This is a genomic window from Pseudoalteromonas sp. ASV78, from assembly GCF_047806705.1.
Classification (GTDB): Bacteria; Pseudomonadota; Gammaproteobacteria; order Enterobacterales; family Alteromonadaceae; genus Pseudoalteromonas; species Pseudoalteromonas prydzensis_A.
This window is the reverse complement of sequence record NZ_JBLOPA010000001.1, coordinates 3,588,699-3,996,994: the sequence shown is the minus strand read 5'-3', so window position 1 is coordinate 3,996,994 and position 408,296 is coordinate 3,588,699. Positions and strand designations below refer to the sequence as shown.

Here is a 408,296-nt window from a genome sequence, read left to right as displayed (position 1 = left end):
AAGGACATGCTCAATGAATTCTGAATTTATTTAATATCTTTCGATATTGAATTGACTGTGCCGAAGCAACTTATAAATAAGTTACTTCTGTTGGTCACTCAGCTTCTCTTTCGAGAAATCACATTGAGACTCTAAATTTTTTGCCTTACTTAGCGAACTAAGTTTGGCTGTTAGAACTCAATCTGTACGAGTGCCCACACAGATGATTGCTTTATATTGTTAAAGAACGTTTGAGTTGCCTTAGCAACTCAAGGGAAGCGAATCTTACGCTTTCCTATTTTTTTGTCAACACTTAATTTTAAACTTTCTAAAAAATCTAAACTTAAGTTTTACTCGACTTACTAAGTAGCTCATGCCCCGCTATGCGTTGCGCTCTGCCGTCTCAGTGGGGTCGCATTATAGGGCGCGGCGAGTTTTACGCAAGCGTTTTTTAAAGAAAACTTTAAAAAAAGTGCAGTTAGTATAAAAATTACACTAAAGTACATAAAACATGTAGTTTACTGAATAAAAAACAGACAAACTTTTCTCGAGAGGATCTTGAGTATTACTTAGATTTAGTATTTAGCAAGTTTTTAGTATAAAAAAGCACCATTCGCTTTGGTGCTTTCAATATCTGCTACAAATTTGCTTAATATAATATGCTATAGAGCTTTCTACGATATTTAGCGGCTAAGCTATCGCCATCAGGTAAAGACGCTATAACCTCTAAAAAGGTTGGTTTTACTTGAGCAAAATTTAAATCTTTTTGCAAAATGTTAAAAAGCAGCTCTAGCGCCTCTTCTTTGCGTCCAGCTTGATTTAATGCGTCGGCAAGCTCAGCTTGAATTTCTAAATCATTCGGGTATTTTTCAACTTGGCTTTGTAGTGCTTTTATCTCTGGAGATTCTTGTGCTAAAAGTGCTTGTTCGCACTTCGCTTGAATATTAGTGAAATAGGCATCACGTTCATTTTCTGCAACAGATGCCAATAATGCTTGTGCATCATCAAGCTTATGTATTTGAATACAAATATCTGCCAGTACCAATTTAATACGGGCATTAGTGGTATCTAACTCGTAAGCTTGCTTTGCATAGTTAAACGCACTGTTAAGGTCTTGTGCTATTAAAGCTTGTTTGGCTTGCTCTAACAAAAGTTCATGCTGTGCTGGTAAATGCTTTGCTAATACATCACGCACTTGTTGCTCGGTCTGCGCACCAGCTAACATATCAACAGGCGCTGAGTCTTTTAAGAACACCAGTGTTGGCAGTGTTTGCAAACCAATTTGTTGTGCTAGTTGCGCTGCTAATTGCTGTTCAATATCACAATCCAACGTCGCAACAAGTAAATGTTCACCGTATTGGCTGGCAATTTTTTCTAAAATGGCTGCTTGTGATTGACACTCAGGGCTCTGTGCAGAGTAGAAACTAAGTAATACAAGTTTTTGTTGTGAAGTTTCACCTAATACTTGCTGAAGATTTTGCGGATTAACATTTACCATATTATTCATTACGATTGATTGCCATATCAGACTATTTAGGGTTTTATATGGTGGCAGATACAATAATTACAAGCCCAGATCACAAGCCATAAATCAAAAAGGTCTTTTATGAAATTTCACAAAATTTACGCCGCCCTACTGTTTATAAGCCCATTGCTCAGTGCAACGACGTTAGATCTCAAGCTAGATAAAACCATGCCTGCGATTGAACAGCTTTATTTAGATTTACACCAATCCCCAGAGCTTTCCTACCACGAGCAACAAACAGGACAGAAAATAGCAAAACAACTCAAGCAACTTGGTTTTGATGTCACTGATAATGTTGGCGGGTTTGGCGTAGTGGGAATTTATAAAAATGGGAATGGCCCAACAATTATGATCCGCACCGACACCGATGGCTTGCCAATTATAGAGCAAACTGGCAAACCCTATGCTTCTAAAGTAACCGTTACTAATGATGAAGGTGCAACTGTTGGTGTTATGCATGGTTGCGGTCATGATATTCATATGAGTTCATTTATTGGCACAGCCCAGCAGCTAGTTATGCACCAAGATGCATGGCAGGGTACTTTAATGATGGTGGCACAACCTGCCGAAGAAGTAGGTGGTGGTGCAAAAGCAATGCTTAAAGAAGGCTTATTCTCTAAATACCCAACTCCTGATCATGTCATTGCCCTGCATGTCAGTGCCAGTGTACCTGCAGGCAAAGTAAGTATGAAAAACGAATACACTATGGCAAGTGTTGATTCAGTTGATATTACTGTAAAAGGTAAAGGTGGCCATGGTGCCTACCCACATACAACGATTGATCCTGTTGTGATCGCTTCACGCATTGTTTTAGCACTGCAAACAATAACGAGTCGCGAACTCTCGCCACTTGAACCTTCGGTGATCACCGTTGGCTCAATTCATGGTGGTTCTAAACACAATGTTATTTCCGATCAAGTAAAACTACAGCTAACACTAAGAAGCTACAATCCCGCAGTACGTTTACAACAAATTGCTGCAATTAAGCGTATTAGTAAAGGCATTGCGATTAGTGCAGGACTTGATGAGAGCTTAACCCCTGAAGTCTATGTGCATGAAGATGAATCAATCCCCTCAACTTACAATAACCCAGCACAAACAAATATTGTACGTAGTGCAATTAGCGCCGCAATTGGTGAAAGTAATGTACTTGAAACAGAAGCTGTTATGGCTGGTGAGGATTTTGGTTTATATGGCCGAACTGACAAAAATATTCCAATTACCTTGTTTTGGCTAGGTGGTGTTGAGCAAACTCAATATGCTGCTGCACAAAAATCGGGGAATACTCTACCATCGTTGCATTCAAGTAAGTTCGCCCCCGATTATAAGGTTGCACTGCCAACAGGGATAAAAGCGATGAGTAATGCCGCCGTTGCGTTATTTAACCAATAAATCGCCTACCCATAACAGCTAAGCCGATTTGGGTTTTGCCTTGCTTTTAAAACGTCGCTTTTGCGGCGTTTTTGGTAATTGCGCAAATACTTGACTATTACACTGCCCGGCTTGATCGATAAAATGTGATAAATCGCTTAATAACGGTGTTAAAAACTGCTGATAGCTCATACGCTGTTCGGCAATGTCACCTAGTGAAGCTTCCCATTTTGCAGTTAAATCGGGGCTAGCTAACCCTTCGGGTAATACACCTATTAACGCTTTACCTGTCTGGGTTGCCAAAATTGATTTACCTTGGCGTTGTAAAAAGCGCCGCCTAAACAACAGCTCTAAGATACCAGCTCGAGTTGCTTCAGTCCCTAAGCCATCCGTTTCTTTAAGAATTTTTTTGATATCTGGATTTTTAACATAACGACTTATCCCCGTCATTGCACTTAACAGCGTTGCATCAGTGAAATGTGCCGGTGGCGTGGTCATTTTATCGATGATTTCGCCATGGCTACAATGAAGTTTTTGCCCTTTAACCAATGGCGGTAATGTTTGCTGATCTTTAAGCTCCGATCGGCCCATCAGCACTTTAAAGCCTAGACCAACATCTTGTTTAGCATTGGCCTTAAATAAACCACCCGCTATGGTAACCTCAACTTTCGTTTCATTAAAAACATAATCAGGGTAAAACTGAATAAGATAATGGCGACAAATCAAGCTATACACTTTGCCTTCATCGCTATTTAAACTTGCGGACTTTAACTGTTTAGCCGTGGGTATGATTGCATGGTGCGCAGCAACTTTGGCGTCATTAAAACACTTACTGCGCATGCGGGTATCAGCGCCTTGGCACGTTGCGTCACTTTGCCCACCATTAGTCGCGATTGCTTTTATAATACTGGCGGCTTCTTGATGATGGTCTTTTGGTAAATAGCGATTATCTGAGCGTGGGTAGGTGATAAGTTTATGGCGTTCATATAAAACTTGGCAAATATCTAACACCTTTTGTGCTGGCATAGTAAACGCTTTTGCTGCATCGATTTGTAGAGCAGATAAATTATACGGCAAAGGCGCTTGCTGTTTTTTCTGCTTTTGCTCAAGTGCCGTCACTTCGCCGGGTTGATCCGTGACACGTGCTGCAACATTTTCCGCAAGCCCTCGGTGCAATATCCGCCCCTCTTCGTCTTGATAAGGTTCGCACGCTTTGCTTGGTTGCCATTTAGCAGTAAAACTCTGTTGCTCTTGGGTATGTAAATGGGCAAACACTTCATAGAATGGTTTTGCTCTAAAGTTAGCAATTTCATTATCACGATTTACCACTAGGCCTAAAATAGGTGTTTGTACTCGTCCAACAGAGAGTACATTACCAAACCCTGCTTTTTGCCCTGCCAGGGTATAAGCACGTGTCAGGTTCATACCAAACAACCAATCAGCACGAGAGCGCGCAAGAGCTGAAACACTTAGGGGAATAAAGTCACGATTAGTACGCATACTCGCTAATGCTTTTTTAACTGCACTGACGTTTAAATCGCTGATCAATAACCGTTGGATACTGTGCTTTTTAGCTTGTGATAACTTGACTTGCTCAATCACTTCATCAACCAGCAACTGACCCTCGCGGTCGGGATCGCCAGCATGAACAAGCTGCTCAGCTTGCTTGATTAACTTTTTAAGGACAGTGAGTTGCTTACGGGTTTTAGATTTAGCCTTTAACTGCCATTGCTCAGGCACTATAGGTAAGTCATCAAAACGCCATTTTTTGTATTGTTCGCTGTAGTCATCAGGTTCAGCTTGTTCTAATAAATGACCTATACACCAAGAAACACAATCGCCATTAGCCACTTCAATATAGCCATCATGTTTTTTATGAGGCTTTGGTAAGGCATCGGCAATGGCACGACCTAAAGATGGTTTTTCGGCTATATAAAGTTTCATTGGCCACTATCAACAACTGGTTATTTACACAGTAGTTTAGCACACGTAATTTAATCTACAAATAGTTAATGATTAGCTCTTTAGACTGCGATTTTTTCGCATAAATAAATACAACAGAGGAAGGTAGCACACAACGACAGTGCCAATATTGATTAACGGTAATAACGTTTTATATAGCATGGTACTATACGATAAATCCCAAAGGTGACGATCCACTAATCTAAATAATTGTAAAATAGGCGCACTAATTACAACCAATTGACCAAGCACACTTTGCCAAAGGTATAATTTATCTTTAATACCTAAGTAAGCAATCAAGGCCATCCAAGCAATATCATTAAATGCCCAGACTACGTAGCGATAAACATAAACGCCTTCATCAATACTCATTAGACTATCGTAAATTAAAGCGCCATACAAAAAAAACGCAGCAGTAACCAACGCAAAACGCAGTGCGAGATAATCCTTACGTAAATAAAAAACAAAAATAGCTGGGCTTAAAATAAACACCCAGCTATTTTCAAGTACTCTCATACTAGTTTCGAACCATGGGGGCATAGAATTACCTAATCTGGTTTTTTATCATCATCGCCGCCATTACCATTACCCGGCATATAGCTATATTTATCAACGTTTTTCATCGTACACTCCGTTACACTTGTTAAAAAGTCACTTTAAGCTAAATTAGCTACTTTGCCAAGTACCTTTATCTTACATCTATCGGATCTGACTCTTTTGCTTTACCTTGCATAATGGAGATTTCAACACGGCGATTACGTCGTCTATCCGCGTCAGAATCATTGGGAACAAGTGGTCGAGTTTCTGCGTGGCCTACTACAACCATACGCGTCTTATCAAAGCCTTGCGCTTTTTGCATTTCTGTTGCCACTGCAACAGCACGCTTCGATGATAAATCCCAGTTATTGGTATACAACTCATTGGATACTTGAAAATCATCGGTATGCCCAGAGACAGTAATTTCACCAGGAACATCTTTTAAAAGCGTTGCAATATCGCGAATAATAGGTTTGAATTTAGGCTGCAAAAAAGCACTGCCCGAAGGAAATGAGCCATTTTCGCGAATACGAATAAGAATTTGCTGGCCTAAAGATTCCAGCTCAATCGCCCCGTCCATGATTTGCTGCTCTAATTGCTGTGCTATTTTTTTCACCAGCTCATTCACTTGCTCTTGATCAGCGGCAGAAACTGCTTGCTCAGAGGCTTGTTGTTGTGCTGTGCTTTGTGACTCACCACCGCGCTTATTACCGCGTTGTTCTTGACGGCCACCGGCAGAACTTTCATCACCAGCTTGAAATTCCAACATTTGCTGAGTCATTTCCACGGTTTGCTGTTGAATTGTTTCTATTGGTGTCGGTTCTGGTTTACCTGGCGTAAACTCCATCGCGATAACGGATGTTCCCTTAGGTATATCTTTAACTTCTATTTTATTTTGTACACCGAAAGCAAATTTCATCGAGCCCGCAATTTGTTTAAATTTCAGCACATCCATTTCTGAAAACGCGAGCAAAAGTACAAAGAAGCACATCAATAGCGACATCAAATCCGCAAACGTGCCCATCCAAGCAGGAAGTCCTGGTGGTGGGCATTTGCACTCTTGCTCAGACATGCTTACTCCTCAGTATCGACTTTTCTTTTTGATTCAGCGAGATAGTTTTTCAAAATACCTTCAATTACTTTTGGGTTTTGACCATCCTGAATACCTAATACAGCATCTAAGATCAAACGCTGGTTCATGGCTTCTTCATCTTTACGTAGCTCTAATTTGACTTGAATTGGGATCGCAACCACGTTGGCTAAAAATGCACCGTATAAAGTTGTTAACAACGCTACCGCCATGGCAGGTCCAATTGCTTTAGGGTCGTCCATATTTGATAGCATCGCCACTAGACCAATAAGAGTACCAATCATCCCCATAGCAGGCGCGATATCGGCAAGCGCTTTGAATAAGCCAGCACCCGATTCATGACGAGTAGAGGTAAGAGCAATATCTTTTTGTAGTGTCGCTCTAACCACATCCGCGTCATGGCCATCGACAAGCATATCGACACCTTTGCGCATAAATGCATTCGGTATTTCTGCTTCTTCGAGCGCTAAAAACCCCCCTTTGCGTGCCGAATCAGCAAGTTCAACGGCTTTTTCGATAAGCTCTTCTGGGGATTCAATTTTAAACATAAACGCTTTAGCAGCAACTTTACCAATGCCAAAAAACTGGCTCATCGTATAGTTTGATAACACGATAAAAATCGAACCACCAAATACAATCACCACAGACGGAGTGTTGTAGAACATCACTATTTCGCCGCTGCTACTCAAAAACATGGACATGATTATCAAGCCAATAGCGCCGAGAATACCTATAATGGTTGCTAAATCCACTTACCCCTCCAAAGGAACTCATGCTTTACTGCCTATGGCAGCAAACTTTTATTATTAACTGCTTATCGGCAATCTATTGAATTACTTAAACCATTTAATGAAAAAAATGAAATGAAAGTTTTTTGCTCTATTGGCATTTTAATCTACCATGCTTAACCTGCAAGGTTTAAGTTCTGGTACAAACCATTAATCGTGATAAGAAAACAGTTTATTATTCAAAAAAAATGCATCAGTCTTTGACCTAGTTTAGCATTCCCCCTAAAATTGGCCTCACATTTCTATCATCTAAGTTGAATCCACTATGGCGACTAAAAAACCAGAGAACCTAAGCTTTGAGCAAGCGCTTGAAGAATTATCCTTAATCGTCACAGAAATGGAGCAAGGTGAGCTTTCGCTTGAACAATCGTTAAAACAATTTGAACGCGGCATTGCGTTGGCTGGGGCATCGTCTAATAAATTGCAACAAGCAGAGCAAAAAGTCGCTATTTTGATGGGTAACGATAGTCAGTCATCGCTTACTAACTTTGATAATGATTTGGAATAACGAGTGTTAATAACAGAGCAAATTAAATGCGCTCAACGTGATGTTGAAGCCACTCTCAATCGGTATTTTGAGCAGCCACTGGATACCGATCAAACTATCAAGCTGGCCACTCACTATAGTGTTTTAAACGGCGGCAAACGGCTGCGGCCATTTTTGGTCTATGCCACTGGCAGAATGCTTGGTGCTAAGCATCAGGATTTAGATGTTTTAGCTGCCGCAATTGAATGTATTCATAGCTATTCGTTAGTCCATGATGACTTACCTGCTATGGATGATGATGATTTACGCCGCGGTAGACCGACTTGCCATATTGTATATGGTGAAGCGCATGCCATTTTAGCTGGCGATGCGCTGCAAACGCTGGCGTTTGATTTAATCGCTAATCATGCATTTGATGTCCCTGCCCAGCAACAGCTAAAAATGATTGCAACACTCGCCAAAGCATCCGGCATTGAAGGTATGGTCGGTGGCCAAGCATTGGATATTGCCGCAACAAACACAGCAGTAAGCCTCATTGAACTTGAGCGTATTCATCAACTAAAAACCGGTGCTTTGCTAAACTGCGCAATTAGTTTAGGGGCACTGTGTGCAACGGATATTGATGAGCATACATTATTACAATTAAAGCGCTTTGGTGATGCAATTGGACTGGCTTTTCAGGTACAAGACGATATCCTAGATATCGAAGGCGATACTCAAGTGCTAGGAAAACCACAAGGTTCCGATGTTGCAGCAAATAAAGCAACCTACCCAGCTATACTTGGTCTGGCTGGTGCAAAGCAAAAAGCACAACACTTACTTGAACAAGCACTGCATGCTTTAGCTGCAATAAATGCCGATACCACAGAGCTTGAGCATTTAGCGAAATATATTGTGGAACGCGATTATTAATTGCAGCTTCAGATTAAGCTGATAATGATGTACAAAATAACTAAAAAACCAGAGTAACATTGCGTTATAATAACGTCTGGTTAGCGAAGGATGTATGAAAAATCATGACACTTGATAGTAGCAAGTATCCATTATTAGGTTTGGTTGATGAACCAGCCCAACTGCGTGATTTAGCGCAACAAAAATTACCTGCATTTAGCAATGAGCTGCGTGATTATTTACTTAACTCAGTGTCGCAAAGCAGTGGTCACCTTGCATCAGGCTTAGGTACTGTAGAGCTGACGGTTGCATTGCACTATGTTTACAATACTCCCGAAGACCGTTTAGTGTGGGATGTAGGTCATCAAGCTTACCCGCATAAAATATTAACGGGTCGTCGCGATCAAATGCATACTATTCGCCAAAAAGATGGCCTGCACCCTTTTCCATTTCGTGAGGAAAGTAAATACGATACCTTTAGTGTCGGTCATTCAAGCACCTCAATTTCTGCGGCTTTAGGCATGTCTATTGCGGCGCAAAAAGAAGGCAAAGGTCGTAAAACAGTCGCGGTTATTGGCGATGGTGCGATCACTGCAGGCATGGCATTTGAAGCTATGAATCACTTAGGTGATGTTAAGTCTGATATGTTGATCATTTTAAATGATAACGAAATGTCGATTTCAGAAAACGTGGGGGCACTCACTAACCATTTTGCGCGCATCTTATCCGGCAGTTTTTACACTAATATTCGCGAAGGCAGTAAAAAGCTACTTGCTGGTGTTCCTCCAGTAAAAGAATTAGCCAGTCGCATGGAAGAGCATTTAAAAGGCATGGTTATTCCTGGCACTTTTTTTGAAGAGCTTGGCTTAAACTATATCGGCCCAATTGATGGCCATGATGTAAATATGTTGGTAGATACATTACGTAATATGCGTAATTTAAAAGGCCCACAACTACTGCATATCAAAACCCAAAAAGGTAAAGGCTACAAACCAGCAGAAGCCGATCCGATTGGTTATCACGGTGTGCCAAAATTCGATCCTGCGATTTCAAGTTTGCCAAAATCAAAACCGGGAGCAGCAACTTTTTCTAAAGTATTTGGTGATTGGCTATGTGATATGGCAAGCCAAGATCACAAACTAATGGCGATAACTCCAGCCATGCGTGAAGGCTCTGGTATGGTGCGCTTTTCAAAAGAACACCCTGAGCAATATTTTGATGTTGCCATTGCAGAGCAGCATGCGGTTACTTTAGCGGCAGGTTTTGCTTGTGAAGGCTTAAAACCGGTCGTTGCTATTTACTCCAGCTTTTTACAACGTGCGTATGACCAACTCATTCACGATGTAGCACTGCAAAACTTACCGGTATTATTTGCTATTGACCGTGCCGGTATTGTTGGTGCGGATGGTGAAACCCATCAGGGCGCTTACGATTTAAGCTTTATGCGTTGTATTCCAAATATGATTATCATGGCGCCAAGTGATACTAATGAATGCCGCCAAATGCTTTACACGGGTTACCAATGTAATCAACCCGTCGCGGTACGCTACCCTCGCGGTAGTGCTGGCACAACTGAGATCTGCGAACAAATGACCGAGCTTGAAATCGGCAAAGGCCGTGTGATTAAGCAAGGTACTAAAATCGCTATTTTATCTTTTGGTACTTTGCTTGAGAATGCTCAACTGGCTGCAAAAGAGCTCAACGCAAGCCTCGTTGATATGCGTTTTGTTAAGCCGCTAGATAGCGCACTAATCGACACTTTATTAGCTGACCATGAAATTATTGTAACACTTGAAGATAATGCCATTGTTGGTGGCGCAGGCTCTGCCGTTAATGAATATTTAGCAGCTATAAAAGCAAAGGTAAGCATCCTAAATTTAGGTATTCCGGATGAATTCATCAAACATGGTACGCAAGAGCAAATGCACGATGAAATGGGCTTAGGCTCACAAGGCATACTTGAGAGCATTAAAAACTTTATTACTGACTAAACTATGCTGTAGCACATAGAGTCAGGTGAGATAATAAAAAAGGAGCAACGGCTCCTTTTTTATTATCCCTATAAAAATCAACTCATTACAAAAAACTTCAATTTATTTTCATTTTCTTGCATCCAATAATTTCCCTGTCACGTTTATTCACTGAGGTTAACTCGTGAGCAAAGCGTTCACGCTTTTATGTAATACCAATCGACTTAAATATTTAGCCTTTCTAGCGTGCTAAATAAAGCGCTAACGGCGTTATAAATTTTTCATGTAGAACAACTACATATTAAAATTTATGCCTTGTTATCACTCTATTTATCCGTCGCTATAAATGACTAATAACTTAACACGATTGGTATAGGCTGTTTTAAGCAAAACTCTTTGTATGTTCACATTTGATGGAATATTTAAGAAGGTACAAATTATGAAAACGTTCAAATTAGGCGCAACAACACAGTCTATTCACGCTCAATCAATGGCAAGTAAACTTTGCTTATCGGCACTTACTTTAGCAATTTTGTTTAGTTTAACCGGCTGTGATGGTGACGATGGGAGCGATGGTGCTGGGGGTACACAAGGCGCGGCAGGTGTTGCTGGCACTAACGGAACAAATGGTACTGACGGTGCAAATGGCAGTGACGGTGTTGATGGAGCCGATGGGAGTGCTGGTTTTGCAGCAGCAACCTTTATCTTAGCTAATAATGGGGCCGACAACGCAGGCACGATTGATCTAATTGACCAAAATGCTGCGAAGTTAAAAACATTTAACAGTGGTGCCAATGAAGGTGTTGCATTTGATGGCTTAGGTAATTTAGTGCAAGCCAGCGATTCTGGTAATGGCGCACTGAGCACCGTTTGCCAAGTATTAAGTCGCGCAGATGGCACAATGTTCGATAGCAACCGTGACCGCACTATTACTGGGAGCAATACCAGCTTAGTCAATCCTAAAGGCATTCATGTATCTACTAAGCGTGGACTCATTTTTATCGCCGACTTTAATGCCGTTCAGATCACTGTTTTTGGTGCCACCGCAGCGGGTGATACTGCACCTTTAGCAAGCACAGTAACAGACGCAAAACCGTGGGATGTTACCTACGATGATAGCAACGACCGCTTATATGTGGCGCTAACCAATGGTGACGTTACTGTCTATGACAATTATGTCGATGGCGGTTTTGTGGCAATGCCTACACGTACCATCACCCCTAGCAATGAAGCTGGCGAGAAAATTTCCGTCAACCTTCATGGTATTGTTTATGATGCTAACACCAATAAATTAGTGCTTTCTGATGTCGGTAGTGCCAGTGATGCAACTGATGGTGCCTTGTTTGTGATCGATAATGCATCGCTTGCCGATGGTAACACCGTTGTTGCACGTAGTATTGCAGGCCCAGCAAGTATGCTTGGCAACCCTGTTGATATCAGCCTAACAGGCAGCGATTTACGTGTTGCAGAAAAATCAAATGACGCAGTACTGGTATTTAGCAATATTTTTTCAGGTGCCAGCGGTGATATCAGCCCAGATAGCGTTACACCCACTATTAAGCCAGAATCAATTACTGAAACAGTAATGCACAATGACATGGCAGATGTATCAGACAGTTATTTGGCTAACATGCCATTAATGGGTATTGCAGTCAGTAGCAACCCAGCTGCTGCTGGTCCAACAACAGGGCAAATATCACGTCTAAATGCGCCACTTACCAGCGAACTGGGCAGTTATAATGCCAGTCAAACAATCGAAAGCGTGACCTTTGATAAAGCTGGTAATAGTTATACAACCTTTGACAACAGCACAACTTCAGTCGGTGGTATTGTCATTTCCAACAAAGTCGCCATGCATCGCGATGGTGAGGTATTTTCTCTAAGCCAAGACTCTATTATTAGTGGTGCAAATACAGGCCTAATTTCACCTAAAGGTCTTGATGTAGCATCTGACCGTGGGTTAATTTTTGTTGCTGAAAATAATGCGACCACACCGGGTATTTTAGTGTTTTCAACCTGTACTACAGGTGATGCAAGCCCGCTTATCACACTCACACCAAGTAACAGCGCACGCCCTTGGGATGTCGATTACGATGTCGCCACAGACCGTGCATTTGTTGCATTAACCAATGGTACGATTGCCGTGTTTGATGAAGTTAACAGTAAACTAATGGCCGGTATGAGCACAATTACAGGCGAAGATCGCTTGATCACACCTGCAACAGCTGGCGCTGCCTTCCCTGCTCCGACCAATCTCCATGGCATCGATTATGATCCGCTTAGTGACTCGTTGATCGTCTCAGATGTAGGCAGTGCAGCAGACGCCACAGATGGCAAATTATTTGTCTTGAATAATGCGGGTACTAGCTCAGGCTTGAGTAATGTCAGTGTCAATATCGCAGGACCTGCGACTATGCTTGGTAACCCAGTCGATATTATGTTTACCGGTAACCACCTTTTTGTTGCCGAAAAATCAAATGGCTTAGTAATGCGTTTTGACAATATTTTAAATAGCCCAAGTGGTGATATTGCAGCCAACTTAAGCTACTCGTTCACAGCCCCTGAATCAGTGGCTATTTTACCAACTTGGCTAAACCGCTAACCATCAAGGACAGTTAATTTAACTGCCTTTAGTTGGCCTCCCAATGCCTTAACTTTTCGAGTTAAGGCATTTCTTATTGCTAGCGACCAAAAACACAAGCAAACCCGCAAACATTAGCGCATCCAGACTTTAATATCGGCTAAACCATTGGCTTGTAACACACTCAGTTGCTGATCAATATTATTAGTTTGTTCAAATTCAAAGGCATCTAACTGTTCATCAAAAGTGATATTGGCGACACCATCGCCACCGCGTTTTTTTACTTGATGCAGCGCGATATCCGCCAAATTGACGGAGGTTTCCCACCCAATCACTTGACCGCCTAATAGTGGCAACGGATAAAATGAAAAACCAATTGATGCAGTCAGATTAATAGTATCACCGCTTGGGAGTCTAAAAGTGTGATCGGCTATAACTTTGCAAAGCTCAGCGGCATAATTGTCGATAGCGCTACGCTTAAAATCCCGTAATAGTAATAAAAACTCATCACCACTCCAACGCGCCACATAATCTGAGCCCTGAGTTCGCGAGTTTAGTAATGCAGCCATTTGCTGTAAACAACTATCACCACCAATCGGGCCATGAGCATCATTGATACGGCTAAAATTATCAAAATTAATAATTAGCAGTATCAAGGATTTCCCTTGCGCTTGTAATGATTGCGAATTACGTTGGAAATGTTCAATATCCTTTGGCAACTGATCAAACAAGAAACGACGGCTACGCAGCCCGGTGAGCTCATCAGAATGGCTCATCAATTTAAGCTGTGAGTTAACTTGATTAAGCTTATCATTTGCTTGGCGCAACTCACCTGTACGTTCGGTGATCAGGCTTTCAAGTGCGGTTTGTTTACGCCGTTCTTGTTTTCTAAATGCCCAGAACACCAAATAAAATAACAAAATAAAGCTGCCGGTGATCAGCAGTCTAAAGTAAATTGTTTCATCAAACCGTCTTGGTACCACAAATGAGTATTCTGTACGTTGCGCCTTTTGCCAGCCTTCACCTTGGCGTTTAGCTTCAAGCTGGAATAAAAAGGCCCCAGGCGGTAAATTAGTATAAATAGCTTCGCGACGAGTATTGGCATAACGCCAATCACTGTCGAGACCAGTTAAGCGATAACGAAATTCAATACTGGTTGGCGCATAATAGTCGATTGCCGTGTATTTTAGGGTGATATCACGTTCATCAATCTCTAACTGTGGGTTACGCCCTAGCGCCGCTGTAGCAAGCTTGCGTAGCCCAGTATTTAAACTTTCAACTTTAGGTTTTAATGGTTTAATACCAAATAGCTCAATGTCTTTGGGAATTTCTACCACACCTTGTAAGCTTGGATACCAGATTGAATTACCCGATTCAGCCACCGCATCATGGCCAAGGCCAGTACAACATTGGCTCGCTTTACCATCTAGTTGGCGATCATAGGATGAAATAACTTGCTCTACTTTTAAACTTTCAATATCACCACTAAATTGCTCAACCGGCATGCGATATACACCTTTCATGGTGCTCACCCAAATACGCTTTAGCTTCTCATCGTAACGTAAACTAAAAATAGAACCATAAGGTAAACCATTGGTTGCATCTAGCTGGCGCCAATATCCTTGACCGCTGCGATAAAACAAACCGTCATTTAATGAGCCGATCAAGATACCGACCCCATCAATATTTAGAATACTGGTAACATAAGCACTTTCAAGACTGGTTTGGTCGCCAATTTTTTCAATACCACGATCGGTAAAGTAGTAAGCCCCTTTGCTGGTGCCAATTAGGCCAAAATTTGCTTCATCAACAACGTAGGTAATAAACTTACTACCTAAAAATGCATTATATGCAAACGGGGTTAACCCACCGTAACTCAGCCGGTACATTCCCCGCCCGGTGCCAAGCCAAAACCCTCCTTTGCTAGAGCGGCTGATTGCGAACACAGGGTTATCTTTTAACGCACGCCCAGGAACTGCGAACAAGGTATTGTTTTCATAAAAATACACCCCGCGCCCGGTGGCAATGTATAAGCGCGAGCCATCAAACTGTAAATCATGCACAGCTGCACGGCCATATTGATTACTTGGAATTTGATTAATGAAGTTTTTATTGAGATCAAAATACCCCACCCCACTGCGGTTTGCGACCCACAATCGCCCATCGGGGGCTTGGCTTATCGCCATTACCGCCTCGGTCATTTGTGATATAGCAGAGTGGCGTTCGATACGCCCTTCATGAGCAAGCCATAAGCCTTCACTAAAGCTGGCCAGCCAAATATTATTATCATTATCACGAAATAAATCAGCGAACCAAATACTTTGGTCAAGCTGGCTGGGTTCAACCCATTGCCAATCACCTGAGTTATCACGAAATAATAAGCGCCCATAGGTCGAAATCCACAATGCTCCGTTGGAGTCACTCATAAATTTATAGACCGCAGAGTTATTGGCATTCGGCAGCGGGAAAGGTCTTAGTTCATCATCTAAATCTAAAAAGTAAGCACCGAGTTCTGAAGCTAAATATAAATTACCTTCAAGCCAAGCTAAGTCATGAATAATGGTTTGTGCTAAGCGCTCTGGGAGCGATATTTTTGCAGTCAGCTCTAAGCGTAACTTGGCAAAATCAGAAGACGAATTTGTCAAGCGTAGTAAGTAGCGTTCGTTTACCAGCCAAATGCCTTCTGGTGATAATGCCAACTGACTCACAGTACCAACAATTTGCTTTACTGAACTGGCTGCCACAACGGGTATGTATGGGCTATTGTTTATAGTGAGATTAATTTGATTGCGAGATATAAAGTATAAGCCGTTGGCAGCAACCCAAAGACTGCCTTTAGCATCTTCTATAATATCCCGTACTGCGCCTTTTACACTGAATTCTTGCGCAGCCATTGTGGTTGGATCTATCACCACAAGACCATCTTTAGTACCAACCCATAGATAGCCTTGGCTATCAATCAATAACTTATTGATGCCATTACTGGGCAAAAAATTACTATTTAGGGTGTTGTAATTGGTGAATGTATTACCATCAAAACGGCTGAGGCCAAACTGAGTGCCCAGCCACATATAACCTTGCTCATCCTGTACAACACTTTTCAATGATTGCGAAGGTAAGCCATTTTGCATATTCCATTGCTGTACAACATAGTCGGTAATTGACGCCTTACTTGGCATACTGCATAACAGCACAATAATAACCAATAAAAACCGCATCATAACGTCAATACCTCGTTGCAAAAACTAAGGTTAAAAGGGCAAATAACCCATTTTAAACAATGCCTGGACACAAATTAATGAAAATATACCCGCTAAAACATCATCTGCCATAATACCGAAGCCGCCGTGTAGGCGTTTATCAAGTATTCGAATAGGCCCAGGTTTAACGATATCAAAAAAGCGAAACAGTACAAAGCCAACCAATAAAGATTGCCAACTGATCGCTGCACCTATCATGGTAATGTAAAATCCGGCCACTTCATCCCACACGATAGCAGGGTGATCATGAACGCCAAGATCATCGGCGGTTTTTCCACATGCCCAAAGGCCAAAAACACTGATCACCACAGCAAACACTATTTGTAACCACAGCGGAAAATACATAGTAGTAAAAATAAAAGGCAGTGCTGCAAAGGTACCAAATGTACCGGGTGCTTTCGGCGCCAGCCCTAAACCAAAACCCAAACCAAAAAATTGATGAGGGCGTTTTAAATTAAATAACGCGGGTTTATTCAAACCGACTCCTTGGTGAAGTGCTCAAAACCTGTATGTTCATACGCTAGCTTTTCGCCATCAAGCATTAACTCGATTTGCCCTTCACCACTTTTTATTTGACCAATACAGGCGGCATCAACCCCATATTGCTGTAATTTCACTTCCAACATACTTTTATTACTATCAGGCACAGTAAAGAGTAACTCATAGTCATCCCCATAATTGAGGATAAAAGGCAGTTGCTGATTTGGCTCTAAAGTAGCACGCATTGCATCTGAGGTTGGTATTTTATTCACATCAATACACGCACTCACTTGAGACATAGCCAGTACATGGCCTAAGTCTGCGACCAGTCCATCAGAGATATCAATAGCGGCCGATGCTAGACCACGCAACATTTGCCCTGCAGCAACCCGCGGTGTCGGATAATCAAATCGCTGATTAACATAACTTAAATACTCGGGAGCAATTTTAATCCCTTGTTTACGCGCTTCAATGGCAAGACCTGCATCGCCTAGTGGCCCAGTGACATAAACCCAATCGCCTACTTTTGCGCCGCTACGACGTAATGCTTTGCCTTGCGGTACAGTGCCTTTCGCACAAATAGTAATAGTCAACGGGCCTTGCGTGGTATCACCACCGATGATTTGCACGTTAAAGTATTCGGCAATTTCATGCATGCCTTCGGTAAACTCTTCAAGCCACTCAACGTCAATACTCGGTAAGGTTAACGCCACCGAAATCCATGTGGGCTCAGCCCCCATTGCCGCTAAATCACTTAAATTTACCGCCAAGGCACGATGACCTAAAGCGCGCGGTGCAATATCATCAAAAAAGTGCACGCCAGCGACAAGTGTGTCTGTCGTAACGGCTAATTGGCAGTTCTCTGGCACAGTCACCAAAGCACAATCATCACCAATCCCTAAATTAACATCGCGGCGACTAATACCGCGACCTTTAAAGTAGCGATTGATTAATTCAAATTCCTTCATACACAAAAAAGCCGGCCTATGCCGGCTCTCCTTTTACGGTTACATTACTTGCGTAAATGCTTTACCGCTTTATCAAGTACACCATTAACAAATTTATGGCTATCTTCTGCGCCAAAAATTTTAGCAAGCTCAATACCTTCATTGATAGCCACTTTATATGGTACATCTTCACGGAATTTCAGCTCATAGCTGCTTAAACGTAAAATAGCGCGTTCAACTTGGTCTAACTCATCAAATGGACGAGTTAAATGTGGCGATACGGCTTCGTCTAGTTGCTTATGATTTACCGCAACACCACGCGAAAGATCTTTAAAGTATTCAACATCAATTTTAGTTACATCGTTTTCGATCAACATTTGTTGTTCAATATCGGCAATTGCATTGCCGCTTAATTGCCAAGAATAAACGGCTTGAAGTGCTAAGATACGTGCTTTACGTCTTGCTGCTGGTTTCACAAAAATTCCTTAAACTTAAATTTTATCTAACACATTAACCATTTCAAGTGCACCTAAAGCAGCTTCGCCGCCTTTGTTGCCCATTTTAGTGCCCGCGCGTTCAATCGCTTGCTCAATGCTTTCTGTGGTTAATACGCCAAATGCAACTGGGATATCGTACTCAAGCGACACTTGCGCTAAGCCTTTATTAGATTCGCCCGCGACCAGATCAAAGTGTGGCGTACCACCTCTGATCACTACGCCTAAAGCGATAATTGCATCATACTCTTTTTTTGCTGCAACGCGTTTCGCTGCTAAAGGTAATTCAACCGCACCAGGTACATAAACTACAGTAATATCATCATCTGATACACCACCAGTACGTTTCAATTCATCAACAGCGCCTGCTAAAAGGCTGCTACCAATAAAGTCATTAAAGCGAGAAATAACGATAGCGAATTTCTTGCCAGGAGCGTATTTATTACCTTCAATAATTTTCATTCGATAACCCTAAAAAATAAGTTCAAGCGGTTGCGATTGCGCAAAAATTGCTGCGCATCATACCATATAAATAAAATAATAGCCTAGTTTAAGCGTCGTGCTTATTGTGGTTCAACGTAGTCGACCACTTCTAGGTGAAAGCCTGATAATGCATGATACTTTTTAGGCAGACTCATTAAGCGCATTTTTTCTATGCCTAAGTCAGCCAAAATTTGCGAACCCACACCAACAGTGCGCGATGTACCTTGGAACTTACGATGCGCTACTGTCTCACCAGCATCTTCGGCGGCAAAGGCTTTAACCGTTGCTTCTAACTCATCGGTGCATTCTTGTTTACCAAGGATCACTAACACCCCTTGGTGCTTTGCGATATAGGCCATCGCATCTGATAAACCCCAGCTTCTGTCGGCGCTGCGATCTGATAATAAAATATCGTTAAAAGTACTTTGTAAGTGAACCCGTACTAAGGTTGGCTCATTCGCTTTCACTTCACCATTTAATAGCGCGTAATGCAGCTGACCATCGATAGTGTCTTTATAAGTCACTAAATCAAACTCACCATGCACGGTTGGCAATTTACACTTTGCCACTTGCTCAATGGTGGTTTCATTCATATTGCGGTATTCGATAAGATCAGCAATAGTACCAATTTTAATATTATGTTGCTCAGCAAACACTTCTAAATCAGGGCGACGCGCCATAGTGCCATCGGCATTGAGAATCTCCACAATCACTGATGATGGCTCAAGCCCTGCTAAACGCGCTAAATCACAACCTGCTTCAGTGTGTCCTGCTCGAGTTAGTACGCCACCCGGTTGCGCCATAATTGGAAAAATATGTCCAGGTTGTACGATATCGCTTGGTACTGCACCTTTGGCAATCGCCGCTTGCACTGTACGCGCACGATCCGCAGCTGAAATACCGGTAGTCACCCCTTTAGAGGCTTCAATCGACATGGTAAAGTTCGTCGAAAATGCCGCGCCGTTATTTTTCACCATCAGTGGTAAATCTAGTTGCTCACAACGCTCTTGGGTCATCGTTAAGCAGATCAGACCGCGGCCGTGAGTCGCCATAAAATTGATTGCTTCAGCACTAATATGTTCAGCGGCAATAATTAAATCGCCTTCATTTTCTCTGTCTTCATCGTCCATCAAAATAACCATTTTACCGGCTTTAATGTCATCAATAATTTCTTGTGCGCTGTGTAAATTCATAATCTGCTCGTGTAAGTTGTGGAGTATTTTTACTTTATAAAGCCCGCTTGAGCTAATAAGCTCATTGAAATATCTGAACTTGCTGGTTGCTCTGCGCCTTTGATCAAGCGCTCTAAATAGCGAGCTATTTGATCGACTTCTAAGTTCACTTGCGTGCCAACTTTAAAATCGGCTATGGTCGTTTGCTCACTGGTGTGCGGCACGATTGTCAATTTAAACGTATTAGCCTCTACTGCATTGACCGTTAAGCTAATGCCATCAATACACACTGAGCCTTTATAAGGAATGTATTTCATCAATTGTGCATCGGTGCTGAGCCAATATTCAACGGCGCGGGCATTAGCCGTGATTGCGGTGATTGTTGCAATGCCATCAACATGACCAGACACTAAATGTCCACCTAGTCGCGACACCGGTTGCATGGCTTTTTCAAGGTTTACTTTTTGCCCTTGTTTATAATGAGCAAAGCCAGTCAAACCAATCGTTTCATTAGATAAGTCAGCACTAAAACCATCGCTGTGTTTTGCTACTACGGTTAAACACACGCCGTTAGTTGCAATGCTGTCACCTAAATTGACATCCGCCATATCTAGGTTATTACTTTGAATGCGAATAGCTAAATCGCCTTGTTTTTGCTGTAATTCGCTGATCGTGCCAGTCGCTTCAATGATCCCAGTAAACATAGTCGTTACTCTTTAAATAATTTGGTTAAGGCAATGCAACTAAACGCGGTATTGCAGTAATACGAATGTCATCACCAATCAGTGTGCATTCGTTTATTGTTAAATCAACCGCCTCTTGCATAGAGCTCAGTTCCGCAAAGTTTAGTAAGCTTTTACCATCATTTCCTAACAATTTCGGCGCCAGATAGACAATATACTCATCGATTAAATTATATTCAGCCATTTTACCCGCTAAGGTTGCCCCTGCTTCTAGCCAAATATGATTAAACTGTTGCTGTTGTGCCAATTGCCGTAATGCGGCCTTTAAATCAACTTTATGATCTTTTGCAGGCACCACAATATGAGTTACGTAATGCGGCCATTGCACTGATTTATCAAGCGCAGTGGTAATAATTATTATGTCGCTTGCAATGCTAAATAAAGCTAAATCAGGCGTTAAACGATTTTGTGAATCGATAATGATACGGACAGGCTGGCGAACTGGTAATTGCGTCGGTAATGGCTCAGGCAGTTCATCAACACGCACATTGAGCTTAGCATCGTCAATTAATACTGTGTCTGCACCGGTTAAAATAGCGCAGCTTTGTGCGCGCTGTAATTGCACATCTTGACGGGCAGCAGTGCCAGTGATCCACTTGCTCTGACCGTTTTTAAGCGCGGTTTTACCATCGAGGCTGGCCGCCATTTTACAGGTAACAAACGGCATTCCCTGCTCCATGCGTTTTAAAAAACCACGGTTTAACAATCGTGCTTGGGGTTCTAATAAACCGGATGCAACCACAATACCGGCGTCGGCTAAAATGGCTAAGCCTTTACCCGCCACTTGTGGGTTGGGATCCACCATAGCCGCAATCACTTTTACCACACCAGCTGCTTTTAAGCCTTCGGCACAAGGGGGCGTGCGCCCAAAGTGACTACATGGCTCTAAGGTAACGTAAGCGGTTGCGCCTTTTGCTTGCGAACCAGCCATCAACAGCGCATTAACTTCAGCGTGACCTTGGCCTGCAACTTGATGAAAACCTTCACCAACAATAATATTGTCTTTTACCAACACACAACCCACATTGGGGTTTGGTGTTGTGGTAAAACGCCCTTGCTTAGCAAGCTCTATCGCGCGCGCCATATAAATTTTATCGTGTTCACTAAATTGCGGTGGGTGCATGTTATTCTCCCAAACGGGCGATTTCCTCACCAAATTCGCGAATATCTTCAAATGAACGATACACTGAGGCAAAACGTACATACGCTACTTTATCGAGTTTTTTCAGCGCTTCCATGATGCATTCACCAATTAAGTGACTTGATATTTCTCGCTCACCTGTGGCACGTAGTTGCGATTTGATAATGTTAACCACTTCATCAACTTGCTCGGTACTGACGGGGCGTTTTTCTAGTGCGCGGTGCAAGCCATTAAGCAATTTGTCTTCATTAAACGGTTCACGGCTGCCATCTTGTTTGATCACTCTTGGCATTACAAGCTCTGCCCCTTCAAAGGTAGTAAAGCGTTCATGGCATTCATTGCATTCACGACGACGTCTTACTTGGTGACCACCGCCGACAAGGCGCGAGTCTATCACTTTGGTATCTTTTGCGGTGCAAAATGGACAATGCATAGGTATCAGCTTCCGTTAAAAAAACAAAAAAGGCCGCGTTTAAGCGGCCTTTATAATAGCAAAAAACAACGCTATTGTGATCTAAATTACTGTCAGCTTAACAATTAAGCGTAAACAGGTAATTTTTTACAGATGGCTTTAACTTTCTCTTTTACTTGTGCTTGTACCGACTCATCATTGATGTTGTCGAGTACGTCACAGATCCAGCCAGCAAGCTCTTTTGATTCAGCTTCTTTAAAACCACGACGCGTGATTGCAGGAGAACCGATACGTAGACCAGAAGTAACAAACGGTGAACGCGGATCATTTGGCACCGAGTTTTTGTTTACTGTGATGTTAGCATTACCGAGTGCTGCGTCAGCGTCTTTACCAGTGATGTCTTTATCGATTAAATCAAGTAAGAACAAGTGGTTTTCTGTTTTGTCAGAAACGATTTTGTAGCCGCGCTCTTGCATTACTGCAACCATAGCTTTGGCATTTTTCACAACTTGTGTTTGGTATACTTTAAACTCTGGTTGTAGTGCTTCTTTAAATGCCACTGCTTTTGCAGCAATAATGTGACATAAAGGACCACCTTGACCACCAGGGAATACCGCGCTGTTAAGCTTTTTGTAAATCGCTTCGTCGCCACATGCTGAGATGATTAGGCCGCCACGAGGACCCGCTAATGTTTTGTGAGTCGTTGTAGTAACAACGTGTGCATGAGGCACTGGGCTTGGGTAAACGCCAGCAGCAATAAGACCTGCAACGTGAGCCATATCAACAAACAGGTAAGCACCTACTTTGTCAGCGATTTCACGGAATTTAGCCCAATCAACAATACCTGAGTATGCAGAGAAACCACCGATGATCATTTTTGGCTTGTGCTCAAGAGCCAGCGCTTCAACTTGTGCGTAATCAATTTCGCCTGTTGCTTCATCTAGTCCGTATTGGATTGCATTGTAAAGCTTTCCAGAGAAGCTGACGTGTGAACCGTGCGTTAAGTGACCACCATGCGCTAAGCTCATGCCAAGTACAGTGTCGCCCGCATCTAAAAGTGCTAAGAACACAGCTGCATTCGCTTGAGAGCCAGCATGTGGTTGTACGTTCGCGTAATCTGAACCAAATAATTCATTGGCACGGTCAATCGCTAATTGTTCAACTACGTCAACGTGCTCACAACCACCGTAGTAACGCTTGCCTGGGTAGCCTTCAGCATATTTATTAGTTAACTGTGATCCCTGCGCTTCAAGTACGCGCGGGCTACAGTAGTTTTCAGATGCAATTAGCTCAATGTGTTCTTCTTGACGAGCAGTCTCTTTGTTGATTGCGTCAAATAACTCTGGATCAAAATCCGAAATATTCATGCTACGTTCTAACATGGGGGCTCCTAGGGCAACGTGTATGGTATTTTTTTAAAGGCTGAATTATACGCTGAAAACGTCAATTTGCCTATGCTGTAAAGATGAACATATTTAAACAGGGATTGAATTTAATTCACAGTGTTTTTGTAATGATATTTTTTTATTGAAACATAAAAATATTTAATGTTAGAACCAAGATTACATTTGATTTTTTAATGCTAACTAATCGTCCTTAAAACTCTCTCGGGAACCGCTGTAGTAATAGCTTTAATGCAATAAAAAAGCGCTATAAATAAGCCTCATAGCGCTTTTATTGTACTATTTTAATGTCTTGATTAACCTAACTTCGCTAATAGCTCTTCACGCAATGTATGGTAATCATCTTTAATATCTTGTGCTAAGCATGGCTTTGCTAGGGCATCCGCTAATGGTTTTGGCATTTCAAGTTCAATATTAAGTATCTCTTCAACACTCTCTTTAAACTTAGCCGGATGTGCTGTAGCTAAGAAAATACCTGCTGAATCAGCAGCTAAGTTAGCTTTAAGACCCTGATAAGCGATCGCTGTATGCGGTTCAGCCACATAACCTGTTTGTTGAATTTTCTTCATCACTGCTTGGGTGTCATTTTCATTCACGCTAGTTGAATAAAAATCATCATAACTAAACCAATTGTTATCGAGCATGGTTTGCACCCGCGGCCAATTATTAGGTTTACTCACATCCATGGCATTTGATAGTGACTCAATTGTGGCGTTTGGTGCCCAGTTTTTATCAAGCATAAAACGCGGTACTGTGTCATTTTGATTGGTTGTAGCGCTCAATTTAGCCACCGGCAAACCAATGACCGCACCGATCATCGCCGCACACACATTGCCAAAGTTACCACTTGGCACTGAGATATGCGCATTAGCACGTTGCTGTTTTGGCAGTTGTGCGATTGCTTCAAAGTAATAACACACTTGTGCAACCAAACGACTGATATTGATAGAGTTTGCTGAATTTAATCCTAACCGCGATTTAACTTCATCATCTAAAAAGGCATTTTTAACCATCGCTTGGCAATCATCAAAGCTGCCGTCAACCGCATAACAGTGGATGTTATTACCCAGTGTTGTGAACAGCTTTTGCTGCGCTAATGAGATTTTGCCCTTTGGATATAGAATAACCACATCGATATTTGGCTTATTATAAAACGCATGCGCAACCGCTGCGCCAGTGTCGCCTGAAGTTGCCGTTAGGATTGTGGTTTTTTCACCTTGGCTAAATTGTGCTAAGCATTCAGCCATAAAGCGCCCGCCAAAGTCTTTAAACGCCAGCGTTGGACCATGAAACAACTCTAAACAATAAATGTTCTTTTCAACTTCAACCAGTTTAACTGGAAAGTTAAAGGCATTTTTCACCATTTGCGCGACCGTATCAGCAGGCAATTCATCACCAATTAAGTGCGATAGAATCTTGCTGCTGCGGCTAACAAAATCCATATCCAGCAACGCATCAATATCCGCTATTGGCGCTAATGACTCAGGAAAGAATACCCCTTGATTGCGCCCAAGCCCTGTTTTAACCGCTGTAACGAACGACACTTGTTGTGAATCATCTTTTAAATTATGTAATTGCATTATTAATTCCTTAAATTCTTATAACTGACGCGTGCCGACGTTATCGAGCTTACAAATATGGCAAAAGCCCTGTTCATTAATATAGTTTTGTTCAAGCCACTGCGCGCATTGCTGCGCTGCTGCAAGCGTTTTACACACGGTAAATAAAGTTGGACCCGCACCCGATATACTGACAATTTCAGCACCAAGCTCTGGCAGCGCCGCTTTCGCTTCACGAAAGCCATTGATCAGTGGTGCACGATGCGGCTCTGCAATTTCATCACTCATAATAGTAAGTGCTTCATCAAAGCGACTGGTTAGCAACAAGCTGCTAAACGCTGATAGCCGCTGGGCAAATTCAACACTGGCATGCATACTCAGTTGTTTTGGTAACACTGAACGCGCTTTAGCGGTATTAAGTGAAAAACCAGGGAAAGCCGCCACATAGTACCAACTTTCATCAACCGGTAAGGCTATTGATTTGTTTGGAATTAAATCACCTGTTAACTGCAAACCACCTAAATAACACGGTGTGATGTTATCGTAATGACGACCACCACTGACAATCGCTTCAAAGTCAGCCATTAACTCAATCAGTTGTACTTGACTAAGTTTAGTGCCAGCAAATTTATCCAGTGCCGCGAATGTGGCGACCACAGAGCAAGCACTTGAACCTAAACCAGAGCCAATCGGTAAATTCTTTTTCAGTTCCAATTTTACGCTTGGCATGGTTGGCGCAACCTGTTCGCGAAAATGCACTAAACACTGATACGCCAAGTTTTCACTGGCATCACTGGGCAGTTTATGAGCGTATTCGCCTGAGCAAACAAACTCATCCGTCGTCGCGGCGCTTACAGCGACAACATCACCTAATAAGGTACCGTCAATTGGCGCAAGTGCTGCGCCAAGTGCATCAAAACCTACTGCAAAGTTACCAATAGAAGCCGGAGCATATACTTCAATCATAGCTCTCTCCTAGCGCGATAGTGTTTTTAAAATATCAGCAAATACACCCGCAGCCGTTACCGCAGAGCCGGCACCATAACCACGAATAACAAATGGCCGTGGCTGGTAATATTCGCTCAATATTGCCAAGGCATTTTCACCATCACGAATAACGGCAAGCGCGTGTGTCGGATCCACAGCTTCGATGCCAACTTTGCAGTGACCTGCTTTAATAGTCCCAACATAACGCAGTACTTTACCTTCACTGGCCGCACTTTCAATGCGGTCGTTAAACGCAGCATCCAAACTGGGTAGTTTTGCCATAAATTCAGCAACATCATCACCTTCGGCAAAGCCCGCTGGCAGTACTGATTCAACTTCGATATCGCTAAGCTCTAATCTCAACCCTGCTTCACGGGCAATAATTAACAGCTTACGGGCAACGTCAGTACCCGATAAATCATCGCGCGGATCTGGCTCTGTAAAGCCGCTTTCTTTGGCTTTGATGGTGGCCTCTGATAATGATAAGCCATCTTGCAGCGCACCAAACATATACGATAGTGAACCCGATAAAATACCGCTGAACTCGAGTAGTTCATCGCCCGCACCAAATAGTGACTGTAGATTATCGATTACCGGAAGGCCGGCACCGACATTCGTTTCATATAAAAACTTACGGTTGTTCTTTTGCGTTGCGGCAATTAGCTCTTGATAGTAAGCATACGAGCTAGTGTTAGCTTTTTTATTTGCGGCAACAACGTGGAAGCCAGCATTTAAAAAGTCCACGTACTGCGCAGCTAAAGCATCAGACGATGTACAGTCAACCAGTACTGGGTTGATCAAATGGTTTTGTTTAACAAATTGCTCAACCAGTTTTAGCTCAAAAGCTTGCTCTGATACTGCTAACTTTTGTTGCCAATCATCAAAGGCAATACCTTCACTATCTAAGTGTAACTGACGAGAGTTGGCAACACCGTACAGGTTTAGTTTGATGTTACGTTTTTCAAGCCATGCTTGTTGACGCTCTAATTGTTGAATTAATTCTTGGCCGACTAAACCACAACCTAATAAAAACACGTCAATCGATGGAATATGCGTAAAGAAGTTTTCGTGGCACACTTTCACCGCATCGTTACAAAGTTCACCATCAATCACCGCTGAAATTGCACTTTCAGTCGAATCTTGCGCGATTGCCACAATGTTAACTTGTGCTTGCGCAAGGGATGCAAAAAACTTAGCCGCTAAGCCTTTGTGGGCACGCATATTATCACCGACTAAGGTTACAATTGCTAAATTACGTTGCACATGCACCGGCTCAATTAACCCCGCTTGTGACTCAAGCTCAAAAGCGCTTTGCAATGCTTCAAGGGCAAGCGGTAAATCTGATTCATGAACACAAAAGCTGATGCTAAATTCACATGAAGATTGGGTAATTAATACAATTGATACATTATCGTGCGCAAGGGCATTAAATACCTTCGATGCCATCCCTACTTTGCCTTTCATACCAGGGCCTGACACCGTTAACATGGCAAGGTTTTGTAGACTAGATAATGCTTTTACTGGCTCTGATGACACATTATCATTGCTGATCAATGAACCTTGCGCATCGGGGTTATGGGTATTTTTAATTTCACACGGCACACCCGCTTTAGCACACGGTAGGATAGTTTTAGGATGCAGTACTTTAGCGCCAAAGTAAGATAGTTCCATCGCTTCTTTATACGATAAGAAATCAACTTTAGTGGCTTTTTTGATATAACGCGGATCGGCACTGTACACACCGTCAACATCAGTCCAAATTTGGCACACTTGCGCTTCTAAACACGCCGCCGCGATTGCGGCAGAATAATCAGAACCATTACGACCTAAAGTTGTTAACTGACCTTGCTCGTTGCTGGCGGTAAAACCAGGCATGATATAAATAGTGGCAGGATTGGCTTTTAATGCAGCTTGAAAACGAATTTTACTCGCCACTAAATCAGCTTCAGCATCAATATAACCGCCTGTTGATGCGATGCAATCTGTGGCTTCGAGGTAACGGGCGTTGTGTGAGCTTAATAAACATTGCATCAATGATACGCTGACACGCTCACCAAAACTAATCACATAAGCACGTACTTGATCAGGACAGCACTGGATCAACTTAACGCCGGCTAATTTATTGTGCAGCTCATTTAAATCAGGCCAGTTCTGTACTGCTCCAAAATCAGCTGTAACGGCACTTTTTAAGCTTTCGCAACGCGCTACCAGTGCATCCCATTGCTCGCTATAATCAAGCCCCTGCTCTGCGGCACTTGCTAACGCAACCAGTGAATCGGTCATGCCACCGGGTGCGGATAACACCAATAACATTTCATCTTTTAATTGTGCTTTAACTAACTGAGCTACCTGCTGTAAACATGCAAAGTCGGCAAGCGACGACCCGCCAAATTTTAATACGCGCATTTTTTATGTTTCCTCATCCCATAAAACGAAAAAAGGCCTGTGTTCTTAGTGAACACAGGCCTTTAAATTTGTTGCACCGACCTATGCCACTATCCAGTTAGAATGGTGGTTGTAATAATAATGGTCAATACGTGATTATTTGTTTTCATAGCCCTTAGACTGCCTTAAACATGGCTATTCTGTCAACCCTTAATAAAAAGATAAATTATGCTTTTTGGTTATAAACAAATCTAATGAATGCCAAATTTATGCAGAATTTCATTTAATCTGGTTTTATCTATTGGCTTATCAATAAAATCAATAGCGCCTAACTTTGCGACACGCTGTTTCATTGCATGTTGAATATCAGCAGAAATAACCAGCACGAAGCATTCTATTTTTTGCGCTTTAATACGCTCAAGCACCTGCACACCATCAATTTCAGGCATTGTTAAATCAAGACACAGTAAGTCAAAATTATGCGTTTGCATTAATTCTAGGGCTTCGCGGCCATTTTTTGCTTGCATAATATCTGCTGTAATACATTCATCTAAACAGCGCACAACTTGTTTGCGTGCTACTGTAGAATCATCACACACCAAGACAGAAAAATTCATAATATTGACAACTAAAATACCGATAATAGATCACTGAGTGCAGTAAATCGCCACTCAAAAAATCATAATGTTATAAAAGTGAGTGTGATTTTATAACACAAAAATTTAACAACGATAAGCTTAAGTTTTTGCTAAAAAAAAGAAAAATTGGCAATATACGGTTAAATAAGATTATTTTATTTATTTTTAAACATTTATTAGCTAACTTTAGTATTGAATGTACTCGTTGCTAGGGTATGAATTAAGCTTTGTGTAAAAAATAAAGGAGCTATGGGACACCCATGCTACAAAAAAGCCTGTCGAAAAAGCTACTTACCAGTGTGTTATCCGTCTACTTTTTATTAACTTTTGTAGTGACGTGCGGGCAAGTTATTGCAGAGTATGTTAACACGAAAGATTATATTCGTGATGAATTAACGACCCTGCAAAAAACATTCAGTCGCAGTTTAACTCGCGCTATTTGGGAGCTAAATACCAAACAAACCATCACCACCGCAGAAGGTTTATTAGCCATTCCCATGATCGAAGGCATTATTGTCCGTGATGATAGCGGCGAAATTATTTCACAGCTTGGTCGCTCTTTGGATATTCGTGAACTGTACAGCCAACAATTAGTGCAAGAAGAAGCCATCATCGAAGATACCCCGTCGGGTTTATTCGGTTATACCTTTCCATTGATCTTTGAATTTTCAGGGCGCGCCACCCAAGTCGGTGATGTCACACTGTTCTCAAGTCGAGAAGTGGTATTTAGCCGTATCATGATCTCCATTTACTTTTTAATTGGTAATGCGATGATCAAAACTACTTTTTTGATCATTCTGTTTTTAATGGCATTTAGAAAATTACTCACCGAGCCCCTCGCGCAATTGACCGAGCAAATAGAAGATCTTGAATTAAATGACCTCGAAGGGCAACATATCGAAATTGAAACGAGTGAGCACAACGAATTAAAAGTGATGGAGGAGTCATTCAATAAATTAATCGATAAAGTCGTGAAATACCGTAAAGAACTCGAACAAACACAAAAGAAATTAATGATCAGTAACGAAAAACTTGATCAACAAAACCTGCAACTCGAACAAGAAGTGGCGCGTAAAACATCAAATTTAAGCCAAGCGATGATGGATTTACAGCAGCAAAAATACGAACTAGAAAAACAAAAACTAACGCTCACTGAAGAAATTGATTTACGCCGTCATACTGAACAAGAATTACTGACTAAACAAACCGAAATGCAGCGTTATGTTGATGAACTCAATATGGCACAAGAGCGCCTAGTAGGCTCAGAAAAAATGGCTGCTTTAGGTGGCCTGGTTGCCGGTATTACTCATGATATTAATACACCAGTAGGCATTGGTGTTACTGCCACCTCTTTTTTACAAGAGCGGCTATTACAAATAGAAACAGCGTACAAAAATAAAACTCTCTCCCCTAAAGCACTGGAAGAGTTTATTAATGATGCCAAGCAAAGCACCAGCTTGCTGACAACCAATTTAGACCGCGCCTCTGAGCTGGTTGCCAGCTTTAAGCAAATAGCCGTTGATCAAGCCAGTGAAGCGGTACGCACCATTAACCTTAAAGAGTATTTGGGCGAGGTCATTCGCTCATTGCACCCTAAAATTAAAAATACCAGCCACCACATTAATTTAGATTGCCCAGCAGATTTAACCCTAAACCTACCAGCGGGTGCTATTAGTCAAATATTTACTAATTTGATTATGAATTCATTGATCCACGCTTTTGATGGTATCAGTAACGGCATTATTGATATTGCAATTAAAAATGAAGACGACCAAGTTATTATCGACTTTAAAGATAATGGCAATGGTGTTACTGAACAACAATTAGAGAAGCTGTTTGACCCGTTTTTTACCACCAAACGCGATCAAGGCGGCAGTGGGCTCGGCACCCACATCACCTTTAACTTGGTCAAGCAAACCCTCAGTGGTGAAATCGATGTAACCAGCTCACCCGGTCAAGGCTTGCATTACCATATTAGTTTTCCTAAAGACATGCCAAAACCGTTGTCGATATTTAATAACTAGCCACGCTTAATGCGCCTTCACTGTTTGCCTAACACTTTGCTTAATTGCTAAACGTTTGGCCAATCAGTCATTTGCGCATCAGCTTTTTATTGCTATGATTGGGCAAATTTACCGAATGGATCAATCTCCCTATGTGGTTTAGTAACCTTATTTGTTACCGCTTTAAACAAGACGTCTCATACAGCCAAGAAGACTTTGATAAAGCCTTAGAACAAGATTTATTTCGTCCTTGTGGCAGCCAAGATTTAAGTACCTTTGGCTGGACTAAAGCCTTTGGTAAACACGGTGATACACTTGCTCATTTTTCGCAAAAAAGCATTTTAATCTGTGCTAAACGTGAAGAAAAAGTACTTCCTGCATCCGTTATCAACGACATGGTTGCTGAGAAAATAGAACTTATCGAAGCGGAAGAAAATCGCCCAGTTAAGAAAAAAGAAAAAGATGAGCTCAAAGAAAATATTCTGCATAGCTTACTACCGCAAGCTTTTAAAAAGTCGAGCTTGCAGTTTGCTTTTATCGACCAAGAAAACGGTTGGGTCGTGGTCAATAGCGGCAGTTTTAACAAAGCTGAAGAGTTATTGGCGTTACTTCGTAAATCATTAGGCACGTTACCTGTTGTTCCTGCGTTTGCTAACTATGACTTAGACGTATTCTTAACAGACTGGTTAACCAACTTTAGCACCCCAGAAGGCTTTGCGATTGGCTCAGATGCAGAACTTGAAGAAGCCGATGACAGTGGCGCGCAAGTAAAACTTAAAGGCCATGACCTTGCCTGTGATGAAGTGAAATCGCACCTTGAAAGCGGCAAACGCGTTACCAAACTAGCCCTTGATTGGCAAGAACGTCTTAAGTTTATGCTGCAAAATGACGGCTCGATTAAACGCCTCAGTTACTCAGAAACTTTAAAAGAAGAAAACGCCGACATCCCTAAAGAAGACATGTTAGTCAAACTTGATGCCGACTTTATTCTTGCTTCAGAAGAAATTAAGCAGATGCTCGAAGAGTTAACAGCAGGCTTAGGCGACGTTGAAGATTTAGCCTAAATACTGACTGAGTTTTAAATACTAAAAAAGCGCCCTGTTGGCGCTTTTTTAACTAACGACTTAGCTCAACTAAAGACCGATTTCACATCATCGAGCATATCATTATATTCATCACTTGAAAAAACATCTAACGATGGGATCACCCCTTTATCTATATAAGTTTGCAGTGCAGCAGACTTATCAGAGACTTGTAAGATACCTTCCATGATTGCACCAATACGAATGAAATCAACATAGCTAATATGTTCTGGGCGATAGTTTGGGTTTGCCCAGCTTTCAGCCACTTCAACAAACTCATCGGTAAACTCCCACGCGCGCATAATTGCCCCACCAACTTTACCGCTCAGCTTTTGAATTGCATGCGCTAAAAAGCTTGGGTTAGCAAACACTTCTGGGTGGCGCTCTGCTTCAGTTAAAATAGGCAGTACGCCGATGTTATACACTAAAGATGCAAGCGTGATGGTATCGCGATTGAGTGATGTGTTTTTGTTTTCTTTTAAATAAAACTCCAGCAGTGTAATTGAATGGCACGCTACTGTTAGCGTTTTTTGCCATGCTTTGTCCATATAGCCTTTGATCAATTCATTATTTGAAACAAATAACTGCTCCATCGCCATTGCCGTCGCAATGTTCTTAATTTGACGCAAACCAATGCGGGTTACCGCCTGATTAAGATTAGAAACTTTAACCGAGCGTCCCAGAAACGCACTATTTGCGACTTTAATCATCCGTGCTGCTAATGCTGGATCATGGGAAATAACATCAGCCATTTGCGCCAAATTTACATCTGGATTATCGGCAGCTTGGCGTACACGTACCGCAACCTCAGGTAGGGTTGGTAAAACTAACGTGTCATTATTAATACGATCAACCAAAATGGTCAGTAGTGCGTTTTCTGTTGACATAAATGTGCCATCCTTTTGTATGATTTGTTTAAATACTCAAATCATGGATTCTTTTAGATACAGTATTGCCTAAGTTACCGCTAAAGTTAAGAAAATTACAGAAATTATGTTAGTTTATTTTTCTGCTAAAATTTATATCCCAAAGCTTAGCGCACCACAACCTAGGAAGCTTGCTATTTACGCATAACATTTGCTTTAATGCTGACACAACAAGGAAGCGCAGTCCTTTGTACCTAGGGCATATATTAAATCCACTTTTTAACAGGCAACATAATGACTCTTAATAAAATAAGCCAAGCACTCATCCTTAGCGGTGCCGTTTTTCTTAGCGCATGTTCTGAACAAGCCAGCACCTCGAAAACCTCTGCTGACGTTGCAACCCCGGTAAAACAAACACAAGCTAGCGGCCCACAACTTATTAACACCGCTGCTAGTCGCCTAGATATCTACACCGACTTTAGCTTAACAACTGATTTATCACATTTAAGCGATAATCAAAAAGCCCTAATAGCAAAACTTATCGATGCCTCAAAAATTATGGACGAGCTGTTTTGGCGTCAAGCATTCGGTGAAGATAAGGCGGCTTTTCTAGCTAAAATTAACGATCCGAAAGTACAAAAATTTGCCGATATCAACTATGGCCCGTGGGACAGATTAAATGGCGACCAAACCTTCTTATCTGGCTATGAAGAAAAAACCGCTGGGGCACAATTTTACCCAGCCGATATCAGCAAAGAAGAGCTAAACAACGCCGATGTAACAGATAAAAATGGCCTATACTCTGTTATTAAACGTGATGAAAATGGCAAGCTGTATAGCGTAGCCTACTCAATTGAATACGCACAAGCACTTGAAAAAGCAGCAAACTTATTACGTGAAGCAAGTAAGCTAGCTGATGACAAAGAATTTGCTAACTACTTAAACTTACGTGCCGACGCACTACAAAATGATGATTATCAAGCATCTGATTTTGCATGGATGGACATGAAGAATAACCCTATTGACGTGGTTATTGGTCCAATCGAGACTTATGAAGATCAACTGTTTGGTTATCGCGCTGCATTTGAATCTTATGTATTAGTAAAAGATCTAGCCTGGAGCGAACGTCTCGCTAAATTTGCGGCATTTTTACCAGAGTTACAAAAAGGCTTGCCTGTTGATGCCAAATATAAACAAGAAGTACCAGGCTCTGACGCAGACTTAAACGCATACGATGTTGTGTATTATGCTGGGCATTCAAATGCCGGTAGTAAAACCATAGCTATCAACTTACCTAATGACGAACAAGTGCAACTTGAAAAAGGCACGCGTCGCTTACAACTTAAAAATGCGATGCGCGCTAAGTTTGATAAAATTTTAGTGCCGATCTCTGAGCAACTGATCGTGCCTGAACAGCGCAAACATATTACCTTTGATGCATTTTTTGCCAATACTATGTTCCATGAAGTGGCTCACGGTTTAGGCATTAAAAACACCATTACAAATAAAGGCACAGTGCGCCAATCACTGCAAGAACACGCCAGTGCGCTTGAAGAAGGCAAAGCCGATATCTTAGGTTTGTACATGGTTGAGCAGTTACTTAACAAAGGTGAAATCACCGAAGGTACATTAGAAGATTACTATATTACCTTTATGGCTGGTATCTTCCGTTCAGTGCGCTTTGGTGCATCGAGTGCTCATGGTAAAGCAAATATGATCCGTTTTAACTTTTTCGCACAAGAAGGGGCGTTTGCTAAAAACGAGCAAGGCCTTTACAGCGTTAATATGGAAAAAATGGGCCAAGCAATGGCGAAACTATCGCGCTTGATCTTAACCTTACAAGGTGACGGCGATTACCAAAAGGTTGATCAGCTGATTGATACACACGGTGATATTAAAGCTGAGCTGGCTAAAGATCTTGAAAAACTAAGCCAAGCAAATATCCCTGTAGATGTAATCTTTAAACAAGGTAAAGATGTACTAGGTTTAAACTAATATAATACTGAAAAGGCGTTTTAGGACTTCACCTAAAACGCCTTTTTAATTCAGTATTGCTATTATGGGAATATTAAACCATATTTTTCACTCATTTTTTTTACTTCTCCATTAGCAACCATATGATTTAATTCTTTATCGAATAAGGTAATAAACTCATTTAAATTGCGTTTCTTTGAAAAACCAAAATAGCCTTTATTAACAATTAATGGTGGCTGTAACCGTTTAACTTGATTAGCTAATTTTAACTGCTTAATAACGGGCTGTGCAGCTCTTGGATGAGTCACTAAAATATCGACGCGGTCATGAATTAACTGCAAAAAACTGGCTTCAACAGTACCCACTTCAGAAATTTCTAACTGACTTTTATATTGCTCAAAATCGTCACCATAGTTCCAACCTCGGGTTAATCCAACCGATAACTCTTTTAATGTCTCTAAATTATTATGCCACTGGAATTCATTACTATTTTTGACATAAAAAACCAGCGGGTCTTGATAGAAAGCAGCCTCACTATAAATCATATATTGCTCTCTAATAGCCGACTTATAAGGGCCTATAAACGCATCAGCCTTACCAAGTTCAACCATTTTTAGCGCCCGTTTAAATGGCAAAATATCAATTTTAATTTGGCAACCTAAACGCAAGCAAATTTCACCTGCGATGTCGGCGCCTAAGCCTTCGACTTGACCTTGTTCATTTTTTTCAAGTACCGACGGAAAGGTGGTACCAACAAAGTAAAATGTATCTGCAGCACTGTGATGCGAAAATACACTTAACAAGGTAAACAATACAAAAGCTTTCATCAATTAGTTTGTAATCCCTAGATACTGAATGCAATAAGCAGCCACGACTTAGTGGCTCTAAGCATAGTCTATTTTTACCCAACTAAAAGTCATAATACCGTGATAAAATTCTGTTATGTAAAAAATAAACCAGTATTAAAAATGTGTTTTTAAACGTGTCAATTGCTCTTCACTGTAAGGCACTGCAGGATACTTACCCCATACTGGTGCCGGCCATGCAACATCAGTTTTAAAACGCGCAATATGATGAATGTGTAACTGGGGCACCATATTACCAAGCGCTGCGACATTGAGTTTATCTGGGTTAAACACTTCTTTAAGTAACAGACTTAATTTCGCTGACTCTTTCATTAATAGCAATTGTTCAGCGTCATCTAAATCAATGCTCTCTTTTAAACCCGCCTTACGAGGTACCAAAATAAACCAAGGGTATTGGCTGTCATTCATCAGTAATACTTTACATAAAGGCCAATCTGCCACTTCAATACAATCACGAGCAAGCTCTGGGGCGAGAGAAAATTCAACCGTCATTTTTTATTCCTTACCAAAAGTACTTTTTCGCTACTTTATAGCATTTAGTTGCAGTTGCCCACGCTTGCCTTTACCATCATCACAGTTTTTATTCGAGCGAAGGTAAACACGTGTTAAAAAAAATTAAACGCCTCTCCTGCTTGCTTCCTTTGGTGGTAACAGCCATCACAGTGCAAGCACAGCCACTTACGTTAGAACGTATTTTTGATGATCCTAGTTTAGCGGGTAAAGCACCTGTGCAGCTTAAGTTTTCACCCGATGGTAGCCGTGTTACCTATTTGCAAGGTAAAAGCGATGATTACAACCGCTATGATTTATGGGAATACAATTTAAAAGATAACAAAAATCGTATTTTAGTGGACTCGGCTAAACTATTTTCAGGCCCAGAAAATCTCTCTGATGAAGAAAAAGCGCGCCGCGAACGTCAACGCATTTTTGGTAAAGGTATTTTAGAGTACAAGTGGTCTAAGGATGGCAAAGCGCTGTTATTCCCACTTAATGGCGACCTCTATTACTACCAACTAGCATCAGCAAAAAGCCGTAAACTAACGGACACAGAAGCGTTTGAAACAGATGCCCGTTTTTCACCAAAAGGGAATTTTGTCTCGTTTGTCCGTGAACAAAACTTGTATGTGCTAAACCTAAAATCGGGCAAAGAAACTCAACTGAGCAAAGATGGCGGTGGCGTAATCAAAAACGCTATGGCTGAATTTGTTGCGCAAGAAGAAATGGGCCGCATGACTGGTTACTGGTGGTCAGGTGATGAATCAAAAATCGCCTTCACCCGCATTGACGAAAGCCCAGTAGAAGAAGCGATCCGCAACGAAATTTACGCCGAAGAAGTTAAACTATTCAACCAACGTTATCCATTTACTGGCACTAACAATGTTAAAATCCAGCTTGGCGTTGTGGCTATTAACGACCAAAGTGTTGATTGGGTGGACCTTGGCAAAGACGACGATATTTACATCGCTCGTGCGAAATGGTTAGAAGACGATAAAACGCTTTCATACCAATGGCAAGACCGCTCTCAGCACACCTTGGAATTGCGCTTTTATAACAGCGACACAAAAGAGCAAAAAGTTGCCTTAACTGAAACCAGCGATACTTGGATCAACCTGCACTTTGACCTACAGTTTTTGAAGGACAAAAAACACTTTGTTTGGGCCTCTGAGCGCAATGGCTTTAAGCATTTATACCTTTACCGTAGCAACGGTAAATTGGTACGCCAAATCACTAATGGTGACTGGGTTGTTGATAGTTTAAAGGGTATTGATGAGAAAAAAGGCATCCTCTATTTTGCCGGTCGTAAAGATACTGCTCTTGAAAGCCACTTATACAGTGTGCCGTTATTTAAAAAGGGCGACATCAAACGTATTACCGAGCAAGGCCAATACCACAATGTCGTCATTGCCAAAGACAGTAAAACCTTTATTGATAACAGCTCATCGGTAAATAAACCAGGATCGGCTGCACTTCGTAACATAAACGGCGAGTTTATTACTTGGCTTGAGGAAAACAAGCTAGATAAAACACACCCTCTTACACCTTATTTAGCTGACTTAGCTGAGCCTGAATACGGCACAATAAAAGCCGATGATGGCCAAGTGATGCATTATCGCTTATTTAAGCCAGCCACTATTAATGATGGTAAAAAGCACCCTGTACTGGTGAATGTTTATGGCGGCCCACATGCACAACGTGTAACGAACAGCTGGCGCAGTAAAAACTTATACTTCCAATATATGGCGCAACAAGGTTATGTGGTTTTCCAACTTGATAATCGCGGTTCATATAATCGCGGCAAAAAGTTCGAAGATGCCATATACAAGCATTTAGGTGTGGTGGAAGTAGCCGACCAAATCAAGGGCGTGGAATTTTTACGTACTCTTGATTACGTTGACCCGCAGCGTATTGGTATTTATGGCCACAGTTACGGCGGCTACATGGCATTAATGACCATGTTTAAAGCCGGTGATTACTTCCAAGCCGGTGTATCAGGTGCACCAGTGACTGATTGGGCATTGTATGATACTCATTACACAGAGCGCTATTTAGGCCATCCTGAAACAAACGCTAAAGGTTACACCGACAGTGCAGTATTCCCATACGCAGATGGCTTAAAAGGGCCATTAATGATCTACCATGGTATGGCTGATGACAACGTACTATTCACGCATGCCACTAAGTTATTTAAGCAACTACAAGATAACGAAAAACAGTTTGAGATGATGACCTACCCAGGTTCAAAGCACAGCTTACGTGGTAAAAGTGTACAAACGCATTTACATCAAACAATTACCAGTTTCTTTAACCGCCATTTTGACGTTAAATAACATGCTTCAATTGTTTTATAATTAAACTAAAGGCTGATTGTGTGATCAGCCTTTTTTTTGCATTAATAAAAATTGCAGCGTTATTTATTATCAATAATAACCGCTAATTACCTAGATTTTTATACCTTTTTAACTACGCTTAATGATATTCGCGAACAATGCGAGCACACACAAAGGATCTTCTATGTCGTATCTACGCCGTTTTACAATTTTCCAGCGTTTAGCAATGCTGGTTAGTGTGGTGGTAATTGGCTTACTTTTCTTAAGTATTACCAGCCTTACGCAACAATATAGTTCACTAAAAACAGAACAATATACTAAAACAAAAAACTTAGTGGAAGCAGCTCATAGCCTTATTAGCCATGCTTACTCTTTAGAACAGGCTGGCACATTAAACAAACAGCAAGCACAACAACATGCCTTAGATACCATTGCAGCCATGCGTTATGACGAAAGCAACTATTACTGGATCAACGACTATCAGCCAAATATGGTGATGCATCCAATTAAGCCAGACCTCAATGGTAAATCTTTAGCCAACAACAAAGATCCCGATGGCACTCTATTATTTATTGAAATGGTGAATATAGTAAAACAACAAGGTAGCGGCTTCGTACCATATAAATGGCCAAAGCCAGGCAAAGACATGCCGGTAGATAAAATTGCCTTTGTGAAAGGTTTTACGCCTTGGCAATGGATCATTGGCTCAGGTGTATATTTAGATACGATTGATGAAACATTCTCTGAACTGCGAACCCTAATGATCATCAATGCCAGTGTTATTCTCTTACTGTTTATTAGTTTAAGTTACTTAATTGCACGTAGTATCTTACTGCCAACGCAACTTGCAGCCGATATGATGAAAGATATTTCACAGGGCGAAGGCGATTTAACGCAAGTGTTAGATGAAAGCGGCAATGATGAAGTCTCTCGTTTGTCTCGGTATTTTAATTTATATACCACAAAAATTCGCGAATCACTTAAACAAGTCGCGACCAATGCTTACGATGTCAATCATCATGCGCAGACTGTTGATGATGCAAGTAAAACCAATCATTCTTTCATCGAGTTGCAAAATGACAGCTCAACCCAAGTAGCTGCAGCAATGGAACAGATGACCCATCAAATACATGATGTAAGTCGTAATGCTGAGGCTGCCGAACATGCTGCTGTTGATGCAGCAAGTAATGCCTCACAAGGCAAAGAAGTGGTGGCAAAAACAATTAAAGCCATTGAAACCCTATCACACAATATTGAAACAGTGAGTCAAGTGACTGCCGATTTAGCCAACGAAAGTAATAATATTGGCTCGGTGCTTGATGTAATTAGAGGGATCGCTGAACAAACCAATTTACTCGCGCTCAATGCTGCAATTGAGGCGGCACGCGCTGGTGAACAAGGCCGTGGCTTTGCCGTTGTTGCCGATGAAGTACGCACACTAGCTAGTCGCACGGGTAAAAGTACCGACGAAATTCAAGCCATGATAGCCAAACTACAAAAAGGCGCGCAGGCGGCGGTTGAAGCTGTCACGGCGAGCCAACAACTATCAAGTAGCACCGTAGAGCAAGCGGGCACTGCCAATAACTCGTTAACTGAAATTGAGCGACTGGTCTCTGTGATCACCGATATGAACGGCCAAATTGCCCGCGCAACCGAGCAACAATCAAGTGCCGCTGACGAAGTGAATTTACGTATTAATGAATTATCGCAATCAACGGAGCATTCATTAGCAAATACAGCACAACTTTCTAGTGCCAGTGATAATTTAAAACATAGCAGCCAAGAACTAAGCGATGTTGTGAGTCGCTTTAAGCTAGATTAATTAACTTACAATGCAGTCGTAACAAAGCCCCGTCATGTTCAATGGCGGGGCTTTTGCTTATTAAATATTATAAGCAGTAACGCGCAAATAGGCTGCTTAAACCAGCTGCAGTAGGTTTGCCATGTTGCCAATCGCCACCTTCAACACCACTACCGGCAATATCCATATGCACATAGGGAATTGGCTGGGCAGAGTCAGTGCCATGTTTATCTAGACCACCCACAATCGCTAAAAACGCCATTGGGAACTGGTGTCCGCGTGCAGTGACAGCCGATGCCGCGTTGTTACTTGATAGCACATCATCCGCTAGAGTGCGCGGTTTAATAAAGTCATAGTCTTCGCGGCGACTGCGAGAAACTTCTGCGCCATCTGCCCATAAATCGCCACAATCAGCCAATTTACGAGAGATATTCGCAGCACGTGCAGGGCCGTTTTCAACATACGCACTGTATGGTCCCATAGCACGGGCAGCATGACCGGTTAGTGTCGCAACAGTAAAGAGCTCTGGGTTCACTTGCGTTTTAGCAAGCTCTTTCATTTCGCTGAGTAAATCCCCCATCGCTAAGCGACCTTCCGCATCGGTGTTACCAATACGTACTCGAACACCTTCACGGCTGGTGATAATTTCATCTGGCACAAAACAATCAGAGCCAATCGAGTTACGTACCACCGCTAAAAAGGCCATTACTTTTACGCCTTGTGGCGCAAAATCAGCAACTGATTTCATAAACCCAGCAACAGAAGCAGCGCCGCCTTTATCACGGCTCATGCCTGCCATAAAGCCGCCTACTTTTAAGTCCGCGCCGCCGGTGTCATACACTAAGCCTTTACCAACAAACATTAAAGTACGAGTTACTTCACCTTCTGGCACATACTCAAGTTTTACAACACGCGGGTGATGACGCTCAACCGCATATGAAGCGCGAGCTACCGTGCTCATCATTGGGTACTCTTTATCAATAGTGGCGATATCTGCAATCACTTCAACACTGACTTTAGAGCCTTTAAATAAATCTACGCAGTAATCTGCAAAGCGCGGTGGCGCCATACGCTCAGGTTCAGTGCCACATAAATCACGCGCCGCGTGTTGCCCAGCGGCAATCGCATTAACCGCTTTAATAGTCTGCTCATTGGCACCAAATAACGCAATTTGGGTGATTGGCTCGATACTTTCACCATGATGCTCTCGCGCTTCTAGCGGCTGCCAAAGAGCTTGGCATGCACCTAAATAGGCAACTTCTAAGGCATACTGATAACGGCTGTCTTGGCTTGCTTGTGGTAAGTAAATAGCAGGTTTGGTACTACCCGATGCTTTCGCCTCAATTATCGCCAGTTTAGCGGCATCAAAATAACGACGGACATCATCATAATCACGATTTAACGGACCTGTCGGCGCTAAAATTACGCGTTTTGAGTCAACCACGAGGAACGTTACTTGTTTACCGATACGTGCATCAACCGCCATTTGCGCTTTAATCGCTAGGCTTAGATTCGGATCGTCTAATTGTGAAAAATTATCGGCAATAATAATAAGCGCGTCATGTTTTGCGTTATCTAATTGCGGGGCTGCAACTGCGTGAGGATATGCCATAAAAAGGTCCTGTTGTCGAAAAACTGAGGACCTTATTATCATTGATTTAACTAGCTATTGCCAGCAAAGCACGACGAGCTTATGTGCCGCTGGCAACTTGCAGTTACAGTGTAAAATAAATCAGTTACTCACTGCTTACGGGTTTATTCTCTGCGCGATGTTTAGCGATCACAGACCAGGCTTCAAGCATAACCAACACACTGATGATTAAGACAATGATATCCAATGTCACTAATAACCAGTTACCTTGTTGGTAGTATTCACCAAGCTTGATCAGGCCAGCAAAAAACGCCATCACTAGCACAAAACTCATCGGAATAAGCGTGTATTTAGCTGGGCGATTTGCTTTGATCAACATCACCGAAATAACTAACAACGTCAGGCTCGCTAAAATCTGATTCGTTGAGCCAAACAACGGCCAAATGATCATGCCACCACTGCCATCAGCGCCACCAGCACCAAAGGCCAATAATAAACAACTTAGCACTGCAATCAATGTGGCTATTACGCCATTTTTTATCACTTTAATATTATAAATATCACCCCACTCTTGAATGATATAACGCTGCAAGCGCACTCCAGAGTCCATCGTCGTACCAGCAAATAGCACCACCATAACGGCAAGCAATGTCGATGCAATTTCGTTTGAAATACCCCAACCAGTTTCAATTAGGTTGGCACCGCCATTAACAAAAGCACCGACGCTACCGGCCCCTAAGTGGCTATATATTTCATGCCATTCTTCTGGCGATACAGCAAGCGCCACACCACTTACAGCAACCAAAGTGATCAGGGCTAACATGCCCTCGCCCACAGCACCGAGGTAGCCAACAAAACGGCCATCGGTTTCTTTATTAAGCTGCTTAGAGCTAGTACCCGATGACACAATACCGTGAAAGCCCGACACCGCGCCACAGGCTATGGTGACAAATAGTAAAGGAATAATACTCGGGGTATCTATCGCAGTTTGCGTGTTAAAAGCTGGAGCAGTGATATCAGGCATAGAAACAAAAACTGCGCCATATAACAGCACTAAACCTACCAATAATTGCATACCATTGATGAAATCACGCGGTTGTAACAACATCCAAACCGGTAACAATGACGCGATAGCTGCATATATAAATAAAATAATGATCCAGTTAGCATTGGCGCTTAAACCAAATAGCTCGTCAGGGAGAGTAATAGGCATGCTGCTGCCTAAATAGATGGTGTAATATAAAATCCCCACGCCGATAAAGCACAGCGGAATAAGAGAGATTTTTTTACGCAACAATTGACCAATCACGAGCGCTACCACAATTGCAGCCCAAGCAGGGAAAACCGCATTTGGGCTACTGATAAATGATTTTGCTATCACCACCCCAAACACCGCATTAACCATTAATAACACCAGAAAAACCACAATCATAAATAACGCGCGGGTACGCTTACCAATCACGGTTTCTGAGAGCGCGCCCATGGATTTGCCTTTATTACGCGCACTGGCCCAAAGCGCGCCCATATCGTGCACACCGGCAAAAAATATAGTACCTAATACGACCCACAATACGGCTGGCACCCAGCCCCAGTAAACAGCAATCGCAGGGCCAACAATTGGCGCAGCACCTGCGACAGAGGTAAAATGATGCCCCCAAAGCACCACTTTATTGGTAGGTACAAAATCTTTACCATCTTCGAGTTCATGCGCTGGGGTGACAAAACTGTCATCCATTTTGAAAATCTTTTCGGCGATAAATTTAGAATAAACAAACCAACCAAAAAGCATTCCAACCATACCTAGCAGTACAATTACAACTGATTGCATAGCGATCTCCTTATAGTTATAGTTATATAAATGTGTGTTGTTCATTTTCTACACTAGCAAGACTTGAGTAAAAAACACGCTAAACCTTTAGTCTAATATACTTAACTGAAGATGCTGTTGCGGCTCGTTTTTTACGCCAATCCCGATGCCAAGTAATCGTACCGGTTGCTGTTGACCACGTTGATACGCTTTGCTTAGTAGTTCAGTAAATATAGCTGTGTCAATTTGATGATAGGACTGATCTGCCGATGTCACCACAAAATTAGCAAATTTTACTTTCACACTGAGTTTATTGATGCGTTGTTGTAATTGCTGTTTTGCTAATCGTCGAGTAAGTTCTTCTAACAAAATGGGCAATTGTTCTAAGCATTCTTGTAAGCTGGTTTTATTGTATTCGTAGGTATGTTCTACACTCAGAGATTTACGCACCCGCTCTGTAGACACTTTACCAATATGTAAGCCCGCACATTTTTGATACAGCGACACGCCAAAGTTACCAACATGCTGCTGCATCCAGTTAACACCTTTTTCGCACACATCGGCACCTGTGTATAAGCCCTTTAAATTAAGCTTTTCCAAAGTGACCTTACCCACACCGGGTATTTTGCCTAGAGGTAATTGCGCCAAAAACTCATCAACTAGTTCTGGTAACACTACAAACTGGCCATTTGGTTTATTTTCGTCACTGGCGATTTTGGCAATAAACTTTATTGGTGCCACACCTGCTGATGCGGTTAAGCCAGTAGCGGCAAAAATATCAGCACGGATTTGCTGCGCCATTAATGTCGCACTGCCTTTACACGCTGTGCTGTCGGTGACATCAAGGTAGGCTTCATCTAAGGAAAGGGGTTCGATTAAATCGGTATAACGCTGAAAAATAGCGCGAATTTGTAGAGAGATTGCTTTGTATACCTGCATGCGGCCAGGCACAATCACTAAATCAGGGCAGCGTTGTTTAGCATGATAGTTGGACATAGCCGAGCGCACACCGTATTCACGAGCAATATAATTGGCCGTCGACAGTACGCCTCTTCTACTATTACCACCAATAGCCAACGGCACATTAGCTAACGCTGGATTGTCGCGCATTTCTACCGCGGCATAAAAGCAATCCATGTCGATATGAATAAACTTTTTCATTCCCAAAACCAAACAACTGTATATATGAACAGTTATTATTAATTAACTTTACCCTATAAGCAAGTTATCAGCTGGGAGATTCTTCTTCTAGGTTTTTCTTGCGTGTAAATAATCTATGCCCAAACAACCAAAAAGCACCTTCGAATACAAAGCCAAGGATCACTAATGCTATAGCACCTGATGCGTTGCCCATTGCATAACACAAAAATGCTAAACCCAGCAGGCCAAGCAGGGCCAACCATTTGGTAATTTTTGCTGCAACTAAGTTCATAATTTGCTCCTTTAAATCATCAAAACACCAAACTGAAAGTTATCATTTACGTAAGCGTGAACTACTAAAGCTAGCATGTTTTGATGATTTTTCTAATTTTCTTGAGCTAAAAGCAGCATATTGCTAACCTGAGTATTCATTACAGTAATCGAGTTTGTTTATGCAATCGTTTATAGAACAACACCCTATTCACACCAAAATTAATGTTGCTTGGGGTGAAATGGATGCCTTACAGCACGTTAATAATGTCGTTTATTTCCGTTATTTTGAAACTGCCCGAATTGATTTTTTTAACCAAATTAATTTGCTCGAAGACTTACAAAAAACAGGGGTAGGACCGGTGATCAGCGAAAATAACGCCCGTTATAAGCGCCCAGTTACGTTTCCAGATACTGTGCTTGTAGGGGTAACAATCAGTGACATTCAAGTTGATCGCTTTATGATGCATTACAAGGTGTTTAGCCAAGCACAAAACGCGTTGACGACTATTGGCTCATCACAAGTGGTGATGTTCAACTTTAAAACAGGCAACAAAGCTAATTTAAGTGAACCTCTTTTAACGGCTCTTAAAACCTACTCGCAAGATTAAATAAGGAATCATTATGCGTTATAACCCTCTTGGCAGTAGTGGTATCAATGTATCACGCGTGTGCTTAGGCAGTATGACGTGGGGCGTGCAAAATAATCAAGCCGATGCGGATGAGCAAATAGCTTACGCCCTAGCGCAAGGTGTTAATTTTATTGATACCGCTGAAATGTATGCCATTCCACCCACGCCTGATACTTACGGAAAGACAGAGCAAATTATAGGTAACTGGCTAGCACGTAATCCAAGTAAACGAAATGACATTGTGCTGGCAACCAAAATTGCTGGTAATGGCCTATCTTGGGTGCGTGATGGGGGTGATATTACTCGTCAAACGGTGGTCAGCGCCGTTGATGCATCATTAAAACGCCTGCAAACCGATGTAATCGATTTATATCAACTACATTGGCCAAATCGCCAATCGCCGCACTTTAGCAAACAATGGCCTGGTATGATCCGTTTTAGTGATGCCAATACACAGCAGCACACGGCAGGTATGTTAGACATTCTGGAAGGTTTAAATGATTGCGTTAAAGCCGGTAAAATTAAACATTGTGGCCTATCTGACGACACGCCCTGGGGTATAAGCCAATTTCTACGTTTAAGTGAGCAACATAATTTACCGCGCATGGTATCAATTCAAAATGAGTTTAGTTTATTACATGCCAAAGATTGGCCTTATTTAATTGAGCAATGTATTCATGAAGATATTGCCTATCTTCCTTGGTCGCCACTCGCAGGCGGTATGTTAACGGGTAAGTACCTAAATGGCGCTCGCCCTGAAGGAAGCCGCTGGACCTTAGTACAGCGTAACGGCTTATTCCGTGATACCGCGCAATCCCAGCAAGCAATTAGTCACTATGTTGAGATTGCCCAGCAATATCAGCTAACCCCTGCACAGTTGGCGCTGGCATGGTGCGACCAAGTAGATGGCGTAACCTCGTCAATTATTGGTGCGACCAGCTTAGCGCAATTAAAAGAAGACATAGACGCGTTTAATATCGAGCTAAGTGAGCAAGCACTCACTGATATTGATGCAATATTTAGACAATATCCAATGCCATTCTAAGTAAATTAGCCCGATCAATAATATTGGTTGGGCTTAACTTCGCGCTTTATCTCTTCCTCACAACACGCTTTGAGTCATAAATAAAAGGTAAAATACCAACAAAGTATGAGGTTTTATAACTTTCCACAACGGCCCTCAGTCTTAGGTAGCAGAAAATATTAGTTGTTGTATACTCGAAAATAAGTTGTTAACAAGTAAGATATTTAACTATGCGAAGCGTGTATTACATTATTACTCTATTCTTTTACTTTTCAAGTAACTACGCATATGCAAATCGCACTAACACGATTACTGAAATTACTTGGCTACAAAGTGATACCGCTCCATTTCATTTAGAGAAAAGTACGCAAGCTCCTGCTGGAGGGCTGTGCGATTATTTAGTTGAACAACTGATTGCACAATTACCTGAGATAAAGCACAGCCGTTTTTTATTACCGCAAAAGCGTATCGGCAAATATTTAGATGAAGGAAAAATGGCTTGCTACCCATGTATGATCCACCGTACAAAAAGCACAGATCGAGCTGCCTATTCCATACCAACTACGGTATACCCTGCATTTAATATTATTACCACACCAACAAATGCCAAGGCAATCAGCTTACGCCATGGTGCTCCCGTACAACTAATTAACTTACTCACAGACAATCATTTTATTTTTGGCCAAACCGCTGCAAGAAAATTTACCCGTAAAATAAATGAAATAGCTTATAACACTAAAAGCTACGAAAACGCCTCTTTAAGTTGGAGCAGTGAGAACGAAAGTAGCGCCGTCATTGCAAGGCTAAATCATGGCTATATTGACTATACCATCGACTATCCGTTTCTAGCCGATTATTACAATCGTTTTAGCGAGTTGAGTAATGTGGTTGCTTTGCCAATAGCCGATCACCAAAACAACTTAGTGCTTGGAGCCATAGGTTGCTCTGCAAATGCGCCAAATAACTTTGCTAATAACGCACTACGTCAAATTAATCGCGTATTACAGCAAAGTATTTTACCATCAGCTCAATACCAAATGTCGCAACGACAATGGCTTGAGTCAACGTTTCCTGACTTTCTTGTGCAGTATCAGCAACAAGTATTAAACGTTAATCTGCCAGCCAGCGCTGCTCCAGAAGAAGTTGAGCATCCAAATAAAGCTGAACAATAAACTCACTGCCGGCACTGACTTCACCAACCCCTGCGGGCGTCCCTGTCATAATGATATCGCCATCTTGCAAGCTCATAAATTGGCTAATTTCAGCCAATATGGCATCCGCTTTGTGGATCATTAACCCACAATCGCCTTGTTGCTGGATATGGCCATCAATCGTCAGCTGAAAGCTAAATGGCTGCTGCGCATCTGTAATTGCCACAAACTCACTGAATAATGCCGAGCCATCAAACGCCTTCGCTCGCTCCCATGGCAAACCTTGCGTTTTTAATCGCGTTTGCACTTCTCGTTTAGTTAAATCTAACCCTAAGCCCACAGCACTAAGCTGATTATTTTTAACGATAAAACAAAGTTCAGTCTCAAAGTGTAAAGTGTCTTGATTATGCTGACTGTGTAACTGTTCACTGATAGCGCTATTCGGCTTTATAAATAACAGCATTTCACTGGGGGTTTCATTGCCCAGCTCAGCAATATGTGCAGCATAATTACGGCCAATACAGATAATTTTATTGGGCGTGACTGATTGCCCTGCCACTTTAATGGTATTCATTGCAAACCTTCCTCGTACCTATGTCTCGTTGCTAACATTACTTATAAGTTAAAGATATTAACAAGTATTATCATACATTAATTCCTATATTTGCCACTAAAAATGGAGATAAACAACAGCTTAGCAAATAATTATGATTAAATATTCCCTATAATAACATAAACATACCGATTGGCCGTAGATACATAAACTAATAACTATTGACGATTGTTTTACTTTCTACTAACTTAATGTAAGCGGTTACATAAATAAAGTCGGGTTCGGCGATTTTTTTTACAATTAAATGTAAGCGCTTACATTAGACGACAAACACAACAATAAAATCAAATCTGGAGATTTGCATGAACCACACACATTTCAAGAAAAAGCAGCTTGCTATTAGTCTGTCCATGGCTATGGGTTTAAGTGTGCTAATTCCTCATTCCGCCGTCGCCGAAGAAGAGCCCGCTGCAAAAACAGATATAGAAGTTATTCAAGTGTCAGGTATTCGCGGCAGCTTAGTTAAGTCTATGGATATTAAACGCCAATCTGCTGGCGTTGTAGACGCTATCACCTCTGAAGATATCGGCAAGTTCCCTGATACTAACCTTGCTGAATCGCTGCAACGGATCACTGGTGTATCAATTGACCGCAGCAACGGTGAAGGCAGCAAAATCACCGTACGTGGTTTTGGCCCTGAGTTTAACTTAGTGACGCTAAATGGTCGCCAAATGCCAACCACCGGTGGCCGCTCATTTGACTTTGCCGACATCGCCACCGAAAGTGTTAGCGGTGTTGAAGTTTATAAAACAGCCCGCGCTGACATTCCAAGTGGTGGCATTGGCGCAACCGTTAATATCAGTACCGCTAAACCTTTATCGAACCCAGGTTTACATGCCTCAGTAGGTGCAAAAGCCGTACATGACACCTCAAATGAAACTGGTAAAGATGTTACTCCCGAATATTCAGGTATTTACAGCAACACATTTAATGACGACAAATTCGGTATTTTAATTTCAGGCTCTGTGCAAGAGCGTGACAACCGCGAGCAATCAATGGCGGTTGATAACTGGATCCCAAATGTTGATATTTCAACATCACCGAATTTATCAGTAACCGATAACAACCAACGTGCAGACGGCACTACGTGGTATCCGCAAAATGCTGGTTATGCATTTTCAGATAACACCCGTAAACGTACCAATGGCCAACTGGTACTACAATACGCACCATCTGAAAAACTGACCGCAACACTTGATTACACGTATTCAAAACTTGAGTTTGAAAAAGACGGCCGTAGTTTTGGTGTATGGTTTAACAACGGTGGTAACGTAAATTCAGCTAACATCAATGAAAATGGTACCTACACACAAGTAAGCGAGTTTGGTGGGGATTACTCAACTAACTTAAACCGTGGTGCCACGACCAACGAAAATAAATCACTGGGTTTAAACCTTGATTGGCAAGTGACTGACAACTTCAACATTGAGTTTGATGCCCATAATTCATCGGCAGAAAGTGCCGGTGCTGGCATTGGCCACGATGCATTTATGATCATTGGTAACACCTCATGTGGTTCGTGTGCTAACCCAACCGTGAATATTGATGAAAAAATGGCTGACTTTAGCCAAGGCGAAATTCCGCTGATCGGCATGACTTTAACCAATGGCCAAGCAGAGTTAATGCCAAGCGATATGGGCTCCTTATTTGCCGGTGTTAATAAAGACTCCAACACCAATGACATTGATCAATATCAGCTTAAAAGCACTTGGTATAACGAAAACAGCAGTGCGCTTTCGAGTATTAATTTCGGTGTATCACACACAAAGATTGATTTTCGAACTACACAAGCTTATTCAGAGCAGCTAGCTGCAGGTTGGTGGTTAAACTCTGCGGATTGGTACGATGATAGCTTGTTTACTCGTGTTGATACCTCAGGCTTTTTAGATGGCTTCTCTGGCGGTGGCAGCGATAAACTACTTAACTACTATTACGATGCTGATTTTGATGAAATTGTGGCAATCGCAGAAAGCATTGATTGTGACCACCCTGATGGCGGCATTGGTGCCTGTAGCTGGCCAGCCGAGTTAAATGGCAAGGTGCAAGCAGGCCCTATCGACAACGACCAACGTGTGAGTGAAAAAACGCTCTCATTCTACACGCAAGCTAATTTTGAAACCGAATTTAACAACATGTACGTCACCATGGCGGTTGGCTTACGTTATGAAAAAACTGACGTTAGCTCTGATAGCCTTGAGAGACCAGCTACTAGCATGATATGGGTCAATGGTAACGAATGGTCATATGACTTTGGCGATCAAACCTTCTCAGCTGGCGAGGGTAGCAGCAGCGAATTCTTACCAAACTTAGATATTAATGTTGAAGTTGCCCAAGATGTAATGGCACGTTTCTCTTATAGCCGTACACTGGCACGCCCTCCTGTAGGTTCACTACGTTCCACCACCTCATTTTTAGGTAACCCTAAGGTGGGTCAACGTAAAGTGGCTGTAGGTAACCCAAACCTAAAACCATTTGTATCTGATAACATTGATTTATCACTTGAATATTACTACGGCGAAGGCAGCTATATGTCGGCGGGTTATTACCGTAAACAAGTTGAAAACTTTATTGTTAATGTCACAACTCAAGAAACCATGGGTGATATTCGTGACCCATTTGTCGGTGAACGCGCAGAACAAGCTCGCGAAGATTTAGCAGCCGAAGGTGTCACCCCTTCTGATCAAGCAATTCATGACAAGATCAATGAAAACCAAGGCACAGCACAAGGTACCGGCATCACAGGCGCAGCAACGGATCCATTAACTATCTTTGATGTTGCCCGCGATACTAACGTTGAGACAGGTAACTTATGGGGTTGGGAGCTTGCTGCACAGCACATGTTTGGCGACACTGGATTTGGTGTCGTTGCAAACGCCACTTTCGTATTTGGTGATGTTGAAGCAGATCGTGATGCTGTTGGTTTCCAATTTGCACTACCGGGGTTAAGTGACTCAGCTAACCTCTCGGCAATTTATGATTTAAACGGTTTATCAGCGCGTCTATCGTATAACTGGCGTGATGAGTTCTTAAATGGCTTTGATCAACATTCATCGCCTATCTTTACTGAATCTTATGGTCAGTGGGATATTAACGTGAACTACGCAGTAAACGAGCAGCTAACTGTGTTTGTGGAAGGCTTAAACTTAACAGACGAAACACAACGTACTTATGTTCGTTACTCTGAGCAGTTATTACGTGCTAATCAGTACGGTGCCCGTTACAACATTGGTTTCCGCTACGCTTTCTAATATTTTGTTGTCAAAAAGCCGCTGCAAAGCGGCTTTTTTTTGCTACGCTATTTATACCCTCATTATGACAAGGGTATATCACTTAATTTGGTAATTATTAATGGCAATATCCGCGATAAATCATATTATTATAATTGGCGGCGGCAGTGCTGGCTGGCTTAGCGCTGGACTTATAGCCGCTCAAGGGCATCTGACTCACAACGCTAAAGTTACCCTTATTGAATCGCCTGAGGTGGCCACTTTAGGTGTTGGTGAAGGTACTTGGCCGACCATGCGGAAAACTTTAAAAACCATTGGTATTAGTGAAACACAATTCATTCGTGAATGTGATGCATCGTTTAAACAAGGTTCTCGTTTTGATGGCTGGTGCGATGATAAAAGCAATGACGACAGTAACGACTACTACTACCACCCGTTTAGCTTGCCCGTTGCTTATCAAAGCCTAAATATAGCGCCTTATTGGTTTGCCCAACATGAAGCGGTTAGCTTTAGTCATGCAGTTGCCAGCCAAACTTACTTTTGCGATCACCACAAAGCCCCAAAAACACATTTACACAGCGACTATCAAGCACAGGCAAACTATGGCTATCATTTAGATGCTGGAAAATTTGCGCAACTATTAATGCGTCACTGCGTTACTAAGCTCAATGTCAATCATCTGATAAGTCATGTTGATGAGGTGATCAACGATGACGATGGTTATATAAGTGGGGTAAAAACCCGTGATCACGGCCTGATCACTGGCGACTTATTTATTGATTGCTCAGGCCATCATGGCCGCTTAATTGATAAGCACTATCAGGTACCACTAGAATCGCAACAACATATTCTATTTAATAACCGCGCAGTGGCTGTGCAAGTCCCCTACCCTAACAGTGAACAAGAGCTCCTTTCTTACACTAAAGCAACGGCGCAAGATAGCGGCTGGATTTGGGATATCGGCTTACAAACTCGCCGTGGTGTTGGTATGGTGTATTCAAGTGAATATGAAACTAATCAAGGCGCGAAAGATAAGCTGATAAGTTATTTAAAAGCCACACAAAGTGAGCTCGATATTAACAAGTTAACCATCCGCGAATTGAGCTTTCAACCAGGCTATCGAACACAGTTTTGGCATAAAAACTGTATCGCAATTGGTATGTCAGCAGGCTTTATCGAACCACTGGAAGCCTCAGCTTTGGTGATGGTGGAACTGGGCTTAAACACGCTACTGGCAAACTTTCCAACTCACCGCAAGGCCATGCCTCAGCTCAGTAAACGCTTTGATCAACAATGCCACTATCGGTGGCAGCGTATCATTGAGTTTTTAAAACTGCACTATGTGTTATCAAAGCGTAGTAGCGACTATTGGCAAGCACATAGAGATAGCAACACAATACCGCAAACCCTGCTTGATAACCTTGCGCTATGGCAATACCAAAGTCCTTGGCTGAATGATTTTGACCGTGCCCAAGAAGTGTTTTCAGCGGCTAGTTATCAGTTTGTTTTATACGGTATGAAGCACTTACCGGCATTTCCCAAAATGAACATGCCCGCAAGTATCATTGAGCATTTTAGCAATAATCAGCAAGCTGCAAAGCAAGGGTTAGCCAACTTACCCACTAACCGCCAGTTACTGGAGCATATTAAAAACTTTGGTTTACAGCCTATTTAACTTAACAGGTTTAAGTTAACCAATTGAATTAACCTTATTTAAAATCAGGAGGCCACATGGCCAACCATGTTTTACTTGATAATATTAGTCATAAAGAATTAAAAGTGATCACCGAACGTGGCGCAAAATGGGGCGATAACATCAGCTGCACAGCTATTTACCCGAGTGAATTCACTAAAGTACAAGCTAATCAACCCATTGTATTTCGTAAGCACCCACAGTCAGGGCAGTTTGAAGCATTAGCCTTATTTGGCTTTGAAAATAGCGAAAACCTACTACTCGATACACAAGGCAACTTAGCACTGAATTACTTACCACTGAGCATGCAGCGCCAACCTTTTTTAATCGGCCAGCAAACACAGTATAACCAAGGCATACCTGAGCAATCGTTAGTGGTGCATGTAGATTTAGACAGCCCACGTATTAATACAACAGAAGGGGAAGCTGTGTTTTTAGAACACGGTGGCAATAGCGACTACTTAAGCCATATTGCCCAAGTACTGAATACCCTGCATCTTGAAAATCAAGCCCTCCCCGCTTTTTTTGAACAACTCCTTGAGCTTAATTTAATTGAAGCATTTACAATTGAATACCAACAAAAAAATGCTGATAAAGTCACTGTCGGCGGTTTTTATACTATCAATCAACAAACCTTAAATACCCTCACCAGCGAGCAGCTACACGCCTTACAGCACAGTGGTTATTTGCAGGCTATTTATATGGCAATTGCATCGCTTGAACAGATCCCTACCTTACTTAATAAAAAATGGGCGCAGCAGTAATGCCAAGCGCAGCTCAACAAATAAAGCAGCAAGTCAGGCAATGCCATATTGATGACATCGACGACTTGCCGAGCTTTTTAGCCGAGCAAACAACCCCTGTTGTGATCAAAGACGTATGCGCGCACTGGCCTATGGTTGAGCAAGCCAAACAAAGCGATCAACAAGCACTGAGTTATTTAAAAAGCCTTGCTAGCGACTCACCTGTACGGGCATTTTCAGCCCCAGCCAAAGAGCGTGGCCGTTATTTTTACAATGCCCAAATGAACGGCTTTAATTTTAGCCAATATGCGAGCAATTTAGTTGCATTACTTGGCCAATTAGAACAAACGAAGACGATAGCCGAACCAGACTCTTATTATATGGGCTCAACGGCGTGCGATTACTGCGCGCCGCAGTTTAATGTCAGTAACCCGTTACAGGTCACGTCGCATCAGTGTTTAAAGAGCTTGTGGGTGGGTAATCACAGCCAAATTGCCGCCCATTATGATAATGCCGACAACCTTGCCTGCGTAGCAGCTGGCAGCCGTGAATTTATATTATTCGCCCCAGAGCAAGTAGATAACTTATATATTGGCCCGCTGGAATTCACCCCAGCAGGACAAGCCGTCAGCTTAGTTGATTTTGCTGCTCCTGATTTTAACCGTTTCCCCCGCTTTGAACAGGCGCTAAACAGCGCGCTGATCGCCAAGTTAGCACCCGGTGATGGCATATTTATTCCTGCACTTTGGTGGCATCAGGTGAGTGCACCAGGGGGATTTAATGTACTGGTTAACTATTGGTGGCGCCAAGCAGCTGATCATTTAGCCAATCCATTTGATGCACTACTGCACAGTATGCTGGCAATTAAAGACTTACCCACAAGCCATAAAGCTCACTGGCAGACTTTCTTTAATCATTATGTATTTAATGACGATGTTAAGCTTAGTGAACACACACCAGAAGATGTAAAAGGCATTCTTGGGGAAGTGGATGAACTGACTGCACGAAAAATTCGCCAGCTATTACTACAAAAATTAAATCGCTAATACTTGGTGGTTTGGCTATATATAAATGATGAGATGAATCTTAAGCCTGCGGTTACAACGAGTTCGGCGATGTAACACCAGGCTTAAGACCCAAATAACTTAAAGTCGTTTACCTATATACGTATTATCTGCTTAGCAGAATCTTGATAGGTGGCGCAGCCTTTGCCCGTTTGTGGGTTAGCACTACACTCAAATACTCGCACGTAATCCACCAGCATCTGTTTTGGAAAGCCACTTTCATCCACGCCTTTTTCATTCACGTTAGCAGGCCAATTACCGCCAACCGCAAAGTTCAACAGCATATGAAAGCGTTTATCAAAAGGTGCAAAACCTGAGTTTTCCACTAACGTACCATCAGCTTGCTCACTAACTGAATACCACTGCTCACTTTTAAAGGTAGCAAAATGAATATCATCCACATACCAGCGCATTTCATCTTGCTGCCACTCAAGAGCATAAACATGAAAGGTATCGGCAGGATTTTGATCGCCAGCAAAGGTATACGCTGTACCACTGTAAACATTGCTCGGTGCTGGACCGCCATAATGCAAAGTACCATGGACACGGCTCTCGAGTGTGCCTGCTGGCGCGGTTTTATCATCTGTTGGCACTTTAAGATTAACCGCTTCCATAATGTCTATTTCGCCAGACGAGGCCCAACGGCCATATTGCCAATCAGTAGGCAGCATCCAAATTGCCGGCCAAGCCCCTTGCCCGGCGGGTAATTTGGCGCGTATTTCAAAGCGGCCATATTGCCAATCGCCTAAACCTTTACTACGTAAACGTGCCGAGGTAAACGGTTGGGTTTGGGTGATTGCTCGCTCAGCATCGCTACTAACTTCATCACGATTATACTTAGCTCCTGTGTACTGCTCTTTACGAGCAATAATATGCAGCAGACCTTGATCGACAAAGCTATTTTCTGCACGGGCGGTATAACATTGTTTTTCGTCATTGCCACCACCACGGCAATTTATTTCATGCTGCCATTTTTGCGAATCAATTTGTGAGCCATTAAATTCATCTTGCCAAACCAGCTGCCAACCATCACCTAAACTGGCAGTTACAGGCTCAGTTTGCACTACCTGTTGGCAGGCGCTAAGTGCGCCTACCAACAATAAGAGTGTTGGAGTTTTTATTGACATAGGATAGCCGACTCCTGTGTATGTTTGCTACTCACTGTTAATTTCGCAATTGATAGCTGCCAATCACCTTGGGTACTTAATTGCCACGGTGAAAACACCTGACCAAGGTTGACGTTTTGCTCAGCAAAACAGGCTAGATCAATATTCACTGTTTGCCACTGTGCATCATTATTTAGTCGCTCAGTGATATCTAACTGACCTTGGCAATCATCGCCACATTGCATGCCTAACCACAGTGGGCTGGTGCCTGCTTTATCAACTTTTATCTGCATCTGTAGCTGCCCTTGTTTTTCAACAAAAGAGCGTAAGTCAGACGGAAATGCAGCCATTAACCGTACCGCCGCAAGCTGTTCGCCAGTAAAGGTAATAGCACGCGCATCTTCTTGTACGTCTTTGTCAAAGGTTTTAACACTGACAGCACCCACAGTTGCTCGGCTGCTTACCATGGTTTTTTGCTGCTCACCACTTTGCAGCTGTAAGCTCCACGGCGCTTTTACAGCACGTTCAAATAACACTAAGTCTTCAAGCTGCTCGGTTACTTGGCTTTGCTCTGCTAAGTCATCACCTAGCGTATTTTTATCCGCGTACGTTAAACCAAAACCGTATGGCAGCAATGGCGCGTAATCAGTGTCCCCTCGATTTGCATTGTCGATTGGGTTGTTTGGCCACGAGAATGATAACTTACCTTTAAAGTCATGATTTACAGAGCCATCAGCATTGGCAAATAACACATCGCTCAGGGCATCCCCTTCACTACCAGGCAGCCAAGTAGCAACAAAGGCATCACTGGCATTTAATTCTGCATTTACCCACATCGGGCGGCCACTAATAAATAGCGATACAACAGGAATACCAGCCTTTTTAAGCTTACGTAACAAGGCTAAATCTGTTTTATTACCACGTTGATATTCAAGATTATCTAGGTCGCCGTTACCTTCTGCATAAGGTTGTTCACCAAACACTACAATCGCAACATCTGGACGAGTATTGAACTCTCCGTTTAAGTCATACTGAACTTGCCCGCCTGCTTGCTTAACGGTGTGTTCAATACCATCCAAAATCGAGGTACCACCTGGGAAATCGCTATTTTCGTTGCCAGTGCCTTGCCATGTGATACTCCAGCCACCAGACTGCATACCAATGTTATCGGCACCTAAACCTGCCACAAGCACATTTGCTTTAGGTGAAAGTGGTAATAGCTGTTGTTTATTTTTAAGTAATACTAGTGACTCACGAACTGCTTGCTTTGCTATAGCACGATGTTCCGCGCTACCAATTACTTCAGTTTTACCCGAGAGTGGACGCTGTGCAGGGCTTGGTTTATCAAATAAACCCGCGCGCATTTTCACTCGTAAAATACGAGTCACGGCATCATCAATTCGGCTTTGTGCAATTTCGCCACTTTTAACTTGAGCAATTAAATTTTCGTAAAGTGGTTTCCAGGCATCGGTTGGCACCATGTACACATCTAACCCAGCGTTCGCTGCTTGTGCACAATTACCATTAGTACAACCGTCTATTTGCCCATGGCCGTTCCAGTCGCCAACTACAAAACCATCAAAGCCCATTTTGCCTTTGAGGACATCGGTCAATAAGTATTTACTGCCGTGAATTTTTTCACCATGCCAACTATTAAATGAGGCCATAACCGTTTGTGCACCGGCACCTAAGCCACCTACATAACCTTGCGCATGAATGTCGAACAACTCTTGCTCTGATGAGATGTTGTCGCCTTGATCATCACCGCCTTGCGTACCACCATCACCTAAAAAGTGTTTAACCGTACTAATAACGCGTTTATCAGATAAAAAGTCTTGATCAACCGCGCCTTGCAGGCCTTTTACGATTGCTGCTGAATAATCACGCACAATTTCAGGGTCTTCTGAATAACCTTCGTAAGTGCGACCCCAACGGTCGTCACGTACCACTGCAACTGTCGGTGCAAATACCCAGTCAATGCCTGTTACCATTACTTCTTGCGCGGTTGCTGCGGCTATTTTTTCAATCAGTGCAGGGTTATTCGTGGCGCCTAAACCAATGTTATGCGGGAACAAAGTGGCGCCAATCACATTGTTATGACCATGTACCGCATCGGTTCCCCACATAGTTGGAATATTAATACCATCAAGGGAATCATCCACTGATGCTTGATACATCTTCTCAGCAAGCGCTATCCAATCAGCTGCGGTTGCATGTTTATCATTATTAGGAAACGCCCCGCCACCATTTAAATAAGAGCCAAAGCCATATTTACGCATATCTTCCACTGTTATATCGCGAATTTCAGGCTGGATCATTTGCGCAATTTTTTGCTCAAGCGTCATACTATTTAATAACTTAGCAATTGCCGCTTCCATGTTGGCATCATCTTTAATACCGGTTGCTATTTTTGGCCAAATTTCATTATCAACTACTTTACTCGTTTGCATTTGTTCAGGCCCAGTGCAGCCGTTCATCGCGATGGCCGCCATCATTAGCGCAGTAAGTGTGAATGGTTTTTTTAATGTCATGTTTTTGCACCTAATTATTAATGACGAGTAAACGATACTTTTGAGCCAAACAGCGCAAAGTAAGTGATATATAAATAACAGCCTATTGGTAACAACAGCGCTAACTGCACACCAATACTATCAGCAAGCACACCTTGTAGTAGTGGGATAATCGCACCACCAACAATCGCTAAACAAAGGATACCTGAGCCTTGTGAGGTGTATTTACCTAGCCCTTGCAACGCTAAACTGAAAATAGTTGGGAACATAATTGAATTACACAGACCAACCAGTAAAAGCGCCCACATGGCAAATCCACCTTGTCCAGTCATCGCCATAATAATCAGCACAATGGCAAGTAAGCCATGACAGGCAAGCACTTTACCGGCATCAAATTTTTGCATCACAACGGCGCCAATAAAGCGGCCTATCATCGCACCGGCAAAGTAGTAACTAATATAATGAGCGGCTTGCTGCTCCGTTAAACTGCTAATATGATCAAGCGTTAAAAAGCCAACTAAGAAGCTACCAATAGCAACCTCAGCACCCACGTAAACAAAAATGCCTAAGGCGCCAAAAAGTAAATGACGGTACTGCCACACACTGCCTAAATCAACAAATCCCTCAACCTGTTGATTTTGAGCCTCAGAGTCACTCTCTTTACCTAGTTTAGGCAATTTTAAAAATGCAAAAATAACCGCAAGCACTAATAAACTGGCTGAAAGCATTAAGTAAGGAAACTTCACTTGCTCTGCAGTTGCTTGGCTCACTTCAGTTAAAATTAACCAACCACCAAAAATGGGCGCTATGGTAGTACCTAGTGAATTGAATGCTTGAGTCATGGTTAAGCGTGATGAAGCTGTTTTAGGTGAGCCAAGTACACTCACATACGGGTTTGCTGACACTTGTAAAATAGTAATACCAGACGCTAATACAAACAACGCCAGTAAAAACAGTTCATAAACATGGGCAACCGCTGCGGGGTAAAACAACGCGCAACCAATGGCTGCAACCACAAGACCAATAACAATGCCGTATTGATAGCCAATCTTGGCAACTAATTTACCTGCGGGGATCGACATAACAAAATAAGCGCCAAAAAAGCAGAACTGCACTAGCATTGCTTGAGTATAGTTTAGCGAAAACATGCCTTTTAGATACGGGATCAAAATATCATTTAAGCAGGTAATGAATCCCCACATAAAAAATAATGTGGTCAACGACGTTAAAGCAAAGGTGTGCTTGCTCATAGGTTGCTGGCTATGTTCGTTCTCTGCCAAAGTGTGTGTGACATGTGCCATATTAAAATCTCTAATTATTTTTAATTATCAGTTCATTACAACTACAACTGGGCTTTTTTATGCAAATTATAAAAGCAAATAATAGTTGCAACATTAAATGTAAGCGCTTACATTTATAACATATAAATCGAATTTAGCAATTTATTTACAAAAAACTTGTAAGCGCTTACATTGAGCAGCTATGCTGTCTACAAAATAAATATTAAGCGATTGCTACTACTGAAAGTTAAAAGGTGCACCTTGAGCGAATTTAAAACTATATCACTGCCATCTAATTCACCAATGCTAACGCCGCAATTTGTATTTGGCGTAGCAACTGCTTCATTTCAAATTGAAGGGGCACGTGATACCCGCCTACCTTGTATTTGGGATACCTTTTGCACACAGCCTAATGCTATTGCTGATAATAGCCATGGCGACATTGCTTGCGATCATGTCAATTTATGGCAACAAGATATTGAAATGATCGCAAATTTAGCTGTCGACGCATACCGACTATCTATTTCATGGCCGCGCGCACTGCATCAAGATGGCACACTGAATGAACAAGGGATTGGCTTCTATCGTGATTTATTAATTACCTTAAAAGCACGTAATATTAAAACTTATGTAACACTCTATCACTGGGATCTACCACAACATTTGGAAGATCAAGGTGGCTGGCAAAACCGTGACACCGCTTATGCTTTTGCAGCTTATGCTGATGTGGTTAGTAAAGAACTTGCAGGATTGGTTGATTCGTATGCCACCCTAAATGAACCATTTTGTAGCGCTTACTTAGGTTACGAAATAGGTGTGCATGCACCGGGAATAAAAAGCCAACAAGCAGGCCGTCAAGCTGCCCACCATTTGCTGCTAGCCCATGGCCTTGCGATGCAAGTATTACGGCACAACTGCCCTAATACTGAAGCCGGGATTGTACTTAATTTTAGCCCTAGCTACCCACTTACCGCTGCGGATAAAACAGCTGCAATGCTTGCCGATCAATACCATAATCAGTGGTACATCAAAGCCATATTAGAAGGGCAATACCCTGACTTACTCAGCCAACTAAACGAAAATGTACAACCTGTGATTGCCCCAGGTGACATGACGATAATTAGTCAACCAATTGATTTTATGGGTGTTAATTACTATACCCGCATTCACTATCGCAGTACTGAAGATAACTGGTTTGCCGAAGCGAGCATTGCTAATGTGCCAGTCACTGATATGGGTTGGGAAGTATACCCACAAGGCTTAACAGAGTTATTAGTTTCATTAAATGAGCAATACCAGTTACCGAAAGTGTATGTAACCGAAAATGGCGCGGCCATGGCTGATCACTTACACGAAGGGCAAGTAGCTGACTTAGAAAGAGTTAGTTACTATCATACGCACCTTAATGCCGTCCATGACGCCATACTTCAAGGAGTTGATATCCAAGGGTATTTTGCATGGAGTTTAATGGACAACTTTGAGTGGGCGTACGGCTACGAAAAACGTTTTGGCTTGGTTTATATTGACTATACAAATCAACAACGGATACTTAAAGAAAGCGCTAAACAATATCGCAGCTTACTGCAACAACGTAAAAAATAATAATAATATTGAGTGCCAATTATGCTAACTAAAAAAGAAAAAATAGCCTATGGCTTAGGTGATACTGCCAGTAACATCATTTTTCAAACCGTAATGCTATTTTTGACTTTTTTCTATACTGATATTTTTGGCATATCGCCTGCAATCGTCGGCACTTTATTTTTAGTGGTGCGCATCATTGATGCAATCACCGACCCGTTAATGGGCGCACTCACCGATGCAACACGCACTAAATACGGTAGCTATCGCCCTTATTTGTTATGGCTGGCAATCCCATTTGGGGTGATCAGTATAATTACCTTTACCACACCAGATCTCAGCCCAACCGGCAAGGTGATTTATGCATTTGTCACTTACACTTTGCTTATGTTGGTCTACACCGCCATTAATATTCCCTACTCAGCCCTCGGTGGTGTACTCAGTCGCGATCCGAGTGAACGCGTATCCATTCAATCTTATCGTTTTGTATTTGGTATGCTCGGTGGCTTACTCGTCAGTGCTTGCACATTGCCATTAGTAAGCTGGTTTGGTAAAGGCGATAATGCTCTTGGCTATCAGCTTACTATGATACTGATGAGCTGTTTCGGTGTGATATTATTTTTGATCTGCTTTCGCTTTACTAAAGAACGCGTAGTTGCACCACAGCAACAAACCCTTAGCCTCAAAGCACAAATGGCAACGCTGTGGCAAAACGGTCCTTTTAAAATACTCTGTGGTGCTGCCATTATGCTGCTCACGAGTATGGTGCTGCGTACGACTTTAGCAATTTATTACGTAAAATATGTCCTTGGCGAAGGCGACTTAGTTACGCAATTTGTTACCTTGGGAATGATCGGTAACATTCTTGGCTGTGCTTGCGCGCAACCATTAAGTAAACGCGTTGATAAAAAAACCGCTTATATTTATCTACAATATATTTCCGCTGCGATTAGCTGTATTGCCTTTTGGTTACCTGGCGAGCAATTAGTGCTCGCGTTTGCAGTGTACTTTTTGTGGTGTTTTTTCACCCAGATGGCGACCCCACTATTATGGGCAAAAATGGCTGATGCTATCGATTATGGGCAATGGCAAAATGGCCACCGACTGACAGGTCTTGTCTATGCAAGCGTGGTGTTCTTTATTAAACTGGGCCTTGCACTGGGCGGAGCGATTGCTGGTTGGTTACTCGCTTACTATGGCTATCAAGCTAACACTGAGCTTAATGAAGCAACCAAAACCGGCATTTTAACCTCGTTTACTCTTTATCCTGCTATTGGCAGCGTACTTGTCGCTTTGATCATGACAAGGTATATTCTTGATAATAAAACTTTAAAGCAAATAAATGACGATTTAGCAGCTAACAGTCAAAAGGAATAACATGGCCACCATCTATGAGGTGTCAAAACTTGCCGGAGTGTCATTAGCAACCGTCTCAAGAGTGATGAATAATAATGCTAATGTCAGCGATATAACCCGCGAAAAAGTAACTCGCGCAATGACTGAGCTCGGCTATAGGCCAAACTCTATTGCTCAATCGTTAGCGTCAAATTGCTCAAATAGCGTGGGATTACTTGTTTCCGAGCTTCATGGCCCTTTTTATGGCCCTATGATGAGTGGTATCGAGACCGCTTTTCGTAAGCAAGGTAAACATGTGATCATCGCCGCAGGTCACAGTGATGAAGAACGAGAACAACAAGCGATCGAGTTTTTAATTAGCCGTAATTGTGATGGTTTAATTTTGCATGTTGAGGCCATCAGTGATGACTACCTAATAGAGCTCAGCAAAGGGAAAACCCCTTTTGTGCTAATCAATCGCTATATTGCCGAATTATCATCACGTTGTATTATTTTAGATAACGTAAAAGGTGGCTACTTAGCCGCTAAATACGTCTTAGAGCAAGGCCATACCGAGATTGCCTATATCAGTGGCCCACTGTGGAAAAAAGATGCTCAAGATCGCTTAACAGGCCACAAGCAAGCCCTTGCAGAGTATAACCTAAACTTTAATGAGCAATTACTGTATCAAGGTGATTTTATGGAAGACAGCGGCGCAGTAGGCTTCCAGCATCTATATAACAATCAGCGACAATTTACTGCGCTGATCTGTGCCAATGATGAAATGGCCACTGGGGCGATGGCAACAGCAAGAGAGTGTAAGATTAAGTTGCCCGAACAATTATCGATTATGGGCTACGATAATGTATTTTTTACTCGCCATGTTTACCCACCACTGAGCACCATAAATTACCCTATCAATGAAATGGGCCGCATGGCTGCCGATTGGGTATTGAGTAACGTTTATCAAAAAACCACGCCGCCATTACAAACGTTATTTGAACCGGAACTTATCATACGCCAATCAGTGCTTGCTAACCCTCAATAAGCTGGGTTAGCAATGCAAGATTAATTGGTTTTAATAAAACATGATCAATATTAAGTTGCTCTAGTTGCAGCGGCTCTGGCTGCATACCACTGACAATAACACGCGATAACTGAGGGTAATGCTGTTTGATATAGGCAGCTAACTCCAAGCCACTGCCATCAGGTAAATGCATATCTAACAAAACCTTATCAAAATGACTATCTGTTTTTAAGATAGCAACACAGTGCTCATAGCTAGTAGCTATACAGGTTTGCACACCTAAACTTTCAAGTAATAATTGGGTTATTTGCGCCGTATCGGCGTCATCTTCAACCAGTAAAAAGCGCATTTTATTTTGCGTAGCATCGACTGCTGGTATTACCTCAGCGGTATTTGGGGTGTTATTAGCTAAGTAAGTGTGTAAGCACAAATACAACAAGCTGGCATCGACTGGCTTACCTATTACCTCATTAAAACCCAGTGCAGTAAGCTCGCTATGGATGCCCTTCATTGTTGCAGCGGTAAGCGCAATAATAGCACCTTTAAATCCAGCTTTTCTCAGTTCAATGGCGGTTTCTTTACCACCCATCACTGGCATATGGATATCTAAATACACAATATCGTATGGATTGCCTTGCTGCTGCGCATTAGCTACTTTATCAAGTGCTTGCTTGCCGTGCTCGGCGTAATCTACTTTCGCCCCTGCGGACGAAATCATATGCCCGACGAGCACCCGCAAATCACGTAAATCATCAACCACTAACACTCGACCGCTGACCTTACACGGTGCCGTTTTTTGTTGCATATTAGGGGTGAGATCAAGCTTTAGTACATGCCGCTCAACCGCTTGAATGTTGCCAGGATACAAAGAGATAGTGAATTCAGAGCCCTTGCCTATTGCAGACTCTAAAGAAATACCACCTCGCATGCGGCTCAATAACTCTGAACAAATCGCAAGCCCTAAACCAGCACCACCAACAGAGCGCGATTCGACATCAGCTATTTGTTCAAACGGTTTAAATATCAAGGCTTGTTTTTCTGGCGCTATGCCCATCCCCGAGTCTTTAATGCTAAAAAACAGCATTTCGGTGTCATCAACCACTTTTGTCCACGCGCGAACAATGATCTCACCTTGCTCGGTAAATTTAATGGCATTGTTGATTATATTAATTAAAATTTGTCGAAACCGTGTGGCGTCAATGTTCACCACTAACGGTAAGGGTTGTAACGACTCAAAGCGCAGTGATAAACCTTTATCAAGTGCAGAAACTCGCATCAGGGTAAACACATCGGCCATAAGGCTATCAAGATTAACATCGCTGCAACTGAGTTCTAATTTATCAGCGGCAATTTTCGAAAGGTCGAGCACGTCATTTAACAAGCTTAATAAGTGTTTACCATTGCGGTAAATAACCCCGAGTTCATTATTAGCATGTTCATTAAAGTCACTTTGCATCAGCAGTTCGGTATAGCCTAAGATGGAGGATAAAGGCGTGCGTAATTCATGACTCAAATGGGCTAAAAATCGGTCTTTAGAGCGATTTTCCGCTTCCGCTTTCAAGCGCTCAATGCGCTCATCTTCGATGTCTCTGCGTGCTAATGCATAACGAATTGAGCGCGCAAAACGGCTACTGCTCATTTCGTTTTTAACTAAATAATCAACGGCCCCAGCATCCAGTGCAGCCGAATCAAGCTCATCATCCGATTGCCCAGTGAGCATAATAATTGGCCCAGTGAAGCCATTTTCGACCGCCTGCTTTAATACCGTGAGGCCATCCGACGCGCCTAACCGGTAATCAAGCAGGCAAATATCATGTCGGTTTTGACTTAACAGCTGCACTGCTTGCTTGGGATCACTGATCCACTCTATATCAAATGTATGGGAACTCAGCTGCTCTAGATAATCACAGGTTAAAATATAATCATCTTCATCGTCTTCAACAAGTAACAGTCTGGTTGCCTTATCTAACATAGCGTCTCCAGTTTTTTATTTAGTCATTAAACGTACTAGGTAACTCTACAAACTCCACCCAGTACTTACCTAACGTTTTCATTAATTCTACCAAACCATCAAAGGTAACTGGTTTAGTAATGTATGAAGCCGCACCTAGATCGTAACCCTTAACCATGTCTTCCTCTTGCTTAGAAGTGGTTAAAATAACAACTGGAATACCTTTTAAGTTTGGATTGCCTTTAATCGCTTGCAACGCTTCGCGGCCGTCCATGCGTGGCATATTCAAATCCAATAAAATCAACCCAGGTCGTGGCGATGAGTTTTTGTCTTCAAACTTACCTTTGCGCTCTAGGTACTCCAAAAGCTCCACACCATCTTCAACAAAGTATAACTCGTTTAGTACGCGGCTTTCAGCGAGTGCGTCTTGCGTTAATAAACGATCATCTTCATCGTCATCAGCCATTAAAATGGTGATTGGCTTTACTTTAGAAAATGGCATTTAAGCCTCTCCTTGCAATGTGAAAAGTTCGCTTTCCACAGGTAGTTTTATGATGAAGGTTGCCCCTTCACCGGTGTCACTTTGCGCCGCTATCGTACCGCCGTGACGCTCTACAATACGACGACACACGGATAAACCAATCCCCGTGCCTTTATATTGCGAACGCCCATGCAGACGTTGAAACGGAACAAAAATTTTATCGGTATATTCTGGTGCAAAACCAATACCGTTATCTTTCACTGTAATGATTTGCCATTCCAGCTCAGTATTATAATCATCATTAAATTCAGTATGATGCTGATACTCGATAGTGATAATTGGTGCCACATCTGGACGTCTAAATTTCACCGCATTTGAAATCAAATTCAAAAATAGCTGCTGCATTTGGCTCAGATCTGCTTGTATTACTGGCATTTCGCCCACCTTGATCTGCGCATTTGACTCTTTAATCGCAATTTCTAAATCGCTTAGTACATCATCAAGTACTTGCTTTAAATCAGTATCGGCAAAGTCTTTACCACGCGTGGTCACTCGTGAAAACTCTAACAAGTCATTAATTAAGTTAGACATCCGTTGCGCTGCATTTTTCATCCGCGCGATGTAATCAATGCCTTTTTCACCCAGCTCATCTTTAAACATGGTTTCTAAGCGATCACTAAAAGCCTGAATTTTACGCAGTGGCTCTTGTAAATCATGGCTTGCTACAAAGGCAAACTCTTCAAGCTCACGGTTAGAGCGGCTCAATTCATCAGAGTATAAGGTCAACTCCTGAGTACGCTCAGTCACTTTACTAGCAAGTGTTTCGTTTTGATATTCAAGTTCCTGCTGATATTTTGCCGCTGTGTGTAAGTTAATACGCGTGAGCATAAACATACCAAGGATAAATAACGCACTGGTCACGGCAGTAATTGCAAAAGTGAGTTTGGCTTCTTTTTTAATTTGCCCTAACTTTCGAAACTGCACAGCTTTAAAAGCAGACTCAGCATCTTGAATTTCATCAGCAAGCTCTCTAATTTCTTCATAAAGCTTACGACCTTGATGCGTCTCTAGTAAGTAATGAGCACGGCGTTCTTTATCTGCTAACGCTAAATCAACGGTTCTGGTTAATACCGCCACTTTATCATCAACCAAAAATAGTAAACGTGCTACTTTCTCTGCTTGGCCTACAATCTCAGTACGTAAATTCCTAACCAGTGTAGCTTGTGAATTGAGCTGCATAATAGCGTCGTTGTAGGGTGCTAAATAATCTTTATCGCCCGTTAATAAGTAACCACGTTGTCCTGATTCTGCCTGCACAATAGAAAGATGCAGCTTCTCAATTGCGGTGTTTAACATATTAGTATCATCTAAACGCTGTTGGGTTTGCGTCAGGCTTTGAATGGTATTCATTGCCAAAATCGCATTCCCCACCACAATACAAAGCAGCACTGCGATAAAACTGGCCCAGGTTACCTTGACCTTACCTTGTTGCTTTTGCTGCTTCATTTATAATCCTTTTATATTATTCAACGACGCCGAGATGCGATATTTGTTCCAAACTGTCACTACATTGTTGGCAATTACTAATTATTTTATCCAATGCCGCTAACGCTTTATCTTTCGGCATATCGTTTTCAATTACCAATTTAATTAGTTCTGCATTCATTGAGATTCGGTTTAGCGGTGCTCGTGCATCATGAACGAGTTTATTTAACGGTTCGTTATTACTCATACTTTTCCTTATTTAGCTATATTCACCAATGCCGCCATATGCATTTAAGCGGTTGTATAAGGTTTTTGTACTTATTCCCAGCATTTGCGCCGCAAGGGTTTTATTACCTTGTACTTTATCTAAAGTGGCGTGGATCAGTTCTTTTTCAACTTCTTCAATAGTTTGCCCGGCACTAACTTGGCTTACTTGCGCGCGTTTATTAACCCGAGAAAACGGCGATTCCAAACTATCCGGTAAGCTAATAGCCTTACCCGTTGGCTCGCTCATAATAAAAGCACGATGAATTGCATGGCGAAGTTCTCGCACATTGCCTGGCCAATCATAACTTTCAAGCAGTTTTAATTGACTAGCTTGCCACTGAAAATCAGTATCGTTTTCCTCATTTAACTGCTCTAAAAATGCGCTAGCGAGTAAACTTATGTCTGCTTTACGCTCGCGAAGTGGCGGAATATCAATAGGAAATACCGCTAAACGAAAGTAGATATCTTCACGAATAATATTATTTTGCGCTAAGTCTTGCAGTGAGCGGTTGGTCGCAGAAATTACCCGACAATCAACAGCGCTTTCTTTACTGCCTCCGACTCGGGTTACTTTTTTAGTTTCCAGCACGCGCAGTAAATTAGGCTGCATATCAATTGGCATTTCGGTTACTTCATCTAAAAATAACGTGCCACCCGTTGCTTGCTCAAATACACCATCTTTACGCGCGATAGCGCCAGTAAACGCGCCTTTTTCATGACCGAATAATTCACTGCCGATCAGCTCTTTTGAAAGTGATCCACAGTTGGTAGCAACTAATGGGCCTGCACACGCGCTGGCGTTATGAATAGCCTGCGCCACCACTTCTTTACCCGCACCACTTTCACCCATTAACATTACATTGGCATTGGTGTTAGCGACGCGCTCAATCATGGTATACAGCTGCTGCATTTGCGGCGATTCGCCTATTAAAGTGCCAAAATGCTTTTTAATACTCGGTGCTGATTTTTTCTTAACCGCTGCTTTTTTGGGATTTAAAACGCGTTCAATGTCTTCGCGTTGCAAAGGTTTAACTAAATGGCCAACATTTGGCTCACACATTTCAGCCAATTTACCTTTGACTGAAGGATGACCTGAAATAAGGGTAATTTTAGGTTTTTGGCCAATGCTTTTAAGGTGTTCAACTAAATGCAAACCGCTGCCGTCTGGCAACATAAAATCTAGGAAAACGTGGTCAAAACGATTATTAACAAACCACTGCTCAGCCTCTGCTAAATTAGCTGCAGTATTAATGTTATGTCCTAAAAACTCTACTATATGACAAACGACATCACTAAACTCGCTATCATCATCAACTAACAGTATGTTTAACATGATAAATCCCTATGCTTGTTATCATTGCCCAGCCTAACATATTAACTGCCTTATTCTACAAAATCGATGCTTAACTGGAAATTTACGCCGCCTAAATAGATTTAGATCTTTTTTGAGATATAATTTTTAAATTAAATTTTAAGGAACATTCTGATGCGCTTACTTAAGAGCACCGTTCATCCCAGTGTGAGTGCCAGCGAACCACGCCAATTTACTCGCCTAACGAGCCGTGCTATTGCCTTAAAAGGCAGTGATATTTTACTTATGTACACCGCCCGCTATGAAGATTACAGCCTACCAGGGGGTGGCGTTGATGAAGGTGAAAGCATAGAGCAAGGATTAATCCGCGAGCTACAAGAAGAAACTGGCGCGCAAAACATCAAAGTACTCGGTGAATTTGGGCTTTATGAAGAATATCGCCCTTGGTATAAAGATGATTATACCGTGATCCATATAAAGTCTTACTGCTATTTTTGCAGCATCGATGAACAATTAGGCCAAGCGCAATTAGAACATTACGAGCAACAAAATGGCATGGTTGCTAAATGGGTGAACATTCATGATGCCATTGCTCATAACGAGCGAACGCTGGCAACCAGTGATAAACAAGGGCTATCTATCATTCGCGAAACCTATTTATTAAAACAAATAGCCCGTTATATCGCTTAATCCCATTGTGTCATTAATAAGGCTGACAGTGCTGCGGCATTAATATTTTCTCTAACAATGTATTTTTGCCCGCACCATAACGGCGAAAAATCACTTTTGCCTTGTGCTTCAGATTTAGCACGCAATGCACTTAGCGCAATACTAGCAAATGGAAATGCAGGCGCTTGCTGTGGCATAGTGCCAAGCTCGCGCATAACGCGGTTTTCAATCCCTCGAGCAGCGCGTCCAGAAAAAACCGTTGTCAGCGCCGTGCTGTTCGCTGGCTGCTGTAAAATAGCATCGCGATGCAGCGCTGACGTTGTTGCCTCTTTGCACAGTAAATAAGCACTGCCTACTTGTACCATTGCAGCGCCTAATGATTGCATTTTTTTTGCATCCTCGGCAGTGGCAATGCCGCCTGCGGCAATAACAGCAACATTAAGCTCAGCCACACATTGCTCAACCAATACCGCCGTTGGCTGCTGCAAACTTAAGTCCATTGATAAAAAGTGCCCTCGATGGCCGCCCGCCTCTAAACCCTGTGCTATAACGGCATCGGCTCCGTTAGCTGCCAACCACTTGGCTTCTTCAACAGTGGTAGCAGTGGATATCACTTTGCCGCCCCAGCTTTTAATTTGCTGTACTATGGCAGGCTCGGGCAAGCCAAAATGAAAGCTCACAACGGGCGGTTTAAAAGGCGCAATAACTGCCACAGTGTCTGCATCGATTGGCTGACGCGAAGCCGTCATTGTTAACTTTGCTTGATCAATATTAAATTCAGCAAAATAAGGGGCAAGTAACTGGTGCCAATCCTGTTTTTGTACATTGCTATAACTGGCTGGTGTATGGCAAAAAAAGTTAAGGTTATAGGGATTACTGGTCGCTTGAGTCAGTTTATCAAGCTCGCTAACTAACTGTTCTTTAGAGAGCATCGCACAGGGTAATGATCCTAAACCACCGGCATTACTCACAGCAGCAGCCAAACGAAAGTCTTGTACACCCGCCATCGGCGCTTGAATAAGCGCTAAATGCGTATTAAAAAAAGATAACGCCACAACATACTCCTTGTAACTTTTTCAGTCACCTGCACTTTTTACCGACATAAAACTAAATGCTAACTGAAAATAATAAAAGAATGAACTAATAAAAATAAAAAATCCAATAATTACAGTGCATTAAGAATATAAAACACATTAATACAGAGTTGGTGTTAGCTTTGCACACTCCCTACATACTATTTGTAAGGAGATTATGATGACTAATACAGTAACAACGATCAATCCAAGCACTGAACAACCCATTGCAGAATATACACTGCTTACTTTAGCACAAGCAAAAACCGAGGTAGGCAAATGTCAGCAAGCATATTTAGATTGGCGCCATATTTCACTCACTGATCGTGCCAAGTATTTAAACCAGCTAGCCTATCTGTTTGAACAACACAAAAAGTCACTTGCCACACTCATGACTAATGAAATGGGTAAGTTGTATCAGCAAGGTTTGCAAGAGGTCAAGCTCTGTGCAGCAATTTGCCATTACACCGCCGAGCACGGTCAAGCTCAATTGGCTGATGAAGAGCGGCCAATGGAGAATGGTCACGCCATCATTAGCTACCAGCCAACGGGGGTTTTATTAGGTATCCAACCTTGGAACTTTCCGCTTTATCAAGTTGTACGTTACGCCGTTACTAATATCATGGCAGGCAACACCACAGTACTCAAACACGCTAGTAACGTTTTTGGTATGGCTGAAAAGATCGAAGCATTGTTTATTGAAGCAGGCTTTCCAAGCCATGTATTTAAAAATTTATTAATCGATGGCAAAACTGCCAGCGAGTTAATCAGCCACAGCGCTATTCGTGGAGTAACATTTACAGGCAGTGATGACACAGGTAAAAAAGTGGCCGAACAAGCAGCTAAACAGGTTAAAAAAACCGTACTAGAACTTGGCAGTAACGATGCCTACTTGGTACTTGATGATGCGGATTTAGCACTGGCAATTAAAACCTGTGTGCAAGGTCGCATGGTTAATAACGGCCAAACCTGCGTAGCAGCAAAACGTTTTGTGGTAGTAGCAGCCTTATACGATGAGTTTAAAAAAGGCATAGTAGAGCAATTTAACGCCTTAAAAATTGGCGATCCTATGGATGAAAACACCGATCTTGGCCCAATGGCACGCGAGGATTTAAGAGACAAAATTCATAAACAAGTGATGCAATCAGTTGAGGCTGGTGCGTCTATTGTGACTGGTGGCGAAATACCTAAGCAAACAGGCTTTTACTATCCAGCTACCTTGCTTGAGAATTTATCGTCGGGCATGCCCGCATACGATGATGAGTTATTTGGTCCTGTGGCTTCACTTATCAAAGCAAAAGATAACGAAGATGCTATGCGCATTGCCAATGACTCACGCTATGGTTTAGGCGGCGGTATTTTTTCTAAAGATGAAAAGAAAGCCATTGAGCTGGCAAAAAAACACTTTGATACTGGTATGGTAAATATTAATGGCTATGGGCTTGCTCAACCAAACCTACCATTTGGCGGGGTGAAAGACAGCGGCTATGGCCGAGAGCATGGCGGTTTTGGCATTCGTGAATTTGTCAATATTAAAACCATTATGGTCAATCGCTAATAAAAGGGGCTGAACGCCCCTTAAGCTTTGATTTATTCTGAAAAGGTGGGCACTTGTCTTTTAGAATGCGCTGGCATTTGTAACTCATCAACCGCTTGTTGAACATCCATCTCGTCGTCAAGTTGTTGATTTTCATTTTGCGGCCTATGTACCAACTCAGTTAATAACGCAAAGTGATCAGAGCCATATTTCTCTAAGCGCTTTATGCGTTTCACGGTAAAACCGTGACTGTGAAATAAATGATCCAGTGGCCAACGCATAAAAAAGTAGCCAGCATGAAAAGTATTAAAAAAGCCACGGCCTTTGCGAGGGTCTAAAAAGCCGCTAATTTTCATAAATAAACGCGTGCTTCGCGACCAAGCTACATCATTCAGATCGCCTGCCACTATGGTGGGTCGTTTATTATTTTTTAATGCTTTAGCAAGTATAATTAATTCGGTATCTCGCGGTCTAGAAGTATCTTCTTCTGTAGGGCTCGGTGGGCGCAGGGTGAATAAAGTGCCCTTGCATTTCAATACCGTCGGCGGTTTCGAATAAAATATGGATGGAAGGAATATCGTCTTCTACCAGCTCGCAAACTTGCTGTTGTTTAATTTTATACTTGCTGTACAAATGCATGCCATAGCGGTTGTCTTTGGGGCAATAAACGCGATGCGGGTAAGCGTCTTCTAAACAACTTAGCTGCTGTTGCCAATTTAGGTCAGTTTCTAAGGTGATCAGTAAGTCAGGTTGGTGCTCTTTAACCAAATCGATCAGCATCTTGTATTTGTCATTCGACATCAATACATTAGCCGACATAATACGAATACTGTGTGGTGTATCATCTAAACATGACGCAACTTCTTTACTAGCAAGCCAAGTGTAAGGATAAATCCACATACCTTGAATTGCTAAGATAACAACGGCCATAACAAGCGCCGATATACTCAGCACAGCTGGCTCGTATGATACCCCGTAAATCGCCATCAGTAAGCCACACAGCGCAACATAAAATACTTGTAAACGGATAAAATCACAGCTACGGATCAGGTAGTGTTGGCTATAAGACAGAGGTAACAAGGTGGCAACTAATAACACACTCAACACACATACCAACACTGTTAACATTTATTAATCCTTTATTTATAGCGGCTTAAAATCGATAATATTTCTCTAGTATCATGCACCATATGAATGACAGTGTCATCCACTTCTATGGTTATGCGGCCATCTCGATCAACTGGCTTTAAAATCTTACCATGGCGATAAATATCACGGTCTAATATATCGCCTTTATGGTATTTTTTTTGCCAACCAGGTGGTAATTGACCACCCTTTGCCACTTTTTTCTGAAGCCCAGGTGGTAGGCTGCCTTTCTCTTTATTTTTAGCTTTCTCTTGATTGTCATGTTTAGCAAAAGCAGTGCTAGTACATAACACTATGCCAAGCAGTGCAATAGAAATAAGTGCTTTCATTGTTTTTCCCCTCGATGATTCATTTTAAGAGTAGCAATAATTCATCAACATGTTATGAATTAAGGTAAATAACTCAGTACTTAATAGCTATTTTTAATGATGACGGCTGACAATCGAAAGAATTTCTCGGGTATCGTGAACAAGGTGAATTAACCTATCATCGACTTCCAGTAAAATAAGCCCTTGGCGATCATGGCGCTTGATCACCCGACCACGGCGGTAAATATCTCTATCAAGACGATCGCCACGATGATATTTTTTGTACCAACCGGGTGGTAAGCCACGCCCACGGGACACCTTTTTATACAAACCTGGCGGAAGTTCACGGTAATAAACCGTATCGTGATGTTTACGACGGTGTTTATAATATTTTTTATGATGCTTTTTGCTGTGTTTTTTATGTTCATGGCGATGTTCATAACGCTCATGTTCACGCTCATGCTTGGCACTGACTTCTAACGGCAATAAACTTAGGCCAAATATGGCTAAAGAAAATACGATTGTTCGTTTCATAATTGTAACCTCAACTGTTGCTCTGGTTTCAAGCCTAGCAACTTTAGCTGAATCAAAGATGAAACATAATGTAAAGAGTGTAAAGACAGTAAGCACTTACATATTAAATTGATGTTAAAACAAACAATAGCAAGATGCTAAATTATAGGCACTTTTTACAGCTTATGTGGTCATAGCAAATTATCGTTTAGGGAACACATATTGTGACAACATGGCGCTGGTCTCTTATTATTTCATTACTACTCCACGGGATAATTTTTGCAATTTTAATGTCTGTCAAAACACCAAAGTTAAAAGTACGAGAAGTTCCACCCATCAAAGCATACATGGTCAGCATGACACCTAAGCCTAAACCATTGCCTGTAATAGAAAAGTCCAGCGGCCAGCACGCAGAAGTCCCGCTATCGGAAAAGCCTGTAAAACCTCTTGCCCCTGCAGCCTAAGGGATCCCCAAAAATAATTATTAAATTTCAATTACATCACTCACATCCATATTTTTCCAATCGAGTTGCACTACCACCTGTACGAAATAGGCTAGTCCTGCCAAATAATCTCGCCGTCGCAGTTTAATGGACTGTTTTTTGAAGTATCGCAGCCCAACAAATGCCCATGACACTACTCGTCTTTTTTTGGTTGAATTAGCTTGAAAAGCGCCTGTCTTTCCTGCTTTGTCTATCACTGCCCCCAGCATCATTGAGAACCAATGAGCCAGTGTGGCAAGCAGCAACAGTATGTCTAATCGATAGAGTTTGTTTGTCCTGTGCAGATCTGAGCCTAAGCCGAACCTAACACTTTTTTGATCTCGAAATCCTGCTTCTATCTGCATTCTCATACCATATAATTTGAGTACTTTTTCGAGAAAGTGGTGCCTCTTTGGAAGAGAAGAAACGAGTAGCCAAGGCTCCTTATAACCACGTTTTTTATCTCTTTTTAATAACTTATGTCCCTTGCCAACCAGCACTGCATGAGTTTGATATTTTGCACTTTTGGTCAACTCGGTCGCGCCAAGATACTGGCTCTTACGTTGATTGCTCTTGAATAGTGACTGGCATGGAACAAACTCATCGCTGCCCTGCGTTTTCAAATGTGCCGTACCTCGAACACGGCTAATATAATGCCAGCCATTGTTTCGCACGGCTTTGAGCCAAGGAACTTTAAAGCCCGCATCCGTCACAATTACGGGCCGGCAGTCACCCGGCAAAATCAGTTTGAGCATCTTTAAGAACCGTTTTTGAACTTTTGGGCAATGATACTGAAAACTGAATGCACTTTCCTGATACAGGGTCAAAGAACGACCTTCACTGGCAATGCTGGCACGCAGAATACAGTATTTGGTTTGTGTATCTGCATGACTCCAATCAACCAAAATGACGGGATGCTTTTCAGTGACCACAAAACGGCTTAAGCGAACATAAACCGATGTCGACTCACGCAAAAGCTCGTGGTTACTGAGTAGTCGATCAATACGTTTAATATCATGTTTTTCAGTTGTTTTTGAATTCAAGTTGCGGCCGATAGAAGTCAAGGTACATTGCTGACAGTGCAATAGAGATTTAACGGCAGCGACTAAAGTATTAAATCTGGCTTTATGAATTGAGTTAGGGGTGACAGCGTGGAGCATATTGTGCAAAATAGTAGACGCATTCATGGTGTTTAGTTCTGTTGTTTTTAAGCGATTCATAAGATCACAAAACACCATGAATGTTCCCTCGCTTCCCACATTTTTTAAGACTATTAATTCATTGATATATAAAGGCTAATTTTGGGGATGTTTTAGCCCTGCAGCAGACGCCGTTATAAAAATTAAAAAGCCTGCAACGCCTGAGGCACTAACAGCCACTAACAGCCACTAACAGCTACAAAAATAGACCTCGAACTAGGCTTGAAGAGTATTCTAAAGCAACAACAAAATACATTCCCATCCACACACAAAGTGTCACATGCTTTAGCGCAATCGCAGCGTATCACAGTCCCAAATGAGCACCAAAAAGCCGCCATAAACCCATTAAAAATTGAACAACAAAGCATGCAATTTACGACCTATCGCTTCGGCGACAGGTGCTTTAAACAAGTGTCGATTGGAGCAGGTGTAATGCCAATAAGTGACCTACCAGATAGTTATTTAGTAGGCATCAATTGCGCTAAAACAAAAGTAACCGACGCCTACGATAAAGCAATGAACAAATGGTTAGATAAATAATAACGTACGGGTTGGATTTCATAACTCCAAACTTAAATTAAAAAACTCATTTCTAATTTAAGTTTTATTATTTACTTTTTTATAAAAGCAAGTTGTAAGTAAGAAACTAAATGGCCACTAATGAAACCAATAAAACACTAATTGAATAAGCCTCATTAATGTTAACTTCTCTTACTTGAAATAAATCACAAAGTAACCTATTCCAAATTTCTTTAAATATATAAGAAATAGTTATAGCCACTCCAATAAGTAATAATAAAGAGAATAAAACCTTCAACCAAAATTGAGTAAAAAGCAAATCTAACAAAGTGCTATTTCCATACCCAGCTGAAACATCAACCGTGAAGAGTGTAAATATAAACATAACAAGTAACAGTGCGAAGGTTGCAAAAACATTAAACTCTGTTGAGATTATTTTCTTCATATATTAATTCCCTTTTATACAAATATTTAAGTTTGTCGGTTCACTATAAAATGCAACCTCTTATTAACTTACCGATAATAACACCAACAACTTATCAATCAAACTATTAACCATAAAGAAACCTGACGATAACATACTCAACTATCCGTTTGTAATCTTAAAAGAAAAAGTAATAATCCATTCTAACTTACAAGCAAATAAAAACGTGACAACTACATGGCCTTTGCCTAAAATCCCCTCACTTACCTTATTGGAGTTTGCGCATTAATGAATAACTAACACCTGTTGAAATTCGTTTTATTTATTTGAATTTACAGGGTTAGTGGGCGCAAAATTCGTCATATTTCTAGCTATATACTTAACGATACACAGTTAATCTTAATTGCTTTGCGCGCCATGCCCTGCTTACTCCAGAGGCATTATGCAGTCATTACACATCCACAATTTAAGCTATCAACACCCTGATGGCCATGTACAATTTAACCAGCTTAATTTTTCAATCCCCGAAAAGCTCACCGCGATCATCGGCGCTAATGGCAGCGGAAAATCAATATTGGTGAGCATATTGGCAAATCAACAGCAAGCCAGTTCCGGACATGTTGAATTTACGGGCACTCGTTTAGCCGTATCACAACAGCAATTAAGTGATCATTCTTTACAAGGCTCAGCCAACACTATCGCCCAATTATTGGGTATAGATAAAAAGCTGGCAGCGCTTGCACGTATTACGCACGGGAGCATTGCTGAGGCAGATTTTGCGCTAATCGGCGACGATTGGTTATGTGAGCAAAATTATCAACAACAGTTGTTGAGCCTAGCTATTGAAGCGCCATTAAATACCCCTATTAGTTATTTGAGCCCCGGCCAACAGCGCTGCTTAACACTTTATTGTGCCCTGCAAGCACAGCCTGATTTACTGATTTTAGATGAGCCAAGCAATCATTTAGACCAAACAGCAAAGCAATGGTTAATAACGCAATTGCATGCCTTTACAGGGCAAATAGTGATTGTTAGTCATGATCGCCAATTACTTGATCACTGCGACGCTATCATTGAGTTAAACAGTCTCGGTATCCATTACGAGACCGGTAACTACCAGCATTTTTGCCAGCAAAAAGCACTGCAACAAACGGCGCTAACTAAACAAATTGCTCACCTAGCAAAAGAACAAAAAAAACACCAACAACAAACCCAGCTAAACCATGAAAAAGCGCAGCAAAGAGCGGCGCAAGGCAATAAACATCGCAGCAGCGCCAGCCAACCTAAAGTGATGTTAGATTTTAAGAAAAACAGTGCCCAAGCCAATAAAGGTGCTAGCGAGCGTTTAGCATCAGCGAAGCTAAACGCCTTAGCCGAAAAACGGCAAACACTGCAACAGCAACTGCCGAACAGCATTGAACGAAAGTTAAAGTTCAGCCAACCCAGCAGCAATAAACGTTTGCTGTTTATTGATAAGCTTTGCTTGCCTTTTGCTAGCAGTAACCAGTCTGTGACCTTACAAATAAACAGTGGCGATAAATTACATATTGCAGGGCCAAATGGCTCGGGTAAATCAACGCTACTAAGGATGATCAATGAATCTGCAAAGTCATCCGTAGCAACGGCAATTCATCTAAACAGCAAGGTGCTTTATATTGACCAGCACTGCTCATTTTTAACCGCCACTGACAGCTTAGTCAAAGCACTAGAGGTACATTGTGCTCTAGAGCTACAAACAATCCGCCATCTACTAGCGAATATTGGTTTCAAGGGCGATGATGTATATCGGCCAATTAGTCAACTTAGCGGCGGCGAGAAAATGCAATTAGCCATGTTAATTGCCGCGCAAAATGCGGGGGACTATTTATTATTACTAGATGAACCCGATAACCATTTGGATCTTGATAACAAGCAGCGACTTGCACAAAATCTTGCTGATTTTACTGGTAGCTTTATATTGGTAAGCCACGATGAAGCATTTATTCAGCAATCTAGTTTAACAACCAAAATTACCTTAAAGTAACAGCGGAAGAACTTTTTCACTGTTTTAGGTTCAAACTCATCGGATCACTTAATTATAAAAAGGAATAATATGAAAACTCTACAATTGGTTTTGGTGATTGTCATTACCGCATTAGCTGGCTGTAGCACTATGCTCAGCCAAAATGCGAATCAAAAAACGCGCTCAAGTAGCCTCGTGGATTTCCTATACCCTGATGAACAAAGTCGTCAAGCCCATCAACCAAGCGTGCCAACACTCAACTTACCTGCCACTGTCGGTATTGCATTTATTCCCAATCAATATGACTCTGGCATTCGCAGTAACGACGAAATTGCATTGCTTGAAAAAGTAAAAAAACAGTTTATGCAATACGACTATATCGACCGAATTGAAATTATTCCAAGCAGTTATTTAAAAGGAGGCCAAGGATTTATCACACTTGAGCAGGTATCTAGATTATACGATGTTGATATTATGGCGCTGGTGTCTTACGACCAAGTATCACAAACACTCGAAAATAATGCCGCATTCTTATACTTAACGATTGTTGGTTTATACGTTATTCCAGGCAACGAAAACACAGTTCAGACTTTTGTTGATACTGCCGTTTTTGATTTGAAAAGTAAAAAAATGTTATTTCGAGCTCCGGGGATTAACAAAGTAGAGCAACGCAGTACAGCCGTCGGTATTGATGATACCTTAAACGAACAGTCACAAGGCAGCTTTAACTTAGCTGTTGATGACATGATCACAAACTTAGATGCTGAGCTTGGTTCATTTAAAACCCGCGTAAAAGAAGAGAAAATAGCCAATGTAAATCATAAAGATGGCAGTAGTGGTGGTAGCTTATATGGCTTGTTAATGCTATTAGCGGGCGCGTTAGTTTTTAAGCAATATAAGCAAAAGACAAAACCGCAGCCAGCTCCGTTTTAAGCTAAAGCTTTAGAATCCCCAAAAAAGGTTATATCCTGCCCTTTTGAAATATCTTAGATAAAGGGCTTTCATGCTTTCTCGATTACTGTGCCTAGTGCTCATTACCCCAACAGCCTTTAACTCTTTCGCCACGCAAAGCGATATTGAACGCATTACTACCACCGCGTCACGGGTTGACGTAAGCGCCGATCCGCTACCTTTAGTAATTAGCAGTATCACTAAAGAGCAGCTAGATTTAATTGCCCCGACTCATATTGAACAAGTGTTAAAACAGGTTGCTGGTGCCAATGTACAACATGGTAATGGTCAAGAATATTTACCCGCACTGCGCTCTCCGGTTCTTTCTGGGGCGGGTGCCTGTGGTGGATTACTCACCGCTGAAGACGGTATTCCCCTGCGTGCGGCAGGCTTTTGCAATATTAACGAATTGTTTGAAGCGCACACTGAAATGGCCGAGCGGGTTGAAGTATTAAAAGGCCCAGGCTCTGCCCTTTACGGCTCCAACGCCGTACATGGGGTTATTAATGTGATCACCCCTGATACCACTTATGATGAACATTTGCTCGGCGTTGATTTAGGCTCTTACGGCTACAGCCGTTTAAAACTGAGAAGCGGTAAAGATTTAGGCAATCAAGGGGTTGGCATCAATGCCAGTATTACTCGCGATAGCGGTTACCGTGATGATGAAAGCGTCGATCAAGAAAAATTAAACCTACGTCATCGTTATACCGGCGACGAACTCTCAATTACAACAGGGCTAAGCTATACTAATCTTGATCAAAAAACCGCAGGGTTTATTGAAGGCTTTGAAAGCTATAAAGATGATGAAATAGCCCAGCAAAACTTTGATCCTGATGCATTTAGAAACGCCCGCTCATTGCGGCTTTGGTCAAAAGCGCAGTGGCAAACCGCACAAGATACACTCACCATTACCCCTTATGTGCGCAATCAAAGTATGACATTTTTCAAGCACTTTTTACCGGGTACGCCGCTTGAAGAAAACAGCCAAAAGGGCGTTGGTATTCAATCACTCTGGCAACATGCTTACTCCAATGAACTGACAATAAACTTAGGCCTAGACGGCGAATACACCCGTGCAGATTTTTTACAATATCAAGATCAAGCAACCCAAGGTTCGGCATTTTTAGTCGCCACAGTGCCGCAAGGTAAGCATTACGATTACGATGTAAACAGCACGCTACTCGCCCCTTTTATCAGCCTTGATTGGCAGTGGCAGCAACTCGCTATTAGCTTAGGCGCGCGCTTTGAGCAGCTCAATTACGATTACAACAATAATATGCTCGCCGGGCGCACAAAAGAAGATGGCAGCGAATGCGCAATGGGCGGTTGTCGTTACTCTCGCCCACCAAGTGGCGAAAATAAATTTACCAATACATCGCCTAAACTTGGCCTGAGTTATCAATTAAGTGCTGATAATTATTTATATGCAAACCTATCTCGCGGTTACCGTGCGCCGCAAGCGGCTGAGCTTTATCAGTTACAACGCGAGCAACAGGTTGCCGAGCTAGAGTCAGAAACAGCAGATAACCTTGAAATAGGCATTAAAGGGCAATATCAACAATTGCATTATGTATTCTCTGCATATGCGATGAACAAACAAAACGTGATTTTTCGCGATAGCGACTTTTTTACCATTAATGACGGGCAAACTCAGCACCGCGGTATTGAACTTGAGCTTGATTATCAACTTACTCAGTCAATAAAGCTTGCCCTTGCTGCAAGCCATGCGGTGCACACCTACGACTATGACCAAGTGTTATCTGGGGTAAATATTAACGGTAACGATATAGACACAGCGCCGCGCAATATTGCCAACCTACAAGCCAACTGGCAAATCAGCAATAACACCCTAGTTGCTATTGAATGGCATCATGTCAGTGACTATTTTACCGACCCTGAAAACCTACATAGTTACGCAGGTCATGATTTAATTAATTTACGTGGGGCTTGGCAGCTCACTGAACGGTTAAAACTAACCGCGCGCATTAACAACCTAACCGACACCGCCTATGCCGAGCGAGCCGATTATACTAGCTTTACTGGCGACCGTTATTTCCCAGGGCGACCACGTAATGTGATGTTCTCAGCAAGTTACGCTTGGTAGCTACCAAGTTTAGGTAAGTTCGCCATATAGCGAACATAGTTGTATAAGACCAAAAAGATAGCCATATAGCGAACCTAAGTGGATTATCTTTTATTGTAATAGCTGTTTATATTGCGCATTTAAGTGCACCTTGAGTTCGGGGTGCGCTGCTAATAATTCAGTCAGCTGAGCTTTAGCGGCCGTGGTATTACCATCTGCAATAAATGTATCTATACGCCTAAATGTATTCGCCACCTCTGCGGTGATAATTTCAAGCTCTAATAACAACGCACTTTTCGCTGTCATGCTTGGTGCGGCAAATTGCCTGCCAGCCATTTTTTCACTTTGTTGGCGCTGCTGGGTTTGTTTTAATTGCATCATTTGAGCTTGTTCTTGCGCTTGCTCTTGCGCTTCGTTTTGCATCATTTCAGGCGAGGCCGCAGGTGCTAAAGCAGTCTGTTCATCAGCTAAAATTTGCAGCTCATTTATTGTCTCTGACGGCTTAAGATACTGTGCGCTATTTTGCACATATAAAACAGCGACTAACACCAGTGATGCCGCAGTCGATAATTGCCCATACCAAGTTTGATAAAAGCGCTTAGGTTTATGAATTGGGGTGACTTTATTATCTGCAACCTCATCTGCTGCGTGTTTTAGTATTTGCTCATCAAGTTGTGAGCTTGGCTGCTCCGTAGCACCGCGTTTATAAAGTGAAGCAATATCATGACTGGTTAACTTATCGCTCATTGCTAGTCTCCATTTTATATCTGATACATTGCTTTAACTTGGCTTGCGCGTAACGAATGCGGCTTTTTATATTTTCAGTAGTCTCTGCCACTAATTCGGCAATTTCTTTAAGGGTAAAACCAGCTTCGTGTTTAAGTAAAAATGCTTCTTTTTGCTCTCGGGGCAATTGCGCTAAACACACTTTTAGCTGCGCGGCTTGCTGGTCTTGCTCAAGTTTTTCAGCAGCTGATTGACTGTTATGATCGGCAAAATCGGCAGTTTCAAGATCTTGATTATCGTCGTCTAACCACTTACTTTGCGTACCAGTTCGGCGGTAATGATCAATTAATTCATTATGGGCAATACGATACAACCAAGTAGTAAATTTGGCGCTCGCTTGATACTGCGAACGCGCCTTTATTAGCTTGTTCCATACTTCTTGATAAAGCTCTTCAGCCACTTGCGGGGTTGCACACTGGCGTAAAAAATAACGATATAAGCTATTTTTATGGCGGGTGTACAACTGCGAAAAAGCCTGTACATCCCCTTGCCCATAACTCAACATTAATTGCTCATCAGCGAGTTCCGTCATAACGTCCTTTACTTAAATCACAGTGCCGCAGCATTATTTACGAGTTGCACAAACTCACTACGATAGCCAAATGTGTCTCTGCCTTTGTTAGCGGTTGCCAATTTAGCGCAATCCTCATACTGCCAGTCTCCGGTATATTTTGCACCTTTTAATAACTGCGCAAACCCAGCAACTGCCGCGGCAAATTTAAAATCGGAACTTGCCTGCGATAACGGCTGTATTTTATCACTACTGATAGCTTGCGTAAGCAATTCGCTTTGCTCGCCGTCAGGCTGTTTGAAACGCACTTTTACAAAGGCAAGTTCATTGCTGGCAACAGCTTTTTTGTGTTGTGTAGCTTGGTAACGTAGTTCATCTATTTGTTTATGCGCGGAGTTCGCTAAGGTTATTTCATATAACGCAGTTACTGTATGCCCAGTTCCCAACTCTGCAGCATCAACCTTATCGTTATTAAAGTCTTCAGCAGCAAGCATACGGTTTTGATAACCAATTAAACGGTACTCAGCGACCTGTTGAGGATTAAACTCCAGCTGAATTTTTACGTCTTTGGCAATAATTTGCATGGTACTACTAAGCTCATCAACCAGTACTTTGCGTGCTTCGTTAATGTTATCAATATACGCATGTTGGCCGTTGCCAATATTAGCTAATTGCTCCATTAAGCCATCGTTATAATTACCTTGGCCAAAGCCTAACGTGGTTAGTGCAACGCCCGTTTTGCGCTTTGCTGCCACCAGCTCTTTGAGTTTATCAACTGATTGCATGCCTACATTAAAGTCGCCATCGGTGGCCAAAATCACTCGGTTAATGCCGTCTTTTTTAAAGTTTTGCTGTGCTATTTGATACGCAAGCTCAATGCCTTGCTCGCCATTTGTTGAACCGCCCGCGGCCAGTTTATCTAATGCTGCGCTGATAGCTTGTTGATCATTGCCTTTAGTTGCTGGCAATGCCACGCCTGCAGCACCGGCATACACCACAATGGCAACTGAATCATTTTCATCTAATTGTTTAGTTAACATGGTTAAACTGGTTTTTAATAAGGGTAATTTGTTGGGTGCATTCATAGAGCCAGATACATCCAGTAAAAACACTAAATTTGCTGCTTTTAAATCTGCTTTTTCAATCTCAAAGCCTTTAATGCCAATTTTAAGTAATTGCCGATGTTGACTCCAAGGTGCCGTTGCCACCTCAGTATGCACCTTAAATGGTGAGCTAATATTCTCGGGGGCACTGTAGTCATAATCAAAATAGTTAATAAAGGCTTCTTCGCGTACCGCATCGTTTGGCGGTAGCTGCCCCATATTCAACATTCTACGGGTATTGCTGTAACTGCCCGTGTCTACATCAATTGAGAAAGTAGATACCGGCTCAGTAACTGTTTGTTTAACTGGATTCTGCTGGGATTTTAAATAGTTTTCACGATCTTGCTCTGACACCAATACCACATCATCAACTGGAGCTGGTGGCATCGGTTGTAATATCGGGCGCTGCATAGCAACACTTGCATGCATCATCCCTTGCGGCATGGCCTCATAACTTACAGCATGTTGTCTCTGCCTTGTTTGCACTTGTAGTTCTAATTGCTGTTCATCGTTTTGTTTGCTCTTCGCCGCATTGTTTGTTTGGTTTTGTTGTTCATCAACCTCGCTTTGTGAACTTTGCTCACAACCGGTTAAGCCAACTATAACCGCAAGGCTCAACACCGTTAAACGTAAATTAATTGCTTGGATGTTACTCATCTTGTTATTCATAAAGTCACCTTAGCTTTTATTAAATATGAATTACTAAACCTATTAACGGATGACTTTAAAAAGTGGGGTTAATTATTTTTGAAATGAAAGTCTATTCATCCCATTTAATATCAACGTAGTGTCTGCTTAGACTATAATTGCGCTCCCTCTTTCTTATTGATGATTTTAGTTTTGAACTCGACTCCCATTAAAAGAACTGCTTTTTCTTCTGCTATTTTAATTTTAGGCATTATCTTTATTGCCGCTAACTTACGCGCACCGGTTACAGGGCTTGCTCCTGTGCTTGAGCAAATTATCTTAAGCTTTGCTTTAACCCCTTCTCAAGCCGGTATGCTCACTACTTTACCATTAATTGCCTTTGCACTGGCAAGCCCAATGGCGGCAAGCCTAGCTAAAAAACAAGGCTTGGAAATATCGTTATTTATCGCACTAATCCTAATTGGCCTAGGACTGGCGTCACGATTAATAAACTCTGCCGCTATGTTGTATTTAGGCACCGCCATCATAGGTATTGGCATCGCAATAGGTAACGTGCTGTTGCCGAGTTTAATTAAACGCGACTTCCCACATAAAGTGGCGGTAATGACCTCTACTTACGTACTAGCGATGGGTATTTTTGGTGGCAGTTATGCCGCGCTTATTATTCCGCTGGCTGAATATAAAAGTATGGGTTGGCAATTAGCCCTTGCTTGTTATGGCTTACTTACCCTAGTGAGTATTATTGTTTGGCTACCGCAGTTAAAACTTCATACCAAGCCCACAAAAGATCTGCTGGCGAGTGTTAACAGCAACAAAGTATGGCACGAAGCACTTGCGTGGCAGATTACCTTACTGCTGGGGTTAAATTCATTTTTTACCTATATTATGATTAGTTGGTTGCCGAGTATTTTAATTGAAGGTGGCCATACAGCTCAGCATGCGGGTGCGCTACAAGGTGCCTTTCAAGTAGCGTCTGCAGTGCCTGGCATTATCTTAATACCATTGTTGGCAAAGCTTAAAGATCAACGAATTTTAACCAGCTTGTTAGCACTAATAGCCGCAACAGGCTCAATTGGGCTGCTTTATTTACCTGAGTTTGCCTCACTGTGGGCGGTCACCTTAGGGTTTTGCTCTGGCGCTTGCTTTATTTTAGGTTTGTCGTTTATTAGCTTACGTACTCATGATACCCAACAAGCCACCTCGCTGTCAGGTATGGCGCAATGCTTGGGTTACTTACTTGCCGCCTCTGGGCCGATTATCGCAGGAGCATTACATAGTTACTCTGGTAATTGGACAACCACCTTGTGGTTATGCGCCTTTGCAAGTGCCTTATGCGCCGTATTTGGCTATTTAGGGGGCCGCAATATCACCATGACAAATAACGCCAATAGCTAACCTACACACCTAAATAAATGCATTGCTTAAACGCAGTGCATTTATATCTTTGAGCGGTGGACGGCCAAAAAATCGCGTGTACTCGCGGCTAAATTGTGAAGCGCTTTCATAGCCCACTTGCAAAGCAGCCGTATTCGCATCAAGGCGCTGATTCAGCATTAACTGCCTCGCCTCTTGTAAGCGTAAATTTTTAATATATTGCAACGGGCTGAGCTTAGTCACTTCTCGAAAATGTTGACGAAACGTTGATTCACTCATGTGCGCCTCAGCAGCTAAATCCACTATCGAAAAATCATCTTTATAATTTTGTTTAAGCCAATATAAAATTTTAGCTATTTTTTGACTTGCTGATCCAGCAGTAACTACTTGCCTTAAAAGGTAACTATGCGGGCTTTGTAATAACCGAAAAACAATTTCTTCTTGAATTAAAGGTGCAACTAAAGGGATCAACTGTGGTTCTGTTAGTAACTTAATAAGCCTGTTGATAGCATCTAAAATACCGTCATCGGCATCCACCACCGACATAGCGTTTTGACGAGTGCCGTTGTATTGCTCATTAAAATCCATATTGGCAACCGCTTGGCCTAATACTTTACTGTCTAAACTTAAGTGCAACCCTAAAAAAGGTCGCTGCACAGAGGCGGATGTAATATGGCTAACAACTGGCACATCCACAGAGGCCACTAATGTTTGCCCATCAGCATAATCATAAATATCTTCGCCTAAGGTAACGCGCTTGCCACCTTGCACAGTAACCCCTAAGCCAAGCCCGTACACACACGGCATAGGCTCAGATACATTGCTGCGCCTAACTAAAGTCAGTGCCGCTATTTGGGTATTAAAAATGCCATCCTGTGTTGCAACTGCTAACACAGATTCAGTCAGGGTTTGTTTGTTACTCATTACGTCTTAAATTAATGTCATCATTTTATAGCCCAAGCTTAGCACTAAGCATAACAATAAATATTAATAACAATCATGATCTGTTGTTTTAGGCAAAAAACACATTGGTTTTAACAAACACATTTAGCAATTATCAGTAATAATAAATATTCGCTCAGGCATATCAATGTGCTGACACATTATCATCATAAACACTGGCAAATAATCTAAATAAATCAACCCTACTCATATCGTTAAAAAACAAAAACACCGAGCTGAGGTAACTCCTCCTTAACTAGGTTATTGATGTTCTTTTTAATGAAGGGTAACAGTTAATGCTGTCATTGAATTACGCGACTTAATTTTTAAAGAGACATTATGCTTAAAGTAAATAACCACACAAAGTATTCACTTGTTGCAGCTATTGCAGCCCTTGCGGCAATGGGAGAGTTATACCGGCTAAAAAGTTTACTGAACGAAGGGCTAGATCAAGGGCTAACGATTGATGAACTTAATAGCGCATTCTCTTATATGGTCAGGTTTATAGGCCTACCTAGAGCATTAAATAGCCTCAATGTGCTTAAACAAATATGCTTACAAAGGCAGCCAAAGAGCACCGTTTTAGTAGAACAAGAAATTGAGCAAACCTCTACAGCTAGTGTGAATGCAGCTAATAACAGGCTTTCTCAGCAGTGTCTTTTAGCAATAAAGCTGGGTACATTGGCGGTGGATGATAATTTTGAACCATTACTGCAAACTCATTTGGCCGCATGCCTTGATTCACAATTTGAGGTGGCTCACATAAATACCGTTATTAATTCATTAGCCATAAAAGCAGATATCAATGTGGCCATGCGCGCTAACGTATCTTTTGCAAAACTGTTAGCGCATGCATAGCTATTAGCCATTTGGCACAGTATCAAAGCCAGTTATGGTGTTCAGCTCTTTTAACCAAGCTGGACTGGAGCGACACCAAATTTGCGTTTTAGGAATAAGTTGTTCACGCTGCTCAATAGCACCTATTCGTAAGCCATAAATTTTATCACCCTCACCAACTGAGGTCGCATACAATGAAGTACCACAATTGCCGCAAAAACCTTGCGCACGTTTATTACCGCTGTCAGCAACTTTTATATACTCTTTCGGTTGTGAGGCCGTAAAGGTAATCGCATTCGCTTTAGAGAGCACAACTGTACGAAACGGCCCACTCGAAATTACTTGGCAATCAGTACAATGGCAGTTTAATACTTTCGTTTCATCAACCTCTGCATGGTAAGTAACTTCCCCACAATGACAACGTCCGGTAATTTGCATAATAACCCCTAAATTAAATTTTAGCCGTATAGTGGTTAGCAACTTTACGCCAAATAACGCGGTATATTCAACACTCTTTTTATGCCATTAACGATTTTTATACTGGGTTTTACAGTGGCTGCGCATAATAGCGGGATCACGTAATTTTAAATGTTTGGTTGTACGGCCAGCATGGCGCTTACGCCAGACTTTAAATGAACCCGATGAAATATTGTCGCGCATAAAACTAACTAACTGGGAATGATTTAAACCATATAGGTTTTCGATCGCTTCGAAGGGAGTGCGATCTTCCCACGCCATCTCGATGATTCTAGACACTTGGCTACTATCAAACATAATAGACTCTTCTACAAACTATCTTTATACCCAACATAGCAAGAATACGATCAATCTATAATTTCAACTCGCCAGGGTGGATCCAGCCGATTACTCCCCGCCCAATAAAGTTTGATTTTATTGTCTGATGGATCTTTTAACAGCGCTTCGCGCCACAAGTAACGCTGCTCGGTGATGTCTGATTCAAACTTAAAGCCTTTAGCTTTTAAGCAAGCAACCCACTTGTCTAGTTCTTCGCTTTCAAAGTATATAACCGCGCCATTACTAAACGCATCATCGGTTAATAACAAAGAAAACGTGGCTTTATTAGCGCACTCAAAGCGTGAGTAATGATCTGTTTTTACAATTTGTGTAAAGCCCATGACCAAGTAAAATTGATTTGCTTTTTCGATGTCAGTGACAGGTAAAGTGATTTGATTAAGGTTCATAGTCGTTACCTAAATATTGAGTTAGATAACGACGTTAAAACCTTAACTTAGCTTGAGGTCAATTAGTAATTTGTACCTTGATATTAAGAAGCTTGATAGCGATTTGCTTGTTTAATACTCGCAAAATCATTAAAGCGCACACCGTGTTTTTTCATCACGGCAAGGATCTTTTTACTGATCATTTGGCGTAAATAAAATGGCTGATTTGGCACAAAGTGGTGAATAGTGTGAGTTCGACCAAAATCAAAGCAAAACAAATGAAACGGCATAAATAAACGGCTAGTTAATACGTGAGTTTGCTCCAGCATATTGTTAACGCCGCCGTAGTAATGCATTGATGAAGTAACAAAATTTAATGAACTTGACCGCACAATATTAGGCACAATCAACACCACCATTAAAAACTCAAACAGCGCCATAATGTCCAGCAGCAACGCCGGCGAATTAGCCGCAAGTGGAGTAAATAAATTAACTAAATGAAACACAATTACACTGTATAAAATAGCAAAGTACGCTGTGGTAACCGGAAACCCGGCGTTAAATACCTTAAAAAAGCTAAAGCCTTTGATTTCTTTACTAAAACGTTTAGCGTTAATCAACAAGCCGAGTAAGCCATCAACAATCACCAGCGCCCGTAGCCATGGTTTTTTAATGCCATTACCCACTAAGCGCTCTTCTAAGTCTTGCTCAGTGCCCGACACTTTATGATGGTGCAAATGCATTTTACGACGATACCACGGACTAATCGTGTTGGGTCGCATCAACCACACCGTAAGCATCATAAAATTATGCAGAAAAGGTTGATTACTAAAGTATTGTTTATGGATCAGGTCGTGTTCAAGCTCGTGGGAAATTGACGCTGCAATGGCCGCTAAAATAATACATAGCCACGCGGGGATAATAGCAAAGTAATAAAGCGCACCAACCCCAATCAACGCACCGAGTGATAATAATAAAATAGCCATCCCGAGAGTATTTTGATGAGCTAATAACGGATGCTTTTGACGAAGCTTAGCTTCTTCAGCTTTAATCGCCTTAACAATGGCTTGAATATTTTCCTTAGCACTTAACGTGGTCATAAATAGCAACTGATAATCAAAGTTGCGCAGATGATACCCGAATAAATAAAAAGCTGCCATAGCGAGAGCAACGAGCAACGAGCAACGAGCAACGAAAAAATAAACTGCAGTTAATTTAAATCAAGCATATTCTTTAATATAACTACAGTTGGGTAAGTTAGTCGTAGCTAAATCGACTTAAATAAAAATAGCAGTCTTTTGACCTGTAAGAATTATTATGGCAACAGAGTGCCATGAACGGACGTTGCCGATCCTAATTGCTTGTTATTAGCATTTTAATCACCGCTACCTGTGATATTTGAACTGCTACTTGAGCCACCACCTAAAGGCTTTGATAAACGAGGAGGAACATCTTGTGACCTGTGAAATAACCATAATCCAATAGCAGCAAATATTGGAATTAACCAAACAAGAATAATTTGAGCTGCTTTTTGAAAAACCTCTAAATCATCTCTCTTTGCCAAGTAAATAGATACAACTAAATTTAATAGAGCTACTACTGCTAAAATAATGAACCAGTACTTGATTTCCACTTTGCCCCCTTGGCTTATAACGAGCCTGTAAAATAACTCATTTTTAATTTATTTTTATTGATGCATTAACCATAGCCGAGTTCCTATTTTGATTCAATCGACAACTGACTTTCACGTAAAATATAAAAAGAGGATTTGCTGTTGCTTTAATTGGCGTTTTGGCAGGTATTACTAGTGTTTAAGTGGCTTATTTGAGCAGATGTAATCCCCTGTCACCGAACACAATGGCAGGATTATCTGTGTGTTATTTATTGTGGTAAAGCATCGTTACTAAACCGCGATAGACGTCAGCAAGAAGCCACAGGAATCCCCTAAAACATCCCCAAAATTAGCCTTTATATATCAATGAATTAATAGTCTTAAAAAATGTGGGAAGCGAGGGAACATTCATGGTGTTTTGTGATCTTATGAATCGCTTAAAAACAACAGAACTAAACACCATGAATGCGTCTACTATTTTGCACAATATGCTCCACGCTGTCACCCCTAACTCAATTCATAAAGCCAGATTTAATACTTTAGTCGCTGCCGTTAAATCTCTATTGCACTGTCAGCAATGTACCTTGACTTCTATCGGCCGCAACTTGAATTCAAAAACAACTGAAAAACATGATATTAAACGTATTGATCGACTACTCAGTAACCACGAGCTTTTGCGTGAGTCGACATCGGTTTATGTTCGCTTAAGCCGTTTTGTGGTCACTGAAAAGCATCCCGTCATTTTGGTTGATTGGAGTCATGCAGATACACAAACCAAATACTGTATTCTGCGTGCCAGCATTGCCAGTGAAGGTCGTTCTTTGACCCTGTATCAGGAAAGTGCATTCAGTTTTCAGTATCATTGCCCAAAAGTTCAAAAACGGTTCTTAAAGATGCTCAAACTGATTTTGCCGGGTGACTGCCGGCCCGTAATTGTGACGGATGCGGGCTTTAAAGTTCCTTGGCTCAAAGCCGTGCGAAACAATGGCTGGCATTATATTAGCCGTGTTCGAGGTACGGCACATTTGAAAACGCAGGGCAGCGATGAGTTTGTTCCATGCCAGTCACTATTCAAGAGCAATCAACGTAAGAGCCAGTATCTTGGCGCGACCGAGTTGACCAAAAGTGCAAAATATCAAACTCATGCAGTGCTGGTTGGCAAGGGACATAAGTTATTAAAAAGAGATAAAAAACGTGGTTATAAGGAGCCTTGGCTACTCGTTTCTTCTCTTCCAAAGAGGCACCACTTTCTCGAAAAAGTACTCAAATTATATGGTATGAGAATGCAGATAGAAGCAGGATTTCGAGATCAAAAAAGTGTTAGGTTCGGCTTAGGCTCAGATCTGCACAGGACAAACAAACTCTATCGATTAGACATACTGTTGCTGCTTGCCACACTGGCTCATTGGTTCTCAATGATGCTGGGGGCAGTGATAGACAAAGCAGGAAAGACAGGCGCTTTTCAAGCTAATTCAACCAAAAAAAGACGAGTAGTGTCATGGGCATTTGTTGGGCTGCGATACTTCAAAAAACAGTCCATTAAACTGCGACGGCGAGATTATTTGGCAGGACTAGCCTATTTCGTACAGGTGGTAGTGCAACTCGATTGGAAAAATATGGATGTGAGTGATGTAATTGAAATTTAATAATTATTTTTGGGGATCCCTTAGAGGAATCCCCATGCTTATAAAGTAAGAACAACCATCATCAGATCACTGGCATTTAAATGGATACGAACACTCTTTAGGTGCTGTAAGACTCATACGCCCAAAGATGAGTCAACTTACCTAACAGCATTGAAAAGTAAGGGAGCAAGGCTGTTAAAATTTGCGGTGGAAAGAGAGCTTTAGTGCTTGCTGTCCACCTCAGAGCGTATTGTTACAAGCCCCAAACTCTTGATGCTGCAATATGGATTTCATTGAGCAGCAAAACTAAAGAAATACAGCCTAATACTACCCATTTTTTTGACTTGTCATTTACCTTTAAGTGCCGATAAATTGCGAAAGCAATTGAGGTTACCATAATAACAGCTAATAATAATGATGATTGATTTGCCGAATCCCATTTTAAATTCCCCTCACTAATATGGTGAGAAAAAAACGAAATTGCCCACAAAAGAAATAACACAGCAAAAGCGATTAAATAGTATTTGATATTAAATGTATTTATTGAAGTTCCACAAACTGGACAAATATAGTTCCGATCCCTAGCATTTGGAGTTTTATCCTTTGCAACAATCGTCGAATAACATTTTTTACATACTAAAAGAGACATAAACTCAATTCTATTGGGGGCTTATAACGAGGCTGTAGAATAACTCCAACAGCCAAATTCAATTAAAAAACTAGCTCCTGTAATTAACTCTAAGCGTGTTTAAAGTATTAGCTAATGTATTTTGGAACCCATAAAACAAGCTGTTTTTATTAAAAAAGAGTAATTCTACAGACTCAACGCTTTGCTCACTGGAAAATGACGAGCGCCAGCGAGCCATTTTTCCGGTGCAGCAACTTGTTATATACAATCGTCACACACCCAACTTTGCCAAGAGTTCTTTTAATGAATCATCAACACTCGAACCTGCTGTGTCAATCGTTATAACTTCTGAACTCCAAGGTTCGTAAACTCGGTTTTTAATCTTATCCCAACTAGGAGGCTTGAGATTTGCCACAGTGCTTTTTCGTTTAATGGCTCGTAGCTCATGCTCTTTTGGATCGGTACAAATGACTTCAATGTTTACAAATTTCGCACCTACATTCGTGGCAACCGCCTCCCACTCCCGACGAACAAACTCCTCGGTGTTACAAGAATCGGAAATAGCACTAAGACCCAACAGCAAATTATCCTGAATAATCCGATAACTGAGCTGATAACCTTCACCTTCTAGCTCCAGATCACATAAATCCCGTAATCCTTGTTCAACAGTGTCAATGCGGACATATAAGATGCGTAAATGTTTCGAAAGCAGTTGAGCAAGTGTAGATTTTCCAACCGCAGGCAAACCGGAAAATATATATAGCGTTGGACAACTCAAATGTCTATTCCTTGTATATAACGCCCGGCTTTGCGGCGTGCCGGAGCGCAGCGTAGGCACGTCCGACAACAGCCATTTGTTAAGCCTTTTATATTTGATGAAACGGTACTCTTTCATTCCATTTCGATTGATATTTCTTACGCCACGCGGTGCCTATAGAATCAAGCCATTCTATAGTGGCCTGAACGCTTTCTGCATTTACATCGAAGTTCTCTATGTGGTCTTCAATTGTTTCGTCACATAGAGTCAGTTTTTCAAGGTACTCATCAAATGAATCAGCTAAGACCACTAGCGCGTCATTCTTTCGCAACCCTGTCCATTCTGGCAGCCCTTGGACGAAAGCCACAACTTTATAACCATCCCTCAGATCTAGAAACAACCGGCTTGAACCACCATCTCTACCTATAGGCAAAACCTTTTTTCGCGGGAAATCATCATTCTTTCTTTCCTGCTGCAATTCAAATGGATTACATTCCCATTCACGCGAGTTGCTCGCTTTATACAACCCACAAAAAGATAGGTATTCACTTGCGTCGTCTTCAAGCTCTACAAGAATGTCATACTCTAAATATCCACCATTACACGTTTTAAGGAACTGAATGTAGTCCTCAGGCAAAGAACATCCCAATTCCTTTTCTAAAGCCCCAATCTCTTTTTCAGTCGCAGGCGCTCCGGGATCTTCTACGATTAAATTTTTATATCCCAATCTACAACTCCACTTGGAGGCTTAACAATTTTATAGTGCGCGAAGGGCGGATCTTTCTGCTCCGACCACGCTCATTTTTTACTTTATATATTTTTAACAAATTAGCTAAGGTATTACTATCTCTAAGTTTTCTATTATCTTTAAGCAAAGCTAAATAGAACAATATACGCGCGTCGCTTATATCCTTGAATATGTGCGCAATCAACGTTTGGCCGCTCAATTAGCTGTTATACTTTGTCAATATCAAAATTTACCCTACAGCTACCGAAAAGCATCATTAGCATGACACGAGCAGGTTAACAGGCATTAAAAAAACACATAACTAAATATGCCAATAATTGCAGCATAAATCAGCATCGGCAGCACTGTTTTTTTGATCACCACGCCTTCTTGGTTATTTAAACCAACAATACTTGCCACCGCGATAATATTACTTATACAGACCATATTGCCCATTGCTGCACCAACGGACTGTAGTGCAAGTATTAATGTAGTCGGTAAGCCAACCTGCTGCGCTATGCTGTATTGAATACCAGCAAAAGTTAGGTTAGAGACCGTTGCTGAGCCGGAAAAAAATGTTCCTAAAGCACCGAGAAAAGCCGCAAACAAGGTCCAATTCTCGCCACTCAGTTGCGCAAACGATTGTGCCATATAAAAAATTGGTGCGTTGTGTTCGCCTAACATCATAAAATTAACCATGATCAATGCGCCCAGTAACGAAACACAAGGTAAAGCGATTCGTTGCGCTGTTTCGTTGCACATTTGTTTAACTTGTTTAGCATTCATTTTTAATAACGGCAAACACACCGCCACCACGAGTACAAACGGAATAATGGCAGGTACATACAGCGTTTTATACGACCAGCTAACCCCTGTGGCAAAAATATCTTGCAGTGAGATTATTAAGGCTGCACTAAGTTGAAATTGCGCAAAACTCAAATCGGCCGCTAACCAAGCACTGTCGTTATTTAACCAGTCTTTAATGCCTAACTGCTGAATTCGCGTAAGCAACAAAACAATCATCAGTAACAATAATGGCGATAACGCAATAAGCAGTGTTTTGCGCGAAATGTTCACGCTGTGCGTTATCTGTTTGTCTGCGGTGCTTAAACCGATATTAAATTTAGCAAACACAACGCTCAGTACTAGGCCGATAGCGCCACCAAGTAAAGAGGGAAATTCGTAATTCCATTGCGCTATCCACCAATAAGGTAACACGCAGGAAAAAATGCTTAAGTAAATATAGATCCCATTGCGACGGATCACCTCTGCAGATAACACAAACCGCAAGGCAATGGGCACAATGACCATTGCCGCAACAACATGACATAACGCAGTCCATTGTGATATAGCCAGTATTTGCTCTGGTACTAAATTTAAACTCGAAAAACCAAACCATGTGGGAGTACCCACAGCACCAAACGACACAGGCACAGAGTTTAATATCAACGTAAACACCACGACTTTAAGCGGCGCAAAACCTAGACCAACTAATAAAGGAGCTGCAATAGCAGCTGGTGTGCCAAATCCAGAGGCACCTTCAATCATAAAGGCAAACGCCCAACCGATGATCATTAGTTGCGCAACAGGATTACTGCTTATTGATTCTAACCAGCTTTTAATCGTTGCTTCAGCACCAGAAATAGCTAACAGCCTATTGAGCAAAATAGCGCCGGCAATAATAGAAATAGGCGTAGCAACCGATAAACCACCAGCAAGCGAATTGGCGGCGACTAATTGCCAATCAGCACGAAAATAAACTAGCTGTAAAAACCCAGTTAATAACGCCATGGCTGGCAGCGCAATATATGAAGGAAGCGGATCACGCTTAGTCATTAACCAAATTAAAATAATAATCGGCAAAGCGGCGATCACGGTATTCATCAACACATCCTTAGTGATATCGAGCTATTTACTGTCAGCAATTAATCAGCTCTAAGCAAAAATTAAACAGTTTAAAGCGCAGCTCACGAATAGCGAATAAGACCAGCGTACACCAATTTCAGAACCAGAGCCGTTTTTTACTGGCATCTTAATAAAAATACGCCATTAAGGCTAAGTTGGCACTGCCAATTAAAAATAATTTTATTATTTAGATTATCCCTCATTTATTTTTCATTCATTGCTCTTTGCGCAAAAAGTTTAAGTGCATTATTCACCAAGAGGTTCTGAGACGCTGCGCTTAAAAGGAGTGAAAGCAACTACTGCACTTATAACTGCATGGCGCACCGAAATGTGTTTGCCGTAAGTTACTTGCTTAAGTGCCTATTAACTGAGTTGAGACTCATATGTGGTATGTGGCTTTTTATCTATTTACTTTTATCTGATTGTACATACGATTTTTTTACAGATAATAAGGAGTAGAAAGTGAATAATGCTCCCCACCAAATTGCAAATGTCCAAATTGCAGGTTCAAGTTCATGCCAATTAGTAATATTTATAACTGCAAAATAAAATAAGCCTAATGAAATGAATGGCAATATAAATAAAGAGTAAAAAAGACACATGATAGAATGTGATAATAACTTTTGATACTTATTTTCTGTTGTAGATCTAAACTCTATAAGACCAAAAATACATTGTGTAGCTAAAAACAAAATCAAAACTTGTAGTAAACTCCAACCAAAAGCGGCAAGAATAGCAATCCACTGCATTTACATCCTCCCAATTATCAGGACACTAACACCTAACGAGCCTGTAGAATAACTCGTTTTTAATTTATTTTTATTGATGTATTAACCATAGCCGAGTTCCTATTTTGATTCAATCGGTTACTTTGGTTTCATACAAAGATATGAAAAAAGCTGGCTGCGATGAGATCATAATAAGAGATTACTACGTAACGCGCCTATATGTGTTTGCCGTAAGCTACTTGCTTAACTGGTGCATCGACAGACGAAGTAAACGAATTTGTTTATTGATTTAGAATTGACCGTCACTGAATAAAAACGGTCAAACGAACATTAGTGCCTATAGATAGAGTTGAGGCCCATATGTGTTAAATCACTTAACTTCTGAGTGTGGATTACCATGTACTTTAAAATATTGAGAAAAGGTGTGCTTTCTAGAAACGCCTTTGGGTAGCGAAATAAATGGCAGTAAATGCGACCTGTTATCTAATATTTCTATTTTCCATTCAGTATCGCCAATAAAATGGAACGTTATAGTATTTGAGCTTTGAATATTATAGTTTCTAAACGATCCCGTTGAATACATACTTCCAATTGTAGCTGAATCAATAACATCTAAACTCTCATTCAAAAGATGTATGTGGAGCATATCTTCATTAGGGATATCGTCAGTCATAAAGACAAGATATTTATCATCAGTTTTAATGCAAAGCTCCAAATAACTACCATCAATTCTTTTACCTGTTTGAATGCCATCTAAAAATATATTACTTTGCTCTGAAGAAATAGGCTGCGTATTAAACTCTTGACTGTCGAGTATGATCATATTTTTCACCAAGTTATACTCACGCCAAAAGCTGCTAGCGCACCGCCAACAAATGCACCAACTGTCACACATACTGGAGCCCCAGGACCGCACGCTAAACCAGCTAAAGCCCCTCCGGCAATTCCCCCTCCTATACCAGCACCCGTTATCACTATTTCCTTCCCAGCAGCATCAAACTTATTATCAGCGGTAGCAACTGTATATACAGATATAGCAATAGACAAAAAGACTAAACTCCTACCAGCAGAAGATAGCTTTTTCATTGAAGCTGTAACTTTAGGATTAGACTTTCCAGCAGCTTTTACAATTTCAGAGTAAACGATATTTTGCTTAGCTTTAGATAGTCCATCAAATGTTATTGTTTGCCCATAAAGCTGTTTTGTTTTCCTTGCTACAAGCTCATTTAAGGTTTTTCCTTCGCTTTTTATTTGTTGTGCCATAGCTAAGCCAACAGGGGTACTTCTAGATCTAATCACATCCATTATCACGTTTCTGGCATCTTGGGCTTGAGCAGCTGCTACAGACCAAGTAATCCTTCCAGTATTTGCACTAATTCTAAGCTCAGAAGCCATTGTCAATATTTGCTTTGAATAGGCTTGACGAGCTTCTGCATCAATTATCAAATGCACACCTACATTTGCTATTTCAGACTGTAAGGCCTTAATTGACGCTTCAAATATTTTTTGATCTTCCTGCGATCCATTTTGCATTTTATTTTCCATAATTTGATTTTGTGACCTAACGATTAATAGTGTCTCCCCCTCTCAAAACACTTTTGTCAATGTGCCATGGCGGAGTTGATAATAAGCGTTAAATATCAGAGTTCCATATGTTTAAATTAAAGCTGTTGTGGTATTACTTTAGCCAAATTAATATTTTTATTATTCATACAATTGATGAATATGACAAATGTAAATGGGCAAAACAGTGAAAAGAAACTATCTGTTAGCTAAGGTTAACCAATGTTTGCTGTAAGCGACTTGCTTAACTGGTGCATTGACAGAGTTAAGGTTCATATGTGTTAAATTTTTACTTGGCATATTGTTCAATATATTTTGTTGTAGTTTCTTTTGCTTGGTTTAACTCTGCCTCAGACATTGCTTTGGTTAGCCGAGACAACCCCTCTTTTGCGAACTTTGTGTCAGCACCTGCTCGCGCAATAACCACTTTGTACCAAGCATAAGACTCAACACTATTTTGTACTGAGCCAGGGCTAGACTCTAGCAAATATGCATACTCAACTTGTGCTGTGTAAAATCCTAGTTTTGCACTCTGATCTAGGTATTTTTGAGCTGATGCAAAATCACCTTTCGATGCTGCCTCCACACCTTTGTGGCGAAGTTCAACTGCCTCACTTGCTAAAGTGCTAGCAGAAAATACTAGCGAGAGGATTGTTGCTAGAATGAGCTTCATTGTTTCTCCTGAAATTTAACGCCCAAATAACAGGCTAAGTAATAGTTGGCTAAAATTGTGTAGCGAAGCGAAACGTAGCCAACTGTTACGTGCCCTTGTTGATTTGCTTGTTATTACGTTAATACTTGCTGTCGAAATCATTGCAATCTGGACATGTATAGCTATATGTATCAACCCAACTACTCATTTCACCATTTGGCCAAGATGAACCACAAATTTCACAATCAACCTCAATATCCTCTGAGTCTTCATTCCCACACATAGTGCACTTAAAGCCTGTTGAAGAATCGACATTAGGAATCATTAAGTCACTAACATTACATTCTGGACAATCATAAGTTGCCCAATGCACGTCATACTGGTGTTTTGGTCTGACACCTCTGAAAGCAGCGTTGTGCGCTTCTCTTACCTCAACTTTAGCTTCTTCTAATTCATGCTCATATTCATCAGCTAATGTTTGAAAAACACCTAATTGTTTTTTACTAATTACATCTTGCAATCCAACAACACTAAATATATCCGTAAACTCGTCGAATCCTCGTGTTAATCTGCCTAAAACTAACCGTACTTCTTTGGTGTTCATTTCAAATTTATGATGCTCAATATTATTTCTTAGATCTTTCAACGATCTAATTTCAGAAGCGAATTCTGAGTCGAAGTATTCTTTATCAGATTCTACGTATTCGAGGGCCATATCAAGAGTAATTGTATGGGGGTTTTGATGTCCTTTGATAGGAGACTCAAAGTCAAACTCTTCATTTTCTAAAATTTCAAATGCTTCAATTAATGGAACTCCATCGTCTTTAGCTCTTTTGGCTACAACTCTGAATACCTTTGAATATATTAAGTTTTCTTCTACCGTTGAAATATAGTGCTTTAAAATTAACTCCATAAAATGACAAAAATGCAATAGCGCAAATTTATGGGATCTTGTGCATCCATTTTGCCCTTGCGCGTACTTATCTAGAGCTTCGTCCAAGCTGTCGATTGCATTGCCGATAATATCCAATTCGTATTTATACACGAGCTCTCCTTAGTAAACTAACGCCCACAATAAGGGGCTGATTAATAGTTTGCTAAAATGTGAAGCGGAGCGGAACCGAGCAAACTGTTAGCAGTCCCGCTTTATTTGCCTTGTTATGTTGCTACTTTAAACCGCTCGTATTTTGTAGCATGTTCAGGCGGCTCATTAAGTTTGCGGCATTAATCATATGCTCCCAAAACAAAACGCCAGGGCTGATGTTGTTTTCCATTACACCATCTAATTCTTCCATAGCCAAACGAAGCTCGTTTACTGATAAGTACTGTAAAAAATCTTCTTTACTGTAACCAAAATCAGACTCTTTAATATCTGAGGGCAAAAGTTTATACGCGGCTAGTAACTCTTCTGATATTAGCTTCCACTTCTCAGTAGTACTCATAACTCTCCTAGCAACATAACGCCCGCATTTGCGGCTGGTTTGGAGCGCAGCGGAAAAACAGTCCGGCAACATGCGTTTGTTAGGTGTTTTCCAGCACATGCTCTGCGGCATTAATATTGTCCAATGTGTTCTCAACGAGTTTCTTATATAAGTCAAAATGTATGGAAGAATACTCCAGTTTATGAATCTCATTAAAATAAAAATATTGTTCAAGATTCTGCTTGTAAAGTGCAAGCCTCTCCTGGGCACTATCTTTCTCAAATATTGCCATCTCAATCAACTCATCAATAGGCAAAGGTAAATTCATAAATACTCGCCCATCATAACGCCATGCATTTTTTTTGGTCTCGTACTCCCACATTGTTAAATATCCTGAATCTCTATAGATTTTGGATATTTGCTGATCATGCACTGGATTCTCAATTACATACTGTGTAATTTGTTCAAGAGTCTGAATGTCTTTTTTAGTTAGCTTTCTAACTTTTGAAAGAATTTCATTTGTTATATTTGACTGCTTCTCAATCGGGTTTTCACTTTTCGCAAAGGTGATTTCTTCATCTGTGGCCTTTCTCGCTTGCCCTGAAACCTCTTGAATACTTTGAGATTCGAGAATTTCCTGAGGTGTACAAAAAGAAGCGGTATCTACTAACTTAACGCCAGCATATTCGTATGCTTGTGCTACAAGCCTAGAGCAAAACTGCCTATTCTCATTTTCTCTCTTACTTGCCTTCAGCTTCGCATTGACTGCACTTTTTACAGAGTACGTAGTTCCTATCTTTGATCTCGCGAAAACACATGCTTGGTTTACTGTTTCTTGATCACATTTGACCCTCAAAACAGTCACGTTTTCAGATGTATCAAACAGAAGCCTTTGCAGATTACCTGAATGAACGCCGTTAGCATCAGAATGTATATAGCTACCATGACCTACATATAGAATTGCATGTGAGAAATCACTTCCAGTCGATTTTCTTACAACTTTGCTAGTTGCTGAATTTTCATTTGTAAGAAGAATATCGCCCTTCTTTAATTCGCTAATGGGGATTATGTACAACAGTTCGCTCCATATTTGATAAAACACCTAACAATTTTATAGTGCGCGAAGGGCGGATCTTTCTGCTCCGACCACACTCATATGTATACTTTACACAGTTTTAAGAAATTAGCTAAGGTATTACCATCACTAAGTTTCCTATTATCTTTAAGCAAAGCTAAATCGAACAATATACGCGCGTCGCTCATATCTTTGAATATGTGCGCAAACAACAGTTTGACCACTTAATTAGCTGTTATTTTTTCGGCAACCGCATTCGTGTAAGCGTATTATCAGATAAAACATAGTGGTGGAATAAGGCGGCGACTGCATGTAATCCAATCAAGTAATAGCCAACTTCCCCTGCAGTTTCATGCAGCCCTTTGATGGTTTTAGCTAAGTCTAAATCTTTACTGGCCAATGACGGCAGCTCTAGACCAAAAAACGGAATTGGTTTGCCTGCCGTGCTCAAAATTAACCATCCCGCAATGGGCATAGCAAACATAAACCCATACAAAATAACATGCACTAGTTTAGCCAGGTTATTTTGCCACTTAGCTGGCTCTGGTTTTATATCAGGAGCCGAACCACCTACTATGCGAGCAACTAGCCTAACGCTTACTAAGGCTAAAACCGATAAACCAAGCATAAAATGCCACATTTTAAAGGCATCTCGGGTTGTAGTTCCTTTGTCGAACAATTCACGCAGTTCAATGCTTGCGTACACAGCGACAATCAGTATGAACATAAGCCAATGCAAAGCAATGGAGAGCGTATTGTAATGAGTTGTTGTGTTTTTTAAATTCATAATGCCTCTCGAAAAAATGCAGCGTCCTCATCAACCTAGCTCTTATGTTTTGGGAACTTGAAAAGGTAGCCTCTACCCTTGTACGTATTAAATACTCCACTATAAAGTAACCTATTGTTACTAAGTATTTAGTGATCTAAAACATAAATTTATATTTTAAAACCATGGTTAAATATGGTTAGTTAAGCGTAAACAGTGAAACTTAAAATAAACTTAAGTGATTGCATAACAAAATAACAACCGTTGGTTACCTTTCGAGAAGTATTTGCTAGTTAAACTAATAATTGAAAAGAAATTGAATTTGCAACGTTTTTTACGCTGCGGCTCTTGAATTAAACAATGCCAGTTCGAACCATAGCCAGCTTTTCGATACCGTGATCGGGCGTCCATCTTTTAAACTCAACAAAGCCATGCTTTTTATACAGCTTAATCGCGGGCTCGTTTACTACCGCGGTTTCAACTATTGCAGTTGTTACCGCTGTGCTAGTAACGCACTCACTTAGCGCATAACGGATTAACTTATCGGCGATGCCTTTTCTAAAATGATCTGGGTCAACCGTTAAGCTATTAATTTCTAATCGCTCATTGATGATTGCCAGTTCAATAACCCCCGCAAGCTGCGTATCGTCATAAAATCCATAAAACAGTGTTTGCGAATTGTGTATATCATTAACAGTGCGTGATAAAGGCGGAAAGTTAAGCGTACCTATTAATTCAGCTTCTATTTTATAAGAGCGTTGAAAGGTGGTGTAAATTTGCTTTGCCACTGCCTCATTTGCATTATCTAACTTTGCAATCATCTTTTAACGCCTCTGTATTCGATATTTAATCGCTTAGATTATAGTGGGAGTAAACTAGCAATATTATAGTTATCAACCGTTCCGTTTAGCTTGTTTTTCTCGAAGGTTATTGTTATTAAAAAATGACCAGCGCTCACATAACCAGCTCAAATTTGACCTAACTAAAAACTGAACATCAGCTGCTTCAAGAAAATAAAGCAATGTGTTTACTCATAACAAGCACTTCAACACCACGATTGCTAACCAGCTCAATAGGTGACCAACCAAGTTGCTTATAAAGGCCACCATCTAACTTTTCAGTCTGTAGGTGTATATCAATCACACCGAGCGAAGCCGCTAAAGATTCAAGGTGATTAACTAATGCAGAGGCCACTCCTTTTCCTCGATATTCATTAGTAACATACACCCCGCCTAACCAATGCTCTTTATCTGGATAAATAGTCATTTCATGGTAACGTAAGTCTGCGACTCCCAACACATCCCCCCCCTCGACAGCCATGATAACTAACGGAATACTATCGCGGTTTAAGTAATCATTTAGCTTATTATCAAACAATTCGACAGAAGAGTCTTCTATCAGGTGCCCCCACTGCTGAAAATACCACTTTGCTATAACGGGTTTCATGGCAACCCTATCGGCAAGGAATACAAAATCCAACCAAACGCCCTCCTTTGCAAATTTCAAATATTGAGTTAACAACTGCTTGCAACTCTAATTGAGACAGCCCTTTATAGAATCGACTTCTCCCTAACGTTCGCTCAATGCAATTTTACCAGCTAAACCAATTAGCAATACTCCTGACACTCCTTCCAAGATTCGCGTGTATCTATCTGCGTTAGGTCGATTAAACAACCAACTTCCAACAGTTGCATACAGCACGTTGCAAAGCGTTGCTAACACACTAAAAATTAATCCTAAAATCAGTAATTGCGATGCTGCTGAGCCAGTGGATGTATTTATAAATTGCGGAAGAAATGAGAGAAAGAACAAAGCAACTTTAGGGTTCAAAACACTGACCACAACACCCTGCATAAAAATATTTCCTTTCGTATCCTCACTTTCACTAACGACTACCTGACTATTCCCTTTGTACATGGAAATAAGTGCTTGAACACCTAAATAAATTAAATAAAGAGCACCAAGCCATTTAACAATACTAAAAGCCAAAGCTGAACTTAAAATAATGGCTGATAATCCCACACAGGCCGCTAATGTATGAAAAAAGTAACCAACACCCAAGCCAAGCGCAGCTTTCATGCCACTGGCCATCTTACCTTTCATGGTATTTGATACGATGTAGATAACATCAGGCCCCGGTATTAAATTGATAGTCAGACAAGCAATAACAAATAACATCATTGAATTAAATTCCATTAACTTTCTCCATTTTTACTATTAAGGCTTTATATTAGGTTTTATACACATTGCTAGCTTTGTCCATTTTCTAAACTCAACAACACTTTTTAAAACCATAAAAAGTGTTGTTGAGTTTTTTATATTATCAACTTTACAAGATAAACAAAGAGAATTAAACGTACCTATAAATTACACGGTTGATTTATTTGGAAATACATTGATAAATGCTGTTTATTTGCATCACTAAAGTTGGCGCGCTAACAGGTCAAGCCGTGGTGTCTTTTCCACCATCTACAATTGGTAGTTACCAATCACCATTTACGGCAAGCTTTGGCGTTTGATAATCAATACAATGGCAAGGCAGCTTTTCTGTGGGCGAGAATACTTACCAATGTAAAGTGAGTCTAATCGACTAAGCTGATTAAAGTTAGTTTTATATTAAATGGCATTCAATCCAGTTGCATGTCATTTAATAATTCACCAAGCAGCGTCATTACACCCCTTCTTCAAGCTCTCGCCAAAACTTATAGCTTATGGCTTAGCACTTTATTTCAGGCATAAAAAAACCCCGACCAATGTGGTCAGGGCTATTAAAAGTGGTACCAGCGGCCGGACTTGAACCGGCACGCCTTGCGGCAGGGGATTTTGAATCCCCCATGTATACCAATTTCATCACGCTGGCATCATTTTTCTTTAACCTTCTAACATGAGAAGATAAAGAAAAACCACTTTAGAGCTAAGACTTATCAAACCGTCTTCGTCTCTATGGCAAGCATTATACAAACAATCAGAGGAGCAGCAAGCGTTTTTTACAAAACCCTGATCAACCGCTTAACAATTAAGCAACCATTAACATTCGCTCATTAAAGCGAGCTACGCTACAACTAGTATTTGTCTCGCTATTTGCTAAACTAGCGCGCAACTTAACTTTGTGAGTGTGTTTATGTCTGGTGAATTTCCACGTGCGGGCTTTTGGCGTCGCTTTGCTTCATTGATTTATGATTCTTTAGTCGTTATCTCATTATCTATGTTGACTGCCATTTTATATTTTGCGGCTATTCAGAGCTTAATTGCACTAGGCTTTATCCCACAAACTGAAGATCCTGCGGCTTTTATACAAGACTCTCCGTTGCTATATGGTATTCGTAGTGTCTTATTTGTTGGTGTAAATATTGTATTTTTTGCTTATTTTTGGACTAAGAGCGGGCAAACGATTGGTATGCGGGCATGGCGTTTAAAAGTACAAACGCGTGATGGTAAGCTGATCAGCTGGCCACAAGCGGTTATCCGCAGCATGTCAGCCTTACTTGGTTTGGGTAATTTAGTGGTGTTAGTTGATTTTAAAAACAAGCGTGCACTGCAAGATTATATTTCTAAAACCGAGGTTGTTGCGCTAACTAAAGAAGAAAACAAACGAATTTATCGCTCATTAGATTAAATTTTTTAGGAGCTAGCGATACATCTAGCTCCGTGCGTTATTAATTGCGCTTATTCAGCAAGTAAGTAGCAAAACCAATGAAGATAATACTCGGTAAAGTGGCACCGATAATTGCTGGAATTTGATAAACCATTACCACAGGGCCAAATATTTCATTGGTTAAGTGAAATACGATCCCCGTAACAACTCCCATCACAATCCTTGCCCCCATGGTTACTGTACGAAGTGGGCCAAATATAAACGACAGCGCTACCAGCAACATCACAGCAATTGATACTGGCTGCATTATTTTGCGCCACAGCGCTAACTCATAGGTACTGGTGTCTTGCTCATTTTGCTTTAAATAACCTAAATATGACCACAACCCTGTAAATGATAGTGACTCAGGCTTGACCGATACCACACCGAGCTTTTCAGCGGTCAGTTGTGAATCATAAAACTCTTCATCTTGCTGCTGAGTATTAATTTGCTCTTCGCCCAATTGCACTTTATTTACATCGCGCAGTAGCCAACCATCTTTGCGACTTACGGCTTCTCGCGCTTTGGTGATTTGCGTAAGTTGCAATGATTTATCAAAGTGATACATATTTACGCCATGCAATACGCCGTTTTGGTCAACATCTTCAATATTAATAAAGTTATTGCCATCTTTGGCCCATACGCCTTGTTGTGCATTAAACACATCACCACCATGAATAGCGTGGTTACGCATTTCTTTTGCTTTAAGCTGTGCAGCCGGTGCGCCCCACTCGCCCAGTGCCATCATGCAAAGCGCCATAAATATTGCTGTTTTCATTACTGAGATAATTATTTGCAAACGCGACATACCCGCGGCTTGCATCACCACCAACTCACTGTTTGAGGCAAGCGCTCCCAAGCCAGTTAAACCGCCGATGAGTGCAGCCATGGGGAAAAACACCACTAAGTCACCTGGCATGCTATACAAGGTATAAAGTAACGCGGTTGCGATATCGTAACTACCCCGACCAACTGATTTAAGCTGCTCAATAAATTTAATTAAGGTGCTTATCCCCACCAATACCATCAGCGCAAAACCCGTGGTTTGCAAAATACTACGGCCTAAGTACCAATCAAGCATTTTCATCATGCGCCTAACTCCCGCTTGGTGATGACAGCTTTAAGCCAAGCACCGAGTGGCCGTCCTTTGATAATCAAAAAACCTCCTATAAATAGTGCGGTAAAGTGGATCCACCATAAGCCAATCGACGGCGGGATCTTGCCATCTTCAACAGCAAATTTTGCTGCATTAAGTAAGATAAAATAACCTAAATATAGGCTGATCGCGGGAACTAACTTGGCAAATTTACCTTGGCGAGGATTAACCACACTTAGCGGTACCGCAAGTAAAGTCAGCAAGGGGATAGAAAGTGGGATAGCAATACGCCACTGCCATTGTGCAACAGCTTCTGAGCCCTTCATGCTAAGTAAGTCTATAGTTGGTACGGCTTCAAGTTTACGCCGCTGATGTTCAATCTCTTGTTCACGTATTTGTACGCTGTAGCCGTCAAACTCAGTTAAATTAAGCGCAGCTGTTTCACCATCGGTTTCGTAGCGCTTACCATCACTGAGTATTAATTGTTGCTCGCCATTTTCCTGTTCAACCACTACTCCACGCTCGGCATACACTAACCGTGCAAGGTTATCTTTTTCGCTATCAGGTAGTTGTGCTACAAAGACCTTATTTAACTCTTTACCGCCGTTTTCAATGTTATGAATAAACACCACGGCTTTTTCGTTACCGGTCTGTTGGAATCGCCCAGCCCGCAGTGCTGATAACCCAGCATCAGCTTTAGCCTGCTCTTTCAGTTGATATTCTTGCTCACTGGCCCATGGGGCAATATATAAAGTAAGTACACCGGCTAATAGTGCAAGTAGCACACTTGAGATTAAAGTAACACGCACGACATACCATTCACTCACCCCACAGGCTTTTAACACGGTCATTTCGCTGTCGGCATAAATACGACTATAGGCGAGAATGATGCCTAAAAAGATACTAAGCGGTAAAATGAGTGAAGCCAATTGCGGTAACTTGAGTGCAATCATCGACAACACTAACTTGGCTGGAAGGCCGCCTTCAGAGGCGTCGCTTAAAATAACCACAAACTTTTGTGACAAAAAAATTGTCATCAAAGTTAAAAATACGGCGACCTGAGACTTTAAAACTTCAGTGGTCAAATAACGGAAAATTAGCAATGATCGCCCCTGTTAAACATAATGTTTCACTTCAAGAGTAAGAAAATTTGAGTAAACTTAAGGTTTTATTATATGTCATCAACATTAAATATCCTACCTAGCAACTCGATATATTGTTGCATTAGTGGTATTGATGGCTACAAAAGTATAAAGTTCAAATACACATAATGAGTCAGCGTTTATAAGCTAATATTAAAGTAAGTAACTGGATTTTTATTATATTGCCCTTATTTAAAGGGTAAATGACTCAAAATTAGGAGTGACAATGGAATTTAGCGTAAAAAGTGGTAGTCCTGAAAAGCAACGTAGCGCATGTATTGTAGTTGGCGTTTATGAGCCACGTCGTTTATCCCCCATTGGAGAACAACTCGATAAAATCAGTGATGGTTATATCTCTAATTTATTACGCCGTGGTGACCTTGAAGGTAAGCCTGGGCAAGTACTGTTATTACATCATGTACCGAATGTGCTAAGTGAACGCATATTACTGGTTGGTTGTGGTAAAGAGCGCGAGCTTGATGATAAACAGTACAAACAAATTATTTCAAAAACCATTAATACCCTTAACGAAACGGGATCGATGGAAGCGGTCTGTTTTTTAACCGAGCAACATGTTAAAAGCCGCGACACATATTGGAAGGTACGCCAAGCAGTCGAAACCACCCAAGATTGCTTATATACCTTTAATCAATTAAAAAGTAAAAAAAGCGACCCGCGTCGCCCACTGCGTAAAATCGTGTTTAATGTACCCACTCGCCGCGAATTGACGATTGGCGAAAGCGCCATTGAACATGGTTTAGCCATCGCTGCGGGTAGTAAGTTATGTAAAGACGTAGCGAACATGCCACCAAATATCTGTAACCCAGCGTATTTAGGTGAACAAGCACAAGAACTTGCAGCTAACTTTGATAACATCACGGTTGACATTATCGGCGAAGAGAAAATGGCAGAGCTGGGTATGAATTCATACTTGGCGGTGGGCCGTGGTAGTGATAACGAATCGGTTATGTCGGTCATTAACTACCAAGGTGGCGCGAAAGATCAAGCCCCAATCGTACTGGTTGGTAAAGGCTTAACCTTTGACTCAGGGGGTATTTCACTAAAACCTGGCGAAGCCATGGACGAAATGAAGTACGACATGGGTGGTGCTGCTGGTGTTATTGGCGCAATGCGTGCGCTTGCGCAAATGCAATTACCCATTAACGTAATTGGCGTACTGGCAGGCTGTGAAAACATGCCAAGCTCAAATGCTTATCGCCCAGGTGATATTTTAACCACCATGTCAGGGCAAACTGTGGAAGTGCTTAATACTGATGCCGAAGGCCGCTTAGTATTATGTGATGCACTGACCTATGTTGAACGTTTTGAACCTGAAACCGTGATTGACGTAGCCACCTTAACCGGTGCCTGTATTGTTGCCCTTGGTGCTCATGCAACCGGTTTATTATCCAACCATAATCCGCTTGCACATGACTTATTAAAAGCATCAGAGCAAAGTGGCGACCGTGCATGGCAATTACCACTTTGGGATGATTACCAAGACCAACTGGAAAGCCCATTTGCTGATTTTACTAACTTAGGCGGTCGTGCTGCGGGCACAATCACCGCTGCGTGCTTCCTATCTAAGTTCACTAAAAAATATAATTGGGCGCATTTAGATATCGCAGGTACTGCGTGGCGCAGCGGTAAAAATAAAGGCGCAACAGGTCGTCCTGTGCCAATGCTTACACAATATTTACTAAACCGTGCTGGCGTAAGCGAAACCAGCCAAGATTAAACATCGCGTTTAGCAATCTATGCAACTCATTATAAGGCGCCCTCTGGCGCCTTATTTATTCTTCATTTATCGGTGTATTAATTGAAGCAAAACGCGTTATATGGCAAAATCCCTGCTTTGATTTAAGTATTATTTTCAATACTGTGGGAAGCCCCGATACAATGAGCATGAACGCCCAATTTTTCGTTCTAAAGCAACAAGATGAATCAACTGCTCAGGCAGATGTTCTCTTTAGCTTAGCTGCAGATATCGCAGGGCAACAATATCGCCTTGGTCATCGCATCTTTATTTATGTTGATGATATTGAAATTGCCCATGCCGTTGATGAAACTATTTGGTCATTCGACCCCGACAGTTTTGTGCCTCACAACCTGCAAGGTGAAGGTCCAAAAGGCGGAGCGCCCGTAGAAATTGGCACTACCCCACCGGTTGGTAATCGTAAAGTTTTAATAAATTTGGCCACACAGCTCCCGGATTTTATTCGTCGCTTTAACCAAGTTTTTGATTTTGTGCCCGTTGAAGCCACAGCAAAACAAGCCGCCCGTGAGCGCTTTAAAAAGCTGCGCCAACTCGGTGCCAACATCACCACGCAAGATATTAATAGCTAACATACCTTTTGTATAAATAGCTAACTAACTCATTTAAGTACTTATTTAAGGTTCTGTGTAATGGATAAAACCTACAATCCGCAAGATATTGAACAGTCGCTATACCAAGACTGGGAACAAAAAGGCTACTTTAAACCATCAGGTAAAGGCGCAGCCTATTCAATTATGATCCCGCCACCCAATGTCACCGGTAGCTTACACATGGGCCACGCGTTTCAAGACACCATTATGGATACCTTAACGCGCTTTAAACGTATGCAAGGTAATAATACCTTATGGCAAGTAGGTACTGACCACGCAGGTATCGCCACACAAATGCTGGTTGAACGTAAACTTGCTGCCGAAGAAGGCAAAACACGTCATGACTTAGGTCGTGAAGCCTTCATTGATAAGATTTGGCAGTGGAAAGAGCAATCTGGCGGGACTATCACTAAACAACTTCGTCGCCTTGGCGCATCGGTTGATTGGGATCGTGAACGCTTCACTATGGATGACGGCTTATCAGAAGCCGTTAAAGAAGTATTTGTACGCTTACATAAAGAAGATTTGATTTACCGTGGTAAGCGCCTAGTAAACTGGGATCCAAAACTACACACCGCGATTTCTGATCTTGAAGTTGAAAACAAAGATAAACAAGGCCACATGTGGAACTTACGTTACCCATTGGCTGATGGTGTTAAAACCCAAGACGGTAAAGATTACATTGTCGTGGCAACCACCCGTCCAGAGACTATGCTTGGCGATTCAGGGGTTGCTGTCAACCCAGATGATGAGCGTTATCAAGACTTGATCGGTAAAGACATTTTATTACCGATTGTTAATCGTCGGATTAAAATCGTGGCTGATGAACATGCCGATAAAGACAAAGGCACAGGTTGTGTAAAAATCACTCCTGCTCATGACTTTAACGATAACGAAGTCGGTAAGCGTCATCAAATGCCGATGATCAACATCTTCGATAAAGACGCGGCCATTCTAAGTCAAGGCGAAACCTACACCTTTGACGGTAAAGAGCTTGAGTTTGATGCACCAATTCCAGAGCGCTTACACGGTCTTGACCGCTTTGATGCTCGTAAAGTCATTGTGGCTGAGTTTGAACAGCTTGGGTTACTTGAGAAGATTGAAGATCACGCTTTAACCGTACCTTACGGCGACCGCTCAGGTGTGGTTATTGAACCACTGCTTACCGACCAATGGTATGTACGTGTTGCACCACTGGCTGAGCCTGCAAAAGACGCAGTGAAAAATGGCGATATTCAATTTGTACCTAAGCAATACGAGAACATGTATTTCTCGTGGATGAACGACGTACAAGATTGGTGTATTTCGCGCCAGTTGTGGTGGGGCCATCGTATTCCTGCTTGGTATGACAGTGAAGGTAACGTTTTTGTTGGTCGTGATGAAGCCGAAGTTCGCAGCGAAAATAACATCGCCGCTGATGTGGTGCTGACTCAAGACGAAGACGTACTTGATACTTGGTTCTCATCGGCACTGTGGACTTTCTCAACCCAAGGCTGGCCTGCGAACACCGATGATTTAAAAACCTTCCACCCGTCTGACGTACTGGTAACTGGTTTTGATATTATTTTCTTCTGGGTGGCGCGTATGATCATGATGACCATGCACTTCATCAAAGATGACAACGGCAAGCCACAAGTGCCCTTTAAAACGGTGTACGTTACGGGTCTTATTCGCGATGAAAATGGCGATAAAATGTCAAAATCAAAAGGTAACGTCCTAGATCCAATCGACATGATTGACGGTATCGACCTTGAAAGCTTAGTGACCAAACGCACCAGCAATTTGATGCAAGAAAAAGTCGCTAAGAAAATCGAAAAAGATACCCGTAAAACCTTTGATAACGGCATTGAAGCTCACGGTACCGATGCACTGCGCTTTACTTTAGCTGCTATGGCATCAACGGGTCGTGATATCAACTGGGATATGAACCGCCTTGAAGGTTACCGTAACTTCTGTAATAAGTTATGGAACGCCAGCCGTTACGTACTAATGAATACCGAAGAGCAAGATTGTGGCTTTGCAAACGATGCTATCAAAGAGTATTCACTTGCTGATCGTTGGATCTTAGGCCAATTTGAGTCAACAGTTAAAGCTTATACCGAGCACTTAGATAACTACCGTTTTGACTTGGCAGCTAATGCGCTTTATGAATTCACTTGGAACCAATTCTGCGATTGGTACTTAGAGCTCACTAAGCCGGTATTATTCAAAGGCAATGAAGCACAACAACGTGGTACGCGTCATACGCTTATTACAGTACTTGAGAGCCTACTGCGCTTAATGCACCCGATGATGCCATACATCACGGAAACTATTTGGCAACGTGTTGCGCCACTAGCTGGGCTTGAAACTACGAACACCAGCATCATGGTACAAGCATTCCCAGCTTACAATGAAGCTAACGTTGACGCTAAAGCGATGGACGATTTAGAGTGGGTTAAACAATTCATTCTAGCGATTCGTAATATTCGTGGTGAAATGGATATCAGCCCGAGCAAGCCGTTATCAGTATTACTGGCAAATGCATCTGCGGATGATGTACGTCGTATTGAAGAAAATAAATCTTTCTTAGCGTCACTGGCTAAAATTGAAGAATTTACGCTGCTTGATAACAAAGATGACGCACCGGCATGTGCAACGTCTTATGTTGGCAACCTTGAGATCATGATCCCAATGGCCGGCCTAATTGATGTTGATGCAGAACTAGCACGGATTGGCAAACAGCTTGAAAAAGCCGAGAAAGGCCTAGCGCAAGTGCAAAACAAACTGGCTAACGAAAAGTTTGTAAATAACGCACCTGAAGCCGTACTTGCTAAAGAGCATGAGAAGCTTGCCGAGTTCTCAGACGCAAGAGCAAAACTGCTTGAGCAAAAAGCCAAGATCGAAAGTCTATAATACTTGTGCAAAGCATTTAAAAAGCCGCGTTACTATACAGTAACGCGGCTTTTTTGTGTTCTAGGTTCTAGGTTCTTATATGGACTCCCTAAGTAAATCAACAAAGAACTGTCTTTAAAAACAAGTATAGATGCGTGCTTATATACGGGCTTTATTGAGGAGCTACCTCGCCCTAAAATGTACTCGCACCAATAGGCAAATTCTAGGAAGCGGCATCTAAAGTGCCTTTGGACCTAACTTGCTTCTATTGGTCGGTCTTACCTGCTTTACATCGCTCTTTGCTGATTCAACATGGAATATCAAACCAATGAGATTGGCTGATATTCCGTGTCATTCTTTAATATCGCATACGCGGTTCTCACCGTTTTGTTTGCTAAAGCAACCGCTGCGATTTTTTTGCCTCTTCTCTCAACTAAGGCTTGTAGCCAACGCTCTTTGCTTGTTCTAGCTGGACGTTTACTCACTTGAGTGATAACAGAAAGCGCTCCTTGAAAAAGAGTGGAACGAAGTCGCTTATCTGCATTACGCTTTGAAATATGTCCAATACGTTCTTTACCACCTGAACTATGTTGCTTTGGCGTTAACCCTATATTTGCTGATGCTTCACGACCGTTGGTAAAACTCTCACCCTGACCTAAACGCACCGCTAGCCCTAAAGCACCGATGGGGCCGACACCCTCTAACTTCATCAACTTTTGACAGGTAGTATCATATTTTACCGCGTCTTCGAGCTGGCGTTCCAAAATGGCAACATGTTCGATTTGCTGTAGCAAGTGCTGCCATAAATAATTCAGTGTTTCACGAAAAGACTGAGGCAAGCTATTTTCAGCGTCTTCCAGAATAAAAGGAATGTGCTTACGGAGCTGGGATAAGCTTGGTGGCACAATAATACCAAACTCTCCAAGTAAGCCCCTGATTTGATTACTCTGTGCTATTTGATGTGTCTTTGCTAAATGACGAGCTCGCTCCAATGATTGCAGAGCCTGCTCTTCGGCAGATTGCACACGAGCACCATGGATATGCTCTTGAGAAGCGGCGATTGCGATAGCTAAAGCATCATTACGATCCGTTTTTTGCTTAGTTTGGAAAGGCTTAACTGTTCTTGCGGAAATGACTTTGACTTCGTGACCAAGAGCACGTGCTAGCCTAGCCCAATATTGCGCACTACCACACGCTTCCATCGCCACCACTGAGCGTGGCTGCTTAGCAAGCAGCTCTTTTAGCTTTGCTCGGCTAAGCTCTCGGTTGAAGAGGATTTTACCTTTTGGATCTCGCTTGCAGACTTGAAAAACATTTTTTGCTAAATCAATAGCCAATATATTAGTATCTTTCATGTATGGACTCCTTTGGTTAATCTTTTGTCGGATTAAAACCGTACCTCCTCAGGGAGAGGGAGTCCATACATCTAGGTTCTAGGTTCTAGGTTCTAGTCAGATATTAAAACGTGTAGTTATACTGCGCGCCAAATAAGTATGCATGGCCTTTTGATTCAAAGCCCCATTGCTGACCTAAGCCATCAGATTCAGTAAAGTTTTGCGTCTTACCACGTAAAATACTCATACCAATATCTAAATTAGCTTGCTCACTCATGGTGTAGTTAACCCCAAACGAGTACCAAAAACGGTCAGTATCTGGGATAGAAATCGACAGGTGTTTTTGATCAGCTGGTGATTCATCATAAGCAATACCAGCACGCAATAACACAGCATCATTAAACTGGTAGTCACCACCAATTGAATAACGCATTGAGTTTGAGAAGTTCTCATCTTTTGAGAATACAGGTGTATCACTACCCGCAACATGCGCTTCAAGTTTGTCAAAGCTATCCCAACCAGTCCACATTACACTGTAGTGTAAGCCTGTTTTCTCATCCAGTTGGTGTGAACCAGAAAACTCCGCAATCGCAGGGAGCGTAATTTCAACGCTACCAGGTACACTTACGCCAGCTAAACCGCCAATCTGTGCAGGTAGCTGATTAGAATATTCGCCATCAAAGGTGATGTCTGTTTCACTGCGATAGTTAAAACCAAAACGACTATTTTCATCAATTTGGTACATTGCACCTACGTTCCAACCAAATCCGTAGTCATCACCTTCTAAATGCACAGCTTGAGTTTGTGCTGGTAAGCCAAGCGGATTCGCACCAAAATTACGAATGATTTTCGCATCCGCATAAATATAATTTAAACCAAGGCCGACACTAAATTGCTCATTGATTTTATATGAACCACTAACGTTCATATTTACAGTGACGATCTCTGTTTCACCAGCAAGCTGGCCGGCAGGATAATCTTCATCAAATTCAGTTGCTAAACCAAAGTTTGAAAACGCACCAAAACCGACAGCAAACTTATCATCGATAGGCATGACAAAATAACCGGCAGGAACAAAAGCGGCTGGCGCAATACTGCTATCATTTAGTTGACCAGGGTTAACTGATTGATTACTAGCTTCAGTGCCACGAAGGCTGACATCTGGAACAACTGCAATACCAGCAACACTCAACTGTTGCTCTTTAAATAGCGACATAAGAGCTGGGTTACGTGCAACCACTGATGCATCATCAGCTACCGCCGCTTCACCTGCATACGCACGTCCTAAGCCAGAGGCATTTTGCTCTGCTAGCTGAAAAGCCGCTGCAAACGTATCTGCAGACATAACAGCAAGTGATGCTGCAATTAAAGTTTTTGTAAATTTCATTATGTTACCTTAACCAAACTAAGCGCTTGGGTTCCCATGTGTTGTCTCTAATTATTAGGAGTAAGTTACTTCAAAACCTTAGCACATTACCTTATTTTTCAATAAAAAACTGTAACAATTCGTTAAAAACCACCACTTAAACAAGTTTTTAACAGCAAAGTAACACCTTTTTAAAACACATCGGACAAGATGCAATACCTACTCAATTGCAATTAATTATCATTTAGGTTGACTTGATTCTAAAGGCTAATTAGACTATTCAGCAAGATTCAGTAAAGGGAGTGAAGCTGTGGAAATAGGGCTAATTATTGCTGCACTAGCTTTTTGTGGCGTAAGTGTGTATTGCTTTTGCAAAGCTAATTTTTGTGCCTGTACCAGAGCTGGTGCATGCGATAACCCTGTTAACCATTATTGGTTAGGCGCGATTGTCTGTGCTTTGGCGGCATTATTATGTTGTTGTGGTGCGTTACATACAGAGAATGGGACTTTATTGTGGATGATATTAATGACCAGTTGCTTTAGCGGTGCATTACTTTCTGCGAAACACTCAGCTAAAAAGCGCTGTACTAAAGCAATAACCAAAGCACAAGCTAAACCAGCAGATGCTCTTTTAACAAACGAGCCAAATTAAGCTGGTAATCTAAAGGTTTTATACTGGCCACGATTTTTAAATCATGCTCAGCGGAGGTTAAATCAACGTCTTTAGCAGTAACGTGATGTTTATGCTTGGCATTATAAAAAACTTTTACTTTCGGTTGAATGGGATTCTGATGATTGCCCTCTGTCACTAACGCCAACCGTTCATTGGTTAGTTTCACAATGGTGCCCACAGGGTGCACACCTAAGCATTTGATGAAACGCTGTACCAACTCACTATCAAACATCTGTTTATTCGCCAATAAATAACGTAATGCGTTAATTGGCTCATCACCTAATTGGTGAGGTCTGTCCGCAGTCATCGCGTCATACACATCAACAATGGCCATAATACGCGCAGGTCGACTGAGTTTTTCTCCCTGCAAACCACGCGGATAACCACTGCCATCAAGACGCTCATGGTGATTGACTATCATATCAAGCATCAATGGGGTAATACCCTTCTCGCCTTTTACTAATCCTAAGCTTTGCGCAACATGTTTTTTAATCGCTTGCATCTCAAGCTTATTCACCTTTTCAGGCTTGGAAAAAATTCCTTGTGGTAACTTAGCTTGACCTAAATCATGCAGCAATGCTCCCATGGCAAGCTCATGCACAATATTTTCTTTATAACCTAAATACTTAGCAAACACAGTAACAAAAATGGCGCAGTTGGTCATATGTCGCCAATTGTACATATGTTTATCTTTAAGACGAGTCAAAATAGTCATTGCGTTATGGTTACGAAATACCGAAGACACGATATCTTTGGCAATATCATCAAGCAATGCGATATTCATTTTTAAACCTGAAGTAACATCACCATATAAGCTTTGTAAATTACGATTATGTTGATCATAGCTGACGGTCGCTTTAGCAAACTCTTGCTCAACTGAGATAATTTTTTTTATTTTTGCTTTTTTTGGCTTAATGTCTGCTTTAGTAACAAGCTCAGCATCAGGTTTAAGCTGATATTTGGTAGGAACACTGACATCACTTTGGGTAAAATCTATCAGCAGCTCTTGCACCCCTTCGGACATTAAGCGTTTGATAATCGATTTATCGCGAACTAAACCACGAGTTTTGATTTTTATACTATCAACACCCTCAAATTGCTTGCTAACACTATCAACAAACATTCCTGGTACGAGTTCAGAAATTGGCAGGGTAATAAGCATATAAAGTGATTAATTCATTTCAAACAATAATAGTTACTGATTATCAACGATCCACTACAAATGTCTATAACAAAAGTAACGAATACGAAATAAGCACTAGGAAATGGCGAGTTGGCGAGTTGGCGAGTTGGCGAGTTGGCGAGTTGGCGAGTTGGCGAGTTGGCGAGTTGGCGAGTTGGCGAGTTGGCGAGTTGGCGAGTTGGCGAGTTGGCGAGTTGTTCAACATTGAAAGTTACACAAAACATATGTCAAGTTTTACGCAATTTATCTGCTGACTTTACTCTCGCTAACTTTACTCTCGCTAACTTTCCTCTCGCCACGGCTTATTACTCTTGGAAGTAAGTGCCCCAGCCGTCGTACTCTACGTCGGTGTCGATCGCAAGTTGCGCTAGTTTATCAACGTCTTCCATTATTACGTCAACATCAAGCTCAGCTTCAACAACTATATCAAAGCCCCAAATCTTACTACCATCCTCAAGCTCAAGTTCTGCAGGCTCTTCAACGTCATAACCAAGTTTAAACGCAGCCAATGCAGCTTGCTCGAGCTTAACAAAGTCTTCGCAAACAAAGTGGTGTTCGACTTCGTATAAGATCTCAGGATCAGAGCCATCTTCTAATAACGAAGTTACTATGTCTTCACTAATTTCACGCCAATTTTCCATTACTTTTCTCTCACTTGAGCATCTAATTCAGTTATTCTAGCAGCCATGATGCTATGAATACGCGTTGCGTGTTCACGTGCCCCTACTGTTTTATCAAGCGGCTGCGGTGCTAATATGTCTATGTAGATTGTACCATTGTCCCAACGATTTAGTTTAATGGTTTTATGTGTGCTGCTCATACAAACTGGCACTACTGGCACATCCGCATTTAATGCAGTATGAAAAGCACCGGTTTTAAATGGCAACAAGCCACGCCCATAACTACGAGTTCCCTCAGGAAACATCCACACCGACAGGCCTTTTTGCTTTATTTTATCCGCTGATTTAGAAATTGTGCCCGCCGCTTTCGAACGATTTCCACGGTCAATCAAAATATTCCCCGATAGCCAATATAGCTGGCCAAAAAATGGGATCCACTTTAGGCTTTTTTTTCCTAAACTTACGCAGTTTTCTGGTACTGCCGCTGCTAAAGTAAAGATATCGTAATTATTCTGATGGTTTGCAACATACACCGCAGGACCACAATGAGCCGCCTCTGAGTGGTGGGTGATCACCAATTTTGCACCGAGCATTTTTGCCATAGTGCCAAACCAACTAGCAATAATATGCACATTATTTTTATGAAAAGGTTTTACAATACAAAGTAATAAGCCAATGATACAACTGAATAAAATAAACAATGCCATGATCAAAATACGAATAATAGCTAACAAAAAAAACACTCCAAAAATAATAACGTCGGCATTATAGCGTTATTTTAGTTGCTAAACGAGAGTTTAGCGCACACTTGTAAGCTTAAATTAATTTCTTTTTTAAAAACAAACGGCCTGCAAAAGCAGGCCATTTAATTTAGTACCGATAATTTAAATTGTTAGTCTGTTTCTGTTGGCTCAATATCATCATCACTGACGGTTAGCTCAACAACGGCTTCATCAACTCGCTGTAAACCGCGTGGTAGTTTGTTACCGCGACGGCCTCGTTCACCATGATAGTGCTCTAAATCACTGGGTTTAAGAGTCAGTTTACGTTTACCTGCATGCAAGGTCACACTGGTGCCTTCAGGTACTACCGCGAGCACTTTTACAAACTCTTCACGCGCTTGTACTTTAGCACTTGGGATCGAGATAATCTTATTCCCCTTACCTTTACCAAGTTTAGGTAAGTCACGTAATGGAAATAACAGCATCCGCCCTTCATTCGAGATCGCCATACAGTAATCGTTAGCAACATCATTAACCCTAATAGGCGCTAATAACTGGCCACCTTTAGGTACGCTCACTAACGCTTTACCATTTTTGTTTTTGCTGACTAAATCAACAAAATCAGTAATAAAGCCATAACCCGCATCCGATGCCATCAAGAGCACTTGCTTATCTTCAGCCATCACTACATGCTCAAAATTAGCACCTGCGGTGAGGTTGAAACGCCCCGTCATTGGTTCGCCTTGGCTTCGCGCCGACGGCAAACTATGGGCATCAGTGGCAAATGCACGCCCTGCTGAGTCTAAAAATACGGTGGGTTGATTACTCTTACCACGGGCTGACGCTTTATATTCATCACCAGCACGGTAGCTTAGTCCTGTTACATCTAAATCATGGCCTTTACCTACCCGCGCCCAACCTTTTTCAGATAGCACCACGGTTACCGATTCTGATGGTATTAAATCTTTTTCGCTTAATGCTTTAGCTTCAAGACGTTCGACAATCGGTGAACGGCGATCATCACCATACAGCTCTGCTGCTTCTTGAATCTCTTTTTTCAGTAACGTCGACATACGACGTTCAGAGCCTAAGATCAACTGTAATTTATCACGCTCTTTGGCAAGCTCATCTTGCTCGCCACGAATTTTAAACTCTTCAAGTTTGGCTAAGTGACGTAGTTTTAATTCAAGGATTGCTTCGGCTTGGATATCTGTAATACCAAAGCGTTCCATTAACACTGGCTTTGGCTTGTCTTCGCTACGAATAATCTCAATAACTTCATCAATATTTAAAAAGGCTGCCAGTAAACCTTCTAAAATATGTAAACGAGCCAATACTTTATCTAAACGATATTGCAGGCGACGACGTACTGTTTCACGGCGAAACACCAGCCACTCAGTTAAAATGGTTCGTAAATCTTTTACCTGCGGACGGCCATCAAGGCCCAGCATATTTATATTAACGCGGTAATTTTTTTCCAAGTCTGTAGTGGCAAATAAATGGGCCATTAGCGGCTCCACTTTAATGCGATTAGAACGAGGAATAATCACTATGCGGGTTGGGTTTTCGTGGTCTGATTCATCACGCAGATCAGCGACCATGGGCAGCTTTTTGGCATTCATTTGCGCTGCGATTTGCTCAAGTACTTTACCACCAGAACATTGATGAGGCAGTGCAGTGATAACAATATCGCCGTGTTCTTCAGTATAAATAGCGCGCATTTTTATCGAACCACGACCAGTTTGATAAATTTTACGAATGTCAGCTTTTGAAGTAATGATTTCCGCTTCAGTTGGGTAGTCAGGCGCTTGTACATGCTCAAGCAATTGATCTAGTTCAGCTTTAGGGTTATCGAGCAATAGGCAACAGGCAGCGGCTACTTCGCGCACGTTATGGGGTGGAATATCCGTTGCCATACCTACGGCAATACCCGTAATGCCATTGAGTAAAATATGCGGTAAACGTGAAGGTAGTACTTGAGGTTCGTCCATGGTGCCATCAAAATTTGGCGTCCAATCAACGGTCCCTTGGCCAAGTTCTTTTAACAGTACTTCAGAGAACTTAGATAAGCGCGCTTCGGTATAACGCATTGCCGCAAATGACTTAGGATCATCGGCAGCACCCCAGTTTCCTTGCCCATCAACCAATGGATAACGATAAGAAAACGGTTGCGCCATTAACACCATCGCTTCATAACAGGCGCTATCACCGTGTGGGTGATACTTACCGAGTACATCACCGACAGTACGAGCCGACTTTTTATATTTAGCCGTTGCCGATAAACCCAGTTCGCTCATAGCATAAATAATACGACGTTGTACTGGTTTTAGACCATCGCCAATATGTGGCAATGCCCTATCCATGATCACATACATGGAATAATTCAAATAGGCGTCTTCAGTAAAACGCCCCATTGTTTGTTGCTCAATTCCTTGCATTAGCAAGGTATCTGTATCACTCATCAAAGCCTACCTAATTTTTTTTATAGCTTACACGGTAGATCACATTGGCATAATCATCGGAGATCAATAAGCTGCCATCGGCAAGTTCTGCAAAAGCAACCGGACGACCCAATGTTTCTTCGTTTTTCATAAAGCCCGTAATAAACGGCGTGTATTTTATCACACGTCCTTGCTCAATGGTGGCAACTGCCACTTTATATCCAGATTTTTTACTGCGATTCCACGAACCGTGTTCGGCAACAAAAAGCTGCTGTTTATAATTAGCCGGAAATTGCTTACCGTTATAAAAGTGAATACCAAGAGCTGCTACATGTGCGCCTAATGCCAAAGCAGGGGCACTGTAATCAGCAATGTTTTTACCTTTACCAAATTCAGGGTCTAAAATGGCACCAGCATGTACATATGGGAAACCAAAATGCTCGCCTTCGACAGTTAAACGGTTTAACTCATCAGGGGGTAAATCATCACCCATCATGTCTCGGCCATTATCGCTAAACCACATAACCTGCGTACTTGGGTGGAAATCAAAGCCCACTGAATTACGTACCCCTTGTGCTAACGTGGTCATTTGTTTGGTATTTACATCCAATGAAAAAATACGGCCGAAGCGTTCATCTTCGCCGCAGATATTACATGGTACACCCACAGGGATGATCAACTCACCAGTGGGTGAAAAACGCAAAAACTTCCAACCATGATGACGCTCGGTTGGTAACGCATCGTAAACTACTTCATATTTTGGTGCTTTTAGTTGCGTATCAATGTTTTTAAAACGAATAATACGATGTACTTCACCTACATATAAATCACCATCTTTAATCGCTAAACCCGATGGCATAGTTAAACCGCTGGCGACGAGTATTTGTTTATCTGCAATGCCATCACTATTGTGATCAATTAACGCATATACATTGCCCGCTTTACGCGAGCCAACATAAACAATGCCTTTTTTCGATACAGCTAGTTGTCGGGCATTTTCCACATCACTGGCAAATATATTTATTGTAAAACCAGCAGGAACACTGAGTTCTTGGATGATTTCTGTTGCCGCTAAGGGAGTACTTAGCAATCCTACCGCGAGTAGAGATATTAGTAATTTATTCATCTGTTGCTACCTTATTTCGGCCACGCTCTTTTGCTGCAAAGAACGCTTTATCTGGGTTTTTGATAAATCTTTACATGAGTTTAACTGCGCTATTTTTACGCAACAGCAAAACTTGTGTTGTAAGCAATATTGTCGCCACGAAAACAGTAAAAATAACACGCTGAACATAATGATATTTTTTTAATGCCTACTGTTGTTTAATTTCTTGTAAGGCGAATTCGTTAAGCGCTTTATCTTTTTAAGCAACTGCTTTTCAAGCTTATCGAAATACTGGTTACTGAGTGAAAGATAATGACTCGCTTGCGTTATATCTTGTGCAAACAGATACGCTTCAGCCAAGTATATAACCGTAGTACAGTAAGTTTTCATTTGCTACTTTGTGGGCCAAATGCCTTTGCTTACCATTCACTACGTCGTTAAGTAAGTGTAAATAGTTAAAACAGCTTCCTTGTTGTAGTTGCATATTTACACCTTGGCTTAATTACACTTGAGCACGATTACCATGATCTTCTAACCATTGACGACGATCTGATGAACGCTTTTTCGCCAGCAACATATCCATCATTTCCATGGTTTCCACTTCATCCTCTAAGGTAAGCTGTACTAAGCGACGAGTATTTGGATCCATGGTCGTTTCACGTAATTGCAGTGGGTTCATTTCACCCAAACCTTTGAAGCGCTGAACATTCACTTTACCGCGTTTTTTCTCTGCTTCAATACGCGCTAAAATGCCAGATTTTTCATCTTCATCAAGGGCGTAATAAACGTCTTTACCAATGTCGATTCTAAACAAGGGTGGCATAGCTACATACACATGCCCGGTTTTTACTAAGGTTGGAAAATGACGTACAAACAGCGCACATAATAAAGTTGCAATATGCAGCCCGTCGGAATCAGCATCCGCTAAAATACAAATTTTATTATAGCGCAACGAAGAAATATCCGTTGAATCTGGGTCAATACCCAATGCCACAGAAATATCGTGGACTTCTTGTGATGCTAAGATTTGTCCTGATTCAACTTCCCAAGTATTCAAAATTTTACCACGTAGCGGCATGATCGCCTGAAACTCACGGTCACGCGCTTGTTTAGCTGAGCCACCCGCTGAGTCACCTTCCACTAAAAACAGCTCTGTGCGATCATTATCAGCGGCACTACAATCAGTCAGCTTGCCTGGTAACGCGGGGCCTGCAGTGACTCGCTTGCGCACCACCTTTTTCGCCGCACGTAAACGTTTTTGGGCATTCGAAATACACAACTCAGAGAGTAACTCAGCGGTGTCGGTATGCTCGTTCAGCCATAAGCTAAATGAATCTTTAACAACCCCAGATACAAATGCCGAACACGAGCGTGATGAAAGTTTTTCTTTGGTTTGCCCAGCAAATTGTGGATCTTGCATTTTAACTGATAAAACATAGCTACAGCGCTCCCAAATATCATCTGGGGTGAGCTTAACGCCACGCGGCAGTAAGTTACGAAATTCGCAAAACTCACGCATTGCTTCGAGCAAACCTTGGCGCAGACCATTTACATGGGTACCACCTTGCGCTGTAGGTATTAAGTTAACATAACTTTCAGCGATTGATTCACCGCCTTCAGGCAACCACACAACCGCCCAGTCAGCGCCTTCGGTTGAACTTGAAAATTCACCGGTGAATGGGTCTTGTGGTAAGACTTCGTAGCCTTTAACGGCCTCGTTTAAGTAATCTTTTAAGCCGGTTTCGTAATACCATTCTTGGCTTTCTTTGGTTTGCTTGTTGGTAAACTTAATACGTAAACCTGGGCAAAGTACGGCTTTAGCTTTTAATAAATGATGTAATTTAGTCAACGAAAAATTAGCTGAATCAAAGTAGCTTACATCCGGCCAAAAACGTACGGTTGTGCCGGTATTGCGTTTACCGACTGTACCAATAACATTTAAGTCTTCAACTTTATCGCCATTTTCAAATGCCATCATATATTGCTGTGCATCGCGACGTACAACAACTTCAACCCGGGTGGATAATGCATTGACCACGGAGATACCTACCCCGTGTAAACCACCAGAAAACTGGTAATTTTTATTTGAGAACTTACCACCCGCATGCAGTTTAGTGAAAATTAGCTCAACCCCAGGAATACCTTCTTCAGGGTGAATATCGATAGGCATACCACGGCCATCATCACTGACTTCAAGTGAGTTATCTTCATATAAAATAACATCAATTTTTGTGGCATGGCCGGCCATGGCTTCATCGACACTGTTATCAATAACCTCTTGCCCTAAGTGATTAGGACGGGTGGTGTCGGTGTACATACCAGGGCGGCGTTTAACAGGTTCTAACCCATTTAATACTTCAATGGCTTCGGCGTTATAATTTTGCTGACTCATAGTTTTTATCTTTTATGCGCTTAGCTATGTTTTACGTGATTTTAAGAAAATCTACAATACTAGCAATGGAGTCTTCAAAGCCAATAAAGCTATGATCACCACCAAATTCTATCTGTTGCTTGCATTGTGAATAATATTTAACGGCCTGCTGATAATCCAATACTTCGTCACCTGTTTGCTGTAATAAATACAGTAACGATGGGCGCTCTAAGCTTGGTATCGACAGTGACTTTAACGCGTTAATATGACTATTACTGAGCTCGTAATGGCTATCCTGATACGGATTATAGTTCGGCCCTAACAATGAACTCAATAATAAATAAGGCTTAACAGCAGGATTGATCAGCGCTGCTGGTAACTGATATTTTTGCGATAAATAAGTGGCGTAAAAACCACCTAAAGAACTGCCAAGTAATACAGTATTTGGCGTTAATAATTGCTCAATTTGAATTATCGCATGCAGTGGTTCATGGCTTAGCCTCGGCACACAATAATCAACATCATAGTGTGCCATATACTCACCAAAGCGCACAGCTTTAAATGATTTTTCACTGCTATTAAAACCATGAATGTAAATTACCCGTTGAGCCATATTAGCTCCGAATCAACAGACAATGGGGCTGCGTCGCTTGGCTTAGTGATCGTTAATAACCGATAAGCTGCGCCTAAATTTTGTTGCTGCCAGTGTGCGGTATTTTTAGTAAATTGCACTGAACTTGCGGGAGTGGCCAGCACATCAATATTTCTGAACTGAAATTGGTAATCATTATGAACATGACCGTGGAATAGATGCCTAACCTGCCCACTGTTTTGTAATATGTTAAGCAATTGCGGACCATTTTCAAGCATATGTTTATCTAAGTAGCCGTTGATTGGCAGTGGATTATGATGGCAAAAAATCACACTCGGTAACGGTGTGCTTGCTAATAATGTGGTGATCTCATTTAAATGCGCTTCACTTACCCATCCTGCAGGTGTGGGTCCTTTGGAATTAATAAGTAACACTTCAAAGCCATCAGCAATTAAACGTTTAGCATTACTTATTTGGCCACTAGAGATGCGTTGCATGGCAGCTATCTCATCATGATTACCTGGTAGCCAAAATACTGGGCAGGAAAGCGCTGCATCGGCAATCAGCTGAGCAAACAATAAGTAGGATTCAAAACTGTGATCTTGGGTTAAATCACCACCAAAGATCACGGCATCTAATGGCTGCTCTGCCATGTGGGCAAGCGCGCGAGAAAAATGTTCTGCGGTATTAACCGCAAAATACTCAGCTTGTGGATCGGCAAATAAATGGCAATCGGTAATATGCGCTAAATGCAGCTGGCTGCGATTGAAAGTTGCATATTCATCAAACCAAGCCATTATTCACATCCCAATTGAGTGCCGCTCGACCACTGTCAACACACGCCACTAACCAATCATATAAAAATGCATTGAGCTGATATTTTTCGTCTTTTTGATGCATTTGCGGATTAGGATAGCCATACGATGGTTTAATTCTTTGATGGTAGTCATGGTGAATTATTTCTGCCACTTTTGCATCATGATACAAACGCACGGTTAAAAACAACGGATTAAAGCCTTTTAACATCCCCGTTAATTGCGTAATAGAAATATCCATAGTGTACTTCGCACAGCCATCCACTTTAATTGCAAATCGGTTATTGCCTAATTGTACTTGCCGTGCACTGCCTTGTTTGCGTTCATTGGGCAACAATTTTAAAGCGCGTAAGTAGTTATGCTCACATAACGTCAAGTATTTAGGGAGACTTTGAATATATCGTTGTTTTACTGCAAGTGCTGTCACGTTACCGCCATAAAGTTAGAGATTAAAGGGAGCATATTCTAAGTGCGCTGCTTAAGTATACGCTCACGATTAAGCGCTAACCACTGTAATGAAATAACCGTCGCGGCATTATCTATCTCACCCGTTGCTAAACGGGCCATCGCCTCATTAAAACTGATAATATGTGTTCTTATATCTTCGCCTTCGGTTTCTAGCCCATAAACACCACTTTGCAGCTGGCTTAAGTCAGTGGGAGCTAAATAAAGATGTAACCGCTCGGTAGTACCGCCTGGGCTTGAAAGGTACGATAGCATAAATTCCAATTCATGTAGCTCAAGTCCCGCCTCCTCAAATGCTTCGCGTTTGACGACAGTTTCATAATCAGTACTGCCATCCGTCATACCGGCTATACATTCTAATAACCAAGGTGATTGCTTGCTCTTTATTGCGCCAATCCGTATTTGTTCGATCAGCAAAATACAGTCTGTTACGGGATCATACGGTAAAACCGCAACAGCGTCACCGCGCTCGAGTATTTCACGGCTTATTGTTGCCGATTGTCCACCAGCAAATAGTGCATGCTCAAACTGATATAAATTAATATTAAAAAACCCCTTATAAAGTGCTTTTATAGGGGCTATTTTAACGTCTTGCTTGCCAAATTTTATAAGTTTTTCATCAGCCATTGCATTTCCTATGGTATTTTATTACTTGAATTAGCGCTTAGATAATAACTATCATGTCCGCACTATTATATTCTGTTACACTTGTTTACGCTGTTTTACGCAATTTTTTTTTTGTTATTAAGTAAAACAGGTTACCATGCTTTTAGAACGAAAATTGTCTAAGGACTGAACGAATAATGAAAAAAAACATTCTTGCTGCGCTGATTGGTTTATCTTGCGCATTAACTGCAACAGCATCAAATGCTGAAGATTTATTACAAGTTTATGAAATTGCCACAGCTAACGATCCCACTGTTTTAAAAGCAAAAGCGCAAGCCGATGCACAAGCTTATAACAGCGATCGTGCGATGAGTGCTTTATTGCCACAAATCGGTTTTTCTATGGGGTATGAAAAAACCGATAGCACATCATTTAACGGTACTGATGCGGCAGGTTATACCAAGATCGATAGCGATTCAGATACATTCACCCGTGGTCTTAGCCTAAGCCAAACACTGTTTGATTTAGGTGCATGGAATTCACTAGGTATTGCAGACAAACAAGCGTTGCAAGCAACTGCTCAATATGATTTTGCCAAGCAAGATCTGATTGTTCGTGTTGCTGATGGCTATTTCAACGTATTAAGTTCGATTGATAACTTAGAATTCGTACAATCGGAAAAACGCGCCATTGAACGTCAACTTGAGCAAACCAAACAGCGTTATGCAGTAGGCTTAACGGCAATTACCGATGTGCATGAAGCGCAAGCACAGTTCGATAACTCGGTTGCCCGCGAAATCGTTGCCAGAAACGGCGTTGAAACTGCCCGTGAGCAGCTTCGCGAGATCACCGGTAAATACCACGCTAAGCTGGATATGTTAAACACTGAGACGTTCTCTACAGTTCAACCGACAAAAAAATCACCCGATTACATTAAGCTAGCAGAGGAAAACAACTTAAATCTGCAGGTCTCTAAAGTAACGGTTGATATCGCTAAAGATCAAATTGATTTAGCACAAGCGGGTCATTACCCTAAGCTGACTTTAGATGCCAGCTACGGTGATACACTAGCTGATAGCAATAGCAACACGGCACGTCCACGTGGTGATAGTACAAATATTGGCATCACCTTTAGTGTGCCAATCTATTCAGGCGGTGCTACTACTGCTGCGACTGAGCAAGCACGTGCTTTTTATGTGGCTGCAAGCGAAGATTTAGAAGCAAATTTACGTGGCGTCACTCGCTCGGTTATCACATCGTATAATCAAGTAGTATCTGATATTGCGACTTTTAAAGCGCTTGAGCAAGCTGTGGTTTCAGCAGAAAGCGCATTAAAAGCCACTGAAGCAGGTTTTGAAGTGGGCACTCGTACCATTGTTGACGTATTGATCAGCACACAAAACCTTTTTAATGCTAAACGTAATCTTGCTGATGTACGCTATCGCTATGTAGTCTCGACGCTACGCTTAAAACAAGCGGCGGGTACGTTAACAAGCAATGACTTACAAGCCATTAATCAAGGTTTAAAAGAAATCCAATAGCGATAAGTTTAACATTTCTCATTAAAAAGCCAGCAACTTGCTGGCTTTTTTGTATTTTTTTATTCATCCAGTTAAACTAACTCTTTTTCGAATATGAGATATTTCCGTGGTCAACTCATCTGCATTTAAATGGTCTTTCCTAGGTCCGCGTTATTGGCTTACTTGGCTTGGTGTATTTATTTTATATACGCTGTCTTGGTTACCGTCTAAACTGCAATTATGGCTAGGTAAGCAACTTGGTCGCTTGGTATATCGCACCATGAAAAAGCGTCGCCACATTGCTGAAGTTAATATAAGACTATGCTTTCCTGATATGCCAATTGAACAGCAACGGGCGTTAGTCAAACAGAATATGGAAAACACTGGTATTGCGACCCTTGAAACAGGTATGGCATGGTGGTGGCCAAATTGGCGGATAAAGCGCGTTTATGGCTCTGTGAAAGGGCTTGAACATTTTGCGCGGATCCAACAATCTGGTAAAGGTGTGCTATTGCTAGTCCCGCATATTTTACACCTAGAAATAGCCAGCCGGATCATGGGCCTTAAACACCAAGGCATTGGCTTTTACCGCCCGCATAATAATCCGCTAATGGAGTTTTTTATGACCCGAGGCCGGTTACGATCAAATGAGTATTTAATTGGCAAACGCGATGTCAAAGGGCTATTAAAGGCACTTAAAGCTAAAAAAGTCTGTTATTACTTGCCAGATCAAGACTACGGTCGTAAACGCTGTGAATTTGCACCGTTTTTTGCAGTCCAAGATGCGGCAACAACCACTGGAACCTTATTATTCTCAGCCAGTAAAAATTGTGAGACAGTGAGCTTAACCAGCCGCCGTGATGAACAAGGTAAATACCATTTAGAAGTACTGCCTGCACTGGATAATTTCCCCAGTGGTGATGATAAAGCTGATGTGACCCGAGTCAACCAGCGAATAGAGCAAGCCGTAAACGTTGCTCCTGCACAATATATGTGGCTGCATAGACGTTTTAAAACACGTCCAGATATCGATGCACCTTCTTATTACAAGTGACAACGCCACTGTAATATGCTTTTATTAACAAATATAAATACAAGAGTATGAGTTATGTGGTTTTGGGTTAAGCATTTATCATTAGCTGCCATTTTAATTGCCGCAGCACTTTATTTTTTATTAGGTCATGGCCCGGTCATGGATATGAAAGATACCAAAAATGCAGCGGCGCAAGGTTTATCACGCTTTTATTCTGCATTACGTAACCAAGTTAGTAAAAATAATGAACGTGATAAGTATGTGCTTAAACTCCCTGCTCCTGATATAAATATCGATGCCGCATTAACCGAGCGCGCTAAAGTTGTTGAACCATCTTCACCAAACTGGACGGGGAAGTTTATCCCGAGACGGTTTGAAAACGGCTCCACCTTAAAAAAAGTGTTAACTGACTATGCACGCAATGAAGACATCGTATTGTATTGGTATTTAAGTAAAGATTATGTGGTCAAAGACCACTTTAGGGTTGATAGCGATTTCAACTCAACCCTTTATCAAGTTGGTCGCGCCATCAACGATGACTTTGAAAACGAGGTTTATACATTTTTTTGCTTTAAACAGCGGGCAGCGGTGATCACCGAACTGCCCTCTGAATATGTACGCGAAAATTGCAAACGCCTAAGGAGTTAGGCGGTTAATGCAAACACCTGCTGCCATGCGTTGGTGACAAACAGAATATGCGGGGTAACCTCCTGTTTTGCAACACAACGTCCCTGCTGATCTAAGCTCAACACATGATAACGGGAGCGATAATCAATATAAGCCGCGATCAACCCTTGCTTAGTCTCTTTGCTAATACAGCCAAGCCGTGCAGCATCCGTTAAAATCCTCACATTATCTGAATAAGTTGTTAGCTCAGCAAAGCGATGCGCATTATTTAGTACCAAGTATTGCGTTAAAAACTCAATATCAGCAATACCACCTGCATCTTGTTTCAAATCAAACTCAATGTCATTGCCCTTCGCTAAGTGGGTACGCATTTTTTCACGCATGGTGATCACATCTTCTTTGAGTTTTTGTGGGTCGCGCTGCTGGCACAAAATACCTAAGCGAATTTGCGCAAACCGCCGTTGTAACTCAGCTTGTCCAAAAATCATTCGAGAGCGTACTAGCGCCTGATGCTCCCACGTCCAAGCTTGCGTTTGCTGGTAATGATTAAAGCTTTCTAAATTGATTGCCATTAGCCCTGAAGCGCCTTCTGGGCGTAATCGAGTATCCAGCTCATATAAAATACCCGACGCTGTACGGGTATTAAATAAATGCATTAATCGCTGTGCAAGTTTTAAATAAAACTGACGTGAATCAATCGCTTTAGTGCCATTAGTTTGCTCTGAGCCATCACTGTTATGCACAAATACTAAGTCGAGATCAGAATCATAACCCACTTCAAAACCACCGGTTTTGCCATACGCTATTACCGCAAAGCCTTTATGTTCATCATCAGTATTAGGTGGGACACCAAAGCGCTGCGCCATTTGTTGCCAAGCAAGATTGACAGCTTGCTCGACTATCGCTTCGGCTAATGCAGTTAAGTGATCGCTTACTTTCATCACATCTAACACACCGGTTGCATCAGCGGCAGCAATCCTTAGCTGATGGGTTTGTTTAAACTGACGCAATGCTTCCATTTGCTGTTCTAAGTCTGCGCTATCAATACGTAAAAAATACTGTCGTATTTCGTCTTTATAGGCACTCAAAGGAGTGGGCTTATACAGCACCGCAGGATCGATTAGCTCATCAAGTAAAATCGGGTAACGGGAAATATGTTCACCAATCCATTTACTATGACAACACAACGAAACAAGCTGCTTTAACGCGCCTTGGTTTTCATACAGCAACTCTAAATAGGCTGTGCGTGAAATAACCTTACTTAGTACTTGGCAGATCATACTAAATACGTCACCGCTTGCTTGACTGTCTGATAGTTGCTTTAGCATTAACGGCATGAGTTTATCGAGAATATCGCGACCACGATGACCAATTTTAGTTTTCGTTAAGCGTGCTTTAAAGTCTTCTAATGGCATTTGCCATGCATCATTTGGTTCGCTCAAGACACTAATATCGGTGTGTTCCCAAGCACTTATAAACGCACTTTCACACGGATCGACAGGCTCACTTTCATAGCCAATGACTTGTTCAAATTCACTGTGTATGCCAGCCATAATGTCATTTATTTGTGCTAAAGATGCGCTGAAATCACGCTGCCCTAACAAGTAATTTAACCGTTGTTGGTTGAGCTCATCATCAGGTAATGTTTGCGTTTGTTGATCGGCAAAAATCTGTAAATACTGCTCTACCCGTCTTAAAAATAAATAATTATCACGTAGTAACTGCGCTTCATCTTCGCCAATAACTTGAATGTTTTCTAGCTCCGCCAGTGCTTTTTGCAAGGATTGTGTTTGCAAATTAGCTTCTCGCCCGCCCCTTACCATTTGCAGTGCTTGCACCACAAACTCCACTTCACGGATCCCTCCTGCACCTAGTTTTATATTGTTAGTCAAGCGTTTACGACGTACTTCTTGAGCTATCATTTGTTTCATTTTACGCAACGATTCGATCACTGAAAAGTCAATATAACGACGATACACAAACGGTTTTAATAACTGATAGAATTCATCACTGTAGCGCGTTTGCGGGCCGATCAAACGCCCTTTGAGCATGGCGTAGCGTTCCCATTCACGACCTTGATCTTGATAATAATCTTCTATTGCTGTGAAACTCATAACCAAAGGGCCACTCTCACCAAATGGGCGCAGCCGCATATCCACTCTAAATACTTGACCGTCAACAGTGATTTGATTAAGTGCGGCAATCAGTTTTTGTGCAACTTTAGTGTAAAACACTTGCGCTTCTAGCGAGCGACGCCCACCTTGAGTTTTTACGCTGCGCGGATACGAAAAAATTAAATCGATATCTGACGAATAGTTTAACTCTTGGCCGCCTAACTTACCCATGCCTAATACCATCATAGCGAGGGGTTGTTGTTGCTCATCCAGTGGTTGCCCATTAACGATTGCAACCTGAGCGAACGCCCAATTATTTGCACTGTCAATTAACTGATCGGCAAGTGCTGAAATATAGCCAATGCTATCTGCTATGTCATTGTTATAACACAAATCTAAACACGCTACTTTTAACCAATAGCGCTCACGATAACGGCGTAAAATTTTATGACACTGCGCTTCATCCACCTCTGCCAAATTTAACCCTTGAAATGGATTTGGACTATCACGCAAACTCATTTGTGTATCACAAAGTAACATCTCAATTAACTGCGGTTGAGATTGCAAACAACGCCATGCAAAGTCACTCAAGCCGATTAAATTAATAATTAACTCACTGGGTGATTGCTCTGGGTAGAGCTGCACAAAGCGCTCGCGACCAAGGGTGTTTAGTGCTGTTGGAAGTTGTTCGCCTAGTGTCATCAAATACTCTCTTTTATATCCGTCGTAACCGTACTAGAATGATTAGCATAATAATAACCAGCCTAGGTTCTCAATGTCATATTTATCTTTATCTAACACTAGTTTACTCGCGATTGCTATCTGTTTTATGGTTATTTGCTTAGCTGTTATTTGTTTGCGGGTAGTAAGTCAACTTAAGGCTAAACAAGCATTAAAAGAAGAGCTTGCTCAACATGACAATTTTGCTCTAGGAATTAGTTTTGCGTCAGAAATCAGTGTAGTGGTAGCGACGGTGGCATTTTTATTTGATGAAATTAGTATCAGCACAGCCCAATCAAACCCGATTAAAGTGATTGTACTGATAGTCCTGTTATTTGCTTTTATTAAAATAGGTCACTTGATCCACCGCAAGTGGATTTTGCACCGTTTTAACGAAGAAGCCGCCATCTTAAAGCAAAATGTCTGCGCTGCTTTAGTTGATTCTGGCATGTTAATCGCCAACTGTATTATCACCTTAGGGCTTTACCACTGGTCTCATACCCAAGGTTTTAGCAGCTTGCTCATCGTGTTTGTTTGCTTCCTTTTATTACAAGGAATTTTTGCCCTAGACAGCAAGCTACGTGAATATCGCTTTGCTCGCGCTAATCAAGGGGCATCATTACAGAATAACTTTAATTTAGAAAATACCTCTATCGGCATCCGTTATGCGGGGAAATCCATCGGTCTTGCATTAGCTATTTATGCAGGCCTTGCCAGTGCCACTTTTCATAGTGGCAAAATGGTAGAGAATTTATTCACATTAGCTTTACATTGCGGCACTATGTGGTTATTACTGTATCTATTAACGACTATAATCAAGTTCATTTCACTGCCAAACATTGATACTGCGCTTGAAATTGATCATCAAGATAATATTGGCGTAGCCTGCATTGAATTTGCTGTTTTCAGTGCAATAGGCTATTTACTAATAAGCATGTTTTCAATTTAAGCTTGGAAATGTTCGAATACGTGGGGCCTTATGCCGTTTGAAGTAAATAACTATCTACTGATCGACAACGACAGTGAATTCAGTCGGCAATTTACTGAGCACTACTTTGCTCGGCCACACGGAACCAGCCCCAGTACCCTAGTCGTAGCAGGTACGAATACCCGTCAGTTGGTGAAGTTAATGTTTGATGAGTTAATCAAAGATTATTGCTACTGCGACTTTAGCAATGAAATTAGCGTGTCAGAACTGGCAAGCTACTTACATGAACACCATGATATTGCTGGCGTGCTGTTCAATCAAACGGACTATTTGTTAGCTGATGATAAACAACGCTTTATATTCAACTCGTTACATTCTGTACGATTTTTAATTAAAGAAGCAGAAGATGGATACCTGTTTGAGCCCGTAGCCGATATGGCGCAAAACAACCACTTATCATGTCAAACTGAAATAGCCGAAACCCCGCAAGATTTAGACGCATTATGCGAAAAGCTCAATAACTAATTACGCAGCGCTGGTAATAAGTATTTGCACCAACGAGATGACTTACATACCATAACACCATTAGCTATTTTTGTTGAAGGTCAGCATGCGAGTTCCTCATATATATCAAGCAAGTTCCATTGTAATTGCGACCCCACTGCAGTTAGACGATGATGCCGCAGGCCATATTGGTCGTGTATTACGGATGAAAGTCGGTGAGCATATTTCATTGTTTAATGGTCAAGGTGGCGAATACCTTTGCGAACTCATTGAAGTTGGTAAAAAATCAGTGGTGGCAATGCCGCTTAAATTTGATGACAAAGATGTTGAATCACCACTTAGCATCCACTTAGGGCAAGGTATTTCTCGCGGCGATAAAATGGACTTTACCATTCAAAAGTCGGTTGAATTAGGGATCACTGAAATCACGCCTATTTTTAGCCAGCGTTGTGGGGTTAAATTAAGCCCTGAGCGACTTGCCAAAAAACACCTACAATGGCAAAAAATAGCCATTGCTGCTGCCGAGCAATCAGGCCGCAATAGCATCACCACCATTCACCCACCGATCGATCTTAGCCAATGGCTTGCGCAAAAGAGTGATGAAATTAAACTCACCCTACACCCTCGCGCCGAGCATAGCATCAAAACAATCAAGGTGCCAAGTGCTGGCGTGCGCTTTTTAGTCGGTCCTGAAGGTGGCTTTACCGATGATGAAATTGCCCAAACCAAACAGCAAGCGTTTGTTGATATTCGTATTGGGCCACGCGTACTACGCACAGAAACGGCCGCTTTGACGGTGTTAAGTGCATTACAGCTACAATTTGGCGATTTAGCTAATTGAAAATAGCTAAACCACCCTCATATCAATAGCAATATATTCAGTAAGGCAACGAACATGGCAATTAAGTTAGGTATAATTTCAGATCCGATCAGCGGATTTAACATCAAAAAAGACACCGGTTTTGCAATGATGATGCAAGCCCAAAGCCGTGGCTATGAAATTTACTATATGGAAATGAACGATCTTTCATTACGTAAAGGTAAAGCGTATGCCACAGCCGCCAAAGCAACCGTGTTCGACGATGAGCACCATTGGTATGAGCTTGAAGAAAAAACCACCATCGCACTTGCTGATTTAGATGTTATCTTAATGCGTAAAGATCCGCCATTTGATACTGAATACATTTACGCAACCTACATTTTAGAACGCGCCGAACTTGAAGGTACGCTTATTATTAATAAGCCACAGAGCTTGCGTGATGCCAACGAAAAGTTATTCACAGCATGGTTTAGTGAACATACCCCTGATACTTTAGTAACTCGTTGCAAACACCAAATTCGTGCGTTTTTAACCGAACATAAAGACATCATTCTAAAACCTTTAGATGGCATGGGTGGCGCCTCTATTTTCCGGGTTAGAGAAGATGATGCCAACATCGGCGTTATTTGCGAAACCCTCACCGAACACGGTAGCCGTTTTGCCATGGCACAAAATTATATCCCTGAGATCAAACAAGGCGATAAGCGCGTATTGGTGGTAGATGGTGAAGTGATCCCATATTGCCTAGCGCGTATCCCGCAAAATGGTGAAACACGCGGTAATTTAGCCGTAGGTGGCCGTGGCGAAGCACGTCCAATCAGTGACTCAGACCGTCGCATTGCCGAAGCCGTGGCACCGACATTAAAAGCCAAAGGGCTGATTTTTGTTGGTCTGGATATTATTGGTGATAAATTAACAGAAATTAACGTAACAGCACCAACCTGCGTGAAAGAAATTGAAGCCGCCTATGATATTTCAATTACCGGGCGCTTATTTGATGCCATAGAAAGAAAACTAGGCCGTAGTTAACTAAACTATGCCATACTAAAATTGACTAAATAACTGCTTGAGATAAATTTATTTTCCGAAATTTAAGTTAAATAATAAAGGGGTATCGTTATGCAATCATTAGAAAATCATTTTTTAATCGCAATGCCATCAATGCAAGACCCTTTTTTTAAACGTGCTGTCGCGTATATTTGTGAGCACAATGAAGACGGGGCTATGGGGCTGGTGATCAATCAGCCGATCAATATTACTGTCGGCGACTTGCTCGACAAAATAGAGATTGATAACGACAAATCCACCCAAGCTGCAAGTGTTGCGGTATTTGCTGGAGGACCTGTAAAAACCGATCGTGGTTTTGTACTGCATTCGCCAAAAGCAGGTTATAGCGCAAGCCAAGAACTCAGCAGCGAAATTATGATCACTACATCCAAAGATGTGTTGGCAAGTTTAACCACCGCTCAAGCGCCAGAGCAGTTTATTATTACGCTCGGTTATTCTGGTTGGGAGCAAGGCCAACTCGAACAAGAGCTACTTGAAAACGCTTGGCTAATTATAAAAGCCGATCCCGATATTATTTTTAACACACCGATTGAGCAGCGCTGGGAAAAAGCAGTCGCGACACTCGGATTTGATATTAGCCAATTAAGTTCAGAGGCTGGCCACGCATAAGCGTGGTCAAGCACAATTTTAAAGCACAGAGCTAGCATGACTAAAAAACAACTAAAGCCCAAAGGTGAGCGTACCGTGATGGGCTTTGATTTTGGCACCACCAGCATTGGTGTTGCTATCGGCCAAGAGTTAACGGGTACCGCATCAAGTCTCACTGCGATCAAAGCCAAAGATGGCATACCAAATTGGGATTTTATTAAAAAGCATGTCGATGAGTGGCAACCTGATTTACTCGTCGTCGGTTTACCGCTTAATATGGATGGCACCAACCAAGAAGTCACCTTTAAAGCTAAAAAGTTTGCCAACCGTTTACATAATCACTACGGGCTACCTGTAGAGACCCAAGACGAACGTTTAACCACCGCAGATGCCAAAGCACGATTATTTGAGCAAGGCGGTTACCGTAGCTTAGACAAAGGTAATGTGGATAATATGTCGGCTGTTATTATTTTAGAAAGCTTCTTTGAGCAAGCTTACGGGTAACTGGTAGGTTAATAATAAGCTGCTCACTCAAGTCAGGAATAAATCCAGCTTGGCGATAAGCTTTTTCTATCGCGCCTTGTTGTCGTAGTATTTTTAAGCCTTTTTGCAATGCTTGAAAAGCCTGAGCGCCATCGGGATGGCGTTTTGATATCACAAAGTGACGACTATCATCTAACAATATCAGTATATTAGGTATCGCTTGTAAAACAATATCTTCCAGTACATATTGGTTATCCATCTGTGGCATCAATGGCATTAACATAAAATCAATCCATTGCATCGATACCATGCGCACTTGACTGAGCCATTCATCTTCGGCAACTAACTCTTTTAATGGTAATTGCGATAAGGTTTTCCAGTCAGTTCGCCAACGCGGTGTAGAAACACTGGTTAGCTGATTAAAATCAGATAAGGTATGTAGCTTAAATACTTTTTTATTTTTAGGCGATGCAAAAATTCCCGCAAAATACTCACCTTTACGGATCACCGCATCGCTGATATGTATTTTACTAGCTAATGATTTAGCGTCTTCGTACCAGTAAGTATCAAAACTTATCAGTAACCCACCTTGCTCTAACAGTTTGGTATTGCGAAAGTTAATTTTACCAACTTGATAATTAAAAGTTTTATCAAAGCCTCCTAAATGCAAGGCTTGTTGGGCGATGATCATATCGACTACATCACGGCGAATAAACTGGCCACTAAAATCAGTGATGTCTTGTGGCTGTCTACCCGCTAAAAAACGCGTGTAGTCATGATACACATCATCCCGAATAAAAATGCCGATGGATTGCTCTGTCTGTATCGCCATGGCATAAACTGGTGCACCAACAAGCCATATCACAACCGTGACCAGTAACCATTTTATGCACTTATTCATACTACTGACCTTTTGGTTCTAACCCGTCAATGGTTACTCCCTGTAAAAAACCAGCCCCTTGCTGTTCGTTATTTCTAAGTTTGATCATCAACCGTAAATCGTTTGGTGAATCAGCATGGTGTAATGCATCAGCATAGTTAATTTTTTGCTGCTTATACAATTCAAACAATGCCTGATCAAAGGTTTGCATGCCCATATCTTTGGCTTTGGCCATCGCCTCTTTAATACCGCCAATATCACCTTTTTTGATAAGCTCACCGACAATTGGGGTATTCAATAAAATTTCGATAGCAGCTACTCGACCATTACCATCTGCAGTCGGCACTAGCTGCTGCGCTATAATTGCCCGTAAGTTTAAAGATAGATCATATTTTAACTTATCGTGCTTTTCTTTAGGCACTAAATGCATAATACGGTCAATGGCTTGGTTAGCGTTATTGGCATGTAATGTAGCAACACATAAATGACCAGTTTCAGCAAAACTAAGTGCGTATTCCATGGTCTCTTGCGAACGTATTTCACCAATTAAAATGACATCGGGGGCTTGGCGTAAGGAGCTTTTTAACGCCGCCTCAAAACTTTCGGTATCAAGACCAACTTCACGCTGAGTAATAATACTTTTGCGATGTTCATGAACAAATTCAATCGGGTCTTCAATGGTCAAGATATGCCCACGTTGATTACGATTACGGTAACCTAATAATGCCGCCAATGAGGTTGATTTACCGGTGCCAGTACCACCAACAAACAGCACTAAACCACGTTTAGCCATGATCACATCAGTCAATGTCGACGGTAGACCAAGCTCAGCAACCTCAGGAATTTGCGTAACAATACGGCGAATAACCATACCCGCGCAATCTCGTTGCCAAAATGCCGAGATCCTAAAGCGCCCTTCATCGGTAGCTATGGCAAAGTTGCACTCTTTAGTATTATGAAACTCTGCTTGTTGTTTTTCACTCATCGCTGATTCAACTAATTGCAGCGACTCTTCGTCTGATATTTTTTCGTCGCCAAGTGCAATTAGCTCGCCATTAATCTTTGCGCTGACTGGCAATTGGCTCGATACGAATAAATCCGAACCTTGCTTTTCAATCATCAAATGTAAAAAGTAATCAAGAGAATGTGTCATTACTGCTCCTTACTCGGGCCTAGCCGCCGAAATTATTTTTATCTTGTGCTTTAGCACGCGCTTCAGCATTGGTAACAACACCGTGATTCACTAAATTGATTAAACACTGATCCATGGTTTGCATACCATGCGATGCGCCAGTTTGAATCGACGAATACATTTGCGCAATTTTATCTTCGCGGATCAGGTTACGGATCGCAGGCACTGCAATCATAATTTCATGGGCTGCGACTCGCCCGCCACCAATTTTTTTCAATAAAGTTTGTGAAATAACCGCACGTAACGACTCTGAAAGCATTGAGCGGATCATACTTTTTTCTTCACCAGGAAACACATCGATAATACGGTCAATGGTTTTTGGCGCTGACGTAGTATGCAGTGTACCAAATACTAAATGACCGGTTTCAGCGGCGGTCATAGCAAGGCGAATGGTTTCTAAATCACGCAACTCACCAACCAAAATAACATCAGGGTCTTCACGTAAAGCACTGCGCAGCGCATTCGAAAAACTATGTGTATCGCGATGCACTTCTCGCTGGTTAATTAGTGATAGTTTATTGTCGTGCACAAACTCGATGGGATCTTCGATGGTTAAAATATGATGATGTTTGTGTTGGTTTATATGATCCACCATCGCAGCCAAGGTGGTCGATTTACCAGAGCCCGTTGGTCCTGTTACCAACACTAAACCACGCGGCGTATCTGAGATAGTTTTAAAGATATCCGGCGCACCTAAATCATCAAGCGTCAGCACTTCACTGGGAATGGTACGAAAGACAGCTGCGGGGCCTCGATTTGAGTTAAAGGCATTAACACGAAAACGTGCTAAGTTTGGCACTTCAAACGAAAAATCCACTTCAAGGTTTTGTTCATAGTCCTTGCGTTGATTATCGTTCATAATATCGTAAACTAGGCTGTTCACATCTTTGTTTTCCAGCGCTGGTATATTAATACGTCGCACATCACCATCAACACGGATCATTGGCGCAACCCCTGATGATAAGTGTAAATCGGATGCTTTGTGCTGCACACTAAAGGCCAATAATTCGGTAATATCCATTTATGACTCCACAACTAACTGATAATTATATGGTTACAATAGCAGAACGACTTAAGTCCGCCTATGCTAGAATTGCCCTAGCGGCAAAAAAACATCATCGTAATGAACACGATGTCTGCTTGTTGGCAGTATCAAAAACCAAACCTGCTGATTTCATTCTAGCGGCTTATCAACAAGGTCACCGAGAATTTGGTGAGTCATACGTTCAAGAAGCTGTTGATAAAATAACCCAACTAGCAAATTATAGCGATATCGTTTGGCATTTCATTGGCCCAATTCAATCAAATAAAACGGCGGCAGTGGCTGAACATTTTGATTGGGTGCAGAGTATCGAACGTGAAAAAATTGCCAAACGCTTAAACGAGCAAAGACCCGCAGATAAAGCCCCGTTAAAAGTACTGATCCAAGTAAATATCAGCTTAGAGGACTCAAAATCAGGCTGCCATCCCGATAAACTTGCAAGCCTAGCTGAATTTATTCAGCATTGTCCGAATTTAGAATTACGTGGCGTGATGGCCATCCCAGCCAAAACCGATGTTCAACAACAACAAATACAATATTTTGAGCAATTACGGGCTTGCTTTGATAGACTTAAAGCCCAATATCCTCAAATAGACACCTTGTCGATGGGGATGAGTGGCGATGTAGAGGCTGCGATTGCAGCAGGCTCAACCATGGTACGCATCGGCACGGATATTTTTGGCCAACGAAGCTAAGGTGATAACTAAGATATGTCAGATAAAACAATCGCATTCATAGGCACAGGTAATATGAGCTACGCCATTATTGGCGGCATGGTAAAAAAAGGATTTGCTGCATCGAATATTATTGCAACAAATCGTAACCAAGAAAAACTCGCTAAGGTAGCAGCAGATTTCGGGGTTAAAACCACCGCAGATAACAACGCAGCACTGCGCGATGCCGATGTTATTGTGTTGTCTGTAAAGCCGCAAATGATGGGTGATTTATGCCAATCATTTCAAGATTCGGGTATCGACTTTAGCGATAAGCTATTTATTTCTGTTGCCGCAGGCTTAACGGTTAAGCGATTACGTGAAATGCTCGGTCAAGACGTTAAAATGGTGCGTTGTATGCCAAATACCCCGTCTCTATTAGGGCGCGGTGTATCAGGTTTATTTGGTGCCGGCGAAACCGAGCAAGAACACGAATTTGTGCAACAAGTATTTGAATGTACAGGTATTGCGGTGTGGGTTGAGCAAGAGTCACAAATTAACGATGTTATTGCTGTAACGGGTTCATCACCGGCTTACTTTTTCTTATTTATGGAAGCCATAGAAGAAAAAGCCAAAGCACTGGGCTTTAGTGATGCAGACGCGCGCCGTTTAGTACAACAAACCGCACTAGGCGCAGCTGAAATGGCAGTATCGCAGCCTGAAATTAGTATTTCACAATTGCGTGCTAACGTGACTTCTAAAGGCGGCACTACTCACGCAGCGGTTGAGCATTTAAAAGCACAAGGCTTAACAGCCACCGTAGCCGATGCGATGGATGCCTGTATTGCACGTGCTGAGCAAATGGAACAAGAACTTTAAAAGCATTGCTAAGCTTTTAGCCCTATTTATGTTTACGGTTTTTTAATTAAGGTACGTTATGAACGCCATGCAATTTTTAATAAGCACATTATTCGATCTATTTTTAATGGTCGTATTAATGCGCTTTTGGCTACAAGCCGCCAAGGCTGATTTTTACAATCCGTTGAGTCAGTTTGTGGTCAAAGCCACTTCATTTGCTGTTAACCCACTGCGTAAAATTATTCCAGGTTTCGGTGGCCTAGACTTAGCCTCATTATTACTGGCGTTCATTGTCGCCGTTGCAAAAATTACCGCGCTGATCTTGTTAGTCGGTGCGACATGGGAGCTTGGCTTTGTACTTTTAAATGCGTTAGTAACTGTGATTAAAGAAGGCTTAAACTTGCTGTTTTGGGTGTTAGTTATTCGCGCGTTATTAAGCTGGGTAAGCCAAGGCAACAATCCGATCGAAGCAGTTTTTCAGCAACTAACAGAGCCAATGCTTAAACCTATTCGTAAAGTATTACCTCCGCTAGGTGGCTTAGATTTATCAATTTTAGTGTTAATTATTGCACTGCAATTTGCCCAATTTTTGTTTATGGATTTAATTCGTTAATCACATTATTCTCACCGAGGCCTATTATTAGGCCTCTTACTTAAGAGCTTCCTATGAAACAAATAGTCAGTATTTTATTCTTTGCATTAGCAGGCATTACTTTTAGTGCTCACAGTGAACAAATGCAAGGTGCACAATACAAAGAACTCGGCCCATGGCACGTACATTACATTGCATTTCCGTCAACCTTTATTCAACCACAAATTGCCAAAACCTATGGCCTAGAACGCAGTGGTTATAAGGGTATTGTGAATATTTCAATTCTGCAAGCCGATGCTGATGCGACAGCGCAAACCGCCATCCTTAAAGGTACAGCTAGGAATTTGCTGGGTAATAAGCAAACCTTAGAGTTTAAAGAAGTGATTGAAGGCGACTCAATTTACTACCTTGCGCAAGTTGATTTTACTAACGAAGAAATCCTGCGCTTTGAAGTTGAAATACAGCAAGGTAAGCAATTTCAAAAGCTGCAATTCCAGCAAAAATTTTACGTAGATTAAACCATGAAAAAAACCTTAGTTTTAGCCTCCGGTAACCAAGGCAAAGTCAACGAGTTAGCGCAGATGCTAAGCCAGCTTGCAATCAACGTAGTGCCGCAAAGCGGCTTTAACGTGCCTGACGTAGCCGAAACTGGCAGCACCTTTGTTGAAAATGCCATTATTAAAGCCCGCCATGCTGCAAAAATTACTGGCCTACCAGCCATAGCCGATGACTCAGGTTTAGAGGTAGATGGATTAAACGGCGCACCGGGTGTTTACTCAGCACGTTTTGCAGGCGAAGGCGCTAGCGATCAAGATAATATTGATAAACTACTAAGCGAACTTGCTGACAACCCAAACCGCAGTGCGCGGTTTTGGTGTGTGCTGGTATTAATGCGTCACGCCGATGACCCAACCCCACTGATTTGCAGTGCTAGTTGGGAAGGGCAAATTACGCAAAGCCAAGATGGTCAAGGTGGCTTTGGTTATGATCCGGTTTTTTATGTGCCAGAACTTGAATGCACCAGTGCGCAACTGACTAAACAGCAAAAAAATGCCGTTAGCCATCGTGGTCAGGCATTACAACAGTTACTGTCAGAGCTTAAGCTTAAAGGCGGCCTGTGAATTTACCACCATTAAGTTTATACGTGCACGTGCCTTGGTGCGTGCAAAAGTGCCCATATTGTGATTTTAATAGTCATGGTCAAAAAGGTGAGATCCCTGAAAAAGAATATGTACAGCATTTAATTGATGATTTAAAAACCGATCTGCACTTAGTACAAGGACGTAAAATTCATTCAATCTTTATCGGTGGCGGTACACCTAGCTTATTAACTGGTGAGGCCTACGTTAATTTATTAACGGCGGTGGATTCATTAATTGGTCTAAGTGAAAACTGCGAGATCACCTTAGAAGCCAACCCCGGCACCGTGGAAACAGGCCGCTTTAAAGACTATGTGGCAGCTGGCATTAATCGTATTTCGATTGGCGTGCAAAGCATGCAAGACGATAAGCTCAAAGCGCTGGGGCGTATTCACGGCGCCGATGAAGCTATATATGCCGCCGAGCAAGCCCATGAAGCGGGTTTAAACAGCTTTAACCTTGATTTAATGCACGGCTTACCGGGGCAATCTGTTATTGATGCGCTGAGCGACTTGAAAAAAGTCATCGCCCTTAATCCACCGCATATTTCGTGGTATCAATTAACGATTGAGGCCAATACCCAATTTGCCTCGAAACCGCCAACGTTACCGGCCGATGACACCTTATGGGATATTCAAGAGCAAGGCCAAGCCTTACTTGCTGAGGCAGGTTATCAGCAATATGAAATTTCCGGCTATGCAAAACCGGGCTTTCAGTGCCAACATAACTTGAATTATTGGCGCTTTGGCGATTATTTAGGCATTGGTTGTGGTGCCCATGGTAAGGTAACCGATGCTAAAACTGGCATCATTACCCGCACTGAGAAAGTAAAACATCCTCGCGGTTATATGGATTTAGCTAAGCCCTATTTATTTAAACAGTGGCCAGTTGCACAGCACGACTTACCGTTTGAATTCTTTATGAATCGCTTACGGTTATTTGAAGCCTGCCCAATTAGTGACTTCACAGCGTTAACTCAATTACCGCTGCAAAGCCAAGCTGACGCACTACAACAAGCAGTGGCTAAAGGTTTGCTTGAGCAAACGGATAGTCATTGGCAGGTAAGCCAAAAAGGTCATCGTTTTTTAAATGATCTGCTAGAGTTATTTGTGTAATTGCCAGTCAAGCATTGGTAATGACTCATTTTAATAATAATTAATAACCTTTAATGGTTTCTAACAACAAAAGGGAAAACATGCGTAAACTTACCTTTATCGCCGCCGCAGTGAGTATTGCACTGTTAGGTGGTTGCCAGCAAACACCTGAGCAATCAAGCACAGCCGTTGTACAAACACAGCCAGTGCAAAGTGAAATAGACAAAGCCAATGCATTTTTCGAAGATACCTTTAACCGTGATGTGATGAGCAGCCCGGTTTATCAAACATACATGGGTATCAAACAAGACTACGACAAATGGGATGACGGCAGCGAAGCACGCGTACTAAAAGATCATCAACAAACAAAAGATGATTTAGTGGCATTAAACGCAATTAATCGTGACTTGCTAGATGACACCACAAAAGTTAGCTATGACTTAAAAAAACAAGATCTTGAAGAAAGCATTGCAGACTTTAAATGGCGTTACCACAACTACCCGGTAAACCAAATGTTTGGTACTCACTCGATGATCCCAGCATTTTTAATCAATCAGCACCAAATTTCTGATGTGGCCGATGCCAAAGCGTACATCTCACGTTTGAATGGTGTAACCACGGTAATTGATCAACTGATCACCGATTTAGAAGTACGTGCCGATAAAGGCATTATCGCCCCTAGATTTGTATTCCCACATGTGATTGATTCAAGCAAAAATATCATTCACGGTGCGCCATTTGAACAAGGTGATGATTCAACCTTACTTGCCGACTTTAAACGCAAAGTAACTGCACTTGAAATTGCTCAAGCTGATAAAGACGCGCTAATTACAGACGCGGAAAAAGCCCTCAAAGCGGCGGTTAAGCCATCTTATTCTAAGTTAATTAATTACTTAGCACAGCTGGAAAAACGTGCTGATGATCGCGATGGGGCGTGGAAGTTCCCTGACGGCGAAGCGTTTTATAATAATGCGTTAGCGCGCACTACTACCACTGATTTAACAGCGAAAGAAATCCACACTATCGGTTTAGCTGAAGTATCACGTATTCATGATGAAATGCGCCAAATCAAAGAAAAAGTTGGCTTTAAAGGCGATTTAAAAGCCTTTATGCAGTTTATGAAAACCGATAAGCAATTTTACTTACCTAATACTGAAGCAGGCAAGCAGCAATACCTTGACGAAGCCACAGCGCTTATCAACACCATGAAATCACACTTAGATGAGCTCTTCATTGTTAAGCCTAAAGCCGACATGGTTGTTAAACGTGTTGAAGCATTCCGCGAAAAAGCGGCTGGTAAAGCGTTTTACCAACAGCCTGCACCAGATGGTTCACGCCCTGGTATTTACTACGCAAACCTCTACGATATGGAAGCAATGCCAACCTATCAAATGGAAGCGCTGGCTTACCACGAAGGTATTCCAGGTCACCACATGCAAATAGCTATTTCGCAAGAGCTGGAAGGCGTGCCTAAGTTCCGTAAATTCGGTGGCTACACAGCCTATATCGAAGGTTGGGGCTTGTACTCAGAGTTATTACCAAAAGAAATGGGCATGTACGCAGACCCTTATTCTGACTTTGGTCGTTTATCGATGGAGCTATGGCGTGCATGTCGCTTAGTGGTTGATACAGGTATTCACGAAATGAAGTGGACTCGCCAACAAGGTATTGATTACTACGTAAATAACACACCAAACGCGACGTCTGACGGCGTTAAAATGGTTGAGCGTCACATTGTAATGCCTTCACAAGCAACAGCTTACAAAGTAGGTATGCTGAAGATTTTAGAGCTTCGTGAAGCGGCAAAAGTTAAACTGGGTGACAAGTTTGATATTCGCCAATTCCACGATGTCGTACTTAAAAATGGCGCAGTGCCACTAAACGTACTTGAGAGCTTTGTTGATCAATGGGTTGCAAGCAAACTAGCAGCTTAAGCACCCTTACTTTATAACATATACAAAGGCCGTATCTACGGCCTTTTTTATTGTCTGACAAATAGATAAACACTTGACCAACAAGTGCTTTACGCTAGGATAAAGCAATTGATATACAAGCAACGTATAGGATTAACAATGGATACATGTATCAGTCAACTAAATCAACAGATGCAGCAGCATCAGTTGCAAGCCATTGTTGATAGCTTTGCCAGTTTATCTGCAACACAACAAGCCACGCAGTTACAGCACTTATACAGCAGTGCGCAACGCATGAGTGTAAAATATACTTATCTGCAAAATATCGCCACCCGTATATTAACTCAACACCCGCTACCAACAGCCATCATCAGTCAGCTAAATAATACCGATCAATTAAGCTTTTTTACCCCAGGGCTAAAGTTCAATCATGGTTTTACTCAGCAAAACCAACAGCAGCAAAATGTATTGCACCGCTTATTTAGCGAGTGTAGTGAGACTAAATTACCGTTTAATTATGTACGTTCACTGATGCTATTTGAAAGTAACGAAAACTTGCTGCAAGCATTAGCACAAGTTAATGATCTCGGGCTGACCCCAGTTGCTAGTTACATTGCAAATAACCCAGCCCCACATAGCTTACCAAAACATGAGTTTTCAGCCTTGCTGGCATTAATGGAAGTTGAATTTAAACAAACTCAGGGCAATATCAACACTGCCGCCTTCTTAAAAGCGTTACTCACGTTATGCCAAGCAAGCCCAACTAAATCGCTTAGTGACTATAAAATATTACTCAGTGGCGCTTACTTACGCTGTAAAACAGAGCAAGTTGAGCGCTACCTTGCACAACATAAATAATATTAGTCAGATAAATAATATTCAACGCTGGTTACAACTCGCACTTTTTTAATTTGTGGGGTGTTTGAATCTCGGTCGATGATACTAAATTGCCCTTGTCTTGCGGTGCGAATTTTACCAAGTTTTGACTGTGAGTCTTTGGCAAATTTTAATGCCACTTCACGGGCCTTCTCGGTGGCCTCTTGCACCATTGCTGGCTTGATATCATTAAGGCCAGTAAACATGTACTCAACGCGGGTTTCGTAGTTATCTTGTACGATGGCAATACCTTGCTTGGCCAACTGCCCCACCTTAGTTAAGGCATTTTGCACTTTATCAGGCTGCTGTGAATACACGGTAATATTTGCGCGGGCAATATAACGAAATTGTTGATTTTCAGCGCCGTATTCGCGCGCTTGTTTATCAACGATTGATTGTCTGCTCAAGCTTATTTCTTGCTCATCAAAACCATGCAATTTTAAAAATGCGACCACCGCAGAGCTTTTTTGCTCAACGCGTTCGACTAATTTTTCTAAATTGTTATCAGCATCGCTAAATTGCACAGGCCAAATTACGGTATCGGCAACAACTTCGCGCTCGGCAAGTCCTTTAACTTCAACAGTGCGCTCCATATTTTTTACATCTAGCGCCGCTGATTTTAAAATCCAACCGCAACCTAATATAGCAACGCTTAATACCGCGGCTCCAAGTAACTGGTAATATCCATTTGGCTTATTCATTTTGCTTCCTTTGATAATTATCAATGTTAAGTTGGTTTGATACTCGAAAAATTAACCTAAACAGGTTACATTGAGCTGTATAAATTAGCAAAAAGATTCTATTGCAGCGCCTCGCTAGAAAACACATAACCCGCAAGGAAAGGCCATGAGTGTAAAACGCATTAGTCAGTTTTTTAACCCTACATCGGTTGCCGTGATTGGTGCCTCAAATAATGTTTCTCGGGCAGGGTTTGTGGTGATGCGCAACTTATTACAGGGCGGATTTAACGGCCCGATAATGCCAGTAAGTCCAACTCATAGCGCCGTACATGGCGTGTTAGCATACCCTGCAATTGGGTTGCTGCCGAAAATCCCCGACCTTGCAGTGATCTGCACCAACAAACACACACTACTGACAATTATTGCCGAGCTTGGTGAATTTGGCTGTAAAAATGCCGTGGTGATCGCAGCGGGGCTTAATCATCAGCAAAAAATAGCACTGCAAGAAGCGGCAAAAAAAGCCAATGTGTCATTACTTGGCCCCAACTGTTTAGGCTTGCTGATCCCACATATTGGCCTTAATGCGAGTTTTTCTCACACGGTTGCAAGCGAAGGTAAAATTGCCTTTGTTTCACAATCAGCGGCCGTTTGCTCCACCATTTTAGATTGGGCTAAAAATAAAGAAATTGGCTTTTCCTATTTTGTCTCTGTGGGGGATTGCTTAGATATTGATTTTGCTGAGCTGCTGGACTTTTTAGGCCGCGATGCCAAAACCAAAGCCATTTTATTGTATATCGATAATATCGAAAACATTCGTAGTTTTATCTCCGCCGCTCGCGCTGCTGCTTTTAGTAAACCAGTGATCGCAATTAAAACCGGAAAAACCGCCGCAGGGGCACTTGCCGCAGAAATTCACACCGGCGGTAAGCAAAGCTCAGATGCGGTGTATGACGCCCTATTCCAACGCGCTGGTATGTTACGAGTTAATGATTTAACAGAGCTGTTTGCTGCCACCCAAACCCTTGCTATGCACCCTAAATTACTAAAAGTTGAGCAGTTGACCATTTTAACCAATGGCGGCGGCCCCGGCGTAATGGCCGTTGATAGCTTATTACAAAGTTCCGGTAAGCTGGCACAATTGAGTGAAGAAACCCGTGCGGCGCTCAATAAAGTGATCCCGCAGTCAGATATGACTTCGAACCCGGTGGATATTTTTGGTGACTCAGTTCCGGCACGCTACCAACAAGCACTGGAAATTTTATTGCATGCCAAAGAAGTTAAAAACTTACTGATCATTCACACGCCATCAGCACTGGCACCAAGTGAAGACTATGCGTTGATCATAGCGCAAACGCTCGATAAACTGCCGAAAATGGCGCGTCCTTATGTGATCACAAACTTTATGGGTGAAGATGCCGCCTATGCCGCGCGTCGCTTGTGCAGCAACTATGGCATTCCTACCTATCGTACTCCTGAGGGCGCAGTTCGCGCCTTTATGCACTTAGTAAGTTATCGCCGCAATCAAAAACACCTTACGCAAACCCCTGAGTCAAACACGGATGATGCAAAAATAAATAAGCACGCCGCAAAAGCGCTCGTGAATGAATTTTTAGCAGAGCAGCAAAGCTATTTATCAACCCATCAAGCGAGTCAAATACTCGCACACTATGGGGTTGAATGTATTCAAACCGAGGTCGCATACACACCAACAGAGGCCAAAGAGCAAGCCATAGAGTTAGGCTTTCCTGTGGCTCTTAAACTGATCAGCCCTAGCATTCCGTCTAAATCAGAAGTCGGTGGCGTGGTACTTAATCTCAATGATGCGCAAGAAGTTGAGCAAACCGCTTTTGCAATGCTACTAAGAATAAAAAACACTTACCCAGATGCGATTATAGAAGGTTTCTCACTGCAAAAAATGGCCCCCAGAGCGGGTGCCAATGAACTACGTATTGCCGTAAAAACTGAACCTAACTTTGGCCCAGTTATTCTTTTAGGTGAAGCCGGCACCGGTCTTGAGTTTGCACAAGCCGCGGTAGCCCTACCCCCTTTGAACATGAACTTAGCTAAATATTTAATTGCCGCAGCTCACGATAAAGGTGTGCTCAAAGAACGTGTTTTGCCTGAGAAAGTTGATAAATACCGTCTGTGTGCACTGCTTACGCGTATTTCTCAGTTAGTGATTGATCAACCCGACATCACTTCGCTCGAGTTAAACCCAATTTTGGCCAGTAACGGCCAGTTTTTAGTACTCGATGCCACCATGACCTTAAGCCGTTATCAGGTACAATCACATCGTAAACGCTTATCTATTCGCCCTTACCCAATTGAGCTGGTTAAACAAGTGACGCTTAAAAATAATACCCTCGCGACACTCAGACCAATAAAGCCAGAAGATGAACAAGCGCACCAAGAGTTTGATCAGTCACTCAGCAAAGAAGATCGCTACAAACGTTTCTTTGGTGAGCTGCCGCAATTTAATCACGATCAGCTCGCCAAAATGACGCAAATTGATTACGACCGCGAAATGGCATTTATTATCACTCAAAACAACGCTACGCTTGGCGTATCTCGGGTATTAATGGATCCAGATAAAATCCATGCCGAATTTGCCATTGTTGTACGTTCAAACTGTCAAGGGCTTGGCTTAGGCAGCTTGTTAATGCGTGCTGCCATTGAATACTGCCAAAGCCAAGGTGTACAATTTATTGAAGGCATCACCCTGCCAGAAAACACCGGCATGATTGAATTAGCCCGCAAATTAGGCTTTAAGATCAGTCGTGATTTTGAAGAAGGCAGTATTAACATGGTACTTGCTTTAACCCCAATTGATAAACACGGATAATAACTTGAAAAACTTACGACAACGCACTGCTTTGCTCTTAGAAGGCAATGGTGAATATCGCAAAATCGGCCACATTATCGATATATTTTTAATAACGCTGATCATGATTAATGTGATTGCGATTGTACTTGAATCTGTCGTTACCCTAGCCCATCACTATAAACATGCGTTTTTAATGCTAGAAATCAGCTCAGTTAGTATATTCGCTATCGAATATTTATTACGCTTTTGGTCATGCGTTGACCGCGTAGAATATAAAAGCTTAGCCTGTAGTGACTTTAAACGCCGCTTAAAATACTTACTTTCGCCTTTAGCTGTCATTGATTTACTGGCAATCCTGCCTACGCTATTGATGATGTTTATCACCTTTGATTTACGTTTTTTAAGAGTATTTAGGCTGCTGAGGATCTTCAAGCTCACCCGTTATTCGCGGGCCATGCAGCTACTATTACAATCATTTCGTGAAGAAAGCGGCTCACTGATCGCCGCCTTTTTTATAATGACAGTCGTGCTCATTTTAGCCTCTTGCGGCATTTATTTAATTGAACATGATGTTCAACCCGATAAGTTTGGTTCCATTCCTGCGGCAATGTGGTGGGCAATGGCAACACTCACTACAGTAGGCTACGGTGATGTTGTGCCTGTAACTCCAATGGGGCGAGTATTTGGTGGCGTTATTACACTACTAAGTATGGGGATGGTGGCTATTCCTACAGGTTTACTGGCTTCTAGCTTTTCAGAGCAACTGCGTAAACGGCGGGTACTTTTTAGTGATGCAGTACATGAATGTCTACATGACGGTAAATTAGATGATGAGCAACTGGAACATTTAGAGCACTTACGCTGCAAACTTGGCCTAAGTAAACAAGAGGCAAACAAAGCCATTAAATCTCAATTCAGCCAACGCACTCAAAACCTTTATTGCCGTCACTGTGGTGAGCGCCAAGACTAGTCTTCATTAAACAACGACTGCCAGTCTTTGTTTAATAATGCACTTACATCGTCACCAGGGATTGGTTTACTGAATAAATAGCCCTGAAATAGATTACAGCCTAAGTTACGCAAAAAGGTCAGCTGTTGTTTAGTTTCAACACCTTCCGCGACACACTCTTTACCTAAGCTTTTCGCCAATGCGAGGGTTGACTGGATAATCGCTTCATCATCGCTATCTATGCCAATATCAGTGACAAAACTACGGTCAATTTTAAGTACATCGATAGGAAAACGTTTTAAATACGTTAAAGAAGCATAACCAGTGCCAAAGTCATCCATATATAAGCGACAACCCAACTCCTTCAACTTTGACATGCTGGCCAGCGCTTGCGGTGAATCATGCATCAGCACAGATTCTGTAATTTCAAACACCACTGAGCTTGCCGACACATCCGCATAAACTAACGCAGCGCGGATCTCTGCAACTAAAGATTGGCATTCAAAATCCAAGGCAGAAAGATTGATAGAAACATATAAGTCAGGTCTGTGTTGTTGCCATTGCTTGAGTTCTATCAGTGCTCTGGCTAAGGTTTGCAGCATAATTTTAGTGATCAAACCAACACTCTCAGCCGCAAGTGCGAACTCTTGTGGTTTATAGGTCGTATTTTCCGGCCACCGTAGTAGTACTTCAAGCCCATCTGCCTGATGGGTTTTGGCATTAACAATCACTTGATAATGGTTGCAAAACTCGTAGTTCTGATAGGCTTGATTTAATTGCGATTCCAAGTGAAGAGCACGTTGGACATGCTGATTCATTTCTTGCTTATAAAATTGATAACAGCCTTCCAAGCTCTTTTTAGAGTGGTAAAGCGCTATATCAGCCGCTTTAATTAAACTTTTCGCACTGCCAGCATCATCGGGGGAAATGGCAACACCAATACTTAAACTGATACTAATAGCCTGATCATTAATAATGATATTGTCATTCATGCTAGCCATCAATTTAACGCACAATAAAACAACTTCTTCGATTTGTTGAATGCCTTCAACTAGCAGCATAAATTCGTCGCCACTAAAACGCGCAACACTATCCTTAGCTTGTAAGCGCGATTTTAACCGCAGCGCCACCGCTTTTATGATTTCATCAGCGGCTTCGTGTCCTAGCGAGTCATTAAAGTATTTAAAGCGTTTAATATTAATGTTAAGCAGCGCGGTTTTTGAGTTTTGGGCTTTGGCTTGCTCAAGTGCATGCTCAACTCGGTCATTAAATAAGGTGCGATTTGGTAAACCGGTTAAGCTGTCGTAATTTGCCAGTAAAAATAACTCATTCTCAGCCAGCTTTTGCGCGTTAATATCGGTCAGGATCACCACATAGCTTTCTAGCCGTTGCTCAGTATCAGCCACCGCACTCACTTTGATTAATACATGGCGAGGCTCACCATTGGCAAGATAAACGGTATCTTCCGCAGAAAAGTGCTCACCGGCTTGCAGGTCTTTCATAACACGTAGGTAATTAACTCTGACACTACGGCTTAACCCTAAGTGTAATGAACAGCTAGAGCGATGCTCAACGGGGAACTCAAATGCATTTTGTAGCGCTTTATTGGTGGCTAAAATGCGTAAATTTTTATCTAAAATAAACACCCAATCGCGAGTTTGCTCAAATGCAGCACCAAATAAACGCGCATGCTCTTCAAACACTAATTCACGCGTCATATTGGTGTAAGTGCCTGCAACTTTGTCAGGAGTATTTCCTTGCCAAGCCACCACTTTGCCAAAGTCTTTATACCAGCGCCAGTGCCCTGATTGATGCCGTAATCGATAAGTGCAATTAAAATAGCCCTTTTCGGTGGATAAAAACTCTAACCATTCAATGCGGAAGTTTTGTTTATCTTTAGGGTGAATTTTTGCTAAATAGTCATCCAGATTAACGGCTTCAACATCATAACCTAATTCATTTTTAAGCCGCGGTTGATAAATAATTGGACTTGTTGCTTGCCAGTCCCACACTCCTGAGCGGCTGCCCTCTAACGCTAATTTTAAACGCGCTTCACTTTCTTGGCTTTCTTTATGTGCAGCTAATAACAATTGCTGTATCCGGTTACGACGCATGACCCAACTGGCAATTAAGACAAAAAACACTAACGCATATAGCGCTATAAATTGAGGCGCTCGCCATAATGGATACTTAACCACAATATCCAGTACTGCTGGTTTTGTATAATCCCCTGTAAGTGGGTCTTTAGCCCAAATTTTTAATTGATACTGACCTGGATTAAGTTTTGGAAATAACACCCGATTATTATTACGGGTATAAGATTTTTGCCCATCAGAGAGTTGATATTCATAAATAATGCGTTCTTGATAGTTAAATGCCATCGCTGAAAAAGCCACGTCGAGGCCAATATCATCATGTTCTAAGATGATTTTTTTTATCGGTTGCTTAAGATCCGTAGACAATTCACGAGACATTAAATCGATACTGGTGATATTAACGTGGTCAATTAAACCATGCTTTGGGTGGTTATCATTTGGGTAAAAGTAACTAAACCCCTTCAACGTGCCATACACTATTTGCCCGGTTTTTAACCGTGTAAATGCGCCACTATTAAACTCTGTAGAGACCAACCCTTCTGATGTAGTAAATTGTTGAAAGTGCTTATTCTCTGGATTGAGTCGCCAAATCCCTTTATGGCTGCTCATCCAGATCATGCCAGTATCATCTAGCACCATATCGTACATTAAAGTGCCGAGCTTATTTTTATCTAAGTCGATGGTATAAAGTAATTTATAGCTCGTTGCATCGAGGCCAATTAAACCAAAGTTGGATAAGCTGATCCACAGCACATTGTTATTATCAATAATATAAGACATCACGTTAACCGCAACGTTTTCATGCTGTTCTGGAACGGTATAGATGTTTGTCAAAGCAAATGTATTTGGATCGACCTGATAAAGCACCCCGGCATTATAAAACAGCGGTGAGTCGAGTTTACTAGATAATGGCGGCAAGAAACCATACGCTAAAAACGGTTCAAAGCTTTCAAATTCACCGCCTAAAGGGGTTATTTTTTGGCTATCAATATTATAAACAAATATGCCATGATCGGAATGAACATAAAACAAGTCTCCATTAGGCATCAACATAGAGCCATGTACCCAACCAGTTATTAAATGTTGCTGATTAGGATCGGCCGTTTTCGCTGGAAAAATTTCATGGCTTTGAGGATCAAAGCTGAACATGCCGCGATTAGTGCGCAGCCACAGTTTATTTTTGTAAGGGGTTATCTCGTAGATATTAAATTCAGTAGTAAATAAATCTGCTTGATAGTCTTTTAAAAACACGTGCCCCTGATTAGTTTTTAAATCAACCGCAGTTAAGCCATTATGAGTTGCTAACCAGAGTTTATCTTCATACTCGGTTATCCCCCAAATTGAAGGGTGCGACAAACCATCACCCGAAAGCATACTGGCATTCACATTTTCAAAATGATAATTTTCATAGGGCAAATAAAATGCGCCATCACTTTTAGTGGCGGTCCACATAGCACCGTTTTTATCTTTGACGATATCGATAATGCTGGGATCTACTAGTGAGTATTTACTTTCTTTTACTCGATTATTTTTAGTCAGCTCACCGGTATTCAAATCGAGACTAAATAAACCTTTATCGGTGCCTAAATCAACCACTCCATGGTCATTGATTATTTTCCAAATATTCAGATCGTTCAGTATGGTTTTATTTTTAAAAGGAATATCAGGGCGCTCAAACATACTCGGTAAATCACTAATATCAACTTGATATAAACCACGTACGGCACCCACTAACAGTTGCTCATTTTCGCCTATTGCAAACGACTTGATATAATTTTGATATATATGGTCTGGCTCGGTGCTTAAATGCTCTAATTTTCGGTATTGCCCAGTTGCTATATGATAGACATATGCGCCAGTACTGGCGGCAATAAAGATATAACCTTGGTAATGTAATAAATCGCGTATCACGGTATTACGAGTGCGCTCTGGTAATTCAAAAATAGTTTCAATTTGGCCCGTGGCTAAATCAAGACGAGCAAAATCCCAACCACGGCCAATCCATAATGATTCCTCATCCGTTGCAACCATACTAAATACAGACTGACTTAAGATTTGTTCTTCACTGGTGGGTTTTGATAAAAATTGTTGGTAACTATCGGTACTTGGATCATAACGAAACAGTCCAGCAACTAATGAAGCAATCCAAATATAACCTGCTGGATCTTGATAAATAACATCAATAATCGCTTCATTTAGCTCGCCATTAGGCCCTGCTACATGGACTACTTGATAACCATCGTAACGATTTAAGCCTCCTTCCGTCGCCAACCATAGATAACCACTGTTATCTATTAACATGGTACTTACATAGCTTTGTGATAAACCTTCACTAGGCGATAAACGTTTTACCTGCGCAATAGCAACTTGACTAGCAACAACAGATGCGGCTAACCAAAAGAAAATACAAGTTTTAAACCATTTACCCATTTAAATTTCCACGTCTTTGTTTGAACAAATTAATACTGCATAGCGACTATATTTCGTTGCTGGTAAACAGCAAACAGTGTATCCAAAGGTGATGGTAATGTTAGCACAAAGTTAAACCCGATTGATTTATAAAAATCAGCTAACTCAGTGTAAGCAAACGTATAAACGAGTGAGTTTTGATTAGATAAGGCATGCTTTAGTAGTTGTTTTGCAAGCCCTTGACGACGCCAAGTTGGTGCAACTAACACGGTAGATAAAAATAAATAATCACTGCGATTTTGTATTCTACATGCCGCAACAATAATAAAGTCATGGTAAGCAACCCATACTTGATCATGTTTGGTTGCTCGGCCACGGGCTTTATGTTGACTGTAAAACTTATTAACTAAGGGTGTTTTAATCGCCTCTAAACGCTCAAAACGCAGTGTGTTCATCAGCTTTGCATCGTGGCTAAATATTGTTCAAACTGCTGTTTCAAAAACATTTGCTCAGCCACTGGACGGCTATGAATGGTATTGTATATTTGCTCACGCGTACTCTTGCCGCGCTTAATTTGATAAGCCCAAAACGACGCCTCATAATCTAGTTGTATTTGATATTTTTGTTCACGCGGTAGTAAGCATAAATTAAACGACATAAATTACCTGCTATTACTAATCATATTAATGCTCAGAGTATAACAAAATTAGCAAAAGGCTCGGAGTGAAACTTGCGCTTTTTAGCTTTTAAACGTAGATTGGTGGCGTTTTTCGTCCTAATATGGATACATTGTGATTAAATATCTTCTCCAATGCATAATGCTATGCTGTTTACTAGCGCCGCTTTGTACTATAGCAAAAACCCAACATATGCTATTTAATCGCCCCGCTGATACCCCACAAGCCCGCTATGTTATTGAGTTGATGACCCTTGCATATAACGAACTTGGTTATGATGTGCATATTATTGACTTTAATCACCAAAGTGCTTTATCAGCAGCCAATAATGGCACCCTTGATGGTCAACTAGGGCGCGTTTCAACTATCAGCCAACGCTATACAAATCTACATGCGGTTAACTTTCCACTGTTTGAATTTAACCTTGTACTATTAAAAAACTGTCAACAATGTCGATTTGAACAAATTAACAGTATCGCCATTCAAGTTGGCTACCCAGCTGCACAAAGTTACCTAGATGAACACCCCTTTATTGGCGATGTTATTAAAGTGAAAAGCGTGACCGCCCAGCTAAATTTACTCACCCAACAAAAAGTACAAGGGGTATTATTACTCGACTTTTTATTATCGACTAAACACCCTCAGTTTGATGTTAATCAATTTCAAATTGAAGTACTGGCACCAATCAAGAGTTTTCATTTTTTGCATGCTCGCCATAGTGCGTTAATACCTAAGCTTGAAGAGCAACTACATAAACTCAATGAAAACGGCACTATCCGGTTACTCAGGGCTAAACATAAGCTTGATTAAAAACCAAAATCCCCCTGCTTAGGTGAAGCGGGCTGTTCAGTAAGCGCTTTGCGCTTTTGTAAGTAACGTTTATAACGTTGTTGGCATAAACTGATCACGTGCTTTTTTTCTGCATTTGAAAATGAATTCCAACCAAAGCGCTCTTCACGACTGCGATAACAGCCTTTGCAGTAGCCTCGATTATTTACCTCACAAATGCCTTTGCAAGGACTTGGAATTTCAAAAATTTCAATTTGTTGCATAGCTAGCATCAGTTAATAACGAGTACTTTGAGTATAGCCCGTTTTTTAAACGAAAAAAAACCGTAACTTAATTACGGTTTTTTGAAACTGTGCAACTTTCTTATTGCTGGTGTTCGCTACAATTAAACTCAGCTTTACGATGAAAAGGCTTTGCATACATAGCTAACACTAATGACTTTAACTCATCAGGTACGCGGGCCATGCGTTGCTCAAATGCCTGCGCGTCAGCTGTATCGATTACGGCTTGTTTGCAACCTCCAGCAATATAATTGCCTGGGTGCAAAAAGAACGAATCAATAATTTGTTCATCGATGGTTTTTGCTAGCTGCTCAGGTGATTCACAGCCCGCTGTAATTGGTTGCCCAAACGCTAAATGAACATGCCCTTTGGCGGTACTAAAGCCTTCAACAATACTGGCAATATCTTCACCGGCAGACTTTACATACTGGCCGTGATGGTGCTTATGATACAGTTCTTTCGCTTTCGCAATAGCACAAGGCTCATATTGATAAGAGATTGATACTGGTACAATTTTTAGCTCACGTATATATTCAGAGAATTCTTTCTTTTGCTTACGGCCATTTAATTGCAACATTTTTAGTAACGCCGGATCGGTTTGATCAAAGCCATCTTTTGCACGGCCTTCTTTTTGCGCAATCCAGATTGAATCGCCACCAGCAAGTGAATCATAAATATACGCTGAAAGTTGCGATAGGGCTTTGAGCATTTCTTTCGGTGCTTTGGCTGAGCGCTTGACAATAAAGCTTTTATTAAGGCGCATTAGCTCTGTAATATAAGGAATTTGCAGCAAATTATCACCGATGGCGATACGTACTGTTTTCATCTTATGGCTAAACAACCCCCAATTCACTAATGCGGGATCAAGCACGATATCGCGATGGTTGGAGATAAACAAATAGGCTTGTTTGGGATCCAGTTGATCTAAACCAGAAAAAGTAACTTCTGAGGTAGTGCGCTTAACCAATAAAGCTAAATATTTCGCAACTTCCTGCTGCACTTGTTCAACAGAATTAACACCGCCCCATTTTTTTTGTAATTGTCGGCGAACTAAAAAACGCGCCAAAAATGGTACCGAGGATATAAAGCGCGGCAAGTTATATTTTGCTAATACATCAATAAATGCGTTATCAGCAATCAAACGAGCAACTGAGGCAGCTACTTCGTCGTCGTTGTAAGGTCTAATATCGGCGTACTTATCCACTAATTCACTCATTACTGCATCTATAAAGTTAAAAAAACGGCACGTAAAATACGTACCGTTTATATTATGCTCTCGATTATAACTCAGGCAAACTAAAATGCGAACTAAGTCACACTATTGCACTTTAGTTCAACCTGATAAGTGCTCTTAAAAGTACTTATAGAACAATTAATTAAGCAATGCTCTTACCAGTTACTTTTCGCTTTACTTGCCACGCTTTCGCCACTAAACGCAGCATAAGTGCAATTAAAATGACTCCGCAGATAAAGCTTAACCAATGTGGCAGTACTTCATGCTCTTCACCGAGTAATGGGGTGACTACAAAACCAAACTCAGTCACTAAATAATCAGTTAAAAAACCAAATATTAACGCAACACCAATAACCCCAGTTAAATAGGCGGCCACGGCACGCTTACCAAGCTCATTAGCCACTACACCTAGTGTAGCGATATTCGTTGCCGGTCCCGCCAGCATAAACACTAACACCGCCCCCGGAGATACCCCACTCAATAATAAGCCTGCTGCAATTGGCGTAGATGCAGTGGCACAAATATACATTGGAATACTGATCAATATCACCACTAGCATGGCAAAAATACCGCTGCCCCACTGCGTTAAAAATGACTCTGGCACATAGGTTTGTACTAATGCAGCAAAGAATAAACCAATCATTAACCACACCATGGTATCTGATAGCAGTTTATTACAGCTAAAGCTCACTGCTTGTTGCATCTTTTGCCATTGGCTTTGTGATGCTGCGCTTGGTGTATCGCAGCAACTGGTTTTAGCTTCAGCCGCTGCTGGTTTAGGAGCGCAACAGCTGGTTTTAACTTCAGGCGCTGCTGATTTAGGAGCGCAACAGCTGGTTTTAGCTTCTGGTTCTGCCGGTTTAGGAGCGCAACAACTGGTTTTAGCTTCTGGTCCTGCTGGTTTAGGAGCGCAACAACTAGTTTTAGCTTCAGGCGCTGCTGGTTTAGGAGCGCAGCAGCTGGTTTTAGCTTCTGGTTCCGCTGATTTAGGAGCGCAACAGCTGGTTTTAGCTTCAGATCCCGTCGTCGATTTTGCTTGCGGTTTCTCAGTATCACGCCCGACTAACACACCCGCAACGATGGCACTACAAATAGCGGCAATCGGACGAATAATCGCCATAAATGGACCTAATAACACATACGACACTGACACCGAATCAACCCCTGTTTCAGGGGTCGAAACTAAAAACGCAGTGGTAGCACTTTTTGAAGCACCAGCACGTCTTAAGCCAATCGCCGCAGGAATAACACCACATGAACACAGCGGCATTGGTGCGCCAATTAAAGCGGCTTTCACTGTGGTCCAAAAACCTTCTTTACCTAAATGCTTATTTAAAAAATTTGCCGGTAAATACACATTTAATAACCCAGCAATAAGTAAACCAAGCATTAACCAAGGGGCAGATAATAAAAATAACTGCCAAAAATTATTGAGTAAGTCCATCGATGTCCTCCAAAGTGGTTAATATTGAACAGTTATCTGCGGGCTCTTGTCCGCCACAACATTTGTCAGCAAGTACCGATAATGATTGATGAAAACGTGTTAATTCAGCAATGCGCTCTGCGACTAAGTCACGCTTTTGTATTGTTAAGTTTTTTACTTCATGGCATGAATGTTGGTGCTTTTTAAATTTAATTTGCAGCAACTCTTTGATCTCAGCCAAACTAAAGCCAACATTTTTAGCACGTAAAATAAACTCCATTTGCTTTAATGCAGCTTCACCATAATCGCGATAACCAGCCCCGGTTCGACTCGATGGCGTTAACAAATTATGTTTTTCATAGTATCTTAGGGTATCTGTAGAGACACCTAACTGATTAGCAAACTCACCTATTTTCATCTGTGTCTCCAATGAGTGTATTATCCACTGATGCCAAGTATAAACCTTAGAGTACACACCAAGGTCAAGCATTAAAATTATTTTCTTTAATAAGGACAGCGCATGAATATTACCCTTCTCGATACTGCCACATTAGCAGGCACATCACTTGAGCCTTTGCAAGCACTTGGCAATTTCACCAGCTACCAGCTCACCAGTCCAGAGCAAGTATTAGCTCACAGTGCTGGTGCTGATGTGTTGATCACCAATAAAGTGGTACTTAATCGCGAAACACTGGTAAAACTCCCAGAATTAAAGCTCATTTGTGTTGCCGCTACTGGCACTAACAATGTTGATTTAGTCGCAGCTAAAGAATATGGCATAGCCGTTACCAATGTTGCAGGCTATTCAACTTCTTCGGTTGTGCAGCACACCTTTGCTTTGATCACTAACTTACTCGGCAATACCCATCGCTATATTGCTGACTGCCAACAAGGCTTATGGCAACAAAGCGAGATGTTTTGCCGCCTGGATTATCGCTTTAATGATATTGGCGGTAAAACCTTAGCAATTATCGGTTATGGCTCACTTGGCAAAGCGGTTGCTGATGTTGCAAAAGCGTTTGGTGCTAATGTGATCATTAGTGAGCGTAAAGGTGATAGTCCTAGAGAAGGCCGCACGGAGTTTTTTCAAGCAATTAAGCGTGCCGATATTATTAGTGTTCACTGCCCATTAACGGATGAAAGCCGCGATCTAATTGGCAGCGAAGAACTGGCAATGATGAAACCAAGCGCCATTTTAATTAACACTGCCCGTGGTGGGATTGTTAACGAAGCACAGTTAGCGCAGGCATTAACTAATAAACAAATAGCAGGGGCTGGATTTGATGTGTTAACCAAAGAGCCTGCGGCAGATGATAATCCGTTAGCCGTTTATCGTGGCGACAACTTAATTTTGACCCCGCATATTGCGTGGGCAAGTGAGGAGTCAATCATTCGTTTGGTTAAACAAGTGAGCTTAAATATCAGTGCATTTAGCCAAGGCAAAAGTTTAAACCGATTGGTGTAATAAACTAAGTTTTAGCTTTTAGCACTATCCAAGGTGGTTAAATACAATGAGCCACCGCAAAAAAATAAAACTAAATCATTGATTTTAAAGTATATAAAATATTGGCAGATTCTTTGCTAATACTAAACAAATTAATAATCAATATTTAGCATCAGGATAAAATAATGAAAAAAGTACTTTTAATCGCCGCGCTTACTGCCCCTCTTCTAACCGGTTGCGTGATTGCCGTATCAGACGGTGAAGCAGAAACACATTGGGCTGGAGATAACTATTCAAGCTGGGAAAAGCGCCATCAATCTAATCGTGAAAGCATCGCTGCCTTAGCGTTAGATACTAGTTATCAAAGTGTATTAAAGCAATTAAAAACACCTGACTTTACAGAGTTATTAAAAAAAGAAAACGATGTGTACCAAGTGCTATTTTATGCCACTCACAGCATTCACTCAGATGGTAAAACAACTAAAGATGAATGTACGCCAATGGTGTTTAAAAATAATAAGCTAATTGGTGTGGGTGACAGTATTTATAATTCACTAAGCGCAATCTAGACCATCAATATAATAAGAGTGGATCATCATCCACTCTTATTTGTACTACACACTTGCAGCAATAACACGGGCCACAATTTTATCGCGCCCAGTAGCTTTAGCTTCATATAAAGCGAGATCAGCCTCCTCAAGCAGCGTGTGTTCAGCATACACTTGACCAAACTCGGTAGTGGCAACGCCTATACTGATGGTAACATGATCGGCATTTAGTGACGTTTTATGCGGGATATTGAGAGCATTTACGGCATCTCTGAGTTTATTTGCACACTGCCATGCATCTTGTTGGTTGGTATTTGGTAATACAGCGGCAAACTCTTCACCACCATAACGTGCAACAAAGTCGCTGCCACGCTCACATGCAGCAACCAATGCATGTGCCACACGTTTGAGACAATCATCTCCAGCACGATGACCATAACAATCGTTATAACGTTTGAAGTGATCTATATCCATTAACAATACCGATAATGGAGTACCAGTACGCTGGCTTCGACGCCATTCCCGTGATAAATTTTCGTCTAGATAACGACGATTAGGGATCTCTGTCAGCCCATCAATTGAGGCTAGTACTTCAAGCAAATCATTTTTTTGCTTGATCAGTAATTGATTACGTACCCGAGCACGAACTATTGCCGTACTAAATGGCTTAGCAATATAATCCATGGCACCTAATTCAAATCCTTTCGCTTCATCATCATGGCTGGTATTCGCTGAAATAAAAATGACAGGGATAGCTTGCGTAGTTGGGTTTTCTTTTAATCGAACTAATACTTCATAACCATCAATACCCGGCATCACAATATCAAGAATAATTAAATCAACCTGAGTTGATTGAATAAATGTCAGGGCTTGTTCACCGCTTTCGACTAAAAATATCTCGTGATCATTTGCTAGTGTTTTCTCTAACACTAATCGGTTTATTGGGTCATCATCAACGATCAGTATTTTGGCTTTCTTCAACATTTACTGAGCCTTGTATTTGAATGTATCTATTTACCTGTGCTAATTCGAACAGCAGCTGGTTCAGCTCTAATTGCTCAACGTCTTGCGATTCTCGCAGTTTACCTTCTAATTGCTGTGCGACAGCACAGAGGCGATTAAACCCAAGATTTCCTGACACACCTTTAATAGTGTGCACTAATCGTTTTAAGTCATTAATCTTAGTCGAAACTTGCAATTGCTGCATATGACTAGCACACAACTGTGCAAACTTATCTAACATAACCTGTAGCAAGCCATTATCGCCCGAGAATTGCGCTAACATAAAAGAACGATCAAAAAATGCAACTTGGGTTACTTTCAGCTCATTGATTGCATTTAATAAAGTCGCAGCAATAACAGGTTTGGTGAGATGCTTGTTCATCCCAGCTGCAAATGAGCGTTGCTCATCGGCCAATTCACTGTGTGCAGTAAGCGCAAAAATAGGTAATTGTTGTTGAGTATACTGTTGTCGCAGTAAAGCCGTTGCTTGTAAGCCATCAACTTCTGGCATCTGAATATCCATCAAAACCAGATCCGGCTTTACTTGTGCTACTAAATCAATCCCTGCCATCGCCGAATTTGCAGTCATAACATTAATATTTGCTTGGTTTAAAATATTGCTAATAATATCTAAGTTCAGTTGATTATCATCAATCACTAACACTAGCAACCCGGCAACATTAAGCATAGGCACTGTCGTTGCAGTATCAAGCTTATAGCATTCATTGAGTGGTTTGAGCTGCTGTAATCGTTGTACTAGGGCGGAACTTTTAATACTGATAATTTGCAGGTTATTAAAAATGGGCAGCACGATGTGCGCATCATTTTTAACAACATAGAGCTGAGTGTTATTTTTCATCAGCGCAGCTTTTATATTAGGCCGCTCAATAATACTAACCACATCAATATCATTAGCAATAATTCGCTGTGGTTCCGCAAGCTCAGTCGTGTCGGTTAGTTCAGATAACATACAAAAACGTAGCTGCTGTAGTGGCCGCAACGCCTCAGGTAAATTAATCCCCCGCTCAGAATGTATTACCAATGTATTGTGCCAATTGGGCAGGGCTGATTGCTGCTCAATAGTAAACGTGATTGTGAAGAAAAACTCACTGCCTTGGCCTTTATCACTCACTACGTTAATTTCTGAGCCCATTAACGCCACTTCATGTTTTACAATGGCAAGTCCTAAACCGACACCTTGATGAGTACGGGTGAGCGATTCATCACCTTGGGTAAATGCGTCAAATAATCGACTTTGATCGGCTTTATCAATGCCTACGCCAGTATCTCGCACTGTAAAACACAGTGTTTGCTGCGCTTGAGTTATATCATGCGCGGTTATTTTAAGTGTGATAGTGCCATGTTCGGTAAATTTCACCGCATTAGTCAGTAAGTTACCTAACACTTGTTGCAAGCGAATATAATCACCCACCAGTTGAGGCGCAATTAACGGATCGACCTCAATCTTAAAAGTGAGACCTTTTTGCTGGCAAAGCCCAATTAACACACTCTCACAGCTATCTACCAGCGCGACTAACTCAAAGTTAACCAAGTCGAGTTGTAGTTGATTATTCTCGCTTCGCGCAAAATCAAGCATCCGATTAAGCATAGCTAATAAACTTTGTGCAGCACTTTTTGCTTGCGCTGCATGCTGTTGCTGCTGCGTTGTTAAGCCTTGTTGGGCAACCATATCAATCAAGCCGGTCACCGCATTAAGTGGTGTGCGAATTTCATGGCTTAAATTCGCAATAAAGCGACTTTTTGCCTCGGTTGCTCGCTCTGCATCTTGCTTAGCTTGTGTTAATGCACTGACATCTTGAATATGAATAACATAATAATAAGGCGCTTGCTGCTCATCCCACACTAAAGAAACACTCAACTGCCACCAAAGATTAAGCTCTTCTTGGCCTAATGTAAGGTGATACACTTTCTTTTTCTCAGTCAACAATAAGGCTAATAGCGATGCTATTTCTTGCCATTGCTGCTGCGGGAATAACTGTGCTAATAATAAATTGGGCGCTGCTTTATCAATATCAAAAATCTTACGAGCCGTCCTATTAAGCTGTAATACGGTATGCTCAAGTGACAATAAAATCACCCCATTAGCGGCATACTCAATGGCACTGCGAAATTTAGACTCAGATGCTTTTAATGCCAACAGTGCATCCTGTTGAGCTGTGATGTCGCGGCCAATTCCCATCGAGCCCAATAATTGATTTTGCTCGTTATAAAATGGCGCTATGGTTAATTGAAATGTTTGTAGTTGGGTTTCAAGGCGCTGCTCTGCTTTCGTTTTGGTTGTTAATACTTGTTGTTCCAGCTCGCTAATTTGACCATTATCATCACTAATATCACATAACTGCTGACCAACTAACTGCCCTTGTTCAACCCCAATGTATTGCTCATAAGCACGGTTGCAACCTAAAAATGAACCATCAATATTTTTAAAGTAAATTAAATCAGGCACACTATTTAGCATGGTATTGAGCAAGGCTAAATGTCGCTCTTTAGCTTCATAACTGCGTGCTAATTCACGGGTTTTAATTTTAACTTGGTCATCGAGTTCGCTGTTAGCTTGTTGTAAAGAATCAACAAGCTGCTGATTTTTATTAAGTACCCACTTTATCCGGCTAAACCATGGTTGCCAGTTAGCTGGTATTTGATAATTTGAGGGAGCCTTGTAGTCCACCTCATTTTGTTCAAGATACGCCATTAAGTAGGTCATAGGTTTTACAAAAATGCGCTGACTCAACCAAATTAAAGTCGTGAACATCATCACTAAAAACACGCTTAAAAAAACAACTTCAATGACTACCTCTGTCACTATTGGTGATACTAATTCGGAGTGCGACACAAAGTAACCAGCATAAATGGGGAGTTGTTTTTGCGCTTGTAAAAGAGTGAGATTGCCAAACCTAGCGTCCCCTTTAACTGGCTTATTGGTAATGCTTGCCAAAGGCCAATACTCTGTCAGTGGCACTCCTTTTTTAATCTCATTTCGCGAACTAGCAATGACCTTTTGCTGATCATTTAAAAATATATATTCACCACTGCTAGGAGATATTTTTTGCAACCAATTTGAAAAGGCGGCCAAGTCATAAATCAACATAATGTAATCTTCACTACCTTGCTCACGCGCATGGCCAATCGAAAAATAGTTTTTTCCCGCAATCTCAATAATCGCGCTCGAGGTTAGCGAGTTATCAGTAAACGCAGGACGCAGGTGACCATCAAGCACTTGGGTTAACATTAAGCTATCCCCGTCATGGCGGCGTTTGATATAAGCAAAGCCTTGTTCATTAACGTAAGCAACCGCAGCTAAAGATTGAATTAACGATAATGCCGTATTAAAAGCAGGCCCCAGCGCAATCACTTGCTGCCATTGTGCCATTGCATTCGCCGTGGAAGAAAATTTGCCCTGCCCGACAATTTCACCACCACCGTCGGGAATTTTTCGGTAGTAATAATCATCTTGCTGATTAATATCTTTAAGCCATTGTTGCTCAAATTGATAAGAAAGTGGCTGTTCATATTGGGAAAAAAGCGTAGTAACCAAGCCATTAGCACCATTCATAGCATGCTCAACTTGCGCTGCTAGATTGGCAAAATCCGCTTCATGTTTAGCAACAGCACGCTCTACCTTAATATTGTACAAATGTAGGCACAATAGAAAAGCCACTAGCAATGGCACAATAAGTGCCACTGCCAGTGAACGGTAGTAATGTTTTAAAGGTAGAAAGTTCAATCTACAATCCGTTGCTTGGTGCTAAATTTGTGAACAAGGTTAGCGAGCCAAGCGAGACTGCGCAAGTTATAAATTTTCCTCCGCAAACGATGCTAAGCGGCTTCTCACCACACCATTTAAATTCACCGTGGCGCTGCCCTCAAAATCTTTAAAGCGCTCCACAATATACGTCAAACCAGAAGTAACTGGGGTTAGGTAATTACTGTCAATTTGCGCAAGGTTACCTGAGCAAATCAGCTTTGTGCCCTCGCCACAACGAGTAATAATGGTTTTCAGCTGCGAGGCGGTTAAGTTTTGGCTTTCATCTAAAATCACCACCGCATTTTGAATGCTGCGACCACGCATAAAGTTAACTGATTTAAACTGTATGTTGGCCTTTTCCATAATATAGTTACGGCTTGAAATAGGATTTTCGTCGCCTTTGTGTAATACCTCTAAGGTATCGGTGATCGCCGCTAACCACGGCGCCATTTTTTCCTCTTCGGTACCTGGTAAAAAACCAATTGATTCAGCTATTTCAGGGGTGTTTCGGGTGACAATTACCTTATCGTAAATGCCTTTTTCAACCACCATTTCTAGGGCGCAGGCAAGCGCGAGTAATGTTTTACCACAGCCTGCGGGGCCAGTTAAAATAACTAATTCAATGCCCGTGTCGAGTAACGCATCCATTGCCATGCCTTGGTAGATATTTTTTGGTTTTACTCCCCATGCAGATTGATGCATAAGCCGCTCAACGCCGATATCTTTGAGCATAATGTGTTGCTCATCGTACGACTTTACTCTTGCCGCAAAGTGGCCGCTGTCGTCCAGTAAATATTCGTTACTAAATACATCGGGGATCAAGCTCTTTGCCACTTTATGAAACGTGTCACGACCATGCTGCTCGGTCTCGCATTCCCCTACATGTTGCCAAAAATCACCTGTAATTTTTTTATAGCCACTAGACAATAATGCAATGTCGTCAATCAGTTGGTCGGTGCGATAATCTTCAACAAATTTAAGTCCTGCGCCCTTTGCTTTTAACCGCATGTTGATGTCTTTAGTCACTAACACCACTTTGCAGTGGGGGTGTTGCTTTTGCAGATGTACGGCGCAGTTAATAATACGATGGTCATTCTCATTGCCAGGTAAACCAGAAATCGAATCAGCAAATAAATGATCATTAACAATAATTAACGTGCCTGCAGAAGATGCTTTGGCCTTTTTATTACTAGGTAATGCTACCCCTTGCAGCATTTGTTCAGGGCTAGCGTCTTTGAGTACTTCATCCAAACCACGAATAGCCACACGGGCATCGCGACTCACATCATGTTTGCGGTCTTTAATATGATCCAGTTCCTCTAAAACTGTCATAGGGATCACAACGTCGTGTTCTTGGAAAGATAAATAAGCGAGGGGCTCGTGGAGTAATACATTGGTATCTAGCACATACATTTTACTATCAAGGTTCGAAGCTTTTTCCATAGCACTTTCCTTACGTTTTATGATTTTTATGCTATACCCAACTAATTAAATAAAACGGGTGTGTATTCCACCCTGAAAAACTTAATTGTTAAGGTATATTCTAAGTTTAGCTTAGATGTCATAAAAGTCTGTTTTATGACAAACCTTTTTTTGTTTTGAATTAATCCTTAGCGCATCAGCTTTAATAGGAATAATTCACAGTTGCTAAATTAATTAAAAGTCAGCTAGTTCGCACCTTGCAGTGGTGTTAGCTAACAGGTAACATAGCCGCCTTTTTCTTCATAGACGAGACATACATGAATTTTTCCTTAGGTCAGCGTTGGATCAGTGATACAGAGTCAGATTTAGGATTAGGCACAGTGGTTGCCCTTGAAGGCCGTCAGGTCAGCATTTTATTTCCCGCCAGTGGCGAAAACCGTGTTTATTCAATGCTAGAAGCACCGGTTACCCGCGTGGCATTTAATCCTGGCGATGTGATCAAAAGCGTTGAAGAATGGGAACTTACAGTCGAGTCAATTGAACCTATCGGTGATTTACTTTGTTATCACGGTACCCGTGTTGATAACGGTGAACAAGCACAATTAAAAGAAACCTTTTTAGATCACTTTATTAAATTTAATAAACCACAAGACCGCTTATTTGCCGGCCAAGTTGACCGCTTTGATCGCTACACCTTGCGCTATCAAACATGGCAACATCAGTTTGCACGTGAACAATCGCCGATTAAAGGTTTGATTGGTCAGCGCGCAAGCTTAATTCCGCATCAGCTTTATATTGCACAAGAAGTGGGTAAACGTTTTGCGCCACGCGTATTACTTTCTGATGAAGTAGGCCTTGGTAAAACCATTGAAGCGGGGATGATTTTACATCAACAAATTATTAGTGGCCGTGCCAGTCGCGTACTTATCGTGGTGCCTGAAAACCTACAGCACCAATGGTTAGTCGAAATGCTACGTCGCTTTAATTTACACTTTTCGATTTTTGACGAAGAGCGTTGTGATGAAGCGTTTGCTGATTCACCCAATGTATTCGACACCGAACAATTAGTACTAACTAGCCTTGAGTTTTTAACCAAGAAAAAACGCTGGTTTGAACAAGCCACCATGGCTGATTGGGACTTACTGATTGTTGATGAAGCGCATCATTTAAGTATTACCAACGGAAAACCAAGCACTGAATATCAACGCATGGCTGAACTAAGCCAAGATATCCCAGGCCTAATATTACTTACCGCAACGCCAGATCAACTTGGTCACCGCAGTCACTTTGCGCGCCTGCAATTACTCGACCCAGATCGCTTTTATGATTACGATGCCTTTGTTGCAGAAGAAAGTAATTATAAGCATGTGGCAGAGGCGGCAAATCAATTACTGCAACAGCAAGCACTGGATGACAACGCCAAAGCCACGTTGATTGAGCTGTTAAAAGAAACCGACATCAGTAAGGTGCTAGAACAAGCACAAAATGGCGATACCGCGGCCCGTAAAGAGATCTTAGCCATGTTATTAGATCGCCATGGCACAGGGCGTATTTTATTTAGAAATAGCCGTAGCGGCATTGACGGCTACCCTAGCCGTAAACTGCACGCTTACCCGATGGCAATGCCAAAGCAATATAAAACGGCAATTTCAGTGTTAGGTAATATCAGCGGCATTCAAAATGCAGAGCTTAGTGCGCAACGTGCCCTGTTCCCTGAAAAAATATTTCAAGAATTTGAAGGTGAAAGCGCCAGCTGGGGCCAATTTGATCCGCGCGTTGATTGGTTGATCGACACCCTAAAAACCCTAAAACGCGAAAAAGTGCTACTGATCTGTGCTAAAGCCGAAACCGCCATCAGCCTCGAGCAAATCCTGCGTGAGCGCGAAGCAATCAAAGCATCCGTGTTCCATGAAGGCATGACCATTATTGAGCGCGATCGCGCCGCCGCGTTCTTTGCTGATGAATACGACAACGCACAAATATTACTGTGCTCAGAGATTGGCTCAGAAGGTCGTAACTTCCAGTTTGCGCATCACTTAGTGTTATTTGATTTACCACTGAACCCAGATTTACTTGAGCAACGTATTGGTCGCCTTGACCGTATTGGCCAAACTCAAGATATCAACATTCATGTACCGTACTTTGAAAACAGCGCACAAGAGGTATTACTGCGTTGGTACAACGAAGGCTTAGATGCCTTTGAAACCACCTCAAGCACCGGCCAATTATTATACAAAGAGTTCAAAGACGAACTACTTGAGTTTATTGCCGCCCATAACTGTGATGAAGACGAGCTTGAGCCATTACTAGAGCAAGTAGCCGCTCAAAATGCAGTACTGCGTAAGCAAATGGAAAGCGGTCGTGACCGTTTACTTGAGTTACACTCATCAGGCCAAGGTGCAGCAGACTCGCTGGTTGTCGATATTGAAAAACTAGACAACCAGTTTGAACTACCAAGCTATATGATCAACGTGTTTGATACCTTTGGCGTTAGCCAAGAAGATAAAGGTGAAAATACCATTATCTTAAAACCGACTGAGCATATGCTAAACCCGTCATTCCCAAGTTTAAAAGACGACGGCATGACTGTAACGTTTGACCGTGATACAGCATTAGCACAAGAAGATGTACACTTTATTAGCTGGGATCACCCAATGGTGCAAGGCACCTTAGACATGATCTGTGATGATGATTTTGGTACAGCCTCTGTCGCACTGCTTAAAAACAAAAAGTTACCGCCGGGTACCTTCTTTGTTGAGCTAATTTACGTAGCGGCAGCCATGGCACCAAAAGCATTGCAAGTAGGCCGCTTTTTACCACCGACGCCAATTCGTATTTTATTAGATAAAGCCAGCAACAACTTAGCTGATAACGTCGGTTTTGATGGTTTTAATCAGCAGCTTTCTGCGGTAGGCCGTCAAACAGCCAGTAAACTAGCTGGGGCATTACAAAGTGCGATTCACCCAATGCTTAAAACAGCGCAAGATATGGCACAAACCAAGCTAGAAGTTATTCGAGCAACGGCTCTTGAGCAAATGCAACAATCTCTCTGTGAAGAGCAAGCACGTTTAGCGGCGTTGAAACAGATCAACCCTAATATCCGTGAAGAAGAGCTGACCTTCTACGACAAGCAACGCACAGAGCTAACAAGTTATATCGGCAAAGCACAGTTGCAGTTAGATGCCATTCGCTTAATTGTGGTATCGCATTGATTTGAGCTTTAAGTTGTAAGCGGTAAGTTTTAAGTTTTCAAAGCGCGGTGTATTAATTTACAGCGCGCTTTTTTATTGCCGTGCAGGATATGAGTTTGTAGCAAGTTTACCTCGCGACAATGAGATTACTTTCGCGGTGACAAGCCACTCGCCTACAAGTAATGTAAGCATCGCGCTCCTGTAGGTCGTCATTTATGGCGACAAACCTATTTTTCCATATAATGACAGGAGGCGCTTCGCGCTACACAGAGAAGAAAAAACGCAACGGGCTTCGAGTAACGAGCTGCGAATACACCCTAGAACCTTTTATTACCTCTCTAAAGTGCAGCGCCTCTTAACCTCTTTGTGAATAAATATAATTACGCGGGGGAAACCGAGTTACTCAGGTCTGCCTTTATTGCGCTTGCCTAATAAATACGCATCGCGAAATTTCATAAAATGCTGCTCAAGCTTAGTTGCCGCGTCAGTCTCCCCTGCCAGCGCTAACACCATAATTGCCACTTCAGCGGTGCCAAGTTGATGGGCATGCGGTGCTACGCGTAGCCGATAATCAGAGAGTTTATCTGCGGTGATTGAGAGGACTGGCAGCGCATCTAAATAAGGGCTTTTGCGGATCATTTTTTTCGCTTCACGCCATGTGCCATCTAAAAAGATAAACAAGGGACGTTTATTTGGCTGCGCTTGTACATCGGTAATAACGCGTGCGGTATCGTCAACATCAGTGGCGGGGAAAATCACCATAGGTTGATATTGCGGGTCATTTAATAAAGCCAGAAGCTTAGCGTCAGGTTCGGTTCTGTCCCAACGAAAGGCATGATTATCAGGGACTATTTCAGCAATCAACCGCCCGGTATTAGAAGGTTTAAAGCTTTCATTATGATACATCAGCATACAAACCGCAGCATCACATTGTGCCTGCTCTACACCGTCACAAATACAATAATGTTTTGCAATTAAGCATTGCTCACAACGATCCATTTTCCCGCCACGGGCATTAAACTCTCGGCGAGATTCGCTAATTTGCTGAGCGCGCAAGGCAAGTACTGAATTAGAAGAGCGGTTAGTCACGTGGTTTATCACCTAAAAAAGTACCTAAAAATTGATCGGCGCGTATTGTAGCTAAAATCTGTGGGAATAGATATCAGCTATCAGCTATCAGCTATCAGCTATCAGCTATCAGCTATCAGCTATCAGCTACAAACTTTGCCCAGTTCAACTTACGTGTCAAGAAGGCTTATCTTTAGCTGACGGCTGACGGCTGACGGCTGACGGCTGACGGCTGACGGCTGACGGCTGACGGCTGACGGCTGACGGCAATTAAAAACAAAAAACCCAAGCCGAGGCTTGGGTTTTTAAACAATTAACTAAAAGAACTTACTTCTTCTTTTTAACTGCTTTTTTGTTTGGTAAATCAGTGATCGAACCTTCAAAGATTTCAGCAGCAAGGCCGATTGATTCGTTCAATGTTGGGTGAGCGTGAATAGTAAGTGCTAAGTCTTCGCCATCTGCGCCCATTTCAACCGCTAGACCGATTTCACCCAGCATTTCGCCTGCGTTGATACCAACCATAGCGCCACCGATAATACGGCCACTTTCTTTATCAAAGATAAGTTTAGTTTGACCTTCAGTACGAGCCGAGGCAATGGCACGACCTGATGCAGCCCACGGGAATACCGCAGTTTCGATGCTTAAGCCTTGCTCTTTTGCTTCTTTCTCAGTTACACCAACCCAAGCGATTTCTGGATCAGTATACGCGATTGAAGGAATGCATTTAGGGTCAAAGAAGTGTTTTTGACCTGAGATAACTTCAGCAGCAACGTGTGCTTCGTGAACTGCTTTGTGTGCAAGCATAGGTTGGCCAACAATGTCACCGATCGCGAAGATGTGATCAACATTTGTTTTAAGCTGCTTATCAACATTGATAAAGCCACGCTCATCAACGTTAACGCCCGCTTTGTCAGCATCAAGTAGTTTACCGTTTGGTGTACGACCAACAGCAACTAGTACTTTGTCATAACGTACTGGCTCTGCCGGTGCATTTTTACCTTCAAACGTTACATATAAGCCGTCGTCTTTTGCTTCAACGCCAGTTACTTTAGTAGACAACATTACGTTGAACTTTTTGCTCACGTATTTTTGATAAATCTTGATGATGTCTTTATCAGCTGCTGGTACTAGTTGGTCAGCAAATTCAACTACGTCGATTGCAGAACCTAGTGCACGGTATACAGTGCCCATTTCAAGACCAATGATACCACCACCTAATACAAGTAGTTTCTCTGGTACATCTTTAAGCTCAAGCGCACCCGTTGAGTCAATTACACGGTCATCTTCTGGGATGAAAGGTAAGTTAACTGGTTGCGAACCTGCTGCGATAATAGCGTTATCAAAGGTAATGGTTGTTTTACCATCTGCGCCTTCAACATCAAGCGTGTTGCTACCTGTGAATTTACCGTAACCGTAAACCACTTTAACTTTACGCATTTTAGCCATGCCGTCTAGGCCGCCAGTTAACTGACCAATGACAGACTCTTTCCATGAACGGATTTTGTCTAAGTCAATTTGTGGTGCGCCAAAAGTAACACCGTGAGATGACATTTCAGCAGCGTCATCAATTACTTTAGCTACGTGTAAAAGTGCTTTTGAAGGGATACAACCAACATTAAGACATACACCGCCTAATGTGTCGCGTGATTCTACTAATGTAACTTCTAAGCCCAAGTCAGCAGCACGGAAAGCCGCAGAATAACCACCAGGACCACCGCCTAGTATAACAACTTGAGTTTTTAATTCGTTGCTCATGCTTTTACCTTAATTGTTTGAACGGGACACTGCCCTAAAGTTTAACTGCCATGTTTCTGCAAGGCAGAAAGGGCATTTGTGCAAAGATTGTATCATTGCAAATGGTAAAAATCCCAGCAAAAAACAACTGGCTGGGATTTGATTCTATTTAATTTATATTGCCTACAGTAACTGCATTAAATTAGTTACATTACTAATTGGCGAATATCGCTCATGTAACTTGCAAGAGTTACAGTAAAGCGTGCCGCTAGTGCACCGTCAATCACCCTATGGTCGTATGACATAGAAAGTGGCACCATCAATTTAGGTTCAAATTCTTTGCCGTTCCATTTCGGTTTCATTTCAGATTTAGAGACACCTAAAATAGCAACTTCTGGCGCGTTTACGATTGGCGTAAAGGCCGTACCACCGATACCACCAAGGCTTGAGATAGTAAAACAGCCACCTTGCATATCAGACGATGTTAGTTTGCCGTCACGCGCTTTAACTGATACTTCCATCAGTTCGCGGGATAATTCAATGATGCCTTTCTTATCAACATCTTTAAATACTGGTACAACTAAACCGTTTGGCGTATCAACCGCAACACCGATATTGATGTACTTTTTAAGAATTAGGCTTTCACCATCTGCAGATAACGACGAGTTAAATGTAGGGAACTCAGCAAGCGCTTTGGCCGCTGCTTTCATTACAAATACCAGCGGGGTGATTTTAACACCTAGCTTTTTCTTTTCGCTAAGAGCATTTTGCTCTTTACGGAACTCTTCAAGCGTGGTGATATCAGCTTCATCAAACTGGGTAACATGTGGGATTTGCACCCAGTTACGGTGTAAGTTTTTGCCTGATAGCTTTTGAATGCGAGACAGTTTCTTCTCTTCGATTTCACCAAATTTAGCAAAATCAACTTTTGGCCATGCAATTAAGCCAAGCTCACCACCGCCGGCATTACCGTTACCAGCAGATAACTGGCCAGACTCAACTTGCTTAACTAAGTTCTTCACATAGTCTTGCACGTCTTCTTTCACAACGCGGTTTTTACGGCCAGAGCCTTTTACGTTCGCAAGGTTAATACCAAACTCACGGGCTAAACGGCGCACAACTGGCGATGCATGAGCATACGCACTGTTGTTTTCGAAGCTTTCATTACTTGCTTTTTCAGGTGCTGCTTGTGGCGCTGGAGCAGATTCTGCTTTAGCCGCAGGTGCTGATGCCGGTGCCGCTTTTTCAGAAGCAGCAGGTGCACTACCTGCAACTTCAAATACAAAGATAAGTGAACCGGTCGATACTTTATCGCCCGCGGCTACTTTAATCTCTTTTACTGTGCCTGCAAACGGCGCTGGTACTTCCATTGCCGCTTTATCGCCTTCAACGTTTAAGATTGATTGATCTTCTTCAACATTATCGCCTACAGCAACCATCACTTCAGTGACTTCAACTTCATCACCGCCGATATCTGGCACGTTAACTTCTTTACTGCTCGGCGCAGCACTTTGTGCAGGAGCTGAGTCTGCCTTTGGCGCTTCCTCAGCTTTAGCATCGCTTGAGTCAGCTGAATCACTACCAGCAACTTCAAAAACAAACACTAACGAGCCTGTTTTTACTTTATCGCCAGTGGCAACTTTAATTTCTTTAACAGTCCCTGCAAACGGCGCTGGCACTTCCATTGCCGCTTTGTCGCCTTCAACGTTTAAGATAGATTGCTCTTCTGAAACCTCGTCGCCAACAGCAACCATCACTTCGGTCACTTCAACTTCATCATCACCGATATCTGGCACGGTGACTTCTTTTGTTGTTGAACCTGAAGAGGCAGCAGGTGCTGCGTCTTCAGATTTAGCCGCAGCTTCCGGCGCTTTTTCTTCGCCAGCGCTTTCGCCTTCAAATAAAAATACTAAAGAGCCCGTAGTAACCGTGTCACCCACGTTTACTTTGATTTCTTTAACAGTACCTGCTTGCGCAGCCGGTACTTCCATTGATGCTTTGTCGCCTTCAACGGTTAGTAGTGATTGGTCAACTTCAACTTTGTCACCAACGCTTACTAAGATTTCGGTTACTTCAACTTCATCGCCACCGATATCTGGTACATTAATTTCAATACTCATTGCAAAACCTCTTATGCGTACAGTGGGTTAACTTTGGTCGTGTCGATGTTGAACTTCTTAAGCGCTTCAACAACCACTGACTTTTCAAGCTCACCACGTTTAGCAAGTTCAGATAACGTAGCAACAACAACATAGCCTGCGTTAACTTCAAAGTGACGGCGTAAGTTTTCACGGCTATCAGAGCGGCCGTAACCGTCTGTGCCCAACACTTTGTAGTTGTTGCTAGGAATGAATGAACGCGCTTGCTCAGCGTAGTTTTTCATGTAATCCGTTGCAGCAACTGTCACTGAGTCATTTAATACGCTAGTGATGTAAGCTGTTTTTTGCTCGCTTTCAGGGTTAAGCATGTTGAAACGCTCAACGTCTTGACCATCACGGGTAAGCTCATTGAATGAAGTTACCGAGTAAACATCTGACGCAATGCCGTAATCTTCACTTAAGATAGCAGCCGCTTTACGTACTTCAGTCATGATAGTACCTGAGCTTAATAGCTGTACGTTGGCTTTTTTGCCTGCGTAGCTTTCAAGCTTGTAGATACCTTTACGAATACCTTCTTCAGCACCTTCAGGCATTGCAGGCTGTGCGTAGTTTTCGTTCATTAACGTCAGGTAGTAGTAAATGTTTTCTTGGTCTTCACCGTACATACGACGAATACCGTCTTGCATGATAACCGCCACTTCATACGCATAGGTTGGATCGTAAGAAATACAGTTAGGTACTGTGTTGGCAAGAATATGGCTGTGACCATCTTCATGCTGAAGACCTTCACCATTTAGCGTTGTACGACCCGCCGTTGCACCTAATAAGAAACCACGTGCTTGTTGGTCACCTGCCATCCATGCCATGTCGCCAACACGTTGGAAACCGAACATTGAATAGTAGATATAAAATGGGATCATTGGTAAATCGTTAGTGCTGTATGATGTTGCCGCAGCAACCCATGAAGACATTGCACCTAACTCATTGATACCTTCTTGCAATACTTGGCCTGATGTTGCTTCTTTGTAGTAAGAAACGATATCGCGGTCTTGTGGTGTATAGTTTTGGCCATGTGGGTTATAAATACCGATTTGACGGAATAAACCTTCCATACCAAAGGTACGTGCTTCATCAGCAATAATTGGTACGATGTTTTTACCAATGCCTTTATCTTTTAATAAGATATTAAGTGCACGAACAAAGCCCATAGTAGTAGAAATATCACGCTTTTGCTCTTCAAGTAGTGGCTTGAATGCTTCTACTTCTGGTAACTGTAACTTTTCAGAGAACTTAGCAATACGTGTTGGCGTGTAACCTTTCAGGTCATCACGACGAGCGTGTAAATACTTATACTCTGGTGAACCTTCTTCAAGGGTCAAGTATGGTAGCTCTTTGATCTCTTCATCAGAGACTAAGTCTTGTAAACCTAAACGTGAACGTAAATGAGCCACATGAGTCATGTCCATTTTTTTCACTTGGTGCGCAATGTTTTTACCTTCAGCTGCTTCACCCATGCCGTAACCTTTTACAGTTTTAGCTAGGATAACCGTTGGGCGATCTTTAGTTTCTTCAGCCTTTTTAAATGCAGCGTATAGTTTTGATGGCTCATGACCACCACGCTTAAGGGCAAAGATTTCGTCATCTGTCATATCAGCTACAAGTGCCGCTGTCTCAGGGTAACGACCAAAGAAATGTTCACGTACGTACGCGCCATCTTTCGCTTTATAAGTTTGGTAGTCACCATCGATGGTTTCGTTCATCAATTGTAGTAGCTTACCTGTGGTATCTTTAGCAAGTAAGATATCCCAGCCGCTGCCCCAAACTACTTTAATTACGTTCCAGCCTGCACCTTTAAATAGACCTTCAAGCTCTTGAATGATCTTACCATTACCCATTACTGGGCCGTCTAGGCGCTGTAGGTTACAGTTGATTAGGTAGCAAAGGTTGTCTAGCTTTTCACGGGCTGCAAATGAGATCGCACCGCGTGATTCTGGCTCATCCATTTCACCATCACCAAGGAACGCATATACGCGCTGGTTTTTGGTATCTTTTAAGCCACGGCCATCTAAGTATTTTAAGAAACGCGCTTGGTAAATAGACGCGATAGGACCAAGGCCCATAGATACTGTAGGGAACTGCCAGAACTCAGGCATTAACTTAGGATGTGGGTATGAAGGTAAACCATTGCCATCAACTTCTTGACGGAAATTATCTAACTGGGCAGCAGATAAACGGCCTTCAACAAATGCACGCGCATAAATACCAGGAGAAATATGGCCTTGGTAATAAACTAAGTCACCACCGTCTACATCGTTCGGCGCTTTAAAGAAGTGGTTAAAGCACACTTCATAAAATGCAGCAGACGATTGGTAAGACGCCATATGGCCGCCTAAGTCGAGATCTTTTTTCGATGCACGCAATACAATCATGATTGCGTTCCAACGAATAATAGAACGAATGCGGCGCTCAAGGTTAACATCCCCAGGGTATGCAGGTTCTTGATCTACCGGGATCGTATTAACGTAGTTTGTGTTAATGCCAGTTGGCATATCAACACCGTCTAAACGGGCTTGCTCTAATACTTGCTCAAGTAAAAACTGAGCACGTTCAACACCTTCTTCACGCACAACTGATTCAAGAGCTTGTAACCACTCTTGTGTTTCTAGCGCGTCTACGTCAATTTTATTGACTTCAGACATATGGAGGTTTCCTTATGTTTAAAATACGAATGTTCTTAATTAGTACTGTGGTAATCATTGTTGCCATATGCAGTACTTGCTTAAATTATTGATCTTTTACTGTGTTTGCTAATTTTGTTTGGTGCGTCTTAAACTACGTTCAATTCGCGAATGCTCTTTGCCGGCTTCCAATAATGCTTCTTCAATGAAAGCTAAGTGAGCATTACTGGCAAGTCGCGCTTGCTCGGGATTCCCTTCAATCACTGCATCCATTAATAAACGGCGATGCTCAGCTAAGCGCGAACTGATGTGCGGCTTTTCTAACAATACCGTTAAATTCTGTAAAACATTTTGTTCAAGCAATGCCTGCATACCGCGCACTAAATGCAGTAGCACTACATTATGTGACGCTTCTGCAACACTAAAGTGAAACGCATTAATTGCTTTGGCTTTTTGCTGTAAATTATCATGTGCTACGGCAATACAATCAAAGCTTTGCTTCACTTTATCAAAGTCCGTACTAGTGCCGCGCAGCGCGGCATAATAAGCGGCAATGCCCTCTAATGCATGACGAAACTCTAATAAATCAAATTGCGATTCAGGGTGCTTACTGATCAAATCAAAAAGCGGATCAGTGAGTCCTTCTTCAAGCTGATTTTTTACAAACGTTCCGCCACCTTGACGACGCGTTACTAAGCCTTTTGCCTCTAGCTTTTGAATCGCTTCGCGCAGTGAAGGACGAGACACTTCAAATTGCTTGGCTAATTCACGCTCTGGCGGCAGTTTCTCTCCGGGAGCTAATGAGCCCTCAAGAATCATATTCTCAAGTTGCTGTAAAATAACATCCGATAGTTTTGCTGCTTTAATCTTTAAAGACATTAATCAACGTCCGCATTGTAGTGGGAATATAGCCTGAATAATTCAAACTTGTGCCCATTGCCTAAACCAAAAGGTAAATTGGTCATACCAAATTTGAGCCATACGTTATCAAAAAGCAAGTTTGCTGTCAATTTACCGAGGCCAGCTGTCGATAATCCAGCCTAACGCATTTAGCACAAAGATTAAACAGTATGAGATAAAGCCAGAGTTTGGGAAGGGTTTAAACAGAAAAAACAAATGGTCTGACCAGATAGTGGAGAGATGAGGTTTTAGGTTCTAGGTTTTAACCATAACTTCCCTATCGCCTAGTAACTTCCTAAAACCTATTCTTATAATTACGTATCTAAAGCACAGCGCCTCTTAACCTCTTTGTGAATAAATTTTAATTGCGCGGGTAGCAGCGAGTTCACCTCGCGACAATGGAATGCCATTCACGGTGGCAAGTCACTCGCCTACAAATAATGCCCACCGCGATCCTGTAGGTCGTCATTTATGGCAACAAGAATATTTCACCACCGAGGGCTGGAGGCGCTGAGCGCTACACCGAGAAGACAAAAGTAAAATTAATTACTTAAAACCATTTTGCACAAAGAGAAGTGAATGAGAGCAAATGAGAAAAAACGCCACGGGCTTCGAATACCCCCCTAGCAGCTAGTCACTTCCCTAGAACCTTTTATTACTTCTCTAAAGCGCAGCGCCTCATAACCTCTTTGTGAATAAATTTTAATTACGCGGGGTAAACCCGCGCCTACGCCGGTAGCAGCGAGTTTACCTCGCGACAATTACTTCCCTAAAACCTAGCAGCTGTTTATTTACGCTAACCCACCAAATAAAGTGAGCAAGGCAATCAGCACTAAATAAAATAATACATTGCGTTTTACTAGCTTCATCATACAGGTTGCTTCATACGCGCAGCCAAAGTGCTGTTGCTCTATTTGCTCTGCAGCAAGCGCGGTATTAGTTACCACCTTACGATTACTCACTGAAAAATCGAGCACATACTGCAACCAACAACTAGTGCCTTTATTAAAGTTACCAATTACTAAGTAACCAAAACTTGCGATCCTGGCCGGTAACCAATCAAGCCAAAATAGTAATGTGTGAATTAGTTTAAAGCGGTGAGCATACGCAACTTTATGATCATCGCGCACTAAATCGGCATAAGTACGTACCAAGGCATATAACACCGCACCAGGTACACCTAAAACAACAAACCAAAAAATAACCGCACAATAAAAACGAAAGTTAACCCAGGCCAAGGTTTGGCCAAAGGTTTCCCCACCTATTTCATCTTCGGTTTTCTTTTGTCCCATTTGCCATGCATACAAGGTAGCAGCTTGCTGGTCATCACGAGTTAACGCATTTAGATACGACTTATATAATGCACGTTGTTTAGCACAACCAAAGCAAACTAGCAGCACTGCAACATTAATAGCTAACTGCCACAACACAAAATCAGATAAGGTAAAAATAACGGCAATCAGTAATACAGGCAAAAATAACCAAATCATAAACCCAGCGGGTGAATTAAATAAACCCTGCTCACTAAGCTGCTTTTTTGAACGTGTTAAATAGCCTTGTGCGTAATAACTTATTTGCCAATAATCAGAACGAGCACCTAAACGTTCTAAAATTAGAGCAATTATTATAGAAATTAAGATCATACTTTTTCATTCCAAATTGGCGCTAGTTAAAGCTGATTAAAATATAGTTATAGTGCAGCAAAATAATGGTTCCAATCAAAGCTGTCGCCTGGGTCAGTTTTTCGCCCAGGCGCAATGTGACAATGCCCTACAATACGCGAGCGAGTGATTGCTGGGTATTTATTTATCAACGCCTTAGTCAAAGATTGTAATGCATTATATTGATTTTGGGTATACGCCGTTGTGTCTGTGCCTTCCAGCTCAATACCAATACTAAAGTCATTACATTGGTTGCGCCCCAAAAATTCAGAGCGCCCAGCATGCCAAGCACGTTTACTAAAAGGCACGTATTGCACTACTTCACCGCTGCGTTTAATAAAGCAATGCGCCGACACTCTCAGCCCCGCTAAATCGGCAAAACTCGGGTGTGCTTGGCAATCAATACGTCCCATAAACAAGTCATCAACAAACGGCGTGGCAAACTGCCCTGCAGGTAAAGAAATATTGTGAATGACTAATAAAGAAATATCGTCATCATTCGGACGTTCATCAAAATGCGTACATGGTCGTTGTATCGCCGTATCAACGACGCCAAAAGAGTTTATTTTCATAATGAGTCTGTAAACAAATACATAGTCAGATGCTAATAGATTTCCAAGCAGAATAACAGCAAAGCAATAAAACGCAGCAACGGGCTGACCCGCGCCTCTCTTATTTTTAATTTTACTCCAAGACAATGACGATTTTACTACCAAAATTTGGTCGTTGTAGGTCATGCTTTAGCGCGTCAATATCAAAATAATTAAAGAACTTTTATTTAATTACGCGGGGTAAACCCGCGCCTACGTCGGCCGGTAGCAGCGAGTTTACCTAGCGACTGTTTATACATTTACATGATAAACCTATTTTACCACCGAGGGCAGGAGGCGCTGCGCGCTACACCGAGAAGGCAAAAGTAAAATTAATCACTTAAAACATTTTGCACAAAGAGAAGTGAATGAGCGTAAATGAGAAAAAACGCCACGAGCTTCGAACAACGATTTTCGAATACACCTAGTCACTTCCTAAAACCTAGAACCTCACTCTCTAGAACCTAATCAAACTTATAGCTTCAGCCTTCTCTTTCACTTTCAAACCATGTAAAATTTGTGCAATTTCCTAATTATAATGAGCTTTTATAATGTCTATCCCACACAGCCTATTAAGCCAACTTGTTAAACTTGCCCTTGATGAAGATTTAAACTATCAAACGGCCGAGCAAGGCGATATCACCGCACAATTAATTCCCGCGGCGCAACAAGCCAACGCTAAAGTGATCACCCGTGAAGACTGCGTATTTTGTGGTAAAGACATTATCTTAGAAGTATTCAAACAAGTTGATCCGAGTGTAGCAGTTAATGTATTAGTAAATGATGGCGATACCGTTAGAGCAAACGATACCCTATTTACAGCAACAGGCTCCGCTCGCGCTATTTTAACCGCAGAGCGAACGGCACTTAACTTTGTACAAACGTTATCTGGCACTGCCACCACCACTTCAAAGTATGTAAAAGAGCTCAGCGGCACCACCACGCAACTACTCGATACCCGTAAAACCATACCGGGGCTTAGAGCACTGCAAAAATACGCAGTAAAATGTGGCGGTGGCGCTAATCATCGTATCGGTTTATTTGATGCGTTTTTAATAAAAGAAAACCACATCGCTGCCTGTGGCGGTATTGATAAAGCGGTAGCGCAAGCAAAACTTAATCATCCAAACAAACCAATTGAAGTCGAAGTTGAATCACTTCATGAGCTAGATCAAGCCATTACAGCCGGTGCTGATATTATAATGCTGGATAACTTTAGTGTTAAGCAAATTCAGCAAGCGGTAGAGCTTACCAATAAGCGCGCTAAGCTTGAAGTGTCAGGCAATATGACCTTAGAAACACTACGCACTTACTCACAAGCGGGGGTTGATTTTATCTCCAGCGGCGCGCTTACAAAAAATTTACAATCAATTGATTTGTCTATGCGTTTTGAGTAATTATTCTTTTGTATTAGAATTTTATATTTACCTAATCCGTTGACAATTTGAGCAAAAAAGCATTAAATACGCCGAAAGGCTTATTCTGTAACAAACTGTTAATTTTAGTACCTCTGATACTAAAAAATAGTGTTAATATAGGCCTCTAGGATTAATTAAATTACATAAAACTAATCCTAAAGAGTTATTTTTAGCTGTTATTTTACTTAGCACTGCTTTTTTAGATAAAAGCCCCGAGTAAAATCACTCGCACTGAACACAAGTACCAAGTGCAAAAATTTCTAAATTTCGATGAAATACAGCTAACATCGCTTTCAATCAGCAGTTTTAGTGCTAAAGTAGTTCTAACAGCGCTCTAATAACATAAAGTAACGATTTTAAAAAAACCGTAAGATAGAGCAGTTACACTAGCAAAAGTGCTTACCCACTTTACTAACATAATTAATTTAGCTTACAAAAAAACACTATCCTTTAGGAGAGGAACATGGAAAAAATGACACAACAAAGTCAAAAGGGTTTTACCCTAATTGAATTAATGATTGTAGTAGCAATCATCGGTATTTTAGCAGCGGTAGCATTACCAGCTTATCAGAATTACACAAATAGAGCTAAATTTGCAGAAGCTGTATTAGCTGTAACGCCATACAAAACAGCTATGGAATTAGCTATTCAGACTAAAAACCCTGCAGCGAAAACTGATTTAGATGCTGCTAAACTTGGTATTCCTGCTGATATCACGGTTTCAGCGACTGATCATGGCGTAACTGTTGCTGATGGCTTAATTACTGTAACTTGGAAAACTGATGGCACTCCTTTAGAAGGTATCACATATTCCTTAGAAGCAGATGGTGTTATTCCCCCTGTAAACTGGACCGAAGGCGGTACTTGCTTAACTAACGGTTTCTGCTAAAAGATACTTTTTGCATCTCTATGAATATATATAATGTAATTAATAAACCTAAAGGTTTTACACTCATAGAGATGCTAATTACTCTGGCTATAATAGGCTTACTTGCCTCAATTGCCATTCCCCAATATAACCTTTACCTTAACAGAGCTAAGTTTTCCGAGGTCATTTTAGCTACCTCAATATATAAAAACAGTATAGAGATTGCTTTTGCAACAAATAGTTACACCTCCCTTGATGAGTTTGATGGAGGGAATTTAGGAATACCTGAAAACAACTCACCACAAATTATTCCTCACAAACACATAGCTAACAGCACAGTGATTAATGGAGTGATATATATCGAAAGCTCGATCTCATTAGATGGTTCAAATGTAACCTACATACTCACACCAACCATTAGTGCAAAGAATACTTTATCTTGGAACACAACTGGAAGTTGCATTGATGCTGGTTTATGTTAAGTAATTTTTTATGAAAAAGAATAGTGATTTAGATACCTTTCAATGGATCGGTGTTAGTACTCGCGGGAAACGCCTTGAAGGTGAAATGACTGGCGCAAGTATTGCCTTAGTTAAAGCACAACTTCGTAAACAAGGTATCACCCCCTCAAAAGTTAAACGCAAAGCTAAACCTTTGTTTGGTGTGCGTATGCAGGCTATTACGCCAAAAGATATTGCTTTAGTGACACGGCAAATTGCCACTATGCTAATGGCTGGCGTGCCCCTTATTCAATCAATCGAAATGATTGGCACGGGCGCTACCAATAAAAGTGTTAGTAAACTGATGGAAACCGTTGGCGATGAAGTAAAAGCCGGTGGTACGCTTTCCAATGCACTGCGTAAACACCCCCGTTATTTTGATGATTTATATTGTGATTTAGTGGCCTCCGGTGAGCAGTCCGGTGCGCTGGATAAAATATTTGACCGTGTTGCCCTTTATAAAGAAAAATCCGAAGCGCTAAAATCAAAAATTAAAAAAGCCATGTTCTACCCTATTGCGGTATTGGTAGTAGCGTTAATAGTCACCTCTATTTTGCTTATTTTTGTGGTACCACAATTTCAAGATATTTTTGCCGGCTTTGGTGCAGAACTCCCCGCATTTACTTTAATGGTGATTGCCATCTCTGAGTTTATGCAAGAATATTGGTGGATGATGTTAATTGCCATTGTTGGCTTTGGCTGGGCTTATAAAGAGGCGCTACTAAAAAGTAAGAAACTACGGGACGCTAACGACCGCGCGATTTTAAAACTGCCGGTAATTGGTATGATTTTAAACAAAGCTGCAGTGGCACGTTATGCTCGTACACTTTCGACCACCTTTGCGGCCGGTGTACCGCTAGTTGATGCACTTGATTCTGCCGCGGGTGCTTCAGGTAACGCGGTTTATCGTTATGCTATTTTAGATATCAAAGCTGAAGTAAGCTCGGGTAATCAAATGAACTGGGCGATGCGCAACTCAAAAATATTCCCCGATATGGTGATTCAAATGGTCGCTATTGGTGAAGAATCAGGCTCTTTAGATGGTATGCTGGCAAAAGTCGCCACTATTTATGAGCAAGAAGTTGATGATGCCGTAGATGGCCTATCAAGCTTATTAGAGCCGCTGATTATGGCGGTACTCGGCGTGTTGGTTGGCGGTTTGATCATAGCTATGTATTTACCTATTTTCCAACTAGGTTCAGTTATATAAAAGCTGTAAGCTGTAAGCTGTAAGCTGTAAGCTGTAAGCTGTAAGCTGTAAGCTGTAAGCTGTAAGCTGTAAGCTGTAAGCTGTAAGCTGTAAGCTGTAAGCTGTAAGCTGTAAGCTGTAAGCTGTAAGCTGTAAGCTGTAAGCTGTAAGCTGTAAGCTGTAAGCTGTAAGCTGTAAGCTGTAAGCTGTAAGCTGTAAGCTGTAAGCTGTAAGCTGTAAGCTGTAAGCAAAAATGCTCCTAATTTATATTAAGCGATGCAACATCTTTTTATTTAAATGATTTATTCACAAAGAGGTTAAGAGAAGTAATAAAAGGCTCTAGGTTCTAGGGAAGTGACTAGCTGCTAGAGGGTATTCGAAGCCCGTGGCGTTTTTCTCATTTGCTCTCATTCACTTCTCTTTGTGCAAAATGGTTTTAAGTGACTGATTCACAAAGAGGATAAGAGACACTGCGCTTTAGAGAAGTAATAAAAGGTTCTAGGGAAGTGACTAGGTGCTAGGTGTATTTATCCCACAGCTCGCAGCCCGTGGTGTTTTTTCTCATTTACGCTCATTCACCTCTCTTTGTGAAAATGGTTTTTAACTTAATTTTTTAGGTATGTAATGCACGAATTTTTTCTTGATATAACCACCGTAATGCAAAGCCAACTCTGGTTTTATTTACTCACAGTTGGCTTAGTGAGCCTGTGTATTGGTAGTTTTTTAAATGTAGTAATTTACCGTTTGCCGCTCATGATGCAGCGCGAATGGCAAACAGAATGCCGTGTTTTACTGGCTGACGATTTAAAACTCACAAAAGCTGACAATGCAGCAGTTGAGTTTAATCTGATCAAGCCTAACTCTACTTGCCCAAAGTGCAAAACAGCCATTAAAGCGTGGCACAATATTCCTGTTATTAGTTGGTTATTTTTAAAAGGGCGTTGCGCTAGTTGCAGTAACCCAATTTCAGTACGTTATCCCATCGTTGAAATGCTCACTGCGATTTTAAGTTTATTCGTCGCCTATACGTTTGGCGCGACAGAGCAAGCACTGCTGTATATTTTGATTACCTGGGTGCTCGTTGCCCTGACTTTTATTGATATTGACCATATGCTACTGCCTGACCAACTCACCTTACCTTTAGTCTGGTTAGCATTAATTGCCGCAGTGATGGGCATCACTATCTCCCCAACGAGTGCAATTATTGGTGCCGCATGTGGTTATTTAAGTTTGTGGAGCGTATTTTGGCTGTTTAAGTTGATCACCGGCAAAGAAGGCATGGGTTACGGTGATTTTAAATTACTGGCCGTATTTGGCGCCTTGCTTGGCTGGCAATCTCTACTTACTATTGTTTTATTATCGAGTGTGGTGGGCGCCATTATCGGCATTGCCCTACTAACTATTCAGGGTAAGGATAAAGCCACGCCTATTCCGTTTGGCCCCTATTTAGCCATTGCCGGTTGGGTTACCTTATTATGGGGCACACAAATCCAAGCATTCTATTTTAATTTGCTAGGTTATTAATATGAACACTTCCACTGCTCAACCGATAAAGAACTGGGTGCTGGGCTTAACTGGCGGCATTGGCTCTGGGAAAAGTGCGGTGAGTGCCATGTTCGAACAACACAATATAATGGTAGTTGATGCCGACATTATTGCCCGCCAAGTAGTTGCACCAAATAGCGAAGGACTGGCCGCGATTAGTGAGCATTTTGGTGTTCAAGTGTTAAACCCAGACGGCAATTTAAATCGAGCTAAGTTACGAGAGATTATTTTTGCTGATACCACAGAGAAAGCTTGGCTTAATAATTTATTGCATCCGCTGATCCGTGAAAAAATCCTTACTGATTTACACTCTGCAAACAGCGCGTATGTGGTGCTCGTCGCGCCACTGTTATTTGAAAACGGCCTTGAGCAATATTGTAATCGCACTTTAGTGATTGACGTTCCTGTAGAAATACAACTCAAGCGCACTATCGCCCGTGATAGTATTTCTGAGCAACAAGCTCGTAGTATTATCGCCGCACAAATGTCACGCGAGGATAAACTCAACCGAGCTGACGATGTGATTGATAACAACCGACCATTGGCTCAAGTAGCCATAGCGATACAACAATTACATGAACAGTATTTAGCATTGGCTGCGAAAAAATAAACAGTCGCTAGGTAAACTCGCTGCTACTTAAACGTAGGCGCGGGTTTATCCCGCACAATTAAAATTTATTCGCAAAGAGGTTATGAGGCGCTGCGCTTTTAGAGAAGTAATTGTAAAAATAGGGCCTAGGTTTTAGAAAGTGACTAGCTGTTAGGCTGTATTCGAAGCTCGTCGCTCGAAGCCCGTGGCATCTTTCTTCTCATTTGCTCTCATTATCTCTCTTTGTGCAAAAGGTTATGTAGGCGAGTAGCGCTTGCCACCGTGCAAATTAATACTATTCATGGCTAAAGCCATTTCCTACGGGAATTCAACGTCTAAATACCTAGATAAATAAAAACTTTTTGGCTTTTTGTTGTCAAATTACCTTAAATCGACAAGACTAATGTTATACCATTCTTTTTTCTGATAAATTGCAGGCTATAAAAGGATCTAACCAAGGTGCGCAATGAATATTAATTCACCATTACTTAGAAAGTTTATTACGCTTGGTCGTATTGACGCTGAAACTGTTAAATTAAAGCAGCGCGAATATGCTTCAACAGCAGAGCTGATCGCAAAATGCAGCGGTATTGATGGTCATGAACTTGCCGAGCAATGCATCGATTTATTCCGAGTGCCTTATTTTGACCTGCGTGATTTTGATGTAGAGCTGATCCCTAAAGAGTTAATTAAAGAAAAGCTGATCAAAGAACATCACATTCTGCCGCTCGTTAAAAAAGGCCGTAAGCTTTATATTGCTGCTTCTGATCCGACTGATTACGGCGCCTTTGAAAATTTTGAGTTCAGCACTGGGCTTTCTTGTGAAGTGGTGGTGGTTGATTATCGTCAACTCGAAGCAAAAATAGAGCAATTGCTTGATGCCTCTGGCAGTTTGCATTTAAGCGATGAAGAATTTAAAGAGTTTAGTGATCTAGATAGCGAAGGCCAGCGCGAGCCACAAAACAACGGTGAAGATGAAAAAGACGATGCGCCAATTATTGTCTACATCAATAAAATTTTGATGGATGCAATTAAAAAAGGTGCCTCAGATCTACACTTTGAACCCTATGAACATAAATACCGCGTACGTTTTCGTATTGATGGCATTTTACATGAAATGGCCAGCCCGCCAAATAGCCTAGCCACGCGTTTATCAGCGCGTATAAAAGTCATGGCACGTTTAGATATTGCTGAAAAACGCAAACCACAAGATGGTCGTATCAAGTTAAAAATTACCGAACGTAAAAGTATTGATTTCCGGGTAAGTACCTTGCCGACCTTATGGGGCGAGAAAATCGTAATGCGTATCCTTGATTCATCCAGTGCCATGCTTGGCATTGACGTGCTTGGTTACGAGCCTGAGCAGAAAAAGCTCTATATGGATGCGCTACAACAACCGCAAGGCATGATTTTGGTTACTGGCCCTACTGGCTCGGGTAAAACAGTTTCGCTTTACACGGGTTTGAATATTCTTAACCAGCCTGAGCGTAATATCAGTACCGCAGAAGATCCGGTTGAAATCAACTTAGAAGGGATCAATCAAGTACAAATTAATCCACGCGCCGAGATGACCTTTGCTAACGCGTTAAAGGCGTTTTTACGTCAAGATCCTGATGTGGTGATGGTAGGTGAGATCCGAGACCTTGAAACGGCTGAAATTTCAATAAAAGCGGCGCAAACGGGTCACTTAGTAATGTCTACTCTGCATACTAACTCCGCACCTGAAACCCTAACCCGTTTACTTAATATGGGCGTACCTGCGTATAACGTTGCCAGTTCAATTAGCTTGATCATCGCACAACGTTTAGCCCGTCGTTTATGCCCAAAATGTAAAACACCTGAAACCTTGCCAAGTGAAGAGTTACAGCGCCAAGGCTTTAGCCCTGAACAAATAAGTGAACTGACTTTATTTGCCCCGCAAGGCTGCGACAGCTGTACCGATGGCTATAAAGGCCGGGTAGGTATCTATGAAGTGATGAAAATTACCCCTGAAATAGCGCAAATCATTATGCGCGGTGGTAACTCACTGGAGATAGCTGAAGTGTCATTAAAAGCTGGTTTTAATAATTTACGTTTATCAGGCCTTCGTAAAGCCGCCGCCGGTATGACCTCGTTAGCCGAGATAAACCGGGTAACTAGTTTTTAAACTCCAACCTAGCACCTCGGTGCTAGGATCTGTATTATAGCAAAAAAGATTTATGAGAAGATGTTATGCCAACAGTTGTAAGCTGCCCAACGTGTAAAGCCCAAGTAGAATGGTCAGAAAAAAGTCCGCACCGCCCTTTTTGCTCGAAACGCTGTCAGTTAATTGATTTAGGCGAATGGTCGTTTGAAAACAATAAAATCTCCGCGCCAATTACCTCTGCAGATGATTTAAGCCAAGATATGATTGAAGATATTGAAGCTATGCTTGCTAAAAACGACGATGATTTTTTCAAGTAAGCAATTGAAAAATAGGAACTAGGTTCTAGAAAGTAACTAGGCGCTAGGTGTAATAGCCCGCAGCTCTCTTTTCTCTGTGTAGCGCGCAGCGCCTCCTGCCCTCGGTGGTAAATAATGTGTTTGTGTAAATATATAAACGGTCGCGAGGTAAACTCGCTGCTACCAGCGTAGGCGCGGGTTTACCCCGCGCAATTAGAGTTCTTTCAGTGATTTTTTACTTTGGTTTCTCTGTGTAGCGCGCAGCGCCTTTGTGCCCTCGGTGGTAAAATAGGTTTATCATGTAAATGTATAAACAGTCGCGAGGTAAACTCGCTGCTACCGGCGTAGGCGCGGGTTTACCCCGCGCAAATTTCAATTAGGCGTCTTGCACTTTTTACTTAACCAAGCTGCCAAATCAAAAACACCAACGCAAAGCCCACTAAATAAATCAGTCCTAACCAACTTAAACTGCGTATCGCTGTCGAATGTTGGATACTTGGCTCTGAACGGACCAAGCTGAAATTCAGCCACGCAAAAATCGGCGTGGTTAAAAACGCTAAAGTCATCGCAAAGGTAAGCATCGGGCCAAGGGCTGATTTAAAAAACAAGATCACCGCCATACCGGCAAGTGACTGTAAAATTAGCCAAATATTTAGGCTGTGTTTACTTTGTTTAAAACCAAGCAGTTTATGAGATTCGTTAAGTGTTCGTGCATAGCCATCTAGCACAGTAAGGGTGGTACCAAACATACATAAGAATGCAATTACCGACACCAGCGGTCGTGCCCACTCGCCGATAGTCAGGGCGTACATATCAATCAGCTGTTTAGCAAATGCCACGCCGCCGAGCTCTATATTCGCGCTTTGCCCGTATTGCACTAATACACCAAGAGAGAAAAACACTAACGCCAATACTGCGGTTAACCAGTAACCCAAATTAAAATCAAATAACCCCTGCGCTCTAGTTAGCGTTTGTTGGCTTTGCTTTTCTTTAAGCCATAATGAGCTTAAAGCGGAAATTTCAATCGGTGCGGGCATCCAACCCATTAGTGCCACCATAAAACCAAGCATGGCAAGCTCGTAAGGTGATGGGCCAATATAATCAACAGGCGCCATTGGGCCATTACTAAATGCGATAGTAAGGGCAATCACTGTGGCAAGTGTTAATAACGCCATAATCGCTTTGGCAACGTTATCTAACGCTTTAAAATGCCCGAGTAATAAAATAACTAAGCACACGGCTAATATCAACCAACATAATAAGGTCACTGAAATAGTGATCGGCAACGCATAATGCAGCAGGCTTGCGGTGAGCAATAAAACCCCAGCGGTATTGACCACCGCGGCAATGATATTCAAACCAATAAAGCTGTAAAAAAACCATGGGCCTTTACTTTGATACCCTTCAACAAGACTTTTTTTAGTGGCGAGCGTGTATTCGATACCAAAGCGGAAAAACGGATACTTAAGTACATTAACCACCACGATGAGCCAAAATAGTTGCCATCCAAAAATAGCGCCAGCTTGCGTTGATGCGACTAAATGTGAACCGCCAATGGCAGCGGTGGCCATTAAAATACCAGGGCCCAATGCGTTTAAACGGGTTTGCCAAGTTGATACTGCTGATTGCATCTGTGTGCTTACTACTGATAGTTAATAATAAGCAAGTTACAATGTTTTGCCGAGGATTGAAAGTGAGAAAATTAGAGGTAGCTGACTAGTTCGCTAGATTCTAGTTACCTAGAACCTAGCGTATTTATTAATTAACGTAGGTCCATTTCTTGAATAATTTCATGAGCAATTTCAGGTGTAGTGCTCACCGGTTTTTCATGTAAATTGGCTTTAATTTGGCCTTTACGATGCTTTAGTGCTGCATCGAGTTTTTTAGCCGCGTTTGCAATAGCTGGGTAAAGAATTTCGTTCTCGCCTTTAACGGATAAACGCGCGCCTTCGTATATGGTGCTAATTTCTGCTTGGAGCTTATGATGCTCTTTTGAAAGAATGATATCGAGTGCGATCAGAGATGGAAAATGGCTCGCAATTTTTGAAAATTTTTCGTTGATGTGCTCTCTAATAGAGTCAGTAACGTCAACATGGTGACCAGAAAGATTAATTTTCATAGGGTATCCTTTTTTATGTTACCTCATAAGTAGTATTGGGGGCTATTTAGATTAACACAAGGCAGAAAAGCATAAATATGGAATTTATTTGTTACTCACTATGATTTAGATCATCCTCAGAGTATTAAATATGCAAAAACCCGCGCATAGCGGGCTTTCAGCGTGTCACTTAATTTGTATATTAAGTATACGAACAGCAATAATCTGCAAAGTCAGCAACTTTAACTTGGAAAGTGACGTTAGCATCAACGTTAAATGACTCCCCTGCTGACATTGTCTGCCATTCACTTTCACCAGGCAGTAATACTTGCCACTGACCGCCATTAAGCTCCATCAACTCTTTTTTGCTAGTAGCAAATTCAAACTCACCCGGCTGCATAAAACCTAACGTTTTAGTGCTGCCATCAGCAAAAACCACGGTACGACTTGAGACTTTACCGTCAAAATACACATTGGCTTGTTTAACCACACTTACATTATCAAACTGAGACATCCTCACTCCTGTTTATAGTATTTATAATTTAATTACCCCCACAGTGCCTGATACTCAAAAAGCTTGCAAGGGAAGAGTCATAGTAATGAAAAATACTCATGGGCTTCGGGCTTACATTGTAGGTCGTGCTTTAGCGCGTAAAGTGTTTAAGAGTTAAATAAATTTTTAGCTGTGATAAACAGTGGTAACGCTCTAATCAGTCGAGCCGTTGTTTTGCGTCATCTGCATTTACTTATTATGTTTCTCATAGTGTGATTTGAAGACTTGGTAGTTAATTCCAGCCGATATAAAACAAATTATTCCACCCATTAGGAAAAACAAATGTGCAGAACTAATAGTGCCGACTTCAATAAAGTATCCCATCAGTCCAAATACCGATACCACTGTAAAAACAGCGCCCAACCCAAAAAACATAACTAGAGGCGATTTAGTGCTAAATAGCTTCATATCTAAGCTTGGCTTTTCCCAATATTCCTTGGGCTTTTTCAAATATTTGTTTACGAGTGAATCGACAATGGACATCGCAGAAAAGCCTAATATCCCAAATATGAAATTACTAATTCCAAACTCAAACTTGTCGTGTATAGGTGCAAAGCTTAAAGCAACACCATGAGCAACGCTGACTATCGAAATTAGAAATAAATAAATGAAATTGCGGTGTCGAATTTTCATAGGGAAAGATAACCATTTTACAGTGCGCTAATCGTTAATATTCCTGCTGATTTAACGCTCATCTTTCTAAATTATTATAGTTTTAACAAATTAGCTAAGATATTACTATCACTAAGTTTTTGTTCAGCTTAAAGCAAAATCAGATAAGGCAATTTGAACACCATACAATCGGGGCTAAAGCACCCTCCTACGATTTTTCCTTGGCACTGTGCCTCAAATTAAAAACTGATGGCTGATGGCTGACGGCTAACAGCTCCATACAAAAAAGCCCGCGCTGCGTTTAGCACAGTGCGGGCTTTTAAATTTTAATCGTTAAAGACTAAAACAATTCGTTAGCTTTGTTTACGATGTTTTCTACCGTGAAGCCAAAGTGCTCAAACAGCTCGTTAGCAGGTGCTGACTCACCAAAGGTGGTCATCCCCACTACAGCGCCGTTTAGGCCTACATATTTATACCAGTAGTCTGCAATGCCTGCTTCTACCGCTACGCGGCGTGAAACGGCTGCCGGTAATACGCTTTCTTTGTAAGCGGCATCTTGTGCATCAAATACATCGGTCGATGGCATAGAGACAACACGTACTTTTTTACCTTGCTGACGTAATTCAGCGGCTGAATCTTGTGCTAATTGCACCTCAGAGCCAGTTGCGATTAAGATAAGCTCAGGCTCGCCATCACAGCTCAGCACGTAACCGCCTTTTTTCACGTCACTTAATTGCTGTGCTGAGCGTGTTTGTTGCTCAAGGCCTTGGCGAGTAAAGATCAGTGATGTTGGACCGTCTTGGCGTTCAATCGCTTGTTGCCATGCAATCGCAGACTCAACTTGGTCACACGGGCGCCAGTTAACTAGGTTTGGCGTTAAACGCATGCTAGCAATTTGCTCTACCGGTTGGTGAGTTGGACCATCTTCACCTAAACCAATTGAATCGTGGGTGTATACAAAAATGCTTGGCACTTTCATCAGTGCAGCCATACGTACTGCATTACGTGCGTATTCCATAAACATTAGGAAGGTTGCGCCGTAAGGAATAAAACCTTTATGCAGTGCAATACCATTCATAATCGCCGACATACCAAACTCACGCACACCGTAGTAGATGTAGTTACCGCTAGCATCATCGCGCGTTAAGCCTTTAGAACCTTTCCAAATAGTCAGGTTAGAACCGGCTAAATCCGCAGAGCCGCCCATAAATTCAGGCAGTAACGGGCCAAATGCATTCAGTGCATCTTGCGATGCTTTACGTGATGCTGGGTTTGCTGGGTTTGCGTCTAGTTGCTCAATATAAGCTTGTGATTTTTCAGCCCAATCAGCGGGCAACTCACTGCTAGTACGGCGTTTAAATTCAGCGGCTAGCTCAGGGTGTGCAGCGGCGTACGCGGCAAATTTTTCATCCCAGCTCGCTTCAAGTTGTTTACCCTTTTCTTTGCCATCCCATTGAGCATAAATATCAGCTGGGATTTCAAATGCCTCACCGGTCCAACCTAGGAACTCGCGGGCTGCTTTGATTTCGTCTTCACCTAGTGGTGCGCCGTGACAATCATGACTACCTGATTTATTTGGTGAACCGTAACCGATCACTGTTTTACAACAAATAAGCGTTGGCTTGTCAGTCACACTGCGTGCTTCTTCGATGGCTGCGCGAATTGCATCTGAATCATGGCCGTCAACATTACTTACTACATGCCAACCGTAAGCTTTAAAGCGTGCTGGGGTATCATCACTAAACCAGCCTTCCACTTCACCATCGATTGAAATACCGTTGTCATCCCAAAACGCAACAAGCTTACCTAGGCCTAATGTGCCGGCAAGTGAACAGGCTTCATGAGAAATACCTTCCATTAAGCAACCATCGCCTAAGAACGTATATGTGTGGTGATCAACAATCTCATGGCCTTCACGGTTAAATTGTGCCGCTAATGCTTTTTCAGCAATCGCCATACCGACTGCATTTGTGATCCCTTGACCAAGTGGGCCCGTAGTGGTTTCAATCCCTGGTGCATAACCGTACTCTGGGTGACCAGGTGTTTTTGAATGCATTTGACGGAAGTTTTTAATTTCCTCAATTGGCAAATCATAACCACTTAAGTGCAATAGAGAATAAATAAGCATTGAACCGTGGCCATTTGAGAGTATAAATCGATCTCTGTCTACCCACTCTGGATTTGTTGGATTATGATTTAGATAATCGCGCCATAGTACTTCTGCGATATCAGCCATGCCCATAGGGGCTCCAGGGTGGCCTGATTTGGCCTGTTGTACTGCGTCCATTGATAAGACGCGAATAGCATTTGCAAGTTCTTTGCGAGACGGCATGAATTCTCCTACCTTTAACTGTATTTGCGCTGGTTGTTGTGTGTTTTTCAAGAACACCCATTCTTACTTATTGTAGGGGCTGTGTGCAATTAAAAACCCTGATTAAATTGGCTATTATGAAAATTTTTTAAGAACAAAAAGTTATTAGTAATTTTATTTAGACGTCTAGGCGTAAAAACACTATGCAACTATCGTTGTTTTAGATAAAATACGCCCCTTAATTTTTTAGCGCTCTTACCGACGTTTGTGAAGCGCAATATTTGTGAGCAGAAAGACAATGGCAAAACATTTATTTACTTCTGAATCTGTTTCTGAAGGTCATCCGGATAAAATCGCGGACCAAATCTCTGACGCGGTACTTGATGCCATCTTAGAACAAGATTCTCATGCCCGTGTTGCATGTGAAACTTACGTTAAGACTGGTATGGTTATGGTTGGTGGTGAAATCACTACTAGCGCATGGGTTGATATCGAAGAGATCACCCGTAAAACTGTACGTGAAATTGGTTACACCCATTCAGACATGGGTTTTGATGCTGATTCTTGTGCTATTTTAAACACTATCGGTAAGCAATCACCTGATATCAACCAAGGTGTTGACCGTACTAGCCCTGAAGAACAAGGCGCTGGTGACCAAGGTTTAATGTTTGGTTATGCATGTAACGAAACTGAAGTATTAATGCCTGCACCAATCACTTACTCACACCGTTTAGTACAGCGTCAAGCGCAAGTACGTAAAAGCGGCGAGCTAAACTGGTTACGCCCAGATGCAAAATCACAAGTTACATTTGCATACGAAAATGGCAAGCCTGTAAGCATTGATGCAGTAGTACTTTCTACTCAACACAGTGAAGACATTTCACAAAAAGATTTAGTCGAAGCCGTGATGGAAACTATCATCAAACCGGTACTTCCTGCTGAGCTTATCTCAAGCGCCACTAAATTTTTCATTAACCCGACTGGCCGTTTTGTAATCGGTGGCCCAATGGGTGACTGTGGTCTTACTGGTCGTAAAATCATCGTTGATACATACGGCGGTATGGCTCGTCACGGTGGCGGTGCATTCTCTGGTAAAGATCCTTCAAAAGTTGACCGTAGCGCTGCGTACGCTGCACGTTACGTTGCTAAAAACATCGTTGCTGCTGGCCTTGCTGATAAGTGTGAGCTACAAGTGTCTTACGCAATTGGTGTTGCAGAGCCTACCTCAATCAGTGTTGAAACATTTGGCACCAGTAAGCTTGAAGAGTCACGTTTAATCGAATTAATTCGTGAACACTTTGACTTACGCCCTTATGGTCTAATTAAAATGCTTGATCTTGAGCGCCCAATTTATCAACCAACCGCTGCTTACGGGCACTTCGGTCGTGATGAATTCCCTTGGGAGCGTACAGATAAAGCAGACGCACTTCGCGCAGCCGCTGGCCTTTAATACCAGCATCTGGGTGAATGTAAGAAAAGCGCCGATTGGCGCTTTTTTTATGTCTGCTGATTATGTTGTTGTAAATGCCTAGGTTATTGTCGCGAGGTAAACTCGCTGCTACCAGACGTAGGCTCGGGTTTACCCCGCGCAATTAAAGCTAGGTTTTAGAAAGTGACTAGCTGTTAGGCTGTATTCGAAGCTCGTCGCTCGAAGCCAGTGACATTTTACCTCACTACCTATCCTATCAATGTAAGTATTTTTTCATACCCCGCAACACCCCACACTATTAGCAATACTAGTAACGCTAGGCTAACTGCTGCTGAAGCTATATCTTTAGCGCGCCCTGATAGCACATGGTATTCAACCCCAACGCGATCTGTTAATGCTTCAATTGCTGAATTGAGCAGTTCAACTATCAGTAGTATTAAAAAGCTCACAATCAATAACGCCCAATGCTGTAATGATTGCGCGAGCCAAACAGATAAAGGCAGTAATACTAGCCCTAGCGCAAGCTCAGTGCGAAAGGCCGACTCTTCCTTAAATGCAGCTTTAAATCCCTTAATAGAGCACTGGCTTGCTTTTAAAATACGCCCAATCCCTATGCCATTGGGTTTGTTTACTAAGTTAATTTCTGGTTTAGTCATTGTATGATCTTTAGCGTGTCGTTTTGCTTATCGGGTGATGGGTCAAGCATATTACCTTAATCCATACCTTGAGTTAATAACTGCCAAGCTGTCGCCATATATTGGGTATATGCTTGCTCTGTCTGCGCATCAATTTCGACAAATTGCGGGGGTGTTGTCGGTAAAAGCTGAGTTTTATCCCGCTCATTAACCGTATAATACTCATAAAGTGCAGATAAATCACCACGCCAGAGCTGCTCATTGTGACGTATTGTTTGAAAGCCAAATACCCTTCGCTCTGGTGCTGCATTGAATAATGATTGCCCCATGCTATAAAACTGAGTATTTGCTGGCGCAATTAAATCTAATAATGTTGGAGCGATATCCATATGGCTTGCCACTTGTTGCGCAGGCACTAAATCTGCACTAATACCTTTGCCATAAATCACCATAGGCACATGAGTTAACTCATATAAATTTGGCCGTTGATGAAAGTTACGGCGGCTATAATGATCTCCCGTAATAACAAATAATGCATCTGGATAGCGTTGCTCCATCTTAGCCACAAACTCACCCAGCATTTTATCTGCATACCATAAATGCCCTAATATATAGGGGTCTAATAACTCCCCTGCTAATCTATTTATCTCTGCTGGGTAATCTGCGGCCGACTTATACGGGTAGTTATATTTTTCTAAATCGAGATTAAACGGGCCATGGTAACTACCTGATAGGATCACATTAACACTTTTTTTCGTGATTTTTTCTGCAACTAAATCAAATAACTGGCCATCATCAATCCCCCATACTCCGGCGCTACCTTTACCACCAGCATCCGTTGCTGAATAAACCTTATCAGCACCTTGAGATAGAACGTACTCACCGACATTTTGCCACGATAGTAAACCACCATAAAAAAACTGGCTGGTGTACCCTAACCGCTCGAATTGATTAAATAATGACAGCTTGCTGCTTGGTTTTTGTGGCCCGATTAAACTCATATTAACCCCTGCATAAGGGATCCCAGATACAATACTCGATAACGAATTCATGGTGCTGCTAGCCGCAGGTAACACGTTATCTAGGTAAATACCTTTACTAGCTAGGTTTTTTAACTGATTGGTTAAATTAAGTGATGCATACTTCTGCTGTAACGGCCACGAATCGTAACTTTCCATAACAATCACGAACACCTGTGACGGTGCAGCTAACAAAGGCGCTGTAGTGTGTTGACTCAATGCGTTTAAAGGTAAGGCATCAAGCGCTGAGTTATGGCTTAAATAGGGATTTTCGCCGCCTACACCATGGCTTTGTAGATCGTTGTAATCTTTAATGGCATAAAAAAAGCTGCGCCATGGATTGATCACTAAATTATTAATAAATGGGTCTGGCGTTACCGCTGACCATTTTCGCGAGGCAGGACGTGATTCGAACGAACCACGAATAGCACAGATAAATAACACTACAATGATGCTAATTAACAACGTACGCTTCCACTTACAACGAGTAAAAATACGCTCCAAGAAGCCATTCGATTGCTTATCAATGATGTGACATAACTTAAATGCAACCACTAACAATACCAATAAACTCAGTAAACTGCCCCATGGTTGATATTGCTCAATTGCAGTTAGAGCAATTGCTTGCTGGTCATCGTGTAACCCTTCAAACATAAAGTAATTAAATTGGCTGCCGTATTCTGTAATGTAGGTAATGCTGGTTATGCAGAGCAGAATTGCAACCGCAAAAAAGAGTTTCGCTGTCAATATACGCACAGCTCTGACCCAGTGTCCTAGCCGCAGCGGTTGTAAAATACAATTGAGTAGAAAAGGAATACTAAAACACACGCCACTGGCGGCGGAGTCAAATGCAAACCCTGTTTTTAACGCATTTAAAACAGTGTCTACATCTAACGAGGCAGTGATCCGGTTATGAAAATAAACCAAAAAGAACACCCGAAAGCTCATAAACAGCAAAACACCTGCAAACCACAGTGTCGCAATACGCCAACTTTCGTTAACAAATAAAAACCATCTGCTTGATTTAAATACTGATGATGCCAACACCTTCACTGTCCCTAAAATGGATTATTCCCAAAAGGAATTATTACCTACTTTAGTTACACAGACAATGTTGACTTTGTAATATTTTGTAATAAAACTGTTTAATTACAATACATTAACAAATTCACTAGTATCCTATTTTTAAGCACTATCGAGTTATTAATGATTGCTGGCTACAATCACCCAGCTCTATTATTTGCTTATTCGGTTGATAAGTTTTTTCAAGCAAACGTTGTTTTAACGCTAATAAAGTATGCATCGCACTTTTTAAGCCAACTTTATTACTGAACCAATGAGGAATAGCCCCACCAGGGTCCGCGTATACAACATGGCGAATAGCCAATTGCGACTGCCCTTGCTCACTGGTTTCAGTTAACAACCAGCTTGCCTTAAGTTCAGTGATGCGGATCACCCCTTTAGACTTTTCAAGAAAATCTGTAACAGCAGTGATCATTAACTCAGTTTGGGTGTGATTAACTCGTCGGTAGCATGAATAGCTCACCATATCGCGGTCTGCAACCGGCCATGGCGAATCAAATTGGCTGTGAACAATAGTTTCAGAGGGACTTAAGCGCCTTAATACTTGCACATGAGTAACATTTTCAATCCATAACGGGGCGCTATCGGTATCACTTAGCAAAGCCATAAAATCGTTTGCAGTGACACCTGAAACCATCATTTCAGCCTGCACTTCAAAAATGCCATTTTCATGTTTTTTGTAGTGCACGCTTACGCCATCACGCTGCTTCCATAACTGCCACTGTTGAATATCACTGAGCACACTGGTACTAAATAGCAGCGTTAACAATATTATTCGCCGTCTCATACATATTCCCTATGCACTGCTTTATAAATAATTATTGCCAATAAGGAGCTATTCTATATGACGCTAAACGGCTTTGTTCCATTGCACTAACCAAGAACTCTGATTTTTTTTCTAGCCAGTTTTGAATTTTTGCCAGCTCTTCGTCATCTTGTCCGGCACATAACTGCTTTAAATACTCAAGCGTACTGAGCTCATACATACCGTGTGAAATGTCTAACCACGGAATGCGAAACTCACTGCGTTCATCTTTTTCAAATAACGCACCTAAACAATTACCGCTGAGTAAACTGTTTTCAAGCCGAGTACGTAAATCTAAATAATCTTTGAATGTCAGGGTTTTTTGCTCTGGCAATAATTGATGAAGATCTTGCCAATCTTTTTCAAATAATCGATTGGCGATCTCTGCGACAGGCTGCTCAGCGGCTTGAAATTGCACTTGCCCCCAGCTTTTACGCCATTGTTTATCGACTAACCAAGTCGTCAAAGACAACAATAGGCGGTTATAACGGGCGCTATGAAACAATCGATTAATATCATCAATACTCGGCTGTAGTTCTTTTAAGTCATTGATGACTTGGGTCAACTCTGGCGCACTGTTGATTTTTTTATAATAGGCGTGGCGCTTAGAGGTGTAAGTTTTCAACTGAATGGCATTTTCAACCCAGGCTAATTCACTGAGTAACCATTTGAGTTCTGTACGTAATGCTTCGGTGGTACTTTTATCAACAATATCATCAAATAACCAAAACGTATGACGAATTAAACTAATCCCATCGGTTACACGCTTGAGGGTTTTTAAACTAGGCTTGTCAAAATAGCATTGCTCGTGCTTTTGTACAAAACGAATGCCAAAGCCAATGGCCGCTATGAGCGCTTGCTCTTGCGTGGCATTATTAGGAAGTGATACAAAACCGATTGATTTACTAGGCTTGAGCGGTTTATTGTCTGCTAAGCGATAGCCACGAGCCGCTTTCGAGTAGAGTCCCAAACGAACATTATTTTGACTAACAAGTTTATCCGCTAGCGTGAATAATTCATCGCGGCTACCTTCTATAAGCTCGATTTCTAGCTCACAAATAGGCTCCATTAAGCCAGACGCTGAGACTTCACCTTTATCTTGCACGACTTCAATTTTGGCACCGTTTGCTGTTTCAATAAGCCAAGTACGACGAATAAAGTTAGTACTAAAAATAGGATAAATATTGGCGGCAATTGCACTCACTTGCATGCCATGCGGCCAAATACTGGCATCAAATGCAGTTATATTTGGTCGGCTACTTTCAAGCGGTAAGTTATATTCAGGTCGTTGGTGCAACCCACCGATAACTTCTCCAGCAAGCTTGATCGTTTGCTCACATTGATTATCCGCACAACGGGTTCGAAAACCGATATCAAGTGCCCTTAATTCACGACTCGGCGTATCAAAGTAAGTATTTTGCAAACTGCGAGAAGGCTTATTTGTAACGGTTTTTGCAAATTGAGTTATTAACGCGGGGATCAGTGGAATAACGGCGTCTGACACCAAAAACTTCAGTTCTATCTCAGTATCCATTAGGCTTGAGGATTACCTTTAAAATAAATAAGAGCTCAAAATAAACAAAGCTGCCCGACATTGCAAATTTTTTAGCTTATTTGGATCTGCAAACAGCAGCAGTGATTACAATATCAACCTTGCTATTAGCGCGCTAAATCCATACTATCTCAAGACTTAACTATGAATAATACGATTGCTGTCCCACAGACGGTTACATTAACAGGGTAGATTGATGTTAAAACATTCTTTATTAGCTTTGCTATTTGCAGCGGCCACATTTATGAGCCACGCTGAAGAAACTGACTCAGCTAGCGATGCAAACACCGCTTATATAGTCGATAATCTTTATACATTTATGCATTCAGGCGCGAGTAAAAATTACCGTATTATTGGCTCTGTTGATGCAGGCACTAAATTGACGCAGTTATCAGCTGAAGAAAATGACTTCATAAAAGTTGTTGATGATAAAGGCCGTGAAGGCTGGGTAGAAGCTAAATTTGTTTCTAAAACCGCAGGCATTCACCAGCAATATCGTACTCTCAGCGCTGAAATGACATCAATGCAAGAGCAACTGCGCCAAGCACAAATTGAATTGCCACAACTACAAGAGCAAAGCCAGACACTAACAGACCAAAATACCGCGCTGTCAGAGCAAATTACTAAGTTAAAAAATACCTTAGCAGCAGAGCGTACACAAAAACAACAAGCGGGTGCAAAAGAAAAACGTCAACTATTAACCTATGGTGGCGCGATTGCATTTATTGGCTTGTTCTTAGGTATTATTCTGACCATCGTCTTATCACGTCGTAAGCGTTATGACGGCTGGGCGTAATCGCTAACCACGATATTTGATATTAAAAAAGCACCCAAGGGTGCTTTTTTGTGCGCGGGGTAAACCCGCGCCTACGCATTGGTAGCAGCGAGTTTACCTCGCGACTGTTTATACATTTACACCGATAAACCTATTTTACCACCGAAAGCACAAAGACGCTTCGCGCTGCACAGAGAAACCCAACTAAAAGTAATCACTGTCGCTAATTTCTTCTCGGTGAACTCGCTGCTCGGTGGTGAATTAATCATTGAAATTTTTTTGCACAAAGAGAAATGAATGAGAGCAAATGAGAAGAGAAAAATGCCACAGGCTTCGAGCGACAAGCTCCGAATACACCCTAGCACCTAGTCACTTCCTAGAACCTAGTCCCTATTTAATTACGCGGGGTAAACCCGCGGCTACGTCTGGTAGCAGCGAGTTTTAATTTAAGTATCGAGTCTCAGCCCTGTGTCTTGCTTAATTTTTTCGATCACCATATAGGTGTGGTGCGTACCAACCCCAGGTATATCAACTAAATCTCCTAATACTTGGCGGTATTCATCCATATCAGAGACGCGAATTTTTAATAAATAATCGTAGCCACCAGCGACCATGTCGCACTCAACCACTTGTTTGATTTTTAAAATATGCTCACGAAACACTTTAAATACCGCGGTATTTGAGGTCACTAACGACACTTGCACATGGGCTACTAAGCTCTGATTAAGCTTTGCTTCACTAAGTTTAGCAAAGTAGCCCTCTATGTAGCCTTCTTGTTCGAGTCGTTTCACTCGGTCAAGACAAGGGCTAGGGCTTAAATTAACCTGCTTTGCGAGGTTAACATTAGAAATTCTGCCGTTTTTTTGCAGAACGTCTAAAATTGCTAAATCGATACGATCTAGCATGCGTAATCTATTCGGACTTGTCATAACAGAATTTTATGCGGATAAGTTTAAAGTATGCCCTGTAAATTATCGTAAAACGCTAAATTTAACCAGCATATTCTGCTGGATTTTAATTAGAATGCACGCATTACACAGATGAAAATCAGGCAGCAAAATTTTTTGCTGCAAGACTCCATACACCAGAGGGTTGCTTATGTTATTCGACGGCGATTTGACAACAACGTGTCCAATCAGACAAAAGATCCGTGATTTTTACCGCATTGACGAAAATGCCGTAATTGATCATATTTTACCGCTTGCTGAAGTAGGCGTAAAAGCCCGTAGCCGTGCTTGGGAGCGTGCTCGTCAGATAGTTCACACTATTCGTCGTGATCAAGATGGTCAAAGCGGGGTTGATGCACTTTTAAATGAGTTCTCACTTTCAAGTGAAGAAGGTGTGGTACTTATGTGTTTGGCTGAAGCATTGCTTCGCGTGCCAGATAAAGCCACTCAAGATACCCTAATTCGCGATAAGTTAGCCAAAGGCGACTGGAGCTCTCACTTAGGTAGCAGTGACTCTTTATTTGTAAATGCCTCTTCTTGGGGCTTATTAGTAACCGGTAAAATGGTTAACTACACAGATAAAACCAAAGAACAACAATTTGGCGTATTGAAAAAAACCATTGGCCGCTTAGGCGAGCCGGTTATTCGTAAGTCAGTAAACTTTGCCATGAAGATCATGGGTAAGCAGTTTGTAATGGGTCGCACGATTGACGAAGCCATCGAACGCGCTGCTGAAAAAGAACAAAAAGGCTATGTATATTCATACGATATGCTAGGCGAAGGCGCACGCACCATGAAAGATGCCGAGCGTTACTTCGATAGCTACATGAATGCAATTCATGCCATTGGTAAAGCGGCAAATGGTCGTGGTCCAATTAAGAGCCCAGGTATTTCAGTTAAGTTATCTGCTATTCACCCTCGTTATGAGTTCACACATAAAGAACGCGTAATGAACGAAATTGTGCCTAAGCTTAAAGAGCTGGCCATGGCAGCAAAAAGCTACGATATCGGTTTTACTGTTGATGCTGAAGAAGCGGACCGTTTAGATATTTCTCTCGATGTGATTGAAGCCGTATTTAGTGATGACGATCTAGCTGGTTGGCATGGTTTTGGTTTAGCCGTGCAAGCGTATCAAAAACGCGCCATTTTTGTGATTGAATGGTTAACTGAGCTTGCCAGCCGTGTTGGCCGTAAAATGATGGTGCGTTTAGTTAAAGGTGCCTACTGGGATACTGAAATTAAAACCACACAACAAGATGGTTTAGAGCACTTCCCAGTGTTTACCCGTAAAGCTACAACTGACGTATCTTACAAAGCCTGTGCGATTAAAATGCTAGAAGCACGTGATGTACTTTATCCACAGTTTGCCACGCACAATGCCTACACTGCCGCCACTATTTTAGAAGTTGCTAAAGGTGATAACCAAGGTTTTGAATTCCAACGTCTGCACGGTATGGGTGAATCATTATTCGACCAAATCGTAACCGAAGAAAAAATTCAGTGTCGTGTGTATGCCCCTGTTGGTCAACACGAAGACTTATTGGCTTACTTAGTACGTCGTTTACTTGAAAACGGTGCGAACTCATCGTTTGTCAATGCCATTGTTGATACCACTAAACCGGTAGAATCACTATTACCGGATCCGGTAGAAACACTGCAAGGGTTACGTAATAAGTACAACACGCAAATCAAAATGCCAATTGATTTATACGGCGCTGAACGTGCTAATTCAAAAGGCATGGATTTAACCGATATCAATGTGATCACGCCATTCAAAGAAAACCTTGATAACTGGTTTGCTGAGCACCGTATTAGTGAAAGCGATATTCCTGAAGGTTCAATTGCAGTTAAAAACCCTGCAAACCATAAAGAAATCATCGGCCATGTTAAATTACAAAACAGCGATGATATGCTTGCCCTATTAGCAAACGCAGAAACGGCTTTTGAATCATGGTCACAAACGCCGGTTAAAGAGCGCGCCAATTTGCTACGCCGTATTGCTGACATCCTAGAGCGTCATCACGATGAGCTTGTGGCTATCTGTATCAAAGAAGCCGGTAAAGTGGCACAAGATGGCATTGACGAAGTACGTGAAGCGGTTGATTTTTGTCGTTACTACGCAGCCCGTGCCGAAGAACTAAGTGAAGATGAGCGTTTTGAAGCCCGTGGTGTAATCTTATGTATCAGCCCGTGGAACTTCCCATTAGCAATTTTCTTAGGTCAAGTCGCTGCTGCGATCGTAACTGGTAATACAGTTATCGCCAAACCAGCTGAACAAACAAGCTACATCGCACTGCGTACGATTGAGCTAATGTTATCGGTTGGCTTACCTGAGCACGTAGTACAACCTGTTATCGCTCGCGGTAGTGAAGTAGGTAAAACCATTGTTCCTGATGAGCGTATTCAGGCGGTTATGTTCACCGGTTCAACCGAAACGGGCACGCTTATTTCGCAAACATTGGCTGCTCGTAACGATATTCAAGTGCCACTAATCGCCGAAACCGGTGGTCAAAACTGTATGATCGTCGATTCAACGGCACTGCCTGAGCAAGTCGTTGACGATGTGATCAGCTCTGGTTTCCAAAGTGCCGGTCAACGTTGTTCAGCGCTGCGTGTTTTATTCTTACAAGAAGACATTGCTGATGGCGTGATTGAAATGCTCAAAGGCGCGTTAAAAGAGCTACACGTAGGCGATCCATCATTACTCTCAACCGATATCGGCCCTGTCATTGATGAAAAAGCACTGAAGAACTTAAACGAACACGTTGAGTACTTAAAAGGCAACGCAACACTACATTATGAGTGTGATATTCCTGATAACAGTGAAAACGGTGCTTACTTCTTTGCGCCACGTTTATATGAGATCAAAGATTTATCTGTACTAAAACGTGAAGTATTTGGCCCATGTGTGCATATCATTCGCTTTAAAGGCTCTGAGCTTGATAACGTGATTGACCAAATCAATAACACAGGTTTTGGCTTAACTATGGGGATTCACTCACGTATTGAAGAGCGTTGCGAGTACCTAGCAAAAATGTCGCGTGCCGGTAACGTCTACGTTAACCGTAACATGATTGGTGCAATTGTTGGTGTGCAACCGTTTGGTGGCCGTGGTTTATCTGGTACTGGCCCTAAAGCCGGTGGCCCTAACTACTTAACTCGTTTAGTTAAAGAAAAAGCATCGCCTGAAAACGTGCAAATGACAAACTTAACGCCAGACGAGCTTGACACTCACCACTATTCAGGTGCTGCTGAGCAAGTCGAGAAGTTAATGGCCAACTCAATGCGCGATGAAAAAATCTGGCGCGCAACCCCACTGAACGACCGTGTTTCAGCGGTACGTCAGCTGCTTGCAAAAGTAGCAACGGTTGATATCATCGATGAGTTGGCTGACGATTTAGCATTAACACTTGCCGATGCACGTGCCCAGCTTAATCGCCTTGAAAAGCACATGCGTAAGTTTACTACTTTGCCTGGGCCTACAGGTGAATCAAATACCCTGCACCTTGAAGCACGTGGTTGTGTAGTATGTTATGCCGATAAGAGCACCTCGTTTAACTTCTGGGCTATTTCGATCATCACCGCACTTGCTGCTGGTAATACCGTGATCACCGTAGCGTCAGAGTTATTCTATGACGAAGCGGTGGCGTTTAAAGATAAGTTTATCTCAACTGGTATTGCTGAAGGGGTATTCCAAGTAGCTAGACCGAATCAGTTACAAGCTATTTTGGCGCACCCTCATTTAGCAGGTGCGGTGGTTGCAGCGCGTTCTTCTCGCTTAGGCTACTTCAGCCAGCAGTTAGCGCAACGTAAAGGAGCAATCCTGCCAGTGATCAGCGCTGAATACTACGACACGCTAATCAAACGCTTATTAACAGAAAAGACTATCAGTATTGATACAACGGCATCAGGTGGTAACACATCGCTGATGACTCTTGTTGAAGACGACGAGTAAAGTTTAATAGCTATTAACAAAGGGCGCTAATTAGCGCCCTTTTTACTACTTATCCTGTAAAAAGTTTGCTAGCTTTGTAGTACGTTATTTATTATGAAGTAAACACATTGAAAATTATCCCAATCAATCAACTTATACCTGGTATGTTTGTACATAGCGTAACTAAACAAACGGGTAAAATTAAAATCAAAAACCAAGGTTGGGTAAAAACGCAAGCTGGCGTGCAGCAACTTATAAAAGCCGGTATCTTAGAAGTTGAAATTGATCCTGATAAAACCATTGTTGGACTCACACCGACTGCCACAACAGAAGATATAAAGGCTGAACCATCAAAACAACGTGATCCATGGTCTACAACACACAGTGTTGAGCAAGAGATGGACAAAGCATTTAAGCTCTACAGCGAAGCTAAACAGCTACAAAGCAAGGCATTTACCGATATAAAAGCCGGTAACACAATAGACATTACACCCTTTAAAGAATTAGCTAGCGGCTTTATTGATTCAGTATTTCGTAACCAAGATGCTCTTGCCTGCATTACTCGAATGCGTGAAAAGGATACTTACCTACTTGAGCACTCGATTAATGTATCTATTCTGATCAGTATTTTTGCTAAACACTTAGGTTTTGAACGAGCGCTTATTGAAGAGCTTGCCACCGGTGCGCTGTTACATGATATTGGTAAAATTCAGATACCTGACGACATTCTTAACAAGCCGGGTAAGTTAACCGATCAAGAATATAAAGTGATTCAGGATCATGCACGTTTTAGTAAAGAGATTTTAGAACAGGCGGGCCTTCAAGGCATTGCTGTCGATATTGCTGGCTTTCACCATGAGCGGCTAGATGGCACCGGTTACCCATTTGGCAAGCAAGCTGATGAAATAAGCCCGTACGTGCGTATGGCATCGATTGTTGATGTATATGATGCACTTACCGCAGAGCGTGTTTATAAGGCCGGCATGGAGCCAATTAAGGCCTTTAAAATACTCAAAGACGGTTGCCCAGATAGCTTTGATGGCGAGTTACTGACTAAATTTATTCAGTGTATTGGCGTTCATCCAGTTGGCACGTTAGTTAAACTGTCGAGTCAAAAAGTCGGCCTAGTGACCAAAAGCAACCCTAGCAGCCCTCTTAAACCTCAAGTGAAAACTTTTTACAATGCAAAACACGCTCACTATACACAAGTTCAAGATATAGATCTGGCGCATAACCGAACGCAAGATTCGTTAGAATCAGCCATTAAACCAGCGGATTTCAGCATTGATTTAATTAGATTTTTCAAAAATTCAATTTTGCCGTAATTATCACCGAAAACGAAATTAGCCTGCGCGAAGTAGCTATATAATCTTCACTGCGGCCAATCCTGCAGAGCCTTGAGACTAAATTCATAGTCATCAAAACTAAGTACGGTTTGCTCTGGAGTGATCTCCAGTACTCGTAAATCACCAATGCTATCGCCTTCATATAACTCACGGTTATTAAGTTTCACCCAACGCTTATCTTGCGATGATGAATAAATATGAGCTTGGTATTTAATATCTGGGATTATCGCCAGCAAGGCATCTGGCAATAACTCAATTGGCTGGGCATAAGATGAGTTTTTAGTGCCTTGGGTTATTTGGTGCGGCCTTGTATCTTGCGTGTCTTCGATGGCACGGGCAAAGGCATCTTTTAGTGCTGTTGGTACTGTTTCGAGTTCCTCATCAGTTGCTGTTGCTGGTTTTGCCTTCTCACTAGCAGGCTCACCGATAGGTTTACCTAATACCTTGTATTTACTCATATCGATATTATTGGCACTAGTATTAATGGTTGGCTGCATTTGCATAGCATTAGGATTGTATTGCTGTTGCGGTGCTGAATACACTTGCTGATAGCCATTAGGCGTTTGCACTAGTATAGGCTGACCTTGCGGGTAACTAGGCATATTGTTTACTGGCACTTGCACCCATTGATATTGCCCTGTTGCTTGTTGGTATTGCTGAGGCTGGACAAATTGCGGCGGTGGTGTCGGCTGCGCACTGGCAACTTGCGCTGGGTTAGTTTGTGCTGCTGCAGCTTGTTCTGGTGTCGATTGCTCTGGCTTCAACGTGACAGCTGCCGGTATTTTTTCATTCGCAGGCTCCACTGATTGCGGCTCAACAGTCGTTGCCACTTGTTCAGGGGCATTTAAATGATTTGTTTGTAACCATTTACCAATTGAAAATCCCGCCATCAAGGTCAGTAAAAAAGCAACTAGCAAGCCAAGCGAAATCGCAATAAAACGATAGCGTTGCAACTCTTGCTGTTGTTTTAATTGCTCAGCGTTTCTATCATGCGCAGACGCTTCGTCATGTTGTTCGGATTGTTTTAAGGCATCTAATAAATACGACATATATGACCATTAATTAAAGAATAAACGACAAACCAATACCCATACTGAGCACGGTTAAAAATGCCAACGGGTAGAGCCAATTAAACGACGACTGCGGCGCTAAACTAACCGCACTTAACGCACTCGGCGGTAACGCTTCTTGTGCAGAGCGCATCACTATATCACTATCAATCATGGTTAGCTGCTTAGAAAAGGCCCCCATTAAACAGCGTTCACATAATAAGTTCACTAAACGCGGGATACCCGCCGTCACTAAGTGAATTGTTTTTAATGCATCATTTGAGAATAACCCTCGATCACACCCTGCAACATATAAACGATGTTTAACATAGGCAAAGGTTTGCCCCTCGGTTAATGGCAATAAATGGTAACGCGCGGTGATCCGTTGTGCTAACTGGCGTAACTCATTACGTTTCAGTAAGACTTGTAACTCAGGTTGGCCAACTAACACGATCTGCAATAATTTTTTATGATTGGTTTCGATGTTAGTGAGCAATCGCAACTGTTCAAGTACATCAGGCGCAAGTAGCTGGGCTTCATCTATAATTAAAATAGTGTGGCCACCAGCTTGATGGTTCGCTTCAAGGTGCTTTTTGATTGCATCAGTTAAGGTTTTTAAGGTGGCATTTTGCTGATCATAAGCGATGCTGAATTCATCACAAATACTAGCCAACAGCTCCAACTGCGACAAAGCAGGGTTATGGATCAATGCCACTTGGGTGTTCTCTGGCAACTGCTCTTGCAAGCTGCGGGTAAGGGTTGTTTTCCCGGTGCCCACTTCGCCAGTAAGTAATACAAAGCCCCCCGCTTCACCCAAACCATAGGTTAGGTGAGCCAAAGCCTCTTTATGACGTTCGCTTAAAAACAAATACTGTGGGTTTGGCGCGATTGAAAATGGTTTTTCTGACAAGCCAAAGTAGCTTAAATACACCCTGAATTTCCTTACTGAGTAAATCAGCGCCTATAATGGCAAAAAAATGCGCTAAGTGAAAACCTTGTTAGCGTTTTATTAGTTAAATAACGTAAAATAGTTTGCACAGTTACTATTCAGGGTGAGTTATGCAAGTTTATTTGGTAGGTGGCGCAGTTCGAGATGAACTACTTGGGCGAGTTATTAAAGAGCGCGACTACGTAGTTGTAGGAGCAACCCCAGAACAATTACTGAAACAAGGCTATCAGCAAGTCGGTAAAGACTTTCCGGTATTTCTACACCCACAAAGCAAAGATGAATATGCCCTCGCCCGTACTGAACGCAAACAAGGCCAAGGGTATACTGGGTTTGTCTGCGAATTTTCAGCGGATGTCACCTTAGAAGATGATTTACACCGTCGCGATTTAACGGTCAATGCCATTGCTAAAGCGGATGATGGCAGCTTAATCGACCCTTACGGTGGCAAACAAGATTTAGATAATCGTATTCTGCGCCATGTATCCGAGGCATTTAGTGAAGATCCACTGCGGATCTTACGGATTGCGCGATTTGCCGCACGCTACCACTATTTAGGCTTTACCATTGCCGATGAAACTAAAGCGTTATTAACTCAGATGATCAACCGTGGCGAGCTAAAGACACTGACCGCAGAACGTATTTGGTTAGAGTGTGAAAAGTCACTCGCTGATGGTGCATTTGCTGAATTTCTAAATGTTTTAGCACAATTAGGCGCACTCAGTGCGATTAGCCCAGCTTTAGCGAGTAACTGGAACGATGAATTATATCAACAACTAAAAACCCGTTACGCATACGCACAAAGCCAAAATATAACGACACAGGCATTATTGTTTGCACAAGCTACCAGCTCGTTAACCGCCGATGACATCAAAGCCATTAGCGAAACGATTCGTTTACCTAATGACGTACGTGATCTCGCATTACAACTTAATGCCCATCAAGCAATCTTAACTAGCCCAACAATCACCGCTGAGCAATTACTCAACTGTTGTAATCAACTCGATTTATGGCGCCGCCCAGAGCGATTTGAGGCTGTACTTAAAGCTATTGAGATTAATCAAGCCGCCCTTCTTACAAACCAACAACAATTTTTAGCGGCAACTAAAACAGCTAAAGCAATCAACCCGCAACAATTTATTGCCCAAGGTATTCAGGGCGCAGCAATAAAAACCGCGCTAGAACAAGCGCGGTTAGAGGTATTTCAGCAGTATTTTAACTAACTAAGCTAGTTACTTTTCATAACGTACTAGCCGTAAATACACGAATGACTCTTTATCGTGCAAACTGTTAAGGCCTCTATCAAAGGTATATACCCAAGCTGAGGTTTTATCAGCAATGGCTGATGTACTAGTCCAATAGTTTTCACTTAGATTGCCCAAAAATACGCTTTCATTAATGCTGGGGGTTACGCAGCTGTGCTCTAAAATACTGGCAAGCTCTTTATTATTAGGCACTTGCCAATCCTTATAAGAGCCAGTCCGATCGTTTACCGCAGCTCTTAATGCCGCTTGCCAATCCACTTGCACAATGCTGTTTAAGCAACTATTGGTTGTTACATCATAGTTTTGCCCATAACTACAGGTTTGCCACATAAGTCCGGTGATACTGTCGCTCACCGTGCCATCTGTGTGTAGTGTAAAACGCGCTGTAGCCGTTGTTTGTGTTACACCTTCATAACAGGTCTGCACAGCCATTGCTGCAGGGCTTGCTAACAATAAGCCAATTAATAATGATTTCATTGTGCTGCTCCTGCGGTTCTAACTAAACGAACAAAGGCGGTGTTACTTTTCGGATAAGCCAAATCATTCCCGTCGCTCATATCAAAAATATACGCTTGCGATAAACTGGTGCCATCGACTGCGGTTTGTGAAGTCCAATAAATGAGCCCATCCGCGAGTAAGTTACTATTAGGCGTATTGGGAAAGTAGTTTTCATCAAGTAATATTGATTGTCCATGCTTGCCATAATTAAGTAACGTTAATAGCTCAGTGTAAGTAGGCACTCGCCAGTTGCTACCGCCACAATAATCAAGGGCATTAACTTCATTAACATACTCTTGCAGATTACAATTACCGTTATTAGAGCAAGTACTATTAGCTGTTCCGAGCACACTCCCCGGTTGTACACCATCTTCACTATTTAAATACCAGGTATAATGATTTTGCCCTTCGCGAAGTTGCGTGTTAGGTAAAGTGCCAGTATTAGGGCTTTTTACTTCCCAAATCAAACCCGTAACGTTATCGCGAATACAGCTAAAATTAGCGGCGCTGTCTAATAACTCATCGGCAAACTGGTTAAGTTTTGTAAAATCAAATGCCTGCTCGCCTTTACCCACTTTTTCAATATGCGAGCCAACCCCACTATCACGCCCTACAGAAGCATCTTGGCGAGGAAAATCAGGACTGCTGCACGCTATTTCTTGGGTATTGTTATAACACTTGCTCATCCCAGTATCATTAATAAGACCCAGCGGTTTAGAGTTAACCACAATATCTACGCTATCTTTATCAGTGCGTCCTTTACTGTCGGTCACTGTTACTTCAAAAGTATGCGTGTTAATCGCTTCGGTTGCCGGTGCAGTGAAAGAAGTAATACATTGCTGTTGGTTATCAAGCACCGCAGTGCCAACGGTTTGCTGCCAAAAACATTTAAAGGTTTCTGTCACGGTTTCTGATGCTGTGGCATCTAAGGTCACGGTTTCCAGCTCAATAACATTCTGATCGTCACCAGCGTTAGCAATCAGCACTTCGCTAGTTTTGTTTAAAGTATGAGAGTATTGGAAGCTCGACTCTCCCCCTTCATCGTCAACCACAGTTATTAACCAAGTGATCAAGGTATTAGTATCGAGCAATGGGTGCGAAAAACTAATTGTCGCATTACTGTTACTGTCTACCGCAAGGGTTGGCCCTGCAATCTGTTGCCAGCTGTAACTATTGATCTGGCCATTTTCATCAGGGTCTATCGAGCCTGCCGCACTCAGAGTGACTATATCTTTATAATCAGAAGGTAACGTCTCTGGTGCGGTTTGAGTAACAATGATTTGCGGAAGCTGATTATTTGATTCTATTGCAATCAGTAAGTCATCAGTGACTAATTGGCCATCGCTGGTCTGATAGCTAACACGCAGTAATAATTCGCTGTCTGCTTTAATGTCAGGGGCGATTACGGTTTGCAGTGCACCATCAAGCGGGAAGCCGTCAATAATGGGGCCACTAATTCGCTGCCAAGTAAAAGTACCATCCGCTGGAGAGCCTTTGGCTTCAATGGTAAATTCACTTTTTTCAATAATTTGCTGATCATTCCCAGCAAATACCGATGCGGCCACAACAGGATTATCATTTCCCCCTCCACCGCCACCACATGCGGCTAATAAAGTTAAAAATGGGGCAATTATTAAGGGGGATTTCATGCACTGCTTCCTCATTAAATTCGAAATTACATAACAGTAAACGCTATGCCAATTAGTTTATGAAGCAATTACAGTGCCAGTAGAGAAGAAAAATATTATAAATAACTATCTTGATGAATGCGGACAAATAGCTTAGTCCCTATTTTACTGTAATCAATCTTGTACTCGCGGCCATCCAATGCTTGGATAAACAGTAAGCGTTTTTCTTCGCCAAACACATCAACACTACTAACATAAACAACTTCTAAATAGCGCTCTTTAGCTTCGCGGCGGTTTTTTGGCAACTCTTCCTTAAATGGCTCTAAACCATGTTGAGTTACTTTGATTTTTGGGTGCACTTCAGAATTCACGATCACTAAATCGAGTTTTTTATCTTTATGGATAATGGTATTTCTGCCACTTTTAATAAAAGATCTATCTTGGCTCATAGCTTCATCCTACTAACTAACGCCTATTCTCAAGCGTCTTTCTCTCTAATTGAGATTCTATAAATACTACTGGGTTACTGTGCCACGCATTTAAGTTACGGCTAAAGTCCCAAATACTTCTATCTAATACACTTGCAGGTAACAACAGATCGTATCCGGTTAGTTGCTGTAAATGCCGCATTCTATTAGCAAACATGGCTATTAGGCCATTAAAGCTGCGCCCATGCACTGAAGTGTAATGATTATCTTCAACTAGCCATTCTGATGGGCAATTGCCATTTTTGCAATGTTTTTGAATTACTTGCATAAATAAATGTCGTTGCTCGATCAATAATTTACCAGCAATTCTTGGCGCTAATTGTGATAAAAATTCATCGCTATTGTTAAGTTTAATCCCTACCGCATTTAACTCAAGTTGTTCAAGCTGTTGCTCTACTTTAGGGATCCCACTGTGATGGAAATTTTCTTGCTTAACACACCAATAACCATACTTATGCTGGTAAATAAGCTCTTGTTCTGTAATAACTAAACTATAAAATGGCTCTTGAGTTTTTAAAAAGCCAACAAAAATAGCCGCTAAGCACATACTCACCAAAAAAATTTCTAAAATACTAATTTCATCAGGGCGCAGTAAATTAAACAGCATTATGAAGATCAGCCCTATCGCACCAACGGTAAGAATCTCAATACCATTGCGCGCGCCTTGCGCACGTAATTTCAACATGGCGTGCTTGCGTTTAACCATAACGATAAAAAACTATATAAAAAACGTACATAACTATAGCCCAAATAATCAATTTACGTATTTTCAAACAACGTGAACACTTGCTCGTTAACTTCATAACTTCCTCATTTATAATTACAAAACAGGAACAAATTGACAAATACTTTAACTTTTACGCCTAACCGACAGATTTATGAGATACGCGACAGCTATTCCACGCTGTTATTTTGTACACTAGGGGCAATTAATTTTCCGGTATTTTAAAAATGTATGTAAAGCAATCTGGCAAAGCGCTATTTCCATTTATCATTACTGTACTTATTGGCCTGTGTGTTTACCTTTATTTGCCAAGTAGTCAAGGTGAGCAATCCGACTTTACTGAAAGTGCAACCCAAGTAACCGCTCACACTGTAGCAAGTGAAGAAAATGCCGTTCTTATTGAGGCTATCGGCAGCGCGCGTGCGAATCAAGCGATTTATATCAAAAGCGCACAAAATGACTACGTTACTGACATTTATTTCAAAGATGGCGACTTAGTCAGTAAAGGCCAAAAACTAGTACAATTACAATCATTGCAAGAAGAATTGACAGTAAAAGAGCTGGCAATCAACTTACGTGAAGAAAAACGTCAACTAGAGCGCTTAACCGAGCTTTCTCGCTCACAAGCAACTGCAAAGTCACTCTTAGAAGAGCAATTATCGCGCGTTGATGCCACCGAAGCGCAGTTAGAAAATGCCAAAACAAAATTATCTGAGATGACCATTACCGCACCATTTTCAGGTATTTTAGGCAAGCGTCAAATTTCAATTGGTGCCTATGTCAATAACAGTACAATAATTACCAGTTTAGATGATATCAGCATCATCAAGGTAGATTTCAAAGTACCTGAAAAATACCTAGCGCAATTAAACGTTGGCATGAAGGTCATGACCCAAAATGACGCTTACCCTGAGAAAACCTTTACCGGTAAAGTAACTCACGTTAGCACCCGTATTGATGCCGTTACCCGCAGTGTTGAAGTAACCGCAAGTTTTGCTAATAAAAGTGGCTTATTACGCCCTGGTATGTTGCTTAATACCGCACTGCAGCTGAGTTCGAGTCAAGCTATGATGGTGCCAGAGAAAGCGGTTATTCCACAGCAAGATAAACATTTTGTTTTTCAAATTGAAGACGGTATAGCCACTAAAGTTGAAGTTAATGTTGCTGGTCGCCACAACGGCTGGGTAGCCATTGATGAAGGTATTAGTAATGGTCAACTAATTGTTACAGAAGGAATTATTAAAATTCGTTCTGGTAGCAAAGTGTCTGTGAAGGGGTAAACCGTGAAAATTACTGATACCAGTGTTAAACGCCCCGTTTTTGCGATTGTAATAAACTTATTGCTCCTCACCTTTGGTTTAGTGGCATTTTCCATGTTACCACTGCGCGAATATCCTGATATTGAATCACCCATTGTCAGTGTTAGCACTGAATATACCGGTGCTTCAGCCGAAATTATTGAAACCAAAATAACTCAAGTACTCGAAAACCGTATTTCCGGTATTGAAGGCATTAAAAGCATTAACTCTTCAAGCCGTAATGGTCGCTCTAATATCACCATTGAGTTTAATATCAGCCGTGATATTGATGCTGCATCAAACGATGTACGTGAGCGTGTAGCCCGTGCACTTGATAGTCTACCTGAGCAAGTACGCCCGCCAGAAGTATCTAAATCTAACAGTGATGAAAGCCCTATTGCATGGTTTTTACTCAATAGCGATACGATGGATTCATTACAACTGTCTGATTATGCACAGCGCTTTATTGTTGATCGTTTAGCCGTGGTAGACGGCGTATCGAATGTACGTGTTGGTGGCGAACGTAAATATGCCATGAAAATTTGGCTCAACCGCCAAGCAATGGCGGCGCGCGGCATAACCAGTAGTGATATAGAAAACACCCTACGTACAGAAAACGTAGAATTACCAGCGGGTGAAATTGAATCAATCGACCGTGACTTTACCGTGCGAACTGCGCGTAGTTACAAAGAGCAACGTGACTTTCAAAATCTGGTCATTAAACGTGGTGATGATGGTTATTTAGTTCGCCTTGGTGAAGTGGCTGACGTACATTTAGAAGCCGCTGATGATGAAAGCTTATTCCGGGGTAACGGCCGTAACATGGTGGGCTTAGGGATTGTAAAACAAGCGAAAGCCAATACACTTACGGTGGTTGATAACGCCCGAGCAGAACTTGAAAAAATCAAGCGTAACCTCCCTGAAGGCACCACCATTCAAGACAGTTATGACTCATCAATATTTATTAAAGAATCAATTAACGAGGTTTACAGCACGCTTGCCATTTCAATGGCCTTAGTGGTGTTAATTATCTTCTTATTTTTAGGGAATATTCGCGCTACCTTGATCCCAGCCGTAACAGTACCGGTTGCGTTAGTCGGCAGCTTTATGTTCTTACTGGCAATGGGTTATTCTATTAACTTATTAACGCTACTGGCGCTGGTGCTGGCAATTGGTTTAGTGGTAGATGATGCCATTGTAATGCTAGAGAACATTCACCGCCGTATTGAATTAGGCGAACCAGCCCTACTGGCGGCCTATCGCGGCGCACGCGAAGTTGGCTTTGCCATCATTGCCACTACCTTAGTATTGATCTCGGTGTTTGTACCTTTGGTATTTATGGATGGCCGCATTGGTGCCCTATTTACTGAATTTGCCATGGCCGTGAGTGCAGCGGTGTTTTTCTCGAGCATTACTGCGTTAACTCTCTCCCCAGCTCTGTGTTCATTAATTCTTAAACCCTCCTCAAAAGAGGGAAAATTTAGCCAATGGATGGACCGCATTTTTGACAAGGTTGAGCAAAGCTATAAAAACGCATTACGTTCAAATATGACCCGTTCTGGCGGCTTAGCGATTACCTTGCTACTCGCTGGTTTTGTTAGCTATTCATTGTTCCAACAAATTCCATCAGAGTTGACCCCCAAAGAAGACCGCGGTACGTTTTTCTTAATGATGAGCGGCCCAGAAGGTGCCAGTTATGAAAATAATGCACAGAATATGGCAAAAATTGAAGAGCGCTTAATGCCTTATTCTGAGTCTGGCGAACTGAGCCGCGTATTAGTGCGTGTGCCTGGTTGGGGCGACACTGGCGGAGTTGCCATTGTTGGCATGGCTGATTGGAGCGACCGTAAACGCTCAACCTGGCAAGTAATGGATGAGATCAGCGCTAAGATGAACGAAGTAACCGATGTGCGAACATTTGCCATTATGCGCAGCGGCATTGGCGGTGGTGGTTCATCCCGACCGATAGAGTTTGTATTGCAAGGTAACGATTACGATCAACTTGCCGATTGGCGTGACCGGATCATTAAACGCGCAGAGAAAAATCCAGGGCTAGTACGAATTGATCATGATTACAAAGAAACTTTCCCACAATTTTTGGTCAGTATTGATAAAAATAAAGCCGCAGATTTAGGGGTGTCGGTGTCTGATGTAGGCCGTACACTGGAAACTATGCTTGGCCAGCGTCGTGTTACCACCTTTATAGACCGCGGTGAAGAATACGATGTAATTTTAAAAGGCACCAAGGCAGACTTTAAAGATCCAACTGATATTTCAAATATCTATTTAAAATCACGCAGTGGTGAATTAGTCCCGCTAGATAGCTTGATCAGCCTAAAAGAAGAAGCCACAGCCTCGCGTTTGAATCGTTATAACCGTATGCGCGCTATCACCCTTAGCGCCAACCTTGCAGATGGTTATACACTCGAACAAGCGCTTAACTTTTTGAATGAAGTAGCCGCGCAAGAGAACGATATAGAGGGTGCGGTTGATTACAAAGGTGAGTCACAATTATTCTACGAAGGTGCGTCAGCAATGACCTACGTGTTTATTCTAGCGCTTACCGTTACCTTCTTGGTGTTAGCAGCGCAATTTGAAAGCTTTGTGCACCCGTTTGTTATTATGCTTACAGTACCACTTGGCTTAATGGGTGCCATGTTTGGCTTGTGGTCTACGGGGCTTACTTTAAATATTTACAGCCAGATCGGGATTGTAATGTTAATAGGTCTCAGCGCTAAAAACGGTATATTGATTGTCGAATTTACCAATCAGCTGCGTGATAAAGGCGTAGAGTTTAGTGAGGCAATATTACAAGCCGCAACGATGCGACTACGCCCTATTATTATGACCTCATTAACAACGGTAATGAGTGCCGTGCCGTTAGTGTTGGCATCTGGCCCTGGCGCTGAAAGCCGTATGGTAATTGGTGTGGTGGTGTTTACCGGTGTTATTGTCGCAACCATACTGACGCTATTTGTAGTGCCTGCGGCCTATTATGCGCTGGCTCGAAACACGCAATCACCCGAGTTTTTACAACAAAAGCTTAATCAGCAAGAAGCTGAAAAGCCACTTAAAGAACTCTAAACAAAGCGCGTTGCTGCACCTTGCAGCAACGCTTCCACTCTATCCTCACTCTAACTCATGAAATAAAACACCGTCTTTGCCGTTCTTCTGCTAGGCTAGAACATCTGCGTAATTTAACGTTTTTAGGAGTACATATATGAGCACAGAGATTCAAACTGCAACCTTTGGTGGTGGCTGTTTTTGGTGTATCGATGCCGCATTTAGACGTGTGAAAGGCGTATTACAAGTAAGCTCTGGCTACACAGGTGGCGAAACAACGGATCCAACCTATAAACAAATTTGCACAGGGCTAACAGGTCATGCTGAGGTCGTTAATATCGAGTTTGATAGCAACCTAATAAGCTATGAAACCTTGTTAGCAATGTTTTTTACATTGCACGACGCCACACAACTAAACCGCCAAGGCAATGATGTGGGTACGCAATATCGTAGTGTGGTTTATTATCATGATAGTGAGCAACAAGCGCAAACAACCGACTACATTGCTAAGCTACAAAGCCAAATTCGCGAAGACATCGTCACAGAGGTAAGCCCTGCAACCACGTATTATCCTGCAGAGCAATACCATCAAGACTATTACAACGAAAACCCTGAGCAGCGTTATTGCAGTTTATTAATTGCACCTAAACTGCAAAAGTTTGAACAAGACTATAAACAGTTTTTAGTAAATTAAGTAAAGCGCTAAACAAGTATTTTCATCTCAATAAAAAAGCCCGATACGCAAAGGTGTCGGGCTTTTTTATTTAAGCGAGAACGAAATTAGAACTGGTAGCTGGCACCAACAAAGAAGCGACGGTCAGCTGTATTGTAGTAAAACACTTCACCAGTTGCATAATCCATACTTGAGTCAACTGCGTTGTACTGCTTATCAAATAAGTTTTCAACGCGTAAAGAAAACGAAAGAGCTTGATTTAATTGGTAATTAGCAGTTAAGTTCCATAACGTATAAGAGCTAAGCTCTGTTACTTTACCTTGACGATCACTGCGGTATTGCATATCAAAACCAGCATCAAAATCGCCCCATTGCTTCGCAACAGACCAGTTCACAGTACGTGGTGAAACATAAGCTTGCTCAGCACCCGTTTGTGTATTTTCTGCATTTAGATAAGTAAAATTAAACTGATTATCAAAGCCCAAGATTTCATTTGTGAAACTAAATTCAACCCCCTCATGACGTGCTTCATTAATATTAGCTGGTTGCCAATTACCAGCGGCATTAGGTGCCCAAGCAATTAGGTTCTCGATATCATTTCTAAAAACAGATATATCAACACTAACGTCTGAAAAATCAAGACTCAGCCCTAGTTCTTGGTTCACCGATGTTTCCGGTACTAAGTCTGGGTTACCTGACATTGGATAATATAAATCATTAAATGTTGGCGCTTTAAAGCCCGTACTTTGACTTAGTCTAAATGTTGCATTTTCATGCAAGTGATAGCCAACAGCAGCTGTATAAGTTGTCTCATCGCCAAAATATTGATCATCATCATAACGAACGGCCAGATTAGCTAAAAGTTGCTCGTTATCATAATAACCACCAATGTACCCTGCATACACTTCACGGCTATTTTCTGCATAATCACCTGACGTTCCTGAGATATCATCTTTATACCAGTTTAAACCACCATTAATATCGAACTCTTCATTGACCAAATAAAGAGCATTGTAATCAATCTGCGAACGTTTTGTGTCGAATACATCAACAACAGTACCACCAGTAAAGTCTACGCTCGCATTATCTGAACCATCTCTTGATAGAGCCACATCGACAGAGTGCTGCTGATTAGTAAAGGATTTCTCCCAACCAAAAGCTAATTGATAGTTTTCAAATTCATTATTTTCTATGGTACTTTCAACTGGCGAAAACGCACTGTCATATTTAGCATTACCTTCACTGTATTGCCCTTTTGCGGTTAATTCACCAAGTAGCTCATCGGCATATTGAATGTTAAAGCCAATATTTTTGTTTTCATAGCCATCATCATCTGGTGCTACACCTTGTAGCACATCAAAACCATCTGTTTTTTCAAACCCAGCATTGAACGATGCCGTAACTGCATTTACAACAGTTGTGCCTGCGACTTGATAGTTTTGATAAGCGTCTGTGCCAAACGTCGCATCAAGCGTTAATCCCTGCTCTTTACGAGTAATTATATTAATCACACCGGCAAGAGCATCCGAGCCATACACAGCTGCACGCGAGCCTTTAACTATTTCAATGCGCTCTATTGAATTAAGAGGAATATTACTAATTGATTTATAACCAAGGGTTGCAGAGCCTGTTCGTACACCATCAACTAAAATTAGAGTATGACGTGACGATGAACCGCGAAGCGATATGCCTGAGTTTTGCCCAAAGCCGCCATTGGAATTTATTTGAAAACCAACTTGTGTTGCTAACAAACTTGGTAAATCACGAACATTACTTGTTTCAATATCACTGCGCTCAATAACAGCAACACTGGCAAGAACGTCAGTAATTGATTGCTCGAATTTATTCGTTGTTACAGTGATATGTTCAATTGATTGCTCTGCAGACACAGAAAAAGATAACGCAGCAGCAATTGCTACGCCTAGAGTAGATTTGTTTAACATGACTTCCCCTGACCCGCGCCCACCGCACAAGTGATAGTAAATTGACTTCAAGGCCGGTCTCCGGACTTAACATAGTTACTTGCGTATATTATGTATCACCGTTGCGGGGGCAGTGTTGGATTGTATTTGTATCCTACAAATAGCACCAACTTCCCGATTATCTTGCTGTACCTATCAACAACCTTGAAAAGTAACTACAAGCACCTTAAAAATAGGTGGTTATTGTGATTATTTTAGGGGGAAAAGTCAATGGACGGCTATACATCTAAAGGTTCTAGGTTCTAGGTTCTAGGTTCTAGGTTCTAGGTTCTAGGTTCTAGGTTCTAGGAATAATCATAAGTTCTAAACTAAAAAAGCCAAACTACATTGCTGCAATTTGGCTTTTTCTACACCTAGAAACCTAGCTCCTAGCTTGCTAATCTCTAAAGTTTTTAAACTGGAACGGTTGTCCTAAATCGGCACTACGCACAACTTGCATGGCTTCTTGTAGGTCATCACGCTTTTTGCCAGTAACACGTACTTCTTCACCTTGAATAGCGGCTTGTACTTTTACTTTAGAATCTTTAATGGCTTTAACTACTTTTTTAGCCATGTCTTTTTCGATACCTTGCTTTAGCGCAACATTACGAAATACATTTTTACCGGCACGAGAAATGTCTTGTAGCTCTAAACTTGATACGTCCATACCACGCTTTGATATTTTATTAGCCAAAATATCAAATAACTGCATAACTTGTGAATCAGCTTCCGCTTTTAATTTAATTGTTTTATCGTTAAGTTCAATCGATGCATCAACACCTCTAAAGTCAAAACGGGTTTCTAATTCACGGTTAGCATTATCTACAGCATTTTTTGCTTCGTTCATTTCTACTTCTGAAACAATATCAAATGAAGGCATGGATCTTCTCCTAACAAGATTTTTAAAAATTAATATGAGGGTGATTATAACGCCTATTTTAAAAATCTTTACATTTTTATGCGCTTTGTTCAGGTGCGATACGAAATTTGTTTGATATACTGCGGCTCTGTTTTTGAACGATTTTAGGATTTATCGTGACTCGGCGTGTTTACCAAGCACTATTTTTAGTGAGTATAGTGGCGTTTACTTTTTTGTTTGCCAAGGAAATTAAGGGCGCGGCGAACTTATTTCCGCATGTTGATAAAGTAGCACATTTTGGCATTTTCTTTATCCTTGCTGTGGTAATGGATAAAGCATTTAAAATTCCGCTACTAGTACAAATTTTGTTACTTGCAGGTTATGGTGCAGCAATTGAAGTAATGCAAGATATGCTACCGTACCGCCAAGCATCCGTTGCTGATTTTATCGCGGATTTTGCCGGCGCTGCGAGCTACTTTGCCATTAAGCTAATTTTCCATATTGGCGCAAAACCTAATCATGGCTAATATCGTCATTGTTGGTGATGGTGCGATAGGCTTATTGTATAGCCATTTTTTAAGTGCGGATAATCAAGTTACCTTAGTCACGAGAAGTGGCGACGGCAAAAATCAATATTATTACCAACAAAACCAGCAGCAACAGAGTATTACTGCGGCGGTATTAACCACCAAGCAGTTGGCTGCATTAGCCAATAAAACCATTGATACGGTTATTTTTGCTGTAAAAGCCTACCAAGTAAGCGATGCGTTCAAACAGCTAACACCTTACTTTTCTAAGCAATGTAATATTGTATTATCCCACAATGGCTTAAGTGATTTAGCTCCCCTACAAAGGCAATTGCAAAACCAGCAAGGGTTGTATTTTTTAACCACTCGATTAGCTGGCTATAAAGCAACGCCAACTACGGTTGCTCACACAGGCAATGGAGCAAGTGTATTAGGCAGTTGTAATGCAATTGCAGCAACTCGCAGCCAAAAGCTAATGCAGCAACTTGGCGGTTTGCAGAATCTCAGTTTTAGTGAGCAGATCACATTACTACGTTGGCAGAAGCTGTTAGTGAACATTGCCATTAACCCACTTTCGGCGCTGTATAATGTAAAAAATGGCGCGCTTACAGCACCAAAGTACTGTGGCATAATTTTAAATACCTTAAACGAAGCGTGTTATGTAGCGAATCAACTAGGCATTAATGTACAACTTACAGCAGCACTCGAAAGCGCCTACCAAGTGATGAGCGATACCAAAGATAATTACTCGTCAATGCAGCAAGATGTACTTCACAATCGTACCACTGAAATTGATGCTATGTGCGGTTATATATGCCAACAAGGCAAACAACTCGGTATTGACACACCTCATAACCAATCTTTTGTTGATGCGATCAGGCACAAAAAAAGCGCGATTTAACTCGCGCTTTTAACAATCCGATCAGCCTTACTTATGGGCGGTAAACTTTTACATTGGCAAAGCCACTGTCGTGCAGGATAAGCGCTTGCAGTTGGCTCATTACACCTTTGGCGCAATATAAGTAATAGTCTTTGTCTTGTGGCAAATCACCAAATTTAGTCGCTAAGCGGAAAAACGGTAAGTGCACAACTTCAATACCCTCAATTTCAAGCGGGTTGGCATCTTCCTCTTCCGGTGAACGAATATCAACAACAACCGCCCCTGCTGGTAAATCAGACACTGACTCTGCTTCTTTAAGCTCTTGTTTTGCTTCAACGTCAATGTCGCGCACATCCATAATACGGGCATTTTCAATAACGGTATTCAGCACATCAAAATCAAACTTTTGCTCTTCTGCTTCTACCACTGCGATTTTAGCTTTTACCGTTGGCTTTTTAGAGATCACCCCACAGTATTCAGGCATTGTTTCAGCCATTTCAGCGGTGCCGATTTTACGAGCGATGTTTATAATTTCTTGTTTGTCGTGTTGAATCAGCGGGCGTAAAATAAGCGTTTCAGTCACACGGTCAATCACACTTAAGTTTGCTAATGTTTGACTTGAAACCTGACCAAGGCTCTCGCCTGTAACCAACGCTTGAATACCCATTTTTTCAGCAATCTGGCTGCCTGCTCGCATCATCATACGTTTTAAGATCACGCCCATTTGGCTGTTTTCAACATTTTCCAAGATCTCGGCAACAACAGGTTCAAAGTCAACACTGATAAATTTAACTTTGTGAGTTGAGCTAAACTGCTTCCAAATATAATAACTAGCTTGTTTAACGCCGATTTCGTGCGCCGCACCACCTAGATTAAAGAACAAAAAGTGGGTACGAGCGCCTTTGCGGATCATTTGATAGCTGGCAACACCTGAATCAAACCCACCCGACATTAACGACAAAACATCTTCCTGCGTTGGCAATGGGAAACCAGCCATACCATGATGAGTGTGCGTTACGATATATGCTTTATCATCTTTAATTTCGAGACGAATAGTTACTTCAGGGTTTTTCAGCCTTACGCTTGCACCATCAACATGCTGGTTTAAACCACCACCTACATAGCGCTCCACATCTGTCGAGGTAAAATCATGCTTGCCTTGGCGTTTACAACGAACACAGAATGTTTTGCCGACAACAGTAGGACCAATCATATCTAACGCTTTTTCGTAAATGTCATGAAGGTTTTCGTAGCTGGTTTCGGTCACTTCAATAAATTGCACAATGCCAGGGATACGTTGCAAGCCATTAATAAAATCAAGGCGCATTTGCGCATCATCAGATTTAGTTACAACCGATATATTGTCCCAGTTATTTTGTACTTGTACTTTTTCGTCAAGCTTACGTAATACAATTTTAATGTTGTTTTCTAGCAACTTAGTAAAACGTTTACGCACAGAACGGCTTTTAATGGCTATTTCAGGATGGAGTTTGACGATAAATTTAAGCATAGTTTACTCGTTAGACAATATTAAGGATTCACGCACCCACGTGTTGGGCGCGCGATTATAGCAAAAAATCTAACGTCTAGGAAATAAACAAAACCCCAACTGCTAGCTGGCAGGTTGAGTCTGCGCAGCGAGCGCGCTATATTTCTCGCGTAACAGGTTAATTTGCGGGATGCTTTGCTCGGTGCCAAAGGCTTTGAACAGCGCCAACACTTTCAAAATACCGTTATAAATATCTTGCTGCATGAGTTCACCGCTTAAACGTCTGGCTTTAATATAAGGAGTCCAAAAACTTACAGTGATTTTTAACATATGAGCAAGTTCAATGGCATCTTCATCGTCAATAGCGATCATGCCACCGTCACGCAAACCAATCACAATTTCGCGTACTTGGCTTAGTAAAGCTGCTTGAAATTCAATGTAGTCTTTTTTCAGTACATCATCACGGGATAAAATATCCCCCAAATTGTCATAGAAAAAATGAAAACGCCACATCAATTCAAACAGAGCATCAAGATACCCAGTTAAGTGCGTCAGTGCTTCATCATGCTTTGCCATTGGTACAAATTGAGTGTGTAAATGCTGGCTGTATAATGCGAAAATATGGCGAATAATGTCTTCTTTATTTTTAAAGTGATAATAAAGATTACCTGGGCTGATCCCCATATGAGAAGCGATATGGTTAGTCGTTATTGCACGCTCACCATGTTGATTAAATAGCATGATGCTAGTTTTAATGATTTTATCCTTGGTACTCATATCCTGCTACTCTGGTTGTTTTTATTTAAGTAAATGCTCAGAATTCACTCAGTATTATTAGCCGCGCAGTATATACAAATATAATCCAATAAAATACCACCTTGAAAATTTCTAACCCGTAATTCGTAGTTATTGTTTCTTAATGAAATAAACTCATTTAAAAATGAAGATGTGCAGTCGCAATTTGCAGGCTGATCTAGACAACAAAGACTGTTAATATAGCAAGCCAAAATAACATTAAGCCGATATTTATGAAAGTCACCGCAATTTACCCAGGTACCTTTGATCCATTAACCAATGGGCACACAGATTTGATCCAGCGGGCAGCTAAAATGTTTGATACTGTAATTGTTGCAGTTGCTCACAATCCTAGTAAACAACCTTGCTTTAGTCTAGATGAGCGCGTAGCACTTGCCAATAGTTTGCTAACTCACATAGATAACGTCAGTGTTATTGGCTTTTCAGGATTACTGGCTGATTTGGCGCGTGATCATAATGCAAATGTGTTGATCCGAGGAATTCGTGCGGTGTCTGACTTTGATTATGAATTTCAGCTTGCCAATATGAACCGTCGCCTGAACCCTGATTTAGAAAGTGTATTTTTAACTCCAGCGGAAAAAAATTCGTTTATTTCTTCAACATTAGTAAAAGAAGTCGCTCGTCATAAAGGCGATGTCAGTGAGTTTGTACACCCTATTGTCGTAAAAGCATTACAGGAAAAATTACACGGATGAAGTTAAATATCTATTTAAGTGCCTTAGTTGTACTCGCAGCTCCTGCGTTTGCAAGCCCTTGGATTGAAAGCGATGACCCATTACTGCGTGCATCAATTGAAATGTTGTTTAATCAAGGTGTAATTAAACAGCCAGTTAATAGCTACCCCTTGATGTGGCAGGGAATTGCCAGAGATTTGAATGCGATTGAAAGCAGTACGTTACCTGCGCAAAGTCAGTTTGCTTATCAACATGTAAAACATGCTTTAGAGAACGCAAAACAAAGCAGCAGTTCCGGTGTTAGAGTTAATTACAATAGCGCACCAGAACTACAGCAAAGCTTTGGCAAACGCGATCAACAAAAAAGTGGTGTAAATAGTTATGGCGCAATCACAGGCAATCGCGTCAGCGCCAAAGTAAGTGTTAATTACGCGGATGATGCACTTGATGATAAACACATAAACTACCATGGCAGTTATTTAGCTGTATTAATGGGAAATTGGTCTGTCAGCGCTGAACAAGTCAGTCATTGGTGGGGACCAAGTAATGATAATGCGTTACTGCTTGCAAATAATGCATCGCCAATGAAAGGTCTACGCATAAACCGTGCTAACACCCAATATGTGGGTCCAAGCTGGCTGTCATTTATTGGCAACTGGCAGTTAACGGGTATTTACGCCAAACAAAAGCCACATTTAAATAGCGGTGAAAAAGGTGACTATTGGGCAATGCGGTTTGCCAGCACCCCGCTACCAGGACTTGAAGTTGCATTTAGCAGCGCAGCCTCTGACTATTTAATCAGTACAGAAATAAATCCCGATACACTCGAGGTCATCACGAGTAAACAACGCTTAACCAGTTTAGATGCTAAGTACTCAACCAGCATAGGCACTCAACCGATTGCTTTTTATACTGAGTTAATGGGCAAAAATGATAGTGGTGTTGCACCCAGTGATCCTGTTTATACAGTGGGTGTGGAAAGCTTTTTTGGTGATCAAAAGCAACTACTTAAAACCTATTTTGAATATTCTAATACCGAACAAGATTGTACAGCGCAACTTAGTTGTGATGAGACCTTTACTAACTATGCTTGGGCCTATAATCATAAAGATCGCTTAATTGGCTCAGCAACACCGCTGCAAAGTAAATCGGCCGTATTGGGTGCTCATTATCATACTATGAACGGTTATGCCGGTTATGCTAAATTACGTTGGTCGCAAAGCGAAGTTCTAAACTCAACTCAAACACCTGAGACATTTGATCGTTTGCAATTAGAGCTTGGTTATCAGCAGGCTATATTTAGTGGTTTATGGAAGATCAGTGGCTCTGTGTATAAAGACGAATTTGCTAACGAATCTGATACCAACAGCGCATTAAAAACCAGTTGGGAATATCGGTTTTAACTTTTAGGCGAGGCTTCAAGTTTATTTAGGCCTCGCAATCGATTATAACCACGCACCAAACCGAAGAAATCTTTATTGCATAATAGTGCAGTAATCATCATCACATCCATCACGTTAACCGTGACAGAATAAAAAGACCAAAACCACCAAGGTTCAAAACGATTAACAAAGTTGGTATCTATATGCATGCCAATGAATAACATCATGTTCACCGTTAAACCTATGATGAGATATAGCTTAGCAGGACAGCGTTTAAAAGATTTGTTTTTAGCTATTAGCAAAATCACAACGAGGATAAATAAATCACAAAGAGCCCAAATAGAATAGCTGTAATAGCTATACATCATATCAACCCCAAGTGATAAATTGAGCAAAGGATCTGAAACAAGATAAGATAAGAAAATAGCCAAGGACATCCACATTACTGTGGCATCACTACCTGGCATAGAAGATTTTTTAACAACGTTGTATAGAAACGCCATCATGAAGCCCCACATGACAAAAGTGGCGATGTAAAAGCTAATGTATTGTTGAAATACTTCCATGACTAATTCTGTTAAATATTAGAATATTTTTTGCATTTTTTTTGAAATAAGGAGCTTTTAACTTTATTTACCAATAAAAAGTCTTTATTTGTGATCAGTGCTACTATCATCAAGAAATCAACAATGTTTACACTAAATGAATAGAATGTCCAAAACCACCAAACTTCTCGATTCCATAAAACCATTAAATCAATATGAATTAGTGCGTACAAAATACTGTTTATTACTAGACCTACATAAATATACTTTGTTGCAGTAGATATACCTGAAAAAAAACGATGAGATAAAATAATTAGTAGCAAAGTGATGAAGTCATACATGAACCATTCAATATAAATATTTATATTCGAATTTTCGAGGACAATGAAGTGATTGCTGCAGAAATAAGATACAGCCATAAAAAAAGAGGTTATAACTAAAGATTTATCTTGATTAAGCTCACTGACATAAAAAAACAGATTTAGTAAAAATGCGAGTAACATCCCTAAAACTATGATTGTGTCAAAATGTAACCCTAGCGAGCTTAAATCAAAATACATCTATTTTATAAATTCCAATACTATGTTGGCTTTTTATCAGGGAAAACTAATCCGCCGCCGCCACGTTGAATTTCAGCACCACCGCCAGCTGCGGCTAATGCTTCATTAGATATAGACACTGTATCAGATTGTAGGGTTTTATTGCTAGCGCTTTGTTCAAGTGCTGGCTTTGATTGTTGCATAGAGTTGTATGCTTGCATTTGCAGTTGGTTGTTAGCTGTAATTTGCATGAGATTGATCCTTTCAAAAATGTTGAATTAATAACTTGTTTAATAAGTTACTGTTGCTTTAGCGCTCTGATTATTTATTGGCGCTTTTAAGATGAACTCACACTGAGTCATCGTACACTTTATAGGTAGCAATTACCGATCCAACATTTTTAAAAACGATCTTTTTTTGATCTTTAAACTCACAGGGGAATAACAGATAAACAGGTCATACCAGATGTATCGGGGCATAAAAAAACGCACAGGGGTAACCGTACGTCTTTTACATCCAGGGATTTCTAGGCCACGTTTTTACACGGGATCTCCGTATTACTACTTAGCTTCAAAATAAATTCCATTGCGACTTCATCGCAATTGTCTCTGCGCAAACATAGTTCACAATCTTTCATTACCTTTTCCGGCAAGCTGTCTTTAGTACAGAATGTGAAACCTTGTTTCTCAAAGAAATCAGGTACTCGCGTCAAAACAATGATGCGATTCAGTGCCAATTTTTTGGCTTTAACTAATAAGTGCTCAACTAACTGACGACCTTGTCCGGTAATACCGGTTTCGGGATCTATACCGAGCGAACGAATTTCAGCAAGGCCAGTATCATAAATATACAGTGACGCACAGCCAGAGACTTTTCCAGCAACTTCAGTCACAGCAAACTCATTAATTGAGTGCACCATGTCACTTTTAGCACGCGGTAGATTTTCGCCTACTGTAGCCCAGTGCTGGATCAACTTAGCTATCGACTCGACATCATCAAGATTGGCGTCACGAACCGTTATTTGCTGTTTTTTTTTGGCATCTTTAACGGCAATGCTTACTTGCTCTAAAGATGTGCCACCGAGTGCTTGGCGCGCTTTAATACATGCGTCTATTTCTAATACAGCATATACGTCCTGTGCAAAAATACTATGTACAGATTGGAATTGTTCTAAACTTAAATCTTCTAAGTTATTCCCTTGTGCGATAGCCATTTGCACCAGTACACCAACAATGTGATGACCTTCCCTGAAAGGGATGCCTTTGGCGACTAAATAATCAGCAAGCTCTGTCGCGTTTGAATGGCCGCCTTTAGCTGCGGCTAAAGTACGCTCGCCATTTACTTTTATACCTTTGATACACGCTTGCGCCATATGAATACAGGCAAGCCAAGTTGGCATGGCATCAAATAAGCCTTCTTTATCTTCTTGCATATCTTTATTATAGGCAAGTGGCAGTGCTTTTAACGTCATCATCATGGCACTAAAGGCACCAAATACACGCCCTGTTTTGCCGCGAATAAGCTCTAGCGCATCGGGATTCTTCTTTTGTGGCATCAATGATGAGCCTGAAGTAACATTATCTGCTAACTCAATGAAACCCGCTTCACCCGAATTATAAAAGATCAAATCTTCTGACATACGCGATAAATGGATCATAGAGATTGATGCACAGCTTAATAGCTCAACCACAAAGTCACGATCTGATACGGCATCTAAACTATTTTTAGTTGCCGCGGTAAAACCTAGCCCCACGGCAAGTGCTTGCCGATCAATTGGGTACGCAGTACCAGCAAGAGCGCCACTGCCTAAAGGGCAAAAATTCATCCGAGCTTTAGCGTCACTTAAACGACTTTCATCACGTTCGAGCATTTCAACATACGCCATACACCAATGACTAAACAAGAGTGGTTGCGCACGTTGTAAATGGGTGTAACCAGGTAAAATAGTACCCAGCTCGCGTTCAGCCAACGCAATAAACTCGCCTTTTAACTGGCCAAGTGCTGCAAGTAAGTGATCTGCGGTATCACGACACCATAAACGAAAATCGGTTGCGACTTGGTCGTTACGGCTACGTCCGGTGTGTAACTTCTTAGCTAAATCACCTACTTTTTCGATTAAAGCAGCTTCAACATGTGAGTGAATATCTTCAGCTCCTGACGTTGCCACCGCTTGTGGATCAGCTTTTACTTCGTCAAGTAACTCATATAATGCTGCTACTAGTGATTGGTGCTCGCTACTAGTTAGTACGTCAACCTGCTTAAGGGCACCTGCCCACGCCACAGAGCCAACTATATCTTGCTCTGCCAGTTGATAATCGAAGGGAAGTGAGTCGTTAAATTGTTTAAACGCCTCATCTGGACCCGTAGAAAAACGTCCGCCCCATAATGCCATGAAATCTCTCCAAACCCTGAAATTGCCCCGTTTTAGTTACGGGGCTGTAGTAAAATTACTTCTTCGCTAGTGCTGAAATTCTGCTTGAAAGCGAGAATAAACGAATAAAACCTTCAGCATGCGATTGGTCGTACACATCATCAGCACCAAATGTTGCAAAGTCTTCGCTGTATAAGCTATTTGGTGATTTTTTCTGAACCGCAGTCACTTGGCCTTTGTATAGCTTAAGTACGACTTCACCCGTTGCCACGGTTGATAACGCTTCTGCGCCCGCTAAGATTGAATCTTTAAGTGGTGTAAACCAGCGGCCGTCATACACTAAATGTGAGAACTCGCCGCCCAGTACTGCTTTCCATTTACGGCTTGCTTTATCAAGTACCAGTTCATCAATTGCTTGTAATGCTGCCATGATCACTGTGCCACCTGGAGTTTCATAACAACCACGTGATTTCATACCTACTAAACGGTTTTCAACGATATCAACGCGACCAACACCATGAGGCGACGCTATCTCATTTAATTTAACTAAACAGTCGTACGGCTTAAGTTGCTCACCATTTACAGCAACAACCTCACCTTCAACCACGTTTAAGGTAACAAATTCAGGTTCATTAGGGGCTTGCTCTGGAGAGTTAGTCCACGTCCACACTTGCTCACTTGGTTGACACCACGGATCTTCAAGCTCACCACCTTCGTGAGAAATGTGCCACGCGTTTGCATCACGGCTGTAGATTTTAGTCGCTGATGCTGAACATGGAATATTACGCTCAGCTAAGTAATCAAGTAATGACTCACGGCTTGATAAGTCCCACTCACGCCACGGTGCAATTACTTGCAGATCAGGGGCAAGGGCTGCAAAACACGACTCAAAACGTACTTGGTCGTTACCTTTACCAGTACAACCATGCGATAACGCATCGGCACCTACTTTACGGGCAATTTCAACTTGTGCTTTAGCAATAATAGGACGTGCCATTGATGTACCTAGTAAATAAGTACCTTCGTAGATAGACCCCGTTTTTAGCGTTGGGTAGATGTAATCACTTACCATCTCATCTTTTAAGTCAACGACATAACACTCAGATGCACCAGAGGCGATCGCTTTTGCTTCTACGCCTTCAAGCTCCTCTGCGCCTTGACCTACATCGGCTACAAATGCAATAACTTCACAACCGTAGTTTTCTTTTAACCATGGCACGATGGCCGACGTATCTAAACCACCAGAATAGGCTAATACAACTTTTTTAATAGAACTCATTGGTGATACCTTACACAAAATTTGGATTTAATAATGAAACAAGCAATGCGTTTTGCGCATGCATACGGTTTTCTGCTTGTTGTATAATTTTTGACGCCGGGCCGTCCATTACTTCTGAGGTAATTTCAAACTCACGGTGTGCAGGCTGACAATGCAACACAGTGTCAGCCCCTGTTTGTTCAAGTAATGCGGCATTTAATTGATACGGCATATACTTTTCTTTTACTTGTTCAAGCGGTGTGTCGTCGCCCATTGATACCCAAGTATCGGCGTACACAGCGTTAGCCCCAACAGCCGCTTCAACACGATCGCTAACCATGACCGATGCGCCATTCATTGCTGCTATTTGCTCAGCTTGCTTAAGAATTTGCGAATCCGGTGAGCTGCCTTTAGGGCATACTGCAACAAAATCAGTACCTAGCGTTGCTGCAAGTAACATCAGTGAGTGCGTTACGTTGTTACCTTCACCTAAATAGGCAAGTTTTAGCTGGCTCACATCCCCGTATACTTCTTGTAATGTTAAAAAGTCAGCCAATGCTTGGCATGGGTGATATAAATCACACAAACTGTTGACCACAGGTACGCTCGAAAATTCAGCAAGTGTGGTTAAGGTTTTATGCTGATAAACACGTGCCACAATACCATCAGCCCAGCTGGCAATATTTAACGCAAAATCTTTTACTGATTCACGTGCGCCCATGGCACCATTTTGTGAATCAAGATACACCGCATGACCGCCGAGCTTATTGATACCAATATCAAACGATAAACGCGTACGTAAGCTTGGTTTTTCAAATAAAGTAACCACTGATTTACCAGCCAGTGCTTGGCTAAAATCAGCAGGGTTTGCTTTTATTTTTTGCGCAAGATTAAGTAAGTTAAGTGCGCCTTGTTGGTCTAGTTCAAGACCCGATAAAAAATGATTAAACATATAAAACCTATGGTGTAATTTTTGTTCCGACGTGCTCACCCGCAAGTAAAGCGACTAAATTTTCTGGCTTTTGCCAACTCGAAATGTAAACGCCACGTCGTAAGTGCTGGGCAGCAAGAAGGCTGGTCTTAACTTTGACCTCCATCCCACCCAAAATTACTCCTTCTGCAATTAAAGTATTGATCTGATTTGTGTCAAGTTGATGTAACGGCTGTTTATTTGCATCAAGTACGGCTTCTACATCGGTCATAAAAATAATTTCTGCATCGAGCTCTTTAGCAATCGCCGCCGCCGCTTCATCTGCATTCACGTTATACCAAAGACCATCGTCACCAAAACCGATTGAACTAACTAAAGGTAGACGCCCAAGTTTTAATAACTCTGGTATCACACTTTGCACGCCACCGTTACACTGACCAACTTGACCAAGTGCTTTGAGCTTTTGCGACGTAATAATGCCGGCTTCATATAAACTAAGACCAACAGGTTTATGGCCTGCCACGATTGCCTGGCTCATTAATTGTTTGTTTGCACAACCAGCCAATGCACCAACGATGTACGGCATCTGCTCTTTTGGGCTAATACGTAAGCCCTGATGTTTCGCGCTGGCAAAACCCGCTTCTTTTAGCCAGCTATCAACTAACGCCCCACCACCGTGTACAATCACAAACTGTGCTTGAGTTTGTGAAGCTAGCACTTCAAATAACGCTTTTGCCGCGTCTTCTGTGTTGAGTACTGCACCACCGAGTTTGATGACCCATGTTTGCATTACTGTTACCCTTTTAAACCTGTGCTATGAGGTAAATCCATAGCTAAATTAATACATTGCAGTGCTTGGCCTGCAGCACCTTTTAATAAGTTATCAATCGCTGCCATCACAATCAGTTGGCTACCTTGTTGTTGCCAAGCAATGTCCACAAACGGCTGCTTAGCCACCCCTTTAATTGAAGGTATTTTATTACCAAGCAATCTGATCAACGGCTCATCGGCAAGTACTTGATAAGCTTGCGTGACTTGCTCTGGAGTAACATCGGCTTTTAATTGCACATAAATAGTTTCTAAAATGCCACGAGGGAAATTGCCTAAATGTGGCGTGAATAACACTTTATGGCCTAAGTGCTGTTCAATCTCAGGGCTATGTCTGTGGTTAAATAACCCGTATGGTGCAAGCGATACTTCACAAAAATGCGTGCCTACACTGGCTTTACGCCCGGCACCGGTTACTCCCGATACCGCATTAATAATCACTGGCTGATCAGCCAATAAACCGGCTTGCTGCAATGGCTTTAACGCATTTAATGCCGCAGTTGGGTAACAACCCGCTACGGCAACTAATTGTGCTTTAGCGATTGCGTCACTATTCCATTCAGCCAAGCCATAGGCAGCTTGTTTAAGTAGTTCAGTATGTTGATGCTCAAAACCATAATAAGTTTGATAATCTTCATTACTGCTTAAGCGGTAGCCACCTGATAAATCAAAAACCTTTTTACCCATCTTCAAAAAACGTGGCGCTAAATCAACACTCACTTTATGATCAGTACATAAACACACAAAATCAGCTGAGCTTTCGATATCGCTATATGCGCTTTCGCTCAGCGGTAATAAAGGAAAATCAAGTAAACCAACATGCTCAGGATACAAGTCACTTAATAACTTACCTTTATCTAAACTTTGCTCAGATACATAACACGCTACTAAGGTTAATTGTGGATGTTTTACGACTAAACTTGCTAATTCTGCGCCGCTATAACCACTTGCGCCAATAATCACTACTTTCATTCGTTACTCTTTTTGGGTTTTACTACTATATTTACATTCAAATCGGGTTAGACAGTGCATAAACACACTGTTTTGGGAATGAAACTGGATTATCGTCGTTTTATATTCATTGCGTCGCTTTAATATATTTATGCTTAAAAAGTGAATTGATATTCATCATAAATACTTTTATATTGTTATGCAATTAGATTGAATAATTATTTTGGATTTTTTTATGCCTTTACCGTCTTTTTTGTCCATGTATCAGCAGTTGATTGCCGCCCCTTCCATTAGTGCTATGGATGAATCGTTAGCCATGAGTAATAAAGGCGTCATTGAGCTACTTGCCAATTGGTGTAGCAGCTTAGGTTTTGAATGCGAAATTACAGAGTTATCAGGCCCTAAAGGTCGCTTTAATTTGCTCGCCAAACGCGGCCAAGGCGATGGCGGTTTAATGCTTGCCGGTCACACCGATACGGTTCCTTTTGATGATAGTCGCTGGAATTATGATCCGTTTAAATTAAGCGAATATGACAATAAACTATATGGTTTAGGCAGTATCGATATGAAAGGCTTTTTTGCTTTTGTACTGCAAGCAATTAGTGAACTCGATGAAACCACACAAACTCAACCAATTTTAATTTTAGCCACCGCCGATGAAGAAACGACTATGGCTGGTGCGCAGCAAATTTGTCAGCACAAAAATTTAAAACCTGCGCGTTGCATTATTGGTGAACCTACTGATATGACACCGGTATTTACTCACAAAGGTCATATGAGTACGGCTATTCGCGTAGTCGGTCGCTCAGGTCATAGCTCTGATCCTGAACGTGGTTTAAACGCCATTGAAGTGATGCATAAAGTAATTGCAAAATTGTTACTTTTAAAAGACGAATTAAAGAATAAATATTCAGTAGAGCACTTTGTTATTCCCTACCCAACATTGAATCTAGGACATATTCATGGTGGTGATAACGCCAATCGTATTTGTGGCTGCTGTGAAATGCATATTGATATGCGCCCATTACCAGGTTTAAGTGTGCAAGAACTGCAAATGATGTTGTTAAAAATAGCGGCAGAAATAAATAACCAATACCCAGATGCAGTGAGTGTGATGGATATGCACGAGCCTATTCCAGCCTTTACCGGCAGTACCGACACGGCATTAGTACAATTAGCAGAAAAAATATCGGGGGAGCAAGCCGTTGCAGTAAATTACTGCACCGAAGCGCCGTTTATTCAGCAACTTGGCTGCGAGACTATCGTAATGGGGCCGGGCTCTATTAACCAAGCCCACCAACCTGATGAGTTTTTAGCGATGGAAAAAATAAAACCGTCGCAACATATTATTAGTGAAATGATTAAAGCGAGTTGCTTTATTTAAAATCAAAAGTTTAGTGGTATTAGCAATACCACTGATTTACTAATTCATATATTTAGATAAGAACTTTTTAAACACAGGATCTGTTTTCGCTAGCGCCTTTTGCTCTGCAAGTATTTCTTGAAGAATATGCTCAGAAGTAAGTGGGTTCGCAAGCACGACTCTGAAGACCACCGTTGGCTGGTGATCATACTGAGCTGGCGTCAATCGCGTACGCGACACAAATGAACGCCCGGCTTCACGTTGGCGCTTTTGCATACTGGCGGTAAAACGGTTTAGCGAAGCAAATATGTCCAAACGGGTTTGCTCATCAGCTTCGGCTATTTTTTGCTTAATTTGTTTTGGTACATAACGGTATGTAAGCAAGCATAATTCAGGCTCTGAGATCAATTCAAAATCATCATCTGCTTTCACTAAATCAGCAAAATAACGGGCCTTTTCAATACCTTTATCAATCAGTATTTCATAGCCTTTACGGCCAATAACGCGTAAGCAAGCATGCACTAACATCGCCATACCAGGGCGGCTACCTTCAAGCGTATGACTACCTAAATCTTTTGAGCCTTTACGTAATATATACTCAGCGTGATGCTCAATTGCATCTGTCGCAGCGGGGTCTTTAAATAACACCAGCCCTGCTCCCATCGGCACATACATTTGCTTATGTGCATCAATGGTGATTGAGTCTGCTCGCTCTACACCTTTGAGTAAAGGGCGGTAAGTATCAGAAAGCAGCGTTGCACCACCCCAGGCAGCATCGACATGAAAATGACAATTAAGCTCTACACTCAACTCGGCCAAAGCATCAAGTGGATCAATATTACCCGTTTCAGTAGTACCTGCTACACCAACAATGGCCATTACTTTTATGCCTTGCGCTTCAAGCTCGTGAGCCTTGGCGCGCATTGCAGCAACATCAACCTTATTGTTATCAGCAGTTTTAATGGCAATAAAGTTATCGCGGCCAATGCCTAATAGATCGGCCGCTTTGCCTAAAGAATAATGGCCGCGCTCTGATACTAAAACAGCTAAGCCTCTATAGCCATAATGCAACATAGCACTAACGATACCTTCAGCGGCAATACCCTTAAACTCACCATCTGCTTTTAATAGTCGGTTACGGGCAATCCACAGTGCGGTAATATTTGCGATTGTACCACCAGAACAAAAAGCGCCTAGTGAGGTTTTAGCACTGTGCATCCATTTACTATAAAACGCCTCATCTTGACCATATACTAAATGATGCATCATGCCCAATACTTGGCGTTCGAGCGGTGTAAAAGCTTTGGAGGTTTCAATCTTTACTAAGTTTTGATTAAGGCCAACCATCAACTTGGAAAGTGGTAATACAAAATGCGGTAATGCTGACGTCATATGACCAATAAAGCTTGGCGCAGCAGTATGCACTGAATGAGCAACAAGTTGCTCCATAATGTCTTGCGCATAAGCTGAAACAAAGGTCGGATCTTCTGGGATCACTGCAGATTGAAAATCTTTTTCAATTTCATGCAATGGCTTTTCAATCGCCGCGATGTTCTCATTCAAAAAACCTGCTAAATTGCTCGAGATCTCAAGTTCGATTTTACTCAACGTTGAGTCTGGTGCTTCAGGCACAGTAAATATACGCATCAGAGTTTCTTTAGAGGCGACGGCACAACGCTTTTGATCCATCTTTATACCCAATAAATGTAGTTTTCTTTCGCTAAAGCGCCTAAGTAAGCGGCTTCATTAGCAATAACGTCAACTACAATGATTCTACGAAATGCGTTAACTTTACTGCAATACAGTAGAAATGTCTCGTATTAAGCCATAAAAGCAGTCAATTGCATGACAGATTGATGATAAATTGATTAACTCTTAAATTACCTAACTATATTTTTATAGGCGATGCAGGCTTTTTTTGTATAATGCAAAGGATAATAAATAAAGGATGAACATGATAAACACAAATTTACGGACGAATTGGATAATCGCGGGTTTCATGCTGTTTTTTATCAGTTTATTAGGCTACATCTATTACACCTATAACAGCACCCGGAACGAAATAATGCAAAGCGTTGATACTCGCTTACTTGATGCAGCATTAAGTGTTAAGCATATGCTTGGTGATGATTACCATCAAAAAATTAATGCAGGTCTTCGCATACCACCCTCCGTATACCAACAAAAAAGCCGTCAATTATCAGAGTTTGCCAATGCGTTAAACATCGCTTACGTTTATGCCATGGTATTAAAAGATGACAATGTGCATTTTAGTGCCTCTAGTTACACACAAAACGATCAAAATAGCGGCAAAGTTACCCAGTTCCTCGATTTATACCCCGAAGCAACTGCGGCCAATGTGGGCGCGTTTTATTCAACCGAGCCAGTCTTTGAAATTTCAAAAGACCAATGGGGTCATTTTAAAACCATTTTTGTGCCCTTTGTTGATGCCAACGGAGTGACCTATCTAACGGGGGCCGATATTACTATATACGACCTCAATCAACGATTAGCGCAAAGTGTATCGAAAGCCGCAGCCATGGCGGTATTTTTCTTTTTTATTGCCCTGTTAGTTGCAGGCATTTATGTGTATTTATTAAAGCGCGCGATTTCAACAGATACAAGCAGTGGTTTTGCTAATCACATTGCGCTGGAATATTACATTAAAAAATCACCAAATCATCATATGCAACTGGCCGTTATTTGGGTCAATGAATTAGAAGATATAAGTAGCTTTTATGGTACTGAAGTAAGTGATCGGGTGATGAAAAGTCTGTTACTACATTTTAAAAAGAATCGCCCTGCGACGAGTCAGATATTTCGCTTAGCAACGAATAAAATTGTCCTTATAGCGTCTTTCAATGATGATGACATGAGCTTTACTGATATGATCCAAGCCTATAATTACAGTACACCACTGCTAACCGATCCCTTTATTTATATAACGTTATGCGCAGGCATCGCTAGCGGCAATAAGTCAATGTTACTTGAAAATGCGCATATTGCTGCATTACAAGCTAAACAAGGTCGTCACACTGTAGTTAATTATTCAAGCGCTCTTCATAATGTAAAAAATCAATATCAATACAATGTAGCCATGGCCAAAGAAGTACGAGAAGCATTTGAAAATAATAGAATTGTTCCTTACTTTCAAGCTATTTATAACAGTGAAAAAAATACTATTATTCAGTATGAGTGCTTAGCTAGAATGATCACTTGCCATGGTGAAATTCTTAAACCAAAATCGTTCTTAGACGTTGTGAATCGCTCTAGAATGGATGGCATGTTAACCCGCACCATGCTTACACAGTGCTTTGCGCGCTTTAGAAAAACCAGTACTTGCTGGAGCATTAATATTACCGTTCAAGATATGCTCGACCCAAGCCTAACGGAATTTTTGGAAAATGAACTTAAACGTTACCCACAACCGCGTAATATCACCTTAGAACTTTTAGAAACCGAGGCAATTGCTAACTTTTCTGAAGTAAAAGCGTTTATAACCATGGTAAAAAATCGCGGTGTGCGTGTCGTCATCGATGATTTTGGTACTGGTTATTCGAATATATCTAATGTACTGAAGTTAGAAGTGGATGGTATTAAACTTGATGGCACTTTAATTCGCCAAATAGTTAACGACCAAGATATTTATTTATATATTGAGCACATAGCCAGTTTTGCAAAACAACTTAATTTACAACTAATAGCAGAAAATGTGGAAAGCCGCCCCATCGTAAATGCGCTACGTAAAGCGAATGTGACGCTGATGCAAGGTAATCATTTTAGTGAAGCAGCGCCACAAGTAAACCCAGTAGTTAAGAACGCGCTGCCAATGGGAGCACTAGCCGGTGACTCTGTTGACCACTCGCCCAATATTTACGTTCGAACGGAGTGATAGCAATATCACTTTCATATTGCTCGACCTCACAGCTGTACCCAGCGAGGTGAAGTGCTTGTGCAAACTCTTTAACATATATATCCCAGTTACTGCGCACCTCTAAACGACCACCTAGCTTTACTATAAATGGGAAGATAGCCGCGCCATGCCAGCGACGTTGCAGATGCTTCGCTTTAGGCCAAGGGTTTGGATACAGCAAATAATGATGCGTTGGCTGCCAATTGGCAGCCACAGCTAAACGCCAAAAGTCATTGAGATCCGCTTGCACTAAAATGTACTGACCTGAGTCAGTTTGTTTATATTCAATATCATGCTTATCTAAGCGATGTGATGATTTATCAATGCCAATGACGAGTGCATCAGAATGACGCTTTGCTAAGTTAGCCGTACTCTCACCGACGCCACAGCATGAATCTAGAATAAGTGGCCCAGCAAATGCTTGTACTTTTTCATTTACTTGATCGAACGCCGTTTGCGTATGTGCTGCAATAGGCTTTTTGAACTCTGCGGTTAAATGCTTAGTTACTATTTCATCCAGCTTTTCATGTAAGCCAGGTTGATTCGATACAATACTACGTGAATTTGCATCACTCATTAGTGTCTTAACCCCACACCTTTTTTAATTAACGTTAAAGCTAACGTAAATAAGACTGTAATAAATAACAACAACACGCCAAATGCGACCGTTAAATCAACATCCGATACGCCTAAGAAACCATATCTAAAGGCATTAACCATATAAATAATTGGATTAACCTGCGATACACCTTGCCAAAACTCAGGTAATAATGTGATTGAGTAAAACACCCCACCTAAATAGGTCAATGGCGTTAAAATAAAGGTCGGAATTATACTGATATCGTCAAAGCTATTAGCATAAATAGCATTGATCAAACCGCCTAACGCAAATACCGCAGAGGTTAACATTACTGTAGCGATGATCACAAAAATATTATGGATTTGAATATCAACAAACAATAACGACACACAGGTAACAATTAATCCTACCAGCATGCCGCGGGTCATACCGCCGCCCATATAGCCAAGCACAATAATATAATTAGGCACGGGTGCAACTAACAGCTCTTCAATGCTTTTTTGAAACTTGGTTGAATAAAAGCTTGATGCCACATTAGAATAGGAATTAGTGATCACCGACATCATAATAAGGCCCGGGACAATAAATTCCATATAACTGAAACCGCCCATATCACCAATCCGAGAGCCAATAAGATTACCGAAAATCACAAAGTACAAACTCATCGTGATTGCAGGTGGTACTAAGGTTTGCACCCAAATACGTAAAAATCGAATGCACTCTTTAAACCATAAGCTCTTTAAGGCTACGCCATATTTAAACATCTACTTGCCCCGCCCTTGCTCTAGTAAACCGACAAATAACTCTTCTAATCGATTAGCTTTATTACGCATACTGAGCACGGTATTACCCTGCTCGGTTAATGCTGTAAATACTGCATTCAAGCCCTGTGATTTAGCCACTTCCACCTCAATGGTATGATCATCAGCCATCGTAAACTTATAACCATCAAGCGTAACGGTAACGGGCTGTACTGGCTGTTTTAAATCAAGGATAAAGGTTTCTTTATCTAGCTTAGCAAGCAGTGCTTTAATGGTGGTATTTTCAACGATAATGCCAGAATCAATGATGGCGATATTTTTACACAGCAACTCAGCTTCTTCTAAGTAATGGGTGGTGAGAATAATCGTCACCCCTTGCTGATTAATTTGTCTTAAAAAATCCCACATCGAACGGCGTAATTCAATATCAACACCAGCGGTTGGCTCATCTAAAATAAGCAGCTTTGGTTCATGCATTAACGCACGAGCAATCATTAAGCGGCGCTTCATACCACCTGATAAAGTACGTGCTTGTTTGTCTTTCTTTTCCAGCAAGCCTAACTGCGCTAAATATTTATCCGCTCGTTGATGCGCCACCTTACGAGGTACTCCATAATAACCCGCTTGATTGACCAGTATTTGTGTCAAGGTTTCAAACTGGCTAAAGTTAAACTCTTGTGGCACTAAGCCCAATTGTGACTTGGCGGCTTCTAAATCTGAATCTATGTTGTGACCAAACACCTCTACTAAGCCTTTGGTTTTATTAACCAATGATGAGATCACCCCGATGGTAGTTGACTTACCCGCACCATTTGGGCCCAATAACGCAAAAAAATCGCCTTCATAAACTTGTAGATCAATGCCTTTAACAGCTTCAACCCCATTCTTATAAACCTTGGTAAGGCCTTCAATATTCAAAGCCAATGCTTTACTCATGATTTACCTTCTCCATAACCCCAACGTTTCGTGAGTGTGTGTGCAATATTTAAATGATCTAAAATACGTGCCACCATAAAATCAACTAAGTCACTAATGGTTTGCGGTTGATGATAAAATCCAGGTGCAGCTGGCATAATGGTCACCCCGAGCTTCGCGAGCTTAAGCATATTCTCAAGGTGAATTTCACTAAACGGGGTTTCTCGTGGCACTAAAATTAGTTGCCCACGCTCTTTAATCACAACATCAGCAGCGCGCTCTAATAAATTATCCGAGGCTCCCATCGCAATGGCAGAAACCGAGCCTGCGCTACACGGACACACAACCATTTTTTTCGGCGCGGCGGAACCTGATGCAACTGGGCTAAACCAATTGTCTTTGCCAAACACCTGTAATTGACCTTCAGCAGCATTAAAGAGCGTGCTTAACTGTTCGGTCGCTTTATCTTCATTTCCTGAAAGCTTGATATTTGATTCTGTATCTAACACCACTCGAGCTGCACTGGAGATCAATACATACACGCGAAACTGCTGCGCGAGCAATACTTCGAGTAATCGTAAGCCATATGGCGCGCCTGACGCACCACTAAAAGCAAGCGTAATGGTTTCTTTATATTGCACTGTCGCTCCGGTTTATTGCTGGGTAAATTTATGCTGCAAAGCTGTTATCAATGTGTCGTGGAGGCCATTAAAGCCACCATTACTCATGATCAAAATATGTTGTTGCGGCTGTGCTTGCGAGACTACTTGCGCAACGATCTTACCGGTATCACTCAAGCATACCATGCCAGCCTGTTTGGCTTGCTCACTTAACGACCAGCTTAAATTATCTGGCTCGAATAAATACACCTCATCAGCATCAACTAATGACGCTAATAACGTATGTTGATGCACGCCCATTTTCATAGTGTTTGAGCGCGGCTCTAATATGGCAATAATTTTTTCATTGCCTACTTTTGCACGCAACCCCGCAAGGGTTGTAGTGATAGCTGTTGGGTGATGAGCAAAGTCGTCATACACTTTAATATTGGCAATATCGGCTTTTAGTTCCATTCTGCGTTTAGGACTAATAAATTCCCCTAACCCCGCAATACTGTGCTCTATGGCAATCCCGACATGGCGCGCGGCAGCAATCGCCATAATAGCATTTTTAACATTATGCTCACCAAACGCTTGCCATTTTACCGTGCCTTGGTATTCACCATTAAATGACACTGCAAACTCACTGCCATCGGCATTAATCAGCTCATATCCCCAATCATCGCCCAGCGTTTCACTTTCGCTCCAACAACCTTGCTTGAGCACATCTTGCAGAGCATCATCTTGTTGTGGCCAAATAACTTTGCCGCTACTTGGTAGTGTACGCATCAAATGATGAAATTGTTTTTTAATCGCGTTTAAATCTTCAAAAATATCAGCATGATCAAATTCAAGATTGTTTAAAATTAGTGTGCGCGGTAAGTAATGAACAAACTTACTGCGTTTATCAAAAAATGCAGTGTCGTATTCATCAGCTTCAATAACAAAAAATGGCGTTTCGCCAACCCGTGCCGACAAACCAAAATTTTGCACGATACCGCCAATCAAAAACCCCGGCTTTAAACCCGCGAATTCTAAAATCCATGCCAGCATGCTTGCAGTGGTGGTTTTACCATGAGTTCCAGCAACCGCCAGTACCCAGCAGTTTTGTAATAAATTATGCTTTAGCCATTCAGGGCCGGAAGTATACGCTAAGCCCTTATCCAATACATATTCAACACACGGGTTACCGCGGCTCATTGCATTGCCAATAACCACCATATCTGGCGCGGGTTCTAACTGAGAGACATCATAGCCTTGGGTTAATTTAATACCAAGCTCTTCGAGTTGCGTGCTCATTGGCGGATATACGTTTAGATCAGAGCCCGTGACGGTATGACCTAGCGACTTAGCTATCGCTGCAATACCACCCATAAAGGTGCCGCAAATGCCTAAAATATGAATATGCATATTATTCCTTTGCCGCCACACATAGCTTACGCAGCGCTAAAAAATAGATAATAAATGAGATGCCATAATGCCAAAAATAGCGTTCAGTTACCATTGTCATCTAACACAACACTTGTGCTAAATGGCAACTAATAAGCATATAAGTTAAATAGTTCCCTTACTTATGCTTAACCGCTCAAATGTTGCGCGACACTTTTTGAACAAAATTAACATTAAAGCCCATTTTACAAACAAAATCATTGATAGTTAATTGCAAAATAGTTAACCATCAAGGTAACTCAACGTTATAAAAATACTACAAACAACAAACGTAAAGCTATGAATACAAATAATATAATTTAAAATCAAGGCCATACCAACAAATACCCACAATAAAAACAAAAAACACTTTTTAGCAACAAAAGACATATTTGCCACACAAAAGACTCTATTTGGGTACTGTGATAAAACGTTGCGCTAAATTACATTTGGTTACATTGAAAGGCATATATTTAACTTCAAAGTTAATATGGCTAACAATGTAAGTCCTTTGTGAGTTCCATCAAGTTTAATTACCCACAGGGTAAACCTTGTCGAAATTAAAAGGTGTTATGTTGAAAAAATTAAATCTTATTACAGCTGCAATTAATGCAGTATTAATTACTGGCACTGTTGGTGCTGCAAACGCATTTGCACAAGAAGCTACTGACGTAAAACCTGTCGAACGTATTCAAGTAACAGGTTCGAAAATCAAGCGATTTAACCTTACTTCACCGACACCAGTTACTGTGATCGGCGGCGTTGAGATGGAAAATGCCGGCATTACTAACGTTAATGATTTATTAGCTGAGCTACCGCAAGCAACGGTTGGTTTATCTCCTGAAACTACTACTAGCTTTATTTATGCATCAGGATTAAACACCACCGACTTACGTGGTTTAGGATCTGAGCGTACACTGGTATTAGTAAATGGTCGCCGCTTTGTCGCAGGCTCAGTAGGCAGCACTGCGGTAGATTTAAATAATATTCCAACAACTCTGATCGAACGAGTAGAGATCGCCACTGGTGGTGCAGCAGCCGTATATGGTGCCGACGCTGTTGCCGGTGTCGTAAACATCATCACAAAAAAATCATTTGATGGCATTGAAATTGATGCATCTACGATCCGTCCAGAACAAAGCGGTGGCGAGCAAAACTTCTTCTCTATCACCGGTGGTATGGAAGGTGACAAGCTATCGTTTGTAACGTCTTTTAACTACTCAAAAACCGATAGCTATGACAAGTTAAGTCGTGATTTTTACCGTAACCCTGTAACTTCATACGCAAACCCAGCCAATAAATCGGGTACCGATGGTATTCCTGAGCGTGTCGTATTAGGTAAGCAAAGTACCCTTGGTTATTATTCTGAAGGCGGTGATTTTTTCAGTAAAACAGGCTCGCTAACTGACGATCATTACAACAACCATCACTGGGCATTTGATAATAGCGGTAACGTAAAAGCATTTGATTATGGTCTAGGTCGCGTAGAAAACTCTGGCGTGCCTAACGCATCAGCTAATAGCCGTTATTACGCAGATACTAATAACCCAGGTGATGGTATTTTTAGTCATGGTTACAAAAGCTATTTTCAAACTCCATTAGAGCGCGCCATTTTATCAACGTATGGTACATACGAAATTAATGACGATCACGCTGCAACATTTGATTTTACTTGGTCTGACTCAAAAGCAACGTCTGAAAGCTCGCCAGCTTTCTTTGCTCACACGATCCGTCGTGATAATGCCTTTATCCGCGATGATATGGCTAAGATTATGGATGCTAACGGATTAGATAAAGTTACTTTGCGCCAAGCTAACGAAAACCTATGGGGTGATCGCGCTTATCAACAAGATCGTGCGGTGATCCGTGCATCTCTTGGTTTTGAAGGCATTTTAAACGATGACTGGGGCTACAGCACCTATGTGCAGTATGGCCGTATCGAACAAGATACCTTATGGCGTGGTGAAGTATTAGAGCAAAACCTAGTCAATGCGATAGATGCTGTAGAACTTAATGGTCAAATCGTATGTGCAGTTCGTGATGCCGATGGTAACGTCACAGGTGAACGTGAAGGATGTGTTGCTTTTAACCCTATGGGCGCACAAAGTGCTTCTCAAGCACAGCTTAATTATATAGCAACAAATGCTACGCGTACTGCCAAACAAGATCAGCTAGTTATTGCTGCAACATTTGACGGTTTATTATTTGAATTACCAGCAGGTGCAGTCGCTGCCGCATTTACCGTTGAACATCGCCGAGAAAGCGCCGAGACTCATCCTGATCACGCAATGCAAAATGGCCTTATTTTTGGGAACTCAAGTTTACCAATGAAAGGTGATATCGATGTAAATGAATTCTCAACAGAGATTTCAGTGCCATTGCTTGTAGATCGTTTTTTAGCAACTGACTTAACCTTTGAAACTGCGTACCGTTATATGGATTATTCAGTTACGGGCGGTGATGATGCGTGGAAACTGTCATTAAATTGGGGCGTTACAGACGAAGTACGTGTTCGTTTAAATCGTTCAAAATCAGTCCGTGCACCGAGCCTAAGTGACTTATTTACGCCAAGCTCACAAACGTTTAATTCGGGTCGTAAAGATCCATGTCGTGCTGATGAAATTACCAGCTCAGGTAGCGAATATAAAGCAAATGTAATCGCTAACTGTCAAGCAGATGGTTTAGCAGCAGGTTGGATGCCAACAGCCAATTGGCAAGCAGCTGGTAGCCTGCCAGGTTTTGTGCAAGGCAATCAAGCACTAAAAAACGAGACATCAAACGATTATACTATTGGCTTGATCTACACTCCTGAATTTATTGAGGGCTTAGATTTAACGCTTGATTACTGGTCATTTGAAATTGAAGGAGCGATTCAATACTTTGGACGTGATAGCGTAGAACTATGTTATGAGTCATCATCGCTAGATAACCCATTTTGCTCAAACTTCGTCCGAGACGAACAAACGGGCGACATCATTAACTATTATCAGCGTCCAATTAATGCTTCTATCATCGCCAAAAAAGGCCTAGATATTGAAACAGCTTACCGTACAGAATTAGGGAATGGTGATTTAGCAATTAAGCTTACTGCAACTTACCTAGCAGAAGACAGTGAAAACCCGACTGGTCGTACGGCAGATTTCCGCTCAAATGTAGGTGAAATTGCAGATCCTCGCTGGAAAGGTCGCTTTAACGCAATCTACTCACATGATGATTCAAGTTACATTTTAACGGCTAATTACCGCCATAGCAGTGTAGAAAGTAATGAATGGAACATTGAAGATAATAACTACAATGATATCCCGTCTTACACGACATTTGATTTTATGTACAAAACCTACCTATTAGATGAGTTGCAAGTACGTATTGGTGTAAACAATATCCTAGACCGTGCACCACCACGTAATCCATTCACTTATGATGATGGCGAGTTCTTTGACGTTAAAGGTCGTCGCTTATCGATGGGTGCAAAATACACTTTCTAACTTAAGGTGTATATTGGCTTCTAAAAAAACGCCTTAGCTCATTGAGTTAAGGCGTTTTTATTTATCTTTTCTAGATCAGTGTTAGATCATTAAAAATGCGATTAAACCAACGCCTAATAATAATCGGTAAATAACAAATGGCATCATACCCATACGTTCAATAATTTTTAAGAACAGGAAAATACATGCATACGCAGAGATAAACGATAAACCAGCGCCTAGAATTAACGTAGTCCAATCAACGATATGATCGCCTAAGGCAAGTTCTATGGTGTAATACAAGCCCATCATTGAGATCACTGGAATTGCCAGTAAAAATGAAAAACGCGCAGCGCTTTGTTTATTCATGCCAAGCATTAAACCGGCGGTCATAGTAATACCCGAGCGTGATGTACCTGGGATCATCGCCATCGCTTGCGCCATGCCGATCATCAATGCTGATTTCCAAGTTAATTGATAAATTGTTTTAGTTTGCTTACCTTTTACGTCGGCATACCAAAGTAATAAACCAAACAAAATAGTCGTGATTGCAATTACCCACGCACTGCGTAAATAGAGCTCGATTAAGTCTTTAAAAATTAAACCCAGTACAGCGGCCGGTATTGTGCCTATAATAATCCACCAGCCAAGTTTACTATCATCTGTAGCACCTTGTGCGCCAAATGACTTAAACCATGCAGCAAGTATTTCGACAACCTCTTTTCTGAAGTAAATTATTACGGCAATCAAGGTGCCAACGTGCACCGCAACATCAAAGGCAAGGCCTTGATCTTGCCAGCCAAGAATTTGTGAAGGGAGAATAAGGTGAGCTGAGCTAGATATTGGTAAAAATTCAGTCAATCCTTGGATCAGGGCTAAAACGATAATTTCGATAATACTCATGGGTTAGTAAACTCCACCGGCCATAGTTTTTGCTTGGGGTTGTTGTAAGCACTCCACAACTGGGCGATTGTTTGCTTTGCTGTGGGATGATAAAAATCGGGGGCTATTTCAGCTAATGGCTGCAGTACAAAGGCATTCTTGGTTATTTCATCACGGGGTAACTGCGCTGGTGTGTCACAGATCACATCGTCGTAAAATAATAAATCGAGGTCAAGTGTACGTGGGCTAAATTTTTTGTCGTGATCGGTGCGGCCATTATCACGTTCAATCTGTTTCAGTAATTGGCAAAGCTCAGCAAGCGGTATTTGTGTTTGCGCACCAATGACTGAGTTGTAAAAATTGTTACCTGCGAAACCAACGGCTTCACTTTCAAATACGCTGGAGTGCTGAAACTCAGTCAAATGAGCTTTAAGGGCGATTAGCGCTTGGCGAAGATAATGTTCTTTATTAACATTGGAGCCAAGGCTAATGTAAATTTGCGCCATCTTAACAAGCCTTGCGTCGAGTAATTTCAACACCTACAGTGCGTGCTTGCGCCACAGCTGCGGGCTTACTAATCCGAATGGTTACTTGTGTTGTAGCAAACTCGGTTAAAATAATCGCTGCTAGTTGCTCAGCTAAAGTCTCTAATAACTCAACCGGTTTTGCTGTAGTGTGAGCAATAACGCGCTCACTTACTTTTGCATAATCAAGTGCTAGAGCAATATCATCAGTTGCTGCTGCAGGTTTAATATCACACAGCATTTCGATATCAAAATACAAACTCTGCTTAGTTTCTTTTTCAAAATCGTACACGCCTATGATAGTGTCAACATGTAGTTGCGATATAAAAACCTTATCCATAACTGCTCCAACTGGCAAAAACTTAAAACTCATTGACTTGAGTCTACATCGGCTATAATTTGCATTTATAGCGTTTATACACTTTAACTGTGTTTTATTATGTAAAAATTACCCATACAATAGTCTATAGGTACATCATATAAAATTACCCATATAATAAAGCGAATAGGTACATCATGTATCTGCTATTTCAATTACAAAAAGTATGAATGCGATTTTTGCGGCCAATGATAGCCGAAAAACGGTGATTAAAAAATAAGGAAGCGCGTGATAGCTGTTTTAATGTTAGTTTTAGCCTATTTACTGGGGTCGATTTCATCGGCTATTCTAGTATCTCGGCTGTTTAAACTACCCGATCCTCGCAGCAATGGCTCAAACAACCCAGGCGCAACTAATGTTTATCGTCTTGGCGGGGCTGTTCCTGCCTGCTTAGTTTTAGTGTTTGATATTCTCAAAGGAACGATTCCTGTCTGGGGCGCATACTTTTTACAGCTTGATCCACTAATGCTGGGATTGATCGGGGTTGCTGCGTGTTTAGGGCATATGTTCCCGATATTCTTTCACTTTAAAGGTGGTAAAGCGGTAGCAACTGCATTTGGAACATTGCTCCCCATTGGCTTATTGCTAGGCGGGTTATTAATTTCAACTTGGGTGGCAGTTGTTGCCATTACGCGCTATTCGTCACTTGGCGCGTTAGTCGCCGTTTCGTTAGCACCACTTTATACTTGGTGGATCAAACCGCTGTACACTTTACCAGTTACTTTTTTAACGATTTTGATAATCTTTCGCCACCACGCTAATATCAAACGTTTATTTAGTGGCGAAGAACCTAAAATTGGCGACAAAAAAACACCGCCAACTAAAGATGATAACAATACTTAAATAGCATCTAAACTATCAATCGGCCAGCGAGGTTTGGTTTTCATATCTAAGCTGGCAAACTGCCCTGCCTTTAGCCGCTGCATACCCGCATAGGCAATCATGGCACCATTATCAGTACAAAACTCTGTGCGCGGATAATAAACCTGCCCTTGCATGCCTTGCATTACCCGCTCTAGCTGCGCACGTAGCTGTACATTGGCGCTGACACCACCAGCAATTACTAAGCGGTTTATACCTGTTTGCTTTAAAGCGCGCTTACATTTAATAACTAAGGTATCAATAACCGCGGTTTGAAACGCATGAGCGATATCGGCTTTGGTTTGCTGATCGTCATCATTATTACGAATAGTGATTGCTGCCGCTGTTTTTAAGCCACTAAAGCTAAAATCAAGGCCCGGTTTATCTGTCATTGGTCGTGGAAAGATAAAACGCTTAGGCACACCTTGCTCGGCAAGTTTAGCGAGGCGTGGGCCACCAGGGTAATCTAAACCGAGTAATTTGGCGGTTTTATCAAATGCTTCACCTGCTGCATCATCTACCGATTCACCCAATACTTCATATTGGCCAATCCCTGCTACTTTCACCATCATGGTGTGTCCACCTGATACTAGTAAAGCAATAAACGGAAATTCAGGCACGTTTTCTTCAAGCATTGGCGCCAGTAGATGGCCCTCCATATGATGCACAGCCACTGCTGGAATATTCCACCCATAGGCAAGTGAGCGTCCAATTGAAGTGCCCACTAATAATGCTCCCACTAGTCCTGGACCTGCGGTGTAAGCAATACCATCGATATCCTCAGGTCCGCAACCGGCCTGTGCAAAAGCAGCATCGATTAATGGCAAGGTTTTACGAACATGATCACGAGATGCAAGCTCTGGCACTACACCACCATAATCTGCATGCACTTTTACTTGGCTGTAGAGTTGATGAGCAAGCAAACCTTGTTCATCATCATAAATTGCAATTCCCGTCTCATCACACGACGATTCAATGCCTAAAATTCGCACTGCTGTTTTCTCCCATGCCCTTTGGCACTTTTTAAAATAGTGAAGTAATTAAAGCGTAATACCAATGTTTGTTTGTCCATCAGCGATAGCGTGTTGCTTTAACGCTTTCACGTTTTCAGCTGTTACTCTGCCCATCTGCTCAACAAAATCAATTAACTCACCTAACACTTCAATTTCGTATTGCATCAACGGATGTTCACGTACCGCGGTATTATCAGCCAGCTCACCTTCAACCGTTAATTGATATTCAATAAAACGCGCAACAGTCGCCTGTGATATTTTACTAATGCTGATAAATTCTTGCTCATCTTTGGCAATTAAACCATGCATTAAACCTAATAAAGCGGTGGCTGCATCAATTGCTGGATAAGTACCGAACATATCAAAATCAGCAAGTTCAGGGACATTTGGTTCAATTTTCTCAATTTGCTTTTCAAGGCTTATTTTACTTTTCGGCAGTAAGATTTTTTCCCAACACAAATTAAGTGCACTGCGTAAAATAGCTTCGTCACCAAATCCTGTTGCTTCACTAAATAAACCATAATTAGGTAACATGCGCTCAATTAATGCTGCCGCCAATACCGCTTGTTGCAAATAGTTAAGCTCTCTTATACGCTGAAAATTATTCGCTTTAGTCATTATTTGGTGTCCTATAAGACCAACAAATTTCAAATGTTGGCCCATTATGCTCGTTACAGTTGGGGCATACCCAATCAGGAGCGGATTGTTGTACTTGAGTGTAGTTTACCAATATTTGCCGCGCCTGGCGCTCTTTAATCACAAAAACCTGCACTCTGACTTGGGTTTGATCTAAAGGTATTTCGCCAACAGCTCCTTGTAACGATTCACCGAGTAACTGACATTCAATATTATTGTTAAGAAATAATCCTTTCACAATATTTGCCTCTACAGCATTCGCAGCGCAATAGATAGTTAACCATTCAAATGGCGCTTGTTCTGTATTGTTATTTATTTTATTTTGCAATGACAACCTCTTTTACTTTGCGAATTAATTACCCTAAGCTACTCTAAGCGAAGTAATTGTTATATAGGAAATAATCATGACCCTCACAACACCTGGACTGCTATTCCCTGCAATCTCTTTGTTGTTATTAGCATACACCAACCGCTTTTTAGTACTTGCGCAATTAATTCGTGAACTCAATGCCCGCGAAGGCGATACTATACGACCGCTCGTTGTCGCACAAATCACTAATCTAAGAAAACGCATTAAACTTATAAGAACCATGCAAGTCTATGGCGTTGCTTCTTTTTTAATGTGTACGCTGTCAATGTTTGCATTATTTATCGAGTTTAAAACCACTGGTGTGATTTTATTTGGGGTAAGCTTAGCGTGCCTTGCGCTATCGTTGCTAACCTCTTTATATGAAATACATATTTCATGTGATGCGATTGAAATTGAGCTTAAAAACATTGAAAAAAAACCACTGAGCAATAAGACAGACTAAAAAACAAGCACTATACTCTTTAGCAGGATTATTAAACTAACGGTGTAAATGTGAACGACTTTTTATTTTCAGAAAATGCCATTGAAGAGTCAGAAGCTCAGTCACCACAAGCGTTCTGGAATATCCTCGTGGTTGATGATGAGGATGATATTCACCAAGTCACTAAGCTTGTATTATCAGGCTTTACCTTTGAAGATAAAGCCTTATGTTTGCATCATGCTTACTCAGCGCAAGCCGCAAAAGAATTATTACAACAAGACCTCGATTTTTCGGTTGGCTTAATCGATGTAGTAATGGAAACCAGTCATGCTGGTTTAGACCTCATAAAGTTTATCCGTGATGATATTAATAACCACGACATCCGCCTTATTTTACGAACAGGTCAACCTGGTGAAGCCCCTGAAGAAGCTGTGATCCGTGAATACGACATTAACGATTACAAAAATAAAACCGAGCTGACCGCAATAAAAATGAAAACCTTATTGTATTCAGCGCTGCGTTCACATCGTGATATTCAAATTATTGAGCGCCATAGAAAAGGGCTTGAAAAAATAATCAACGCCTCTAGCTCATTTTTAAAATGTGATAGCGTCCATGAATTTGCATCAACAATTTTATCCCATGTAACCAATGTTATGGGCTTAGATGACACTGAAATTTATTGTGCTGCAGCTGTTAACCAACAAACATCCCCAGCCACTGATTTTAAGCTACTAGCAGCGTCAGGTGTTGAGCCTGAGCCTAATGCCAATGTGATCCCCGAAAATGTAAAGCAATTATTTGTTGAGGCTCACAATCGCAAATCATCACAAAAAACCATGCATGACTACATCGGCTATTTTCCAACTCAGGCAGGCCTTGAAACCATGCTGTATGTACGTAAAGGCTCGTTATTAGGAACCACCGATTATCAGCTTTTGGAGTTTTTTGCTAATAACATTGCACTGGCTTACGATAACCTAAAATTACGTGAAATGATGAAGGATTCGCAAAAAGAGCTGTCGTATATTCTCGGTGAAGCTGTTGAAAAACGCTCAAAAGAAACCGGTTCACATGTTAAAAGAGTTGCTCACTATAGTGAACTGTTGGGTAAGTTATATGGCTTAAATAACTTCGAGTGTGAAGTAATAAAGCTCGCCTCACCCTTGCACGATATTGGAAAAATAAGTATCCCAGATCATATTCTCAATAAACCCGGTAAGCTGGATGCTCAAGAGTGGGCAATTATGCAAACTCATGCCGAAGTTGGTTATGATATTCTCAAAAATTCAAATAACGAAATCTTAAAGTGTGGTTCAATCATTGCTCATTCTCATCATGAAAAATGGGACGGTACTGGCTATCCCAATCAACTTGCAGGTAAAGATATTCATATAGTTGGACGCATAACTGCACTTGCTGATGTATTTGATGCATTGGGCAGCGATCGTTGCTACAAAAAAGCGTGGCCGCTTGAAGAAGTACTCGATTTGCTTAAGGAGCAAAGTGGCAAACAGTTTGAGCCAAAACTTGTAGACATATTTATTAACAATTTAACACTTTTTTTGGAGATAAAAGAGCGTTACCCTAACTGATAGTTGTAACAATTGTGTGAAATGCACTTTTCAAATTGGGTACAATGGATTACTATCTATTAAAATAATATCAATTATGTTCGCCAGTAGTGCGACTTACTTATACAAAGGACTATAAAAGTGAGATTTGAACAATTAGAACAATTTGTAGCATTGGGTCAGCTACGGCATTTTCGCCAAGCGGCCGAAACAACAAAAATTAGCACCTCAGCATTAACACGCAGTATTCAGACCTTAGAAGATGAAGTTGGCTATGAATTAGTCAAACGTTCGACTCGCTCAGTGAAGTTAACGACAGAAGGTGAGCTTTTTTTAGAGTACGCACAAGACACGCTCACTAAGCTTGAAGACACTAAAAAACGATTATTCCAATCTCTTAATGGTTGCTCAAATGAAAAGCTGGTGATTGGCTATACCAACAATGCCAGTGCCATAGTGCCTATTTCATGTGGCCAATTTTTAGCACAATACCCGCATGTAAAAATCGAAATGCAATTACAAGAACAAAGTGAACTGGTACGTAAGCTGCAGTTAGGGGAAATTGATATTAGCGTTTGTTCGCAAGCAGTTAATAACATTGGCAATGACATACACTTACCTGATCAATTGATTTTATTCGTGGCAAAAAGCCATCCTCTTGCGAATAAGAACAATCTTTGCAAACAAGATTTAACTGACTACCCTATGTATAGTTGTTTTTCACAATCAAAACAAATTCAAGCGATGCTCAATGAAGCTGTCGATAGCCTAAACAAAACTAGCAGTATTAAAGTAGGCAGTATTGAACAAGTTATGGATGGGTTATGTAAATCAAACCATGTTGCTATTTGTAGTATTGAACACGCCAGTTCAGTCGCGGAGAACAGCAACTTATTACAGTTAAAGACCAATAAAAATTTATCCCACGAACAATTGATTGTACAAACCAGTCAGCAAGTTGCCGCTGGTGACCCTATAAATCAATTACTGTCATTGATAGAAAAGACAGCGTTGTCAATAAATTCTTAAGTAACAGCATGAAAACCAAGCCGAAAACATTTCTTAGGCTTGGTTTCTAAATCTACAGTAGTACCTTCTGTTCTTTTTAAGCTAAACTACGCACCTTCGCTGCTATATAGTACAATTAATGAGCCTTAATCTGATCCCTGGACGTTATTTAACTGACATAGAAACCCATGGCTACGCCGTGATCGAAAATATGTTTGATACAACACTGACTAATGCTCTGATGCAAGATTGTTATCGTATTAACCCCAACTTTAAATTAGCGGGTATTGGCCGTCAGCAGGATTTACAAATAGACAAGAGCATACGCACCGACAAGACCTTTTGGTTTGATGGTAGTAGCCAAGCTCAAATTGATTATCAAAATGCACTGGAAGATATTAGAGTAAACTTGAATCGTTATTTCTTTTTGGGTTTATTTGATTATGAGTGTCACTACGCCAAATACCAACATGGCGACTTTTATAAAAAGCATTACGACGCATTTAAAGGGCGATCGAATCGTGTATTTACCACTGTATTTTACTTAAATACCGTGCAATCTGGTGGTGAGTTAGTGATTTACAAACCTAAAAGTAAAGACGTCGAAATCACTATTCAGCCTAAAGCTGGCACATTGGTGATGTTTGAGAGCGAGCGCTTTATGCATGAAGTATTGCCGACCGTCGATACCCGTTATTCAGTTGCGGGCTGGTTTAGGAAGAATACTTCAATCAGTGGCGTTATTGACCCACCTCGCTAACACTATAGATTAAATGGCAAGGACGCCACTAAGCCAATAAAAACCACCATACCGACATAATGATTGTTTAAAAAAGCTTTAAAACATTGTTCTCTATTGCGGCTATGAATTAGCAATTGTTGGTAAACCAAAAAGCCACATGCCACACATAAACCAAGCCAATACGGCATGGCTATTTGACTCATATAACCAATTAAAGCCAACAAACCAACAAAAACACCATTTAGCGCAAAAATAATAACTCGATCGGCACTGCCAAACAGTATCGCTGTAGACTTTACGCCAATTTTCAAATCATCATCTCTGTCTACCATGGCATACATAGTATCGTAGGCGGTAGTCCACGCAATATTAGCGGTAAATAACAACCAGCCAAGCAGTGGGATAGTGCCTGTTGCAGCCATAAAAGCCATCGGAATAGCCCAGCCAAAAGCAGCACCTAACACCAGTTGCGGTAAATTAGTGTAGCGTTTCATAAAGGGATAGCTAAATGCCAATAGCAATGCCCCTACTGACAATAATATGGTTTGCCAACTCAGTAACAACACCAGTATAAAAGCAATTATGATAAGCAATAAAAATAAACTTAGTGCTTCGCCACTACTGATCAACCCTGCGGCAAGAGGCCTTTGCGCGGTGCGTTTTACCGCGCCATCAATTCTACGATCTGCGTAATCATTAATAACACAGCCTGCGCTGCGCATAACAAATACACCCAAGCTAAATACCACAAAGTTAAGCAAACTTGGCATACCATCACTTGCAAGCCACAATGCCCAATATGTAGGCCACAATAGCAATAAGGTACCGATGGGCTTATCGGTGCGCATTAACTGCTTATAATAAGGTATATGAGCAATGTGTAAGGCGGCAAATTTCATAAATATAGGTAAGCCTCTGGTAAAAATATTTCAGCTACTAAAAAACGGCTTTGTGCCAATGAGAATACACTGCGGCGGCCCCATAACGGCTTTGTGACCTCTGAATATTGGCTAACAAGCTGCTGCACTGGATGCTGGCAATCAAACTGTGCCACTTCTATGTCGGTGCGTTTAAGATCAGGATGCTGAAAGATAACATCACCTAAAGGCCGGTTACCCAGTGCCAGTAATTGCTGTTGTTGCATATCATCGGTAGCAGGCAGCCAGCTTTGTGCATACACCATAGGAATACCATCACAAAGCAATAAAACTTCACGATTAATACCAATACGCTGTGAACAATCTAATAATTGTTGTTGTGAAGTACTCAGTTCAAACTCTTTTTCACTAAGCACTTCTACAGAGAATTTGACACACTGCGTTTTTAATTTAGCCGTCAGTGAGTTGGGCTCAAGTAGCCAGTCTTGCTCGTTACCCGACAAAGAATTTATTGATGTACCTAACTGCCAATTTGCAGTTACAGAAACAGGAAATGTGATCACGATAACTCTATTTAATAATAACCCTGTAAATGATACCACTGCCCGCGTCGGGGAAAAAGTGATGATTAATGAATATAATAGCTGCATCAGCCTGTATCTTAGCCATTATTACGTATAGACTAATAACAATTAATTACAGGGCTCTCTACTGGATATGAAAAAAACGCTTTACGCTGGCATATTAATTAGCACTTTATTTATTGGTTTGTTTAGCAGCTTTGCAAGCAAAGCTGAATCAACTGTGGGCTACTTTGGTTTTGAACCCGATATCATTACCAACTACATTGGTCAGAGTAATAAAAAGTTGGGTTATGTGCGCATTACTGTAGATCTAATGCTCAGTGATATGTCAAACATTGCTATTGTTGAGCATCACACCCCGTTACTTAGGGATGCCTTAGTAGAAATTCTATCCAAAGAGTCTGAAGAGAAAATTAAATCACTGACTGGCCGTGAAGAGATCAGAAAGCGCTGTGCGGATAAACTCAAAACCCTGCTAAAACAAGAGACAGGACAAGAGATCATCCGCGAAGTGCTATTTACTAAATATCTTTATCACTGATGTTTAACTGTATTTTTAGTAAATAACTGAGCGGTAAACGCATAAGCCATACCGCTTAATAAGCCACCTAAGTGTGCCCAGTTAGCCATACTTACAAACAGCATATCGGCAAAGCCAAGTACTAACCAAATCAGCATAAAACCGATAATACCATTGGTTACTAAAGCTGGTTGTTGTGGGTTCAATACCCGATGGATCCAGCAAAACCCAAGTAAACCATATACAACACCACTTAAGCCGCCAAAGTTAGGGCCAACCATAATAAACTCAGCCCAATTACTAAATAGCGCGGTCACTAAAAAAAGACCTATTAAAGTACTTTTACCACTGAGTTTTTCAATACCATCGCCGAGCATGATCCACCACATCATATTAAACACTAAATGCACAGCACTAAAATGGACAATTGCTGGTGTAAGCCAAGTTAATGGTTGATCGGGTTTAAACTGTAATACGCTATAAATTGACTCAAAGCCACCGAGTAAGAAGGCAATGTAAATACCCACACATAATAAAGTGACCGTTTGATTTAACCAGCTGAGTGCTTTAAAGCGTGCTTTTAAATTTAGCTCTTGGCCTTGATAGCTCAACGGTGACTGCGTGCTTCCAACTTGCCAAGATGCTTCTTGATAACGTGTATGATTTGGATTCTCTACGAATACTTGCCATAACGATTGGGCTTGATGGAAATGCTCAGGGGCAACACAAATAATCACCGTTTTTCCATCTTGCGATCGAAGCTCGCCCTGTAAGCCTTGGCTTTTTATATAATCAATAAAGCCTTGTGCTGCACGTGGATTATTTATACTACCCAGTTCGATCATCGTTCCACTTGCTCCGGCAATTGTGCTTGCCACTGGGTAAAACCACCATCCATACTGTATACATCTTCAAAGCCTTGCTCAGCTAAGTAGTTGGCTGCGCCTTGTGAACTCATACCATGATAACAAACAATAATAATTGGCTGATCAAATTCTTTATTCATCATAAATTCGCCAATATTGGCATTTGATAAATGCTCTGAACCCGGAATATGCCCTGCTTGATACGAATTAGGATCGCGAATATCAGCAATCACGACATCATCTTTATTAAGTAGTGCCTGAGTTTCGCTAATTGAAATATGCTTAAATGCCATAGTACTCTCTTATAATTACAAAAAAGGCGACAAATGCCGCCTTTAATTCTCTTAACAAGTGGATAATTAATCCCAGTTAAGAATAACTTTACCCGATTGGCCTGAAATCATCATATCAAAGCCAGCTTGGAAGTCATCTATTGAATATTGATGAGTGATGATTGGGTTTAGATCAAGCCCTGACTGAATAAGACTGGCCATTTTATACCAAGTCTCAAACATTTCACGGCCATAAATCCCTTTGATCACTAAACCTTTAAAAATCACTTGATTCCAATCAACCGCCATATCAGACGGTGGAATACCTAGCATGGCAATTTTACCACCGTGATTCATGTTATTTAACATACTATTAAATGCAACCGGCACGCCTGACATTTCAAGGCCTATATCAAAGCCCTCAGTCATACCAAGCTCTTTAATAATATCTTCAAGCTTTTCATTAGCCACATTAACTGCACGCGTCGCGCCCATTTTACGGGCTAAATCTAGGCGGTATTCATTAACGTCAGTAATTACTACATGACGTGCGCCAACATGTTTTGCAACTGCGGCGGCCATAATACCAATTGGCCCAGCACCCGTGATCAAGACATCTTCACCCACTAAATCGAATGACAGTGCTGTGTGTACTGCATTACCGAATGGGTCAAAAATAGATGCTAATTCATCGCTGATGTTGTCAGGAATTTTAAATGCATTAAATGCTGGGATCACTAAATACTCAGCAAATGCACCTTCGCGGTTAACACCTACCCCGGTGGTGTTACGGCATAAATGAACACGTCCAGCACGACAGTTACGACAATGACCACAGGTAATATGCCCTTCGCCCGAAACTCTGTCACCAACACTAAAACCGCGCACTTCTTGACCCATATCAACCACTTCACCGACATATTCGTGGCCTACAACCATAGGCGTAGGAATGGTGTTTTGTGCCCACTCATCCCACTTATAAATATGTACGTCAGTACCACAGATAGCAGTTTTGCGAATTTTGATTAATAAATCGTTATGACCAACTTCAGGTTTTGGCGCATCTGTCATCCAAATACCTGGCTCTGCTTTTAATTTAGATAATGCTTTCATGAATCACACTCAATAAAAAAACCGCAGCCAAGGCGACGGTTTAAAATAAATTAATTAGATAATGCCCATTTCTTTGCCAATACGGGTAAAGGCGTCAATTGCGGTATCTAATTGCTCAATACTGTGCGCAGCAGAAATTTGTGTACGAATACGCGCTTGGCCTTTTGGTACCACTGGGAATGAAAAACCGGTGACATAAATGCCTTCTGCTAATAATTTATCAGCCATCGCAGAGGCGACTTTAGCATCGCCTAACATTACTGGAATAATCGCGTGATCTTTACCCGCACAGGTAAATCCAGCCGCTTCCATTTGCTCACGGAAGTATTTAGCGTTTGACCATAACTTAGCACGCAATTCACTGCCATTTTCGAGCATTTCCAGTACTTTGATTGATGCTGTAACAATTGAAGGCGCTAGTGAGTTTGAGAATAAATACGGACGAGAGCGCTGGCGTAACCATTCAACAATTTCTTTTTTACCAGATGTATAACCACCCGATGCGCCGCCAAGCGCCTTACCTAAAGTACCGGTAATAATATCGACACGGTCTAAAACGTTACAGTACTCAGGTGTGCCTTTGCCATTTTCGCCAACAAAACCAACAGCATGAGAGTCATCAACCATCACTAAAGCATTATATTTATCAGCAAGGTCACAGACTGCCTCTAAATTACAGATCACACCGTCCATTGAGAACACGCCATCTGTAGCGATTAATTTTGTTTTAACACCCGCTTCATCGGCTGCGATCAGTTGTTTTTCAAGATCTGCCATATCGTTATTTGCATAACGGAAGCGCTTTGCTTTACATAAACGCACGCCATCAATGATAGATGCATGATTTAACGAATCAGAGATAATCGCATCATCAGCGCCTAAAATTGTTTCAAATAAACCGGTATTGGCATCAAAACATGATGAATATAAAATCGTGTCTTCGGTTTCTAAAAATGCACTGATTTTTTGCTCTAGGGTTTTATGAATATCTTGCGTACCACAGATAAAACGAACAGAAGCAACGCCAAAACCATGGTCATTTAAGCCGTTTTGTGCAGCTTGAATAAGCTCGGGGCTATTTGCCAAACCTAAATAATTATTAGCACAAAAATTAATAACCTTGTCGCCAGAAGCCACTTGGATTTGAGCTTGCTGCTGTGAAGTGATCACTCGCTCATTTTTGTACAAACCTTCAGCTTTTACTTCATCAATTTGCTGCTGAAGCTGGCTAAAAAACGCAGATGCTCTCATCTGAAATCTCCAATTTATTGAACGGGGCGAGCGAACATGAATTAACACGGCTCATCTTTGCCGCTATTGTAAAAGTTTAGTCAAACAAATGCACTGTTTGTAGTTCATCGCATAAATAAGGACTGACAACTTTTGCTGCCAGTTGTTTATGAATGAAAATTATTTTAAAAGTATTTCTGCTAAATCAGCAAGGGAGTCACACACATGATGCGCATTAGCGATCGCAGTCTCATCAAAGCTTTGCCCTGAGCGCACTAACACACGCGTGGCTATATTAGCAGCTGTTGCCGCTTGCATATCACTGAGTTTATCTCCAACCATAATACTTTGCGTTGGATCTATATGATACTCAGCGATGCCTTGCAGTAACATTCCTGGCGCTGGTTTACGACAATCACACTCTTTGAGGTATTCGGGTAATGCTTTTTTCGGGTGGTGCGGGCAAAAATAAACATCTGTCACCGTTACTTGATGCGCAGCAAATTGGGCAATCATCCACTGTGTTAAAGCGTGAAAATCCGCCTCTGAATAGTAACCACGGCCAATCCCCGATTGATTAGTTACTATGATCAGTTTGAAGCCCGCATCAACAAACGCCTTACATGCAGTAAATACGCCTGGTACAAATTCAAACTTGTCCGGCTCATAAACATAACCATGATCAATATTAACCACGCCATCACGGTCTAAAAACAGGGCCTTATTCATATTGCTCCCCCTCTGTTTGCAGCAGTTGCTCTTTCTCAACCACAAGGTCAAACATCAAAGTTACTTCATCAACACTTATTTGGCTCATTAGGTCACTGCCTTTAACCCGCACGCCCCATGGCAATTGTTCAGCGGTTTTAGCAGTTTGCTTAAGCAAGTTTTGATGATAAACCTCGACGACATAATTTTGATATAAATAAGGGCCAGTACGCTTTGGATTCGAGTGGGCATATAAACCAATAACCGGAGTGCCTACGGTAACTGCCATATGCGCAGGGCCAGTATCCGGTGCTAATACCAATGCCGCTCGCTTTAATACACAAAGAAGCTCTTTAAGCTTGGTTTTACCCACTAAATTAAGGATAGGCGTTGTCGTGGCTGCAATAATCTCATTACTCAGCGTCACTTCAAGGGGAGTTGGGCCACCCGTGATCACCACATGAAACCCTTGCTTGTGGGCATGCTCTGCAAGCTTAGCATAGCGTTCAGCCAGCCAATTGCGCTCTTTTTTACTGGCAGCAGGGGAAATCACAAAAATTCGCCCAGCTAACCGCTCCGTCCCTAGTAACTCATCTGCATTGCTTTGATCCTGTTCGCTGAATGGCATTTGCCAGTTAGGCTGATAATCTGCTACACCTATCGCTTGCGCAAAACCTTTAAAGCCTTCTAACACATGCGCTTGTTGCTGTGGTGCTATGCGTTTATTAATAAATAAACTATGTAATTCTTTTGAGCGCGCCCAATCAAAGCCAATTTTAACTTTAGCAGGGATACAACGCGCCACTAAGTTAGCCCGAAGCGCCACTTGCATATGCAGTAGCACATCAAACTGACGCCCTTTAAACTGACGTTTTAGCTGCTGATAAGCTGCTTTGCCTTGTTTTTTATCAAACACCACCAGCTCAACACCTGGTAAATCAGCCAGTAGCATGGCTTCAACTTTGCCGACCACCCAGGTGACTTTTGCATTGGGGTGCGCTTTTTGAATTGCTTGTACTGCTGAAACACCATGGCAAACATCACCAATTGCTGAGAGTCTTAAAATACAAATACCTGAATAGGTGGTTGAGTCAGTCACAGGGGTCCTTTGCTTTATGTTGGATAATTAGGGTGATCTTAAATTAACCGCTCACTATTGCAAGCACTTATGCTCGGCTTTAAAACAGGTTAAGATAGTGCCTTCACCTGCAATTAAGTAAGTTAGCCATGTTTAATCAACAAATCATTAATGAGCATATTATTTTAAGCCATCCTGAGTACAGCGCTCAAATTAGCTTAAATTGGTTTGATAATGAATATTGGCAGCAGCAAGAAAAGATCGTCGGCACAAAAAAAGGCCGCGCCACGGCTTGGTTTTTTTGTCACCACGACTTAACCGCTGTACTTAGGCATTATTGGCGTGGTGGTTTAGTGGGTAAAGTATTAAGCGATCAATACCTTTACAGAGGCATTAAAAACACCCGTGTTTACCAAGAGTTTTCGCTGATGATGCAACTAATTGAACTCGGTTTAAACGTGCCAATGCCGATTGCAGCAAAGATCAGTGTACAAGGTTTAATATACCGCGGCGATATTATTACCCAAGCGATTACTGGCGCGCAAAGTGTGCTGGATGTGCTAAAAACTCGCTCTTTAACGAAACAAGAGCTTGAGCAAATTGCTCATACGATTGCGGATTTTCATAATCATGGCGTGTATCACGCTGATTTGAATATTAACAACATTCTCTTTGATGAAACGGGCGAGGTATATATTATTGACTTTGACCGCGGTGAACTAAAACCCCCTGCCAGTCATTGGCAGCAAGCTAATATGACCCGCCTTGCTCGTTCGTTCCATAAAGAGCAAGGCAGAAATCAAGTCATGCATTGGCAACAAAGCGACTGGCAGCAGTTACACACAGCATACCAGTCCACTCTAAAAATATAGCCGTTAAGCCTTTATTTTACTGATCACTTTAGACGTAGAGCAGCCATTTAGAAATTCAAGTACTTCTACTTTTCCACCATGGCGAAGTACATGTTCAGCACCGGCAATTTGCTCAACCGTGTAATCGCCTCCCTTCACTAAAATATCAGGGCTGATCAGTTCAATTAATTTAGCGGGTGTATCGTTTTCTTCAACTGCACCAAATGGAATAACCCAATCAACTGATGCCAAAGCGCTCAGCACCATGGCTCGCTCATCAAGTGGGTTAATTGGACGCTCAGGGCCTTTTAAACGGGTGATTGATTCATCGTTATTTAAGCCAACCACTAAACGGTCACCACGTGCTTTAGCTTGCGCTAAATAGCGTACATGCCCAGCATGAAGAATATCAAAACAGCCATTGGTAAACACGATAGTTTCACCATTTTGTTTTGCAAACTCAATATGCTTCAGCACATCATCAAATGGAGTTTGATAATGCTCACCAGTCTTTTGTAAATATTGACCCAATTTGCGGCTTAGCTCTTCAGGCGATACCGTCGCAGCACCTAACTTACTCACTGCAATGCCAGCAGCTAGATTAGCGATTTCAACTGCATCTTTAGGCTGCATCCCAGCACCCAACATCACCGCAAGAGTTGCGATAACGGTATCACCTGCCCCCGTGACATCACTCACTTCGAGCTGTTGTGCAGCAAAGTCATGTTTTTCATCGGCGCTGATCAACGACATACCTTGCTCTGAGCGTGTTAAAAGCATTGCTGCAACACCTGCATCTTTAATTAATGCCCGCGCACTATCAGTTAAGCTTTGTTCTGAATCTGTTTTACCACCGGCAAGCTTAAACTCATTTAAGTTAGGAGTAATAAAATCAGCACCGCGATATAAGTTTAAGTCTGAGGATTTAGGATCAATTAACACCGTTTTTCCAGCACCTTTAGCAAGTTTTATCATTTGCTGGATCAGGCTTAATGAGCCCTTATTGTAATCGGAGAACAAGACAAAATCGTAGTCATCTAAGACTAATTGCAGACGATTTAAAAGTAGTTGACTGTGTTGCTCAGTAAACATCTCTTCTAAATCAAGGCGGACAACTTGTTGATGACGGCTAATTACGCGCATTTTTGAAATAGTCGGCAAATCACAAACACTAACTAATTGTGAATCTATACGTTCATCAGCAAGAATTCGCTCTAAGATTTGCCCGCTTTCATCTTCACCAATTAAACCCAACAAGCCAACTTTACCATCTAAACGGGCAATGTTTTTTGCTACGTTTGCAGCGCCACCGGCTTTATCTTCAAATTTACTTACTTTTACTATAGGCACTGGTGCTTCTGGCGATATACGCCCTGAATCACCATGCCAATAGCGGTCAAGCATCACATCCCCAACCACTAATATTTTAGCGTTCGACAGGTTTTTAAACAGCCCTAAATCCATTAACTCTGCCCCGCTACAACCATATCAATGGCTTCACATAACCAATGACCAATAAACATATGTGCTTCTTGAATACGCGCAGTTTCGTCATTTTTAATAATAATGGGTAATTTAGCGATATCTTTTACTTTACCGCCATCGCGGCCTGTAAATGCAACTGTATAAGCGCCTATTTCATTTGCAGCAGCTAACGCTAAATTAATGTTAGCGCTTGTACCTGAGGTAGTTAAACCAATCACTAAATCCTCAGGCTTACATAACGCAAGAACCTGACGCTCAAAAACCGTATCAAAGTGATAGTCATTACTGTGTGCAGTTAGGATGGAAGTGTCAGTGGTTAGCGCCATAGATGCTAATGGACCACGTTCTAACTTATAACGCACGACAAACTCCGCCGCTAAATGCTGGGCATCTGCTGCGCTGCCGCCATTACCAAACCAAATCACTTTACCACCAGCTTGCAAGGCACTGTGGCATACCTCAAGTAATTGCATTACTTGAGGATGATATGTTTCCATCGTTTCAAACAAGATTTGGTGACGGGTTAAACTTTCTAGGTAGCTGGTCGCTACAGAATCAATATTAGACATGGGTAATCCTCTTAAAATTAGTCTGACTAGCTACTACCAAAAAAGTGCCACAGATAACCACGTATAGTTATCACCAAATACATCTTCGCCGTAAGTTAAAGTTGTTTCAATATTATACTCTTGCCATTTGCGATTATTACTTAGCTGTAATTCAATCGCTTGTTCGTAATCATCAGTTTTATAACCATGGTCATTTACAAAACCACTTTCATTATCGATTATTGTAAGTTTGGCACGCCATAATGAGTCTAAGCTAGCATTATAAGCAAGATCTAACACATGTACGTCACTTGGCACTCCATCAGCAAAGTTACGCTGGTCGCTGGCAAAATGACCTATGACAAAACCATCTTTAGTATTACCATAAGTTTGATATATTGCATTTATATACCATGAGCTTTCCATTTTGGTATATTCGTAACGCAATGTAATATTGGGTGTAAGTGTTGGTAAAAACAGTCCTGCACTGGTGGCCAAGTTGCCAAGTTGCCAATTATTATGATTATTAGTGTCTTCACCACCATATTCAAAGTATAGCTCGGCAGGCATTCCCCAGTTAAAGTTAAAGCTGGAGGTTATAGAGGCTAGTTGATCCCCTAACTCATTATCTCGACCACCTTCAACCATGCCTGCATTGTCATTGCCGACAGGATCAAAAAAAGCGTCAACTACATCGCCAAAGCCAACATCGCGTGGCCCACCACCAAATTGCATCATACGATTTAAGCCAATTTTCCAGCCTGAAACGGGCTCAATACTGATATGTGTGCCCGCTAAGCGAGGTGTGCCATCATGTAGTTCATCTTGATATAAAATACCTTTTTCAACATGTTCAAGCTCAGAGTAGTACAATTCAAAATCAAAGTTCCACCAGTTATGCGCTGGCGCCACCATGCCTAATGAAATCGATGGTGAGGTACGGGCATTAGTAGAGATAATTTGCGCTGATTGTTTAAATGGTGAGAACCAATGCTCTTTATAACCAATGTTGAGCTGCAAATCATCGCCGGCAAAACTCACAAAACTATTATAGTTAACTAATTTATTTTGCTTGGCACGATAATCAGCGCCCACTTGCACTAAGGTGTAATCATTAGGACGCCAAATACCTTCGAAAAACACTTGCCCCCACTCATCAGAACTCACACCACGTTGATTGGCAAGTTTGGTTGATTTATCACCATCAATTCTAAGTTTCACGCCAACACGTGTAATATTATCACTGCCTTGGTAAGGCTTTATTTTAGCGCGTATCGCTGACACTAAACTTGGTTGTGAGTTTTGCAATTTAGTAAGCGCCGCCTCAACTTCCGTTAAGCGATAAGGCTTGGCCATTGGCTTGCCTGAGGTTAGCGCAAATAAAGTATCGAGCTGATGATCAAGCTGTGCGTCCATGCCAATCGGTAAGTATGCAGTAGGTGTTGCAAATGCAGAGAATGCGCAACTTATAAAACTGGTTAATACCGCGGCTTTTATCAATTTGAATTTCATAACGACTATATTTTTCATAAAGGTACTGAAATATTACCAAATTAGTCGCAACTAAACACCCAAAACTAGCTGCTGTAACGATTTTTAACAATTTCGCATGTTGCTTAGCGGGTATCCGCGTTATCATTAACCTTTATACTTTGAGGCTAGAAAATGGCACGCTTTTTTTATTCACTCATTCTTTATTTGCTAAGCCCCCTCATTACTTTTTATTTATATGTATTAAGAGGTAAAAAAAATGCGGGCTATCGAGCCCACTTCGCTGAGCGATTCGGCTTCGTCAGCGCGAACAATCCGCAAAGTAAAAATCCAACAATTATGATTCACTGCGCTTCGGTCGGTGAAGTACTCGCTGCAACACCTTTAATTAAAGAATTACAAAATCAGCAGCCCAATTATTCGATTACGCTCACTTGCAACACCCCCACAGGTCGCGAGCAAATACACGCCAACTTTAAAGACTCAGTACGATGTGTCTATTTACCTGTTGATTTCCCCTGTGCCACTGCGCGTTTTTTAAACAAACTCCAGCCATCCTTATTATGTATCTTAGAAACCGAGCTTTGGCCAAACCTGCTTGCACAAAGTCAGCAACGTAACATTCCGGTACTCGTGCTCAATGCTCGGTTGTCGGCTAAATCCCAGCAGGGTTACAAAAAAGTAGCGCCACTGACGCGAACACTGATGACCTCTATTTCAGCACTGGCGAGTCACAATAAAAACGATGCCACTCGCTTTATCGAGCTTGGTCTTGATGCAAAAAAAGTGCATATTACGGGGTCAATTAAATTTGATATAAAGCCAACTAGCGAGCAGTTAGACAAAGTCGATACCCTAAAAAGCCAATACAACAAGCAACGTTTTATCTGGGTTGCCGGTTCCACACACCCTATTGAGCATGAATTAATCTTAACTGCGCATCAGCGCCTTTTAGAAATAGCTCCAGATGCACTACTGGTTATTGCACCGCGTCACCCAGAGCAATTTGATAAGGTCGCAACATTACTTGAAGATTCAACATTGAGCTTTAGCCGCCGAAGTAAAAATAACTACCAAAACGAACACGTACTGCTTGCTGATACTTTAGGTGAACTGCAATGTTTATATGGTATGGCAAATATTAGTTATATCGGCGGTAGCTTAATTGAGCGCGGTGGTCACAACCCACTCGAATCGGCGGCATTTTCTGTCGGTATTTTAAGCGGCCCACATACCTATAATTTTAACCATGTTTATCCGCAGCTCATTACACTCGGTGGTTGTATCCAAGTAAGTGATGCCACGAGTTTAGCAGAGCAATTAATAAAACTTTATCAGCAACCAGTAGTTTGCCAACAGTTAGGTTTGCAAGCTGCGCAATGTGTTGCTAATAATCAAGGCGCGATAGCCAAAACCATCCATATCATTAACGAATATTTAGAGCCACACAATGACTAAACTCACAAACGCCACATTAGCAGAACAGCAAACCCGCCTATGGGTATCGAATGTCATTGTTAAATATAATTTTTGTCCTTTCGCTCGCAAAGAGGTTGAGAATAATTGTATTCATTATCAAACCAGCCTTGCCACCAGCATTGATGATGCTGTAATGGAAATGATTGAGCAATGTATAGAACTTGATCAACAACCGACTCGAGAGACTACATTATTGATGTTTGAACAAGGCTTTACTGACTTTGAGGAGTTTTTAGATTTAGTGGATTTAGCCAATGCACTGTTAGTGACACAAGGTTTTGAAGGTAAATACCAAATAGCCAACTTTCATCCTGACTATGTGTTTGCCGATAGCGATGACAGCGACGCTGCTAACTATACTAACCGCGCACCTTTTCCAACCCTACATTTAATTCGTGAAGCAAGTATGAGTGCCGCATTAGATGAATATGACGAGCCTGAGTCTATTCCTGAGCACAATATTAATTTAGCTCGGCGCAAAGGCATCGACTTTTGGCAGCAGCTCCTAGCTGGATGTAAAAAGCCGAGCGCTTAATCACTCAGCTTTTTACAAAAGGAAGACTACTTTTTAACCCATTTACCGTTCACTTCAACAAAGTGACCGGCTTGAGTTTTCTCTATGGTCTTTGCCGCCGCTAATGCCTCAACTTGAGCAAGAGACAAATTATTCTTTTTCGCAAGCTTTAAATATTGTGCTTTACGTTTTGCATTGATTTCATCAACAACCGCTTTTGCTTCTGCGTTTTGTACCACAAGGCCTAAATAACCCGAGCTATCTTCGCCTACTAAACCCTGATTTTTGGCATCGTCTAGAGAAATTGCCCACGCCGAAAACGACAAACAAACGGCACTCAATAACGTGATCATGTTTAGTTTTTTATTTTTTACTCTGCTCATAATAGTTCCTTAGAATAATTCGCTGTCATCACTAAATAAATTGTCGAGTTCTTTATCAACTTTTACGCGGATCTCATGATCGACTTTCACATTCAAGTTGATTGTAATTGGCTCTTTTGCTGCCACCTCAACACGATGTGTGCATGCACTGAGTAATCCCAATGCTGTAAATATCACTAACCATTTAGTCATTATTACTTCCTTTTGTTGAATACTCTTGTTCAACCTTTTGCGTAATCTCATCACTTAAGCGTAATGCTCGTAATAGCGTAAACACATTTTCTTCATGATTGTAGTTAAAGTTAACTTGCTGCGCTTGGGGTTTATTATAACCTTGTAAATTAACGCCTAAGGTCATCCAACCATCGGGCTTTAAATTAACACTACTTTTAATACTCTGAATATCTAAATCTTCAAGTAGCCCTAATATAGGGCCTAACTCTTGTTGCTGCGCTTTGACCGCATTAAAAGCGGCATTATTAGTGATCAGTAACTTAGCCGCTCCTTGATTGGTGAGCTGACCATCCTTCACCTCAATACCTGAGTCAGTAAAATACACCGGTAACGTACCTGCAACTCGCCCCGTTAAACTGACTCCTGATTTTTCATCAAGGGTGATCACCTTACTCGCATCAATATTTTTAAATGTTAGCAATGCTTGCTGAGCTTGCCCTGTTACTCGGTACTTATCAAGTGTAAAACTACCGCCCATCACTTCCCCATTAAGTGTTGTGAGCACAGCTTCATTATCTTGCAGTTGCAAAAACCCCGTTATATTTTCAACAATCGCACCGGCACGTAGTTCATTGATATCAAATTTAGTCGGCTTAACATTAAGCTGCCCTGAATCATACCGCCCTGCTAATTGACTATTAAAGCCATTGATCAGGTAATCATTATATAAACCATTTACGCCATTTAGCTGCAAAGTCATCTCAGCAGCGAGTAAATTAATATCCCCTTTAACCTGTGCTGAAACAGTGCCATCTGTTAATGTCGCCAGCGGAGCAAACTGATGTAAAATGGGGTTAAATCGCGCTATCGATTGCTCCGGAATAATCACGTCAACAGGGTGCGCCGTGCTGCTCATATGATGCGTAACGATCACTTCGATATCATCAATCATCACTTGGTGCGAAGCCTGTAATGCACGGCTTTGCATGGCACGAGAGCTTACCTTGATATTGTTAAGGTTAATTAACTCACTTTGTAGTGCAGCTAAAGTTGTTTCACTTGTTATATCAATAAACAGTTCACCGAGCCCAAGACTTCCAGAGGCATTCAAGTTATTTGTTAATTGCGTTAATTTATAATCGCTGACATTAAGTGTATCGATTTGGCTATCGAGCGCGGCAGTTAAATAACGCTGCTCATTAATTTGTGCTGTTAGTGTCCCGTGATAACGATTTACTGCAAGCTCGTTAATAGTAAGCTTGCCAATAGCAAACTGCGCAGATAGCCGACCATGCGCCGCAGTAAAAATATCGTTAACTGTAAACTCACCATTGCTGGTTAACTTTTTTGCATCCTCGACTATAAAATCGGGCAGCTGTACTAAGTCTAACTGATACTTGCCAATAGCTTCATGAGCAGCGATCTGAGCAGCTAAATTAAACTTTTTAATCTCATCATTTTGTAGTGAAAAAGCGAGCTCTGCTTTTAAGCTATTGGGCAAATCGTTAATATTCACATTGAGGTTGTTTACCTTTAACTCGCTTGTAGCAGCTACAAAATTAACTGTATCTAGTTGCAGGGTATTATCCTGCCAGAGTATTTGTGCTGGTAATTGCAGTTGCCAATGTAGTGGTGTTTGCTTAGCAATAAATTGCTGTTGCTTTGTATCTGTTGTTAACTTTGCTATTTGCTGCAAACAATTCTCTTGTGCGGCTAGCGAACTTATTAATTGCTGGCCATCTAGGGTTAATCGCTTAGTATTTAAATCATACTGACTGCTTACATTGCCGTTGACCTTAAATGTAATCGCACAGCTTTCAAGCTCAGCAGCGTATTGCCCATCAATCTGTGAATCAAGCGTTAAACCAACACCATCAAAACTAAAACGATTTTGACTATTAATATTCAAGCGAGCAATGTGCTTCACTTTACTAACTAACTCATTATCAAGCTTAACTTGTCCAGTTACGTGATCTGTAAATAACGACGCGCGAGCCGTTATATCACCACTAACAGCAAATTGATTTAAAATAGGTTCATGCACACTGATAGCCAGTGACTTTGCTAATTGCGGATGTGAGATCACTAATCGGTTTACCGTCAGTAGTGGTCTATTTTCAATCAGCGTTAAAGCCAATTTTGTTGCAGCTGAAGATCCCGCTGATGAAGCTGGGGTTGCTAACCTAAGATTCGCGCGGTTGATAATAACCTGCTTGGTATTAACCGTTATATCTGCAAGTTCTAGTTGTTGACCTTGGTAACCAATACATGCTCGCTGTACATGGAGCTCCAGATTAGTTGTTAACGACCAATCCAAGCAATGCAGTTCAACACCCGAATCCTGTAGTGAAGGAGCAACAAAGTGCAAAGTGATCGGCATGCGAAAAACATAGCCAAGTGTCAGCACACTTAGCAATAGAAGTAATAAACTCCAACCTACACGCTTAAACATATCATCCTTAAAACTATTTTAATCTTTGCCCAGCATAAACAAAAAAGGCTGCACAGTGCAGCCTTTTATTTTATAACTAGATCATGAATCTAGTGTGTATAAATGAAGTTTAACCGACATTTTTACGCGCGTTACGGAACATCCGCATCCATGGACTATCTTCGCGCCACTCATCTGGGTGCCAAGAGTTAGCAACGGCACGGAATACACGTTCAGGGTGTGGCATCATTACAGTAGCACGGCCATCTGTTGAGGTAATACCGGTAATACCTTCTGGCGAGCCGTTCGGGTTAGCTGGGTATTGAGTGGTTGGATTGCCGTAGTTATCAACAAACTTAACCGCTATAGTACCTGAGTCAAGTGCCGCTTTCACTGCTGCATCGTTTGCAAACTCAGCATGACCTTCACCGTGTGACACAGCGATAGGCATACGAGAGCCCGCCATACCTTGGAAGAATACTGAAGGATTCTGTTGTACTTCAACTAAGCTAAAGCGTGCTTCAAAGCGCTCAGATTTATTCGTTACAAAGCGTGGCCAATGTTCAGTGCCAGGGATCAACTCTTTTAATGTTGATAGCATCTGACAACCGTTACACACACCTAAGCTAAATGAATCTTGACGCTCAAAGAAGCTTTGGAACTGATCGCGTGCCATATCATTAAATAAGATTGATTTAGCCCAGCCTTCACCTGCGCCTAATACGTCACCGTATGAGAAGCCACCACAGGCTACTAAGCCTTTAAATTCTTCAAGGCTTAAACGCCCTTCAAGAATATCACTCATGTGTACATCAACCGCAGCAAAACCGGCACGGTTAAATGCCGCAGCCATTTCTAGATGCGAGTTAACACCTTGCTCACGCAAGATAGCCATTTTAGGCTTAGCAGCGCCAGTGGCAATGTAAGGTGCAGCGATATCTTCGTTTAAGTCAAAGTTTAATTTAACGTTAAGACCAGGGTCTTTAGCGTCAAACTTGGCATCAAATTCTTGCTTAGCACAATCAGGATTATCGCGACGTGCTTGCATTTGATACGTAGTCTCAGCCCAAATAGTACGCAGTTCAGTACGTGTATTACTAAGCACGGTGTTACCTGCGCGATTAAATACCACAGTGTCATCACTGTTTAATGTACCAATTGCATGGCTGATTGCAGCAATACCGTGCTCAGCAAATACCGCGTTTACTGCGTCTAAATCGCTATTAGCAACTTGAATAACAGCACCTAGCTCTTCATTATAAAGTGCTTCAATGTCTGACCCTGTTAAACCAGCAAGGTCAACAGTTACACCGGTGTGCCCTGCAAAGGCCATTTCAGCGACAGTGGTAAATAAACCACCGTCTGAACGGTCATGATAAGCCAGTAACTTGTTATCAGCAACTAACGCCTGCATTGCATTATAGAAGCCTTTTAGTAATTCAGGGCTATCTACATCTGGCGTTACATCACCTAATTGCTTATAAACTTGCGCTAAGCTTGATGCACCCAGTCGGTTTTTGCCCGCACCTAGGTCAACCAAGATAAGTGAGGTTTCACCTTTGTCTGTACGTAACTGCGGAGTAACCGTTTTACGTACATCTTCAACACGACCAAATGCAGTGATGATTAATGATAACGGTGCAGTAACCGATTTTTGCTCGCCATTTTCATCCCATTGGGTTTTCATCGACATAGAGTCTTTACCCACTGGAACAGTTAAACCTAATGCTGGGCAAAGCTCTTCACCAACCGCTTTAACCGCTTCGTAAAGACCAGCATCTTCACCTGGGTGACCAGCTGCTGCCATCCAGTTAGCTGATAACTTAATGTTTTCTAAACCGCCAATATTAGCACAAGCAATATTAGTCAATGACTCAGCTACAGCTAAACGTGCAGAAGCACCATAGTTAAGTAATGCGGCAGGCGTACGCTCACCAAGAGACATTGCCTCACCATGGTAAGTATCATAAGTTGCAGCGGTTACAGCACAGTTAGCAACTGGCACCTGCCAAGGGCCAACCATTTGGTCGCGCGCAACTAGGCCGGTCACTGAACGGTCACCAATGGTGATCAAGAAGGTTTTTTCTGCAATTGTTGGCAAACGTAATAAACGCTCTGCAGCTTCTGCGATATCAATTTTTGTTGTATCTAGCGCGTCGCTATTAGCTTTTAAAGAATACGCTTCGCGGTGCATTTTCGGTGCTTTACCTAATAATACATCCAGTGGTAAATCAACTGGGTTGTTATCAAAATGACTATCAGCAACCGTTAAATGACGTTCTTCCGTGGCTTCACCAATCACCGCATATTGCGCACGTTCACGCTTACAAATAGCTTCAAAGCGGTCAAAGTCTTCAACGGCTACAGCAAGCACATAACGCTCTTGCGATTCGTTACACCAGATCTCATGCGGTGCCATGCCCGGCTCATCATTAGGAATATCGCGCAGTTGAAATTTACCACCACGGCCACCATCATTAACAAGCTCGGGGAAGGCATTTGATAAACCACCCGCGCCCACATCGTGGATAAACGCGATTGGGTTAGCATCACCTAACTGCCAGCATTTATCGATCACTTCCTGACAACGACGTTCCATTTCAGGGTTTTCACGTTGTACTGAGGCAAAATCTAAATCTTCATTTGACTGACCTGATGCCATTGATGAAGCGGCGCCGCCACCTAAACCAATGTTCATTGCAGGGCCACCCAGTGCAATCAATTTAGCGCCAACGGGAATATCACCCTTTTGTACATGATCAGTACGAATATTACCTAAACCACCGGCAAGCATAATCGGTTTGTGATAACCACGTACTTCAACACCATTATGGCTATTTACTTGCTCTTCATAAGTACGGAAATAACCTAACAAGTTAGGACGACCAAACTCATTGTTAAATGCCGCACCGCCCAATGGGCCATCGATCATAATATCAAGTGCGTTAACAATACGGCCTGGTTTTCCAAAATCAGTTTCCCACGGTTGCTCGTAGCCTGGAATACGTAGATTCGATACAGTAAAACCAACTAAACCCGCTTTTGGCTTAGAGCCACGACCCGTTGCACCTTCATCACGAATTTCACCACCAGAACCGGTTGCCGCACCAGAGAATGGCGCAATTGCAGTTGGGTGATTATGGGTTTCAACTTTCATCAGGATTTCAATGTTCTCTTGATGATAAGCGTATTCGCCTTCAGCATTTGGGAAGAAACGACCTGCTTTAGAGCCTTTCATTACCGCTGCGTTATCTTTATAAGCTGATAACACATTCTCAGGGTTTAGCTCATAGGTATTTTTTATCATTTTGAACAGAGATTTAGGCTGTTCAATTCCGTCAATTGTCCAATCAGCATTAAAGATTTTATGGCGACAATGTTCAGAGTTTGCTTGTGCAAACATAAATAATTCGATGTCGTTCGGGTTACGCCCTAACTTTTGGAAATTTTCTACCAAGTAATCGATTTCGTCATCAGCCAGTGCAAAGCCTTGCTCAACGTTTGCTGTAGCGAGTGCTTCACGGCCACCACCTAAAATATCAACAGATGACATTTTGCTTGGTACATCAGTACGGAATAACTTGCCAGCATCGTCCAGTGTGCTGTGTGTCGCTTCAGTCATACGGTCATGTAATAACGCAGCAACTTGAGCCAATTGCTCAGCACTTAAGTCACCTTCAACGTAGTAAGCAATACCACGTTCCACACGGTGCACTTGTGCTAAACCACAGTTATGTGCAATATCCGTCGCTTTTGAAGCCCATGGTGAAATAGTGCCAGGACGCGGCGTTACTAACACTAAAGTACCTGCTGGTGTATGTTCGGCAATCGTTGGACCATAGGTAAGTAACTTCTCAAGCTTAGTTTGCTCGTCACTTGACAGCTGTGCTGTTAAGTCAGCAAAGTGTGCATACTCAGCGTATACGTTAGTAACTGGAAGTTGCGCCTGTTGGCAACGGGCTAAAATTTTCTGAACTCTAAAATCGGAAAGTGCTGGTGCACCACGAAGGATCAACATAGGTATTTTCATCCGGGGTTAGGGATTGAACGATATTTTAGGCGCGTATTATATACTCAAGTAACTCGGAAATACAGGATCCGGGGGGAATTAAAATTGTTTAAAGCCAACAGTTAGTTAAGATTTTTACTGCGTACAGTAGCTTAAGTTCTAATCGCAAAGCAGCACTTAAAACTAATCGCCAAGTGACGGCATCGAAAAGTTTTGCTATAAGGGAGTAGTAGCATTCAAGGGGCGCAGTATGTTTAAACAAAAGCTAATAACAATCATTACGTTAGTAATGCTTTTATGTGCCTGCGATATGCAGCAGCAACAATCACAACTGAGCCATATTAAAGCTCAAAATAAAATAAGAGTGGGTACGTTAGCCGGCGCAAGTAATTATTACCAAGCAGTGCAAGGCGAGCAAGGTTTTGAATATGAGCTAGCGCAAGAATTTGCCGATCACTTGGGCGTTGAGCTTGAAATGGTGCCATTTTTTAACTTATCCGATATGTTTTCACGCTTAGATAGCGGTGATTTAGATTTAATTGCATCTGGCCTAACCTACAATAAAGCCCGAGCACAAAATTATCGATTTGGCCCTACTTATCGTACTATTAGTCAAAAATTGGTTTATAAACAAGGTAGAATTAGACCGCGCGATTTTGATGACCTAACAGATAACCTCACAGTGCTTGCCAAAAGTAGTCACTCATTAGCACTGCAACAATTACAGCAAACTCATCCAGATTTAAGCTGGCATGAAACAGAGGATTTAGACGAAGAAGAGCTGTTACAAGCAGTGATCGATGGCGAAATTGATTACACCCTAGCAGACTCCCATACACTATCTTTATTTCGTCGTTATCACCCCAATCTAAGCATCGGCTTTTCAGTCACACGCAACGACCCTATCGCATGGTTACTTCGTAAAGATGGCGATGATTCGCTCTATGCGCTAATGGTGCCATTTTTTGGTGAAGTAAAACAAAGCAACCAACTTTACGTACTTGAAGAAAAGTACTTTGGTCATGTACGTCAGTTTAATTACGTAAACACCCTTGCCTATATTGAAGCAATTAAAGAAACCTTACCAAAATACCAACCTTGGTTTGAGCAATATGCTGGCAGCCTAGATTGGCGACTACTTGCAGCTTTAAGTTATCAAGAATCAATGTGGAATCCACGAGCAAAATCGCCAACTGGCGTACGTGGTATTATGATGCTCACACTCGATACAGCCAAGCAAGTAGGTGTCACTAACCGTTTAGCGCCAGAGCAGAATATCAAAGGCGGCGCTGAATATTTAATGAAACTAGAAAAGCGTATTCCTGATCGTGTGCCACAGCCGGATCGCACTTGGCTGGCGTTGGCTTCATACAATATTGGCTGGGGTCATGTAAACGATGCACGGATCATCACCGAGCAACAAGGCGCAAGCCCTGATAAATGGGCCGATGTAAAAAAACGCCTGCCGTTATTAATCAAAAAGAGATACTACCGAAAAACCAAATATGGCTATTCACGCGGTGATGTTGCGGTGCAATACGTTGATAATATTCGCCGTTATTACGACGCGCTGGTATGGCTCGATGAAAATGATGCGATCAGCACACCGACCACGGAACCCGATGAGGCTGAACAAATAGCTCAACCTGCGGCTCAAGCTGCTGAGATTAAAAATCAAAAGCCTGCCACAATACAAACCACGCCCTCCCCAACAAAAGATGACAGTATAGATGAGCTGTCACCGTCAAAAAAAGATAACGGCGAACAATAAAAATAACTTTAAATGCGATAGGTACTCGCAAACTAAAATATCTATTTACTTGTCATCAAATGATCACTACTGTGTAGTATCAAGTATATAATTAACTTATATCTTTTCTCACTCTCACATTTTCAGGAGCAACCATGCTGAAACGTCGGCGTACTCATTCGTTCAAACGCAACGTGATTTATTCATCATCCACACGCCGCAGAATCATGCTGCGTAATTTACATAAAAAAGTTATTTGGCGCCGTCGTATGTTTGCGATGCAGCAAATGGCAGAATTAAGTACAGCTACGCCTGTAGGCTAAGCCTTCAGGTCGTGCTGCGCTTGTTTTTTAGCTTTGATCTCTTGGCGGCGACGTTTAAAAAAGTCTGAAATTGTTTGTCCACATAATTCACTTAATACCCCAGCTTCTACATCAACTTGATGATTTAATCTTGAATCTTGCAATAAATTCATTATTGAACCCGCAGAACCTGTTTTTTCATCCGCAGCACCAAACACTAGCCGCTTAATACGACTGTGTACCAGTAAACCCGCGCACATTGAGCACGGCTCCAACGTGACATACAGCGTACAATCGATTAAGCGATAATTATTAAGTGCCTTACCACCTTCGCGAATTGCTATCATCTCAGCGTGAGCAGAAGGGTCATTATCTGTAATTGAACGATTATACCCAACTGCAATCAACTGGTTATTTTTAACTAGCACTGCACCCACAGGAATTTCATCCAATTGTTCAGCCTTGTGGGCGTACTCAAGTGCTTTTGCCATCCAATATTGATCGTCAAATTGCTCGGTCATCAACTTACCTTTTAACTAATTATTGTTTAATTATACTCACTTAGGCGATTAAAACGCTAAACATAGTACTTAGTGACAAAAATAAACCAAATTAAAGCCGCTTTTACATGGCTCACCCTAGGTGATATACGCTATAATCTCCCGCTTTTTTTATTTAGCTCACAACACACGGGTAGCAAATGAAATTTCCTGGACGCCGCAGGCATAAACATTATTTTCCAGTGGAAGCCAAAGATCCACTAACAAATCAACTTAACGCCAGTGATCGGTTACAGCGCAGCTATATTACCGGGATCGATCAAATCGTGGTTGATATAGAAGCTAAAGTTGATCAAGCTTTCCTTGATGAATTTCAGCTGCGTAGAGGTATGTCGCAGGTTATTGATAATGATATTACTAATGCATTATATGACCGCTTAAAACTCAACGATATGGTCGATTATGAGTTTGCCGGTGGCACCATTGGTAACACGATGCACAATTATTCAGTGCTTGCTGATGATCGCTCAGTGCTACTTGGTGTAATGAGTGAAAACATTAAAATTGGTAGCTACGCTTATCGCTTTTTATGTAACACCTCCAGCCGTGTAGATTTAGATTATTTGCAACCTGTCGATGGCCCTATTGGCCGCTGCTTCACTTTAATTGATGATACCGGCGAACGTACCTTTGCAATTAGCGCCGGGCTGATGAATCATTTACGCCCTGAATCAATTGATAAAGAGCTAATAGAAAACTCATCAGCTTTAGTGATCAGCGCTTACTTAATGCGTACACAAGGTTCTGAGACGATGACCGAAGCAACTATGCAAGCGGTCAAATATGCTAATGATGCTGACGTGCCAGTAGTATTAACGCTTGGAACAAAATTCCTAATCGAGCAAGATCCAACCTGGTGGGCAGAGTTTGTTGCTAAGCATGTTGATATTTTAGCGATGAATGAAGAAGAAGGGCTAGCAATAACAGGTTTTGAAGATCCACTACTGGCCGCAGATAAAGCGCTAGATTGGGTCGATTTAGTGATCTGCACAGCAGGTGAAAAAGGCTTATTTATGGCAGGCTTTGTTGACGAGCAATTTAAACGGGAAACTGAATACCCGTTATTACCTGGTGCAATAGCTGACTTTAACCGCTATGAATTCTCTCGCGCTATGCGTAAAGCCGATTGCGAAATGCCAATCCGCGCTTACAGTCACACAGCCCCTTTCATGGGTGGCCCTGACTCAATTAAAAATACCAATGGCGCCGGTGATTGTGCATTAGCAGCAGTGTTACATGACCTATCAGCCAACGTTTATCACAAGCTCAATGTGGGTAACTCGGCCAAACACCAACAACCTGCAATGACCTACTCATCATTGGCACAGATCAGTAAATATGCCAACCGTGCAAGCTATGAAGTATTAGTACAACATTCACCTCGCTTATCGCGTGGTTTACCTGAGCGTGAAGATTGCTTAGAACAAGTCTACTGGGAACAGTAGACTTGTCTTATCAATTAAAAGATAGAAATATCGAGCTTTTTAGATAGCAGCTCCAGGGCTGCTATTCCTGCCACTGAATTACCGTATGAATTCAATCCAGGCGAATACACCGCCACGGTAAATTTACCTGGTAGCACAGCCAAAATGGTGCCCGACACACCTGATTTACCCGGCATCCCCACTCGGTAACCAAAATCACCTGCAGCATCATATAAGCCACTGGTAAATAACAAAGAGTTTAACTGTTTAGTTTGCAAGCTGGAAAGCACTCGCTTATCACTCAAATGGCAAATACCTTTATTCGCCAAAAAATTATACGCTTTAGCTAATTCAACACAGTTAAGCTCAATCGCACAAAAGTTAAAGTAAGCCCACAGCACATCATCAACTTCATTATGAAAATTCCCAAACGACTTCATCAAATGCCCCATAGCAGCATTACGATGGCGAAATTCATATTCAGAATTGGCAACTTTTTTATCAATCACGATTGTTTTATTGCCTGACAAAGTTCGAAAAGCTTCAAGCATTGAATGCATAGGTGCTGACAAACGACTGTATAACGCATCACAGGTCACAATAGCGCCAGCATTTATAAACGGATTACGTGGTACACCTTTTTCAAACTCAAGCTGTGTCAGCGAGTTAAACGCCGTACCAGAAGGCTCTTTGCCTACCCGTTGCCATAGTTCATCCCCATAACGCTGTAAGGCAAGTGTCAATGTCATCACTTTTGATACAGACTGAATAGTAAAACGCTGAGTACACTCACCTGCACAAAAGGTCTGTCCATCCGTTGTATAGATAGCAATGGAAAATTGATTAGCATCAACCTCAGCTAGCGCGGGGATATAATCAGCAACTTTCCCCTGAGATAGCAATGGTTGAACTTCAGCGGTAATTTCATTTAACACATGTTGGTAATCTGAGGTAGGCAACGTAACCCTCACAGGCATTGAAAATAGAAACAAAAGTCTATCATGTTAGTTTAAAAGCAGGATCACTTTATTGGTAAAATTATGCAGTATCAGCAGACGAATACCAACGATTATTGCGGTCTTCCTTGCTCACTTTATTCTAGACGTAAAAAAGCCCGACTATTTCTAGTCGGGCTTTCTCAATTTGGAGCCTGGCGATGACCTACTTTCACATAACAAATGCTACACTATCATCGGCGCTGTTTCGTTTCACTACTGAGTTCGGCATGGGGTCAGGTGGGTCCAAAACGCTATTGTCACCAAGCAAATTTGGTATTAATCCGCTCTTTCGAGCCAATTAATTAAAATTTGGAAAATGGCTGATAATTGTCTTCTTACAACTTAAAGCTTATCGCTTAAAGCTGTCAGTAAATCTACTTTAGTTGTCGCGATAAATCACGACCTACAATCTTAACTTCTTCGCTTGTTCAACTATCACATAAAACGCGTTTGGCGTTGTATGGTTAAGCCTCACGGGTAATTAGTACAAGTTAGCTTAACATATCACTATGCTTCCACATCTTGCCTATCAACGTTGTAGTCTTCAACGGCCCTTCAGAGACTTTAAAAGTCTAGTGAGAACTCATCTCGAGGCCTGCTTCGCGCTTAGATGCTTTCAGCGCTTATCAGTTCCGAACGTAGCTACCGGGCAATGCCATTGGCATGACAACCCGAACACCAGCGGTTCGTTCACTCCGGTCCTCTCGTACTAGGAGCAACCCCTCTCAATTCTCAAACGCCCACGGCAGATAGGGACCGAACTGTCTCACGACGTTCTAAACCCAGCTCGCGTACCACTTTAAATGGCGAACAGCCATACCCTTGGGACCGACTTCAGCCCCAGGATGTGATGAGCCGACATCGAGGTGCCAAACACCGCCGTCGATATGAACTCTTGGGCGGTATCAGCCTGTTATCCCCGGAGTACCTTTTATCCGTTGAGCGATGGCCCTTCCATTCAGAACCACCGGATCACTATGACCTACTTTCGTACCTGCTCGACGTGTCTGTCTCGCAGTTAAGCTGGCTTCTACCATTACACTAACCGTACGATGTCCGACCGTACTTAGCCAACCTTCGTGCTCCTCCGTTACTCTTTGGGAGGAGACCGCCCCAGTCAAACTACCCACCAGGCACTGTCCGTAACCCCGATCCAGGGGCCAACGTTAGAACATCAAAACTACAAGGGTGGTATTTCAAGGACGACTCCACAAAAACTAGCGTCTCTGCTTCTTAGTCTCCCACCTATCCTACACATGTAGGTTCAATGTTCAGTGCCAAGCTGTAGTAAAGGTTCACGGGGTCTTTCCGTCTAGCCGCGGGTACACAGCATCTTCACTGCGATTTCAATTTCACTGAGTCTCGGGTGGAGACAGCGTGGCCATGGTTACACCATTCGTGCAGGTCGGAACTTACCCGACAAGGAATTTCGCTACCTTAGGACCGTTATAGTTACGGCCGCCGTTTACCGGGGCTTCGATCAAGAGCTTCTCCGAAGATAACCCCATCAATTAACCTTCCGGCACCGGGCAGGTGTCACACCGTATACGTCATCTTGCGATTTTGCACAGTGCTGTGTTTTTAATAAACAGTCCCAGCCACCTGGTCACTGCGGCTCCAATCAGCTTAGAGAGCAAGTCTCATCACCAATCGGAGCGTACCTTCTCCCGAAGTTACGGTACGATTTTGCCTAGTTCCTTCACCCGAGTTCTCTCAAGCGCCTTAGTATTCTCTACCTGACCACCTGTGTCGGTTTGGGGTACGATTCGGTATAATCTGAAGCTTAGAGGCTTTTCCTGGAAGTATGGCATCAGCAACTTCATCACCTTAGTGACTCGTCTCGTGTCTCAGCCTAACAGCAACCCGGATTTACCTAAGTCACTAGCCTACTCACTTTCACATGGACTACCAACGCCATGCTTGCTTAGCCTGCTCCGTCCCCCCATCGCAATTATACCAAGTACGGAAATATTAATCCGTTTCCCATCGACTACGCCTTTCGGCCTCGCCTTAGGGGTCGACTTACCCTACCCTGATTAACATGGGATAGGAACCCTTGGTCTTCCGGCGTGCGGGTTTTTCACCCGCATTATCGTTACTCATGTCAGCATTCGCACTTCTGATACGTCCAGCATACCTCCCGGTACACCTTCAACCGCTTACAGAACGCTCCCCTACCACTCATCCTAAGATGAATCCGCAGCTTCGGTGCATAGTTTAGCCCCGTTACATCTTCCGCGCAGACCGACTCGACCAGTGAGCTATTACGCTTTCTTTAAAGGATGGCTGCTTCTAAGCCAACCTCCTGGCTGTCTGGGCCTTTCCACATCGTTTCCCACTTAACTATGACTTTGGGACCTTAGCTGGCGGTCTGGGTTGTTTCCCTCTTCACGACGGACGTTAGCACCCGCCGTGTGTCTCCCGGATAGTACTTTACGGTATTCGGAGTTTGCAAAGGGTTGGTAAGTCGGGATGACCCCCTAGCCTTAACAGTGCTCTACCCCCGTAAGTATTCGTCCGAGGCTCTACCTAAATAGATTTCGGGGAGAACCAGCTATCTCCCGGTTTGATTAGCCTTTCACTCCTAGCCACAGGTCATCCCCTAACTTTTCAACGTTAGTGGGTTCGGTCCTCCAGTTGATGTTACTCAACCTTCAACCTGCCCATGGCTAGATCACCGGGTTTCGGGTCTATACCTTGCAACTAGTCGCCCAGTTAAGACTCGGTTTCCCTACGGCTACCCTAATCGGTTAACCTCGCTACAAAATATAAGTCGCTGACCCATTATACAAAAGGTACGCAGTCACCCAACAAGTGGGCTCCTACTGCTTGTACGTACACGGTTTCAGGTTCTATTTCACTCCCCTCACAGGGGTTCTTTTCGCCTTTCCCTCACGGTACTGGTTCACTATCGGTCAGTTGGGAGTATTTAGCCTTAGATGATGGTCCACCTATATTCAGTCAAAGTTTCACGTGCTCCGACCTACTCGATTTCACTTAAAATGCATTTTTATGTACGGGACTATCACCCTGTATCGTGGCGCTTTCCAGCGCCTTCCATTAACACATAATAAGCTTAAGGGCTGTTCCGGTTTCGCTCGCCGCTACTTCCGGAATCTCGGTTGATTTCTTTTCCTACGGGTACTTAGATGTTTCAGTTCTCCGCGTTCGCCTCGTTAACCTATGTATTCAGTTAACGATACCTGCAAGCAGGTGGGTTTCCCCATTCGGAAATCCTAGTCTCAAGTGCTTTTTACTAGCTTGACTAGGCTTATCGCAAGTTAATACGTCCTTCATCGCCTCCAACTGCCAAGGCATCCACCGTGTACGCTTAGTCACTTAACCATACAACCCAAACGGGTCTTTGTTGTGTGACAGTTTAACTTCGCCAGAAGTTAATATTGAATACTAAAGTAGATACCAATCAACGAACGTAAAACGTTCATTAAATGGCACTGAATGATACTGCTATCATTCTTTTTTACTTTTGAAAACTCTGTACAAATACAAATGTATTCATACGAATTTTATTATCAGCTTTTCCAAATTTTTAAAGAGCATATTAATTAGTTAAACCCACTGGGCAAAACTAACTAACAATCATCTGTGTGGACACTACGAACAAATAAGTTCTAAATCGTATAAGGAGGTGATCCAGCCCCAGGTTCCCCTAGGGCTACCTTGTTACGACTTCACCCCAGTCATGAATCACTCCGTGGTAAACGTCCTCCCTAAGGTTAGACTATCTACTTCTGGAGCAACCCACTCCCATGGTGTGACGGGCGGTGTGTACAAGGCCCGGGAACGTATTCACCGCGTCATTCTGATACGCGATTACTAGCGATTCCGACTTCATGGAGTCGAGTTGCAGACTCCAATCCGGACTACGACGCACTTTAAGTGATTCGCTTACTCTCGCGAGTTCGCAGCACTCTGTATGCGCCATTGTAGCACGTGTGTAGCCCTACACGTAAGGGCCATGATGACTTGACGTCGTCCCCACCTTCCTCCGGTTTATCACCGGCAGTCTCCTTAGAGTTCTCAGCATTACCTGCTAGCAACTAAGGATAGGGGTTGCGCTCGTTGCGGGACTTAACCCAACATCTCACAACACGAGCTGACGACAGCCATGCAGCACCTGTATCTGAGTTCCCGAAGGCACCAAACTATCTCTAGTAAGTTCTCAGTATGTCAAGTGTAGGTAAGGTTCTTCGCGTTGCATCGAATTAAACCACATGCTCCACCGCTTGTGCGGGCCCCCGTCAATTCATTTGAGTTTTAACCTTGCGGCCGTACTCCCCAGGCGGTCTACTTAATGCGTTAGCTTTGAAAAACAAGTCCGAGGACCCGAGCTTCTAGTAGACATCGTTTACGGCGTGGACTACCAGGGTATCTAATCCTGTTTGCTCCCCACGCTTTCGTACATGAGCGTCAGTGTTGACCCAGGTGGCTGCCTTCGCCATCGGTATTCCTTCAGATCTCTACGCATTTCACCGCTACACCTGAAATTCTACCACCCTCTATCACACTCTAGTTTGCCAGTTCGAAATGCAGTTCCCAGGTTGAGCCCAGGGCTTTCACATCTCGCTTAACAAACCGCCTGCGTACGCTTTACGCCCAGTAATTCCGATTAACGCTCGCACCCTCCGTATTACCGCGGCTGCTGGCACGGAGTTAGCCGGTGCTTCTTCTGTAAGTAACGTCACAGCTATACTCTATTAAAGTATAACCTTTCCTCCTTACTGAAAGTGCTTTACAACCCGAAGGCCTTCTTCACACACGCGGCATGGCTGCATCAGGCTTGCGCCCATTGTGCAATATTCCCCACTGCTGCCTCCCGTAGGAGTCTGGGCCGTGTCTCAGTCCCAGTGTGGCTGATCATCCTCTCAAACCAGCTAGGGATCGTCGCCTTGGTAAGCCATTACCTTACCAACTAGCTAATCCCACTTGGGCTAATCTCTTGGCGTGAGGCCCGAAGGTCCCCCACTTTGGTCCGTAGACATCATGCGGTATTAGCAGTCGTTTCCAACTGTTGTCCCCCACCAAAAGGCATATTCCCAAGCATTACTCACCCGTCCGCCGCTCGTCAGCAAAGGTGCAAGCACCTCTCTGTTACCGCTCGACTTGCATGTGTTAGGCCTGCCGCCAGCGTTCAATCTGAGCCATGATCAAACTCTTCAATTAAAAGTTTTTTCTGTCCCTAAGGACATGCTCAATGAATTCTGAATTTATTTAATATCTTTCGATATTGAATTGACTGTGCCGAAGCAACTTATAAATAAGTTACTTCTGTTGGTCACTCAGCTTCTCTTTCGAGAAATCACATTGAGACTCTAAATTTTTTGCCTTACTTAGCGAACTAAGTTTGGCTGTTAGAACTCAATCTGTACGAGTGCCCACACAGATGATTGCTTTATATTGTTAAAGAACGTTTGAGTTGCCTTAGCAACTCAAGGGAAGCGAATCTTACGCTTTCCTATTTTTTTGCCAACACTTAAATTTAAACTTTATTAAAAAGCTAAATCAAGTTTTACTCGACTTACTAAGTAGCTCATGCCTCGCAATGCGTTGCGCTCTGCCGTCTCAGTGGGGTCGCATTATAGGGCGCGGCGGATTTTACGCAAGCGTTTTTTGAAGAAAACTTCAAATAAAGTGCTGTTCGTTCAAAATTCAAACCAAACACTACAAAAGAGATACTTTTTTAACTTCACAATAACTTTATGCAGTTATAAAACGCAAAAGCCCGATGAAAATCATCGGGCTTTTGTTGAATAACTTTACGTATACTTAGATTAAGCTATACCATATTGCTCACGATAGGCTTTTACAGATGCAAGATGCTCGTTCATAGACCCTTTCGTTTCAAGGTAGCTAATTAGATCTGCCAGTTTGACTATTGAAACAACTTTAGTGGCAAAGTCACGTTCAACTTCTTGAATAGCCGATAGCTCTGCTTTGCCTCTTTCCTGACGGTCTAAAGCTATTAGTACACCACTTAAATCTGCACCATTTTCAGCAATGATTTCCATAGACTCACGAATTGCTGTTCCAGCAGTGATCACGTCATCTACTAACATGATTTTGCCTTTTAGCTCAGCACCAACTAATGTACCGCCTTCACCATGTGCTTTTTTCTCTTTGCGGTTAAAGCAATAAGGCACATCTTTATTATGATGATCTGCAAGTGCTACTGCGGTAGTTGTTGCAATTGGAATACCTTTATAAGCAGGGCCAAATAAAACATCATATTCAATACCTGCATCTTCAAGGGCTGCCGCATAAAAGCGACCTAAACGAGCAAGGTCACGACCTGTATTAAACAACCCCGCATTAAAGAAGTAAGGGCTAGTACGGCCAGATTTTAAGGTAAACTCACCAAACTTTAGCACCTGTTTTTCTAAGGCGAATTCAATAAACTCGATTTGATAATCTTTCATTACTATAAACCTATTACTTATTAAGCTAATGCTTGTTTTTGCACGTCAATGATTTCACGGATTGAATGCTTGGCAAGCGTGAGTAACTCATCTAGTTCATCAAACGAGAACGGTTCGCCTTCTGCGGTGCCTTGAATTTCGATGATTTTACCGGTTTCAGTTAGAATGACATTCATATCTGTTTCAGCGTCAGAATCTTCTAAATATTCTAAATCGCTAATAGCTTGGCCTTTATAAATACCTACCGAAATAGCTGCAATCATAAATTTAAGAGGATTTGAATTGATCATACCCTTGCTACGCATATGTGTTAACGCATCGACTAGAGCAACACAAGCACCACTGATTGATGCAGTACGAGTTCCGCCATCAGCTTGAATAACATCACAATCAATAGTAATGGTATTTTCGCCTAACGCTTTTAAATCAACTGCGGCACGAAGTGCGCGTGCAATTAAACGTTGAATTTCCATAGTACGACCGCTTTGCTTGCCACGCGCCGCTTCACGGCCATTTCGGGTATGGGTAGAGCGCGGTAACATACCGTACTCAGCTGTGATCCAGCCTTTACCTTGGCCTTTCATAAAACGCGGTACACCTGATTCAACAGTGGCTGTACAAAGTACTTTTGTGTTACCAAACTCAACCAACACAGAGCCTTCAGCATGCAAAGTGTAATTACGTGTAAATGTAACCGGTCTAATTTGGTTAGGTGTTCTTTCGCTTGGACGCATTCACGATCCCCTTAATTCAGAATTTCCCACATTATATGTATATATAGCTGTAGATGCCATGCTGATTTAAACAAAAGCAAATTGTAAAATTCGCAGCAACAAAAATTTCCGCTAGAGCTTAACCAGTGTTACGGTATAATCACTTTTAATATTGTTTAATAAAACTAGGAAACCATCCATGATCCACAGTATGACTGCTTACGCGCGTCGCGAAATAAAAGGCGATTGGGGCACTGGCACGTGGGAAGTTCGTTCAGTTAACCAACGCTACCTTGAAACCTTTATTCGCGCACCTGAGCAATTTCGTGGCATGGAGCCGGTAATTCGAGAGCGCCTGCGTAAACATTTACAGCGCGGCAAAGTCGAAGTATTTTTAAAATTTGTCGCGAATCCAGCACACGTTGGTGAGCTTTCTATTAATGAAGCATTAGCAGCACAGCTAATTAATAGTGCTAAGTGGGTGCAGCAGCAAAGTAATGGTGACATTAACCCTGTTGATATTTTACGTTGGCCTGGTGTTATGGAAGCTGAAGAACTCGATATGGATAGCGTAAACACGGCGCTTATTGCAGGTTTTGACCAAGTAATTGAAGATTTTAAAACAGCCCGCGGTGATGAGGGTGCAAACCTTGAAGAAATGATCGCCACTCGCCTTGATACGATTTTAGAGCAAGTAGCCGTTGTAGAAACCCACATGCCAGAAATAGCGAAATGGCAGCGTGAAAAGCTCAACCAAAAGTTAGAAGATTTAAAAACCGACATTGACGAATCTCGCCTAGAGCAAGAGCTTATCTACCTTGCACAAAAACAAGATGTGGCAGAAGAGCTCGACCGCTTAAAGTCACACGTAAAAGAAACTAAAAAAATCCTTAAAAAAGGTGGTGCTTGTGGCCGTCGTTTAGATTTCATGATGCAAGAGTTTAACCGCGAAGCGAACACCCTCGCCTCTAAATCAATCAACAGTGATATTACCAATGCAGCGGTTGAGCTTAAAGTATTGATTGAGCAAATGAGAGAGCAGATCCAGAACATCGAATGATGTTTCAGGCTGTTTCAGAATGTTAAAATAACCAATAAAATCTATAGCTTATGGAATTTCATCGTTTCAACCTGTTACCACAATTTGCTCTTAGTTAAGTAAATGTGGTGACAGAAATGGTGACAGATTCTTGAAAAATCTGAAAGCTATCCTAAAATAGTAGGAACCTGTCACCACTTCACGGATAAGAGGTTGAAATGACAGCAATAATTACAGTTCAAAAAATTAAGAGCCTTATCAAAGATAAGGCCGTAGGAAAATACGCTATCTCAAATGGCTTATACATTCGTATAAGCGATGAGGGAAGCGCTTTTTTTACGATTCGATATAGTATTTATAAAAAACGAAAAGAAATGACTCTTGGAAAATTCCCAGAGCTTTCTCTTGCTGAGGCTAAATTACAAGCGGCTCAAATTAAAGTTGATATTAAGAATGGAAATATTGACCCTTTAGCTGAAAGAAAACGGCTTGATAAAGAAGTAATCAACACAGTGAATGACCTTGCAGAAGATTGGTTAAAAGACTGTGAAAAACGTTTAAAGCACCCTAATATCCCTAGACGTGTATATACAAAAGATATTGCCCCGTTTGTAGGTGAGCTATCCATACAGCAAGTTACACCACGAGATATTAGAGCCATTATTCAACATATAGCTGAAAGTAGCCGACCCACTATAGCCAATGATGCTTTAATGTATTGCAAGCAACTTTTCCGTCATTCCATTAAACTCGATTTACGTACAACGAATCCAGCCGAAGCTTTTACATTATCTGACGCAGGTGGAGTCGAACAAAGTCGAAGTCGTGCTTTATCACTTGAAGAAATCAAACAAATCTTTTTATGTTTTCGAGAAAACCATAATCAGTTTACACGGGATAATTACCTTGCTACTGCTCTGCTTATTGCACTGGCTGTACGAAAAGGTGAACTTATAGCAGCTAAATGGGAGGAATTTGATTTTCAAGCAGAGCTTTGGCATATCCCCCAAGAAAGAAGTAAAACAGGCCGAGGAATCTCAGTACCATTAAATTCAGTAACAATTGACTGGTTACAAGAATTAAAAGTACGAGCATATGGTTCGCAGTACGTTTTCCCTAATAGACGCTTAAGTAAACGCTTTGGGCATATAAGTCCTGACACTTTAAATGCTGCTATTCAAAAACTATTTCGTGAAGAAAAAATGCCTGTAGCTCACTTTACAGTACATGATTTACGAAGAACGTGTCGCAGCCTATTAGCCAAAAATGGCATCGCTGGTCATGTAGCTGAGCGTTGTTTGAATCATAAACTCAAGGGAGTAGAAGGGATTTATGATCGTTATGATTATCTTGATGAGCGCAAATCAGCACTGACCCAAATAGCCAATATTTTAGAACCACTTATTAACGTAAATTTATGATTAAAAATTTAGAACATTGCTCCAATAAATAAACGTATAAATATGGGTAAAATGACTAAAAATCCTAAAATTATCATTTCCTTTGATACATTTTACCCCTTTATATTGCACGCTCTTTACATTTTAAAAAAAAGTTGAATAATTTAATGTTGATTTAATATCGCCTGAGTATAATTGCTGAGCCTAAGACGTCTGGCAATTATATATTTCTAACTTTTTTTAATGAAAAAAGAAACATTTCTTACGTCAATTTCAATCGATGTATATCAACCAAGTAACGGTGAAAAAGCCTCAGAACGTTCAAAAGTCTTTTACGACTTGTTGAATCTAAATACGAAGCAGATCCAATGAATAATCAAGATGGTTCGTGTATGTGCTAAGGATGGGGGATCTTTACGTATGCTATAGTAAAGTTGAAAACATTTCTCCTAAGATGCTCTGATTATATTGCCGAAAAAATTGTACATAAGCTGATAAGTTAAAACGCATTTAAATTTTAAAAAAAACGAAATGATTCGATTTATTTGAATGATGAATAACTGGTTTTTCCAACGTACATTACGCAAGAAAATAAAAACCTCTCACAGACAAAGACACATCTACATTTCCTGAAAAACATGAAGTGGAAAAAGTGAACTGATAAAACAATTAATCTACTCTGAGGTACAATGAGCGAAACCAAAAAATGCCATTGTGCTGCTTGATCCACATTGAGATATGTCGAAAGAAATAGCGAGATTTAAAGAGTTTTCAAACAAAAAGATAGCTAATAGATTGGTGTATATCGATCCGTCATTAAGCTCAAACGCCTACCCTTCAATTAATCCCTTTAGTTTTGTTGATTCACATGACGATAGTATTAATCTCATGACGCAAGAGATCATAAAAATATTCAATGTCTTACTTAAATGAACCACTACTACGAGTCAGATGAACGCAATTTTGTACCCATGTGTAACCGCTCTACTCAGACGCGGAAATAGCTCATTGATTGATTTAAAGCGATTCATGAATGATGATGAAAATTCAGACCTGATCAAGCATTGATTACAGCTAGAGAATCAATTACATCGTAGCTTTTTCTCTCAAAAATTTAAAAGTAAATCACTATCAATTAGTAAACATGCTATAGAAATGAGACTGCAAGTATTACTCAACGATCCAATATTACAACGATTACTCACTTGAGCTGATTCAATAGATCTTGAAAGTTTAGTACAACAGAAAAAAATCATCATATTTAGACTGCCACTGTGAGAACTCTGAAGTGATAGTGTGGAAGCCTATTGACGTTTTATTGTTGCCCTACTTCGTGTCATAGCTCTAAAAAGAGCGAATAAGGTACAATCAAAAAGAGTTCCAACCTATCTATTTATTGATGAGTTTCATAATTTTATATCACCAGATCTCGAAAAAGCGTTAACCCAATTACGTAAATACAAGCTGTACCTTGTTCTGGCGAGTCAATACATCTGACAATGTTGAGATAAATATCTTCAAAAAGCATTACTGTGAGTATGAGTGATTATTGCCTGACAGAATGAACGAAAAAGCCGAAAAGCAATTGAAGATGAAACTGCAATACCAGCAAGTGAAATAGAAAACTTGAAACATTGAGAATTTTGGATAAAGTCATCAATGGCATTACCATTTAAAATTAGGGTACCAAGCTTTCTTTTAAATAATGCTCATTCAATGCCTTATACGCTATGGAAACAAATACGTAAGATTCAATTATCAAAATATTATTTTAAAAAAATAATTAACTTTGAGCCAAATAGGCTCAATAAACACATTGATCTTTCAGGTTTATCTCCTAAATATTAACGCATTGAAATCAACTCTAGCTCAGAGCTACGTCTTAGAAGCGTTAGCCATATTCCAATACCTTACTTCAAAGCAACTGTGTACTATTTTACCGAATGTAAGTATCTCAACGGTGAATCGTTATTTACGCACATTAAGGAAAATAGATAAGCCTCTAGTGACAGGTTTACAGTTTGGTTTTATGCCATGAAAGTGACCACTTGCACCAGTGTATTGTCTCACTCAAAGATGAGCCAAATGGCTTGCAGAGCAATGAAAATACTCACTAGAAAATATAAAACGACCACTCGGGCGAAGTTGTTTCTTTGCTGCTGATTATTACCATCGTATAGCGACTATTGATTTTAAAATATCGTTTATCAAATGGATAAGTAGGCAGTGATATTGATTGAATTTCTTTCATTGTTATTTTGAACGCGAGTGAAGTAATAACTCATCGAGTTGAGTTACCTCTAAATCTAAGGCTTCACTAAGCGCCTGAGATTTACAAATAATTCCTGATGCAATTATTGGCTATAGTTCATCAGAGTGAAGCCAACTTATTCTCTTTGAACAACATATGGGCAATGATGCCAAAAGAGCACTCAGGCAAATACAGTGGCATTGTTTCTTTTTGTCACTCTGAGTGGTAAACAAAAAATATGGCTCACAGAAAAACAGTTGTATTTATTACGTATTTGAAAATAAGTCGTGTATGGATTCGGTGATTCGTAGACTAGATCAAGTGAGTTGATTTGCAAAATTTCGACCGCACTTTCGTTTTAAAACAATAAATCAACCATTGAGTTTACTCGTTTCTGGTTAATTCTTCTGCGGCCATATCCACCAACATACCTGGTTTACAATCAAGAATATTAGCGATAGCAATTATCGTTGAAAGACTTGGTTGAAACAGACCTCGCTCAAGCTTAGAAATATGGGCTCGTTCAATATTAGCCTTTAAAGCAAGTTGCTCCTGAGAAATATTTTTCTCTTTCCTCACTTTCTTTAAAACTATCCCAAAGGCTATTTTCGCGTCCATTACATAATCTCAGCATTATTTATAATGCTTGAAATCATCGAGTTTTGGGTTATATACTACCACGTCATATATAACTCATTTTTAAGTAGGGGATAGGAAAATGAAGCAATTGATACATGTGTTACTTTTTATCTTCGTAAGCAGTACATCTCAAAATGTATTAGCAAAGGAGCAAAAATCGGCTTACGACATTGATTATTACGAAATCACCTATGAGCAAATCATTACTGATTTTATGTATGAGATTGAACCTAAGTTAATAAAGTACTACGACACATTGAAATTAAACGATAAAGAGAAAAAGCATGCGTTGAAAGGGATTGCTGGAGCTCTTGGAATAAATCATATGTTTAAATCTTTAGTCGCTGATATTGAAGCTGTAGATCCTGAGGCCACTTTTGTTTTTAGACAGTTGCCGAAGGAAGAATATTCAAAGTTACACTTACTCGCTGAAAATTTTCAAATAAAAAAAGACTATAAAGATAAGTATGGTGTTGAATTAACGAAAGAAGAAGGTGAAAAAAGCCTCAGGCTATATAGGGCATTATTCGGTAAAGAATATAAATAACATTAACTATAAATCAGATGGAAAAAATGGGGGAACAGCTTTCACAGGCTGACATGCAACAACAAGAACAAATGAAATCACTTTCATGAAAGCTTGATGAACAATTGTGAACAAGTGAAATAAAAGGTCTAGGTGAAAAATATTTACAGTTATTTGAAACGAATGTCCGAGCCTGAAATGAACAAGCAAAAGAGCTAAAACTATTTCAGCGTCGTATTGACTGATTGAAAAATCTTTCAATGTACAATACTGGTGCTGGGTACGAATCTTTTCTTGAGTTGTTAAAAAACCAAAAAATTTCTGCGCTTGACTCATTGTTCTTCACAATAAGTCAAAGTAGGAAATCAGCTTCGTACATAGAGATGAACTGATTCCCTACGAATAAAACATCTATTAGCCTTTTTAACCGAGAATTTTGAACCGAGCTTTCAGCTGATATTGAAATGAATAAAAAATTTTCTAATGCAGATGAAGCTTGCGTTGAACGATTTGTGCAGCTGTATGATCAACTTGATCACAATGAGCTTGAAGGTACACAAACACTAGAACTATTAAACAAGCTCAACGATTGAGATACTTCGGCATACATTGAGCTAAAAGAGCTTCTTCTAGAAAATCCGAATGAACTACAAAAGTTATTACTCGCAGCTAAAAAAGCTGATTCACTAAATCCTGAATCTCGTGTTTTCCAAGAATTAACACTCACACTGATTGATATAGACCCTAGTTTTAGTGACAAAATTAGAGCGTTTGAAGAAAAATATTCGTCAAGTAAATCGTTAGAAACCAGCTATTTATTATCGCTCTCTGGCAGCAATATTAAAAAGGAGTGAAGCGCCCTATTATCTCGCGGTGAAGAAAATGAAATTATCACGATTGATATGTGACAAAATCCACCGGCTAGAAAAATTTCACTCGATAGTGATTCATACGCGATAGACTCTAATTTCCCACTCGCAGATTTACACAAGCCTGAACTGGAATATCAAAAAGCCTACATGGATACTATGCCAAAAATAAGAGCTGCATGATTTTTAAAAACTATGGCTGTTCAAGAGCATATCAAAGATCTCTCTGAACATAGAGCTGGACTTAATGAGATAAAATCAACACTAAAATTGTGTTATCAAATTGATGTGTCTTTTATAGAAAATATGGACGATCTCACAACAAGTAATCTTGATAGGTTAATGCAAAAATTTCAAAATACCCTAGATACAGCAATGGAAAAGTACAAAACCTGACTTGATATTGCTATTCAAGCCAACAGAGAAAAAGTAAAAGAGCAAGATAAGAGAAAAAGAGAAATACTTCGTTTTGTTAATTGAATTGGTTTTGATTTAATTGATAAGCAGATTACTGACTCACTAATCCAAGAAGTAAAAAGTAACTCGTTTGATGTTCAGGGCTTACACTTAGACCCTAACCGTCTTGATATTGCCAATGGAATGTTTGGTGAAAGCCCTAGTGAAGCTGGATGAACAAGATGGAAGCAAAATCTCATCGAGTTTTATAACAAAATGATCAGCTGAAACCCTGATGAACCTTTATCTGTGGAAGCTCATATTTGAATGTGAGGAAAGGTAGAAAATAGAACTCAGATGCAATACTTGTTAAAAAGCCATTGACTGGTTAATGAAAGTGGGAGTTTTAACAAGGATAGGGCAAGGGAAAATTTGATGAATAAGAGTAAGACTTTTAGTACTTAAATTAGGTTTTTTAACAATCGAAAAAAGTCTAGACTTTCTTGACTATTTGTTTGTAAAATGTAATCTAAGTGTTAATATTTCGTCATAATTGGCACATCGTAACTTAATTTTATAAGGTACTTAAATATGCAAAATAAAGAAAGTGGATATCAAAACAACACATTATCATTTACGCCTTGGTCACTAGTAGGAGTAGAAGGAGTAACTATTTCAGATACGATTAGCGCGGTATCAGATGCAACGGGGACAGCTACACATAATTTAAATCAGCCAAAAGATTTAAATGCTGACGATTCCTGAGGAAAAAATATGTATATTTTATGCTTCACTTCAGATAAAGGAGACTTACACACCGAGTATGTTTTTAAAGAAATTGATTCGAAATTTTCAGTATTAACTGTTGATACTGAAAGTTTCGGCAAGACTTGGAATATAACAATAGATTTTGCCAACCCAAATAGTTCAAGTTTAATTTACAATAAAGAAAAGATATTAATAGAAGAAATACACTCTGTATGGTGGAGGAAACCAACTCCTGTAAATATAAAATACATGAAAGACGAAATGGCAAGTTTTGTTTTCAGAGAATCTAACGATACTATATATGGTTTTTTATGGCTACTTGAAACACAAGGATGTGAAGTTATTAACCACCCATTTAACAACTACAACGCATCTATGAAACCTTTACAGTTCATCCACGCGAATAAACTAAATTTATTTTTACCTAAAACATTAGTAACAAATTACCCTAAAGATGCCATAGATAAAATTAATAAAGACCACTGTATATCTAAAGGTGTATCGATGAGTTGGGCTATTGAAAATGATAAAAATTATCCTATTTTTGTTAAAAGAATAAATCAAGAAAAGATAGAAAAAATAGATACACTTTCCTTTTGTCCAGCTACCATTCAATCTGAAATAGATAAAAAATATGATGTTAGAATAGTAGTATTAAAAAATGAAGTTTTTTATTTTAAAATTGAAGATAAAAACAACTTATTAGATTGGCGTGAGTCGTTGTATGGCGAGTCTATAGAGTATACTTATTACGAAATAGATGATGCATTTAAGAACAAACTTATAGATTTAAATAAAAGTTTAAGTTTGCATTTCAGCGTTTTTGATTTTGTAGTAGATAAGAATGATAAAATGTATTTTTTAGAAACCAACCCTAATGGGCAATGGTTGTGGTTAGATAAAACAATTGGATACAAAATCTCTAAAACATTTGCTCATGTATTAAGCAATTAAGTATATTTTAATTTTACTTTTCGATTTCCAATGAAAAATGGCTGCTCATAATACAGTATTTAATAAATCAATATTCTTTTCATCTTTAGATTTAAAGGTGTTCAAAGATCATATCTGTTAAGGGAAAAGTTTTAAAAACAGCTTAGATAGACATTAAAAGGAGAGGTTTTATTATTAAACATTCAATTCGATATAAGTACACTTCATTCTTTTATATCATAAAAAAAATGAGTATGCTCTTTTTGAGGGAAATATTTAATTTCTTTATTTTCAGGGTCAATAGCTGCGCAATTACGAGCACCACAATATAAAAGAGCAAATGGTTTATCACCTTGTTTAACACTTAGTTTAACTGCGCGATATTTCCCTTCTTTTATTGAATTTTTCATGTTTTTAGCTGAATCAACCCCTTTTGATTCAATATAAGCCATTAATAAAGTGAAAATAAAAAATAATGAAAATACAATCCAGATTTTTTTTACTCGTTTAGAATGTGTTTGCTCTAAAACTGTTAGATGCTTATTTTTAGGCTTTAATTTCTGAACAAGCTTTGATACAAACTTTTCCTTATTTTCATTTTTTATAACATAGTTAATTAATCCTGTTGTAAAAGCTGAGTGAATAGTTACAGATATAGCACAGAAAAACAATATCGTTAATAAAATAGGGAAACTCTGCAACAAGCCGTGATACATAATCTGATGAAAATTTCTTTCTAGAAGGTCACTATCTAAGAATAACACACCGAAATAACCATATGTGTAAGCAGTGCTTACACAATATAAAAAAGCTGTAATAAAAGCTAAAATAGCTGCGCTATCTAAAATTTTCATTTAATAATTCCTTTAATATTAATTGTATAGATTATAAAAATAAAATTGCTTTTACAATTAAAAATCTATACAAATTCGCATTACCGTTTATAGTTTTTTAAATCATAAAGTTCAGTAATTATATCGGTTGACCCTGCGAGTCAATAACCGATTTTCCTACGTACCTTGTAAAATAACGGTTCTTTGACTTCTTGCGTCATACCGATGTTTCAAAATCACTTTATTAATTAATTTCTTGAATTATGAGAAATACAGTAAGTGAATTACAAGGTTACTTTTGTCCATTTGGCTCTTTAGATATTCGTGCTGTTTGTAAAATTGGTGATGATCTTGATATGAGTGAAAATGAGTTATTTGACATCATTAATGATTTCCGTGAAAGCATTGGCTCTGAAAGCTGGGATAGCATTGATCCTGTATACTGAGTTCTTGACCATGTGATGCAAGAAGCTAGAAGCAAGATTTCTGAGGTAACTGGGTATGATTTTATTAATGACTTTTCAGGAGCTTGAACTGAAATATATGTACACGGTAATTTCATGTGTAGCAGCTTTGATTACTCCGAAAATGCCGTTGAAGATCTCAAAGATAATATTTCAATGGATATAGCTGAATTAGTTGAAGATAAATTCTGCAAATATCTATTCGAGCAATTAAATATTTGATATGGGAGTTAATCCCATATCAAATAATACTATTGTGTAGAAACAACATTCTCAAGTTAACATTTTTTTATCGAATTTATCAGTTAATACTTTCTGATTTAGTTTCATTTCATTGAGTATCTCTTGTTTCTTAAAAATAGTAAGAACCTCTTCAAAAATTCTAAAAGCAGTTAATAAATCATCTTCATCGACACCATCGGAATGCGTGCCTTCATTTCCAACTAATCTTAAAGTATCAAGTAGATCAGCTTCCAAAGGGTAAGTCTTTTTTAACTTTTGAATTTGGTGGGCTAATTTAGCATTGCCACCATTCAGCTCTCTACAAAAATGCTCAATAGCTCTACGTAGTTTATTGGCCGAAGAATTGGTGTCTATATGAAAATAACTAAATGCACCTAGTAACTCTAATTGAATTTTAGTAGGAACAGATGAATCAATTTTGAATAATGGTATTGGAGTCGAAAAGTGTTCAATCTTATAAATTGGTACTAATTGAACTTGATCTTGTCTAGTTTTATTATGAATTTGAGCTAAGCCATTAACTGAGACATTATCACCACAGCTTTGGCAAGACATAAATGCAATAAACTTATGAAACTCATAATTAGGTTGATTAAGTCGAGTGAAAACAAGTCCTGCACCAAGAAGAACCCCTAAGAGTTTATTCTCATCATACATTTCTTTAATGGTATTTTTTTGCTCAGATATTTCCTGACTTAGCTTATTTTTAACTGATTGGAAATGTCGTGAAGGAGCTGACTTCTCATAATTTTTAGATAATGCACGGCTTTGAACGCTGTTTTCATCTATTGTTAATTCTACTTCGTGACAAAACGGGCATGGCAGTTTGGGATATTCACTTAGTTCGACAAAATCACTAATACTTTTCCATAATTGGCTGTTCAATTTAATTCCTTTTTGAAGTACGAATAGGCTGATTATATTCTAATTATAAGCTTTTAGATAATAATTTTAAGTAACCCATATGCAGATAACAGAGTTGTTAAATTGATTTAAAAAGTACTTTTTAGTGGCTAAAGGAAATAAGGCTAAAAGTTATAAAAGCGTATTGAGTACTCTAAATATATTGATGCATGACCTACCCGACCGAGACGTAAAACAATATACATCTGAGCTATTAGAAAGTTTTTTGACCAACAAAAGTAAAGATCGTTGTTGGTCAGCAAAAACCTATAGGAATCAGTGGCAAAACCTTAAATCATTTTTTACATGGTGTTCAGCAAAAGGTTACATTAAGAAAAACCCTGTTATTGACATTCCAAGACCGAAATTAGACAAAGCATTACCAAGGTTTATTGAAAATCATGATGTGAAAAGCATTTTGTTTTCAACAGATTCATATCCGTGGAAATACAAGCTTGAACGCTCTAGAAATATAGCTATCATTTCAACACTATTATTTTCTTGAATCAGGTTGCAAGAATTATTAAATCTTACAATAGCTGATGTAAATTTAGTCGAAAGTGAAATCTATATTAGAAAAGGTAAGTGAGGTAAAGATCGAATTATTCCTATTCATCAAATGCTTCTTTTTAGACTAAAAGACTATGTAAATACTCGAAAACTATTACTATCACCTTCAAATTGGTTTTTTACCAGTGTGAGATCACACAAGCAATTAAGTCAAAAAAATATAGCTTATATGTGTGATAAGATCAGAAAAGCCTCAAGAGTTTATTTCTCACCTCATATGCTAAGACATACCTTTGCTAGAATGGCTATAGAGGCAGAAGTTAATCTTTTTACCATTAAAGAAGTGCTTGGACACTCAAATATTAGTACAACACAAAGGTACTTATCTATTTCATTAAAAACTCTAAAAAAGCAAATTTGTAATGTTGATTTTTTAATTTGACACTAAAGAATTTATCAATAAGAGTAGTTTTTACTCGATATTACTGACTTTAATTTTTCAAACATTGACTTTTTATCATTAATTTTTGCTTAATTAATAAAAAATACTATTGACAAAAAAATAATTTTGAATAATTTAAATAAGCCTTATATATAATATATAAGGTTAAAACAAAATATATTGAGTATTACAAAAGGAAATTTTAAATGAAACATTTTTCTAAATTAATCTTATCTACTTCTCTAGTTTTTGGATTAAATTCTGCTAATGCTGCAGAATTACCAACAGCAAATGGATATACAAAAATACAAGATGGCAAAGGGGTTGATTTATATTCAACGACTTCAAATGATGTATTTATACAGGTTGTTGACTTACAAAATGGTGGAGGTGTTGGACTAGATGCTCATTCTGGAATTTATAATTCCAGTAAAAAAACATATTACCGAAAAACCATAGATGATTTATTTAATGAATTTTATTCATCTAAACTTTTTGGTTTGGTTAATGGGCAGTTTTTTAATCATGATAAAAAATTCACAACAATATCATTTCCTATTAAAGGTTCTTGGCATGAATTAAAAACGCATAACGATGAAGAGAGTAAGCGTTCTTTATATATATATCCAAGTACAAACACAGCCTTAATTAAAGATAATTACGATGCTAATTATATGATTGATACTGGTGTTTCAGATCTTATTGTCGGATTAAACCCTGATGTAAAAAAAAGCAGTGGTTATGCAATAGGTCGCTCATATATTGGAGGTTACAGTGCAGATTGTAATTCAAGTGATAAAGAATGTTCTTATACTCATTTATTATTTATGACAGCTGCTAATAAAACTCAAGCGCAAATGGAGTCGATCGCACAAAATTGGGGAGTGACTCCAGAAGCTTTGATAATGATGGATGGCTCAGGTTCGGCGCAAGCTAAAACAAGTCAACATCACTTATATGGCAGTAGTGTACCAATATACAATAATGAAGAACAAAGAAAACTACCTCATGTAATAGCATTGTATGAAGATCTTTAGTTCTAATTAAAAACAAAAAACCTCTTTTAAAGAGGTTTTTTATATATTAAAAAATATTAAAAGCAAAGAAACAAATCAAAATATAAAATTAGATAATAAAACACACACGTATGTATATCTATTTACATTGTAAGATACTGAAGCTCAAACTAAGTAAGCTCAGATCATTCAAAAAAACGGAATGTATCTAAAAAAAAGCAAAAAACAATTACCCACTTTAAATTTTAAAACTTTATTTCTATTTCACAAACACAATAGAATTAAATCAACTATTACTCATAGAAAAACCAAGTATATAAAAGTAAAAACTTTAAAAACCCCATCCCTCTGAAAAACCTCCATATATATCATTGATATGCCAGAATGCTGTAAAATTCAATTTAGTGTCAGATATGTAAGACTGGTATCATCTCAAAAAGCAAATCATAGTAAGGTAGATGAAAAAAAAGTTAAAATATAATCCATATATATCGTATAACAAATAAAATAATAAAACCATATTATTCAAAATAAAAAATAAAGCAAAAAAATATTTATCATTAAGTAAAAGCGTAATACAACCTATTTACAATAATCAACTTATTTATTTCATTAAAAATCTAAAAAAGAAAATTTGTAATGTTTATTTTTTAATTTGACACTAAAGAATTTATCAATAAGATGCTTTCACCCGATGGTCACAGGCTATCATTTTGCAAACAACGACTTTATCGTTAATTTTTGGCTAAATAAAAGGAAAAAACAGGATGTATTTTTACGACTTGAGGTCTCATAACCCGTAGACCACAGGTTCAATTCCTGTCCCCGCAACCATTTAGAAGAACACAAAGCCAAAAAACTACAATAAAAACTAGCAAAAATGAGAGCCAGTGATACTCGGGTATAGCCCGATGACTACTGACTCTTTATTTTGTTATTTTTTTGCTATGAAAAATATTGTAGAACTTCATAAAAAATTCCTCGTGTATTCTGAAATATTTTCTGGGTACTCGCCTCGAACTATTAAAAGTTTAAAAAGTGAATTTTGATTATTATTAAAATATAGGCCTATTGAGTATATTGAAGAGTTGAACAAAGAGTTTATCGAAAACTTTATCATTCACTGAAAAATCGATAGAAAATGGGCACCCAAAACCATTAAAAATCATATGTGTTCATTAAGCCTTTTCTTAAAATGGTGTGTAAATGAAAAGATTATTGATGAGAATCCTATACTTTGAATTCCAAAACCTAGGATACCAAAAAGGTCAATGCAATGACTTCCTCAAGACCAAGCATCAAATCTGATCGAATACGCTAGAAATATGCCGACACAATATCAATTTTACAAAGCAAGATGAGTTGCCATTATCTCAACATTTATATATACCGGCATTCGATTTTCAGAATTGAGAATGCTCAAAATGTCGGATATTGACCTTAAAAATAGAACGCTATTTGTACAGCAGTGAAAAGGCGCTAAAGACAGGATAATTCCTATGCCTATATCATTAATAAGCTCATTAGAAAAATACCTAGAGCATCGAATGAGGCTCAATAGAAAGTGTATTTATTTTTTTACTTCAAGTCAGAGTGATACTGGCATGTGTTACAACTCATTAAGAACGTATATCACAAAGTTAAAGCAATATAGCTGAATTTCGTTTTATGCTCATAAATTACGTAGAACCTTTGCCACTTTGATGCTTGAGTGAGGTTGTGATCTATACGCTCTTTCTAAGATGATGTGACACAGTGATATATCAACGACCGAGAAGTACTTAAGTGCGTCAGTAAATCACCTGCATAAGCAGGTAAATAAACATCCGTTGAATTTTTAGTCACGTAATGCCCTTATAATCCAATAGTTTAATACGCCTCATTTAATGAGTAAATTAAATAGCAGAGATAAAAAATACCCCACAAAAAAGCTATATAACACTATAATTTCTAATTTTTCTATGTAATATTAGTAATTGAGCTTAAAGATTAAGCTCAGGATAATTATTATTATCTTAGGTTATTTACGATCAAAAGGAGTTTTAATATGAAAAGATCTTTACGAATAAATGCCTTTCTATTTGGATGTTTCTCTTTGTCCGCTTTTTCAGCTTTTGCAAACCCTGAAGTTGAATCTAGAATTCAGAGTGCTATCTCTGAATATACAACACAGCAATCTGTTAAAAGCATAGATTACCCTTACCGTTGCAGGGAACTCGAATCTACTGCTTACGAGTTAGTTAATCCAAATGAAATAAAAATTGTAGATAGATTTACGGTGTCTTATGAATGCCGTAATAAACTTCAATCATTTCATGTGGTAAGAAACGATTCAGGCGCAACATATTACGTTTACCTTACCGATTCAAATGGCACAATAGTCAGGACTGGACGCTATGGTGTATCGTCTTATCCAAGCGCTGGCGACTACTTTTGGGTAGTAGAAAACAAAGGTGGTGGAGATGGAAGTGGGCGGTTCAAATCGGAAACTCGTCACTTTAGATAAAATTAAGAATTAACGTAAAAATAACGCCATACTGCTGGCGTTATTTTTTATAATTTACACTTTTTTATCCACTAAACTGCTGCCACTTTTTTTCAAAAACTCAATAGCTTCTAACTGTAAATTTTCGATATTAGATTGCGTAAAAATTGTGTCTATCGCTTGTTTAGACTGATTGGCATATATTGGTGAATAACGGTAGGTTTTATTGTCCTGCTTGGATAGCTTTTCAGATTCTTCAGTGTACTCATTTACATACTGCTGCATATCAAGCTTTGCATTAGGAGCTAATTTCCCCGTTGCCATACGTACTTCTAGCGACACTCTAAAATTACTTAAACCTTTAATAGATTCATCATTTCCCCTACCTGTTTCACTCGACAGACGGGTAATATCAGCGATCAAGCTAGTAAACTCTTGAGGTGAAATATTACTAATATCGAGCTCTTTTACTGCAAGTAAAGCGTTAAAGTCACTGCGCTCAGTCTGCATCCCCCCGACAGATGTATCTGATTTGTTTGGAACTAATTCTTCGCTTTTAGAATGGCGATTAACAATAACTTGCCGATTATTTTGCTCTAAGCTTTGGAGGTGAGCTGAGGGGTTTCCTAAACCGCTTTGTATTTTCATAAATATTCCCTATTTAACAATTGGTACCTATTTCATTATCGGCCTCAAACATAAAAAGTTTAATATAAATTAACAAATTTATCCTGAAGCTAGTTTAATTCTTTGAATTACTTGAAGAGCAAAATTACCTTATTCCAGTCAAAACTTCAGCTTTTCCATCACGCAACCGAATATTGTAATTAGAATAGGAAAATGAAGATAAAATCAACATTTCGCCCCAAGAACGCATTCACTGAGAAAGTATAGCCGAATACATTTTTATATCCATGGACGCCGCCCTCATACTTGAAGGGAACAGTTATTTATACGAATAGCACAGGAATATTTTTAGCGAGAATTAGGGCAGCGTGATTCCACGATAGCTTTTGAATTATTGTTATATATTATTTACTCCAGCTTGGCAGATTTGTATCTTACATCTAATGTTATAGCATCTTGAAGTTTGCTTTTTAGTTTTCTGTGAGTTCATTTTAATTTTTATTGTAATTGTAATTGTGATTGTGATGACAATACAACAAGAAACTCGACCACCCTAGCCCTATATTGGGTGATGAAATAGTAAATACAATAAACTTAGAGTCAATGCAAAACTAACCCTGTTACATAACAACAGTCTCAGGGCCAGTTTAAAACTGTTTAGAATAAACGTACTATCTTAGATTTGAATAAAAAATCTTCTCCAACAATAAGTGGCTTGTATGTCATTCCGTTCGAACTTAACTTGTTTGCCTGTTCAGCAATTGCAGAGCCAATACCTTCTGGAATGTTGTTTACTTTGGCATATGATGTTGGCAGGCTGAAATCAAGCACTTCCATAGAAGGAAGAGTCAACCAAGCGTGTAAGCTTACTTCTCCTTCAACTCCTGTTTTTAGCATTTCAACGAGAGATTCTTCGGTTTGTTTGAACATAGTTGAGTTTTTAAATTCAACATACCCGATAGTATAAAAAATTGGGCAGTCAAAAAAATCCGTAAATACTTGCTTTAATCTATAGTGTAGAGATAAGCACTGTCCAACGATTTCTTTCTCTGTTAACAACCCCATTTCTTTTTTAATGACTGTCGCAAGTTCTATTGGATTTGTCTTTTGAAGAAAACTCGAGCTATCACAAGAACCAACATCTGGTACGGTGAGACCAAGCCTAGAACTTCTTTTTACGGCTTCAATAAATTCAGTTTTATACAAATTAATTCTCCTTTTATTAAAACTAATAAATAAGGCTAATTTTTATTTATTCAAGTAGTAAAAAAGAATTCATAATGTAGTTCTCTCTTTTAGTCCAATCAATAGACTCTAGCTTTAGGTTTCAGTCTTTTTCATCAGAGCGTTTACCTATTTGTTCATTTTACATACTCATGCAGTGACGATATCAGTGAAATTATAGTGTTCTTGTTAATTTTATGGGTTAAAAATAATGCGAAAGTACATTAATGTGTCTATGCTTTAATACAGTAGTAGCAAGATTGCAAGTTGGTAACCAACTATACCAATTGCTCTCTTGCTAGGGCTAGCCCTAGAACCCATAAGGGGATTCCCCTTACCCCCAAATCTTTAGACTGAAATCTAAACTAATTTGAGGAAGCATACTTTTGGTAAGTGCAAAGAGAAAGCAATATTTAGATGATTATGTTGATCAGCGAAAGCGAATCAACATAAGTCTATCTGCTGATGAGTTTACTAAAGTGAGCTATCTTGCCGATCTCAATCACACCAAGCCAACCTCATTTATAGCCCAACTGGTTCAACATCACCTAAATAAATCCCCGTTTATTTCATCCCAACTGCAAGATGAAATAAAAGAAATGAAATATTTACTGCGCAATGTTGCTAATAACATTAATCAAATAGCCCATCGTTCGAACACATTAAAAGTAATGGTTGATGAACGTGACTTATTAATGGAATTAAAAAAGCTTGAAGATGGCATAGCTACCTTTATTACAAAGGAAGCGAATAAATGATTATAAAGTCGATGAGCCGTAAAAGCCGAAGCTTTTCACAACTCTACCATTACATGAAAAATGGCTCATCACGAAATAGTGAATATGATTTTTTCACTCAAAATATTTATGCGCGAAAAGATAAAGATATCGTTGCTGAATTTTCAGCAAATGCTCAAAAAGTACGATCCCGAAAAAATGGCAATTATCTATTTCATGAAATCATTTCTATTACGAAATCATCACAATTAACTCTAGAGCAAGAAAAGCAGAGACTTTTTGATATTGTTCAACGATATGCTCAAAAACGTTGTGAGCATAATCTAGTAACAGGTTATTTGCATGATGAAAAAAGTAATAACGTACATTTTCATTTAATGATCAGTAGTAATGAAATTGACTCATCGAAAAACCAGCGTTTAACCAAATTCGAATTTGATAAAGTTAAAAAAGAAACCGAAAAATACGTCATTGAAACCTACCCAGAACTAGAACAAGATATTCTTTTAAATGCGACTCATGAGCAAAAAAAGCAAAAGCAATCAAACAAGGCTGGTGAAGTACAACGCAAAGGTGGGCGACTAGAAAAGAAAGAAAAAATCACTCAAACACTCCGTGATATTTTTTCACAAAGTCAATCAATGAATGATGTATTCACTTCTTTAGCTCAGCAAAATATTGAAATGTATAACCGTGGAAATACTATTGGCTTTATAACCAACTTTGATAATAAAAAATATCGTTTAAAAACACTCGGATTAGAAGAAGCCTTTACTCAAATTGAATCTCTCTCATCACAATCGAAACACAAACAAAAAGATGAAAAATCAGCACCTTTATCGAAACAAAAAGATGATAAATCACAAGCTAATAATGACGAGGTAGAACGTAGAAAAGCAGAGATGGAAACACAGCCCAGTAATAAAAAAGACAATGGCAACAAGCAAAACAATAATGACTTTGAACGCTAACTATTTATAGGTGAGTATATGGATATCTTTGGCTTTTTTGATGGCTTATTTAGCTTCTTTTCTGCAAGTCGTGCGGGTCAAGAAGTCAGTGATGATCAGCCTCCTTATATTAAACCAGCTTCATCTCAAAAAGCAGATGAAAAAGCCGAAGTACTTGCTCAGCAAAATGAACAATCAAAACAACGACGAAAATCTCGTTTACATGTAAAACAAAAACAAAATCATGAACTCGCTCAACAAGTCGAACAAAAGCAGCAACAAACCATTCAACGAAACCAGCAAATTGCTAAGCAAAGAAAAAGCCGTGCGCGCTCTAACATAAATAAAAATCACTCTTGCAATAGGGAGCGCTGATTATGTCTAAAATCATCAAAGATACTTTTTCAAGTCTGTTTAGTATTGGAAACTTTATTGCCAAAAAGAAGCTACTAGTACAAGAGCAAGGAGCGCGTTTTGCCAATAAAGCTGAACTAACCTCAATGTTCTCAACCAGCAATAAAGGCTTACTAGTTAACGGAAATGATAAACGCTTGTCACTCAAAGATTCATTTGAACATGTAGCCGTGATTGCTAAACCAGGCTCAGGAAAAACAACAGCTTTTATTATCACAACAATATTAGAACTCGGCTCATCTGATTGCTCTATAGTAGTGAATGACCCCAGTAGTGAAGTCTATCAACTCACCAGTGGTCATTTAGTCTCAAGGGGTTTTCGTATTGTGCGTTTATGCCCCGAAGACTTGCCATCGTCTTCACGTTTTAACCCTTTTGTTGGTTTAGATGCACGACATACCATTGAAATAGAGCAAATATGTGCCTCTATCATTATGTCAAAATATGGCTCAGACAAAGAACCAATGTGGAATGAAGGCGCAATTTCAATACTCGAAGTCTTAGCTAAATGTCTAGCCTACTCTCAGCCAAATAGTCTTAATCTGGTTGAGTTAAACTCTCTGGTTTTACGATTTGGCAGTGATGGAACTAGCCTTGATAATTGGGTAGCTGAAAACTCTATTAACCCATTTGACTCAGATGATCGATCACTTTGGGAATCTTGGTTAGGGATCACCACTAATAACGAAAAAATGCTCAGTAGCTATGTCACCATTTGTAAAACAGCCCTGAAGCAACTCAATAATCAAAATGTTCGAGAATTAATGCGTACCGATAGCTTAGATTTGAAAAATATTCGAAATCAAAAAGTTATTATCTATTTAAACTTTTCCGAATCTAAACAAGCCTATTATCAGTTCATAATCGACTTATTTTATACACGTTTTTTATCTACTGTGATGGCTCACAAACCGACACCAAACGAACTCGATATTTTTGGATTTCTTGATGAAATGGGAAATTGTTACATTAATGACTTCAATACTAGCATTAATAATGTACGCAAGTACCGTGTTTCGCTCTCACTGGTTTTTCAAGGGATCTCACAACTTGACGACAAATACGGCGAGCAAAAAGCAAAAGCCATTAAAGCAGGTATTGGCAGTTACCTTATTTTTAGAGGAAGCGATTTAGATACCAATACCGAATTTTCAAAAGTGATTGGAGAGCGCACTATTAGCCAACGTGAAAACTTTACGGATATTCAAACATCCTATGCACACATGCCATTATTAGCACCTGATCAACTCAGAACGATGCAAAGGAATCAAGCAGTGTTTATATCAACCTACAAGCAACCAACCATTATTACCTGTATGAGCTACTTTGAGCATGGACGTTATTTACGGTTCACTAAAAAAGCACCAGCACAAACAAGTAAGACGTCAATCACGCTAGATTTTGATACTACGTTGAGGTTATAGGGATGAATACAGACACACTCATTTTTTTAGGCTTCTTTTGGTTTATCGGATTATTCATCGGCTGGTTTTTTAGAAGTGGTATTTCGATAATAGGTATTATCGTGATACTTTTTTTATCACCTATATTGACTCTCATTTCAGATCTTAATTGGTGGCCGTTAACCGCAGCTTTTGTTGTCGGCTTCCTCATTCATACATGGAAACCACTTTACAAAAAGGTGCAACAATTATGACTTCACTCCTTTTTGGTGCGGCTGGTTTTATATTGTTAGGCTATTTAATTGGTAAATTGTATGTGCGATTAAATCCAGTACTTATGTTGATCGGTTTATTCCCACTCTTGGGAGTATGGATAATTGTTTCTGAATTAGAAAACAGAAACTTTGCGACTGTGTTTTTTGTCATTGGTATTATTTTAAATTTCAATCGACCGTTAACATTTATTCGCATGCGGTTGAGTGACGTAATAGAAACAGTTCGATTACGAAAATTAAGTAGCGCTTATGCCTCAAATATTGAAGAACAAAAACGCCAAGCGCAGCGTGAATTATATGAGCAAAAGCGACAAGTGGAAGAAGAATTACGAAATCAGAAATATCAAGCAGAACAAGATATTCAAAGACAAAGACGTGAAGCCGAGGAGACTATAAAGCGCGAAGCTGAAAATCTTCGCAAAGAGCGAGAGCGCTACAAACGTGAACAAAGTAACAATCAAAACCAAGCTAACTCTAAGCGGTCCTCAAGTTCACAATCGAGTAGTAACAACCGATATCTCAATCCATTAGTGTTTGCTGATGCGTGTGAGATCTTAGGCTTAGGTCAAGGGGAAAGTTTAAAGCAGTATAAGGCAGCATACTTGAAGTTAATGAAGCTATATCACTCAGATCGGCTCGCTGGACTGAGTGAAAAATTAAAAAAGCAAGAAGAAGAAAAAGCCAAGGCTTTGAATATGGCTTGGGGGACGGTGAAGAAGGAATTAAAGTAATTTAGCCTTTTCCCCCTTAACAAAATCAGTGTAACTATCATTAATATCCAACTAATGTTTATGTAAATAAGCATCGCCAAACAAAAATTTACCGAAGGTTTCATCGTCTGGATCATTAAGTATAGTTAACCAATAACCTTTTGGAGATTCCAATGTTTCTATTTTCAGCATCATGACGCCAATCCAAGCTTCATTGTTGGCATTTATCAAGATCTTATAAGTAACTGCTGCATTCCCGTCCAAATACAATCCCGAGGCTTCAAACTTCCCAATGTATGTTATCGTAGGGGCTTCAATCCTAGAAGTATCTATATCAGCTGTAATGTGTATCTTCTCTTCCTCAACTTTAATTTCAACATTTTTAAAATCATAGTTATATAATGGTAATTGAAAGTCGTCTCCTACTTTAGACATAGATAGTGAAATATCAGTACCTTCACCGAAATACATACGACCTTTTTCACTGTTGAGGGTAGTGTTATAGTTTAATAAGTAATATGAAAGGCAGAGCAAAGTTAATAAACAGGTCGCTAAGAAAATAATAATCTTAGTTCTTTTTCCAGCTCCAAAAGGGCTTTTTGTTTGTTCAATCACATTTGTTGAACTTTCAAAAGCATTTTCACTATCTTCAGCTAAGCTAGTTACGTCCTTGTTTTCGTGCCAATCTAAAATTTGTAGTTCAGATACTTCCAAAAATTCAGCCAATTTTTTTACATAGATAGGTTTTATTTTTTGAGTTGATTTTACATTTCTTAGCAGGCTTGAATAGCTAACAAAAAAGTATGTTTTAGACTCTGCGGTTATATTAATATTTTTTTCGTTGCATTTTGCTAAAACTCTCATCCATAACTCTGTAACGCTCTCCAAATTTTCTTTACTCATAAGTTCTCCTACAACTTTAAATATGAGAATACTTTTAGGATGTTCTGATGTCTACTTTTCTCAAAACTTACTTTATGGCAAAGTGCAATTCTTGCATTTCCTCCAATTCTTCCACTTCAATCAAAAATACAAAATAACAATATTTATTAATAACTTATAGTTTGACAATGTAACTCAATTGATCATATTTTATAACTCAAGTGATCATATTGTAAGCTTGATGATATGTTTTAGGTTGTGTCAATCAAGCTGAAAATAATCGTTATAGTAATAATTAATAAATACGGATTTGTGCCTGTGAAAAACTTATTGAAGATTATGTTATCTTTTTTGTTTTACTCTATAGTTTCAATGCTTTCGAGTAGTGCATATGCAACTTTAGTAATTTCTGATAACTCTCTATCTTTGCAGCTTGATAGGTGTAGCAGTCCAGAAGTTAGAGATATGGTTTCCGAAAGCATATTAAACTCAGGTGATGTATCTGTTTCTGAAACCACAGAGAATACAGCCCTCTTTAAGTTTAGATACCCTCGAAATGCGATACATGAAAATCTAGCAGCCCAATTCATATTATATAACTCGAAACAAAGTGAAGTTACTCGTTCCGCTACAAAAACCCTTAAAGGTTCGACTGCTGGCTTTATATCGGAGCCAGTTGGAAACATTGACGAAGATAAATACTATGTCTTTATTGCAGTCGTTTTAAATACTGATAAAAAGAAGTATTGTACACTTGAGAGCGAAACAGTAACTATTACGAATGAGCTAACTAACTCAAGCCCTTCTTTAATACGATCTGATGTTACTCCTTCTAATATTAGAGTAAATGAAAGTGTAACGTTTCAATCGATCTGGCAAGATCCTGATTCAAGTTATATTACTGATGTGACAGCACGCTACCGCCTGATAGGAACATCTGGTTGGTCACAAGAAATACTCAATGCGATCAGTGGTGATGTTCGCACTGGATATACCTTCAACCTCGCTGTTGTTATGACACAAGTTGGAAACTATGAAGTTGAATTTCGAGCATCCGATAGCAATGGCAATATCACAGCTTTCCAAGGTCGCCGTACTTTCACGGTAACAGAAGACAATACACCTAGTGTCTCTGACTTCTCACCTAAACAAATAGCAGTAGGATCAACACAAACAGTCGCTATCTCAGGGCAAAACTTACCATCGACTATCGTTGCTAACATCCACGGCTCAGACTCGTGCGCGAGACTGTCAGTTAGCTCAATCCAAGCAACTTTCTTTTGTTCACCGACGATGGCTGGTGAACAACGCTTTTATGTTAAAGCACAATCGGGAGATACAGACTTTATAGCTGGATCTGAAAACTGGACGATAACGGTCACTGAAGATAATAATGCTGCTCCGACACTTAATTCTAGCCAAGCAACTCCCGAGTCTTTGGCTCTAAATGAAAGTGTAACGTTTCAATCGATCTGGCAAGATCCTGATTCAAATTATATTACTGATGTAACAGTACGCTACCGCCTGATAGGTACATCTAGTTGGTCACAACAAGTACTTGATGCAATCAGTGGTGATGTTCGCACTGGATATACTTTCAACCTCGCTGTTGTTATGACACAAGTTGGAAACTATGAGGTGGAATTTCGAGCATCCGATAGCAACAGCAATACCACGGCTTTTCAAGGTCGCCGTACTTTCACGGTAACAGAAGACAATACACCTAGTGTCTCTGACTTCTCGCCTAAACAAATAGCAGTAGGATCAACACAAACAGTCGTTATCTCAGGGCAAAACTTACCATCGACTATCGTTGCTAACATCCACGGCTCAGACTCGTGCGCGAGACTGTCAGTTAGCTCAACCCAAGCTAGTTTTTCCTGTAAGCCTACGGTGGCTGGTGAACAACGCTTTTATGTTAAAGCACAAGCAGGTGATACTGACTTTATTGCTGGATCTGAAAGCTGGACGATAACGGTCACAGAAGACAATACACCTAGCGTATCTGACTTCTCACCTAAACAAATAGCGGCAGGTTCAACACAAACAGTCGCTATCTCAGGGCAAAACTTACCATCGACTATCGTTGCTAACATCCACGGCTCAGACTCGTGCGCGAGACTGTCAGTTAGCTCAATCCAAGCAAGTTTTTCCTGTACGCCTACGGTGGCTGGTGAACAACGCTTTTATGTTAAAGCACAAGCTGGTGATACTGACTTTATAGCGGGATCTGAGAATTGGACAATTACGGTCACAGAAGACAATACACCTAACGTATCTGACTTCTCACCTAAACAAATAGCGGCAGGTTCAACACAAACAGTCGTTATCTCAGGGCAAAACTTACCATCAACAATCGTTGCCAATATTCACGGCTCAGACTCGTGTGCAAGGCAATCTGTAAGTTCAACTCAAGCAGCTTTCTCTTGTTCGCCTACGGTGGCTGGTGAACAACGCTTTTATGTTAAAGCACAATCGGGAGATGCAGACTTTATAGCTGGATCTGAGAATTGGTTTATTGAAATCCAAGAAACTCAAGGAGAAACGTCTACATTGACCGTTAATTCATCAGGTCAAGGTAAAGTATTCAGTTCTCCAACCAATGAGATTGATTGTGGAACTAAGTGTAGCTACCAGTATGAAAATAATAGCCAAGTCACGTTGGTTGCCAGTGCTGTTGAAGGTTGGGAGTTTAATTCATGGAATTATCAGCCGACTCAGGCAAATCAATGTACAACCGCCGCTTGTAGTTTAGTAATTAAAGAAGATTTAACGCTAACAGCAGTATTTGTTGAACAAGAAACACCAACTACAAATCCTCACCTGATTGACTTTACACCTAAACGCGCCCCAAAAGGGAGTAGCACAAGCTTTACATTAATTGGTGAAAACTTACCCGATCAACTCATTGCTAATATTCAAGGTACATTAGGGCATTGTACTGATATTAACGGTAACGATACTTCTGTTACATTATCCTGTACACCTGATGAACAGGGTTCTAAACGCTTTTATATTAAAGACAGTAATGACAGAAGCAAAGCGCTTGAAGGTTCAGAATACTGGCATGTCGAAGTCACTCCACCAGTAAAGAGCAATGCTCCGACTATATGGGTTGATGCTCTACCTAACTATGTAATATTAGATAAACAATTTACCTTAAATGTAAAAAGTGAAGATGTTGACGGCGATCTCGTCAGTATTCAAGCCGACTGGGAGGGGGACAATAATCTTGACCGCATAGTAAATATGAGTGACCCATACGGGCAAGATGTCGCATTTTTCTACACTCGCAGCAATAACGATGTAAGTGATTTAACAATTAAATTTATTGCCACTGACGTCAGTGGTAATGAGAGTGTCTTTACACACACCATTCCAGTCGTGGAACCTCAAGAAACTGAAGAAATAGTCTCCGGTTTTGAAGGCGCAGAAAAAGCGGTTTCTACTGATGGCGGGCAATGTGTTGCCAATCGTGTTGGCAATCCAATAATGCCAAGCAACGGTGCTAAAGTTGAACACAAGCAATTACTCGCTGTAAATGGCGTCACACCTGTTACCTTTGATATTAGCTACAACTCACTTATTCGTGGTCAAAGTGGTGTGGGTGTCGGTTGGGATTTTGCTAATGCCTACGCAGCGCAGGTAGCAGAAACGCCAAATGGTGACGTCACTATTCTGTGGTCTGATAACCAACAACATAAGTTCAGTCCTAAAGGGGATGGCACATATAACACTGAAAGCTTTGGTTGCCGTTTAGATAAACTAACAAAACTTGAAGATGGCACTTTCAAAGTCGAGCGCCGTAATCGTTTAACTTATATTTTCAATGAGTTTAACTTTTTAACTCGCATCGAAAATCACAAAGGCCAAGGTATTAACTTTGAGTTTGATGAGCAAAGTCGTCTTAAAAAAGCATATGAACCTGTTAGCAATGTTGGCATTACATACAGCTATAACAGCGATGGATTTTTAGTTGAGGCCTCTACCAATTCTGGTAGGTCAGTTCGTTTAAGTTATGAAAACGAGCAATTAACCCAAATTATTCATGCTGATGGTACGGTTGAAGAGTTCACCTATAATGATCTTGACCAAATCGTAAACCATTTCCTCAATTCTGTTTTGGTTAGTACGACTAAATACGACAATAAAGGCCGTGCAACTGAGCAAGAAGATTCGCGTGATGACAATTTACCGCTTCGCCTCTCTTATCAAGAAACTGATGAACACGTCATTACCATTATTACGGATAGAAACGGCGCGCTCACACAGAAAACCTTTGATAAAAACTACCAGCTTGTAAAAGAAATAAATGCACTATCGCATGAGCAAGGCTTTGTATACAACGATGATGGTAAGCCAACGCTCATTACTAATGGACGTGGTTATTCCACCAGCATGGCTTACACCGAATTTGGTGATATAACTGAGTTAGCAACACCTGATGGTGCGATTGATAAGAAAGAATACGACTCTAACCGCAATACTATTAAACACACTAATGCGATTGGAGAAGAAACCCTTTACAACTACGTAACTAGCACTAATAACGTTGAAACTATCACTAATGCACTTGGGTTAATTACTTCATTTACTTATAACGAACATAATCAGCCATTAAGCGTAACCACGCCTGAAGGCAGAACCACTTACTATGGTTATAGCAATGGCTTATTAATCAGCGAAACGAATCCTGAAGGATACACTCGCCATATTTATCATGATTCTGATGGTTTTGTTGAGTCTGAAACTGATTTTCAAGGTAATACTACCAGCTATGAACGTGATGGCTTAGGCCGAGTAACTAGAAAGGTTGATCCACTCGGATTATTTGAAACATGGGTTTATGATGCCAGAGGCAATGTTATCGAGTATTGCGATAAACGTTGTAATAGCGGTACATCTAGCACCGCTGCTCAAACGCTGTACAACTATAATGGTCAAGGCGACCTTATAGAAAAGCGTACCATCAGTCTTAGTCAAAACGCTCAGGATATAGTTTATCAATACAAATATGACGGTGAGAGTCGTTTAATCGAGAGTACCGATCCAAATAGCAATACCATCAAAATAAAGCGTGATGCGCTTGGTCGCGTTATCGAAACAACCGATGAATTAGGAAATATAGTTAAAGCCGAATTTGATGAAAACGGCAACTTAATTAAATCCAGCGATGCTAGTGGCAATATCAGTAAAGCAACGTTTGATGAAATGGATCGCACGAAGCAAACGGAAGATGCCGCAGGTAACAAACAATCTTTCGTATATAACTTACTCGGGCAGATCACCAAAACGACTAATGCCTTATCGCAAGTTTGGAACAACTCATACGACAGGCTCTCACGCTTAATCAGCATTACTCACCCAAGCAGTGATGATACGCCGCTTATTGCAAAACAAGGCTACGATGACGATAACAACGTTATCAGTGTTACCGCACCAGCTGATGATACGCGTACGCTTGCACTTAATAATAATGCTCAAGTAGAAACAGAAACTACAGCTGACGACATATCACTGCAATATTCATATAACGAAAATGGCTTAGTTAGCACTTTTATCAATGGCCGCAACCAACAAAGTAGCTATGAGTACGATATAGCTTCACGTCTAATCAGCGTAACCGACCCTATTTCGACTATTAACTATGGGTATGATCAAAATGCTAACCCAACGAGCATTACAGAAAATGATCTCACGATTACAAGAGCATATGATCCCTTAAATAGAGTCAGTTTATACAAGCAAAATGACAATAACTTCCGTGGTGTTAACTTTCTTCGAGATGCCGCAGGTAACTTAGAACAAATTGAGTATATTAATGACAATGGGAATCAAAACCTCCCTATCAAATACACATATAACGAACTCAATTTAGTTACTTCTGTTTCTGCATTAAATCAGGATGCTATCGCTGCTGAGTATGAGTATGACGCTAACCAAAATGTTACAAAAGTTATTCGTGGAAATGGCACTGTTTTAGTTAACACCTACAACGAGCTAAATAGACCAACCAGTAGCATTGATACAGCACCAGACGGCAGCATAATACTTGAACAGTATTACACGTATAATGCTATTGGTCAGCTTACCAAAGAAGACGTCACACCTGAATTCGCACCACCAGCTGAGCTGATAGCTGAACAGGTTATGACTTACAATGTTGATAATCGCATTGCCAGTAAAAACTCAAAAACTTTTGACTTTGACCTCGATGGCAATACACTAAATGTAGGTGATATGGCATTAGACTTTAATGCCCGAAATCAGTTGGCTAGTGCTGGCAATCACCAATACACTTACAATGCTGAAGGTATGCGCGATACGCAAACCTATTCAGGTGAAAGTGGTAACACAACTGTTCGTTATTCATTACTTCCTGACTACCTAGGTCTACCGCAAATTGCGTGGCAAGAGGTAACGAACCCTGATGAATCTATAGATCAACACTTCTTTATCTATAGTCCTTATGGTTTAGTTTCACAACGAAGTCACAAAGCAAATCAAACCGCACAGGAATATTATTTTCACTACGATTATCGCGGTTCTGTAGTCGCTATTAGTGATCAAGATGCGAAGGTAGTAGCTCGTTATAGCTATACGCCATTTGGCACACGCTATGATGCACCAGAGTTTGCAGAGCTAAACCAAGCGATTACAACACCATTTGGTTACAACGGCCAAGATGGCGTTATCACAGACAATAACGGGCTTATCTATATGCGTGCCCGTTATTACTCACCTGAGTTGCGCCGCTTTGTTAGCAAAGATCCTATTCGTGGTGATATTAGTGATCTAGGTTCGCTAAACCGTTATGCTTATGTAGGTGGCGACCCGGTTAACTCGGTTGATCCGAGTGGGTTAACCCCAACAACTGGGGCTGGTTCTCTTTACACTGTCGGCAGCGATAGTGATTTAGACCTACCTAATAGCGTCACCAGAACATCAATAATTGGATCTTATTTAATTAGTGATGAAGAAGTAGAACAAACTATAAATTACGCATGCTCTCAGTCAAATTCACAATGCATAAAGGCTAAAGTAAGTTACGCATTGTTTGAAGGAGCGATTGGCACATTAGAGTATGTTTGTACTGGTGGAGGAATTGGAAAAGGAGCTTTACAAGGCTTTTTAAAACAATCACCTAAAATAACTATTAGCAGAAGCCGATTTCCAGAATCAGCCAAGCATATAGAAGATGCTATTGCGGCTGGAAAACCAAATACTCTTACAGTAGGGCGTGCGAACGCAAAAAATAATCGGAAAGACTCTTTAAGTGGCTACGATACAAAATCTGGTTATGACCGTGATGAATTCCCTCCTGCTATGTTTCAGGAGGGCGGAAAAGGGGCATCAGTCCGATATATAAATCCAAGTGATAATCGGGGGGCTGGCGCGTGTATAGGTGCGCAATGCAGAATTTTTCCTGATGGAACCAAGATTAAAATTAAGGTTGTAGATTAATTTATGAAAAATATGAATCAATTGTTATCAAATGCTAGTAAATCACTAAACCATAGTAAACCTAGTTTACCTGCGGAAGTTGAAGATATAGCTGGCTCTCTCAAAAGCGAATTACTTGATATGTTAAGTCAACGTAATGGATTTTATGCGCTTGAGAATGCACTGCATGTATATCCCTCTCAATCTACAGCATACGAAATAGGTCTCAGAGAATGGAATGAAAATGCTCTATGGAGAGACTCTTATAAAGACTTAATTACAGACTGTCTATTTTTCGCAGAAGATATCTTTGGAGGTCAATTTTGTATAAAGAAAAACAAAATATATAGTTTTGATCCAGAAACTGCAGATTTAGAGTACGTTTCGGATAGTATTGACGGTTGGGCAAGGGAAATAGTAAATAATTACAATTTTCTTACAGGTTACCCTTTAGCACGTCAGTGGCAAGAAATTAATGGTTCTATTCCCCCTAAAAGTCGTCTTTTACCAAAAATTCCGTTTATTGCAGGGGGCGAGTTTAAGCTTGAGAATTTATATTTAGCTGACTCTATAGAGGGGATGAAATTTAGAGCTGAAATTGCTATTCAAGTAAAAAATTTACCCGAAGGAACTCAAATCACTTTTGATATTACCGACTAATAAGGGAACCCAAAATGCTTAAAGTTATTTTAGTCTTACTTTTTTTCTATTGCTTTTCTGCTTTTGCTGTCGATTACAAATACGACAGTACCAAGCGCATTACAGAGGCCACCTATAAAGACGGCACTGTGGTTAGTTATGCCTATGATCAAAATGGCAACTTACTTAGTATGACGCCTTCTGAAAGCCCATCTGACGGAGGTGATTCTGATGGTGGCACTGATGGTGATAACACTGATAATCAGATTCCTGACACAGCTGAACCAGCGAAGAAAGAGTCAGGAGGTGGAACTTTTGGCTGGTTAACCTTGCTATTAGCTACTGGTATTATTGCTTTACGATCAGGATTTAAAACTAAGCTTAAAAGTTAGTATTTGAGCAAGGCTTTCAACATTTTACTCTTGCTGGCATGATTGAACTTGGTGCTAGCACTATCTCACTTGTACTTTCTTATTACGCAGTACAAAATGAAAAAGCGACTTCTTTAATGAAGTCGCTTTTTTTATTTTTGTAGCAAACCTGACAAGTACTCTAGCATTTCATCTGATTTGACTTTTTCACTAGCTTTGTAGGACTTTATCTTTTTGTAAGTAATCGCATAATTTTCAGCCTTATGCTTTAACTTACACTCTTTGTAATATCTTAATATAAAGTCTCTTATTTCATATGCTTCACTTCGATTTATGTAAAGCCTATCTAACTTTACTGCTGGTGTATCATTACCTACTCGCGTCCATGATAGTCCCGTGGTATTTTCTTCTAGCCATTTCGTTACTAATTTTTCATTTGTCATGCTTAATTCTCGTATAGGTTAAAAAAGCCTGACTTTAACTGCTTAATAATAATGCCAAGCGCTAAAGATAGTTATGGGGTTTAACCTGCTCATTTAAAGGACGATTTAAATTTATTTTTTAACCAAGTACATTAACTATGAGACTATACTTTTGATGAAGTCATTTATTAATTTTTCTGAGTTATCAAGTTTTATCTTCCACTTCAAACTTGCAAAAAAAAATCAAAAATATTTATATTTCTCTTCCTGTATCTCTATCGCGAGAAGTAGAGTTTTTAGCCCGACTTTCAATCATCTCTCTTTTTCTGTTTTCAATAATCGATTCTTTAATATCTTTATTGTTTTGTTGCTGCTCAGATTCTAATAATTGAAGCTCATCAATAGATAATGTTTTTTGGTCTGACAGACTCATTAACTCTTCTCGTGAAAATGAGCTAATAGCTTTATCAAGTGTATTTTGAGTAATATCCATCGCACTTTGAAGTTCATCTTTATCGCCTAAACAATTCTCCCACCCTTCTTGATCATAATAATGAAAGCTTACCTCAATATTTTGCCAAGCCTTAAAAGCCACTTGATAGGCTTTTGTTTTTTCTTCAAGAGAATCATCTTTCGGATGATAAAAATGGGCGCTCAAAACAATAATCCATTAATGTAACTTGATACTAATATTGTGCCTGTTCGCTTAAAAATGCAATAGCCACAATATTGTTTTGATTTTCATATGAAAAACTATTAACTTAAAGTTAAACAATCGATGTTTAACCTGCTATCAAAAGGATTGGAACATAAGTAATGCAGCAACCATTTAATCAACAAATATGTGATATGGCTGATTCTATGGGCATTTCTTTGTACAGTCGATTTTCTCAAACAGAAGCTTCTCTCTTCCTTCATTGCACATTAGATATATTAACAGACCTTCAAAAACAGCATAAAATTGAATACATACAAATAGCGAAAGATACCTCTGAATTCTTTGGTTTTCAGCTTTTAGAGTATCTAGCACAACAAATACAACCAGCCAATGAAGCAAAAGACATAAACACTCCTGATAAAATTATTGATATAAAAGAAGTACAAAAACTAACGAATTTATCACGTACATCTATATGGCGACTGGAACGATCTGGGAGATTTTGCGCTAGAGTCCAACTCACAGCAAGTCGAGTCGGTTGGCGCTATAATGAAGTTCAGAAATGGATAAAAAGCTGTTAGAATAGATGAGTTAAAAGTCGAGTGAATTGGTAGCAAGTCAACTTTGAGTAAGTGGTGACAGAAATGGTGACAGATGTACATTTCTAAAAGAAAAAATCACCCTAACATACTATATTTTAAATAGTTATTCATCGCATTACTTAAGCAGATCCAGAACATAGAGTGATCAATAACTCGCTCAACTTGAGCAAAATCACTTAAATAAAGTACAATACGAATATTAAAGGCTTGAGTTACTTGTAACTCAAGCCTATTTATTTTAAGTAGAGAACAAAGTCATGACGCAAACTCGCGGAAACTTATTTATATTATCAGCGCCTTCAGGTGCAGGTAAGTCAAGTCTAATTAGTGCTTTATTAGCAAAGTACAGTGATATGAAAGTATCGGTTTCACACACTACTCGCTCGCCTCGTCCTGGTGAAGAGCATGGCGTGCATTATCACTTTGTAACGGTTGATGAGTTTAAGGCTTTAATTGCCAAAGATGATTTTTTTGAATGGGCGCAAGTGTTCGATAATTACTACGGTACATCAAAGCAAGCAATTGAAGATCAGCTTGCAGCTGGTATTGATGTATTTTTAGATATTGATTGGCAAGGTGCACGCCAAGTCCGCGAATTAGTGGCCGATGTTGAGACTATTTTTATTCTACCACCTTCAAAAGCAGAACTTGAATCACGTTTAAATAATCGCGGTCAAGACTCACAAGAAGTCATTGCTGGTCGCATGGCGAAAGCCCAATCTGAAACGTCTCATTACAATGAATATGACTATGTCGTGGTTAACGATGATTTTGTAACTGCGCTAAATGAAATTGAGACGATCGTATTAGCAAAACGCTTATCGCTACAAAGCCAAGCTATTCGCCATCAAGATTTACTCGTAGACTTACTGCGTTAAATCCTAATTTAGGTTCAGTAAGTATTTTATTTGTTTAAATTAACCACAAGCTATTGGCGAATCTGACTGCGTGCAGTAAACTACGTCTTTGCTTAAAAATTTATTTGGAGTGCTGAAGATGGCTCGCGTAACTGTTGAAGATGCAGTAGATGCAATTGGTAATCGTTTTGACTTAATTTTAGTTGCGGCTCGTCGTGCCCGCCAAATCGCGGTTGGTGGTAAAAAACCATTAGTTGACCCTGAAAACGATAAACCAACGGTTATTGCTTTACGTGAAATTGAACTTGGTTTAGTAGATAGCTCATCGATGGATCTTATCGATCGTGAAGAGCAACAACACCAAGAAGCAGCTGAAATGGCTGCGGTTGCAGCAATTGTAGGCGGCAACCAATAATCTGACTTTCTGGTCTGATTTAGCCAACGGCGTAGTATTTCTACGCTAGCCGTTGGCAATCCCTTCTTTTCATCGTATATTCTTAACATACCGTTATCTATTTGCTTCACGAGAACATTGGAGTGTGAATGTATCTTTTTGAAGGTCTAAAAAAGAAAATCTCAGAATACTTGCCTGCTGCTGATGTAGAGCTGGTACAAAAAGCTTACGTGGTAGCCCGAGAGGCCCATGAAGGTCAAACTCGCTCAAGCGGCGAACCTTACATTACTCACCCTGTTGAAGTAAGCCAAATTTTGGCTGGCATGCATTTAGATCATGAAACGTTAATGGCTGCATTAATGCATGATGTGATCGAAGACACTGACTTTAGCCAACAAGATTTAGCCGAAATATTTGGCGATACCGTTGCCGAGTTGGTTGAAGGCGTTAGCAAACTGGATAAACTCAGCTTTAAAGATAAAAAAGAATTCCAAGCTGAAAACTACCGAAAAATGATTATGGCAATGACCCAAGATATTCGGGTTATTTTGATCAAGTTAGCCGATCGTACACATAATATGCGCACGCTGGGTGCATTACGCCCTGATAAACGACGTCGCATAGCACGTGAAACATTAGAGATTTATGCACCCATTGCTAATCGCCTCGGTATTCACGATATCAAGAATGAACTAGAGGATTTAGGCTTTCAAGCTCTCTACCCGATGCGTCATCGCGCTTTAAAATCTGAAGTTGCTAAAGCACGGGGTAATCGCAAAGAAGTCATTTCTAATATCCAAACCGAAATAACAGCACGACTTGAAGAAGCTGGCATCAAAGCCACCGTTTCAGGGCGCGAAAAACACTTATATAGTATTTACAAAAAAATGCTCAATAAAGAGTTACTGTTTAATGAAGTAATGGACATTTACGCATTTAGAATTGCCGTTGATTCCATGGATACCTGCTATCGCGTATTAGGGGTTGCCCATAATTTATATAAGCCTATTGAAACGCGCTTTAAAGATTATATCGCAGTGCCGAAAACCAATGGCTATCAGTCGTTACATACCTCACTTGTTGGCCCACATGGCATTCCCGTTGAGATCCAAATTCGTACTCACGATATGGATCACATGGCAGATAAAGGGGTTGCTGCGCATTGGATGTATAAAAAAGCCGGTGATAGCGCAGGCCATACGGCACAACAACGTGCACGTCAATGGATGCAAAGCTTACTAGAGTTGCAACAAAGCGCGGGCTCATCATTTGAGTTTGTTGAAAACGTTAAAACAGAGCTATTCCCTGAAGAGATTTATGTGTTTACCCCTGATGGTCGCATAGTCGAGCTACCTATGGGTGCAACCGCCGTTGATTTTGCATACGCGGTCCATACCGATGTTGGTAATACCTGTGTGGGTGCACGCGTTAACCGTAAACCTCATCCGTTAAGTAAAGCACTCGATACCGGGCAAACCGTTGAAGTCATCACCAGCTCTGGCGCCCACCCAAATGCCACTTGGCTCAACTTTATTGTTACTGGCAAAGCCCGTTTAGGCATTCGTAACTACCTGAAAAGTCAGCATCATGAAGAAGCTTTACTACTTGGTCGTCGCTTACTCGACTCAGCCTTAGGTGAAACTAAATTCGATGACTTACCTGAGGAAAATATCAATCGCGTCTTAGCAGAACATGAGCTTAATACTGTATTAGAGTTATTGGTTGAAATTGGCTGCGGTAATTTAATGAGCATGTTGATCGCACGGCGCCTATTACAAAATGACAATGCTGATTTAGGCGATATGACTAAAAATGCTAAAGCGACCATTATTGGTACTGAAGGTATGCTAGTTAACTATTCTAAATGTTGTCGACCAGTGCCAGGGGATGCTATCACCGCACACATCAGCCAAGGTAAAGGCATCACCGTACACCGCCAAGAATGTAAAAATATTCGCGGCTGGGAAACTGAACGCTCTAAGTACTTGGTTGTAAAATGGGATGATAATCCTGAAAAAGAATATATTGCAGCACTGCGTGTGGAAATCATCAATCACCAAGGCGCGCTCGCAAAACTAACCAATGTAATTGCTACAACCCAAGCAAACATTGTGGAAATTGCCACAGATGAAAAAGAAAGTAATTTATACGTGATAGATTTAGGGATCACCGTGAAAAACCGTGTCCATGTTGCTAATATCATGCGCCGCATTCGTGTTATGCCTGATGTGCAAAAAGTCTATCGTAAAAAATAACAAAGGAAAATCATGAATAAAGCATTTATTTCTACCGATCAAGCACCTGCGGCAATCGGTACTTATAGTCAAGCAGTTAAAGTTGGCACAGCCGTTTACTTATCAGGTCAAATCCCTTTAGTACCGGCAACGATGGCAGTGATCTCTGAAGATTTCGCAGAGCAAACACATCAAGTATTTAAAAATATTAGTGCGGTATGTGAAGAAGCCGGTGGCAACATCCAAGATTTGGTAAAAGTTAATATCTATTTAACTGACTTATCTAATTTTGCCACTGTAAATGAAGTAATGAGCCAATATTTCAAAGCACCTTACCCTGCCCGAGCAGCAATTGGTGTACGTGCACTACCAAAAAACGTGCAAGTTGAAATTGATGGAATTATGGAGTTACCTTCAACAAATTAAGTTCATTATACCCAAATCAAACCTAGCGGTGATTTGGGTATAGCTATACATCTAAGAATAAAGACTTAGGTTAATTACTCTATCTCAGTCTCATCTTCGATTTTCTTGACACTTATCCAAATCTCTAGCACTCTATCCTTATATAATTATAAAAACCTTTAACTTAAATGTTGCAAAAGGATAATCCGTGTTTAAGCTTGCTCATAACGGTAATGTATTACTCGATGTTATAGAACATTCGCCACCAAGTGCTGCCTTTATTATAGAAGCACTGAAAAAATCGACATTCTGTGAATGCCGGATAGATCATGACGCCATAAACGCTTTTTTTAAAGAGCCAAGCAATGAACGTAGTTTAGTGGTAGCAAGTAAGCATGATGCCACCCTAACAGTGACTATCAGTGATGATAAAATGTTAGCGACTGGTGAACTTACAACCGCGCAAGGTGGTAAAGTTTTAGCCCTTGATCAAGCTAAACAACAGCTGATCAAAGCAGGTGTTGCTAGAGGCTACAAACAAGCTTTTCTAGAGCAGCTTCTACAGCAGCAATTTGAATTACCCGCAGGCACATCGGTTAAAGGCATACTCGCGAAAGGTCGCTTACCTGAAAACGGAAAATCATCAATACTACTCTCTCAAGTACAAACGTTAAAAGAGCGTTTGCATACCCCGAAACTGCGCGAAGATGGTACTGTTGATATGCGCGATTTTGGCAAGTTAGCCAGTGTTGAACCCGGTACACTGTTAGTTCGACAGCAACCCGCAACTCCTGGTAAAGAAGGCTTTACCGTAAAAGGTGATGTACTGCCGGCAAAAGCGGGAGAAAGTAGCCCGTTAGTCGCTGGTGAAGGCAGCGAAATATCAAAAACCAATCCTCTAGAATTAATCTCAACCATTGCCGGCGTACCGGTAGAAATTAAAAATGGCATGCGCGTTGATGATATTTTTACTATTGGCGATGTCACAGTTAAAAGCGGCCATATTAATTTTGATGGCAGCGTGATTGTCACTCATAACATTGAGCCGGGCATGAAGGTCACCGCGAAAGGCGATATAACCGTTATGGGCACGGTCGAATCAGGTGAGTTAACAGCGCAAGGCGATATTACAATTAAACAAGGTGTAATTGGCCACCAGCTAGATGATAAAACGCTTTCATGCAAAATTATTAGTAGTGGTAATATTCATCTATCTCACGCGCAATATAGTTACCTAGCTGGTAATAATATTTTTATTGAACGCCAAGCAAGCCATTGTGCCATGAAAGCCACAGGGTTATTACAAATTGGCCAAACAGACAATCCGCAAGGTAAGTTATTTGGTGGCGAAGTCCTCGATGCGGGGATGATCATTGCGGGTGAAATTGGCAATGAGTCTGGTGCAAAAATGTTCATTAATATGGCAGCATCAGGGCAAGCCATAACGGCAGAAACAGATGAGTGTCTAAAAGAGCTCGCTAAAACTGACGAGCAACTCGATACTTTGCAAGCCACCATTGAAAAAGCAGACTTACTCAAGGATGCTGAAAAGAAAAAACTACTGTTAGCAAAAATAGGCGCCACTCAGAATCATTACTGTCAGCAAGCAGAGCAATTAGAAAAGCGCTTATCAAATTTGGAACAAAATTTATATGGCTTGCTGAATAATGCTAATTTAGCGGTCAATAAAAAATTGCATTCTGGGGTCGAAATTCATATTTTCGATAAAGTATTAAAAACTAATCGCAGCTATCCTCCTTGTAACGTAAAACTGCAAGAAGGCAAAATAGAGATTGAATTTAAAACCAGTTGATCACAAGCAGATAGAGACTAACAGCTGATAGTCTCTATTTCTGGTCTACGTTATAAAATACCAGCCATTTGCTGTTTTAACTCTGCAGGCCACACGCCAACTTGTACTTGGCCGATATGCGATTTTTGCAATAACAACATAGCCAAACGTGACTGACCAATACCACCGCCGATTGTTTGTGGCAACTCTTTAGCAAGCAATTGTTTGTGCCAATCAAACTCTAAACGCCCTTCATCACCAGTAATTGCTAGCTGGGCCACTAATGCCTCGGGCGATACACGAATACCCATTGACGATATTTCGAATGCATCTTCAAGCACTGGGTTCCATAATAAAATATCGCCATTTAAGCCACTGTACTGCTCGCAGGTTTGGGTTGACCAATCATCGTAGTCAGGCGCACGCACATCATGAATTTTTCCATCAGCCAATGCGCCACCAATGCCAATTAAAAACACCGCGCCATATTCTTGAGTAATTGCTTTTTCGCGCTGTTTGGCGGTAAAGTCAGGATACATTTGACGTAGTTGCTCACTGTGCACAAAGGTAATTTCAGCAGGTAAAAAAGGGCTGATCGCAAATTCATCAGCAACAAATTGCTCGGTTGCTTTTAAGCTCTGATACAAAGCGCGTACTGTTTCTTTTAACTTATCCAAAGAGCGCTCAGTGCTGGCACAAATTACTTTTTCCCAATCCCACTGATCAACATACACCGAGTGTATCGGGCTTAATGACTCTTCATCCGGACGCAGTGCTTTCATATGCGTATATAAACCTTCGCCAATAGCAAAGCCATGATCAGCTAATGTTTTTCGCTTCCATTTTGCCAATGAGTGAACTACTTCAAATTGGCTATCAGGAATGGTTTTAACATTTACCGCAACCGCATTTTCAGTGCCACTTAGGTTATCTTGAATACCATCGCCTACTTTAGCCAAAATAGGCGCTTGTACTTCAATTAACCCTAATTGCTGCTCTAATTGCTGTGAAAAATACTGTTTTACTTTACTAATTTGCTGCTGTTGCTGCATAAATTGTGAACTCATAATAATTGGCCTCATTCCCAGTTATTGTTACTTGCTAAAGGTGCATGATTGCGCTGCAGCAACCATGTCGTTAAAGCAATCCTCAACCATTTAGCACTTTAATTCAATAACCAATAACAAAAAGAGCTTTAACATATGAATTTGATTAATTTAATGGTATAAAAAACAAAGATTCAACAATTAAAGTACTTTATTTATATGGAAAATTATCAAATCGATAATCTCGATAAACAGATCCTGCACGCCTTAATGGATAATGCCCGTACTGCCTACGCAGAATTAGCCAAACGTTTTGCAGTAAGTGCTGGCACTATTCATGTTCGAGTGGAAAAAATGAAACAAGCGGGGATTATTACCGGCACCCAAGTAAGCATTAATGCCAAACAACTGGGCTATGACGTCTGCTGTTTTATTGGCATAAACCTTAATAATGCCCGTGACTACCCACAAACCTTATTGCATTTAAAGGAGCTTGAAGAAGTGGTTGAGGCTTATTACACGACAGGTAACTATAGTATTTTTATTAAGGTAATGACGCGTTCAATTGATCATTTACAAGATGTACTGATCAATAAAATTCAAGCAATCGAAGCAATACAATCAACCGAAACGCTAATATCGCTGCAAAACCCAATTAGCCGCTCGGTAATGCCTTAGCTCACTAATTCCCGTATAATAGCGGCAATTTTATGAGTTCAGACAAGGCTAAAAATGGAAACTACTCGCTACCATCGCATAAAGCACGTACTCAATCGCCGTCAAACCGATTTAACCGTGTGCTTAGAAGATGTGCATAAACACCATAACTTGTCTGCCATTGTCCGTAGTGCAGACGCTGTGGGTTGTCATCATGTGCATGCGGTATGGCCGCAAAATCAAAAATGGCTGACTAATAATACTTCGGGTGGCAGTAAAAATTGGATCGCCACTCATCTACATAAAGATATTGATAGTGCGGTGGCGATGATGCGCCAGCACAACCCAAAAGTACAAGTTCTTGCCACTAATTTATGCCCTGATGCCGTTGATTATCGTGACATTGATTACACTCTGCCAACAGCCATTATTGTCGGCCAAGAAAAAACCGGCATATCTCCACAAGCACTTGCCCACGCGGATAAAAATATCATCATTCCGATGCAAGGTATGGCACAGTCACTTAATGTGTCTGTGGCGGCAGCATTAATTTTGTTTGAAGCACAAAACCAACGTCTCAATGCAGGTTTATACCAACGAATCATGCTTGATGAAACAGTCAAACATAAGATGTTATTTGAAGGCTGCCATCCAATCATTGCGCAAAAGTGCAAAGAAAAATCGCAGCCTTACCCAGCCTTAGATGACAACGGCGAAATCATTGCTGATGAAGCATTTTGGCAACGATTAAAACATGCTTGATGACTAAAGCGTTCACACGTAAACTAAAAACCATCTAAAAATGAATGATTTGAGCCTATTTTGTCAAAGCCAACGTTAAGCCGCTACCCAATCACTGATCTCAAAGGCGTTGGCCCAAAAATGGCTGAACGCCTTAAAAAGCTGGGGATCAGCACAGTACAAGATATGCTCTTTCATTTACCTCTGCGTTATGAAGATCGCACCCGGGTTTATAATATCTGTGATTTAGCGGTGCATAGCCATGTTACGATTGAAGCAAGCATAGAAACCAGTCAGATCACTTTTGGTAAACGACGTATGCTGGTGTGCCAAGTGAATGATGGCACAGGGCGCTTAACATTACGCTTTTTTAATTTTACGGCGGCACAAAAAAATAACTTAAGCAGTGGAAAAGTGATCCGCTGTTTTGGTGAAGTACGCCGTGGCAGAGTGGGTTATGAAATGACTCACCCTGAATACAGCCTCAGCGATACACCGAGTGAACAACCAACAGCAACCACGCTAACGCCAGTTTATCCAACAACAGAAGGTTTAAAGCAACTCTCTATCCGGACTTTAAGTGATCAAGCAATTGAATTACTGAATAAATATCAAGTTGAAGAGCTCTTACCAGCGCAATTTCAACATGCCGGTATGGATTTAACTCACGCACTTTTATTACTACACCGTCCAGCCAATGACGTTGATTTAAGTGCCCTTGAGCAAGGCCTGCATCCTGCACAACAACGCCTAGTATTTGAAGAGCTGCTGGCGCAAAACCTCAGCCTATTAAAATTACGCCAACAAGGGCAACAAGTAAAAGCCGTAGCACTGGATCCAATCAACCAATTAGAAAGTAAATTTTTGGCGCAGCTGCCTTTTGCTCCCACCAACGCGCAAAGTAAAGTGGTTGCAGAAATTAAAAGTGATTTACAACACCCCTACCCGATGATGCGCTTAGTCCAAGGTGATGTGGGCTCAGGTAAAACATTAGTTGCCGCTTTGAGTGCCTTAACGGCTATCGCACAAGGTTATCAGGTCGCGTTAATGGCACCCACAGAGATTTTATCTGAGCAACATGGCATTACTTTCAAAAACTGGTTTCAAACTTTAGGTATTACCACAGCCTGGTTGGGCGGAAAAACCAAAGGGAAAGAGCGCAGCGCAACACTTGAGAAAATAGCCTCTGGTGAAGCGCAAATGATTGTTGGTACTCATGCGTTATTTCAAGAACAAGTAACATTTAATAACTTAGTGCTTATTATTATTGACGAACAACACCGCTTTGGCGTCCACCAGCGCTTATCGCTACGAGAAAAAGGCCGTTTTGGTGATTGCTATCCACATCAACTGGTGATGACAGCCACACCGATTCCACGCACACTGGCGATGACCGCCTATGCCGATTTAGAAACCTCCGTGATTGATGAGTTGCCACCCGGACGTACCCCAATTAAAACCATTGCACTACCTGATACCCGTCGTGATGAAATTATTGCGCGGGTAAAAACAGCCTGTACCGAGCAAGGTCGCCAAGTTTATTGGGTATGCACCTTAATTGATGAATCGGAAGCATTACAATGTCAAGCAGCAGAAGATAGCGCACTGCAGTTAACTCATGCACTGCCTGAGTTAACTGTAGGGCTAGTTCATGGCCGGATGAAAGCAGCTGAAAAGCAAGCCATTATGAGTGAATTCAAAGCTGGGAACATTCATATATTAGTCGCGACGACAGTCATTGAAGTCGGTGTAGATGTGCCGAATGCCAGTTTGATCATCATTGAGAATCCTGAACGGCTTGGCCTTGCGCAATTACATCAGTTACGTGGCCGAGTTGGCCGCGGTGCAATCGCATCCCATTGTGTGCTTTTATACCACGCCCCCTTGTCTCATACGGCACAAAAACGTTTAGCTGTGCTAAGAGATAGCAATGACGGTTTTGTAATTGCTGAACGCGATTTAGAAATTCGTGGTCCAGGTGAAGTGCTCGGCACTAAACAAACAGGTTTAGCAGAATTTAAAATTGCTGACTTAACCAGAGATAAGCACACACTCAACTTAGTCAGACCTATCGCACTACAAATGCTCCGCCAGTATCCTGAACAAGTAGAACAACTAATCAATCGCTGGCTTGCGGGTAAATCAGTGTATGCACAAGCTTAATAGTAAACAGCCTTACTGTAAGAAGTAAGGCTTTTGCAATAGTCTCAAGACTAAAACTTGTATTCCATGCCAACACCTAAGTAATCTTGATCAACATTGCTGTCCATATCAAAATTAGTATAGAAGGCGAATAACGTGGTGTTTTTGCTCAATGAGTGATCAACACCAGCAGAGATAGCAGACTTTTTATCACCCACATCAAAATCCATTACTTGGTATTGCACTTTAAATGTATTGCTATCAAGGGTGTAAGCCGCATTAACTAAATAACCATCGGCATCACCGCTACCATCCACTTTTTCTTGGCTTTGGTACATTGCACCTAGTTTAAAATCAGCTACTTTGCCTTGCACGGTAGCGCGTACAACATCATAACCATTAACTTCACTGTCGGCAGCAACTGATGCATAAACGTTGCTTTTCTTCAGTCCAGCATCGCCATAAGTAAGTGCTAATGAATAACCGCTATCGCCTTCACTGTCTTTTTCAGCAACGTAAGTTGCAAGCACTTTAAAGCCACTTAAATCCTTTGATGAATAAGTTAGCGTATCACTCAGGCGGTTTTCACCTTTAAATAAATTTTTGATATCACCTTCAAGGTTATCAAATAAATCTAACTTCCCTTGTGATTGCTTCAAAGCGGTATCATTACGGCCAATCACAAGTTGACCAAACCCACCTTTTAAACCAACGTATTGATTACGTGACGTAATCGTGTCTTTTGAATCATCAGAAACATTAACTTGAAATTCGAACTTATAAATAGCTTCTAAGCCAGCACTGATGTTTTCAGAACCTTTAAAACCAATTCGCGATGCATTACTTTTAATTTCGCTGAATGACCCTTCACCATCATCCGAAGATTGCACAGAGACATTTGCTTTACCATACACATCAACATCAGCAAATGCAGGACACGATAAACCACTTAACACAGCTAGTAATAAGGTCGACTTTGCAAATTTCATATTATTTCCTCAATAAACGCAACAGACTAATTTTTAATTCGCTGCATTTTGCCTGCGGTAAATGACACAAATATTACAACTGAAATATTTTTGCCTTATATTATTCATAAAAAGGCATAAAAAAAGACATCAAATAAACATAAAAATGTCATATATAGCTTACTTAGCGCTAAATTCACTGCTTATTGTGGGTGTTAATTCCAGCAATAAATTAACCAACGTCTCAAGCAAGGGTTTTTGTTCATTATCTCTGTGATAAGCGACAAAAATATCCCGGGACGTATGTTCCACATCAGGTACCCGATGTAGCTCTCCTTTATCTAGATGGCTTTTAGCTAAAACTTCAGGAATAAATGCACTACCTCCACATTGTAGTATCAAATCTAATGCAATGCGCCCTGTGCTGGTACGAAAATAAGGGGGTGTCCGCCCAGTAAATTGTCGCGCATGCCAAAGGGAGAAGGTAGTTCCCCAGTCAACATAGACATATTGATTATCAAAAAAGTTTTCATTTGCTGCGCCTTCAAATGCACTAATAGGAATAATTGGTAAGGTGCAAATGCGTTCAACGACCAACTCATCAACTTTAGGCGGATCAAATAAAATAGCTAAATCTAAAGTTCGCTCTAATAATAACCGCGTGCTCTCTTGTTGTGCTTTAACTTCTGCAACCAACGAGACGCCAGGCATAGCAGATACTATATTTGTGATACCAAACTGTAAAAAAGCATCCCAAATATTAGGGGTGCCAGCTAAACTCACTTGTTTATGCATATTATCAGCAAGTGCAACATCGACTTTAGCCCGTTGCATTCCTGTTATAATCATTTGCGCATGGGGTAACAAACGCTCGCCGGGGGCGGTCAATTGGATATTATTGCGTTGGCGGATAAATAAATTAACCCCTAACCCTTGTTCTAGTTGACGAATACGAAAACTCACCGCAGACTGTGTAATATAAAGGTTTTCTGCTGCTTTGCCAAAGTGGCGAGTACGCACTACTTCGACAAAGGTTTTCAATAAATCTATATCCAATTACTTATCCTCACGATAAAAATTTTTTGTTTAATAAATTGCGCAACTTGATCCATACTCCAGCCAGTATATAGGGCATGAGGAAACAGCCATGAGCAACGATATTTCACTACTTCGCCAAGCATTTGTAAGCCAACGTCAGTTTTATGATGACCAGAATTTTCCACGCGGATTCGGCCGCAGCGGTAATTTCACTTTATTAGAAGCTAACATACTTGAACAACACGGCGTGGTACTCAAAGGGTTATACAACAAAACCCTTGAACCACAAAACGAAATTCAAGCACAATTTCTTGCTGTTGTTTCAGGTAGTCAAGAGCCAACTAACGCAATTGAGCGAGCTTGGATAAAATACCTCAAGCTAACGACCTGTAAAACTAAATTTCATACACTATTTGGGCGCTCTCGGATCTCAAGTCCAACGCCACAGAGCCAAGATTACTATTCGGAGTCAGATAGCCTATAAAAGTAATGGTGCTATTTGCTTTTTCGTGTTTTAACAGTTACAACTTGTATAAGCAATACTATTTGGTCCGGCCAAAAAACAAGGTGTTACGTGACACGGAAAATACTCATCATTGAAGATACGCCAACTATAGCGCGAGTGCAAAAACACATTGCAATTAAAGTTGGCTATGATGCCGATATAGCAGACTCATTAGCGCAAGCGAAAGAGTTGATCAGTAAAAATCGCTATTTTTGCGCTGTTGTAGATTTTATTTTGCCTGATGCTCCGCAAGGTGAAGCAGTTCCCTGCACTATTGCAGCTGAAATCCCCACGATTGTAATGACTGGCAACATCGATTTAAAAACCCGTAATACTGTTGAAAAATATCCTATCATTGATTACATCACTAAAGAGAATAAACAAGCTTATCTATATTTAGAAAAACAATTGCAACGCCTACCTCGCAACGAAAATGTTAAAGTATTGGTGGTTGATGACTCAGTTGCTACTCGACGCCATATTTGTAACTTACTTAAACGCCATAAATATCAAATTTTAGAAGCCAACGATGGTATTGAAGCACTCGCCATGCTTGAACACACCCCCGATATAGCGGTGATCATTACCGATAACGAAATGCCCAACATGAATGGTGATGAGTTATGTAGTGAGATCCGCCGTTTATACAGCAATGATGAAAAAGCCATCATTGGCATTTCCGGCTCTAATGCAGCTCACCTTTCAGCACGCTTTTTAAAAAATGGCGCCAACGATTATTTACGTAGACCGTTTAACAATGAAGAGTTTTACTGTCGTTTGAGCCAAAACGTTGACATGTTAGAGCAAATTACCACCATTCGCTTGCAAGCCAATACAGACTATTTAACTAAGTTACCCAATCGTCGTTACTTCTTTGAAGAAACAACGAAATCGTTAAAGCAAATGCAGAAAAAACAATTAACACCTTCTTTAGCGATGTTTGATATTGACCACTTTAAATCTATCAACGATAGCTACGGCCATGATGCTGGCGATGAAGTACTCAAAGGATTTGCTAGCTGTTTTGCTAAATATTTTAAAAAGTACTTCGCAGCTCGTTTAGGTGGTGAAGAATTTGTGGTCTATTTTAATGATGTGGATAAAACTGAAGTATTAAAACGCCTTGAAGGATTTCGCCATTTCATTGAGCTTAATAGCCCTGAGCTTAGTCAGCAAAAAATTCAATTTACCTTGTCTATCGGTTACGCACATGAGCCTGTTTATCAAATCGATGAATTATTAAAACAGGCTGATATTAAGCTTTATGAGGCCAAAAAAACGGGCCGTAATAAAGTCAGTGCTTAAACAGGCTTAGTTACTGGTGGGATATTTTCACGCTTGCGCTTTTGTGATTGCCGATACGAATCACAACTAAAAATTGCCAAAGCACTCCAAATACAGGCAAATGTTACTATACGCTCACCACTGAATACTTCACCATAAAACACCACCGCTAAAATAAACATTAAGCTTGGCCCAATGTACTGAAAAAATCCTAAAGTAGTATATTGCAATCGCTTAGCAGCACCTATAAAGCACAACAAAGGTAACGTCGTAATAACGCCCGCGCTGATCAATAACACATTGGTATACCAATCATTAGCAGAAAAATCGGAGCTTGCTGTAGGCACCATTAACCACCAATAAACTAAAGCAACTGGCAATAATATTAACGCTTCGAGTAACAACCCTGGCAATGATTCAATGGGCAATTTTTTACGTAGTAAGCCATAGATTGCAAATGAGCTTGCCAATGACAAGGCAACAACCGGAAAAGAACCAAAGCTAATCACTTGGATCACCACGCCACACAATGCCAACGCTACCGCTAACGCTTGCCACTTACGAAGCTTTTCTCCTAAAAATAGCATGCCGAGTAACACATTTAATAATGGATTGATGTAATAACCTAGACTCGCATCAAGCATATGATCATTATTTACCGCCCAAATAAACAATCCCCAGTTAAAACCAAGTAAGGTGGCAGTAATCACCAACATGGCAATTAACTTAGGTTGTTTGAAAACATGTTGGACTTTATGCCATTGCTTCAATACAGCAACTATAATGACGATAAATAATACCGACCATACAACTCGGTGCATCAGTATTTCAAACGCCGAAATGTGCTGCAACAATTTAAAGTATATAGGCGCTAAGCCCCACATAAAAAAAGCCATACAGGCTAAAATAACGCCTTTACGCTGTTCAGGATTAGTTGGCATAAATTTTTTCTGAAATGGATGAAAGACGGCTAGTCTACCTGTCTGCTAGGCTTTATCCAACTAAATAAGTCGCCGTGCCAAAAGCGATTTGAGTACCTTGTTCATTATGTAACTCCATTCGACATACGCATACCTTATTACCTGAGCGAATGAGCTTAGCACTGGCGGTAAATTCAAGCCCTTTACCAGGTCGTAAATAATCGGTTCGTAAGTCGATGGTACCCAATGTTGCCAACTTTTTTTGCACACTTGGCATATCAAGTTCGCTGAGTTTATCAATCAGCGCAGCCGCAGCAAGCATACCGCCGACATTATCTAGTACCGCTGAGATCACCCCGCCATGGAGAATTTTTTGCGCCGGATTACCAATAAAAACATCCTGCCAAGGAAAACTTATTTGCGCTTGCTCAGCATCTAGTGACTTAACTTTAATTTGTAAAAACTGATTAAACGGCATTTGCTCAACAAATACTTTAGCAACTCGATCAATTAAAATGGCTTTATTCATTATTATTATCTGCAAACTTTATAACTGGTAAGACGAGTAAAGCACAACTAAAAAGAAAGTGCGATAAAAAGCACCTATGCAAGGTCGCCTAAAAGCTCTAAAATGAGCGCGATGAATACACCAATCCCCACACCAAGCACCGTTGTGCGCAGTCCCGCCGCTATACTCAAGCAAGTGTTTGGTTATAGCGAGTTTCGTGATGGCCAAGAAACGGTGATCGACGCAGCCCTTAACGGCCAAGACACGCTGGTATTATTACCCACTGGCGGTGGCAAATCCGTTTGCTATCAAGTACCGGCATTGGCTTTGAGTGGCCTGACCGTGGTTATTTCACCGCTGATCTCACTAATGCAAGATCAAGTATCACAACTACAAGCGTTAGGGGTTAAAGCGGCGTATATCAACAACAGCCTTAACCGCGACGAGCAACAGCAGATATATCAACAACTGCACAATGGCTTGCTCAAACTACTTTATGTTGCTCCAGAAAAAGTACTACAGCACGAATTTAAAGAGCGCTTAAGCCATCTCAATATTAGTTTATTTGCAATTGACGAAGCTCACTGTGTGTCCCATTGGGGCCATGATTTTCGCCCACATTACTGTCGACTAAGCGAGCTTAAACAGCATTTTCCACATGTGCCGATGATGGCGCTGACTGCCACTGCCGATAAAGCCACCCGCTTTGATATTGTTCAGCAGCTTGGTTTAACCACCCCCTATATTCATACTGGCAGTTTTGACAGACCCAATATTCGTTACACCATAGAAGAAAAGTTCAAGCCGTTAGCGCAATTACTTCGCTACTTAAAAGAACAACAAAATCAAAGTGGTATCATTTATTGCACCAGCCGTAAACGGGTTGACGAAATAGCAGAAAAAATTGCCGATGCTGGCATGAATGCAGCGGCTTACCATGCCGGTATGAGTAACGAACAACGCCAATTTGTGCAAACAGGCTTTGCCCGCGATGATATTCAAATTGTGGTAGCCACCGTTGCCTTTGGTATGGGGATTAATAAACCCAATGTCCGTTTTGTATTGCATTACGATATTCCCAAAAGTATTGAATCTTACTATCAGGAAACTGGCCGCGCTGGCCGTGATGGGCTTGCAGCTGAAGCAATTATGTATTTTGATCCGGCCGATATTGGCCGTGTTAGGCGCTTTTTTGAAGACATTGAAGATGAACAACGCCGGCGTGTCGAAGAGCAACGTTTTAATGCCATGGCCAGCTTTGCAGAAGCGCAAACTTGTCGCCGGCAGATACTGCTTAACTATTTTAGTGAATACCAGCGTGAACCGTGTGGTAACTGTGATATTTGCTTGAATCCACCAAAAAGCTTTGATGGTACCTTAGTGGCGCAGCAAGCTCTGTCATGCGTGTATCGCGCCGAACAGCGCTTTGGTTTAGGTTACATTGTGGAATTACTGCGTGGGGCCAATACCAGTCGTATTCGTGATAATAATCACCATCAGCTCAGTACCTATGGTATAGGTAAAGATCACAGTAGTGAATTTTGGCTGAGTATTTTACGTCAACTCATTCACCAAGGTTTGCTAAGCCAAGATATCACTCAAGGATCTGCGCTGCGCTTAACTGAAGGTGCACGTGCTATTTTTAAAGGCGAGTATAGCTTACAAATAGCCGAGCCACGGCTACAAGCCAAGCATGTTTACCAAGATAAATTGGCCCAATTTAACTATGATAAAAAGTTGTTTGCCAAACTTCGTGCCCTGCGCAAAGAGCTTGCGGATGCCGATGATGTGCCGCCATATGTGGTATTTAACGATAAAACACTCGCAGAAATGGCGCAGTTAATGCCAACCAATGACAGTGAATTTCTCAAAGTATCTGGGGTTGGTTTTACCAAACTCAACAAATACGGCAGCCCATTTTTACAGGCTATTCGTAACTATTTAGCGTCTTCCTAAGTACAGAGTAACAGCATGACTGAATTTCAATTAGATCCCCGCCATAATGCCATCATTATTAGCCCAAGCGAAATGCCCAATGATGATGACTTTGAGCTATGGGCGCATTTATTTCTACATGCCCCCGAGATCACTATTAGCGAATTTGCCAGCGGTGCAGATCGCCACCAGTGTCGCTTTAGCTACGCGCAACAAAACTTTAATTTAAACTTTGAACACTATAGTAATAGTGTATGGATTAATGGTGAAGGGGTTGCAGCAGAGCAGTTATTAGCGGTACTTGTACATTATTTTCTTACACAAATGCAACAATGAGGTGGACTTATACAGTAAGTTAGTGTGTAGTAAGCAAAGACTAAGTTCATGTTTAAGGATTTAAATGGCCGTAAGCAGATGTTTTAAATTTTTATTTTTGAGCTGTTCAAGCTACCTGCTCTATGCACCCTATTGCCTCGCGCAATCAGCGATTCAAAGCCAGTCAAACTGTAATAAGCAGCATACTATTACAGCCACTGAAAAAAACCTGCACCGCCAACTTGATGGCGAAGAGTTATTACCTGAAAAAACCCCCAGTGCTAAAATAGCGACAATCAAACTAAACCAACTTAACGTTTTTAATACTGAACTCGAAGCAGAGAATAACGCGCTATTTCGATTTGCTAATCGCGCACATATGACCACTGAGCCTGATGTTATTAAAAGCATTCTGTTATTTACGCCTGAAGATGCCTATGAGCCAAAAAAATTGGCCGAATCAGAACGCTTATTACGTCGCCAAGCTTACTTATATGATGCCAATATTAGTGCACAAACTAACTGCGACGGTAATATTGATGTCACTGTAGAGACCCGCGACTTATGGACATTACTACCCGAGATCAGCTTTAGTCGTAGTGGCGGCGAAAATAAATCGAGCATCGGCTTTCGCGAATCAAATTTATTTGGCTGGGGGAAACGCCTGTCACTGTCGCGCACAACCGATGCTGAGCGCAATGGTTACTTATTTGTTTATGATGACCCGAATATACTGTCTAGCCGCTACCGTGGCCGCGTCGAGTATTCTGATAACGATGATGGGAAACGCCATTTACTTGAGTTAACTTACCCGTTTTATTCGATTGATACTCCCTATAGTTATGGCTTATTGAGTTTATCTGATCAACGTATTGAATCGCTCTATAAACGCGGCGAAGTATTCAGTAAATTTTCTCAAAAAACCGAATATAACCGTATATTTTTTGGCCATTCCAAACAACTTAGTAATAGCTGGACACAGCGTCTCAGTGTTGGTTATACCCACGAACAACAGAGCTTTTTCAGCACCGCTGACACCTATACACCGCTGGCCGAAAAACGAGAGCTAAGTTACCCCTATATAAGCGGCAACTGGTTTGAAGATCACTTTGTTAAAGTAAGAAATTTCGACAGTATTTATCGTACTGAAGATCTCAACTTAGGTTGGAACCTACAAGCTTTACTCGGTTATTCAAGTGAAGAACTAAGCAATGATGCAAGTCGTGCCGTTTATTCCTTTCATGCAAAAAAAGCCCACTTTAGCGGTAACAATACGCTATGGCGCTTTCAGGCCAGTCTCGATGGTTATTGGAACGAACAGCAAGGCAAAGCAGAGAACCTGTTAGCAAGTAGCCAAGTGCAATATTATTTAAATACCAGTTTAAAGCAATCATGGTATGCCAGAATGCGCCTTGATTATGCAAATAATCTCACCCCAGACAAGCAACTGAGTCTAGGCGGAGAAAATGGTTTACGTGGCTACCCGTTAGACTATCAACAAGGTGACCGCAGCTTTTTAGTTAATTTAGAAAAACGTTACTATTGGGAGTACGACTTGCTGCAACTTTTTAAAGTTGGTGGTGCTGCGTTTTTTGACATCGGTCGCGCTTGGTTCAACGATAAAAATAACGGCGATAATGGCCAAGTGTTGAAAAATATTGGTGTTGGGTTAAGGCTAGCACCAAGTAGAGCTAATGCCGGTACCGTGATCCATTTAGATATTGCCGCTCCCCTTGATAAAGATGATGATGTTGACTCAATCCAATGGCTTGTCACTGTAAAAAATACCTTTTAAAGGTCACGAAAAACGCTAAAATACGGCTCAGATAAAGCTGATTTGGACAGGTTGTGGAACTACTTGATATTCTTAGTATGCAATATAGATGGGTGGTAACATTAGTTGCCTTACTGGCATTTCCATTGCTGTTAAAACTCACCAAAAAATTGCTCGAAAAAACCATCAAAGGTAAGGTCGATATTCATCGTAAATACCGCGCAGAGCTGCTACTAAAAATTATTCTCGCATTTGTGATGCTCTGTTTAGTATTGGTTTTTTGGGGCATTGAATTACGCGGTTTACTGGTTCTTGGCTCATCCTTGTTTGCCATGCTAGGCGTTGCACTGTTTGCTGCTTGGTCACTGTTAAGCAACCTCACCTCCTTTTTACTGATGTTTATTCAAAATGACTGTCGTGTTGGCTATTGGGTTAGAGTGATTGATGGCGCTAACTTTGTAGAAGGGCGTATTGTCGAAATGGGCTTAATGAATGTGGTGCTTGAGCATATTGATGGTCATCGCGTTATTTACCCAAACAACTTGTTTGTTACCCGTCCGGTGATGGTGTTAAGCAATGAGCCAAAACCAACAAAAGTGGCTGCTACTAAACGTATTATTGGCCCCAAAAAGCCATCATAAATGACGACCAGCTCAAAGTAAAAAAAGCCGCTTAAGAAAATCTCTTCAGCGGCTTTTTAATCAACCCGTTAAATTAGCTTAATTATTTAAATCAGCTGTTTTTAACTCATCTTCAATATCACTAATTTCATCAATAAAGGTTTCTAGCTGCTGCTCAACTAAGCTATTTGCATGCGCAAAATACGCTAAGTGGAACACTGCATCACCTTCATTAACTAACGGCATGGTTTGCTGGCCGATCACGATACCACTGCGTGGTGCTAACAACTCAAGCTCTGAGTCACCTAATGGGCTACTGATATACGCCAATATTTGGCCTTTCATTACCCGCTCACCCAGTGAGACTTGCGCGCGAACAATACCATCAACCTCGGCACGCACCCAACTAGTGGAGCTTGCAATAATCGGTTCAGGTAACTTTTTAGCGCGCTTACCACGGATCATTTTTAAATGTCGCATAACGTAATCTACGCCTTGCATACCTGCTGCAATGGCTATTGGATCAAAGCGTAATGCTTCACCGGCTTCATAGGTAATAACTGGAATACCAAGGTTAGCAGCTTCACTGCGAAGCGAGCCATTACGTAAAGAGGCATCGATCACCGCCGGCGTACCAAATGCTTTCGCCATCTGTGCCGTTGCTTCATCACTTAAGTTGGCACGTATTTGTGGCAAATTAGTGCGATGAATAGCCCCCGTATGTAAATCAATAATGTGCGTACAGTGAACAGCCACTTGTGAGAAGAACATATGCGCCATACGCCCTGCAAGTGAGCCACGGATAGAGCCCGGAAAACTACGATTCATATCGCGACGATCCGGTAAATAACGTGACTTATGGATAAAACCAAACACATTCACAATCGGCACAGCAATCAGCGTACCACGCAGCTGGTTAGCATCTATTTTTGCTAATAATTGGCGCACTACTTCTACGCCATTGAGCTCATCACCATGAATCGCTGCGCAGACCATTAATACTGGCCCTGCTTGCACACCATTCACCACTTCGATAGGAATATTTAACGGTGAGTGGGTATACAGCTTTGCAGCTTCCAAGGCCAGGGTTTTACGCTCGCCTACCCCCACCGTTTCACCTAATAAAGTAAATGCACTATTGATTTTAACCTTTGCCACGCGTTGCGGTCCTTTTAGTCGCAGCGGTTTTTTCGATAAATTCGATCACCATGCCTGCAATATCTTTTCCTGTTGCTACTTCAATACCTTCAAGACCTGGTGAAGAGTTAACTTCCATTACCAAAGGTCCGCGAGATGAACGAAGTAAGTCAACCCCAGCGACATTCAAACCCATCGCTTTCGCTGCTGCCACTGCTGTTCTACGTTCTTCTGGCGTGATACGTACTAATGTTGCACTGCCACCGCGGTGTAAATTAGAGCGGAACTCACCTTCTTGTGCTTGACGCTTCATCGCAGCAATCACTTTATCACCGAGTACGAAACAACGGATATCAGCACCGCCTGCTTCTTTAATATATTCTTGTACCATGATATTAGCTTTTAAGCCCATAAAGGCTTCAATAACACTTTCCGCCGCTTTGCGCGTTTCTGCTAACACCACACCAATGCCTTGCGTGCCTTCCAGTAATTTAATTACAACCGGAGCACCACCCACCATTTCAAGTAAGTCTTTTACGTCATCTGGTTTACTAGCAAAACCGGTTACCGGCATGCCTACGCCTTTACGCGACAATAACTGTAATGAACGTAATTTATCTCGCGAACGTGAAATTGCCACTGATTCATTCACAGGAAACACATTCATCATTTCGAATTGACGTAAAACCGCACAGCCATAAAAAGTAACCGAAGCACCAATACGCGGAATGATAGTGTCAAAGTCTTTTAGATTTTCACCGCGATAGTGGATCTCTGGTTGCTCAGAGTTAATGTTCATATAACAACGCAGCGCATCGATCACTTTCACTTCATGGCCACGCAGCTGGGCAGCTTCGATTAAACGACGTGTTGAATATAAATTTTTATTACGAGATAAAATACCGATTTTCATAGTTAAAACCTTAACTATCTAATAAATGAGATAAAGCCGGATCAACGACTATACGATTTTCCATGGCTGTGCGCCCTAATAACATTCTGAACTTCATGCTTGCTCGGCTCGTTAAAGTCACTTCTATAGGCCAACTTTTATCACCAGCACAGAGCGTTGTTTCAATAAAATACCGTAGCTCTCGTTGCCCGCTTGAGCTTGTTACATACTTCATCTTTTTTACTTTAGCATGACACTGCACTTGAGTGTGTTCGTCTTCTTGCAAAGGCTGGGCAATAAATTTCACCCACTTTTCGCCTTCTAGTTCATATTCTTCAATATTAAGTGCATGGATACATGAGGTACGGGCACCCGTATCAATTTTAGCCTTAATTTGATTAATGCCAAGCTCAGGTAAACTTAACCACTCACGCCAACCAACAATGATCTTTGCCGTCATAAATGTGCCCTTTAATAAAAAACTGTCTTATACGCTACACGGGTAAAAACACCAATGAAATAATTTTATTAATTCGATGAGTCAATTTAATTGACCTAACTCTTTCAATAGTCAACTATATTAACCATACAGCAATTAAGAGAATTTACTATGTTCAATGGTTTACTACACGCACTTAGCCTGGATGAGCAAGGCGGTGCACATACAATTGAAAACAGTGCAGAGCTAAATAATTGGCAACCTGAACAAGGTAAACTCTGGGTGCATTTAGATTATAGTCAAGCTGAAGCGATTGACTGGCTAAAAAACAGCGAGCTACTGACCGATTATGAACTTGCTTCATTAACAGCTGATGAAACACGGCCACGCATAACCCAAGTGACTAACGGCTGTATGCTGTTTTTACGTGGTGTTAATTTAAATCCAGCACAAAGCCCTGAAGACATGGTGTCGATTCGTTTATTTATTAACAAAAACATCGTGATCACCACCCGCAAACGCCGCCTTCTTTCGGTGCAAGATGTACTTGCCTCATTAATAGCAAAAACCGGCCCGTGCAGTATCTCTGAGCTAGTTTGCCAATTAACACACAACCTCACTTCGCGTATGCAAGGCGTTATTGATAACTTAGACGATACCTTGGACGAATTCGAAGATGAAATTGACGAGCCAACTAAACGTTTCGATAACCAAGGCCTGTCGCAATTACGGCGTCAAATCATTGGCTTAAAACGCTATCTAAAACCGCAAAAAGAAGCGCTTAGCACGCTAATGGCGAACCGATATAACTGGTTGGAGGAAAACGATAAAGCAAAATTGAATGAAACCACCCATTTACTGATCCGTTTTATTGAGGAGCTAGACAGCTCAATCGAACGTGCACAGATTATTCAGCAAACCATTACCAATCAGGTTTCTGAGCAACTTAACCAGCGTATGTATGTGATGTCGGTCGTTGCCGCGCTATTTTTACCGCTAGGCTTTTTAACCGGCTTACTCGGTGTCAATGTCGGCGGTATTCCTGGCACTGATAGCCCTTATGCGTTTGGCTTCTTTGTCATTTTTCTAGTCGTGCTGACCGGTGCTATTGGCGTGTACTTTAAAAATAAAAAGTGGCTTTAAGTTAGGGCTCTGTGGCTGCACTCATTGGAATTGTAATGATAAAAGTAGTGCCCGCGCCTAATTGGCTTTGGCACTTAATTACACCACCCAGTTTATGAGTCACTAAATTATAAACAATGTGCAAGCCAAGCCCCAGACTTAGCTGTGCGTTATTGGTCGAAAAGAACGGATCAAATACTTGCTTACGTACCTTATCTGGCATGCCCTTGCCATTATCGCTGATAGTCAGCTGCAGGTTTTTCGCGTGTTTACTCAGCGTAATGATGACCTCTCCAGCGGTGCTGTTGTCAAAAGCATGAATTAAAGCATTTTCCACTAACTGCTCAATAATTTGCGCCAATGCACCTGGTGAAGCAAAAAAACGAATTTCCTGCTGATATTGACATGTAACTTTATGCGGTGTCCGCTCAATGCGTGCACGAATTGACAATAAAATATTATCGATATACTCACACAGGTTAAACCAACGATTTTCTTGGCTATCATTGTCTACCGCCACCTGCTTAAAAATATTAATAAGATTAGTGGCTTTATGAAGATTTTCGCTCAACAGTTCAGCGCTTTGTATTATACGGTCATAGGACTGATTAAACTCATCGCGAGACATATTACCACTAGTTGCTTTTTCATGAATCGTTTTCGAGGTACTTTCAAGTATCGATGCAGCCGTCACACAGATCCCCAGAGGGGTATTGATCTGATGAGCAACGCCAGCAATTAACCGCCCTAAGGTGGCGTGTTTTTCATTTTCAATCAGTTGTTGCTGAGTACGCTTTAGTTGCTCCAATGATCTGGTTACTTGTTTAGTTTTACTTTCAAGTTCAGCTGTTCGCAGTGCTACTTTTCGTTCCAGCACAGCATTCAATTTTTTTACTTGTTGCTGCGACGCGATTAATTTCGCATTAGCCTCTTCAATATCACTAACATAATGTTTTACCTGTAAATACACATCATTCAACGCAACAATAATCGGGGTAAATTCATTGCGCTTGACGTATTCTACTGGCAATAGATTAACTTGCTTATTCTTACCATAGCGAATAGAGCTTTTTATAATATTTAATACCTGATCAAATGGACTAAACAGCGCTTTAAGAATAAAAATCATCAACAAAATAAAACCAAGCCCTATGGCACTGCCGGTAATTAAGGTCAAATAAGACACCTTATCAACCTGCTTATTTAAGTCGCTTTTAGGAACCATAGAGCCAAAGATAAAACCATTTTCACTGAGTTGATAAAAAATGTACTCATCCTCCGTAGATAACTGTGCAAACTCAACACGAGTGGCATTATTAAACTGCTGCTCCGCTAGTAAAGTCGCCGCCCAAGGGAAGTCGTTAATAAACTGCGCAACTTGTTGTGGCTCACCGGTAGAGCCTATAATTAGCTCAGAATCTTGATGCAGTAAAAAGGGCTGAGCCTGTGCAGAGACTTTCACACTCACCAAAAAATCGCTGAGTGCTTGTAAAGACCAATCAATGGTGGCCATACCTATTGGGGAACGGTTATCGTCAAGCATCACCGCGTCAATAGTCATCATTAGCGAAAACGACCCCGCATCATCACGATACGGCGCAGTCCAAAAAACAGGCCGATAACTGGCTTGGTCTAAGCCCCAGTTCTGCTTTACCGCTAGCTGATACCAAGCTTGATTTAAATAATCATATTCAGGGGTATTTAGATCCCAAGTAAAATGCAGTTGGTTATTTTCTTTATAAATATATGGACCAAAATAGTGATACTGTTCACTGAGCACCTTTGGTTGATACCAAAGTCCCCCGCCCATAGCTTGCTCAAAGCTCGCAAATTTATGTTCTAATGTACGTTGTGCCAAATCTTTAATATCTGCCATAGCAGCAGACTTTTGCTGACGTAAGAAATACAACTGCTCTCCATTGATAGCTAAATCAACAGCATGCCCTTGCATTTTTTCAGCTAGGTGATTTATTCGGGAAATAGCACTGTTAAAAACAGCTTGGATTTCGTTTTGCTTAAACTCATCTAAAGCTTGTTTGTAGATCAGAGTATTGAACAACTGCAAGGTTGAATAGGCGAGTATCTCGAACAAGATAACAAAAACCAAAATGCGGGTTTTAATGTTCATTATCGCTGCGCAATACAATTGGCTAATAGCGTGCGTTCGTTCAACACGGCTGGTCAACCAAGGTAACTATCAATAGCGGCGTAATAAGCACCGCTAGCAACTGAAAAGATGTTCTATTGTGCATAACATTACCTAAAAAAGCTGTTACTTATCAGTATAGTGCTGTTATCAGTTTTATCACCTTTGTTGTTCATTTTATTCTTATTATGAGTAACCGGTGATAGCTACTGTAGTAAATAAGCTATTATCGCGTCAGAGTCGCAGCCCACTGGCATAGTAATGACCACGGCTTGTCTTACGCGAGTGATTGAATTATTTTACTAAAAAGATACTCAGAGCTTGGTGCAGGCGCTGTGGTAGTACTAGAGGATTTATTTTGTTTATACTCGTTTGCTTGCAGTGGATATTTTTATTAACCAAACACCCCAGCCAATAAAGATCGCAACCGTGACGAATACCAACCGTGTTAAGTTACTAACCATTTATAGCGACAGAAAAATAGCGTGATAACAAGGCAGAAATTTTGACACCTAGTTGTTCTCGGCAATTGCTCCTGCATTGCTCTACCTCTTGCATCCATCCATGCAGCCGTACATGAAAAATGACTAACGCAGTTAGCGCTTTATTTAGCGCGCTCGAATAGTTAAATATTTAAGTCGATTGGTATCATATATGTATCGAGCTAATATTGAGGGTAGCAAATAATTATTTTTAATCACAAAGCAGGATACTTTAAATCACAAAAGCATTTCAAAGATATTTTAATGAGTCACCAGCTGATCAGCGATTATGAAAATGATAATGAACACTATCACCAAGACATTAAAGCAAATGGCGCTCTCGGTAGGGATCGAACCTACAACTCAGCCTCCGGAGGGCCACGTGATATCCATTTCACCACGAGAGCACATTTGTGCCACCACACCAACTCGCGATATCAGTGTTTAGGCGCAGCAATAATAAAGGCATCTGCAACTAAATACCAGCATCTATCGCTTAGATGCTTATTAATTAAGCGAAATAGAATAAATTACTTCACAAGCAAGCAAAAAACAGCTATTAAATTATACTTAATAAAAATTAATAAACATTTTGCAACATATCCATGCCCGTTTAACAACCTATAAGGCGCTTGTAAAAGGTTTAACATGAGGAAGTATTTATGAGTTTAATGTCAACCGAGCAAGTTGCAGAATTTTTAGGTGTTAAAGCTGAGCGTGTAAAACGTTTGGCCAGAGAAAGCTTACTGATTGTAAAAGGTGAAGATGCTAATGGCGAGCCGCAATTTGATGCTGATGAAGTGGCAAAATATAAAGAACTTGCGGCTCGTTTTGGTGGTCTCTAATCACTGCTTTTTGAACTAATCAAACTATCTAACTGCGTACGTAATAATGTCACTTTATCTTCGACTGAGCGTGCGCTGTACCAGCAAATACACAAGACTAAAAATACCACTTGATAGCACTCTAGCTTCTTCACGCTGCGATAAAAACGCTGCGGATTAGGTAAGTGTTGTTGATAGTTTACCAGCAAGCGCTGTTTCTGTTCATCATCGAGTGTAAAACTAACAACCAAGGCGGCTAAATCAAAGTAGACGTCATTGCTCTTCGCGTATTCAAAATCAATTAAAAACATGCCTTGCGAGTTTACTATGATGTTTTCTTTCACCAAGTCATTATGACAAAAACCTTCATCACGAGGAAATAAGGCTATTTGCTGCAATGCGTTAGTCACACTTGCTTGGTAATACTGATATAGGCGAGTCTGTTGATAAAAAGCTAACTCATCGCTTATGTCCATTGCTACTGTCTGCACATGATAACCATGCAAAGCCACTAATTTTTGTAGTAGTTCAGTAGTGTATTCACCTTGTGCAATATCCCCTTCTAGATAGTCAAAAATCGCAAGCTTGTTCACTTCATCAGTCCACAGCGGTTTGGGGCATACCTGCTGTTGTGCAAATACAGTTTGCGCTGCCAAGCCCTGCACAGGCCAATGCTCACGATAGCACTTTAATAAAAAAGCCTGCTGCGCAGTGCGCACTAAAAAGTTATCGTTACTTAAACCGCTAACTAGCCGCTCAGTACTCAATACCTTGAGTTGCGAGTTAAAAGCGGCAAAAATGCCGCTAATTTCTTTACCTGTCATGCTACTTCTTATAATTGCGCCAAAGGCTTAGCTTGATTTTGCTCGTATTCTTCATACCAGGTTTTAAACCCCCATGCAGCCATTATGGTGTAGAAAATAAACAGCGCAAGTGTTGGGTAGTAGCCTTTTTCGTAATATAAGTACATAGAAGCCGCATCAATAACAATCCAATACAACCAGTTCTCAAGCACTTTTTTCGCCACTAAATACGTAGTGACTACCGCAAAGCAAGTCGTAAAACTATCTAAATAGGCGAACTCGGCATGCGTGTAATTTGTCATAATATAGCCAAATATCACCGCAACAATTGAGGTCAGTGAAATAATGGCGAAATGCTGCTTCAAACGCCATGAAGTGATCACTAAGCCATGTTGATCAGCACTACCTTTGCGCCAGATAACCCAGCCATACACCGCCATATACATATAATAAAAATGCAATAACGACTCCATGAGTAAAGCGCCGTTCCAATACATGATGGTATAAATTAAGGTGCTAAAAAATGCCGCAGGCCAACACCAAAGGCTCTCTTTGATTGCTAGTAGTAAATACGCCATCGACAACGCTACAGCGAGATACTCCCAGTGCGACATTGCCGTGAACCCTGCGAGAGTTTCTGTAATAAATTCCATAATTGATCCACTAAGGCTTTAGCTGCTATTGGGGAGAGAGATCACCATTGAGGAACTTACAAACAAAAATAGCTTTGCCAAACTCTTCGTATGAACGCTTAATTTCAGTGCTAAGCACCGACATAACTAAATCGTAATCACCAAAAATTTGTGTTGATAAGGTGTTGGTAATCACTTTTAAATCATTGTAAGTATTTAAACGGTCAATAAACCCCTTAATAAATGGAATGTAATCTTGGTGCAGTGGGTACTTACTGATCTCAACAGATAATTTCATGATGTTCCTTAGCATTGGCTACAAAATAGGTCGTCATTGTAACTTGAGCTAAGCCACAAGTCATTCAAAGGTAGAGCAGATGCCGAAGAAGGTGTAAAATCAATGTAATTTCATTTTACCTTTAGGTTCATTATGCCACGCCGGATTACTTACAAATATAAAAACCAACCACGCGAAATAAACTTCGCTAAAGATAAATACCACGATATGTACCAAGCCATAGCGGCGGCTGAGGGCATTGATCTTACAAATTATTTAAAAATGGTGCAGCAAATTGAAATGACCTCTAAAGGCTCTGCATCGGTGCGTAATTTTCGTGATGAAGAATTTGCTCGCATGGGCTTTAGCGATGTATATTTTATTAAAGAGTAATGCTTGGCATTACTCTAAATACTCATAGCTTACCCGTGGGGTAATATTACAGACTAACTCGTAAGGGATTGTCGTGGCACATTGGGCAATTTCTTCAACGGGTAATTCTGGGCCCCACATCACCACATCATCGCCTACTTTGATGCCATCAGCATTTGCACCAATATCAACACTGATCATATCCATAGAGATGTTGCCAGCAATACCATAACGTTTACCAGCAATCACCACCGGTGTGCCATGTTTAGCATGGCGCGGATAGCCATCACCATAACCCATGGCAACCACTGCAAGTTTAGTCGGCTGAGCGCTTTGCCAACAGCCGCCATAACCAACGCCTTGCGCAGCATCCACATCGCGAATAGCAATCACCTTTGTGGTTAAGCGCATCACAGGTTTTAAGTTGTGCTGCTCCCCCGTGCAATTCAGCATAGGTGAAACACCATACAGCATTAATCCTGGGCGTACCCAATCACCATGCCCCGCAGGCCACGCTATTATACCAGCCGAATTTGCTAAACAATGTGCTTGTTGTTTGCCTTGTACTAATGAATCAAACAAGCTAATTTGCTCAGCTGTTTTGGTATCACTAATATCATCGGCACTGGAAAAGTGCGTCATTAAATTGATCGTATCTTTAGCGTTATTGGTCGCTTGTAAGCGCTGATAAAAATCATTCAGCTGCGTTGGTGCAACCCCTAAACGATGCATACCGGTATTGATTTTCAGCCAGCAACTGATTGGTTCATCGAGCTTTGCATTTTCAAGTGCGCTGAGCTGGTTCTCATCATGGATAATGGTTTGAAAGTTATTGGCTAATAAAATCGGCAAATCATCTTGATGGAAAAAACCTTCCAGTAACACAATAGGCTTGGTCAGCCCGCCCGCACGCAGTGCTAAAGCTTCGTCAATTCGTGCCACAGCAAATGCGTCGGCATCATTAAGGTGCTGCGCTATTTTCACTAACCCATGGCCATAGGCATTGGCTTTTAATACCGCCATGACTTTGCTGTTAGGCGCAAACTGCCGCACTTGCGCTAAATTATGGGCAAGTGCCTGTAAGTTAATTTCGGCTATGGCTAAACGCATTAGTAATCATCGTCTATCGCTGGACCTGCGTAATTATCAAAACGCGAGAACTGACCTTGGAAGGTTAAACGTACTTTACCAATTGGGCCGTTACGTTGTTTACCTATGATGATTTCAGCCACGCCTTTTTCGGTGCTGTCTTCGTTATACACTTCATCACGGTAGATAAACATGATCAAATCGGCATCCTGCTCAATAGAGCCTGATTCACGTAAGTCAGAGTTAATTGGCCGTTTATCGGCACGTTGCTCTAGGGTACGGTTTAGCTGCGACAGTGCAACCACCGGGCATTGTAGCTCTTTTGCTAATGACTTAAGTGAGCGCGAGATTTCAGCAATCTCTAAAGTACGGTTATCAGAGAGGCTAGGAACACGCATCAGCTGCAAGTAATCGACCATGATCATACTAATACCACCGTGATCCCGCGCAATACGACGGGCACGAGAGCGCACATCGGTAGGTGTTAGGCCTGATGCATCATCAACATACATCTTACCTTTTTCCATTAATAAGCCCATGGTTGATGATAATCGCGCCCAATCGTCATCATCTAATTGACCGGTGCGCACTTTGGTCTGGTTGATTCGACCAAGGGAAGCCAACATCCTCATCATAATTTGCTCCGAGGGCATCTCTAATGAGTAAATTAACACCGGCTTATCTTGAGTCATCGCTGCGTGTTCAGCTAAGTTCATCGCAAAGGTAGTTTTACCCATTGATGGCCGCGCAGCAACAATGATTAAATCTGATGGCTGTAAACCTGTGGTCATCTTATCTAAATCAGCGTAACCCGTGCTTACCCCTGTCACACCATCTTGCGGTGACTGATAGAGCTCTTCGATTTTATCAACGGTTTTTTCTAGGATGCTGTGTAAGCTTTGCGGGCCATCATTACTTTTGGTGCGCTGCTCAGCAATTTTAAACACTTTACTTTCTGCAAAGTCGAGTAAATCGTGACTGGTGCGCCCTTCAGGATTGAAACCTGCTTCAGCGATTTCATTAGCAACGCCAATCATTTCACGTACCACGGCACGTTCGCGCACGATATTCGCATAGGCGTCGATATTCGCCGCACTTGGCGTATTTTTAGCAATTTCAGCTAAATAAGCAAAACCACCAATGCCACTGAGTAAATTCTTTTTCTCTAAGCTCTCTGAGATGGTGATCAAATCAATTGGATCACCTATTTCAGCAAGCTCGACCATGGCCTCAAAAATTAGCTTGTGGGTACGGGTATAGAAATCTTGCGAAACTACCAACTCGGCAACACGGTCAAAGGCTTGATTATCAAGCATTAAGCCACCTAAAACAGATTGCTCTGCTTCAATGGAATGAGGAGGAACTTTAAGAGTGTCGACTTGTTTATCTGGTTTAGCCATAACTTCGCAATACTAACAATGAATGGCCTCTATTCTATCGACTTGGCTAAGCCGTGCAAAGAGCAAAGCAGGATTTCTTTTCCTACTTTGCTACGGGAGATTAGTTTTTCTTACGTAATTCTATGCGCCCACTGATAGTGTCTATTTCAATATCAGCATCACCACCGTTAACCGCAAACTCTAAATCACTTGATGGACCGTACTTGGCTTTTTTAGCCTTATCATTACTCAGCTCATTAATGATTTTGCCATTGGCATGGGCTTCAATTTCAAAGCGCGCAGACACGTTAGCAGGGAAATAAAAATCGGCATCACCACTAACTGATTCATAAGTAATTTGCGCGCCCTTTAATAACTCATTGATATGAATTTCACTCTCACCATTGACTGTGCTAATACGTAGGCTTTTTAATGCCACAAAAGCAAAGTCGATATCGCCATTAACGTTTTCTAAGCGAACTTCTTGTGCTGCTGTTTTGGATTTAATATCGCCATTGACGGCAGTAAAGCGCAGCGTGCCCTGTGAATCTTTATCATTAATTTCGCCGTTAACGGTTTCATAGCGTATATCACCTTTTAAGCCTATCGCACTGACATCACCATTAACGGTATCAACACTAATATTGCCACTGATACTGTGTAAATTGATATCACCATTAACAACATCAATATCAGCACCAGCGTTTAAATTTTTAGCACTGATAGTGGCATTAACACCGGTAAATTCAAGTTCGCTGCTATTTGGCATATAAATAACTAACTGAGAACCATCGCCACGATTCCAACCATTATTGTTACGCGGCATTTTAACAACAAATTCAATGCGGCCGCCTTGCTCCTCTAAACGGTAACCTTGTGCTTTATCATCAAGCTCACCGGTGATCTGTAATTGTGGTTTATCCCAGCCCTCAATACGTACATCACCACGTTGGTTATCGATAAAAATGCGCTTATTAACTGGCACCTCAATTTGTTCATTAATTTTTTCACCTGCGGTGGCTAAAAACGGCAATAAAGTCAGTGCTAATAATAATGTTTTCATGGTTGATACTCCTAAATTTGTTGCCACTTCGGTGCATGCACCTTATTGATTAAGTCTAATTGTTGCTGATAAACCTGTGCGAGCATTTTTAACAGCGCTGGATTTTCAGGTTCATTTTCCAGTGCTTGCTTGATTGCCCGCTCAGCATCTTCTAATTCAACCAATTGCTGTTGCCAGTTATCGGTCAGCGCGGGCTGATTTTGATATTGCACTAATAAAGTTTGTTTTTGCTGGGTAAAATAGTCACTCATCACCACACTGGTTGCAGGCTCAGCAGCTGAAAATAACAACTGCACTGTTAATAAAGCGGCAACTGAACATGCAGCCACGCCAGCTAGTTTGGGCCACAGTACAGTTTTAACTTGTGGCTGCGGCGCATGTGTTAACGCTTTTTCTATACCTGGCCATAAATCTTTTTGTGGCGTAATTTCTGAGTCAGTGTTGTTAATGGACTCAGCTAAAAAGGTTTCAAAATCTGGCTTATTCATTGTCATACCACTCTTTTAATAACTGACGGGCGCGATGAAATTGCGACTTACTAGAACCCACTGCCATTCCTAACATAGTGGCAATTTCTTCATGGCGATAACCTTCAATGGCGTGCAACACAAACACCATACGCGCTCGCTCTGGGAGCCTAAGTACTAACTTATCCAGTCCATTGAGTCCTTGGCAATCTGTTGCGCTTTGTTCATCCATACCGCTTTGCTCGAAGCTCACTACTTTTTGCAACCAATTCTTATGTTTACGTAAATAGCTAATCGCAATATTACTGGTGACACTGTGCAGCCAAGTTGAAAACTGTGACTGCCCTTCAAAGCTGGCGATTTTATGCCACAGCTGCACAAACACTTCTTGAGTTGCATCTTCGGCATGTTCGCGATCTGCGAGTAACCGTAAGCACAAACCATAGACCCGTTTTACATGTAATTCATAAAGTGCCGCATAGGCATTTTGATCACCGCTTTTTACACGCGTAATAAGTGCATCTTCGCTTAACTGTGTAAAAGCCTGTTTTGCATCTATCAACATCTCAGATGTTGTCCCTTTATGATTATTATTATGAAATGAGTATACCTAAGCACTCAGGAAATACGATCTTTCAGAATTTTAAGTTTCTTGAATAGTTAGACGTGAGATGTAAGTGAAAAGGTTTAAATGAAATAAAATTCTTTTTTACAAAAAACGGCTAACTACAGAGTTAGCCGTTATTAGAGGGGGAATTAAATTGTCGGTTCTATTGGTTCTTCAACAGGCTCTGCTGTTAGTGGTGTTGGAGCTTTATATGACCAGCCAAGAAAAACCAGTTTACTTGTAGTGGAACTACTACCGCCATTACTAACATTTGATAGATTTAAATCATGATGAATGCCACCTCGTCCAGAGGCTGTTACTGTCTTTCCTCGAATAGAGCCGCTAAAGCCACCATTAGCCACAATACTAACATCCGTTTTAGGAGCATAAATTGCAGCATATAAATCAGAATCAGCGCTAATATCTATGCCATTAGCTTCTGAAAAACCAGAGTAAATACTAAAAACGGGTTTACCGGTATCAGTTAAACCATGCTTCATAGTGATAGCACCAGCAGCTGCATTCATAGTTACTTTTCCAGCAATATAAAGCGTTAAACTACTGCCAGGTGCAATATCTATAAAAGAATCGCCAGTCATTTTAAAGTTACCATTTACGATTAGCGTAACATCACCACAGGTTACTTTTAAGATGCCATTATTTAAAGTAAAGCCACCAGATTTAAGTACTTTTTGGTCGATTTGCTCGTTAATTGTAGCCAGTTGATAATTCAGCGTTGCCGGTGGCTCACCTAACCAATTTTCCCATACATAAGCCCCTTGGTTCTCTATTTTAGATTGACCAATTTCAGGGGTTAACTCATAAATCACTCGAGTTTCGGGCTGGCCAACAACTAAGGTTGTGGTACTGTGTTTAACTAAAATATCTTCAGCTGCAGGGTCGGTTAGATCATTTACAACACTTTCAATATCAATAGGATCGCATTGCACTTTACTGGCTTCAAAGTTATCAGGATCTTGAAAAGCTACCAACTCGACATGTGGCGATTCATTATAGCGAGTATCAGAATATAGAATACCATCTTGCTCTAAGTGTGCAGCTAATCCTGCCGGCGCTTTTAATGTATTGCCGTACATGACATCGAGTCCATCATTATTTTTATTTACGAGGACTGTGCTTGCACTATTATTTGGAAAAATTAAATCGTTATTAGCACGAATAACACCCAGTATCTTACCTTGTTTCCATATTACATCACCACCTGATAATACGTCGCCGCCGACAGCTGTATCAAGTGGGAAACCTTCAGGTAAAAGAGGATCGGTTGATACTGTAAAATTCGAATCTATCTCAATACTATTATTTGCTTTTAAACTACCCACAATAGGAGACGAGCCTGAAAAAATAATACTTCCAGTAGCATGAACACTGCCCCAAATAGTTGAAGCACCAGATAACGTCACGTCTTTATCTTTATAAATAGTGCCTATTACAGCAGCGGCTTCGGCATTACCGGGATCGTAATCGCCTAGGCTTGAGTCATAACTATCAATGCGACCACTGGCACTGAGTGACACCCCTTCACAACCCACGATTGCATTTTCAAAAACAGAGCCACCTTTACCTGGCGTAAAACCAAACCGTGCCACTAAATTACTTTGTGCATCGCCATTATAACGCTCACCAATGCTAGAGATTTCCAGCTCTCCAGCAGCATTTTTAGCGATACTTGCATTATAAGTAGCATCATCGCCAATCAAACCAATACCAGAGATATTACCTGTTGCAGCAATTAAACCATCGATATCTAAGCTTTTATCATCTAATAAAGCTTGCTGTAGTAACTTAGCTTCTTCAAAAACACCTTTTTCAGCCAATAATCGGCTATTCATTTTCTTTTGAAAATTACCGCTCATACGCTCTTGAACAATATTTTCACGCAATGAATTAAGCACCACAATACTCGCCATACTGGTGAGGATAAGTACTGTAACAAGTGTAAAACCGCATTGTTTTTTAGCCATTACACACCACCAAAAGCATTGTTTAAAATCACATTAGATACAGCAATATCAATGGCAATCGTGTTACCAAATTGCGCAGGTAAGTTTTCTGGGCCAACATTAATAGTGACAATATTGTTATCAATTGCAAAACTCAACTGGGCGACTCCCGTCAATAACCGCTCTGCTGGAGCAGCTCCTATCGCACACATTAAATTAGAGCCAGCTAAGCTATAAACCTCTGTAATAGCAGCGGCTGAGACGCTGCCATTGCAGCTAATAACCCCAGCTGGCTGAGAAATAGTTATTGTTGAACCATCTGCGGCAAGCACTGGTACTGTTGGAGTTTGCTTTATACTACGATTAAACACTTTGCTGGTATAGCGGATCACTTCTTGCGCATTTTCCAGCTCTTTACTAACAGTAATAGTGCCTTGAATAGCGGAGTATGACAGGCTAACACCAGCTAGTAGGAATGAACCAGCGGCTAGAGCCACCGTCAGTTCTACTAGGGTATAACCTCGTATGCGTGATAAAACGCTCATCAGATACAGCCAACGGGTAGTTCGGGGTAACTAGCATTTAAGGTAATTTGATTTTCTAATTGAGCAGGGTCTTGTTGCTTGATCCGCTCATCAGCCCATGAAACGGTAATTTGCATATCATGTCCATATGTTGCAGGTAAGCTCAGTTGATAATCATCTAGTTGTGGGCCTAAAAAAGCACGAAAATTGGCTTCGGTAAATAATGCCGGATTTGTTGTTTGTAATTCACACAAGCGAGGCCAAATACGCTCTAAGGTATTTTGCCCTTGCACCAGCGATACAGTGTAATTAAAACTGTTAGTGGCATATTGGAGTGATTTGAGTTGTGCTGCTGCCAACCCTAATAAAGCAATACCGGCAATAACCACCGACAGCATCACCTCTAATAATGAAAAACCACTTTGTTTAATCATTATGCACACGCCACTGACTGTTCAGCCAACCAATTTTGGCCGCTTTTTAAAATGCACAAGTAATAATCTACCGTTTTATCATTGTCATCTTTAACTAAAATCTCGCTCGCCGCAGAGATTTCGCCACTTGACCAGACAGTTCGATCGACTAACCCAACGGTTACGCCTTGGTGTTGGATCACAAATTCTTTTAATACCGTATCAACTCCATCAACAGCTGCTTTTACCTGCCATTTATCGCCACTTACCACTAATTTAACATCACGATCACGCTTGACGGCTTCACTACGCGCATATTTATAAACACTGTTCAGTTGATTGGCAGTAGTCACCACGCGATCTTGCATGATTTGCTGGCTAAATGATGGAAACGCTAATACTGCCATGATCGCTACAATCCCAACCACGATCATTAGCTCTACTAATGTGAAACCTGCTGTTCGAGTCATTGTTATTCCCAGCAATTATTAGCGTCAGCTGATTGTGTACCATCATGCTTAATCACTAAAGCACCGCAACGATCTCCCACTTGGGCAGAGCCTAGTTTTGGAGTTGCCGTTAATGTAAATGCACGACTTTTAAAATTAGCATCCGCTGCAGCGCCGCTAACGCGGTTTAGCGCTTTATAAGTAAAAGTATAAAAATCTGTATTTGTTGCCGTGTCAAAAGCGTTTGGATAACCACCATTACGCGAATAAATCCGCTCTAAGATTGCACCATGTTGCAACATTACTTGTTGAATATCGGCACGGCGACTGCGCTCCATATGCTCAATATATGGAGGCATAGCAACGCTATATAAAATGCCTAGAATAGCGACTACGATTAATAGCTCGATTAATGTGAAACCAGCAGCAAGCTTCGCATTTTTCATCATCTGTTGTTTCAATTTTTACATCCTTAACACTATGCCCAGTGCACAAACAATATACAGTGACAACGCTGTCATTGTCAACAATCTGTAACCTAATTACAATGTCGCTACATTCTAATAGGTATAAATAATTAGTTTTTATTTTAAATCAAACAATACCAGATAAAAAACCTAAAAAAGGGACTTTAATCAATATTTATGCGGAAAATGACATGTAGTGATATGGGTGAGAGTAATAAACAAAAAAGCCGCACTTTTCAGCACGGCTTTTTTCGCTTAATTAAAAAATTAAGCTTCAGCGATCACGATTACTTTGATAGTAGCCGTTACTTCTGAATGAACTGCGATTGATACGTCAAATTCGCCAGTCTCACGGATAGTACCTAGAGGTAAACGAACTTCTGACTTAGCAACTTCAACACCAACAGCTGAGATAGCGTCAGCGATGTCGCGAGTACCGATAGAACCGAATAACTTACCTTCGTCACCGGCTTTAGATACTAATGTAACTTCAGCTAATGCTTCTAACTTATCGGCGCGTGCTTGTGCAGCAACAAGCTGGTCAGCGATTTTCGCTTCAAGCTCAGCACGACGTGCGTCAAAAGTTTCAATGTTAGCTTTAGTTGCAGGAACTGCCTTACCTTGTGGGAAAAGGAAGTTACGTGCGAAGCCAGATTTAACTACAACCTGGTCACCTAGGCCACCTAGGTTAGCGATCTTATCTAGTAGAATAACTTGCATGTTTCTACACCTTTTAAAAACGTGTTAATCCGCTGCTTACTTATGTAAGTCAGTGTATGGAAGAAGGGCTAAGTAGCGAGCACGCTTGATAGCAGTTGCTAGCTGGCGCTGGTATTTAGCGCTAGTACCTGTAATACGGCTAGGTACGATTTTGCCACTTTCTGTAACATAGTTTCTAAGAGTAGCTAGATCTTTATAATCGATTTGTTGTACGCCTTCCGCTTTAAAGCGGCAGAACTTACGACGTCTGAAATAACGTGCCATGAGATAAATTCCTCAAATAATTCTTTCTATATGCTGAGCATGCAAAACCAATTGGCTAAGGCCGTTACGACCTTCGTGACGATTTAAAAAACCGCTCACTTGCAATGCCTGCCCAACGTGCAAATGTTGAGTCTGTTGTTGCATTTGCTTACCACTGGCAACCACTTGAAGCCTGACATAACTATTACGGTTAAGGTCTGCTTCAACTTGCATTGATTTATGTTCTACAACAAAAATACAATGCGGGATACCAGCAGGGCTTTGGCTAAACTTAGGTGTTTTACAAACAACCCCAGAAATAACCAGCTGATTCATAAAAGGACTGACCATATGGTTTACCTTAAAATTCTCGCTGATCAAACGCCATGCTTGGACTCAAAACAATTAAGCAGCTGGTGCTTCTTTCTTCTCTTCTCTTACAAGAGGAGATGCTTCAGTTACAGCGTCTTTAGTACGCATAACTAAGTTACGAAGCACTGCATCGTTGTAGCGGAAAGTAGTTTCTAGCTCGCTGATTACTTCAGTAGGTGCTTCAACGTTCATAAGAACATAATGAGCTTTATGAAGCTTGTTGATTGGGTATGCCAATTGACGGCGGCCCCAGTCTTCAAGACGGTGGATAACACCACCAGCTTCAGTGATAGAACCAGTATAACGTTCGATCATACCAGAAACTTGCTCACTCTGATCTGGGTGAACCATGAATACGATTTCGTAATGACGCATGGATATTCCTTACGGTTAATAGAGCCTTCTACCGTTTCAGCCGGTCGGTTTAAGGCAAGGAATTAATATTAATTAGGCCGAAATGAGCGCGCATTTTACGCTTAGTTGGATAATTAAGCAAGTAGGTTTTATAAGTTCGATAGTAAACAAATTTGCTTATTCAACTAGACAGTTTTTAATAGCTAAAAAATAAAGCCGATGCTAAACACGTCGGCTTTATTATTATAAAAATTATTTACATGTTATAAGTTTTTTTGCAGAAAAGTGCTTACTTCTGAGAACAATATTTTTTGGCTTTCTAAATCATCAAAAAAATGCGTGCCATCTTTGATTTCTACATATTTGACGTCAACGTGGTTTTTAGCCTTACTATAAAAAGCACTCGATTGCCTATAGTCAACTCGGGTATCGTTATCACCATGAATAAGTAGTACTGGGGCTTTAATTTTGTCAATCATATTAATGGCTGATACATCAGCTAACGCGTTTACAGCATTACTATCTGTCATATCAACAATATTACCTAAATAAGACCCTTGCCTATTTTCACCTTCAACAAAAGTTTCAAGATCTGATACGCCTGATACACTAATTATACACTTAAAACGATAAGGTTCTTGAGCTGCGGCCGTTAATGCCACATAACCACCATAGCTTGAGCCATAAATACACGCATTGCCTTTTTTAGCTAAACCAGAATCGATTGCCCAATCCATCGCATCGTACACATCTTGTTGCATACGCTTACCCCACTGATAATAACCAGCAGTTTCAAATTGACTCCCAAAACCAGCTGAACCTCTAAAGTTAACCTGTAGCACCCCATAGCCCAGACTCACTAGATACTGTAATTCTTTATTAAAATACTTGTAGTCCCTTGCATTAGGCCCACCATGAGGCATAACAATTAATGGTGGCTGTTTAGCCTCTTTTGGCTGGGTATAATAGCCTGAAATATTCATACCATCACTGGCTTTAAAATTATAGCTTTGTACAGTAGTGAATTCTTTTGATGCCAAATATGGATATTGAGCGAGCCAAACCCCACCTTTTTTAGTGTTTAAATCAAAGTAGTAATAAACTGGAATACTGCTATCACTTACCACATACGCTAATAACCGATTATGGTCACGATTTCGACTGGCAATTGTTACTTGTTTATCTCTAAATAGCTTACCGACTGCTTGCTCTTGTTGAGCATCTTCTTCTGAAAAATAATGGGTTTGGTAAAAGTCATCGTAGTAACCAACTCCAATCAAATCTCCTTCGCTATTTCTTATAGTATTACTTAAATCATAACTATCATGACTATAAACTAGTGATTCAAATTCGCCTGAAGCGATGTCATATAACCACAGTGCTTCACGGCCAAGTTCTCTGTCTGACATTACATAGGCTTTAGTACCGTCAGTCGTTAGTGCCTCGATACTAAATGTGCTATCTTCACCCCAAGTGTGAGTATGTATTTTTTTTAACTCATCTTCTTTTTTTGCACGATACCATACTGAGGCTGTAAATTTATCGTCTTTTTCTTCTACAGCAATACCTAAGCGTACCACTCCCTTATTATCAGCATACCAGCTACTAATGTCTTCTTCATTACGCTGTATTTTTTCAAATTGAGAATCACCTAAATTAACTCGAAAAACAGAATATGCACTATCGTTTTCATCGTAAGTAGACACTAGTGCATAATCGGTTTCGTGTTTAAGTGATGATACTAATCTAAAGCTTTGATATTTATAAAAACGACTTTTTGAAAAGCGTTTAGTGGTCAATACTTTGTGTTCACCTGTTGTCACATCAAAAGCATATAATCGAGAAATACGTAAAAACTGACCATAACTATATTCAGGGTAGCTGGTTGAAACAATTACATACTTGTCACCAGACCAACGTATAAAATCAACACGATCTCGTTTTTTTTTCATTCGAGCAAGAATATTTAGTTCAATACTTGGGAATTTTGTAATGCTAACGGTTGGCCCATCATCAGCATTATAAACCGTTGCTATCATTTCTCCGTTTGGCGATATCTGTGGTTGCTCGACTATTGGTAAGTGAGCATAAGCATCCCATGGATTTTCTTTTGCGTAAGTTGATGTAGAGATAAAAGCAAAGCATATCAATATAGCTCTGAACATAGATTCATCCTTAATTTTATATTATTTTAATTATCATGATATTAACCATAGCACTATAATAACATTTATTTAAAGATTTGAATTGATAAAGCTTTAGCGTTGCATTCTTTAAAATAGGAAAATAGAGGAGAATAAAAAAGCTGCTATGTAAAAAGCAGCGTTTAAACTTTTATTTTGAACAATAATTATTACTAAGCTTGTGTCGCATTTCGCTGACGCAGCACTTCAAACAAACAAATGCCTGTTGCTACAGATACGTTTAAGCTTGAAACGGTGCCGGCCATGGGGATTTTAACTAACACATCGCAATGCTCGCGCGTTAAGCGACGCATACCTTCGCCTTCGGCGCCCATAACAATCGCCATAGGGCCAGTTAGATTGGCATCAAATACATGCACATCGGTTTCACCCGCAGTGCCAACCACCCATACACCGGCGTCTTTCATTTCACGCAAAGTACGAGCGAGGTTAGTTACTTGAATAAGCGGTACTGTTTCAGCGGCGCCACAGGCCACTTTGCGTGCTGTGCCATTTAATTTAGCTGACTTATCTTTTGGCACAATGATCGCGTGTACGCCAGCGGCATCGGCACTACGCAAACAGGCACCTAAGTTATGTGGATCTGTTATGCCGTCTAAAACCAGTAAAAATGGCGTTTCTTCACGAGCAATGATTGCATCCAAATCTTTTTCATTGAAAGTCGGTGCTGCGATAACGTTAGCAATAATGCCTTGGTGCTGTTCACCCTTTGATTTGTTATCAAGGGCTTTACGTTGCATAAATTGTACAGAAATACCAAATTTACGCGCTTCTTCAATGATTGGAGACAAGCGTTTGTCGTCACGTCCTTTTAGGGCATAAATCTCAATAAAACGCTCCGGCTCACTTGCGAATATTGCTTCAACAGAGTGAAAGCCAAAAATTAATTCATTACTCACGTATCACTTGCTCCTGAACTCTTACTTTTACGGGCATTTTTGCCGGATCTTTTCGGCTTTTTAACGGCCTTTTTTTTCGGTTTTTTTGCTGTTGTGGTAGTGGTTGCTGCAGCTGACTTCCCTGCTGGCTTCTTTTTACCTCTACTAGCACTGCTTTTTTTTGGCTTTGCTTTGCTTTGTTCAGCGCGACCTTTATGCTCAGCAGCTACTGTTTCATCAGCTTTTTTACCTGGTATTTTACCACGTTTTAACTGCGAACGAACGCTTGCTGGGGCATGGCCTTTCGCGTCACTACGGCGACGTGCATATCTATCTTGTGCCGCATTGCCATCTATCGTTAAGTTAATACGCCGCTCATCTAAGCTTACCGATGCCACCTGAACCGTTACTTTATCGCCTAAACGATACACCTTACGAGAATGCTCGCCAATTAAGCAATGTTTAGTGCCATCGTATTGGAAGTATTCATCGCCTAAATTAGTCACGTGGATCAGACCATCAATTTGTAAATCAGCTAAGCGAATAAACAAACCAAAGTTGGTAACCGATGAGATCACCCCGTCAAATTCGTCGCCCACATGATCTTGCATATATTCGCACTTAAGCCAATCGGCTACTTCGCGAGTTGCATCATCGGCACGACGCTCCGTATTTGAACACTGCTCACCTAACTGGGCAACTTCTTCGTCGCTGTATACATAAGCACCGGATGTCACCATGCCCTGTGCTTTTAAAATGCCTTTAATGGCACGGTGTACCACTAAATCAGGGTAACGACGAATAGGCGAGGTAAAGTGTGCGTATTCACCCAACGATAAACCAAAGTGACCAATATTCTCCGCTTGATACACTGCCTGTTTCATCGAACGCAGTAACATAGTTTGAATAAGCTCAGCATCGGGACGATCGCCAAGTTTAGCTAATACGTGAGTAATTTCTTTCGGCGTTGGCTCGTCACTGAGTGTTGATTCAATACCCAGCTCGGAAAGGAACTGCCTAAAGTTCCCCAGCTTTTCACTATCAGGCTCTGCGTGAACACGGTAAAGTGCGCTGGCTTCATGTTTTTCAAGCATTTTGGCCGCAGATACATTAGCCAAAATCATACATTCTTCGATCAGCTTATGCGCATCGTTACGCAGCACAGGCACAATAGACTCAATTTTACGTTGGGCGTTAAATACAAAGCGTGTTTCAAGGGTTTCAAATTCTATCGCACCACGCTCTTGGCGTGCAGCCTTTAATGCCATGTACATTTGCTGTAAATCAGTTAAATGTGGCACAACCGCCGCGTACTCGGTACGGAGCTTTTCATCGTTTTGTAAAATAGCGTTTACTTTGGTGTAAGTTAACCGCGCATGTGAATTCATCACCGCTTCGTAAAAACGATAACCCGACAGTTTACCTTCAGCCGATACCAACATTTCCGCGACCATACATAAACGGTCAACTTTTGGATTTAGTGAGCATAACCCGTTGGACAATACTTTTGGCAGCATAGGAATAACTTGCTCAGGGAAATACACTGAGTTACCACGCTCGATTGCCTCGGCATTAAGTGGCGTATTCATTGCAACGTAATGCGATACATCGGCAATCGCCACCCATAAGCGCCAGCCACCCGATTCAACAGGCTCACAATATACGGCATCATCAAAATCGCGGGCGTCTTCGCCATCAATCGTAACCAATGGTAAATCACGTAAATCAACTCGGTTTTGTTTATCGGCTTCTTCGACAAACTCACCTAAATGTGCAACTTGCTTTTCAACCGCTTCTGGCCAAACATGAGGAATATCGTGATTACGCAGCGCGACTTCAATTTCCATACCCGGCGCTAAATGCTCACCCAATACATCAATCACTTTACCTACCGCATTCATATTGCGATTTGGGTTTTGAGTGATTTGTACTTGCACCATTTGGTTATGGCGAGCGCCGTTTTCACTGCCAGGTAAAATAATAATATCTTGCGTAATGCGCGGATCTTCCGCCACCACCACAGCAATACCATGCTCAACAAAATAGCGGCCAACAATCGGCGCGCGTTCGCCAGACAATACTTTAATAATGCGTGCGTCACACTTGCCGCCAGAGCCGCGTTTGCTGCCTTTAGCAAGCACAATGTCACCATGCAGTACCATACTCATTTGATGCTTGGCAATAAACCAGTCTTTACTTTCGCCTTCGACTTCTAAAAAGCCAAACCCATCACGGTGACCAATTACTTTACCTTTAACAAGCCCAGCTTCATCAATTAAGGCGTAGCATTTGAATTTATTAAAGAACAGTTGACCGTCGCGCTCCATGGCACGTAAGCGACGCTTGAAAGCAATTTGGCGTTCATCATCGCTTACTGCTAATTCCTCACATAATTGATGGAAGTTAGCTGGCTTGGCGCGCTCTTTTAGGTGAGTAAGTATAAACTCACGACTTGGGACAGGGTTTTCGTACTTTTCTTGTTCTCGACTGAGATTAGGATCTTGGTTTGACATTCACTATCTTGTTAGTTGGTTATGACGTTATTTTAACCCATAACCAATCAATGAGACAGGCAAAAGCTATGAAACTTTTAAGAAAGCGTATTTAGATGAGCTAAATTAACTGAAAAAGTCTATAACCAGCCTTTTTGTTTAGCTATACGCGCCGCATCCACTCGGTTACAGGCATTGAGTTTAGCAATCGCATCGGATAAATAATTACGTACCGTGCCTTCGCTTAAATATAACTTGGCGGCAATATCGGCTGTTTTCAACCCTTCGCCTGCGAGTTGCAATGCTTTTCGTTCTTTATCTGTCAGTGGAGCAACATCATCTAATGCGTTAATAGCAAGCTCAGGATCAATGACCTTTTGTCCGTGCATTACTTTTTTAAGCGCACTAATTAATTCATCACTTGGGGCTTCTTTTAAAATAAAGCCCTTCACACCAGCATTTAAAGAGCGCCGAATATAACCCGCACGCGAAAAGGTGGTCATAATAACTATTTTTATCGCAGGGTATTTTGATGCAATTTGCTCACTGAGTTCGATGCCGTTCATGCTAGGCATTTCGATATCAGTTAAAATAATATCAGGCAGTGAGTTGCTATCGAGCATATTTATGGCTGTTAATGCATCTTGTCCGTTACTTGCTTGGCCAATTACTTCAATATTAAAATCTAGACTTAATAATGCTGCGATTGCGTCGCGTACAAGTGCCTGATCTTCTACTAAATACACCTTGATCATTGTAAATCCCTCGCTGTTAAAGGCAGCATTACAGTTAAACTAAAGTTATTCTCACAGGTAAATGTAGCCTTACCGTCTAGCTGCTCTGCGCGTTCTTTAATGCCATTTAAACCATTTCCAGGTTTTATTGAGCTGCATGGTGAATTATCAATCACATTGATTATTAATTGCTGCTGATTTTGCGTTATGTTAACTATACATGTCTTGGTGCTGCTATGGCGTAGTAAGTTAGTAACAGCTTCCTTAATGATAAGACCTGCTATGCCTTCTACTTTCGCAGGTAGCGCAGTTAATTTCACGTTTAAATCAGCCTCAAAACCGTGTTCAATTAGCCTTTGTTTTAATTGGGAAATTTGACTAGTAAGGTTGAGCTGTTTTAAATCACTGACAGCACTTCTCACATCACTTAATAGCTGCCTTGCAAGTTCGGCCACTTGGTCTATTTCGCTATTTGCTTGGCTGTAGCGTTGTGCATGATTAAGTTTACTTGCCAGCTCTGCTTTTAATGCAATTGATGATAATGAATGCCCTAAAATATCATGTAGATCGCGGGCAATACGTTCCCGTTCAGCAATGGCTGCTATTTGCTCTAATTGCTTTGCGCTTTGTTGTTCACGGCTTTTATGTATTTGCTCCCTTTTTGCAGCTATGCCATAGCTAAATAAAGCGGCACATAAAATTAAAGCGACGGCTAAAAAATACTCAAGCTTTGCCAATCCACTTATATACGCGCTACTTAAAACCGCTAATATTATTGCTAAAGCGGCATAAACTCGCTGTTCTTTGTTGTAGCTAAAACCTGCAACATAGGCTGCAAAACCAAATAAGGTCGGGGTACCAGACGTAAAGAACGTAGCGCTAAAACAAATTATAAGCAGGCCCACAAAGAGCGTCGTTACCTTTGTGCTGTCACAGTTTATTGCTTTGATATACAAAAGGACAAAAGCACAATAAAAAACTAAAGACATGGTAACTTGTTTAGCCGTAAAGTTTTCAAAATCAATAATTAACGGCAATAAATAAAAGCCTGTAAAAATTAAATGTCCATATTTCCAAAACCCTTTATCTATTTGCTTAGCAACCGTGTGAAGTGAACTCATACTAAGATCCTTGGCATATCGTTTTATTTATAGTTATGTTTTGACTAAATAACACAAAAACACATAAGAGCATAAAGTAACCAGTGCAACTCATATGCACGCTATATATTTCAAAAAACTCACTGATATCTAGACTTATTGAAATTAAAGCATTCATAATTACCTCCATTTGAATACGGTAACTATGCCAGCCCCTAAACAAAATAAGAGTGTAAAATGTCATCAACTTCACTGACATTTGTCATCTTTTAAAAATTTCACCTTATAGTAAATAAGCCAGTGATAAGATAGTAAAAAATAGGAGTTCGAGTTTACATGCACCCTCAGCAGCAAAGTTTAATTTATCTACACATCGCCGTATTACTGTTTGGTGGCACTGCGTTGTTTGCCAAGCTAATTAACTTAAATGCGCTAGATATAACAGTATATCGAGCCGCTATTGCCGGTATAGCTATTCTGTTTTTGCTGTTATGGCAAAACAAAGCCATTAAACTCAATAACACTAAAGATTACCTGATTGCATTATTTTTAGGCGCTACAGTAGGCATACACTGGGTAACCTATTTTGCTGGTATGCAAATGGCGGGAATTACTATTGGTATGATTGCATTTTTTACCTATCCGGTGATCACCGTTTTCATTGAACCCTTTTTTAATGGTAACAAACCTAAAGTAAACGATTTGCTCAGTGCGTGCGTAGTAATAACCGGCATTTATTTGCTGATCCCAAATGCGGATATCGGCAATGATGTCACTTTAGGTGTGCTCACAGGTGTTATTTCAGCGTTTTTTTTCGCATTTAGAAATATTATCCATAAACGCTATTTTAGCCAATATGGCGGGCCACAAACCATGTTTTATCAAACTATGGTGGCAAGTATTGTATTATGTGCTTTTATAGAAGTACCAGTAATTAATGTATCTACTCGCGATATCGGGCTGTTACTGATTGCTGGGGTAATATTTACAGCAACCCCACATTCTTTATTTGCGGCTAGTTTACAATATTTATCAGCATCAACAGCGGGACTTATTTCTTGTTTACAGCCTTTGTATGGGACATTTTTAGCTTTTTTGCTGTTGCATGAACAACCTTCGCTACTGACTCTACTTGGCGGTGCTATGGTGATCAGTGCAGCATTTTATGAAACATGGTCAGTTACTCGGAAACACACATTATGATAAAAGTTTTTGCTCATCGCGGCGCCAGTGGCACTTACCCTGAGAACACCCAAAGTGCGATTACAGCTGCTGTAGATATAGAAGTTGATGGTATTGAAGTCGATGTTCAAAGTTGTTTAGATGATTACATGATCATCCACGATAGCTGGCTAGATCGCACCACCAGTGGCCGTGGTAAAGTAACCAAACTCACCCGAGAGCAAATCCAATGTTTTGATGCAGGTAATAACGAGCGTGTCCCGACCTTACAACAAACCATTGATTGGGTTAACAATAAAACATTATTAAACCTCGAGTTGAAACACACTTTTGCACTGGATAAATTTGTTGAGCTGATTGAAGCAAATATTGCAGCTAAAAAACTGTCACGCGACAATCTTTTAGTCTCTTCGTTTGATCACCATCAACTCATGTGGTTAAAACAACAGTTACCATGGCTAAAAATTGGTGCCTTAACAGCCTCTATTCCTATCAACTATGCCGAATTTGCCCAGCGCTTACAGGCGTTTAGTATTCATGTTGATAAAAACTTTATTAATCATCAATTTGTCGCTGATGCTAAGCAACGCAGTTTAGATATTTATGCATACACCGTTGATAAACAAGAAGATATAGAACTGATGCTTAATTATGGTATAGACGGTATTTTTACTAACTATCCATGTAATACGAAAATGATTTTAAATTCACTTTAAATCAGCTGCACTTGCTACTGCAGTTCGTCCTATATTCTTGAATTAAATTGAATTTGAACGATACTGAGTAAAACTGATGCAACAGCCAAGCGGGCGATTAATGAGTGAGTATATGCGTATTTATAACTTTATTGAACAAAGCTTCTTTTTTACTTTAACTCGAAAAATCATTGGTAACCTAAGCTTTGTTTTTGCTTTTCAAGCTATTACTTTAATTTGGTTGTATAAAAGTCTGGTCTCGCAAAATGCCGATACCCAACTATTTTGGTTACTAACGGCAATTATAATTGCAGGCTTTGCCTTCACTGTTTTTTATATGCGTTTTTTAATTGTTCGCCCAGTTACGGCAATGCGCGATACTTTGGCGCAAATTAACAGTCAAGATGCCAACTTAGCAGCTAAGCTCCCGCACTTTACCTATGATGAGTTTCGTGAAATTAGCCAGCAATACAATACCTTTACTGCTCACCTCAGCCAATTACTCGCGACAACCTATCAAAGCGCACAAGCCAGTGCACAGAGTAACAATCAAGTGACCGTATCAATGCAACAAACGGCGCAATTAAGCGAGCAACAAATCGATTTTAGCCAAACGATTACCGCTGCAAGTAATCAAATAACCGATAGTTTGCAAAGCATCGTTACCAACACCGATAGTGTTCATCAAGTAAATAGTGAGCATGTAAACTTTGTAACTCATGCTGCGCAAGAGCTGACCGAACTCGTTGGCCAAGTTAAATCAATTAGCCAAGTGTTAAGCCATTTTTCAGAAACAATTTCGGGTTTAAAACGAAACAGCGACAATATTCGTAGCATCCTAAAAATGGTGGAAGAGTTTTCAGATCAAACGAATTTACTGGCACTCAACGCAGCCATAGAAGCCGCTCGTGCGGGTGAAGCTGGTCGCGGTTTTGCGGTTGTGGCAGATGAAGTGAGAACTTTATCGGTTAAAGTGAGCGATGCAACGCGTCAGATCAGCGATTTCATCAACCAAATGGATTCTTTGGTCAACCAAACCAATAAAGAATCAGAACAACTTGTAAGTTATGCACATAATGCAGAAACCACCATCAGCAATACATCCCATGGCTTTACTGAGCGATTAATTGAGTTTGAACACAATCAACAACAATTACAACAAATTGCCAGTGCTGTACATTTACTCGAACAAACACAACACCAAACTCATCAATCGGTTGAGCAGATTGTTGAATTAGGCTCACAAGCTAAGTCACAAATCGATATCGCGCTGGCAGATTGCCAGCAATCACAGCAATTGAGCAAACAAACTCAACAACAGTTAAAGCGTTTTGTTTAACCTACCGAGCGTGATATTAATAGGCCAATGTGTTAAATTACGCAGCTATTTTTTAACCATGATGTGCCCGTGTGACTAGCCTATCCCCTGATTACCAACAACTTGCTTTAGATATAAAAAAGTGGGGCCTAGAGCTTGGCTTTAGTGAAGTCGGGATTACTGACATTGACTTGAGTAAGCATGAAGCTCAACTGCAACGCTGGCTTGATTTAGGCTACCATGGTGAGATGGATTACATGGCCGCTCATGGCATGAAGCGCGCCCGTCCCGCTGAGTTGGTGCCCGGTACTGTTCGCGTTATTTCGGTTAAAATGAATTACCTTCCCCCCGATGCAAGCTTTGCTAAAACCCTTAAAAATACCGATAAAGCGTATATTAGCCGCTATGCGCTTGGCCGCGATTACCACAAGCTAATGCGTAATCGGATTAAACAGCTTGGTCAAAAAATTGAGCAACATGTTGATCAATTAGGGTTTCGGCCTTTTGTTGATTCTGCTCCAGTGCTTGAGCGACAACTAGCTGAAAAAGCGGGGCTTGGGTGGCAAGGAAAACACAGCTTATTGATCAATAAAGGAGCTGGCTCTTGGTTCTTTTTAGGTGAGCTATTTGTAGATATTCCACTGCCTATTGATAAACCGAATGAATTTGAAGGTTGCGGTAAATGCGTTGCTTGCATCACGTTATGCCCCACCGGTGCCATTGTAGCGCCATATGTGGTTGATGCTCGTAAATGTATCTCTTATTTAACGATTGAGCTGCAAGGCCCTATCCCTGAACAATACCGGCCATTACTGGGAAATCGTATTTATGGTTGTGATGACTGCCAACTAGTTTGCCCGTGGAACCGCTTCGGGCAGATCACCGATGAAGCAGACTTTCACCCGCGCAAACAATTAAAAGATAAAGACTTACTGGAATTATTTAGTTGGGATGAAGCGACCTTTTTAAAAAATACCGAAGGCAGTCCAATTCGCCGCATTGGTCATCAGCGTTGGCGTCGTAATATTGCAGTGGGCTTAGGTAATGCACAGTTTAATCAAACAATTGTTGATGCACTCACCACTACTCGGGATGACTCCACTGCGCTGGTAAAAGAACATATCGATTGGGCGCTTGAACAGCAGCAATCAAAACAGCAGAAGTTATTACGAAAAACCGCGCGCTTAATACGTATCGTAGAAAAAGGCTTACCAAGAGATGCGTAAATGCACATCTCTTGATCATCAACATTGTGGTGTGGTATCAGTGTTATTTTTTCAACAAAGTAGCTAAGTCTTGCTCAATTTCATGAAAAGCTGCTTTTACGCCCTTAACAGACTCTTCACGAGCAACTGAGTTCTGAATGGTTTGGTCTACTTTCTGATAAATAAAAACCTCCTGATCTTCATCTAATCCCATTGAAGGGATCCTATCTTCCAGCTCTTCTTGTAAACGCTTAAATACCGCTTCATTACTCTTACGATTTTCATTCAGTAGCTCGATTAAGCCATGAAATTTACCATTGATCATAGTAATCGCATCATTTAGCTTTGTTTGTTGCAACTCTAAAGCGGCACGCGTCATAATTGCCCGTAGCTGTTGCTCTGTAACACTAACAATAAAGCAGACATGATCACGGATCCGCCCATGTTTGTCAGGGTCGTGATCTGGCATATTTAAAATCAATAAACTAATCAATTCGTAGTTAACTAAGATTCTGTGGGAGAATTCATGTAAGCGGCCCTTGTGTTTAAGCATATCAAACAACTCAATTACAATTGGCGAGCACGGACCATTTAAAGTAAAGTGTTCGGGAGCATCTAAATTGGCCCTAAACTCAACATTACTTTGCAAATCAAACGATTTTAAACAATGGACTAAGGCCTCACCAAGCGCTTTAGTGTTGTTAATCATACCTATCTTTTCAATATAATTAACTATTTGCCCCATTTCACTGCTGTTTGCCATGGCATTAAATGCTGTGGATGTTGCATCTTCAACTTGCTGTTCTAGCGATTCTTTTTCAATCAAAACTTGATTAAGAATCTTCAATTTTGACTTTAATTCATCGTGGCCAAACGGTTTAACAATGTAATCTTCAGCACCGACTGCATATCCTTCCATACGCTCTTCAACAGTGCCTCTGGCTGATACGAACATGACGATAATATGAGCCGTACTGGGATTTGCTTTGAGTTTTCTACAGACTTCATAGCCGTTCATTTGTGGCATACTCACGTCGAGTAAAATAACTTGCGGTGCAAAGTCTTCCACTGCGCTCAGGCACTCGGGACCACTGTTTACCATCTTTAATTCAAAATCAAGCTCAAGTAATATCTCTTCTATAATTTCTAAATTAAAGGGTTCGTCATCAACCACTAAGATTTTCTTTAAAGGCATAATTGTCATCCATTTCTTAATTAACATTAGTAGTTTAGTCGTAAAAAAAGCACTTACCAATACGAATAAGTAATTTCTTTTTCTTAACCAAAACTTTTTCCTTCTAAAGGAAAATTGATACGAATAGTAGTGCCTCCCAAGCTGTTGTTATGAGCAGAAATTTCCCCATCATGTAATGCTACAAATTCACGACATAATGCTAAACCAAGACCAGTTCCACCGGCACCGTTATTAGTTTTGCTGCTTTGTACAAACTTTGTAAACACATGTTCAAGCTCATCATCAGGTATACCTATACCACTATCTATTACTTCAATAATTGCCTGCTCTTGCTGATTAGTTAAAACCACTTCAATGCAACTATGTGGTTCACTAAATTTCAACGCATTGCCTAGTATATTACGTAATAACTGATTTATTTGTTCTTCATCACAGTCAATAATGAGCGGGGATTTTGGTGGCAAAAACCGTATATTAATCTCTTTTTCCATCGCAGTACCTGAAACATCGTCAATACTGGTTTTAATAATATTATTAAGATTATGCGGGCGTGGATTAAAAGGAAATTTACCCACGTCCAATTTCGATAAGTCGAGTAAATTATTAAGTAATGAGAGTAACCGTTCGCCACTGCATTCGATACGTGACAAATATTTTTGTAATTTTTCGACCGCAATTTCACCTTTGCTAAGCTTATCTAAACCAAAACGGGCAAAACTTAAGATTGAATGCATGGGGGTACGTAATTCATGGGACATATTGGCAAGAAACTCTGACTTACTATGGTTTGCCGCTTCAGCAACATTTTTAGCATGCTCTAATTGCGAGGTACGCGCTCTTACTTGCTCTTCAAGCATATCTTTTGCTTCTAGCAAGAGATCTTCTTTATGCTTGAGGTGAGTAACATTTTTAAAAATCACGGCCAGGGCAATTTCACCGTGGTGATCTATCTCATTAAACGAGCCAACTAAAGGTATACCATCGCCCCCTTCCATAGGCAGATACACGTCACAACTAAATTGACGATTTTGATTTAAAGTTGCTACTTTTTCCTTAATTTTTGCAGCGGATGTTCCATCTAACAACGTAAAAATAGAGCAAACTTGTAGCTCTTTTGCTGATAATCTGAAAAGTTTAGAGCAAGCATCGTTTGCTTCAATGACTTCGCCATTTCGCTCAAATAACATAATGGCGTCTGGGGTATGCTTATAAATAACCCGTAACAAACTATCTTTCTCGATGAGTGCATCAACTGTATCTTGTAAGCGCTCAACTAACTCAATGTTATGACGTTTTAGTAGCTCAGTTTGCCAAAGCTTATGCACTGATTGCAGTAGCATATTTTCATTAATTGGTTTAACCAGTACATCTTCGACTCCCTGACGGATCGCTTCAATCATAGACACTTGATTCGGCTTTGAGGTAAATAGTAAGCAACGGCATTGCGGATAGTGTGCTTTGAGTGTGACAAATACTTCGATACCAGAGCCATCAGGCAAACTAAAATCACTCAATAACAGATCAATATTATGCCCTTGCGCTTGGCTAACCGCAGAGCTAATACTATTCGCGGTGATGGTTTTGATATGAGCACCTAACAAACTGTTGGCTATTTTTTCAAGCCGCTCTGGAATATGATCAACCAGTAATACCGTTGGTAATTGCAAAACGCTATCAGAGCCAAGCTCTAAAACACTCTCCAATAAGGTGCTGATTTCTTTATTTGCGAAGAAGGGATAAATTACAATAGCATTTGGTACAAGCCGATTAAGCTCACTAAATGAAGAAAGTTGTTCGCTGTTTTCAACTTTAGGCGCAAGCAGCAAAACGTGTTCTGAGCTAACCTCTGCGACTAATAAACTTGCAATAGCCACTGGCACACCATGTGCAACAGCCACTAAATCATAGGAACTAAACGCAGTGCGTTCTTTTAATATTGAAAAATGGATTAATTCAACTTCACAGCCAATTAATTCTAGCAATACTTTTATCCGCATAGCTAAAACACTACTGCTATCAACAATCAATATTTTCCGCACTATTTAGACCACACTTTCATCCACTTAACCAGATAAAAGCGTAGTCTAAGTTTTCTGCATTCACATAATCAAAAAGATTATTTTCGTAGTGTCACTTATCCTAAATGCTTACCTAATATAGTTAAACTGTAATGATTACCATCCATAATAGCCACGTTGGGCAACTCTCCCCATTGTTGATACGCAAATGCTTCAAACAATTTAATACTGGGGATGTTGTGACTAAATATAAATGCGAGTAACACTTTAATATTTAATTGCTGAGCTTGTTTTTGTGCAAATTCGAGTAAATACTTACCTAGCCCTTGCCCTTGCGCACTGCTAGTAATATAAATACTGATCTCAACGGTGCCATCGTAAGCTGGGCGACCATAAAACGATTTATAACTCAGCCATGCGACGACTTTAGCATCTTGCTCATACACATAAATAGGGCGCAGTGGAGTATGACTATCAAACCAACTTTGTTTTTGTGCTACTGTCACTTCTTCGGTGTCAGCAGTGACCATTCTGCTGGCGATGGTTTCATTATAAATTGCAACGATGGCCGGTAAGTCGTTACTAGTCGCTAATCGAGTTATCATTAAATTTTTTTGTGGTTATTGATCAGTTAAGTAGATAATAACGTATCTGCTATAGCAACCACCAGCTAGGAATCGCTATGTTTAAAAAATTATTACTCTGTACCGCATTATTTAGTAGCAGCAGCTATGTTCACGCTGAAACCAGTCCACTGGCTGCTGAAGCCGCAGCGCAGTGCGATGACTTCACCAATGTCAGTATGCGTAAATTACGCTCTAAAGAGAGCATTAATCTATGCCAGTTTAAGAACAAACCGTTATTAATCGTTAACACCGCCAGCAACTGTGGCTTTACCCCACAATTTGAAGGATTAGAGGCGTTGTATCAAAAATACCAAGATCAAGGCTTAGTGATCTTAGGGTTTCCATCAGATGATTTCTTTCAAGAAGAAGACGATGAAAAAGACACCGCGAAAGTGTGCTTTATCAATTATGGTGTAACGTTCCCAATGTTTGCTACCAGCGAAGTACGCGGTAGCGATGCGAACCCTATTTTTCAGCATTTAAATGCCCAAACCAGTTCACCCAATTGGAACTTTTACAAATACCTAGTCTCTGCAGATCGTAAACAGGTAACTCGTTTTAACAGCAAAGCCAAACCAGATTCAGACGCTATCGTGAAAGCCGTTGAACAAGCTCTTTCAGATATTTAAATTAATACTGGTACAAGACGTTAGTATTAGACTAGAATAACTAAAGGTTTGATTAAAAAAACACCACTTTAAACGGGAGATTTTATGACAGTGGCAAGTGCAAGACACATACTAGTAGACAGCGAAGCGCAGTGTTTAGATTTGAAAAGCAAAATTGAACAAGGTGAAGACTTTGCAGAATTAGCAAAAGTACATTCTAACTGCCCTTCAGGTCAGGATGGTGGTGCGCTAGGTGAATTTGGCCCAGGTATGATGGTTCCTGAATTTGATAAAGTGGTCTTTTCTGCACCGCTTAATCAAGTACAAGGCCCAGTACAGACTCAATTTGGCTACCACCTACTTGAAGTCACCAGCCGTTCAGAATAATGTTAGTTTTCAACTAATTTGAATAAAGCCGCCTCTGCGGCTTTATTTTTATTTTAAAGGTACATACATGCAACTATTAGGCTCAACAACCTCGCCATTTGTACGCCGTATTCGGATTTGGGCACTATTAAATCACTGCGAGCTTGAGTTTATCAATCTCGATATTTTCGCTGCACACGATCGTCAATTAATGATAAAAAACAACCCAGCGCGAAAAGTTCCAGTGTTGATCTGCAAACAGCACACACTTGCTGACTCGAATAACATCATCCGTTTTTTACTCGAGCTGTATAATCACCCTCGCCTTAGTTGGCAACAAGAACACTTGCTTAGCACGATTAATGGCTGCAATGATTCCCTTGTTGAGCTGTTGTTATGTCAACGCTCTGGGTTTGACACCACGCAAGATAAATTATTTTTTAATTTACAAAATGAACGTATTGCTGAAACATTAAGCTATTTAAATAGCCATTTAGCGGATGCAGAATTTAAAAGCTGTGAATACCTGTGCATCAGTTTATACTGCTTACTTGATTGGATTTGCTTCCGCGAGTTAACAGATCTCACAGCACACACCGAGTTAATGGAGTTTTATCATTCATTTGCTCAACAACAAGCAGTGCAGCAAACCGATCCGCGTAATTAACATTTAAGGGTAAACATATGAGTGATATCGAAATAGAATCAGAACTAGTAAGTTTTGTTGAAAAAGTACGTCTAAGTGAGAAACTATGGGCGCTAGGTGCCGAAGATGGCGGTTTTGTGGTATGTGATTCTAACCAATTTGAAAACACCGATGTCCTCCTATTGTGGGAAAGTGAAGCCTCTGCAAAAGCTCAGTGTAAAGAAGAATGGGCTGATTACAGTCCGCTTGAAATCACCTTAGATGAATTTTTAGATGACTGGGTTGAAGACCTAAAAGAAGATGATGCACTGGTTGGCCTAAATTGGAATGACGACCAAGTCTGTGTTGAAATCGAACCCGTTGGATTAGCACGCGCGTTGAGCGAATAAGCATTATTTAACATTGCTTTACTGCGCTGGTTTATTTGCTATAAACTAGCGCACATCTTTACTTTCAGAGTATAACGTTGAAATCCCATCTTGGTCGCCGCCCTTTTTCCGCTATGGAATTACATACGCTTTACCATGGCTATATATATGGTGATCAACGTCTCCCTCGTGAACAGGCAAAACATTGGCACTTTTGGCTACCATTAATCGCTTACTACAGCGGTGCCTACAGTGACGAAATTGGTCATTTGCAACTGGCTGACATTGTCGAACGCCAACAGATATTTTGCTTTCACTTTCATACTCACGGTAAAATAAAGGCCCGTATCGTGCCGATTCATCAAGCCCTGTTTGATGCCGGTTTTAATGACTATATCGCCTTAGTTAAACAACAAAATCACACTCGTCTATTATTTGACTTACCGGCAAAATCAGGTCGTTACAGTGAAAAAGTGCGCATTTGGTTCTCTGGTGAAGGAGAACGTGCCGGGTACTTACAAAAGTGTGATATCCCCAGTATCGATCAACTTGGTATGAAAACGGCGGTCAGTAGCTTACGGCTCAACTTTGAGCAGCAAATTCGCATTTACGCCATGCAAGCAAATAATAAAGATGCCTTTAATTATTTGCTTGGCTTTAATGAATACGAGCAGCACGAGTTTACCGATGTAACACAGCTAAACCACATTACCCAACAGCTTCGGGTGGTTAACCCACAGCTACACTGGCAGCGTTTTGTGCAACGTCACGCAGTTTGACAAACTTTGTTACTAACTTGCTCATTACTCATAGATAAAAAACTGATAGGATGGAAAAGACGCTGCCAAAGCACTATTTTTTGAGGCTTTGGTACATAACTTCTAACAAAAAAAATCCAGGTGCCCTATGTTTATTAAAAGCCTACTGACTCTGAGTGTGGCGGTTGCCGTCAGTTCAGTCCATGCCAATGAGTTTGTTCTCGAAAAACTCGCCAAACCAAGCTCACAACACGTATCTTTAACCCTCGATCCCGCTCAAGATACTTTCTCAGGTATGACCGAAATAGCCCTCGAAGTGCTAAAACCAACTCACTATATCGAGCTTAACGGTGTTGATTATGCAGCACAAATGGCAAAACTACTGGGGAATGAAAACTGTGATTTAAGCACTGAAATGCTGAAAACTGGCAAAGTTAAGTTCAGTTGTGATGAACAAATTCAACCTGGAAAATACACCCTCAAAATCGATTTTACCGCGCCTTATAACCGCCAAAGTGTTGGCTTATATAAAACCTTAGATCAAGGTGTGCCGTATTTATTTACTCAGTTTGAAATGAGCGATGCCCGCCGTGCCTTCCCGGTATTCGATGAGCCAAGCTATAAAATTCCATTTCAACTAACAATTACAGCACCTAGTTCGCAAAAAGTGTATGCCAATACCCCTGAACTAAAAACCACTGAAAATGGCGAGATGACCACCCACTATTTTGATAAAACACCGCCTATTCCCTCGTATTTAGTGGCGATGGCCGTGGGCCCGTTTGAAGAGCGTGAAGTCAAAGGTATGCCTATTCCAGGGCGTGTGATCACCCCACAGGGTAAAATTCATTTAGGCGCATATGCCGAGCAAGCAATGCCAAAAGTATTGGCTGCCCTTGAAGATTATTTTGGTATTCCCTACGTATATAAAAAGCTAGATTCAGTCGCCGTACCTGAGTTTCCATTTGGCGCAATGGAAAATGCCGGCTTAGTAACTTATCGCGAAGATATTTTATTGCTTGATTTAGCCACCGCTACGCGCAGTAAAAAACAACGCAATGTGTCGATTATTGCTCACGAACTTGCTCACCAGTGGTACGGTAACTTAGTCACCATGAAATGGTGGAATGACTTATGGCTAAATGAAGCGTTTGCAAGCTGGATGGCGGCTAAAATCACAGCTCAGCTTAATCCTGAATTTGAATCACATTTAGACCTGCCGCAAAATAACGTGATGGCGTTAGATGCTCGTTTAAGCACAAAGCCAATTCGTAAACCAATCAAAACCGAAGCCGATATTATGGATGGCTTAGGGCTTGCCTACAGTAAAGGCAGTTCTGTACTTGCGATGGTTGAAAACTGGATTGGCGAAGACGCTTTCCAACAAGGTATTCGTGCGTATTTAAAAGAGTTCTCTTATAAAAATGCTGAAGCTGCCGACTTATGGCAGGCACTCGGTAAAGCATCAAACAAAGATGTGGCTGGGGTTTTAAAATCGTTCATCGAACAGTCTTCATTCCCGCTAGTAAAAGTCACTCAGCAAAGTAACACACTTACTATTAATCAAAGCCGCTTTACTAACGCGGGTGTTGATGCTCCAGCACAACTTTGGAATGTACCGGTGGCAATAAAATACGGCGCGGGTAACAAAGTTAAAACGGCTAATGTATTACTAACTAAAGCCAATCAAACTATTGAACTTGAATTTGAACCTGAGTGGATTTATCCAGATCAAGGCGCTTTAGGTTATTACCGCTGGGTGATGGATGAGCAACAATTTGCTGCATTGATTGATAATGCCGCCGAGTCACTCACCGTACGTGAACGTTTAGCGTTACTCTCTGCCGCTGATGCATTATTGGATGCAGGTGTTATTTCAGCTGCCCATTTAATGCAAACACTTGAAGTTTTTGTAAGCGACAAACACCCACGCGTTGCTAACACTGCGTTGGGTTATTTAGCCGCACAAAAACGTACTTTTGAAGATGAAAGCAACCAAGAGCTGTGGCCTGAATTTATTCGTAATAGCATCATGCCTGCAGCAAAACAATATGGTTTAACTGCAAAAGTGGATGAAGATGCGGCAATCTCGCAATTACGTACGCAAGTAGTGGCACGTTTAGGGTTTGATGGTGAAGACAAAAGCGTTATAAACACCGCCAAAGCACAAGCCCGTGTTTACTTAAACAATCCTGAAAAAGTTGATCCATACCTCGCATCAACCTACTTAAACTTAGCGGCATTTCATGGTGATAAAAACCTACTCGATGCCTATATAAATACCTTTAAAACCACCAAAGATCCGCAAGTGCGCACAAAAATGCTCGCTGCGATGAGTTACTTTGGCACACCTGAGCTACAAACTAAGGTATTAAATTATAGCTTAACTGACGATGTTACGGCATCTGATATGCGTACTATTATGTCAGGTCAGATGTATAGCAAACCTCGTGAAAGCTTATTTATCAATTGGGTATATGAAAATTACGATAAAGTAGAGGCCAATTTGCCACCATTCTTTGTGCCTAATCTGCCTTACTTTACCACTTCAGCTTGTAGCGCTAGCAGCTTAGCAAAAACACAGAGCTTCTTTATGAGCAAAATTGCTGATGAGCCAGGTTATGCACGCACCTTAAGCAAACTTGAAGAAAGCGTAAAAAATTGTATTGCACTTAAAGAACGTGAATTAGCGTCAGTTAATAGTTTCTTAAAACGTTAACTTTTACTACAAACTAAAACGGCAAGCCAGTGGCTTGCCGTTTTTATATCTATTGCTTAGCTTTACTATCAATAAGCTCAAGCTAGCCGTTAATTATTTTGATGAGTGAAGTGATAAAGTCTTTAGCGCCTTCAACACTGGTCATTTTAAAGCCGATACCATAATGAATTGGGTTAATACTTTTAAATATACGGGTTGGAAAGCGGGTCATTTCACTACTATGAAAAAAACCAGCTATACGGCTAACACCCTCAATTTTATTAAAATCATCACTAAAAACCTCCAGCGCAGGGCGAAGTACTAACTTAGCTTGACCCCCTTCTATATGCAGATAAATAGCTTCTTTTGATTTAGGTAACATATATTCAGTGATATTTTTAATTTTAAAATTGCTACGGCACTCTAATGCTATTAGTTGCTCGTTGATTTGCTCTGGACTAGCTGACATGGTTATCCTTGTTTCTCATTAGGCTTTTAGCTGTACCCAACAGTACAGCTAAAAGCTTGAAAAGTCTTATCTTATATAGCACATACAAAAGCGAGCTGTTCGTTTAAATAGCTCATACGGGTAATATTACTATCGCAGTAAGGCGTTAAATCAAGCCACAGCGAAACTTGTTCAGGATTAGTTAGCTGACGTTGGTAAACACGATTATCTACAGCATAAATAACCGTATTAGTATCTTTAAATGCGTAATCTTGTACATGCTGCGGTAAACGAAACAAATCAGTAACGGTATTCTCTTGCGGATCATAACTGGCTAACCAGTGCTGTTGTGCTTTGTTATAACTAAATGTATAGGCAGCTAATGCATGATTATATGTCAACGTACGGCCAATATGCTCAGCAACCACTTTCGGCTTCGCTGCAGCAACCTGAGTATATTGTAAGGTATGCGGTTCGCCTAAAATAAACATCACCATATCGTCTTTGGCCCCCCAAGCATGATAGCCAACCGGTTCTATCCACTCAAAAATACGACTTGGTGTTACGTTATGAGCAAACGGGTACTGCCATAACTTCTGCTTACCGTCAGCCTCGACCACGATTGCTGAAAGAGCCTCGCCATTAGGTGTTAAAGTAGGAGAATATTCACTGACAGCTGTATTGGTTAAATTAACGACTTGCTGATTGCTAAAATCATAAAAAGCCAGATCGGTTTGGCTTTGCCCATCGGTTTGCACTTCTTTAGTAAAATAAATACCACTTTGAGTAAGTAACGGTTGGTTATTATAAACATCATTATTAGTTATACGACTTACTTGTAAGCCATATTCCGTGTTAAGTTTGGCAAGCAAAATTTCGCTCTTTGGCATTGCAGCCAAAGCCGTATGAGGGATAGTAACAAGGGTGACAACTAAGCTTAACCATGGTGAAATCAATTTCATATCATTCTCTAATTATTTTTATCGGGCATATTTATCTGGCATATAATAGCGCTATTTCATGGTTATACCCAAATCTGTTACCAATATGTCACTTGACCTACCCCCTTACTACACCTTATAACTACAGAGCTACTTAAAACGAGAACAATTATGTCAGCTAAACATCCTATTATTGCGATCACTGGTTCATCTGGTGCGGGTACTACCACCACGACAAGTGCTATTAAACATATATTTCGTAGTCTTAATATTGAGGCCGCATTTATAGAAGGCGACAGCTTTCATCGCTATACTCGCCCTGAGATGGATAAAAAAGTTCGCGAAGCACAACAAGAAGGTAAGCACATAAGTTACTTTGGTCGTGAAGCGAATGACTTTGGCGCGCTTGAAAGCTTATTTAGCACTTATGGCGATACCGGCGCAGGTAAATTACGTCGTTATTTGCATACTTTTGATGAAGCCGTACCATACAATCAATTACCCGGTACCTTTACGCCGTGGCAAGAATTAGAAGCAAGTACTGATATTTTATTCTACGAAGGACTGCATGGCGGCGTTGTCGATGAAAATCATGATGTAGCAAAACATGTCGACTTACTGATTGGCATGGTGCCAATTATTAACCTTGAGTGGATCCAAAAACTAATCCGCGACACCTCTGAACGCGGTCACTCTCGTGAAGCAGTGATGGGCTCAATTGTCCGTAGTATGGATGATTACATTAATCACATTACGCCACAGTTCTCACGCACGCATATAAACTTTCAACGTGTACCAACTGTTGATACCTCTAACCCATTTAGCGCAAAAGATATTCCATCCCTTGACGAGAGCTTTGTGGTTATTCGTTTTCGTGGCATAGATGACGTCGATTTTCCGTATTACCTCCGTATGATTGAAGGCAGCTTTATGTCGCGCATCAATACTTTAGTGGTACCAGGCGGAAAAATGGGACTCGCCATGGAGTTAGTATTAACGCCTCTAATCAAAGATATTATCCTTAAAAAGCGCGCGCTTGCCGAATTAGCTCCTGTTGATTTACCTATTTAAGAAATCCCCTTGCTGAAATACATAGCTTATGTAAACTGCTGACTTCATCATAAAAGGAGATGTCAGCATGACCGAGACATTACGCATTCTCGTCGGTTCCAAAAATCCGGTAAAAATAAATGCTGCCCGCAGCATTTTCTCTCTCTATTACCCTGCTATGACAATTGATTGCCAAGGGGTTGATGCCCCTTCACAAGTACCTGATCAACCAATCGGTGAAGATGAAACCCGTATTGGCGCAGAAAATCGCGTGTTACATTGTCAACAGCATCACCAAGCAGATTTTTACGTAGCAATGGAGGGCGGTGCTGAGCAGTTTAGTTATGGCCCTGCAACCTTTGCATTTGTGGTGATTGCCAACAACCACCAGCGCGCAATTGGTCGCAGCAGTAACCTGCCTTTACCACCAAGTCTGTATAACGCGTTATTACAAGGTAAAGAGCTTGGTGATGTGATGGATAGTGCATTTAATACCAGCAACATCAAACAGCAAGGCGGAGCAATAGGCTTATTAACCAATCATCATGCTACCCGCGAAAGTACCTACACCCAAGCACTCACACTTGCAATGGCGCCTTTTTTGCACCCTGCACTTTATGCTAAGGAAGTTTAATGAAGTATACTCATGTATTATTTGACGCCGATGAAACCTTATTCAGCTTCAACGCCTTCGCAGGCTTAAAAAGAATGTTCTCCAATTACGCAGTGGACTTTACAGACAGTGATTACCAGCATTACCAAGTAACCAATAAATCACTGTGGCTTGCCTATCAAGACAATAAAATAACAGCATCGCATTTACAAATAGCACGCTTTAGTGAGTGGGCAGCCAAACTAGACGTGCCCGCTCAAAAACTCAATGATGATTTTTTAACAGCAATGGCCGAGATCTGCCAACCCTTACCAGGCGCTGTAGAGCTACTCACTAAACTTAAACCTCACGCTAAGCTTGGTATCATTACTAATGGCTTTACGCAGTTACAAGCTCGTCGCTTAGCGCACACGGGGTTAAAAGATATGTTTGATTGGCTGGTCATCTCAGAGCAAGTAGGTATCGCAAAGCCTGCACTGGAAATTTTTCAGCATACGTTTGATTTGATGGGTAACCCTGACAAGGCGCAAATTTTAATGGTCGGCGATACTGCCAGCAGCGATATACTCGGTGCGCAAAATGCAGGGATTGATAGCTGTTGGCTACAACACCCTAACGTAGAGTTACCTGCTGGCATTACACCAACCTACCAAGTGACTGAGCTGGTACAGTTACAACAGCTGTTAGAATTGTAGAAAGGTTAAACTGAATCAGAAACTAATAAGCAAAAAAAATGACGCTAGCTAGCGTCATTTTTTATAACTGTTATAAGCGGTTGCGATTAAGCTGTAGCTACCTCTAGGCCCGGTGCTGGCATTGTAACTGGGGTATCAAATGTAGCCCATTCCCATGCAGACTCAGTTGCCATAATTTTACGAAGTAACTTGTTGTTTAAGTCATGACCCGACTTATAGGCAGTAATTTTGCCTAAAATGTTATGACCTGTCATAAACATGTCACCAACACAGTCTAGAATCTTATGCTTAACAAACTCATCGCTGTAACGCAAACCGTTAGGATTAAGTACTTTAAACTCATCCAATACCACTGCGTTATCCATGCTGCCACCTAAAGCTAGGTTGTTCGCATGCATATATTCAATGTCTTTCATAAAACCGAAAGTACGTGCGCGGCTAATTTCTTCAGTGAAGCTTTGTGCCGTGATATCTAAACCAATACGCTGACGGCTTTCATTAATTGCCGGGTGGTCAAAAGCAATTTCAAAGTCGATATGGAAACCATCATAGGGTTCGATCTCGGCCCATTTATCGCCTTCTTCAATACGTACTTTTTCTTTAATACGAATAAAGCGCTTCGCCGCATTTTGCTCTGCAATGCCGCCTTTTTGTAACAAATAGATAAATGGTAATGCACTACCATCCATAATTGGCACTTCTGAGCTATCTAATTCAACGATCAGATTATCAATACCCATTGCCGCTACCGCCGCAATAAGGTGCTCAGTCGTAGATAAGCGAACGCCATCTTTGTTAGTTAAACAGGTACACAATTGCGTATCACCAACGGCTTCAGGCGTTGTTTCAAAATCAACAACCGGATCAAGGTCGACACGACGAAATACAATCCCAGTATTTGCGCTCGCAGGTCGGAGAGTTATTGTGACCTTCTCACCTTTATGAAGTCCAATTCCTATGGCTTTGACTATTTCTGCAATCGTACGCTGTTTAATCATAGCTTCGCTCACTTATAGTTACAGTTAGACTACCGATTGTATCACATATACGACCAGCTGCCAAATTCGATTGCTTTTTAAGCAAAATAATTTTATTTATTTGCTTAATCAGCCTGTTTTCTTAAAAACGCAGGGATGTCGAAATAATCGCCACCTTCTGATTTATCAGACTTTTTACTGCTTTCACTGGTTTTTGATAAACCACTATTACTTTGCGTTGTGATGCTTGACTCATGTTTTTCAACACTTGGTGCCGCGGTTACTTCTTCACTGCTACCTTGGCTGGCAAAACTTGGCACATACATGCTGCTTGCTTGACCTGCAGAACCGCTTACATCAGAACCCGATGCTTTTTTAAAGCCGTTATCAACAATGCCAAATTGCGGACGACGATCGCCACCTAAACCAGTAGCAACAACCGTTACACGTAATTCATCAGTCATTTCAGGGTCAATCACCGCACCCACAACTACAGTCGCGTTTTCTGATGCTAATGCTTTAACGTGGTTACCAACAATTTCAAATTCTTCAATCGCAATATCCATACCGGCGGTGATATTAACTAAGATACCTTTAGCGCCGGTTAAATCAACGTCTTCAAGTAATGGGCTTGAGATAGCCGCTTCTGCCGCTTCTTGTGCACGATCAGGACCAGACGCTGATGCTGTGCCCATCATTGCAGTACCCATTGCTGACATTACAGTACGTACGTCGGCGAAATCCACGTTGATCAGACCAGAACGAGTGATCAATTCCGCAATACCTTGTACCGCACCAAATAGCACATCATTCGCTTTAGCGAACGCATCTAATAGTGTAGTCCCTTTGCCTAATACTTTAAGCAATTTATTGTTAGGAATTGTAATAAGTGAGTCAACAATTTCTGACAATTCGTTAATGCCTTGTTCAGCCGCTGCTGCTCGCTTTTTACCTTCAAAATCAAACGGACGTGTTACTACAGCTACAGTTAGAATGCCTAACTCTTTTGCTATTTTTGCAACAACAGGTGCAGCCCCAGTACCTGTACCACCACCCATACCAGCGGCGATAAAGACCATGTCAGCACCTTCTAGGCTGGCACGGATCGTGTCAGCATCTTCTTCCGCTGATTTACGACCAACTTCAGGGTTTGCCCCAGCACCTAAGCCAGAGGTGATCTGCGTACCTAGCTGTACGGTAATATCTGCCGACGAATTACGTAATGCTTGTGCATCCGTATTGGCGGCAATAAAACGCACACCTTCAATTTGTTGCTTAACCATGTGCTCGACTGCGTTACCGCCGCCGCCGCCCACGCCGATTACTTTTATAACAGCTTCTTCGCTGTGTTGTTCCATCATATCAAACATGTTTACTCTCCGACTTGAGTCTTAAAACTCGCCTTGGAACCACTTCGTAATACGGTTCCACCAATTGTTATCGCCTTCAGGTTTCGATTTTTGTGCATTCATCGATTGCATTGTGCGGCCATACTGCAATAAGCCCACCGCCGTTGCATATGAAGGGTCATCTACATAATCTGTCAAACCAACCATCCCGATTGGTTTGCCTATTCTCACTGGCATCTGGAAAATGTCTTCAGCCACTTCCATCGCGCCAGCCATTTTAGCACTACCGCCAGTAATGACGAGTCCTGCTGCAATTTGGTCTGCTAACCCTGAGCGATGAATTTCTTCCATCGCCAGTTCAAATAATTCTCTAAAACGTGGCTCAACCACCTCTGATAAGGTATGACGCGACATTAGTCGCGCTGGTCGTCCGCCAACACTAGGTACTTCTATCGTTTCTTCGCTGCTGGCCATTTGGCTACTTGCACACGCGTATTGTACCTTGAGTGATTCAGCATGTGATATCGGTGTACGAAATATTTTTGCAATATCGCCCGTCACTTGATTGCCCGCAACAGGAATAACTGCTGAGTGACGCAGCGCACCATTAATATAAATGGTGATATCCATAGTGCCGCCGCCGATATCGAGTACCGCAACACCGAGTTCTTTTTCATCCTCGGTTAATACCGAATAGCACGAAGCAAGCGCAGTGAAAATCAGTTGATCAACCTCAAGACCACAGCGCTCTACACATTTTTCAATGTTTTTTGCCATATCGTTTGAGCAAGTAATGATATGAGCACGGGCTTCCATTCGTACGCCACTCATACCACGTGGGTTTTTAATCCCTTCTTGCATATCAATACTGTATTCTTGCGGTAACGCATGCAGCATTTTACGCTCAGCTGATACCGGTACTGAACGAGCAATATGAATTACATTCTCAATGTCCTCGTCGGTGACTTCGGTGTTATTGATTGCCACCACACCACTTTCGTTTTGACATTGAATATGCTTACCCGAAATCCCCAAATACACGGAGCTAATACGACAATCGGCCATAAGCTCTGCTTCATCGATTGCGCGACGAATAGACTCAGACACCAAATTAAGGTCGTTTACGCCGCCTTTATCCATACCATGGGATACTTGGCTGCCAACCCCAACAATGCTGAGTTTGTTATCTGCGGTGATTTCACCAACCGTGGCCACCACTTTTGAGGTGCCAACGTCTAATCCAATCACGAGGTTTCTTTCTGCTGACTTAGTCATGCCTTACTCTTATTTTGTAATTGCGCTTCTTCCAGGAGCTTCCAGCTCACCGCAAGGCCGGTATCATACCGTAAATCCACTACATCTACTTGTGCATCTGCACGTTTTTCCATCCGCGGGTAAACATCTATAAATCGTTGTACCCGTTTAGCTTTCTCTTTACGCCCTAATTTAAGGCGAATACCGTTATCAAGCCATAATTGCCATGAAAACCGTTCTGACAACGCCAAGCTGGTTAACTTTAAATTGTTCACTCTAAGCATGCCATCAAGCTGCTTAAAGGCAACCCATGCTTCAAACTCGCTGCCCTCTGGGCCATAGAGTTGTGGCAATTGCTCAGTGAGCTTGTCACTACTGGCTTCAAATACTTCACCGCTTTGGTTAAGCAATAAATCACTGTTCCAAATAGCCACCGCGTGGTGCTCAACCACATACACTTGCAATGTATCTGGCCACTGTTTACGCACTGATGCAGTTGCAACCCATGGCAAATCCTGCACTAGATACTGTATTTTTTTTACATCTAAAGCAAAAAAACTCGATAAGTCAGCTTTTTTGATCGCACCTATAATTGCTTTTTCATCGGTATATTGCGGTTTCCCCAATACCGCTAAATGCTTTATTTGTGCGTCTTTATTTTCCACCAACCACTGCCTAACGCCACTGGTGATCTGCACTAAGCTAAAAACCACAACTAGAAAAAAGCCCACCCCAAAAATCAGCGACCAATTTAGCTGCTGTTTTAATTGTTGCGCTTTTTCCAAAAAGGGATGCATATTAAAGCGTTTGCCCCAAAATGCGAACAACTAATTGTTCAAAGCTTGCACCATTTGCTTTCGCTGCCATTGGCACTAATGATTTTTCGGTCATGCCGGGTACGGTATTCACTTCTAGTAAGTAAAAGTTGCCATCAGCATCTTGCATTGCATCAACCCGTCCCCAACCGCTTGCCCCCACTAAAGCAAATGCTTGTAATGCCATTGTTTGCAACTTTTGCGTATCAGTTGCTGATAAATCAGCAGGGCAATGGTATTGCGTGGTATTTGATTGATACTTAGCTTGGTAATCATAAAAACCATTCGGGGTGGTCATTTCAATGACTGGTTGTACATCGTCGCCTAAAATAGCCACGGTAAATTCACGGCCAGTTATCCATTGCTCTACTAAAACTTGGCTATCAAATTTAAATGCCGCGGCTAACGCAGCATCGAGCTCTTGTGCATTATTAGCTTGCGCCATACCGATGCTTGAGCCTTCATGTGACGGTTTAACCATCACTTTTTTCAGCTCATTCATTATCGCTGTAGCATCAAAACCATGTTTGTTATCAACAACCGCATACGGTGCCGTACTCAAATCGGCTGATTTAAATAAATGCTTACAGCGAATTTTATCCATCGCCAAAGCTGAGCCTAATACGTTACTGCCGGTATACGGTAAACCCATAAATTCAAGCGCACCTTGAATGGTTCCGTCTTCACCACCACGGCCATGCAAGGCAATAAAAACCCGCTCAATACCGAGTTCTTTCAATTGCCATAATGGCTGTTCTTTTGGATCAAACGCGATGGCATCAACACCTGTATTTTGTAATGCGTGCAATACGGCTTGGCCTGATTTTAGTGATACTTCGCGCTCTGCTGAGTTACCGCCAAGCAACACCGCCACTTTGCCAAATTGTGTGTTTAATTGCGTCATACCTTTACCTGCTTAAGTTTCTCAATCGATAGCGATGTCGCCGCGAGTGTTTTTACTAATTGACCAATATTACCAGCGCCTTGGGTTATAACTAAATCATTATCTTGTAATGTATCTGCTAAAACCCCAGCCAGCTCTGAGCTGCTGGCAACATGCAATGGCTCTTTACCGCGTTGACGTAAACTGCGGCATAAGCTCTTACTGTCAGCGCCAACTATTGGCTCTTCACCAGCACTGTACACATCCAGTAGTAATAGCTGGTCAACATCGGCAAGTACTTTTACAAAGTCTTCATATAAATCGCGAGTACGGGTAAAACGATGCGGCTGATAAATCATCACTAAGCGTTTATCAGGCCAACCTTGGCGAATTGCCGCTATTGTCGCTGCCACTTCTGAAGGATGGTGACCATAATCATCCACTAACATCACTTTGCCACGCTCGTTTTCAAAGTCGCCATAATGCTGAAAACGACGGCCGATACCTTCAAATTTTTGCAGTGCTGCTAAAATTGCATGGTCGGCAATTTGTTGATCTTTCGCCACAGCAATCGCTGCGGTGGCATTTAATGCATTATGTTTACCCGGCATATTTAAATGCACAGTTAGCTCATCGCCTTGCTTGTTACGCACTTTAAACTGACTGGTATTTGCTGTTTGGCGAAAGTCAGTCATGCGGTAATCGGCGTCGCTCGTTTCACCGTAAGTGATCACCGGTCGGCCAAAGCGTGGGATAAGTTCAGCCGCCACTTCTGAGTCAATACACACCACAGCTAGGCCATAAAACGGTAGGTTATGAATGAAGTCCACATACGTGTCTTTCATTTTTTCTAAGCTACCGCCGTAGGTATCCATGTGATCTTCTTCAATATTGGTGATCACCGATACCATAGGTTGTAAATGTAAGAATGACGCGTCACTCTCATCAGCTTCGGCGATTAAAAAATCACTTTTACCCACCTTGGCATTACTGCCAGCGCTATTAAGTAAGCCACCAATAATAAAGGTTGGATCAAGCCCTGCTTGGGCATAAATACTGGCAATTAAACTGGTTGTTGTGGTTTTGCCATGGGTGCCTGCAATGGCAATACCGTGGCGAAAACGCATTAACTCTGCCAACATTTCTGCGCGCCGTACTACAGGGATGCGCGCAGCTTTAGCTGCAATTATTTCTGGATTCGTCTCATCAATCGCACTCGATACCACCACAACACTGGCATCTTTTACATTACTTTGATGATGACCAATAAACACTTCCGCGCCAGCTTGGATCAAACGTTCGGTCATCGCACTGTGGGCAATATCAGAACCGGTAATACGGTATCCTTCAAAAGCCAGCACTTCGGCAATGCCACCCATCCCTGCACCACCAATACCAATAAAATGAATGGTGTTAATACGGCGCATTGCCGGACGAGTACTTTTCTCTGTTGACGTTTCTTTCACTTAATAATCTCTTTTTTCTGTAACTTGCTGCGCAGACAGAGCAACACCGGCCGCATCCATACAATGCCATGCGACATTAGCGGTAGCCTCAAGTGTCGCCAACTGTTTTGCATTACTGGCAAGTTCACTAATTAATGCTGGTTTGGCTAAATACGGGCGTAATAGTTCAACAATACTCTGTTCGTTAAATTGCCCCTGCGGCATTAATAATGCCGCTTTGCCATCGACTAAAAATTTTGCATTGGCGGTTTGATGATCGTCCACAGCGTGAGGATACGGCACAAACACCGCCATCTTCCCCGCTGCGGCAATTTCACTGACAGTTAAAGCACCAGCACGGCAAACCACAATATCAGCCCAACTGTATGCGGTATCCATATCATCAATAAACTCTGCCACTTTCGCTTGTTCAACACTAAAACCTTGTTGTTGGTATGCAAGTGTTACCGAGCCAAGCTGCCCTTTCCCTGTTTGATGCCAAACATTAAGTTGAAAATCATCATTAAGCTGCTTAAATGCAGCTGGCAATGTTTGATTTAATACTTGTGCGCCCAACGACCCACCAACCACTAGTATATTCACCGGAGTTGATGCTGCACGGGTTGCCACATTTGCAACACTGGCACGCACTGGGTTACCAACAACGTCACTGCAACCCGCAGCAAATGCGTGTGGGAATGCTGCTAATACCTTATTCGCAAACTTAGCGAGGTATTTATTACTCATACCTGCAACCGCATTTTGCTCATGGATCACCAGTGGAATACCTAAGCTTTTTGCAGCTATACCGGTTGGCCCTGTGACATACCCCCCCATCGCAAGGACAACATCAGGGCGTTGTTTTTTCAATACTTTACGCGCTTGTAAAATCGCATTTAAAACCATAAACGGTGCTTTCACTAACCGTACCAGGCCATTACCGCGTACCCCTTTGACATTGATAAAATCAATATCAATACCATGCTTAGGTACCACTTGGGCTTCCATTCGATCGGCCGTGCCAATCCAACTCACTTGCCAACCTTGCTGCTTTAAATGATCCGCCACTGCAATACCAGGGAAAATATGCCCCCCCGTGCCACCAGCAACAACGACTAATTTTTTGCTCATCGCTTACCTCCGCGAGATGTTGCTTGTTTCGTGGCCATTTTGGTTTCAAAATCCACCCGCAATAAAATAGCTGCCGCTATGGTCATGATAAGTAAGCTAGAGCCACCATAAGACACAAACGGTAGCGTTAGGCCTTTGGTTGGTAAAATACCGGCACTTGCGCCCACATTCACCATGGTTTGAAACGCAAACCAAATACCAATTGCGAATGCAAAATAGCCTTCATATTCTTTGCCGCACTTTAATGCTTGCTGGCCAATTAATAAGGCTCTAAATACAAACGTACCAAACACCATTAAAATACTGACAATACCGATAAAGCCTAGCTCTTCACCTATAACCGCAAAAATAAAGTCATTATGGGCTTCTGGTAAATACTGTAATTTTTGCACGCTGTTACCTAGGCCTTGGCCAAACCAGCCACCTTGACTGTAGGCCATTAACGATTGTACTAGCTGATAGCCTTTACCAAATGGGTCATCCCATGGTTCTAAAAAGCCCACCACTCGCGCCATCCGATACGGTTCAATAATGATCAATAAAACCACCAGACCAACGCCCGTTAAGATCAATACAAAAAACTGCCACAATTTCGCACCAGCTAAGAATAATAACCCCACGGTGGTTACAAACATCACCACCACAGTGCCTAAATCGGGCTGCAATAAAATTAATGCCGCGTACACTGCAAATACCGCAATTGGCTTGGCGAAACCTTTAATGTTTTCTTGTACTTCTTCACGTTTACGTACCAAATAACCGGCGATATAACTGAAGAAATATAATTTAGCCGCTTCGGCAACTTGAAAACCCACCGGACCTACTGGGATCCAACGTTTGGCACCGTTCACTTCACGGCCAACAATAAGCACAAGAATCAGCAGCACCATGCCAAGCAGTAATAAATAAGGGTTGGAGCGCTTCCACCAGGTCATAGGCACACAGCAGGTGAGCCAAAACAGCACAAAGCCCATCGCCAAAAACATACTGTGGCGGATAATAATGTGATACGGATTATCAAACAGACGATCTGCAGTTGGCATCGAGGCACTGGTCACCATCACAAATCCCAAACCAATTAGCATGACCACACAATACAGCAAGGGGACATCGTATAACTGTGCCGACGGCTTAGGAGTCAAAGTGTCACGAATATCAGCAAACGCAATCATATTGCCTCCGCTAACACACATTGGCTAAAGTGATCGCCACGTTGCATGTAATTGTTATACATATCGATGCTGGCACAAGCGGGAGCAAGTAAGACAATATCCCCCGCGGTGGCAAGTTGCTTGGCAAGCGCAACGGCTTGTTCCATGTTATTGGTTAAGTGACCTTTTTCAGTCAACGCAACCAGTGTTTTGGCATCTTTACCAAAACAAATAAGCGCTTTAACTTGTTGCTGCAAGTACGGCTTTAAACTATCAAGATCCGCCCCCTTGGCGTCTCCTCCAGCAATAACAACCAGTTGTTTAGCTTGATCTGCCAAGCTTGCTATCGCCGCGATAGTCGCCCCCACATTGGTGGCTTTAGAATCATTAAAATATTTAACGCCCGCTTGCTCGGCAACAAACTGACAGCGATGAGGCAAACCAGTAAATTGGCCAAACGCCTGCGCAAATTGCGCTGGAGTAATATTAAACGGGCTTAGTAAGGCCATAACCGCCAATGCATTGAGCTGATTGTGACGACCTACCACAGCTAAGCTGCTCACTGGTAACAGCGCTGTACTTTGATAACTAAAGTACTCAGCACCTTGGTGTGTTATTAAACTATAATCACCATTCTCTATACCAAAGCTCAACTGTGGCATTACTTGGGTATGCGTTGCCGCATCATTGCTATTGACCACCGCCAGCGCCGCATTAGCATAAATCGTTTGCTTTGACTCTATGTAAGCCTGATAGCTGACATACCGATCTAAATGATCTTCTGAGACATTCAATACTGTAGCGCTGATCGGTTTTAAGCTACGTGTGGTATCAAGCTGAAAGCTTGACAGCTCTAATACATAAACATCAAAATCATCGCTTAATAAGTCCAGTGCCGCAGTGCCAATATTACCACCTAGGCCCACTTTATAACCGGCGCTTTTTAGTACTTGATAGGCTAACGTCACCACGGTTGATTTACCGTTAGAGCCAGTGACAGCAACTACAGGTTTATCTGTTAAGCGGGCAAATAACTCAATATCACCAATTACTTCCACGCCCGCTTGCATTGCTTGTGCAACTGCAGGCAGGGTCAAACTTAAACCAGGGCTGATGATGATCATATCAACACTATCAAGCTTTGCTGTCGCCAAATCGCCAAAATGAGTAGTTAAATTTGGCGCATGTTGTTGTAACCAATCACAACCTGGTGGCGATTGGCGGCTATCAACTACCTTCGGTGTTAAACCTTGAGATAATAAAAAACGCACAATGCCCAGACCGGTTACACCGAGTCCGAGCACTGTCACTTGTTTATTTTTTATCTCGTTTAAATACGTCATTTACCTGATCTTTAATGTCACGAGGCCAGCAAGTACTAGCACAATAGAAATAATCCAAAACCGCACAATCACACGAGGCTCTGGCCAACCTTTTAATTCATAGTGATGATGGATCGGCGCCATTCTAAAAATCCGTTGGCCGCGTAATTTATAAGAGCCAACTTGTAAAATCACCGATAGCGCTTCCATTACAAACACGCCGCCCATGATAATTAGTATCAATTCTTGGCGCACCAATACCGCAATGATCCCCAGCGCACCACCTAGTGCCAGTGAGCCTACATCGCCCATAAATACTTGCGCTGGATAAGTGTTAAACCATAAAAAGCCTAAACCAGCACCAACAATGGCAGTGCATACCACAACGAGTTCGCTAGCCAACGGTAAATGTGGAATATGCAAATAAGCAGAGAAATTCACGTTACCTGTTAGGTAAGCAATAATAGCCAGTGCCACAGCCACCAAAATAGTCGGCACGATGGCTAAACCATCAAGGCCATCAGTTAAGTTAACTGCATTTGATGTACCCACAATCACAAAGTAAGTCATTACTATGTAGAACAAGCCTAATTGCGGTAACACATCTTTAAAAAATGGTACAACTAGCGAAGTTTCATTAGCATGGTTAGCGGTAAAAAATAATGCACATGCCACCACTAGCGCGATCACTGATTGCCAAAAATACTTCCACTTTGCGATAAGTCCTTTAGGATCTTTACGGATCACCTTACGGTAGTCATCAACAAAGCCAACAATTCCCAATGAGCCAATCACAAACAAGGTAGCCCACACATATTTATTAGCTAAATCAGCCCACAGCAAAGTGCTGGTAAAAATAGACGCTAAAATTAATAAGCCCCCCATGGTTGGGGTGCCTTTTTTCGATAAATGAGATTCCGGTCCATCGTTACGAACCACTTGGCCAATTTGCATTCTTTGCAACGCGCGGATCAATTTGGGGCCAAAATATAAAGAAATTAATAATGCCGTTAAAATGCCAAATACTGCGCGCACCGTTAGGTACGAAAATACATTAAAGGCACTGTAATATTGAGTTAGATATTCTGCCAGCCAAACTAACATTGAGATACTCCATTGCGGCCAATTTGCTGGCTGTTAACTAAATCTTGTACTAATAATTCCATGCGAGAACTGCGTGATCCCTTCACGACGATAGTGGTTTTTTGTGATTGTTCACTGAGTTTTAATTGTAATTGTTGCAGTAACTCTTCTCGGTTTGCAAAGTGCAGGTTAGGTTTCGCAAATTTATCACTGGCGTATTTGCTTAATGTGCCTAGGCTGTACAGTTCATCGACACCTTGCTGTTTAGCGTATTCACCGACTTGCTGATGATAAATGTGTGCATCTTCACCAAGCTCAGCCATATCGCCTAACGCTAAAATACGTTGCCCTGATATATCGCTAAGTAAATCAATAGCCGCTTTGACTGATTGCACGTTGGCATTATAGGTGTCGTCAATCACAGTTAGCATATCGTTGACTTGAATAATATTTACTCGCCCTTTCACTTCAGCCATGGTTGCAAGTGCTTTAGCTATCGCTTCAAGCGACACGCCAAACTCACTGGTAAGTGCCGCTGCAATCAGTGCATTGGTGACATTATGACGCCCTGGTAGTGCTAGTGTTACTGGCACCCGTTGTTGCGCAGTACAAAAGAAGAAAGAAGCATGCGCTTGTGCATCTAAGCTGATATCTTCAGCCCAAATATCCAGTTGTGCGGTACTTGACAAGCATTTGACTTTACGTCCTGCAAGCTTGCTAAGCCAACCACCACTAAATTCACTGTCACAGTTAACAACCGCAGTACCGTGCTCTTTTAAACCATCGTAGATTTCACTTTTAGCGGTTGCCACGCCTTCAAGCGAACCAAAGCCTTCAATATGCGCTGCTGCAACATTACATACCACAGCCACATCAGGTTTGGTCATGGCCGCGGTATAGGCAATCTCACCGAGGTGATTCGCACCGAGTTCAATAACTGCATATTTGTGCTGTGGCTCAAGGCGTAACAAAGTCAATGGCACGCCAATATCGTTATTAAAGTTGCCATTGGTTGCAAGTACATCGCCATGAGCGGCTAAAATTGCGGCGCACATTTCTTTTACGGTGGTTTTACCCACACTACCGGTGATCGCGATGGTTTGCGGGGCGACAGCTGCCATTACCGCAGCGCCAATTTCGCCTAACGCAATACGCGTATCAGTTACTAAAAACTGTGGTATATCAACAGCAACTTTATGACTCACGATGGCAGCTATCGCGCCTTTGTCTTTCGCTTGTTGTAAAAATTGATGACCATCAAAATTAGGGCCTTGTAGCGCTAAAAACACCTCACCCTCACAGACTGTGCGAGTGTCGGTGTTGATATTTTTGACTGTTTGATTATCGCCTTGATAATCGGTTGCTAGCACATTCGCCAGCCAAGCAAAATCCATAGAGATCATAACTGCGATCCTCTTATTGCTTGTTCTTGTCGATCTAGCTTTTGCAAGTGCTGCTGCACAAACTTTCGGTCGCAAAAATCAATCCGTTGTGTGCCGATGATTTGATAATCTTCATGGCCTTTACCTGCAATTAAAACAACGTCTTGGGCGTTTGCATTATCAATAGCAAATGCAATAGCGGCGGCACGATCGACCTCTAAGTGAGCACGTCCTGGTTGACTTAAACCAGCGGTAACATCTTGGATGATCTGCCACGGATCTTCACTGCGCGGATTATCACTGGTGACAATTAGCTGATCTGCATATTGCTCAGCCGCTTTTGCCATCATAGGACGCTTGCCTTTATCACGGTCACCACCACAACCAAATACACAACTTACGCCGCCTGGCACATGCTGTTGTAATGCTTGCAGTGCTAATGCTAAGGCATCCGGTGTATGGGCATAATCAACAATACAGGTTGGTTTGTTTGGCGCACTAAAAGCCTGCATACGACCCGCAACAGGTTGCAAGCTTGCACAGCCGGCTGCTAGTTTATCAAGCGGATAGCCCATGCCCAGCAAAGTGGCCATTGCGGCAGCTAAATTATATAAATTAAATTCACCAAACAACGGACAAGTGATGGCAATATCACCCCAACTTGTCGTTAACTGTGCCGATATACCGGTTTTATGATAATTAACATCGGTAAAATAAACAAACCCCGCATCTTTAGGGACTAGTGTTTTTCGACCATAACAAACTAAGTTATTAAAATCGTATTGCTCTAGCCATTGCTGAACTTGATGATCGTCCTGATTTAGTACCACCAGCTGCGCGTCAAAATCACGCATTAACATTAGTTTAGCGTCAGCATAACTGGCCATATCACCGTGGTAATCTAAATGATCCCGCGATAAATTAGTAAACACCGCAGCTTTAAAATGCGTATTGGCAACACGCTGTTGCACAAGCCCGTGGGATGATACTTCCATCGCCACTAAGTTATTATTTTGCTCTGCCAATTGCGCTAATATTCTTTGCAGCTCAACACACGACGGTGTGGTATTAATTAATTCTGTTAAATTATCTGGCTGCCCATACCCTAAGGTGCCAACGATGGCCGACGGGGTGTCACAAAACGTCGCTAAATGAGCAATCATTGCGGTGGTGGTTGACTTACCATTCGTGCCGGTAACACCTATCACATCTAAATGCTTACTCGGTTGCTGATAAAAATGACTCGCTAATGCGGGTAACTTTTTATCTAAGTCAGTAATTAAATACAGAGGGTCAAAATCAGCTTCAAACTCACATAAACGGTCGGCAATCACTGCCACTGCACCATTATTAATAGCTTGCTGGATAAAGTGTCCGCCATCTAACTGATGACCCTTAATAGCCACAAACACGTCTCCAGGGGTGACATCGCGACTATCTAAACGCAAATGCTTTACTAACAAGCTTGAAGCTGCCACTTCTATTTTTTGTAAAATTATTTTTAAATCACGCATCATCATCTATGCCCTTCACGTAGGCAACCGAGCCTTTATCGGGTGCCACGTTTAATATTCTTAAAGCGTTAGAGATAATTTCTGCAAATGCAGGGCCTGCTGTTGCACCGCCATAATATACATCTCCACCGGGCTCATTGATCATTACCACCACAGCTAAACGTGGGTTACTGGCGGGCGCTAAACCTGCAAAATAACCAACATATTCGTCACCATAACCGCCTACTGCCGCTTTTTTAGAGGTGCCTGTTTTACCTGCTGCGCGATAACCATCGACTTTAATACGATTGGCAGTACCGCCTTCTTCAAATACGCTTTCCATCATATGTACAACGGCTTCAACGTCTTGTTGTTGAAATATTCGCTCACCTTCGGGAATAGCATCTTGTTTTAATACGGTCAGTGGTCGGTTCACACCACCAGCACCTAGCATGGCGTAAAAGCGCGCCATTTGTGCTGTACTCACCGCTATATTGTAACCAAATGACAATGCTGCAATTTCATGATCAGACCAACGTCGATTGGGATAAAACAAACCGCTGCTTTCCCCTACCATACCGGTGCCTGTATCTGAACCAAAACCAACTTTTTGGAATAAACCAACAAAGTAATCCTTCGGTACTGTTTGACTAATTTTTGTCACCCCCATATTACTTGAGTACTTTAAAATCTCTCGCAGCGTCATTTCACCGTGGTTACGCGTATCTTGTACTAAACTACCGCCTAATCGCATCCAACCTGGATAAGTATCAACTTTATCGTCAGGCTGAATTGAGCCGTAGTCTAAGCCAGCTAAAATGGCTAGAGGCTTAACGGTTGAGCCTGGTTCGAACAAATCAGTGATTGCGCGGTTACGGCGCTTATGCGGCGCAGCATCGTTTAAATTATTTGGATTAAAAGATGGGCTGTTAACCATCGCTAACACTTCACCGGTTTTTACATCCACTACCATCGCAGAGCCAGAGGTTGCTTTATAGGTAAGTACCGCTGATTTAACGGCTTTATAAGCGATTGCTTGAATTCGTTGGTCGATACTTAGTTGGATATTTTCAGGCTCAATGCGTTCACGCTCATCAAGTACTTCAACTTCACGGCCTTGCGCATCTTTACGAATGGTACGACGCCCTTCTACACCGGTTAATGCGTTTTCGTACAGCTTTTCTATGCCTTCAATCCCTTTCCCATCAATGTTGGTAAAGCCAAGCACATGTGCAGTTACTTCACCAGCAGGATAATAGCGTTTTGATTCATCTAATAAATGAATACCAGGCAGGCGTAAATCACCAATGTAATTGGCAACGGCTGGGGTTACTTGACGCTTTAAATACACAAAACGGCGGCTGGCATCATCACGCAAACGGCCATTTATTTTTTTCGGCTCGATACGTAATACATCGGCAAGTTCGCGCCAACGTAAGTCATTTTTATAATATTCGCTAATGCGTTGTTCAAGGAGTGCTGTATTTTCAGCTAACGCTTTATCGTCTTCGCCGTTTTTGCGTGCTTGCCTAAGCACTTTAGTACGCAGTGACTTATGCAATGCTTTAGGATCGGCATACACGCTTACCACAGGTACACTCACAGCAAGCTCTTTGCCATGGCGGTCAAAAATCATCCCACGTTGCACATGCAGTTTTTCAACTCGCACGGTACGTTTGTTACTTTCTGAGCGTGCTTTATCAGGCTCGATAACTTGTAAATAGGCGGCACGTGAAACCAAAGTTACAAAAACCAACAGCACCACAGAGCACACCAGCATAAAACGCCATGTGATCAAACTATTGACTGGTTTTTTTCCTCTGCTTCTCATGGCAGTACTATCACCTGTTCATCTTGGCTGGTAGGCCGTTTCATCTCAAGTTGCATGGTGGCAATTTCTTCAATGCGCGCATGCTGCGAATAAAATTCTTCTTCAACGAGTAAATAACGCCACTCTAAATCCA

364 protein-coding genes, 2 tRNA genes, 3 rRNA genes, 1 pseudogene and 1 riboswitch (1 of these 371 only partly in view) are annotated in these 408,296 nt (G+C 41.2%); of the genes and pseudogenes, 146 read left to right on the top strand and 224 right to left on the bottom strand.

The window, feature by feature from the left end; genetic code table 11:
• Positions 1-628: 628 nt before the first annotated feature.
• Positions 629-1,486, bottom strand: a complete 858-nt coding sequence (locus tag ACMVDV_RS18200) for a tetratricopeptide repeat protein (protein WP_416159032.1) — start codon at positions 1,484-1,486, stop codon at positions 629-631.
• 99 nt (positions 1,487-1,585) lie between these two features.
• Here ACMVDV_RS18200 and ACMVDV_RS18195 point away from each other — a divergent pair, with 99 nt between their 5' ends.
• Complete coding sequence (locus ACMVDV_RS18195; protein ID WP_416159031.1) at positions 1,586-2,896, top strand: M20 metallopeptidase family protein; 1,311 nt, start codon at positions 1,586-1,588, stop codon at positions 2,894-2,896.
• Between the two features lie 18 nt (positions 2,897-2,914).
• On the opposite strand, the gene ACMVDV_RS18190 is transcribed toward ACMVDV_RS18195, so the two are convergent.
• The 4 genes from ACMVDV_RS18190 to pomA form a co-directional block, all read right to left on the bottom strand.
• Entirely contained in the window at positions 2,915-4,819 is a 1,905-nt protein-coding gene (locus ACMVDV_RS18190; RefSeq protein ID WP_416159030.1) for a DNA topoisomerase III, read from the bottom strand.
• A 72-nt stretch (positions 4,820-4,891) separates the two neighbouring features.
• Positions 4,892-5,377, bottom strand: a complete 486-nt coding sequence (locus tag ACMVDV_RS18185) for a hypothetical protein (protein ID WP_416159029.1) — start codon at positions 5,375-5,377, stop codon at positions 4,892-4,894.
• 148 nt (positions 5,378-5,525) lie between these two features.
• The gene (locus ACMVDV_RS18180; RefSeq protein WP_416159028.1) at positions 5,526-6,446 is read right to left on the bottom strand and encodes a flagellar motor protein MotB; all 921 of its coding nucleotides are present in this window, start codon (positions 6,444-6,446) and stop codon (positions 5,526-5,528) included.
• 2 nt (positions 6,447-6,448) lie between these two features.
• Positions 6,449-7,216, bottom strand: coding sequence for a flagellar motor protein PomA (gene pomA, locus ACMVDV_RS18175; protein WP_304178455.1), 768 nt, complete (start codon positions 7,214-7,216; stop codon positions 6,449-6,451).
• A gap of 301 nt (positions 7,217-7,517) precedes the next feature.
• Here pomA and ACMVDV_RS18170 point away from each other — a divergent pair, with 301 nt between their 5' ends.
• The 4 genes from ACMVDV_RS18170 to ACMVDV_RS18155 all read left to right on the top strand — a co-directional run bounded on the left by ACMVDV_RS18170 (position 7,518) and on the right by ACMVDV_RS18155 (position 13,202).
• Positions 7,518-7,760 carry an exodeoxyribonuclease VII small subunit gene (locus ACMVDV_RS18170; protein WP_304178457.1) on the top strand — a complete coding sequence of 81 codons (243 nt, stop codon included), beginning with the start codon at positions 7,518-7,520 and terminating at the stop codon, positions 7,758-7,760.
• A gap of 3 nt (positions 7,761-7,763) precedes the next feature.
• Complete coding sequence (ispA, locus tag ACMVDV_RS18165; RefSeq protein ID WP_304178460.1) at positions 7,764-8,651, top strand: (2E,6E)-farnesyl diphosphate synthase; 888 nt, start codon at positions 7,764-7,766, stop codon at positions 8,649-8,651.
• Positions 8,652-8,755: 104 nt separating this feature from the next.
• Entirely contained in the window at positions 8,756-10,621 is a 1,866-nt protein-coding gene (gene dxs, locus ACMVDV_RS18160) for a 1-deoxy-D-xylulose-5-phosphate synthase (RefSeq protein ID WP_416159027.1), read from the top strand.
• 418 nt (positions 10,622-11,039) lie between these two features.
• Positions 11,040-13,202, top strand: coding sequence for a YncE family protein (locus ACMVDV_RS18155; RefSeq protein ID WP_416159026.1), 2,163 nt, complete (start codon positions 11,040-11,042; stop codon positions 13,200-13,202).
• 113 nt (positions 13,203-13,315) lie between these two features.
• Here the strand turns inward: ACMVDV_RS18155 and ACMVDV_RS18150 are convergent, their stop codons facing one another.
• The 14 genes from ACMVDV_RS18150 to ACMVDV_RS18085 form a co-directional block, all read right to left on the bottom strand.
• On the bottom strand, positions 13,316-16,402 hold the full coding sequence (locus ACMVDV_RS18150) for a diguanylate cyclase domain-containing protein (protein WP_416159025.1): 3,087 nt from the start codon (positions 16,400-16,402) through the stop codon (positions 13,316-13,318).
• 30 nt (positions 16,403-16,432) lie between these two features.
• Positions 16,433-16,918, bottom strand: coding sequence for a phosphatidylglycerophosphatase A (locus ACMVDV_RS18145; protein ID WP_283710215.1), 486 nt, complete (start codon positions 16,916-16,918; stop codon positions 16,433-16,435).
• Complete coding sequence (gene thiL / locus ACMVDV_RS18140; protein ID WP_304178468.1) at positions 16,915-17,889, bottom strand: thiamine-phosphate kinase; 975 nt, start codon at positions 17,887-17,889, stop codon at positions 16,915-16,917. The genes ACMVDV_RS18145 and thiL overlap by 4 nt, the downstream gene beginning before the upstream one ends.
• A 44-nt stretch (positions 17,890-17,933) precedes the next feature.
• Positions 17,934-18,344 (bottom strand): transcription antitermination factor NusB, encoded by a 411-nt coding sequence (gene nusB, locus ACMVDV_RS18135; RefSeq protein ID WP_192542055.1) that lies wholly within the window; start codon positions 18,342-18,344, stop codon positions 17,934-17,936.
• A 15-nt stretch (positions 18,345-18,359) separates the two neighbouring features.
• Complete coding sequence (gene ribE / locus ACMVDV_RS18130) at positions 18,360-18,824, bottom strand: 6,7-dimethyl-8-ribityllumazine synthase (protein WP_016708079.1); 465 nt, start codon at positions 18,822-18,824, stop codon at positions 18,360-18,362.
• Between the two features lie 101 nt (positions 18,825-18,925).
• Positions 18,926-20,038, bottom strand: a complete 1,113-nt coding sequence (ribBA, locus tag ACMVDV_RS18125) for a bifunctional 3,4-dihydroxy-2-butanone-4-phosphate synthase/GTP cyclohydrolase II (protein ID WP_016708080.1) — start codon at positions 20,036-20,038, stop codon at positions 18,926-18,928.
• A gap of 29 nt (positions 20,039-20,067) precedes the next feature.
• Entirely contained in the window at positions 20,068-20,721 is a 654-nt protein-coding gene (locus ACMVDV_RS18120) for a riboflavin synthase (RefSeq protein WP_304178472.1), read from the bottom strand.
• 25 nt (positions 20,722-20,746) lie between these two features.
• A complete protein-coding gene (ribD, locus tag ACMVDV_RS18115) occupies positions 20,747-21,883 on the bottom strand; it encodes a bifunctional diaminohydroxyphosphoribosylaminopyrimidine deaminase/5-amino-6-(5-phosphoribosylamino)uracil reductase RibD (RefSeq protein ID WP_416159024.1) in 1,137 nt (378 codons plus the stop codon).
• Between the two features lies 1 nt (position 21,884).
• A complete protein-coding gene (nrdR, locus tag ACMVDV_RS18110) occupies positions 21,885-22,334 on the bottom strand; it encodes a transcriptional regulator NrdR (RefSeq protein ID WP_016708083.1) in 450 nt (149 codons plus the stop codon).
• A gap of 104 nt (positions 22,335-22,438) precedes the next feature.
• A complete protein-coding gene (gene glyA, locus ACMVDV_RS18105; protein ID WP_304178478.1) occupies positions 22,439-23,695 on the bottom strand; it encodes a serine hydroxymethyltransferase in 1,257 nt (418 codons plus the stop codon).
• A gap of 317 nt (positions 23,696-24,012) precedes the next feature.
• Entirely contained in the window at positions 24,013-25,296 is a 1,284-nt protein-coding gene (gene thrC, locus ACMVDV_RS18100; RefSeq protein ID WP_416159023.1) for a threonine synthase, read from the bottom strand.
• An 18-nt stretch (positions 25,297-25,314) separates the two neighbouring features.
• Positions 25,315-26,241 carry a homoserine kinase gene (gene thrB, locus ACMVDV_RS18095; protein ID WP_416159022.1) on the bottom strand — a complete coding sequence of 309 codons (927 nt, stop codon included), beginning with the start codon at positions 26,239-26,241 and terminating at the stop codon, positions 25,315-25,317.
• Positions 26,242-26,250: 9 nt separating this feature from the next.
• The gene (gene thrA, locus ACMVDV_RS18090; protein WP_416159021.1) at positions 26,251-28,668 is read right to left on the bottom strand and encodes a bifunctional aspartate kinase/homoserine dehydrogenase I; all 2,418 of its coding nucleotides are present in this window, start codon (positions 28,666-28,668) and stop codon (positions 26,251-26,253) included.
• 230 nt (positions 28,669-28,898) lie between these two features.
• Positions 28,899-29,264, bottom strand: coding sequence for a response regulator (locus tag ACMVDV_RS18085; protein WP_304178485.1), 366 nt, complete (start codon positions 29,262-29,264; stop codon positions 28,899-28,901).
• 281 nt (positions 29,265-29,545) lie between these two features.
• On the opposite strand from ACMVDV_RS18085, the gene ACMVDV_RS18080 reads away from it, so the two are divergent.
• On the top strand, positions 29,546-31,309 hold the full coding sequence (locus ACMVDV_RS18080; protein WP_304178487.1) for a sensor histidine kinase: 1,764 nt from the start codon (positions 29,546-29,548) through the stop codon (positions 31,307-31,309).
• A 131-nt stretch (positions 31,310-31,440) separates the two neighbouring features.
• Positions 31,441-32,352 (top strand): recombination-associated protein RdgC, encoded by a 912-nt coding sequence (gene rdgC / locus ACMVDV_RS18075; protein WP_304178489.1) that lies wholly within the window; start codon positions 31,441-31,443, stop codon positions 32,350-32,352.
• A gap of 65 nt (positions 32,353-32,417) precedes the next feature.
• On the opposite strand, the gene ACMVDV_RS18070 is transcribed toward rdgC, so the two are convergent.
• Complete coding sequence (locus tag ACMVDV_RS18070; protein WP_304178492.1) at positions 32,418-33,257, bottom strand: HDOD domain-containing protein; 840 nt, start codon at positions 33,255-33,257, stop codon at positions 32,418-32,420.
• A gap of 273 nt (positions 33,258-33,530) precedes the next feature.
• Here ACMVDV_RS18070 and ACMVDV_RS18065 point away from each other — a divergent pair, with 273 nt between their 5' ends.
• Entirely contained in the window at positions 33,531-35,231 is a 1,701-nt protein-coding gene (locus ACMVDV_RS18065) for a dipeptidyl-peptidase 3 family protein (RefSeq protein WP_416159020.1), read from the top strand.
• 62 nt (positions 35,232-35,293) lie between these two features.
• On the opposite strand, the gene ACMVDV_RS18060 is transcribed toward ACMVDV_RS18065, so the two are convergent.
• Positions 35,294-36,037, bottom strand: coding sequence for a substrate-binding periplasmic protein (locus ACMVDV_RS18060; RefSeq protein WP_416159019.1), 744 nt, complete (start codon positions 36,035-36,037; stop codon positions 35,294-35,296).
• A 135-nt stretch (positions 36,038-36,172) separates the two neighbouring features.
• Positions 36,173-36,568: an HIT domain-containing protein gene (locus ACMVDV_RS18055; protein ID WP_416159018.1), complete on the bottom strand. Its 396-nt coding sequence runs from the start codon at positions 36,566-36,568 to the stop codon at positions 36,173-36,175.
• A 110-nt stretch (positions 36,569-36,678) separates the two neighbouring features.
• On the opposite strand from ACMVDV_RS18055, the gene ACMVDV_RS18050 reads away from it, so the two are divergent.
• Both ACMVDV_RS18050 and ACMVDV_RS18045 read left to right on the top strand, forming a co-directional pair.
• Complete coding sequence (locus ACMVDV_RS18050; protein WP_416159017.1) at positions 36,679-38,904, top strand: DPP IV N-terminal domain-containing protein; 2,226 nt, start codon at positions 36,679-36,681, stop codon at positions 38,902-38,904.
• A gap of 184 nt (positions 38,905-39,088) precedes the next feature.
• The gene (locus ACMVDV_RS18045; RefSeq protein ID WP_304178502.1) at positions 39,089-40,726 is read left to right on the top strand and encodes a methyl-accepting chemotaxis protein; all 1,638 of its coding nucleotides are present in this window, start codon (positions 39,089-39,091) and stop codon (positions 40,724-40,726) included.
• 67 nt (positions 40,727-40,793) lie between these two features.
• Here ACMVDV_RS18045 and ACMVDV_RS18040 read toward each other — a convergent pair whose 3' ends face one another.
• The 4 genes from ACMVDV_RS18040 to ACMVDV_RS18025 all read right to left on the bottom strand — a co-directional run bounded on the left by ACMVDV_RS18040 (position 40,794) and on the right by ACMVDV_RS18025 (position 45,535).
• Positions 40,794-42,317: a M17 family metallopeptidase gene (locus ACMVDV_RS18040; RefSeq protein ID WP_416159016.1), complete on the bottom strand. Its 1,524-nt coding sequence runs from the start codon at positions 42,315-42,317 to the stop codon at positions 40,794-40,796.
• A gap of 124 nt (positions 42,318-42,441) precedes the next feature.
• Positions 42,442-44,124, bottom strand: a complete 1,683-nt coding sequence (locus ACMVDV_RS18035; protein WP_416159015.1) for a carbon starvation protein A — start codon at positions 44,122-44,124, stop codon at positions 42,442-42,444.
• A gap of 87 nt (positions 44,125-44,211) precedes the next feature.
• Positions 44,212-45,264 carry a DNA polymerase IV gene (dinB, locus tag ACMVDV_RS18030; RefSeq protein ID WP_304178508.1) on the bottom strand — a complete coding sequence of 351 codons (1,053 nt, stop codon included), beginning with the start codon at positions 45,262-45,264 and terminating at the stop codon, positions 44,212-44,214.
• A 67-nt stretch (positions 45,265-45,331) separates the two neighbouring features.
• Positions 45,332-45,535, bottom strand: a complete 204-nt coding sequence (locus ACMVDV_RS18025; RefSeq protein WP_304178510.1) for a hypothetical protein — start codon at positions 45,533-45,535, stop codon at positions 45,332-45,334.
• A gap of 160 nt (positions 45,536-45,695) precedes the next feature.
• Between ACMVDV_RS18025 and ACMVDV_RS18020 the strand changes: the two genes are divergently transcribed.
• The 3 genes from ACMVDV_RS18020 (at position 45,696) to ACMVDV_RS18010 (ending at position 48,341) form a co-directional block, all read left to right on the top strand.
• Positions 45,696-46,124, top strand: a complete 429-nt coding sequence (locus ACMVDV_RS18020) for an acyl-CoA thioesterase (RefSeq protein WP_416159014.1) — start codon at positions 45,696-45,698, stop codon at positions 46,122-46,124.
• Positions 46,125-46,137: 13 nt separating this feature from the next.
• Positions 46,138-47,190 carry an aldo/keto reductase gene (locus tag ACMVDV_RS18015; protein WP_416159013.1) on the top strand — a complete coding sequence of 351 codons (1,053 nt, stop codon included), beginning with the start codon at positions 46,138-46,140 and terminating at the stop codon, positions 47,188-47,190.
• 209 nt (positions 47,191-47,399) lie between these two features.
• Positions 47,400-48,341, top strand: a complete 942-nt coding sequence (locus ACMVDV_RS18010) for an ABC transporter substrate-binding protein (protein ID WP_416159012.1) — start codon at positions 47,400-47,402, stop codon at positions 48,339-48,341.
• On the opposite strand, the gene ACMVDV_RS18005 is transcribed toward ACMVDV_RS18010, so the two are convergent.
• The gene (locus ACMVDV_RS18005; RefSeq protein WP_416159011.1) at positions 48,280-48,894 is read right to left on the bottom strand and encodes a fumarylacetoacetate hydrolase family protein; all 615 of its coding nucleotides are present in this window, start codon (positions 48,892-48,894) and stop codon (positions 48,280-48,282) included. The genes ACMVDV_RS18010 and ACMVDV_RS18005 overlap by 62 nt on opposite strands.
• Before the next feature lie 341 nt (positions 48,895-49,235).
• Between ACMVDV_RS18005 and ACMVDV_RS18000 the strand changes: the two genes are divergently transcribed.
• The 4 genes from ACMVDV_RS18000 to ACMVDV_RS17985 all read left to right on the top strand — a co-directional run bounded on the left by ACMVDV_RS18000 (position 49,236) and on the right by ACMVDV_RS17985 (position 55,642).
• Entirely contained in the window at positions 49,236-52,181 is a 2,946-nt protein-coding gene (locus ACMVDV_RS18000; RefSeq protein WP_416159010.1) for a TonB-dependent receptor, read from the top strand.
• Positions 52,182-52,281: 100 nt separating this feature from the next.
• A complete protein-coding gene (locus tag ACMVDV_RS17995) occupies positions 52,282-53,835 on the top strand; it encodes a tryptophan halogenase family protein (protein WP_416159009.1) in 1,554 nt (517 codons plus the stop codon).
• Between the two features lie 56 nt (positions 53,836-53,891).
• The gene (locus ACMVDV_RS17990; RefSeq protein WP_416159008.1) at positions 53,892-54,617 is read left to right on the top strand and encodes a SapC family protein; all 726 of its coding nucleotides are present in this window, start codon (positions 53,892-53,894) and stop codon (positions 54,615-54,617) included.
• Positions 54,617-55,642, top strand: a complete 1,026-nt coding sequence (locus ACMVDV_RS17985) for a cupin-like domain-containing protein (protein ID WP_416159007.1) — start codon at positions 54,617-54,619, stop codon at positions 55,640-55,642. The genes ACMVDV_RS17990 and ACMVDV_RS17985 overlap by 1 nt, the downstream gene beginning before the upstream one ends.
• 113 nt (positions 55,643-55,755) lie before the next feature.
• On the opposite strand, the gene ACMVDV_RS17980 is transcribed toward ACMVDV_RS17985, so the two are convergent.
• From ACMVDV_RS17980 to ACMVDV_RS17970, 3 genes are read right to left on the bottom strand one after another with little or no spacing between them, the layout of a single operon-like run.
• Positions 55,756-56,787, bottom strand: coding sequence for a family 16 glycosylhydrolase (locus ACMVDV_RS17980; RefSeq protein ID WP_416159006.1), 1,032 nt, complete (start codon positions 56,785-56,787; stop codon positions 55,756-55,758).
• Positions 56,778-59,297: a glycoside hydrolase family 3 protein gene (locus ACMVDV_RS17975; RefSeq protein WP_416159005.1), complete on the bottom strand. Its 2,520-nt coding sequence runs from the start codon at positions 59,295-59,297 to the stop codon at positions 56,778-56,780. Before ACMVDV_RS17975 ends, ACMVDV_RS17980 begins: the two co-directional genes overlap by 10 nt.
• A gap of 17 nt (positions 59,298-59,314) precedes the next feature.
• Positions 59,315-60,577 (bottom strand): sugar MFS transporter, encoded by a 1,263-nt coding sequence (locus ACMVDV_RS17970; protein ID WP_416159004.1) that lies wholly within the window; start codon positions 60,575-60,577, stop codon positions 59,315-59,317.
• A 282-nt stretch (positions 60,578-60,859) separates the two neighbouring features.
• Between ACMVDV_RS17970 and ACMVDV_RS17965 the strand changes: the two genes are divergently transcribed.
• The 3 genes from ACMVDV_RS17965 to ACMVDV_RS17955 are packed head-to-tail and all read left to right on the top strand — an operon-like array spanning position 60,860 to position 64,520.
• Positions 60,860-62,158 (top strand): GH1 family beta-glucosidase, encoded by a 1,299-nt coding sequence (locus ACMVDV_RS17965; protein ID WP_416159117.1) that lies wholly within the window; start codon positions 60,860-60,862, stop codon positions 62,156-62,158.
• Positions 62,159-62,179: 21 nt separating this feature from the next.
• Positions 62,180-63,514 carry a glycoside-pentoside-hexuronide (GPH):cation symporter gene (locus ACMVDV_RS17960; protein WP_416159003.1) on the top strand — a complete coding sequence of 445 codons (1,335 nt, stop codon included), beginning with the start codon at positions 62,180-62,182 and terminating at the stop codon, positions 63,512-63,514.
• A gap of 1 nt (position 63,515) precedes the next feature.
• A complete protein-coding gene (locus tag ACMVDV_RS17955; RefSeq protein WP_416159002.1) occupies positions 63,516-64,520 on the top strand; it encodes a LacI family DNA-binding transcriptional regulator in 1,005 nt (334 codons plus the stop codon).
• Here ACMVDV_RS17955 and ACMVDV_RS17950 read toward each other — a convergent pair.
• From ACMVDV_RS17950 to ACMVDV_RS17930, 5 genes are read right to left on the bottom strand one after another with little or no spacing between them, the layout of a single operon-like run.
• On the bottom strand, positions 64,507-66,471 hold the full coding sequence (locus tag ACMVDV_RS17950; protein WP_416159001.1) for a response regulator: 1,965 nt from the start codon (positions 66,469-66,471) through the stop codon (positions 64,507-64,509). The genes ACMVDV_RS17955 and ACMVDV_RS17950 overlap by 14 nt on opposite strands.
• 19 nt (positions 66,472-66,490) lie before the next feature.
• Positions 66,491-66,952 (bottom strand): response regulator, encoded by a 462-nt coding sequence (locus ACMVDV_RS17945; RefSeq protein WP_304178541.1) that lies wholly within the window; start codon positions 66,950-66,952, stop codon positions 66,491-66,493.
• Positions 66,953-68,437, bottom strand: coding sequence for a sensor histidine kinase (locus ACMVDV_RS17940; protein WP_416159000.1), 1,485 nt, complete (start codon positions 68,435-68,437; stop codon positions 66,953-66,955).
• A 16-nt stretch (positions 68,438-68,453) separates the two neighbouring features.
• Positions 68,454-68,663, bottom strand: coding sequence for a histidine kinase (locus tag ACMVDV_RS17935; protein WP_304178546.1), 210 nt, complete (start codon positions 68,661-68,663; stop codon positions 68,454-68,456).
• 12 nt (positions 68,664-68,675) lie between these two features.
• Positions 68,676-70,016, bottom strand: coding sequence for a sigma-54-dependent transcriptional regulator (locus tag ACMVDV_RS17930; RefSeq protein WP_416158999.1), 1,341 nt, complete (start codon positions 70,014-70,016; stop codon positions 68,676-68,678).
• A gap of 153 nt (positions 70,017-70,169) precedes the next feature.
• Here ACMVDV_RS17930 and ACMVDV_RS17925 point away from each other — a divergent pair, with 153 nt between their 5' ends.
• Complete coding sequence (locus ACMVDV_RS17925) at positions 70,170-70,685, top strand: NUDIX hydrolase (RefSeq protein WP_416158998.1); 516 nt, start codon at positions 70,170-70,172, stop codon at positions 70,683-70,685.
• Here the strand turns inward: ACMVDV_RS17925 and ACMVDV_RS17920 are convergent.
• On the bottom strand, positions 70,682-71,719 hold the full coding sequence (locus ACMVDV_RS17920; protein ID WP_416158997.1) for an NAD(P)H-dependent flavin oxidoreductase: 1,038 nt from the start codon (positions 71,717-71,719) through the stop codon (positions 70,682-70,684). The two genes, ACMVDV_RS17925 and ACMVDV_RS17920, sit on opposite strands and share 4 nt — an antisense overlap.
• 199 nt (positions 71,720-71,918) lie before the next feature.
• Here ACMVDV_RS17920 and ACMVDV_RS17915 point away from each other — a divergent pair, with 199 nt between their 5' ends.
• Entirely contained in the window at positions 71,919-73,295 is a 1,377-nt protein-coding gene (locus tag ACMVDV_RS17915; RefSeq protein WP_416159116.1) for an NAD-dependent succinate-semialdehyde dehydrogenase, read from the top strand.
• 32 nt (positions 73,296-73,327) lie between these two features.
• Here the strand turns inward: ACMVDV_RS17915 and ACMVDV_RS17910 are convergent.
• The 3 genes and pseudogenes from ACMVDV_RS17910 to ACMVDV_RS17900 all read right to left on the bottom strand — a co-directional run bounded on the left by ACMVDV_RS17910 (position 73,328) and on the right by ACMVDV_RS17900 (position 75,262).
• Positions 73,328-74,402: pseudogene (locus ACMVDV_RS17910) on the bottom strand (endonuclease/exonuclease/phosphatase family protein).
• Between the two features lie 11 nt (positions 74,403-74,413).
• On the bottom strand, positions 74,414-74,749 hold the full coding sequence (locus tag ACMVDV_RS17905; RefSeq protein WP_416158996.1) for a hypothetical protein: 336 nt from the start codon (positions 74,747-74,749) through the stop codon (positions 74,414-74,416).
• A gap of 93 nt (positions 74,750-74,842) precedes the next feature.
• Positions 74,843-75,262: a hypothetical protein gene (locus ACMVDV_RS17900; RefSeq protein WP_416158995.1), complete on the bottom strand. Its 420-nt coding sequence runs from the start codon at positions 75,260-75,262 to the stop codon at positions 74,843-74,845.
• A gap of 203 nt (positions 75,263-75,465) precedes the next feature.
• On the opposite strand from ACMVDV_RS17900, the gene ACMVDV_RS17895 reads away from it, so the two are divergent.
• A complete protein-coding gene (locus tag ACMVDV_RS17895; protein ID WP_416158994.1) occupies positions 75,466-75,705 on the top strand; it encodes a hypothetical protein in 240 nt (79 codons plus the stop codon).
• 20 nt (positions 75,706-75,725) lie between these two features.
• Here ACMVDV_RS17895 and ACMVDV_RS17890 read toward each other — a convergent pair whose 3' ends face one another.
• Entirely contained in the window at positions 75,726-76,943 is a 1,218-nt protein-coding gene (locus tag ACMVDV_RS17890) for an IS4 family transposase (RefSeq protein WP_416156999.1), read from the bottom strand.
• A 201-nt stretch (positions 76,944-77,144) separates the two neighbouring features.
• Here ACMVDV_RS17890 and ACMVDV_RS17885 point away from each other — a divergent pair, with 201 nt between their 5' ends.
• Positions 77,145-77,462, top strand: coding sequence for a hypothetical protein (locus tag ACMVDV_RS17885; protein WP_416158993.1), 318 nt, complete (start codon positions 77,145-77,147; stop codon positions 77,460-77,462).
• Positions 77,463-77,568: 106 nt separating this feature from the next.
• Here the strand turns inward: ACMVDV_RS17885 and ACMVDV_RS17880 are convergent, their stop codons facing one another.
• Positions 77,569-77,886 carry a hypothetical protein gene (locus ACMVDV_RS17880; protein ID WP_416158992.1) on the bottom strand — a complete coding sequence of 106 codons (318 nt, stop codon included), beginning with the start codon at positions 77,884-77,886 and terminating at the stop codon, positions 77,569-77,571.
• Positions 77,887-78,307: 421 nt separating this feature from the next.
• Between ACMVDV_RS17880 and ACMVDV_RS17875 the strand changes: the two genes are divergently transcribed.
• From ACMVDV_RS17875 to ACMVDV_RS17865, 3 genes are all read left to right on the top strand, one after another.
• On the top strand, positions 78,308-79,888 hold the full coding sequence (locus ACMVDV_RS17875; protein ID WP_416158991.1) for an ATP-binding cassette domain-containing protein: 1,581 nt from the start codon (positions 78,308-78,310) through the stop codon (positions 79,886-79,888).
• A 69-nt stretch (positions 79,889-79,957) separates the two neighbouring features.
• Positions 79,958-80,800: a rhombotarget lipoprotein gene (gene rhlP, locus ACMVDV_RS17870; protein ID WP_416158990.1), complete on the top strand. Its 843-nt coding sequence runs from the start codon at positions 79,958-79,960 to the stop codon at positions 80,798-80,800.
• Positions 80,801-80,870: 70 nt separating this feature from the next.
• A complete protein-coding gene (locus ACMVDV_RS17865) occupies positions 80,871-82,925 on the top strand; it encodes a TonB-dependent receptor (RefSeq protein ID WP_416158989.1) in 2,055 nt (684 codons plus the stop codon).
• A 90-nt stretch (positions 82,926-83,015) separates the two neighbouring features.
• Here the strand turns inward: ACMVDV_RS17865 and ACMVDV_RS17860 are convergent, their stop codons facing one another.
• Genes ACMVDV_RS17860 through ACMVDV_RS17850 form a run of 3 tightly spaced genes read right to left on the bottom strand, consistent with a single transcriptional unit; the run spans position 83,016 to position 85,973 of the window.
• Positions 83,016-83,651 carry a hypothetical protein gene (locus tag ACMVDV_RS17860; protein ID WP_416158988.1) on the bottom strand — a complete coding sequence of 212 codons (636 nt, stop codon included), beginning with the start codon at positions 83,649-83,651 and terminating at the stop codon, positions 83,016-83,018.
• Positions 83,641-84,222 (bottom strand): sigma-70 family RNA polymerase sigma factor, encoded by a 582-nt coding sequence (locus tag ACMVDV_RS17855; RefSeq protein ID WP_416158987.1) that lies wholly within the window; start codon positions 84,220-84,222, stop codon positions 83,641-83,643. Before ACMVDV_RS17855 ends, ACMVDV_RS17860 begins: the two co-directional genes overlap by 11 nt.
• A 17-nt stretch (positions 84,223-84,239) precedes the next feature.
• A complete protein-coding gene (locus ACMVDV_RS17850; protein WP_416158986.1) occupies positions 84,240-85,973 on the bottom strand; it encodes a vWA domain-containing protein in 1,734 nt (577 codons plus the stop codon).
• Between the two features lie 159 nt (positions 85,974-86,132).
• On the opposite strand from ACMVDV_RS17850, the gene ACMVDV_RS17845 reads away from it, so the two are divergent.
• Complete coding sequence (locus tag ACMVDV_RS17845) at positions 86,133-87,347, top strand: MFS transporter (RefSeq protein WP_416159115.1); 1,215 nt, start codon at positions 86,133-86,135, stop codon at positions 87,345-87,347.
• A 9-nt stretch (positions 87,348-87,356) separates the two neighbouring features.
• Here ACMVDV_RS17845 and ACMVDV_RS17840 read toward each other — a convergent pair whose 3' ends face one another.
• A complete protein-coding gene (locus ACMVDV_RS17840) occupies positions 87,357-88,250 on the bottom strand; it encodes an AraC family transcriptional regulator (protein ID WP_304184938.1) in 894 nt (297 codons plus the stop codon).
• Positions 88,251-88,607: 357 nt separating this feature from the next.
• On the opposite strand from ACMVDV_RS17840, the gene ACMVDV_RS17835 reads away from it, so the two are divergent.
• Positions 88,608-89,126, top strand: a complete 519-nt coding sequence (locus tag ACMVDV_RS17835; RefSeq protein WP_416158985.1) for a carboxymuconolactone decarboxylase family protein — start codon at positions 88,608-88,610, stop codon at positions 89,124-89,126.
• 3 nt (positions 89,127-89,129) lie between these two features.
• Here the strand turns inward: ACMVDV_RS17835 and ACMVDV_RS17830 are convergent, their stop codons facing one another.
• From ACMVDV_RS17830 to ACMVDV_RS17810, 5 genes are all read right to left on the bottom strand, one after another.
• The gene (locus tag ACMVDV_RS17830; RefSeq protein WP_064667226.1) at positions 89,130-89,543 is read right to left on the bottom strand and encodes a GFA family protein; all 414 of its coding nucleotides are present in this window, start codon (positions 89,541-89,543) and stop codon (positions 89,130-89,132) included.
• A gap of 87 nt (positions 89,544-89,630) precedes the next feature.
• The gene (locus ACMVDV_RS17825; protein WP_416158984.1) at positions 89,631-89,879 is read right to left on the bottom strand and encodes a TIGR03643 family protein; all 249 of its coding nucleotides are present in this window, start codon (positions 89,877-89,879) and stop codon (positions 89,631-89,633) included.
• 50 nt (positions 89,880-89,929) lie between these two features.
• Positions 89,930-90,307: a VOC family protein gene (locus ACMVDV_RS17820; RefSeq protein WP_416158983.1), complete on the bottom strand. Its 378-nt coding sequence runs from the start codon at positions 90,305-90,307 to the stop codon at positions 89,930-89,932.
• Between the two features lie 83 nt (positions 90,308-90,390).
• A complete protein-coding gene (locus tag ACMVDV_RS17815; RefSeq protein WP_304184928.1) occupies positions 90,391-91,386 on the bottom strand; it encodes a fatty acid desaturase in 996 nt (331 codons plus the stop codon).
• Between the two features lie 275 nt (positions 91,387-91,661).
• Positions 91,662-91,919: a hypothetical protein gene (locus tag ACMVDV_RS17810; RefSeq protein WP_145241238.1), complete on the bottom strand. Its 258-nt coding sequence runs from the start codon at positions 91,917-91,919 to the stop codon at positions 91,662-91,664.
• A 407-nt stretch (positions 91,920-92,326) separates the two neighbouring features.
• Here ACMVDV_RS17810 and ACMVDV_RS17805 point away from each other — a divergent pair, with 407 nt between their 5' ends.
• Positions 92,327-93,544, top strand: coding sequence for an IS4 family transposase (locus ACMVDV_RS17805; protein WP_416156999.1), 1,218 nt, complete (start codon positions 92,327-92,329; stop codon positions 93,542-93,544).
• A 232-nt stretch (positions 93,545-93,776) separates the two neighbouring features.
• On the opposite strand, the gene ACMVDV_RS17800 is transcribed toward ACMVDV_RS17805, so the two are convergent.
• The 16 genes from ACMVDV_RS17800 to ACMVDV_RS17725 all read right to left on the bottom strand — a co-directional run bounded on the left by ACMVDV_RS17800 (position 93,777) and on the right by ACMVDV_RS17725 (position 106,605).
• Positions 93,777-94,172, bottom strand: coding sequence for a hypothetical protein (locus tag ACMVDV_RS17800; protein WP_416158982.1), 396 nt, complete (start codon positions 94,170-94,172; stop codon positions 93,777-93,779).
• Between the two features lie 250 nt (positions 94,173-94,422).
• On the bottom strand, positions 94,423-95,046 hold the full coding sequence (locus ACMVDV_RS17795) for an AAA family ATPase (protein ID WP_416158981.1): 624 nt from the start codon (positions 95,044-95,046) through the stop codon (positions 94,423-94,425).
• A complete protein-coding gene (locus ACMVDV_RS17790; protein WP_416158980.1) occupies positions 95,018-95,635 on the bottom strand; it encodes an SMI1/KNR4 family protein in 618 nt (205 codons plus the stop codon). The genes ACMVDV_RS17795 and ACMVDV_RS17790 overlap by 29 nt, the downstream gene beginning before the upstream one ends.
• Before the next feature lie 306 nt (positions 95,636-95,941).
• Positions 95,942-97,519 carry an L-lactate permease gene (locus ACMVDV_RS17785; RefSeq protein WP_416158979.1) on the bottom strand — a complete coding sequence of 526 codons (1,578 nt, stop codon included), beginning with the start codon at positions 97,517-97,519 and terminating at the stop codon, positions 95,942-95,944.
• 425 nt (positions 97,520-97,944) lie between these two features.
• A complete protein-coding gene (locus ACMVDV_RS17780) occupies positions 97,945-98,289 on the bottom strand; it encodes a hypothetical protein (protein WP_416158978.1) in 345 nt (114 codons plus the stop codon).
• A gap of 349 nt (positions 98,290-98,638) precedes the next feature.
• Positions 98,639-99,091 carry a hypothetical protein gene (locus ACMVDV_RS17775; RefSeq protein WP_416158977.1) on the bottom strand — a complete coding sequence of 151 codons (453 nt, stop codon included), beginning with the start codon at positions 99,089-99,091 and terminating at the stop codon, positions 98,639-98,641.
• 5 nt (positions 99,092-99,096) lie between these two features.
• Positions 99,097-99,801 carry a hypothetical protein gene (locus ACMVDV_RS17770; RefSeq protein WP_416158976.1) on the bottom strand — a complete coding sequence of 235 codons (705 nt, stop codon included), beginning with the start codon at positions 99,799-99,801 and terminating at the stop codon, positions 99,097-99,099.
• Between the two features lie 319 nt (positions 99,802-100,120).
• Positions 100,121-100,504: a hypothetical protein gene (locus ACMVDV_RS17765; protein ID WP_416158975.1), complete on the bottom strand. Its 384-nt coding sequence runs from the start codon at positions 100,502-100,504 to the stop codon at positions 100,121-100,123.
• 118 nt (positions 100,505-100,622) lie between these two features.
• A complete protein-coding gene (locus ACMVDV_RS17760; RefSeq protein WP_416158974.1) occupies positions 100,623-101,528 on the bottom strand; it encodes a hypothetical protein in 906 nt (301 codons plus the stop codon).
• 121 nt (positions 101,529-101,649) lie between these two features.
• A complete protein-coding gene (locus tag ACMVDV_RS17755) occupies positions 101,650-101,925 on the bottom strand; it encodes a hypothetical protein (protein WP_416158973.1) in 276 nt (91 codons plus the stop codon).
• A 79-nt stretch (positions 101,926-102,004) separates the two neighbouring features.
• Positions 102,005-102,979 (bottom strand): YiiX/YebB-like N1pC/P60 family cysteine hydrolase, encoded by a 975-nt coding sequence (locus ACMVDV_RS17750; RefSeq protein ID WP_416158972.1) that lies wholly within the window; start codon positions 102,977-102,979, stop codon positions 102,005-102,007.
• 235 nt (positions 102,980-103,214) lie between these two features.
• Positions 103,215-103,766, bottom strand: coding sequence for a cytochrome b (locus ACMVDV_RS17745; RefSeq protein ID WP_416158971.1), 552 nt, complete (start codon positions 103,764-103,766; stop codon positions 103,215-103,217).
• A 332-nt stretch (positions 103,767-104,098) separates the two neighbouring features.
• Positions 104,099-104,566 carry a GNAT family N-acetyltransferase gene (locus ACMVDV_RS17740; protein ID WP_416158970.1) on the bottom strand — a complete coding sequence of 156 codons (468 nt, stop codon included), beginning with the start codon at positions 104,564-104,566 and terminating at the stop codon, positions 104,099-104,101.
• 184 nt (positions 104,567-104,750) lie between these two features.
• Entirely contained in the window at positions 104,751-105,224 is a 474-nt protein-coding gene (locus tag ACMVDV_RS17735; protein ID WP_416158969.1) for a GNAT family N-acetyltransferase, read from the bottom strand.
• Positions 105,225-105,314: 90 nt separating this feature from the next.
• Positions 105,315-105,941 (bottom strand): LysE family translocator, encoded by a 627-nt coding sequence (locus ACMVDV_RS17730; protein ID WP_416158968.1) that lies wholly within the window; start codon positions 105,939-105,941, stop codon positions 105,315-105,317.
• Positions 105,942-106,520: 579 nt separating this feature from the next.
• A tRNA-Leu gene (locus ACMVDV_RS17725) sits at positions 106,521-106,605 on the bottom strand.
• Positions 106,606-106,866: 261 nt separating this feature from the next.
• Here ACMVDV_RS17725 and ACMVDV_RS17720 point away from each other — a divergent pair.
• Positions 106,867-107,361 carry an RDD family protein gene (locus tag ACMVDV_RS17720; protein ID WP_416158967.1) on the top strand — a complete coding sequence of 165 codons (495 nt, stop codon included), beginning with the start codon at positions 106,867-106,869 and terminating at the stop codon, positions 107,359-107,361.
• Between the two features lie 40 nt (positions 107,362-107,401).
• On the opposite strand, the gene lptG is transcribed toward ACMVDV_RS17720, so the two are convergent.
• Together lptG and lptF are read right to left on the bottom strand one after the other, a co-directional pair.
• Entirely contained in the window at positions 107,402-108,469 is a 1,068-nt protein-coding gene (gene lptG, locus ACMVDV_RS17715; RefSeq protein ID WP_192542916.1) for an LPS export ABC transporter permease LptG, read from the bottom strand.
• The gene (gene lptF / locus ACMVDV_RS17710; RefSeq protein ID WP_416158966.1) at positions 108,466-109,578 is read right to left on the bottom strand and encodes an LPS export ABC transporter permease LptF; all 1,113 of its coding nucleotides are present in this window, start codon (positions 109,576-109,578) and stop codon (positions 108,466-108,468) included. Before lptF ends, lptG begins: the two co-directional genes overlap by 4 nt.
• Positions 109,579-109,843: 265 nt before the next feature.
• On the opposite strand from lptF, the gene pepA reads away from it, so the two are divergent.
• The 3 genes from pepA to ACMVDV_RS17695 all read left to right on the top strand — a co-directional run bounded on the left by pepA (position 109,844) and on the right by ACMVDV_RS17695 (position 114,879).
• Positions 109,844-111,355 carry a leucyl aminopeptidase gene (gene pepA, locus ACMVDV_RS17705; RefSeq protein ID WP_304183927.1) on the top strand — a complete coding sequence of 504 codons (1,512 nt, stop codon included), beginning with the start codon at positions 109,844-109,846 and terminating at the stop codon, positions 111,353-111,355.
• 161 nt (positions 111,356-111,516) lie between these two features.
• Positions 111,517-111,963, top strand: a complete 447-nt coding sequence (locus tag ACMVDV_RS17700; protein WP_192542918.1) for a DNA polymerase III subunit chi — start codon at positions 111,517-111,519, stop codon at positions 111,961-111,963.
• Between the two features lie 60 nt (positions 111,964-112,023).
• Positions 112,024-114,879: a valine--tRNA ligase gene (locus ACMVDV_RS17695; RefSeq protein ID WP_416158965.1), complete on the top strand. Its 2,856-nt coding sequence runs from the start codon at positions 112,024-112,026 to the stop codon at positions 114,877-114,879.
• 299 nt (positions 114,880-115,178) lie between these two features.
• On the opposite strand, the gene ACMVDV_RS17690 is transcribed toward ACMVDV_RS17695, so the two are convergent.
• Positions 115,179-116,213 (bottom strand): IS110 family transposase, encoded by a 1,035-nt coding sequence (locus tag ACMVDV_RS17690; RefSeq protein WP_416158964.1) that lies wholly within the window; start codon positions 116,211-116,213, stop codon positions 115,179-115,181.
• Positions 116,214-116,316: 103 nt separating this feature from the next.
• Positions 116,317-117,579 (bottom strand): outer membrane protein transport protein, encoded by a 1,263-nt coding sequence (locus ACMVDV_RS17685; RefSeq protein ID WP_416158963.1) that lies wholly within the window; start codon positions 117,577-117,579, stop codon positions 116,317-116,319.
• 289 nt (positions 117,580-117,868) lie between these two features.
• Between ACMVDV_RS17685 and ACMVDV_RS17680 the strand changes: the two genes are divergently transcribed.
• Entirely contained in the window at positions 117,869-118,210 is a 342-nt protein-coding gene (locus tag ACMVDV_RS17680; RefSeq protein WP_304183921.1) for a hypothetical protein, read from the top strand.
• Here ACMVDV_RS17680 and ACMVDV_RS17675 read toward each other — a convergent pair.
• Positions 118,170-119,393 (bottom strand): HD-GYP domain-containing protein, encoded by a 1,224-nt coding sequence (locus tag ACMVDV_RS17675; protein ID WP_064667209.1) that lies wholly within the window; start codon positions 119,391-119,393, stop codon positions 118,170-118,172. The genes ACMVDV_RS17680 and ACMVDV_RS17675 overlap by 41 nt on opposite strands.
• 103 nt (positions 119,394-119,496) lie before the next feature.
• Between ACMVDV_RS17675 and ACMVDV_RS17670 the strand changes: the two genes are divergently transcribed.
• Entirely contained in the window at positions 119,497-119,622 is a 126-nt protein-coding gene (locus ACMVDV_RS17670; RefSeq protein ID WP_416158962.1) for a hypothetical protein, read from the top strand.
• 97 nt (positions 119,623-119,719) lie between these two features.
• Here the strand turns inward: ACMVDV_RS17670 and rraB are convergent, their stop codons facing one another.
• The 10 genes from rraB to ACMVDV_RS17620 form a co-directional block, all read right to left on the bottom strand.
• Positions 119,720-120,055 (bottom strand): ribonuclease E inhibitor RraB, encoded by a 336-nt coding sequence (gene rraB, locus ACMVDV_RS17665; protein ID WP_064667208.1) that lies wholly within the window; start codon positions 120,053-120,055, stop codon positions 119,720-119,722.
• Positions 120,055-120,768 (bottom strand): 1-acylglycerol-3-phosphate O-acyltransferase, encoded by a 714-nt coding sequence (locus tag ACMVDV_RS17660; protein WP_304183915.1) that lies wholly within the window; start codon positions 120,766-120,768, stop codon positions 120,055-120,057. Before ACMVDV_RS17660 ends, rraB begins: the two co-directional genes overlap by 1 nt.
• Positions 120,769-120,926: 158 nt before the next feature.
• Positions 120,927-123,218 carry a DNA topoisomerase IV subunit A gene (gene parC / locus ACMVDV_RS17655; protein ID WP_304183912.1) on the bottom strand — a complete coding sequence of 764 codons (2,292 nt, stop codon included), beginning with the start codon at positions 123,216-123,218 and terminating at the stop codon, positions 120,927-120,929.
• A gap of 10 nt (positions 123,219-123,228) precedes the next feature.
• Entirely contained in the window at positions 123,229-124,323 is a 1,095-nt protein-coding gene (locus ACMVDV_RS17650) for a PQQ-dependent sugar dehydrogenase (protein WP_416158961.1), read from the bottom strand.
• Positions 124,324-124,654: 331 nt separating this feature from the next.
• The gene (locus ACMVDV_RS17645) at positions 124,655-124,786 is read right to left on the bottom strand and encodes a hypothetical protein (RefSeq protein WP_416158960.1); all 132 of its coding nucleotides are present in this window, start codon (positions 124,784-124,786) and stop codon (positions 124,655-124,657) included.
• A gap of 18 nt (positions 124,787-124,804) precedes the next feature.
• Complete coding sequence (gene parE, locus ACMVDV_RS17640) at positions 124,805-126,694, bottom strand: DNA topoisomerase IV subunit B (RefSeq protein WP_416158959.1); 1,890 nt, start codon at positions 126,692-126,694, stop codon at positions 124,805-124,807.
• A gap of 31 nt (positions 126,695-126,725) precedes the next feature.
• Positions 126,726-127,286 carry a YqiA/YcfP family alpha/beta fold hydrolase gene (locus ACMVDV_RS17635; protein WP_304182456.1) on the bottom strand — a complete coding sequence of 187 codons (561 nt, stop codon included), beginning with the start codon at positions 127,284-127,286 and terminating at the stop codon, positions 126,726-126,728.
• Positions 127,271-128,062 (bottom strand): metallophosphoesterase, encoded by a 792-nt coding sequence (locus ACMVDV_RS17630; protein WP_416158958.1) that lies wholly within the window; start codon positions 128,060-128,062, stop codon positions 127,271-127,273. The genes ACMVDV_RS17635 and ACMVDV_RS17630 overlap by 16 nt, the downstream gene beginning before the upstream one ends.
• Positions 128,049-128,507 (bottom strand): DUF1249 domain-containing protein, encoded by a 459-nt coding sequence (locus tag ACMVDV_RS17625; RefSeq protein ID WP_416158957.1) that lies wholly within the window; start codon positions 128,505-128,507, stop codon positions 128,049-128,051. Before ACMVDV_RS17625 ends, ACMVDV_RS17630 begins: the two co-directional genes overlap by 14 nt.
• 38 nt (positions 128,508-128,545) lie before the next feature.
• On the bottom strand, positions 128,546-129,172 hold the full coding sequence (locus ACMVDV_RS17620; RefSeq protein WP_416158956.1) for an NUDIX domain-containing protein: 627 nt from the start codon (positions 129,170-129,172) through the stop codon (positions 128,546-128,548).
• Positions 129,173-129,348: 176 nt separating this feature from the next.
• Here ACMVDV_RS17620 and tolC point away from each other — a divergent pair, with 176 nt between their 5' ends.
• The 3 genes from tolC to ACMVDV_RS17605 all read left to right on the top strand — a co-directional run bounded on the left by tolC (position 129,349) and on the right by ACMVDV_RS17605 (position 132,352).
• On the top strand, positions 129,349-130,692 hold the full coding sequence (gene tolC, locus ACMVDV_RS17615; RefSeq protein WP_304182452.1) for an outer membrane channel protein TolC: 1,344 nt from the start codon (positions 129,349-129,351) through the stop codon (positions 130,690-130,692).
• A 106-nt stretch (positions 130,693-130,798) separates the two neighbouring features.
• Positions 130,799-131,725: an LpxL/LpxP family Kdo(2)-lipid IV(A) lauroyl/palmitoleoyl acyltransferase gene (gene lpxL / locus ACMVDV_RS17610; RefSeq protein ID WP_304182451.1), complete on the top strand. Its 927-nt coding sequence runs from the start codon at positions 130,799-130,801 to the stop codon at positions 131,723-131,725.
• Between the two features lie 54 nt (positions 131,726-131,779).
• The gene (locus ACMVDV_RS17605; protein WP_304182450.1) at positions 131,780-132,352 is read left to right on the top strand and encodes a TcpQ domain-containing protein; all 573 of its coding nucleotides are present in this window, start codon (positions 131,780-131,782) and stop codon (positions 132,350-132,352) included.
• Here ACMVDV_RS17605 and glnE read toward each other — a convergent pair.
• Positions 132,349-135,147, bottom strand: a complete 2,799-nt coding sequence (gene glnE / locus ACMVDV_RS17600; RefSeq protein ID WP_416158955.1) for a bifunctional [glutamate--ammonia ligase]-adenylyl-L-tyrosine phosphorylase/[glutamate--ammonia-ligase] adenylyltransferase — start codon at positions 135,145-135,147, stop codon at positions 132,349-132,351. The genes ACMVDV_RS17605 and glnE overlap by 4 nt on opposite strands.
• Before the next feature lie 73 nt (positions 135,148-135,220).
• Here glnE and ACMVDV_RS17595 point away from each other — a divergent pair, with 73 nt between their 5' ends.
• From ACMVDV_RS17595 to ruvX, 6 genes are all read left to right on the top strand, one after another.
• A complete protein-coding gene (locus ACMVDV_RS17595; protein WP_192541718.1) occupies positions 135,221-136,114 on the top strand; it encodes a hypothetical protein in 894 nt (297 codons plus the stop codon).
• Between the two features lie 30 nt (positions 136,115-136,144).
• Complete coding sequence (locus ACMVDV_RS17590) at positions 136,145-136,618, top strand: hypothetical protein (protein WP_416158954.1); 474 nt, start codon at positions 136,145-136,147, stop codon at positions 136,616-136,618.
• Between the two features lie 85 nt (positions 136,619-136,703).
• Positions 136,704-137,438 carry a 16S rRNA (uracil(1498)-N(3))-methyltransferase gene (gene rsmE, locus ACMVDV_RS17585; protein ID WP_416158953.1) on the top strand — a complete coding sequence of 245 codons (735 nt, stop codon included), beginning with the start codon at positions 136,704-136,706 and terminating at the stop codon, positions 137,436-137,438.
• 54 nt (positions 137,439-137,492) lie between these two features.
• Positions 137,493-138,446, top strand: coding sequence for a glutathione synthase (gene gshB, locus ACMVDV_RS17580; RefSeq protein WP_416158952.1), 954 nt, complete (start codon positions 137,493-137,495; stop codon positions 138,444-138,446).
• A gap of 90 nt (positions 138,447-138,536) precedes the next feature.
• A complete protein-coding gene (locus ACMVDV_RS17575; RefSeq protein ID WP_416158951.1) occupies positions 138,537-139,094 on the top strand; it encodes a YqgE/AlgH family protein in 558 nt (185 codons plus the stop codon).
• A gap of 36 nt (positions 139,095-139,130) precedes the next feature.
• Positions 139,131-139,577, top strand: a complete 447-nt coding sequence (ruvX, locus tag ACMVDV_RS17570; protein ID WP_416158950.1) for a Holliday junction resolvase RuvX — start codon at positions 139,131-139,133, stop codon at positions 139,575-139,577.
• Here ruvX and ACMVDV_RS17565 read toward each other — a convergent pair.
• The 3 genes from ACMVDV_RS17565 to ACMVDV_RS17555 are packed head-to-tail and all read right to left on the bottom strand — an operon-like array spanning position 139,540 to position 142,649.
• On the bottom strand, positions 139,540-140,457 hold the full coding sequence (locus ACMVDV_RS17565) for a hypothetical protein (RefSeq protein ID WP_416158949.1): 918 nt from the start codon (positions 140,455-140,457) through the stop codon (positions 139,540-139,542). The two genes, ruvX and ACMVDV_RS17565, sit on opposite strands and share 38 nt — an antisense overlap.
• Position 140,458: 1 nt before the next feature.
• Entirely contained in the window at positions 140,459-141,589 is a 1,131-nt protein-coding gene (locus ACMVDV_RS17560) for a PilT/PilU family type 4a pilus ATPase (RefSeq protein ID WP_416158948.1), read from the bottom strand.
• Positions 141,590-141,608: 19 nt separating this feature from the next.
• Complete coding sequence (locus ACMVDV_RS17555; protein ID WP_145234931.1) at positions 141,609-142,649, bottom strand: type IV pilus twitching motility protein PilT; 1,041 nt, start codon at positions 142,647-142,649, stop codon at positions 141,609-141,611.
• Between the two features lie 2 nt (positions 142,650-142,651).
• Between ACMVDV_RS17555 and ACMVDV_RS17550 the strand changes: the two genes are divergently transcribed.
• From ACMVDV_RS17550 to ACMVDV_RS17515, 8 genes are all read left to right on the top strand, one after another.
• Complete coding sequence (locus ACMVDV_RS17550; protein WP_304182441.1) at positions 142,652-143,365, top strand: YggS family pyridoxal phosphate-dependent enzyme; 714 nt, start codon at positions 142,652-142,654, stop codon at positions 143,363-143,365.
• A 15-nt stretch (positions 143,366-143,380) separates the two neighbouring features.
• Entirely contained in the window at positions 143,381-144,202 is an 822-nt protein-coding gene (gene proC, locus ACMVDV_RS17545) for a pyrroline-5-carboxylate reductase (RefSeq protein WP_416158947.1), read from the top strand.
• 58 nt (positions 144,203-144,260) lie between these two features.
• Positions 144,261-144,794, top strand: a complete 534-nt coding sequence (locus ACMVDV_RS17540) for a YggT family protein (protein WP_304182439.1) — start codon at positions 144,261-144,263, stop codon at positions 144,792-144,794.
• A 53-nt stretch (positions 144,795-144,847) separates the two neighbouring features.
• The gene (locus ACMVDV_RS17535; RefSeq protein WP_416158946.1) at positions 144,848-145,291 is read left to right on the top strand and encodes a DUF4426 domain-containing protein; all 444 of its coding nucleotides are present in this window, start codon (positions 144,848-144,850) and stop codon (positions 145,289-145,291) included.
• A gap of 3 nt (positions 145,292-145,294) precedes the next feature.
• The gene (locus tag ACMVDV_RS17530; RefSeq protein ID WP_416158945.1) at positions 145,295-145,894 is read left to right on the top strand and encodes an XTP/dITP diphosphatase; all 600 of its coding nucleotides are present in this window, start codon (positions 145,295-145,297) and stop codon (positions 145,892-145,894) included.
• Positions 145,891-147,027 (top strand): radical SAM family heme chaperone HemW, encoded by a 1,137-nt coding sequence (gene hemW, locus ACMVDV_RS17525; RefSeq protein WP_304182435.1) that lies wholly within the window; start codon positions 145,891-145,893, stop codon positions 147,025-147,027. Before ACMVDV_RS17530 ends, hemW begins: the two co-directional genes overlap by 4 nt.
• 80 nt (positions 147,028-147,107) lie before the next feature.
• The gene (locus tag ACMVDV_RS17520; RefSeq protein ID WP_416158944.1) at positions 147,108-148,940 is read left to right on the top strand and encodes a DUF885 domain-containing protein; all 1,833 of its coding nucleotides are present in this window, start codon (positions 147,108-147,110) and stop codon (positions 148,938-148,940) included.
• Between the two features lie 138 nt (positions 148,941-149,078).
• Positions 149,079-149,777, top strand: a complete 699-nt coding sequence (locus ACMVDV_RS17515; protein ID WP_416158943.1) for a hypothetical protein — start codon at positions 149,079-149,081, stop codon at positions 149,775-149,777.
• A 2-nt stretch (positions 149,778-149,779) separates the two neighbouring features.
• On the opposite strand, the gene ACMVDV_RS17510 is transcribed toward ACMVDV_RS17515, so the two are convergent.
• Complete coding sequence (locus tag ACMVDV_RS17510) at positions 149,780-150,496, bottom strand: SIMPL domain-containing protein (RefSeq protein WP_416158942.1); 717 nt, start codon at positions 150,494-150,496, stop codon at positions 149,780-149,782.
• A gap of 145 nt (positions 150,497-150,641) precedes the next feature.
• Between ACMVDV_RS17510 and ACMVDV_RS17505 the strand changes: the two genes are divergently transcribed.
• Positions 150,642-153,317 (top strand): GNAT family N-acetyltransferase, encoded by a 2,676-nt coding sequence (locus tag ACMVDV_RS17505; protein ID WP_416158941.1) that lies wholly within the window; start codon positions 150,642-150,644, stop codon positions 153,315-153,317.
• A gap of 4 nt (positions 153,318-153,321) precedes the next feature.
• Entirely contained in the window at positions 153,322-154,269 is a 948-nt protein-coding gene (locus ACMVDV_RS17500; RefSeq protein ID WP_416158940.1) for an ion transporter, read from the top strand.
• Here the strand turns inward: ACMVDV_RS17500 and ACMVDV_RS17495 are convergent.
• Genes ACMVDV_RS17495 through ACMVDV_RS17485 form a run of 3 tightly spaced genes read right to left on the bottom strand, consistent with a single transcriptional unit; the run spans position 154,266 to position 159,411 of the window.
• On the bottom strand, positions 154,266-158,774 hold the full coding sequence (locus ACMVDV_RS17495) for an EAL domain-containing protein (RefSeq protein ID WP_416158939.1): 4,509 nt from the start codon (positions 158,772-158,774) through the stop codon (positions 154,266-154,268). The genes ACMVDV_RS17500 and ACMVDV_RS17495 overlap by 4 nt on opposite strands.
• A gap of 29 nt (positions 158,775-158,803) precedes the next feature.
• The gene (locus ACMVDV_RS17490) at positions 158,804-159,208 is read right to left on the bottom strand and encodes a GNAT family N-acetyltransferase (protein WP_416158938.1); all 405 of its coding nucleotides are present in this window, start codon (positions 159,206-159,208) and stop codon (positions 158,804-158,806) included.
• A complete protein-coding gene (locus ACMVDV_RS17485) occupies positions 159,208-159,411 on the bottom strand; it encodes a DUF3283 family protein (protein ID WP_064667173.1) in 204 nt (67 codons plus the stop codon). The genes ACMVDV_RS17490 and ACMVDV_RS17485 overlap by 1 nt, the downstream gene beginning before the upstream one ends.
• 211 nt (positions 159,412-159,622) lie before the next feature.
• Here ACMVDV_RS17485 and ACMVDV_RS17480 point away from each other — a divergent pair, with 211 nt between their 5' ends.
• Entirely contained in the window at positions 159,623-160,240 is a 618-nt protein-coding gene (locus ACMVDV_RS17480; RefSeq protein ID WP_304182424.1) for a transporter substrate-binding domain-containing protein, read from the top strand.
• Here the strand turns inward: ACMVDV_RS17480 and ACMVDV_RS17475 are convergent.
• The 4 genes from ACMVDV_RS17475 to zntR all read right to left on the bottom strand — a co-directional run bounded on the left by ACMVDV_RS17475 (position 160,237) and on the right by zntR (position 163,575).
• Positions 160,237-160,482 carry a DUF1289 domain-containing protein gene (locus tag ACMVDV_RS17475; protein WP_304182423.1) on the bottom strand — a complete coding sequence of 82 codons (246 nt, stop codon included), beginning with the start codon at positions 160,480-160,482 and terminating at the stop codon, positions 160,237-160,239. The genes ACMVDV_RS17480 and ACMVDV_RS17475 overlap by 4 nt on opposite strands.
• A 100-nt stretch (positions 160,483-160,582) precedes the next feature.
• A complete protein-coding gene (locus ACMVDV_RS17470; RefSeq protein ID WP_304182422.1) occupies positions 160,583-161,716 on the bottom strand; it encodes a 1-acyl-sn-glycerol-3-phosphate acyltransferase in 1,134 nt (377 codons plus the stop codon).
• Positions 161,717-161,876: 160 nt separating this feature from the next.
• Positions 161,877-163,178: an SO_0444 family Cu/Zn efflux transporter gene (locus tag ACMVDV_RS17465; protein ID WP_416158937.1), complete on the bottom strand. Its 1,302-nt coding sequence runs from the start codon at positions 163,176-163,178 to the stop codon at positions 161,877-161,879.
• On the bottom strand, positions 163,162-163,575 hold the full coding sequence (gene zntR / locus ACMVDV_RS17460; RefSeq protein ID WP_304182418.1) for a Zn(2+)-responsive transcriptional regulator: 414 nt from the start codon (positions 163,573-163,575) through the stop codon (positions 163,162-163,164). The genes ACMVDV_RS17465 and zntR overlap by 17 nt, the downstream gene beginning before the upstream one ends.
• A gap of 102 nt (positions 163,576-163,677) precedes the next feature.
• Here zntR and ACMVDV_RS17455 point away from each other — a divergent pair, with 102 nt between their 5' ends.
• Entirely contained in the window at positions 163,678-164,622 is a 945-nt protein-coding gene (locus tag ACMVDV_RS17455; RefSeq protein ID WP_304182417.1) for a D-2-hydroxyacid dehydrogenase, read from the top strand.
• A 164-nt stretch (positions 164,623-164,786) separates the two neighbouring features.
• Positions 164,787-165,170, top strand: a complete 384-nt coding sequence (locus ACMVDV_RS17450) for a DUF3192 domain-containing protein (protein WP_304182416.1) — start codon at positions 164,787-164,789, stop codon at positions 165,168-165,170.
• A gap of 45 nt (positions 165,171-165,215) precedes the next feature.
• On the opposite strand, the gene ACMVDV_RS17445 is transcribed toward ACMVDV_RS17450, so the two are convergent.
• From ACMVDV_RS17445 to ACMVDV_RS17435, 3 genes are all read right to left on the bottom strand, one after another.
• The gene (locus tag ACMVDV_RS17445) at positions 165,216-166,133 is read right to left on the bottom strand and encodes a diguanylate cyclase (protein WP_304182415.1); all 918 of its coding nucleotides are present in this window, start codon (positions 166,131-166,133) and stop codon (positions 165,216-165,218) included.
• Positions 166,102-169,896, bottom strand: coding sequence for an ATP-binding protein (locus tag ACMVDV_RS17440; RefSeq protein WP_416158936.1), 3,795 nt, complete (start codon positions 169,894-169,896; stop codon positions 166,102-166,104). The genes ACMVDV_RS17445 and ACMVDV_RS17440 overlap by 32 nt, the downstream gene beginning before the upstream one ends.
• Before the next feature lie 66 nt (positions 169,897-169,962).
• Positions 169,963-171,360: a PhoH family protein gene (locus tag ACMVDV_RS17435; RefSeq protein WP_416158935.1), complete on the bottom strand. Its 1,398-nt coding sequence runs from the start codon at positions 171,358-171,360 to the stop codon at positions 169,963-169,965.
• A 296-nt stretch (positions 171,361-171,656) separates the two neighbouring features.
• Between ACMVDV_RS17435 and rapA the strand changes: the two genes are divergently transcribed.
• Entirely contained in the window at positions 171,657-174,551 is a 2,895-nt protein-coding gene (gene rapA, locus ACMVDV_RS17430; RefSeq protein WP_304180308.1) for an RNA polymerase-associated protein RapA, read from the top strand.
• 378 nt (positions 174,552-174,929) lie between these two features.
• On the opposite strand, the gene ACMVDV_RS17425 is transcribed toward rapA, so the two are convergent.
• From ACMVDV_RS17425 to ampD, 7 genes are all read right to left on the bottom strand, one after another.
• Positions 174,930-175,619 (bottom strand): tRNA-uridine aminocarboxypropyltransferase, encoded by a 690-nt coding sequence (locus tag ACMVDV_RS17425; RefSeq protein WP_304180310.1) that lies wholly within the window; start codon positions 175,617-175,619, stop codon positions 174,930-174,932.
• Between the two features lie 306 nt (positions 175,620-175,925).
• Entirely contained in the window at positions 175,926-177,353 is a 1,428-nt protein-coding gene (gene lpdA / locus ACMVDV_RS17420) for a dihydrolipoyl dehydrogenase (protein WP_416158934.1), read from the bottom strand.
• A gap of 185 nt (positions 177,354-177,538) precedes the next feature.
• The gene (gene aceF, locus ACMVDV_RS17415) at positions 177,539-179,452 is read right to left on the bottom strand and encodes a pyruvate dehydrogenase complex dihydrolipoyllysine-residue acetyltransferase (protein WP_416158933.1); all 1,914 of its coding nucleotides are present in this window, start codon (positions 179,450-179,452) and stop codon (positions 177,539-177,541) included.
• 11 nt (positions 179,453-179,463) lie between these two features.
• A complete protein-coding gene (aceE, locus tag ACMVDV_RS17410) occupies positions 179,464-182,130 on the bottom strand; it encodes a pyruvate dehydrogenase (acetyl-transferring), homodimeric type (RefSeq protein ID WP_416158932.1) in 2,667 nt (888 codons plus the stop codon).
• Positions 182,131-182,238: 108 nt separating this feature from the next.
• Positions 182,239-182,988, bottom strand: coding sequence for a pyruvate dehydrogenase complex transcriptional repressor PdhR (gene pdhR / locus ACMVDV_RS17405; RefSeq protein WP_064667159.1), 750 nt, complete (start codon positions 182,986-182,988; stop codon positions 182,239-182,241).
• An 812-nt stretch (positions 182,989-183,800) separates the two neighbouring features.
• Complete coding sequence (ampE, locus tag ACMVDV_RS17400) at positions 183,801-184,652, bottom strand: beta-lactamase regulator AmpE (RefSeq protein WP_416158931.1); 852 nt, start codon at positions 184,650-184,652, stop codon at positions 183,801-183,803.
• Positions 184,653-184,699: 47 nt separating this feature from the next.
• A complete protein-coding gene (ampD, locus tag ACMVDV_RS17395; RefSeq protein WP_392344125.1) occupies positions 184,700-185,242 on the bottom strand; it encodes a 1,6-anhydro-N-acetylmuramyl-L-alanine amidase AmpD in 543 nt (180 codons plus the stop codon).
• Positions 185,243-185,811: 569 nt separating this feature from the next.
• On the opposite strand from ampD, the gene nadC reads away from it, so the two are divergent.
• The 8 genes from nadC to yacG all read left to right on the top strand — a co-directional run bounded on the left by nadC (position 185,812) and on the right by yacG (position 193,811).
• Positions 185,812-186,657: a carboxylating nicotinate-nucleotide diphosphorylase gene (gene nadC, locus ACMVDV_RS17390; RefSeq protein WP_064667157.1), complete on the top strand. Its 846-nt coding sequence runs from the start codon at positions 185,812-185,814 to the stop codon at positions 186,655-186,657.
• A gap of 484 nt (positions 186,658-187,141) precedes the next feature.
• The gene (locus ACMVDV_RS17385) at positions 187,142-187,567 is read left to right on the top strand and encodes a pilin (RefSeq protein ID WP_416158930.1); all 426 of its coding nucleotides are present in this window, start codon (positions 187,142-187,144) and stop codon (positions 187,565-187,567) included.
• A gap of 20 nt (positions 187,568-187,587) precedes the next feature.
• A complete protein-coding gene (locus tag ACMVDV_RS17380) occupies positions 187,588-188,028 on the top strand; it encodes a pilin (RefSeq protein WP_089367695.1) in 441 nt (146 codons plus the stop codon).
• Between the two features lie 10 nt (positions 188,029-188,038).
• Positions 188,039-189,256: a type II secretion system F family protein gene (locus ACMVDV_RS17375; RefSeq protein WP_416158929.1), complete on the top strand. Its 1,218-nt coding sequence runs from the start codon at positions 188,039-188,041 to the stop codon at positions 189,254-189,256.
• Between the two features lie 603 nt (positions 189,257-189,859).
• Complete coding sequence (locus ACMVDV_RS17370) at positions 189,860-190,759, top strand: prepilin peptidase (protein WP_416158928.1); 900 nt, start codon at positions 189,860-189,862, stop codon at positions 190,757-190,759.
• A gap of 1 nt (position 190,760) precedes the next feature.
• On the top strand, positions 190,761-191,390 hold the full coding sequence (coaE, locus tag ACMVDV_RS17365) for a dephospho-CoA kinase (protein WP_416158927.1): 630 nt from the start codon (positions 190,761-190,763) through the stop codon (positions 191,388-191,390).
• Between the two features lie 445 nt (positions 191,391-191,835).
• A complete protein-coding gene (gene pilB, locus ACMVDV_RS17360) occupies positions 191,836-193,515 on the top strand; it encodes a type IV-A pilus assembly ATPase PilB (protein ID WP_416158926.1) in 1,680 nt (559 codons plus the stop codon).
• Between the two features lie 65 nt (positions 193,516-193,580).
• Positions 193,581-193,811 (top strand): DNA gyrase inhibitor YacG, encoded by a 231-nt coding sequence (yacG, locus tag ACMVDV_RS17355; RefSeq protein WP_064667149.1) that lies wholly within the window; start codon positions 193,581-193,583, stop codon positions 193,809-193,811.
• 377 nt (positions 193,812-194,188) lie between these two features.
• Here yacG and ACMVDV_RS17350 read toward each other — a convergent pair whose 3' ends face one another.
• The 5 genes from ACMVDV_RS17350 to tkt all read right to left on the bottom strand — a co-directional run bounded on the left by ACMVDV_RS17350 (position 194,189) and on the right by tkt (position 199,385).
• Positions 194,189-195,361, bottom strand: coding sequence for an NRAMP family divalent metal transporter (locus ACMVDV_RS17350; RefSeq protein WP_416159114.1), 1,173 nt, complete (start codon positions 195,359-195,361; stop codon positions 194,189-194,191).
• Between the two features lie 191 nt (positions 195,362-195,552).
• Positions 195,553-195,909 carry a ribosome hibernation-promoting factor, HPF/YfiA family gene (gene hpf / locus ACMVDV_RS17345; RefSeq protein WP_416158925.1) on the bottom strand — a complete coding sequence of 119 codons (357 nt, stop codon included), beginning with the start codon at positions 195,907-195,909 and terminating at the stop codon, positions 195,553-195,555.
• Positions 195,910-196,090: 181 nt separating this feature from the next.
• Positions 196,091-196,402 carry a pyrimidine/purine nucleoside phosphorylase gene (locus tag ACMVDV_RS17340; protein ID WP_304185158.1) on the bottom strand — a complete coding sequence of 104 codons (312 nt, stop codon included), beginning with the start codon at positions 196,400-196,402 and terminating at the stop codon, positions 196,091-196,093.
• A gap of 228 nt (positions 196,403-196,630) precedes the next feature.
• Positions 196,631-197,074: a hypothetical protein gene (locus ACMVDV_RS17335; RefSeq protein ID WP_304185157.1), complete on the bottom strand. Its 444-nt coding sequence runs from the start codon at positions 197,072-197,074 to the stop codon at positions 196,631-196,633.
• 319 nt (positions 197,075-197,393) lie between these two features.
• The gene (gene tkt, locus ACMVDV_RS17330) at positions 197,394-199,385 is read right to left on the bottom strand and encodes a transketolase (protein WP_304185156.1); all 1,992 of its coding nucleotides are present in this window, start codon (positions 199,383-199,385) and stop codon (positions 197,394-197,396) included.
• Positions 199,386-199,662: 277 nt separating this feature from the next.
• Here tkt and metK point away from each other — a divergent pair, with 277 nt between their 5' ends.
• Positions 199,663-200,814: a methionine adenosyltransferase gene (gene metK / locus ACMVDV_RS17325; RefSeq protein WP_304185155.1), complete on the top strand. Its 1,152-nt coding sequence runs from the start codon at positions 199,663-199,665 to the stop codon at positions 200,812-200,814.
• 227 nt (positions 200,815-201,041) lie between these two features.
• On the opposite strand, the gene ACMVDV_RS17320 is transcribed toward metK, so the two are convergent.
• The 4 genes from ACMVDV_RS17320 to ACMVDV_RS17305 form a co-directional block, all read right to left on the bottom strand.
• Positions 201,042-201,449, bottom strand: a complete 408-nt coding sequence (locus ACMVDV_RS17320; protein ID WP_416158924.1) for a diacylglycerol kinase — start codon at positions 201,447-201,449, stop codon at positions 201,042-201,044.
• Between the two features lie 56 nt (positions 201,450-201,505).
• Positions 201,506-203,494, bottom strand: a complete 1,989-nt coding sequence (locus ACMVDV_RS17315; RefSeq protein ID WP_416158923.1) for an LTA synthase family protein — start codon at positions 203,492-203,494, stop codon at positions 201,506-201,508.
• A 145-nt stretch (positions 203,495-203,639) separates the two neighbouring features.
• Positions 203,640-204,317, bottom strand: a complete 678-nt coding sequence (locus ACMVDV_RS17310) for an START domain-containing protein (protein WP_416158922.1) — start codon at positions 204,315-204,317, stop codon at positions 203,640-203,642.
• A 31-nt stretch (positions 204,318-204,348) separates the two neighbouring features.
• Positions 204,349-205,869, bottom strand: a complete 1,521-nt coding sequence (locus ACMVDV_RS17305; RefSeq protein ID WP_416158921.1) for a CYTH domain-containing protein — start codon at positions 205,867-205,869, stop codon at positions 204,349-204,351.
• A 214-nt stretch (positions 205,870-206,083) separates the two neighbouring features.
• On the opposite strand from ACMVDV_RS17305, the gene ACMVDV_RS17300 reads away from it, so the two are divergent.
• Positions 206,084-206,683 carry a TIGR04211 family SH3 domain-containing protein gene (locus ACMVDV_RS17300; protein WP_304185151.1) on the top strand — a complete coding sequence of 200 codons (600 nt, stop codon included), beginning with the start codon at positions 206,084-206,086 and terminating at the stop codon, positions 206,681-206,683.
• A gap of 425 nt (positions 206,684-207,108) precedes the next feature.
• Here the strand turns inward: ACMVDV_RS17300 and ACMVDV_RS17295 are convergent, their stop codons facing one another.
• On the bottom strand, positions 207,109-207,591 hold the full coding sequence (locus ACMVDV_RS17295) for a winged helix-turn-helix transcriptional regulator (RefSeq protein WP_145235173.1): 483 nt from the start codon (positions 207,589-207,591) through the stop codon (positions 207,109-207,111).
• Positions 207,592-207,760: 169 nt separating this feature from the next.
• On the opposite strand from ACMVDV_RS17295, the gene putA reads away from it, so the two are divergent.
• Positions 207,761-211,564 carry a bifunctional proline dehydrogenase/L-glutamate gamma-semialdehyde dehydrogenase PutA gene (putA, locus tag ACMVDV_RS17290; protein WP_416158920.1) on the top strand — a complete coding sequence of 1,268 codons (3,804 nt, stop codon included), beginning with the start codon at positions 207,761-207,763 and terminating at the stop codon, positions 211,562-211,564.
• Positions 211,565-211,671: 107 nt separating this feature from the next.
• Positions 211,672-212,868 carry an HD-GYP domain-containing protein gene (locus ACMVDV_RS17285; RefSeq protein WP_304185149.1) on the top strand — a complete coding sequence of 399 codons (1,197 nt, stop codon included), beginning with the start codon at positions 211,672-211,674 and terminating at the stop codon, positions 212,866-212,868.
• Between the two features lie 47 nt (positions 212,869-212,915).
• Here the strand turns inward: ACMVDV_RS17285 and ACMVDV_RS17280 are convergent, their stop codons facing one another.
• The gene (locus ACMVDV_RS17280; RefSeq protein WP_416158919.1) at positions 212,916-213,938 is read right to left on the bottom strand and encodes a general secretion pathway protein GspB; all 1,023 of its coding nucleotides are present in this window, start codon (positions 213,936-213,938) and stop codon (positions 212,916-212,918) included.
• Positions 213,939-213,951: 13 nt separating this feature from the next.
• Positions 213,952-214,869, bottom strand: coding sequence for an ExeA family protein (locus ACMVDV_RS17275; protein ID WP_304185147.1), 918 nt, complete (start codon positions 214,867-214,869; stop codon positions 213,952-213,954).
• Positions 214,870-214,997: 128 nt separating this feature from the next.
• Here ACMVDV_RS17275 and ACMVDV_RS17270 point away from each other — a divergent pair, with 128 nt between their 5' ends.
• On the top strand, positions 214,998-216,107 hold the full coding sequence (locus ACMVDV_RS17270; RefSeq protein WP_304185146.1) for a tRNA nucleotidyltransferase: 1,110 nt from the start codon (positions 214,998-215,000) through the stop codon (positions 216,105-216,107).
• 9 nt (positions 216,108-216,116) lie between these two features.
• Here ACMVDV_RS17270 and ACMVDV_RS17265 read toward each other — a convergent pair whose 3' ends face one another.
• From ACMVDV_RS17265 to ACMVDV_RS17250, 4 genes are all read right to left on the bottom strand, one after another.
• On the bottom strand, positions 216,117-216,626 hold the full coding sequence (locus tag ACMVDV_RS17265) for a DUF1566 domain-containing protein (RefSeq protein ID WP_304185145.1): 510 nt from the start codon (positions 216,624-216,626) through the stop codon (positions 216,117-216,119).
• Positions 216,623-218,296 carry a DUF1566 domain-containing protein gene (locus ACMVDV_RS17260; protein ID WP_304185143.1) on the bottom strand — a complete coding sequence of 558 codons (1,674 nt, stop codon included), beginning with the start codon at positions 218,294-218,296 and terminating at the stop codon, positions 216,623-216,625. The genes ACMVDV_RS17265 and ACMVDV_RS17260 overlap by 4 nt, the downstream gene beginning before the upstream one ends.
• A 95-nt stretch (positions 218,297-218,391) precedes the next feature.
• Positions 218,392-218,724: a hypothetical protein gene (locus ACMVDV_RS17255; protein WP_304185142.1), complete on the bottom strand. Its 333-nt coding sequence runs from the start codon at positions 218,722-218,724 to the stop codon at positions 218,392-218,394.
• A 16-nt stretch (positions 218,725-218,740) separates the two neighbouring features.
• Complete coding sequence (locus tag ACMVDV_RS17250) at positions 218,741-219,448, bottom strand: DUF2982 domain-containing protein (RefSeq protein WP_304185141.1); 708 nt, start codon at positions 219,446-219,448, stop codon at positions 218,741-218,743.
• A gap of 266 nt (positions 219,449-219,714) precedes the next feature.
• On the opposite strand from ACMVDV_RS17250, the gene ACMVDV_RS17245 reads away from it, so the two are divergent.
• From ACMVDV_RS17245 to msrA, 3 genes are all read left to right on the top strand, one after another.
• On the top strand, positions 219,715-220,767 hold the full coding sequence (locus ACMVDV_RS17245; protein ID WP_304185140.1) for an efflux RND transporter periplasmic adaptor subunit: 1,053 nt from the start codon (positions 219,715-219,717) through the stop codon (positions 220,765-220,767).
• 3 nt (positions 220,768-220,770) lie between these two features.
• Positions 220,771-223,869, top strand: coding sequence for an efflux RND transporter permease subunit (locus tag ACMVDV_RS17240; protein ID WP_304185139.1), 3,099 nt, complete (start codon positions 220,771-220,773; stop codon positions 223,867-223,869).
• 136 nt (positions 223,870-224,005) lie between these two features.
• The gene (gene msrA / locus ACMVDV_RS17235; protein WP_304185138.1) at positions 224,006-224,542 is read left to right on the top strand and encodes a peptide-methionine (S)-S-oxide reductase MsrA; all 537 of its coding nucleotides are present in this window, start codon (positions 224,006-224,008) and stop codon (positions 224,540-224,542) included.
• Between the two features lie 86 nt (positions 224,543-224,628).
• On the opposite strand, the gene ACMVDV_RS17230 is transcribed toward msrA, so the two are convergent.
• Together ACMVDV_RS17230 and ACMVDV_RS17225 are read right to left on the bottom strand one after the other, a co-directional pair.
• Complete coding sequence (locus ACMVDV_RS17230) at positions 224,629-226,464, bottom strand: TonB-dependent receptor domain-containing protein (protein ID WP_304185137.1); 1,836 nt, start codon at positions 226,462-226,464, stop codon at positions 224,629-224,631.
• Between the two features lie 33 nt (positions 226,465-226,497).
• A riboswitch (cobalamin riboswitch) is annotated at positions 226,498-226,665 on the bottom strand.
• A 214-nt stretch (positions 226,666-226,879) separates the two neighbouring features.
• On the bottom strand, positions 226,880-227,362 hold the full coding sequence (locus tag ACMVDV_RS17225; protein WP_304185135.1) for a YajQ family cyclic di-GMP-binding protein: 483 nt from the start codon (positions 227,360-227,362) through the stop codon (positions 226,880-226,882).
• A gap of 155 nt (positions 227,363-227,517) precedes the next feature.
• Between ACMVDV_RS17225 and ACMVDV_RS17220 the strand changes: the two genes are divergently transcribed.
• Together ACMVDV_RS17220 and ACMVDV_RS17215 are read left to right on the top strand one after the other, a co-directional pair.
• Complete coding sequence (locus ACMVDV_RS17220; RefSeq protein ID WP_304185133.1) at positions 227,518-227,868, top strand: VanZ family protein; 351 nt, start codon at positions 227,518-227,520, stop codon at positions 227,866-227,868.
• Positions 227,861-228,769 (top strand): ketopantoate reductase family protein, encoded by a 909-nt coding sequence (locus ACMVDV_RS17215; protein ID WP_416158918.1) that lies wholly within the window; start codon positions 227,861-227,863, stop codon positions 228,767-228,769. The genes ACMVDV_RS17220 and ACMVDV_RS17215 overlap by 8 nt, the downstream gene beginning before the upstream one ends.
• A 31-nt stretch (positions 228,770-228,800) precedes the next feature.
• Here ACMVDV_RS17215 and thiI read toward each other — a convergent pair whose 3' ends face one another.
• A complete protein-coding gene (gene thiI / locus ACMVDV_RS17210; RefSeq protein ID WP_416158917.1) occupies positions 228,801-230,258 on the bottom strand; it encodes a tRNA uracil 4-sulfurtransferase ThiI in 1,458 nt (485 codons plus the stop codon).
• A 102-nt stretch (positions 230,259-230,360) separates the two neighbouring features.
• Complete coding sequence (locus ACMVDV_RS17205) at positions 230,361-231,014, bottom strand: TetR/AcrR family transcriptional regulator (protein WP_304185127.1); 654 nt, start codon at positions 231,012-231,014, stop codon at positions 230,361-230,363.
• A gap of 251 nt (positions 231,015-231,265) precedes the next feature.
• Between ACMVDV_RS17205 and coaD the strand changes: the two genes are divergently transcribed.
• A complete protein-coding gene (gene coaD, locus ACMVDV_RS17200; protein ID WP_304185126.1) occupies positions 231,266-231,748 on the top strand; it encodes a pantetheine-phosphate adenylyltransferase in 483 nt (160 codons plus the stop codon).
• Positions 231,745-233,130, top strand: coding sequence for a capsule assembly Wzi family protein (locus ACMVDV_RS17195; RefSeq protein ID WP_416158916.1), 1,386 nt, complete (start codon positions 231,745-231,747; stop codon positions 233,128-233,130). The genes coaD and ACMVDV_RS17195 overlap by 4 nt, the downstream gene beginning before the upstream one ends.
• Here the strand turns inward: ACMVDV_RS17195 and ACMVDV_RS17190 are convergent.
• From ACMVDV_RS17190 to argC, 7 genes are all read right to left on the bottom strand, one after another.
• Complete coding sequence (locus ACMVDV_RS17190; protein ID WP_416158915.1) at positions 233,127-233,675, bottom strand: hypothetical protein; 549 nt, start codon at positions 233,673-233,675, stop codon at positions 233,127-233,129. The two genes, ACMVDV_RS17195 and ACMVDV_RS17190, sit on opposite strands and share 4 nt — an antisense overlap.
• A 559-nt stretch (positions 233,676-234,234) precedes the next feature.
• Complete coding sequence (locus ACMVDV_RS17185; protein WP_304183609.1) at positions 234,235-234,444, bottom strand: hypothetical protein; 210 nt, start codon at positions 234,442-234,444, stop codon at positions 234,235-234,237.
• Between the two features lie 275 nt (positions 234,445-234,719).
• Entirely contained in the window at positions 234,720-236,585 is a 1,866-nt protein-coding gene (argH, locus tag ACMVDV_RS17180; RefSeq protein WP_304183606.1) for an argininosuccinate lyase, read from the bottom strand.
• Between the two features lie 55 nt (positions 236,586-236,640).
• Positions 236,641-237,843 carry an argininosuccinate synthase gene (locus ACMVDV_RS17175; RefSeq protein ID WP_304183604.1) on the bottom strand — a complete coding sequence of 401 codons (1,203 nt, stop codon included), beginning with the start codon at positions 237,841-237,843 and terminating at the stop codon, positions 236,641-236,643.
• Between the two features lie 10 nt (positions 237,844-237,853).
• The gene (locus tag ACMVDV_RS17170) at positions 237,854-238,774 is read right to left on the bottom strand and encodes an ornithine carbamoyltransferase (protein WP_304183602.1); all 921 of its coding nucleotides are present in this window, start codon (positions 238,772-238,774) and stop codon (positions 237,854-237,856) included.
• Between the two features lie 7 nt (positions 238,775-238,781).
• On the bottom strand, positions 238,782-239,543 hold the full coding sequence (gene argB / locus ACMVDV_RS17165; RefSeq protein WP_304183601.1) for an acetylglutamate kinase: 762 nt from the start codon (positions 239,541-239,543) through the stop codon (positions 238,782-238,784).
• 5 nt (positions 239,544-239,548) lie between these two features.
• Complete coding sequence (gene argC, locus ACMVDV_RS17160) at positions 239,549-240,553, bottom strand: N-acetyl-gamma-glutamyl-phosphate reductase (RefSeq protein ID WP_304183600.1); 1,005 nt, start codon at positions 240,551-240,553, stop codon at positions 239,549-239,551.
• Between the two features lie 214 nt (positions 240,554-240,767).
• Here argC and argE point away from each other — a divergent pair, with 214 nt between their 5' ends.
• Positions 240,768-241,916: an acetylornithine deacetylase gene (gene argE / locus ACMVDV_RS17155; RefSeq protein WP_304183598.1), complete on the top strand. Its 1,149-nt coding sequence runs from the start codon at positions 240,768-240,770 to the stop codon at positions 241,914-241,916.
• A 39-nt stretch (positions 241,917-241,955) separates the two neighbouring features.
• On the opposite strand, the gene panP is transcribed toward argE, so the two are convergent.
• On the bottom strand, positions 241,956-243,584 hold the full coding sequence (panP, locus tag ACMVDV_RS17150) for a pyridoxal-dependent aspartate 1-decarboxylase PanP (RefSeq protein WP_304183597.1): 1,629 nt from the start codon (positions 243,582-243,584) through the stop codon (positions 241,956-241,958).
• A 265-nt stretch (positions 243,585-243,849) separates the two neighbouring features.
• Between panP and ACMVDV_RS17145 the strand changes: the two genes are divergently transcribed.
• Complete coding sequence (locus ACMVDV_RS17145; RefSeq protein ID WP_416158914.1) at positions 243,850-245,787, top strand: EAL domain-containing protein; 1,938 nt, start codon at positions 243,850-243,852, stop codon at positions 245,785-245,787.
• Here the strand turns inward: ACMVDV_RS17145 and trmB are convergent.
• The 5 genes from trmB to mpl are packed head-to-tail and all read right to left on the bottom strand — an operon-like array spanning position 245,708 to position 250,073.
• The gene (gene trmB, locus ACMVDV_RS17140) at positions 245,708-246,385 is read right to left on the bottom strand and encodes a tRNA (guanine(46)-N(7))-methyltransferase TrmB (protein WP_416158913.1); all 678 of its coding nucleotides are present in this window, start codon (positions 246,383-246,385) and stop codon (positions 245,708-245,710) included. The genes ACMVDV_RS17145 and trmB overlap by 80 nt on opposite strands.
• Positions 246,385-247,152: an ABC transporter permease gene (locus tag ACMVDV_RS17135; RefSeq protein WP_304183592.1), complete on the bottom strand. Its 768-nt coding sequence runs from the start codon at positions 247,150-247,152 to the stop codon at positions 246,385-246,387. Before ACMVDV_RS17135 ends, trmB begins: the two co-directional genes overlap by 1 nt.
• Entirely contained in the window at positions 247,153-248,085 is a 933-nt protein-coding gene (locus ACMVDV_RS17130; RefSeq protein WP_304183590.1) for an ABC transporter ATP-binding protein, read from the bottom strand.
• The gene (locus ACMVDV_RS17125; protein ID WP_304183587.1) at positions 248,082-248,705 is read right to left on the bottom strand and encodes a flavin prenyltransferase UbiX; all 624 of its coding nucleotides are present in this window, start codon (positions 248,703-248,705) and stop codon (positions 248,082-248,084) included. The genes ACMVDV_RS17130 and ACMVDV_RS17125 overlap by 4 nt, the downstream gene beginning before the upstream one ends.
• A 12-nt stretch (positions 248,706-248,717) precedes the next feature.
• The gene (gene mpl / locus ACMVDV_RS17120) at positions 248,718-250,073 is read right to left on the bottom strand and encodes a UDP-N-acetylmuramate:L-alanyl-gamma-D-glutamyl-meso-diaminopimelate ligase (RefSeq protein ID WP_416158912.1); all 1,356 of its coding nucleotides are present in this window, start codon (positions 250,071-250,073) and stop codon (positions 248,718-248,720) included.
• Positions 250,074-250,663: 590 nt separating this feature from the next.
• Here mpl and ACMVDV_RS17115 point away from each other — a divergent pair.
• Positions 250,664-253,576, top strand: a complete 2,913-nt coding sequence (locus ACMVDV_RS17115) for a TonB-dependent receptor domain-containing protein (protein WP_416158911.1) — start codon at positions 250,664-250,666, stop codon at positions 253,574-253,576.
• A gap of 81 nt (positions 253,577-253,657) precedes the next feature.
• On the opposite strand, the gene ACMVDV_RS17110 is transcribed toward ACMVDV_RS17115, so the two are convergent.
• The 3 genes from ACMVDV_RS17110 to folB are packed head-to-tail and all read right to left on the bottom strand — an operon-like array spanning position 253,658 to position 255,301.
• Positions 253,658-254,458, bottom strand: a complete 801-nt coding sequence (locus tag ACMVDV_RS17110) for an undecaprenyl-diphosphate phosphatase (protein ID WP_416158910.1) — start codon at positions 254,456-254,458, stop codon at positions 253,658-253,660.
• Positions 254,455-254,943 carry a 2-amino-4-hydroxy-6-hydroxymethyldihydropteridine diphosphokinase gene (gene folK, locus ACMVDV_RS17105; RefSeq protein WP_416158909.1) on the bottom strand — a complete coding sequence of 163 codons (489 nt, stop codon included), beginning with the start codon at positions 254,941-254,943 and terminating at the stop codon, positions 254,455-254,457. The genes ACMVDV_RS17110 and folK overlap by 4 nt, the downstream gene beginning before the upstream one ends.
• Before the next feature lies 1 nt (position 254,944).
• Positions 254,945-255,301 carry a dihydroneopterin aldolase gene (gene folB / locus ACMVDV_RS17100; protein ID WP_416158908.1) on the bottom strand — a complete coding sequence of 119 codons (357 nt, stop codon included), beginning with the start codon at positions 255,299-255,301 and terminating at the stop codon, positions 254,945-254,947.
• A gap of 267 nt (positions 255,302-255,568) precedes the next feature.
• On the opposite strand from folB, the gene plsY reads away from it, so the two are divergent.
• Positions 255,569-256,183, top strand: a complete 615-nt coding sequence (gene plsY, locus ACMVDV_RS17095) for a glycerol-3-phosphate 1-O-acyltransferase PlsY (RefSeq protein ID WP_416158907.1) — start codon at positions 255,569-255,571, stop codon at positions 256,181-256,183.
• Here plsY and tsaD read toward each other — a convergent pair.
• Genes tsaD through ACMVDV_RS17080 form a run of 3 tightly spaced genes read right to left on the bottom strand, consistent with a single transcriptional unit; the run spans position 256,180 to position 258,178 of the window.
• Positions 256,180-257,193, bottom strand: a complete 1,014-nt coding sequence (tsaD, locus tag ACMVDV_RS17090; RefSeq protein ID WP_416158906.1) for a tRNA (adenosine(37)-N6)-threonylcarbamoyltransferase complex transferase subunit TsaD — start codon at positions 257,191-257,193, stop codon at positions 256,180-256,182. The genes plsY and tsaD overlap by 4 nt on opposite strands.
• Before the next feature lie 48 nt (positions 257,194-257,241).
• Positions 257,242-257,832, bottom strand: a complete 591-nt coding sequence (locus ACMVDV_RS17085) for a YjaG family protein (RefSeq protein ID WP_145235087.1) — start codon at positions 257,830-257,832, stop codon at positions 257,242-257,244.
• Positions 257,825-258,178 (bottom strand): DUF2007 domain-containing protein, encoded by a 354-nt coding sequence (locus ACMVDV_RS17080; protein ID WP_416158905.1) that lies wholly within the window; start codon positions 258,176-258,178, stop codon positions 257,825-257,827. Before ACMVDV_RS17080 ends, ACMVDV_RS17085 begins: the two co-directional genes overlap by 8 nt.
• Positions 258,179-258,254: 76 nt before the next feature.
• Here ACMVDV_RS17080 and ACMVDV_RS17075 point away from each other — a divergent pair, with 76 nt between their 5' ends.
• The 4 genes from ACMVDV_RS17075 to ACMVDV_RS17060 all read left to right on the top strand — a co-directional run bounded on the left by ACMVDV_RS17075 (position 258,255) and on the right by ACMVDV_RS17060 (position 261,983).
• Entirely contained in the window at positions 258,255-258,662 is a 408-nt protein-coding gene (locus ACMVDV_RS17075; RefSeq protein WP_304183574.1) for a DUF2721 domain-containing protein, read from the top strand.
• Positions 258,663-258,712: 50 nt separating this feature from the next.
• Entirely contained in the window at positions 258,713-260,236 is a 1,524-nt protein-coding gene (locus tag ACMVDV_RS17070; protein WP_304183572.1) for a response regulator, read from the top strand.
• Between the two features lie 120 nt (positions 260,237-260,356).
• Complete coding sequence (locus ACMVDV_RS17065; RefSeq protein WP_416158904.1) at positions 260,357-261,244, top strand: LysR family transcriptional regulator; 888 nt, start codon at positions 260,357-260,359, stop codon at positions 261,242-261,244.
• A 118-nt stretch (positions 261,245-261,362) separates the two neighbouring features.
• Positions 261,363-261,983: a 2OG-Fe(II) oxygenase gene (locus ACMVDV_RS17060; protein WP_416158903.1), complete on the top strand. Its 621-nt coding sequence runs from the start codon at positions 261,363-261,365 to the stop codon at positions 261,981-261,983.
• Between the two features lie 2 nt (positions 261,984-261,985).
• On the opposite strand, the gene ubiA is transcribed toward ACMVDV_RS17060, so the two are convergent.
• Both ubiA and ACMVDV_RS17050 read right to left on the bottom strand, forming a co-directional pair.
• Positions 261,986-262,864, bottom strand: coding sequence for a 4-hydroxybenzoate octaprenyltransferase (ubiA, locus tag ACMVDV_RS17055; protein ID WP_416158902.1), 879 nt, complete (start codon positions 262,862-262,864; stop codon positions 261,986-261,988).
• Entirely contained in the window at positions 262,861-263,406 is a 546-nt protein-coding gene (locus tag ACMVDV_RS17050) for a chorismate--pyruvate lyase family protein (RefSeq protein WP_304183566.1), read from the bottom strand. The genes ubiA and ACMVDV_RS17050 overlap by 4 nt, the downstream gene beginning before the upstream one ends.
• 154 nt (positions 263,407-263,560) lie before the next feature.
• On the opposite strand from ACMVDV_RS17050, the gene ACMVDV_RS17045 reads away from it, so the two are divergent.
• A complete protein-coding gene (locus ACMVDV_RS17045; protein ID WP_304183564.1) occupies positions 263,561-263,968 on the top strand; it encodes a flagellar basal body-associated protein FliL in 408 nt (135 codons plus the stop codon).
• On the opposite strand, the gene glpG is transcribed toward ACMVDV_RS17045, so the two are convergent.
• The 6 genes from glpG to ACMVDV_RS17015 all read right to left on the bottom strand — a co-directional run bounded on the left by glpG (position 263,962) and on the right by ACMVDV_RS17015 (position 269,235).
• Entirely contained in the window at positions 263,962-264,792 is an 831-nt protein-coding gene (glpG, locus tag ACMVDV_RS17040) for a rhomboid family intramembrane serine protease GlpG (protein WP_304183614.1), read from the bottom strand. The genes ACMVDV_RS17045 and glpG overlap by 7 nt on opposite strands.
• Positions 264,789-265,106, bottom strand: coding sequence for a thiosulfate sulfurtransferase GlpE (gene glpE / locus ACMVDV_RS17035; protein ID WP_304183563.1), 318 nt, complete (start codon positions 265,104-265,106; stop codon positions 264,789-264,791). Before glpE ends, glpG begins: the two co-directional genes overlap by 4 nt.
• 66 nt (positions 265,107-265,172) lie before the next feature.
• Positions 265,173-266,198, bottom strand: a complete 1,026-nt coding sequence (gene tdh / locus ACMVDV_RS17030; protein WP_182718390.1) for an L-threonine 3-dehydrogenase — start codon at positions 266,196-266,198, stop codon at positions 265,173-265,175.
• Positions 266,199-266,252: 54 nt separating this feature from the next.
• Positions 266,253-267,449 (bottom strand): glycine C-acetyltransferase, encoded by a 1,197-nt coding sequence (locus tag ACMVDV_RS17025; protein ID WP_416158901.1) that lies wholly within the window; start codon positions 267,447-267,449, stop codon positions 266,253-266,255.
• 159 nt (positions 267,450-267,608) lie between these two features.
• Complete coding sequence (gene gmhB / locus ACMVDV_RS17020; protein ID WP_416158900.1) at positions 267,609-268,157, bottom strand: D-glycero-beta-D-manno-heptose 1,7-bisphosphate 7-phosphatase; 549 nt, start codon at positions 268,155-268,157, stop codon at positions 267,609-267,611.
• On the bottom strand, positions 268,150-269,235 hold the full coding sequence (locus tag ACMVDV_RS17015; protein ID WP_416158899.1) for a glycosyltransferase family 9 protein: 1,086 nt from the start codon (positions 269,233-269,235) through the stop codon (positions 268,150-268,152). Before ACMVDV_RS17015 ends, gmhB begins: the two co-directional genes overlap by 8 nt.
• 128 nt (positions 269,236-269,363) lie before the next feature.
• Here ACMVDV_RS17015 and ACMVDV_RS17010 point away from each other — a divergent pair, with 128 nt between their 5' ends.
• Complete coding sequence (locus ACMVDV_RS17010) at positions 269,364-270,086, top strand: 3-deoxy-D-manno-octulosonic acid kinase (RefSeq protein ID WP_416158898.1); 723 nt, start codon at positions 269,364-269,366, stop codon at positions 270,084-270,086.
• A 3-nt stretch (positions 270,087-270,089) separates the two neighbouring features.
• Here the strand turns inward: ACMVDV_RS17010 and hldE are convergent, their stop codons facing one another.
• Genes hldE through ACMVDV_RS16995 form a run of 3 tightly spaced genes read right to left on the bottom strand, consistent with a single transcriptional unit; the run spans position 270,090 to position 273,610 of the window.
• Positions 270,090-271,529, bottom strand: a complete 1,440-nt coding sequence (hldE, locus tag ACMVDV_RS17005; RefSeq protein WP_304183557.1) for a bifunctional D-glycero-beta-D-manno-heptose-7-phosphate kinase/D-glycero-beta-D-manno-heptose 1-phosphate adenylyltransferase HldE — start codon at positions 271,527-271,529, stop codon at positions 270,090-270,092.
• A complete protein-coding gene (locus tag ACMVDV_RS17000) occupies positions 271,529-272,119 on the bottom strand; it encodes an SIS domain-containing protein (protein WP_304183556.1) in 591 nt (196 codons plus the stop codon). Before ACMVDV_RS17000 ends, hldE begins: the two co-directional genes overlap by 1 nt.
• 33 nt (positions 272,120-272,152) lie before the next feature.
• Complete coding sequence (locus ACMVDV_RS16995) at positions 272,153-273,610, bottom strand: capsule assembly Wzi family protein (protein WP_416158897.1); 1,458 nt, start codon at positions 273,608-273,610, stop codon at positions 272,153-272,155.
• 153 nt (positions 273,611-273,763) lie between these two features.
• Between ACMVDV_RS16995 and waaA the strand changes: the two genes are divergently transcribed.
• Positions 273,764-275,047, top strand: coding sequence for a lipid IV(A) 3-deoxy-D-manno-octulosonic acid transferase (gene waaA, locus ACMVDV_RS16990; RefSeq protein ID WP_416158896.1), 1,284 nt, complete (start codon positions 273,764-273,766; stop codon positions 275,045-275,047).
• Positions 275,040-275,603 carry a DUF1415 domain-containing protein gene (locus tag ACMVDV_RS16985; RefSeq protein WP_416158895.1) on the top strand — a complete coding sequence of 188 codons (564 nt, stop codon included), beginning with the start codon at positions 275,040-275,042 and terminating at the stop codon, positions 275,601-275,603. The genes waaA and ACMVDV_RS16985 overlap by 8 nt, the downstream gene beginning before the upstream one ends.
• 26 nt (positions 275,604-275,629) lie before the next feature.
• Here ACMVDV_RS16985 and ACMVDV_RS16980 read toward each other — a convergent pair whose 3' ends face one another.
• From ACMVDV_RS16980 to purL, 4 genes are all read right to left on the bottom strand, one after another.
• Positions 275,630-275,965 (bottom strand): YdbL family protein, encoded by a 336-nt coding sequence (locus tag ACMVDV_RS16980; RefSeq protein WP_416158894.1) that lies wholly within the window; start codon positions 275,963-275,965, stop codon positions 275,630-275,632.
• A 9-nt stretch (positions 275,966-275,974) separates the two neighbouring features.
• Positions 275,975-276,157, bottom strand: coding sequence for a YnbE family lipoprotein (locus ACMVDV_RS16975; RefSeq protein WP_304183551.1), 183 nt, complete (start codon positions 276,155-276,157; stop codon positions 275,975-275,977).
• Positions 276,150-278,591 carry a YdbH domain-containing protein gene (locus ACMVDV_RS16970; RefSeq protein ID WP_416158893.1) on the bottom strand — a complete coding sequence of 814 codons (2,442 nt, stop codon included), beginning with the start codon at positions 278,589-278,591 and terminating at the stop codon, positions 276,150-276,152. The genes ACMVDV_RS16975 and ACMVDV_RS16970 overlap by 8 nt, the downstream gene beginning before the upstream one ends.
• 109 nt (positions 278,592-278,700) lie before the next feature.
• Positions 278,701-282,588: a phosphoribosylformylglycinamidine synthase gene (purL, locus tag ACMVDV_RS16965; protein ID WP_416158892.1), complete on the bottom strand. Its 3,888-nt coding sequence runs from the start codon at positions 282,586-282,588 to the stop codon at positions 278,701-278,703.
• A 241-nt stretch (positions 282,589-282,829) separates the two neighbouring features.
• Here purL and mltF point away from each other — a divergent pair, with 241 nt between their 5' ends.
• The gene (gene mltF / locus ACMVDV_RS16960) at positions 282,830-284,350 is read left to right on the top strand and encodes a membrane-bound lytic murein transglycosylase MltF (RefSeq protein ID WP_416158891.1); all 1,521 of its coding nucleotides are present in this window, start codon (positions 282,830-282,832) and stop codon (positions 284,348-284,350) included.
• A gap of 134 nt (positions 284,351-284,484) precedes the next feature.
• Positions 284,485-284,652 carry a hypothetical protein gene (locus ACMVDV_RS16955; RefSeq protein WP_167542981.1) on the top strand — a complete coding sequence of 56 codons (168 nt, stop codon included), beginning with the start codon at positions 284,485-284,487 and terminating at the stop codon, positions 284,650-284,652.
• On the opposite strand, the gene tadA is transcribed toward ACMVDV_RS16955, so the two are convergent.
• Complete coding sequence (gene tadA / locus ACMVDV_RS16950; protein WP_416158890.1) at positions 284,649-285,152, bottom strand: tRNA adenosine(34) deaminase TadA; 504 nt, start codon at positions 285,150-285,152, stop codon at positions 284,649-284,651. The two genes, ACMVDV_RS16955 and tadA, sit on opposite strands and share 4 nt — an antisense overlap.
• 179 nt (positions 285,153-285,331) lie before the next feature.
• Here tadA and ACMVDV_RS16945 point away from each other — a divergent pair, with 179 nt between their 5' ends.
• Entirely contained in the window at positions 285,332-286,636 is a 1,305-nt protein-coding gene (locus ACMVDV_RS16945; protein ID WP_064668038.1) for an inosine/guanosine kinase, read from the top strand.
• A gap of 14 nt (positions 286,637-286,650) precedes the next feature.
• Here the strand turns inward: ACMVDV_RS16945 and glsB are convergent, their stop codons facing one another.
• The 6 genes from glsB to rph all read right to left on the bottom strand — a co-directional run bounded on the left by glsB (position 286,651) and on the right by rph (position 294,784).
• Positions 286,651-287,574 carry a glutaminase B gene (gene glsB, locus ACMVDV_RS16940; protein ID WP_416158889.1) on the bottom strand — a complete coding sequence of 308 codons (924 nt, stop codon included), beginning with the start codon at positions 287,572-287,574 and terminating at the stop codon, positions 286,651-286,653.
• 189 nt (positions 287,575-287,763) lie between these two features.
• Positions 287,764-287,878, bottom strand: a 5S ribosomal RNA gene (gene rrf, locus ACMVDV_RS16935).
• Between the two features lie 195 nt (positions 287,879-288,073).
• Positions 288,074-290,958: ribosomal RNA gene (locus ACMVDV_RS16930) — 23S ribosomal RNA — on the bottom strand.
• Between the two features lie 297 nt (positions 290,959-291,255).
• Positions 291,256-292,797: ribosomal RNA gene (locus ACMVDV_RS16925) — 16S ribosomal RNA — on the bottom strand.
• The 16S, 23S and 5S rRNA genes sit together here, the layout of an rRNA operon.
• Before the next feature lie 608 nt (positions 292,798-293,405).
• Positions 293,406-294,050, bottom strand: a complete 645-nt coding sequence (pyrE, locus tag ACMVDV_RS16920; protein WP_304180258.1) for an orotate phosphoribosyltransferase — start codon at positions 294,048-294,050, stop codon at positions 293,406-293,408.
• 20 nt (positions 294,051-294,070) lie between these two features.
• Positions 294,071-294,784, bottom strand: a complete 714-nt coding sequence (gene rph / locus ACMVDV_RS16915; RefSeq protein ID WP_416158888.1) for a ribonuclease PH — start codon at positions 294,782-294,784, stop codon at positions 294,071-294,073.
• Between the two features lie 178 nt (positions 294,785-294,962).
• Here rph and ACMVDV_RS16910 point away from each other — a divergent pair, with 178 nt between their 5' ends.
• From ACMVDV_RS16910 to ACMVDV_RS16900, 3 genes are all read left to right on the top strand, one after another.
• Positions 294,963-295,823, top strand: coding sequence for a YicC/YloC family endoribonuclease (locus tag ACMVDV_RS16910; protein WP_416158887.1), 861 nt, complete (start codon positions 294,963-294,965; stop codon positions 295,821-295,823).
• A 197-nt stretch (positions 295,824-296,020) separates the two neighbouring features.
• Positions 296,021-297,223, top strand: coding sequence for a tyrosine-type recombinase/integrase (locus tag ACMVDV_RS16905; protein WP_416158886.1), 1,203 nt, complete (start codon positions 296,021-296,023; stop codon positions 297,221-297,223).
• Positions 297,224-298,519: 1,296 nt separating this feature from the next.
• Entirely contained in the window at positions 298,520-298,699 is a 180-nt protein-coding gene (locus ACMVDV_RS16900) for a TraM recognition domain-containing protein (RefSeq protein WP_416159113.1), read from the top strand.
• Between the two features lie 1,138 nt (positions 298,700-299,837).
• Here ACMVDV_RS16900 and ACMVDV_RS16895 read toward each other — a convergent pair.
• Positions 299,838-300,071: a helix-turn-helix domain-containing protein gene (locus ACMVDV_RS16895; protein WP_416158885.1), complete on the bottom strand. Its 234-nt coding sequence runs from the start codon at positions 300,069-300,071 to the stop codon at positions 299,838-299,840.
• A gap of 100 nt (positions 300,072-300,171) precedes the next feature.
• Here ACMVDV_RS16895 and ACMVDV_RS16890 point away from each other — a divergent pair, with 100 nt between their 5' ends.
• Positions 300,172-300,639: a hypothetical protein gene (locus ACMVDV_RS16890; RefSeq protein ID WP_416158884.1), complete on the top strand. Its 468-nt coding sequence runs from the start codon at positions 300,172-300,174 to the stop codon at positions 300,637-300,639.
• Between the two features lie 6 nt (positions 300,640-300,645).
• Here ACMVDV_RS16890 and ACMVDV_RS16885 read toward each other — a convergent pair whose 3' ends face one another.
• A complete protein-coding gene (locus ACMVDV_RS16885) occupies positions 300,646-300,954 on the bottom strand; it encodes a hypothetical protein (protein ID WP_416158883.1) in 309 nt (102 codons plus the stop codon).
• A gap of 128 nt (positions 300,955-301,082) precedes the next feature.
• Here ACMVDV_RS16885 and ACMVDV_RS16880 point away from each other — a divergent pair, with 128 nt between their 5' ends.
• The 3 genes from ACMVDV_RS16880 (at position 301,083) to ACMVDV_RS16870 (ending at position 303,605) form a co-directional block, all read left to right on the top strand.
• Entirely contained in the window at positions 301,083-301,211 is a 129-nt protein-coding gene (locus ACMVDV_RS16880; protein WP_304180243.1) for a hypothetical protein, read from the top strand.
• A 1,263-nt stretch (positions 301,212-302,474) separates the two neighbouring features.
• On the top strand, positions 302,475-302,648 hold the full coding sequence (locus ACMVDV_RS16875; protein ID WP_416158882.1) for a hypothetical protein: 174 nt from the start codon (positions 302,475-302,477) through the stop codon (positions 302,646-302,648).
• Between the two features lie 9 nt (positions 302,649-302,657).
• A complete protein-coding gene (locus tag ACMVDV_RS16870; protein ID WP_416158881.1) occupies positions 302,658-303,605 on the top strand; it encodes an MvdC/MvdD family ATP grasp protein in 948 nt (315 codons plus the stop codon).
• A 203-nt stretch (positions 303,606-303,808) separates the two neighbouring features.
• Here the strand turns inward: ACMVDV_RS16870 and ACMVDV_RS16865 are convergent, their stop codons facing one another.
• A complete protein-coding gene (locus ACMVDV_RS16865; RefSeq protein WP_416158880.1) occupies positions 303,809-304,438 on the bottom strand; it encodes a hypothetical protein in 630 nt (209 codons plus the stop codon).
• Positions 304,439-304,680: 242 nt separating this feature from the next.
• On the opposite strand from ACMVDV_RS16865, the gene ACMVDV_RS16860 reads away from it, so the two are divergent.
• Together ACMVDV_RS16860 and ACMVDV_RS16855 are read left to right on the top strand one after the other, a co-directional pair.
• Positions 304,681-304,863: a hypothetical protein gene (locus ACMVDV_RS16860; protein ID WP_404676638.1), complete on the top strand. Its 183-nt coding sequence runs from the start codon at positions 304,681-304,683 to the stop codon at positions 304,861-304,863.
• Between the two features lie 114 nt (positions 304,864-304,977).
• Positions 304,978-305,103, top strand: coding sequence for a hypothetical protein (locus tag ACMVDV_RS16855; RefSeq protein ID WP_416158879.1), 126 nt, complete (start codon positions 304,978-304,980; stop codon positions 305,101-305,103).
• A 51-nt stretch (positions 305,104-305,154) separates the two neighbouring features.
• On the opposite strand, the gene ACMVDV_RS16850 is transcribed toward ACMVDV_RS16855, so the two are convergent.
• Positions 305,155-306,009, bottom strand: a complete 855-nt coding sequence (locus ACMVDV_RS16850; protein ID WP_416158878.1) for a DUF4145 domain-containing protein — start codon at positions 306,007-306,009, stop codon at positions 305,155-305,157.
• 124 nt (positions 306,010-306,133) lie between these two features.
• Here ACMVDV_RS16850 and ACMVDV_RS16845 point away from each other — a divergent pair, with 124 nt between their 5' ends.
• The 4 genes from ACMVDV_RS16845 to ACMVDV_RS16830 all read left to right on the top strand — a co-directional run bounded on the left by ACMVDV_RS16845 (position 306,134) and on the right by ACMVDV_RS16830 (position 310,501).
• Complete coding sequence (locus ACMVDV_RS16845) at positions 306,134-306,532, top strand: hypothetical protein (protein ID WP_416158877.1); 399 nt, start codon at positions 306,134-306,136, stop codon at positions 306,530-306,532.
• Between the two features lie 96 nt (positions 306,533-306,628).
• Positions 306,629-306,979, top strand: a complete 351-nt coding sequence (locus ACMVDV_RS16840; protein WP_404676667.1) for a tyrosine-type recombinase/integrase — start codon at positions 306,629-306,631, stop codon at positions 306,977-306,979.
• 206 nt (positions 306,980-307,185) lie between these two features.
• Complete coding sequence (locus ACMVDV_RS16835) at positions 307,186-308,016, top strand: hypothetical protein (protein ID WP_416158876.1); 831 nt, start codon at positions 307,186-307,188, stop codon at positions 308,014-308,016.
• Between the two features lie 2,026 nt (positions 308,017-310,042).
• On the top strand, positions 310,043-310,501 hold the full coding sequence (locus ACMVDV_RS16830; protein WP_304180227.1) for a hypothetical protein: 459 nt from the start codon (positions 310,043-310,045) through the stop codon (positions 310,499-310,501).
• Positions 310,502-310,555: 54 nt separating this feature from the next.
• Here ACMVDV_RS16830 and ACMVDV_RS16825 read toward each other — a convergent pair whose 3' ends face one another.
• Positions 310,556-311,128 carry a hypothetical protein gene (locus ACMVDV_RS16825; RefSeq protein WP_416158875.1) on the bottom strand — a complete coding sequence of 191 codons (573 nt, stop codon included), beginning with the start codon at positions 311,126-311,128 and terminating at the stop codon, positions 310,556-310,558.
• A gap of 636 nt (positions 311,129-311,764) precedes the next feature.
• Positions 311,765-312,313 (bottom strand): hypothetical protein, encoded by a 549-nt coding sequence (locus tag ACMVDV_RS16820; protein WP_304180222.1) that lies wholly within the window; start codon positions 312,311-312,313, stop codon positions 311,765-311,767.
• Positions 312,314-312,717: 404 nt separating this feature from the next.
• Here ACMVDV_RS16820 and mobC point away from each other — a divergent pair, with 404 nt between their 5' ends.
• The 5 genes from mobC (at position 312,718) to ACMVDV_RS16795 (ending at position 316,841) form a co-directional block, all read left to right on the top strand.
• Positions 312,718-313,089, top strand: a complete 372-nt coding sequence (gene mobC / locus ACMVDV_RS16815; protein ID WP_416158874.1) for a plasmid mobilization relaxosome protein MobC — start codon at positions 312,718-312,720, stop codon at positions 313,087-313,089.
• Entirely contained in the window at positions 313,086-314,039 is a 954-nt protein-coding gene (locus tag ACMVDV_RS16810) for a hypothetical protein (RefSeq protein WP_416158873.1), read from the top strand. Before mobC ends, ACMVDV_RS16810 begins: the two co-directional genes overlap by 4 nt.
• 18 nt (positions 314,040-314,057) lie before the next feature.
• A complete protein-coding gene (locus ACMVDV_RS16805; RefSeq protein WP_416158872.1) occupies positions 314,058-314,393 on the top strand; it encodes a hypothetical protein in 336 nt (111 codons plus the stop codon).
• A 2-nt stretch (positions 314,394-314,395) separates the two neighbouring features.
• Positions 314,396-315,856, top strand: a complete 1,461-nt coding sequence (locus ACMVDV_RS16800) for a type IV secretory system conjugative DNA transfer family protein (RefSeq protein ID WP_416158871.1) — start codon at positions 314,396-314,398, stop codon at positions 315,854-315,856.
• Between the two features lie 229 nt (positions 315,857-316,085).
• Positions 316,086-316,841, top strand: coding sequence for a hypothetical protein (locus ACMVDV_RS16795; protein ID WP_416158870.1), 756 nt, complete (start codon positions 316,086-316,088; stop codon positions 316,839-316,841).
• A 51-nt stretch (positions 316,842-316,892) separates the two neighbouring features.
• On the opposite strand, the gene ACMVDV_RS16790 is transcribed toward ACMVDV_RS16795, so the two are convergent.
• Positions 316,893-317,723 carry a hypothetical protein gene (locus tag ACMVDV_RS16790; protein ID WP_416158869.1) on the bottom strand — a complete coding sequence of 277 codons (831 nt, stop codon included), beginning with the start codon at positions 317,721-317,723 and terminating at the stop codon, positions 316,893-316,895.
• 444 nt (positions 317,724-318,167) lie between these two features.
• On the opposite strand from ACMVDV_RS16790, the gene ACMVDV_RS16785 reads away from it, so the two are divergent.
• Genes ACMVDV_RS16785 through ACMVDV_RS16775 form a run of 3 tightly spaced genes read left to right on the top strand, consistent with a single transcriptional unit; the run spans position 318,168 to position 326,176 of the window.
• Positions 318,168-325,166 (top strand): IPT/TIG domain-containing protein, encoded by a 6,999-nt coding sequence (locus ACMVDV_RS16785; RefSeq protein WP_416158868.1) that lies wholly within the window; start codon positions 318,168-318,170, stop codon positions 325,164-325,166.
• 3 nt (positions 325,167-325,169) lie between these two features.
• Positions 325,170-325,805: a hypothetical protein gene (locus ACMVDV_RS16780; RefSeq protein WP_416158867.1), complete on the top strand. Its 636-nt coding sequence runs from the start codon at positions 325,170-325,172 to the stop codon at positions 325,803-325,805.
• Between the two features lie 14 nt (positions 325,806-325,819).
• Entirely contained in the window at positions 325,820-326,176 is a 357-nt protein-coding gene (locus ACMVDV_RS16775) for an RHS repeat domain-containing protein (RefSeq protein WP_416158866.1), read from the top strand.
• A gap of 131 nt (positions 326,177-326,307) precedes the next feature.
• On the opposite strand, the gene ACMVDV_RS16770 is transcribed toward ACMVDV_RS16775, so the two are convergent.
• Positions 326,308-326,598, bottom strand: coding sequence for a hypothetical protein (locus ACMVDV_RS16770; RefSeq protein WP_416158865.1), 291 nt, complete (start codon positions 326,596-326,598; stop codon positions 326,308-326,310).
• Between the two features lie 232 nt (positions 326,599-326,830).
• Positions 326,831-327,235, bottom strand: a complete 405-nt coding sequence (locus tag ACMVDV_RS16765; RefSeq protein ID WP_416158864.1) for a hypothetical protein — start codon at positions 327,233-327,235, stop codon at positions 326,831-326,833.
• A gap of 158 nt (positions 327,236-327,393) precedes the next feature.
• Between ACMVDV_RS16765 and ACMVDV_RS16760 the strand changes: the two genes are divergently transcribed.
• From ACMVDV_RS16760 to ACMVDV_RS16735, 6 genes are all read left to right on the top strand, one after another.
• The gene (locus ACMVDV_RS16760; RefSeq protein WP_416158863.1) at positions 327,394-327,816 is read left to right on the top strand and encodes a helix-turn-helix transcriptional regulator; all 423 of its coding nucleotides are present in this window, start codon (positions 327,394-327,396) and stop codon (positions 327,814-327,816) included.
• A gap of 278 nt (positions 327,817-328,094) precedes the next feature.
• A complete protein-coding gene (gmk, locus tag ACMVDV_RS16755) occupies positions 328,095-328,715 on the top strand; it encodes a guanylate kinase (protein ID WP_416158862.1) in 621 nt (206 codons plus the stop codon).
• A gap of 118 nt (positions 328,716-328,833) precedes the next feature.
• The gene (gene rpoZ, locus ACMVDV_RS16750) at positions 328,834-329,109 is read left to right on the top strand and encodes a DNA-directed RNA polymerase subunit omega (RefSeq protein ID WP_304180191.1); all 276 of its coding nucleotides are present in this window, start codon (positions 328,834-328,836) and stop codon (positions 329,107-329,109) included.
• 128 nt (positions 329,110-329,237) lie between these two features.
• Positions 329,238-331,343: a bifunctional GTP diphosphokinase/guanosine-3',5'-bis pyrophosphate 3'-pyrophosphohydrolase gene (gene spoT / locus ACMVDV_RS16745; protein ID WP_416158861.1), complete on the top strand. Its 2,106-nt coding sequence runs from the start codon at positions 329,238-329,240 to the stop codon at positions 331,341-331,343.
• A gap of 12 nt (positions 331,344-331,355) precedes the next feature.
• Positions 331,356-331,748, top strand: coding sequence for a RidA family protein (locus tag ACMVDV_RS16740; RefSeq protein WP_416158860.1), 393 nt, complete (start codon positions 331,356-331,358; stop codon positions 331,746-331,748).
• Between the two features lie 187 nt (positions 331,749-331,935).
• Positions 331,936-333,540: a DUF342 domain-containing protein gene (locus tag ACMVDV_RS16735; RefSeq protein WP_416158859.1), complete on the top strand. Its 1,605-nt coding sequence runs from the start codon at positions 331,936-331,938 to the stop codon at positions 333,538-333,540.
• Between the two features lie 50 nt (positions 333,541-333,590).
• On the opposite strand, the gene asnA is transcribed toward ACMVDV_RS16735, so the two are convergent.
• On the bottom strand, positions 333,591-334,586 hold the full coding sequence (gene asnA, locus ACMVDV_RS16730; protein ID WP_416158858.1) for an aspartate--ammonia ligase: 996 nt from the start codon (positions 334,584-334,586) through the stop codon (positions 333,591-333,593).
• 198 nt (positions 334,587-334,784) lie between these two features.
• Between asnA and asnC the strand changes: the two genes are divergently transcribed.
• The 3 genes from asnC to recG are packed head-to-tail and all read left to right on the top strand — an operon-like array spanning position 334,785 to position 338,126.
• Complete coding sequence (gene asnC, locus ACMVDV_RS16725; RefSeq protein ID WP_304180180.1) at positions 334,785-335,243, top strand: transcriptional regulator AsnC; 459 nt, start codon at positions 334,785-334,787, stop codon at positions 335,241-335,243.
• 54 nt (positions 335,244-335,297) lie between these two features.
• Entirely contained in the window at positions 335,298-335,984 is a 687-nt protein-coding gene (trmH, locus tag ACMVDV_RS16720) for a tRNA (guanosine(18)-2'-O)-methyltransferase TrmH (RefSeq protein WP_416158857.1), read from the top strand.
• A 60-nt stretch (positions 335,985-336,044) separates the two neighbouring features.
• Positions 336,045-338,126, top strand: a complete 2,082-nt coding sequence (recG, locus tag ACMVDV_RS16715; RefSeq protein ID WP_416158856.1) for an ATP-dependent DNA helicase RecG — start codon at positions 336,045-336,047, stop codon at positions 338,124-338,126.
• A gap of 50 nt (positions 338,127-338,176) precedes the next feature.
• Here the strand turns inward: recG and ACMVDV_RS16710 are convergent, their stop codons facing one another.
• Positions 338,177-339,094: a porin gene (locus ACMVDV_RS16710; protein ID WP_416158855.1), complete on the bottom strand. Its 918-nt coding sequence runs from the start codon at positions 339,092-339,094 to the stop codon at positions 338,177-338,179.
• Between the two features lie 159 nt (positions 339,095-339,253).
• Positions 339,254-340,129, bottom strand: coding sequence for a LysR family transcriptional regulator (locus ACMVDV_RS16705; protein WP_283710057.1), 876 nt, complete (start codon positions 340,127-340,129; stop codon positions 339,254-339,256).
• Between the two features lie 91 nt (positions 340,130-340,220).
• Here ACMVDV_RS16705 and ACMVDV_RS16700 point away from each other — a divergent pair, with 91 nt between their 5' ends.
• Positions 340,221-340,595 carry a DUF413 domain-containing protein gene (locus tag ACMVDV_RS16700; protein ID WP_304180167.1) on the top strand — a complete coding sequence of 125 codons (375 nt, stop codon included), beginning with the start codon at positions 340,221-340,223 and terminating at the stop codon, positions 340,593-340,595.
• A 90-nt stretch (positions 340,596-340,685) separates the two neighbouring features.
• Positions 340,686-341,921 carry a diguanylate cyclase gene (locus tag ACMVDV_RS16695; protein WP_416158854.1) on the top strand — a complete coding sequence of 412 codons (1,236 nt, stop codon included), beginning with the start codon at positions 340,686-340,688 and terminating at the stop codon, positions 341,919-341,921.
• Here the strand turns inward: ACMVDV_RS16695 and rarD are convergent.
• Positions 341,918-342,841 (bottom strand): EamA family transporter RarD, encoded by a 924-nt coding sequence (rarD, locus tag ACMVDV_RS16690; RefSeq protein WP_304180162.1) that lies wholly within the window; start codon positions 342,839-342,841, stop codon positions 341,918-341,920. The two genes, ACMVDV_RS16695 and rarD, sit on opposite strands and share 4 nt — an antisense overlap.
• A 52-nt stretch (positions 342,842-342,893) precedes the next feature.
• Positions 342,894-343,349 carry a thioesterase family protein gene (locus tag ACMVDV_RS16685; RefSeq protein ID WP_416158853.1) on the bottom strand — a complete coding sequence of 152 codons (456 nt, stop codon included), beginning with the start codon at positions 343,347-343,349 and terminating at the stop codon, positions 342,894-342,896.
• Between the two features lie 111 nt (positions 343,350-343,460).
• Between ACMVDV_RS16685 and recQ the strand changes: the two genes are divergently transcribed.
• The 4 genes from recQ (at position 343,461) to ACMVDV_RS16665 (ending at position 347,993) form a co-directional block, all read left to right on the top strand.
• Entirely contained in the window at positions 343,461-345,284 is a 1,824-nt protein-coding gene (recQ, locus tag ACMVDV_RS16680) for a DNA helicase RecQ (RefSeq protein WP_416158852.1), read from the top strand.
• A 15-nt stretch (positions 345,285-345,299) separates the two neighbouring features.
• Positions 345,300-345,599 carry a DUF3630 family protein gene (locus ACMVDV_RS16675; protein ID WP_304180153.1) on the top strand — a complete coding sequence of 100 codons (300 nt, stop codon included), beginning with the start codon at positions 345,300-345,302 and terminating at the stop codon, positions 345,597-345,599.
• A gap of 64 nt (positions 345,600-345,663) precedes the next feature.
• Positions 345,664-347,373 (top strand): BamA/TamA family outer membrane protein, encoded by a 1,710-nt coding sequence (locus tag ACMVDV_RS16670; protein WP_416158851.1) that lies wholly within the window; start codon positions 345,664-345,666, stop codon positions 347,371-347,373.
• 77 nt (positions 347,374-347,450) lie between these two features.
• Positions 347,451-347,993 carry a mechanosensitive ion channel domain-containing protein gene (locus tag ACMVDV_RS16665; protein WP_304180270.1) on the top strand — a complete coding sequence of 181 codons (543 nt, stop codon included), beginning with the start codon at positions 347,451-347,453 and terminating at the stop codon, positions 347,991-347,993.
• 78 nt (positions 347,994-348,071) lie between these two features.
• Here the strand turns inward: ACMVDV_RS16665 and ACMVDV_RS16660 are convergent, their stop codons facing one another.
• The 3 genes from ACMVDV_RS16660 to ACMVDV_RS16650 are packed head-to-tail and all read right to left on the bottom strand — an operon-like array spanning position 348,072 to position 350,461.
• Positions 348,072-349,130, bottom strand: a complete 1,059-nt coding sequence (locus ACMVDV_RS16660) for a succinylglutamate desuccinylase/aspartoacylase family protein (protein ID WP_192541110.1) — start codon at positions 349,128-349,130, stop codon at positions 348,072-348,074.
• Positions 349,117-350,022, bottom strand: coding sequence for a 30S ribosomal protein S6--L-glutamate ligase (gene rimK / locus ACMVDV_RS16655; RefSeq protein WP_016709416.1), 906 nt, complete (start codon positions 350,020-350,022; stop codon positions 349,117-349,119). Before rimK ends, ACMVDV_RS16660 begins: the two co-directional genes overlap by 14 nt.
• A 10-nt stretch (positions 350,023-350,032) precedes the next feature.
• Entirely contained in the window at positions 350,033-350,461 is a 429-nt protein-coding gene (locus ACMVDV_RS16650) for an ATP-dependent zinc protease (RefSeq protein WP_304180143.1), read from the bottom strand.
• Between the two features lie 150 nt (positions 350,462-350,611).
• Here ACMVDV_RS16650 and ACMVDV_RS16645 point away from each other — a divergent pair, with 150 nt between their 5' ends.
• Positions 350,612-351,583 carry a zinc transporter ZntB gene (locus ACMVDV_RS16645; RefSeq protein ID WP_416158850.1) on the top strand — a complete coding sequence of 324 codons (972 nt, stop codon included), beginning with the start codon at positions 350,612-350,614 and terminating at the stop codon, positions 351,581-351,583.
• A 1-nt stretch (position 351,584) separates the two neighbouring features.
• Here ACMVDV_RS16645 and ACMVDV_RS16640 read toward each other — a convergent pair whose 3' ends face one another.
• Positions 351,585-353,690 carry an ATP-binding protein gene (locus ACMVDV_RS16640; RefSeq protein WP_416158849.1) on the bottom strand — a complete coding sequence of 702 codons (2,106 nt, stop codon included), beginning with the start codon at positions 353,688-353,690 and terminating at the stop codon, positions 351,585-351,587.
• A gap of 832 nt (positions 353,691-354,522) precedes the next feature.
• Positions 354,523-354,597: transfer RNA gene (locus tag ACMVDV_RS16635), tRNA-Arg, on the bottom strand.
• A 255-nt stretch (positions 354,598-354,852) separates the two neighbouring features.
• Between ACMVDV_RS16635 and ACMVDV_RS16630 the strand changes: the two genes are divergently transcribed.
• Entirely contained in the window at positions 354,853-355,035 is a 183-nt protein-coding gene (locus ACMVDV_RS16630; protein WP_304180132.1) for a helix-turn-helix domain-containing protein, read from the top strand.
• On the opposite strand, the gene ACMVDV_RS16625 is transcribed toward ACMVDV_RS16630, so the two are convergent.
• From ACMVDV_RS16625 to ACMVDV_RS16615, 3 genes are read right to left on the bottom strand one after another with little or no spacing between them, the layout of a single operon-like run.
• Positions 355,032-355,838 carry a phosphotransferase gene (locus ACMVDV_RS16625; protein WP_416158848.1) on the bottom strand — a complete coding sequence of 269 codons (807 nt, stop codon included), beginning with the start codon at positions 355,836-355,838 and terminating at the stop codon, positions 355,032-355,034. The two genes, ACMVDV_RS16630 and ACMVDV_RS16625, sit on opposite strands and share 4 nt — an antisense overlap.
• Positions 355,839-355,846: 8 nt before the next feature.
• On the bottom strand, positions 355,847-356,470 hold the full coding sequence (gene pnuC, locus ACMVDV_RS16620; RefSeq protein WP_416158847.1) for a nicotinamide riboside transporter PnuC: 624 nt from the start codon (positions 356,468-356,470) through the stop codon (positions 355,847-355,849).
• A gap of 25 nt (positions 356,471-356,495) precedes the next feature.
• Positions 356,496-356,747, bottom strand: coding sequence for a hypothetical protein (locus ACMVDV_RS16615; protein ID WP_416158846.1), 252 nt, complete (start codon positions 356,745-356,747; stop codon positions 356,496-356,498).
• Positions 356,748-356,879: 132 nt separating this feature from the next.
• Between ACMVDV_RS16615 and ACMVDV_RS16610 the strand changes: the two genes are divergently transcribed.
• Positions 356,880-357,119 carry a DUF2960 domain-containing protein gene (locus ACMVDV_RS16610; protein ID WP_304180122.1) on the top strand — a complete coding sequence of 80 codons (240 nt, stop codon included), beginning with the start codon at positions 356,880-356,882 and terminating at the stop codon, positions 357,117-357,119.
• Positions 357,120-357,128: 9 nt separating this feature from the next.
• Here ACMVDV_RS16610 and alr read toward each other — a convergent pair whose 3' ends face one another.
• The 19 genes from alr to ACMVDV_RS16515 all read right to left on the bottom strand — a co-directional run bounded on the left by alr (position 357,129) and on the right by ACMVDV_RS16515 (position 374,638).
• Positions 357,129-358,208 carry an alanine racemase gene (alr, locus tag ACMVDV_RS16605; RefSeq protein ID WP_416158845.1) on the bottom strand — a complete coding sequence of 360 codons (1,080 nt, stop codon included), beginning with the start codon at positions 358,206-358,208 and terminating at the stop codon, positions 357,129-357,131.
• Entirely contained in the window at positions 358,208-359,587 is a 1,380-nt protein-coding gene (gene dnaB / locus ACMVDV_RS16600) for a replicative DNA helicase (protein WP_304180116.1), read from the bottom strand. The genes alr and dnaB overlap by 1 nt, the downstream gene beginning before the upstream one ends.
• A gap of 100 nt (positions 359,588-359,687) precedes the next feature.
• Complete coding sequence (locus ACMVDV_RS16595) at positions 359,688-360,629, bottom strand: DUF4097 family beta strand repeat-containing protein (RefSeq protein WP_416158844.1); 942 nt, start codon at positions 360,627-360,629, stop codon at positions 359,688-359,690.
• Between the two features lie 11 nt (positions 360,630-360,640).
• Positions 360,641-361,123, bottom strand: a complete 483-nt coding sequence (locus ACMVDV_RS16590) for a hypothetical protein (protein ID WP_416158843.1) — start codon at positions 361,121-361,123, stop codon at positions 360,641-360,643.
• Positions 361,110-361,661 carry an RNA polymerase sigma factor gene (locus ACMVDV_RS16585; RefSeq protein ID WP_416158842.1) on the bottom strand — a complete coding sequence of 184 codons (552 nt, stop codon included), beginning with the start codon at positions 361,659-361,661 and terminating at the stop codon, positions 361,110-361,112. Before ACMVDV_RS16585 ends, ACMVDV_RS16590 begins: the two co-directional genes overlap by 14 nt.
• A gap of 191 nt (positions 361,662-361,852) precedes the next feature.
• Entirely contained in the window at positions 361,853-363,688 is a 1,836-nt protein-coding gene (locus tag ACMVDV_RS16580) for a hypothetical protein (RefSeq protein WP_416158841.1), read from the bottom strand.
• Positions 363,688-364,212, bottom strand: coding sequence for a PilW family protein (locus ACMVDV_RS16575; protein ID WP_416158840.1), 525 nt, complete (start codon positions 364,210-364,212; stop codon positions 363,688-363,690). The genes ACMVDV_RS16580 and ACMVDV_RS16575 overlap by 1 nt, the downstream gene beginning before the upstream one ends.
• Positions 364,212-364,625: a type IV pilus modification PilV family protein gene (locus ACMVDV_RS16570; RefSeq protein WP_304180098.1), complete on the bottom strand. Its 414-nt coding sequence runs from the start codon at positions 364,623-364,625 to the stop codon at positions 364,212-364,214. Before ACMVDV_RS16570 ends, ACMVDV_RS16575 begins: the two co-directional genes overlap by 1 nt.
• Complete coding sequence (locus ACMVDV_RS16565; protein ID WP_304180095.1) at positions 364,625-365,074, bottom strand: GspH/FimT family pseudopilin; 450 nt, start codon at positions 365,072-365,074, stop codon at positions 364,625-364,627. The genes ACMVDV_RS16570 and ACMVDV_RS16565 overlap by 1 nt, the downstream gene beginning before the upstream one ends.
• 2 nt (positions 365,075-365,076) lie before the next feature.
• Positions 365,077-365,514, bottom strand: coding sequence for a type IV pilin protein (locus ACMVDV_RS16560; protein WP_416158839.1), 438 nt, complete (start codon positions 365,512-365,514; stop codon positions 365,077-365,079).
• Between the two features lie 273 nt (positions 365,515-365,787).
• The gene (gene rplI / locus ACMVDV_RS16555; RefSeq protein ID WP_011329089.1) at positions 365,788-366,240 is read right to left on the bottom strand and encodes a 50S ribosomal protein L9; all 453 of its coding nucleotides are present in this window, start codon (positions 366,238-366,240) and stop codon (positions 365,788-365,790) included.
• Between the two features lie 36 nt (positions 366,241-366,276).
• Positions 366,277-366,504, bottom strand: coding sequence for a 30S ribosomal protein S18 (gene rpsR / locus ACMVDV_RS16550; RefSeq protein WP_002962753.1), 228 nt, complete (start codon positions 366,502-366,504; stop codon positions 366,277-366,279).
• Positions 366,505-366,516: 12 nt separating this feature from the next.
• A complete protein-coding gene (gene priB, locus ACMVDV_RS16545) occupies positions 366,517-366,834 on the bottom strand; it encodes a primosomal replication protein N (protein WP_145236977.1) in 318 nt (105 codons plus the stop codon).
• 54 nt (positions 366,835-366,888) lie between these two features.
• Complete coding sequence (gene rpsF / locus ACMVDV_RS16540) at positions 366,889-367,230, bottom strand: 30S ribosomal protein S6 (RefSeq protein WP_145236974.1); 342 nt, start codon at positions 367,228-367,230, stop codon at positions 366,889-366,891.
• Between the two features lie 242 nt (positions 367,231-367,472).
• Positions 367,473-369,374, bottom strand: a complete 1,902-nt coding sequence (locus ACMVDV_RS16535) for an alpha/beta hydrolase family protein (RefSeq protein ID WP_416158838.1) — start codon at positions 369,372-369,374, stop codon at positions 367,473-367,475.
• A 191-nt stretch (positions 369,375-369,565) separates the two neighbouring features.
• Entirely contained in the window at positions 369,566-370,312 is a 747-nt protein-coding gene (gene rlmB / locus ACMVDV_RS16530; protein WP_335679588.1) for a 23S rRNA (guanosine(2251)-2'-O)-methyltransferase RlmB, read from the bottom strand.
• Complete coding sequence (gene rnr, locus ACMVDV_RS16525) at positions 370,309-372,804, bottom strand: ribonuclease R (RefSeq protein WP_416158837.1); 2,496 nt, start codon at positions 372,802-372,804, stop codon at positions 370,309-370,311. The genes rlmB and rnr overlap by 4 nt, the downstream gene beginning before the upstream one ends.
• 119 nt (positions 372,805-372,923) lie before the next feature.
• Positions 372,924-373,538 carry a response regulator transcription factor gene (locus tag ACMVDV_RS16520; protein ID WP_416158836.1) on the bottom strand — a complete coding sequence of 205 codons (615 nt, stop codon included), beginning with the start codon at positions 373,536-373,538 and terminating at the stop codon, positions 372,924-372,926.
• On the bottom strand, positions 373,535-374,638 hold the full coding sequence (locus ACMVDV_RS16515) for a sensor histidine kinase (protein ID WP_416158835.1): 1,104 nt from the start codon (positions 374,636-374,638) through the stop codon (positions 373,535-373,537). The genes ACMVDV_RS16520 and ACMVDV_RS16515 overlap by 4 nt, the downstream gene beginning before the upstream one ends.
• A gap of 315 nt (positions 374,639-374,953) precedes the next feature.
• On the opposite strand from ACMVDV_RS16515, the gene ACMVDV_RS16510 reads away from it, so the two are divergent.
• The 4 genes from ACMVDV_RS16510 (at position 374,954) to queG (ending at position 379,038) form a co-directional block, all read left to right on the top strand.
• Entirely contained in the window at positions 374,954-375,820 is an 867-nt protein-coding gene (locus ACMVDV_RS16510; protein ID WP_416158834.1) for a DMT family transporter, read from the top strand.
• Entirely contained in the window at positions 375,820-376,515 is a 696-nt protein-coding gene (locus tag ACMVDV_RS16505) for a glycerophosphodiester phosphodiesterase (RefSeq protein WP_416159112.1), read from the top strand. The genes ACMVDV_RS16510 and ACMVDV_RS16505 overlap by 1 nt, the downstream gene beginning before the upstream one ends.
• Before the next feature lie 100 nt (positions 376,516-376,615).
• Complete coding sequence (locus ACMVDV_RS16500; protein WP_416159111.1) at positions 376,616-377,833, top strand: methyl-accepting chemotaxis protein; 1,218 nt, start codon at positions 376,616-376,618, stop codon at positions 377,831-377,833.
• Positions 377,834-377,904: 71 nt separating this feature from the next.
• Positions 377,905-379,038 carry a tRNA epoxyqueuosine(34) reductase QueG gene (queG, locus tag ACMVDV_RS16495; protein WP_416158833.1) on the top strand — a complete coding sequence of 378 codons (1,134 nt, stop codon included), beginning with the start codon at positions 377,905-377,907 and terminating at the stop codon, positions 379,036-379,038.
• A 43-nt stretch (positions 379,039-379,081) separates the two neighbouring features.
• Here the strand turns inward: queG and ACMVDV_RS16490 are convergent, their stop codons facing one another.
• From ACMVDV_RS16490 to ACMVDV_RS16480, 3 genes are all read right to left on the bottom strand, one after another.
• The gene (locus ACMVDV_RS16490; protein WP_416158832.1) at positions 379,082-380,212 is read right to left on the bottom strand and encodes a response regulator; all 1,131 of its coding nucleotides are present in this window, start codon (positions 380,210-380,212) and stop codon (positions 379,082-379,084) included.
• 83 nt (positions 380,213-380,295) lie between these two features.
• Positions 380,296-382,254: an ATP-binding protein gene (locus tag ACMVDV_RS16485; protein WP_416159110.1), complete on the bottom strand. Its 1,959-nt coding sequence runs from the start codon at positions 382,252-382,254 to the stop codon at positions 380,296-380,298.
• 92 nt (positions 382,255-382,346) lie between these two features.
• Positions 382,347-382,835 carry a GNAT family N-acetyltransferase gene (locus ACMVDV_RS16480; protein ID WP_304179927.1) on the bottom strand — a complete coding sequence of 163 codons (489 nt, stop codon included), beginning with the start codon at positions 382,833-382,835 and terminating at the stop codon, positions 382,347-382,349.
• 77 nt (positions 382,836-382,912) lie between these two features.
• Here ACMVDV_RS16480 and ACMVDV_RS16475 point away from each other — a divergent pair, with 77 nt between their 5' ends.
• The 6 genes from ACMVDV_RS16475 (at position 382,913) to ACMVDV_RS16450 (ending at position 388,321) form a co-directional block, all read left to right on the top strand.
• Positions 382,913-383,485 (top strand): glutathione peroxidase, encoded by a 573-nt coding sequence (locus ACMVDV_RS16475; RefSeq protein ID WP_304179924.1) that lies wholly within the window; start codon positions 382,913-382,915, stop codon positions 383,483-383,485.
• Positions 383,486-383,569: 84 nt separating this feature from the next.
• A complete protein-coding gene (locus tag ACMVDV_RS16470) occupies positions 383,570-383,851 on the top strand; it encodes a peptidylprolyl isomerase (RefSeq protein ID WP_304179922.1) in 282 nt (93 codons plus the stop codon).
• A 67-nt stretch (positions 383,852-383,918) separates the two neighbouring features.
• A complete protein-coding gene (locus ACMVDV_RS16465; RefSeq protein ID WP_416158831.1) occupies positions 383,919-384,497 on the top strand; it encodes a glutathione S-transferase family protein in 579 nt (192 codons plus the stop codon).
• Between the two features lie 17 nt (positions 384,498-384,514).
• Positions 384,515-384,865, top strand: a complete 351-nt coding sequence (locus tag ACMVDV_RS16460; RefSeq protein ID WP_064667874.1) for a DUF2750 domain-containing protein — start codon at positions 384,515-384,517, stop codon at positions 384,863-384,865.
• A gap of 77 nt (positions 384,866-384,942) precedes the next feature.
• Complete coding sequence (locus ACMVDV_RS16455; RefSeq protein WP_416158830.1) at positions 384,943-385,623, top strand: hypothetical protein; 681 nt, start codon at positions 384,943-384,945, stop codon at positions 385,621-385,623.
• 127 nt (positions 385,624-385,750) lie between these two features.
• On the top strand, positions 385,751-388,321 hold the full coding sequence (locus ACMVDV_RS16450) for a M1 family metallopeptidase (RefSeq protein ID WP_416158829.1): 2,571 nt from the start codon (positions 385,751-385,753) through the stop codon (positions 388,319-388,321).
• Between the two features lie 82 nt (positions 388,322-388,403).
• On the opposite strand, the gene ACMVDV_RS16445 is transcribed toward ACMVDV_RS16450, so the two are convergent.
• The gene (locus ACMVDV_RS16445; protein WP_416158828.1) at positions 388,404-388,769 is read right to left on the bottom strand and encodes a hypothetical protein; all 366 of its coding nucleotides are present in this window, start codon (positions 388,767-388,769) and stop codon (positions 388,404-388,406) included.
• Between the two features lie 71 nt (positions 388,770-388,840).
• Positions 388,841-389,710, bottom strand: coding sequence for a hypothetical protein (locus tag ACMVDV_RS16440; protein ID WP_416158827.1), 870 nt, complete (start codon positions 389,708-389,710; stop codon positions 388,841-388,843).
• A gap of 150 nt (positions 389,711-389,860) precedes the next feature.
• Between ACMVDV_RS16440 and ACMVDV_RS16435 the strand changes: the two genes are divergently transcribed.
• From ACMVDV_RS16435 to yjjG, 3 genes are all read left to right on the top strand, one after another.
• The gene (locus ACMVDV_RS16435; RefSeq protein ID WP_304179905.1) at positions 389,861-390,760 is read left to right on the top strand and encodes a phosphoribulokinase; all 900 of its coding nucleotides are present in this window, start codon (positions 389,861-389,863) and stop codon (positions 390,758-390,760) included.
• Between the two features lie 67 nt (positions 390,761-390,827).
• Positions 390,828-391,373: an inosine/xanthosine triphosphatase gene (gene yjjX, locus ACMVDV_RS16430; RefSeq protein WP_304179902.1), complete on the top strand. Its 546-nt coding sequence runs from the start codon at positions 390,828-390,830 to the stop codon at positions 391,371-391,373.
• Positions 391,373-392,047 (top strand): pyrimidine 5'-nucleotidase, encoded by a 675-nt coding sequence (yjjG, locus tag ACMVDV_RS16425; RefSeq protein ID WP_416158826.1) that lies wholly within the window; start codon positions 391,373-391,375, stop codon positions 392,045-392,047. The genes yjjX and yjjG overlap by 1 nt, the downstream gene beginning before the upstream one ends.
• Positions 392,048-392,133: 86 nt before the next feature.
• On the opposite strand, the gene lpxC is transcribed toward yjjG, so the two are convergent.
• From lpxC to ftsL, 14 genes are all read right to left on the bottom strand, one after another.
• On the bottom strand, positions 392,134-393,045 hold the full coding sequence (gene lpxC, locus ACMVDV_RS16420; RefSeq protein ID WP_016709470.1) for a UDP-3-O-acyl-N-acetylglucosamine deacetylase: 912 nt from the start codon (positions 393,043-393,045) through the stop codon (positions 392,134-392,136).
• A 104-nt stretch (positions 393,046-393,149) separates the two neighbouring features.
• Positions 393,150-394,394 (bottom strand): cell division protein FtsZ, encoded by a 1,245-nt coding sequence (gene ftsZ, locus ACMVDV_RS16415; protein ID WP_416158825.1) that lies wholly within the window; start codon positions 394,392-394,394, stop codon positions 393,150-393,152.
• Between the two features lie 21 nt (positions 394,395-394,415).
• Positions 394,416-395,648, bottom strand: a complete 1,233-nt coding sequence (gene ftsA, locus ACMVDV_RS16410) for a cell division protein FtsA (protein WP_416158824.1) — start codon at positions 395,646-395,648, stop codon at positions 394,416-394,418.
• A complete protein-coding gene (locus ACMVDV_RS16405; RefSeq protein WP_416158823.1) occupies positions 395,645-396,424 on the bottom strand; it encodes a cell division protein FtsQ/DivIB in 780 nt (259 codons plus the stop codon). The genes ftsA and ACMVDV_RS16405 overlap by 4 nt, the downstream gene beginning before the upstream one ends.
• 1 nt (position 396,425) lies before the next feature.
• Positions 396,426-397,346: a D-alanine--D-alanine ligase gene (locus ACMVDV_RS16400; protein ID WP_416158822.1), complete on the bottom strand. Its 921-nt coding sequence runs from the start codon at positions 397,344-397,346 to the stop codon at positions 396,426-396,428.
• Positions 397,343-398,791, bottom strand: a complete 1,449-nt coding sequence (gene murC, locus ACMVDV_RS16395; RefSeq protein ID WP_304178711.1) for a UDP-N-acetylmuramate--L-alanine ligase — start codon at positions 398,789-398,791, stop codon at positions 397,343-397,345. Before murC ends, ACMVDV_RS16400 begins: the two co-directional genes overlap by 4 nt.
• A complete protein-coding gene (gene murG / locus ACMVDV_RS16390) occupies positions 398,792-399,901 on the bottom strand; it encodes an undecaprenyldiphospho-muramoylpentapeptide beta-N-acetylglucosaminyltransferase (protein WP_416158821.1) in 1,110 nt (369 codons plus the stop codon). It lies immediately after the preceding gene.
• Positions 399,898-401,073: a cell division protein FtsW gene (ftsW, locus tag ACMVDV_RS16385; RefSeq protein WP_304178708.1), complete on the bottom strand. Its 1,176-nt coding sequence runs from the start codon at positions 401,071-401,073 to the stop codon at positions 399,898-399,900. Before ftsW ends, murG begins: the two co-directional genes overlap by 4 nt.
• Complete coding sequence (gene murD / locus ACMVDV_RS16380; protein ID WP_416158820.1) at positions 401,070-402,395, bottom strand: UDP-N-acetylmuramoyl-L-alanine--D-glutamate ligase; 1,326 nt, start codon at positions 402,393-402,395, stop codon at positions 401,070-401,072. Before murD ends, ftsW begins: the two co-directional genes overlap by 4 nt.
• Positions 402,396-403,478 (bottom strand): phospho-N-acetylmuramoyl-pentapeptide-transferase, encoded by a 1,083-nt coding sequence (gene mraY / locus ACMVDV_RS16375; RefSeq protein WP_304178705.1) that lies wholly within the window; start codon positions 403,476-403,478, stop codon positions 402,396-402,398.
• A complete protein-coding gene (locus ACMVDV_RS16370) occupies positions 403,472-404,860 on the bottom strand; it encodes a UDP-N-acetylmuramoyl-tripeptide--D-alanyl-D-alanine ligase (RefSeq protein WP_416158819.1) in 1,389 nt (462 codons plus the stop codon). Before ACMVDV_RS16370 ends, mraY begins: the two co-directional genes overlap by 7 nt.
• Positions 404,857-406,353: a UDP-N-acetylmuramoyl-L-alanyl-D-glutamate--2,6-diaminopimelate ligase gene (murE, locus tag ACMVDV_RS16365; RefSeq protein ID WP_416159109.1), complete on the bottom strand. Its 1,497-nt coding sequence runs from the start codon at positions 406,351-406,353 to the stop codon at positions 404,857-404,859. The genes ACMVDV_RS16370 and murE overlap by 4 nt, the downstream gene beginning before the upstream one ends.
• Positions 406,346-408,163: a penicillin-binding transpeptidase domain-containing protein gene (locus ACMVDV_RS16360; protein WP_304178700.1), complete on the bottom strand. Its 1,818-nt coding sequence runs from the start codon at positions 408,161-408,163 to the stop codon at positions 406,346-406,348. Before ACMVDV_RS16360 ends, murE begins: the two co-directional genes overlap by 8 nt.
• Positions 408,160-408,296 carry the final stretch of a cell division protein FtsL gene (ftsL, locus tag ACMVDV_RS16355; protein WP_304178699.1) on the bottom strand. 190 nt of this gene lie beyond the right edge of the window, so only the last 137 of its 327 coding nucleotides appear in the window; the start codon falls outside the window, past its right edge — the gene reads right to left on this strand; it ends in the stop codon at positions 408,160-408,162. Before ftsL ends, ACMVDV_RS16360 begins: the two co-directional genes overlap by 4 nt.

Bases quoted from the DNA above. Each gene is read 5' to 3' on its own strand.
- ACMVDV_RS18200 (WP_416159032.1), bottom strand. From the start codon at position 1,486: ATGAATAATATGGTAAATGTTAATCCGCAAAATCTTCAGCAAGTATTA.
- ACMVDV_RS18195 (WP_416159031.1), top strand. From the start codon at position 1,586: ATGAAATTTCACAAAATTTACGCCGCCCTACTGTTTATAAGCCCATTG.
- ACMVDV_RS18190 (WP_416159030.1), bottom strand. From the start codon at position 4,819: ATGAAACTTTATATAGCCGAAAAACCATCTTTAGGTCGTGCCATTGCC.
- ACMVDV_RS18185 (WP_416159029.1), bottom strand. From the start codon at position 5,377: ATGCCCCCATGGTTCGAAACTAGTATGAGAGTACTTGAAAATAGCTGG.
- ACMVDV_RS18180 (WP_416159028.1), bottom strand. From the start codon at position 6,446: ATGTCTGAGCAAGAGTGCAAATGCCCACCACCAGGACTTCCTGCTTGG.
- ACMVDV_RS18170 (WP_304178457.1), top strand. From the start codon at position 7,518: ATGGCGACTAAAAAACCAGAGAACCTAAGCTTTGAGCAAGCGCTTGAA.
- dxs (WP_416159027.1), top strand. From the start codon at position 8,756: ATGACACTTGATAGTAGCAAGTATCCATTATTAGGTTTGGTTGATGAA.
- ACMVDV_RS18155 (WP_416159026.1), top strand. From the start codon at position 11,040: ATGAAAACGTTCAAATTAGGCGCAACAACACAGTCTATTCACGCTCAA.
- ACMVDV_RS18150 (WP_416159025.1), bottom strand. From the start codon at position 16,402: ATGATGCGGTTTTTATTGGTTATTATTGTGCTGTTATGCAGTATGCCA.
- thiL (WP_304178468.1), bottom strand. From the start codon at position 17,889: ATGAAGGAATTTGAATTAATCAATCGCTACTTTAAAGGTCGCGGTATT.
- ribE (WP_016708079.1), bottom strand. From the start codon at position 18,824: ATGAAAATTATTGAAGGTAATAAATACGCTCCTGGCAAGAAATTCGCT.
- ribBA (WP_016708080.1), bottom strand. From the start codon at position 20,038: ATGAATTTACACAGCGCACAAGAAATTATTGATGACATTAAAGCCGGT.
- ACMVDV_RS18120 (WP_304178472.1), bottom strand. From the start codon at position 20,721: ATGTTTACTGGGATCATTGAAGCGACTGGCACGATCAGCGAATTACAG.
- ribD (WP_416159024.1), bottom strand. From the start codon at position 21,883: ATGCACCCACCGCAATTTAGTGAACACGATAAAATTTATATGGCGCGC.
- nrdR (WP_016708083.1), bottom strand. From the start codon at position 22,334: ATGCATTGTCCATTTTGCACCGCAAAAGATACCAAAGTGATAGACTCG.
- glyA (WP_304178478.1), bottom strand. From the start codon at position 23,695: ATGTTAGAACGTAGCATGAATATTTCGGATTTTGATCCAGAGTTATTT.
- thrC (WP_416159023.1), bottom strand. From the start codon at position 25,296: ATGCAATTACATAATTTAAAAGATGATTCACAACAAGTGTCGTTCGTT.
- thrB (WP_416159022.1), bottom strand. From the start codon at position 26,241: ATGATTGAAGTATATGCTCCGGCTTCTATTGGTAACTTTGCAGTAGGT.
- thrA (WP_416159021.1), bottom strand. From the start codon at position 28,668: ATGCGCGTATTAAAATTTGGCGGGTCGTCGCTTGCCGACTTTGCATGT.
- ACMVDV_RS18085 (WP_304178485.1), bottom strand. From the start codon at position 29,264: ATGAATTTTTCTGTCTTGGTGTGTGATGATTCTACAGTAGCACGCAAA.
- ACMVDV_RS18080 (WP_304178487.1), top strand. From the start codon at position 29,546: ATGCTACAAAAAAGCCTGTCGAAAAAGCTACTTACCAGTGTGTTATCC.
- rdgC (WP_304178489.1), top strand. From the start codon at position 31,441: ATGTGGTTTAGTAACCTTATTTGTTACCGCTTTAAACAAGACGTCTCA.
- ACMVDV_RS18070 (WP_304178492.1), bottom strand. From the start codon at position 33,257: ATGTCAACAGAAAACGCACTACTGACCATTTTGGTTGATCGTATTAAT.
- ACMVDV_RS18065 (WP_416159020.1), top strand. From the start codon at position 33,531: ATGACTCTTAATAAAATAAGCCAAGCACTCATCCTTAGCGGTGCCGTT.
- ACMVDV_RS18060 (WP_416159019.1), bottom strand. From the start codon at position 36,037: ATGAAAGCTTTTGTATTGTTTACCTTGTTAAGTGTATTTTCGCATCAC.
- ACMVDV_RS18055 (WP_416159018.1), bottom strand. From the start codon at position 36,568: ATGACGGTTGAATTTTCTCTCGCCCCAGAGCTTGCTCGTGATTGTATT.
- ACMVDV_RS18045 (WP_304178502.1), top strand. From the start codon at position 39,089: ATGTCGTATCTACGCCGTTTTACAATTTTCCAGCGTTTAGCAATGCTG.
- ACMVDV_RS18040 (WP_416159016.1), bottom strand. From the start codon at position 42,317: ATGGCATATCCTCACGCAGTTGCAGCCCCGCAATTAGATAACGCAAAA.
- ACMVDV_RS18035 (WP_416159015.1), bottom strand. From the start codon at position 44,124: ATGCAATCAGTTGTAATTGTACTGCTAGGTATGGTTGGAATGCTTTTT.
- dinB (WP_304178508.1), bottom strand. From the start codon at position 45,264: ATGAAAAAGTTTATTCATATCGACATGGATTGCTTTTATGCCGCGGTA.
- ACMVDV_RS18025 (WP_304178510.1), bottom strand. From the start codon at position 45,535: ATGAACTTAGTTGCAGCAAAAATTACCAAATGGTTGGCCCTGCTTGGC.
- ACMVDV_RS18020 (WP_416159014.1), top strand. From the start codon at position 45,696: ATGCAATCGTTTATAGAACAACACCCTATTCACACCAAAATTAATGTT.
- ACMVDV_RS18015 (WP_416159013.1), top strand. From the start codon at position 46,138: ATGCGTTATAACCCTCTTGGCAGTAGTGGTATCAATGTATCACGCGTG.
- ACMVDV_RS18010 (WP_416159012.1), top strand. From the start codon at position 47,400: ATGCGAAGCGTGTATTACATTATTACTCTATTCTTTTACTTTTCAAGT.
- ACMVDV_RS18005 (WP_416159011.1), bottom strand. From the start codon at position 48,894: ATGAATACCATTAAAGTGGCAGGGCAATCAGTCACGCCCAATAAAATT.
- ACMVDV_RS18000 (WP_416159010.1), top strand. From the start codon at position 49,236: ATGAACCACACACATTTCAAGAAAAAGCAGCTTGCTATTAGTCTGTCC.
- ACMVDV_RS17995 (WP_416159009.1), top strand. From the start codon at position 52,282: ATGGCAATATCCGCGATAAATCATATTATTATAATTGGCGGCGGCAGT.
- ACMVDV_RS17990 (WP_416159008.1), top strand. From the start codon at position 53,892: ATGGCCAACCATGTTTTACTTGATAATATTAGTCATAAAGAATTAAAA.
- ACMVDV_RS17985 (WP_416159007.1), top strand. From the start codon at position 54,617: ATGCCAAGCGCAGCTCAACAAATAAAGCAGCAAGTCAGGCAATGCCAT.
- ACMVDV_RS17980 (WP_416159006.1), bottom strand. From the start codon at position 56,787: ATGTCAATAAAAACTCCAACACTCTTATTGTTGGTAGGCGCACTTAGC.
- ACMVDV_RS17975 (WP_416159005.1), bottom strand. From the start codon at position 59,297: ATGACATTAAAAAAACCATTCACACTTACTGCGCTAATGATGGCGGCC.
- ACMVDV_RS17970 (WP_416159004.1), bottom strand. From the start codon at position 60,577: ATGGCACATGTCACACACACTTTGGCAGAGAACGAACATAGCCAGCAA.
- ACMVDV_RS17965 (WP_416159117.1), top strand. From the start codon at position 60,860: ATGCTAACGCCGCAATTTGTATTTGGCGTAGCAACTGCTTCATTTCAA.
- ACMVDV_RS17960 (WP_416159003.1), top strand. From the start codon at position 62,180: ATGCTAACTAAAAAAGAAAAAATAGCCTATGGCTTAGGTGATACTGCC.
- ACMVDV_RS17955 (WP_416159002.1), top strand. From the start codon at position 63,516: ATGGCCACCATCTATGAGGTGTCAAAACTTGCCGGAGTGTCATTAGCA.
- ACMVDV_RS17950 (WP_416159001.1), bottom strand. From the start codon at position 66,471: ATGTTAGATAAGGCAACCAGACTGTTACTTGTTGAAGACGATGAAGAT.
- ACMVDV_RS17945 (WP_304178541.1), bottom strand. From the start codon at position 66,952: ATGCCATTTTCTAAAGTAAAGCCAATCACCATTTTAATGGCTGATGAC.
- ACMVDV_RS17940 (WP_416159000.1), bottom strand. From the start codon at position 68,437: ATGAAGCAGCAAAAGCAACAAGGTAAGGTCAAGGTAACCTGGGCCAGT.
- ACMVDV_RS17935 (WP_304178546.1), bottom strand. From the start codon at position 68,663: ATGAGTAATAACGAACCGTTAAATAAACTCGTTCATGATGCACGAGCA.
- ACMVDV_RS17930 (WP_416158999.1), bottom strand. From the start codon at position 70,016: ATGTTAAACATACTGTTAGTTGATGATGATAGCGAGTTTAGTGATGTC.
- ACMVDV_RS17925 (WP_416158998.1), top strand. From the start codon at position 70,170: ATGCGCTTACTTAAGAGCACCGTTCATCCCAGTGTGAGTGCCAGCGAA.
- ACMVDV_RS17915 (WP_416159116.1), top strand. From the start codon at position 71,919: ATGACTAATACAGTAACAACGATCAATCCAAGCACTGAACAACCCATT.
- ACMVDV_RS17905 (WP_416158996.1), bottom strand. From the start codon at position 74,749: ATGAAAGCACTTATTTCTATTGCACTGCTTGGCATAGTGTTATGTACT.
- ACMVDV_RS17900 (WP_416158995.1), bottom strand. From the start codon at position 75,262: ATGAAACGAACAATCGTATTTTCTTTAGCCATATTTGGCCTAAGTTTA.
- ACMVDV_RS17890 (WP_416156999.1), bottom strand. From the start codon at position 76,943: ATGAATCGCTTAAAAACAACAGAACTAAACACCATGAATGCGTCTACT.
- ACMVDV_RS17880 (WP_416158992.1), bottom strand. From the start codon at position 77,886: ATGAAGAAAATAATCTCAACAGAGTTTAATGTTTTTGCAACCTTCGCA.
- ACMVDV_RS17875 (WP_416158991.1), top strand. From the start codon at position 78,308: ATGCAGTCATTACACATCCACAATTTAAGCTATCAACACCCTGATGGC.
- rhlP (WP_416158990.1), top strand. From the start codon at position 79,958: ATGAAAACTCTACAATTGGTTTTGGTGATTGTCATTACCGCATTAGCT.
- ACMVDV_RS17865 (WP_416158989.1), top strand. From the start codon at position 80,871: ATGCTTTCTCGATTACTGTGCCTAGTGCTCATTACCCCAACAGCCTTT.
- ACMVDV_RS17860 (WP_416158988.1), bottom strand. From the start codon at position 83,651: ATGAGCGATAAGTTAACCAGTCATGATATTGCTTCACTTTATAAACGC.
- ACMVDV_RS17855 (WP_416158987.1), bottom strand. From the start codon at position 84,222: ATGACGGAACTCGCTGATGAGCAATTAATGTTGAGTTATGGGCAAGGG.
- ACMVDV_RS17850 (WP_416158986.1), bottom strand. From the start codon at position 85,973: ATGAATAACAAGATGAGTAACATCCAAGCAATTAATTTACGTTTAACG.
- ACMVDV_RS17845 (WP_416159115.1), top strand. From the start codon at position 86,133: ATGATTTTAGTTTTGAACTCGACTCCCATTAAAAGAACTGCTTTTTCT.
- ACMVDV_RS17840 (WP_304184938.1), bottom strand. From the start codon at position 88,250: ATGAGTAACAAACAAACCCTGACTGAATCTGTGTTAGCAGTTGCAACA.
- ACMVDV_RS17835 (WP_416158985.1), top strand. From the start codon at position 88,608: ATGCTTAAAGTAAATAACCACACAAAGTATTCACTTGTTGCAGCTATT.
- ACMVDV_RS17830 (WP_064667226.1), bottom strand. From the start codon at position 89,543: ATGCAAATTACCGGACGTTGTCATTGTGGGGAAGTTACTTACCATGCA.
- ACMVDV_RS17825 (WP_416158984.1), bottom strand. From the start codon at position 89,879: ATGTTTGATAGTAGCCAAGTGTCTAGAATCATCGAGATGGCGTGGGAA.
- ACMVDV_RS17820 (WP_416158983.1), bottom strand. From the start codon at position 90,307: ATGAACCTTAATCAAATCACTTTACCTGTCACTGACATCGAAAAAGCA.
- ACMVDV_RS17815 (WP_304184928.1), bottom strand. From the start codon at position 91,386: ATGACCACGTTAAGTGCTAAGGAAAATATTCAAGCCATTGTTAAGGCG.
- ACMVDV_RS17805 (WP_416156999.1), top strand. From the start codon at position 92,327: ATGAATCGCTTAAAAACAACAGAACTAAACACCATGAATGCGTCTACT.
- ACMVDV_RS17800 (WP_416158982.1), bottom strand. From the start codon at position 94,172: ATGTCTCTTTTAGTATGTAAAAAATGTTATTCGACGATTGTTGCAAAG.
- ACMVDV_RS17795 (WP_416158981.1), bottom strand. From the start codon at position 95,046: ATGAAAGAGTACCGTTTCATCAAATATAAAAGGCTTAACAAATGGCTG.
- ACMVDV_RS17785 (WP_416158979.1), bottom strand. From the start codon at position 97,519: ATGAATACCGTGATCGCCGCTTTGCCGATTATTATTTTAATTTGGTTA.
- ACMVDV_RS17780 (WP_416158978.1), bottom strand. From the start codon at position 98,289: ATGCAGTGGATTGCTATTCTTGCCGCTTTTGGTTGGAGTTTACTACAA.
- ACMVDV_RS17775 (WP_416158977.1), bottom strand. From the start codon at position 99,091: ATGATCATACTCGACAGTCAAGAGTTTAATACGCAGCCTATTTCTTCA.
- ACMVDV_RS17770 (WP_416158976.1), bottom strand. From the start codon at position 99,801: ATGCAAAATGGATCGCAGGAAGATCAAAAAATATTTGAAGCGTCAATT.
- ACMVDV_RS17765 (WP_416158975.1), bottom strand. From the start codon at position 100,504: ATGAAGCTCATTCTAGCAACAATCCTCTCGCTAGTATTTTCTGCTAGC.
- ACMVDV_RS17755 (WP_416158973.1), bottom strand. From the start codon at position 101,925: ATGAGTACTACTGAGAAGTGGAAGCTAATATCAGAAGAGTTACTAGCC.
- ACMVDV_RS17745 (WP_416158971.1), bottom strand. From the start codon at position 103,766: ATGAATTTAAAAAACACAACAACTCATTACAATACGCTCTCCATTGCT.
- ACMVDV_RS17740 (WP_416158970.1), bottom strand. From the start codon at position 104,566: ATGATTGCAAAGTTAGATAATGCAAATGAGGCAGTGGCAAAGCAAATT.
- ACMVDV_RS17730 (WP_416158968.1), bottom strand. From the start codon at position 105,941: ATGGAATTTAATTCAATGATGTTATTTGTTATTGCTTGTCTGACTATC.
- ACMVDV_RS17720 (WP_416158967.1), top strand. From the start codon at position 106,867: ATGTCTGGTGAATTTCCACGTGCGGGCTTTTGGCGTCGCTTTGCTTCA.
- lptG (WP_192542916.1), bottom strand. From the start codon at position 108,469: ATGATGAAAATGCTTGATTGGTACTTAGGCCGTAGTATTTTGCAAACC.
- pepA (WP_304183927.1), top strand. From the start codon at position 109,844: ATGGAATTTAGCGTAAAAAGTGGTAGTCCTGAAAAGCAACGTAGCGCA.
- ACMVDV_RS17700 (WP_192542918.1), top strand. From the start codon at position 111,517: ATGAGCATGAACGCCCAATTTTTCGTTCTAAAGCAACAAGATGAATCA.
- ACMVDV_RS17695 (WP_416158965.1), top strand. From the start codon at position 112,024: ATGGATAAAACCTACAATCCGCAAGATATTGAACAGTCGCTATACCAA.
- ACMVDV_RS17690 (WP_416158964.1), bottom strand. From the start codon at position 116,213: ATGAAAGATACTAATATATTGGCTATTGATTTAGCAAAAAATGTTTTT.
- ACMVDV_RS17685 (WP_416158963.1), bottom strand. From the start codon at position 117,579: ATGAAATTTACAAAAACTTTAATTGCAGCATCACTTGCTGTTATGTCT.
- ACMVDV_RS17675 (WP_064667209.1), bottom strand. From the start codon at position 119,393: ATGCTTATTACCCTGCCAATTTCTGAACTCGTACCAGGAATGTTTGTT.
- ACMVDV_RS17670 (WP_416158962.1), top strand. From the start codon at position 119,497: ATGGCGAGTTGGCGAGTTGGCGAGTTGGCGAGTTGGCGAGTTGGCGAG.
- rraB (WP_064667208.1), bottom strand. From the start codon at position 120,055: ATGGAAAATTGGCGTGAAATTAGTGAAGACATAGTAACTTCGTTATTA.
- parC (WP_304183912.1), bottom strand. From the start codon at position 123,218: ATGAGTGATACAGATACCTTGCTAATGCAAGGAATTGAGCAACAAACA.
- ACMVDV_RS17650 (WP_416158961.1), bottom strand. From the start codon at position 124,323: ATGAATAAATTACTAATATCTCTACTCGCGGTAGGATTGCTAAGTACT.
- ACMVDV_RS17645 (WP_416158960.1), bottom strand. From the start codon at position 124,786: ATGCAACTACAACAAGGAAGCTGTTTTAACTATTTACACTTACTTAAC.
- parE (WP_416158959.1), bottom strand. From the start codon at position 126,694: ATGAGTCAGCAAAATTATAACGCCGAAGCCATTGAAGTATTAAATGGG.
- ACMVDV_RS17635 (WP_304182456.1), bottom strand. From the start codon at position 127,286: ATGGCTCAACGGGTAATTTACATTCATGGTTTTAATAGCAGTGAAAAA.
- ACMVDV_RS17630 (WP_416158958.1), bottom strand. From the start codon at position 128,062: ATGGCTTGGTTTGATGAATATGCAACTTTCAATCGCAGCCAGCTGCAT.
- ACMVDV_RS17620 (WP_416158956.1), bottom strand. From the start codon at position 129,172: ATGGCTGATGAAAAACTTATAAAATTTGGCAAGCAAGACGTTAAAATA.
- tolC (WP_304182452.1), top strand. From the start codon at position 129,349: ATGAAAAAAAACATTCTTGCTGCGCTGATTGGTTTATCTTGCGCATTA.
- ACMVDV_RS17605 (WP_304182450.1), top strand. From the start codon at position 131,780: ATGTGGTTTTGGGTTAAGCATTTATCATTAGCTGCCATTTTAATTGCC.
- glnE (WP_416158955.1), bottom strand. From the start codon at position 135,147: ATGACACTAGGCGAACAACTTCCAACAGCACTAAACACCCTTGGTCGC.
- ACMVDV_RS17595 (WP_192541718.1), top strand. From the start codon at position 135,221: ATGTCATATTTATCTTTATCTAACACTAGTTTACTCGCGATTGCTATC.
- ACMVDV_RS17590 (WP_416158954.1), top strand. From the start codon at position 136,145: ATGCCGTTTGAAGTAAATAACTATCTACTGATCGACAACGACAGTGAA.
- rsmE (WP_416158953.1), top strand. From the start codon at position 136,704: ATGCGAGTTCCTCATATATATCAAGCAAGTTCCATTGTAATTGCGACC.
- gshB (WP_416158952.1), top strand. From the start codon at position 137,493: ATGGCAATTAAGTTAGGTATAATTTCAGATCCGATCAGCGGATTTAAC.
- ACMVDV_RS17575 (WP_416158951.1), top strand. From the start codon at position 138,537: ATGCAATCATTAGAAAATCATTTTTTAATCGCAATGCCATCAATGCAA.
- ruvX (WP_416158950.1), top strand. From the start codon at position 139,131: ATGACTAAAAAACAACTAAAGCCCAAAGGTGAGCGTACCGTGATGGGC.
- ACMVDV_RS17565 (WP_416158949.1), bottom strand. From the start codon at position 140,457: ATGAATAAGTGCATAAAATGGTTACTGGTCACGGTTGTGATATGGCTT.
- ACMVDV_RS17560 (WP_416158948.1), bottom strand. From the start codon at position 141,589: ATGACACATTCTCTTGATTACTTTTTACATTTGATGATTGAAAAGCAA.
- ACMVDV_RS17555 (WP_145234931.1), bottom strand. From the start codon at position 142,649: ATGGATATTACCGAATTATTGGCCTTTAGTGTGCAGCACAAAGCATCC.
- ACMVDV_RS17550 (WP_304182441.1), top strand. From the start codon at position 142,652: ATGACTCCACAACTAACTGATAATTATATGGTTACAATAGCAGAACGA.
- proC (WP_416158947.1), top strand. From the start codon at position 143,381: ATGTCAGATAAAACAATCGCATTCATAGGCACAGGTAATATGAGCTAC.
- ACMVDV_RS17540 (WP_304182439.1), top strand. From the start codon at position 144,261: ATGAACGCCATGCAATTTTTAATAAGCACATTATTCGATCTATTTTTA.
- ACMVDV_RS17535 (WP_416158946.1), top strand. From the start codon at position 144,848: ATGAAACAAATAGTCAGTATTTTATTCTTTGCATTAGCAGGCATTACT.
- ACMVDV_RS17530 (WP_416158945.1), top strand. From the start codon at position 145,295: ATGAAAAAAACCTTAGTTTTAGCCTCCGGTAACCAAGGCAAAGTCAAC.
- ACMVDV_RS17520 (WP_416158944.1), top strand. From the start codon at position 147,108: ATGCGTAAACTTACCTTTATCGCCGCCGCAGTGAGTATTGCACTGTTA.
- ACMVDV_RS17515 (WP_416158943.1), top strand. From the start codon at position 149,079: ATGGATACATGTATCAGTCAACTAAATCAACAGATGCAGCAGCATCAG.
- ACMVDV_RS17510 (WP_416158942.1), bottom strand. From the start codon at position 150,496: ATGAATAAGCCAAATGGATATTACCAGTTACTTGGAGCCGCGGTATTA.
- ACMVDV_RS17505 (WP_416158941.1), top strand. From the start codon at position 150,642: ATGAGTGTAAAACGCATTAGTCAGTTTTTTAACCCTACATCGGTTGCC.
- ACMVDV_RS17495 (WP_416158939.1), bottom strand. From the start codon at position 158,774: ATGGGTAAATGGTTTAAAACTTGTATTTTCTTTTGGTTAGCCGCATCT.
- ACMVDV_RS17490 (WP_416158938.1), bottom strand. From the start codon at position 159,208: ATGAACACACTGCGTTTTGAGCGTTTAGAGGCGATTAAAACACCCTTA.
- ACMVDV_RS17485 (WP_064667173.1), bottom strand. From the start codon at position 159,411: ATGTCGTTTAATTTATGCTTACTACCGCGTGAACAAAAATATCAAATA.
- ACMVDV_RS17480 (WP_304182424.1), top strand. From the start codon at position 159,623: ATGCTATTTAATCGCCCCGCTGATACCCCACAAGCCCGCTATGTTATT.
- ACMVDV_RS17475 (WP_304182423.1), bottom strand. From the start codon at position 160,482: ATGCAACAAATTGAAATTTTTGAAATTCCAAGTCCTTGCAAAGGCATT.
- ACMVDV_RS17470 (WP_304182422.1), bottom strand. From the start codon at position 161,716: ATGAGTGAATTAGTGGATAAGTACGCCGATATTAGACCTTACAACGAC.
- ACMVDV_RS17465 (WP_416158937.1), bottom strand. From the start codon at position 163,178: ATGGACTTACTCAATAATTTTTGGCAGTTATTTTTATTATCTGCCCCT.
- zntR (WP_304182418.1), bottom strand. From the start codon at position 163,575: ATGAAAATAGGTGAGTTTGCTAATCAGTTAGGTGTCTCTACAGATACC.
- ACMVDV_RS17455 (WP_304182417.1), top strand. From the start codon at position 163,678: ATGAATATTACCCTTCTCGATACTGCCACATTAGCAGGCACATCACTT.
- ACMVDV_RS17450 (WP_304182416.1), top strand. From the start codon at position 164,787: ATGAAAAAAGTACTTTTAATCGCCGCGCTTACTGCCCCTCTTCTAACC.
- ACMVDV_RS17445 (WP_304182415.1), bottom strand. From the start codon at position 166,133: ATGTTGAAGAAAGCCAAAATACTGATCGTTGATGATGACCCAATAAAC.
- ACMVDV_RS17435 (WP_416158935.1), bottom strand. From the start codon at position 171,360: ATGGAAAAAGCTTCGAACCTTGATAGTAAAATGTATGTGCTAGATACC.
- rapA (WP_304180308.1), top strand. From the start codon at position 171,657: ATGAATTTTTCCTTAGGTCAGCGTTGGATCAGTGATACAGAGTCAGAT.
- lpdA (WP_416158934.1), bottom strand. From the start codon at position 177,353: ATGAGCAACGAATTAAAAACTCAAGTTGTTATACTAGGCGGTGGTCCT.
- aceF (WP_416158933.1), bottom strand. From the start codon at position 179,452: ATGAGTATTGAAATTAATGTACCAGATATCGGTGGCGATGAAGTTGAA.
- aceE (WP_416158932.1), bottom strand. From the start codon at position 182,130: ATGTCTGAAGTCAATAAAATTGACGTAGACGCGCTAGAAACACAAGAG.
- pdhR (WP_064667159.1), bottom strand. From the start codon at position 182,988: ATGTCTTTAAAGATTAAAGCAGCAAAACTATCGGATGTTATTTTACAG.
- ampE (WP_416158931.1), bottom strand. From the start codon at position 184,652: ATGATCTTAATTTCTATAATAATTGCTCTAATTTTAGAACGTTTAGGT.
- ampD (WP_392344125.1), bottom strand. From the start codon at position 185,242: ATGAAAATAAACTCTTTTGGCGTCGTTGATACGGCGATACAACGACCA.
- nadC (WP_064667157.1), top strand. From the start codon at position 185,812: ATGTCTATCCCACACAGCCTATTAAGCCAACTTGTTAAACTTGCCCTT.
- ACMVDV_RS17385 (WP_416158930.1), top strand. From the start codon at position 187,142: ATGGAAAAAATGACACAACAAAGTCAAAAGGGTTTTACCCTAATTGAA.
- ACMVDV_RS17380 (WP_089367695.1), top strand. From the start codon at position 187,588: ATGAATATATATAATGTAATTAATAAACCTAAAGGTTTTACACTCATA.
- ACMVDV_RS17375 (WP_416158929.1), top strand. From the start codon at position 188,039: ATGAAAAAGAATAGTGATTTAGATACCTTTCAATGGATCGGTGTTAGT.
- ACMVDV_RS17370 (WP_416158928.1), top strand. From the start codon at position 189,860: ATGCACGAATTTTTTCTTGATATAACCACCGTAATGCAAAGCCAACTC.
- coaE (WP_416158927.1), top strand. From the start codon at position 190,761: ATGAACACTTCCACTGCTCAACCGATAAAGAACTGGGTGCTGGGCTTA.
- pilB (WP_416158926.1), top strand. From the start codon at position 191,836: ATGAATATTAATTCACCATTACTTAGAAAGTTTATTACGCTTGGTCGT.
- yacG (WP_064667149.1), top strand. From the start codon at position 193,581: ATGCCAACAGTTGTAAGCTGCCCAACGTGTAAAGCCCAAGTAGAATGG.
- ACMVDV_RS17350 (WP_416159114.1), bottom strand. From the start codon at position 195,361: ATGGCCACCGCTGCCATTGGCGGTTCACATTTAGTCGCATCAACGCAA.
- hpf (WP_416158925.1), bottom strand. From the start codon at position 195,909: ATGAAAATTAATCTTTCTGGTCACCATGTTGACGTTACTGACTCTATT.
- ACMVDV_RS17340 (WP_304185158.1), bottom strand. From the start codon at position 196,402: ATGTCTCAGTTTGATAATGTAAGTGTGGTTAAACAAGCCAATGTGTAT.
- ACMVDV_RS17335 (WP_304185157.1), bottom strand. From the start codon at position 197,074: ATGAAAATTCGACACCGCAATTTCATTTATTTATTTCTAATTTCGATA.
- tkt (WP_304185156.1), bottom strand. From the start codon at position 199,385: ATGCCGTCTCGCAAAGAACTTGCAAATGCTATTCGCGTCTTATCAATG.
- metK (WP_304185155.1), top strand. From the start codon at position 199,663: ATGGCAAAACATTTATTTACTTCTGAATCTGTTTCTGAAGGTCATCCG.
- ACMVDV_RS17320 (WP_416158924.1), bottom strand. From the start codon at position 201,449: ATGACTAAACCAGAAATTAACTTAGTAAACAAACCCAATGGCATAGGG.
- ACMVDV_RS17310 (WP_416158922.1), bottom strand. From the start codon at position 204,317: ATGAGACGGCGAATAATATTGTTAACGCTGCTATTTAGTACCAGTGTG.
- ACMVDV_RS17305 (WP_416158921.1), bottom strand. From the start codon at position 205,869: ATGGATACTGAGATAGAACTGAAGTTTTTGGTGTCAGACGCCGTTATT.
- ACMVDV_RS17300 (WP_304185151.1), top strand. From the start codon at position 206,084: ATGTTAAAACATTCTTTATTAGCTTTGCTATTTGCAGCGGCCACATTT.
- ACMVDV_RS17295 (WP_145235173.1), bottom strand. From the start codon at position 207,591: ATGACAAGTCCGAATAGATTACGCATGCTAGATCGTATCGATTTAGCA.
- putA (WP_416158920.1), top strand. From the start codon at position 207,761: ATGTTATTCGACGGCGATTTGACAACAACGTGTCCAATCAGACAAAAG.
- ACMVDV_RS17280 (WP_416158919.1), bottom strand. From the start codon at position 213,938: ATGTCGTATTTATTAGATGCCTTAAAACAATCCGAACAACATGACGAA.
- ACMVDV_RS17270 (WP_304185146.1), top strand. From the start codon at position 214,998: ATGCAAGTTTATTTGGTAGGTGGCGCAGTTCGAGATGAACTACTTGGG.
- ACMVDV_RS17265 (WP_304185145.1), bottom strand. From the start codon at position 216,626: ATGAAATCATTATTAATTGGCTTATTGTTAGCAAGCCCTGCAGCAATG.
- ACMVDV_RS17260 (WP_304185143.1), bottom strand. From the start codon at position 218,296: ATGAAATCCCCCTTAATAATTGCCCCATTTTTAACTTTATTAGCCGCA.
- ACMVDV_RS17255 (WP_304185142.1), bottom strand. From the start codon at position 218,724: ATGAGCCAAGATAGATCTTTTATTAAAAGTGGCAGAAATACCATTATC.
- ACMVDV_RS17250 (WP_304185141.1), bottom strand. From the start codon at position 219,448: ATGTTGAAATTACGTGCGCAAGGCGCGCGCAATGGTATTGAGATTCTT.
- ACMVDV_RS17245 (WP_304185140.1), top strand. From the start codon at position 219,715: ATGTATGTAAAGCAATCTGGCAAAGCGCTATTTCCATTTATCATTACT.
- msrA (WP_304185138.1), top strand. From the start codon at position 224,006: ATGAGCACAGAGATTCAAACTGCAACCTTTGGTGGTGGCTGTTTTTGG.
- ACMVDV_RS17230 (WP_304185137.1), bottom strand. From the start codon at position 226,464: ATGTTAAACAAATCTACTCTAGGCGTAGCAATTGCTGCTGCGTTATCT.
- ACMVDV_RS17225 (WP_304185135.1), bottom strand. From the start codon at position 227,362: ATGCCTTCATTTGATATTGTTTCAGAAGTAGAAATGAACGAAGCAAAA.
- ACMVDV_RS17215 (WP_416158918.1), top strand. From the start codon at position 227,861: ATGGCTAATATCGTCATTGTTGGTGATGGTGCGATAGGCTTATTGTAT.
- thiI (WP_416158917.1), bottom strand. From the start codon at position 230,258: ATGCTTAAATTTATCGTCAAACTCCATCCTGAAATAGCCATTAAAAGC.
- ACMVDV_RS17205 (WP_304185127.1), bottom strand. From the start codon at position 231,014: ATGAGTACCAAGGATAAAATCATTAAAACTAGCATCATGCTATTTAAT.
- coaD (WP_304185126.1), top strand. From the start codon at position 231,266: ATGAAAGTCACCGCAATTTACCCAGGTACCTTTGATCCATTAACCAAT.
- ACMVDV_RS17195 (WP_416158916.1), top strand. From the start codon at position 231,745: ATGAAGTTAAATATCTATTTAAGTGCCTTAGTTGTACTCGCAGCTCCT.
- ACMVDV_RS17190 (WP_416158915.1), bottom strand. From the start codon at position 233,675: ATGGAAGTATTTCAACAATACATTAGCTTTTACATCGCCACTTTTGTC.
- ACMVDV_RS17185 (WP_304183609.1), bottom strand. From the start codon at position 234,444: ATGCAAATTACAGCTAACAACCAACTGCAAATGCAAGCATACAACTCT.
- argH (WP_304183606.1), bottom strand. From the start codon at position 236,585: ATGGCATTATGGGGCGGACGTTTTTCTACGGGTCCAGATGAGGCGTTT.
- ACMVDV_RS17175 (WP_304183604.1), bottom strand. From the start codon at position 237,843: ATGAGTTCTATTAAAAAAGTTGTATTAGCCTATTCTGGTGGTTTAGAT.
- ACMVDV_RS17170 (WP_304183602.1), bottom strand. From the start codon at position 238,774: ATGTTTAATCATTTTTTATCGGGTCTTGAACTAGACCAACAAGGCGCA.
- argB (WP_304183601.1), bottom strand. From the start codon at position 239,543: ATGCAAACATGGGTCATCAAACTCGGTGGTGCAGTACTCAACACAGAA.
- argC (WP_304183600.1), bottom strand. From the start codon at position 240,553: ATGAAAGTAGTGATTATTGGCGCAAGTGGTTATAGCGGCGCAGAATTA.
- argE (WP_304183598.1), top strand. From the start codon at position 240,768: ATGCCTTTACCGTCTTTTTTGTCCATGTATCAGCAGTTGATTGCCGCC.
- panP (WP_304183597.1), bottom strand. From the start codon at position 243,584: ATGGATCAAAAGCGTTGTGCCGTCGCCTCTAAAGAAACTCTGATGCGT.
- ACMVDV_RS17145 (WP_416158914.1), top strand. From the start codon at position 243,850: ATGATAAACACAAATTTACGGACGAATTGGATAATCGCGGGTTTCATG.
- trmB (WP_416158913.1), bottom strand. From the start codon at position 246,385: ATGAGTGATGCAAATTCACGTAGTATTGTATCGAATCAACCTGGCTTA.
- ACMVDV_RS17135 (WP_304183592.1), bottom strand. From the start codon at position 247,152: ATGTTTAAATATGGCGTAGCCTTAAAGAGCTTATGGTTTAAAGAGTGC.
- ACMVDV_RS17130 (WP_304183590.1), bottom strand. From the start codon at position 248,085: ATGAGTAAAGCATTGGCTTTGAATATTGAAGGCCTTACCAAGGTTTAT.
- mpl (WP_416158912.1), bottom strand. From the start codon at position 250,073: ATGCATATTCATATTTTAGGCATTTGCGGCACCTTTATGGGTGGTATT.
- ACMVDV_RS17115 (WP_416158911.1), top strand. From the start codon at position 250,664: ATGTTGAAAAAATTAAATCTTATTACAGCTGCAATTAATGCAGTATTA.
- ACMVDV_RS17110 (WP_416158910.1), bottom strand. From the start codon at position 254,458: ATGAGTATTATCGAAATTATCGTTTTAGCCCTGATCCAAGGATTGACT.
- folK (WP_416158909.1), bottom strand. From the start codon at position 254,943: ATGGCGCAAATTTACATTAGCCTTGGCTCCAATGTTAATAAAGAACAT.
- folB (WP_416158908.1), bottom strand. From the start codon at position 255,301: ATGGATAAGGTTTTTATATCGCAACTACATGTTGACACTATCATAGGC.
- ACMVDV_RS17085 (WP_145235087.1), bottom strand. From the start codon at position 257,832: ATGACTAAAGCGAATAATTTTCAGCGTATAAGAGAGCTTAACTATTTG.
- ACMVDV_RS17075 (WP_304183574.1), top strand. From the start codon at position 258,255: ATGACCCTCACAACACCTGGACTGCTATTCCCTGCAATCTCTTTGTTG.
- ACMVDV_RS17060 (WP_416158903.1), top strand. From the start codon at position 261,363: ATGAGCCTTAATCTGATCCCTGGACGTTATTTAACTGACATAGAAACC.
- ubiA (WP_416158902.1), bottom strand. From the start codon at position 262,864: ATGAAATTTGCCGCCTTACACATTGCTCATATACCTTATTATAAGCAG.
- ACMVDV_RS17045 (WP_304183564.1), top strand. From the start codon at position 263,561: ATGAAAAAAACGCTTTACGCTGGCATATTAATTAGCACTTTATTTATT.
- glpG (WP_304183614.1), bottom strand. From the start codon at position 264,792: ATGATCGAACTGGGTAGTATAAATAATCCACGTGCAGCACAAGGCTTT.
- glpE (WP_304183563.1), bottom strand. From the start codon at position 265,106: ATGGCATTTAAGCATATTTCAATTAGCGAAACTCAGGCACTACTTAAT.
- tdh (WP_182718390.1), bottom strand. From the start codon at position 266,198: ATGAAAGCATTATCTAAATTAAAAGCAGAGCCAGGTATTTGGATGACA.
- ACMVDV_RS17025 (WP_416158901.1), bottom strand. From the start codon at position 267,449: ATGAGAGCATCTGCGTTTTTTAGCCAGCTTCAGCAGCAAATTGATGAA.
- gmhB (WP_416158900.1), bottom strand. From the start codon at position 268,157: ATGAATAAGGCCCTGTTTTTAGACCGTGATGGCGTGGTTAATATTGAT.
- ACMVDV_RS17010 (WP_416158898.1), top strand. From the start codon at position 269,364: ATGTTTAATCAACAAATCATTAATGAGCATATTATTTTAAGCCATCCT.
- hldE (WP_304183557.1), bottom strand. From the start codon at position 271,529: ATGGATTTAGGGCTGTTTAAAAACCTGTCGAACGCTAAAATATTAGTG.
- ACMVDV_RS17000 (WP_304183556.1), bottom strand. From the start codon at position 272,119: ATGTCTAATATTGATTCTGTAGCGACCAGCTACCTAGAAAGTTTAACC.
- ACMVDV_RS16995 (WP_416158897.1), bottom strand. From the start codon at position 273,610: ATGAAATTCAAATTGATAAAAGCCGCGGTATTAACCAGTTTTATAAGT.
- waaA (WP_416158896.1), top strand. From the start codon at position 273,764: ATGGCACGCTTTTTTTATTCACTCATTCTTTATTTGCTAAGCCCCCTC.
- ACMVDV_RS16985 (WP_416158895.1), top strand. From the start codon at position 275,040: ATGACTAAACTCACAAACGCCACATTAGCAGAACAGCAAACCCGCCTA.
- ACMVDV_RS16980 (WP_416158894.1), bottom strand. From the start codon at position 275,965: ATGAGCAGAGTAAAAAATAAAAAACTAAACATGATCACGTTATTGAGT.
- ACMVDV_RS16975 (WP_304183551.1), bottom strand. From the start codon at position 276,157: ATGACTAAATGGTTAGTGATATTTACAGCATTGGGATTACTCAGTGCA.
- ACMVDV_RS16970 (WP_416158893.1), bottom strand. From the start codon at position 278,591: ATGTTTAAGCGTGTAGGTTGGAGTTTATTACTTCTATTGCTAAGTGTG.
- purL (WP_416158892.1), bottom strand. From the start codon at position 282,588: ATGTTGATCCTTCGTGGTGCACCAGCACTTTCCGATTTTAGAGTTCAG.
- mltF (WP_416158891.1), top strand. From the start codon at position 282,830: ATGTTTAAACAAAAGCTAATAACAATCATTACGTTAGTAATGCTTTTA.
- ACMVDV_RS16955 (WP_167542981.1), top strand. From the start codon at position 284,485: ATGCTGAAACGTCGGCGTACTCATTCGTTCAAACGCAACGTGATTTAT.
- tadA (WP_416158890.1), bottom strand. From the start codon at position 285,152: ATGACCGAGCAATTTGACGATCAATATTGGATGGCAAAAGCACTTGAG.
- ACMVDV_RS16945 (WP_064668038.1), top strand. From the start codon at position 285,332: ATGAAATTTCCTGGACGCCGCAGGCATAAACATTATTTTCCAGTGGAA.
- pyrE (WP_304180258.1), bottom strand. From the start codon at position 294,050: ATGAAAGATTATCAAATCGAGTTTATTGAATTCGCCTTAGAAAAACAG.
- rph (WP_416158888.1), bottom strand. From the start codon at position 294,784: ATGCGTCCAAGCGAAAGAACACCTAACCAAATTAGACCGGTTACATTT.
- ACMVDV_RS16910 (WP_416158887.1), top strand. From the start codon at position 294,963: ATGATCCACAGTATGACTGCTTACGCGCGTCGCGAAATAAAAGGCGAT.
- ACMVDV_RS16905 (WP_416158886.1), top strand. From the start codon at position 296,021: ATGACAGCAATAATTACAGTTCAAAAAATTAAGAGCCTTATCAAAGAT.
- ACMVDV_RS16895 (WP_416158885.1), bottom strand. From the start codon at position 300,071: ATGGACGCGAAAATAGCCTTTGGGATAGTTTTAAAGAAAGTGAGGAAA.
- ACMVDV_RS16890 (WP_416158884.1), top strand. From the start codon at position 300,172: ATGAAGCAATTGATACATGTGTTACTTTTTATCTTCGTAAGCAGTACA.
- ACMVDV_RS16885 (WP_416158883.1), bottom strand. From the start codon at position 300,954: ATGAGTCAAGCGCAGAAATTTTTTGGTTTTTTAACAACTCAAGAAAAG.
- ACMVDV_RS16880 (WP_304180243.1), top strand. From the start codon at position 301,083: ATGAATAAAAAATTTTCTAATGCAGATGAAGCTTGCGTTGAACGATTT.
- ACMVDV_RS16875 (WP_416158882.1), top strand. From the start codon at position 302,475: ATGCAAAATAAAGAAAGTGGATATCAAAACAACACATTATCATTTACG.
- ACMVDV_RS16870 (WP_416158881.1), top strand. From the start codon at position 302,658: ATGTATATTTTATGCTTCACTTCAGATAAAGGAGACTTACACACCGAG.
- ACMVDV_RS16865 (WP_416158880.1), bottom strand. From the start codon at position 304,438: ATGAAAATTTTAGATAGCGCAGCTATTTTAGCTTTTATTACAGCTTTT.
- ACMVDV_RS16860 (WP_404676638.1), top strand. From the start codon at position 304,681: ATGAGAAATACAGTAAGTGAATTACAAGGTTACTTTTGTCCATTTGGC.
- ACMVDV_RS16855 (WP_416158879.1), top strand. From the start codon at position 304,978: ATGTGTAGCAGCTTTGATTACTCCGAAAATGCCGTTGAAGATCTCAAA.
- ACMVDV_RS16835 (WP_416158876.1), top strand. From the start codon at position 307,186: ATGAAACATTTTTCTAAATTAATCTTATCTACTTCTCTAGTTTTTGGA.
- ACMVDV_RS16830 (WP_304180227.1), top strand. From the start codon at position 310,043: ATGAAAAGATCTTTACGAATAAATGCCTTTCTATTTGGATGTTTCTCT.
- ACMVDV_RS16825 (WP_416158875.1), bottom strand. From the start codon at position 311,128: ATGAAAATACAAAGCGGTTTAGGAAACCCCTCAGCTCACCTCCAAAGC.
- ACMVDV_RS16810 (WP_416158873.1), top strand. From the start codon at position 313,086: ATGATTATAAAGTCGATGAGCCGTAAAAGCCGAAGCTTTTCACAACTC.
- ACMVDV_RS16805 (WP_416158872.1), top strand. From the start codon at position 314,058: ATGGATATCTTTGGCTTTTTTGATGGCTTATTTAGCTTCTTTTCTGCA.
- ACMVDV_RS16800 (WP_416158871.1), top strand. From the start codon at position 314,396: ATGTCTAAAATCATCAAAGATACTTTTTCAAGTCTGTTTAGTATTGGA.
- ACMVDV_RS16795 (WP_416158870.1), top strand. From the start codon at position 316,086: ATGACTTCACTCCTTTTTGGTGCGGCTGGTTTTATATTGTTAGGCTAT.
- ACMVDV_RS16790 (WP_416158869.1), bottom strand. From the start codon at position 317,723: ATGAGTAAAGAAAATTTGGAGAGCGTTACAGAGTTATGGATGAGAGTT.
- ACMVDV_RS16785 (WP_416158868.1), top strand. From the start codon at position 318,168: ATGGTTTCCGAAAGCATATTAAACTCAGGTGATGTATCTGTTTCTGAA.
- ACMVDV_RS16780 (WP_416158867.1), top strand. From the start codon at position 325,170: ATGAAAAATATGAATCAATTGTTATCAAATGCTAGTAAATCACTAAAC.
- ACMVDV_RS16775 (WP_416158866.1), top strand. From the start codon at position 325,820: ATGCTTAAAGTTATTTTAGTCTTACTTTTTTTCTATTGCTTTTCTGCT.
- ACMVDV_RS16770 (WP_416158865.1), bottom strand. From the start codon at position 326,598: ATGACAAATGAAAAATTAGTAACGAAATGGCTAGAAGAAAATACCACG.
- ACMVDV_RS16760 (WP_416158863.1), top strand. From the start codon at position 327,394: ATGCAGCAACCATTTAATCAACAAATATGTGATATGGCTGATTCTATG.
- gmk (WP_416158862.1), top strand. From the start codon at position 328,095: ATGACGCAAACTCGCGGAAACTTATTTATATTATCAGCGCCTTCAGGT.
- rpoZ (WP_304180191.1), top strand. From the start codon at position 328,834: ATGGCTCGCGTAACTGTTGAAGATGCAGTAGATGCAATTGGTAATCGT.
- spoT (WP_416158861.1), top strand. From the start codon at position 329,238: ATGTATCTTTTTGAAGGTCTAAAAAAGAAAATCTCAGAATACTTGCCT.
- ACMVDV_RS16740 (WP_416158860.1), top strand. From the start codon at position 331,356: ATGAATAAAGCATTTATTTCTACCGATCAAGCACCTGCGGCAATCGGT.
- asnA (WP_416158858.1), bottom strand. From the start codon at position 334,586: ATGAGTTCACAATTTATGCAGCAACAGCAGCAAATTAGTAAAGTAAAA.
- asnC (WP_304180180.1), top strand. From the start codon at position 334,785: ATGGAAAATTATCAAATCGATAATCTCGATAAACAGATCCTGCACGCC.
- trmH (WP_416158857.1), top strand. From the start codon at position 335,298: ATGGAAACTACTCGCTACCATCGCATAAAGCACGTACTCAATCGCCGT.
- ACMVDV_RS16710 (WP_416158855.1), bottom strand. From the start codon at position 339,094: ATGAAATTTGCAAAGTCGACCTTATTACTAGCTGTGTTAAGTGGTTTA.
- ACMVDV_RS16700 (WP_304180167.1), top strand. From the start codon at position 340,221: ATGAGCAACGATATTTCACTACTTCGCCAAGCATTTGTAAGCCAACGT.
- rarD (WP_304180162.1), bottom strand. From the start codon at position 342,841: ATGCCAACTAATCCTGAACAGCGTAAAGGCGTTATTTTAGCCTGTATG.
- ACMVDV_RS16685 (WP_416158853.1), bottom strand. From the start codon at position 343,349: ATGAATAAAGCCATTTTAATTGATCGAGTTGCTAAAGTATTTGTTGAG.
- recQ (WP_416158852.1), top strand. From the start codon at position 343,461: ATGAATACACCAATCCCCACACCAAGCACCGTTGTGCGCAGTCCCGCC.
- ACMVDV_RS16675 (WP_304180153.1), top strand. From the start codon at position 345,300: ATGACTGAATTTCAATTAGATCCCCGCCATAATGCCATCATTATTAGC.
- ACMVDV_RS16670 (WP_416158851.1), top strand. From the start codon at position 345,664: ATGGCCGTAAGCAGATGTTTTAAATTTTTATTTTTGAGCTGTTCAAGC.
- ACMVDV_RS16665 (WP_304180270.1), top strand. From the start codon at position 347,451: ATGCAATATAGATGGGTGGTAACATTAGTTGCCTTACTGGCATTTCCA.
- rimK (WP_016709416.1), bottom strand. From the start codon at position 350,022: ATGAAAATCGGTATTTTATCTCGTAATAAAAATTTATATTCAACACGT.
- ACMVDV_RS16650 (WP_304180143.1), bottom strand. From the start codon at position 350,461: ATGACGGCAAAGATCATTGTTGGTTGGCGTGAGTGGTTAAGTTTACCT.
- ACMVDV_RS16645 (WP_416158850.1), top strand. From the start codon at position 350,612: ATGTTCAATGGTTTACTACACGCACTTAGCCTGGATGAGCAAGGCGGT.
- ACMVDV_RS16640 (WP_416158849.1), bottom strand. From the start codon at position 353,690: ATGAACATTAAAACCCGCATTTTGGTTTTTGTTATCTTGTTCGAGATA.
- ACMVDV_RS16630 (WP_304180132.1), top strand. From the start codon at position 354,853: ATGAGTTTAATGTCAACCGAGCAAGTTGCAGAATTTTTAGGTGTTAAA.
- ACMVDV_RS16625 (WP_416158848.1), bottom strand. From the start codon at position 355,838: ATGACAGGTAAAGAAATTAGCGGCATTTTTGCCGCTTTTAACTCGCAA.
- pnuC (WP_416158847.1), bottom strand. From the start codon at position 356,470: ATGGAATTTATTACAGAAACTCTCGCAGGGTTCACGGCAATGTCGCAC.
- ACMVDV_RS16615 (WP_416158846.1), bottom strand. From the start codon at position 356,747: ATGAAATTATCTGTTGAGATCAGTAAGTACCCACTGCACCAAGATTAC.
- ACMVDV_RS16610 (WP_304180122.1), top strand. From the start codon at position 356,880: ATGCCACGCCGGATTACTTACAAATATAAAAACCAACCACGCGAAATA.
- alr (WP_416158845.1), bottom strand. From the start codon at position 358,208: ATGCGTTTAGCCATAGCCGAAATTAACTTACAGGCACTTGCCCATAAT.
- dnaB (WP_304180116.1), bottom strand. From the start codon at position 359,587: ATGGCTAAACCAGATAAACAAGTCGACACTCTTAAAGTTCCTCCTCAT.
- ACMVDV_RS16595 (WP_416158844.1), bottom strand. From the start codon at position 360,629: ATGAAAACATTATTATTAGCACTGACTTTATTGCCGTTTTTAGCCACC.
- ACMVDV_RS16590 (WP_416158843.1), bottom strand. From the start codon at position 361,123: ATGACAATGAATAAGCCAGATTTTGAAACCTTTTTAGCTGAGTCCATT.
- ACMVDV_RS16585 (WP_416158842.1), bottom strand. From the start codon at position 361,661: ATGTTGATAGATGCAAAACAGGCTTTTACACAGTTAAGCGAAGATGCA.
- ACMVDV_RS16580 (WP_416158841.1), bottom strand. From the start codon at position 363,688: ATGGCTAAAAAACAATGCGGTTTTACACTTGTTACAGTACTTATCCTC.
- ACMVDV_RS16575 (WP_416158840.1), bottom strand. From the start codon at position 364,212: ATGAGCGTTTTATCACGCATACGAGGTTATACCCTAGTAGAACTGACG.
- ACMVDV_RS16570 (WP_304180098.1), bottom strand. From the start codon at position 364,625: ATGATTAAACAAAGTGGTTTTTCATTATTAGAGGTGATGCTGTCGGTG.
- ACMVDV_RS16565 (WP_304180095.1), bottom strand. From the start codon at position 365,074: ATGACTCGAACAGCAGGTTTCACATTAGTAGAGCTAATGATCGTGGTT.
- rplI (WP_011329089.1), bottom strand. From the start codon at position 366,240: ATGCAAGTTATTCTACTAGATAAGATCGCTAACCTAGGTGGCCTAGGT.
- rpsR (WP_002962753.1), bottom strand. From the start codon at position 366,504: ATGGCACGTTATTTCAGACGTCGTAAGTTCTGCCGCTTTAAAGCGGAA.
- priB (WP_145236977.1), bottom strand. From the start codon at position 366,834: ATGGTCAGTCCTTTTATGAATCAGCTGGTTATTTCTGGGGTTGTTTGT.
- rpsF (WP_145236974.1), bottom strand. From the start codon at position 367,230: ATGCGTCATTACGAAATCGTATTCATGGTTCACCCAGATCAGAGTGAG.
- ACMVDV_RS16535 (WP_416158838.1), bottom strand. From the start codon at position 369,374: ATGTTCAGAGCTATATTGATATGCTTTGCTTTTATCTCTACATCAACT.
- rnr (WP_416158837.1), bottom strand. From the start codon at position 372,804: ATGTCAAACCAAGATCCTAATCTCAGTCGAGAACAAGAAAAGTACGAA.
- ACMVDV_RS16520 (WP_416158836.1), bottom strand. From the start codon at position 373,538: ATGATCAAGGTGTATTTAGTAGAAGATCAGGCACTTGTACGCGACGCA.
- ACMVDV_RS16515 (WP_416158835.1), bottom strand. From the start codon at position 374,638: ATGAGTTCACTTCACACGGTTGCTAAGCAAATAGATAAAGGGTTTTGG.
- ACMVDV_RS16510 (WP_416158834.1), top strand. From the start codon at position 374,954: ATGCACCCTCAGCAGCAAAGTTTAATTTATCTACACATCGCCGTATTA.
- ACMVDV_RS16500 (WP_416159111.1), top strand. From the start codon at position 376,616: ATGAGTGAGTATATGCGTATTTATAACTTTATTGAACAAAGCTTCTTT.
- ACMVDV_RS16490 (WP_416158832.1), bottom strand. From the start codon at position 380,212: ATGCCTTTAAAGAAAATCTTAGTGGTTGATGACGAACCCTTTAATTTA.
- ACMVDV_RS16480 (WP_304179927.1), bottom strand. From the start codon at position 382,835: ATGATAACTCGATTAGCGACTAGTAACGACTTACCGGCCATCGTTGCA.
- ACMVDV_RS16475 (WP_304179924.1), top strand. From the start codon at position 382,913: ATGTTTAAAAAATTATTACTCTGTACCGCATTATTTAGTAGCAGCAGC.
- ACMVDV_RS16470 (WP_304179922.1), top strand. From the start codon at position 383,570: ATGACAGTGGCAAGTGCAAGACACATACTAGTAGACAGCGAAGCGCAG.
- ACMVDV_RS16465 (WP_416158831.1), top strand. From the start codon at position 383,919: ATGCAACTATTAGGCTCAACAACCTCGCCATTTGTACGCCGTATTCGG.
- ACMVDV_RS16460 (WP_064667874.1), top strand. From the start codon at position 384,515: ATGAGTGATATCGAAATAGAATCAGAACTAGTAAGTTTTGTTGAAAAA.
- ACMVDV_RS16450 (WP_416158829.1), top strand. From the start codon at position 385,751: ATGTTTATTAAAAGCCTACTGACTCTGAGTGTGGCGGTTGCCGTCAGT.
- ACMVDV_RS16445 (WP_416158828.1), bottom strand. From the start codon at position 388,769: ATGTCAGCTAGTCCAGAGCAAATCAACGAGCAACTAATAGCATTAGAG.
- ACMVDV_RS16440 (WP_416158827.1), bottom strand. From the start codon at position 389,710: ATGAAATTGATTTCACCATGGTTAAGCTTAGTTGTCACCCTTGTTACT.
- ACMVDV_RS16435 (WP_304179905.1), top strand. From the start codon at position 389,861: ATGTCAGCTAAACATCCTATTATTGCGATCACTGGTTCATCTGGTGCG.
- yjjX (WP_304179902.1), top strand. From the start codon at position 390,828: ATGACCGAGACATTACGCATTCTCGTCGGTTCCAAAAATCCGGTAAAA.
- yjjG (WP_416158826.1), top strand. From the start codon at position 391,373: ATGAAGTATACTCATGTATTATTTGACGCCGATGAAACCTTATTCAGC.
- lpxC (WP_016709470.1), bottom strand. From the start codon at position 393,045: ATGATTAAACAGCGTACGATTGCAGAAATAGTCAAAGCCATAGGAATT.
- ftsZ (WP_416158825.1), bottom strand. From the start codon at position 394,394: ATGTTTGATATGATGGAACAACACAGCGAAGAAGCTGTTATAAAAGTA.
- ftsA (WP_416158824.1), bottom strand. From the start codon at position 395,648: ATGACTAAGTCAGCAGAAAGAAACCTCGTGATTGGATTAGACGTTGGC.
- ACMVDV_RS16405 (WP_416158823.1), bottom strand. From the start codon at position 396,424: ATGCATCCCTTTTTGGAAAAAGCGCAACAATTAAAACAGCAGCTAAAT.
- ACMVDV_RS16400 (WP_416158822.1), bottom strand. From the start codon at position 397,346: ATGACGCAATTAAACACACAATTTGGCAAAGTGGCGGTGTTGCTTGGC.
- murG (WP_416158821.1), bottom strand. From the start codon at position 399,901: ATGAGCAAAAAATTAGTCGTTGTTGCTGGTGGCACGGGGGGGCATATT.
- ftsW (WP_304178708.1), bottom strand. From the start codon at position 401,073: ATGATTGCGTTTGCTGATATTCGTGACACTTTGACTCCTAAGCCGTCG.
- murD (WP_416158820.1), bottom strand. From the start codon at position 402,395: ATGACGTATTTAAACGAGATAAAAAATAAACAAGTGACAGTGCTCGGA.
- mraY (WP_304178705.1), bottom strand. From the start codon at position 403,478: ATGTTAGTTTGGCTGGCAGAATATCTAACTCAATATTACAGTGCCTTT.
- ACMVDV_RS16370 (WP_416158819.1), bottom strand. From the start codon at position 404,860: ATGATCTCTATGGATTTTGCTTGGCTGGCGAATGTGCTAGCAACCGAT.
- murE (WP_416159109.1), bottom strand. From the start codon at position 406,353: ATGCGTGATTTAAAAATAATTTTACAAAAAATAGAAGTGGCAGCTTCA.
- ACMVDV_RS16360 (WP_304178700.1), bottom strand. From the start codon at position 408,163: ATGAGAAGCAGAGGAAAAAAACCAGTCAATAGTTTGATCACATGGCGT.